Source organism: Cupriavidus laharis (genome assembly GCF_914271435.1).
Classification (GTDB): Bacteria; Pseudomonadota; Gammaproteobacteria; order Burkholderiales; family Burkholderiaceae; genus Cupriavidus; species Cupriavidus laharis.
Genome location: NZ_CAJZAI010000003.1, coordinates 170,794 through 569,697 on the forward strand (window position 1 = coordinate 170,794; position 398,904 = coordinate 569,697).

General features: G+C 65.9%; 364 protein-coding genes, 2 tRNA genes, 11 pseudogenes and 1 riboswitch (1 of these 378 only partly in view). Of the genes and pseudogenes, 203 read left to right on the top strand and 174 right to left on the bottom strand.

The genetic code is table 11. The features are described from left to right. Positions 1-259: the 3' end of a transcriptional regulator GcvA gene (gene gcvA, locus LDO29_RS08025; protein WP_224079265.1), read on the top strand. It extends 638 nt beyond the left edge of the window; 259 of the gene's 897 nt are visible here — the last part of the coding sequence; its start codon lies off the left edge, out of view; the stop codon is at positions 257-259. Between the two features lie 2 nt (positions 260-261). On the opposite strand, the gene LDO29_RS08030 is transcribed toward gcvA, so the two are convergent. From LDO29_RS08030 to LDO29_RS08060, 7 genes are all read right to left on the bottom strand, one after another. After that, a complete protein-coding gene (locus LDO29_RS08030; RefSeq protein ID WP_224079266.1) occupies positions 262-954 on the bottom strand; it encodes a nitroreductase in 693 nt (230 codons plus the stop codon). Then, a complete protein-coding gene (locus tag LDO29_RS08035) occupies positions 951-2,195 on the bottom strand; it encodes a CaiB/BaiF CoA transferase family protein (protein ID WP_224079267.1) in 1,245 nt (414 codons plus the stop codon). Before LDO29_RS08035 ends, LDO29_RS08030 begins: the two co-directional genes overlap by 4 nt. Before the next feature lie 64 nt (positions 2,196-2,259). Next, a complete protein-coding gene (locus tag LDO29_RS08040) occupies positions 2,260-3,255 on the bottom strand; it encodes a tripartite tricarboxylate transporter substrate binding protein (protein WP_224079268.1) in 996 nt (331 codons plus the stop codon). A gap of 39 nt (positions 3,256-3,294) precedes the next feature. After that, a complete protein-coding gene (locus tag LDO29_RS08045; protein WP_224079269.1) occupies positions 3,295-4,098 on the bottom strand; it encodes an enoyl-CoA hydratase/isomerase family protein in 804 nt (267 codons plus the stop codon). 10 nt (positions 4,099-4,108) lie between these two features. Next, positions 4,109-4,873 carry an SDR family NAD(P)-dependent oxidoreductase gene (locus tag LDO29_RS08050; protein ID WP_224079270.1) on the bottom strand — a complete coding sequence of 255 codons (765 nt, stop codon included), beginning with the start codon at positions 4,871-4,873 and terminating at the stop codon, positions 4,109-4,111. Between the two features lies 1 nt (position 4,874). Further along, positions 4,875-6,020, bottom strand: a complete 1,146-nt coding sequence (locus tag LDO29_RS08055; protein WP_224079271.1) for a thiolase family protein — start codon at positions 6,018-6,020, stop codon at positions 4,875-4,877. 19 nt (positions 6,021-6,039) lie between these two features. Next, on the bottom strand, positions 6,040-6,393 hold the full coding sequence (locus LDO29_RS08060; protein ID WP_224079272.1) for a Zn-ribbon domain-containing OB-fold protein: 354 nt from the start codon (positions 6,391-6,393) through the stop codon (positions 6,040-6,042). 363 nt (positions 6,394-6,756) lie between these two features. On the opposite strand from LDO29_RS08060, the gene LDO29_RS08065 reads away from it, so the two are divergent. After that, positions 6,757-7,089 (top strand): hypothetical protein, encoded by a 333-nt coding sequence (locus tag LDO29_RS08065; RefSeq protein ID WP_224079273.1) that lies wholly within the window; start codon positions 6,757-6,759, stop codon positions 7,087-7,089. Here LDO29_RS08065 and LDO29_RS08070 read toward each other — a convergent pair. Continuing rightward, positions 7,076-8,020 carry a LysR family transcriptional regulator gene (locus LDO29_RS08070; protein WP_224079274.1) on the bottom strand — a complete coding sequence of 315 codons (945 nt, stop codon included), beginning with the start codon at positions 8,018-8,020 and terminating at the stop codon, positions 7,076-7,078. The two genes, LDO29_RS08065 and LDO29_RS08070, sit on opposite strands and share 14 nt — an antisense overlap. Positions 8,021-8,140: 120 nt before the next feature. Between LDO29_RS08070 and LDO29_RS08075 the strand changes: the two genes are divergently transcribed. Next, positions 8,141-9,058 (top strand): ATP adenylyltransferase family protein, encoded by a 918-nt coding sequence (locus tag LDO29_RS08075; RefSeq protein WP_224079275.1) that lies wholly within the window; start codon positions 8,141-8,143, stop codon positions 9,056-9,058. A 22-nt stretch (positions 9,059-9,080) separates the two neighbouring features. On the opposite strand, the gene fusA is transcribed toward LDO29_RS08075, so the two are convergent. The 5 genes from fusA to LDO29_RS08100 form a co-directional block, all read right to left on the bottom strand. After that, positions 9,081-11,147, bottom strand: coding sequence for an elongation factor G (fusA, locus tag LDO29_RS08080; protein WP_224079276.1), 2,067 nt, complete (start codon positions 11,145-11,147; stop codon positions 9,081-9,083). A 173-nt stretch (positions 11,148-11,320) separates the two neighbouring features. Further along, positions 11,321-12,763 carry an NAD(P)/FAD-dependent oxidoreductase gene (locus LDO29_RS08085; protein WP_224079277.1) on the bottom strand — a complete coding sequence of 481 codons (1,443 nt, stop codon included), beginning with the start codon at positions 12,761-12,763 and terminating at the stop codon, positions 11,321-11,323. 16 nt (positions 12,764-12,779) lie between these two features. Continuing rightward, positions 12,780-13,184: a nuclear transport factor 2 family protein gene (locus LDO29_RS08090; RefSeq protein ID WP_224079278.1), complete on the bottom strand. Its 405-nt coding sequence runs from the start codon at positions 13,182-13,184 to the stop codon at positions 12,780-12,782. A 267-nt stretch (positions 13,185-13,451) separates the two neighbouring features. Continuing rightward, positions 13,452-14,990, bottom strand: coding sequence for a MocR-like pyridoxine biosynthesis transcription factor PdxR (gene pdxR / locus LDO29_RS08095; RefSeq protein WP_224079279.1), 1,539 nt, complete (start codon positions 14,988-14,990; stop codon positions 13,452-13,454). A gap of 884 nt (positions 14,991-15,874) precedes the next feature. Beyond that, positions 15,875-17,311 carry an amino acid permease gene (locus LDO29_RS08100; RefSeq protein WP_224079280.1) on the bottom strand — a complete coding sequence of 479 codons (1,437 nt, stop codon included), beginning with the start codon at positions 17,309-17,311 and terminating at the stop codon, positions 15,875-15,877. Between the two features lie 308 nt (positions 17,312-17,619). On the opposite strand from LDO29_RS08100, the gene LDO29_RS08105 reads away from it, so the two are divergent. The 3 genes from LDO29_RS08105 to LDO29_RS08115 all read left to right on the top strand — a co-directional run bounded on the left by LDO29_RS08105 (position 17,620) and on the right by LDO29_RS08115 (position 21,278). Continuing rightward, complete coding sequence (locus tag LDO29_RS08105) at positions 17,620-18,450, top strand: IclR family transcriptional regulator (RefSeq protein WP_224079281.1); 831 nt, start codon at positions 17,620-17,622, stop codon at positions 18,448-18,450. 126 nt (positions 18,451-18,576) lie between these two features. Further along, entirely contained in the window at positions 18,577-19,548 is a 972-nt protein-coding gene (locus tag LDO29_RS08110) for an AAA family ATPase (protein ID WP_224079600.1), read from the top strand. Then, a complete protein-coding gene (locus tag LDO29_RS08115) occupies positions 19,548-21,278 on the top strand; it encodes a cobaltochelatase CobT-related protein (protein WP_224079282.1) in 1,731 nt (576 codons plus the stop codon). Before LDO29_RS08110 ends, LDO29_RS08115 begins: the two co-directional genes overlap by 1 nt. 35 nt (positions 21,279-21,313) lie before the next feature. Here the strand turns inward: LDO29_RS08115 and LDO29_RS28320 are convergent. From LDO29_RS28320 to LDO29_RS08170, 11 genes and pseudogenes are all read right to left on the bottom strand, one after another. Beyond that, a pseudogene (locus LDO29_RS28320) lies at positions 21,314-21,409 on the bottom strand (hypothetical protein); the annotation flags it as partial. Between the two features lie 237 nt (positions 21,410-21,646). Further along, the gene (locus LDO29_RS08125; protein ID WP_224079283.1) at positions 21,647-22,417 is read right to left on the bottom strand and encodes a sulfite exporter TauE/SafE family protein; all 771 of its coding nucleotides are present in this window, start codon (positions 22,415-22,417) and stop codon (positions 21,647-21,649) included. Then, a complete protein-coding gene (gene pta / locus LDO29_RS08130; RefSeq protein WP_224079284.1) occupies positions 22,414-23,451 on the bottom strand; it encodes a phosphate acetyltransferase in 1,038 nt (345 codons plus the stop codon). Before pta ends, LDO29_RS08125 begins: the two co-directional genes overlap by 4 nt. Before the next feature lie 123 nt (positions 23,452-23,574). Then, positions 23,575-25,341: a sulfoacetaldehyde acetyltransferase gene (gene xsc, locus LDO29_RS08135; RefSeq protein ID WP_396022648.1), complete on the bottom strand. Its 1,767-nt coding sequence runs from the start codon at positions 25,339-25,341 to the stop codon at positions 23,575-23,577. 396 nt (positions 25,342-25,737) lie between these two features. Then, positions 25,738-26,535 (bottom strand): anti-sigma factor family protein, encoded by a 798-nt coding sequence (locus LDO29_RS08140; RefSeq protein WP_224079286.1) that lies wholly within the window; start codon positions 26,533-26,535, stop codon positions 25,738-25,740. Continuing rightward, positions 26,532-27,071 (bottom strand): RNA polymerase sigma factor, encoded by a 540-nt coding sequence (locus LDO29_RS08145; RefSeq protein ID WP_290369540.1) that lies wholly within the window; start codon positions 27,069-27,071, stop codon positions 26,532-26,534. The genes LDO29_RS08140 and LDO29_RS08145 overlap by 4 nt, the downstream gene beginning before the upstream one ends. A gap of 41 nt (positions 27,072-27,112) precedes the next feature. Continuing rightward, complete coding sequence (locus LDO29_RS08150; RefSeq protein WP_224079287.1) at positions 27,113-28,603, bottom strand: YncE family protein; 1,491 nt, start codon at positions 28,601-28,603, stop codon at positions 27,113-27,115. Between the two features lie 15 nt (positions 28,604-28,618). Then, a complete protein-coding gene (locus LDO29_RS08155) occupies positions 28,619-29,080 on the bottom strand; it encodes a DUF305 domain-containing protein (protein WP_224079288.1) in 462 nt (153 codons plus the stop codon). Between the two features lie 242 nt (positions 29,081-29,322). Further along, positions 29,323-30,312: a Bug family tripartite tricarboxylate transporter substrate binding protein gene (locus LDO29_RS08160; protein WP_224079289.1), complete on the bottom strand. Its 990-nt coding sequence runs from the start codon at positions 30,310-30,312 to the stop codon at positions 29,323-29,325. 58 nt (positions 30,313-30,370) lie between these two features. Further along, entirely contained in the window at positions 30,371-31,357 is a 987-nt protein-coding gene (locus tag LDO29_RS08165; RefSeq protein ID WP_396022638.1) for a tripartite tricarboxylate transporter substrate binding protein, read from the bottom strand. A gap of 52 nt (positions 31,358-31,409) precedes the next feature. Further along, positions 31,410-32,192 (bottom strand): GntR family transcriptional regulator, encoded by a 783-nt coding sequence (locus LDO29_RS08170; RefSeq protein ID WP_224079290.1) that lies wholly within the window; start codon positions 32,190-32,192, stop codon positions 31,410-31,412. 97 nt (positions 32,193-32,289) lie between these two features. On the opposite strand from LDO29_RS08170, the gene LDO29_RS08175 reads away from it, so the two are divergent. The 5 genes from LDO29_RS08175 (at position 32,290) to LDO29_RS08195 (ending at position 39,631) form a co-directional block, all read left to right on the top strand. Next, positions 32,290-33,144 (top strand): amidohydrolase family protein, encoded by an 855-nt coding sequence (locus LDO29_RS08175; RefSeq protein ID WP_224079291.1) that lies wholly within the window; start codon positions 32,290-32,292, stop codon positions 33,142-33,144. Positions 33,145-33,365: 221 nt separating this feature from the next. Beyond that, positions 33,366-33,800, top strand: a complete 435-nt coding sequence (locus LDO29_RS08180) for a cobalt-zinc-cadmium resistance protein (protein WP_224079292.1) — start codon at positions 33,366-33,368, stop codon at positions 33,798-33,800. 187 nt (positions 33,801-33,987) lie between these two features. Then, positions 33,988-35,346 carry a TolC family protein gene (locus tag LDO29_RS08185; protein ID WP_224079293.1) on the top strand — a complete coding sequence of 453 codons (1,359 nt, stop codon included), beginning with the start codon at positions 33,988-33,990 and terminating at the stop codon, positions 35,344-35,346. A 2-nt stretch (positions 35,347-35,348) separates the two neighbouring features. Further along, on the top strand, positions 35,349-36,509 hold the full coding sequence (locus tag LDO29_RS08190) for an efflux RND transporter periplasmic adaptor subunit (RefSeq protein WP_224079294.1): 1,161 nt from the start codon (positions 35,349-35,351) through the stop codon (positions 36,507-36,509). Positions 36,510-36,514: 5 nt separating this feature from the next. Beyond that, positions 36,515-39,631: an efflux RND transporter permease subunit gene (locus LDO29_RS08195; RefSeq protein ID WP_224079295.1), complete on the top strand. Its 3,117-nt coding sequence runs from the start codon at positions 36,515-36,517 to the stop codon at positions 39,629-39,631. 88 nt (positions 39,632-39,719) lie between these two features. Here LDO29_RS08195 and LDO29_RS08200 read toward each other — a convergent pair whose 3' ends face one another. The 4 genes from LDO29_RS08200 to LDO29_RS08215 all read right to left on the bottom strand — a co-directional run bounded on the left by LDO29_RS08200 (position 39,720) and on the right by LDO29_RS08215 (position 43,646). Further along, the gene (locus LDO29_RS08200; RefSeq protein WP_224079296.1) at positions 39,720-39,902 is read right to left on the bottom strand and encodes a hypothetical protein; all 183 of its coding nucleotides are present in this window, start codon (positions 39,900-39,902) and stop codon (positions 39,720-39,722) included. 174 nt (positions 39,903-40,076) lie between these two features. Beyond that, complete coding sequence (locus LDO29_RS08205) at positions 40,077-42,851, bottom strand: autotransporter family protein (RefSeq protein ID WP_224079297.1); 2,775 nt, start codon at positions 42,849-42,851, stop codon at positions 40,077-40,079. Positions 42,852-42,971: 120 nt separating this feature from the next. Next, positions 42,972-43,325 carry a hypothetical protein gene (locus LDO29_RS08210; RefSeq protein WP_224079298.1) on the bottom strand — a complete coding sequence of 118 codons (354 nt, stop codon included), beginning with the start codon at positions 43,323-43,325 and terminating at the stop codon, positions 42,972-42,974. Between the two features lie 93 nt (positions 43,326-43,418). Then, positions 43,419-43,646, bottom strand: coding sequence for a hypothetical protein (locus LDO29_RS08215; protein ID WP_224079299.1), 228 nt, complete (start codon positions 43,644-43,646; stop codon positions 43,419-43,421). Between LDO29_RS08215 and LDO29_RS08220 the strand changes: the two genes are divergently transcribed. The 4 genes from LDO29_RS08220 (at position 43,629) to LDO29_RS08235 (ending at position 47,412) form a co-directional block, all read left to right on the top strand. Then, positions 43,629-45,359 carry a methyl-accepting chemotaxis protein gene (locus tag LDO29_RS08220; RefSeq protein ID WP_224079300.1) on the top strand — a complete coding sequence of 577 codons (1,731 nt, stop codon included), beginning with the start codon at positions 43,629-43,631 and terminating at the stop codon, positions 45,357-45,359. The two genes, LDO29_RS08215 and LDO29_RS08220, sit on opposite strands and share 18 nt — an antisense overlap. A 378-nt stretch (positions 45,360-45,737) precedes the next feature. Continuing rightward, positions 45,738-46,328, top strand: a complete 591-nt coding sequence (locus LDO29_RS08225; protein WP_224079301.1) for an acyloxyacyl hydrolase — start codon at positions 45,738-45,740, stop codon at positions 46,326-46,328. A gap of 126 nt (positions 46,329-46,454) precedes the next feature. Continuing rightward, on the top strand, positions 46,455-46,811 hold the full coding sequence (locus LDO29_RS08230; protein WP_224079302.1) for a DUF2880 domain-containing protein: 357 nt from the start codon (positions 46,455-46,457) through the stop codon (positions 46,809-46,811). Positions 46,812-46,929: 118 nt separating this feature from the next. Then, the gene (locus tag LDO29_RS08235; RefSeq protein WP_224079303.1) at positions 46,930-47,412 is read left to right on the top strand and encodes a DUF1579 domain-containing protein; all 483 of its coding nucleotides are present in this window, start codon (positions 46,930-46,932) and stop codon (positions 47,410-47,412) included. Between the two features lie 258 nt (positions 47,413-47,670). Here LDO29_RS08235 and LDO29_RS08240 read toward each other — a convergent pair whose 3' ends face one another. Beyond that, positions 47,671-47,946 carry a hypothetical protein gene (locus LDO29_RS08240; RefSeq protein ID WP_224079304.1) on the bottom strand — a complete coding sequence of 92 codons (276 nt, stop codon included), beginning with the start codon at positions 47,944-47,946 and terminating at the stop codon, positions 47,671-47,673. Between the two features lie 343 nt (positions 47,947-48,289). Further along, positions 48,290-48,472 (bottom strand): hypothetical protein, encoded by a 183-nt coding sequence (locus LDO29_RS08250; RefSeq protein ID WP_224079305.1) that lies wholly within the window; start codon positions 48,470-48,472, stop codon positions 48,290-48,292. A 383-nt stretch (positions 48,473-48,855) separates the two neighbouring features. Between LDO29_RS08250 and LDO29_RS08255 the strand changes: the two genes are divergently transcribed. Further along, positions 48,856-48,999 (top strand): entericidin A/B family lipoprotein, encoded by a 144-nt coding sequence (locus LDO29_RS08255; RefSeq protein WP_224079306.1) that lies wholly within the window; start codon positions 48,856-48,858, stop codon positions 48,997-48,999. 91 nt (positions 49,000-49,090) lie between these two features. On the opposite strand, the gene LDO29_RS08260 is transcribed toward LDO29_RS08255, so the two are convergent. Further along, positions 49,091-50,101 carry an AraC family transcriptional regulator gene (locus tag LDO29_RS08260; protein WP_224079307.1) on the bottom strand — a complete coding sequence of 337 codons (1,011 nt, stop codon included), beginning with the start codon at positions 50,099-50,101 and terminating at the stop codon, positions 49,091-49,093. 147 nt (positions 50,102-50,248) lie between these two features. Between LDO29_RS08260 and LDO29_RS08265 the strand changes: the two genes are divergently transcribed. Together LDO29_RS08265 and LDO29_RS08270 are read left to right on the top strand one after the other, a co-directional pair. Further along, positions 50,249-51,427 carry an acyl-CoA dehydrogenase family protein gene (locus tag LDO29_RS08265; RefSeq protein WP_224079308.1) on the top strand — a complete coding sequence of 393 codons (1,179 nt, stop codon included), beginning with the start codon at positions 50,249-50,251 and terminating at the stop codon, positions 51,425-51,427. Beyond that, entirely contained in the window at positions 51,424-52,008 is a 585-nt protein-coding gene (locus LDO29_RS08270; RefSeq protein ID WP_224079309.1) for a flavin reductase family protein, read from the top strand. The genes LDO29_RS08265 and LDO29_RS08270 overlap by 4 nt, the downstream gene beginning before the upstream one ends. Here the strand turns inward: LDO29_RS08270 and LDO29_RS08275 are convergent. From LDO29_RS08275 to LDO29_RS08285, 3 genes are all read right to left on the bottom strand, one after another. Next, a complete protein-coding gene (locus LDO29_RS08275) occupies positions 51,986-52,831 on the bottom strand; it encodes a DMT family transporter (protein WP_224079310.1) in 846 nt (281 codons plus the stop codon). The genes LDO29_RS08270 and LDO29_RS08275 overlap by 23 nt on opposite strands. Positions 52,832-52,851: 20 nt before the next feature. Next, positions 52,852-53,748 (bottom strand): 2-hydroxy-3-oxopropionate reductase, encoded by an 897-nt coding sequence (locus tag LDO29_RS08280; protein ID WP_224079311.1) that lies wholly within the window; start codon positions 53,746-53,748, stop codon positions 52,852-52,854. Between the two features lie 101 nt (positions 53,749-53,849). Then, positions 53,850-54,125, bottom strand: a complete 276-nt coding sequence (locus LDO29_RS08285; protein WP_224079312.1) for a hypothetical protein — start codon at positions 54,123-54,125, stop codon at positions 53,850-53,852. A 298-nt stretch (positions 54,126-54,423) separates the two neighbouring features. On the opposite strand from LDO29_RS08285, the gene tolA reads away from it, so the two are divergent. Continuing rightward, on the top strand, positions 54,424-55,188 hold the full coding sequence (tolA, locus tag LDO29_RS08290; RefSeq protein WP_224079313.1) for a cell envelope integrity protein TolA: 765 nt from the start codon (positions 54,424-54,426) through the stop codon (positions 55,186-55,188). Continuing rightward, the gene (locus LDO29_RS28195; protein WP_224079603.1) at positions 55,161-55,412 is read left to right on the top strand and encodes a glutathione S-transferase family protein; all 252 of its coding nucleotides are present in this window, start codon (positions 55,161-55,163) and stop codon (positions 55,410-55,412) included. Before tolA ends, LDO29_RS28195 begins: the two co-directional genes overlap by 28 nt. Before the next feature lie 54 nt (positions 55,413-55,466). Here the strand turns inward: LDO29_RS28195 and LDO29_RS08300 are convergent, their stop codons facing one another. From LDO29_RS08300 to LDO29_RS08330, 7 genes are all read right to left on the bottom strand, one after another. After that, the gene (locus tag LDO29_RS08300) at positions 55,467-57,569 is read right to left on the bottom strand and encodes an acetate--CoA ligase family protein (protein ID WP_224079314.1); all 2,103 of its coding nucleotides are present in this window, start codon (positions 57,567-57,569) and stop codon (positions 55,467-55,469) included. A 28-nt stretch (positions 57,570-57,597) separates the two neighbouring features. Then, positions 57,598-58,584, bottom strand: coding sequence for a tripartite tricarboxylate transporter substrate binding protein (locus LDO29_RS08305; RefSeq protein WP_224079315.1), 987 nt, complete (start codon positions 58,582-58,584; stop codon positions 57,598-57,600). Between the two features lie 69 nt (positions 58,585-58,653). Continuing rightward, on the bottom strand, positions 58,654-59,007 hold the full coding sequence (locus tag LDO29_RS08310; RefSeq protein WP_224079316.1) for a Zn-ribbon domain-containing OB-fold protein: 354 nt from the start codon (positions 59,005-59,007) through the stop codon (positions 58,654-58,656). Further along, positions 59,004-60,149, bottom strand: a complete 1,146-nt coding sequence (locus LDO29_RS08315) for a thiolase family protein (protein ID WP_224079317.1) — start codon at positions 60,147-60,149, stop codon at positions 59,004-59,006. Before LDO29_RS08315 ends, LDO29_RS08310 begins: the two co-directional genes overlap by 4 nt. Position 60,150: 1 nt before the next feature. Beyond that, a complete protein-coding gene (locus tag LDO29_RS08320; protein WP_224079318.1) occupies positions 60,151-61,392 on the bottom strand; it encodes an ABC transporter substrate-binding protein in 1,242 nt (413 codons plus the stop codon). Positions 61,393-61,560: 168 nt separating this feature from the next. After that, positions 61,561-62,616: a cyclase family protein gene (locus tag LDO29_RS08325; RefSeq protein ID WP_224079319.1), complete on the bottom strand. Its 1,056-nt coding sequence runs from the start codon at positions 62,614-62,616 to the stop codon at positions 61,561-61,563. Between the two features lies 1 nt (position 62,617). Then, the gene (locus LDO29_RS08330) at positions 62,618-63,436 is read right to left on the bottom strand and encodes an IclR family transcriptional regulator (protein WP_224079320.1); all 819 of its coding nucleotides are present in this window, start codon (positions 63,434-63,436) and stop codon (positions 62,618-62,620) included. Positions 63,437-63,838: 402 nt separating this feature from the next. Here LDO29_RS08330 and LDO29_RS08335 point away from each other — a divergent pair, with 402 nt between their 5' ends. From LDO29_RS08335 to LDO29_RS08350, 4 genes are all read left to right on the top strand, one after another. Then, a complete protein-coding gene (locus tag LDO29_RS08335; protein WP_224079321.1) occupies positions 63,839-65,950 on the top strand; it encodes a 3-hydroxyacyl-CoA dehydrogenase NAD-binding domain-containing protein in 2,112 nt (703 codons plus the stop codon). Between the two features lie 87 nt (positions 65,951-66,037). Continuing rightward, on the top strand, positions 66,038-67,288 hold the full coding sequence (locus tag LDO29_RS08340; protein ID WP_224079322.1) for a CaiB/BaiF CoA transferase family protein: 1,251 nt from the start codon (positions 66,038-66,040) through the stop codon (positions 67,286-67,288). Positions 67,289-67,408: 120 nt separating this feature from the next. After that, positions 67,409-68,386, top strand: coding sequence for a Bug family tripartite tricarboxylate transporter substrate binding protein (locus LDO29_RS08345; RefSeq protein ID WP_224079604.1), 978 nt, complete (start codon positions 67,409-67,411; stop codon positions 68,384-68,386). Positions 68,387-68,464: 78 nt separating this feature from the next. Then, a complete protein-coding gene (locus tag LDO29_RS08350) occupies positions 68,465-68,740 on the top strand; it encodes a tripartite tricarboxylate transporter substrate-binding protein (protein ID WP_224079323.1) in 276 nt (91 codons plus the stop codon). Between the two features lie 96 nt (positions 68,741-68,836). Here LDO29_RS08350 and LDO29_RS08355 read toward each other — a convergent pair whose 3' ends face one another. The 4 genes from LDO29_RS08355 to LDO29_RS08370 are packed head-to-tail and all read right to left on the bottom strand — an operon-like array spanning position 68,837 to position 73,742. Continuing rightward, entirely contained in the window at positions 68,837-69,484 is a 648-nt protein-coding gene (locus tag LDO29_RS08355; protein ID WP_224079324.1) for a DUF2894 domain-containing protein, read from the bottom strand. Beyond that, positions 69,477-70,127, bottom strand: a complete 651-nt coding sequence (locus LDO29_RS08360; protein WP_224079325.1) for an OmpA family protein — start codon at positions 70,125-70,127, stop codon at positions 69,477-69,479. The genes LDO29_RS08355 and LDO29_RS08360 overlap by 8 nt, the downstream gene beginning before the upstream one ends. Beyond that, entirely contained in the window at positions 70,124-73,000 is a 2,877-nt protein-coding gene (locus LDO29_RS08365) for a DUF802 domain-containing protein (protein ID WP_224079326.1), read from the bottom strand. Before LDO29_RS08365 ends, LDO29_RS08360 begins: the two co-directional genes overlap by 4 nt. Before the next feature lie 10 nt (positions 73,001-73,010). Continuing rightward, positions 73,011-73,742, bottom strand: coding sequence for a DUF3348 domain-containing protein (locus LDO29_RS08370; protein WP_224079327.1), 732 nt, complete (start codon positions 73,740-73,742; stop codon positions 73,011-73,013). 306 nt (positions 73,743-74,048) lie between these two features. Here LDO29_RS08370 and LDO29_RS28200 point away from each other — a divergent pair, with 306 nt between their 5' ends. Together LDO29_RS28200 and LDO29_RS08375 are read left to right on the top strand one after the other, a co-directional pair. Further along, entirely contained in the window at positions 74,049-74,183 is a 135-nt protein-coding gene (locus LDO29_RS28200; RefSeq protein WP_290369541.1) for a hypothetical protein, read from the top strand. Between the two features lie 155 nt (positions 74,184-74,338). After that, positions 74,339-75,355, top strand: coding sequence for a zinc-binding alcohol dehydrogenase family protein (locus tag LDO29_RS08375; RefSeq protein ID WP_224079328.1), 1,017 nt, complete (start codon positions 74,339-74,341; stop codon positions 75,353-75,355). 84 nt (positions 75,356-75,439) lie between these two features. Here LDO29_RS08375 and LDO29_RS08380 read toward each other — a convergent pair whose 3' ends face one another. Together LDO29_RS08380 and LDO29_RS08385 are read right to left on the bottom strand one after the other, a co-directional pair. Continuing rightward, a complete protein-coding gene (locus tag LDO29_RS08380) occupies positions 75,440-75,733 on the bottom strand; it encodes a GYD domain-containing protein (protein ID WP_224079329.1) in 294 nt (97 codons plus the stop codon). A 289-nt stretch (positions 75,734-76,022) separates the two neighbouring features. After that, positions 76,023-76,535, bottom strand: a complete 513-nt coding sequence (locus LDO29_RS08385) for a MarR family winged helix-turn-helix transcriptional regulator (RefSeq protein ID WP_224079330.1) — start codon at positions 76,533-76,535, stop codon at positions 76,023-76,025. Between the two features lie 136 nt (positions 76,536-76,671). On the opposite strand from LDO29_RS08385, the gene badH reads away from it, so the two are divergent. From badH to aliA, 4 genes are read left to right on the top strand one after another with little or no spacing between them, the layout of a single operon-like run. Next, the gene (gene badH, locus LDO29_RS08390) at positions 76,672-77,439 is read left to right on the top strand and encodes a 2-hydroxycyclohexanecarboxyl-CoA dehydrogenase (RefSeq protein WP_224079331.1); all 768 of its coding nucleotides are present in this window, start codon (positions 76,672-76,674) and stop codon (positions 77,437-77,439) included. Between the two features lie 41 nt (positions 77,440-77,480). Further along, positions 77,481-78,263 (top strand): 2-ketocyclohexanecarboxyl-CoA hydrolase, encoded by a 783-nt coding sequence (badI, locus tag LDO29_RS08395; protein WP_224079332.1) that lies wholly within the window; start codon positions 77,481-77,483, stop codon positions 78,261-78,263. Between the two features lie 21 nt (positions 78,264-78,284). Beyond that, positions 78,285-79,436 carry a cyclohexanecarboxyl-CoA dehydrogenase gene (gene aliB, locus LDO29_RS08400; RefSeq protein ID WP_224079333.1) on the top strand — a complete coding sequence of 384 codons (1,152 nt, stop codon included), beginning with the start codon at positions 78,285-78,287 and terminating at the stop codon, positions 79,434-79,436. A 44-nt stretch (positions 79,437-79,480) separates the two neighbouring features. After that, positions 79,481-81,142, top strand: coding sequence for a cyclohexanecarboxylate-CoA ligase (gene aliA, locus LDO29_RS08405; RefSeq protein ID WP_224079334.1), 1,662 nt, complete (start codon positions 79,481-79,483; stop codon positions 81,140-81,142). Between the two features lie 65 nt (positions 81,143-81,207). Here aliA and LDO29_RS08410 read toward each other — a convergent pair whose 3' ends face one another. The 3 genes from LDO29_RS08410 to LDO29_RS08420 all read right to left on the bottom strand — a co-directional run bounded on the left by LDO29_RS08410 (position 81,208) and on the right by LDO29_RS08420 (position 83,259). After that, a complete protein-coding gene (locus LDO29_RS08410) occupies positions 81,208-81,531 on the bottom strand; it encodes a DUF2917 domain-containing protein (protein WP_224079335.1) in 324 nt (107 codons plus the stop codon). Continuing rightward, positions 81,507-82,472 (bottom strand): alpha/beta fold hydrolase, encoded by a 966-nt coding sequence (locus tag LDO29_RS08415; protein WP_224079336.1) that lies wholly within the window; start codon positions 82,470-82,472, stop codon positions 81,507-81,509. Before LDO29_RS08415 ends, LDO29_RS08410 begins: the two co-directional genes overlap by 25 nt. Positions 82,473-82,650: 178 nt before the next feature. Next, positions 82,651-83,259 (bottom strand): TetR/AcrR family transcriptional regulator, encoded by a 609-nt coding sequence (locus tag LDO29_RS08420; RefSeq protein ID WP_224079337.1) that lies wholly within the window; start codon positions 83,257-83,259, stop codon positions 82,651-82,653. 296 nt (positions 83,260-83,555) lie between these two features. Here LDO29_RS08420 and LDO29_RS08425 point away from each other — a divergent pair, with 296 nt between their 5' ends. From LDO29_RS08425 to fahA (LDO29_RS08440), 4 genes are all read left to right on the top strand, one after another. Continuing rightward, entirely contained in the window at positions 83,556-83,930 is a 375-nt protein-coding gene (locus LDO29_RS08425) for a helix-turn-helix domain-containing protein (protein WP_224079338.1), read from the top strand. Positions 83,931-84,345: 415 nt separating this feature from the next. Next, positions 84,346-86,043 carry an FAD-dependent oxidoreductase gene (locus LDO29_RS08430; protein WP_224079339.1) on the top strand — a complete coding sequence of 566 codons (1,698 nt, stop codon included), beginning with the start codon at positions 84,346-84,348 and terminating at the stop codon, positions 86,041-86,043. A 57-nt stretch (positions 86,044-86,100) separates the two neighbouring features. Continuing rightward, entirely contained in the window at positions 86,101-87,420 is a 1,320-nt protein-coding gene (gene hmgA / locus LDO29_RS08435) for a homogentisate 1,2-dioxygenase (RefSeq protein ID WP_224079605.1), read from the top strand. Positions 87,421-87,502: 82 nt separating this feature from the next. Further along, positions 87,503-88,771, top strand: coding sequence for a fumarylacetoacetase (fahA, locus tag LDO29_RS08440; protein ID WP_224079340.1), 1,269 nt, complete (start codon positions 87,503-87,505; stop codon positions 88,769-88,771). Positions 88,772-88,777: 6 nt separating this feature from the next. Here the strand turns inward: fahA (LDO29_RS08440) and LDO29_RS08445 are convergent, their stop codons facing one another. The 9 genes from LDO29_RS08445 to LDO29_RS08485 are packed head-to-tail and all read right to left on the bottom strand — an operon-like array spanning position 88,778 to position 98,634. Further along, a complete protein-coding gene (locus LDO29_RS08445) occupies positions 88,778-89,239 on the bottom strand; it encodes a hotdog family protein (RefSeq protein ID WP_224079341.1) in 462 nt (153 codons plus the stop codon). A gap of 1 nt (position 89,240) precedes the next feature. After that, positions 89,241-90,068, bottom strand: coding sequence for a beta-ketoacyl synthase chain length factor (locus tag LDO29_RS08450; protein ID WP_224079342.1), 828 nt, complete (start codon positions 90,066-90,068; stop codon positions 89,241-89,243). After that, positions 90,065-91,264, bottom strand: a complete 1,200-nt coding sequence (locus tag LDO29_RS08455; RefSeq protein ID WP_224079343.1) for a beta-ketoacyl-[acyl-carrier-protein] synthase family protein — start codon at positions 91,262-91,264, stop codon at positions 90,065-90,067. Before LDO29_RS08455 ends, LDO29_RS08450 begins: the two co-directional genes overlap by 4 nt. A 41-nt stretch (positions 91,265-91,305) precedes the next feature. Beyond that, entirely contained in the window at positions 91,306-92,190 is an 885-nt protein-coding gene (locus LDO29_RS08460) for a polysaccharide deacetylase family protein (RefSeq protein ID WP_396022639.1), read from the bottom strand. Beyond that, positions 92,177-94,612, bottom strand: coding sequence for an MMPL family transporter (locus LDO29_RS08465; RefSeq protein ID WP_224079344.1), 2,436 nt, complete (start codon positions 94,610-94,612; stop codon positions 92,177-92,179). The genes LDO29_RS08460 and LDO29_RS08465 overlap by 14 nt, the downstream gene beginning before the upstream one ends. Continuing rightward, entirely contained in the window at positions 94,609-95,217 is a 609-nt protein-coding gene (locus LDO29_RS08470) for a LolA-related protein (protein WP_290369542.1), read from the bottom strand. Before LDO29_RS08470 ends, LDO29_RS08465 begins: the two co-directional genes overlap by 4 nt. Before the next feature lie 3 nt (positions 95,218-95,220). After that, positions 95,221-96,192, bottom strand: coding sequence for an LpxL/LpxP family acyltransferase (locus LDO29_RS08475; protein ID WP_224079345.1), 972 nt, complete (start codon positions 96,190-96,192; stop codon positions 95,221-95,223). Next, on the bottom strand, positions 96,186-97,910 hold the full coding sequence (locus LDO29_RS08480; RefSeq protein WP_224079346.1) for an AMP-binding protein: 1,725 nt from the start codon (positions 97,908-97,910) through the stop codon (positions 96,186-96,188). Before LDO29_RS08480 ends, LDO29_RS08475 begins: the two co-directional genes overlap by 7 nt. A gap of 13 nt (positions 97,911-97,923) precedes the next feature. Further along, positions 97,924-98,634: a COG4648 family protein gene (locus LDO29_RS08485; protein WP_224079347.1), complete on the bottom strand. Its 711-nt coding sequence runs from the start codon at positions 98,632-98,634 to the stop codon at positions 97,924-97,926. 253 nt (positions 98,635-98,887) lie between these two features. Here LDO29_RS08485 and LDO29_RS08490 point away from each other — a divergent pair, with 253 nt between their 5' ends. The 5 genes from LDO29_RS08490 to LDO29_RS08510 all read left to right on the top strand — a co-directional run bounded on the left by LDO29_RS08490 (position 98,888) and on the right by LDO29_RS08510 (position 103,051). Next, positions 98,888-99,148 (top strand): phosphopantetheine-binding protein, encoded by a 261-nt coding sequence (locus tag LDO29_RS08490; RefSeq protein WP_253074112.1) that lies wholly within the window; start codon positions 98,888-98,890, stop codon positions 99,146-99,148. A 58-nt stretch (positions 99,149-99,206) separates the two neighbouring features. Beyond that, a complete protein-coding gene (fabG, locus tag LDO29_RS08495) occupies positions 99,207-99,956 on the top strand; it encodes a 3-oxoacyl-ACP reductase FabG (RefSeq protein ID WP_224079349.1) in 750 nt (249 codons plus the stop codon). A gap of 15 nt (positions 99,957-99,971) precedes the next feature. Next, positions 99,972-100,772, top strand: a complete 801-nt coding sequence (locus tag LDO29_RS08500) for a glycosyltransferase family 2 protein (protein WP_224079350.1) — start codon at positions 99,972-99,974, stop codon at positions 100,770-100,772. Between the two features lie 131 nt (positions 100,773-100,903). Then, a complete protein-coding gene (locus tag LDO29_RS08505) occupies positions 100,904-101,407 on the top strand; it encodes a cupin domain-containing protein (RefSeq protein ID WP_224079351.1) in 504 nt (167 codons plus the stop codon). Between the two features lie 267 nt (positions 101,408-101,674). Then, complete coding sequence (locus tag LDO29_RS08510) at positions 101,675-103,051, top strand: MFS transporter (RefSeq protein WP_224079352.1); 1,377 nt, start codon at positions 101,675-101,677, stop codon at positions 103,049-103,051. A 10-nt stretch (positions 103,052-103,061) separates the two neighbouring features. Here the strand turns inward: LDO29_RS08510 and LDO29_RS08515 are convergent, their stop codons facing one another. After that, complete coding sequence (locus tag LDO29_RS08515) at positions 103,062-104,489, bottom strand: aminotransferase-like domain-containing protein (RefSeq protein WP_224079608.1); 1,428 nt, start codon at positions 104,487-104,489, stop codon at positions 103,062-103,064. Between the two features lie 274 nt (positions 104,490-104,763). Between LDO29_RS08515 and LDO29_RS08520 the strand changes: the two genes are divergently transcribed. From LDO29_RS08520 to LDO29_RS08540, 5 genes are read left to right on the top strand one after another with little or no spacing between them, the layout of a single operon-like run. After that, complete coding sequence (locus tag LDO29_RS08520; RefSeq protein WP_224079353.1) at positions 104,764-106,356, top strand: cbb3-type cytochrome c oxidase subunit I; 1,593 nt, start codon at positions 104,764-104,766, stop codon at positions 106,354-106,356. A gap of 13 nt (positions 106,357-106,369) precedes the next feature. Next, positions 106,370-107,047 carry a cbb3-type cytochrome c oxidase subunit II gene (locus LDO29_RS08525; protein WP_224079354.1) on the top strand — a complete coding sequence of 226 codons (678 nt, stop codon included), beginning with the start codon at positions 106,370-106,372 and terminating at the stop codon, positions 107,045-107,047. Next, the gene (locus tag LDO29_RS08530; protein ID WP_224079355.1) at positions 107,019-107,609 is read left to right on the top strand and encodes a c-type cytochrome; all 591 of its coding nucleotides are present in this window, start codon (positions 107,019-107,021) and stop codon (positions 107,607-107,609) included. Before LDO29_RS08525 ends, LDO29_RS08530 begins: the two co-directional genes overlap by 29 nt. Then, complete coding sequence (locus LDO29_RS08535; protein ID WP_224079356.1) at positions 107,609-108,235, top strand: SCO family protein; 627 nt, start codon at positions 107,609-107,611, stop codon at positions 108,233-108,235. Before LDO29_RS08530 ends, LDO29_RS08535 begins: the two co-directional genes overlap by 1 nt. Further along, positions 108,222-108,800, top strand: coding sequence for a hypothetical protein (locus tag LDO29_RS08540; protein ID WP_224079357.1), 579 nt, complete (start codon positions 108,222-108,224; stop codon positions 108,798-108,800). Before LDO29_RS08535 ends, LDO29_RS08540 begins: the two co-directional genes overlap by 14 nt. A 27-nt stretch (positions 108,801-108,827) precedes the next feature. On the opposite strand, the gene LDO29_RS08545 is transcribed toward LDO29_RS08540, so the two are convergent. The 7 genes from LDO29_RS08545 to LDO29_RS08575 all read right to left on the bottom strand — a co-directional run bounded on the left by LDO29_RS08545 (position 108,828) and on the right by LDO29_RS08575 (position 115,981). Next, entirely contained in the window at positions 108,828-110,534 is a 1,707-nt protein-coding gene (locus LDO29_RS08545) for a nitrite/sulfite reductase (protein WP_224079358.1), read from the bottom strand. A 144-nt stretch (positions 110,535-110,678) separates the two neighbouring features. After that, the gene (gene tssA, locus LDO29_RS08550; protein WP_224079359.1) at positions 110,679-111,740 is read right to left on the bottom strand and encodes a type VI secretion system protein TssA; all 1,062 of its coding nucleotides are present in this window, start codon (positions 111,738-111,740) and stop codon (positions 110,679-110,681) included. Positions 111,741-111,742: 2 nt separating this feature from the next. Then, the gene (gene tssG / locus LDO29_RS08555) at positions 111,743-112,738 is read right to left on the bottom strand and encodes a type VI secretion system baseplate subunit TssG (protein ID WP_224079360.1); all 996 of its coding nucleotides are present in this window, start codon (positions 112,736-112,738) and stop codon (positions 111,743-111,745) included. A 57-nt stretch (positions 112,739-112,795) separates the two neighbouring features. After that, the gene (gene tssF, locus LDO29_RS08560; protein WP_224079361.1) at positions 112,796-114,676 is read right to left on the bottom strand and encodes a type VI secretion system baseplate subunit TssF; all 1,881 of its coding nucleotides are present in this window, start codon (positions 114,674-114,676) and stop codon (positions 112,796-112,798) included. Between the two features lie 4 nt (positions 114,677-114,680). Next, entirely contained in the window at positions 114,681-115,202 is a 522-nt protein-coding gene (gene tssE, locus LDO29_RS08565; RefSeq protein ID WP_224079362.1) for a type VI secretion system baseplate subunit TssE, read from the bottom strand. Continuing rightward, on the bottom strand, positions 115,195-115,386 hold the full coding sequence (locus tag LDO29_RS08570; RefSeq protein WP_224079363.1) for a hypothetical protein: 192 nt from the start codon (positions 115,384-115,386) through the stop codon (positions 115,195-115,197). Before LDO29_RS08570 ends, tssE begins: the two co-directional genes overlap by 8 nt. Further along, positions 115,376-115,981 (bottom strand): TagK domain-containing protein, encoded by a 606-nt coding sequence (locus tag LDO29_RS08575; protein WP_224079364.1) that lies wholly within the window; start codon positions 115,979-115,981, stop codon positions 115,376-115,378. The genes LDO29_RS08570 and LDO29_RS08575 overlap by 11 nt, the downstream gene beginning before the upstream one ends. Positions 115,982-116,444: 463 nt before the next feature. On the opposite strand from LDO29_RS08575, the gene tssH reads away from it, so the two are divergent. The 16 genes from tssH (at position 116,445) to LDO29_RS08655 (ending at position 139,266) form a co-directional block, all read left to right on the top strand. Next, positions 116,445-119,159 (top strand): type VI secretion system ATPase TssH, encoded by a 2,715-nt coding sequence (tssH, locus tag LDO29_RS08580; RefSeq protein ID WP_224079365.1) that lies wholly within the window; start codon positions 116,445-116,447, stop codon positions 119,157-119,159. 49 nt (positions 119,160-119,208) lie between these two features. Then, the gene (tssB, locus tag LDO29_RS08585; protein ID WP_224079366.1) at positions 119,209-119,742 is read left to right on the top strand and encodes a type VI secretion system contractile sheath small subunit; all 534 of its coding nucleotides are present in this window, start codon (positions 119,209-119,211) and stop codon (positions 119,740-119,742) included. 49 nt (positions 119,743-119,791) lie between these two features. After that, positions 119,792-121,285: a type VI secretion system contractile sheath large subunit gene (gene tssC, locus LDO29_RS08590; RefSeq protein ID WP_224079367.1), complete on the top strand. Its 1,494-nt coding sequence runs from the start codon at positions 119,792-119,794 to the stop codon at positions 121,283-121,285. A gap of 130 nt (positions 121,286-121,415) precedes the next feature. Beyond that, complete coding sequence (locus tag LDO29_RS08595) at positions 121,416-121,901, top strand: Hcp family type VI secretion system effector (protein WP_224079368.1); 486 nt, start codon at positions 121,416-121,418, stop codon at positions 121,899-121,901. 101 nt (positions 121,902-122,002) lie between these two features. Further along, entirely contained in the window at positions 122,003-125,140 is a 3,138-nt protein-coding gene (locus LDO29_RS08600) for a type VI secretion system Vgr family protein (protein ID WP_224079369.1), read from the top strand. Positions 125,141-125,234: 94 nt separating this feature from the next. Next, complete coding sequence (locus LDO29_RS08605) at positions 125,235-125,705, top strand: hypothetical protein (protein ID WP_224079370.1); 471 nt, start codon at positions 125,235-125,237, stop codon at positions 125,703-125,705. 61 nt (positions 125,706-125,766) lie between these two features. Beyond that, the gene (locus tag LDO29_RS08610; RefSeq protein ID WP_224079371.1) at positions 125,767-127,116 is read left to right on the top strand and encodes a T6SS effector phospholipase Tle3 domain-containing protein; all 1,350 of its coding nucleotides are present in this window, start codon (positions 125,767-125,769) and stop codon (positions 127,114-127,116) included. Beyond that, positions 127,113-128,018, top strand: a complete 906-nt coding sequence (locus LDO29_RS08615; RefSeq protein WP_224079372.1) for an effector protein Tle3 domain-containing protein — start codon at positions 127,113-127,115, stop codon at positions 128,016-128,018. Before LDO29_RS08610 ends, LDO29_RS08615 begins: the two co-directional genes overlap by 4 nt. Continuing rightward, a complete protein-coding gene (locus LDO29_RS08620; RefSeq protein ID WP_396022640.1) occupies positions 128,018-129,580 on the top strand; it encodes a hypothetical protein in 1,563 nt (520 codons plus the stop codon). Before LDO29_RS08615 ends, LDO29_RS08620 begins: the two co-directional genes overlap by 1 nt. A gap of 195 nt (positions 129,581-129,775) precedes the next feature. After that, positions 129,776-131,230, top strand: a complete 1,455-nt coding sequence (locus tag LDO29_RS08625) for a hypothetical protein (protein WP_224079374.1) — start codon at positions 129,776-129,778, stop codon at positions 131,228-131,230. A gap of 27 nt (positions 131,231-131,257) precedes the next feature. Next, positions 131,258-131,533, top strand: a complete 276-nt coding sequence (locus tag LDO29_RS08630) for a PAAR domain-containing protein (protein WP_224079375.1) — start codon at positions 131,258-131,260, stop codon at positions 131,531-131,533. Further along, entirely contained in the window at positions 131,530-132,075 is a 546-nt protein-coding gene (gene tssJ / locus LDO29_RS08635) for a type VI secretion system lipoprotein TssJ (RefSeq protein WP_224079376.1), read from the top strand. The genes LDO29_RS08630 and tssJ overlap by 4 nt, the downstream gene beginning before the upstream one ends. 4 nt (positions 132,076-132,079) lie before the next feature. After that, positions 132,080-133,423, top strand: coding sequence for a type VI secretion system baseplate subunit TssK (gene tssK, locus LDO29_RS08640; RefSeq protein WP_224079377.1), 1,344 nt, complete (start codon positions 132,080-132,082; stop codon positions 133,421-133,423). After that, positions 133,420-134,697: a type VI secretion system protein TssL, long form gene (gene tssL, locus LDO29_RS08645; protein ID WP_224079378.1), complete on the top strand. Its 1,278-nt coding sequence runs from the start codon at positions 133,420-133,422 to the stop codon at positions 134,695-134,697. The genes tssK and tssL overlap by 4 nt, the downstream gene beginning before the upstream one ends. Positions 134,698-134,710: 13 nt before the next feature. After that, the gene (tssM, locus tag LDO29_RS08650) at positions 134,711-138,538 is read left to right on the top strand and encodes a type VI secretion system membrane subunit TssM (protein WP_224079379.1); all 3,828 of its coding nucleotides are present in this window, start codon (positions 134,711-134,713) and stop codon (positions 138,536-138,538) included. Continuing rightward, complete coding sequence (locus tag LDO29_RS08655; RefSeq protein ID WP_224079380.1) at positions 138,535-139,266, top strand: TagF domain-containing protein; 732 nt, start codon at positions 138,535-138,537, stop codon at positions 139,264-139,266. The genes tssM and LDO29_RS08655 overlap by 4 nt, the downstream gene beginning before the upstream one ends. Before the next feature lie 79 nt (positions 139,267-139,345). Here LDO29_RS08655 and LDO29_RS08660 read toward each other — a convergent pair whose 3' ends face one another. The 4 genes from LDO29_RS08660 to LDO29_RS08675 form a co-directional block, all read right to left on the bottom strand. Further along, the gene (locus LDO29_RS08660; protein WP_224079381.1) at positions 139,346-139,909 is read right to left on the bottom strand and encodes a YcbK family protein; all 564 of its coding nucleotides are present in this window, start codon (positions 139,907-139,909) and stop codon (positions 139,346-139,348) included. Beyond that, entirely contained in the window at positions 139,906-141,561 is a 1,656-nt protein-coding gene (locus tag LDO29_RS08665; RefSeq protein WP_224079382.1) for a L,D-transpeptidase family protein, read from the bottom strand. Before LDO29_RS08665 ends, LDO29_RS08660 begins: the two co-directional genes overlap by 4 nt. Positions 141,562-141,706: 145 nt before the next feature. Then, positions 141,707-141,883 carry a glycine zipper 2TM domain-containing protein gene (locus LDO29_RS08670; protein WP_224079383.1) on the bottom strand — a complete coding sequence of 59 codons (177 nt, stop codon included), beginning with the start codon at positions 141,881-141,883 and terminating at the stop codon, positions 141,707-141,709. Positions 141,884-142,039: 156 nt separating this feature from the next. Beyond that, positions 142,040-142,918 carry an NAD(P)-dependent oxidoreductase gene (locus LDO29_RS08675; RefSeq protein WP_224079384.1) on the bottom strand — a complete coding sequence of 293 codons (879 nt, stop codon included), beginning with the start codon at positions 142,916-142,918 and terminating at the stop codon, positions 142,040-142,042. Positions 142,919-143,149: 231 nt separating this feature from the next. On the opposite strand from LDO29_RS08675, the gene LDO29_RS08680 reads away from it, so the two are divergent. Continuing rightward, a complete protein-coding gene (locus LDO29_RS08680) occupies positions 143,150-145,147 on the top strand; it encodes a S8 family peptidase (RefSeq protein ID WP_224079385.1) in 1,998 nt (665 codons plus the stop codon). A gap of 18 nt (positions 145,148-145,165) precedes the next feature. Here LDO29_RS08680 and LDO29_RS08685 read toward each other — a convergent pair whose 3' ends face one another. After that, a complete protein-coding gene (locus tag LDO29_RS08685; RefSeq protein ID WP_224079386.1) occupies positions 145,166-146,254 on the bottom strand; it encodes a helix-turn-helix transcriptional regulator in 1,089 nt (362 codons plus the stop codon). Between the two features lie 271 nt (positions 146,255-146,525). Here LDO29_RS08685 and LDO29_RS08690 point away from each other — a divergent pair, with 271 nt between their 5' ends. Both LDO29_RS08690 and LDO29_RS08695 read left to right on the top strand, forming a co-directional pair. Beyond that, positions 146,526-146,771 (top strand): helix-turn-helix domain-containing protein, encoded by a 246-nt coding sequence (locus LDO29_RS08690; protein ID WP_224079387.1) that lies wholly within the window; start codon positions 146,526-146,528, stop codon positions 146,769-146,771. Between the two features lie 2 nt (positions 146,772-146,773). After that, a complete protein-coding gene (locus tag LDO29_RS08695) occupies positions 146,774-148,114 on the top strand; it encodes a type II toxin-antitoxin system HipA family toxin (protein WP_224079388.1) in 1,341 nt (446 codons plus the stop codon). 32 nt (positions 148,115-148,146) lie between these two features. On the opposite strand, the gene LDO29_RS08700 is transcribed toward LDO29_RS08695, so the two are convergent. Beyond that, positions 148,147-149,166, bottom strand: coding sequence for a tripartite tricarboxylate transporter substrate binding protein (locus tag LDO29_RS08700; protein ID WP_224079389.1), 1,020 nt, complete (start codon positions 149,164-149,166; stop codon positions 148,147-148,149). A gap of 254 nt (positions 149,167-149,420) precedes the next feature. On the opposite strand from LDO29_RS08700, the gene LDO29_RS08705 reads away from it, so the two are divergent. Together LDO29_RS08705 and LDO29_RS08710 are read left to right on the top strand one after the other, a co-directional pair. Next, positions 149,421-151,187, top strand: coding sequence for an IlvD/Edd family dehydratase (locus LDO29_RS08705; RefSeq protein ID WP_224079390.1), 1,767 nt, complete (start codon positions 149,421-149,423; stop codon positions 151,185-151,187). Positions 151,188-151,190: 3 nt separating this feature from the next. Then, positions 151,191-151,871, top strand: a complete 681-nt coding sequence (locus LDO29_RS08710; RefSeq protein WP_224079391.1) for a GntR family transcriptional regulator — start codon at positions 151,191-151,193, stop codon at positions 151,869-151,871. A 15-nt stretch (positions 151,872-151,886) separates the two neighbouring features. On the opposite strand, the gene LDO29_RS08715 is transcribed toward LDO29_RS08710, so the two are convergent. Next, positions 151,887-152,075: a helix-turn-helix domain-containing protein gene (locus LDO29_RS08715; protein ID WP_224079392.1), complete on the bottom strand. Its 189-nt coding sequence runs from the start codon at positions 152,073-152,075 to the stop codon at positions 151,887-151,889. Between the two features lie 24 nt (positions 152,076-152,099). Here LDO29_RS08715 and LDO29_RS08720 point away from each other — a divergent pair, with 24 nt between their 5' ends. Both LDO29_RS08720 and LDO29_RS08725 read left to right on the top strand, forming a co-directional pair. Beyond that, positions 152,100-153,332, top strand: a complete 1,233-nt coding sequence (locus tag LDO29_RS08720; RefSeq protein ID WP_224079393.1) for an MFS transporter — start codon at positions 152,100-152,102, stop codon at positions 153,330-153,332. Between the two features lie 17 nt (positions 153,333-153,349). Next, the gene (locus tag LDO29_RS08725; protein WP_224079394.1) at positions 153,350-153,553 is read left to right on the top strand and encodes a hypothetical protein; all 204 of its coding nucleotides are present in this window, start codon (positions 153,350-153,352) and stop codon (positions 153,551-153,553) included. 19 nt (positions 153,554-153,572) lie between these two features. Here LDO29_RS08725 and LDO29_RS08730 read toward each other — a convergent pair whose 3' ends face one another. Together LDO29_RS08730 and LDO29_RS08735 are read right to left on the bottom strand one after the other, a co-directional pair. Further along, entirely contained in the window at positions 153,573-155,747 is a 2,175-nt protein-coding gene (locus LDO29_RS08730; protein ID WP_224079395.1) for a cation:proton antiporter, read from the bottom strand. Next, complete coding sequence (locus LDO29_RS08735) at positions 155,744-156,685, bottom strand: LysR family transcriptional regulator (protein ID WP_224079396.1); 942 nt, start codon at positions 156,683-156,685, stop codon at positions 155,744-155,746. Before LDO29_RS08735 ends, LDO29_RS08730 begins: the two co-directional genes overlap by 4 nt. 168 nt (positions 156,686-156,853) lie before the next feature. Between LDO29_RS08735 and LDO29_RS08740 the strand changes: the two genes are divergently transcribed. Further along, complete coding sequence (locus tag LDO29_RS08740; RefSeq protein WP_224079397.1) at positions 156,854-157,822, top strand: 3-hydroxyacyl-CoA dehydrogenase family protein; 969 nt, start codon at positions 156,854-156,856, stop codon at positions 157,820-157,822. Continuing rightward, a complete protein-coding gene (locus tag LDO29_RS08745; RefSeq protein ID WP_224079398.1) occupies positions 157,819-158,679 on the top strand; it encodes a BKACE family enzyme in 861 nt (286 codons plus the stop codon). The genes LDO29_RS08740 and LDO29_RS08745 overlap by 4 nt, the downstream gene beginning before the upstream one ends. A gap of 11 nt (positions 158,680-158,690) precedes the next feature. On the opposite strand, the gene LDO29_RS08750 is transcribed toward LDO29_RS08745, so the two are convergent. Beyond that, a complete protein-coding gene (locus tag LDO29_RS08750; RefSeq protein ID WP_224079399.1) occupies positions 158,691-158,933 on the bottom strand; it encodes a hypothetical protein in 243 nt (80 codons plus the stop codon). Positions 158,934-159,193: 260 nt separating this feature from the next. Between LDO29_RS08750 and LDO29_RS08755 the strand changes: the two genes are divergently transcribed. Continuing rightward, positions 159,194-159,532 carry an H-NS family nucleoid-associated regulatory protein gene (locus tag LDO29_RS08755; protein WP_224079400.1) on the top strand — a complete coding sequence of 113 codons (339 nt, stop codon included), beginning with the start codon at positions 159,194-159,196 and terminating at the stop codon, positions 159,530-159,532. Between the two features lie 36 nt (positions 159,533-159,568). Here the strand turns inward: LDO29_RS08755 and LDO29_RS08760 are convergent, their stop codons facing one another. Next, positions 159,569-160,018 carry a hypothetical protein gene (locus LDO29_RS08760; protein ID WP_224079401.1) on the bottom strand — a complete coding sequence of 150 codons (450 nt, stop codon included), beginning with the start codon at positions 160,016-160,018 and terminating at the stop codon, positions 159,569-159,571. A 172-nt stretch (positions 160,019-160,190) separates the two neighbouring features. Here LDO29_RS08760 and LDO29_RS08765 point away from each other — a divergent pair, with 172 nt between their 5' ends. Then, the gene (locus LDO29_RS08765) at positions 160,191-160,880 is read left to right on the top strand and encodes a heavy metal response regulator transcription factor (RefSeq protein WP_224079402.1); all 690 of its coding nucleotides are present in this window, start codon (positions 160,191-160,193) and stop codon (positions 160,878-160,880) included. Continuing rightward, on the top strand, positions 160,880-162,313 hold the full coding sequence (locus LDO29_RS08770) for a heavy metal sensor histidine kinase (RefSeq protein ID WP_224079403.1): 1,434 nt from the start codon (positions 160,880-160,882) through the stop codon (positions 162,311-162,313). The genes LDO29_RS08765 and LDO29_RS08770 overlap by 1 nt, the downstream gene beginning before the upstream one ends. Before the next feature lie 46 nt (positions 162,314-162,359). Here LDO29_RS08770 and LDO29_RS08775 read toward each other — a convergent pair whose 3' ends face one another. Beyond that, the gene (locus LDO29_RS08775; RefSeq protein WP_224079404.1) at positions 162,360-163,307 is read right to left on the bottom strand and encodes a LysR substrate-binding domain-containing protein; all 948 of its coding nucleotides are present in this window, start codon (positions 163,305-163,307) and stop codon (positions 162,360-162,362) included. A gap of 121 nt (positions 163,308-163,428) precedes the next feature. Between LDO29_RS08775 and LDO29_RS08780 the strand changes: the two genes are divergently transcribed. The 3 genes from LDO29_RS08780 to LDO29_RS08790 all read left to right on the top strand — a co-directional run bounded on the left by LDO29_RS08780 (position 163,429) and on the right by LDO29_RS08790 (position 166,813). Further along, complete coding sequence (locus LDO29_RS08780; RefSeq protein WP_224079405.1) at positions 163,429-165,258, top strand: gamma-glutamyltransferase family protein; 1,830 nt, start codon at positions 163,429-163,431, stop codon at positions 165,256-165,258. Positions 165,259-165,333: 75 nt separating this feature from the next. Then, positions 165,334-166,305, top strand: coding sequence for a Bug family tripartite tricarboxylate transporter substrate binding protein (locus tag LDO29_RS08785; RefSeq protein ID WP_224079406.1), 972 nt, complete (start codon positions 165,334-165,336; stop codon positions 166,303-166,305). A 1-nt stretch (position 166,306) separates the two neighbouring features. Next, entirely contained in the window at positions 166,307-166,813 is a 507-nt protein-coding gene (locus tag LDO29_RS08790; RefSeq protein ID WP_224079407.1) for a GAF domain-containing protein, read from the top strand. A 47-nt stretch (positions 166,814-166,860) separates the two neighbouring features. Here the strand turns inward: LDO29_RS08790 and LDO29_RS08795 are convergent, their stop codons facing one another. The 5 genes from LDO29_RS08795 to LDO29_RS08815 all read right to left on the bottom strand — a co-directional run bounded on the left by LDO29_RS08795 (position 166,861) and on the right by LDO29_RS08815 (position 173,462). Beyond that, the gene (locus LDO29_RS08795) at positions 166,861-170,085 is read right to left on the bottom strand and encodes a CusA/CzcA family heavy metal efflux RND transporter (RefSeq protein ID WP_224079408.1); all 3,225 of its coding nucleotides are present in this window, start codon (positions 170,083-170,085) and stop codon (positions 166,861-166,863) included. A gap of 16 nt (positions 170,086-170,101) precedes the next feature. After that, positions 170,102-171,337, bottom strand: coding sequence for an efflux RND transporter periplasmic adaptor subunit (locus tag LDO29_RS08800; RefSeq protein WP_224079409.1), 1,236 nt, complete (start codon positions 171,335-171,337; stop codon positions 170,102-170,104). A gap of 20 nt (positions 171,338-171,357) precedes the next feature. Continuing rightward, positions 171,358-172,638 (bottom strand): TolC family protein, encoded by a 1,281-nt coding sequence (locus tag LDO29_RS08805; RefSeq protein WP_224079410.1) that lies wholly within the window; start codon positions 172,636-172,638, stop codon positions 171,358-171,360. 173 nt (positions 172,639-172,811) lie between these two features. Beyond that, complete coding sequence (gene czcI, locus LDO29_RS08810; RefSeq protein ID WP_224079411.1) at positions 172,812-173,180, bottom strand: cation efflux protein, CzcI family; 369 nt, start codon at positions 173,178-173,180, stop codon at positions 172,812-172,814. A 102-nt stretch (positions 173,181-173,282) separates the two neighbouring features. Further along, the gene (locus tag LDO29_RS08815) at positions 173,283-173,462 is read right to left on the bottom strand and encodes a hypothetical protein (RefSeq protein WP_224079412.1); all 180 of its coding nucleotides are present in this window, start codon (positions 173,460-173,462) and stop codon (positions 173,283-173,285) included. Positions 173,463-173,540: 78 nt separating this feature from the next. On the opposite strand from LDO29_RS08815, the gene LDO29_RS08820 reads away from it, so the two are divergent. After that, positions 173,541-175,685: a heavy metal translocating P-type ATPase gene (locus tag LDO29_RS08820; RefSeq protein ID WP_224079413.1), complete on the top strand. Its 2,145-nt coding sequence runs from the start codon at positions 173,541-173,543 to the stop codon at positions 175,683-175,685. A gap of 73 nt (positions 175,686-175,758) precedes the next feature. On the opposite strand, the gene LDO29_RS08825 is transcribed toward LDO29_RS08820, so the two are convergent. The 10 genes from LDO29_RS08825 to LDO29_RS08870 form a co-directional block, all read right to left on the bottom strand. Then, complete coding sequence (locus LDO29_RS08825) at positions 175,759-176,121, bottom strand: hypothetical protein (RefSeq protein WP_224079414.1); 363 nt, start codon at positions 176,119-176,121, stop codon at positions 175,759-175,761. Further along, positions 176,118-177,368, bottom strand: a complete 1,251-nt coding sequence (locus LDO29_RS08830; RefSeq protein ID WP_290369545.1) for a DUF6402 family protein — start codon at positions 177,366-177,368, stop codon at positions 176,118-176,120. Before LDO29_RS08830 ends, LDO29_RS08825 begins: the two co-directional genes overlap by 4 nt. 164 nt (positions 177,369-177,532) lie before the next feature. Further along, on the bottom strand, positions 177,533-178,432 hold the full coding sequence (locus tag LDO29_RS08835) for a polysaccharide deacetylase family protein (protein ID WP_224079415.1): 900 nt from the start codon (positions 178,430-178,432) through the stop codon (positions 177,533-177,535). 10 nt (positions 178,433-178,442) lie between these two features. Then, on the bottom strand, positions 178,443-179,495 hold the full coding sequence (locus LDO29_RS08840) for a bifunctional UDP-4-keto-pentose/UDP-xylose synthase (RefSeq protein ID WP_224079416.1): 1,053 nt from the start codon (positions 179,493-179,495) through the stop codon (positions 178,443-178,445). Beyond that, entirely contained in the window at positions 179,492-180,427 is a 936-nt protein-coding gene (locus tag LDO29_RS08845) for a formyltransferase (protein ID WP_224079610.1), read from the bottom strand. Before LDO29_RS08845 ends, LDO29_RS08840 begins: the two co-directional genes overlap by 4 nt. Further along, a complete protein-coding gene (locus LDO29_RS08850; RefSeq protein WP_224079417.1) occupies positions 180,427-181,413 on the bottom strand; it encodes a glycosyltransferase in 987 nt (328 codons plus the stop codon). Before LDO29_RS08850 ends, LDO29_RS08845 begins: the two co-directional genes overlap by 1 nt. Then, positions 181,392-182,567, bottom strand: coding sequence for a DegT/DnrJ/EryC1/StrS family aminotransferase (locus LDO29_RS08855; RefSeq protein ID WP_224079418.1), 1,176 nt, complete (start codon positions 182,565-182,567; stop codon positions 181,392-181,394). Before LDO29_RS08855 ends, LDO29_RS08850 begins: the two co-directional genes overlap by 22 nt. 43 nt (positions 182,568-182,610) lie before the next feature. Further along, positions 182,611-182,982 carry a DMT family transporter gene (locus LDO29_RS08860; RefSeq protein WP_211951744.1) on the bottom strand — a complete coding sequence of 124 codons (372 nt, stop codon included), beginning with the start codon at positions 182,980-182,982 and terminating at the stop codon, positions 182,611-182,613. Between the two features lie 10 nt (positions 182,983-182,992). After that, positions 182,993-184,714 carry a glycosyltransferase family 39 protein gene (locus LDO29_RS08865; RefSeq protein WP_224079419.1) on the bottom strand — a complete coding sequence of 574 codons (1,722 nt, stop codon included), beginning with the start codon at positions 184,712-184,714 and terminating at the stop codon, positions 182,993-182,995. Between the two features lie 413 nt (positions 184,715-185,127). Next, a complete protein-coding gene (locus LDO29_RS08870) occupies positions 185,128-185,688 on the bottom strand; it encodes an HdeD family acid-resistance protein (RefSeq protein WP_224079420.1) in 561 nt (186 codons plus the stop codon). Positions 185,689-185,844: 156 nt separating this feature from the next. Between LDO29_RS08870 and LDO29_RS08875 the strand changes: the two genes are divergently transcribed. Then, on the top strand, positions 185,845-186,738 hold the full coding sequence (locus LDO29_RS08875; protein ID WP_396022641.1) for a hypothetical protein: 894 nt from the start codon (positions 185,845-185,847) through the stop codon (positions 186,736-186,738). A gap of 78 nt (positions 186,739-186,816) precedes the next feature. Here LDO29_RS08875 and LDO29_RS08880 read toward each other — a convergent pair whose 3' ends face one another. Beyond that, the gene (locus LDO29_RS08880) at positions 186,817-187,125 is read right to left on the bottom strand and encodes an amino acid ABC transporter permease (protein WP_224079422.1); all 309 of its coding nucleotides are present in this window, start codon (positions 187,123-187,125) and stop codon (positions 186,817-186,819) included. A 399-nt stretch (positions 187,126-187,524) separates the two neighbouring features. Here LDO29_RS08880 and LDO29_RS08885 point away from each other — a divergent pair, with 399 nt between their 5' ends. From LDO29_RS08885 to LDO29_RS08935, 11 genes are all read left to right on the top strand, one after another. Further along, on the top strand, positions 187,525-188,613 hold the full coding sequence (locus LDO29_RS08885; RefSeq protein WP_224079423.1) for an acyltransferase family protein: 1,089 nt from the start codon (positions 187,525-187,527) through the stop codon (positions 188,611-188,613). Positions 188,614-188,885: 272 nt separating this feature from the next. Beyond that, on the top strand, positions 188,886-190,124 hold the full coding sequence (locus LDO29_RS08890) for a GTP cyclohydrolase II (protein WP_224079424.1): 1,239 nt from the start codon (positions 188,886-188,888) through the stop codon (positions 190,122-190,124). After that, on the top strand, positions 190,121-191,425 hold the full coding sequence (locus LDO29_RS08895; RefSeq protein ID WP_224079425.1) for a URC4/urg3 family protein: 1,305 nt from the start codon (positions 190,121-190,123) through the stop codon (positions 191,423-191,425). Before LDO29_RS08890 ends, LDO29_RS08895 begins: the two co-directional genes overlap by 4 nt. Positions 191,426-191,519: 94 nt before the next feature. Beyond that, a complete protein-coding gene (gene upp / locus LDO29_RS08900) occupies positions 191,520-192,209 on the top strand; it encodes a uracil phosphoribosyltransferase (RefSeq protein WP_224079426.1) in 690 nt (229 codons plus the stop codon). Next, a complete protein-coding gene (locus tag LDO29_RS08905) occupies positions 192,209-192,910 on the top strand; it encodes a TetR/AcrR family transcriptional regulator (protein ID WP_224079427.1) in 702 nt (233 codons plus the stop codon). The genes upp and LDO29_RS08905 overlap by 1 nt, the downstream gene beginning before the upstream one ends. Before the next feature lie 24 nt (positions 192,911-192,934). Beyond that, positions 192,935-193,942, top strand: coding sequence for a BMP family protein (locus LDO29_RS08910; RefSeq protein ID WP_224079428.1), 1,008 nt, complete (start codon positions 192,935-192,937; stop codon positions 193,940-193,942). 95 nt (positions 193,943-194,037) lie between these two features. Then, on the top strand, positions 194,038-195,630 hold the full coding sequence (locus LDO29_RS08915) for an ABC transporter ATP-binding protein (RefSeq protein ID WP_224079429.1): 1,593 nt from the start codon (positions 194,038-194,040) through the stop codon (positions 195,628-195,630). Next, complete coding sequence (locus LDO29_RS08920; protein ID WP_224079430.1) at positions 195,620-196,711, top strand: ABC transporter permease; 1,092 nt, start codon at positions 195,620-195,622, stop codon at positions 196,709-196,711. The genes LDO29_RS08915 and LDO29_RS08920 overlap by 11 nt, the downstream gene beginning before the upstream one ends. Continuing rightward, a complete protein-coding gene (locus LDO29_RS08925) occupies positions 196,711-197,673 on the top strand; it encodes an ABC transporter permease (RefSeq protein WP_224079431.1) in 963 nt (320 codons plus the stop codon). Before LDO29_RS08920 ends, LDO29_RS08925 begins: the two co-directional genes overlap by 1 nt. 27 nt (positions 197,674-197,700) lie before the next feature. Beyond that, a complete protein-coding gene (locus LDO29_RS08930) occupies positions 197,701-198,999 on the top strand; it encodes an amidohydrolase family protein (RefSeq protein WP_224079432.1) in 1,299 nt (432 codons plus the stop codon). A gap of 94 nt (positions 199,000-199,093) precedes the next feature. Further along, positions 199,094-199,180 (top strand) — tRNA-Leu (locus LDO29_RS08935). An 80-nt stretch (positions 199,181-199,260) separates the two neighbouring features. Here the strand turns inward: LDO29_RS08935 and LDO29_RS08940 are convergent. Next, positions 199,261-201,063, bottom strand: a complete 1,803-nt coding sequence (locus tag LDO29_RS08940) for a GGDEF domain-containing protein (protein WP_224079433.1) — start codon at positions 201,061-201,063, stop codon at positions 199,261-199,263. 367 nt (positions 201,064-201,430) lie between these two features. Between LDO29_RS08940 and LDO29_RS08945 the strand changes: the two genes are divergently transcribed. From LDO29_RS08945 to LDO29_RS08960, 4 genes are all read left to right on the top strand, one after another. Then, positions 201,431-202,168 carry a hydrolase gene (locus tag LDO29_RS08945; RefSeq protein WP_396022642.1) on the top strand — a complete coding sequence of 246 codons (738 nt, stop codon included), beginning with the start codon at positions 201,431-201,433 and terminating at the stop codon, positions 202,166-202,168. A gap of 91 nt (positions 202,169-202,259) precedes the next feature. Beyond that, positions 202,260-202,336 (top strand) — tRNA-Arg (locus tag LDO29_RS08950). Positions 202,337-202,544: 208 nt separating this feature from the next. Beyond that, on the top strand, positions 202,545-203,090 hold the full coding sequence (locus LDO29_RS08955; protein WP_224079435.1) for a GNAT family N-acetyltransferase: 546 nt from the start codon (positions 202,545-202,547) through the stop codon (positions 203,088-203,090). Positions 203,091-203,134: 44 nt separating this feature from the next. After that, a complete protein-coding gene (locus LDO29_RS08960; protein WP_224079436.1) occupies positions 203,135-203,389 on the top strand; it encodes an RNA-binding protein in 255 nt (84 codons plus the stop codon). A 41-nt stretch (positions 203,390-203,430) separates the two neighbouring features. Here LDO29_RS08960 and fghA read toward each other — a convergent pair whose 3' ends face one another. Both fghA and LDO29_RS08970 read right to left on the bottom strand, forming a co-directional pair. Beyond that, complete coding sequence (gene fghA / locus LDO29_RS08965; protein WP_224079611.1) at positions 203,431-204,276, bottom strand: S-formylglutathione hydrolase; 846 nt, start codon at positions 204,274-204,276, stop codon at positions 203,431-203,433. Between the two features lie 16 nt (positions 204,277-204,292). Then, positions 204,293-205,399 carry an S-(hydroxymethyl)glutathione dehydrogenase/class III alcohol dehydrogenase gene (locus LDO29_RS08970; protein ID WP_224079437.1) on the bottom strand — a complete coding sequence of 369 codons (1,107 nt, stop codon included), beginning with the start codon at positions 205,397-205,399 and terminating at the stop codon, positions 204,293-204,295. Positions 205,400-205,652: 253 nt separating this feature from the next. On the opposite strand from LDO29_RS08970, the gene LDO29_RS08975 reads away from it, so the two are divergent. Further along, positions 205,653-207,356, top strand: coding sequence for a methyl-accepting chemotaxis protein (locus LDO29_RS08975; protein ID WP_224079438.1), 1,704 nt, complete (start codon positions 205,653-205,655; stop codon positions 207,354-207,356). A 10-nt stretch (positions 207,357-207,366) separates the two neighbouring features. Here the strand turns inward: LDO29_RS08975 and LDO29_RS08980 are convergent, their stop codons facing one another. Together LDO29_RS08980 and LDO29_RS08985 are read right to left on the bottom strand one after the other, a co-directional pair. Then, positions 207,367-208,758 carry an NTP/NDP exchange transporter gene (locus tag LDO29_RS08980; protein WP_224079439.1) on the bottom strand — a complete coding sequence of 464 codons (1,392 nt, stop codon included), beginning with the start codon at positions 208,756-208,758 and terminating at the stop codon, positions 207,367-207,369. A 3-nt stretch (positions 208,759-208,761) separates the two neighbouring features. Next, positions 208,762-209,685, bottom strand: coding sequence for an aldo/keto reductase (locus tag LDO29_RS08985; RefSeq protein ID WP_224079440.1), 924 nt, complete (start codon positions 209,683-209,685; stop codon positions 208,762-208,764). A gap of 184 nt (positions 209,686-209,869) precedes the next feature. On the opposite strand from LDO29_RS08985, the gene LDO29_RS08990 reads away from it, so the two are divergent. The 13 genes and pseudogenes from LDO29_RS08990 to LDO29_RS09050 all read left to right on the top strand — a co-directional run bounded on the left by LDO29_RS08990 (position 209,870) and on the right by LDO29_RS09050 (position 218,091). Continuing rightward, the gene (locus LDO29_RS08990) at positions 209,870-210,514 is read left to right on the top strand and encodes a VTT domain-containing protein (RefSeq protein WP_224079441.1); all 645 of its coding nucleotides are present in this window, start codon (positions 209,870-209,872) and stop codon (positions 210,512-210,514) included. A gap of 192 nt (positions 210,515-210,706) precedes the next feature. Next, positions 210,707-211,081, top strand: a pseudogene (locus LDO29_RS08995) (FAD-dependent monooxygenase); the annotation flags it as partial. Further along, positions 211,074-211,226, top strand: a complete 153-nt coding sequence (locus LDO29_RS28420) for a hypothetical protein (protein WP_224079442.1) — start codon at positions 211,074-211,076, stop codon at positions 211,224-211,226. The pseudogene LDO29_RS08995 and the gene LDO29_RS28420, both read left to right, overlap by 8 nt. 57 nt (positions 211,227-211,283) lie before the next feature. Beyond that, on the top strand, positions 211,284-212,147 hold the full coding sequence (locus LDO29_RS09005) for a branched-chain amino acid ABC transporter permease (protein WP_224079443.1): 864 nt from the start codon (positions 211,284-211,286) through the stop codon (positions 212,145-212,147). After that, entirely contained in the window at positions 212,144-213,202 is a 1,059-nt protein-coding gene (locus LDO29_RS09010) for a branched-chain amino acid ABC transporter permease (protein WP_224079444.1), read from the top strand. Before LDO29_RS09005 ends, LDO29_RS09010 begins: the two co-directional genes overlap by 4 nt. Continuing rightward, positions 213,199-213,951 carry an ABC transporter ATP-binding protein gene (locus tag LDO29_RS09015; RefSeq protein ID WP_224079445.1) on the top strand — a complete coding sequence of 251 codons (753 nt, stop codon included), beginning with the start codon at positions 213,199-213,201 and terminating at the stop codon, positions 213,949-213,951. Before LDO29_RS09010 ends, LDO29_RS09015 begins: the two co-directional genes overlap by 4 nt. Beyond that, positions 213,944-214,645 (top strand): ABC transporter ATP-binding protein, encoded by a 702-nt coding sequence (locus LDO29_RS09020; RefSeq protein WP_224079446.1) that lies wholly within the window; start codon positions 213,944-213,946, stop codon positions 214,643-214,645. Before LDO29_RS09015 ends, LDO29_RS09020 begins: the two co-directional genes overlap by 8 nt. 179 nt (positions 214,646-214,824) lie before the next feature. Continuing rightward, complete coding sequence (locus LDO29_RS09025) at positions 214,825-215,454, top strand: CDP-alcohol phosphatidyltransferase family protein (protein WP_224079447.1); 630 nt, start codon at positions 214,825-214,827, stop codon at positions 215,452-215,454. A gap of 91 nt (positions 215,455-215,545) precedes the next feature. Beyond that, positions 215,546-215,803 (top strand): annotated as a pseudogene (locus LDO29_RS09030) (hypothetical protein); the annotation flags it as partial. A 19-nt stretch (positions 215,804-215,822) separates the two neighbouring features. Next, positions 215,823-216,050: a protein-tyrosine phosphatase family protein gene (locus LDO29_RS09035; RefSeq protein WP_224079624.1), complete on the top strand. Its 228-nt coding sequence runs from the start codon at positions 215,823-215,825 to the stop codon at positions 216,048-216,050. Then, on the top strand, positions 216,040-216,492 hold the full coding sequence (locus LDO29_RS09040) for a hypothetical protein (protein WP_224079448.1): 453 nt from the start codon (positions 216,040-216,042) through the stop codon (positions 216,490-216,492). The genes LDO29_RS09035 and LDO29_RS09040 overlap by 11 nt, the downstream gene beginning before the upstream one ends. Before the next feature lie 57 nt (positions 216,493-216,549). Further along, a pseudogene (locus LDO29_RS09045) lies at positions 216,550-217,130 on the top strand (lysophospholipid acyltransferase family protein). 4 nt (positions 217,131-217,134) lie between these two features. Continuing rightward, positions 217,135-218,091: a phosphatidate cytidylyltransferase gene (locus LDO29_RS09050; RefSeq protein ID WP_224079449.1), complete on the top strand. Its 957-nt coding sequence runs from the start codon at positions 217,135-217,137 to the stop codon at positions 218,089-218,091. Positions 218,092-218,127: 36 nt separating this feature from the next. On the opposite strand, the gene LDO29_RS09055 is transcribed toward LDO29_RS09050, so the two are convergent. After that, complete coding sequence (locus LDO29_RS09055; RefSeq protein WP_396022649.1) at positions 218,128-219,261, bottom strand: ABC transporter substrate-binding protein; 1,134 nt, start codon at positions 219,259-219,261, stop codon at positions 218,128-218,130. 197 nt (positions 219,262-219,458) lie between these two features. Here LDO29_RS09055 and LDO29_RS09060 point away from each other — a divergent pair, with 197 nt between their 5' ends. The 4 genes from LDO29_RS09060 (at position 219,459) to LDO29_RS09075 (ending at position 225,486) form a co-directional block, all read left to right on the top strand. Further along, on the top strand, positions 219,459-219,902 hold the full coding sequence (locus LDO29_RS09060) for a hypothetical protein (RefSeq protein WP_224079451.1): 444 nt from the start codon (positions 219,459-219,461) through the stop codon (positions 219,900-219,902). A gap of 69 nt (positions 219,903-219,971) precedes the next feature. After that, entirely contained in the window at positions 219,972-221,144 is a 1,173-nt protein-coding gene (locus LDO29_RS09065) for an efflux RND transporter periplasmic adaptor subunit (protein ID WP_224079452.1), read from the top strand. Continuing rightward, a complete protein-coding gene (locus tag LDO29_RS09070) occupies positions 221,144-224,245 on the top strand; it encodes an efflux RND transporter permease subunit (protein WP_224079612.1) in 3,102 nt (1,033 codons plus the stop codon). The genes LDO29_RS09065 and LDO29_RS09070 overlap by 1 nt, the downstream gene beginning before the upstream one ends. Further along, positions 224,242-225,486: a TolC family protein gene (locus LDO29_RS09075; protein WP_224079453.1), complete on the top strand. Its 1,245-nt coding sequence runs from the start codon at positions 224,242-224,244 to the stop codon at positions 225,484-225,486. Before LDO29_RS09070 ends, LDO29_RS09075 begins: the two co-directional genes overlap by 4 nt. Before the next feature lie 25 nt (positions 225,487-225,511). Here LDO29_RS09075 and LDO29_RS09080 read toward each other — a convergent pair whose 3' ends face one another. The 4 genes from LDO29_RS09080 to LDO29_RS09095 form a co-directional block, all read right to left on the bottom strand. Further along, complete coding sequence (locus tag LDO29_RS09080; protein ID WP_224079454.1) at positions 225,512-226,873, bottom strand: GntP family permease; 1,362 nt, start codon at positions 226,871-226,873, stop codon at positions 225,512-225,514. 218 nt (positions 226,874-227,091) lie between these two features. Next, a complete protein-coding gene (locus LDO29_RS09085) occupies positions 227,092-227,484 on the bottom strand; it encodes a RidA family protein (protein ID WP_224079455.1) in 393 nt (130 codons plus the stop codon). 40 nt (positions 227,485-227,524) lie between these two features. Next, positions 227,525-228,988: an N-acyl-D-amino-acid deacylase family protein gene (locus LDO29_RS09090; RefSeq protein ID WP_224079456.1), complete on the bottom strand. Its 1,464-nt coding sequence runs from the start codon at positions 228,986-228,988 to the stop codon at positions 227,525-227,527. 4 nt (positions 228,989-228,992) lie between these two features. Further along, positions 228,993-229,913 carry a MurR/RpiR family transcriptional regulator gene (locus tag LDO29_RS09095; RefSeq protein ID WP_224079457.1) on the bottom strand — a complete coding sequence of 307 codons (921 nt, stop codon included), beginning with the start codon at positions 229,911-229,913 and terminating at the stop codon, positions 228,993-228,995. A 191-nt stretch (positions 229,914-230,104) separates the two neighbouring features. Between LDO29_RS09095 and LDO29_RS09100 the strand changes: the two genes are divergently transcribed. From LDO29_RS09100 to LDO29_RS09110, 3 genes are read left to right on the top strand one after another with little or no spacing between them, the layout of a single operon-like run. Then, on the top strand, positions 230,105-231,373 hold the full coding sequence (locus tag LDO29_RS09100; protein ID WP_224079458.1) for an amino acid deaminase: 1,269 nt from the start codon (positions 230,105-230,107) through the stop codon (positions 231,371-231,373). A 12-nt stretch (positions 231,374-231,385) separates the two neighbouring features. Beyond that, complete coding sequence (locus tag LDO29_RS09105; protein ID WP_224079459.1) at positions 231,386-232,321, top strand: sugar kinase; 936 nt, start codon at positions 231,386-231,388, stop codon at positions 232,319-232,321. Positions 232,322-232,354: 33 nt separating this feature from the next. After that, complete coding sequence (locus LDO29_RS09110; protein ID WP_224079460.1) at positions 232,355-232,996, top strand: bifunctional 4-hydroxy-2-oxoglutarate aldolase/2-dehydro-3-deoxy-phosphogluconate aldolase; 642 nt, start codon at positions 232,355-232,357, stop codon at positions 232,994-232,996. Positions 232,997-233,094: 98 nt separating this feature from the next. Here the strand turns inward: LDO29_RS09110 and LDO29_RS09115 are convergent, their stop codons facing one another. From LDO29_RS09115 to LDO29_RS09125, 3 genes are all read right to left on the bottom strand, one after another. Further along, a complete protein-coding gene (locus LDO29_RS09115; protein ID WP_041680161.1) occupies positions 233,095-233,226 on the bottom strand; it encodes an entericidin A/B family lipoprotein in 132 nt (43 codons plus the stop codon). Between the two features lie 135 nt (positions 233,227-233,361). Further along, positions 233,362-234,684: a bifunctional diguanylate cyclase/phosphodiesterase gene (locus tag LDO29_RS09120; RefSeq protein WP_224079461.1), complete on the bottom strand. Its 1,323-nt coding sequence runs from the start codon at positions 234,682-234,684 to the stop codon at positions 233,362-233,364. A gap of 288 nt (positions 234,685-234,972) precedes the next feature. Continuing rightward, positions 234,973-236,286 carry a hemolysin family protein gene (locus tag LDO29_RS09125; protein ID WP_224079462.1) on the bottom strand — a complete coding sequence of 438 codons (1,314 nt, stop codon included), beginning with the start codon at positions 236,284-236,286 and terminating at the stop codon, positions 234,973-234,975. Between the two features lie 258 nt (positions 236,287-236,544). Between LDO29_RS09125 and LDO29_RS28325 the strand changes: the two genes are divergently transcribed. Together LDO29_RS28325 and LDO29_RS09130 are read left to right on the top strand one after the other, a co-directional pair. Next, the gene (locus LDO29_RS28325) at positions 236,545-236,745 is read left to right on the top strand and encodes a hypothetical protein (protein WP_396022643.1); all 201 of its coding nucleotides are present in this window, start codon (positions 236,545-236,547) and stop codon (positions 236,743-236,745) included. 169 nt (positions 236,746-236,914) lie between these two features. Continuing rightward, entirely contained in the window at positions 236,915-237,772 is an 858-nt protein-coding gene (locus LDO29_RS09130; protein ID WP_224079463.1) for a helix-turn-helix domain-containing protein, read from the top strand. Between the two features lie 11 nt (positions 237,773-237,783). Here LDO29_RS09130 and LDO29_RS09135 read toward each other — a convergent pair whose 3' ends face one another. Continuing rightward, positions 237,784-238,410 (bottom strand): acyloxyacyl hydrolase, encoded by a 627-nt coding sequence (locus tag LDO29_RS09135; RefSeq protein WP_224079464.1) that lies wholly within the window; start codon positions 238,408-238,410, stop codon positions 237,784-237,786. A 222-nt stretch (positions 238,411-238,632) separates the two neighbouring features. Further along, positions 238,633-238,795: riboswitch (FMN riboswitch) on the top strand. Positions 238,796-238,971: 176 nt separating this feature from the next. Between LDO29_RS09135 and ribB the strand changes: the two genes are divergently transcribed. Both ribB and LDO29_RS09145 read left to right on the top strand, forming a co-directional pair. Next, positions 238,972-239,643 carry a 3,4-dihydroxy-2-butanone-4-phosphate synthase gene (gene ribB / locus LDO29_RS09140; RefSeq protein WP_224079465.1) on the top strand — a complete coding sequence of 224 codons (672 nt, stop codon included), beginning with the start codon at positions 238,972-238,974 and terminating at the stop codon, positions 239,641-239,643. Positions 239,644-239,746: 103 nt separating this feature from the next. Then, positions 239,747-240,301, top strand: coding sequence for a surface-adhesin E family protein (locus tag LDO29_RS09145; RefSeq protein WP_224079466.1), 555 nt, complete (start codon positions 239,747-239,749; stop codon positions 240,299-240,301). 15 nt (positions 240,302-240,316) lie between these two features. On the opposite strand, the gene LDO29_RS09150 is transcribed toward LDO29_RS09145, so the two are convergent. Next, positions 240,317-240,727, bottom strand: coding sequence for an RT0821/Lpp0805 family surface protein (locus LDO29_RS09150; protein WP_224079467.1), 411 nt, complete (start codon positions 240,725-240,727; stop codon positions 240,317-240,319). A gap of 250 nt (positions 240,728-240,977) precedes the next feature. Here LDO29_RS09150 and LDO29_RS09155 point away from each other — a divergent pair, with 250 nt between their 5' ends. From LDO29_RS09155 to mdoH, 3 genes are all read left to right on the top strand, one after another. Next, positions 240,978-241,352, top strand: coding sequence for a hypothetical protein (locus LDO29_RS09155; RefSeq protein ID WP_224079468.1), 375 nt, complete (start codon positions 240,978-240,980; stop codon positions 241,350-241,352). Between the two features lie 352 nt (positions 241,353-241,704). Beyond that, the gene (locus LDO29_RS09160) at positions 241,705-243,306 is read left to right on the top strand and encodes a glucan biosynthesis protein G (RefSeq protein ID WP_290369548.1); all 1,602 of its coding nucleotides are present in this window, start codon (positions 241,705-241,707) and stop codon (positions 243,304-243,306) included. Further along, positions 243,279-245,864, top strand: a complete 2,586-nt coding sequence (gene mdoH / locus LDO29_RS09165; protein WP_224079470.1) for a glucans biosynthesis glucosyltransferase MdoH — start codon at positions 243,279-243,281, stop codon at positions 245,862-245,864. Before LDO29_RS09160 ends, mdoH begins: the two co-directional genes overlap by 28 nt. A 54-nt stretch (positions 245,865-245,918) precedes the next feature. Here mdoH and LDO29_RS09170 read toward each other — a convergent pair whose 3' ends face one another. Beyond that, the gene (locus LDO29_RS09170) at positions 245,919-246,500 is read right to left on the bottom strand and encodes a hypothetical protein (protein WP_224079471.1); all 582 of its coding nucleotides are present in this window, start codon (positions 246,498-246,500) and stop codon (positions 245,919-245,921) included. Positions 246,501-246,895: 395 nt separating this feature from the next. On the opposite strand from LDO29_RS09170, the gene LDO29_RS09175 reads away from it, so the two are divergent. Next, entirely contained in the window at positions 246,896-248,116 is a 1,221-nt protein-coding gene (locus tag LDO29_RS09175; protein ID WP_224079472.1) for a Bcr/CflA family multidrug efflux MFS transporter, read from the top strand. A gap of 3 nt (positions 248,117-248,119) precedes the next feature. Here LDO29_RS09175 and LDO29_RS09180 read toward each other — a convergent pair whose 3' ends face one another. Beyond that, positions 248,120-248,947 carry a mechanosensitive ion channel family protein gene (locus LDO29_RS09180; RefSeq protein ID WP_224079473.1) on the bottom strand — a complete coding sequence of 276 codons (828 nt, stop codon included), beginning with the start codon at positions 248,945-248,947 and terminating at the stop codon, positions 248,120-248,122. A gap of 192 nt (positions 248,948-249,139) precedes the next feature. Next, the gene (locus tag LDO29_RS09185; protein ID WP_224079474.1) at positions 249,140-250,342 is read right to left on the bottom strand and encodes an ammonium transporter; all 1,203 of its coding nucleotides are present in this window, start codon (positions 250,340-250,342) and stop codon (positions 249,140-249,142) included. A 521-nt stretch (positions 250,343-250,863) separates the two neighbouring features. Here LDO29_RS09185 and LDO29_RS09190 point away from each other — a divergent pair. From LDO29_RS09190 to LDO29_RS09200, 3 genes are all read left to right on the top strand, one after another. After that, the gene (locus LDO29_RS09190) at positions 250,864-251,145 is read left to right on the top strand and encodes an HU family DNA-binding protein (RefSeq protein WP_008651272.1); all 282 of its coding nucleotides are present in this window, start codon (positions 250,864-250,866) and stop codon (positions 251,143-251,145) included. 192 nt (positions 251,146-251,337) lie between these two features. After that, entirely contained in the window at positions 251,338-251,823 is a 486-nt protein-coding gene (locus LDO29_RS09195) for an acyl-CoA thioesterase (protein ID WP_224079475.1), read from the top strand. Positions 251,824-251,830: 7 nt separating this feature from the next. Next, positions 251,831-252,304, top strand: coding sequence for a CreA family protein (locus tag LDO29_RS09200; RefSeq protein WP_224079476.1), 474 nt, complete (start codon positions 251,831-251,833; stop codon positions 252,302-252,304). Positions 252,305-252,334: 30 nt separating this feature from the next. Here LDO29_RS09200 and LDO29_RS09205 read toward each other — a convergent pair whose 3' ends face one another. The 4 genes from LDO29_RS09205 to LDO29_RS09220 all read right to left on the bottom strand — a co-directional run bounded on the left by LDO29_RS09205 (position 252,335) and on the right by LDO29_RS09220 (position 256,841). Then, the gene (locus tag LDO29_RS09205; protein WP_224079477.1) at positions 252,335-254,083 is read right to left on the bottom strand and encodes a class I adenylate-forming enzyme family protein; all 1,749 of its coding nucleotides are present in this window, start codon (positions 254,081-254,083) and stop codon (positions 252,335-252,337) included. 136 nt (positions 254,084-254,219) lie between these two features. Further along, positions 254,220-254,984 carry an SDR family oxidoreductase gene (locus tag LDO29_RS09210; RefSeq protein ID WP_224079478.1) on the bottom strand — a complete coding sequence of 255 codons (765 nt, stop codon included), beginning with the start codon at positions 254,982-254,984 and terminating at the stop codon, positions 254,220-254,222. Between the two features lie 202 nt (positions 254,985-255,186). Then, positions 255,187-256,032: an arylamine N-acetyltransferase family protein gene (locus LDO29_RS09215; RefSeq protein WP_224079479.1), complete on the bottom strand. Its 846-nt coding sequence runs from the start codon at positions 256,030-256,032 to the stop codon at positions 255,187-255,189. A 14-nt stretch (positions 256,033-256,046) separates the two neighbouring features. Beyond that, positions 256,047-256,841 carry a Crp/Fnr family transcriptional regulator gene (locus tag LDO29_RS09220; RefSeq protein WP_224079480.1) on the bottom strand — a complete coding sequence of 265 codons (795 nt, stop codon included), beginning with the start codon at positions 256,839-256,841 and terminating at the stop codon, positions 256,047-256,049. A gap of 171 nt (positions 256,842-257,012) precedes the next feature. Here LDO29_RS09220 and LDO29_RS09225 point away from each other — a divergent pair, with 171 nt between their 5' ends. Beyond that, positions 257,013-257,510, top strand: coding sequence for an Mpo1 family 2-hydroxy fatty acid dioxygenase (locus LDO29_RS09225; RefSeq protein WP_224079481.1), 498 nt, complete (start codon positions 257,013-257,015; stop codon positions 257,508-257,510). A 455-nt stretch (positions 257,511-257,965) separates the two neighbouring features. Beyond that, positions 257,966-258,427, top strand: a complete 462-nt coding sequence (locus LDO29_RS09230; RefSeq protein ID WP_224079482.1) for an HU family DNA-binding protein — start codon at positions 257,966-257,968, stop codon at positions 258,425-258,427. A gap of 308 nt (positions 258,428-258,735) precedes the next feature. Here the strand turns inward: LDO29_RS09230 and LDO29_RS09235 are convergent, their stop codons facing one another. Beyond that, positions 258,736-259,107 (bottom strand): 5-carboxymethyl-2-hydroxymuconate Delta-isomerase, encoded by a 372-nt coding sequence (locus LDO29_RS09235; protein ID WP_224079483.1) that lies wholly within the window; start codon positions 259,105-259,107, stop codon positions 258,736-258,738. 143 nt (positions 259,108-259,250) lie between these two features. On the opposite strand from LDO29_RS09235, the gene LDO29_RS09240 reads away from it, so the two are divergent. Both LDO29_RS09240 and rocF read left to right on the top strand, forming a co-directional pair. Further along, entirely contained in the window at positions 259,251-259,781 is a 531-nt protein-coding gene (locus LDO29_RS09240) for an MgtC/SapB family protein (RefSeq protein WP_224079484.1), read from the top strand. Between the two features lie 153 nt (positions 259,782-259,934). Continuing rightward, entirely contained in the window at positions 259,935-260,849 is a 915-nt protein-coding gene (gene rocF, locus LDO29_RS09245; RefSeq protein ID WP_224079485.1) for an arginase, read from the top strand. Between the two features lie 66 nt (positions 260,850-260,915). On the opposite strand, the gene LDO29_RS09250 is transcribed toward rocF, so the two are convergent. Then, positions 260,916-261,509, bottom strand: a complete 594-nt coding sequence (locus LDO29_RS09250; protein WP_224079486.1) for an HAD domain-containing protein — start codon at positions 261,507-261,509, stop codon at positions 260,916-260,918. 191 nt (positions 261,510-261,700) lie between these two features. Further along, the gene (locus LDO29_RS09255) at positions 261,701-263,302 is read right to left on the bottom strand and encodes a methyl-accepting chemotaxis protein (RefSeq protein WP_224079487.1); all 1,602 of its coding nucleotides are present in this window, start codon (positions 263,300-263,302) and stop codon (positions 261,701-261,703) included. 281 nt (positions 263,303-263,583) lie between these two features. Here LDO29_RS09255 and LDO29_RS09260 point away from each other — a divergent pair, with 281 nt between their 5' ends. After that, a complete protein-coding gene (locus tag LDO29_RS09260) occupies positions 263,584-265,419 on the top strand; it encodes an EAL domain-containing protein (protein ID WP_396022644.1) in 1,836 nt (611 codons plus the stop codon). Between the two features lie 6 nt (positions 265,420-265,425). On the opposite strand, the gene LDO29_RS09265 is transcribed toward LDO29_RS09260, so the two are convergent. Beyond that, a complete protein-coding gene (locus LDO29_RS09265) occupies positions 265,426-266,178 on the bottom strand; it encodes a response regulator transcription factor (RefSeq protein WP_224079613.1) in 753 nt (250 codons plus the stop codon). Between the two features lie 295 nt (positions 266,179-266,473). Here LDO29_RS09265 and cls point away from each other — a divergent pair, with 295 nt between their 5' ends. The 4 genes from cls to LDO29_RS09285 all read left to right on the top strand — a co-directional run bounded on the left by cls (position 266,474) and on the right by LDO29_RS09285 (position 269,552). Then, entirely contained in the window at positions 266,474-267,907 is a 1,434-nt protein-coding gene (gene cls / locus LDO29_RS09270; RefSeq protein WP_224079489.1) for a cardiolipin synthase, read from the top strand. A 91-nt stretch (positions 267,908-267,998) separates the two neighbouring features. Further along, complete coding sequence (locus tag LDO29_RS09275) at positions 267,999-268,655, top strand: TetR/AcrR family transcriptional regulator (RefSeq protein ID WP_224079490.1); 657 nt, start codon at positions 267,999-268,001, stop codon at positions 268,653-268,655. A gap of 481 nt (positions 268,656-269,136) precedes the next feature. Continuing rightward, positions 269,137-269,307, top strand: coding sequence for a hypothetical protein (locus LDO29_RS09280; RefSeq protein WP_224079491.1), 171 nt, complete (start codon positions 269,137-269,139; stop codon positions 269,305-269,307). Positions 269,308-269,375: 68 nt separating this feature from the next. Beyond that, positions 269,376-269,552: a hypothetical protein gene (locus LDO29_RS09285; protein ID WP_224079492.1), complete on the top strand. Its 177-nt coding sequence runs from the start codon at positions 269,376-269,378 to the stop codon at positions 269,550-269,552. 15 nt (positions 269,553-269,567) lie between these two features. Here the strand turns inward: LDO29_RS09285 and LDO29_RS09290 are convergent, their stop codons facing one another. Then, positions 269,568-269,987: a hypothetical protein gene (locus LDO29_RS09290; protein WP_224079493.1), complete on the bottom strand. Its 420-nt coding sequence runs from the start codon at positions 269,985-269,987 to the stop codon at positions 269,568-269,570. A 699-nt stretch (positions 269,988-270,686) separates the two neighbouring features. Between LDO29_RS09290 and LDO29_RS09295 the strand changes: the two are divergent. The 3 genes and pseudogenes from LDO29_RS09295 to LDO29_RS09305 form a co-directional block, all read left to right on the top strand. Beyond that, a pseudogene (locus LDO29_RS09295) lies at positions 270,687-272,555 on the top strand (FdhF/YdeP family oxidoreductase); the annotation flags it as partial. Between the two features lie 43 nt (positions 272,556-272,598). Further along, positions 272,599-273,183, top strand: a pseudogene (locus LDO29_RS09300) (Dyp-type peroxidase); the annotation flags it as partial. Between the two features lie 518 nt (positions 273,184-273,701). Further along, positions 273,702-274,517: a tyrosine-type recombinase/integrase gene (locus LDO29_RS09305; protein ID WP_224079494.1), complete on the top strand. Its 816-nt coding sequence runs from the start codon at positions 273,702-273,704 to the stop codon at positions 274,515-274,517. On the opposite strand, the gene LDO29_RS09310 is transcribed toward LDO29_RS09305, so the two are convergent. The 24 genes from LDO29_RS09310 to LDO29_RS09425 form a co-directional block, all read right to left on the bottom strand. Beyond that, positions 274,497-274,883, bottom strand: coding sequence for a DUF3307 domain-containing protein (locus LDO29_RS09310; protein ID WP_224079495.1), 387 nt, complete (start codon positions 274,881-274,883; stop codon positions 274,497-274,499). The genes LDO29_RS09305 and LDO29_RS09310 overlap by 21 nt on opposite strands. 9 nt (positions 274,884-274,892) lie before the next feature. Beyond that, the gene (locus LDO29_RS09315; RefSeq protein WP_224079496.1) at positions 274,893-278,294 is read right to left on the bottom strand and encodes an adenylate/guanylate cyclase domain-containing protein; all 3,402 of its coding nucleotides are present in this window, start codon (positions 278,292-278,294) and stop codon (positions 274,893-274,895) included. Between the two features lie 168 nt (positions 278,295-278,462). Beyond that, positions 278,463-279,464 (bottom strand): Bug family tripartite tricarboxylate transporter substrate binding protein, encoded by a 1,002-nt coding sequence (locus LDO29_RS09320; RefSeq protein ID WP_224079497.1) that lies wholly within the window; start codon positions 279,462-279,464, stop codon positions 278,463-278,465. Positions 279,465-279,588: 124 nt separating this feature from the next. Continuing rightward, positions 279,589-280,818 carry a Gfo/Idh/MocA family oxidoreductase gene (locus LDO29_RS09325; RefSeq protein ID WP_224079498.1) on the bottom strand — a complete coding sequence of 410 codons (1,230 nt, stop codon included), beginning with the start codon at positions 280,816-280,818 and terminating at the stop codon, positions 279,589-279,591. Beyond that, positions 280,815-281,798, bottom strand: coding sequence for a PDR/VanB family oxidoreductase (locus tag LDO29_RS09330; RefSeq protein ID WP_224079499.1), 984 nt, complete (start codon positions 281,796-281,798; stop codon positions 280,815-280,817). Before LDO29_RS09330 ends, LDO29_RS09325 begins: the two co-directional genes overlap by 4 nt. Positions 281,799-281,812: 14 nt before the next feature. Beyond that, entirely contained in the window at positions 281,813-282,673 is an 861-nt protein-coding gene (nadC, locus tag LDO29_RS09335; RefSeq protein WP_224079500.1) for a carboxylating nicotinate-nucleotide diphosphorylase, read from the bottom strand. Positions 282,674-282,716: 43 nt separating this feature from the next. After that, the gene (locus tag LDO29_RS09340) at positions 282,717-283,706 is read right to left on the bottom strand and encodes an ABC transporter substrate-binding protein (protein ID WP_224079501.1); all 990 of its coding nucleotides are present in this window, start codon (positions 283,704-283,706) and stop codon (positions 282,717-282,719) included. 78 nt (positions 283,707-283,784) lie between these two features. Beyond that, positions 283,785-285,104, bottom strand: a complete 1,320-nt coding sequence (locus tag LDO29_RS09345) for a Rieske 2Fe-2S domain-containing protein (protein WP_224079502.1) — start codon at positions 285,102-285,104, stop codon at positions 283,785-283,787. 367 nt (positions 285,105-285,471) lie between these two features. After that, on the bottom strand, positions 285,472-285,984 hold the full coding sequence (locus LDO29_RS09350; protein WP_224079503.1) for a MarR family winged helix-turn-helix transcriptional regulator: 513 nt from the start codon (positions 285,982-285,984) through the stop codon (positions 285,472-285,474). A gap of 51 nt (positions 285,985-286,035) precedes the next feature. Further along, positions 286,036-286,497 (bottom strand): bacteriohemerythrin, encoded by a 462-nt coding sequence (locus tag LDO29_RS09355; RefSeq protein WP_224079504.1) that lies wholly within the window; start codon positions 286,495-286,497, stop codon positions 286,036-286,038. 144 nt (positions 286,498-286,641) lie between these two features. Next, entirely contained in the window at positions 286,642-286,812 is a 171-nt protein-coding gene (locus LDO29_RS09360) for a hypothetical protein (protein WP_224079505.1), read from the bottom strand. A gap of 342 nt (positions 286,813-287,154) precedes the next feature. Beyond that, entirely contained in the window at positions 287,155-288,174 is a 1,020-nt protein-coding gene (locus LDO29_RS09365; protein ID WP_224079506.1) for an XdhC family protein, read from the bottom strand. 39 nt (positions 288,175-288,213) lie between these two features. Then, positions 288,214-289,119 carry a LysR family transcriptional regulator gene (locus LDO29_RS09370; RefSeq protein WP_224079507.1) on the bottom strand — a complete coding sequence of 302 codons (906 nt, stop codon included), beginning with the start codon at positions 289,117-289,119 and terminating at the stop codon, positions 288,214-288,216. A 77-nt stretch (positions 289,120-289,196) separates the two neighbouring features. Further along, positions 289,197-290,762: a UbiD family decarboxylase gene (locus tag LDO29_RS09375; protein ID WP_224079508.1), complete on the bottom strand. Its 1,566-nt coding sequence runs from the start codon at positions 290,760-290,762 to the stop codon at positions 289,197-289,199. Positions 290,763-290,841: 79 nt separating this feature from the next. Beyond that, positions 290,842-291,567, bottom strand: a complete 726-nt coding sequence (locus tag LDO29_RS09380; RefSeq protein ID WP_224079509.1) for an enoyl-CoA hydratase/isomerase family protein — start codon at positions 291,565-291,567, stop codon at positions 290,842-290,844. Positions 291,568-291,575: 8 nt separating this feature from the next. Further along, complete coding sequence (locus LDO29_RS09385; protein WP_224079510.1) at positions 291,576-293,912, bottom strand: xanthine dehydrogenase family protein molybdopterin-binding subunit; 2,337 nt, start codon at positions 293,910-293,912, stop codon at positions 291,576-291,578. Further along, positions 293,909-294,415 carry a (2Fe-2S)-binding protein gene (locus LDO29_RS09390; protein ID WP_224079511.1) on the bottom strand — a complete coding sequence of 169 codons (507 nt, stop codon included), beginning with the start codon at positions 294,413-294,415 and terminating at the stop codon, positions 293,909-293,911. The genes LDO29_RS09385 and LDO29_RS09390 overlap by 4 nt, the downstream gene beginning before the upstream one ends. Continuing rightward, positions 294,408-294,890 carry an SRPBCC family protein gene (locus LDO29_RS09395; RefSeq protein ID WP_224079512.1) on the bottom strand — a complete coding sequence of 161 codons (483 nt, stop codon included), beginning with the start codon at positions 294,888-294,890 and terminating at the stop codon, positions 294,408-294,410. The genes LDO29_RS09390 and LDO29_RS09395 overlap by 8 nt, the downstream gene beginning before the upstream one ends. 10 nt (positions 294,891-294,900) lie before the next feature. Beyond that, positions 294,901-295,719 carry an FAD binding domain-containing protein gene (locus LDO29_RS09400; RefSeq protein ID WP_224079513.1) on the bottom strand — a complete coding sequence of 273 codons (819 nt, stop codon included), beginning with the start codon at positions 295,717-295,719 and terminating at the stop codon, positions 294,901-294,903. Positions 295,720-295,756: 37 nt separating this feature from the next. Beyond that, positions 295,757-296,527, bottom strand: coding sequence for an alpha/beta fold hydrolase (locus LDO29_RS09405; protein WP_224079514.1), 771 nt, complete (start codon positions 296,525-296,527; stop codon positions 295,757-295,759). After that, positions 296,524-297,855, bottom strand: coding sequence for a fumarylacetoacetase (gene fahA, locus LDO29_RS09410; RefSeq protein ID WP_224079515.1), 1,332 nt, complete (start codon positions 297,853-297,855; stop codon positions 296,524-296,526). The genes LDO29_RS09405 and fahA (LDO29_RS09410) overlap by 4 nt, the downstream gene beginning before the upstream one ends. Continuing rightward, the gene (locus LDO29_RS09415; RefSeq protein WP_224079516.1) at positions 297,852-298,370 is read right to left on the bottom strand and encodes a VOC family protein; all 519 of its coding nucleotides are present in this window, start codon (positions 298,368-298,370) and stop codon (positions 297,852-297,854) included. Before LDO29_RS09415 ends, fahA (LDO29_RS09410) begins: the two co-directional genes overlap by 4 nt. Before the next feature lie 68 nt (positions 298,371-298,438). Then, positions 298,439-299,626 carry an FAD-dependent monooxygenase gene (locus tag LDO29_RS09420; RefSeq protein WP_224079517.1) on the bottom strand — a complete coding sequence of 396 codons (1,188 nt, stop codon included), beginning with the start codon at positions 299,624-299,626 and terminating at the stop codon, positions 298,439-298,441. Between the two features lie 202 nt (positions 299,627-299,828). Continuing rightward, the gene (locus tag LDO29_RS09425; RefSeq protein ID WP_224079518.1) at positions 299,829-300,407 is read right to left on the bottom strand and encodes a UbiX family flavin prenyltransferase; all 579 of its coding nucleotides are present in this window, start codon (positions 300,405-300,407) and stop codon (positions 299,829-299,831) included. 272 nt (positions 300,408-300,679) lie between these two features. Between LDO29_RS09425 and LDO29_RS09430 the strand changes: the two genes are divergently transcribed. The 10 genes and pseudogenes from LDO29_RS09430 to LDO29_RS09480 all read left to right on the top strand — a co-directional run bounded on the left by LDO29_RS09430 (position 300,680) and on the right by LDO29_RS09480 (position 312,322). After that, positions 300,680-301,768: a porin gene (locus LDO29_RS09430; RefSeq protein WP_224079519.1), complete on the top strand. Its 1,089-nt coding sequence runs from the start codon at positions 300,680-300,682 to the stop codon at positions 301,766-301,768. A 67-nt stretch (positions 301,769-301,835) separates the two neighbouring features. Then, entirely contained in the window at positions 301,836-303,233 is a 1,398-nt protein-coding gene (locus tag LDO29_RS09435) for an MFS transporter (RefSeq protein ID WP_224079520.1), read from the top strand. A gap of 162 nt (positions 303,234-303,395) precedes the next feature. Next, on the top strand, positions 303,396-304,046 hold the full coding sequence (gene leuD / locus LDO29_RS09440; RefSeq protein ID WP_224079521.1) for a 3-isopropylmalate dehydratase small subunit: 651 nt from the start codon (positions 303,396-303,398) through the stop codon (positions 304,044-304,046). 888 nt (positions 304,047-304,934) lie between these two features. Then, positions 304,935-305,201 (top strand): annotated as a pseudogene (locus tag LDO29_RS09450) (3-keto-5-aminohexanoate cleavage protein); the annotation flags it as partial. 8 nt (positions 305,202-305,209) lie between these two features. Continuing rightward, positions 305,210-305,389 (top strand): SDR family oxidoreductase, encoded by a 180-nt coding sequence (locus LDO29_RS09455; protein WP_224079522.1) that lies wholly within the window; start codon positions 305,210-305,212, stop codon positions 305,387-305,389. 123 nt (positions 305,390-305,512) lie between these two features. Then, a complete protein-coding gene (locus LDO29_RS09460) occupies positions 305,513-306,670 on the top strand; it encodes a porin (protein ID WP_224079523.1) in 1,158 nt (385 codons plus the stop codon). Between the two features lie 356 nt (positions 306,671-307,026). Beyond that, positions 307,027-308,505: a group II intron reverse transcriptase/maturase gene (gene ltrA, locus LDO29_RS09465; protein ID WP_224079524.1), complete on the top strand. Its 1,479-nt coding sequence runs from the start codon at positions 307,027-307,029 to the stop codon at positions 308,503-308,505. Positions 308,506-309,011: 506 nt separating this feature from the next. After that, positions 309,012-309,992 carry a quinone oxidoreductase family protein gene (locus tag LDO29_RS09470; RefSeq protein WP_224079525.1) on the top strand — a complete coding sequence of 327 codons (981 nt, stop codon included), beginning with the start codon at positions 309,012-309,014 and terminating at the stop codon, positions 309,990-309,992. Between the two features lie 70 nt (positions 309,993-310,062). Continuing rightward, the gene (locus LDO29_RS09475) at positions 310,063-311,130 is read left to right on the top strand and encodes a BKACE family enzyme (protein WP_224079526.1); all 1,068 of its coding nucleotides are present in this window, start codon (positions 310,063-310,065) and stop codon (positions 311,128-311,130) included. A gap of 202 nt (positions 311,131-311,332) precedes the next feature. Beyond that, positions 311,333-312,322 carry a Bug family tripartite tricarboxylate transporter substrate binding protein gene (locus LDO29_RS09480; protein WP_224079527.1) on the top strand — a complete coding sequence of 330 codons (990 nt, stop codon included), beginning with the start codon at positions 311,333-311,335 and terminating at the stop codon, positions 312,320-312,322. Between the two features lie 121 nt (positions 312,323-312,443). Here LDO29_RS09480 and LDO29_RS09485 read toward each other — a convergent pair whose 3' ends face one another. From LDO29_RS09485 to LDO29_RS09500, 4 genes are all read right to left on the bottom strand, one after another. Continuing rightward, a complete protein-coding gene (locus LDO29_RS09485; RefSeq protein WP_224079528.1) occupies positions 312,444-312,602 on the bottom strand; it encodes a hypothetical protein in 159 nt (52 codons plus the stop codon). A 60-nt stretch (positions 312,603-312,662) separates the two neighbouring features. Then, on the bottom strand, positions 312,663-313,229 hold the full coding sequence (locus tag LDO29_RS09490; protein ID WP_224079529.1) for an RBBP9/YdeN family alpha/beta hydrolase: 567 nt from the start codon (positions 313,227-313,229) through the stop codon (positions 312,663-312,665). 93 nt (positions 313,230-313,322) lie between these two features. Continuing rightward, entirely contained in the window at positions 313,323-314,318 is a 996-nt protein-coding gene (locus LDO29_RS09495; RefSeq protein ID WP_224079530.1) for an NADPH:quinone reductase, read from the bottom strand. A gap of 68 nt (positions 314,319-314,386) precedes the next feature. Continuing rightward, positions 314,387-315,232 carry a TauD/TfdA dioxygenase family protein gene (locus LDO29_RS09500; RefSeq protein WP_224079531.1) on the bottom strand — a complete coding sequence of 282 codons (846 nt, stop codon included), beginning with the start codon at positions 315,230-315,232 and terminating at the stop codon, positions 314,387-314,389. 285 nt (positions 315,233-315,517) lie between these two features. Between LDO29_RS09500 and LDO29_RS09505 the strand changes: the two genes are divergently transcribed. Next, on the top strand, positions 315,518-316,561 hold the full coding sequence (locus LDO29_RS09505) for an AraC family transcriptional regulator (RefSeq protein ID WP_224079532.1): 1,044 nt from the start codon (positions 315,518-315,520) through the stop codon (positions 316,559-316,561). A gap of 27 nt (positions 316,562-316,588) precedes the next feature. Here the strand turns inward: LDO29_RS09505 and LDO29_RS09510 are convergent, their stop codons facing one another. From LDO29_RS09510 to panP, 4 genes are all read right to left on the bottom strand, one after another. Then, a complete protein-coding gene (locus tag LDO29_RS09510; RefSeq protein ID WP_224079533.1) occupies positions 316,589-318,604 on the bottom strand; it encodes an acyl CoA:acetate/3-ketoacid CoA transferase in 2,016 nt (671 codons plus the stop codon). A gap of 105 nt (positions 318,605-318,709) precedes the next feature. Further along, a complete protein-coding gene (locus LDO29_RS09515) occupies positions 318,710-319,771 on the bottom strand; it encodes a patatin-like phospholipase family protein (protein WP_224079534.1) in 1,062 nt (353 codons plus the stop codon). A 428-nt stretch (positions 319,772-320,199) separates the two neighbouring features. Next, positions 320,200-320,526, bottom strand: coding sequence for a hypothetical protein (locus LDO29_RS09520; protein WP_224079614.1), 327 nt, complete (start codon positions 320,524-320,526; stop codon positions 320,200-320,202). Positions 320,527-321,103: 577 nt separating this feature from the next. Continuing rightward, entirely contained in the window at positions 321,104-322,762 is a 1,659-nt protein-coding gene (panP, locus tag LDO29_RS09525; RefSeq protein WP_318035500.1) for a pyridoxal-dependent aspartate 1-decarboxylase PanP, read from the bottom strand. A 502-nt stretch (positions 322,763-323,264) separates the two neighbouring features. Between panP and LDO29_RS09530 the strand changes: the two genes are divergently transcribed. The 4 genes from LDO29_RS09530 to LDO29_RS28330 all read left to right on the top strand — a co-directional run bounded on the left by LDO29_RS09530 (position 323,265) and on the right by LDO29_RS28330 (position 326,108). Continuing rightward, the gene (locus LDO29_RS09530; protein ID WP_224079536.1) at positions 323,265-324,485 is read left to right on the top strand and encodes a DNA-binding protein; all 1,221 of its coding nucleotides are present in this window, start codon (positions 323,265-323,267) and stop codon (positions 324,483-324,485) included. Then, positions 324,469-324,714 (top strand): H-NS histone family protein, encoded by a 246-nt coding sequence (locus tag LDO29_RS09535; protein ID WP_224079537.1) that lies wholly within the window; start codon positions 324,469-324,471, stop codon positions 324,712-324,714. Before LDO29_RS09530 ends, LDO29_RS09535 begins: the two co-directional genes overlap by 17 nt. A 77-nt stretch (positions 324,715-324,791) precedes the next feature. After that, positions 324,792-325,550, top strand: coding sequence for a tol-pal system protein YbgF (ybgF, locus tag LDO29_RS09540; RefSeq protein WP_224079538.1), 759 nt, complete (start codon positions 324,792-324,794; stop codon positions 325,548-325,550). A 174-nt stretch (positions 325,551-325,724) separates the two neighbouring features. Continuing rightward, positions 325,725-326,108, top strand: coding sequence for a hypothetical protein (locus LDO29_RS28330; RefSeq protein WP_396022645.1), 384 nt, complete (start codon positions 325,725-325,727; stop codon positions 326,106-326,108). Between the two features lie 6 nt (positions 326,109-326,114). On the opposite strand, the gene LDO29_RS28335 is transcribed toward LDO29_RS28330, so the two are convergent. The 3 genes from LDO29_RS28335 to LDO29_RS09555 are packed head-to-tail and all read right to left on the bottom strand — an operon-like array spanning position 326,115 to position 328,918. After that, on the bottom strand, positions 326,115-326,318 hold the full coding sequence (locus LDO29_RS28335) for a hypothetical protein (RefSeq protein WP_396022646.1): 204 nt from the start codon (positions 326,316-326,318) through the stop codon (positions 326,115-326,117). Next, positions 326,315-327,991 (bottom strand): bifunctional protein tyrosine phosphatase family protein/NAD(P)/FAD-dependent oxidoreductase, encoded by a 1,677-nt coding sequence (locus LDO29_RS09550; protein WP_224079539.1) that lies wholly within the window; start codon positions 327,989-327,991, stop codon positions 326,315-326,317. The genes LDO29_RS28335 and LDO29_RS09550 overlap by 4 nt, the downstream gene beginning before the upstream one ends. Positions 327,992-328,021: 30 nt before the next feature. Continuing rightward, positions 328,022-328,918: an MBL fold metallo-hydrolase gene (locus LDO29_RS09555; protein WP_224079540.1), complete on the bottom strand. Its 897-nt coding sequence runs from the start codon at positions 328,916-328,918 to the stop codon at positions 328,022-328,024. A 221-nt stretch (positions 328,919-329,139) separates the two neighbouring features. On the opposite strand from LDO29_RS09555, the gene fisR reads away from it, so the two are divergent. From fisR to LDO29_RS09615, 12 genes and pseudogenes are all read left to right on the top strand, one after another. Further along, complete coding sequence (gene fisR / locus LDO29_RS09560; RefSeq protein ID WP_224079541.1) at positions 329,140-330,450, top strand: sigma 54-dependent transcription regulator FisR; 1,311 nt, start codon at positions 329,140-329,142, stop codon at positions 330,448-330,450. A 190-nt stretch (positions 330,451-330,640) separates the two neighbouring features. Beyond that, a complete protein-coding gene (cydP, locus tag LDO29_RS09565) occupies positions 330,641-330,835 on the top strand; it encodes a cytochrome oxidase putative small subunit CydP (RefSeq protein ID WP_224079542.1) in 195 nt (64 codons plus the stop codon). Beyond that, complete coding sequence (locus tag LDO29_RS09570; RefSeq protein ID WP_224079543.1) at positions 330,832-332,400, top strand: cytochrome ubiquinol oxidase subunit I; 1,569 nt, start codon at positions 330,832-330,834, stop codon at positions 332,398-332,400. The genes cydP and LDO29_RS09570 overlap by 4 nt, the downstream gene beginning before the upstream one ends. Before the next feature lie 10 nt (positions 332,401-332,410). Then, positions 332,411-333,547, top strand: a complete 1,137-nt coding sequence (cydB, locus tag LDO29_RS09575) for a cytochrome d ubiquinol oxidase subunit II (RefSeq protein ID WP_224079544.1) — start codon at positions 332,411-332,413, stop codon at positions 333,545-333,547. 18 nt (positions 333,548-333,565) lie between these two features. Beyond that, entirely contained in the window at positions 333,566-333,682 is a 117-nt protein-coding gene (gene cydX, locus LDO29_RS09580; RefSeq protein WP_224079545.1) for a cytochrome bd-I oxidase subunit CydX, read from the top strand. A gap of 47 nt (positions 333,683-333,729) precedes the next feature. Beyond that, positions 333,730-333,957: a cyd operon YbgE family protein gene (locus tag LDO29_RS09585; protein ID WP_224079546.1), complete on the top strand. Its 228-nt coding sequence runs from the start codon at positions 333,730-333,732 to the stop codon at positions 333,955-333,957. Between the two features lie 26 nt (positions 333,958-333,983). Continuing rightward, positions 333,984-334,805 (top strand): sulfite exporter TauE/SafE family protein, encoded by an 822-nt coding sequence (locus tag LDO29_RS09590; protein WP_224079547.1) that lies wholly within the window; start codon positions 333,984-333,986, stop codon positions 334,803-334,805. 203 nt (positions 334,806-335,008) lie between these two features. Next, a pseudogene (locus LDO29_RS09595) lies at positions 335,009-335,587 on the top strand (alanine dehydrogenase); the annotation flags it as partial. A gap of 276 nt (positions 335,588-335,863) precedes the next feature. Then, the gene (locus tag LDO29_RS09600; protein WP_224079548.1) at positions 335,864-336,466 is read left to right on the top strand and encodes a DUF1326 domain-containing protein; all 603 of its coding nucleotides are present in this window, start codon (positions 335,864-335,866) and stop codon (positions 336,464-336,466) included. Then, the gene (locus LDO29_RS09605) at positions 336,463-337,281 is read left to right on the top strand and encodes a DUF2182 domain-containing protein (RefSeq protein ID WP_224079549.1); all 819 of its coding nucleotides are present in this window, start codon (positions 336,463-336,465) and stop codon (positions 337,279-337,281) included. The genes LDO29_RS09600 and LDO29_RS09605 overlap by 4 nt, the downstream gene beginning before the upstream one ends. A gap of 274 nt (positions 337,282-337,555) precedes the next feature. Beyond that, positions 337,556-337,993 (top strand): universal stress protein, encoded by a 438-nt coding sequence (locus LDO29_RS09610; protein WP_224079550.1) that lies wholly within the window; start codon positions 337,556-337,558, stop codon positions 337,991-337,993. 44 nt (positions 337,994-338,037) lie between these two features. Continuing rightward, positions 338,038-338,232, top strand: a complete 195-nt coding sequence (locus LDO29_RS09615; RefSeq protein WP_224079551.1) for a hypothetical protein — start codon at positions 338,038-338,040, stop codon at positions 338,230-338,232. 235 nt (positions 338,233-338,467) lie between these two features. Here the strand turns inward: LDO29_RS09615 and LDO29_RS09620 are convergent, their stop codons facing one another. Both LDO29_RS09620 and LDO29_RS09625 read right to left on the bottom strand, forming a co-directional pair. Continuing rightward, the gene (locus LDO29_RS09620) at positions 338,468-338,668 is read right to left on the bottom strand and encodes a DUF2905 domain-containing protein (RefSeq protein WP_224079552.1); all 201 of its coding nucleotides are present in this window, start codon (positions 338,666-338,668) and stop codon (positions 338,468-338,470) included. Between the two features lie 125 nt (positions 338,669-338,793). Further along, on the bottom strand, positions 338,794-339,504 hold the full coding sequence (locus LDO29_RS09625) for an SDR family oxidoreductase (RefSeq protein ID WP_224079553.1): 711 nt from the start codon (positions 339,502-339,504) through the stop codon (positions 338,794-338,796). Positions 339,505-339,802: 298 nt separating this feature from the next. Here LDO29_RS09625 and LDO29_RS09630 point away from each other — a divergent pair, with 298 nt between their 5' ends. The 8 genes from LDO29_RS09630 (at position 339,803) to LDO29_RS09665 (ending at position 346,321) form a co-directional block, all read left to right on the top strand. Next, on the top strand, positions 339,803-340,273 hold the full coding sequence (locus tag LDO29_RS09630) for an SUF system Fe-S cluster assembly regulator (protein ID WP_224079615.1): 471 nt from the start codon (positions 339,803-339,805) through the stop codon (positions 340,271-340,273). Between the two features lie 31 nt (positions 340,274-340,304). Then, the gene (gene sufB, locus LDO29_RS09635) at positions 340,305-341,753 is read left to right on the top strand and encodes a Fe-S cluster assembly protein SufB (RefSeq protein WP_224079554.1); all 1,449 of its coding nucleotides are present in this window, start codon (positions 340,305-340,307) and stop codon (positions 341,751-341,753) included. A 66-nt stretch (positions 341,754-341,819) separates the two neighbouring features. Then, entirely contained in the window at positions 341,820-342,587 is a 768-nt protein-coding gene (gene sufC, locus LDO29_RS09640; protein WP_224079555.1) for a Fe-S cluster assembly ATPase SufC, read from the top strand. Beyond that, positions 342,584-343,915: a Fe-S cluster assembly protein SufD gene (gene sufD / locus LDO29_RS09645; protein WP_224079556.1), complete on the top strand. Its 1,332-nt coding sequence runs from the start codon at positions 342,584-342,586 to the stop codon at positions 343,913-343,915. The genes sufC and sufD overlap by 4 nt, the downstream gene beginning before the upstream one ends. Beyond that, on the top strand, positions 343,912-345,180 hold the full coding sequence (locus LDO29_RS09650; RefSeq protein WP_290369550.1) for a cysteine desulfurase: 1,269 nt from the start codon (positions 343,912-343,914) through the stop codon (positions 345,178-345,180). The genes sufD and LDO29_RS09650 overlap by 4 nt, the downstream gene beginning before the upstream one ends. Then, complete coding sequence (gene sufU / locus LDO29_RS09655) at positions 345,180-345,626, top strand: Fe-S cluster assembly sulfur transfer protein SufU (protein ID WP_224079557.1); 447 nt, start codon at positions 345,180-345,182, stop codon at positions 345,624-345,626. Before LDO29_RS09650 ends, sufU begins: the two co-directional genes overlap by 1 nt. Before the next feature lie 4 nt (positions 345,627-345,630). Beyond that, the gene (locus LDO29_RS09660) at positions 345,631-345,999 is read left to right on the top strand and encodes an SUF system Fe-S cluster assembly protein (RefSeq protein WP_224079558.1); all 369 of its coding nucleotides are present in this window, start codon (positions 345,631-345,633) and stop codon (positions 345,997-345,999) included. A 1-nt stretch (position 346,000) separates the two neighbouring features. Beyond that, entirely contained in the window at positions 346,001-346,321 is a 321-nt protein-coding gene (locus LDO29_RS09665; protein WP_224079559.1) for a Rieske (2Fe-2S) protein, read from the top strand. A gap of 145 nt (positions 346,322-346,466) precedes the next feature. Here the strand turns inward: LDO29_RS09665 and LDO29_RS09670 are convergent, their stop codons facing one another. The 6 genes from LDO29_RS09670 to LDO29_RS09695 all read right to left on the bottom strand — a co-directional run bounded on the left by LDO29_RS09670 (position 346,467) and on the right by LDO29_RS09695 (position 353,496). Next, positions 346,467-347,297, bottom strand: coding sequence for an ABC transporter permease subunit (locus tag LDO29_RS09670; protein ID WP_224079560.1), 831 nt, complete (start codon positions 347,295-347,297; stop codon positions 346,467-346,469). Beyond that, positions 347,294-348,217, bottom strand: coding sequence for an ABC transporter permease subunit (locus LDO29_RS09675; RefSeq protein ID WP_224079561.1), 924 nt, complete (start codon positions 348,215-348,217; stop codon positions 347,294-347,296). Before LDO29_RS09675 ends, LDO29_RS09670 begins: the two co-directional genes overlap by 4 nt. A gap of 6 nt (positions 348,218-348,223) precedes the next feature. Then, the gene (locus LDO29_RS09680; protein WP_396022651.1) at positions 348,224-349,381 is read right to left on the bottom strand and encodes an ABC transporter ATP-binding protein; all 1,158 of its coding nucleotides are present in this window, start codon (positions 349,379-349,381) and stop codon (positions 348,224-348,226) included. Positions 349,382-349,398: 17 nt separating this feature from the next. Further along, entirely contained in the window at positions 349,399-350,499 is a 1,101-nt protein-coding gene (locus tag LDO29_RS09685) for a polyamine ABC transporter substrate-binding protein (protein ID WP_396022647.1), read from the bottom strand. Positions 350,500-350,928: 429 nt separating this feature from the next. Then, on the bottom strand, positions 350,929-351,660 hold the full coding sequence (gene msrA / locus LDO29_RS09690; RefSeq protein WP_224079563.1) for a peptide-methionine (S)-S-oxide reductase MsrA: 732 nt from the start codon (positions 351,658-351,660) through the stop codon (positions 350,929-350,931). Between the two features lie 27 nt (positions 351,661-351,687). Then, positions 351,688-353,496 carry a cytochrome c biogenesis protein DipZ gene (locus tag LDO29_RS09695; protein ID WP_224079564.1) on the bottom strand — a complete coding sequence of 603 codons (1,809 nt, stop codon included), beginning with the start codon at positions 353,494-353,496 and terminating at the stop codon, positions 351,688-351,690. A gap of 221 nt (positions 353,497-353,717) precedes the next feature. Between LDO29_RS09695 and LDO29_RS09700 the strand changes: the two genes are divergently transcribed. Together LDO29_RS09700 and LDO29_RS09705 are read left to right on the top strand one after the other, a co-directional pair. Then, the gene (locus LDO29_RS09700) at positions 353,718-354,461 is read left to right on the top strand and encodes a response regulator transcription factor (RefSeq protein WP_224079565.1); all 744 of its coding nucleotides are present in this window, start codon (positions 353,718-353,720) and stop codon (positions 354,459-354,461) included. Then, the gene (locus LDO29_RS09705) at positions 354,458-355,909 is read left to right on the top strand and encodes a HAMP domain-containing sensor histidine kinase (protein WP_224079566.1); all 1,452 of its coding nucleotides are present in this window, start codon (positions 354,458-354,460) and stop codon (positions 355,907-355,909) included. Before LDO29_RS09700 ends, LDO29_RS09705 begins: the two co-directional genes overlap by 4 nt. Before the next feature lie 46 nt (positions 355,910-355,955). On the opposite strand, the gene LDO29_RS09710 is transcribed toward LDO29_RS09705, so the two are convergent. Next, a complete protein-coding gene (locus LDO29_RS09710) occupies positions 355,956-356,975 on the bottom strand; it encodes an AraC family transcriptional regulator (protein ID WP_224079618.1) in 1,020 nt (339 codons plus the stop codon). Positions 356,976-357,206: 231 nt separating this feature from the next. On the opposite strand from LDO29_RS09710, the gene LDO29_RS09715 reads away from it, so the two are divergent. From LDO29_RS09715 to LDO29_RS09810, 20 genes and pseudogenes are all read left to right on the top strand, one after another. Further along, positions 357,207-358,040, top strand: a complete 834-nt coding sequence (locus LDO29_RS09715; protein WP_224079567.1) for an SDR family NAD(P)-dependent oxidoreductase — start codon at positions 357,207-357,209, stop codon at positions 358,038-358,040. Positions 358,041-358,058: 18 nt separating this feature from the next. Further along, positions 358,059-359,210: an acyl-CoA dehydrogenase family protein gene (locus tag LDO29_RS09720; protein ID WP_224079568.1), complete on the top strand. Its 1,152-nt coding sequence runs from the start codon at positions 358,059-358,061 to the stop codon at positions 359,208-359,210. Beyond that, on the top strand, positions 359,207-360,241 hold the full coding sequence (locus tag LDO29_RS09725; RefSeq protein WP_224079569.1) for a CaiB/BaiF CoA transferase family protein: 1,035 nt from the start codon (positions 359,207-359,209) through the stop codon (positions 360,239-360,241). The genes LDO29_RS09720 and LDO29_RS09725 overlap by 4 nt, the downstream gene beginning before the upstream one ends. 184 nt (positions 360,242-360,425) lie before the next feature. Continuing rightward, positions 360,426-361,871 (top strand): coniferyl aldehyde dehydrogenase, encoded by a 1,446-nt coding sequence (locus LDO29_RS09730; protein ID WP_224079570.1) that lies wholly within the window; start codon positions 360,426-360,428, stop codon positions 361,869-361,871. A 17-nt stretch (positions 361,872-361,888) separates the two neighbouring features. Further along, on the top strand, positions 361,889-363,484 hold the full coding sequence (locus tag LDO29_RS09735) for a GMC family oxidoreductase (protein WP_224079571.1): 1,596 nt from the start codon (positions 361,889-361,891) through the stop codon (positions 363,482-363,484). Positions 363,485-363,693: 209 nt separating this feature from the next. Next, positions 363,694-365,253 (top strand): long-chain-fatty-acid--CoA ligase, encoded by a 1,560-nt coding sequence (locus tag LDO29_RS09740; protein WP_224079619.1) that lies wholly within the window; start codon positions 363,694-363,696, stop codon positions 365,251-365,253. Positions 365,254-365,289: 36 nt separating this feature from the next. After that, positions 365,290-366,474, top strand: coding sequence for a lipid-transfer protein (locus LDO29_RS09745; protein ID WP_224079572.1), 1,185 nt, complete (start codon positions 365,290-365,292; stop codon positions 366,472-366,474). Between the two features lie 10 nt (positions 366,475-366,484). Further along, positions 366,485-366,925: a MaoC family dehydratase N-terminal domain-containing protein gene (locus LDO29_RS09750; protein WP_224079573.1), complete on the top strand. Its 441-nt coding sequence runs from the start codon at positions 366,485-366,487 to the stop codon at positions 366,923-366,925. A gap of 11 nt (positions 366,926-366,936) precedes the next feature. Next, positions 366,937-367,353, top strand: coding sequence for a MaoC family dehydratase (locus LDO29_RS09755; RefSeq protein ID WP_224079574.1), 417 nt, complete (start codon positions 366,937-366,939; stop codon positions 367,351-367,353). Positions 367,354-367,545: 192 nt separating this feature from the next. Continuing rightward, the gene (locus LDO29_RS09760) at positions 367,546-368,658 is read left to right on the top strand and encodes a formylglycine-generating enzyme family protein (protein ID WP_224079620.1); all 1,113 of its coding nucleotides are present in this window, start codon (positions 367,546-367,548) and stop codon (positions 368,656-368,658) included. 33 nt (positions 368,659-368,691) lie between these two features. Beyond that, the gene (locus LDO29_RS09765; protein WP_224079575.1) at positions 368,692-371,091 is read left to right on the top strand and encodes an arylsulfatase; all 2,400 of its coding nucleotides are present in this window, start codon (positions 368,692-368,694) and stop codon (positions 371,089-371,091) included. 141 nt (positions 371,092-371,232) lie between these two features. Then, positions 371,233-372,405, top strand: coding sequence for a porin (locus LDO29_RS09770; RefSeq protein WP_224079576.1), 1,173 nt, complete (start codon positions 371,233-371,235; stop codon positions 372,403-372,405). Positions 372,406-372,723: 318 nt separating this feature from the next. After that, the gene (locus LDO29_RS09775; RefSeq protein WP_224079577.1) at positions 372,724-373,131 is read left to right on the top strand and encodes a hypothetical protein; all 408 of its coding nucleotides are present in this window, start codon (positions 372,724-372,726) and stop codon (positions 373,129-373,131) included. A 25-nt stretch (positions 373,132-373,156) separates the two neighbouring features. After that, a complete protein-coding gene (locus tag LDO29_RS09780) occupies positions 373,157-373,378 on the top strand; it encodes a LysR substrate-binding domain-containing protein (protein WP_253074120.1) in 222 nt (73 codons plus the stop codon). Positions 373,379-373,570: 192 nt separating this feature from the next. Continuing rightward, positions 373,571-374,515, top strand: coding sequence for a LysR family transcriptional regulator (locus tag LDO29_RS09785; RefSeq protein ID WP_224079578.1), 945 nt, complete (start codon positions 373,571-373,573; stop codon positions 374,513-374,515). A 107-nt stretch (positions 374,516-374,622) separates the two neighbouring features. Next, positions 374,623-375,597, top strand: a complete 975-nt coding sequence (locus LDO29_RS09790) for a Bug family tripartite tricarboxylate transporter substrate binding protein (RefSeq protein WP_224079579.1) — start codon at positions 374,623-374,625, stop codon at positions 375,595-375,597. Between the two features lie 18 nt (positions 375,598-375,615). Beyond that, positions 375,616-377,124, top strand: a complete 1,509-nt coding sequence (locus LDO29_RS09795) for a sulfatase-like hydrolase/transferase (RefSeq protein WP_224079580.1) — start codon at positions 375,616-375,618, stop codon at positions 377,122-377,124. 393 nt (positions 377,125-377,517) lie between these two features. Then, a pseudogene (locus LDO29_RS09800) lies at positions 377,518-378,267 on the top strand (SUMF1/EgtB/PvdO family nonheme iron enzyme); the annotation flags it as partial. Positions 378,268-378,344: 77 nt separating this feature from the next. Next, positions 378,345-379,304: a hypothetical protein gene (locus LDO29_RS09805; protein ID WP_224079581.1), complete on the top strand. Its 960-nt coding sequence runs from the start codon at positions 378,345-378,347 to the stop codon at positions 379,302-379,304. A gap of 42 nt (positions 379,305-379,346) precedes the next feature. Continuing rightward, positions 379,347-381,017 (top strand): hypothetical protein, encoded by a 1,671-nt coding sequence (locus LDO29_RS09810; protein WP_224079582.1) that lies wholly within the window; start codon positions 379,347-379,349, stop codon positions 381,015-381,017. Here the strand turns inward: LDO29_RS09810 and LDO29_RS28275 are convergent. Beyond that, positions 380,948-381,181: pseudogene (locus LDO29_RS28275) on the bottom strand (DUF2252 family protein); the annotation flags it as partial. The gene LDO29_RS09810 and the pseudogene LDO29_RS28275 sit on opposite strands and share 70 nt — an antisense overlap. A gap of 25 nt (positions 381,182-381,206) precedes the next feature. Beyond that, on the bottom strand, positions 381,207-381,626 hold the full coding sequence (locus LDO29_RS09820; RefSeq protein WP_224079583.1) for a LysR substrate-binding domain-containing protein: 420 nt from the start codon (positions 381,624-381,626) through the stop codon (positions 381,207-381,209). Here LDO29_RS09820 and LDO29_RS09825 point away from each other — a divergent pair. Then, a pseudogene (locus LDO29_RS09825) lies at positions 381,581-381,781 on the top strand (SDR family oxidoreductase); the annotation flags it as partial. The gene LDO29_RS09820 and the pseudogene LDO29_RS09825 sit on opposite strands and share 46 nt — an antisense overlap. Positions 381,782-381,987: 206 nt before the next feature. On the opposite strand, the gene LDO29_RS09830 reads toward LDO29_RS09825, so the two are convergent. Then, positions 381,988-382,986: a Bug family tripartite tricarboxylate transporter substrate binding protein gene (locus LDO29_RS09830; protein WP_224079584.1), complete on the bottom strand. Its 999-nt coding sequence runs from the start codon at positions 382,984-382,986 to the stop codon at positions 381,988-381,990. A gap of 161 nt (positions 382,987-383,147) precedes the next feature. On the opposite strand from LDO29_RS09830, the gene LDO29_RS09835 reads away from it, so the two are divergent. From LDO29_RS09835 to LDO29_RS09860, 6 genes are all read left to right on the top strand, one after another. Further along, positions 383,148-383,954 carry an IclR family transcriptional regulator gene (locus LDO29_RS09835; protein ID WP_224079585.1) on the top strand — a complete coding sequence of 269 codons (807 nt, stop codon included), beginning with the start codon at positions 383,148-383,150 and terminating at the stop codon, positions 383,952-383,954. Positions 383,955-384,330: 376 nt separating this feature from the next. Further along, positions 384,331-386,496, top strand: a complete 2,166-nt coding sequence (locus LDO29_RS09840; RefSeq protein ID WP_224079586.1) for an acetate--CoA ligase family protein — start codon at positions 384,331-384,333, stop codon at positions 386,494-386,496. A gap of 91 nt (positions 386,497-386,587) precedes the next feature. Further along, positions 386,588-387,586, top strand: a complete 999-nt coding sequence (locus tag LDO29_RS09845) for a Bug family tripartite tricarboxylate transporter substrate binding protein (RefSeq protein ID WP_224079587.1) — start codon at positions 386,588-386,590, stop codon at positions 387,584-387,586. A 228-nt stretch (positions 387,587-387,814) separates the two neighbouring features. Continuing rightward, positions 387,815-389,125, top strand: coding sequence for a DUF1254 domain-containing protein (locus LDO29_RS09850; protein WP_224079588.1), 1,311 nt, complete (start codon positions 387,815-387,817; stop codon positions 389,123-389,125). Positions 389,126-389,138: 13 nt separating this feature from the next. After that, complete coding sequence (locus LDO29_RS09855; protein ID WP_224079589.1) at positions 389,139-390,476, top strand: DUF1254 domain-containing protein; 1,338 nt, start codon at positions 389,139-389,141, stop codon at positions 390,474-390,476. Positions 390,477-390,532: 56 nt separating this feature from the next. Next, on the top strand, positions 390,533-391,480 hold the full coding sequence (locus tag LDO29_RS09860) for a tripartite tricarboxylate transporter substrate binding protein (RefSeq protein WP_224079622.1): 948 nt from the start codon (positions 390,533-390,535) through the stop codon (positions 391,478-391,480). A 36-nt stretch (positions 391,481-391,516) separates the two neighbouring features. On the opposite strand, the gene LDO29_RS09865 is transcribed toward LDO29_RS09860, so the two are convergent. Genes LDO29_RS09865 through LDO29_RS09885 form a run of 5 tightly spaced genes read right to left on the bottom strand, consistent with a single transcriptional unit; the run spans position 391,517 to position 396,213 of the window. After that, positions 391,517-392,362, bottom strand: coding sequence for an ABC transporter ATP-binding protein (locus LDO29_RS09865; RefSeq protein ID WP_224079590.1), 846 nt, complete (start codon positions 392,360-392,362; stop codon positions 391,517-391,519). After that, a complete protein-coding gene (locus tag LDO29_RS09870; RefSeq protein WP_224079591.1) occupies positions 392,359-393,105 on the bottom strand; it encodes an ABC transporter ATP-binding protein in 747 nt (248 codons plus the stop codon). Before LDO29_RS09870 ends, LDO29_RS09865 begins: the two co-directional genes overlap by 4 nt. Further along, positions 393,102-394,124 carry a branched-chain amino acid ABC transporter permease gene (locus LDO29_RS09875; RefSeq protein ID WP_224079592.1) on the bottom strand — a complete coding sequence of 341 codons (1,023 nt, stop codon included), beginning with the start codon at positions 394,122-394,124 and terminating at the stop codon, positions 393,102-393,104. The genes LDO29_RS09870 and LDO29_RS09875 overlap by 4 nt, the downstream gene beginning before the upstream one ends. Next, on the bottom strand, positions 394,121-395,017 hold the full coding sequence (locus LDO29_RS09880) for a branched-chain amino acid ABC transporter permease (RefSeq protein WP_224079593.1): 897 nt from the start codon (positions 395,015-395,017) through the stop codon (positions 394,121-394,123). The genes LDO29_RS09875 and LDO29_RS09880 overlap by 4 nt, the downstream gene beginning before the upstream one ends. 32 nt (positions 395,018-395,049) lie before the next feature. Beyond that, complete coding sequence (locus LDO29_RS09885) at positions 395,050-396,213, bottom strand: amino acid ABC transporter substrate-binding protein (RefSeq protein WP_224079594.1); 1,164 nt, start codon at positions 396,211-396,213, stop codon at positions 395,050-395,052. A gap of 387 nt (positions 396,214-396,600) precedes the next feature. On the opposite strand from LDO29_RS09885, the gene LDO29_RS09890 reads away from it, so the two are divergent. From LDO29_RS09890 to LDO29_RS09900, 3 genes are all read left to right on the top strand, one after another. Next, a complete protein-coding gene (locus LDO29_RS09890; RefSeq protein ID WP_224079595.1) occupies positions 396,601-397,665 on the top strand; it encodes a VWA domain-containing protein in 1,065 nt (354 codons plus the stop codon). A gap of 168 nt (positions 397,666-397,833) precedes the next feature. Then, a complete protein-coding gene (locus LDO29_RS09895) occupies positions 397,834-398,226 on the top strand; it encodes an antitoxin Xre/MbcA/ParS toxin-binding domain-containing protein (RefSeq protein ID WP_224079623.1) in 393 nt (130 codons plus the stop codon). Then, entirely contained in the window at positions 398,226-398,681 is a 456-nt protein-coding gene (locus LDO29_RS09900; RefSeq protein WP_224079596.1) for an RES family NAD+ phosphorylase, read from the top strand. Before LDO29_RS09895 ends, LDO29_RS09900 begins: the two co-directional genes overlap by 1 nt. The last annotated feature ends 223 nt before the right edge of the window (positions 398,682-398,904 follow it).

Consider the following 398,904-nt stretch of genomic DNA (forward strand, 5'->3'; position numbering starts at 1 on the left):
CGATGTGCGGGGCGGCATGACTTACCAGAGTTCGGCGATGGCTTATGCGGCGGCGATCGAAGGGCTGGGGTTCGCCATTGCGCAGCGCTTTCTGGTGACGGGAGACCTGTCGGCGGGCACGCTGGTCGCACCGTTCCGGCAGGTGGTGGACATGGGCGAATTCACCTACTACCTGCTGACCCCGGCGGATCGCCGCGAAAGCCCCAGCATGGCGACGTTTCGCACGTGGTTGCTGGAGCAGTTCGAAACGCAGGGCTGATTTCAACCGCCATCCGCCCAGCCGGCAAAGTGCGCAAACTGTGCCACCGGCTCGCGTCCCGTCCGCAGGCGATTGGCCGGCTCCCGCGGATCAGGATAGCCAACCGACATACCGCAGACCACGATCTCGCCGTCAGGAATCCCCAACCGCGCGCGGATGACGCGGTGGTATCGCGCGAACGCTTGCTGCGCGCAGGTCGCCAGCCCGTGGCCAAGCGCCGCCAGCATCACAGCCTGCAGGAACATGCCGAGGTCCAGCCATGCCGCCTGCGCCTGATCGCGTTCAATAGTGAAGAACAGCCCCACCGGCGCGCCGAAGAAGGCGTAGTTGCGCCCATACTGGCGCGCCATGCCAGCGGTGTCGCCGCGCGCAATGTCCAGCAGTCCGTACAGCGTCTTGCCGAGCGTGCGGCGCCGGGCCAGGTAGGGGTCGCGCCACGCGGCAGGGTAGTAGACGTACTCCTCCTGATGGCCGCCGCCGCCAGCGTGGTGCAGGGCCAGCAGTTCCTCGCTTAACTGCCGCCGCACTTCGCCTGTGCATGCGTACACGCGCCAGGGCTGCGTATTCGAGGCGCTGGGGCTGCGCGCGGCATCTGCCAGGATGGCTTCAACGGTCTGCTGTGGCACCGCGGTGTCGAGGAAACCGCGTACGCTGCGGCGCGCATGCAGCGCGGCTCGGATGTCGGTGGGGTTCATGATGCGAAAGCTTCGGATGGTGACGGGGTTGCCGCCGCATGTCCGTCGGCGCAGTGGATTGCCTGCCGCGCCAGCAGGTTGTCGATTTCCTCGCTGCTGTAGCCGGCTGCGCGCAGCACGGCGCGCGTATCCTGCCCGCACGCGGGCGCGGGCCGTGCGGGCAGCACGTTTTCCTGCGCGCTGTTGATCGGGAAGCCGGGCATGCGGATGTTGCCGAGCGTCGGGTGTGCGGCATGACGGACCATGCGGTTCGCGGCGACCTGCGGATGCCGCGCGACATCGTCATAGGTCGCCATGCGCGAGCACAGGATGTCGGCGGCCTGCAGTGCCGCCAGCCAGGCATCGGTGCCGCGCGTCACGAAGACGCGGGTGAGCTCCTTCACCATCTCTGCGCGGTTGGCTACGCGCAGCGGCGACGTCGCAAAGCGCGGGTCGCCGGCCAGCGCAGGCAGGTCCAGTACTTCACACAGGCGGCGCCAGCGGTCGGGCATGTACGCCGCCACCATGATCCAGCCATCGGCGGTCTCGAACGCCTGGTTCGGCGCCGAATACGGTGCCGCGCTGCCGGCACGCACCGGCAGTTCGCCGTCGGCGAAATAGCTCGTCATCGAAGACTGCTGCAACACCAGCGCCGCGTTGAGCAGGTTGACGTCGAGATGTCCGCCCTGTCCGTCACGTGCGCGTTGCGCCAGCCTGGCCAGCACGCCGACGCACGCGACATAGCCGGTCATGACATCGACCACCGGCGCCTGCACTTTGCACGGCTCGCCGCCGGGCAGCCCGATCAGGCTCATCAGGCCCGAGTCCGCCTGGATGATGCCGTCCACGCCGGCATGGTCGGCATACGGCCCTTCCTGCCCATAGGCAGAAATCGAGCAGTAGACCAGCGACGGATGGTCGGCGGACAACTCGGCATAGCCCAGCCCCAGCCGCGCCATCACGCCGGGCCGCATGCTTTCCACGACGACGTCTGCCCCGGCCACAAGGCGCCGCGCCACGGCCACGGCATCCTCTGACTTGAGGTCCAGCGCCACGCCGAGCTTGTTGCGGTTGAAGCCGTGGAACAGGGCGCTATCGTCACCGATCCAGCCGGGCCCGAGGCCGCGGCCGAGTTCGCCGGCCGGCGGCTCGACCTTGATGACTGTCGCGCCCATGTCCGCCAGCAGCATGGTGCAGGTCGGGCCAGCCCCGATCTGGGTGAAATCGATGACGGTCAGGCCGTCCAGTGCATTGCGCAACATGTCTGTGCCTCAGGTAAGGAGGTGGATCGCTTGAAGGTTTCCGCTGCGGTGCCGCTGGCGGCCGTCACAGTGCCACCTTGATGCCGTTGCCCTCGATGACGCGCTGCCAGCGTTGCAGCTCCTTGCCGATGTAAGCCTTGAGTTCCGCCGGCGAGGACGGGTGCGGCTCGAAGCCCTGCTGCGCGAGCTGTGCCGTCACCTCCGGGGATTTGAGCGCGGCCACCAGCGCGGCGTTGACCTTGTCGACCACGGCCCTGGGCGTCTGCGCGGGCGCGAGCAGGCTGTACCAGAGCTCGGCGTCATAGCCGGCCAGGCCCGCTTCGGCGAAGGTGGGCAGGTCGGGCATCAGCGTGGTGCGCTTGCTGCCGGCAATGCCCAGCGCACGGAGCTTCCCGGCGCGTACGTACTGGATGGCCGAGGCGAACGTCGCGAAGGAGGCCTGCACCTGCCCGCCCATCAGGTCGGTGATGGAAGGGCCGGTGCCCTTGTACGGCACGTGCAGGAGTTCGGTCTTGTTCAGCCGCGCGAAGACCTCGCCGGCGAGATGCTGCGGCGTGCCGTTGCCGGGGCTGCTGTAGCTGATCTTGCCCGGGTTGGCGTGGGTGTATCCGATGAAGTCCTTGAGCGTGTGGAACGGCTGGTCGCCGTTGACCACCAGGATGATCGGCACCGAGGCGATCAGGCCCACGGGCTCGAAGTCGCGCTCGATCCGGAACGGCACCTTCATGCCGAGGAACGGGTTCATGGTCACCTGGCTGGACGCGATCACGAGCGTATAGCCGTCGGGCGCCGCATGCGCGACGTAGTCGGTGCCGAGGTTGCCGCCGGCGCCTGGCTTGTTCTCGATCACGATGGTCTGGCCGAGCAGCCTGCTCATCTTCGGCGCGACCAGCCGCGCGAGGATGTCGTTGCCGCCACCGGGGGCGAACGGCACCACCAGCGTGATCGGCTTCTGTGTCGGGTAAGAGGCCTGCGCGGCGGCTGGCGCCGGCGTGGCGAAGGTCGCCGCCGCCAGCAGGCCGGCCAGCGCCGTGCGGGCGAGTTGTGAAATGCCTGACATGCTTGTCTCCTGATGATTGTTCGTGCGTGGGCGCCGGGCTTAGCAGCCCGTGTAGCGCGGCGGGCGCTTTTCCGCGAAAGCCTGCCGGCCTTCGAGCCGGTCGGCGGTGTCGCGCAGTACGCCCCAGTAGAGTTCGGTGAGTTGCTGCGCATCGCTCTCGCCAAGGTGAGGCGTCTGGCGCGACAGCTTCTTGATGGCCTGTACGGCCAGCGGCGCGTTGCGAGCGATCCTGGTGGCCAGCGTGAGTGCGCGGTCAAGCAGCGCCTCGGGCGCGACCAGCTCCGTGACCAGGCCGATACACTGCGCCTGCTCTGCGTCGATGCGCTCGCCCGTCAGCGCCATCTGCATGGCGTGCGCCGACGGCACTGCCTTGAGCAGCCGGTGCAGGCCGGAGACCGCCGGAATCGACCCGACGGATGCTTCAGGCAGGCCGAATGTAGCCGCCTGCGAGGCCACGCGCAGGTCGCATTGCAACGCTATCTCCAGGCCGGCACCGAGGCAGTGGCCGTTCACTGCGGCGATCAGCGGCTTCCAGAGCCCAAGGTCGGACAGGTCCATCAGCCGGATATAGAGGCCCAGGTCGGCGGCGTGCTCCGGCGCGCGGAACAGTGCCTGCGGGTAAGAGGCCGGCGACGTGCGCGTGCTGGACAGGTCGGCCCCTGCGCAGAATGCCCGTGCGCCGGCACCGGTCAGCACCGCAGCCCGCAGGTCGTCGCGGTCGCGCACTTCGGCCAGGTGGGCGCGCAGCGCGCGCAGGGCGGACACGTCCAGCGCATTGAGCGCCTGCGGCCGGTCGAGGGTCAGGACGGCCACCGCGCCGTCGATCTCCATGCGTACGGTCATGGCGGCCTCCTTACACGCTGGGCGACGACAGGCTGCGCCCGCCGCACACGTAGAGCGTCTGCCCGGTGACATAGGACGAGCGCGGGTCGAGGAAGAAGTCCACGGCATTGGCAATATCGTCCGCCGTGCCGATGCGCTGCACCGGCACCGACTTCTGCAGCCTGGCCTGCACCTCGGGCGCAAAGCCGCGGAACAGCGGCGTATCGACAATGCCGGGGGCCACCGCGTTGACGGTGATGCCCTTGGCCGCGAACTCGATCGCGAGCGAGCGCGTCAGGCTGACCACGCCGCCCTTTGCCGCGGAATAGTTGGCCTGGCCGAAGCCGCCCAGCCACGCACGCGACGAGATGTTCACGACGCGCCCGTAGCCGCGCTCGACCATGCCGGGCAGCGCCGCGCGGCAGCACAGGAACTGCGAGCGCAGATTGGTATCGATGACGAGGTCCCAGTCTTCATCGCGCATGGACAGGAAGCGCATGTCGCGCACGGCGCCGGCGTTGTTGACCAGGCAGTCGATGCGGCCCGCCTGTGCCTGCACCCGGGCGAAGGCCTCGTTGACGGCGGCGGAGTCGGTCAGGTCGGCTGCCGCGCCGATGACCTTCAGGCCCTCGGCGGCGAGTGCGGAGACGGTGTCATCGAGCGTGGCCGCGTCGCGGTCCAGCAGCGCGACGGTCAGGCCGCCGCGCGCCAGATGCGCCGCGATGCCGAGGCCGATGCCGCGCGCCGCGCCAGTGACCACGGCGACGTGGGGAGAATCAAAGTCTTGCGTGGCCATCTCACACTCCCAGCAGGTGAACCGAGGACGCGGCGTGGTCTACACCCGCAATGCCGCCGCCGGTACATTGCGTGAGCCCCACGCGGGCGTTGGCGACCTGCCGGTCGCCGGCGCGGCCCTGCAGGTGCCACAGGATCTCCACCATCTGGGCCACGCCGGTGGCACCCAGCGGGTGCCCCTTGGCCAGCAGGCCGCCGCTCGGGTTGACCGGCACACGGCCGCCAAGCCGCGTGGCGCCCGATTTCAGCAGCCCTACGGCTTCGCCGTGCGGCGCCAGGCCCAGCGCTTCGTAGTACAGCAGCTCGGCAATGGTGAAGGCATCGTGCAGTTCCACCACGTCGACGTCTTCCGGGCCGAGCCCGGCCTGTTCGTAGGCCTGCCGTGCCGCACGCGCGGTGATCTCGGCATCGAGGAGGTCGTCGTCGGCCTGTTCGCGGATGCCGGAGACGACCACCGAGGCGAGCACCTTCACCGGACGGTGGCGTGCCGGGCGCTTCGTGCTGACCACCAGTGCCGCCGCGCCATCGACCTGTGAAGGGCAGCATTGCAGCAGCGTCAGCGGGTCGGCGATCATGCGCGAGGCCAGCACCTCCTCCACCGTGGTCCCGGTGCGCTGCTGCGCGAACGGGTTCAGCGAGCCGTTGTGGCGATTCTTCACGGCTACCTCGGCCAGGTCGGCGGGGCTGGCGTCGCGCTCGTGCAGGAAGCGCGTGCCGCGCATCGCATATACCGCGGGCAGGACCATGCCGGCCCTGGCGTAGAGGTCGGTCTTGTGATCGTTGCGCTGCATCGGGATGGTGCCGCCGCCAAGCGCCGTGAGCTGCTCGATGCCGAACACCAGCACCGTGTCGTACTGGCCGGCCAGCAGCGCATGGCGTGCCAGGTGCACGCCGGTGGCACCGCTTGCGCAGGCGTTCTCGACGTTGTAGACCGGGATGCCGCGAAAGCCCAGGTCGCGCACGATGAGCTGGCCGAGGATCATGCCGCCCAGCACGTTGGCGCAGTAGATGGCCTGGATGTCGGCCGGTTGCAAGCCGGCGTCGTCCAGCGCCTGGAGGATGGCTTGTTGCGCGAGTTCCGGCGCGAGCACGCCAGCGTGGCGGCCAAATGGCGTCATGGCGCCGCCGTGGATGTAGATGTCCTGCATCTTGCTTACCTCTTGAGGATCAGGCCGGCACGGCCAGGAAGACGTAGCCGAATTCGGCGTCCGGCTGAGCGCTGTAGCGCTGGCCGATGGCGGGGCGGTCGGTCCCCTGCAGGCGTCCGAAGATGCGCACAGGGCCGGGGAAATCCACGTAGCCGAGCGCATAAGGCGCCAGTCCGCTCTTCGGGCTCGGATGGATCACGGTAAAGCTGTACACCGCGCCCGTGCCGGTCACAGGCACCACGTCATGGCGCGAGGCGAGTGGCGAGGCGTCGGGCAGGGCGGGGAATACATACTCGCCGGTGGCGCGATCGCGCGAGGCTTGCAGTTGCGGCGCTGGGCCGGGGTTCCACAGTGGGTAGGGAAGGTCTGGCACGGCAGTCTCCTGTTGTCGGATATCGGCTGGCCGTGCATCGGTGAGCGCGCGGCCTTGTGCGTAATGGTTGTCGCCGGCGCGATTCCGTACAAACGATATTTCGGGCGTTGTCGATTGAGTAAATCTCAACCGAGAGAGATGGAGAGAGGGCCAGCCAGGGCAGCGGACTCGGCGCGAGCAGGCTGCCGGAGCGTCTTCCGACACTGGCATGAACTGCAAAGTGGTTGGCGCGCATTGCGCGGCTCCGATTGCTGCAGGCGCTAGTCTTGTCACAGCGGACTGGTCGGTGCGATAGGGCGCCGCGGTCGGTTCGCCTGTGCCCATGGCGCCGCAATCCGATGTTTTCAGAAGGACGAAACCCGCATGACCTACTCGATCTCCCGTGCTGACCTGGACACCATCACCGATGCGGAACTGGCCGGCAGCACCACGAAGCTCCTGCCGCAGTGGGCGGATATCCCGGCGGAATTCCGCGACGGCAACGTCTACACGCGGATGGCGGAAGCGCGCCTGCTCGACTACCCGATGCCGGGCATTTCCATCTCGTTCCTGCCAGGATTTGAAGACGAGGCGGCCTGCAAGGCCATCGACCGCTGCATCGTCGCGCACCTGAAAGCCTTTGCACCACGGCACGAGCACCGGATTGCCGGTGTCGGCTACATGCTGTCGAAGATCTGCAGGATCACGGCCGCGTAGTCGCCCGATGGGCGGCTGCCAGCCTCACCAGGGCATCCTCCGAGCCCCGGCTGGCTTCCGCCACGAAGTCAACGAAGCGCCGCACCCGTGCCGGCATCCGGCTGCGCTGTGGGTAGTACATGTACAGTCCGACGTTGCCGGCACTGAGCCCCGGCAGGATTGCCTTTAACCGGCCGGCAAGCAGATCTGCGTGGACCATGTACGCGCTCAGTTGCCCGATTCCCACCCCGGCGCGCACCGCTTCGACCTCGGTCTCGACGTCATTGAACGTGGTCACGGCCGGCATTTCCTGATAGACCTGATTGCCATCCACCACCAATTCCCACGGCACCATACGCCCCGTCACTGGCCGCCGAAAGCCCGTGCACTGGTGATGCTGCAGCGCTGCCAGCGTCGTCGGTTCGCCATGCCTTGCCAGGTAGTCAGGTGCTGCGCAGATGACCAGCGGCAGGTCACACAGCCGTCGCGCCACGAGGTTCTGCGCGGGACTGGTGCCGGCGCGGAACCCGACATCGATCTGCGCTTCGACGAGGTCGGTAAACAGGTCGCTCAGCACCACATCGAAGGTGATGCCGGGCCAGCTCTCGCGGAACGCGCGGATCAGCGGCACCAGGACACGGCTGCCGATCGACGGCGGCGCGGTAATGCGGATCATGCCGTCGTTCTCGCTCAGGCTGCTGCGGACCTGCTCCAATGCCTCGTCCAGCAGACGCATGCCCGGCGCGGCCAACTCGAAGAGCCTTGCGCCTTCGGTAGTCAGGCTGAGCTTGCGTGTGGTCCGGTGCAGTAGCCGGACACCCAGCTCCGCTTCCAGCGTGCGTATCGCCTTGCTGACGGCCTGAGGGGTAATGTCTGCTTCCATGGCGGCGCGACGAAAGCTCCCGGCGCGCACCACGCCGAGGAACAGGGTAACGACTCGGGCCTTGTCCATGATCAGGAACCGTTGGTTGCGAACAGACCCATCATAGTGCGGACGAGGTGAGAATCGCGCGCTCCGTCGCTCAGATGTCGTTGGACTATAACGAGATCAGGACACAAGGGGGTACCCAAGATGGCCTGTTCCCCGCTGCCCCCGGGCACGCTGTGGCCTGCCGTGGTGCGGCAGGCCTCGCACGCGCTGGCCTGTGGCGCGCTCCGGCCCATCGAGACGACGGCTTCGGTGATCGATGATGCCGGCGTGCGCTTCCTTGTGCGTCAGGTATCCAGCCTGGCCCGCAAGGAGTCGGCCAGGCAGCAGTGCGTGGCGGGGGCGGGGCGCGCACAGGCCGATCCGTTCCTGCCTTGTGATCCCGACCTGGTGATTGGGGCTATTTCCGACGACCATCTGGCGGTGCTCAACAAGTTCAGCGTCATCGACTACCACCTGCTGATCGTGACCCGTCGCTTTGCACCTCAGGAAGCGCTGCTTACCGTAGCGGATTTCTCGGCGCTGCTGGCCTGCATGGCCGAGTACCCCTGCCTGGGCTTCTACAACGGCGGGCAGCTTGCCGGTGCAAGCCAGCCGCACAAGCACCTGCAGACGGTGCCGCTCACGGCAGAGGGCCCGCCGCTGCCCATTGCGCCCCTGCTGGCTTCGGCTTTCACCAGGACAGGAGTGCCCTGCATGGTACCGGGCCTGGATTTTGCGCACGCGTATATGGCGCTGGACCTGAAGGGCGTGCCGGCAGGTGAGCGGGCCCGCATTGCTTGCGAGCGCTATCGCGAGCTGCTCGGCACCGCCGGGCTCGGCACGGTGGAAGTGGCGGGTGAACTGCACCAGTCGGCGCCCTACAACCTGCTTGTGATGCAGGAAGGCATGCTGCTGGTGCCCAGATGCGCGGGGGCCGTGGAGGGCGTTGCTCTGAACGCGCTGGCATACGCGGGCACGCTGTTCGTGCGCGACGCCGCGCAGATGCACACCGTCGAGCAACTCGGCCCGATGACCATGCTGCGGCGGGCCGCAGGCGTAGCGCGGCCAAATGAGGCCTGAGGCTACCCGCCGTCAGCCGCCATCAGCCGCCGTTGTCACCCTGCGCCTTGTGCTTGGCCGCCATTTTCTCCTGCTGCCCGGGCGGCACGCCCTCGTAGTGGCTGAACTGGATGGTGTAGCTGCCATGGCCGCCGGTCAGGCTGTTCAGGCGCGACTGGTAGTCATTGAGTTCGGACAGCGGCACCTTGCCGGCCACGATCACCGTGTTGGCTGCGCCGGTACGCGTGCCATGGACCTGGCCACGCTTGGACGAGAGGTCGCCAATCACGTCGCCCATGGCGGAGTCGGGCATCATCAGCTCGATGTCGACCACCGGTTCCAGTACGCTGGGCCGGGCCTTGAGCACGGCGTCGATAAACGCCTTGCGGCCGGCGGTGGCGAATGCCACTTCCTTGGAGTCGACCGGGTGGCTCTTGCCGTCCAGCACCGTGACGCGCACGTCCTGCATCGGGAAGCCGGCCAGCGGCCCGCTTTCCAGCGCCTGGCGGATGCCTTTTTCCACGGCCGGAATGAACTGCCCGGGGATCGCGCCGCCCTTGACTGCATCGACGAACTCGAAGCCTTCGCCGCGCGGCAGTGGCTCCACGCGCAGCATCACCTCGCCGAACTGACCCGCGCCGCCGGTCTGTTTCTTGTGGCGATGATGGCCTTCGGCCGAACCGCCGATGGTCTCGCGGTACGCGATCCGCGGCGGACGGGTGACCACCTCCAGCTTGTACTGCTCGGTCAGGCGCTCAAGCAGGCAACGCAGGTGGAATTCGCCCAGGCCCAGCAGCACGGTCTCGTTGGTGCCGGCGGGGTGTTCGATGCGCAGGCACGGGTCTTCGGCGGCCAGCTTGTGCAGGACTTCGGCCATGCGCTGTTCGTTGCCGCGCCGCGCCGGTTCGATGGCCAGGCCATAGATGGGCGTCGGAAACTCCAGCGGGATCAGGTGGATGTTGCCGTCTTCGGTGGCATCGTGCAGCACGGCATCAAAGCCGATCTCGTCGACCTTGGCGACCGCGCAGATGTCGCCGGGGCCCGCGCGCGGGACTTCTTCGTGTTCCTTGCCTTGCAACAGCAACAGGTGCGCCACCTTGAACGGCTGGCGCGCATCGCCGATGTAGAGCTGGCTGTCGCGCGTGACCGTGCCCTGGTGGATCCGGAACACGGCCATCTTGCCGACGTAGGGATCCATGACGATCTTGAAGACGTGCGCCAGCACGTGCTTGTCGGGCACGGGTTCGGCACGTACTTCCTTCTTGCGCTCGCCGCCGTCGCTGCCTTCGCCGACACTGCGGTAGAACAGCGGCGGATTGCCCTCGGTCGGGTTCGGCAGCAGCCGCACGAAGGCATCCAGCAGCTCGGGCACGCCCGCGCCGGTGGCAGCGGAGGTGAAGCAGATCGGCACCAGGTGCCCTTCGCGCAGCGCGCGCTCGAATGGCGCGTGCAACTGCTCGGGCTGGATGGCTTCGCCCTGCTCCAGGTAGAGCTCCATCAGCTCGGGGTCGATCTCGATTACCTGGTCCACCAGCGCATCATGCGCGGCAGAAACAGTCAGGAAGTCCGATTCCCCGGCGGGGTTGAAGAAGCAGTCCACCACCTGGCTGCCGTGTGCGGCCGGCAGGTTGATGGGCAGGCATTCCTTGCCGAAGGCTTCCTGGATGTCGGCCAGCAGCGCGGGCAAGTCCACCTTCTCGCCATCGATGCCGTTGACGATGATCATCCGGCACAGCTTGCGCGCCTGGGCCCAGGCCATGGCGCGCCGCGTGGTCATCTCGATGCCGGTCTGGGCATTGATGACGATGGCCGCGGTTTCCACCGCAGGCAGCGCGCTGATGGCTTGACCGGAGAAATCGGGGTAGCCCGGGGTATCGACCAGGTAGATGCGGGTGTTGCGGAAATCGACGTGCAGGACTGCGGAGGTGAGGGAGTGGTGGTATTTGCGCTCGAGCGGGTCGAAGTCGCTGACCGTGGAGCCCCGCTCGACGCTGCCTGGGGCATGCAGGGCGCCTCCCCGGTGCAGCAGCGTTTCGGCCAGCGAGGTCTTGCCGCACCCCGCATGGCCGAGCAGGGCAATGGTACGAATTGCGTCGGGACTGTAGTGCATGGCAGCTCTCGTCCGGCAATGGCAGTCTGGCCATTATTGGCGAAAATTGCCGGAAGCACCATATGTGCGCGGGCGCCGAAGGGGCGGCAACAGACAAAGGTGTTCCGTGCCGGTCACATGGAAGCGGGCCGGCAGGACACGCTGCATTGCAGCATCGACTGCCGGCCGGCACTTCAAATGACTTCGTCCTTCAGGTGATACCAGTGATACAGGAACCGCTGGCCGAACCGGCGGAACGGGGCAAACATTTGCGATTCCACCATTTCACGCACATTCGGGAAGGGCAACGCCGAGCGGAAGATCGGCAACGGCGGCAGTGACGCGCCTTTCCCGGCGATCAGCGCCGCCAGCCGCTTGCCGGCCTGCGCGGAATACATCACGCCGTTGCCGCCATAGCCCATCGCATAGTAGATCGACTGCGCCGGATCGGGCTGCGTGATGCGCGGCATCATGTCGTGGCTCACGTCGACCCAGCCCCACCAGGAGTAGTCGACCTGGATGCCGCGCAGCGCCGGGAACTTGCGGTACATGTCGTCGACCAGCTTCTGGCGGTACTGCTCCTGCGGTGCATCATTGCCGGTGATGGCGCTGCGGCTGCCGATCTGCAGGCGGCCGTCGGGCATCAGGCGGTAGTAGTGGCGCAGGATGCGGGTGTCCGTGATGACCTGGTGCGTGCGGAAATTGCACGCTTCGATCTCGGCCGGCGTCAGCACGCGCGTGACGATCGAGTTCGACAGGATCGGGAACAGCCGGTTCTTGAGTTGCGGGTGTAGCGACTGCGAGGTGTAGCCGCCGGTGGCCACGCCAACCGCGCGGGCGCGCACGATGCCGCCCGGTGTGCGCAGGTAGTGCACGCCATTGCGGGTCTCCCAGCCGGTCACGGGGCTGGACGGATGTACCTTGACGCCTAGCTCGCGCGCGCGGCGCAGGTAGCCGAAGGCGAGCTTGCCGGCGTGGATGCCGATGCCCTCGGGCTCATGCATGGCGCCGGCGGCTTCCTTGTCGTCGACATATTCGCGCCGCACGGTGTCGGCGTCGAAGATGCGCGCGTCGTACTTGAAGACTTCGCGCAGGACCTTTGCTTCCTTTTCCAGCGCGGGCATGGCCTTGTCGCGGTGGGCGATGTACAGGTGGCCGCCCGGCTGCGGGTCGCAGTCGATATCCTTGATCAGGTCCTTGAAGGTCTGCATGCCGTCGCAGACCTCCTCGTGCAGGCGCAGCGCCGTGTCCAGGCCGTAGCGCTGGATCCACTGCGAGCGCTTGAGCCGACCCGACGCGCACTGCGCCTGCCCGCCGTTGCGCGTGCTGCAGCCCCAGCTCACGCGGTTGGCTTCGAGCACGGTGGCCTTGATGCCGTGTTCCTGCGCCAGGAAGATGGCGCAGGTCAGCCCGGTGAAGCCGGAGCCGATGATGGCGACATCCACGTCGATGTCGTGCGTGACGGGGCCGTCATCGGCCGGGGGCTCGCCGGCAGTGCCGATCCAGTAGGTCGGCGCGTATTCGCGCCCCTGGCCCGGCGTGGGCGTGCGCAGCGGGTCGTAGGCGGGGTCGTACGGCCGCGACGGTGCGGTGGCGTTGCCGCCGGTGAGGATGTTGCGGGTGGCTACAGCTTCCATGGCGCGTCTCCGGTGCTCAGGCCGCGTTGCTTACCGGCGGACGGTCCTTGCGGTAGGCGTTCTTCACCGCGATCTTGCCGTCGCGGAAGGTGAACACGTCCACCATGCGCGCCTCGATGCGCGCGCCGTCGGCACGGGTGCCGCGGAAGGTCGATTCGCTGACGCCGCGGTCGCCGGACACGAAATGCTCGCCTTCGGTCCACGAGGCATCGGGAAAGGTCTGCCAGGCCAGCACGAAGCCTTCGCGCACGGCGTCGCGGCCGATAAAGCTGCGCCCGAGCAGTTCGCCGCCGGCCACGCCATGGAAAGCGCAGTCATCGGCCATGAAGCCCATCAGCGCGTCGATGTCGTGGCGGTTCCAGGCGTCGTTGAAGGCTTGCAGGAGGTCGGTACCGACCGGGTTGGTGCTGGGCTTGCTCATTTGGGTCTCCTTGGTATCGCGTGACGATGCGGCGGCAGGGGCCGCGCATCGGCCATGACCTGAGAATAGGGAGACCGCGCGTTGCGCTGTAGGACCAGTTGGCGGGAATCGCTTGGGCCAGTGGCTGGGCCAGGTTCGAATGAATATGGCGTCGCTCCTGCGCATGCGGAAGCCTGGCGTCTTTGGACGCACACCAGGAGCGGAAAGACGCTGGGTCCCCGCGTGCGCGGGGACGACGGATGGGGCAGGGCCATCCTGAACGAGAATTCAGGCTGCCGAGGTACGCGCTGGTAGTGCTGCGTGCAGTTCGCGTGCCACGCTGGCCAGCACCTGGATACCGGGCTCGATGCGCTCCGGCGAGATGGACGAATAGCCGAGGCGGAAGCCATTGCGCGGCGCCGGTTCGCCCATGAAGAACACGCTGCCCGGCTCGATCAGCACGCCTTGCAATTCCGCGAGGCGCGCCAGCGCATCGGCGTCCAGCCATGCCGGGCCTTCGATCCAGCACGAAGCGCCACCGGCAATGGGCACGGGGCGGAACTCGGGCATGTGGGCGGCCAGTGCCGCCAGCACCGTTTCCGCGCGCGCCCGGTGCGCGGCGGACAGGCGGCGCAGATGCGCGTCATAGTGTCCCAGCGACAGGAATAGCGAGAACGCGCGCTGGATATAGGCGGATGGGTGCCGCAGCATCAGCCGGCGCGCGCCGCGCAGTTCGGCGATCAGCTCGGCGGGGCCGACGATGTATCCGATGCGCAGCCCCGGCGCCAGGCTCTTCGACAGGCTGCCCACGTAGATCACGCGGTTGTTGCGGTCCAGGCTTTTCAGCGTGGGCGTGGGGTCGCCTTCGAAGCGGCTTTCGCTTTCGTAGTCGTCTTCGATCAGCACGAAATCCGCTTCTTCCGCCTGCCGCAGCAGCGCTTGCCGGCGCGCCAGCGGCATGGTGACCGTGGTGGGGCACTGGTGGCTGGGCGTGACGTAGACGTAGTCGCACGCGCGCAGCGCATCGGACGGCACCACGCCCTCGGCATCGATGGGCAGAGGGATCAGCTTCGAGGTATGGCGGCCGAAGATATTGCGCGCGTCCGGGTAGCCCGGTTCCTCGATACCCACGGGGGTGTCGGGGCTGGCCAGCAGGTCGGACAGCAGGTAGAGCGCCTGCTGCGCGCCCACGGTGATCACGATCTCATCGGCCCCGGCCCATACGCCGCGGCGCGGCAGCACGCGCGTGCGGATCTGCTGCACCAGCGACTCGTCGTCGCGCACGATCATGTCCTGCGCCCATTCGTGGATGTCGAGTACGCTCAACGCCTTCAGGCAGCACTCGCGCCAGTCGGCGGTGGGGAACAGCACGGGGTCGTACTGGCCGTAGATGAACGGGTAGGGGTAATCGCGCCAGTTGTGGCGCTTGACGATATTGCGCTGGTGGGTGGGGCGGAAGACGAAGCGGCGGTCCCAGTCGGGGCGTGCGCTGCCATGTGTGTCGGGGGTTGGCGTGCCGCGCAGCGAAGCCACGCCGCTCACGCGTGCGCCAAGAATTTCAGGGTTGACGAAATAGCCGCTGCGTTCGCGGGAGATCAGATAGCCCTCGTCCACGAGCTGCTGGTAGGCCAGCACCACCGTATTGCGGGCCACGCGCAGCTGCGCGGACATCTCGCGGCTGCTCGGCAGCGGGACGCCCTGCGGGAGCTGTTCGTCCAGGATCGCGGAGACCAGCATCTGACGGATCTTGCCTTGCAGGCTCAGGCCGGAGTGGGCGTGTTGCTGGAAGAGCTGGTCCCACATTGGGGGGGTCAGCTTGGTGGTCATAAGGTGGTTTGTTTATTGATCGATTGGTTTTGTTGTTGGGTTGTCGCTCTTGGCGGGCGCTGCTGTTTCGCCGGCGTAGCCGGCGAGTTACTTCTTGTCCGAGCGACAAGAAGTAGGCAAGAAACGCGTCGCCTGGCGGCTGGCCATCAACGGTGCGCTTCTATGGTTCGAGCGGCTTAGGTTTCGCGATGCCTGGTTGCCCGTTCGACCCCGCTACGCTATGTGAGTCAGAACCTCTGCCTGGCGTTAAGCGGCTTTTGTACGATCCCCAAGTTGGACTCGGGTACAGCGTTCCAATAGCCTCATCGGTGGGACGCCTACGGCTGCGCTGCGCGCACGTCCAAGTCGGTGGGCGATCTCATCAAGCTTGCTGACGCCACGGGTCGGGATCTTCTTTACGTCGCGCATGGAACATGCGCCAAGCGCATCGTTACTACGGCGTGGTTCGAGCTGGACCTTCGCGCCCAGACTGCTGACCGCGCGCAGCGCAGCCGTAGGCGTCCCCGCGATATCGCTGTTAGGAGGGACCACTCCGTAATCCGGGTTCGTTCGTACGCCCTGTCCCATCCTAATCATCTACGCGGCAGGCAGTCTGGTTATGCCCTGGACCGTCTTCACCTCATCAAGCCGTTCGTCAACCACGTAAACGCGCTCTTTGGTTACTTTCTGTCGCTCGGACAGAAAGTGACTCGCCGGCTACGCCGGCGAAACAGCCACGCCTGCCAAGAACGCCAACCCAATCCGAACCAAAAGGCGAACCGCCGGCTCCGCCGGCGAAACAGCGGCGCCCGCCAAAAACGCCAACCTACAATGAGCAAAAGCGTGCAAGACAGAGTACCCCATCCCCATCCCCACGCCAATGCCCATCCCAAATCAAGAATCAATCAATATTCATGCAAATCCGGCCGAGGGATCTCAGCTAGCGGCACGACCTGCCCCACGCCACGCCGAAACAGATGCCGCACGATATAGGCCGACACCAGGATGCCAAGGCTAGCCACCCCCAGCGCCAGCGGCGTGCGCTGATCCGGAATGAACGCCATGGCCACGACGATTGCTACCATGCCGAAGATCGCAAACCAGGTCAGGTACGGATAGCACCACATCCGCACTTTGAGCAGGTGGGGCGCTTCACGCTCGAGCCTCGCACGCAACCGCAGTTGCGACACCGCGATCAGGATGTACACGAAGATGGCCACCGTGCCATACGAGTTGACCAGGAACGCAAAGACCTTGTCCGGCGATACATACGACATTACCACCGCCCCATAGCCGAACAGCGTGGCGACGAGGATGGCGCGCGTGGGCACGCCATTGCGGCTGACGCGGGCGAGGGCGCGGGGTGCGTCGCCGCGGCGCGTCAGCGCGAACAGCATGCGCGACGAGGCGTAGAGACCGGAGTTGAGCGCCGACAGCACGGCGGTCAGCACGATCGCGTTCATGATCTGCGCGGCTGCCGGTATCCCCATGACGTTGAGCGCGCTGACATACGGCGTGGCGATGCCGGTGGCGTTCCATGGCACCAGGCAGACCACCAGCAGCACCGACCCCACGTAGAACACGAGCACGCGCGTGATGACCGAGTTGGTGGCGCGTGCCACGGCTTTCTGCGGCTCGGCGGTCTCGGCCGCGGCGATGGTGACGATCTCCGCGCCAAAGTAGAAGCCCGTTGCCGCCACTGCGCCGGTCAGCACCGGCACGATGCCGTTCGGCATGAAGCCGCCGTTGGCCGTCAGGTTGGCCACGTTCATGCCGTGGGCGCCAGGCGCCAGGCCCAGCACGTACACGCCCGCCACGAACAGGAACACCATGATGGCGGCGACCTTGATCGACGCAAACCAGAACTCGAACTCGCCGAAGGACTTGACCGAGACCAGGTTGGTCAGCGTGAGCATGACCAGCAGCACCAGGCTGATGGTCCAGTTGGGCACGTCCGGCAGCCAGTAGCGCACCAGGTCCGCGCCCGCCACGGCTTCCAGCGCCACGACGATGACCCAGAAGTACCAGTACATCCACCCGGTCAGGAAGCTGGCCAGGTTGCCGACGGCGGGGCGGTCGCTCCAGGCCTCGCGGGCGTATTCGTAGAACGAGCCGCCGCCGGGCATGGCGCAGGCGAGCTCACCGAGCATGCGCATCACCAGCACCACAAGCAGGCCGGTGATCAGGAAGGAAAGGACCGCTGCGGGCCCCGCGGACTTGATGACGACGCCACTGCCGACAAAGAGGCCGGCGCCGATGACGCCGCCCAGGGCGATCATGGTCATGTGCCGCTGCTTGAGGCCGTGCGATAGCCCTGACGAGGGCTGCGGTGTATGGGTCATGTTGTGTCTCCTGTACTGCTGACTGCGATCTGTCAGCCGCCACGGCGTCTTTCTGTAATAGGCGGCGCTGCGGGCAATTGCAGGCCGGTTGCCGTGGTCGGTTCACCCCGTTTGGTGCACAAGGGTGCTGGAAGTCATCCATCCATTGATTTGTGTCTCCAGGTTACCTTGTAAAACGGAACAGATTGTTCCGATAAATGTTTTGTACCCGGAATGTAGGTCCTCTGTCGTCGAAGGTCAACCAAAAATTTCAGGAATTGATATGATTTGTATCTGAAACTGAAACTTGACTATGATGGGAGCCAGGCATGAACGATTTACGTCTTGCCAAAAGCGATGCCAAGCCTGACGGCGATACGCCGGCGCTGCGTCTCTTTGGTTTGCTGGAAGTCATTGCTACAAAAGATCACCCCTTCAACCTGCAGGCGCTGGTGGAGGAAACCGGACTGCCCAAGCCCACGCTGCACCGCATGCTGCAGCAGTTGGAAGCGGCCGGCATGGTCCAGCGCAACGGCGACGGCCGCCACTATGGCACCGGCCTGCGCCTGCGGCGGCTGGCGGAAAACCTGTTGCTGAACAACACCTCGCACGGGGCGCGCCACATGGTGCTGCGCAAGCTGGTGGAAGAGGTGGGCGAGAGCTGCAACCTGACCGCGTTCTCGAGCGGGGAGGTGCTGTACCTGGACCGCGTGGAGACGGCGGCGCCGTTGCGCTTCTACCTGCACCCGGGCTCGCGCGTGCCGGCGCACTGCTCGGCCACGGGCAAGCTGTTCCTGGCGCAACTGGCGCCGGCGCAGCGGCAGCGCCTGCTGGCGCACGCGGAGCTGGAACGCTACACGGCCAACACGCTGACCGACCACGCGGCGCTGGAGGCCGAGATCGAGCGCGTGAAGCGTGACGGCTACGCGATGGATGACGAGGAATTCCTGCCGGGCTTGCTGTGCCTCGGCGTGCTGGTGCCGGCGGTGGACGGCGGGAAATCCAACCTGGGGCTGGCGCTGCAGGCCCCGGTGATGCGCGTGACGCGCGAGAAATCATTGCAGATGCTGCCCGCGCTGCAGCGGGCGGCCAGGGCGCTGGCGGCCATTGAAGCCGAGAGCGGTACCGCCTGGGGCGGCGGCGCGGACGAGGACGAGTAGGGGCGGAAGGGTAGAGAGGGCCGGCTCCCGGCTTGTCCTGCTGTCCGCGTCAACAACGACAGAGACAAGCAAGGCAAGCAAGAGGAGCACGACGTGACGCAGAAGGAGTTTGGCAGGCCGGACCGCATGGTGCCGGTGCGCAGCCTGTTCGGTATCGATTCCGGCCTGATGGTGCCGGCGTTCAGCGAACGCGATGACCATGTGCCGGAAATCGACCCGGCCTACCGCTTCCAGCCCGAGGTGACGCTGGCCATCCTGTCGGGCTTCATGCGCGACCGGCGCGTGATGGTGCAGGGGCTGCACGGCACCGGCAAGTCGACCCATATCGAACAGGTGGCCGCGCGCCTGAACTGGCCGTGCGTGCGCGTGAACCTCGATGGCCACATCAGCCGGCTCGACCTGGTCGGCAAGGATGCCATCGTCATCCGCGATGGGCAGCAGATTACCGAGTTCCAGGAAGGCATCGTGCCGTGGGCGCTGCAGCGGCCGGTAGCGCTGATCTTCGATGAATACGATGCAGGGCGCCCGGACGTGATGTTCGTGATCCAGCGCATCCTGGAGCGCGATGGCAAGTTCACGCTGCTGGATCAGAACCGCGTGATCCATCCGCATCCGTCGTTCCGGCTGTTCGCGACGTCGAACACGGTAGGTCTGGGCAATCTCAACGGCCTGTACCACGGCACTCAACTTCTGAACCACGCACAGATCGATCGGTGGAACGTAGTCGCCACGCTCGACTACCTGCCGCACGCGGAAGAGACCGGCATCGTGCTCGCGCGCGTGCCGGAACTCGATAACGCCGAAGGCCGCGAACTGGTCGATGCCATGGTGGCCCTGGCTGCGCTCACCCGGCGCGGGTTTGCCGCGGGCGATGTCTCGGCGCTGATGTCGCCGCGCACGGTGATCAGCTGGGCGGAGAACTGCCAGATCTTCCGCGATCCGGCACTGGCGTTCCGCCTGACCTTCCTGAACAAGTGCGACGAGGCCGAGCGCCCCGTGGTCGCGGAGTACTACCAGCGCTGCTTTGGCGCGCTGCCCGTGGCCGATGGGGGCGAGGCTTCCGGCGGCCTGCCTGCCGGCGCGTCCGAGGCACGCTGATGGCGCAGCCTTCGTCCACCGCCGCTACCCAACTTGCACGCCGCCGCCAGCAGCAGGAAGCGCTGTGCGGCGCAGCCGTGCGAGCGCTGACCGGCGACGCCACGCTGCACTACCGCGATGGCCGGCTGTGCCGCGGACTGCGGCCCGTGCCGCTGCATGCGCCGCACCTGCGTGCCGATGCCGCGATCGACACCGTCGCATGTCTGCGTGGCGCCGCCGACGGCGCGGCATTGCGGCAGGCGCATTCCGACGCCGACCTGCACGCCAGCCTGTGCCCGGCCGACCCGGTCGAACGCCTGCTGTTCGAACTACTGGAGCAACTGCGTTGCGAGACGCACTTGCCGCCGGGCATGGCGGGCGTGGCCGCCAACCTGCGCCATCGCTTCACCGCATGGTCGCAGGCCTTCCATCGCTCGGGGCTGACGGAAGGGCACCTGGGCATCCTGCTGTACACGGTGGCGCAGGTGGCGTGGTCGCGCCTCACCGGCGAGCCGGTGCTCGCCGAGACCGAAGACCTGATCGAGCATACGCGTGCGGCCATCGTGCCCGAACTGGGCCATGCGCTGAGCGGCCTGCGCCGTGAACGTCACGGCCAGGCTGCCTTCGCGGTACACGCGCTGGCACTGGCACGTGCTGTGGCCGCCATGGTCCGCACGCAGGGCGCCGCCGCGCAGGCGGATGACAACGAAAAGGCTGACGATGCGCGTGCCGGCTTTGCACTGTGGCTGGACTTCGACGAGAGCGAGACCGAGGCCTTTGCGCTGGCTCCGACGGGCCACAGCCGCGTGCTCGCCGATGCCGCCGATGGTTATCGCGTCTTCACCACGCGCCATGACGGTGAAGTGCGTGCCGCCACGCTGATCCGCGCCGCGTTGCTGGAAGAGTTCCGCGTGCGGCTGGACGCGCGCATCGCGCGCCAGGGCGTGAACCTGGCGCGGCTTGCACGCCGGTTGGGCGCGGCGCTGGCCCGGCCGCGCCTCGATGGCTGGTCGTTCGGCGAGGAAAGCGGCCGGATCGATGGCAGGCGCCTCGCGCAGGTGGTCAGCACGCCGGCGCAGCGCCGTGTGTTCCGGCAGGAAGCGCAGCGGCCGCATGCCGACTGCGTGGTCGGCTTCCTGGTGGACTGCTCCGGCTCTATGAAGGCGCAGGCCGAATCCGTGGCCATGCTGATCGACATGATGGCGCGCGCGCTCGACATGGCCGGCGTGGCAACCGAGGTGCTGGGTTTTACCACCGGTGCGTGGAACGGCGGACGGGCCCGCGCCGAGTGGCTGGCGCGTGGGCGTCCCGCTCATCCGGGCCGCCTCAATGAAGTCTGCCACCTGGTGTTCAAGGATGCTCGGCGCAGCTGGCGCAGGGCTCGCACGGACATCGCCGCGCTATTGCGCGCGGAGCTGTATCGCGAAGGCGTGGACGGCGAGGCCGTCGACTGGGCTTGCCGGCGGCTGGTCTCGACCGGCAAGGGCCGCCGCATCCTGCTGGTCATCTCCGACGGCAGCCCGATGGATACGGCAACCTGCCAGGCCAACGATGCCAGCTATCTCGACAACCACCTCAAGGCGGTTGTCGCGCGGCACGAGGCATTGGGTGACGTCGAGGTGCTGGGGCTTGGCGTAGGCCTGGACCTGAGTCCGTTCTACCGCCATACGCTGCCACTCGATCTTTCCCAGCCGGTGGACATGGCCATGCTCGACGAGGTGGCGCGACTGCTCAGTGCACGGCGGCGGTAGCGCTTGCCATGCAGCGGGTGCCGCGCAGCGTGTGGTCATCGATGTACCGTTCGCGCGTTGTTCAGGCCCATGCCGGGCAGCAGGATGCCGAACGCTTCGCCGCCCAGCCGGGCGACGGTATCGGCGGGCCTGACGGACGCCTGGCAAACTTATTGAGGTTTCCATCATTCACGACAACGCCAAATGTTCGTCGTCCCCGCACAGGCGGGGACCCAGTGACTTTTGTCCCCTTCGGGGGACTTCAAAGACACTGGATTCCCGCCTGCGCGGGAATGACGGTGGTCATTTTGTGTTGCCGCGAATTAGGAAAAGCTAAATTGGCCAGCATCTTCAGCACGGCTGAGCGCTGGCGCCGCTTACGCCAGTGCTCAGCCGATCTGGCTGACGAGCGCCGGCACCATCAGGCTCGCCCCAATGCCCATCAGCACGCCGAACGCGATGCGCCGCGTGGTCGTCGCGGAGAACGGCGGCGGAAAGCGCCGCCCCAGCAGCGTGGCCAGCACCACCACCGGCAAGCCGATGGCAGCCTGCAGCCAGATCTGCCCATCGAGCTGGCCTTGCCATGCCGAGAACAGGGTGCGCACGCTGGAGGTCACGGTAAAGACCAGGATCAGCGCGCAGCGGATCTCCACCGGCTTCATGGGCTGGCGGTAGAACTGGAAAATCAGCGGCGGGCCGGACACGCCGAACATGCCGCTCAGCAGGCCGCCAAAGATGCCACTGACGAGAAAGCTGCCGTCGCCCGAGCGCCGCGGCAGCGGCTCGGGCCGCAGCGCCGCGCTCAGGCCGCCATACAGGATCACCGCGCCCAGCAGGATCTGGAGCAGCGTGGCCGCGGTGCTGCTCAGGTAGTCGAGCAGCATCACGCCGGCGACGACCGAGGGAAGGATGCCGATGGCCGCGGCAAACACCGCGCGCCAGTCGATGTGCTGCATCTTGCCGGGCAGCGCGAAGGCGCTGTTGGCCAGCGTCACCAGGCTGACCACGGCGGCCACCGTGGCTACCGGAGCCAGGCCCAGTCCGCTCGTGGCGCCCATCACGATCATGCCCAGGCCGAAGCCTGTCACTGTCTGAAAATACGTTCCCGCACCGAGCAGTGCCTGCAGACCCAGCACGGGTATCAACAATTCCGCCTTCATGCTGCCGCCTGTTCTCCGGAGGGGGCCTGCTGGGCCGAAGCGGCTTGCGCCTGCACGACGGTGACGGCGATCACATGGAACACGTCTTCCGCGCTGCATCCGCGCGACAGGTCGTTGGCGGGCTTCCTGAGTCCCTGCAGCATCGGGCCGATGGCCTTGGCGCCGCCCAGCCGCTCGGCGAGCTTGTAGCCGATGTTGCCGGCTTCGAGGTTCGGGAAGACCAGCACGTTGGCGTGGCCGCCCACCTGCGAGTGGGGAATCTTGCGCTCGGCAATCTCCGCGACGATGGCGGCATCGAGCTGCACGTCGCCGTCGATGGCAAGGCCGGGCCGCTGCGCACGCACGCGTTCCGTGGCCATGACCACCTTGTCGACTGCCGCATGTTTCGCGCTGCCGCAGGTCGAGAACGACAGCATCGCTACGCGCGGCTCCTCATGCAGCAGCGAACGTGCGCTGTCGGCCGCGGCCATGGCGATCTCCGACAGCTCCTCGGCATCGGGGTCCACCACCAGCCCGCAGTCGGAGAAGATCAGCCCGCCCTTAAGCGTGTGGAAGGGCTCGCACAGCATCATCAGGAAGAAGCTCGACACCAGCCGGAACCCGGGCGCCAGCCCGATCAACTGGATGGCCTGGCGCACCACGTCGGCGGTGGTGTGAACGGCACCGGCCACGGAACCATCGGCATGGCCCTGCCGCACCATCAGGTTTGAAAAGCACAGTGGATCGAGCACGGCCTGCCGGGCCTGGTCCAGCGTCATGCCTTTCTTCTGGCGCATGGCGTAGAGCGCCTGTGCGAAGGAGGGCGACAGTGCGGAGGTGGCGGGGTCGACGATGGTCATGCCCGCCAGCTCGATGCTCTGGCCGGCCGCAGCGTCGGTGATGCGGCCCGGGTTGCCCACCAGGATGACCTGCGCGATGCCCTCGCGCGTGGCGCGCTCCGCTGCCTGCAGGATGCGCGGGTCTTCCGCCTCGCACAGGACGATGCGACGGGGCGCGGCGTGCGCGCGATCGATGATGCGGAGGATGGGTTTCATGGTGGGATGGCTCGGTAAGACTGAAAAAAGGGCCAGCGACTTGCGCTATGCCCTTGGTGTTCCCCCCTCTCCCGCAAGCGGGAGAGGGGGCACGCTGCTGGTAAGCAGACGGCCGCAGCCTGATCAGACGTAGTCCTTGTACTTGTCCAGGTAACGCACCGGCTTGGACAGCGCGTCGCGGCGGAACGGGTCGCCGAGTTCACGCGTGCACAGGACCTCGATGATCGTGGTCTTGCCGTGGTTCATCTGCAGGTCGATGGCGCGCTTGAGTGCCGGGCCCACATCCTCGAGGCGGTCGACGACGATGCCTTCCGCGCCCATCGCCTTGGCGATTTCCGCAAAGCTCTGGTTGTCGAGCTCGCCCGCGACAAAGCGGCGGTTGTAGAAGTCCACCTGGTTCTTCTTCTCCGCGCCCCACTGGCGGTTGTGGAAGACCACGGCCGTCACCGGGATGTTGTGGCGCACGCAGGTCATGGTTTCCATCAGGCTCATGCCCCAGGCGCCGTCACCGGCGTACGAGACGGCCGGGCGGTGCGGCGCGGCCACCTTCGCGCCGATGATGGTCGGGAACGCGTAGCCGCAGTTGCCCCAGCTCATCGCCGCGAAGAAGCTGCGCGGCTTTTCGAAGCGCAGGTAACTGTTGGCGACCGAGTTGATGTTGCCGATGTCGGTCGAGACCATCACGTCGGCCGGCATGGCCTTTTCCAGCTCGCGCAGGACCTGGCGCGGGTGCAGGTAGGTGCCGCCGTTGAAGGTGCGCTCGTTCTTCTGCTCCTCGATCATGTCCAGGCTGTACGGGTCGCGCTCGTGCGTCCAGTCGTCCAGTTCCTTTTCCCATGCGGCCTTCTCGCTGGCGATTTCAGTGGCACGGCCGTCGCGGGTGCTGTCGCAGGCGAGCGTGCGGCCGGCCAGGCGCTGCGTGAGGGCGATGGCAGCGGCCTTGGCGTCGCCGCAGATGCCCACCGAGATCTTCTTCACCAGGCCCAGCATCTTGTGGTCGGCGTCGATCTGGATGATCTTCGCATTCTTCGGCCAGTAGTCCATGCCGTGCTGCGGCAGCGTGCCGAACGGCCCCAGGCGCGAACCGAGCGCGATCACCACGTCGGCGCGCGAGATCAGCTTCATCGCCGCCTTCGAACCCTGGTAGCCCAGCGGACCGCACCACAGCGGGTGGCTGGCGGGGAACGAGTCGTTGTGCAGGTAGCTGTTGACCACCGGCGCGCCCAGGCGCTCGGCCAGTGCCTTGCATTCCTCGATGGCATCGGCCATTACCACGCCGCCGCCGGAGATGATCACCGGGAACTTGGCCTGGGCCAGCAGTTCTGCGGCCTCGTTCAGGCTCTGCTCGCCGCCGGGGCCGCGGTCCAGGCGCTGCGGCTTCGGAATCTCGGCGGTGATCTTGCCGTAGAAGTAGTCACGCGGGATGTTGAGCTGGGTCGGGCCCATCTCGGCCAGCGCGCGATCGAAGCAGCGGCCGGTGAACTCGGCCATGCGCTGCGGGTGCGTGACGTGGCCCTGGTACTTGGTGAACTCCTGGAACATCGGCAACTGCTTGGCTTCCTGGAAGCCGCCCAGGCCGATGCCGGTAGTGCCGGCCTCGGGGGTGACGATCACGACCGGGCTGTGGGCCCAGTACGCGGCGGCGATGGAGGTCACGCAGTTCGAGATGCCCGGCCCGTTCTGGCCGATCACCACGCCATGCCGGCCCGACACGCGCGCATAGCCGTCGGCCATGTGGCCCGCGCCCTGTTCATGCACCACCGGGATCAGGCGGATGCCGGCGGGGGCGAAGATGTCCATCGCATCCATGAACGCCGAGCCCATGATGCCGAACATGTCGGTCACGCCGTTGGCGACCATGGTCTCCACGAACGCTTCGGACGGCGTCATGGTCTGGGGGCCGGCCGGCACCTGGGTCTCGGTGGCCGAGCCTCCGGAAACGGCGGGGTGCGAAGTCGTGTCGAGGTCGCGCATGGGGTGTCTCCTGTGTGACGTAACAAAGTGGAACGATTCGTTCCGGAAAATTGTTGTTGGGGGAAATGTAGGCGGAAGTTGCCCAATGGTCAACAGGAAATTTTTGTTTTCGGAATATTTGGTATTAAAAAATGAGACAAAACAATCTATGTGTGATGTATGTGTAACGTACGAAGGATGTCGGAGCAGGAAATCCGGGCAGGTGGCTGGCACCGCGCGCCGTGAATACATTGGCGCGCCCCTGTCCTGAAAGCGTTTGCAGCGCCCTGCGGGGCGCTGCAAAGGGTGAGCCTGCGTGCCAGCCGCGGCTTGTCATGCCGGCGCGGGCTTGCGTGCGCGCTGGTCGATCTGCCGCCGCATTTCATCGGCAAGCGGATGCAGGCCGCTGGTGGATGCGGATGCGACCAGGCTGTAGCCCAGTCCCTGGTCCGCCCACGAATATCCGGCCACGCCAGCCTGCCGGTGCGCCTTCATCGGCGTGTCCTGTTCGACCTGCATCGGGCGCACCAGCATGGCCAGGCGCGTGCCGTGCCCGTCGTCATACATGAACAGCCCGGCGGGGCCGTGCTCGGTCGCCACCAGGCGGCCGCCCATGTAGCGATAGCCGGACCGGGTGAGGTCCGGCACGGCAACGGGGCGCTGCAGGCGCGCCGACACCCAGCTGACCAGGTCGGCGCTGTCGTTCGCGCTGATCTCCACGGGCCGGTTCGGGTCGGAGGCGAAGACCTGGTAGCTGGCCGTGGCCTCGCGGGCCAGCGCGGCAATGCCGCCCGATGCCGGCTCGGTGGCGCCGCGGCCCATCCAGCCTGCCAGGCCACCCACGCACAGCGCCACGAACACCGAAGCAGCCAGCCGCCATGGAGCGGCCGTGCGGGTGCGGCGCGCGGCGAGCATATGGCGCAGGTTGAGTTCCGGCGGGATCGGCTCGCTTGCCACCGGCGCGAATGCGGCGCGCAACTGCTGGCGCTGCGCAGCATAGCCTTCGACGCGGCGCGCGACTTCCGGGTGATTGCGCAGATAGGCTTCGATCTCATGCCGGCGTGCCTCGTCCAGCGCGTTGTCGACATAGGCCTGCAGGTCTTCTTCCTGCACGGGCCGGTTCTCGTTCATTTGACCCTCCGCAATGCTGCTTTCTGTGCCGGTCCGGGTGCCGTGGCCGGCGTGCCGCCTTCCATGATCTTCAGCAGCCTGTCCCGCGCGCGTGACAGGCGCGACATCACGGTGCCGATCGGAATGTCCAGTACGCGAGCGGCGTCCGCGTACGACATGTCCTCCACCGACACCAGCAGCAGCACGCTGCGCTGCTCTGCCGGCAGCGTCTCCAGCGCGCTCATGAGATCGCGGTAGTGCAGGGCGTCTTCCTGCGTGGCGCGCGCGCTCAGGGATTCGGCCACGTCCTCGATCGCCACATGCAGGCCGCGCGCGCCCGCCTGGCGGCGCAGCGCCGTCATCGCCAGGTTGTGCAGGATGGCGAACACCCAGCTGCGGGTGTCGGCGTGGCTGCGGCGGCTGTCCCAGTAGGTGATGACCTTCTCCAGACAGTCCTGGACGAGATCGTCGGCGGCGGCTTGTTCGCGCAGCAGCGCACGCGCGTAGCGCCGCAGCGCGGGGATCATCGGCTCGACGTGCTGCAACAGGTCCTTCACAGCCAGTCCTCTCCGGTACGCATGGACAACGCTGCGCCAGCCTACATGGCCTGCACCTGGACTGGCGCGGCGGGCTTGCCGTCGCCGGATGGCGCGATCACAAGATAGCGCCGCGCTTCGGTACCGGCAATGCCCTGCACGACCTGGCGGATTGGCCCGATCGCGTTGACGATGGCTGCGCCCGCCGGGTTTGTATTGAACGTCGCCAGCGGCTCGAGCGGACCGGTGCCATCGGTCCGGCTTGCCAGCGCGAGCACGTAGGGCTGCCTGGGCTGCAGCCCGGTTACAGACGCCTGCAGGACTTGCAGCAGGCCCTGGTCGAAGAGTGTCACGCTTGTCGGCGCGGCGGCGCCTGCAGCGGGCTTGCCATTGGCTACAGGCACCAGCTTCAGTTGCGTCGTCTGTGCGGCCATGCCGATCGGCTGCAATCCCTGCGTTCCCGCACCTTCGGCCACGGCATTCGGGACATAGACGACGGCCTGCGGCGCCTGGCCCACCGGTACATTGGCGACGACCTGGTTGGTGGCGGTATCGATGGCCGCAAGGCTATCCGCATTCTCCAGGCCTACATAGATGCGGGTGCCGTCGCCGGACGGCCAGAGGCCGTGCGGCAGGGCGCCGACGGGAATCGCCGCGACCTGGGAGAAGTCGTCCGTGCGGAAGACCTTCACCTGGTTCAGCCCGCCGATGGTGACATAGGCGAACGTGCCGGCCGCGGTGTGCGCAAAGTTCACGTGGTTGGTGATCGCGCCGGTTTCAAGGGTTTTCAGGAGGCGGAACGGTGGACGCGCTTCGAACACCTGGGTCTTGCCAATATCCTTGAGCGTGAACCAGACCTGCTTGCCATCCGGAGTGGCAGCAATGTTCGGGCAGAACGGGCTTTCCTGCTTCACGCGCGCGACGACCTTGTGATCGGCCACGGTGACCACCGCGACTTCGGGGTTGAACGACGAGCAGATGTACCCGTATTTGCCGTCCGGCGAGAAGATCTGCATGCCGGGGCCGGCAGCGACGGTAATGCGGGTCTTCTCCGCGAACGTCGCGGCATCGATGACAGAAATGTAGTTCTCCCCGCGCACCGTCACCCAGACTTCCTTGCCGTCCGGTGTGTAGAACGCTTCATGCGGCGAACGTCCCACGTAGGTCACGTGCCTGACGGCATTGGTCGCCGTGTCGATGAAGGACACCGAGTTGGAGCCGATCGACACCACCGCCAGCGTGCGCCGGTCGGGCGAGAAGCCCAGGCCATGCACGAGCAACTGGCCGCGATAGAGCGGGCTGAGGTTGCCCGGAGTCGGATCGCCCAGGCGAATCACGCCGAGCAGCTTGTTGTCGGCCGGATCGGTCACCGACACCGTGTTCGAGAACTGCTCGGCCGCGTAGATGCGGTCGCGGTGGGTGACGGGCACGTCCGGCGCGCTCAGCGGGCCGGGCGCTTGTCCGGCCAGTGTGATGCCGGACAGGCCGAGCAGCAGCGCGAAGGTCAGGGCGGTCTTGACGGTCTGGATGGTCGTGAAAGGGTTCTGGTTCATGGCTTGATCTTGTTGTCAGTGTGCGTGCGCGGCATGGCCGCGTCCGGCCGCTTGCGGCTGGGGCTGGTCGGCGATTGCGGGCTGGGTCGGTGCGGGCGCGGATGGCGGCAACGGCTGGCCGAGCGCGAGCCGCATCGCGGCGATCTCCTGCAGCTGTTCGACGACGATTTCCTGCGCAATGCGCCGCAGCTGTTCATTGCGCCCATAGCGCAGCTCGGCCATGGCCATGTCGATGGCGCCCTGGTGATGCGGGATCATCATGGCGGCAAAGTCCTGGTCGATATTGCCGCTGGGTTGGACCGCCATGCCGTCCATCATCCGCGTCATGGCGGCCTCATTCTCGGCCGCGAACTTCTGCTGATCGGTGGTGGCCTGGGCTGCGGCGGCAGCCGGCAGCAGGAATGCCACGGTCAATGTCAATGCCAGGACGGTCCAGGCGCGGGCGGGGGATCGCGATGGGTGGGGCGGGAAGGCCATGGTTCCTCGTCGTTCAGGCGGTCCGGGAAGCGGACCAATGCCTGGTAGACGCAGGAGGGGGCGCGTTTATTCCAACGGGAGGTGGATTTTGTGTTCAGGGGAGAAGACTGCGCACCTGGCGGTCGGGCTGGCTCCGCCAAATGCGATGCCCCCGCCACTGCGCGATGCGACAGGCGCGCGCCTGTCTGCCGCTTCAGGCGGGGTATCGCGGTAACTGCAACACGACCGGGCCGTGGCCGGCGTCAGTCCGGCTTGATCTGCGCGCGCGCAATGATCGGCTTCCACCGCTGTTGTTCCTGCGCGATGAAGCGCGCGAACTCTTCCGGCGTACTGCCCACCACCAGCGCGGCATCGGCGCTCAGCCGCTGTGCCGACGCTGGGCTCTTCACCGCCTTGATGGCGGCGTCCGCGAGCTTGTCGGTGGCCGGCTGCGCAAGGCTCGCCGGGGCGAGCAGGCCATACCACTGCGTCATCTCGAAGCCCGGATAGCCCTGTTCCGCAACGGTGCCGACCTCAGGCAGCTGCGCGATACGCTGCGAAGTGCCAGTGGCGATGCAGCGCAGCTTGCCAGCCTTGATGAATGGCAGGATGGCCGGCGCGCCGACCGCGGCCGCATCGAGCCTGCCGGAAAGCAGGTCGGTGATCTGCGGGCCGCTGCCGCGGTACGGCACATGGGTAATGAAGGTGCCGGTGGACGCCTTCAGGTACTCGAAGGCGAGATGGCCCGCACTGCCATTGCCGGCCGAACCGTAGTTGAGCTTGCCGGGCTTGCTCTTGGCCAGCGCGATGAATTCCTTCAGGTTCTTTGCCGGCACGTCGGGATGGATCACATACAGGCTAGGCACCTTGGACAACAGGGATACGGGACGGAAGTCCTTGTTCGGGTCGTAGGGCAGCTTTGCGAAGATGTAGGGATTCACCGCGAGGGTACCGATGTGGCCCAGGATCAGCGTGTGCTGGTCGTCCGCGCGCGCCACTTCGCCCATGGCGACGTTGCCCGCGCCGCCGGGCTTGTTCTCCACGAACACCGATACGCCAAGCAGCCGGGTCAGTTCGGCGGCCGTCGAGCGGGCCACGATCTCGGAGCTGCCGCCGGGCGCGAACGGCACCACCAGCCGGATGGGCTTGGCGGGCCATGCCTGCGCCCGTGCGAGCGAAGGCGCAAGGGCGCCGGCGCCGAGCGCGGCAGCAAGCTTCAGGATGTCGCGGCGGACGGGGTCAAACTGGGTCATGCATTTCTCCGGGGGTTCTTGATAGCTGGGGGCGTGCGGTGGGTGACCGGCGGTCACCTCATTCGGGCTTGACGTTGCCGTCCTTGATGACCTTGGCCCACAGGCGGGTCTGGTTGTCGATATAGCGGGCGGCTTCGGCCGGCGGCGCGGCCACCACCTCACCGCCCAGCTCGGCAATGCGCTTGCGCACGTCCGGACTGTTCATGACTTTCTGCAAGGCGTCGGACAGCTTGCCGACAATGGGCTGCGGCGTACCGGCGGGGACGAAGGCCGCATTCCATTCGTAGACTTCGTATCCGGCCACGCCGGCTTCCTCCATGGTCGGCACCGACGGCAGCGCAGGCGTGCGCGTGTGGCTGGTCACGGCAAGCGGCCTGAGCTTGCCGGCCTTGATGTGCTGCAGGCTCGAAGCAACGTTGGCGAAGAACAGTGGCACCTGACCCGCGATAACGTCCGTCATGGCCGGGCCGCCGCCCTTGTACGGTACGTGCAGCAGGTCTACGCCGGCGCGCTGCGCGAACAGCACGCCGGAGAGGTGCTGGGCGGAGCCGTTGCCCGACGAGGCAAAGGCCACCGTGCCCGGCTTCTGCTTCGCCATTGCCAGGACATCCTTGACCGACTGCGCCGGGAATCCCGGCGTGGCAACCAGCACATTGGGATAGCGGGCCAGCACGCCAATCGCCGTAAAGGCCTTGGCGGGGTCATAGGGCAGGCGCGGATACAGGCTCGGATTGACCGCGTAGGAAGAGGCGTCGACCATCAGCGTGTAGCCGTCCGGCGCGGCCTTGGCAACGTACGACGCGCCGATCTGCCCGCCGGCGCCGGGTCGGTTCTCGACAACGACGGACTGGCCCAGCTCGCGGCCGAGGCCAGGCGCGATCAGCCGCGCCATCAGGTCGGCGCCGCCGCCCGGCGGGTAGGTCACGACAATGGTGATGGGCCGGGTTGGCCACCGCGCGGGCGCTTCCGTGGCCTGCGCAAGGGCAGGGGTCAGCAGCAGGGTGGTCACCAGTGCCGCGGCGATCCGTGTTGGCGAATGCTTCAAGCTTGTCTCCACATCAATGGGCGTTCTTCGTTCTTCGTTCTTTGTTCAAGGGTCACCGGATATCCGCCTGGTAGCGGAAGGCGTAGGCATCGCCCCTTGTCAGCCGGTACTCCGCGCAGTGGCCCTGCAGGTCATAGGCGCGCCGTGTCACCAGCGCGCACGGATGGCCGTCCGGCAGGTCCAGCAGGCTTGCCTCGTCGGCATCCAGCGTGCGGAAAGTCACTTCGTCCACGGCACGATGGATGGTGATGCCGCATTGCGAAGCCAGCAGTGGATAGAGCAGGTCGCCCCATTCGGCCCTGGGCAGGCGCTGCAATGGCTCGCAGCGCGGCAGTGGCAGCCAGATCGATTCGATCAGGCGCGGCTTGTCGTCGAGCCAGCGGCGCCGCGAAATCGCCAGGCCGCGTGCGCCGGCATCGAGCCCGAACAGCGCGGCCATGCTCTTGTCCAGCCGCGCAGCCCGGCACGACAGGATCTCGGAACGCGGGATCGCCAGGCCTGGCTCGATGCCAGTGGCGAAGCTGCCCGGCGCCGCCGTGTCGGCCCGGAAGCGGAAGAACCGCATCATGCTGGCGCCGGTGAGCCCGTTGCGCACGAAAGTGCCTTTGCCTTGCACCCGCTCCAGCAGTCCTTCCTGCACCAGCACGGCAATGGCCTGGCGGATGGTGCCCAGCGCAATGCCGAATTCGGCGGCAAGCGTGCTTTCCGCTGGAATCGCCGAGCCCGGCTGCCATTCGCCGTCCACGATCTTGCGCTGCAGCTGTGCCGCAATCCGGCCATAGCGGCTGACGCCAGGGGCGGTTGCAGCGCTGCGCAGCGGGTCGTTGTCTTGCATCTGCCGTCCGTGTTAGATTGATGTCCTATAGAGGACTAGAGTAGCTGCGAGACGCCTGGCACCATATCAGGGCTTACCCGCATGCAAGAAAAGGCTGATGATGACGCGCAACGCAATGCCGCTGGTGGATTGCCACTTTCACCTGTTCGATGCCGCGGCCGGCATGCCGGCCGCGCGCTACCGGCCCGCGTACGCGGCACGCATCGAGGACTGGCAGCGCCTGCTGGCGCCGCTGGGGAGCCTCCTTTATGGCGTCGTTGTCCAGACCAGTTTTCTGGGCACGGACAATGCGGCGCTGCTCGCAGCGCTGCGTGCCAGCGCCGGCCGGTTGCGCGGCGTGGCGGTGGTGGATCCGTCCGTGACGGACGATGCGCTGGCCGCCATGCAGGCGGCGGGCGTGCGGGGCATCCGGCTCAATCTCTTTGGTGACCCGGGCTGGGCTCGCATCGGCACGGCGCCATGGCGCGCGCTGTTCGCGCGGGTTGCCGCACTGGGCTGGCATGTGGAGCTGCATACCGGTAACGGGCAGGGCGGTACGTTGCTGGCCGCGCTCGACGCCGCGCTCGGCCATTGCCCCGCGCCGGTCGTGCTGGACCACTTCGGCAGGCCTGGCGCTGAGGGCTCCCGTGATGCCGTCTTCGAGGTAGCCGCGCGGACCCTGCTGCGCCGGCAGGTATGGGTGAAGCTCAGCGCGCCGTACCGGCTGCCACCGGGGACGGACTGGCGGTCGCTTGCCGGCGCGTGGAGCCGGCTCGTGGGGCAGGACCGGCTGCTGCTTGGCAGTGACTGGCCCTGGACCAATCATGAATCCGCTGCCCGCGCCGATGAGTGCGCGGCGTTGTTCGGATGGCCGTGCGAGCCAGGTGCCGGCGGCGATGCGCCGCGCGACCGCGGGTTTGCCGAGTCGCTGCGCTGGCGGAACGCGGCGGCGCTCTACAGGTTCGACTTGTAGGGCGGGACATCCATGGATGTCGCATGCCACCTTTGCTGCATACCCGTTGCCTCCATGTCTCCTATATGCTGCCCCACAGAGCTGTCCTTCCACCGGCTCCAAAGGGAACGAACCTGCCCATTCCCGGTCAATCGTAATCGTTAAGTTACAATGCTGTACCGCAGCACGGCCGGCATTCCTTCGCGGAGTGCGGTATCAGGCCTGCTGAACGCCCCCGACCCATGCGATTCCTGTTCCTGCTGCTGACTGCCATGTGCCTGTCGCTGCTCTCCTTTGGAGCGGCGGCGCATGCGCACGCGGGTTTGCAGGAGGGCGCTGCGGCGGTCGCTGTCCAGCCGGCAGCCGTGCCGGACAAAGTGACCGAGGTGGCGGCGCTGCCTGCCGTCGACGACATCGGGCGGATCATCGTCCCGGGCGATGACGGCTTGCATGACGAAGACGCTCTCGACGATCCGCCACCCGGCTACTGCAATATCTGGTCGGCGGACCTGCTCGATCCGCTGGACCTGCTGGACGAAATCGAAGAGTCCAGTGCCTTGTTCGACCTGCCAACCGTGAAGTTGCTGCTGCCTACGGACGACTTCTGGCAGCCTCCCTCCGGGCGCACCGCGCCGCCCGCCACGGCTTTCTTCAAGCCGCCGATTTCCCTCGCCTGATTTCCTTCGCGCCTGGCGCGCGGCATTGCCGCGTCCGGGGTGCGTCCCATTGCCTGGCCAGACCTCCCGGCGCGCGTACGCGGTAGCCGGCTGAGTCCGTTACGGTCTTTCGCCTGTTGCGCGTCGCGTGCAAGAGGGCGGGGTCGCGGCGTGGCGCAGGCAGCCGTATTGCTTGCTTTCCCGACTCATGACACACACCAAGCTGACCCTGATCGCGTCGCTTTCGCTGGCGGCGTTCGCCGTCATGCCGGCGCAGGCCAGCGACGACGTGCGCCCGCCGGCCGCCGTCGTCCTCGCTGCCGGCAACGTCGCGCCCGCGCCTTCCGCCGCTCCCGCCGGCCCGTCCTACGGTCTGCAGGACCTGCTGGCGATGGCGCAATCCACCAACAAGGGTGTCGAGGCCGCGCAGGCCAATGTCGACGCCGCCAATGCCGCCATCAGCAGCGCGCAGGCCTATCCGAACCCGCAGGTCGAGGTGATGGTCGGCCGCCTGCAGGGCAAGCAGCCCGGCGTCACCAGTGGCAACGCGCCAACCTACGCCATCACCCAGAAGCTGGACTATCCGCACCAGCGCAGCCTGCGCGAAGACATGGCCACACGGGGGCTCGAAGCCTCCCAGGCCATGCGCCAGGGCTTCCGCGCCGAGCTTGCCGCGCGCGTGAAGACCGCCTACTTCGAAGTGCTGCGCCGTGAGAGCGAGCTCCAGGCCGCTTCCGAAGACCTGGCGATGACGCGCCAGATCCATTCCCGCGCGCGCCTGCGCGTGGAAGTGGGCGAGGCTCCGCGCTATGAACTGATCAAGGCCGAGACCGAGCTGCTGGCGGCGCAGAAGAGCCAGCAGACCGCCGAACTGCGCGTGAACCAGGCCAAGGCCGCGCTGCGCCAGCAGGTCGGCGGTGCGATGCCGGCGCAGTTCGCACTGGACGGCAGCCTGGGCCAGGCGCCCGAGGTGCCGCCGCTGCCGCAGTTGCGCGGCACGATGGCCGCGAGCAACGCCGAACTGATTCAGCGCCGCATGGAGCTGGAGCGCGCCCGCCTGGGCGTGGACTACCAGCGTTCGCTGCGCTGGCCGGAAGTCGCCGTGCGTGCGAGCACGGACCGCCAGCCGGACAACAACGTCTCGCAGATCGGCCTGGTGCTGACCATTCCGCTGTGGGACCGCCGCAGCGGCCCGGTGGGCGAGGCCACCGCCCAGGCTACCCAGGCGCGCAGCGCGCTGGAAGCGCGTGAATTCGAGCTCGCCCAAGAGCTGGAAACCGCCTACCGCCAGTACGAGATTACGCAGTCGCAGGTGACCGCGCTGGAGTCCGGCATCGTGCGCGAAGCCGAGTCCGCGCTGAACGTGGCCGAGTCCGCTTACCGCTTCGGCGAGCGCGGCATCCTGGACTACCTGGATGCGCAGCGCGTGCTGCGCGGCGCGCGCAATGAACTGATCGCCGCCCAGTTCGACCTGCAGGTCGCCGCCATCCAGATCGAAAAGCTCATGTCGACGGCACCGGGCACCACGCCCGCGGGCCTGCCGTCTTCCACCATCCAGAACCCATAATCATGCGTCCCAATTTCCTGCTTTCGCTGACGGCCGCCGCCGTCATGGCATTTGCCCTGGCGGGCTGCTCGAAGGAGCCGGCCCAGGCCACCGAAGCGCCCAAGCTGCCGCCCGGCGTGGTCAAGCCCGAGCCCAACCTGATGCAGGCCCTGAAGGTTGCGCCACTGACCACGTCGCCGTTCAGCGAGATGCTGCGCGTGGCCGGGCGCATCGATTTCGACGAGCAACGCGTGTCCCGCGTTGGCGCCAGCGTCACCGGGCGCGTGACCGATCTGTATGCGAGCCTGGGCCAGGAGGTCAAAGCCGGCCAGGTGCTGGCCCGCCTGCACAGCACGGAGCTGGGCGCGGCGCAGATGGCCTTCCTGAAGAGCGAGGCGCAGCATGAACTGCAGGCCCGCAATGCCGAGCGCGCCAAGCAGCTTTACGCCGCCGACGTGATCGGCCGCGGCGAACTGCAGCGCCGCGAAAGCGAACTGGCCATTGCTTCCGCCGAGATGCGCGCCTATCGCGACCAGCTGCGTGTGCTGGGCATGTCGCCGGCCACTATTGCGGAGCTGGCCAGGAGCGGCAGCATCAACTCGCATTCGCCCGTGCACTCGAGCATCAGCGGCACCGTGGTCGAACGCAATGTGGCACAGGGCCAGGTTGTGCAGCCGGCGGACGCGCTCTACACCGTGGCCGACCTGTCGCGCGTGTGGGTCGTGGCCGAGGTGCCCGAGCAGCAAGCCGCGCAGGTGGCGGAAGGGCAGAGCGTGGAGATCGAAGTGCCGTCGCTGGCCAACGGCAAGGGCAGCCAGACCATCACCGGCAAGCTGATCTATGTGGGGCGCACGGTGAACCCGCAGTCGCGCACGGTGCTGGTCCGCACCGAGCTGGAGAACCGCGAGGGACGTCTGAAGCCGGCCATGCTGGCGAGCATGCTGATTGCCAGCAAGCCTGTCGACCAGCTCGTGGTGCCGGCGTCCGCGGTGGTGCGCGAAGGCAATGACGAACTCGTCTACGTGGAAATGCCCGGTGGCCAGTTCCGCCAGACCCGCGTCAAGCTGGGCGCCGAGAGCGACGGCATGCGCGTGGTGCTCAACGGCGTCAAGGCTGGCGATCGCGTCGTGGTGGATGGCGCCTTCCATCTCGACAACGAGCGCAAGCGCCTCGAACAGGGTTGAGCGACATGATGAAATCCCTGGTTGAAGCTGCGATCAAGCAGCGGCTGGTGGTGTGCGTGCTGGCCGTCGTGCTGTTTTTCTTCGGCCTGCGCGCGGCCACCAAGCTGTCGGTCGACGCGTTCCCGGACGTGACCAACGTGCAGGTGCAGATCGCCACCGAAGCCACCGGCCGATCGCCGGAAGAGGTCGAGCGCTTTGTCACCGTGCCGGTGGAAATGGCCATGACCGGCCTGCCCGGACTGGAAGAAATGCGTTCGCTGAACAAGGCGGGCCTGTCGCTGATCACGCTCGTGTTCACCGATGCGACGGACGTCTACTTCGCGCGCCAGCTCGTGATGGAGCGCCTGATCGAGGTGTCCGGACGCATGCCGGAAGGCGTGACGCCGGTGCTGGGCCCGGTCTCGACCGGCCTCGGCGAGGTCTACCAGTACACACTGGATCGCCCCGACGACGGCAACCGTGAACTGACGCAGGAAGAACTGGCCGAGCGCCGCATCGCGCAGGACTGGGTCGTGCGCCCGCTGCTGCGTTCGATCCCCGGCGTCGCCGAGATCAACTCGCAGGGCGGCTACGTGCGCCAGTACCAGGCGCTGGTCAACCCTGAGCGCATGCGCCACTACGGTGTTTCGATCCAGCAGGTCTACCAGGCGCTCGCGCGCAACAACGCCAACTCGGGCGGCGGCGTGCTGCCGCACTACGCCGAGCAGTACCTGATCCGCGGCATTGGCCTGGCCAGGGGCGTGGACGACCTGGGCAGCATCGTGCTCAAGGAAGTGGCCGGCACGCCGGTCTACTTGCGCGATGTGGCCACCGTCACCATCGGCCACGAGGTGCGCCAGGGCGCGCTCGTGAAGAACGGCCAGACCGAGGCGGTCGGCGGCATCGTCATGATGATGCGTGGCGGCAACGCCAAGGAAGTCGTCAGCCGCGTCAAGGAACGCGTGGCCGAGATCAACGCCAAGGGCATGCTGCCCGGCAAGCTGCAGATCGTGCCGTACTACGACCGCAGCGAACTGGTCGATGCCGCGCTGTGGACGGTGACCAAGGTGCTGCTCGAAGGCGTGGTGCTGGTCGTGATCGTACTGTTCCTGTTCCTGGGCGACGTGCGCTCGTCGGTCATCGTGCTGGCCACGCTGGTGTTGACGCCGTTGCTGACCTTCATCGTCATGAACAGGATGGGCCTGTCGGCCAACCTGATGTCGCTGGGGGGGCTGGCAATTGCCATTGGCCTGATGGTGGACGGCTCCGTGGTGGTGGTCGAGAACGCGTTCGAGCGGTTGGGCCACAAGGAGCCGGGGCTCACCAAGACCGAGATCCTGGTGAAGGCCGTGCAGGAGGTGGCTACGCCGGTGATCGTCGGCGTGGGCATCATCATCCTGGTGTTCCTGCCGCTGATGACGCTGTCAGGCATGGAAGGCAAGATGTTCGCGCCGCTGGCGTTCACCATCTCGATCGCGCTGGCGATCTCGCTATTCCTGTCGCTGACGCTGTCGCCGGTGCTGAGCTCGTACCTGCTCAGGGGTGGTGCCGAGCATGACACGAAGATCATCGCGTTCATGAAGCGCCACTACCTGCGCCTGCTGCATTGGGCACTGGGCAACAGCCGCAAGACGGTGATTGCCGCGGTGGGGGCCTTCGTGCTGACGCTTGCCATCGTGCCGCTGCTGGGCACCTCGTTCATCCCGGAGATGAAGGAAGGCTCGATCGTGCCGGCCATCGACCGCGTGCCAAACATCTCGCTCGAGGAGTCGATCAAGCTGGAGAAGGAGGCCAACAAGCTGGTGCTGGGCGTACCGGGCGTGAAGTCGGTGGTGTCCGGCGTGGGCCGCGGCGAAAGCCCGGCGGATCCGCAGGGCCAGAACGAATCGACGCCGATCGCGAGCCTGAAGGACCGCGGCGAGTGGCCGGACGGCTGGACCCAGGACGATATCGCCAATGCCATCCGCGAGAAGCTCAAGGCCATCCCCGGCGTGCAGATCGTGATGGCGCAGCCGATTTCCGACCGCGTCGACGAGATGGTCAGCGGCGTGCGTTCGGACGTGGCGGTGAAGGTGTTCGGCGACGACCTCGACAAGCTGCGCGAGCTCGCGGGCGAAATCGCGCGCGTCGCGGGCGGCATCCAGGGCTCGCAGGATATCCGCATCGAGCGCGTGTCGGGGCAGCAGTACCTGTCGATCGAGATCGATCGCCAGGCAATTGCGCGCTACGGGCTGAACGTGTCGGACATCCATGATGTCATCGAGATCGCGATCGGCGGCAAGCGCGCCACCGACATCTTCGAGGGCGAGCGCCGCTTTGCCGCCGCCGTGCGCCTGCCGGAGGAATTCCGCGACAACGTCCAGGCCATCCGCCAGCTGTTGGTGTCCACGCCGGACGGCATGCAGGTGCCGCTGCAGAGCGTGGCGAAGATCGAGGTCAACGACGGGCCTGCACAGATCAGCCGCGAAATGGCCAAGCGCCGCGTCGTGGTGATGATCAACGTGAAGGACCGCGACCTCGGCGGCTTCGTCGCCGAACTGCAGCAGGCCGCGGGCGCCAAGGTCAGGCTGCCGGAAGGCTACTACCTCGAGTGGGGCGGCCAGTTCCAGAACATGGAACGCGCCATGGGGCACCTGAAGATCATCGTGCCCGTGACCATCGCCGCGATCTTCTTCCTGCTGTTCCTGCTGTTCAATTCGCTGCGCTTCGCCACGCTGATCATCACGGTACTGCCGTTCGCATCGATCGGCGGCATCATCGGGCTGTTCGTCACCGGCGAATACCTGTCGGTGCCGGCGTCGGTAGGCTTTATCGCGCTGTGGGGCATGGCCGTGCTCAATGGCGTGGTGCTGGTGTCGTACATCCGCACGTTGCGCGATTCGGGCCTGTCACTGAACGAAGCCGTGGTGCAGGGCGCAACCCAGCGTTTCCGCCCGGTGATGATGACGGCCACCATCGCCATGCTCGGCCTGGTGCCGTTCCTGTTCTCGAGCGGTCCGGGCTCGGAGGTGCAGCGCCCGCTGGCGGTGGTGGTGATCGGCGGGCTGATCACGTCGACGCTGCTCACGCTGGTGATGGTGCCGACGCTGTACCGCTGGTTTGATGACCGCAAGGTGGATCCGACCAGGGATGTGCCGGTCTGATGCGGTAATCTTGTTGGCCTGATGGGAAAGAGGGGCTTCGCACGGTACGCGAAGCGCCTTTTTTGTTTGACCCGCCCGCCGGTGCGGGTTACGAGACCGAAATTACCTTGATGTCTTCCCACTGCGGATGCAGCAGCCGCAACGCGGCAAGGATGGCCTTGGGGTCGTCCGCGTGGCGCTCGGACAGCGCGACAGCTTCTGTGGCGGTAATGACCGGCTTGCGGCCCTTCTGGCGGTATTCGATCTGGACGCTCTTGGTAACAAATGACATGGCTGGCTTTCCGGGAGATTGTTGCCTGCCGCAGGGGATGAAGGTCAGGCAGGAACAATAACGGCAGGACGGCACAAGACTTTTCATTCGGGCAAATATGGAGTTTGTTTCAGATCATTACCCCAAGGTGCCGATTCAGGGCCGTTCCGTTGCGAACGCCGGGGGCGTGTGCGACTACCAGGACCAGCGCACGCCCACGTTGCCGAACCATGCGCTGCGCGGCACGCTGTCCAGGCTGGTCAGGTAGCCGACGGTGCCATAGACGCTGCCGCGCGGGCCGGCCTTGCCGGCGAGTCCGGCCTCGAAACGCGCGGCGGTATAAGCCTGGCTGGTGGGAATGGCGGTGGTCGCCGCAAAAACAGTCTGGTCGGTCGCGCCGAAGGCATGCAGCACGTCCATGCGCAACCACGGTTGCCAGCGTACCCCATGTTCCTCCAGTACCTTCTGCAGCCGTACGCCGGCACGCGCCAGCGTGCTGTCGGCAGTGTGGAAGGACACCGTGCTGACCTGGTCCTGCAAGTCATTGACGGACAGGTGCTGCCATGCGAGCTGCAATTGCGGCTCCAGCGTCACCGTGGGCGATAGGTGCAGCGGCACGCCAGCCTCGGCCGACAGCGCCAGCGCGGTGCCGTGCGTCGTGGCGCCCGTTCCGGTGTAGGTGCGCGGATCGACGGTCAGCGTACTGACTTGCGCCACCGTATCGGTGTACCAGTTGCCCGGCCCGATATGGCTCCAGTATGCGCCCACGCTATATGCGGTGATATCGAGCTTGCCAGCCGCGTACCCCGGAAAGCCGAGCGCGAACCCGGCGATGTCACCTGCCGCGCGTGCATAGCCAACATAGGCGCCAAAATGGTCCCGATGGTCATTCGGACCGTTCCCGCCCATGGCGTACAGGTCCTGGCCGACCTGCAGTCCCGCCAGGGTGCCGCTGAAATCAGGGTGAACCTCACCACCCTGCGACTGGTGGCCATGGCTGCCCCACGCGCGCGCCCAGGCGGCACCAAGGGCGCCGCGTTCCGCGAGGAGTCCCTGCTCGCCCTGGCGCTCGTGGAACGTGGCAATCTGGTCGGTGGCCAGCTGGCGAGCCACGCCGGCAATGGCGGCATAGACGGGCACCGCCGGCCGGTAGAGCGGCACCGGCGGGGCGTCCGCAGCAGGGGCCGGCGGCAGGGCCGGACTGCCCGCCGCCGCTTGCGGCGACAGTTCGGACTGGGGCGAGGCAGGCGTGGGCGACAGCGCTCGAGCGGGAGCCAGGCTCGAACGCAGAAACCAGCTTTCGTTCGTGCCCCGGCTGACGCCGCCACGGTACAGCACATAGACGTATGCGCCGGCCTGGATCTGGCCACCCGCGAGCCGGAACGCCAAAGGCGCCGACGTGCCGCCGTCCGTCACCAGCACCAGGGGGATGCCATCCGCAAGGGTCAAGCCGCCGCTGCCGCCGGCATTGGCCAGCCCGATCGTGGTGCTCCCGCCGACCGCGCCGTGCGCCACGCCGAGCTGGTCCGACGGCGAATTGTCCGTGCCCAGCACGCTGCGCAGCAGCAGTTGCCCGCCGTTGCCGGTGTAGTGGCCGACGATGTGCAAGCGGCTCACGGCCGGCGTGGCACCGGTGGTCAGGTCGATAATGCCGGCATTGCTGACGGCGACCAGTTGCCCCGCGGCCGCCGCGAGGATGGCGGCGCTGCCGCCGGGACCGATCTGCAGAGTGCTGGTACTGTCGATCTCGGCGGTGCCGGCCGTTGGCGCCGTGACGGCAAGCGGTTGCCGCAGCGCCAGGGCGGCAGGGGCCTGGAGCGCGGGATTGCCCAGCACCAGGTCGCTATCGAGCACGAGCGTGCTGTGGTTGGTCAGGTTCACCGTCTCAAAACCGACCAGGCGGCCCACGCCGGAAAGCCGGCTCCGTTCGAGCGTCAGGCTGTCCGCGCCGCTGCCGCCATCGAGGCGGGTCAGGCCCGCGAGGTTGGCATCCGCAAGCCCGCTGAGCGTGGCGGTATCGTCGCCGTCGCCAAGCGCGATGGTGCCGTTCACCTGTCCGCCTGTGATGCCAACGGTGTCTTGGCCCGGACCCATGTCCACGTCGCCGACCTGCCCGCCGGACATCTCGAACCGGTCGTTGCCCTCGCGCAGCACGATCGCGCCGCTGATGGTGCCGCCCAGCATGTGGACGGCGTCATCGCCGACGTCGAGATCAATTGCCCGGAAGCCGCCCGAAATCATGCCGCGGTTGGTGATGTCGACCGTCGCCCCCGTCGCGCCGATGGCGTTGCCGCCCAGCGATTCGATGGTGCCGGTGTTGTCGATCGAGCTGGGGTTGTTGTTGATGATGACGCTGGTGGCGTTCGAGCGGATCAGCCCGGCGTTATTCAGGGTAAGGCCCTCGTTGGCGAAGATCGCGTTGGATTGTTCACTCAGGATGCGCCCGCCGGCCGCATTGCCGACGATCAGCGCCGTGCCGCCCTGAAGTCCGATGCTGTCTGCGCCGCTTGCGTGGATCGTCCCGCTGTTTTGCACGGTAGCCGGTGCGTTGTCATTGGCGTCCATGAACACCGCAGGTGCGTCCATGCCGGTGCTGAGGACCGCCCCTGAATTCCTGAGCGTATTGCCGCTGCCCTGGGCCAGCACGGCCGGTGCATGGCCGCCGGTGGCGCGGACGGTGCCGCCGTTCTCCACCAGGCTCTGCTCCCGGATGACCACGGCACTACCGCCCGCGACTGCGAGTTCGGCCCCAGGCTCGATGACCACCGTGACATTGCCGCTGCCGGGCTGGCTGACGATGGCACTGGTGGCCGGATTTGGGGCTTTCGGCGTACAGGTTGCGGTCTGCCCGCTGGCTGGCGCGGTGAGGTCGCAGGCGGCCAGCGCCACGGTCGGGCGGAACCAGAGCGCCATCGCGAGTATGGCGGCAGGCAGTGCAGGCGAGGGCGTGCGGATTGTTCTGTGGGGCATGGCGTCCCGGGCGGCCCGGCGCACGTTGGCGCGCTTGTCACAGGAACAATAGATGCCGCTGCCGCGATGGCAAGGACCATCTTCGCGGCGCGAGATGCCCTGATCCGCCTGCGATTGCCGTCAGCGACGCTTCAGTTCGCCCAGGTAATAGTTGATCTCGGCCAGCAGCGTGGTGTGGAAGGTCTCGGGCAATTGCCGGTCGTCGGTGAGGCACAGCAGATCATCGACACGCTTGCGGAAGGCGCTTTCCACGCTGTCGCGGCGATCCGCCGGCATGCCGGCGCACAGCGCGGCCAGGAACTCGCGCAGCACCAGCAGGCGCGCGCCGTACTGCACCATGGCGTCGCCCTGGGTCTTGAGGCTGCGCGAAAGCTGATCGGGAACGGCGCCCGGTGCGGTTGCCTCCCGGGTCGGCACCGCGGCGTTTTCCGTGCAAGCCTGCGGTTTGCCGGTCAGCATGGATTTCCTGAACATGGCGGGCCTCCGTGAGAGCTACTGGCGCCTGGCGCGCCGGGGCGGGCGGCAGTTATGTGCATCTTGATGGCCTCGACAATGCCAGACTGTTCGCTAGCGGACACTCAAAATCCCGGTGCGCAAGACCGTGGTTTGCGGCGCATCAACGATCATGGCGACGGCCATCACATCCGGCGGCCGGCTGCCGTTAAGGCCGGAAAAACCGCGCTGCGCAATTCCAGCCAAAGCGCGCACCGCGCCCGCACAGGCATGCTGGCCGGGAGGATCGGGGGCTTCACCAGCCGGCAAATCGAGTTTCCAGCAATGAGTCAGTTCATCCATACGATCAAGTTCAGGATCCTCCTGGTGTTCGGCGTCTGTATCGCGCTGATGCTGGGGATCGGCCTGTTTGCCCTGCAGACCATCTCCAGCCTGAACCAGAACATGCGCAACGCGTACGAGCAGAACACCGTGGCCATCGGCGAACTGGCGGAGGTACGCGTGGCGCAGCTCCACATCCGCCGGCTGCTGTGGAAGATCCGCGCGACTTCCGAGGGCACGGCCAGCGAGGACATGGCACTGGTCCAGCAGTACCGCGCGAAAATGCAGAAGGGCTGGCAGGCCTACTATCCTGCGCGGGCGACGTCCGCCAGCGAGCGTAGCGTGGCCGATGCGCTCGACGCCGCGCTTGCCCGCTTTGCGGACCTTGTCGCGCAGGAGGTGCATCTGCTGGAAGCCGGTGACCGTGCCGCGGCTGCCCGGCTGCAGGACAGCGAGCTGGGTGCGGCCGGCGACAAGGTCGGCGAGCTGATTACACGCGGCGTGGAAGCCAACCTTGCACAGGCCGGCAACTACAACCGCAGCAGTCTTGCGCGGGCGCATGCCGCGTTATGGACGACTGCGGCGCTGATCGCGCTCGGCCTGCTGGTATCGCTGGCGGCGTCGCACCATCTCCAGCGAACCATCACGCGGCAGCTGCGCCGCTCTGTGGAGATCGCCGACGAGATTGCCGCGGGTCGCCTCGACCAGCAGATCGAAACCCGCTCGCGCGACGAGTTCGGGATGCTGCTGGACGCCATGGCGCGCATGAGCCGCCAGCTCGCGCAGACGGTGCGCGGCATCCAGGTATCGAGCGAAGCCGTGCGTGTGGCGTCGCGCGAGATCGCCAGCGGCAATATGGACCTGTCGGCGCGCACGGAGCAGCAGGCGGCCTCGCTGCAGGAAACCGCGGCCAGCATGACGGAGATTTCGCAGACCGTCCGGATGAATGCCGACAACGCGGCCCAGGCCAATACGCTGGCAGGCAACGCCAGGGACCTGGCGGATGCCGGCAACGCGGCGGTGCAGGCCATGGTGCAGACCATGGCCCGGATCAGCGGCAGTTCGGAACGGATATCGGACATCACCACCCTGATCGAGGGCATCGCCTTCCAGACCAATATCCTTGCGCTGAATGCGGCGGTCGAGGCGGCGCGTGCGGGCGAGCAGGGGCGCGGATTCGCCGTGGTGGCGGGCGAGGTGCGCGCCCTGGCACAGCGTTCGTCGGCCGCGGCCAAGGAGATCAAGGAACTGATCGAATCCTCTGCGGGCATGGTCCAGGACGGGTCGCGGCAGGCCGGGGAAGTCGGCCAGACCATGGGGCAGGTGATCCGCGCCATCCAGCAGGTGTCGGACATCATGGGCGAGATTTCCGTGGCCTCGGGCGAGCAGAGCCAAGGCGTGGAGCAGGTGCACGTGGCCATCAGCCAGATCGACTCGGGTACCCAGCAGAATGCCGCGCTTGTCGAACAGTCCGCGGCGGCTGCGCAGTCGCTGGAAGAACAGGCCCATGCCATGGCCGATGCCGTCTCCGTATTCCGGCTCGCCGGGACGGGCGGGACAGGCGGCACAGGTGGGAGCCATGTGCCGCGCGTGTCGCCAGCGTCCGCCAGGCGCGGGGCAGGCGTGACCCGGGGCAATGTGCAGGCCGTGGCGCGGCCGGCGGCCGTCGAGCCTCGACCGGCCCGGTCCGAGGGGGCCGGCCATGATGCCGGCGATGACTGGCAGGCTTTCTGAGCCTCCGGTCGTGACCAGGGAATGCCGTGACAAACGTGCAAACACGGCAAGGCAGCAGCAACTATTCGAGGCTTTGCAGCAGCGGCGGATCCCTAGAATTTCACTCGTGGCATCTTGCTACACCCCCCGACTTCACAGCCCTCCGCACGGAGGGCTTTTTTTCGCCCCGCCTCGGCTTCTGCAAGGCGTACCTCCCGGGCGTTCCAGCAGCGGGCCCGGTGAGTATCCGAATTGTTCCAAAAATGGAACACAGTGTGCAATCCATGTGACTTTTGGCGGTGCGGCGAACGCTGCATAATGCCGCGCCAGAGCCGGTGCGTTCGCGCTCCCCGGAGCCGCGGTTGCCGTGCTCCCCGTGTCCCGTTCTGCCACACTGCCATGCCTAGCCTTCTCCTGCCTTGCCTCCCTTCCAGCCGCGGCATACGCCGTTTTGCGCTGGCTGCCATTGCCGCGTCCGGTGCGTTGATCAGCAGCCTTTCGCATGCCGAGCCATGGTTTGAACCGGTGCGTCTGGGTGTGGCGGCAGGGGCCGGCAACGATGCCGCCATGGCGCGGCTGGAAGCCCGCTGGGACCTGAAGCGCGACCTGTGGGCCACGTCGTCGCAATCCCTACGCTTGCGCCTGGGATTCGAGGCGTCGGCAGGTGTCTGGAATCCACATGGCAGCGGCGGCAATGCGCTGGGCGATCTTGGCCTGACGCCGATCCTGCGCCTGCAGGGCGCGGGCCCCAGCGGCGTCTTCGTTGAAGCTGGCGTCGGCGTCCATGTGCTGTCGCGCACGCGCATCTCGGATGACAAGGTCTTTTCTACTGCGTTCCAGTTCGGCGACCGCGTGGCCGTCGGCTACCGCTTCGGCGACGCGCTGGACTCGGAACTTGCGCTGCGCCTGCAGCACTATTCGAACGCGGGCATCAAGGAGCCCAACCCGGGCATCAACTTCTTCCTGCTCCAGTACTCGGCTCGCTTCTGAGGCACGCCAGCAAGCATTGTCCAGGCATGGCAGCCGGTTGCCGCTGCCATGCCGGCTGCCTGTGCAGGTACGCATACCGATTGCGCCGCGTAAAATGTGGCGCCGCCACCTGTCCAGGAGATCTCCATGATGCTCGTCTTGTCTCGCCGAACCCGCGCAGCGATTGCGGCAGCGGGCCTGCTGCTGGCTGCCGGCACGGCGCTGGCCGCCGATCTCGAGATGCCACGGCCACGCGGCAAGGACGAAGCCCCGGGGGCGCCGGTGGCTTGCAGGAAAGCCGCGCAAGCGAAACTGCCGAATCCCGATCATTTCAAGTGGGATGGCAGCACATATCGCAAGGTTGCCGAAGATGCCTATAGCGTCGTGGGCGACGTCGAGTATGTGGGAACCGACGGCGCGCAGCGCAAGGCCAAGATCCAGTGCGATGTGATCCGGGCGCCGGGCGACAGGTTTGTCGTTACCAAGGTCCGGCTGCCGGAATAGGGGCACGGCGCCCAACGTCGGCTTCTTTGATGTGGACACTGTCCATCCTGTTTACTAGTGTATGTGTACGGCATCCACAAGTTTGGCTGCACACACGGCCATCGACAGGAGGTAGTCCATGAACACCGAGGCACTCAACGAACATCGCTGGCTGCAAAGGCTGGTGGGGGAGTGGATCGCGACGGGCGAGGCTCAGATGAGCCCGGACCAGCCACCCGAGAAGTGGGAAATGCCCGAGCGGGTCAGCCGTGTGGGGGACCTCTGGGTGCAGTGCGTGAGCCAGGGTGAGATGCCGGGCTGCGGGTCGGCCACCACGGTGATGACCCTTGGCTACGACCCCGCGCGCAAGCACTTCGTCGGCACGTTCATCGGGTCGATGATGACGTACCTCTGGACCTATGAGGGGGACCTGGATGCCAGCCGGCAGGAACTCGCGCTGCGCGCCGAAGGCCCGGACAACGCCGGCAGCGGCAAGATGGCGCAGTACCGCGACGTCATCCGCTTCACGGACGACGACCACCGTACGCTGACCTCGTACATCCAGGGCGCGAACGGCGAGTGGACACAATTCATGAGCGCCAACTATCGGCGCGTACGCTGATGCCGAACCTGGTCATATTGGTTGCCTGATTCCGGCAGCCCGCCAGCCCATGGTTTGACTATCGTTATATAGGCATCTACATTGCGCTGCAGGAACCATTCCCTGCTTCTGCTGGATGCCTTTGCCGCGCATCCGGGCGACCCGGTATCGCGGGCCTTGTGGTCGTGCTCGACGTTCGTCGAGCCGTTCAGGTCGAAGGCATCGGACCACGCCAGGTCCTGGCGACCGTTCGCACACGGATCCGCTCGCTCTATTCGGTCATGACGGGTGGCTGCCCCGGCGAGGGTTTGGCCGGGCGATGCCCCATGCATCCAGCAGCGGCTGGAAGCTTGGGCCGGCTTCGGCGTCTCGCGGAGGCACGCGGCGCGCGGGAGGCAATGCCCTGCCGGTCAGGCCGAACAGGCGCTCGGCCTGCGCAATGTCTTCGGCAGCCGGAAGGTGTTCAACCACGCCCATCTGGCGGGCGGATTTCAGCGCGCGCGTGAGTTCGGCGGCTGACAGCCTGCAGGCGCTGGCGAGATGATCGCGTCGCATGGGACCAGCATCCCGCAAGCAGGTGATCAGCGCGAGTACACATTCCCGGGTTGGTCGTTTCATGGTGGCTACGTCGGAAGAATCTGCCTCGCGGCGGAATCCTTCTATGGCCACGCCGCATCGGACTGCCCATTCTTCCGCAGCCCCAGCGCCTTGCCAATCGGCTATCACAGTTGTTCACAATTGGCGGGTGGAACCGGGTGATACGCGCCACACGGACGGCGTGATGCGCGCCGACGATATGGCCGACGCGGCACTGGCCGGGTTCGGCCAGGGTGAGGTGGTCACCATTCCGCCGCTGCGGGACGTCGGCGACTGGACCGCCTGCGAAGCTGAACGCCGCTCAGTGGCGTGTGGGCGGATTGCCCTGGGACGTGGTGCCTTGCGAGAGCAGAGTGCCGTGCTTGCGCCAGCGGCGTTCCTGGGCGCGCTGCACGTCTTCGGCGATCTCGTGCAGTTCGGCCAGGCGCGCTTCGAGTGCGTCGGGGTAGATGTCGTGGGGGCTGAACCTGAGGCGGAAGGGCATGATGTTGTCTGTCGTATTGGAAGGATGTATCGGCAGCGGTGCGGCCCGGCTTGAGCATTCGTCTCGTTGTCCGTCTCGCTAATGGAGCGGGGTGGGACCGGGGCCCGCACGCCTTGCTGGTTCCAGTATGGACAGCGCCGGAAGCCGCGCGCCAGGCGATCGTTGGCCGCTTGATCTGGCTCAACGCAATCCGCGCAATGACGCGTTGCGCATGTTCAGGCCCCGGCCGCGCGGTCCTCCGTTTGCGCTGCCCGCTGACACCGTTGTAGGACGAATGCGGACTGCCCGCACGGTTTCCCGCTTGCTACGCTCAATTTGCCGGTCCGGCCCCTCCATTCCTGTTGCGGAACATGCCCGCATCCACACGAAGCAAGGAGATCATCATGAGAAAGCTATTCGCGCTATTCGCCCTGGCGGGCATGCTGGTGATTACTGGGTGCAATACCATCTCCGGCGCCGGCAAGGACATCGAACGCGGTGGCGAAAAGGTGCAGGGGGCCGCGGAGAACACCAAGCAAAAAATGTAGCCGCGCCGGCCGGGCGGCAAGCCGTCAACCCAGGGCCCCTTGTGGGCCTCTTGCCGTTTGTGGAGACAACATTGGGCAGGCGACGGACGGCTCACTGTGCTGTTGCCGGCTCCGGCGCCTCCAGCGCATTGTCGGCGCGATGCCGGCGCCAGCTTGCCGGGGGCAGGCCGAATTCGCGTTTGAAGGCCCGGCAGAATGCCGCTTCGGAGTCATAACCGGCGATGCCGGCCACTTCGCCGACGGACTGGCTGCCATTGCGCAAGGCCGTAGCCGCAATGCGCAGGCGCCAGTGTGCCAGGTACTGCATCGGCGGCTGGCCGAGCAGGTCGGTGAAGCGCTGGGCCAGCGCAGAGCGCGACAGGCCCACGTTGCTGGCCAGTTCATCGACCGTCCACGGATACGCCGGGCGCGCGTGCATGCGTGACAGCGCTCGGCCGACATAGCGGTCGCGCAGGGCGGCCAGCCAGCCGCGTTCGGTTTCGGGCATGCCGTCGATGCAACGCCGCACTGCCTGCACGAACAGAAGTTCCGACAGCTTGGCCAGGACCGTGGCGCTGCCGGCCTTGGGAACGGCCGCTTCCGAGGTCGCGAAGGCCAGGGCCGATGCCAGCCACGCGGATTCGACGCCACCGTCCAGCCCGACCTTGAACAGGCGCGGCAGGGACGAGAGCAGGGGATTGCCGAGCATGTCGTCGAAGGCAAGGAAGCCGCACACCATGCGCGTGGGCGTGCCGGTCCCGCCATAGGACAGCCGCATGACCTCGCCCGGACTGCTCTCCATCATCCCCGCAACCAGTGGGCCCGCCGGGATCGGGCACAGGCGGAGATCGCTTCCGAGCACGTGGGGTTCGCCTTGCGGCACGACCAGCAGTTCGCCCGCATCGACGCGCAGCCCATGTTCGTCACCGTTGACCAGTCGGGCCCAGCAGCTGCCTTCCGTGATGAGATGGTAGGACACGACCGGGCCGGTGCCAGGCAGGAAGGCGGCACGCAGGCTGCTGTCGGCTTCAGAGATCACACACCACGGCGCCTTGAAATCGCCGTTGAGAAAGACAGCGCCGCTCAGTTGCACCGCGCGCAGGAGATCGGACAGAGCATCCATGGTCACTTCTCCGCAAATCCGGCGTCTCGCGCAAGAAAGCCGGAGGCCCGGTCAATGAACCCGGCTGACCGGGCTCCGATACTAGCACTGTGCCTGACGCCAAACAACGGCGCAGCACCCCCGGCAATTCAGCAGGAGACATATGCCATGGAAACGATCACCGCCCCCGATGCCAGCGCAGGTGCGCAGTCAGACTGGCTCGCGCTTGCCGCCGCGCTCGGCCGCACGTTCGACGAGCGCGCACCGGCCATTGACGCCCGCGACGCCTTCGTCAGCGCCAATTACGACGACCTCAGGGCGCAACGTTTCCTGGCCGCGGCGGTGCCGCAGGAGTTCGGCGGTGCGGGTCTTTCCCATCCGGAACTGGGCCAGGTCCTGCGCGAGCTCGGCAAGTACTGCGGCTCGACCGCACTGGCTTTCGCCATGCACACGCATCCGGTGGCCACCGCGGCCTGGCGCTGGCGCAACCAGAAGGCGCCGGTGGAGGGGCTGCTCAAGCGTGTGGGCGGCGAGCAGATCGTGCTGCTCGGCAGCGGCGGCTCCGACTGGTTGCAGGGCAGCGGCAAGGCAACACGCGTGGAAGGCGGCTTCCGCATCGATGCGCACAAGGTGTTCGCCAGCGGCGCGCCGGTGGCGGACCTGTTCATGACCTGCGCCGTCCATGACGATCCGCAGGCCGGCCCCACCGTGCTGCATTTCGCGCTGCCGATGAAGACGCCGGGCGTGCGCATCGAGCCTACCTGGCGCGCGATGGGCATGCGCGGCACGGGCTCGCACGATGTACTGCTCGAAAACGTGCTGGTGCCGGACAGCGCCATTGCCGCGCGGCGCCCGCAAGGCCTGTGGCATCCGATGATGCATACCGTGGCGATGATCGCCTTGCCGCTGATCTATTCGGTCTACGTCGGCATTGCCGAGTCCGCGCGTGATATCGCCCTGCGGATGGCAAGGCAGCGGCGTATTTCGCCGCATGCCGTCGAACTGGCCGGACGCATCGGCAACGAATGCGATGCCGCGCGCCTGGCGCTGAACGACATGTTCGCCGCGGCGGCCAGCCAGGCGCCCGGCGCCGTGACCACGAACCGGATCATGTGCGGGCGCGCGCTGGCCGCCCGTGCGGTGCTGGCGACGGCTGACCTGGCCATGGAGCTGGCCGGCGGTGCGGGTTTCTATCGCGACGCCGGGCTGGAACGGCGCTTCCGCGATGCCCAGGGCGCGCGCTTCCACCCGCTTCAGGCTGGCGCGCAACATGAGTACGCGGGGCGCATGGCCCTTGGCCTCGACATCGATGCGCCGCCCGGAGACGTGCGGCCAGCCGCGCAATGATGCCCGCGCTCGCGCCGCTGCCGTATGCCACCGAGGCAAGCAACGACAGCGGCCAGGAAGACGAGGACGATGCCGGCCACGGCGCGGACAGGGCGCACACGGTGCGCCGTGCCCTGCGCCGCGCGCTGGGGCAGTTCGCCACCGGCGTGGCGGTGGTCACGGCAACCGGGGCCGATGGCCGGCCCGTTGGCGTCACCATCAATTCGCTGGCCTCGGTATCGCTGACGCCGCCGCTGCTGCTCTGGAGCCTGGCGCGCGGCTCCGGCAGCCTGGCCGCGTTCCGCGCGGCGCCTTGCTACGCCGTCAACGTGCTGGCACGCACGCAGCAGGCCTTGTGCGAACGGTTTGCCACCAGCGGCATCGACCGCTTCCAGGGCGTGTCGCTGGCGTCCGGCCCATGCGGCACGGCGTTGATCGACAACGCGCTGGCTGCCTTCGTGTGCCGCCCGCGCAGCGCACGCAAGGTGGGCGACCATGTCCTGTTCATTGCGGAGATCGTGTCCTACCGCATGAACCCCGGCGAGCCACTGGTATTCCACGCCGGCGGCTTTGCGGGAATCAGCGCGCCTTCCCGGCAATGACCAGCGCGATGCCGCCGAGCACGGCGGCGGCGCTGACGGCCAGCCGCAAGGACATGGCCTCGCCGAGCAGCGCCAGGCCACCCACCGCTGCGATCACCGGTACGCTTAGCTGGACGGTCGCGGCGGTGGCGGCACGCAACTGCGGCACGACTGCGTACCAGACCACGTAGCCCAGTCCCGAAGTCAGTGCGCCGGACACCAGCGCGCACGCCAGCCCGGCGCCGTCGAGGCTGCGCTGCGCGTGCATCAGCAACGCCAGCGCAAGTGCCGGCGGCACGGCGCGCACGAAGTTACCTGCGGTGGTGGCGATGGCATCGGCCGATCCCCTGCCGCGCAGCGAATAGATGCCCCAGGCGATGCCCGCAGCGACCATCAGCAGCGATGAGCCCAGCGGCGGTGCCGTGAGTCCTGGCAGCACGAGCCACGCCAGTCCACCGAGCGCTAGCGCAAGGCCCAGCCATTGCCATGGGCGCAGGTGCTCGCCGGCGTACAGCCCGTAGCCGGTCATGGTCGCCTGCACGGCTCCGAACAGCAGTAGCGCACCCGTGCCGGCAGACAGGCGGAGGTACGCGTACGAGAAAGCTGCCGCGTATGCGAACAGCGCCAGCGCTGACGGCCAGTTGCCGCCGTGCGCCAGCCGGCGCGGACCATGGCGAACCAGCAGGATCAGCCACAGGGCAGCCGCTGCGCTGCCGACCCGGGCCAGCGTAAAGCTTGCCGCGTCGATCGCCGTGCCCTTGAGCGCCAGCCGGCACAGGATCGAATTGCCGGCGAAGGCCAGCATGGTCAGCGCCGTCAGCAGGGCGACGCGAGCGCGCGGCATGGCGGGCTGCCGGGACACGTTCAGCCTGCTGGCGCGTCGTCAAGCGAGAAGGAAGAGAGGTGTTCGATGGCCCGCACCAGCGCGGCATGGTCCCAGCCCGCGCCACCCATGCCGACGCAGACATTGAACAGCTGCTGGCACGAGGCCGTGGATGGCAGGCCGACGCCCAGCGTGCGCGCCGTGGACAGCGCCAGTTCCAGGTCCTTCTGGTGCAGGGCAATGCGGAAGCCCGGGTCGAACTTGCGCTGCAGCATGCGTTCGCCATGCACTTCAAGGATGCGCGAGCTGGCAAAGCCGCCCATCAGCGCCTCACGCACGCGCGCAGGGTCTGCGCCGGCGCGCGCGGCCAGCACGAGCGCTTCGCTGACGGCCTCGATGGTCAGCGCGACGATCACCTGGTTCGCGACCTTCGCCACCTGTCCGTCGCCGGCTTCGCCGACGCGCGTGATGTTCTTGCCCATCAGCTGCAGCAGCGGCAGCACGCGGTCGAAGGCCTGCTGGCGTCCACCGGCCATGATCGACAGGGTCGCGGCGCGTGCGCCCACCTCGCCGCCCGATACCGGGGCATCGACATAGTCGGCGCCGAGCGCTTCGATCTTCCGGGCGAATTCGCGCGTGGCGATCGGCGAGATCGAACTCATGTCGACCACGGCCGCACCACGGGAAAGGCCGTGCGCAACGCCGTTTTCCCCGAACAGCACGCGTTCCACGTCCGGCGTGTCTGGCAGCATCAGGATCACCACCTCCGACTGGCGTGCGACCTCGGTGCCGTTGGCACAAGCGTGCATGCCCGCATCCTGCAACGCCTGCGGCACGCCGCTGCGGCTGTGTGCAAACAGGGTGTGGCCGCCTTGCAGCAGGTGCTGGGCCATGGGCGTGCCCATCACGCCCAGGCCGATGAAGCCGATCTTGCTCATGTTCTTGTCCGGTGGGTTGCAATGGCCCGGCGGCGCGACTCGCGCCGCGTGCAGCATCGTGATTGATGATAGTCACTGCAAGGCCACTGCAAGCAGCCGGATCAGCGGACGGCGCCCGCAGGCGCGGCAAGGATGGCGCGAATGCGCGCCAGGTATTGCTCTCCAACCGCGCGGTGCGTATGTGCCGCTTCCTGGGCGAATTCGCGGCGCGTGGGCGGACGAATGCCCAGGCTGCGGCAGATGGTGGACAGGTAAGGCTTGCGTGCGCCTGCCAGCCGGACCGCGGCGGACTGCAGCGCGGCATCGCCGATGCGTGTGCGCAGCCAGGCCAGCACCTGGCGGTCATAGTCGTTCTGGACACGGATTAGATGTTCCATGGTTCCCTCGTACTGTTCATCCATACAGTTACTGTAAATATATACAGTGATAAGGGGGAGGCAAGAGGATTTTTACCGTGTGACGCAATATGCGCCTGCTTACAAAATGTCTGCGGACCGCGCCAGCCTGCGAAGGTGCCGACCGGATGAGGGCGGGCGATCGGGCCGCATCCGCGGGACGCCCAAAGGTCCCGGAAACTGTTCTGCCGGTCGTATGGCCCCGTTCCTGCGTAGCACTTCATAAAATGAATTCGTGTATCAGAGAGCAGCGCGCAGGCAGCGGCGAGGCGGGTGGTCCATGCAGATCGGCGTATATCCCTATCAGCCCGTGCGGGAACGAGGCACCTTGAAATGCTTTCTGGCTGCCTTGCTCATGCACATGCTTCTTGGCGCACTGCTCTATTACGGCGTGCACTGGCGCAGCGCTGCGCCGGAAGGCGTTTCGGCCGAACTGTGGGAGCCCCCTCCTGAGGCCGTCACGCATGAGCCCACGCCCGCGCCGGCGCCGGACGTGAAGCCGGTCGAAGAGGAAAACGCCGATATCGCGCTGCAGGAAAAGCAGCGCCAGGCAAGGCGCGAGGCGCGCGAGGAAGCGGAGGCAAAACGCGAAAGCCAGGCGCGGGAAGAGGCTGCACGGAAGGCAGCGCAACGGGAGGCACAGCGCAAGGCGGCCGAAGCACAGCGCCAGGCCAGCAATGCCCAGCGCCGAAGCGAACTGGCACGCTTGCAGGCCCAGGCGGGCGGCGCCAATGCGAACAGCGGCACCGGTACGTCCGGGAAGCCTTCCTCTGCTTATGCGGAGCGTGTCCGGCAGCGGGTCAAGCCAAATATCATCTTCAGTGAAGACATCAACGGCAATCCGGCAGCCGTGGTCGCAGTCCACATGGCGCCAGACGGATCGGTGCTGTCGATCCGGCTCGCCAGATCCAGCGGCAATGCGGCCTGGGACAACGCCGTCCTGCGCGCGGTGTCGCGCTCCGATCCGCTGCCGCGCGACGAGAACGGCGTTGCGCCGCCCGAGATCAGAATCACCTTCTGGCCAAAGGATCAGGGCAGTTCGTAGTCCACGCCACCTCCGCCGATGTCGTTGACGCGATCGAGAAAGCCCTGGCTCCCGGCCCGTTCGTGCTGGGACCCACGTTCAGTGCCGCGGACGTCTATCTCGGGGCCTCACTGGCATGGGCCGGGAAATTCGGCGCGCCGCGCCTTGGCGAGAGCCCGCGCATTCAGGACTACGTCAAGCGCGTCACGGCACGCGACGCGTTCAAGCGCGCGGCGGCGGAATGAGGGCGCGGCGTCCAGGAGCAGTCGCCGGGTGGTAACGGCAGCCTCTGGAAAAGGCTAGTGCGATGCGTGCCGTGCTTCTTCGATCAGCGCATCGACCACCACTACGCCGTCGCCGTTTACCATTACCGGGTTGAGGTCCACTGACAGGATCGCGCCACCGGCGTTATGCACCATGTCGCCGACCTGAACCGCAAGTCGGCACAGCGCAGCAATATCCACCGGCGGCTCGCCGCGCACGCCATGCAGCAACGGCGCGATACGGAGTCCGTCCAGCGCGCGAGCCACGTCTGCCGGCCGGCAGGGCGCGAGCAGCACGGCAGTGTCGCGCAGCACCTCAACATACTTGCCGCCGTCGCCGACGACCAGCACGGCGCCGAAGACCGGGTCCCAGTGCGCGCCGATCATGCACTCGCGCTGGCCGCGCGACATGCGCGCGACCACGACGCCTTCGCACGTTGCACCCATGGCCTGCAGCGTGCGTGTCTGTGCTGCAAAGGCGCTGGCCACCGCTTCCGGATCGTTGCAGTGCAGGGCCACCAGCCCGTGTTCGCTCTTGTGCGGTACCTGCGGCGAGCTTGCCTTGACCGCCACCGGTGCGCCGATGCGTTGCCACGCGGCCACCGCGGCATCGACGTTGCGGCAGACATAGTGCTCGACCACGGGCATGCCGGCGGCCGCCAGCCGGGCGAGGCTGGCGGCCTCGCTCAACGTCGCGCCCGCTGCGGCGATGGCCGGCTGCGCGGGGCGTGCAGGCAGGAGCGGCTCGCCTTCGGCCGCGATCTGCCGCAGGCGCTGCTGGTGCGATACCAGTTGCGAGAAGGCGGACAGCGCTTCGGCGGCGTTGGCGTAGGTCGGCACGCCGGCTTCGCGAAAGGCCTCCGCCACCGGTTGCTGCCAGACGGCGACCGCGATGGGCTTGCCCGCCGTGTCGGCGAATGCAGCGGCATCGCGCGCAAAGCGCGGCACGTCATAGCCCATGCCGGAAACGGGGATGTCGAGCAGGAACAGGTCGGCGGCAGGATCCCGCGCCACCACGGGCAGTACCTCGCCGAACAGCGCGCTGTTGGTGAGCAGCGCCGCGGTGACGTCGACCGGGTTCGCGGTCGCGGCAAAGCCGGGCAGGCGTTCGGCGAGCGCGGCCTGGGTGGCGTCGGACAGCGGCGCAAGCGTCAGCCCGAACGACGGCGCCGCGTCGGCCGCCATGACGCAGCTTGCGCCCGAGTTGCTCACCACCACCAGCCGGCGCCCGCCGGCATCCCAACCGCGCAGGTACATCGGCGCGCAGCGCGCCAGCGCGTGCGCATCGTCCACGCGCCAGATGCCGTGGCGGGCAAGGAAGGCGTCGACGGCACGGTCTTCGTTGGCGATGGCGCCCGTATGCGAGGCCGCGGCGCGCTGCCCGTCCTGCGAACGGCCGGCCTTGACCGCCACGATCGGGACGTTGCGGGCCCGCGCCACGCGCGCGGCTTCGGCCAGCACTTCGGGATCGCTCAGGCTTTCCAGGTACAGCAGTACCAGCCGTACCCCGGGATCATGCGCAACGGCCAGCGCCAGTTCGCTGACCGTGATGTCGGCCTGGTTGCCGGTAGCGTGCATATGGCGCACGCCGATGCCCTGGCCGCGCAACAGCCCGTAGACTATCGCCGCCACGCCGCCGCTCTGGCTGACCACGGCCACCGGCCCGTCCTGCGGCGGCACCTCGATGAACATGGTGGAGAAGCTGGCGATCGCGCCGCTGCCGAAGTTGGCCAGCCCCTGGCTGTTCGGGCCCACCAGCCGCAGGCCGCTGGCGCGCGCGGCGCGCACCATCTCGACCTGCTGGCGTCGGCCTTCGGCGCCCGCTTCGCCGAAGCCGGAAGCGATCACGATGGCCGCTGCCACGCCGAGCCGCGCGCAGTCGTGCACGGCCTGCACCGCGGCCTCGCCGGCCACGATGATGATGGCCAGTTCCGGGACCTCCGGCAGTGCATCCAGCGTGGGATAGGCGCGCAGGCCCTGGATGGCGTCGCGCTGCGGATTGACCGGGTAGAGCGTGCCGGCATAGCCGTGCGTCTTCATGTAATGGATGGGCCGACCGCCGATCTTGTGGATATGGTCGGAGGCACCGATCACGGCAATCGAGCGAGGGGAGAGCAGGGGCTGGAGTGGGGCGGTCATGAGCAAGACGTAAGCGGGTGGAGAGAAGTCAGTCGACGGTGGCGCCCGAGGTCTTGACGACCCTGGCCCATTTGTCGATTTCCTGCCCGATGAAGCGGGCAGTGGCAGCGGGCTCGGTCCATTCGGCGGCAAAGCCCTGCGTGGCAAAGCGCGCGCGCACGTCGGGATCCTGCAGTACGGCCTTGAGCGCGCCGTTGAGTGTGCTGAGGACCGCAGGCGGCGTGCCGGCCGGGGCCAGCAGCGCATTCCAGGCGCTGGCCTCGTAGCCGGGCAGTCCCGCCTGCGCGATGGTCGGCGTGTCCGGCGCGGCAGGCGAGCGCGCGGCGCCCGTGATGGCGAGCGCCTTGAGCTTGCCGTCGCGCACGAACGGCATGGCCGACAGCATGGTGTCGAACATCACCGTGGCCTGGCCGCCCATCACGTCGGTCAGCGCGGGCGCGCTGCCTTTGTAAGGCACGTGCGTCATGCGGATGCCCGCCATGCTGTTGAACAGTTCCGCGGCTAGGTGGGTCGACTGGCCGTTGCCTGAGCTGGCGAAGGTGACCTGTCCGGGCCCGGCCTTGGCCAGCGCGATCAGCTCGGCCACGTTGCTGGCCGGCGTGGCCGGGGCGGTCACCAGCACCAGCGGACCTCGCGTGAGCATGCTGACCGGCGCAAAGTCCCTGCGCGTGTCGTAACCGGGTTTGCTGAACAGCGTCATGTTGATGGCGTGCGCCGTGGTGGCGACCAGCAGCGTGTAGCCATCCGGCGCGGCCTTGGCCACGGCTTCGGCGCCGATATTGCCGCCGGCGCCCGGCCGGTTCTCCACCACCAGTGGCTGGCCGAGCTTGTCGGACAGCTTCTGCCCGACCACGCGGGCGACGATGTCGGTCGGGCCGCCGGGTGGGTAGGGCACCACCAGCCGGATAGGCTTGTTCGGGAAAGACTGTGCCTGCGCGCCCGGCAAGGCGGTAGCCGACAGGGCCAGGCAGGAAAGCAGGGCGAGCGCGTGCCGCCGGGATCGATTCGGTGCCAAGGGAGTACTCCGGTAGTGGATGCCGGCCGGGATGGACAGGCGCCTGCCGGCAAGGCGCCAGAGGTCGCGCTACTCGCGCCGGAAACGCAGCAGCGTGCCTTCGCCGAAGCGCAGGAAGCCTGCCCGCACCCGGTCGCCGATGGCCACGCCGGGCTCGGCATGGCCCATCACGCGCGGGCCTTCGTCGAGCGTGGCCAGCACCAGCGTGTAGGGCGCGAGTGCGCGAAAGGCTTCGTCCGGCGCGCGGCTGATCTCGGTCACAGCGTGGACCGTGGCCAGTCCGCCGGCATCGCGCCAGCGCAACTGCCGGCCGCCGCAGGCACGGCAGGCATGGCGCTCCAGCGGCTGCCAGGCTCCGCAGTCGTCGCAGCACTGGTAGCGCACCACGCCGGCGTCCAGGCCGGTGGTGTAGGGATGGGTCATGGCATGGCCTCCAGCACCAGGCTGACGTGCGATGACAGCACGCCGCCATCGGCATGGAACAGCACGCGCCGGCGCGTGCCGGTCTGGCGTGCGCCGGCACGGCGGGCGAGCTGCTGCGCGGCCTCGGCCAGGTGCATCAGCCCACCGGCGACGCCCGAGTGCCCGAAGGCCAGCAAGCCGCCGTGCGTGTTGAGTGCCAGCGCCCCGTCGCGTCCGAAGTCGCCCGCGCGCAGCCGCGCGTGCGCTTGCCCGCGTTCGGCCAGCCCGAGCTCTTCCAGCAGCATGACCAGCGTGATCGTGAACGAGTCGTAGATCGCGAGGTAGTCGATGCTGTCCACGCCGCCGCCTGCCTCGGCAAACGCGCGCCGCGCCGCGTCGGCGGCGCCGGTCTGCATGACGTCGTCGATCGCGCTCAGGTGCTGGTGCCGGTGCGCCTGGCCCGCGCCGGCGATGCGCACGGGTGTGCCGGGGCCGGGCTCGGCGGATACGACCACGGCGACTGCGCCATCGGAGATCGGACAGCAATCCGACAGGCGCAGCGGCGTGGCGATGGCGCGCGCTGCACGCGCGTCGGCCAGCGACAGCGGTTCACGCAAATGCGCATCGGGATGGCTGGCGGCATGCTCGCGCATCAGCACGGCAAAGCCCGACAGCGCATCGGCATCCATGCCCGCTTCATGCAGGTAGCGCGAGGCCAGCAGCGCGTAGTAGGCCGGCACCGAGGCGCCGTTTGGCACCTCGGCATGCGGTTCGCCGACCTGCGCCAGCGTCTGGATCGACTGGTCGCGGCTCTGGCCGCTGAGCCGGTTTTCGCCGGCCACCACCAGCACGTGGCGGCAGCGGCCGGCGCGCACCAGTTCGTGCGCGAGCATCGCCATCACGCCGCCGGTGGCGCCGCCCGCGGCCACACCGTGCGCATAGGCCGGCGTGAGCGAGGCGTACTCGCAGAAGCGGTCGGCCAGCATCAGGTGCGGCAGCGTGGTGGCGTAACCGCACAGCACACCATCGATGTCCGCACGTGCCAGCCCGCTATCGGCCAGTGCGGCATCGGCGGCCTGCGCCATCAGCGTCAGCGGCGTGCTGCCCTCCAGGCGGCCGAAGCGTGTATTGCCGGTGCCGCGTATATAGCTCTTGCTCGCCATGTCAGTGCTTGAGCAGCGGGCACTGCGACTTCGACACGGGCATGAAAGCCTGGTCACCCGGCACGGTCGCCAGCACTTTGTAGTAGTCCCACGGATACTTGGACTCCGCCGGGCTCTTCACCTCGAACAGGTACATGTCGTGGATCATGCGGCCGTCTTCGCGGATGCGGCCGTTCTTTGCGAAGAAGTCGTTGATCGGCATGGACTTCATCTTCTTCATCACGGCCGCGGTTTCGTCGGTGCCGGCGGCCTGCACGGCTTTCAGGTAGTGCATGACCGACGAATAGGCGCCTGCCTGGCTCATGTTCGGCATCTTCTTCACCTTTTCGAAGTAGCGCCGCGACCAGGCCCGCGTGGCGTCGTTCATGTCCCAGTAGAAGGCCTCGGTCAGCACCAGCCCGCTCGCCGTCTTCAGGCCGATCGCGTGAATATCGTTGATGTAGAGCAGCAGGCCGGCCATGCGTTGCGTGCCGTTGCGGGTCAGGCCGAATTCCGACGCTGCCTTGATGGCGTTGACGGTGTCGCCGCCCGCGTTGGCCAGGCCTACCACCTGGGCCTTGCTGGCCTGTGCCTGCAGCAGGTATGAGGCGAAGTCGCTCGCGCCAATCGGGTGGCGCGCGGCGCCCAGCACCTTGCCGCCGGTTTCGTTGATCACCGCGGTGGCGGAATCCTGCAGCGTGTGCCCGAAGGCGTAGTCGGCGGTCAGGAAGAACCACGACTTGCCCCCACGCTGCACCATGGCGCGCGCGGTGGTATTGGCGAGCGCGTAGGTGTCATACGCGTAATGCACCGACACCGGCGTGCACAGGTCGTTGGTGATGCGCTCGCTGCCCGGGCCCGAGAACACCACGATGCGGTTCTTCTGCCTGGCCACTTCCAGCACGGCCAGCGCCGGTGCGGATGCCGCTACGTCGAGAATGGCATCGACATTGCCCGTGTCATACCATTCGCGTGCCTTGCTGGCGGCGATGTCGGCCTTGTTCTGGTGATCGACTACCACGAGCTCGATCTTCTTGCCCAGCACCTTGCCGCCGAAATCGTCGATAGCCATCTGCGCCGCGGTGGCGCTGCCGCGGCCGGTGACGTCGGCGTACAGGCCGCTCATGTCGAGCAGCATGCCGATCTTGACCTCATCATTGGAGATGGCTGCTTTGGGCTGGGCTTGTACGGCGCCGCAGGCAAGCGCGGCGGCCACGGCGAAGATGCTGGCGGCCCGACGGCGGATCGAAAGACGATGCTTCATGGTGTCTCCTCTGGAAAAGGCATCAACCACCACTGTCGTTCCTGCGAAGGCGGGAATCCAGGGTCTTTCACGTCCCCTTCGGGGATGAAGTCACTGGGTTCCCGCCTACGCGGGAACGACTGTGGTTAACTGGGCGGCATGACTGCCTTGTGGTGGTTCTGGTCCCGGCTAGACTGTGGCGATCGGTGTTACCGGCGAGCCCACCGCGCCCGGCAGGCGCAGCGGCGGCGCGGTGAGCTGGAAGCGGGTGCGGCCATTGGCGCGCAGCCAGTCGGCGAGTTCGCGCAGGTACCACAGCTCGCCCAGCGGCAGGCCCAGCTTGAACAGGCAGTGGTGGTGCAGCGGCAGCAGCGGGTGGCGCTTGTCGCCATCGGGCGCGGGGCGGGCCGGATAGCGTTCGACGGCGTAGTTGTCGGCGATCAGCGCCGCGATGCCAGCATCGGTGATCCATTGCAGCAGCCGGTCATCACGCCCGTCGAGTGCGCAGCAGCTATGGTGCAGCACCGCTTCGTCGGGCTGGCGCTGCATCGACAGCACCACCTCGGCAAAGCCGGTGCGCAGCAGCAGCATGTCGCCGGGCTCGACCTCGGCCTTGGTGGCGTCCATGGCTCGCATCAGGTCGTCATAGCCGACATTGCGGAAATCCATGCCGAAGGTGTGCGCCAGGTCCACCAGCACGCCGCGGCCCTGCATGCCCTTGACCGCAAAATTCTCGATTCCCAGTGCCTGCGCGGCACTGTGGTCGTGGCCGCACGGATGGGCGGCGAAGTGGTCGTCCTCGGCATAGTCCACGGGGCCGACGATATGCTCGTTGGCACGGTAGCCGTTGTAGTAGACGCGCTCGGGCCTGCCGTCGCCATCGGCATCGAACAGCGCGCCCACGTGTGCCAGTGCGTCCCACTGCGTGCTGTACTGCAGGCACAGCAGCACCTGGTCGTCGCTGATGACGTCGGTGGCGGCCGGGTCGACCTTGGCCAGCGGGAAGTTCACGTACGGGATGTCGTCGCGGAAGGTCGGGCGCAGAACCGGGGGATGGCGGCGCGGGTTCAACTTGTTGCCGCCTGGATAGTCCAGGGGCAGCGACAGGCAGAAGCTGAGGCCGGCCTGCACCTCGCGCGCGCCCTTTACGACCTGCTCGGGGCCGATCAGGTTGATGCGGCCGAGCTGGTCGTCGGGCCCGAAATCACCCCAGTTGGAACCTTGCGGACGTTGCTTCCAGCGCATGTCATGCCTCCTCTCGCGTGCGGGGCCGGGCGGCCGGCCGTTCTCGTTGTGGGTCGGGGGTAGCACCCGCGCGGGAGCGCCAGGTCTGGCAGATGGCGTCGGCCTCGCGCCGCAGCGCGCGCGCCATGGCGGCTTCGCGGTCGGTGATGCGTTCATTGAGCGCGGCAATGCTGATCGCGCCGAGCGGGTAGCCGTCGGGGCCGGGCAGTGCGATGGCGATGCCGCCCATGCGCTCGACCACGACATCGAGCAGCACCGCGTAGCCGCGCTCGCGCGTGGCCTGCACATGGCCCAGCAGCATGGGCCGGCCGAAGCGCGGATAGCGGCGCATGGCCGGAGCGATGCCGTCGAGCACGGCCTCCACCTCAGTGTCGGGCAGCGCGGCCAGCAGCGCCAGACTGCCCGCGCCGATGCCCAGCGGCCGGCGGCTGCCGATGTCCAGGTAATTGGCGCGGATCGGGAAGGTGCCCAGCCGCAGTTCGATGCAGACCGATTCGCAGCCGCTGGGCACGGACAGGATGGCGCTGTCCTGGAAGGCATTGGCCAGCCGGATCAGCGCGGGGCGCACGAGCGGGCGCAGGTCGGTGCGCTGCACGGTGGTGGCGTGCAGCGTCAGCCATTCCGGGCCGGGCATGAACGCCTTGGTGGCCGGGTCGCGCTGCACCATGCCTTCTGCCACCAGCGTTTCCAGCAGGCGCAGCGCCGACGCCTTGTCGACGCCGGCTGCATTCGCCAGGTCGGTCAGGCGGCTGTTACGGGCATCGGTCAGCGCGCGCAGCAGGCGGCAAGCCTTCTGCAGCGAGGTGCTCGGGGTGGTCACGCCGGTTGTCTCCTTGCCAGGCTTTCGTCACATGAAACCTGTAGGAGCGGTTATAGGCCAACACGCAAGACACGTCATTCTGCGACGCAGAAAAATTTTGCCGGCTGAAACTCGCTCGACGACCGGGGCGGAATGGTGTGCTCGATCGCGGCTCGTCGGCTTCCGCCTTCAGCGCAACGGAGGACTGATGTACCGTATCAACGCATGGTGGCCTGGCGTGGCAGCGTCCTTGCGGCACCTTCGAGTGGCCCCCAGGTCGCTCTTCCGCCAGGTTTAGGCCCCATGCCCACGCTGTGAATGCTGGTTTGTCAAATTATGTTTAACATTTTGTCAACGTCTATTGGGATTGTATAGCCAGTTTATCGAGGCAAAATGCCAGGTTGACCTCAACCGGAGACAACCATGACCAACGAAGCTTCCGTCGTTCGCGCTGTTCGCCACGGCGACGTGCAGGTGATCAGCATCTGCAATCCGCCGGTTAATGCGCTGGGCGTGGCCGTGCGCCAGGGCCTGAAGCAGGCGATCGAGCAGGCGGAGGCCGATGCCGGCGTGCGTGCCGTGCTGGTCGTGGGCGAAGGCAAGGCCTTCATCGCCGGTGCTGACATCCGCGAATTCGGCAAGCCGCCGATGCCGCCGTCGCTGCCCGAGGTCTGCAACCAGATCGAAGCGAGCGGCAAGCTCGTGGTGGCCGCCATCCATGGTCCGGCGCTTGGCGGCGGCCTGGAGGTTGCCATGTCGGCGCACTATCGCCTGGCTTTGCCTGCCGCGAAACTGGGCCTGCCCGAGGTCAACCTGGGCCTGCTGCCCGGTGCCGGCGGCACGCAGCGCGCGCCGCGCCTGATGGGTGTGAAAGCAGCCGCCGAGCTGATGCTGAGCGGCAAGCACCTGTCGGCCAAGGCGGCGCAGGCCGCCGGCCTGGTCGATCGCCTCGCCGAAGGCGATGACCCCGTGGCCGCGGGCCTGGCCTATGTGAACGAACTGCTCAAGCAGGGTGCACCGCTGCGCCGCACGCGCGACCTTGCCATTGCGGACAAGGCCGCAGCGCTGGCCGAACTCGATGCGCTGCAGGCTGATACCGCAAAGAAGAGCCGCGGCCTGTTCTCGCCGCTGAAGATCGTGGAGTGCGTGCGCGCCGCCGTGGAACTGCCGTTCGACGAAGGCCTGGTGCGCGAGCGCGCGCTGTTTGTCGAATGCCTGAACAGCCCGCAGCGCGCGGGCCTGGTCCACGCCTTCTTTGCCGAGCGCGAAACCGCCAAGGTGCCCGAAGCGCGCGGCGCCGCGCCGCGCGCGCTCAACCGCGTCGGCGTGATCGGCGGCGGCACCATGGGCGCGGGCATCACCGTGGCCGCACTGGACGCCGGCCTGCCGGTGGTGATGATCGAGCGTGACGCCGAGTCCATCGCGCGCGGCCAGGCCAACGTGGAGAAGGTCTACAACGGCCTGATCGCCAAGGGCCGCATGACCGAGGAAGGCAAGGCCGCGATCCTGTCGCGCTACACGCCCAGCACGTCGTATGAAGCGATTGCCGACGTCGACCTGGTGATCGAGGCCGTGTTCGAGGACATCGAAGTCAAGAAGGCCGTGTTCCAGGAACTGGACCGTGTCTGCAAGCCCGGCGCGGTGCTCGCCACCAATACCTCGTATCTCGATATCGACGCGATTGCCAACAGCGTTTCGCGCCCGCAGGACGTCATCGGCCTGCACTTCTTCAGCCCGGCCAACATCATGAAGCTGCTGGAGATCGTGGTGCCGGCCAAGGTCAGCCCCGACGTGGTGGTGACCGCGTTCGAACTCGCCAGGCGCATGAAGAAGATCCCGGTGCGCGCGGGCGTTTGTGATGGCTTCATCGGCAACCGCATCCTGGCCGTCTACAAGCAGGCCGCCGACTACATCATGGAAGACGGCGCCAGCCCCTATGAGATCGACGAGGCCGTGCGCGGCTTCGGCTACCCGATGGGCCCGTTCCAGGTGACCGACCTGGCCGGCGGCGACATCGGCTGGGCCACGCGCAAGCGCCGCGCCGCCACGCGCGACCCGAACGCGCGCTATGTCGAAGTGGCCGACCGCATCTGCGAGCGTGGCTGGTTCGGCCAGAAGACCGGCCGTGGCTTCTACCTGTACCCGCAAGGCGCGCGCGTCGGCCAGCCCGACGCTGAAGTGCTGGCCATTGTCGACGCCGAGCGCCAGAAGAAGGGCATCGCACCGCGCAAGTTCACGGCCGAGGAAATCATGCGCCGCTACATGGCGGCCATGGTCAACGAAGGCGCCAAGGTGGTGGAAGAGGGCATCGCGCTGCGTCCGCTGGATGTCGACGTGACGTTCCTGTCCGGCTACGGCTTCCCGCGCTTCCGCGGCGGCCCGATGAAGTATGCGGACATGGTTGGCCTGCCGAAGATCCTGGAAGATATCCGGACCTTTGCCAAGGAAGACCCGCTGTTCTGGAAGCCCGCGCCGCTGCTGGAAAAGCTGGTGGCCGAAGGCAAGGATTTCGCCAGCCTCAACCAGGCACGCTGAATGGCGCGGGGAATGACGCCCGCCTGGCCACAGTAGTTCATTGCGGCGAGGCCAACCCTGCCTCGCCGCAGCCCATGGAGACAAGCAATGCAAACCACAACGGAATCATCCCAGGGCATCGACTTCCCGCTGGAGGGAGTGCGTGTGCTGGACCTGTCGCGCGTGTTCGCGGGGCCGCTGTGCGGCCAGGTCCTGGCCGACTTCGGCGCCGAGGTGGTCAAGGTCGAGCACCCGGGCCGCGGCGACGACACGCGCGACTGGGGCATGCGCATCGGCAAGACCGAGACCACGTACTTCAACAGCATGAACCGCAACAAGCGGTCCATCACGCTCGACCTGCAGAGCAAGGAAGGCGTGCAGATCGTCTACGACCTGCTGCCGCAGTTCGACGTGGTCATCCACAACTTCAAGACCGGCGGCGCCGAGAAGCTGGGCCTGGGCTACGAGCAGCTCAAGGCCATCAAGCCCGAGCTGATCTACTGCGCGGTGTCCGGCTACAACAGCAGCGGCCCCGAGGCCAAGCGGCCTGGCTACGACCTGGTGATCCAGGGCGAGGCGGGGCTGATGGCGCTCAACGGCGAAGCGAACACGCCGCCGCTGAAGTTCGGCGTGGCCGTGGTGGACCTGATGACCGGCATGTATGCCGCGCAGGCGGTGCTGGCGGCGCTGTTCCGCCGCGAACGCAAGGGCAAGGGCCAGTTGATCGAGATGGCGCTGTACGACTGCGGTGTGATGGTCACCGGCTATTACGGCCTGGACGCGATGCTGCTCGGCCACGACCCGGCGCGCTATGGCAACGCCCATCCGTCGATCGTGCCCTATGGCATGTTCGAGTCCGCCGATGGTCCGCTGATCATCGCCGTGGGCAACAACAGCCAGTTCGACAAGTTCTGCCGCCAGGTCGTCGAGCGTCCCGACATCGTCGAGGATCCGCGCTATGCGACCAATGTCGAGCGCGCCAAGAACCGCGAGACGCTGACCCCGCTGATCACCGGCCTCATCCGCAGCTTCAAGCGCGACCTGCTGCTGGAACGCATGACGGCCTGCGGTATCCCGTGCGGCAAGGTCGCCGGCCTGCATGAAGCGCTGACCAGCGAGCGGACCCGCCAGGGTGGCCTGCTGCGCGAGATGCCGCACCCGGTGGCCGGCACCACGCATGTGTTCGCGCCGCCGTACCGCATCGACGGCCAGCGCCTGCCGATCCGCAACGCGCCGCCCACACTGGGCGAGGGCACGCGCGCCGTGCTGCAGAACCTGCTGGCGATGAGCGACGAGCAACTGCAGGACCTGCAGGCGCGCGGCGTGCTGACGCTGCCGGAGACGCCGGGCAACGCCTGAGCATTCGCGCCGTGCGGACGTCATGCGCGTCTGCGCGGCAGGCCTGGCAAGGGGGCCCAATGGAGACCTTGCACTGACTTAAATTGGAACAACAAAGTGCGCATCAAACATTTCACCCGTATGGTCCATTCCCGGCGCCGTGCCATCCTGGCCCTGGCCGCCGCACCGCTGCTGATCGGCAGCGCGTTCGCCCAGGCCTGGCCGAGCAAGCCGATCAAGCTGGTCGTACCGTTCCCGCCGGGCGGCCCCACGGACACCGCCTCGCGCATCGTCGGCCAGAAGCTGGCCGAGGCCCTCAAGCAGCCGGTGGTGGTGGAAAACCGCGCCGGCGCATCGGGTTCGATCGCCGCCGCGCAGGTGGCCAAGAGCCCGCCGGACGGCTACACGTTCATGATGCTGGCCACGCCGACGCTGCTGGCGCCGTACCTGTACAAGAAGGCCGGCTACGACACAACCAAGGACTTCACGCCGGTAGCCACGGTCTATGACCTGCCCATCGTGGTCGTGGTCAACCCCACGCTGCTGCCGAACGTGACGGACCTGCCGAAGCTGATCGCGCAGGCCAAGGCCCAGCCCGGCAAGCTCAACTACACCAGCTCTGGCGCCGGCAGCTTCGGCCACCTGAGCATGGAACTGCTCAAGCAGATGGGCGGCTTCGAGATGCAGCACGTGCCGTACAAAGGCGGCGTGCCCGCGATCAGCGACACCATCGGCGGCCAGGTGCCCATCATGTACGCGGATCTCGTTGCCGCGTTGCCGCACATCCAGGCCGGCAAGCTGCGCGCCATCGCTGTCGGTTCGCCGCAGCGCGTGGCCATGCTGCCGGACGTCAAGACTATCGCCGAGCAAGGCTTCAAGGGCTATGACGCGGTGTCGTGGGGTGGCCTGCTGGCGCCGCCGGGAACGCCGAAGGACATCGTGGACCGTGTCTCGACCGAAGTCGGCAAGATCCTTGCCGACAAGGAAGTCCAGGACAAGCTGCTGAAGGCCGGTGCCATCGCCAGTTACCAGGCGCCAGCGCAGATGGGCCAGCGCATCCGCCAGGATTACGCCAAGTGGGGCAAGGTGATCCGCGAGAAGGGGATCGCGGTCGAGTAAGTGTCACGACGCCGGCCACGCTGGAACGGCGTGACCGGCGCTTAGCATTTTCGCCGTTCACCGCCCCGGCCCGCGCAGTTGCCGGATGTGCCCACGCTGGAGGAACTTGGCCTCACGCCGTTCAACGTGACATTCTGGATCGGCATGCTCGCACCGGCTGGTACGCCGCCGCAGATCGTGCAGAAGCTGCATTCGGTCACACGCGGGGTGTTGGAGGATGCGAAGGCGAAGGCGGCGCTGGGGCAGCAGGGCGATGTGGTGATGATCGACTCCGCCACGTTCGCGAAGCGCATCGAGAAGGAAGATGCGAGCTGGGGGGCGGTGATCCAGCGGGAGGGAATTACGCTGGATTGAACGGCGCGGTGCACATTCCGGCACGGAACGCCGCCCCGTGCGTGTACGTCCGTACACCCGGGGGCGGCTTCAGCCGCCGATTACTGCGGTAGCTCCTTACTTGCGCGTCCTGCCGCGAACGGCTTTCTTCACAACGCCAGCGCGCGGTGCTTCCTTGACAGCCGCGGCGCCGCCATGCATCTGTTCCAGCCACGTCAGCGCATCCACGTACGACAGGAACTGCTCGAAATACGCGGGCGACATCTCGCGCATCAGCGTCAGCGAGCGATGCACGAGATGGCTGGAATTGAGCGGCCCCGCATGCTCGGGCACCCGTGCCAGCGATTGCTGCAACTGCTGGCTGGCGCTGACCCGGGTCCAGGTATCCCGGAAGTAGTCGATCAGCTTCGGCTCTATGCGCGGCGTGCCGCGTGGCACTGCCGCGCCCGGGGAATGGGTGACCTCCGGCAAATGCGCCTGGCTCGCGATGTAGTCGACAACGTCGGCCAGCGCGCCGCGCGCGGATGGGCGCGGCGGTGGTGCGCTGCCAGGAGCATCGCCCTGACGTGTGGCGCGTTCCATGGCATCGCCGTAGGCTCTGACCAGTTCCGACAGCCTGCCATCCAGCAGGCGGCGTGCATCGCCACTGTGCGCCGCTGCGCGCCGTGCCATCGCTTCGATGAGGCGGAACCGGACCGGGTCCACGCGGTCGGCGCCGCTCTCGCGCCAGGCGGCTAGGGTGTCGTGCACCACGCCGCTACCCATGGGGTTTTGCCGTTCCCATCGACACACGCGGCACCGGGGCGATTTCCACGCGCCGGTTCCTGGCGCGGCCGGCCTCGTCGGCGTTCGATGTCACGGGCTGCTCGGCACCGAACGCGGCCGAGAACACGGAAGCGGCCGGGATGCCCGCATCGATCAGCGCCCGGGTCACCGTCAGCGCGCGCTGGGCGGACAGTTCCCAGTTGTCGGCAAAGCGGCGGTTGCCTTCCCGCACCTGCTGGTCGTCGGTAAAGCCGCTCACCATCAGGATCTCGTCGCGTGCCCGCAAGTAAGCCGACAGCGGCCCGGCCAGGCTCTTCAGGACGTCACGGCCCTGTGGCTGAAGCTGGTCCGAATTGAGCGCAAACAGCACACTGCCATTGATGCCGATGCGGCCGTTTACCAGCGTCACGCGGCCGGCGGCCAGCGGTGCCGCGAGCGCCTTTTCCAGGCTCTCGCGGCGCTGCATTTCCTCCTGGCGCTGCCTGGCTTCCTTCTCCAGCCTGGACGTGAGCTCCATCTGCGCCCCGATGACGCCCAGCAGGATCAGCACGAACGCCCCCAGCACCACGGACATCAGGTCGCCAAAGACGGCCCAGGTCGGCACCGACGGCTCGACGCCTGCGTCGATGTCCTCGTCCCTCATGCCGCCTCTGAGTTGGATGCCTGCTGTCCGGCAAGCTGCTGCAGGTCTTCAAGCACCTGCTTCTGCGAGCGCATGCTGAGGTCGACGACCTCGCGCGCCTGCGCCACGTAGTAGGCAAGCTGCTCGTCGCTGCGCACCATGGATTTGTCCAGCGCGGTCTCGATGCGCTCCAGGTGCGCCATCAGCTTGTCGTTGGACTCGCTGAACATCTGCACGGCGACACCAAGCGCCTCGCCCAGGCTGGCCACCTCGACGGCGCTGCCCGTGACCTGCGCGGCCACGGTCGCGAGCTTGCCGGTTTCGGATTCGACCTGATCGTGGAAGCGCGTGCCGACACGGTCGAGCAGGTCCGCCGTGGTGGACACCAATGAATCGACCGCCACGCGCTGCTCGGTGGACGCATGGTTGACGGCGTCAAGCAGCGTGCCCAGCGTTTCCAGCAGGCGGCCGCGCTCTTCCAGCATCGCGTTGTCGCGGGCCATGCCGTCCGTGAGCTTCTGGCGCAGTTCGGCGATGACTTCGGCCGCGGCCTTCGGCGCTTCGGTGGCGGCTTCCACCAGGCGGGCGACTTCCGCGATGGTGTGGCTCGCGTGGGCCTGCGTCTGGGCGGAGATGTCGCGCGTGGTCTGCGCCAGCGTGTCGCAGATCTCCTGCTGGCGGCTGGCCGTGTGCGCGGTCGTCTGCTCCCATTCCTGTCGCAGCGATGCGGCCATGGCGCCGAGTGTCTCGGTCCAGGCGGCCATGCGCTGCGCCTCGCGTGCGGCCATTTCGGCCTGCAGGGCCACGGCGGCTTTTGGAGCCTGCTCGGCTGCCTGCACAAGGCGGTCGATCTCGGTAATCGTGCTGCTGGCGTGCGCGCGTGCCTCAGCCGACATATCGCGCGCGGTCTGTGCCAGTGCTTCGGTGATCTCCTGCTGGCGGCCCGCCGACTGCGCGCTCGCCTGTTCCATCTGCGCGCGCAGCGTCGCGGCCATGCCGGCCAGTGCCTCGGTCCACGCGGCCAGGCGCTGCTGATCGCGCGAGGCCAGTTCTTCCTGCAGCGCGACGGCGGCCTTCGGGGCCAGTTCGGCGGCCTGCACGAGGCGGTCGATCTCGGCGATGGTGCTGCTGGCGTGCGTACGCGCTTCAGCGGAAATATCGCGCGCGGTCTGTGCCAGCGCGTCGGTGATCTGCTGCTGATGGCCCGCGGCGTTTGCGCTGGCCTGTTCCATCTGCGCACGCAGTGTGGCAGCCATGCTGGCCAGTGCCTCCGTCCATGCGGTCAGGCGTTGCTGATCGCGCGAAGCGAGCGCTTCCTGCAGCGCCACGGCAGCCTTCGGCGCCTGCTCGGCCGCCTGCACCAGGCGCTCGATCTCGGCGACGGTGCTGCTGGCGTGCGCGCGTACTTCGGCCGACATGCCGCGCGTGGTCTGCGCCAGGGCTTCGGCGATTTCCTGGTGGCGGCTGGCGGTGTGCGCGCTTGCCTGTTCCATTTCGCTGCGCAGGGTCGCGGCGATGGCGCCGAGCGTTTCCGCCCAGGCCTGCAGCCGCTGGGCGTCCTGCGCGGACAGCTCCTGCTTCAGCTCGGCATGGGTGCGGGCCATCGCCTGCACCAGCGAGGCAGCGTGCTGCTCGAATGCCGCCGCCGCGCTTGCCACGGCCTGCCGGTGGTCGCCGGCCATCTGTTCGCCGATGCGGGCTTGCCGCGCCAGCGCGTCGTTCCAGGTCTCGGTGGCGCTGGCGGCCGTGGCGTCCAGGCGGGTGGCCACGCTTTCCAGCAGGCCCGCCGAGCGTTGATCGAAGGTCTGGGCAAAGCCATCAAGCGTGGCGCGCAGGTCGCTGGCCTGCGCTTCGCTCGTGCGCTGATGCCCGGCCAGCGCCTGCTGCCACAGGTCCGCGACGGTGGCCGTGGTGCTCTCGAAGCGGCTCGACAGGCCGTCGAGCTGCTGCTTCACGGCGTCGGTCACCGTGGTGTGCAGGGCCGCCGTTTCGCGGGCGATGCCTGCCATGGTGACCTCCACGGCAGGCTGGATGGCTGCGCTTGCGGTGCGCGCGCTGTCGGCAATGCTCTGCGTCAGCGATTGCTGCACGGAGTCGGCGAGCCGGCCGTATGCCGCGTCGGTGCGGTCATGAAACGCGGCCTGGCTGGCGGCCAGCCGTTCGGACATGGCCTGGTTCTGCTGTTCCATCGCGGTCATCATGGCCTGCAGCCGGTCGACCAGCGCGGGCATCACGTCGGCCTGGCGCTGCAGCAGGCGGAACGCCTCCTCGCGCTGGTGTGTGCGCGAGTACGGGCGCAGCGTGGTAGCGATGCGGGCGTCGAGCGCCTGCGCGGTCTCGATCCGTTCGCGCCGGCACAGCGTGGAAAGCAGGCCCAGCATCGCCGATGTGGCGACGCCGGCCACCGACGTGCCGAATGCGAATCCCAGGCCCTTGACCGGCGCGGCCAGCGACGCGCGGATGGCATCGAGGTCCGCCGCGCCTTCCAGCGCGATCCCGGTGCCGCGCAGCGTCGCCACCATGCCCAGGAAGGTGCCGAACATGCCCAGCAGGACCAGCAGGCCGACCAGATACGGCGTCAGGGCCGGGCCTGGGAGGGGGGCGCGCTCGCCTTCGATGCGCAGGCGCACGGCATTGCGCAGGCTCGGATGCATCGGCTCGATCCACGCGGCAAGGCTGGCGGGCGCCTCGGACAGCCCTGCAATGGCCTGTGCCAGCGTGCCCGTGGCCTGGCGGTAGCGCTTCAGTTCGAGCGCCCCCGCAAGGTAGAAGCCGCCGATCAGCAGCGTGACGGCCAGCGCCAGCGCATTGGTGCCCGCGTAGCCGGCGCCGATCCAGCCCACGACGGCCAGGCCTGCCAGGAAAACGACGATATGGATGGGGGTTCTGGTCATGATGGTTGGGTTAGCTGTCACGCAGCGCCGCGAGCAGTCCTTCGACGGGCTGGAAACGGATGTCCAGCTCGGCGCGCAGCACGCTCTGCATATCGTTCTGGAATACGGTGAGCCATGCACCGGGCGTTACTTCGGCCGGGGCGCCTGCAGCCCGGGCACTGGCCAGCGTCGCTTCCTCGGTCTGGCGCAGGCGCGTGAAGTGCGCTTCGAGCATGCCCGGTATGGTGGCCAGCAGCGCCTGTTCGCGTGCCCCGAGCACGCGTTCCATGACGGCATCGACCATTGCCAGCCGCGCCATGCCGCCGGCCCGCGCCGCCAGCGCCGTCCGCAGGCGGCCGCGCAGGTTGCCGATTTCCGTCTCCATGGTCTGCTGAAAAGTGACGTAACGCTGGCGGAACGCCGCATAGTCCACCACGGTATCCACCGGATCCGGCACGGACGGACGCGGCCGTCCCCGCTGCCGGCCGCCGGCCGCCTTGTCATCGGTAATGGCCGCCGCCAGCATAGCGCGCACGCGGGCGCACTCGGCATCCTCGGCCCCGGCCGCGCGTGGTCCGGCCGACGCCGGCGGATTGCCGTTCAGCGCCGCGGACAGGGCGATCGCGTCCGTCCAGCCGAGCCATTGGCTGAGCTGGGCCGAGAGCGATTGGCCGGATTCGGGGGCGTCATTGCCCGCCAGGCGAACCAGCAGGCGGATCAGCGTCGGGCCGCTGAACCCTGCGCGCCGTGGTGCTTGGAGCATATCGCCAGAGCGAAAAATCCAGCAGTTTACACGTACGCGTGTGCGATTTCGCCGCATTTGTGGCCAAGCCAGCGTGGGGTGGTCGCGAAGCGACGGATCGTGGCTGCTGGTCGCGCGGATTTCGCTCTCGCACCGCGCCCGCAAGCTGCCGCGGTCAGCCGGGTGGCTGGCTCAGATCAGGCACGGCCGGCGTCGCTGCCAGCCCCCGAGGATGCAAAGTCGAAATCGGTCGTTGGGTCAGAGGCGGATCGCTCATAGACTTCAGGCAGGGCGGACGCATTGGCCGCCCTGTTGCAAGGAGTCTTCATGGCCGATCTGCTCGACTGGATTACCGCGATCGGCGCGGCCGTTGTCGTGTATGCGGCCTTGCGCTATCCGATCTACCCGCCTGGCTTTTACGATGACGATCCCGCCCGCACGAAGGCGCGGCAATCCCGCTGAGTGGCGGCGGGAGGTGATTTTCCCCGAAATGAGGGAAAGTGATTGCCGGATAATCCCCTCATCAAGCAAGTCCATTGTGGCTAAGCTACAGTCCATCTTCCTGAACCGGCAGGCGGGCACGCCCGCATGCCGGGACGAACCAACGGACTGTGACCATGAAAGCCATCGGCCTGACCCGCTACCTGCCCATTTCCGACCCAGACTCGCTGGTCGACATCGAAATTGAAACGCCGACGCCATCGGGCCATGACCTGCTCGTGAAGGTCGAGGCGATCGCCGTCAACCCGGTCGACACCAAGGTCCGCGCGCCCAAGCCACAGGTGGAGCCGGCCCCGCGCGTACTGGGCTGGGATGCGGCCGGCACGGTCGTGGCGGTGGGGCCGGATGTCACCCTGTTCAAGGTGGGCGATCCGGTCTACTACGCGGGCAGCATCACGCGCCCCGGCGCCAACGCGGAATACCACCTCGTGGACGAGCGCATCGCCGGCCACAAGCCGGCTTCGCTGGATTTTGCGCAGGCCGCGGCGCTGCCGCTGACGGCTATCACCGCATGGGAGGCACTGTTCGACCGCCTCGGCGTGTCGCCCAAGGGGGACGACGCGGGCAAGTCCGTGCTGATCATCGGCGGCGCGGGCGGGGTGGGTTCCATTGGCATCCAGCTCGCCAGGACGCTGGCCAGCCTGACGGTGATCGCCACGGCGGCGCGGCCGGAGTCGCAGGCGTGGTGCCGCCGCCTGGGCGCCGACCATACCGTGGATCATCGCGGCGACATGGCGGCGCAACTGAAGGCGCTGGGGTTTGCGCAGGTGGACTACATCCTGTGCTTCAACGACACCGACGGCCATTTCCCGGCCATGGCGGACCTGATCGCGCCGCAGGGCAAGATTTGCACGATCGTCGAGAACGCCGCGCCGCTGCCGGTCGAACGGCTCAAGAGCAAGAGCGCGGCGTTTGTCTGGGAATTCATGTTCACGCGCGCCATGTTCGGCACGCCCGACATGATTGCGCAGCACCGGCTGCTCAATGAGGTGGCACGGCTGGTGGATGCCGGGCGGCTCCAGACCACGGTTGGGAAGAACCTCGGCACGATCAACGCGGCAAACCTGCGCCGCGCCCATGCCATGCTCGAAGGCGGCCAGACCATCGGCAAGCTGGTGCTGGAAGGGTTCTGAGCCCGATCCGCCGGCAAGCATCCGGAAGCAGAAAGCGCCTGCCGGCACTTGCGTGCGGCAGGCGCTTTCCGTTCTATGACCACATCAACGCATCTTGCCGAGAATGCCCTGCATTTCGTCAGCGTTGAACGCGCGCAGCGTTTGCGTGCGCACGTTGCCCAGCGCGCCGATCGACAGGCCGAAGGCGGTCATGGCCGCGTCATCCGGTGCTTCCAGTACCAGCGCAATGTCATAGGCGCCGAGCGTCCAGTAGATGTCTTTCATCTGCACGCCGAACTGCGCCCCCATTTCGCGCACCGCGGCGGCGCGCTTGGTGGTGTCCTTGACGTTGCGAATGCCCTGGTCGGTGAAGTTTGCCAGCACGAGATATCGGGTCATGATGTGTCTCCGGCAAGTTGAATCGGCGCCGTCCGCGCGGCTGGCGCGGACGGTGGTTCAGGGCTTCGGAGCGTTGCCAGCGTGGCCCGGGCCACTATGCAAGGGCCGCTGCTGGGGGAGGTGGGGCGATAAAGCGCTCGCGCCTCGCGAGCAAGGCGCCGTTGCGTCTGAGCAATCTCGCAGCTACGCAAGTTGCGCGCCATTGGCCGTGCCAGGCGGCTTCCCGGTATTCCAGGGCGGCGGCAGGCGCGGCCGGCAGTCCGCGCCGTTGCAGGCGTGATACGGCGGCTCAGTCGCTTTCAGCGTCTGCCGCGCCGGTGTCCAGTGCGCGCATATTGTCGAGCAGCTTGAGCAGGTAGTGCAGCGTGTGCGTCAGGTCGTTCGTGGAGAAACCTTCCAGCGCGCGCTCGTAGTAGTCGCGAATCTTCGGCTGCGCCTGGTGCAGCCACACCTCGCGTCCCGTTTCGCTCATGCGCACCAGCCTCGACCGGCGGTCGCGCCCGTCCGGGGCCAGGCTCACGTGGCCGTCCCGTTCCATACGGCTGACCAGCCCCGACAGGTTCTGGCGGCTCACCATCAGGTAGCGTGCCAGGTCGCCCACGCTCATGCCGTCGCCGGCCTCCGGCCGCGACAGCGCGCCCAGGACCGCCCACTGCTGCGTGGTCAGCCCTTCGGCTTCCACGGCGCGTGAACCGGTCTTATGCAACATATTTGCGCATTGATAAAGACGGAAGAACAGCCGGTTGGCCAGTTCCATGCGCGTGTTTGAGGCGATCTCGTCGCCAAATTCCGGGTTAACCATGATGCTTTCCACTGATTGAGAGCCTTGCGTGTCCGCGTGACACAGCCTAGTATAGGTCAATATATTTACCTAATCCGGTGCCGACGCGTGACGCAATGGCGGCACGATAGCACCGGAGACCTTCTGGGAGAAAGCTATGCAAGGACTCAAAGGCAAGACGGTCATCGTGACCGGGGGTGGCGGCGGTATCGGCGGTGCAACGTGTTTGCGCTTTGCGCGCGAAGGCGCGGCAGTGGGCGTGCTGGATCTCAGCGCGGATGCGGCACAGAAGGTGGCGGACCGCATTACCGAGGCCGGCGGGAAAGCGCTGGCAATACCTTGCGACATCACCGACCGGGCCAGCGTGGATGCGGCCGTGGCCGCGGTGCAGGAAGGGCTGGGTCCCATCGGCGTGCTGGTCAATAACGCCGGCTGGGATGTGTTCCGGCCCTTCACAAAGACCGAGCCGGCGCAATGGGAGCGCCTGATTGCCATCAACCTGACTGGCGCGCTGCATATGCATCACGCGGTGCTGCCCGGCATGGTGGAGCGCAAGCAGGGCCGCATCATCAACATCGCCTCGGACGCTGCGCGCGTGGGGTCGTCCGGCGAAGCCGTCTATGCCGCGTGCAAGGGCGGGCTGGTGTCGTTCTCCAAGACCATTGCGCGAGAACATGCGCGCCACGGCATCACGGTCAACGTGGTGTGCCCGGGGCCGACGCAGACCGCGCTGTTCGAAGACTACAAGCAGGGCGCCGGCAACCCCGAGAAGCTCGTGGAAGCGTTCACGCGCTCGATTCCGCTCGGCCGCATCGGCCAGCCCGACGACCTGCCCGGCGCCATTGCCTTCTTTGCCAGCGACGACGCGGCATTCATCACCGGACAGGTACTCAGCGTGTCCGGCGGACTGACCATGAACGGCTGATGGCCGCGCCAGACAAGGCACCACACAGGAGACGGAACACCATGCAATACGAAGACATCCGCTACGAAGTCCGCAACGGCGCGGCCTGGATCATCATCAACCGCCCGGAAAAGATGAACGCCTTCCGCGGCCGCACCTGCGACGAGCTGATCCACGCGATCAACCGCGCGGGCTATGACCGCGAGATCGGCGCGATCGTGCTGGCCGGTGCCGGTGACAAGGCCTTCTGCACCGGCGGCGATCAGTCCGCCCATGAAGGCCAGTACGACGGGCGCGGCACCATCGGCCTGCCGATGGAAGAGCTGCACAACGCCATTCGCGACGTACCCAAGCCCGTCATCGCGCGCGTGCAGGGCTATGCCGTCGGCGGCGGCAACGTGCTGTGCACGATCTGCGATTTCACAATCGCCTCCGAAAAGGCCGTGTTCGGGCAGGTCGGGCCGAAGGTCGGCTCGGTCGATCCCGGCTACGGCACGGCCTTCCTCGCGCGCGTCGTTGGCGAAAAGAAGGCGCGCGAGATCTGGTATCTGTGCCGCCGCTACCCTGCTGCCGAGGCGCTGGCGATGGGCCTGGTCAACGCCGTGGTGCCGCATGAGCAGCTCGATGCCGAGGTGCAGAAGTGGTGCGACGAGATCCTGGAGAAGAGCCCGACCGCCATCGCCATCGCCAAGCGCTCGTTCAACATGGACACCGCCCACCAGAGCGGCATCGCCGGCATGGGCATGTATGCGCTCAAGCTCTACTACGACACCGAGGAATCGCGCGAGGGCGTCAAGGCTTTCCAGGAAAAGCGCAAGCCCGAGTTCCGCAAGTATGCGAAGTGAGCGAAACAAGCAGAGAACGCCATGAATCCCTACCTTGACGAAGACTTGTCGGCGCTGGCCGAGCATGCCCGCCGCTTTGCCGACGCGCGCGTCGCGCCCGGCTACCTGGAGCGCGACCGTACCCGCGTGCTCGATCGCGCGCTGATGCGCGAGATGGGCGAGATGGGCTTTATCGCGCCGGAGCTGCCGGAACAGTATGGCGGGCAGGGCATGGGCTCGCTCGCGGCCGGCGTGATCCACGAAGCGGTGGCGCGCGCCGACCTGAGCCTGTCGTACATCAACCTGCTGGCTTCGCTGAACGGGCAGATCCTGGCGCACCATGCGCGGCCGGAGATTGCCGGCCCGTGGCTGCAGCGCCTGACTCGCGGCGAAGCGCTGCTGGCGATTGCGCTGACCGAGCCGCGCGGCGGCTCGGACGCGGCCAGCCTGCGCCTGCGCATGGAGCGCGATGGCGACCACTATGTGCTCAACGGCGAGAAAACGTCGATTTCTGCCGCAGACCAGGCCGATGCCGCGGTGGTGTTCGCGCGCAGCGGTTCGGTCGAGTCGGGCGCGCGCGGCGTGTCGGCGCTGCTGGTGCCGATGGACCTGCCGGGCATCACGCGCAACCGCTTCGATTGCCATGGCCAGCGTGCCATCGGCCGCGGCTCGATCTTCTTCGAGAACGTGCGCGTGCCGGCGAGCCACCTGCTCGGCAAGGAAGGCGAGGGCTTCGTGCAGGTGATGCAGGGCTTCGATTTCTCGCGCGCGCTGATCGGCCTGCAGGTGCTCGCGGTGGCGCAGGCGGCGCTGGATGAAACCTGGGAATACGTGGCGGAGCGCCAGGCCTTCGGGAAGCCGCTGTCGGCGTTCCAGGGTGTGTCGCATCCGCTCGCGGACTTCGAGACGCAGGTCACGGCCGCGCGCCTGCTGTGCCTGCAGACGCTGTGGCTGAAGGACCGTGGCCTGCTGCATACCGCCGAAGCCGCGATGTGCAAGTGGTGGGCCCCCAAGCTGGCGTACGACGTGGTGCACCAGTGCCTGCTTTCGTTCGGCCACGGCGGCTATGACAGGGGTGCGATGGAGCAGCGCCTGCGCGACGTGCTCGGCTTCCAGATCGGCGACGGCACCGCGCAGATCATGAAGACCATCATCGCGCGCACGCGCGCAGGGCGCGAAGCGGTGCCGGCCTGACGCGGCGACGACCGCCCGAGCCATCCGACAACGAGGAGACACCCATGGATTTCGACGCCGTACTGATCGCGCCGCGTCGCGCCGCCAGCATCGCCGCCGGGCACTGGCCGGACCGCACCATCAACGACTATCTCGCCGCCTCCGAGCGCAAGCGGCCCGACGCCCCCGCGCTGACGGCGGTGAGCGTGGACGACGGCAGCGTGACCCGTTTCACCTGGCGTGAGCTGGCGCGGATGGCGGACCGCGTCGCGCTCGGGCTGAGCCGCCTGGGCATCGGCGCGCAGGACATCGTGTCCTGCCAACTGCCCAACGGCTGGCACCTGGCCGTGCTGTACCTGGCCTGCGCGCGCCTGGGCGCGGTGCTCAACCCGGTCATGCCGATCTTCCGCGAGCGCGAGCTGTCGTTCATGCTGGCGCACGCGCAAAGCAAGGTGGTGGTGGTGCCGAAGGTGTTCCGCGGCTTCGATCATGCGCAGATGTTGCGGGGTTTGCGCGATGCGTTGCCTGCGCTGCGTCATATCGTCGTGGTGGATGGCGATGGCGACGACAGCTTCGAGGCGCTGCTGAGCGGCCCGTCCTGGGAAGACGCCACCGATGCCGCCGCCATCCTGCAACGCAGCCGCCCGGGTCCAGACGACGTCACGCAGCTGATCTACACCTCCGGCACCACCGGCGAGCCCAAGGGCGTGATGCATACCGCGAACACGCTGTTCTCCAACATCGTCGCCTATGCCGATCGACTCCATCTCACCGGCGACGACGTGGTCCTGATGGCCTCGCCGATGGCGCACCAGACCGGCTTCATGTACGGCCTGATGATGCCGGTGGTGTTGGGCGCGCATGCGGTGCTGCAGGACATCTGGGATCCCGCGCGCGCCGCCGCGCTGATCCGCGACGAGGGCGTGACCTTTACCATGGGCTCCACGCCTTTCCTCACGGACCTGGCCCGCGTGGTGGCCGAGTCCGGCGCCCCGGTGCCGAGCCTGCGCATCTTCCTGTGCGCGGGCGCGCCGATACCGGGTGCGCTGGTCGAGCAGGCACGGCAGGCGCTAGGGGCGAAGATCGTGTCGGCATGGGGCATGACCGAGAACGGCGCGGTCACCACGACGCTGCCGGAGGACAGCGACGAGCGGGCGTCGACAACCGACGGCCGCCCGCTGCCCGGGGTTTCGATTCGCGTCGTCGATGGTACCGACGCGGACGTGCCGGTCGGCGAGACTGGCCGGCTGCTGGTGCGCGCCTGCTCGAACTTCGGCGGCTACCTGAAGCGCCCGCAACTGAACGGGACTGACGCCGATGGCTGGTTCGACACCGGCGACCTGGCCCGGCTCGATGCCGATGGCTACCTGCGCATCGCCGGCCGAAGCAAGGACGTGATCATCCGCGGCGGCGAGAACATTCCGGTCGTGGAGATCGAGACGCTGCTGTACCGGCATCCGGCTGTGGCGCAGGTCGCCATCGTCGCGTATCCGGACGAGCGGCTGGGCGAGCGCGCCTGTGCCGTGGTCGTGCCCAGGGAGGGGCAGGGCTTCGACAAGCAGGCGATGGTGGATTTCCTGAAGGCGCAGAAGGTGGCACTGCAGTACATCCCCGAACAGCTGGTCGTGCGGGACGCCTTGCCGGCCACGCCGTCTGGCAAGGTGCAGAAGTTCAGGTTGCGAGAAATGCTGCAAGAGCAGGCGCCCGAAGGTAAATTAAGCAATTAACTGACAGGCCAGCGCTACATCTGGTAAAAGCGGGGAGACGCTATGCTTCTCCCCGCTGCAAAGCGCTAACTGCCAGTGTGCAAAGGGTGGGCCAGCCCCAGCAGGCGCCTGAGCCGGCTACGCCAGCCGCTGGCGGCATCGCTGCCCGATCGGCAACGTGTGACGTGCAGTGTGGCTGGGGTGACAGCGTACAATTCCACGCGGCTGGCTTCGGGCAGCGTGAAGCTCTCGCTGGCGGCCAGGGATGTGTCCTTTGGATCGCCGTCGCGGATCAGCCACAGCTCGCCCGCAGTGCAGCGCACCGCAACGCGTTCGCCCGGATCGGCCACTACGCGTAGCGAGGCGCGCGCGGGCAAGGTGGCTGTCATGTCGTTGCTGACCAGGAACATGTCGGTTCTCCCGCGTTCACTGCAAGGCCGGGCCGCGCCAGCCCTGGCAAAGGCTGCGCTGGCGCCGGGCTGATAAAGTCGGCGATGCGCGCGATGACGCCGGCATCCTGCAGGATGCGCCGGTGGCCCAGGCCTTCGGTTGTCACCAATTGCGCCCGGGGCCACGCGCCTGCAATGGCGGCACCATCCTCCCAGCGTACTTCGCGGTCGTGCCGGTCATGGACGACCAGCGTGGGTGGCACGGGGCGTGTGCGGCCCACATCCGGCACGTTGAAGGCGGACCAGGGCATGCCCAGCCATTGCTCGCTGTTGCGCTGCATGCGCGCGAGCACGCGCGGACCGATGCCGAGCCGCCAGGCCATGGTTGCGCAGGCGGCGTGCATATCGGCAGGCGGGCCTACCATCACGGCGGCGCGCACCGGCAGGCCTTCCCGAATGGCGAGCGCGCTTGCGGCGCTACCCAGCGAGTGCGAAATCACTGCGTGCACGGGGCCGGCGTGCCACGCCGCTGCCAACAGCGAGCGCGACATTTCGGGTACCGAAGTCTGCGTGTTGCCGCGCACCCCTGCATCGGAGGCACCGTGCGACAGCGCATCGAAGGCCGCCACGCGCATGCCGGCGGCCAGCAGCCCGTCCACCACCGCATGCCACTGGCCCGCGTGGCCGCCCCAGCCATGGGCCAGCAGCACGACAGGGCCTTGACTGCCCCAGCGGTAGACGCGCACGCGCCGGCTGGGCCCATGGCCAACGACCAGCGCCCATTCTGCACGCGCGCGCTCAAGTACGCGCAATGCAGCGCCGTTCGGTATCGCATGCGGCGGGCCGAACCACAGCCTCTCCAGCGCCCGCGCGGTGCCCGCCGGGTTTAGCAAGCTGCCGGCCTGCCAGCGCAGGCGTGTCAGGGCGCCCGGTGCCCCTTGGCCCGGAGCCGCTTGCTTCACGGCGGGGCCTGGGGCCGATGATGAAAGTCCTTGCCTCACAACAAACACCTCCAACTGATTTGGCGCGTGGATCTGTCCGGCCAAGGCCCTTCGTGCCCGTCCACACTGTTATAAAGAACGACCAGTCGTGCTTTTTTTGAGAAAACCCAGCGCCATCGTCCGGAATCCTTAGGGGGCTTCAGCCTGCCGTCGACGTCTGCTGACGGGCACGGCTGAGTAGGCCGGCAAACGCGCGCCGCGCCATGGTTTCGGCGTCGCTCCGGCCCAGCAGCTTGAACGACTGCTGGAACGACATGCCGATGCCCACCATGTCGAATGCGAACTGGCGCGCATCGACGTCAGCGGCAAACTGGCCTTCTTCGACGCAGTCCGTCACCACGCGGGCGATGGTGCTGTGCCAGTCCTTCAGCGACTGCACCACCTGGTCGCGGATCGTGCCCGGCTTGTCCCGGTATTCCTGCCCGAGTGCCGTGAACAGGCAGCGCCCCTGGGTCACGGTGCCGCCCAGCCATTCGAGATAGCCTTCGAACAGCGCCTCCAGCCGCGGCACGCCGCGCGGCTGGCGCATGGCAGGGCGCACGACCATTGCGGCAAAGCGTTCCGTGGCCAGTTCCAGAACGGCCTGCTGCAACACCTCCTTCGATTTGAAGTGTGCATACAGCCCGCTCTTGGACATATTCGTATCTGCCGCCAGACTTGCCAGCGAAAGCTGTTCGAAGCCGACCCGGGCGGCTGTGTCGAGCGCCTGTTCGATGATGGCGTTGCGCGTAAGCTGGCCTTTTTGCATGGAATGCAGAATAGCACGACCGGTCGGTTTGTCAACGAAATTACCACTACGTGGCTGAGGGCATGCAAGTCATGCGCAACCGGCGTCAACGCAATCGGTACATTGTCGTTAGTGTCAGGGCGGTGCGACGATTTAGTGCAGTATCCGGCCCATAGACAGCCGGCTTTGGCGCCGGATAATCTCGTTGCAAGAAATCTGCACAAAGTGTTTCGGCAGTTACATACGGAATGCTTTGCGTGCTCTATACTCGAATGCACGTCCGCGCACTTTTTTTTCACTGGTGACTGGAGACCGACATGAACAGTACAGCCGTGCCAAGAGGCGCTAGCGAACCGTTCCGGCAACTGCGGGCGTTGCGTCGAGCGCGCAAGCTGAAGCAGGAAGACGTTGCCCGTAAGGCTGGGATTTCGCGAGAAGCCTACCTGCGCGCAGAGTCTGGCCAGGCCGATCCCCGCATGTCGACCTTCCTGGCCGCATGCGAAGCCCTGGGGCTTGAAGTCGTTCTGGCGCCGCAGCATCTTGCTGCCGACGTAAACGCATTCATCGCCAGCCGCAATGGTGGTGTCACGGCAGCCTCGATGGCCGGCCAGGCGGCCGCCCCGAGTGCGCCGGCGACAGCGGCCAGCCCGGCTACCGGCAGCTTCGGCTCCGGTTCAGGCGAGGGCCACTAGCCAGCCTTCCCATGACTGCCTGACCGGCCACGTTCCAGACGGGCCGGCACAGGTGGCCCACTGCCGGACAGGTGGGCGACAGCAACCGGCACAGTGCGCTCGCACTGTGCCGGTTGCTGTCGTTCGGAGTATCCCTTCGGTCTACTGCCGCGCCGCCGACACATTCCCGCGGCTTGCTTTCTTCCCTGCGGTTTTTCTCCGCGTTTTTCCTGTTTCCCGCCTACAACTTCAGTGATGTGCGCTTTTCCGCGCGCGCCCCTGGCAGTGGTTTGACACGTTCTTGCTGAATGATTACGATATGGTAAATGCATTACGCATTCCGTAATTCAGCCTGAAGAGCCCGGCGCATGTGCGCTGGAAAGACAAGCTCCGAGGCCCGCGGCACAGCCGGACACCGGCGTGACATGGAGACACCGTGGACATCAGCTACCAGACTCGTACCTTCGCGTACCAGCCATGCGCCGAGCAGCGCATGCCGCTGGAAGGCGGTGGTATGCCTGCACTGCATCCCGTTGCGGTGGTGGGCGCGGGGCCGGTGGGACTGGCGGCGGCGATCGACCTTGCGCAGCGCGGCGTGCCTGTGGTGTTGCTCGACGACGACTGCACGCTTGCCAGCGGGTCGCGCGCGATCTGCTTCGCCAAGCGCACGCTCGATATCCTGGATCGCCTGGGCTGCGGCGAGCGCCTTGCCGCCAAGGGTGTGAGCTGGCACGTGGGCAAGGTGTTTTTCGACGCCTCGCTCGTGTACCAGTTCGACCTGCTGCCCGAAGGCGGCCATCGCCGGCCGGCGTTCGTCAATCTGCAGCAGTACTATCTGGAAGGCTTCCTCGTGGACCGAGCTGCCGAGCTACCTGGCATCGACCTGCGCTGGCGGCACCGCGTGTGCGATCTGGTTCAGGACCAGGAGGGCGTCTGGCTGACCGTGGAAACGCCTGATGGCACCTACCGGCTGCGCTCGCGCTATGTGGTGGCCGCCGACGGCGCGCACAGTGCAGTGCGCTGCCTGATGGGGCTGGAAAGCAAGGGCCGCGTCTTCCGCGACCGCTTCCTGATCGCCGATGTGAAGATGTTGGCGCCGTTCCCGGCCGAGCGCTGGTTCTGGTTCAACCCGCCATTCAACCGTGGCCAGTCGGCGTTGCTGCACCGCCAGCCCGATGACGTCTGGCGTATTGATTTCCAGCTTGGCTGGGACGCGGACCCCGACACGGAGAAGCAGCCGGAGCGCGTCATACCGCGCATCCGCGCGATGCTGGGCGACGATGTCGACTTCGCGCTGGAATGGGTCAGCGTCTACACCTTCTGCTGCCAGCGCATGGATGCATTCCGCCATGGCCGCGTGCTGTTTGCCGGCGATGCCGCGCACCGTGTGTCGCCCTTCGGCGCGCGTGGCGCCAACAGCGGCGTGCAGGACGCGGAGAACCTGGCCTGGAAGCTGGCCCTGGTCGTGCAGGGCCGTGCCGACGATGCGCTGCTCGATACCTACGCCAGCGAACGCGAGGCAGCTGCCGACGAGAACATCCGCCATTCCACGCGTTCGACGGATTTCATCACGCCCAAGAGCGCAGTGAGCCGCACGTTCCGCGATGCCGTGCTGCGGCTGGCCCGCCAACATGCGTTTGCACGGCAACTGGTCAACAGCGGCCGCCTGTCGCAGCCGTCGGTGCTGGACGGCTCGCCGCTCAATACGCCGGACACCGACAGCTTCGCCGGCGCCATGGTGCCGGGCGCTGCCTGTGCCGACGCGCCTGTCACCGCCGGCACGCCCGCCCATGCCGGCTGGCTGCTTGGCGAAATGGGCGCCGGCTTCACCGCGATGGTGTTCGGCAGCGGGCACGGCGTTTCCCTGGAGGCGCTTGCCGCTGCGCCGGTACCAGTGACCGTGCTGTGCGTCGTGCCTCCGGCCGAGGCCAACGCGGTACCGCCTGGCCTGCATGCCGTGACCGACACCGAAGGCCTGGCCGCACAACGCTATGACGCGCGCCCGGGCACCTGTTACCTGCTGCGTCCTGACCAGCATGTCTGCGCGCGCTGGCGCCGTTTTTCCGCGGATGCCGTACTTCGCGCCATGCAACAGGCGCTTTGCGCGCCAACGATCCAACATGCCGCTGTGTAGCGCGCCATGCCCACCGATTCCACTAGAAAGCTCCCGACCCCCGACGCTGATCCGACCATGAACCTCACGCACACCCAGCTGGCCGAACACGGCTACATGTCCGGCTTTGCCAACGAATTCGCCACCGAGGCGCTGCCTGGCGCACTGCCGGTCGGCCAGAACTCGCCGCAGCGCGCACCGTATGGCCTGTATGCCGAGCAGTTGTCCGGCACGGCCTTCACCGCGCCGCGCGCCCACAACCGCCGGTCGTGGCTGTATCGCATTCGCCCGGCTGCCATGCACAAGCCATTCACACTGGTGGAGCAGTCGCGTTTCCTGAGCCGCTTCGACGAAGTGCCGCCGTCGCCGAACCAGATGCGCTGGAGCCCGCCGGCCATGCCTACCACGCCGACGGATTTCGTCGACGGCATCGTCACCATGGCAGGCAACGGCGGCCCGGAAGCCATGACGGGCTGCGGCATTCACCTGTACCTGGCCAACCAGTCGATGCAGGATCGCTTCTTCTACAACGCCGACGGCGAAATGCTGATCGTGCCGCAGCAAGGCCGCCTGCTGATGGTGACCGAGCTGGGCCGCCTGGAAGTCGAACCCCAGGAGATCGTCGTGATCCCGCGCGGCGTACGTTTCCGCGTCGAGTTGCCGGATGGCGAAGCACGCGGCTATATCTGCGAGAACTACGGCGCGCTGTTCAAGCTGCCCGACCTGGGCGTGATCGGCTCCAACGGCCTGGCCAACCCGCGCGACTTCATGACCCCGGTGGCCGCCTACGAGGACCGCGAAGGCGATTTCGAGCTGGTGGCCAAGTTCCAGGGCAACCTGTGGCGTGCCGACATCGGCCATTCGCCGCTGGACGTGGTGGCGTGGCACGGCAACTTCGCGCCGTACAAGTACGACCTGCGCCGCTTCAACACCATCGGCTCGATCAGCTTCGACCACCCGGACCCGTCGATCTTCCTGGTGCTGCAGTCGCCGTCGGACACGCCGGGCGTGGACACCATCGATTTCGTCATTTTCGGGCCGCGCTGGCTGGCCATGGAAAACTCGTTCCGTCCGCCCTGGTTCCACCGCAATATCGCCAGCGAGTTCATGGGCCTGATCACCGGCGTGTACGACGCCAAGGCCGAGGGCTTCGCGCCGGGCGGCGCCAGCCTGCACAACTGCATGAGCGGCCACGGCCCCGATGCGGACACCTTTGCCAAGGCCACCTCGGCAGATACCTCCACGCCGCATCACATCACCGACACCATGGCATTCATGTTCGAGACGCCGGGCGTGATCCGGCCCACGCCGTACGCGGCCCGTTCGGCATCGCTGCAGCAGGACTACTACACCTGCTGGCAAGGGCTGAAAAAGCACTTCAACCCGAACGAGCGCTGAGCACGGCAGGCGCTACGCAGATAAAACAAGCAAACGGCACGCGGCAGAGTCCGCGTGCCGCAGACATTTTCCGGAGTACCTCATGACCGCCCCGACCACCAGCTGGATTGAATCCGCCAACGACGGCAAGACCCATTTCCCCCTGCAGAACCTGCCGTACGGCATCTTTTCCGTGAAGGGCCAGCCCGCGCGCGTCGGCGTGGCGATCGGCAATGCCGTGCTGGATCTCGCCGCGCTGGATGAAGCCGGCCTGCTGCCCGCGGCCGCCAAGGGCAGCTTTGCCGCGGCGAGCCTGAACCGTTTCATCGCACTGGGCAAGCCGGTGTGGTCGGAAACGCGCCAGCGCCTGACCGCGCTGCTGTCGGGCGCCGACGCAGCACTGCGCGACGACGCCGCGCTGCGCGACCGCGCGCTGGTGCCGATGGACCAGGCCACGCTGCACCTGCCGGTCGAGATTCCGGGCTACACCGACTTCTATTCGTCGAAGGAACACGCCACCAACGTCGGCCGCATGTTCCGGGACCCCGACAACGCGCTGCTGCCCAACTGGCTGGAGATCCCCATCGGCTACAACGGCCGCGCCAGCTCGGTGGTCGTGAGCGGTACCGACCTGCACCGCCCGAACGGCCAGATCAAGCTACCGAATGAGGCGCGCCCGACCTTTGGGGCGTGCCGCAAGCTGGATTTCGAGCTTGAGGTGGGCTTCATCGTCGGCAAGGAATCCGCGCTGGGCGAGCCGGTCAGCACGGCCGACGCGCCGGACCACATGTTCGGCATGGTGCTGCTCAATGACTGGAGCGCGCGCGACATCCAGCAGTGGGAATATGTGCCGCTCGGGCCGTTCAATTCGAAGACCTTCGGCACCTCGATTTCGCCGTGGGTCGTGACCATGGAAGCGCTGGAGCCGTTCCGCCGCGACAATCCGGCGCAGTCGCCGGAGCCGCTGCTGTACCTGCAGCAGCAGAGCAAGAACGCCTATGACATTGCGCTCGAAGTGGCGCTGCGCCCGCAAGGCGCCACTGCGCCAAGCACCATCTGCCGCACCAACTTCAAGGCGATGTACTGGACCATGGCGCAGCAACTGGCACACCACACGGTGTCGGGCTGCAATGTGCGCGTCGGCGACCTGATGGGCTCGGGCACGATCAGCGGCACCACGCCGGATTCCTATGGCAGCCTGCTGGAGCTGACCCGCAATGGCGCGGAGCCGCTGAAGCTGGCCGACGGCAGCAGCCGTGCGTTCCTCGAGGACGGCGACGAGGTCATCATGACGGGCTTCGCCGTGGGCAACGGATTCGTTGTCGGCTTTGGCGACGTGTCGGGCAAGATCCTGCCGGCACCCAAGCCGTAAGCTTTTTCAGGTGGCGCCGGGCAGCGCTACATCCAGGATGACCGCCGCCCGGCCTGAGAGCAGCCGTTTCCCGCTGCCGCTGGCTTCGAACGCATAGAGCACGTTGGCGCCTTCGCCGCTGATGCGGTGCGCCTCGATGGTCAGCGGCCCATCGATGTCGTCGAGCCGATCGACGTCCAGCACCAGCTTGCGCACGCTGGCCAGGTAGCCCATGCGCGGACGCTGCGCGTCCTGCTGCAGTGCCGCGCCGTGCACGGCCATCGCCTGCGCCGCGTATTCCACGCCGCACACGGCGGCCAGCCGGCCGTGCGTACGCAGCGGGTTGTCGGCATTGCGGTGGCTGACGGCCTGGCAGCGGATGAAGTCCGAGTCCCAGTCGAGCACGCTGTCGAGCAGGCACATGCTGCCCCAGTGCGGAATCCGGGCCGCGATCCAGGCGCGATCCAGCGGCGTGTGCGGGGCCGGCATGCTATTCGCCAGTCCCGGCGCGCGCCGGCGGCTCCACGGCAACTTGCAGCTGGAGGCCGTCCAGGTAGTCGAGCACCACAGTGCAGGCCGATTGCATGGCAACAGCGTGCAGCAAAGGCAACGCACGTGCGGTCGGCACGGAACGGCGCAGGTCTTCCAGTGCCGCGTTTCCCATCTGTGTCGACGGTGCCTGCGACAAGCCAATTTCAATCCGTGCCAGCGATGCCGCGGTGGCATGCGGCGTCAGCAGCAGCGCTATGCCGAATGGTGCGGGAATAGGACGAAGCGTGCGCAGCGGCTCCGGATAATCCGAGTCGTAGGCGATCAGCAAACATGGTTCCTGGTCGGCCGACACCTGTGCGGCCGTTTCGAGCAGGCCGGCGCCGAAGCTGGCGTTGAGTGCGCTCAGCACATTGGCTGGCCGCATGGCCCGCGTGGCGATCGACCAGTATCCCGCCGCGACGTTGTGCACGGAATTGTGGAAGCGGGTGGGCGACATCAGCGGCTCGGGCTGCGCCAGTGCCTCGCAGATGGCGTGGAAGTTGTGCCCGTCGGCGCTTGACGAGGTAAATACCGTCGGCAGCCCCGCCGCATCCATGCCGCTGGCAGCCACGGCCTGTTGGCCGATCCCAAGCGCCAGGCGGACCGCAGTACCGCTGCGGCGCCGTTCAGCAGGGGGCAGCATGGCCGGCGGCGCCAGTTCGGTCGGGGCGGCCTGGTAGGGTTGCCGGCCGGCCAGCACTTCACTTGCCTGTGCCCAGCTGCCAAGCCCGGGGCCGAGCACGCCAATGCTTTCGATGAAGGCGAGAAGCGGTGTGGCCATGGTCATTGCCCGCCGGTTGCACGCCCGAGCAGCAGGCTGCAATTGGAACCGCCGAAGCCGAACGCGTTGCTCAGCACATAGTGCAGTGGCTGTTCGCTGCCGGCCAGCCGATAGTCGACCGCCAGCGCGGAATCCGCTTGCGTGGTGTTGATGCCGCCCGGCAGGAGTCCATGGCGCAGGGCCAGCGCGCAGATCACGGCTTCCAGTGCGCCGGCGGCGCCGAGCGTGTGTCCGGTGGCGCCCTTGGTGGAACTGCAAGGTGTACCAGGCAGCAGCGCCTTCATCGCGCGCGCTTCGGTGGCGTCATTGGCGCGTGTGGCGGTGCCGTGCAGGTTCACGTAGTCGACCTGTGCCGGCGAGACGCCGGCGCTGGCCAGGGCCTGCTGCATGGCGATGCGCGCACCCAGTCCCTCCGGGTGAGGGGACGACATATGGTGCGCGTCGCTCGATTCACCGATGCCAAGCAGCAGGATGGCGCCGTCCGGCGCGGGCTCCGGTGCACGTTCGAGCAGAATGAAGGCAGCGGCCTCGCCGATCGAGATGCCGTTGCGGTTGGCGTCGAACGGCCGGCACGGCTGGTCTGAGAGCAATTCCAGGGAATCGAAGCCATACAGCGTGGTGTGGCACAGCGAGTCCACGCCTCCCACCACGGCCGCATCGATCAGCCCGGCTTCCATCAGGCGGCGCGCCGAGGTGAACACCTTGGCGCCCGATGAGCATGCCGACGACACCGCGCTTGCCGGGCCTTGCAGCCCGAAGTACGCGCGCACGAAGCCTGGCAGTGAATACGGGCTGTGGGTGCCGGCATAGCTGAACCCTGCCGGCAGCGCGCCGGTCTGCGGGTCACGCTGGCGGTAGGCCAGTTCGGTCTGCAGCACGCCTGCCGTGCTGGTGCCGAGGAACACCCCGACGCGGTCCGCGCCGTACCGTGCCACGGCCTCCCGCACGCGGTCAGCAAAACCATCCTGTTCCAGCGCCAGCAACGCCAGCCGATTATTGCGGCAATCAAAGTCCGCCAGCGCCGCTGGCAAGGTGATGTCATCGACGCCCGGTATCTCGCCAACCCAGGTATCCAGCTTTACGCCGCCGAATTGGCATGGAGCCAGGCCGCCGCGCTGCTCGCGCAGGGCGCTCAGCGTGTCGTCAAGCCCGGTGCCGATGCAACTGGTGGCAGTGAAATGCGAGAGATGGAGCGGCGACACGGAGAGCGGTGTTGGTGGGATCGCGGGGTGCGGCCATTGTATCAAGCAGGGCGCGCGGGCCCCGCCGCCATGCCGGTACGCAGTGTCACGCAGCGCAGGCCCGCGTCAGCGATGGCGCAGAGCAGCCCTGGCAGCACGGTCGTGCAGTGCGGCTCGCCGGCAGGATCGGCACCGCTGTTCCCGTCGTGCAACAGCAGGATGTCGCCGGCGGCCAGGTTGCGCGTGAGGCGCTGCGCGACGCGGGCGGCACGGTCGCCGTTGCGTGTATCGAAGCCGCGCCGGGTCCACGCGGCAAGCTGCAATCCTTCCGCGCACAGTACGGGTTCCAGGAACGGGTTGCGCAGGCCGGCCGGGGCGCGGAAATAGCGGGGCGCCTGCCCGGTGATTTCGGTGAGCAGTTGCTGGGCGGCGCGGATTTCCCGCCGCATGCGCCTTGGCCCGAACACCGAGAAATCCAGCCGGTGATGCATGCTGTGGTTCTCCACCGCATGGCCGCGGCGCGCGATCTCGCGCACCAGGGCGGGGTATTGCGCCGCGCGCTCGCCGACACAGAAGAAGGTGGCCCGCGCACCATGCTGGTCGAGCAGGTCGAGCACGCGCGGCGTGAGTTCCGGGTGGGGGCCGTCGTCGAACGTCAGGGCCACGCAGGCGCCGGCGGTGGGCGGCAGGCGCAGCACGTTCGGGCCCAGCCAGGTGCTGCGCGGCCACAGCCCCACGGTCGCCAGCGTAGCATGCGTGGCGCCCACGCCTGCAGCGGCCCAGGCCAGCATGGACGGCTCAGCCAGCACGGCTGCGGCAGCGCCCACGTGGACCAGGCCCGCGCCGTACAGCAGCGTGCCTGGCCGCCAGCGGCGCGCCGGCGACGACATCGTGCCCTGGCCGGATGCGGACAGTGGAGCCGGGGGTTTTATCTCAGATGTCTTCATCTTGCCTGTCACGGGCATGGCTGCCGCTTGCCGGCGCCAGGATGGCCGAGAAGCACAACGCCAGCACCGCCCCCGGCCCCACGGTCAGGCCGAAGGCCTTGAGCAGCGGCAGGTCCGACCAGGCCAGCAGCCCGAAAGCCGCCACGGTAGTCAGGTTGGCCAGCAGCAGCGATACCAGTGTATGCGCGGAAATGGCCGTCGCCGGGCCTGTGCTGGCTGTGCCATGGAAGAAGAGCGCATAGTTCGATCCCACTGCCACCAGAAGCAGCAGGCCAACCAGGTGCAGAAGATTGAGCGGCTGCCCCAGCGCTGCCAGTCCGCCCATGACGGCCAGCGCCGCGGCGGCGAGCGGAAGCACGGTCGCCAGCACGCGCCGGGGCGAACGCAGCGCCACCGACAGCAGCACCAGGATGGCGAGCACGCCACCCAGGGACAGGTGCAGCGCCTCGCGCATATAACCGCCGTAGAGCTGGTCCGACTCGCGCTTGAGGTCGACAAAGAGCGCGTGGCTGACGCCGGCGCGGTCCAGCGCCGCGCGTACCGGCTGGCTGTCCAGCACATCGGTGGCCTTGGCAGATGCCGGCGCGCGCAAGGGCAGGGTGGCGTTCCAGTGGTCGCCGCGTTGCGTGAGCAGGGCGTCGATGGCAAGCGCCATCGACGTGCCCTTCAGGTCTTTGCGCTGCAGCAGCGCAGCGGTGCGCGCCTGCCCGGCCTCGGCCAGGAACGGCGCGAACAGTTCCGGGCGCACCGGCTGCTGCGCCACCGCCGTGCGCAGGCGCTGCGCCAGTTCGTCGGCCGGGGGCAGGCTGGCCTGGCGTGCGCGCTGCGTGGCGGCGCTCGGCAGGTAGCGTGCCGGGCTTTCATAGCCGCCGATGACGCCGGACGCCACCAGCGGGTCGAGTTCGCGCGCCACGCGCTCGGCACCTTGCAACACGGATTCCTGGTCCGGGCCAGACAGCACCACGAGATAACGCACATCGGGCGCGCCAAGGTCCGCGCGCAGCGCGGCGTCCAGGGCCTGGTCCGCGGCGGGCACCGGACTCAGCGCCGACAGCTCGCGTCCCCACAGGCTGTCGTGGCGGACCCAAAGTACGGCGCAGGCAGCCAGGGCCACCACAGCCACCAGCCACCGCAGGCGGCCTGCGCGGGCGACCAGCGCGGCCAGGCGCGTGCCCAGCGGCGTGACGTCGCGCAGGTGCAGGGTGGACGGAACCAGGTGCGGCAGCACGAAGCGCGTGACCAGCGCCGCGGTGGCCAGGCCGGCGATCGAGTACAGGCCGAGTTGCGCCAGCCCCGGAAAGCCGGACAGCAGCAGCGAGGCAAAGCCGCACACCGAAGTCAGCACGCCGAGCCGCACGGTCGGCCAGAAGCCGGCAATCCACGCGCGGTTGTCGCGCTGCCCGCCGCGCGTGTACTGCGCCGACTGGACGAACAGGTAGATCGAGTAGTCCACGGCTTCGCCGATCAGCGTGGTGCCGAAACCGAGCGTCAGCCCGTGCACCGTACCGCCGAAGCCAAGGCTGACCGCCGCCACGCCGGCCAGCGCGCCGGACAGCACCGGAACCAGCCCGAGCCCCAGCAGCGGCACGGACCGGTACACCACAAGCAAGAGCGTAACGATGATGGCGATGCCGATGGCCGACAATCGCTCCACATCGTGCCGGATCGTGTCGCGTGCCTTGACCGAGAATACGCCGGGGCCGGTCATCACGAGCCGGTACGGACCAGTGCTGGCCGCATCGGCGAACGCCTCGCGGATGGCGTCAATCGCCTTGGCCTGGCCGTCGGTATCGGAGCCGGCACTGGCCGTCTGCGCCAGCAGCACGGCCCGCCGGCCATCGCGCGAGACCCAGGCGCCCGCATGCATCGGCACGCGCTGCCGGGCGTCGAGCTGCGACATCACCGACATCACCTCGCCGGTGGGGTCGCGCGGCAGCAGCGACTTGGTGAAGAGCCCTGCGGGCGAAGCCAGCAGGTCGAAGGTATCGGCGACGGCTGCCGTGAGCCCCGGCTGCGAGAACCGTTCTGGCGTGACCGTCGGGCTCAGCAGGTAGCGGTGGTTGTAGAGATAGCGCTGGTCGGCGGCCTGGTTGACCGGCTCGCCATTGCTGATGGCGGAAAAGCGCGCATCCTGGCGGAGGTGCGCGGCCATGGCGCGCGATACGGCCGCGCGTCCGTCTGCGTCGCCGCCTTCCACGCCGACCAGGATCAGGCGCGAGACCAGCCCTTCGCGCAACTGGTCCGCCAGCAACTGCTGTTCGGCGCTGGGCATGCGCGGCAGGAAGGCCGACAGGTCGGCAGTGAAGCCGGTACGCGTGACGACTGCCGCGCAGGCCAGCAGCCACGCCAGCCAGAGCGCCACGGCCAGGCGTGAGGCCGGCAGGGCGGTTGGGCGCGGCCCGCCGCGCGGCGCGAGCGTCATGGCCTGGCGGTGGGGCGGATCTTCATGACCGAGCGGTCACCGTCGGCCTGGCGGATTTCCACGCTGTCGAGCGTGTCATGAGCGCCGTCGATGCGCACCTGGCTGACCATGGCGGCCATGCGCGAATCGGCCGGCGTGAGGATCAGCGTCCAGCGGCTGGCGCGCCCTTCCAGTCCGAGCTTGTAGTAGCGCTCCAGTGCGGTGCGGTTGCCCGCGAGCGTGCCGCGGATGCTCTCGATGAAGGCGGCGACTTCCGGGTAGTTCTGCAGCGGCATGGTGTAGCGCTTGCCGCCGCGCTCCACGGTCATCATGTCGCCGTCCAGCACCAGGTTTTCCGGCTTGGGCGTGACGGTGCGCTTCTCCAGGTGGTCGGGTGCGACGAACACCAGCTCGCCGCTCGATTCCACCGGGCGCTCCAGCATGGCCAGGTACTTCTTCTCGGTGAACTGTACGCGGCCGGACTTGCGTTGCGCGAGCGCGGACATGAGTTGGTCCACGCCCCACGCCGCGGGGCCGCTGTCCGCGGCCAGCGCCGGGACGGTCATGCCGGGCAGCAGCGCAGCGCACAGCAGCAGGGCTGGCAGGGTCAGGCGGATTCGGCGCATGGGTCAGGGCTCGTTGCCGGGCGGCGGCTGCTCGGACAGCGGCGGGCCCGCGTGCCAGAAGTCGTAGAAGTTGAACCAGTTGTAGGGGGCGCTGCGGCAGAACTGCTCGAGCAGCGCCACGTAGCGCTGCAGCGCGGCCTGCACCTCGGCCTCTCGGTGCCCGCGTGCCACCTGCGAGAAATCCGCCAGTGGCACGAAGTGCACATCATAGCGGTTGCCGCCGCGGTACAGCCCGGTGATGAAGAACACGGGCCGGCGCAGCATGGCCGCCATGCGCAGCGGCCCGGTAGGAAAGCCGGTGGGGGCGCCCAGGAAGCTGCACTGCTGGATCGGGTCGGTGGCGCGCTGCGACAGCGTGCGGTCGGCCAGCATGCCGATCATGTAGCCGCGGTCGAGGTAGTCGCGCACCTTGAGCATGGCGTCTACCTTGCCGAGCGTGATCATGTCGCGCCGCATGGCCGGATTGATCGACTGCAGCACGTCATTGAGCTTGTGGGCGTTCTCCTCGTACATGGTGATCGCGACCCGCATGTCCGGATGCTGCCTGCCCATCGCACGGATCACCTCGAAGCTGCCCAGGTGCGCGCCGAGCAGGAACGCGCCGTGCCCGCGCGCGATGGTTTCCTCAAGCAGCTTCTCGCCATGCAGGCGGATATCGAACAGGTCGAAGCGGCCGTTGAGCAGGTAGATGCGGTCGTGGATGGTCGAGGCGAACGTGAAGACGTGGCGGAAGCCGTCGATCCAGCCTGCCTCGCGGCCGAGCGCACGGTCCATGTACGCGCGCGACGCATGGCGTGCCGCCGGCGAGAACAGCGTGAAATAGGCCGCGATCAGCCGCAGCACGACGCGTCCGGCAGGACGGCCGAGCGCCAGCGAGATCCACGTCATGACGCGCATCAGCGTGACGTTGCTGCGTTCCTGCCGGCTGGACCAGTCCGCGTCCAGCGGCTGCGGCTTGCGGAGCCAGGTCAGCATGGCGATGCCTCCTGGCCTGCGGGTGCCGGCCGCGTGCTCAGCGTGCCGCTGGCTACGTCGCGCCCGCCTGCGCTCAGCGTGAAGCGGATGGACGCGCAGCCTGCGCTGGCACTTTCGCCCTGCAACTGGTGATTCACCTCGACCCGCTCACCGGGCCGGACCGGGCTGAGGAATTTGACTGTGCCGACGTGGCTGACGGCGAGCGGGCGCCCGAGCGCCGCCCCGATCTGCAGGATGGCGTGGTCCAGCAGTACCACGCCGGGCACCACGGGGTTGCCCGGGAAATGGCCCGCCAGCGCCGGGTGCCCGGCGTCGATCACGAAGCCTGGTGCATGGCGTTGCGCAAGCTGCGCCGCCACCAGCAGCGCCAGCGCTTCGCGCGGCAGCTTGCCCGCGGCGTTGCGCGGCAGGCGGTCGACCAGGCAAAGCGGGCGGGGCAGGAAAGCGGCATCGACGCGCCCGCGCAGCGCCTGCACGATGCGTGTGGCCGGTACGCCTGGCGCCACGGCCAGTGCCACCAGCCGCACCACGCGGCCGGCGGCCTCGTCTTCATGCACGTCGTCGGGCAGGTAGAAGGTGCCGTCCTGCACGCCGTCGATGGCCGTGAGCTGCTGGTTCAGATAGGCGAGCGAGGTGCGCTTGCCGGCGATCTTGATCATGTCGGCTTTGCGGCCATGGAGCAGGAAGCGCGCGGCGTCGATTGGCCCGATGGCATCGCCGAGCGCGACCGGCTGGTCGATGTGGCCGCCGGCAGCCCAGGTCACCGCATCGGTGTCGCCATCGGCGGCGGGCTCCAGGCGGCTCTCCAGCCTGATGCCGGGCAGCAGCGTCCATTCCTCCGTATCGGCCGTCGCGCGCGTGGCGAGCGCACCGGTCTCGGTGCTGCCATAGATTTCCAGCAGCGGTGCCGCCAGCGCATGCCGGGCCTGGCCCGCCAGTGCACGGCCCAGCGGGGCGGTGGCCGAGAGCACCAGGTCGGCGGGGGGCAGGTCGCCGCCTGCCTGCAGCAGCGCGCGCAGGTGCACCGGGGAAGTCACCAGGGCGCGTGGCCGCGGGACTGTGTGCAGGGCGGCGCGGATATCGGCCGGATAGAAGGCGGGGGCGGAGGCCAGCGCCGCGCCAGCTTGCAGCGCCAGCATGACGGTCGCTTCCAGACCGAACATATGCTGCGGCGGCAGCGTACCGACCAGGGTCCAGGCGCGGCCGTCCAGCAGGCCAAGGCGCTGCGCCGTGGCGCGTGCGCCGCGCACCATCGCGCCCCAGGTCTTGGCGTGCGCGACAGGCTGGCCGGTCGAACCCGACGTGAATATATAGGCCATCAGCCGTTCGGCCGGTATCTCGGGCACGGACGGTTGCGCAGCAGGGGGCACCGCATGGTCTTCCGACGCGTCGTAGAAGAAACGGGGCAGCGCCCCGTCGCTATGCGGGTCGTCATGCAGGCAGAAGACGTCCGGCGCGAAGGCTGCCAGTTGCCGCACCATGTCCGGGGTCTGCGACGAAGGCAGCAGGCTCACTTTGCCGCGCAGCAGCGCAGCGCAAAGCCCGACCGCGAAGCGGTAACGGTCCGTGCAGGCATTGAAGACGTGCTTGCCGGCGGGCAGCCGTGCAGCCAGGGCGTGGACGTCCGAAACGAACCGGCTGGCCGTGATTGCCTGGCCACCTTGCCAGGCGACGACGCTGTCCGGCCCGGGGTGTGAGAGCAGTGCGAATGTGGTCATGGGCAATCCGCGTTCAGCGCGACACGCCGGCGCGGCTGGCGCGCTCGCTCATCACGGCCCGATAGCCGCGCACGGCATCGAGCACGCCCGTGTGCTTCGCCGCCGGCAGGACGGCGCGGCGGCAGGCGGCTTCGGCCACGAACATCAGCGCCACCAGCAATGGCGTGCCGAGATTGGCGAAGGTTGACCAGGCTGGCATCGGCGCGACCGCGAACAGTATCAGGGAGACAACGGCCGTCACCGTGAAGAACAGGGTCCAGGCCTGCGTGACGCGCCGTGTGTAGCGCCGCATGTCCGGCGGGAGCGGGCCATGCACGGCCGCGGCAAACTCCGTGCACAGCGGCGTGCCACCCTGGCGCAGCGTGCGGCCGAACATGGCGGCCAGCGCCGCGTTGGCGCCAAAATGCTGCAGGAAGTAGGTCCAGCCGAAATGTGCGGCCAGCGGAATGCGGCCTACCCACAGGGCGGTGCCGCATGCAGCCAGCAAGAGCAGCCAGGGCAGGCGCATGGCCGACCGCCACGCGGCGGCCAGGGCAATCAGCACGAACGGCGCCATGCCCAGCATCAGCGCGGCGACTTCGCCGCCCGGCGTGTGCGCCGCATGATGGAGAGCTGACTCGTAGGCCAGGAAACCCACAGGCGCAGCCACCCAGCCGACGCGCTGTCGCAGCGGCGTTGCGCCGGGGGATGTGGCAACGGGGTGGGGAAGCTGGCTCGAAGGCATGACCGGATTATTGTGATACAAAGTACTCTTTTCTTGCCACCGGATCGGCACATGGGGACATTTCCGGCGCGAACAGACGGCAAGGCGAACGCTTTATACCTTAAAAGACCCGGCCGGCGCAGCGATGTTTCAGGAAAGTCGTTCCAATGTTGTTACTAAACTTCTCGCAGGTAGTGCGATGTGCCGCGCTTTGGTAGCATCGCCTCGCCATCTTCCGGCGTCCCGTGTGGCGTGGAAGAAGACCTTGACGACAATGAACGAACTCGAAAAGGAACTCGCCAGCCTGATCATTGGCGAACTTGACATCGCGGACCTGAAACTCGAAGACGTCAGCGCCGATACGCCGCTCTATGGCGACGGCTTCGGGCTCGACTCGATCGACATCCTCGAAATCGCGCTGCTGGTCTCCCGCAAGTACGGGGTCGAACTGCGCTCGGACAACCCCGACAACAAGACCATCTTCGCCTCGCTGGGCAGCCTGGCGGCCTATGTGGCGGCCAACCGCACGCGCTGAACGCGGCGCGGGCCACCGCACGGCGCATCCGGCAATCCGGCAGACACGGGAGCAGCATATGGCGCAGCAGGGCAGGCCACAGGTCACGCGCAGGCTGGCACTCGTCACCGGCGCCAGCGGCGCCATCGGCAGCGCCATCAGCCACGCGCTGGCGGCCGCCGGGCATGAGGTCTGGGTGCATGCCAACCGCAACCTGGCGCAGGCAGAAGCCGTGGCGGCCGCCATCCGCGCGGCGGGCGGCGCCTCCACTGCCATCGCCTTCGATGTGACCGACGCGGATGCCACCGAAGCGGCGCTGCAGGACATTCTCGCGCACGGCGCGGTCCAGATCCTGGTCAACAACGCCGGCATTCACGACGATGCGCCGCTGCTGGGCATGAGCCGCGACCAATGGCGTCGCGTGATCGACGTCTCCCTGCACGGTTTCTTCCATGTCACCCAGCCCTTGCTGATGCCCATGATGCGCACGCGCTGGGGCCGCATCGTCAATATGGCCTCAGTCGCGGGCGTGATGGGCAACCGCGGGCAGGCCAACTATGCCGCGGCCAAGGCGGGCCTGATCGGCGCCACGCGTTCGCTGGCGATCGAGATGGCATCGCGTGGCGTGACCGTCAATGCCGTGGCGCCGGGCGTGATCGAATCCCCCATGACAGAACATGCGTTTCCCGCGGAGCGTATCCGCCAGCTTGTGCCGGCGGGCCGCGCGGGCACGCCCGACGACGTGGCGGGCATGGTGGCCTACCTCGCTTCCGATGCCGCGGCCTACGTGACCGGCCAGGTGCTGTCGGTCAATGGCGGCATGGCCTGAACCGATCGTGCCGCCATGGCCGCGCAACCGTCCCCGACCCATCTGGTACTGATCCCCAGCTACAACCCCGGCGCCATGCTGCGGGAGACGCTGCGCGCCGCGCGCGAGGCCTGGTGCCCGGTCTGGGTGGTGGTGGATGGCAGCACCGACGACAGCGCGCGGTGGCTGCAGGAGCAGGCCCGGAACGATTCCGGCCTGCGCGTGCTGGTCTTGCCCGAGAACCGGGGCAAGGGCGCCGCGGTGCTGCACGGCATCGAGGCCGCCGCCGCGGAGGGATTCACGCATGTGCTGGTGATGGACTCCGACGGCCAGCACCCGGCGCAACGGATCGGGCAATTCATGGCGGCGTCAATGCGCGAGCCGGACGCGATGGTGCTCGGGCGGCCGGTGTTCGATGCGAGCGCGCCGGTCGAGCGCGTGTACTGGCGCCGCATGTCCAACTTCTGGACCGATGTGGAGACGCTGTGGGCCGGCGTCGGCGACTCGCTGTACGGCTTCCGCGTCTACCCGATTGCGCCGCTGCGCGCCGTGATGCAGGAAAGCCGCTGGATGCGCCGCTTCGACTTTGACCCGGAAGTCGCCGTGCGCCTGTGCTGGCGCGGCGTGCGGCCAGTCAACCTCGACGCGCCGGTGCGCTACTTCGATCCGCGCGCGGGCGGCGTTTCCCACTTCCGCTACCTGCGCGACAACCTGCTGCTGGCGTGGATGCACCTGCGGCTGGTGGCGGGCTGCCTGGTGCGCTTGCCGTGGCTGCTCTGGCGGCGCCTGCATGCGCCGGCGGGCGGCAACTCGCATCCGCCGAATCGCGCCGCCTGAGCGGGCGGCGAGCTGCAAGGGCTCCGTCTGGCATCGTGCTTCTGCACTACGATGGTCTCAGGCACCGCTCGGAGGCAACGATGCGGCTGCCATGCCGCGCGTGGGTGGTGCCGATGCAAAAGGAGAAGACCATGAAAGCGCATTCTTCAGGGCATCGGGCGCGGCTGGCATGGCTGGCGGCAGCGACGCTCGTGCCATCGCTCGCGGCCGGGCTGGCCAGTGCCCAGGAGCCGGCCGCAGGTGGCATGGAGATGATCAATCCCGCCGCGTTGAAATGGGGTGACGCACCGCCCTCGCTGCCCAAGGGGGCAAAGCTCGCCGTGCTCTATGGCGACCCGGGCAAGGATGCACCGTTCGTCATCCGGCTCAAGACGCCGGCCGGATACAAGGTGGCGCCCCATTGGCACACCCAGGCCGAGAACCTGACGGTGATCTCAGGGACGCTGTACCTGGGCGCCGGGGACAAGATGGACATGAGCCATGCCCATGCCCTGAAGACGGGCGGCTTCCACTACCTGCCCGCCAAGGCGCATCACTACGCTTTCAGCAAGACCGAGACGGTGGTGCAGATCCACGGCACCGGTCCGCTGGATATCAATTACCTGAATCCGAAGGACGACCCGTCCGGCAAGTGACATACGCGTGGCCGGCGGCCCGGGCTGCCGGTTGGTCATGGCCCCATGTATACCCTGATTGAAGGGGGCCGGGTGTAGTCACCCTGCAAGCCGCACCAGCGTGCAGGCGCCTCTGCGGGCAATACCCTGCAGGTATTCCGGAAATACCCATTCGGTGTTGGACTGCCGGCTTGCCGCACTCCTATTCTCCACGCCAGAAGACGTGCCGCCGGCAACGTCGCGATCCCGACGCAAGAAGCGGGACCATTCGGTGACAGGAGACAGGTAGTGAAACAAATCGATGTGTACGCGGTGGCGGATGGCGCCACCTTCAACCGCTTTCACGCAGGCGTGCTGTTCTGGTGTGCGCTGATCATCATTTTCGATGGCTATGACCTCGCGGTCGCCGGCATTGCGCTGCCAGCGATCATGAAGGACATGGGGGTGTCGGCGACGCACGCCGGTTTCATGGTCAGCTCGGCGCTGTTCGGCATGATGTTCGGTGCCGTCTTCCTGGGGACGATCGCCGACCGCATCGGCCGGCGCAAGGCCATTGCCATCTGCATCCTGCTGTTCAGCGTGTTCACTGCGGCCGCGGGGCTGACCAGCGACCCGATGCTGTTCGCCGTGAGCCGCTTCCTGGCTGGCCTGGGCATTGGCGGCGTCATGCCGAACGTGGTGGCACAGATGACCGAGTACTCGCCGCGCCGCATCCGCGGCACGCTGGTGACGCTCATGTTCAGCGGCTACTCCGTCGGCGGCATGCTGGCCGCGCTGCTCGGCAAGCAGTTGCTGGAGCAGCATGGCTGGCAGTCCGTGTTCCTGGCGGCCGGCGCGCCGGCCCTGCTGGTGCCGCTGATCCTCAGCCGGTTGCCCGACTCCATGCCTTTCCTGCTGCGCACCGGGCAGCACGACGCCGTGCGCAAGATCCTGCGCGCCATCGACCCGGCGCGCCCCTGCCGTGACGACGACCGCCTGGTTCTGCCGGACGCCAGCGCGGGCGGCAAGGCTGCCGTGGGCGAGCTGTTCCGCGACGGGCGCGGCTTCAGCACGCTGATGTTCTGGGTGGCCTTCTTCATGTGCCTGTTCATGGTCTACGCGCTCAGTTCGTGGCTGACCAAGCTGATGGCGTCGGCTGGCTACAGCCTTGGCTCGGCGCTGACCTTCGTGCTGGTGCTGAACATCGGCGGCATGGGCGGGGCCATCGGCGGCGGCTGGCTGGCCGACCGCTTCAGCATCAAGTACGTGCTGATGGGCATGTATGCGCTGGCCGCGGTGTCGATCGCGCTGCTCGGCTACAAGGTGCCCACGCCGGTCCTGTTCGTGCTCGTGGGCCTGGCCGGCGCCTCGACCATCGGCACGCAGATCGTCACCTATGCCTATGCGGGGCAGTTCTACCCGGTTGCCGCGCGTTCGACGGGCATCGGCTGGGCATCAGGCGTGGGGCGTGCCGGCGCCATCCTTGCGCCGATCGTGATCGGGCTGCTGGTCGGCATGGCCCTGCCGCTGGAGCAGAATTTCCTGGCGATCGCGGTGCCCGCCGTGGTGGCCGTGCTGGCGGTGGGCGGTATCGATCACCGGCGCGCGGCGACGGCGGGTGCGCTCGCGCCGCAACAGGCAGCAACTGCACCGAAGGCCTACGCAACCTCCCGCGCCGAGGGTTGATCCCGGCGGGCTAAGGCCGGGCGCCGGCCACGGCGCCGGCCAGCCGGCCCAGCGTGGCCAGCGCGGTCTCGGCGCGCTTGTCCCACTCATGTCCGTAGTTGAGCCGCATGCAATGGCGGAAGCCATGCCGCGCCGAGAAGATCGGCCCCGGCGCGATGCTGATGCCGTGCGACAGCGCGAGCTGGTGCAGCGCCAGCGTGTCGGCGCCTTCGGGTAGCTCGATCCACAGGAAATACCCGCCCGCCGGGCGCGTGGCCCGCGTGCCAGGCGGAAAGTGGCGCGCCACGGCCTGTGCCACGGCGTCCTGCCGCAGCATGAGCGCGTGCCGCAACTGGCGCAGGTGGCGGTCATAGCCGCCTTTCTCGAGGTAGGCGGCGATGGCCGCCTGCGCGGGCGCGGAGCCGGCCAGCGTGGTGGTCAGCTTGAGCCGCGCGACGTCGCGCGCGAAGCGGCCCGGCGCGGCCCAGCCCACGCGGTAGCCCGGCGCCAGGCATTTGGAGAACGACGCGCAATGCATGACGAGGCCCGACGTGTCGAACGCCTTGGCCGGGGTGGGGCGGCGCGTGCCGAAATAGAGTTCGCCGTAGACGTCGTCTTCGATCAGCGGCACCTCGTAGCGCGCGAGCAATTCCACCAGCGCCTGTTTCTTGGCGTCGGGCATCAGCGAACCGAGCGGGTTCTGGAAGTTGGTCATCAGCCAGCAGGCCTTGGGGCGGTGGCGCTGCAGGGCCTGTTCCAGTGCACCGAGCTCGATTCCCTCGCGCGGGTGCGTGGGCACCTCGATCGCTGACAGGCCGCAGCGTTCCAGCGCCTGCAGTGCCGCGTAGAACGTGGGGCTTTCGATCACCACCGCATCGCCAGGGCGGGTGACGGCCATCAGGCACAGGTTCAGAGCCTCCAGTGCGCCATTGGTGACGACGATTTCGTCGGCCTGCACGGTCAGGCCGTCGGCCAGGTAGCGCAGCGCGATCTGGCGGCGCAGGCTCGCATTGCCCGGTGTCAGGTCGTCCACGCTGCTCCACGGGTCGAGCTTCTGCACGGTCGCAGCCATGGTCTTGGCCAGCCGCTGCATCGGGAAGAGCAGGGGGCTCGGGAATGCCGAACCGAACGGCACCACGTCGCGCCGCATGGTCGATTCGAGCACCTTGAAAACCAGTTCGCTGACATCGACGGGGCCCGACTCCTCCGCCGGCGCCGACGGCGTTTCCGCCTCGGGCGCCAACTGGCGCGAGCCCGTGGCAACGTAGTAGCCAGACCGCTCGCGCGCACGGATCAGGCCGCGCGCCTCCAGCAGGTAATAGGCCTGGAACACGGTCGACTGGCTGACGCCGCGGCCCGCGCTGGCCTGGCGTACCGACGGCAGGCGGTCGCCCAGGCGCAGCACGCCGGCATGGATCGACTGGGCGATGTCCTCCGCCAGTTCTTCATAGCGTGTCATCTGTCGTGCGGCGCCTGTCATCTGATCTTGTCCTTTTCACCATTTCATTAACTGTAATGGATGCCAGGGGGCAGCACCAGATTGGCCTTTTATTTCGGGCAGTTATTCGGCCGTGGAGGCTGGACTGCGACAAAAGGTAGCACCCCGGGAGCTACTGCTCTGGTCATTTCCTTCCTCTCTGCTTCTGTTGCACCGGTAGCAGCCCGTCTAGCATTGGCCGGCCAATCCCGGGAAGCGGGCCGCACCGGTCCGCCCCTGTCTCGCCCCCAATGCCATGGATCCCACCAGCCTGCTGCTGCTTACCTTCCTGCTGTCGATCGGCGGCCTGTTTGCCTTTATCTGGTCCCTGAGGAAAGGCCTGTTCGACCTGGAGTCGAGCGGCGCCCGGACCATCTTCGCGAGCGGCGAGGTCGGCCGGCCCGAGGACCCGTCGGGCGTCAGCGCCACAACGGCTGCGGACGCTGATCTGGCCGAAGAGCTCGCCGCGCGTGCCGAAGCCGACCACTCCAGCGCCATGCCGGCCCTGATGCTGCTCAGTTGCGCCGTGGTGTGGCTGGTCGTGGCGTCCCTCGCCGGCCTGGTCAGCTCGCTCAAGCTGCACCTGCCGGACTTCCTGACCGCGCAGGCGTGGCAATCGTTCGGCCGCATGCGTGTGCTGCACCTCAACGCCGTGGCCTATGGCTGGGCGCCGATGGGTCTGCTGGGCCTGGCGATCTGGATGATGCCGCGGCTGCTGCGCACGCCGCTGAGCGGTGGCCGCTTCGCGCTGGTCGGCACGCTGGTCTGGAACGCGGGGCTCGTGGCAGGACTGGGCGCCATTGCCAGCGGCATCAATGCCGGCATGGAGTGGCTGGAGATCCCGTGGCAGATCGGCCTGCTGTTCGCCGTGGGCGGCATGCTGGTCGGCGTGCCGCTCGTGCTGATGCTGCAGCGGCGCCAGGTGCACCACCTCTACGTGTCGGTGTGGTACATGGGGGCGGCGCTGTTCTGGTTCCCGGTGCTCTACATTGTCGCCAAGGTGCCTGGCGTGCATTTCGGCGTGGAGCAGGCCACCATGAACTGGTGGTTCGGCCATAACGTGCTTGGGCTGTTCTACACGCCGCTGTCGATTGCGGCGGTGTACTACTTCCTGCCCAAGGTCATCGGCAAGCCGGTGCAGTCGTACAACCTGTCGCTGCTGGGCTTCTGGACGCTGGCCTTCTTCTACGGGCAGGTCGGCGCGCACCACCTGATCGGCGGGCCGGTGCCGGGCTGGCTGATCACGCTGTCGATCGTGCAGAGCGTGATGATGATCATCCCGGTGGTGGCGTTCTCGGCGAACCAGCACCTGACGCTCAAGGGTCATTTCGGCGTGCTGAAGCACTCGCCCACGCTGCGCTTCGTGGTGCTGGGCGCGATCATGTACACGCTGGCCTCGGTGCAGGGCTCGTTCGAGGCGCTGCGCTCGCTCAACGCCATCACGCACTTCACGCATTTCACCGTGGCGCACGCGCACCTGGGCATGTATGGCTTCGTGTCGATGGTGATCTTCGGCGGCATCTACTTCGCCATGCCGCGCATCGTCGATGCGCCGTGGCCGAAGCCTGCGCTGATTTCCGCGCACTTCTGGCTGGTCGCCGGCGGGTTTGCGATCTACCTCGTGACGTTGACGATCGGCGGCGTGCTGCAAGGGCTGGCGCTGCTGGACCCGGCACGGCCATTCATGGAATCGGTCGCGCTGACCTTGCCCTGGCTGCAGGGACGCTCGATCGGCGGCGCGCTGATGACACTGGGCCACCTGGTGTTCGCCTGCCACTTCGCGCTGATGGCGTTCCGCCCGGCCACGCTGCGGCAGGGCGATCGCGTGGTTTCCGAATCCCTGGCCTGATTGACCGACGACGATGGAAAACGAACTGAAGCTCGTAGGCGGCGCCATGGTGACGCTGTCGCTGGCCACCTGCGCCATGATCGTGGTGCCCTTCCTGCAACTGAAGGATGTGCCGGCACCGAAGGAACTCGCGCCCTATACCAGCGCGCAACTGCGCGGCCGGCAGGTCTACATGGCCAACGGCTGCATCGCGTGCCATACGCAGCAGCCCAGTTCCACAGGCGCCGGCATTGCCGATGCGCAGCGCGGCTGGGGCCGGCCCTCGGTGGCGGCGGACTATCACTATGACGACCCGCCGCTGCTCGGCACCATGCGTACCGGGCCCGACTTGTTCAATATCGGCGTGCGCCAGCCCAGTGCCGACTGGCACCTCGGGCACTTGTATCAGCCGCGTGCGTATGTGCCGGGCAGCATCATGCCCGCCTATCCGTTCCTGTTCGAGACGAAGGACAGCGACGCAGTCGGCAAGGACGATCGCATCGTGTCGCTGCCGCCCGGTGTTGCCCCGGCCGGAAAGGCCGTGGTGGCGACGCCGCAGGCCCTGGACGTGGTCGCCTACCTGACCGGGCTGCGCCACACCTATCCCGTCCTGACCCCGACCGAGGCGAGCCTGGCCAAAGGCCTCGCGCTCGCCGCCAGCACCACGAAGAGCCATGCCCCAGATGAAGCCCCAACCCAGCCACAAGACTGAACACGCCGATCCGCACGAGCAGCACAACCCGGTGCCGAAGATCGTGCTCGGGCTGGTGGCCGGACTGGTGGTCTGGGCCGCCACCTATATCTGGACCGAGCGCGCGGACGGCCTCGCACAGCTTGGTGACCGGCGCGACACGCAGGCGCTTGCCCAGGGTGCTATCGCAGGTGCCCGCGTGGCCGACGGCAAGCAACTGTTCGCGGCCAACTGCCAGGCCTGCCACCAGGCCACGGGCCAGGGCCTGCCCGGCGTGTTTCCGCCGCTGGCGGGATCGCCGCTGGTGATGGGCGATCCGGTCGTGCTCTCGCAGATCGTGCTGCACGGCCTGACCGGGCCCATCGAGATCCTCGGCACGACCTACAACGGCGCGATGCCCGCGTTCGCCGGGCAACTGAGCGATGCCGAACTGGCCGCGGTGCTTACGCATATCCGCAGCGAGTGGGGCAACCAGGCGCCCGCGATCGACGCGGTGGCCGTTGGCGCGGCCCGCAAGTGGAGCGCATCGCGCCAGGATCCGTGGCATAGCGACGAACTGCACAAGCTGGCCGGAGCACAGTGATGGCGGGCGGCTGGCGGGGCACCCTGGTTGCGACTGCCCTCGTCAGCGCGCTGGCGGCATTTGCATTCGGCCATGTGACACGCGGCTTCCGCGTCGTGACGTCTGACGGCGCCAGGCAATATGACCTCGCACGAGCGCCGGTTGCACTGCCAGACATGGAACTGGCCGATGCCTCCGGTCGCCGCTTCCACTTGCGCGAACTCGGCAATCCGCAACGGCAGACGCTGGTCACATTCCTCTACACACACTGCCTCACGGTCTGCCGCAGCAGTGCGTCCGGGCAGGCCTACCTGCAGGCCGAACTCATCGCGCGCGGCCTTTCAGGGCGGTACCAGTTGCTGGCTATCAGTTTCGATCCGGACCGCGACACACTCGATGTGCTTCGCGCCTATGGCCGCAAGCAGGGTGCCGATCCTGCCGTATGGCGCATGGCCACGGTGGCGGACGCCGCGGACTTGCCGGCCTTGCTGAAGACCTTCGGCATCGTCGTGCTGCCGGACGGCCGCGGCGACTATGTCCACAATGCCGCGCATTTTCTCATCGACGGGCAGGGCCGGCTGGCCCGTGCCTATGACATCGACCGGCCGGATGCCGTGCTGGCCGACATCGTCCATGCGCAGCGCTGAGGGGCCTGCCCTGGCGTGGCTGCCCGGCGCGGTTCTGGCCGTGCTGGCGCTGATGCGCGGCTGGCTGGAGGTTTCGATGGCCCGGCACATGGCGATCGAACTGCCGCTGCTGCTGGTGCTCGGCATTGCTGCCGCCGCGCTTGCAGGCAGGGACGCGCAGGACTTCGCCGGCTGGAACCGGCGCGGGCTGCCAGGGCTGGTGGCGGCCACGGCCATCACCAGCTACTGGATGCTTCCGGTTGCGTTGGATATCGCCGTGCTCGACGCGCGCTGGTCCGTCGCGAAAGTGGCGAGCATGATCCTGGCTGGTGTCGCGTGTGGCATGTCCTGGCCGCGTGCCGGCGTCGTGCTGCAGGCGTTCTTCGCGATCAACTGGAGTGCGATGACGCTGGTGGCGGGGCTGCTCTACCAGGACGCGCCGCAACAGCTTTGCAGCGTGTACCTGGCGGACCAGCAGGGCGTGGCCGGCCATGCGCTGGTTGTCTTTGCCGTAGCCGGGCTGGCGGCCTGGATGGTGTCGGTGGTGCGCAGGCTCGGCCGGGATGAGGCCGGCCCGCGGATCTGAGCACCATGCATCGGCCGCAAGCAGGTTTCAGGCGCGAGCGGCGTCCACTTGCTGGCGGCGCCGGACAATCGTCGGGTTCTGGTAGACCGCGGCCTTGAAGGGCTCGAAACCGACACGCTCCACCACGTCGATGAAGCGCTCGGCCTCGCTGTCGCGCATGGCGAGGTAGCTCTTGATCAGTTGCTCGATCACGTCAGGTATTTCGTCGCGCGCGAACGATGGGCCGATGATGCGGCCGATCGCGGCGCCGGACGGTCCGCCCTGCCGTCCGCCGATCGTGACCTGGTACCACGCCTCGCCGGCCTTGTCGACGCCGAGGATGCCGATATGGCCGACGTGGTGGTGGCCGCACGAATTGATGCAGCCGGAGATGTTCAGGTCCAGCTCGCCGATCTCGTAGAGATAGTCGAGGTCGTCGAAGCGCTGCTGGATTGCCTCGGCCAATGGGATCGACACGGCATTGGCCAGCGAGCAGAAGTCCCCGCCCGGGCAGGCGATGATGTTGGTGAGCAGCCCGATATTGGGCGTGGCCAGGTTCCACGTCTGCAGTTGATGCCACAGTTCGTGCAGGCGCACGCGGCGCACGTCGGCGATGATCAGGTTCTGTTCGTGCGAGACGCGCAGTTCGCCGGAGCCGTAGCGGTCCGCGAGGTCGGCCACGGCCTCCATCTGGTCGGCGGTGATGTCGCCGGGCGGCGTGCCGGTTGCCTTCAGCGATACCGTGACTGCGGCATAGCCGGGCACGCGGTGCGCATGCACGTTGCTGCGCAGCCAGCGCGCATAGCGCGGGTCGGCGGCGGCAAGCGAGGGGTTGGGGTCGTCGTCGTGCGCGGCGGCGGAGTCGTAGTCCGGTGTGGTGAAGCGCGTGGCGATGGCGCGCACGAACCCGGCGTCGACCGTATCCGGGCCACCGCGAATAAGCTGCCAGTGTTCGTCGACCTGCTGCGCGAAGACTTCCGGCGTGAGGTCCTTCACCAGAATCTTGATGCGCGCCTTGTACTTGTTGTCGCGGCGGCCGTGCAGGTTGTAGACGCGCAGGATGGCCTGCAGGTAGGTGAGCAGGTCTGACCAGTGCACGAATTCGCCGATCACCTTGCCGACCATCGGCGTGCGGCCCATGCCGCCGCCGACCCACACGTGGAAGCCGGTCTCGCCGTCGCGCTCGACGGCCTGCAGGCCTATGTCGTGCACGCCCACCGCGGCGCGGTCCGTGCTGGCGCCGCTCACGGCGATCTTGAACTTGCGCGGCAGGAAGGCGAATTCCGGATGCAGCATCGACCACTGCCGGATGATCTCGCACCACACCAGCGGGTTCACTACCTCATCGGGCGCGATGCCGGCGAAGTGGTCGGTGGTGGTGTTGCGGATGCAGTTGCCGCTGGTCTGGATCGCATGCATCTGTACCGTGGCCAGCTCGGCCAGGATGGCCGGCGCGTCTTCCAGGCGTGGCCAGTTGAACTGCATGTTTTGGCGCGTGCTGAAGTGCCCATAGCCGCGGTCCCAGCGCCTCGAGATTTCGGCAAGCTTGCGCAGTTGCCGCGAGACCAGCATGCCGTAAGGAATCGCGACGCGCAGCATTGGCGCGTGGCGCTGGATGTAAAGGCCGTTCTGCAGGCGCAGTACGCGGAACTCGTCTTCCGTGAGCTGGCCGTTCAGGAAGCGTGCGGTCTGGTCAGTGAACTGCGCAACGCGCTCGTCGACCAGTTGCTGGTCGGTGGAGTCATAGAGGTACATGGGGGCTGGTCTCGCATAGCTCGGGGGCCGGGCACGCTTTGCAAGCGTGGCACAGGCTCAAGGCTAGCGATGGCCCCCGCCGGGGAATAGCAGCAGTTGAGCGCGAATTTGGCCGTAGCAGCGCGGGACTGCGGATGGTTGGCCTCACGAGTCGCCATGTGCCCAGCGCTCCACCAGGTCGGCCGGAAGCGCCTGGAACACCTCGTCGAAGCGCTTGCCGGTCAATCTCTCTGCCTGCCTGAGGAGGAGCGCGACCGGGCTGCTGGGTTCACAGGCTTCGAACCATTGGCGGGCGGTGCGAATGCTGGCCAGGGCGGCGGCACGGTTGTGTGGCAATTCGGTGAGGGGATGCTCGGTGACCGCGGTGGAGCGACGCTCGCCTCCAGCTTCGCGTTCGCCCACCCCGACAATGGGTTTTTGGCGGATGGGCGAGGCGGTGACTGGCGGGGTGGATGGCGCGGTCGTGTCGGACACCATGTTCAGGAGCCTGAGCAACGGGCCCAGATCAGGACGCTCATCTGCAAGGTTGTCCTTTGCCCAGGCATCGATGGCGACCGCAAATTCCGCGGCCGCGTCCACCGCGGCCAGGACAGGGCTGTGTTGCTGGCGCAACGCCTCCAGCTGCAGGCGTACCGATTCCGGGGCCAGCGCGTCCGCGGGCCGTGGCACGCCGAGTGACCGTTCGACGTCCCGCATTTGCAATCGCAGCACGGTATTGTCGGCAATCGCCAGCTCCCGCACGTCCTGCATCAGTCCTTGCGGATCAACGAGCGCGGCCAGCGCGTTGGCGCGCAGGGCGGGGTCGGCCTCGCCATCAACCATCAACTGCGGATGGATGGCATCGGGCCATCGTGCCAGCAAGCGCGCCAGGATCGAGAGCCCGTCCCGCAAGCCCTGAGCCTGGCCCAGCCAGGTACGGCAGCGAAGCAGCAATACCAGCACGCGGATGTCCCGCGTGCGTAGCAGCAGGCGCCGGCAGTCCCGTTCCACGTCTGCCCAGTTGACCGCTTCCGGCTCGCTGACGAAGTCGCCGTACTGTGCAGCGGATCGTGGGGCAGCCTTGGCCATCAGTACGACGAACTCGGGGTCGTACTCCAGGTCATCGCCGCAGGGACTGTCGGGCGTGACGGGTTCCAGGAACTCGGAAAAAGGATTGTCGGGAGCGTCGGACTTCATCGTCCGTATGGCCTTGGATTTGGCTTTCATGGTCAGAGAGTGACGTACTGTTCTGGCTCGAACACCATGCCGGTGATCGCGTGGCTGCGATCGGGATCGCCCAGCCATGTTGACCAGCCCAGGCGCCCCTGGGAGCCAAGGATGGCGGGCGGCACGGAATCAGGGATCACCTGCAACTCGATTTCCCAGACAAACTCGAAGCCGACGAAGGCGCGCACCCAATCGACGAGGGTCGGCATGTCCCGGCCATTGGGCGTAAAGTCCAGGTACTGCTGCAAACCGAGCGGGCCGATCACCAATCGGAACTTGTTCTGCCGGTCCGGTACCATTTCACCAAGCATGGCGCCCTGGCCCATCATGCTCGGCGCACCGGGGCGCCCCAGGCGGCTGTGCTCGGCGGGATCGATGGCGATCCAGTGCAGGACGTACTCATCCATCCTGACGGGCACGCCAAAGAAGTGTGAGAGCGTAGCCGCGATGCCATCCGGGTTGCGTGCCTCGCGCACCAGGTGTGCACTGGCCGCCAGCCGCGCATGCGGGGGTAGATGACTCCCGGTGATTTCCTGGCCTTCGTCGCCAGCCAGCCAGCCGATGTAGCGCGAGAACACCTCGTCGTCGCGGCGATCGAGGCCCGCCGTGGCTTGCGAGCTGGCCCAGGCACGGTAGAACTGGGTGAACGCGCGGTGGTGGAACAGGTCCAGGAAGTCGGCGGTGGTGCTGTCGCGGTGCGCCTCGCTGCGCTCGCGCACGATCTCTGTCAGATGTATGGGCAGTGCGCCGTTCGGACCCAGCATGCCCAGGCCGAAGAGCTGCACCTTGAGCCCGCCCGGCAGGTGTTGCAGTTGCGCGATCTCGCGGGGCGCAAAGGTGAGCGCGGCCTGCTGGCCTGCCCGGAACGGCTCGTCGCGCGGCCGGCTGGCCCACCCGACAGGCGGCAGATCCGGATGCCGGGCAGACAGATGCCTCAGCAACCCGAGGAAACTCAGTTTCCACGGTGCGTGGCCGGCATCATCGTCCGGGGTCGCCATGGTCGACCTGGTCGCGGATGGCGGTGCACTATCGTTGTGTCTCTTGAACATGGGCGGCTACACGACGCTACGGCCACCCATGCGGACCGGCCAACGATGCACCAGGCCGCGCTGCATGGAGTGCAGTTCGGTTTCAGTGAAGACGTTGACGGAGACGTGACGGGCCAGGAAATGCTCCAGCACCACGCCGAACAGATAGGGGCTGATGCCCGAAAAGCCGCTCTCGTCGACGGTCAGCTGGCACTGGATGCCGCGCCCGTAGATCAGGGGGCCATTGCCAGGCAGCCGGCGCATGACGGGCGCCACTTTTGAGGCAATCAGGCTCTGCACCTGCCCAAGATGCGCGCGATCGTCGTTCGCCACGAAGAGGCGAAGCATGTCGCGCAAGCCCTGGCCACCCGTGCGATGGTCAAGATCGGTCAGCGCCAGGTAGTTGAAGCCGAGGAGGCGGATCAGGCGCCAGGCCATCTCCCCGTCGGCAAAAGGCGGGCGCGGGGGCGACGGTGCCCGGATCAGCCCAATCCCTTCGACCGGAATCGACGCGGCTGGCGTCAGGTCGGAAAGTCCATTGCGGGGCACCAGATTGGGCAAATCCCGATTGGTGACCAGTGAGCTCACCGACAGATGACGCAGGGCGTCGGGGTGGGGTGCCTCGTTCTGGTCAACCAGCGAAACGAATACCTCGGTACCGACGTAAGCCGTGCGCGTGCCGTATTTGCGAGCCTGCTCAGAGATCAGCCGGCGCTCGCGCCGCAAGGAAAAGTAGCGTCCATGATTGCCTTCGTCACTGTTGAGCGTGGCAAAGAGCGGCTGGAAATCGATGCTGGCACTATGCTGGGACTTCTGCCCGCCAAGCTGCTGGATGGTGTAGATCTCGAAGTCGAGTGGGTGCTGGCGGTCTGCAAGGAGGTGGAATTCGGCGCGGCCCGGCGTGATCTCGATACGGTCGGTGCGCTTCGGGAACAGGTTCACCACCGGTGTGCAGAAGAGCGCGAACTGGTCGCGGTCGACGTGGCTTGCCAGGCTGCCCGGCGGCTTGGACAGCAGGACCACAAGTTCGGCTTCCCGCCCGCGGATCCGGCTGAGCCCCTGCGCCAGCTTGTTGAGTCCGAAAAAGTAGAAGCGCTGCGGGCAGGCGAAGTACTCGTGCAGGAGGTTGTGCCCGTGAAAGCTGTTCGATTGCAACGGCAGGGCACCTTCACCCGGGCCCATGCCGACATAGCTGACGGCATCCTGCGTTACGGCGCAGGGGCGCTCGCCCATCGCGCCTGCCGGCGCAACGAGGGTCGAGGTGCTGGCGCTGTGCAAGAGCTCGAACAGGTGCGAGGCGATCTGGTCGTCCCCGCTCAGGTAGACCGGCAAATGATCCAGGCCCGGCAGTTGATCAAAGGTGGCGTCGCGCGTGCAGCGCAGGCGCAGGCGTAACGCCCCCTGTACCGAGACGTGGGCGGGCACATAGCGCTCCAGTCCCTGGATATCGGGGGGAATGCCGGTGAGGCGGGCTTCAGTGATCTCGATTGGCCACAGCGTCAACGGCTGCGTGGTGCGGAACTGGCAAGCCGTCTTTTCGCCCGGCGCCTGTGCGGCGTTGACTTCCGCGCCCCGTGGCACCTCGACCCCGCGAGCGAAATCGCCTTCGCTCTGGCTGGGGCGGAACTGCGCCACAGCGATGGATGGGGTCGGTGCCACGTAGTTGGGGTAGATCACCTCCAGCAGCCGCTGCGTGAAGCGCGGGAACTCGGCGTCCAGCTTGATCTGGGTGCGCGCCGACAGGAAGCAGAAGGCCTCGATCAGGCGTTCCACATAGGGATCGGCGACCTCGGTGCCATGCATGCCCAGGCGCCTGGCGACCTTGGGGTGTTGCTGGGCGAATTCCCCAGCCAGCTCGCGCATGTAGACGAGTTCACGATTGTAGTAGTCGAGGAGCTGTGGATCCATGGCGTCAGTTGGCGTGGATCGATTGGACGCTCATCCGGCTGGTTTCCAGGTCGAGCGAGCTTTGGGCTGTGAACGCCATCGGATACGGATCCATGTGGATCAGTCCCTTGATCTCAAATACCAGCGTGTTGTAGCGCTGCGGCGCGTCTTCCTTGAGCAGGGGCTTCACATCCAGTGAGCCGGGAATCAGCCGCGGCTCAAAATCCAGGATCGCACGTCGGACGATGGTGACGATGTCGTTCCACTTGTGCGCAGACAGGTAGCTGCCGGCGACTGGCGGCACTCCGTAGTTGATGGTGGAACTGGCCGCTGCCGGATAGCGCTTGCGATCGATCTCGTCCTCGCGGTTGGTGGTGTTGAGAAGATACGTGAGATCGCGCTGGATGATCTCGCGCATCTGGGCGCGTGTGACGGTGTATTCGTTCGCGCGCTCTGTCTGACGCTGCGGTGCATCGTCGCGCAACCGGTCAAACAAGGTTGGCAGCAGCTGCGAGTTCGGGCGACGCGGTGGGCGATGCTCAGCCATGTTCGACACGCAGGGTAAGGAGTACGCGTGGCCAGTCGCCGACCACGCACAGCCACTGGAACAACGGCCAGCGGATGCCAACGGAGCCCGGCTGCTGGCACACCTGGGTTTCCGCTGTGGTCCGGAGGATGGACGACAGCACCGCAGTGGGCGTGCCGGCGGCCCTCCGCACGTCAAGCGTCATGATCGGACTCCGGCGTTTGCGCTTGCGCAGGACGATAGGCGCTGTCCATCGAGATGAGATGGTGTTCGCGACGAGTAAGGGGGACGGCGACATCACGGCGCCGCGTGGGGACGATGTCCCCTGCGAACAGACGCAGGACATCTGGCGCCGGTGCGACGGCAAAGAATTGCTGGTCATCCGGCGATCCGGGTGCGCCGAGCAAGACGTCGATGTGACGCGCGACGTCCAGCATATCCATCAGGCTGCCGTCACTGGCGGCCTTGTGCGCGAATGGCCGCAGCGGACCCGGATCGCCTTTGCCAGGCAGCGTTCCGGTCGACGCCGCGCCGGAATCCGGAAGCGCCGCGTGCGCGCTGACGTAGTCGGGGTCGCGCAGGACCGCTTCGGCCTCGCGCTTGATCTGTTCAAGCACGTCTGTTGATCCGCGTGCATCGGTTTGCGGCACCACGCCGCCGGCGGCCTGCGGCAGCAAGGAAAAAGGATCCGCAGCCTCGGGATGCGCGGCACTCCACCACGGCCAGGACGTGCTGCTGGTATCTCCCGTCAAAGGATCGATGAGAGGAGTTCCTCCCGCTTCGGGCTGCCTGCTATCCATGGGAGTTTTTGATCCGTTTCGAAAATTGGCTCGATGATATTCGCATATTGAACCGGGGCAAAATGCAAAAAATTGCAATATTAATATTTTTAAAGCTAAAGTGAGAATTAAATAACTTTAATGCAGATTTAGGAGTTTTCTTATGGATGCCGTAGTCTGATTATGCATATAGCGTTGTAAATGTATCAATTTGTATAAATTTGACGCTAAGTTTGTGAGGAATCATTGTTTGGGAGATATTGCGGTGGTAATCGCGCGCGAATCATTGGAAAGTTCCAGAAAGATCAAGATTATTGTTGATATGGCGCAAATATGTGTGCCCAGCCGATAAATGGAGCCGTCGCTCTGCTGCCACATGGAGATTTGCGAGGCTAAGGATTTGTCCATACCCTGAAAAAGGCATTAATCAAGATTCACTACCCGGGCAAGGGTGCTCCGCTCATTCAGAAAGGCAAGGCATCGAATGGATATTTCCCGTCAGGCGCTGTTCGGGCGACTCAATCCCACCTTGTTCAAGGCGATTGAAAGCGCGACCGTCTTCTGCAAACTGCGTGGCAACCCATATGTGGAGCTTGTGCATTGGCTGCATCAGTTGCTGCAGGCACCCGATGGCGATCTGCAACGGATCCTGCGGCACGCCGGCGCCGATCTCTCGGCGCTGGGTGCCGACCTGACCCGAGCACTGGCGTCGCTGCCGGCAGGTGCTACGTCGATCAGCGATTTCTCGTTCCAGGTCGAGGCCGCGATCCAACGCGCCTGGGTCTATGCGACGCTGGCCTTCGACGACGATCGTGTGCGTGGCGCGTACCTGCTGACTGCATTGCTCAAGACGCCCGAGCTGCGCCGCACGATGCTCGGCATGTCGTTCCAATTCGGCAAGGTTCGCTCCGATAATCTCCTCGAAGCTGTCCCTGCGCTGGTGGCACAGTCTCCGGAAAGCCATGAAGCGGCCTACGCCGGCAGTGGTCTGGCACCGGCCATGCCGGGTGAAGCCAGCGCCGCCATGCCTCCGACCGCCGCGGGCCAATCCGCGCTGGGCCAGTATTGCCGTGACTTGACCGAGGCGGCCCGCAAGGGCCAGCTTGACCCTGTCATCGGCCGCGAGCATGAAATCCGTACCATGACGGACATCCTGCTGCGCCGCCGCCAAAACAATCCGCTCCTGACTGGCGAGGCCGGAGTCGGCAAGACCGCTGTGATCGAAGGACTCGCGCAAGCCATTGCCGCAGGTGAAGTGCCACCGAACCTGAAGCAGGTGCGACTGCTCAGCCTTGACGTTGGCGCGCTGCTTGCCGGCGCCAGCATGAAGGGCGAGTTCGAGGCGCGCCTGAAGCGCGTGCTGGAAGAGGTCGACAGGTCGCTGAAGCCGGTGATCCTGTTCGTCGACGAGATCCATACCCTCGTTGGCGCAGGCGGCGCCGCTGGCACGGGCGACGCCGCCAACCTGCTCAAACCTGCGCTTGCACGGGGGGTGTTGCGCACCATTGGCGCCACGACCTGGAGCGAGTACAAACGCCACATCGAGAAAGATCCCGCGCTTACGCGCCGCTTCCAGGTGCTGCAGGTCATGGAACCGGAGGAAGCCGGGGCGATTGCGATGCTTCGCGGGCTCGTGGCCACGTTCGAGGGCCATCATCGGGTGCTCATTCGCGACGAAGCCGTGCGGGCCGCCGTGAAACTGTCACACCGCTACATCCCGTCGCGCCAGTTGCCTGACAAGGCGATCAGCCTGCTGGACACAGCGTGCGCGCGTGTTGCGCTGTCGTTGCACGCGCCGCCGGCGGAAGTCGAACACTTGCGCCAGCAGCTTTCCGCGGCCGGCACTGAGTGCGCATTGCTGGCAAAGGAGGCCGGATTCGGCAAGCCGGATGCCGTGCGGATCGCAGTGGCACACGCGGGGCGTGAGCAGGTCGATGCAGAACTGGCACTGGCTGAAGCGCGCTGGGAGCGCGAACGCAGCCTGGCGAGCGATCTGCTCACGCGCCGGCAAGCGCTGGTTGAGTCGCTGGCGCACGAGCCGGCGATGGCGGCGGATGCGCAGCGCGCGTTGGAAGCGACCGAGGCCGACCTGCGTGCAGTCCAGGCCGATGGGCCGCTCGTGCACACGGAAGTGGATGAAACGGTTGTAGCAGCCATTGTCGCTGACTGGACGGGGATTCCCGTCGGGCGCATGGTGGCGGACGAGGTCGAAACCATCATGCAGTTGCCGCAGATCCTGGCTGCCCGCGTCGTTGGCCAGGACCATGCGCTGACCCAGCTTGGCGAGCGCGTCCAGACCGCCCGGGCGCGCCTGACGGATCCCGGAAGGCCGGTAGGCGTTTTCCTGCTGGTCGGACCCTCTGGCGTTGGCAAGACCGAGACCGCGCTGGCGCTGGCCGACGCCCTGTACGGGGGCGAGCAGAACGTCATCACCATCAACCTCTCCGAGTTCCAGGAGTCGCACACGGCTTCGACGCTCAAGGGCGCGCCTCCTGGCTATGTCGGCTATGGCGAGGGCGGCGTGCTGACCGAGGCCGTGCGCCGCCGGCCGCATAGCGTGGTGCTGCTCGACGAGGTCGAGAAGGCCCACCCTGATGTGCGCGAAGTCTTCTACCAGGTTTTTGACAAGGGCTACATGGAGGACGGGGAAGGGCGCTACATCGATTTCAAGAACACCATCCTGCTGCTCACCAGCAATGCCGGTTCCGAACTGCTGGCCAGCTTGTGCGAGGACCCCGCCCTGATGTCGGATCCAGCTGCCCTGCGCGAGGCCCTGATGCCTGAGCTGTGCAAAGTGTTCCCTGCAGCCTTCCTCGGCCGCATGGTGGTTGTCCCCTACCTGCCGTTGGCCGCAGGAAACCTCGGCCGCATCGTGCGCCTGCACCTGGACCGGCTGGCTACGCGAATGCGCGACCAGCACGAAATTGCACTCACCTACGACGAGGCCGTGGTCGAGTTCATCGTGACGCGCTGCCCGGTGGGTGAGACAGGCGCCCGGCAACTGATCAGCTTCATCGAACAGGCCATCCAGCCGCAACTGGCGCGGCTATGGCTCAAGGCCCTCTCCGAGAAGACGCAGCTGGCCGCGATCGATATCGGGCTGTCCAGTGCCGGGACTCCCGAGTTGGCCTACCACGCCGAATACCGAGCCGGCCACGACGTTGTTAGGCCCCATGTTCCCGAAGCCAGAGCGGCCTGACGCCGTGCGGCACGTCCTTGCAACCCCTTGTCATCCGTTGAGGAGACCCATGTCAGTTGTGAACAGTTCGCAGAAATTCATCGCACGCAACCGCGCGCCACGTGTGCAGATCGAGTACGACGTCGAAGTCTACGGCTCCGAGAAGCGCATCGAGCTGCCTTTCGTGATGGGAGTGCTTGCCGATCTGTCGGGCAAGCCTGCCGAAGCGCTGCCGCCGGTGTCGGACCGGAAGTTCCTCGATATCGATACCGATAACTTCGACGAGCGCATGAAGGCCATGAAGCCCCGTGTGGCGTTCGCAGTGCCTAACACGCTTTCCGGCGACGGCCAGCTCATGGTCGACATGACGTTCGAGAGCATCGAGGACTTCTCGCCGGCGGCGGTCGCCGGCAAGGTTGATGCGCTCAAGCAACTGCTGGACGCCCGTACACAGCTTGCCAACCTGCAGACCTACATGGACGGTAAGTCGGGCGCCGAATCGCTGATCAACCAGCTGTTGCAGGACCCCGCGTTGCTGCAGGCGCTTGCCAGGGCGCCCAAGCCTGCGGTCAACCAGGCTGATACCGAAGCCGGTCAGTCCTGACTGGCCCGACTGCTTGCCTACCTGATCCACCTGACAAAGCAACCATCCCATGGCTTCCGCCCAACAAACACAACAGCAAGCGGCCGCGACCGCTGAGCATTCCGACTTCGCCGCGCTGATCGGCCGCGAGTTCTCTCCCAAGACCGACCAGGCCCGTGAAGCGGTCGATCTCGCTGTGAAGACCCTGGCCGAGCAGGCGCTCGCCAGCACGTTCACCATGAGCGACGATGCGTACAAGAGCATTGAAGCCATCATCGGCGCGATCGACAAGAAGCTTTCCGAGCAGATCAATCTGATCCTGCATCACGAGGATTTTCAGAAGCTCGAATCGGCCTGGCGCGGCCTGCATCACCTCGTGTCCAATACCGAAACCGACGACAAGCTGCGCATCCGCGTGATGGACATGTCCAAGGAGGAGCTGCGCCGTACCCTGCGCCGCTACAAGGGCATCGGCTGGGACCAGAGCCCGTTCTTCAAGCGCATCTACGAGGAAGAGTACGGCCAGCTCGGGGGGGAGCCCTATGGCTGCCTCGTGGCCGACTACTATTTCGACCACACCCCACCCGATGTGGAGCTGCTCGGCTCGATCGCAAAGATTTCGGCAGCGGCCCACGCACCGTTCATTGCCGGTGCATCGCCGTCAGTGCTGCAGATGGATTCGTGGCAGGAACTGGCCAACCCGCGCGATCTGTCCAAGATATTCCAGAACCTGGAATACGCGCCATGGAACAGCCTGCGCAATTCGGAAGATGCACGCTACGTGGGCCTGGCCATGCCGCGCTACCTGTCGCGCCTGCCATATGGCATCCAGACCAATCCGGTCGATGAATTCGACTTCGAGGAAGACACCGACGGCGCGGATCACCGCAAGTACGTATGGAGCAACGCGGCGTACGCCATGGCTGTCAACATCAACCGTTCCTTCAAGCTGTATGGCTGGTGCACGCTGATTCGCGGCGTGGAGAGCGGTGGCGTGGTGGAGAACCTGCCGTGCCACACCTTCCCGACCGACGATGGCGGCATCGACATGAAGTGCCCGACCGAGATCGCCATCTCGGACCGCCGCGAGGCCGAGCTGTCGAAGAACGGCTTCATCTCGCTGGTGCACCGCAAGAATACCGACTACGCGGCATTCATCGGTGCGCAATCGCTGCAGAAGCCCGCCGAATACTACGACGCCGACGCTACTGCCAACGCCAACCTGTCGGCGCGCCTGCCGTACCTGTTCGCATGCTCGCGCTTCGCGCACTACCTGAAATGCATCGTGCGCGACAAGATCGGTGCCTTCAAGGAGCGCGAGGACATGCAGCGCTGGCTCAACGAATGGATCATGAACTATGTGGACGCCGATCCTGCCAATTCGTCGCAGGAGACCAAGGCACGGCGGCCGCTGGCGGCCGCCGAAGTGGTGGTCGAAGAAATGGAAGGAAATCCTGGCTACTACAGCGCCAAATTCTTCCTGCGCCCGCATTTCCAGCTCGAAGGCCTGACTGTGTCGCTGCGCCTCGTCGCACGCCTGCCATCGGTCAAGGACGCCGCATAGGCGGTTCCAAAACAGCGCCGCCCCTCGAAGTCGAACCGGTAGTACCTCAACCAGTCGCCGCCGCCCTTTCCTGGGTCGCGGCACGGTCTGGGCTCTTGTCTGCAGTACCTAAACGTGAAGGAGTTTTGCAATGGCACAGGACATCTTCCTGAAGATCAATGGCATTGATGGCGAATCGCAGGATTCGTCGCACAAGAATGAAATCGAAGTGCTGGCGTGGGACTGGAGCATCGAGCAGCAGTCCACCATGCACGCCGGTAGCGGCGGCGGCGCCGGCAAGGCGACGGTGTCGGACCTGTCATTTGAGCATTTCATCGACCGCGCGTCGCCCAACCTGATGAAGTACTGCCTGACCGGCAAGCACATCAACGAAGCCGTGCTGGTGGTGCGCAAGGCCGGTGGCAACCCGCTGGAGTACCTGAAGCTCACCATGACCGACGTGATCGTCACCGAGGTGAGTCCCAAGGGTTCGGTGAATGACGAAGTCCGCATGCGCGAGACGGTTGCACTTTCGTTCTCCAAGGTCAAGCAGGAGTACGTGGTGCAGAACGCCCAGGGTGGCAGCGGCGGTGCCGTGACCGCGGGCTACGACATCAAGGGCAACAAGGAAGCCTGAGCGCAGTGACACGCCTCGCCGGTGGCGGAGGCCGGGCCGGCGAGGTTGTCGGACTTCCGCTCCAGCCTTTACTTCTGGGCACAGATCCGAGAGACGATCAAATGAGCACGCGAAACACCCTTGTGAGCCTTGCCGCAGGGCGGCATCGGACGGTCACTGCGTCAAGTGCCGCCATCCCCGATCTGCTCGGCGTGCCGCAACTGGAGTTCGTGCGGCTCTCGGGTCACGAGGCATTGAGTGAACTGTTTACGTACGAGGTGGATCTGCGTGCCGTTTCGCCTGCTGCGGAGCAATGCCTTGCCGAGAGCGATCCCGACGAAATGATCGGTTGCGAGATGACCGTCACCATCGAGCTCGACGGCATGGGCACGGGTTTGCTGGGCGGTGTAGGGGCAGGGCATCGCGAGATCACCGGGGTCATCACCGGTATCGAGCATGTCGGTGGCGCTGCGGAGAATCGCCTGTACCGGTTCACCCTGCGCCCGTGGCTGTGGCTCGCCACGCAGACGTCGGACTTCAAGGCATTCCAGAAAAAGACCGTCATCGAAATCCTCGATGAAGTTCTCGCGGACTACCCCTTCGCTGTGGAGAAGCGTCTCGACACTTCAGTCTATCCGAAGCTGGCCTGGGAGGTGCAGCACGGCGAAACCGACGCCAACTTTGTCCAGCGCCTCACCGAAGAATATGGGATCACGTATTTCTTCGAGCATGACGAGGGCCACCATCGGATGATCCTGGCTTCCGAATCGGGGGCATATCGCAGGTTCCCCAGCGAGGCATACCACGTGCTGCCGATCTACCCGAGTGGCTTCAAGATCGACCAGGAGCATCTGGTCCGCTTTGATCCGGTCAATCGCCTGCGCACTGGGACGGTGACGCTGAATGACTACGATCCTCGCAAGCCGCGCGCGGACCTGACCAAAGGCAATAGCCAACCGCGCGATACGGGCTTTGCCGACTTTGAACGATATGAGTACCCCGGCGACTACGTCGACCCCGCAGTAGGCGAAATGCGCGCGAGGGTTCGCATGGAAGAGCGCCGTTCACGTGGCCGGCGTGCGCGTGGCGTCGGTGCACTGCGCGGGGTTGTCGCGGGTTGTACCTATCTGGTGAGCAACCACGGCAATCCGGCGATGAACCGCGAATACCTTGTCACCGGCGCAACGCTCGATCTGGAAGATGTCGGCGGCGAATCGGGCAGCGGGCAGCGGTTTTCGTGCAGCGTTGCCTTCGAGGCTCATCCCACTGACGAAGTCTTCCGCCCGCCGCGCACGGTGGCCAAGCCGCGGGTTTCGGGCTTGCAGCGCGCCGTCGTGACCGGCCCGAAGAACCAGGAAATCTGGTGCAATGACCACGGCAGCGTGATCGTTCAGTTCGAATGGGATCGCTACGGCAAGCGTGACGAGAACTCTTCGCCATGGATTCGTGTCGTCAATGGCTGGTCAGGCGACCAGTTCGGCGCCATGCACATTCCACGTATCGGGCAGGAAGTCATTGTCGCGTTCCTCAATGGCGACCCGGACTGTCCGTTGATCGTCGGCCGGGCGCCGAACCAACTCAATTTGCCGCCGTGGGCGCTGCCTGGGCAGCATGCGCTGTCCGGCATCCGGAGCAAGGAGCTCTTTGGCGGGCGCCACAATCACCTGCTGATGGACGACACCCAGGACCAGATACAGGCGCAGCTGTCGTCGGACCATCAGACCTCGCAACTGAACCTGGGATATCTGACGGGGGTGCCGGGCAACCCCGGTCGCAAGGACAAACGTGGCGAGGGCTTCGATCTTCGCACCGATGCGCAGGGAGCGGTGCGGGGCGGCAAAGGGCTGTTCCTTACTGCGGAAGGGCAAGTCGGCGCCGTTGGGGGGCACCTGTCGCGCGGCGAGTTCATTCGTTGCCTGGAAGCCGCGCTGGAAGTGGCCAGGTCCCTGGGCGACTACGGACACGCGCATGAAGGGCTGGCACCCGACACGCAGCCGCAGGCGGATATCACCAAAGCAGTTCGCGAGTGGGATGCGGGCGCCAATGATCACAAGGATTCGCCAGGCGAGGGCGGCCGACCGCTGATTGGCGCGTATGCGCCGGCCGGCATGGCATGGGCAACGCCGCTGGTGCTGACGAGCTACGCGGGAAAGCATATTGATGCCGTTGCCAAGCTGAACCAGCAACTGACAGCTGGCCAGCAATTCATCGTGAACGCCGGGCAGGGGATCAGCAGCTTCGCGCATGGCGGCGACATCCGGTCGATTTCGCACAGGGGCAACATTCTCTTGCAGGCGCAGAGCGGAAGCGTGACCGCCAACGCGTTGAACGACGTCACCGTGACGGCTACCAATGGTGCGATTCTTCTCAACGCCAAAGTCAGTATCACGTTGATGTGCGGCAATGCGGGAATTCGCATCTCCGAAGGATGCGTGGATGTGTTCGGGCCGACTCGCGTGCATCTGAACACAGGCGACTTCGATGTGCCCGGGCCGAAGAGTATCAGCGGTATATTGCCGAGCTTCAAGGCGGGTGACACGGGCAGACTGTTCCGACTGGTTCGCCCGCGGGACAACGTGCCGGTTGCCGGCATGCCGTACCACATTGTGAAGGCCGACGGCAGCGTGGTGACAGGAACCACCAACGCCAACGGCGAGACCGATCTCTACGCATCCGAGTCAGCGCAGGCCCTTTCGATAGGATTCGGCAAGCCGACGGCAGGTCTTGCCGAATCAGGCGCGGTGCAAACGGCTTCTCCTGCAGAAGGCGGAGCAATATCTGACAACATCCACTATCAACTCAAACAGAAGTCTTACCAGTTGAATCAGCCGGCTTACCTCCTGGTGGAGGGGGTGGGCGCGCTTGCCACCTTCAATATCAAGGGTAGTCTTGCACTGACTAACGACAGCTCATTGTTTGTGAGTGCCATGGGCTACACAAGCGCCGGCAAGATTGGCAAGGCGATCTTTCATGCCACGGCAAGCGTGAGGGTCAACGGCAAGGATGGCGTCGAATTTCCCCTGAGCCGCAGTGGTGGCGCGGAGCTTTGGCCGGCTGACGGCTTTACGCCGATTGGTACCGCCACGTTGACGCTTCCCGCGCCGTCTGCGGCCGAAAAGGTCGAGCTCGTCATCAAGGGCGGGTACATCTACGAGGCAGATGAAGGTCGCGGGGTACCCATCCCGCCTAACGGCTCGACGGTCATTCCGATCGACGTGGTCCGCACCGCAGACCGCGGCAAGGGGGTGCAAGGTGCCTAAGTTCCGAACGTGCGGCGTAGTGCTGTGCTTATGGCTGGCCGCCTGCAGCGCCAATGGACAGAGCCCGAACGCTTTGCAGCAGGAGGCCCGGCGCGTGCTGGCACTCGGCGGCGACCAGCAAGCGCGCGAGAAAAGTGCGGAAGCATTGCTGGATCAGGCCTTGAGGCAAGACCCACGACATGTTCCGTCACTCCTCACGAGAGCAGAGCTGCGCATCCGCCTGCACGACTATGCCGGAGCGCTGGCGGACAACGACACCGCCATTGGCATTCGCGGGCAGACGCCAACCTTGTCGATGATGCGCTGCATGCTGCGCGAGCGCCTTGGCGCGGCTGCGCCGACGGCTTGCTATGAGACGGTTGTCCGCCTGTCCGAGCGCGATTCACGGCCGTGCCGGGAAGATCTGAACTGCGTGGTCGCAGCGTTGATGGCCGATGCGCCCGATGCGCAGGCGTATCGCGACCACTTTCTGGCGATGCCGCGCACCGGCGCGGATCAGGCGGTTGCGGACGGTCTTCTGCGTGGCTTCAGCCGCGAACGCTATCTGCATTCGGTGCTGCCATGAGTGCCGGAGGCCCTGACTTCCATCAAGACGACCTTCGTATTCCTTTCATAGCGAGGCAAAGATGAGTGAAGCAATGCGCTGCACTGCCGAGGCGTTGACCTTGCCGGGCAGCCCAAGAATGGATGTGGATTGGCCGGCAAAACTGCCGGGCGTGGTGATCTATGTGCACGGTGTCAACTCCACGGGCGAGTGGTTCGACGATTCCGAGGCCGGACTTTGTTGCGGCCTCAACACGCGGCTGCAGCGCGGTGATGAGCACGTGCATCGCGTCGAGGGAAGTGGTCAGTTGCGCGCCGCGAGCTACCCGCCAGAACTGACCGACGACGGCTTTATCCGCCGCGATCTCTCCGCTGCCACGTTCGTGTCGGATGCCGGATACAGCCCGGTGATCCGATTCCGTTGGGGGTACAAGGCTAGCCGTGACGAGGTGGCGCAGTACGGCGGCAGCATTTTGCTGGACGAAAGCGAGGCATGGGGCGGTGGGCCATTTGCCAATGGTTGTTCGGCGTTGCCCGACATGTTTGACGGTGGGGTCGACACGGGACTGTTCCTTGGCCTGGATGTTCAGTCGGTGAATGTTAGCGACCGGCTGGTCTTCAGTTGCCCGGCCCGTCACTACCAGGCCTTTGCCGCCTGGCGACTGGCCAAGCTGGTGGCGCGCGTGCGGGAGATGCACCGGGCTTGCTACGGCGACAAGGATTGCCCGGTGACAGTGGTGTGCCATAGCCAGGGCAACATGATCGGGATCGGCTCGGCGTTCTTCGGGGCGAACTACCCGGCCCTGAATGGGCTGGGCGTCGCCGACACCTATGTTCTGGCCAATGCGCCGTACAGCCTGCAGAAGAACAGGACCGACAACTATGCCCAGTACAGCATCAAGACCCTGAGAGGGCGCGTGACGCACGAAGCGCGCGTCGAGACACTGGGCAAGTTCTTCGCCCTGGTGCGCCAGTGGTCCGGCCTGCATGCCGATGATCCGGAAGTGGACCGCGAGGTGATGAACAGCGCGCCAAGGAATGGCGAGACGCCTTGCAAGGCTGCCACGGACGCCAAGGCCAGGCAGACACGCAAGCGGGTCTTCCTCTACTGCAACCCTCATGACCGGGTGATCTCGGTGTCGACGGTCCAGGGCATGGGCTGGCTTGGCCTGAGCGACGAGGAGGTGCAGGCCACCAAGGCCGCGGGCGTCCTTTACCAGCGTGTCTGGGCGAGGCAAAGGAGGGCAAGTCGTTCAAGGTCGGTGCGGGCCCGGGGTACACCTACGACTATTGGGACGACACGGTCGGGGCGATCAAGGGGAAGGGATTCTGGGAGCCGCAGGCGGACCGGCTGCGGATTCAGGTCTCGGAAATTTGGAGCGATGCCCGCCGCAGCATTCCGGGCAAGGCCGTCGTCACGCTGGTGGGCGTGATCTTTCAAGTGATCCTGACCGTGGCGAGTGCGGCGGTAAAAGGGGTGGCGTACGTCAACGCGGAACCTGAAGCGGACTGGAAGGTGACGGTCAACGCGCCTGCGATTCCGGGGGGTGGCATTGTGCCCCGCGCGCTGTATCTGCGACATGGCGACGTTGCATTGAAGCCCGGCGAGGAGCCGGGACCGGCAACGGACCCGCGGATCAGCGGGCCGTTCAACCGGCACAAGGAATCGACCACGGACAACCTGAATGCCGGGCGTACAAGCGTTAGTGATGACCCGTACGCTGCGCAGCGCAGTCAGGGGCGTGGCGACGCAGTGTCCGAGGCGGCCATGCGCTACGACCAGAACGCGGCCATCCGCCAGAAGGCACGGCGGGTCATCTACGACGACGACGGCCATGCGGTGCCGAACGCGCGTTACAGCGAGGACGATCTGAAGAGATTCGACGCGGCGCAAACAGGAAGGGCTTCGGGGGATTTCGGAACGTTCGCGCAGGGCACGCGTGGGGAGCTGCTGAACCGGGGCGTGAATCAGCAGGCGAGCAACCATTCGACCATCCTGACCAATCCGGAGCATAGCGAGAAGGTGCTGGCGTATGACGTGGACGTGGGGGTGTGCTACTTCGATGAGGCAGAGATGAACCAGTTGCGGCGCATGGCGGATTGGCGGTGGTGTGGTCCCTTGGAGAAGGATTGGCGAGCGCCGGGGCAGAAGGAGCCGGACAACGAATATGAGTATTACGGGTTTGCGACGATTTCAGGTGCGAGCCTCGCCAAAGTCGGCATGCTCAAAGCGTCGAGTGGCATCTTGGACACGCTGCAGATAAATGGGAAGCGCAACGTTTTGCCATTCCAGGCTCAGAACTTTCCGGCCAAAGACGGCACCCGCGTAGCGTGATGCGCCTACCCCATGATTCCGGCCGCAAAGGCGGCCAACATCTCGCCGCTACGTTGGCTGCGGTGATCTTCAGTCTTTTGCTGGCCGCATGCCAGTCCGGAGGTCCCATGTCGGATAACTATTCGCGCAGGTCCGGTGTCTGGCCGCGCATGCAAGCGGCGAGTGCCGTCAGCGATCCCGCCACCGCACCGGCTGCCCTGGTCCTGGGGGTGCAGTGGCTTAACCCGTTGATGTGGCGGGATTACCCCACGCAATGGAACCTGTTGTGGGCGCAGGGGCTGGCGCAGCCTAATGCCAACGACACGGAGGCGGCCCGCTTCAGGCTGGGGGATACGGTGGGGCTGCTGCTCTATGGCGTTGACCAAACGACGACCCGCGCGGAGATCCAGCGACTGCAGATCAGCCACGCACGCGCGCTAGCCGATCTGCTCGACAAGCCGTTGCGGACATTCGACACCTATGCACTGGACCCGCACTACTTCTATTCGGTGCGCAACGGCACCGACCGGCCGGATTTCATGGATGCGCGCGTCTATGCAGGCATCCCGCAGCGATGGATCGGGACGCCGACGTACCTGACGGAGAACTATCAGCGGCTTGTGCAGGAGCAAGCCAAGATGGGCATTCCCGCGCCGAGCGTGATTGCCTACGACGCCGACCACGCGGAGCAACGCATGCGCGATTATTGGGTCACCCTGCACAAGGACTGGGAGGGTGAAACCGTGCGCGGGGCACCAGCGTCGAAGGAAATGATCATCGGCGAGCAGACCTTGACGATCAACGCGGCGCGCCGCCTGGTGTTCGACCGGGTCGCTACTGTGGCGTCTTGCAGGAGCCTGATGCTCAATCCGACCGGCAAGCTCCCATCAGTGACTGTGGCGGCTGGCATCGAGACGGTGGGGTTCTACACCTTGCAGGATGCGCTGGCCTACCTGCAGGCCAATCCGTCGCGACTGGTATGGGTGTGGAACCTGGACGCCCCCGACTACCCCTACGGGCGACGCACCAACGAGAACACGGCCATCCTGATCCTGGGCCATCCGCGTGCGGACTGGGGGTATGCGCCGCTGGCGGCAGTCTACGCGCCGCAGCAGCACGAGGGCGGTATCCATTCCAATGCGGCCAACCCGGGCGGGGCGTGGAACGACCTGCTCAAGGCCGTCGCCGCACAGGCGCCGCAGGCCAATCCGGTGGAACGGGTCTATCACGACGTACACCCCAAGTCCGCGCAGGTGGTGGCGCAGACCACGGCATTGCGCCAGGCACTGCACCGGCAGTGGCCGGACCTGGACCAGATCGGTGCGGTGCACAGCGTCTCGGAGCCAATGTCGGGGCCGGCGGGCGCGGCCAGCTTCGCGGTGAATGCGGCGTTTGCGGCGGCCTACGCGAACCAGAGCGGCAAGAGCGCCGTGGTGACAAGCCTGGCCAATCCGGATGATGCCTGGGCGGTGCTGATTGCGCCGCCGCCGGGCTGGCGAGCGCAGCCGCCGGTCACGACGTGGGATCGGGCACGTGGAGAGGGCAGTGCGTATTGGCCGTGGTTTGGCAAGCGGAAGGGCTGAGGACTGCGCAAGCCGATAGGACGGCCGGGAAAGGTCGGCGCCTAGTTCGGCAATCGAAACAGGGGAGTCACTTTGACAGCGGAAATCATCGTTGCCAGCGTTACCACCGGCCGCCGTCGCGGGCTACGCCTTGTCGCGGCCGTGGCGTCAACAGCCTTCAGTCTATTGCTGGCCGCGTGCCAGTCCGGAGGTTCCATGTCGGATAACTATTCGCGCAGGTCCGGTGTCTGGCCGCGCATGCAAGCGGCGAGTGCCGTCGGCGATCCCGCCACCGCGCCGGCTGCCCTGGTCCTGGGGGTGCAGTGGCTCAATCCGTTGATGTGGCGGGACTACCCCACGCAATGGAACCTGTTGTGGGCGCAGGGGCTGGCGCAGCCGAATGCCGACGACACGGAGGCGGCCCGCTTCAGGCTGGGGGATACGGTGGGGCTGCTGCTCTATGGCGTTGACCAAACGACGACCCGCGCGGAGATCCAGCGACTGCAGATCAGCCATGCACGCGCGCTAGCCGATCTGCTCGACAAGCCGTTGCGGACATTCGACACCTACGCACTGGACCCGCACTACTTCTATTCGGTGCGCGACGGCACCGACCGGCCGGATTTCATGGATACGCGCGTCTATGCAGGCATCCCGCAGCGATGGATCGGGACGCCGACGTACCTGAACGAGAACGACTCAGAGCTCGTGAAGGAGCAGGCCGAGATGGGCATCCCCGCGCCAAGCGTGGTCGCCTACGATGACGTCCACGCGGAGCAGCGCATGCGCGATTACTGGGTCACGCTGCACAAGAACTGGAAGGGTGTAACGGTGCGCGGAGCACCGAGGACCCAGGAAATGATCATCGGCGAGCAGACCCTGACGATCAACGCCGCACGCCGGCTGGTGTTCGACCGGGTCGCCTCTGCTGCATCGTGCGACAGCCTGATGCTCAATCCGACCGGCAAGCTCCCATCAGTGACTGTGGCGGCTGGCATCGAGACGGTGGGGTTCTACACCTTGCAGGATGCGCTGGCCTACCTGCAGGCCAATCCGTCGCGACTGGTATGGGTGTGGAACCTGGACGCCCCCGACTACCCCTACGGGCGACGCACCAACGAGAACACGGCCATCCTGATCCTGGGCCATCCGCGTGCGGACTGGGGGTATGCGCCGCTGGCGGCAGTCTACGCGCCGCAGCAGCACGAGGGCGGTATCCATTCCAATGCAGCCAACCCGGGCGGGGCGTGGAATGACCTGCTCAAGGCCGTCGCCGCACAGGCGCCGCAGGCCAATCCGGTGGAACGGGTCTATCACGACGTACACCCCAAGTCCGCGCAGGTGGTGGCGCAGACCACGGCATTGCGCCAGGCACTGCACCGGCAGTGGCCGGACCTGGACCAGATCGGTGCGGTGCACAGCGTCTCGGAGCCAATGTCGGGGCCGGCGGGCGCGGCCAGCTTCGCGGTGAATGCGGCGTTTGCGGCGGCCTACGCGAACCAGAGCGGCAAGAGCGCCGTGGTGACAAGCCTGGCCAATCCGGATGATGCCTGGGCGGTGCTGATTGCGCCGCCGCCAGGCTGGCAGGCACAGCCGCCGGTCACGACGTGGGATCGGGCACGTGGAGAGGGCAGTGCGTATTGGCCGTGGTTTGGCAAGCGGAAGGGCTAGAGATCGCGATTCGATAAAGGACTCACTATGTCAGAGCAGATGATTTGCGTCGGCGATACCACCACTCATGGCGGCACCGTAATCAGCGGGTCACCGACGAGCAGGATCAACGGCAGACCCATCGCCCGCCTGGGCGATCTGGTTTCGTGCCCTCGGTTCTACGCCGACGGACGTCCACACGGTGTCAACCCGATTGTGCAGGTTGCCGGCCGCTACAAGGTGGGCGGCATTCCGGGTGCTTGCGCCGGCGATTTGACCGAGTGCGGTTGTGCGCTGATTGGCAGCCTCGAGGCACGGGCATGAAGGGAGGGCTGTTGTGCGGAAAAGGATCACCGGCGGGAACGATTGTCCGACGGTCCGCGGCGGGCCTCCTGATGGGGCTGTTGCTCGCGGCTTGCTCAACCGCCCCGGCCCAGCGCGAACAGATGAAGCTGGAGCTGACCGTGGCGGCCAAAGCCACAGTGAATCCGGACGACAAAGGCAGACCATCCCCGATCCTGGTCCGTATATACGAGCTGAAAACGGACGGACCATTTGAGAGTGCCGACTATTTGTCTCTGGAAAAGACGGACAAGACCTTGTTGAGCCAGGACCTGGTAGTGCGCGACGAATTTGTTCTGCGTCCAGGCGAATCTCGTGACATCGAGCGCAAGCTCAATCCGGAGACCCAGTTCATTGGCGTCCTTGTCGGATACCGGGAGCTCGGCAAGGCTACCTGGCGATCCGTCTACAAGCTGCCCCCGGCCCCCGAGGCTGCGTGGTATCGCGCCGCCATTCCCGCCCGCAAGGTCAAGCTGCACGTCTCTCTGGACCAGCAGACCATCAGCATTTCTAAACCCGAATGATTCCATGAGCTGGTACAACAAGGTTGTCTGGAGTGAAGGGCTCTTTCTGCGCCCGCAACTTTTTCAGCAGCAGGAGCGCTATCTCGAACACTATGCGCACAAGCGCAGTGCGGCGCTGAGCCCGTTCTTCTGGGGCTTTCATCAGTACGCCATCGATACGGAAGCGCTGGCGCTTGGCAAACTGGTGGTTTCCGGTGCGGCCGGCATCTTCCAGGACGGAACGCCATTCGAGGCGCCGGGCCATGCCGCATTGCCGGCGCCGCTGACATTGCGGCATGAGCACCTCAACCAGGTCATTTACCTGGCCGTGCCGATCCGCACGCCAAATGCCGAAGAAACAAACTTCGACGATGCCAGTGACTCCCTGGCGCGCTATCGCTCCTTCGAGGAAGATCTGCTGGATGCGAACTCGATCGCCCAGGGACCCAAGCTCGTGCAATTGGCCGGTTTGCGCCTGCGGCTGCTGTCTCAGAAGGAACTCTCCAAGTCCTGGTTAGGCATGCCGCTGGCCAGGGTGACCGAGATTCGTGCCGATGGCAGCGCGGGACTGGATCCTGGTTTGATTCCACCGGTCAACGTCTATGCCGCAAGTCCATTACTGAGTACCTGGCTTACCGAAATTCACGGCTTGCTGCATTTGCGTGCGGACTCCATGGCTAAGCGCCTGGCCGCTGCGACCGTGCGGGGTGGAGACGCCGCGGAGATCTCGGAGTATCTGATCCTCCAGCTGCTGAATCGATACGAGCCGGTCCTGACGCATTTGCTTGCGGCCAAGGCTGCGTCACCGGAGTTCCTGTACATGCAGTTGGCAGCCTTGTCGGGCGAGTTGTCCACGTTCGTGCGTACCGACACGCGCCGGCCGCTGGAGCATGAAGCCTACCGTCATGATGCGCCCTATCTTTGCCTGAAGCCGTTGATCGAGGATTTGCGGCTGCAGCTCAATGTGGTCCTGGAGCGGGCGGCCCAGCGTATTGATCTTGAGCCGGGGCAAAACGGGGTTCACCTGGCCGTCATCGAGCCCAGCGGCTTCAAACGCTTTGGCACCTTCGTTCTCGCCGTGGCTGCCCATATGCCGGCTGATGTCCTGCAGCAGCAGTTCCCGGCGCAGACGAAGATGGGCCCCTCTGAGCGGCTGGCAGACCTGATCCGGTCTCACTTGCCTGGCTTGCCGCTGCAGGCGCTTCCGGTCCCGCCACGGCAGATTCCGTTCAGCGCAGGCCATGTCTATTTCGAGTTGTCGCAGCAGCATCCACTGTGGGAACAGGTGGAGCGCTATGGCGGCCTGGCGATTCATGTCGCCGGAAGTTTCCCTGAGCTGCGCATGGAACTGTGGGGGGTACGGCAATGAACAATGCTCCAGCGCGCTCCGGGGACCTGCCCATCGGAGAGGAAGGCCAATCTGTTACGGAACCGAGGCATGCCGCGCCACGCTCTACCGTCGGGGAGCCGATGCATGTGATGCCTCGCAAGTCGATCGAGCAGCGCGTCGAAGAGATGTCTCATGCCGCCAATCCGCTTCTGGCGGCCGCCAGGCCGTTGCTGCGCGCATTGGCTGACATGCCGGACGCCTTGCGGCCCGATCAGGCCGCCGAGCTGAAGTCGCTTCTGCTGCAGGAAGCGAAGGAATTTCAATCAGTCTGTGAACGCGCAAGTATCAGGCGAGAGCACATCCTGGCAGCGCGGTACAGCGTGTGCACGGCACTGGACGAAGCGGCCAATATGACTTCGTGGGGGCAGTCATCCTGGGCGATTGGGAGCCTGCTGGTTCAACTGCACGGGGAAAACTACGGCGGCGAGAAAGTCTTCCAGTTGCTGGGCCGACTGGTGGACTCTCCGGCAGAGCATATCGACGTGATCGAGGTGATCTATCACGTGCTCTCCCTCGGGTTTCGCGGCCGCTACGGCAGCCAGACCGACGGTCACCGGCATCTTGACGCGATCCGCCAGAAGCTGCTGCATCTGATCAGCGGCGCGCGCGAAAGCGTGCCGCGCGACCTGTCGCCGCATTGGCGCGGCGCTGAGCCCGGCCGGCTGAGCCTGCTGCGCACGGTACCGGTATGGGTGACGGCATCCGTGCTGGGTCTTGCGGTCTTCTGCCAGTTCGCCTGGTACAAGTATCACTTGCTGCTCCGCACGCATGACCTCGAACAGCAGATTCTTGCGATCGGCAATATGGCGCCGCCGGAGCCGCCGAAGGTGTTGCGCCTGGCCGAGTTGCTCAAGGATGAAATCGCGCGTGGCGCGGTCAGCGTGCAGGAGGACGCCACGCGCAGCGCCGTCACGTTCCGCGGTGACGATATGTTCGGCGGCGGCCGGGCCGAGGTGAACGGCAAGATCCTGCCATTGCTGGATAAGGTGGCGGCAGAGATCAAGAAGGTGACCGGCAAGATCACGGTGATCGGTCACAGCGACAACGTTCCCATCAAGACGCCCCGGTATCCGTCCAACCAGGCGCTGTCCGAAGAGCGTGCGGCGACCGTGACGGAGTACCTGGCGAGCCAGGGTGTCGCCAAGGGCCGCCTGGAAGCGATCGGCAAAGGAGATTCCGAACCGGTTGCCGATAACAAGACGCCAGCCGCCCGGGCGATGAATCGCCGGGTGGAGATCGTCGTCACGCAGTGATTGAGGTCAATGCATGGAATCCCTGAAACGTTTTTCGGCGCTGCTGTTTTCCCGCCGGACGCTCTCACTTGTCGCCGTGGTCCTGGTCGCGGTGGCGATCTGGTTTATCGGGCCACTGCTCGGCTTCAATGGCATGCATCCGCTCGCGGGCGTCGGTACACGCGTCACGGTCATTGTGTTGTTGCTGTCGCTGGCGCTGTTCTGGCTGCTGGTCTGGCCGGTGTCCATGATCGGTGTTGCGGCGCTGTCTCTGTTGATCTGGCACGCGGGGCCGTTGCTTGCGATTGGAGCGAGCCATCCACTGCAGCCGGATTCGGTCCGTATTTTGTTGATCTCGGTGATTTTCTTCGTGTTCGCCGCGTACCTGTTGTACCTGCTTTGGCGGCGTGCACGTACGGACGAGACATTCGTCAAGAGCCTGTTGAACTTTGGCGGGGAACACCAGGAGGTGGTCGCCAGAGAGGAGATCGCCAGGCTGAGCACCGCCATCCAGACCGCGTTACGCCGGCTCAAGGGCATGCGAACTGGCAGCCGCATCGGTCGCCTGTTCGAAGGGCGGCGGTACCTTTACGAATTACCGTGGTACATGATGGTCGGCGTGCCGGGAGCCGGCAAAACTACCGCGTTGCTGAACACCGGGCTGCAGTTCCCTATCGCGGAGCAGATGAGCGCAGCGGCTCGCGCCAGGCAGGGCACGGACCAGACGGACTGGTGGTTCACCAACGAAGCGGTGCTGATCGACACGGCGGGCCGCTATACGGCGCAGGAATCCGGTTCGGAACTCGATCCGGCTGAATGGAAAGGATTCCTTGGCCTGCTGCGCAAGTATCGGGCCCGTGCGCCGATCAACGGTGCACTGGTGACGATCAGCGTGGAGAACCTGCTTCAGCACTCGGTAGAAGAGCGGATCGCCGAAGCGGCGCGGATTCGGGCGCGCCTGGTGGAGTTGCGCGAGGAGCTTGGCATTCGGTTCCCCGTCTACGTGCTGGTGACCAAACTCGATCAGCTTGCCGGCTTCACAGACTATTTCCAGTACCTGACCAGCGAGGGGCGGGCCCAGCCCTGGGGTTTCAGCTTGCCGGTCGCAGGCAAGCGACGGCGGGGGCAGTCGGCCGCCGATACCGCCGCGCAGTGCCGCGAGGAGATGCGGGCGCTGGTGTCGCGGTTGTTGGCCGGAGAGGCAGGGCGGCTGGGCGAGGAGTTCGATCTGGGCCGCCGCAGGTCGCTCTACGCCCTGAGCGACGAGCTGGGAAGCCTGACAGAACCGCTGGTCGCAATGCTGGAGCAGATATTCCTGGACTCGCGGTACGACGACACCGAGCGCAATGCCATGCTGCGCGGCGTGTATTTCACCAGCGCCACGCAAACCGGGCAGACAGTGGTCGCCGATGCGAGCACCGTCATCCGGAAACTGCGTGGTATGGGAAGGCCCGGAACCGAGGCTGAGGGCGCGGCGGCGGATGGGACCACCGCTGGCAATCGAAGCTATTTCCTGCAGGACGTCTTCAGACGCATCATCGTGCCCGAGGCGCATCTGGTGAAACCCAATCTGCGCTGGGAGTTTCGCTTTCGCCTGTTGCGGATGCTTGGGCACGCTCTGGTGCTGGTGATCTGCCTGTGGCTGGCCGGCGCGCTCTATACGAGCGATGGCCATAACCGCAACTATGGAGACGTGGTGCAGGAAAAGATCAAGGCGCTGGCCGCGATGGTCACGGCCTTTTACCAGAAGAACCAACCGGACGCGATGCCCGAGGTGCTGGCCGCCGCGCGTGACCTGCCAGGCTATGCCGGGCTGAACCTCGCCGATCCGTCCACCGGCTGGCGCTACGGCCTGTACAGCGTGCCGGCGGTGCTCGATGCTGCGACCGTGACCGATACCAGGCTGCAGGATAACCTGCTGGTGCCCTACCTGGTGCGCCGCGTCGAATCGGTGCTCGCGGCGGCGGTGAGTGCGCGTGAAGCCAAGCAGACCTACGACACCCTGCGGGTCTACCTGATGCTGCATGACCAGGATAAGTTCAACGCGTCCGACGTGCGCAACTGGGTGCAAAGTGACTGGGCCACTGGGAACGGGGCGGACGCCTTCGGTGGCCGGGTAGCGGTGCTGGAGCATCTGGACAGCCTGTTGGACGGCAGCCGCCCGGTGCTGTCCCCCTATGCCAGGAACGAGGCGCTGATCCGCTCGGCGCGGGATTTCCTCGACGGCAATACCTCGATCGAACGCCTGTACGACCGTGCCAAGGCCGCGATGATGGAGGAGGCGCCACAGGACTTCACCCTGGTGAGGGCAGTCGGCCCTCAGGCCGGCACCGTGTTCACCCGCGCCAGTGGCGAGCCGCTGGAGCGGGGTATCCCGGGGCTTTTCACCTATGCGGGCTATCACGATCTGTTCAACGCGCGGCTGCCGGAGTTCGTCGGCAAGGCTCAGGCCATTGACGCCTGGGTGATGGGCCGGGGCACCGGTGTCAGTGCTCAAAAAAAAACGCTTGAAGGCGCGGCGGGCAAGCTGACCGGTAACGAACCGCTGACACGCGAGATCCGGCGGCTGTACCTGAGCGAGTATGTCCGGCACTGGGAGAAGTTTCTCGGCGACATCCGCACGGTCACCGGCAACAACCTGGCTTTCGACCTGGAAATCCTGCGTAATTTCGCGGCGCCTGACTCACCGCTGGCGCGACTGGGCCGGGCGGCGGTGCAGGAGACCACGCTCAGCCGCCCGCTTGAGCCCGAGGAAAAATCCCTGGCGCAGAAGGCATTGTCCGCGCTGGACAAAAAGGCGGAGAAGGTCAACGCACTGACCGCGCGCGCCGAAGCCCGCCAGGAGCGTGACATGGTCGACAACCGCTTTGCCGCGCTGCGCGAGGTGGTCACCGGCCAGGCCGATGTGGCCGCGGCCAACGGCCAGGGCGCCTCCGGCAAGCCGCAGCTGGATGCCATTGCCGGCATGGTCAATGCCTACTACACCAGCCTGGTGGTGGCCAACAACGCGCTCAACACGCGCAACCTGCCGCCCGAGGCCGATGCCGGGGCGCAACTGCGCATGGAAGCCGCCAAGCTGCCGGCGCCCTTCAACGCAGTGCTGGCCGATCTGGTAATACAGGGAACCCGGGATATCAACAAGGGGATCGGCGACATCCTGATCTCACAGATGGACGCCTTGATCGGCGAGAGCTGCCGCAACGCCATCGACGGCAAGTATCCGTTCACGCCGACCGCGATGCAGGATGTCGATCCGGCAGACTTCGCACGCGTCTTCGCCGCCGGCGGCGTGCTGGACGACTTCTTCCAGAAGGTATTGGCACCGCATGTGGACACGACGATATCGCCGTGGCGCTACAAGCTCTCCGCGCCGGACGTGCCGCCGGTCGTTGGACCGAGCCTGGTGCCGTTCCAGCGTGCGAAGGAAATCCGCGAGGTGTTCTTCCGTGATCCGGGCGCGAAGACGATGGCCTGGAAGGTTGACCTGAAGGTGGTCGAACTCGATCCCGAAATTGTTGAGCTGAACATGGATTTCGACGGCCAAGGACAACGCTACGTGCACGGTCCGGTCATCCCGCTCAAGGTGAGCTGGCCCGGACCACGCGGAGGACAAGGGGCCGAAATCACTGCAAGCCCGCGCATCCGCCCCGATACCTCGACGCTGATTGCCAGCGGCCCATGGGCCCTGATGCGCGTGATCGCCAAGGGCAAGCTGGCCGGCTCCGCCACGGCCAGTCATTTTATGGCCGAGTACGATTTTGACGGCCGCAAGGCGAAGCTCGACATCAATACGGGCAGCCTTGCCAATCCGTGGACCACCGGACTGTTGCAGGGCTTTCAGTGCCCGGGGAGATCAGGGTGATTACGGCGCCGTCGATTTTCGGCAAGGTGCCGGCCATGGGCGATTTTGTTCGCCACAACGCGCCGCTGGATCAGGTGGACGGCTGGCGCGCCTGGTTCGGCCATGGGGAGGACGCTGCTCCGGCAAAGAAGCCTGATCTGCCCCTGGCCGGCCACGGGGCCCACTGGCTGCACCTGACGCCGCCCAGCCTTGCAGGCCATTCCAGGCTGCGCGCGGCGGAGCCTTGCTACTTCATCCTGCGCCCGCGTAGCCTGCAGTTTCCAAGCGACGGCAGCTATCTGATTGGCGTCCTTGCCGCGTCCCGCGACCGAGTTGGCCGCCGTTACCCGCTGGTGGCCTGGCAGGCCGTCAGCGCCCAATGGGCCGAGCAGCTCCTGGCCGCACCGGCGAACTGGCTCACAGAACTGGCACGGCTGGTCCACGAACATACCCGCCTGCCAGGCCGCACGAGCCTGGCCGCTGCTGTCGAGGCTCTGTGGGCCGATCATCGGCCCGGCTGGCGGGATCGGCTCGGCGTGTCCTTCAAGCGGCTGGCCGATGCCCGCAATCAGGCTGCTCTGGGCGATCTGCTGGGTGGCAGTCTGGCCGGACCGGCCGAGATGCGTGACGACTGGCCACGGATCCTACTGCGCGGAGGCAGTCATGGCAGCGTCTGGCAGGCTGGCACAGGTCGTGCCATGGAGATCGACAGTGCCAGCACTATCCGCAGCATCGTGGCGCGACTTTGATTTTTTCCCGATCTGGGGGGCTGCATCATACCCCCAAAACCAAAAAGTTCGTGCCGGAGTGAATACGCCTACCCCGCGCCTACCCCCAGTGGCGCACGCGACCAGTATCCACATGCACGAAGTCTTCGCGCTCATAGAAACCCACACCGCCAACACCCAGCGACATCGCCGCATCGCGCAGGTCGGCCAGCGCCACGCCGGGCAGGCGGATGTCAATGGCCTTGCCGTCCATGTGCAGGCTGTGCCTGGCGACGCCCCCGCCGCCCGTGCGGCGCAGGCGCGCATTGGTGACGGGGCTGCGATAACCGGAGATCACCTGGAACGGCGATTCGCTGCCCAAGGTGCGGCGCAACTCGAACAGCAGGCCGAAAAGCTCCGGATCGATCACGCCGACCTGGCCGGAGTAATGGTCGCGCAGGAAACGGTTGAGTGTGGTCTGTGCCTGCGGCAGCACCTGGTCGCCCAAAGCGTACACCAGGGAGAGGTGCTCGCCGGTATGGGTATGGTCGAACGACAAGCTGCGTGCGCCAGGCACATTGGCCAGCGCCAGTTGTGGCGAAAGTGCGGCCAGGCCGGCGCCAAGCGCCAGGCCGCTGCCATGTTGCAGGAAGCGGCGGCGTGAAGGGTTGCGTGAGTGGTTCATGTCGGGTTCTGCGTTGGCGCGGGGTGGGCAAGGGCGTCCGGAGCGGGGGGCGCCGATGCGGGCAGGCTGGCGGGCCGGCGTGCGGTCTTTTGCCGCAGCGCCTGGTCCAGCAACTTGTCCTGGCCGTAAATATCAGGCAGGAAGTATACCCGGCCGTTGGCGCGGGCAATGGCGGTGCCATAGGCCAGCACCACCGGCAGCGGCTGCTTGAGCGCCACGGTGTTGGACTGGCCCTTGGTCATCGCCTGGCGGATGCGCTCCTCGGTCCAGCCGGGCATGTCCTGCAGCACGAACTGCGCGAGCGCCACGGGTTCTTCCACGCGGATGCAGCCATGGCTGAAGTCGCGCCGGTCGCGCTTGAACAACTGCGGTGTCGGCGTGTGGTGCAGGTAAATGTTCTGGTTGTTTGGGAACACGAACTTGATGTCGCCGAGCGCGTTCATCGGGCCAGGGCGCTGGCGGATGCGCATCTGGCCGTTCAGCACGGCATCGAGATTGGCCTCGGACAGCGTGGTCACGGCCTTGCCGTTGGCGACGAACTCGAAACCCTGGCGCGTGAAGTACCCCGGGTCGCGCCGCAGCCGCGGAATGGTCTCCGAGCGCGCGATCGACGGCGGGACGTTCCAGTACGGGCTGAACTCGATATAGCGCATGTCCTCCTTGAACAGCGGCGTGCGCGTGTCCAGCGCCTTGCCGACGATGACCTTCATCTCCAGCTTGATGTCGAGCTTGCCGGCGTTGTACTCGTAGGCGCGCAGCATGAACTCGGGGATGTTCACCACGATCACGCGCGGCCCCTCGGCCAGCGGGGTCCAGCGCAGGCGCTCCATGGTCAGCTCGATCTGCCGTACGCGTGCCGCCGGCGTCGTGTTGAGCTGCGCCAGGGTGCCGGCACCGATCACCCCGTCCGGCTCCAGCCCGTGGCGTGACTGGAAGGCCTTGACGCCATCTACGACCGTGCCGCTATAGCGCTGCGGCGTGGGCGCGTCCGCAGGCATGTCGCCCAGTGCCTGCAGGTGCCGGACCAGTTCGGCAAGGCCGCTGTAGGACTGGCCGTTCGTCAGCTTTCCGCCCGGCAGTGCCGGCAGCGGGCGCTCCCAGCCGGGCTGTGCCGCCAGCGCCCGGTAGCGCGCCAGCGCGTCGCGCAGCGTGCCGTAGAGCGGAAACGAAGGCGCAGCCTCCCGAATGGCATCGGGCAAGCGGTGGCTGGCGACGGCCGCGCGCAGGTAGCTGTCGGGCTCGAACAGTGTGGACGACGGCGCCGTGAAATTGGCGTGCACCTTGCGCGGATCGACACGGCCACTGTGCAGGTCCGAGAGGTAGCGGCGCATGGCGTCGCTGAGCGACGCGTCGAGCTTGTCCACCACGTCAGGCGCCGGCTCCGGCCCTGTGGCGGCCTGCGCCAGTGCGCGTTTCAGGTCTTCGGCATCGTAGTCCTGCGGCACGAGGCCGTCGGCGCCCGCATTGGCCAGCGCCGCCACGGCCTGCTGCGCATCCGGGGTGGGCCGCCCACCGGCGAACCACAGCGGCTGCGCGCCAGCGCTAGCGGCGCAGGCAAACAGCCAGGCGGCCAGCGTGCCGCCGATCCAGTGACGGGCATGGCGGACTGAGGTGGAGGACAGGCGCGTGCGAGGCGTGATGGCGGGTGTCATGGGGATGGAATTGGCATGGCTTGCCCGCCTATCGTAGCCGAAGAACGTCTGCATCCGGGTGCTTGCGCACGCGCAACATATGGAAACGCCCGCTGTTTGCACAGCGGGCGTTGGCAGAGGGACACTGGCCGCGTACGGTCCCGGGCTACTTGCCCAGTTCGTGACCGACCACGCCGCCTACCACGGCACCGCCAATGGTGCCGGCGGTGCTGCCGTGCGTGAGTTCGTGTCCCGCCACGCCGCCGGCCACCGCACCGGTCGCGGTACAGCCGGCCAGGCCCATGCCAGCGCTGATCAGCAGCGCACCTGCGAGTTTCCACATGGTCGTCTCCTGTGCCGTGCACGGGTGGCCGGGGCCATCCGTGCTCCTGCCTTTCAGCTTAGGCGGACGCGTACACCGGGCCTTTCGGGCGCAGGCCGATTGCCTTGTAGGATTTGTCGGACGGCACCCTGTGTGCCGTCCGGGCCGCTTTTCCCCTCAGTCCTTCGAGGAGAAGCGGCGCAACCGCTTGATCAGCGACGAGGTGTCCGAGCGGCCGCAGCCCATCTGCTGCAGGTCGGCATAGAACTGGTCGACCGTCGCGGTGACCGGCAGGCTGGCACCGTTGCGGCGTGCCTCGTCCAGACACAGGCCCAGGTCCTTGCGCATCCAGTCCACGGCGAAGCCGAAGTCGAACTTGTCCTCGATCATGGTCGGGCCGCGATTCTCGAGCTGCCAGGAACCGGCCGCGCCCTTGCTGATGACGTCCAGCACCAGCCGCATGTCGAGGCCGGCGCGTTCGCCGAAGGCAATGGCTTCGGACAGGCCCTGAATCAGGCCGGCGATGCTGATCTGGTTGACCATCTTGGCTAGCTGGCCGGTACCCGCTTCGCCAATGCGCGTCACGGCGCGCGCATAGGCGCCAATCACCGGCTCGGCGCGCGCATAGGCATCGGCGTCACCGCCGCACATGATGGTCAGGATGCCTTTCTCCGCGCCGACTTCGCCGCCGGACACGGGCCCGTCGACAAAATGCAGGCCGCGTTCGCGCGCGGCCGCGTAGAGTTCGCGCGCCACGTTGGCGCTGGCGGTGGTGTGATCCACGAAAATGCAGCCGGTGGGCGCAGTGAAGAAGGCGCCGTCGGGGCCGGTCAGCACCGAGCGCAGGTCATCGTCGTTGCCCACGCAGGAGCAGACCACGTCCGCCTGTTTGACCGCCAGCGCCGGTGTTGCCGCCGCATTGCCGCCAAATTTCCCGACCCAGGCCTGCGCCTTGGCCGCGGTGCGGTTGTAGACGGTGACTTCATGGCCCTTGGCGGCAAGGTGGCCGGCCATGTGGAAGCCCATGACGCCAAGTCCGAGGAATGCGACACGCATGCTGCGACTCCGTAACTGATTGGATATTGTTGGATATTCGGTGACGCGCGGCGGCTCATGTAGCGGGAACCACATGGGGGCGCGCTGCGCGGGGGAGGCGGGGCCTCTGGCGCAGAGTATACGGCTGCTGCCGCGTTTCCGGCCTAAACCTGTGCAAAGCGACGCTTACTGGAGATGTGCGGCATGCCGTCCTAAGCTGTCTGGACGTCACTGCGACATGGGGGACAGCGCATGAACCCGACGGAACGCCGCGCGGCCTATCTGCTCATCTATGCCGGCTGCGAGCCGGAACCGGACCACTTCACCAGCGACCTGCCGATCAGCTCGGAGGTGTGGCTGATGTATGCGCAGGACAAGTCGTTCGACGCGCCGCGCGGGCTGCTGCTCACGCCCCACAACGCCGCGGGCGTGGCCGCGCTGCGCGCCGCGGTGCTGCAGCGCCTGCCCGCGCTGGCCGAGGCAGGCGCGCAGCCGGACCGGTACCTGGCGGCCAATGAATCGCACCTGCTGGCAAATATCGATTTCTTCGAGATGTTGCGGCTGCTGCCGCTGACGCCATGGTGGGACAGTCAGGTTCGCAGGCCGGTGGGCGCGGCCGACATGTCGGCCGCCGCGCGCAGGGCGCTCGCGCACAGCCTGACCGGCGATGCATTCGGGCGCTGGCTCGGTGAATCGGTGCTCGCATACGTGGCCAGCGAGGCGGCCATCGCCAGGTTCAAGGACATCGGCCATACCGCGGCCCGTACGCGCTTCGGCGGGCTGGATGTGGAATGCAGCCAGGCGCTGGGACGGCTGGTTAATGTGGCCGCGCTCTATGTCGGCATGACGCTGCTGGGGCTGTCGGACGATAGCTACCCGCCCGCTGTGCTGCGCCAGCGCGTCACGCGGGACAGCCAGCGGGTGCTGCAGGCCCTGTGGCAATGCGTGGAGGCCGACTGTGCGGGCGGCGCCGGCACGCCGCTGTGGCGCGTGTCGGTCAACCGCGAGGTCGAGCATGCGGTGTTTGCCTCGCGCCGCACCGTCAAGGCCGATGCAGCGATCCGCGTGTTCGACACGGGCGGGCAGGGCGTGCGCTGGGCCGTGATCGATTCCGGCATCGATGCCCGCCATCCCGCGTTCGCGGACCTCGATCGCCACGCCGGGCCGCTGCCGATCCGCGATGGCCTGATCGAGCCGCGCCTGTCGCGCGTGATCAGGACCATGGATTTCACGCGGCTGTCGGCCATCACCAGCGGCCGGCTGCCGCCGCTGCCCAAGGGCAAGGGCGGGCCCGACGATGCCGAGGTCAGGCGGCGGATCGAGGCCGTGGCGCGCGACCTGGCCGCCGGCCGCATGATCGACTGGTCGGTGATCGAGCCGCTGCTGGAGATCCCGCATGCGGATGCCGCGCAGTACGTGGCGCCGGTCGGCAGCCACGGCACGCATGTAGCGGGCATCATCGGCGCCAACTGGCTGTCGTCGATGTATCTCGCGCGGCCCGAGCCGCTGCGCGTGCCGGATGAACTGGCCGAGGCCATCAACGTGGCCGGGGTCTGCCCGCGCATCGAACTGCTGGACCTGCGCATTTTCGACGCTCAGGGCCGCGGCGATGAATTCGGCATCCTCGGGGCGCTGCAGTATGTCCGCTGGCTGAACCAGAGCCGCGACGGGCAGTACGTGCACGGCGTCAACCTGAGCCTGGCGTTGCGCCACGACGTGCGCAACTACGCCTGCGGCAGCACGCCGGTGTGCGTGGAGTGCGACCGCCTGGTCGGCAATGGCGTGATCGTGGTGGCGGCGGCCGGCAACTACGGCTATGACGAGGCCTATGCCGCAGCCCACATGGGCGCCGGGTTCCGTGGCCAGACCATCACCGACCCGGGCAATGCGCAGTCCGTCATCACCGTGGGCGCCACGCACCGCACCGACCCGATGCGCTATGGCATCTCCTACTTCTCCAGCCACGGCCCGACCGGTGACGGCCGCATCAAGCCCGACCTGGTCGCGCCGGGGGAGAAGGTCACCTCGACCGTACCGGGCGGCACGCTCGCGTCGATGGACGGCACCAGCATGGCGGCACCGCACGTGTCCGGCGTGGCGGCGCTCCTGCTGTCTCGCAATGGCGAACTGATGGGGCAACCCGGCAAGGTCAAGGCGCTGCTGTGCGATACCGCGACGGACCTGGGACGCGACCGTGCGTTCCAGGGCGCCGGGCTGGTCGATGCCCTGCGCCTGCTGCAGCGGGTCTGAGCATGCCGGGGCCCCGCGCTACCCCTGTCCCAGGATCGCCTTCCTGACCAGCTCGGACTGCCGGTTGCAGTGCATTTTGGTCATCAGCATGGCGATCTGCTTGCGCACGGTATTGACTGATACCCCCGCCGAGGCGGCATAGGCCGTGGCGGTCTGGCCTGACACCAGCGCGGCCAGCACCCGTGCCTCGGCCGGCGTGATGTGGAATGCCGCGGCCAGGCGGTCGGGATCTGGCTGCGTGCCGCCGCTGTCGCGGCGTTGCATCCGCATCAGCACGCAGCACTCGCCGGCAATGCGCAGCGAGGGTCCGGCAATTGCCATGTCGATGGTGACCGTGACACCGCTGCCGGCGGGAATCGTCATCGTCTGCCGCATCCCGGTCTGGCAGGCCGCAGCGACATGCCGCAGCAGCATCGCGTGCATACGCGGGTCCGCATGCCAGAGTACGCCATGGCGTGCGGCGAACAGCGGACTGGCGAAGATCTCCTGCGCCAGCGGGGATACGCGGATGACCGCGCCGGTTGCACCGACCAGGCAGATGGCCTCGTCGAACGAGGAGAAGGCTTCTTCGAGATTGGCGAGGTGGCTGTACACGGCATGCTGCCTGCGCGCGATCCTGTCGCGCAATGTGTGGAAGAAGGCCGCCACTGGCCCATGCACGAACCGGTCGGCCGCGCGCATGTCGACGGTGCTGCGCTGGAAGCTGATTGCGGCGCGCAGGTTCGGCGCGTCTGCGAGGATGTATGCCTGGACCTGCGCCATGCGGTACTTCACCATGAAATCGGCGTAGTACTCCGTATTGCGGAACTGCGAGAGCGGGTACATCCGGCTCGTGTCCAGCCACTGGCCGGCGGGCTGGCACATGGCATCGCGCGCGAAGAGGTCCAGCGCATGGTAGTGCTCCCGGTAGTCGCGCTCGCCATTGGCATCCACGCCGACCTGCGACAAGTGGAGCAGGGCCCCGGTGCCGTCGAACATCAGCAGCGAGCCGCTGTCCGCGCCCACTACGTCGCGCGCAGCGGACAGGATGTCCATCCATGGGGGCGTGCGGTCTTCCAGGTGGTGCGCCGCTTCCAGGGCACGGCGCAGCATCGCTTGTTCGCTCAACTCGAGGTCCTCTGACTGCTCCAGGCGCGCACGCCTGGCTGTTTCCTCTCATGGTGGGCGAAATCCGGCCAATGCCAATGCCCCGAACGGGGGATGAGGGGCATCCCCGCAACATTGATCCCGGCGGCAGGGTCTAATCTGCGCTTTTATTACCCATGACATCGTTATTTCAAAAATAACGATGTCATGGGTAATTGCGAAATACCTATGGCATTGGTAAATTGCGGTTAGCAACCACATGGGTAAAAAGCGCGGGCATAAGGTGAACGACATGAAGCAAGTCCTTTCCACCCCCTTGCAGGTCAGGCAGGTGCTTCAGGGTGCCCGCAAGGCCGCGGGCCTCAACCAGAGCGAAACGGCGGCCAGGCTCAATATCAGCCAGAGCCGCATGTCCCACATGGAGCTGAATCCCGGCAGCATCAGCGTAGAGCAATTGCTGGCCTTGATGGGGGTGCTTGGGCTGGAACTGGTGGTGCAGGAAAAGCGGGGCAGCGCGGATGCCGAGGCGGGGTGGTGATCATGGCCGTACGCAGGACACGGACACCGGTGCTCTCGGTCTGGGCCAACGGCCTGCGCGTGGGAACATGGCGCAATCCGGGCAGTGCGGCGATGGAGTTCGAGTACGACACGGCGTGGATGAACTCGGATGCTGGCCGCCCGCTCTCGTTGTCGCTCGACTATGCACTGGGTACCCGGAAAATCATCCGTGGCGAAGCGGTGCGCCACTACTTCGACAACCTGCTGCCCGACAGCGAACCGATCCGGCGGCGACTGGCCATGCGGTTCGGGACGGGTTCGACCGATGCCTTCGCGCTGCTGTCGGCGATTGGCCGCGATTGCGTGGGTGCGGTGCAGCTTCTCGGCGAAGACGAGATACCCGTCGGCCATGACCGGATCGAGGGCGAGCCGCTGTCCGACGCGCAGATCGAGCAATGGCTGCGCGACGCCGTGTCGGCGCCGGCACCGGGACACGGCCAGGACGACGACTTCCGCATCTCGATTGCAGGCGCGCAGGAAAAGACGGCACTGCTGCGGCATGAGGGGCAATGGTTGCGCCCGCACGGTGCCACCCCTACCACGCATATCCTGAAACTGCCACTCGGGCTGGTGGGCAACCGGCGCGCGGACCTGAGTGCGTCGGTCGAGAACGAATGGCTATGCCTGAATATCCTTGGCGCTTACGGCCTGCCGGTAGCGCACAGCGAAATGCTGACGTTCGGCGGGCAGAAAGTGCTGAGCGTGAGCCGCTTCGACCGCCAGATGCATGCATCGGGAAACTGGCTGCTGCGCCTCCCGCAGGAGGACTTCTGCCAGGTGTTCGGGCTCAGTTCGCTGCAGAAGTACGAAGTCGACGGCGGTCCGGGCATGGTGCAGATCGCGACCGTGCTGCGCAATTCCGAATCCGCGATGCAGGACCTGGAGACGCTGTTCAGCGCCCAGCTCCTGTTCTGGCTGCTTGCCGCGCCCGACGGACACGCGAAGAATTTCAGCATCCGGCTGTTGGCCGGCGGGCGCTACCGGATGACGCCGCTCTACGACGTGATGTCGGTCTGGCCGGTCATTGGAGATGGTCCGAACCAGTTTTCGTGGCATCGCGCCGAGCTCGCCATGGCTGTTGCGGGCAAGAGCCGGCACTATGCGCTGCGCGACATCCAGCGCCGCCACTTCAACGCCATGGCGTCGCGGTGTTTCCTGGGCGCCAATGCCGAGCAGGTGATCGGGCGGATCATTGCCCGGACTCCCGCGGTGATCGACACGGTGGGCGCAATGCTCCCTGCAGGTTTCCCGCAGCGAGTTGCCGACACGATCCTGAACGGCCTGCGGGCATCCGCGGAAAGGCTGGCGGGCATGCAGCCATAGCTGCGGCACCCGCCGGCTGCCCCGCTTGCCGCTTATTCGGGCTTCACGCCCGCATCGCGAATCACCGTATTCCACCTCGCCAGCTCGGCCTTGATCCTCGCGCCGGTCTGCGCCGGGGTGGTCCACGTGGCAATGGCGCCTTGCTTGAGCAGCGCTTCCTTGACCTCCGGCTCGGCCAGGATCTTCTTCAGGTCGGCGCTGAGCCGGTCGATCACCGGGGCCGGCGTGCCGGCCGGCGCGACGATGCCGAACATCGAACTCACCTCGAAGTCCTTCAGGCCTGCTTCGGTGGCCGTGGGCACGTCGGGCAGCGCGCTGACGCGCTGAGCCGAGGTGACCGCGAGCGCGCGGATCTTGCCGCCCTTCACGTAGGCCTGCGCGGCGGGCACGGTTTCGACCATGCTCAGCACCTGGCCGCCGATCAGGTCGGTCATGGCCGGGCCACTGCCTTTGTAGGGCACGTGCAGCATGTCCACGCCGGCCATGCGCTTGAACATCTCGCCGGCCAGGTGTTGCGGCGAGCCGTTACCGGCCGAGCCATAGGTGATGGCGCCCGGCTTCGACTTCGCCAGCGACACCAGTTGCGGCAGCGTGCTGGCGTTGACGGACGGGTTGACTACGAAGACCAGCGGCACGGTGCCGACGATGGCCACGGGCGCAAAGCTCTTCTCGATGTCGTACGGCACGCGGCTCTTGTACAGCGCGGCGTTGATCGCATGGCTCGTCAGCGCGCCCATCAGCAGCGTGTAGCCATCCGGCGGCGCCTTGGCGACCAGGTCCGCGCCGATATTGCCGGCGGCGCCGGCGCGGTTGTCGACCACGACCTGCTGGCCGAGCGTGCCTGACAGGCGCTGGGCCAGCGTGCGGCCGATGACGTCGGTGGCGCCACCCGGCGGGTAGGGCACCACGAGGCGGATCGGCTTGTTGGGGTAGTCGTTGGCAGCGGCCAGGGACGGCGCCAGCAACAGGCTGGCGCAGGCCAGCGACGACAGCAGCAGGGCGTGGCGCGGCGCGCGAACGCCCCGGCCGGGCATGCGGGAAATGCCGGACATGTAAGTCTCCTGTGCCGGGATTTTGTAGGAATCGGGGGAAGAGCGCGGCGGTTCCATGCCGCTCGCCGATGATGCCCGGCTCGTCATCGGGGCCAAGTGTAGGGTGGACCTCTTGATTGATGAATCAGAATTTTTCTATCGACTGATCTCAAATTTGAATTAATTTGGCGTGATCGCCGCAACACTTGCGGCATGGCACCCAGGCAGGCTAAGCTTCGCACTTAAATTATCAATAATCTTATTGGAGACGCAGGATGCCTTCCGCCCACGACCCCAAGCTGCCGCCGGACGGCGCCGCCGCCACCGCCGAGGGCCTGGCCAAGGGCCTGACCAACTACGGTGACACGGGCTTCTCGCTGTTCCTGCGCAAGGCCTTCATCAAGGGCGCGGGCTTTACCGACGACGCGCTGTCGCGTCCGGTCATTGGCATCGTCAACACGGGCAGCAGCTACAACCCGTGCCACGGCAACGCGCCGCAGCTCGTGGAGGCGGTCAAGCGCGGTGTGATGCTGGCGGGCGGCCTGCCGGTGGACTTTCCGACGATCTCGGTGCATGAGAGCTTCTCGGCCCCGACCAGCATGTACCTGCGCAACCTGATGTCGATGGACACCGAAGAGATGATCCGCGCGCAGCCCATGGACGCGGTGGTGCTGATCGGCGGCTGCGACAAGACCGTGCCGGCGCAGCTCATGGGTGCGGCCTCGGCCGGCGTGCCGGCCATCCAGCTCGTGACGGGGTCGATGCTGACCGGCGCGCACCGCGGCGAACGGGTCGGGGCCTGCACCGACTGCCGGCGCTACTGGGGGCGCTACCGCGCCGAGGAGATCGACGGCGCCGAGATAGCCGACGTCAACAACCAACTGGTGGCCAGCGTGGGTACCTGCTCCGTGATGGGCACGGCCAGCACCATGGCCTGCGTGACGGAAGCGCTCGGCATGATGGTGAGCGGCGGCGCGGCGGCGCCGGCAGTGACGGCGGATCGCGTGCGCGTGGCCGAGCGCACCGGCACCACGGCGGTGGCCATGGCCGCTGCCCGGCTGACGCCGGATCGCATCCTGACCGGCAAGGCCTTTGAAAACGCGCTGCGCGTGCTGCTGGCCATCGGCGGGTCGACCAACGGCATCGTCCACCTGACGGCGATTGCCGGACGCCTGGGCATCGACATCGACCTCGCCGGGCTGGACCGCATGAGCCGCGAGACGCCGGTGCTGGTCGACCTGAAACCTTCCGGCCAGCACTACATGGAAGACTTCCACAAGGCCGGCGGCATGCTGGCGCTGCTGCGCGAGCTGCGTCCGCTGCTGCATCTCGACACGCTGACAGTCTCCGGCCGCACGCTTGGCGAGGAACTGGACGATGCTCCGCCCCCGTTCCCGCAGGACGTGATCCGCACCGCCGCCAACCCGATCTATCCGGCCGGCGGCCTGGCTGTGCTGCGCGGCAACCTGGCACCGGGCGGTGCCATCATCAAGCAGTCGGCTGCCAACCCGGCGCTGATGGAGCATGAAGGGCGCGCGGTGGTATTCGAGCATGCCGAAGACATGGCGCAGCGCATCGACGACGAGTCCCTGGACGTCAAGGCCGATGACATCCTGGTGCTCAAGCGCATCGGGCCCACCGGCGCGCCCGGCATGCCGGAAGCCGGCTATATGCCGATTCCGAAGAAGCTTGCACGGGCCGGCGTGAAGGACATGGTGCGCGTGTCGGACGGCCGCATGAGCGGTACCGCGGCCGGGACCATCGTGCTGCACGTCACGCCGGAAGCCGCCATTGGCGGGCCGCTGGCGCTGGTGCGCAACGGCGACCGCATCCGGCTGTCGGTGGCCAACCGCGAGATTGCGCTGCTGGTCGATGACGCCGAGCTTGCCCGCCGCGCGGCGGAGCAGCCAGTGGAGCGCCCGCGTGCCGAACGCGGTTATCGCAAGCTGTTCCTGGAGACCGTGACCCAGGCCGACCAGGGCGTGGACTTCGACTTCCTGCGCGCCGCGCGGACCGTCGATACCGTGCCGAAGCAGGACTGAGCCATGGCCGCTACCGCAGCGACCGTCACCGCCATCGACGGCGGCGATGCCATGCAGCAGGCGCTCGATACGCTGGAAGAAGACATCGTTTTCGGCCGCCTGCACCCGCGCGAGCGGCTCACCGAAGACGCGCTGATGGCGCGCTTCGACCTGAAACGCCACGTGGTACGGCAGGTGCTTGCGGAGCTGGAACAGATGGGTGTGGTCGAGCGCCGGCGCAATGTCGGCGCCGTGGTGCGCGCCTTCGACGCGCATGAGGTGGTGGAGCTTTACGCACTGCGCGAAGTGCTGGAGTGCCACGCGGCGGGGTTGATCGCCCTGCCGGTGCTGCCAGCCCGCCTGCAGGCGCTGATCGACGTGCAGCAACGCCACGATGCCGCCGTGGCGGCCGAAGATGCGCGCGCTGTGTTCCGCATCAACCAGGCGTTCCACCGCGAACTGTTCGCGCTTTCCGACAACGCCGTGCTGCAGCAGGCCATTGGCGAATACGCGCGGCGTACCCACCCGATCCGCTTCGGCACGCTCGCCGCCGCGGCGTACCGGGAGCGCGCGCGGCAGGAGCACTGGGCCATGATCGAAGCGCTGCGCGAAGGGCGGCGAGACGACCTGGTGGCGCTGTGCCGGCGGCACCTGCTGCCATCGCGCGACGCCTACCTGGCGGCTGAAAAGGCGCGGGGCCAATAGGCCCGGCGCCGGGGCTCAGCGGGCAAGGCGCAAGCCCCGCCGAGCCTGCCGGAACTCGCCGGGTGTCATCGGCTGTGCCTTGTTCCAGCAGGAACGGAAGGCCTGCACGCTCGCAAAGCCGCATTGCGCGGCGATTTCCTCGATCGGCAGCGAAGATGCCTCCAGCAGCCGGCCGGCCTTGTCCATGCCATGGCAGTAACCCATCGACCTTGTGCCTGGACTGCCGACATGAAAAGCTCCCGGATTTCCCGTTCCGTCACGCTGCTGCTGGTTGCTACCGGCTTTGCCGTGATGTTTGCATCGACCGCCGTCAAGGGTGTCTACCAGGTCTACTTCGTGCAGCTTGCCACGCACTTCGGACAGGGTCGCGCGCAGTTCGCATGGTCCGGCGCGCTGTTCATGCTGGCTACCGGCCTCATGTCGCCGGTGGTGGGCGCGCTGAGCGACCGAATCGGGCCCCTGCGCACCTCGGCGGTCGGCGCGCTGGTTGCGGGCCTGGCCTATGCGAGCGCGGCCTGGTGGAACCAGTCGCTGGTGTGGTTCAGTCTTGCGTTCGGCATCGCCGGCGCATTCGGGCTAGCGGCCATGACCTTCGTGCCGATGGGCGTGCTGGTGGACCGCCTGTTCGAGGCGCGCAGGAAAGGGCTGGCCTATGCCATCGTCACGAACGGCACGGCGATCGGCTTCATCGTGCTGTCGCCGTTCTGGATCTGGCTGCAACCGCAGGCTGCGTGGACCACGGTGTTTGGCGCCGTCGGCATGGTCTTCGCGCTGCCGGTGGCCGCCACGCTGTGGCTGCTGTCGCGCTGGGAGCCGCCTGCGCCGGCAGTTGCCGTAGCGCAGGCGCATGCCTCGGCATGGACGATCGTGCGGCGCGATCCCGTGTTCTACGTGCTGGCCGCGGGGTTCTTTGGCTGTGGCGCGACCATGGCCTTCATCGACGTCCACCTGCTGGCGCATTGGCAGGACCGGGGCGTACCGCGCCTGGAAATGGGCTATGCGCTGAGCGCGCTTGGGGTGCTGGAACTGGCCAGCGGCATCGCCTCCGGCGCGCTGGCGCTTCGCTTCGACAAGCACCGGTTGCTGGCCGCGTTCTACGCCATGCGCTGCGCGGCGATGCTGTTGCTGCTGGTGCCGCAGGCAGGCGTGCTGCCGTTTGCGGTGCTGTTCGGCAGCAGCTACCTGGGCACGGTCATCCTGACGTCGATGTTCTGTTTCGAGCGCTACGGCAGCCAGGTCAAGGGCAGGGTGTTCGGGCTGTTGTTCCTGGTCCACCAGGTCGGCGCATTCCTGAGCGTGCAGCTTGGGGCGCGTTCGTTCGAATCCACGGGCGCTTACGTGCACACCATCGTCGCGCTTGGCTTGGTAACCGCCTTCGCGGCCATCTGCTCGTGGCTGGGTTTGCGCCGCGGAGTCAGCGAACCGCCCGCCGCGCATGCCGGGGCGGGCGCGCAAGCCTGATTCCGAAGGGGATGCGTATGCTGGCGATCCGCTGCGTGTTCATTGGTGCCTGCCTGCTTCCATTGGTTCTGGCTGCCCTGCGGGCTGGTAGCCGCGCGAAGCTGGCGGCCGCTTGGTCCGGCGTCGCCTTGCTGGCCGTGCTGCTAAGCCTGGTTGACCTGTCCGCCTGGGTGCAGGCTCGCGTCGACGGCATGCTGTTCCGCGCGGGTTGTGGCGGATGACGCCACAGCCGGCAGCCAGCTATTCGTTTGGACGGGATTCCGGCGCTGACTTCGACGTTGTACGCGCACCCGCCTGCCGCATTTTGCGCCAGCGTGCCCACCGGTCCGGTGCCGCGTTCAGCGGCGGCCGCACCAGGTTGGCCTGCCACGCGTGCTGCATCACCTGCTCGATCTGGTTGAAGGCTTCCTTGGAGATCACCGCTTCTTCGCGCATGGTGGCCAGAGATAGCTGCCCCTTGCGCAACGCGAACAGCATCAGCAGGCGCCGTTCCAGCGCCACAGTGTAGTCGCCGAACTGCTCGCGCATCTGCGCGAGGCCCTCGCCGGCGGAGTTGAAGCGTTCCTCAAGCACGCCGTCCAGTACCGTGGTCATGCGCGCGCCGAACACCGGCGTGAGCAGCGAGCGGTTGTAGCGGCGCAGGCGGTCCAGCACGGTCTGCCGGCAAACCAGCAGTTCGAAGCGGTCGGCCAGCGCACGTGCCAGCGGCCGGTCGAGGCCCAGCCATTTGTGCAGGAAGGATGCGATCCGGTAGCCCAGGTGGTACTGCAGGATGGCCCGTGCCGCGCGGTTGTAGCCGATGCGGCCCTGCTCGCGCGCGGCGTCGATCATGTGCGAGGTGTTGCGCATCATGGCGTCCAGGTTGGCTACCGAGACCACGCCGTCGCCATACTCCGGAATCAGTTCGCGTTCGCGCGTGGCCAGCGTGACCAGGCCGATGGTCAGCCGGTCGCGCTCGGACAGCGCGCTGTCGAAATCGAACTCCGCCGAACCCAGTTCGATGCCGCGCCGGTAGTGCTGCGCAACTTCGCGCGCGGCGGCCGGCGGCAGGTCGAAGGTCTCGGCCACGCGGCCCAGCATGGCTTCCACTTCCTCGGTGGACAGGCGGATGGCCTGCTGCTGCAGCGCGCGCTCCTGCGGCGAAAGCTGGTTGAGGCCGAGCCGGTGGATCAGCCAGCGCAACGTGGTGCCGTTCAGCAGCAGGCTGACCAGAACGAAGCCGGTGGCCAGGATCGCGACGAAGTGGCGTACCTGGTAGGGCAGCGCAGTGTTCTCGGCGATGCCGAGCGCGAGCACCAGCGTGACCGCGCCGCGCAACCCGCCCCACGCAATGGCCAGCTTGAAGGCGCCGCTGATCGGTGCGCTCAGCCGAAGCCATGACAGCAGCGGCAGCAGGCCGAACAGGGTCAGCAGCCGTGCAGCCAGCGCCGCGGCCACCAGTACCAGCAGCAGCCAGCCGTGATGGACCGTGACGCCGGCCAGCAGCGAAGGCACGCGTACCGCTGCCAGCAGGAAGACCACGGCCCCCGCGATGCCCGCGAACTGTTCCCAGATCATGCGCAGATGCCGCCAGTTGGCGGGCGTCAGGCGCGTGGGGCCGAGCGCGCTCACCATCAGTCCGGCGCATACCACGGCCACGACCCCCGACACATTGAGCAACTGGTCGGCCAGCAGGTACAGCGGGTAGGGCAGCGCCAGCGTCAGCGCGCTTTCGGCCATGGCCAGGCCCGACAGGCGCGGCAGCACTTCTGCCACGAGCCGGCCCGCCAGCACGCCGCACAGCAGCCCACCGATGAACGACCAGGCCAGCTCGCGCACGCCCGCGCCAAGCGTGGCCTGTGCGCCGTGGCCCGTGAGCATGGCTACCAGCACGCCCACGATGGCGATGGCCGCCGCATCATTGAGCAGGCTTTCGCCTTCGACCAGGCGGATCAGGCGCGCCGGGGCGCCTACGTCCCGGAAGATGGCAATGACGGCGGCGGGGTCGGTGGTGGCCACCACGGCCCCGAGCAGCAGGCAGGCGGCAAGTGGCATGCCGCTTGCCGCCGCGGTGGCAAGGCCGATCACACCGGTGGCGACGATCACGGCGACCACGGCCAGCAGCAGGATCGGCGCTGCATCCGGCAGCATGCTGCGGACATCCGCGGTCAGCGCGGCGTGGAACAGCAGCGGTGGCAGGAAGATCCACAGGTAGGCCTCGGGCGGCAGCTCGGGATCGATCAGCGGATGCAGGAAGTGCTGCGCGAACTCCGGATGCGCGGCATCGATCGCTACATAGCCCGCGCCGATCGCGATGCCGATCGCCGACAGCAGCGTGGATTCGGGCAGTACGAGGCGCGCGGCGGCGACCTGCACCACGGCGACGATGGCCAGCAGGACGCCGGCCAGTATCAGGACATCGACGAGGATGCTCATGCGCCCACCTCCGCACCGGCGGCTTCCGGCTGGCCGCGGAACTGGACCAGGTGTACGCGCACGGCATCGGCCAGCTCCGCCGCCGCCGGCGACAGGCTGCGATTGCGCGGCGTGACCAGGCCAATCGACCGCTCCGTGACCGGGCCCGTCAGCAGGCGCTCGACGATGCCCGGCTGGCGCACCGTGCCCGCGGCGATTTCCGGCAGCGCGGCCACGCCGAAGCCGCATTCGACCATGGCCGCGATGGTGGCGAGGTGCTCGGCCTCGAACACCGGCTGGAAGCGGATGCGATTCTGCAGGAAGGCCCACTCGGCGTACTGGCGCACGCTGCTCGGGTGCGTCATCGACACATGCGGCGCGCTGGCCGTGTCGGCCCAGCGCAGCGGACCCGAGCCGCGTGCCATCGGGTGTGCTGTTGGGATCAGCAGGACGAAACGATCGGACAGCAGGGGCTCGTAGTGCAGGTCGGCCTGTTGCGGATCGGCTGCGGTCAGGGCGAAGTCGACATCGCCCGAGCGCACCATGTCGAACGCGGGGCCGGACAGCGTATCGAACACCTTCAGCGCCACTTCGGGGCGGGCGCGGTGGTAAGCCATCAGCACGCGCGGCAGCATGCGCGCCGCCAGCGACGGCAGTGCCGCCACGGCCACCTGGCCGCGTTCGGCGCTGGCAATGCCCGTGACGGCGTCGAGCGCGCCGCGGAAGGCCGCCTGCAGCAGCGCGGCCTGCTGCATGAAGACCTCGCCGGCCGCGGTCAGCCGCACCGTGCGCGTGGTGCGGTCGAACAGGCGCACGCCAAGCGATTCCTCGATGCGCAGGATCTGGGTGGAGAGGGCGGATTGCGACAGGTGCAGCTGGCTGGCCGCCTGCCGGAAGTTCAGCGTGCGGCCGAGCACCAGGGTGGTCTCGATGTCGCGCATGGACAGGTTGATCTTCATGGGCGGTACGTCGCGGCCCGTGCCGGGGGCTGCTGATTGATCTCGAATTCAGATCATTTTATCCATAGAATCGACTTCATCAATCAAAGCGGCTTCTCTACACTGCTGCCATTCCCATTCCGGCGGTGGCCAGGTGCGCCTGCCGCCTTCGCCATGCAAAGAGACGCTATGCAGAATTCCGCCCCGTCCGTCCTCCTCGGCCGCCCAGGCGCCGCCCATGCCGTTGTGGTCGGCGGCGGCACCATGGGCGCCGATGTCGCCGTGGTCCTGACCCGGGCGCTGTGCCGCACCACCGTGATAGAACCGGATGCCGGCCGCGCCGGCGCGCTGCCGGGCCGCGTTGCCGCCAACCTGGCAACCATTGGCCGAGCCGAAGGCGCCAACAGGCTCGCTGTGGTGCCGGACCTGGACGCTGTCGACTGGTCGTCGGTGGACCTGGTGATCGAGTGCATTCCCGAGCGGCTGGAACTCAAGCAGGCGCTGTTCGCGGATCTGGCGGCGCGGGCGCGCCCCGACGCCGTGCTGGCCAGCAACAGTTCCAGTTTCCCGATCAGCGCTATCGGCGACGGTTTGTCCGGTCGCAGTCGCATGCTGGGCCTGCACTTTTTCATGCCGGCGCATCTGGTGCCGCTGGTGGAAGTCGTCATGGGCACGGGCAGCGACGAAACCTGTGCCGATGCGCTCATCGCCTTCATGCGCCGCTGCGGCATGGTGCCGGTCAAGGTGCGCCAGGACCTGCCCGGCTTCCTGGCCAACCGGCTGCAGCACGCGTTGTCGCGCGAGGCCTTCAGCCTGATCGACCGGGGCATCGCCTCTGCCGAGGACGTGGACGCCGCCGTGCGCTTTGGCTTCGGCTTCCGCTTCCTGGCCGCGGGCCCGGTCCTGCAGCGCGACCATGCCGGCATTGACGTGCACGCCGCTGCCGGGGCTACCATGTACCCGACGTTCTGCAATGACGACCATCCCGCGCGCTGCCTGACCGAGCGCGCCGCCGACGGCCGCCACGGCATGAAGCGCGGCGAAGGCTTCTACGCGTGGACGCCCGAAACCATTGCCGCCGAACGCGCGCGCTATGACCGCCTGTTGCGCGCCGGCCTTGACCTGATTGCCCCTGAACTGCCCGAGATCCAGCCATGACCCAAGCCACCCAAGCCCCGATCCAACAGCCGCTGGCCACCTCGCCGCTGATCATTACCGTCGCGCCCAATGGTGCCTACAAGCGTGCCAGCGACCACGCGGCGGTGCCGCTGACCGCCGCCGCGCTGGCGGCGGACGCCAAGGCTTGCCTCGATGCCGGCGCGGCGATGATGCACATGCACGTGCGTGACGCCGAAGGGCGCCATTCGCTCGATGCGCACACCTATCGCGACGCGCTGGCCACGGTCAGGCAGGCAGTGGGCGATGCGTTGCTGGTGCAGGTCACCAGCGAGGCGGCCGGTGTGTACAAGGCCGCCGAGCAGATGGCGATGGTGCGCGAACTGCGGCCCGAGGCGGTATCGGTGGGCCTGCGTGAAATCGCCGTCCCGGACGTGAGCGAGACCGAACTGGCGGGCTTCCTCGGCTGGCTGGCCCGCGAGCGCATCATGACGCAGGTGATCCTGTACGACACGGCGGATGTACAGCGCTGGCAGGCCATGCGCGAGCGCGGCATGGTTCCGCCGGGCGCGTGGTCGGTGCTGTACGTGCTGGGGCGCTATTCCGCGGGGCAGGTGTCGTCGCCGCGCGACCTGCTGCCGTTCCTGCAGGTGGGCGACGGAACCCTGCCATGGGCCATCTGCGCGTTCGGCCGCGAGGAGAATGCCTGCGTGACCGCCGCGGCAGCGTTCGGCGGCCATGTCCGCGTGGGCTTCGAGAACAATCTGTACCTGCGCGACGGAAGCCTGGCGCCGGGCAATGCCGCGCTGGTGGCCCAGGCCGCGCAGGGCGGGATGATGCTGGGCCGTCCGCTGGCTACGGCCACGGACGCTCGCCGCATCTACGGCGAGGTGCGCTGAGCCATGCCGGCTCAGGCGCCGTCCGAGTAGGGATCGGGCGTGCGCGGGCTGCGGGCGCCGTCAGTGAATGGGTCGGGCGTGCGTGGGCCGCTGCGGGCACCATCGGTAAAGACATCGCGCGGGCTGTGGATGCTGCGCGCACCGTCCAGGTAAGGATCGGGCGAGCGCGTCCCGGCCGCGCTCGCTACGGTGGCCACGCCGGCAAGCGTGGCGGCCATCGCCGTGGCCATCAGGGTATGTCTGAGCAGTCGCATGGTTCATCTCCGGTAGTCGGCCGGTCAGGGCTTGACCAACCATGCGCGCAGTCTAGGCAGCCGTGCCGCACAGCAGCATGACCACAGCATGACAATGCCGTCATCGACGCGCGTCTGCGGGGGGGGCGGCCGTGTTTCGCGGGGGTGGGCTGCCAAACACGGTAAAATCGCGGAAATCACACCGGCCGCCGCAGTTCGGCGCCGGTCTTCCATTGCACCGCCGGAATCGGAGACATTGCGGCGGGCCTCTCACGATACTCATGTCTGAGTCTGATTCAGCCAAGCTCGCCGCGATCGCCTGGATTCGCGAGCAAATGGACAACTACGCCCTGACGCTTGACGACCTGGTCGCCGCCGGATGTTTTGATGGGGAACCGTCCGCCGGAGAACCCGTGGCCACGAATATGCCCGGTGCAACCGACGTACCCGATGTGCCCGGCGCCACGAGCGCCATTGCTGCGCAACAGCCGCCGAAGAAGGCTGCACCGCTCTACCGGAATGCCTTGGGGCAAAGCTGGGACGGTACGGGCGAATATCCGGACTGGCTTCAGCGCGCCGTCAACGCGGGCCAGTCGATTGATTTTTACCGCGTCGAATAAGCCACCCGCAGGTCCTGGCGGATTCGCCGGGACGGCTCAAGGCGCGGCAGGGAAGCCGCTGAAAGGACCGGCAAACGTTGCGGTCGACACCATGGCCGCAGCATGGGCATAGTGGGCAAGCGCCGCGACGGGGAGCGGGGGCAACTCGTCCGTGGTGCACCCGTCGCGCCCGGCGCAGCGGCTGTCCGCGCGGCCGCTGCTTTGGGCGGGCTTGCTGTTGGCGTCGTTGCTCCTGTCGTGCAGTTGCAGGGGCCGGCCGTCGCTGTCGGGATCGGCCATGACGCGCACGGCGCCATCGGCGCAATGCTGCGCCGGATCGAGGGCTGCTTCAGCACTTGCCTTCGCCGCCGCATGACGTTCGGCCAGTGACAAGCCCGCAGCCTGCACCACGGTGCAGGCCGGTATCTGGGAAGTGGCCTGGCCCGCACCGGGCAGGGCCAGCAGCGGAAGGCACAACAGGAAAAAGCGGATCGGCAGGCGTTTCATCGGATGGCGTGGAACCAATAGGCGCGTTCGGTGTCATCGGGCATTTTACCGGGCCAGCTGGCGCGGATGCGTCACGTGCAGATGACATTTTTGACATCTTGCGCCACACATGGCCAGACTCCGCTAGCGTTATGCCCTGGTGGAGCAATGGTGCCTACCTGAAAGGACCTGCATGCGCATCCTGATTGTCGAAGACGAGCCCAAGGCAGGCGACTACCTGCTCAAGGGGCTGACCGAATCCGGCTTTGTGGTCGACCTCGCGCGCGATGGCATCGACGGTCTGGCCCACGCGCGCGAGCAGCCCTATGACCTCGTCGTGCTGGACGTGATGCTGCCCGGCATGGACGGCTGGAGCGTGCTGCGTGAACTGCGCCGCGAACGCGATACGCCGGTGCTCTTCCTGACCGCGCGCGACGAACTGCAGGACCGGCTCAAGGGTCTTGAGCTCGGTGCCGACGACTACATGGTCAAGCCGTTCGCGTTTGCCGAACTGGTCATGCGCATCCGCACCATCCTGCGCCGCGGGCCCCTGCGCGAGAGCGAATTCATCGAGGTGGCAGACCTGCAGATCGACGCGATCCGCCGGCGCGTGACGCGGGCGGGGCAGAAGATCGACCTGACGTCGAAGGAATTTGCATTGCTCTACCTGCTCGCGCGGCGCCGTGGCGAGGTGCTGTCGCGCTCCCTGATCGCCTCGCAGGTGTGGGACGTGAATTTCGACAGCAACACGAACGTGGTCGATGTGTCGATCCGCCGGCTGCGCGCCAAGGTGGACGATCCGTTCGACCACAAGCTGATCCACACGCGGCGCGGCATGGGTTATGTGCTCGACGAAGGCGAGCCGCGCCTGGGCGACGCGTGATGCGCCTGCCTTCCTCTCTCACCGCGCGGCTGACGCTGGCGTATGGCCTGGCCACGGCGGCGATCCTGGCGGGGGTGGCGGCCTACCTGTCGGGCGCGCTGTCGGCGCAGCTGCAGGGGCGTGACGAAAGCGAACTGGTCGGCGAAGTGCTGCTGGTGCGCCATCTGCTGCGCGAGGTGAGCAATGAAGACGAGGTCCGCGCCGATACCCACCGGTTTGCCGATATCGCCATGGGACACGAGGGTTTGATCCTGGTGGTGCGCACGCCGCTGGGGGAGCCGCTGGTCACGCTCAACCCGCGCAACGAGGCCATTCCGGCGCTCGATGTGCTGCCCGTCTCGACGCAGCCGCAGAAGTCCATGCTGCAGAAGTGGCAGCCGAAGAGCGGGGCGGAGTCGTCGGCCATCGCGGCGCTCGGCCAGCTGGGCGACACCGGCCGCTCGGTGGAGATCGTGGTGCTGCGCGACGCCGGTTATCGCGTGGCGCTGATGCGCGAATACCGGCACCGCCTGCTCGCGGCGACGCTGTGCGGCGCGGCTGTGGCGGCAGCGCTTGGTTTTGTGCTGGCGCGGCGCGGCTTGCAGCCGTTGCGGCGCATGGCAGCCGATGCCGCGGCGGTGACTACCAGCCGCCTCGCCACGCGCCTCGATGTCGGCAGCGCGCCGGCCGAACTGCGCGAACTGGCGGGCGAACTCAACGGCATGCTGGCGCGGCTGCAGGACAGTTTTTCGCGGCTCTCCGCGTTCTCCGCGGACCTGGCGCACGACTTCCGCACGCCCATCAGCAACCTTGTCGGCCAGACCGAGGTCACGCTGACGCAGAGCCGCAGCGTGGCCGAGTACGAGGCCTTGCTCGAATCCAATCTGGAGGAATACGAGCGCCTGTCGCGCATGATCGAGAACATGCTGTTCCTGGCGCGTGCCGACCATGCGCAGGTGGCCATGGGCGTGCGCGCACTCGACGCGCGTGTCGAAGTCGACAAGGTCGCCGAATACTTCGAGGCGGTGGCGGCTGACCGCAACGTCAGCGTGTCGGTGGATGGCGCCGCCAGCATTCACGCAGACCAGACGCTGCTGCGCCGCGCCGTCACGAACCTGCTCGACAATGCTCTGCGCCATGCGCCGGGAGGCAGCACGGTATGCGTGGATGTTTCTCGTCGCGCTGGCGAAGAGGGCGACGCTACTTTCATCCGTGTGGTCAATGCAGGCCCGGCGATTGCCCCCGAGGTATTGCCGCATATTTTCGGCCGCTTCTATCGAGCCGACCCGTCGCGCCGCAATTCGGCGGCTTCCACGGGGCTGGGGCTGGCCATTGTCGATTCCATCATGCGCCTGCATGGCGGTCGCGCGTTGGTCCGCAGCACCGACGGCGAGACCGAGTTTGCGCTCCTGTTCCCGGCGGAGAATGTGCCGCGGCCGAGCGCGGCAGCCTGACGCCACCAAGGCTGGTGGATGGCAGGCCACCAGCGTTCGCGATGCCTCAGACCTGCTTTCCCACCGCCGCCACGCTAGCCACCAGCGCCGCAATCTTTTCATCCTCGCCGGATTCCCTTCGCCACATCGCGCCCACTGGCGGCAGGTCCCAGCTCAGCGGGTGCGGCAGCGTCGTCGCGCCTTCCGCCTCCACCAGCTCGGCGGCGACGCCTCTTGGCACGATAGTGATGGCGCCCAGATGGCTGCGCAGCACGGTGGCCATCGTCTTGATCGAATACGTTTCGACGATCGGCGTAGGCTGCGCCACGCCAGCTACCGCGAACATGGTGTTGATGGTGCGGCGTATCGGCGTATTGGGCGGCGGCAGCAGCCAGTCACGCTCGGCCAGGCGGCCCCAGTCCAGCGCACTGCGCGCCAGGCGCGCCGCCGCCTGGCTTGGCACCACCAGCACCGGCTCTTCCCGGTAAAGCGGACGCTGCGCAATGTCCTCGCCCGGCACATAGAACGTGCGTGCGATCACACAGTCGAGTTCGTGGGCGCGCAGAGCGGCCACCAGTTCATCCGTCGTGCCCTCCCGCACCAGCACCGAGATGCGAGGGGAGCGCGCCAGCCCGAACGTGCAGGCGGCGTCCAGCACCGGCCGTGCGATGTACGGAATCACCCCCAGGCGCAGCCGTCCCGACAAACCGGCCCCGATCACGGCAAGCTCGCGGCCGAGCGCGTCGGCGTCGGCCAGCGCCAGGCGGGCGTGCGCGAGCACGCTCACGCCGGTCGGCGTGGGCTCCAGACCCTGACGCGTGCGCGTGAACAGCGGTACCGTAAAGATGTCCTCGATCTCGCGCAGCATCTTGGTGACGGCCGGTTGCGACAGGTTCATCTCGGCCGCGACGCGCGATACCGAGCGCTGCGTTTCGAGCGCCAGCAGCAGTGGCATGTGCCTGAGACGAAGCCGTGAAATGACGCGATGGACGAGTTGGTCGGAAGCGATGGACATGTCGGTGCCTGGCAGGGTGTTCGTATAACCAATTAGTAATGCAATGATAACTAAAGACGTCATTGTGGTTATTTGATGATCCTATACTGGCCAAAACCCTGGAGCCTCTGGAGCCCATTTCATGTTCACTACCCGTCCGGAGATCGTCGGCACTTTTGGCGTGGCGGCATCGACCCACTGGCTGGCCACGCAGACCGCCATGGGCGTGCTGGAGCGCGGAGGCAATGCCTTTGACGCTGCTGCAGCAGCCGGCTTCGTTCTGCAGGTGGTGGAACCGCACCTCAACGGACCTGGCGGCGAAGTGCCGATCCTGTACTGGAGCGAGCGCGAGCGCCGCGTGCGCTCGGTGTGCGGGCAGGGCGCCGCGCCGGCGCTGGCGGAACCGGCGCCATTGCGCGCCATGGGGCTCGAACTGATGCCCGGCATCGGCCTGATGCCAGCTACGGTGCCGGGCGCGTTCGGTGCGTGGCTGACCATGCTGCGCGATCACGGCACGTGGCCGCTTGCCGATGTGCTGGCGCCGGCCATCGGCTACGCGCGCGACGGATTCCCGCTGGTGCCGCGCATCTCGCGCGCGATCCTTGCCGTGCAGGCGCTGTTCCGCGACGAATGGCACAGCTCCGCGCAGACCTGGCTGCCCGGCGGCAAGGTGCCACGCCCAGGCAGCCTGCACACGCTGCCCGCGCTGGCGGCGACCTATACCCGCATCGTCGGCGAAGCGCAGCAGCGCAGCGACACGCGCGAAGGCCAGATCGATGCGGCCATGGACTGCTGGTATCGCGGCTTCGTGGCCCGCGAGATCGACAGCTATTGCCGCAATACGCATGTGCGCGATACCACCGGCGACAAGCACACGGGGCTGCTCCGGTACGAGGACATGGCCGCATGGCAGCCTGACGTGGAAGCGCCCGCCACGCTCGACTTTGGCCGCTACACCGTTGCCAAGTGCGATATCTGGAGCCAGGGCCCGGTGTTCCTGCAACAGCTTGGCATGCTGCGGCAAGCGGACCTCGAACAGCACGCCCCGGACTCGGCGGAGTTCGTCCACCGGATTGCCGAGGCGTGCAAGCTGGCCATGGCGGACCGGCTGGCCTGGTATGGCGATCCACGTTTCGCCGCCAGCCCGCTCGCCGCGCTGCTGGACAGCGGCTACCTGGCCGGCCGCGCGCAGCGCATCGGCGAGCGTGCCTCGCGCTCGATTGAACCGGGCATGCCTGGCGGCGCGACGCCGCGCCTGCCCGACCTGGACGCCGCGGTGCGCACGCTGCAGCGCGCCGATGTGCGTTTCGGCGTGGGCGAGCCGACGTTCGCCGAACTGCCGCCGGTGTCCGAGTGGGCCGAGCGCGAGCTGTTCGTGGGTGACACCTGCCATGTGGACGTGATCGACCGGCACGGCAATATGGTCGCCGCCACGCCGTCCGGCGGCTGGCTGTCATCGAGCCCGACCATTCCCGCGCTGGGCTTCGCGCTCAATACGCGGCTGCAGATGACGTGGCTTGAGCCCGGCCTGCCGAATTCACTCGCACCGGGCAAGCGTCCATGTACGACGCTGTCGCCTTCGCTCGCGCTGCGCGACGGCGAGCCGTACATGGTGTTCGGCACGCCCGGCGGCGACCAGCAGGACCAGTGGTCGCTCGCGTTTTTCCTGCGCCATGCGGTGCATGGCATGAACCTGCAGGAGGCCATCGATGCGCCAGGCTGGCATATCGACCATTTCCCGGGCTCGTTCTGGCCGCGCCAGACCGTGCTCAACCGGATCACCGTGGAATCGCGTTTCCCGGAAGCCACGCTCGCCGCACTGCGCGACCGCGGCCATGAGGTGCGCGTGGGCGACCCATGGTCCGAAGGACGCATGTCAGCCTGCACGCGCGAACGCGACGCGCAGGGTCGCCTGGTGCTGCGCGCTGGTGCCAATGCGCGCGGCATGCAGGGCTATGCAGTCGGACGCTGAATGCGGCCATCCATCTACAGAACAGAGCGCGGGCAGCGGCACGCTGGATCGCGCGAGACCGAGGAGAGCAAGACCATGACATCCATCCTGAAACGACTGCTGGGCGGCGTTGCCGCGCTGGCGCTCTGCGCCTTTGCGCATGCCGCGGACCCGTACCCGCAGAAGCCGATCACGCTGATCGTGCCGTGGGCCGCGGGCGGTTCCACCGACATCCTCGCGCGCGTGCTGTCCGAGCACCTGACGCGCTCGCTCGGCCAGCCGGTGATCGTCGACAACAAGCCGGGCGCGTCGGGCAATATCGGCTCGGCCATGGTGGCGCGCGCGAAGCCCGATGGCTACACGCTGCTGGTCGGCTCGATGAGCACGCATGCGATGAACCCGGCGCTGATGCCCAACATGCCGTTCCGTGGCGTCGAGGATTTCACGCCGCTGGGGCTGCTCGCCTACGTGACCAACACGATGGTGGTGCATCCGTCCGTGCCCGCGCAGAATCTGAAGGAGCTGATCGCGTACGCCAAGGCCAATCCCGGCAAGCTGGCCTATGCGAGCGCAGGCCCCGGCTCGACCAATCACCTGAGCGCGGTGCTGTTCGAACGCATGGCCGGCGTGCAGATGTTGCACGTGCCTTACAAGGGCGGTGCGCCGGCGGTGGTCGATACGGTCGCTGGCCAGACGCAGATCCTGTTCTCGGCCGGCACGCAGACGCTGCCGCACGTGAAGGCCGGCAAGCTGCGCCTGCTGGCCGTCACCGAAGCGAAGCGCTCGCCGCTGCTGCCCAATACGCCGACGGTCGCGGAGACCGTGCCGGGTTATGAACTGGCGGTCTGGTACGGCGCGTTCGGTCCGAAGGGCATGCCCGCCGACCTGGTCGCGCGATTGAACCGCGAAATCAATACGGTGATGTCGCTGCCCGAGGTCAAGAGCAAGATGAATGCGATTGGCGTGGAGACGACCACGTCCACGCCGCAGCAGTTCGGCACGATCCTGCGCAACGATGCGGACCGCTACGGCAAGCTCATCCGCGAACTCGGCATCCATGGGGAATGACATGAGCGCTGCCCTGGACCACGCCGCAGACATGCTGGTCTGTGCCAATGGCCTGTGCGATGCGCTGCAGCGCGCAACGAGCCCGCTGGAAACGCTGGAGGCCGTAGGCCAGGCGACGCTGCGGCTGCTGGGGCCGGGCCTGCTGACCATCAACGCGTGGCACGCGGGAACGGCGGAAATCGAGCGGATCTGGTCGTCGGACCCGGCGGCGTATCCGCCGGGCGGGAAGAAGTCGAAACCCGACGGCCCATGGCGCCGGCAATTGCTCGAAGCCGGACAAGTCTTCGTCGGCGAAGGCGACGCGGCGCTGGCGGCCGTTTTCGATGACGTTGCGCTGATCCGCTCGCTGGGATGCACAGCCGTCGTCAACGTGCCGCTGTGCAAGGCCGGGCAGGTATTCGGAACGTTCAACTACCTGTCCGACCGTGCCGCCTGGGATGCCCGCGAGATTGCGGCGTTGCGCGTGCTCGCGAACCTCGCGGCGTCCGCGGTACACGCCACCCACTGATAGGCCGTCCCCACGCTGCAAAGCGCCGGGACGCGTCCCACGCGGATCTAGCTGGCCGAATCTGCCGCCAGCGCACTGCGCACGCCTTCACCGGCGCCCATCTGCTCATCGCGACGATGCGCCAGCCGGTACAGCACAGGCAACACCAGCAGCGTCAGCGCCGTCGATGACACGATCCCGCCAATCACCACCGTGGCGAGCGGCCGCTGCACCTCGGCGCCGGTGCCCGTGGCAATGGCCATCGGAATGAAGCCTAGGGAGGCAACCAGCGCCGTCATCAGCACCGGCCGCAGCCGGCTCAGCGCGCCGGACTGTACGGCATCGTCGAGCGCCAGCCCTTCTTCGCGCAGGCCGCGGATAAAGGTCAGCATGACCAGGCCATTGAGCACCGCCACGCCTGACAGCGCGATGAAGCCGACTGCCGCCGAGATCGACAGCGGAATGCCGCGCAGCCACAGCGCAAGAATGCCGCCTGTCAGCGCGAACGGAATGCCGGTGAAGACCAGCAAGCCGTCCTTCAGGTTGCCGAACATGGCGAACAACAGCACGAAGACCATCAGCAGCGCCAGCGGCACGACGATCTGCAGGCGGTTGGTGGCCGACTGCAGTTGCTCGAACGTGCCGCCCCATGCGATCCAGTCGCCGGTGGGAATCGTCACGCGCTCCGCAATGGCGGCCTGGGCGTCGGGAACGAAGCTGCCGACATCGCGCCCGCGCACATTGGCGCTGATGACGATGCGGCGCTTGCCGTTCTCGCGCGAGACCTGGTTGGGGCCCGGTGCGATGTCGAGCGTGGCGATTTCGCCCAGCGGGATGTAGCTGGTGCGGGGCGGGGCGTTGGCAGCTGCCATGCGCACGCCGTTGGCTGCAGTGGGCCGCGTATCAGGCGGCAGCGGGATGGGCAGGCGGCGCAGCGCGTCCACGTCGGCACGGACGTCTTCCGGCAGGCGTACGGCAATGCGGAAGCGCCGGTCGCCTTCGAACAGCGTGCCGGCATCGCGCCCGCCGATGGCGATGGCGACAGTGTCCTGCACATCGGTCATGTTCAGCCCGTAACGCGCCGCGCGTCCGCGGTCGATTGCGACCGTGAGCACGGGCAGGCCGGTGGTCTGCTCGACCTTGACTTCCGCGGCACCCGGCACCGACTGCAGCGCGGAGGCGATCTTCTGCGCGGTGGTTTCGAGCACCGCGTTGTCGTCACCGAACAGCTTGACTGCGACGTCGCTGCGCACACCCGAGATCAGCTCGTTGAAGCGCAACCGGATCGGCTGCGAGAATTCGTAGCGGTTGCCGGGGATCTTCTCGAGTTCCGCCTGCATCTGCGCGAGCAACTGATCACGCGTCTTGCCCGGATCCGGCCATTCGCTGCGCGGCCGCAGCATGATGTAGGCATCCGACGCATTGGGCGGCATCGGGTCGGCAGCGATCTCGGCGGTGCCGGTGCGGGAGAAGACGCGCTCGATCTCGGGGAATTTCTCCTTGAGCCGGGATTCGATCTGCTGCTGCATAGCCACCGATTGGCTCAGGCTGGTGCCGGGGATGCGTAGCGCCTGCACGGCCATGTCGCCTTCGTTCAGGTTCGGGATGAACTCGCTGCCGAGCCGCGTCGCGACCAGTCCGCTCAGCACCACTGCCACCACGGCGAAGGTCAGCACCACCGGCGTATTGGCGACGGAGCGGGCCAGTGCAGGTGCATACAGCTTGCGCGCCCATTGCATCAGGCGGTTTTCCTTTTCCGCGACGCGGCTGCCGATGAACAGCGCCACGGCTGCGGGAACGAAGGTCACCGACAGCAGCATGGCGCCGGCGAGTGCGAGTACCACCGTGATCGCCATCGGATGGAACATCTTGCCTTCGACACCGGACAGCGCGAGGATCGGCACGTAGACGATCATGATGATCAGCTGGCCGAACACGAGCGGGCGGCGCGCTTCACGGGCCGCAGCAAACACCTCGTGCAGGCGTTCGCTGCGCGTGAGCGGCCGGCCGTGGTGCTGCTGCGCATGGGCGAGGCGCCGCACGCAGTTCTCCACGATAACCACCGCGCCGTCGACGATGATGCCGAAGTCCAGCGCGCCGAGGCTCATCAGGTTCGCGCTGATGCGGTAGGTGGCCATGCCGGTGAACGTGAACAGCATCGACAGCGGGATCACCAGCGCGGTGATGACCGCGGCGCGGATATTGCCGAGGAACAGGAACAGCACCGCCCCCACCAGCGCCGCGCCTTCGAGCAGGTTCTTCTTCACGGTGGCAATAGCCTTGTCGACCAGCACCGTGCGGTCGTACACCGTCACGGCGCGCACGCCCTGAGGCAGGGTGCGGTTGATCTCGGCCATGCGCGCATCGACGGCGCGCGAGACAGCACGGCTGTTCTCGCCGATCAGCATGAAGACCGTGCCAAGCACCACTTCGCGGCCATTGTCGGTGGCCGCGCCGGTGCGCAGCTCGCGCCCGATGCCGACTTCGGCCAGGTCGCGGATGCGGATGGGCTGGCCCTGCGCGGTGCCGACGATCACGTCGCGGATGTCGTCCATCGAGACGACCTGGCCCGGCGCGCGCACGAGGTACTGTTCGCCGCGGCGTTCGATATAGCCCGCGCCCACGTTGCTGTTGTTCTTCTCCAGCGCGAGCACCACGTCCTGCAGGCTCAGGCCATATGACGCCATGCGTTCCGGACTCGGTGCCACCAGGTACTCGCGCGCGAAGCCGCCGATGGTGTTGATTTCCGTCACGCCGGCGACGGTGCGCAGCTGCGGCTTGATGATCCAGTCCTGGATCTCGCGCAGGTCGGTGGGCGTGTAGGGCGAGCCGTCGGGCTTGCGCGCGTTCTCGTCGGCTTCGACAGTCCACAGGTAGATTTCGCCGAGGCCGGTGGAAATCGGCCCGAGCTGCGGTATGGCGCCGTCTGGCAGCTTCTCGCGCGCTTCCTGCACGCGCTGGTTGACGAGCTGGCGTGCAAAGTAGATGTCGGTGCCGTCCTTGAAGATCACGGTGACCTGAGACAGCCCGTAGCGTGACAACGAGCGCGTCTGCTCCAGCCCGGGCAGGCCCGCCATGGCGGTCTCGATCGGGTAGGTGACGCGCTGCTCGGCTTCCAGCGGCGAGTAGCCGGGCGCCTCGGTGTTGATCTGCACCTGCACGTTGGTGATGTCAGGCACGGCGTCGATCGGCAGGCGGCTGTAGCTGTAGAGGCCCAGCAGCGCCATGCCGAGCACGGCCAGCAGGACCAGCCAGCGCTGCTCGATGGCAAAGCGGATGATGCGTTCGAACATGGTCAGCTCCTGCCGGTCAGTGGGCGTGCTCGGCGCCGGCCTTGCCCTGCTCGGCCTTCAGCACGAAGCTGTTGCGCGCGACGTAGCGCGACCCGGGCTCAAGCCCCCGGACGATCTCGATGCGTTTGCCGTCGCTGCGTCCCGTGGTGACCGCGCGCGCCTCGAAGCCGCCGGGTACCTCGACGTAGACGATCGGCTGGCGGCCTTCGGTCTGCACGGCTTCGCTCTCCACGACGACGGGCACATCCGTTTCCTGGCCCGCGACGCTGACGGTGACGAAGAGCCCGGGGCGCCAGGCCATGTCGGGGTTCGACAGCGTCACGCGCGCAGTCGCGGTGCGTGTCTGCTGCCCGAGCAGCGAGCCCACGTAGGACACGGTGCCGGCTGCGGTACCGTCGAAGGCGGTGGACGCGATGCTGACCTTTTCGCCCAGCCGCACCTGACTCAAATCCTTGGGTGCGATGACGAACTCGGCCCACACTGTGGCCAGATCGGAGATCGTGAAGACGGTGGTGTCCGCAGCCACCGCCTCGCCCAGCGCCAGGTGCTTTTCGACGACGATGCCGTCAAACGGCGCGCGCAGCTCGAACTGGTTGAGCCCGCCAGACGCCGGCCGCGCGCCGATGGCGGTGAGCTTCTGCGTGGCGTTCTGCACGGCGATCCCGGCTTCCTGCAGCGCGGTGCGCGCGGCCAGGAAATCCTGTTCGGCCGAGATCTTGTCCTCCCACAGGCGCTTCTCGCGCGCGTAGGTCGTGCGTGCCAGCTCCAGCCGCTTCTGCGCAGCCAGCAGTTCGCTGCGCTGCTCCGAAAGCTGCGTGCTGGCCAGCACGGCCAGCAACTCCCCCTTTTTCACGCGCTGGCCCAGCACGGCCGGCACGGACTCCGCCACACCCGCTACGCGTGGCACGACGTGGGCGGTGCGGTCTTCATTGAAGCGGATTTCGCCGGGAAACTGCACCGCGGCTTGCACGCGCCCCGGGCCGGCGGTGCGCAGTTCCAGCCCGGCGTTGCGGATTTGTTCGGGCGTCATTGCGATACGGTCGGCGTCGTGTGCAGCGGTGGCCGGCGCAGACGCCGCGTATTTGCCGGCCTCCTTGCCTTGCGATGTCGTTGCCTGCTCGCTGTGGTCGTGGCCGGTTTCATCGTGGCCGTCGCCGGTGCCGCGTCCGGTGAACACCAGTGCGGAGCCGGCCAGCACGCCGGCTCCGATGATCGCGGCGATGGCGTTGCGTTGGGTCTTGGTGATTGCCATGGGAATCCTTGGTTGGCGGGTCAGCGGCCGAGCATGCGGTCGATGGCCGTGGCGGCCTGGTAGGTGGCGGCCACGGCGCCGAGATAGCGCACGCGTGCCTGCAGCAGCGTGCGCTGGGCGTCCAGCACTTCGAGATAGGCGAACTTGCCCGCTTCGAACCCGTGCGCTGCCGCCTGGTAGGCGCGCTGCGCTGCGGGCAACACGGTCTGGCGCAAGGTCAGCGCGCTGTTGCGCGACAGCGCGAGCTGGCCGGCGGCCTGGCGCAGGTCGCTGGCCAGCCGCACGCGCGTGGCGCGGGCTTCGTCGGCGGCCTTGTCGGCCTGCCGGATGGCGGTGTACAGGTTGCCCTGGTTGCGGTCGAACAGCGGCAATGGCAGCGATACGCCGAGCACCGGGTAGTAGCCGCGGTCCGATGCGTTTTCGCGCTTGGCGCCGACGCTCACGGTTACGTCGGGGTACTGGCGGCTGCGTTCCACATTGACCATCGCCTGGCGTCGCGCCATCTCGCTCTGGCTCGCGCGCATTTCCGGCGCGGTATCGAGCGTGTCGTCGAGGGTATTGGGCAGCGGCCGCGACGGCAGGGCCTCCAGGTCGCCGCTTGCCGAAGCGAACACCGGTGCCTGGCTGCCCCATTGGGCGGCGAGGTGCTGGCGCGCGGTATCCAGCGTGGCGCGCGCCTCGGCCAGCTCGAGTTCGGCGTTGGCTTGCTCCACTTCGGCGCGGGTCTGCTCAACCGGCGAGACCTTGCCGGCCGCCACGCGCCGCGCAGCGGCCTGCGTACCGCGTGTGGCAATGCCGACCGAGCTTTCGGCCAGGCTGATGCGCTCCTGCGCGACCAGGACCTGGAAGAATGCGCCGATCACCGCGGCGCGCAGGGTGGCTTCGGCGTTGCTGAGCTGCGCGCTGGCCAGTTCGCGCGCTTTCTGCGCGGCATCGATGCGGGCCGAGCGCTTGCCGCCGAGTTCGATCGGCAGGCTCAACTGCGCGGTGGTCGTGCGCGATGCACGCCGCGTATCTTCCATCTCGTAGCCGACGGCGGGATTCGGAATGGTGCGTGCCTGCGTGATGCCGCCTTCGGTCGAGTCAAGCTCCCGCCGGGCGGCGGAAAGGGTGGGGTTGCGCGCCATGGCAAGTGCCAGGGCTGCGTCCAGCGTCAGCACGCCCTGCGTTTCCGCGGGGTCGTATGGTTCAGTGAAGCGTTGTGCCTGTGGCGCAGGCGGCATGGCCGCATCGGGGGCGGCATGCGCAACCGGGCCGAGCAATACTGCAGCCAGCCCCAGTGGTATCACTACGTGTTTCATCGGGTATCACCAGATCGAAGCGAGGGAACACCGGCGAGATGCCGTCGGCCGCACGCATGCGTGTGCCGACGGCGGTCACGCCGCGATATCCGTCGATCCGGGACGCCGATGCCTGCGCGGTCAGCGCGAGGGCGGCAAGGGCAGGGAATGGGCCGTGGCCCCGAACCGGCGGATTACGCCAGTCGCGGCCACTGGGGCCGATCCGGTGCGCGCGCGGGCACCGACCCGTAGTTCACGGGCAGCACGCGGTAGCGCACGGTAATGAAGTGGTAGGAGGCAGGCTGCGCCGCGGCCGGCAGCATCACGTGCGAGCCGGCGAAATGGCATACCGCGCAGTCGGCATCGGGCAGCTTGGTGCCTGTCTTGCCGTGTCCCGTGGCCTCGTGTTCATGCGTGTGGTGGCCGAAGTGCCAGGCCGGCGCGGAGCCGGTCTCCTGCTGGCGCTGCTGCTCGCGCCCGTGCTCGCAGAATGCGGCCGCGCTTGCCCAGGTGAACTGGAGCGGCAGCACGACGGCGAAGAGGAGGATCAGCAGGCGGCGCATGGCCGCGATTATAGCGGCGCCCCGCAGCCGGCTGGCAAGCGCACCGTGCGTCACCCTGACGCAGGCGAGGTCTTGTCGGCGTCATGCTTGACTCTGTAGCGGCTACAGGGTCTTCAATGGCATCAGGTCAAACCAGCGGGATAAGAAGAAATGGCTCGCACGACACCTGAAGACGCCTTGCCACACGAACACACGCGTAGCGAATCCGGCTGCGGTCACGATCACGGGCATACCCATGAACAGCATGATCGCGATCACGATCATGGCCATCAGCACGGCCATGATCACCACGACCCTGCGCCGCAGCCGGCAGCGTGCTGCGGTGGCGGCTGCGGCACGGCGATCAGTGTTTCACCCGTAGTGCCCGCAGCCATTCCATCCGGCGCGCGCTCGGCCAGCTACCGTATTGACGCCATGGACTGCCCGACCGAGGAAACACTGATCCGCAACAAGCTCGGCGGCATGGCCGGCGTGGCGGCGCTCGATTTCAACCTGATGCAGCGCGTGCTGACCGTGCATCACACCCTGGCATCGGCCGAGCCCTTGGTGAAGGCTATTGCGAGCCTTGGCATGAAGGCCGAGCCGCTCGCCTCGGAGCAGGCGGCCCCGCTGCCCGCCGCGGAACGCAAGCCGTGGTGGCCGCTGGCACTGGCAGGCGTGGCGGCGATCGGGGCCGAAGCCACCGAATGGGTCGGACTTGGGGATCCGTGGCTGCCGGCGCTGCTGGCTGTTGCCGCCGTGGCGCTGGGCGGGCTGACGACCTACCACAAGGGCTGGATGGCGCTGCGCAACGGCAACCTGAACATCAATGCGCTGATGAGCATTGCGGTGACCGGTGCGCTGATCCTGCGCGAATGGCCGGAAGCGGCGATGGTCATGGTCCTGTTCGCGCTGGCCGAGCGCATCGAGGCCGCGTCGCTGGACCGCGCGCGCAATGCCATCCGCGGCCTGATGGCCATGGCGCCCGAACAGGCCACCGTTCGGCAGGCCGATGGCAGCTGGGCTGCCGAGCCCGCAGCGGGCGTGGCAGTGGGGGCGTTGGTGAGGCTTCGTCCTGGTGAGCGCGTTGCGTTGGACGGTCGCGTGGTGCGTGGGCAGTCGGCCCTGGACCAGGCGCCCATTACCGGCGAGAGCGTGCCGGTCGACAAGGTCGTCGGCGATGCGCTGTTCGCGGGCTCCATCAACCAGTCAGGCGAGATCGAATACGAAGTCACGGCGCCCGCCAACGATTCCACGCTGGCCCGCATCATTCACGCGGTCGAGGCGGCGCAGGCCCGCCGCGCGCCGACGCAGCGCTTTGTCGACCAGTTCGCGCGCCTCTACACGCCGACGGTGTTCGCCATCGCGCTGGCCGTGGCGGTGGTGCCGCCGCTGGCCATGGGCGGGCCGTGGGTGGAGTGGATCTACAAGGCGCTGGTGCTTCTGGTGATTGCCTGCCCTTGCGCGCTGGTGATCTCCACGCCCGTGACCATCGTCAGCGGCCTGGCGGCAGCGGCGCGGCGGGGCATCCTGATCAAGGGCGGCGTCTACCTGGAGCAGGGCAAGGACCTGTCATGGGTGGCGCTCGACAAGACCGGCACCGTCACGCATGGCAAGCCCGCGCAAACCGATTACGCGATGCTCGTCGATGACGCACCTCATGCGCGCGCGATCGCAGCGAGCTTGGCCGCGAGGTCGGACCACCCGGTGTCGAAGGCTGTGGCTGCGGCGGCACAGGCGGACGGCATCGCCTTGCTGGACGCGACGGAATTCGAGGCGATGGCCGGCCGCGGTACACGGGGCCGTATCGATGGCGATGACTACTGCCTGGGCAACCACCGCCTGATCCACGACATGGGCGCGTGCTCGCCCGAACTGGAAGACCGGCTCGAGGTGCTGGAGCGCCAGGGCAAGACTGTGGTGCTGCTCGCCCGCCTCGGCAAGGACGGCGCAGCGGTGGCACAGGCCATGTTCGCGGCGGCCGACACCGTGCGCGACACCAGCCGCCAGGCCATTGCCGAGCTGCATGCGCTGGGCGTGAAGACCATCATGCTGTCCGGCGACAACCCACATACGGCGCAGGCCATCGGCGCGCAGGTCGGCATTGACGAGGCACGCGGCAACCAGTTGCCGCAGGACAAGGCGGATGCCGTCGCCACGCTGGCTGCCGACACCCACGCCGCGCACGGCAAGGTGGGCATGGCCGGCGACGGCATCAATGACGCGCCGGCGCTCGCGCGGGCCGATATCGGCTTCGCCATGGGTGCGGCCGGCACCGATACCGCGATCGAAACCGCGGATGTGGCGCTGATGGACGACGACCTGCGCAAGATCCCCGCGTTCGTGCGGCTGTCGCGGCGCACGTCGCGCATCCTGTGGCAGAACATCACGCTGGCGCTGGGCATCAAGGCGGTGTTCCTTGCGCTGACTGTGGCCGGGATGGGAACGATGTGGATGGCGGTGTTCGCCGATATGGGGGCGAGCCTGCTGGTGGTGTTCAACGGGCTGCGGCTGGCGCGGCGGTGAGTGGCTTCGGCGTGTGCCTGCCCTCTCCCCCGGCCCCTGGCCCTTTCCCGCACGTTGGGGGAGCCTGAACTGGCTAAGGCAGTTTGGCGCGAAGCCTGTCGAGCAACGTCGGCGGTAGCGTAACGAATCCATAGCCATCGTCGGCGTTCACATCGTAAAGAACGTCAGTCTTATGCCAGATCAAGGGCTTTAGATTAGGGTCCAGGTAAGTCCTTTCGACCAGCAGTTCGTGCGTGCCCGCATGGTAAAGGCGAAAGATTGTTCCGTACTCGCGCGGCAAGGTGCAGCGCTCGCCTATATACTCTTCGAAGGTTTCTCGCTCGCACTCATGCGCTCCGGAGCGCTGCGCTACGTTATAGAGATATGGCAGAATGACAAACAAGATGGCCAATATAATTCCTAGCCTTCTTCCTGCTTTATAGACTTGCATTTTCACCACGCCACCTCTACAGTCAGTGGGCGCGACAATTTCACGCGTCGCATATTGGAGTACAGCAGCAAATCACCGCCCTGTTTGTGCTTTAATTGCCAATCGCGATAATCCTTATTGCGTATGGGGTAGTAAATTCCCCTTTCTGTAATCATTCCGTCACGCGCGAATGGTTCAAATGGCCATTCCCATTGCGTGGCTTCACCCATCGCCACGGCCTTCGGTACAATCACGAAGCCAGTTTTATTCCAGTGTCCCAGATATTGTGATCCTCCCGATATGACCCCGAAATACGTGCTGATTCTGTCGTGAAATGTAAAAACGTCACGCATATAGATACACACGTCATTAATCTCCAAGCGCGCTCGGTTTCCTCGCAGCAGTTGAAAATAGTGCTCTCCAACCGCTGCATTTAGCGTAAAGGCACCAAGCAACCCATAAAGATCATCCAGGAAGACACCGTTGGGTAGTGCCGCACCGCGCATAAACATCGCCAGCTTTTGCGGAAATTCACTATCTATTCGCACTAGTTGAAATTGAAATTCTTGATGATATTGATTGATGTCTTCGTTGCAAAGTTTGAACCCTTCTCTGTAATATGGGCTGGGTTTGTATCTGCGGAACATGCGTCTAAGTGTTTCAAACGCCTTTTCCTTATGGATTGACACATCAGTGAGATTTTTCAGCGCTTCTTTGGCACGAGGGAACTGCAGTATCCAGTCCAGCGGAAACATGGTTGTGTCTATCATGCTCGGTGGGAATGGCTGGCCATGCTGATTAATCCCTCTGGCCGCATCCGCGTCGGTTGTGCAGTAGTTAAGCTCTCCGGCGAACCATTTTCGCATGACCTTGGCCGACATGGGCCAGTCAATACGATCCATTGCGCCCGGAATGTCCAGTAAGTCAAATGGCTTGACGCGGCTTTTTGGGGGCGGTGGAGCTGATGCCAGGGCCGGGGCCGGTTTCGGTGGTGATGGCGTATTCAACCATTCTTTGAATTCGAGAAAGCCTTCTATCAGGCTTTTTGGCGGGCGCTTCGGCTCGGGCGGCTTTTTGGGCGTGGGTGGTGCTGGGGGTTGATCGCGTAACTTTGGCGGTGGGTGATCTGTTGAAAGACGGAATTTCTCCCCGTCTACCGCGATGCAATGAGCTGGCTCAGGTTTCAGTTTCCAGCGCGGTAATACAAGTCCTTTCTCAAAATACGGATACTTCCGGTCAACTGTCATCTCAATGAAATTGTATTTGGCGCCCAAAGGCTGCGCCTAATACGCTACTCCATGCTGACAACGGAAGATATAGGAAATGCTCGAAAGAACCACGGGCACTGCGCCGACCACTCGTATCGCGCTGGTTGTACCCGGTGGAATCCTGCTGACCGACGATGGGCGACAGCAGTGGCGTGCTGGCGCGCAATCCACTAAGGTCGGGGCTGAACAATCAACTCGCCGCTGCGACCTTCGATGGCACCCCAGGTCACCGGAAGTTCGGGCAGGGTGGTGCGGTCGATGTGTCGGTAGCAGGTAGCCATCGACACCAGCTCATGCCCCTGCGCGCGCCAGCCCTGCAGCAGGCGTCGGAACACAGGCGCGAGCTTGCCGCCTTCCAGTTCGGTATGCAGCGTGAAGACATGGTCGCCGACGGTGGCCTCCGTCAGCTGCAGCACGGCCTCATGGACATTGTCCTCAGTGAGGCCATCCACGCCGATCATTTCATCGAGCGTAGGCAGCGTCGTGGGCATCTGCACGTGGCGGCACGCAACGCCGCCGACAGTCGGGATGTACGGCGCCGTGCCGCGCCCGTCCGATGCATAGGCCATGCCCCAGTCGTCGATCTGCCGGAACGCCTCGTCGTTCATCTGCCAGCCGGCCGCGCCATGCGTAGGCGGGGCTTCGCCGAAGATGTCGACATAGCGATCGAACGCGTTCTGCATCTGGCGGCGCGTCCAGGCCGGGTCGCGCTGGCGCACGTTGTCCTGCCAGTAGACGTGGTCCCAGGTATGGATGCCGCATTCGTGGCCGGCCGCGCGTGCCGCGCGCATTTCGGCTGCCGCCTTGCGGCCGATGTCGGGCCCCGGCAGCAGCACGCCGTACATCAGCGTGCGCAGGCCGTAGTTGGACACCACCGAGGTGCGCGACACCTTCTTCAGGAACCCGGGCCGGAACACCCGGCGCAGCGCCCAGCCGGTGTGGTCCGGGCCCAGGCTGTAGAGGAACGTAGCCTGTGCCTGTACCGCATCCAGCATGGACAACAGCGCCGGCACGCCTTCACGCGTGCCGCGCAGCGTGTCGACGTCAACCTTGAGGACGATTCTGGCCATGGGTCCGCGCTCAGTTTGCGTCGTCGACGAGGGTACGTGCCTCCACGACCTTTTCGCGGTAAGCCTCGAAGATCCTGCGCAATGCCTGCTCCATCGTCACCTCGGGCTTCCAGCCCAGTTCCTGCATGGTGTTGTCGATCTTCGGCACGCGGTGCTGCACGTCCTGGTAGCCCTTGCCGTAGAAGTCGCCCGAGGAGGTCTCGACGATCTGCGTCTTGCGCGCTTCCTCGGCGTACTCGGGGTAGTCGGCGGCCATCTTCAGCATCATCTCGGCCAGCTCGCGTACCGAGTGGATATTGGACGGGTTGCCAATGTTGAAGATCTTGCCCGTAGCCACGCCGTTCGGGTTCTCGATGATGCGCATCAGCGCCGAGATACCGTCCGAGATATCGGCGAACGCGCGCTTCTGCGCGCCGCCGTCGACCAGTTTGATCGGCTCGCCGCGCACGATATGGCCGAGGAACTGCGTGACCACGCGCGAGGAGCCTTCCTTCGATTCGAAGATCGAGTCGAGCCCGGCGCCGATCCAGTTGAACGGGCGGAACAACGTGTAGTTCAGGCCTTGCTCCATGCCGTAGGCGTGGATGACGCGGTCCATGAGCTGCTTGGAGCAGGCGTAGATCCAGCGCGGCTTGTTGATCGGGCCGTAGATGAGCGGCGACGACTCGGGATCGAACTCGTCGTCGGCGCACATGCCGTAGACCTCGGAGGTCGACGGGAAGACGAGGTGCTTGCCGTACTTCACGGCGGCGCGCACGATCGGCAGGTTGGCTTCGAAGTCGAGTTCGAACACGCGCAGCGGCTGGCGCACGTAGGTGGCCGGGGTGGCGATGGCCACCAGCGGCAGGACCACGTCGCACTTGCGGATGTTGTACTCGATCCACTCCTTGTTGATGGTGATGTCACCCTCGAAGAAGTGCATGCGCGGATGGTTGACCAGGTCACCGAGGCGGTCGGACGACATGTCCATGCCGTAGACCTCCCACGGCGTGGTTTCCAGGATGCGGCGCGTCAGGTGGTGGCCGATGAAGCCGTTGACGCCAAGAATCAGGACCTTTTTCATCGGTTTTCCTCGTTGGACTGTTCGGTAAGAATGGGGGCCAGCGCGTCCGGGGTGACCGGGGCGGACGTGGCGGCGGCAAGCAGGGTGTCAATGCGCACCTGGCCACCGTCGCCGCACAGGCCGACGATCTGGCCCTGGCTGACATGCAGGCCCGGGCGCCAGCCGGTCGGCAGCGTCGGGGCGGACAGCGGGCGGCGCGCCTGTGCAACGACGAAGCGCTGGCCGGCGATGTCGGTGAAGGCACCCGGGTAGGGCGGCGCCACCGCGCGGATCAGGTTGTAGACCTCGGCCGCGGGGCGGCTCCAGTCGATGCGGCCGTCTTCCGGACGGCGGCCCGAGAAGTAGCTGCCCTCGGCGAGCACGTTTGGCCGTTGCGGCGTGTTGCCCGCCATCATGGCCGGCAGCGCGCGCCACAGCGTCTGCTCGGCGGCCACAGTGACTTTCTCGAAGACTTCGCCGGCGGTGTCGTCCGGCAGGATCGGCACGGCGGTCTGGTCGACGATGTAGCCAGCATCGGGCTTGGCTTCCATCGCATGCAACGTGGCGCCGGTTTCCGTTTCGCCATGCAGCACGGCCCAGTTGACCGGCACGCGGCCGCGGTATTTCGGCAGCAGCGAACCGTGCATGTTGAAGGCGCCCTGCGGCGCCAGCGCCAGCACGCTCGCCGGGATCATCGAGCGGTAGTAGAACGAGAAGATCACGTCGGGCCTGGCGTCGCGCACGGCCTGCACAATAGCCGGGTCGGCCGGGTCCTCGCCATAGACGAACGGGATGCCCATCTCCGCAGCCGTGTCCGCCACGCGGCGAAACCAGATGTTCTCGTCGGGGCGGTCGCGGTGCGTGATGACCAGCGCCACCTCCACGCCGCGCGCATGCAGCACGCGCAGGCAGCGGTCGCCGACGTTGTGGTAGCCAAAGACGACTGCGCGCATCATGCCTCCGTCCGCTGACCGCGCGAATGGGCCGGGTCTGCCTCAAGGATAGCCTTGATGCGGTAGCGCGGCCGGTCGCGCACTTCCTGGTAGATACGGCCCACGTATTCGCCGAGCAGGCCCAGGCCGAACAGCAGGATGCCGATCAGGAAGAAGTTCATGGCGAACAGCGTGAACACACCCTGCACTTCCGAGCCGAACAGGAACCGGCGGATGAGCAGCACCACGAACAGTACGCCAGACAGCAGCGACAGCACCGTGCCGATGGCCGAGAACCATTGCAGCGGCACGATCGAGAAGCCCGTGACCAGATCGAAGTTCAGGCGGATGAGCTGGTACAGCGAGTATTTGGACTCGCCGGCGTGGCGCTGCTCGTGGCCGACTTCGATTTCCACGGGGCTGGAGGCGAACGTATAAGCCAGCGCGGGAATGAAGGTATTGACCTCGCGGCACGCGTTGATGGTGTCGATCACATTGCGGTCATACGCGCGCAGCATGCAGCCCTGGTCGGTCATGCGGATCTTGGTGATCTTTTCGCGCAGCCGGTTCATCGCACGCGACGCGTAGCGGCGGAACGCCGTGTCGTTGCGCTGGCGGCGGATGGTGCCGACGTAGTCGTGGCCTTCGCGCATGGTCTGCACAAGGCGCGGGATTTCCTCGGGCGGATTCTGCAGGTCGGCGTCCAGCGTGATCACGATCTTGCCGCGCGTGTGCTCGAAGCCGGCCAGGATCGCCATGTGCTGGCCGAAGTTGCCGTTGAACAGCACCACCCGGGTCACGTCCGGGCGCTTGTGGTACTGCGCGGCCAGCATGGCCGCCGAGCGGTCGACGCTGCCGTCATTGATGAAAATGACCTCGTACGACTCGCCAAGGCCATCGAGCGCCGGATACAGACGGTCGAACAGGGCTTGCAGCCCGTCTTCTTCGTTGTAGACCGGAATGACGACCGAAACCTCGACCGGACTCATTTGGAGAGACGTTTGCATGTTTCGCTGAGAGTTGCGCAGACCCGTTCCACATCGGCGGCTTGCATGGCAGGGAAGAGCGGCAGCGTGACGATGCCGCGCCCGATGCGCTCGGCGTGCGGCAGCATGCCTTCGCGCCAACCAAGGGAACGGTAGTAGGTGAAAAGGTGAATCGGGGGGTAGTGCACACCCGTGCCGATGCCGCGCTCGCGCATGGCCTGCATGACGTTCTGGCGCGCCTGCTGCGGGCCGCCTTCGAGGCGCCCGGTGGGCAGCACGACCTGGAACATGTGCCAGTTGGTGGTGGCCTGCCGCGGATCCAGCGGCAGCGGCAGTTCGATGCCCAGCTCGGCCAGCCCGGTGTCGGCGGCGCAGCGGAAATAGGTCTCGGCCAGCTCAGCGCGGCGGGCGGTGATGGCATCGAGCTTGCCTAGCTGTGCCAGGCCGATGGCGGCGTTCACGTCGGTCAGGTTGAACTTGCCGCCGGGCTCTTCCACGTCCATGCCATCCATGCCGGAGCGGATCACGCCTTGCAGGCGCAGGCGCTCGGCGCGCACGGCTTCTTCGGGCGTATTCATCACCAGGCACCCGCCTTCGACGCTGGTGATGTTCTTGTTGGCCTGGAAGCTGAAGCTGACCAGGTCGCCGAACGCGCCGATGCGCTTGCCCTGCCAGCGCGAATCGATGGCCTGCGCGGCATCCTCGATCACGCGCAGCTTGTGCTTGCCGGCGATTGCATAGAGCCGGTCCATGTCGACGGGCAGGCCCGACAGGTACACCGGCATGATGGCCCGCGTGCGCGGCGTGATGGCCGCTTCGACGGCATCCAGGTCGATGTTGCGGGTGCGCGGGTCGATGTCGACGAACACGGGCTTCGCACCGACTGCCAGCACCACGTTCGCGGTGGCGACCCACGTGATCGGCGTGGTGATGACTTCATCACCGGGGCCGATGTCCGCGATGCGCAGGGCGATCTCCATCGTGGCCGAGCCATTGGCGAAGGTACGCACCGGGCGCCCCCCGAAGAGCTGGGACAGCGCGTCCTCGAACGCCTGCATCCTGGGGCCGGAGGTGATCCAGCCGGACGCCAGCACCTTGCCGACCTCGGCAATGGTGTCGGCATCGATATCGGGCCGGACGAAGGGAAGGAATTCGGAAGTGGCGGTAGCGGTCATCGGGAAGCTTGCCAGTAGAAATGCAGCACAGTTGAGCGCCGGATCACGAACGCGCAATCAGGAACACGCCGGCCAGGATCAGCAGGATGCCGAACACGCGCAGCGGGCCGATCATCTCGCCGAACAGCCACCACGCGGCCAGCGCGTTGACGACATAGCCGAGCGACAGCATCGGATAGGCAATCGACACATCCACGCGCGAGAGCCCGACGATCCACACGCCCACGCTGACCACGTACAACGTGAGCCCGGCGAGCACGGGCCACTGCGTCAGCACGCGCAGAGCCGTTACCAGCAGCGTGCTGCGGTCGATGGTGATGGCGCCGACGGCATTGACGCCGGCTTTGAGCAGCAGTTGCGCGGCGGCATTGAGCAGCACGCCGGTGAAGATGAAGGCAAAGGTCGATAGCGTCATGGCGCCCAGTTCAGTCCTTGGAAGCTTGCGGCCGGGCCTGTGCCGGCTGCGGGAAATTGGCAACGACGATGCGGCGCTTGTCCTCGGCAATGGTGTACATCGGCACGCCGCGCCGGGTCAGGTCCTGGAAGGTGTCGGCCGACATGATGGCAATGGCATGCGGGCCCTGCTTCCAGCGTTCGACAAAGGCGTCGACGGTCGGGATCCATTTCTGCGGCTCCCGGCCGACGCCGAACTCCAGTTCATCGGGGTGCTCGACGAGAACGGTCGTCCGGCGCAGGTAGAACGGCAGCGTGTGGTCCAGCATGCGCACGCTGTAGATCGGCATGTCGGGCGTCAGCACCTTGCTGATCGCGGGAACCAGGTCGGCGCCGGAAGCCGGACGGCCCATGGCCTCATGTCCGCGGAGTGCCAGGGTCGCGCACAGGAACATGGCGACAGCATAGGCGACGATGCTCGGAAATACGCCTCGCGTGCGTACCAGGTGCCGTGCAAGCAACGCGCCCGCGAGCATGCAGGCAAAGGCCAGGCCGATCCACAGCGCGAATTCGCGATAGACCGCGTTGGGTATGCTGGGCTTTTCCAGCGTTGCCACGTATGGGCAGGCCAGCAAGCCGATCACGGCCAGCACCAGCATGAAGTTCGCCTGCCGCAGCCATGAGCGTTCCGTGATGGTGTCCAGCGCCACGCCGGCCAGGATGCCCAGCGCCGGGAAGATCGGCACGATATAGCCGGGCAGCTTCGAACCCGACAGGCTGAAGAACACGAAGATCGCAATGGCCCAGATGGCCGCGAGCAGCGCCGGCTGGAACGGATGCGGGGCGCTGCCGCGCTCCACGCCAGCACGCTCGCGCACAGCCTGCCACATGCCCGGGAAGGTACCCAGCCACGGCAGGAAACCAGCCACCAGCAGTGGCACGAAGTACCACAGCGGGCCCTTGCGCGAATGCGTCGTCGAGGTATAGCGCTGCCAGTGCTCGTGGATGAAGAAGAAGTTCAGGAATTCGGGGTTGCGCTCGGACACCAGCCAGAACCAGGGCACGGTGACCACGAGCATCAGCACGATGCCGGTCACCAGATGCAGGCGGCGCCACAGGCCGAAGTCGCGCGTGACGAGCGTGTAGACAACGAGCACGAGGCCCGGCAGCGCGATACCGACCAGACCTTTGGTCAGGATGGCGACGCCCATGGCTGCCCAGCAGGCGAGCATCCAGTTGCGGCGTGCAGCTGGCGTGGCCTCAGGGTGCTGCGCGAGCAGCATGAACGCGAGGACGCAGGCCATGGCGCCAGACAGCGTCATGTCCAGCGAATTGAAATGCGCGGCCACATTCCACATCGGCGCGGCGACCATCACGAGCCCGGTCAGCAGCGCAGCGCGCAGGCCGAAACAGCGGTGCGCGGCCAGCATGGAGACCAGCAGGCCGATGAGACCTGACAGCGCCACGCACAGTCGCGCCTGCCAGTCGCCGATACCGAACAGGGCGTAGGACAGCGCGGTCACCCACATGTGGAAGGGCGGTTTTTCAAAATATTTGAGTGCCTGGTAGCGGATAGTCACCCAGTCGCTGGTAACGAACATCTCACGGGCAATCTCGGCGTAGCGGCCCTCGTCCGAGCGCAGCAGGTGGCGCATATCGAGCGTGCCGAACCAGACCAGCAGGATGCCGAGGCTGATCATGGCGATGACGCCAACTGACAGCCCGGCATAGCGCGAGGTCGAGGAACTACGCATAGAACTCCCTGGAAATGTCGACAGATGAACGGCTCGCGCCGCCTGGCGCGATGGGCGAAGCCGACTGGCGCTGGCCCGGGCGCATGGCAGGCGAATGCCTGTCGTGCGAAAGCCTTGCTTCCAATCGAATTCGTCCTGCATACGGTTTGTCCCGGGCGAGGACCCGCTCCGCCATCCCGGCCTGGCGCGGGATGCCGGGCGTGGCGGGAAGCCGTCACAACGTTTGCGGCCGCTTCCCGGTGGACAGGCAAGAGCAGGGGGCCATGCCGGGCAAAGAATTGTGATGCAAAATTATCTTTCACCCGGTGCCTGGACCGTCCCTCTTGCGGGCGGGCAATGGTAGCACGGGCGGGCACCCACCCCGACTTCCGGCGGACTTTCAGGGCGCCTGGTGCGGCATGCGCGGGGCACCGTCAGGCTGGTTGGGTGGCGGTTGCCGACCGCGCACCGCGCAGGCGCAATGCAACTCCGATGAGGAGGATGCCGCACACGATGGCCCAGGAGCCGATCAGCCACAGCACGGCCAGCGCCCCGGCCATTGGCTGCCACAGCACCAGGAAGGCGAATGCAATGCTGACCAGTCCGGACAGGATCAACCACCATTCATTCGGGATTTCCTTGCGCAGGCGCACGGCCGCCACGATCTGCAATGCGCCCGTAGCCAGGGTCCACGCGGCAATATAGATCAGCAGCGACAGCGCGGTAATGGCGGGGCTCAGCAACGTGAGCGCCCCTACGCCAAGACCGAGCAGGCCCTGCAGCGCCAGGATCCATCGGTCGCTGGTCTCGCGCTCCTTGCCGGAAATCGCCATCAGCAGGGCCATCAGCCCGTCCGCGGCAGCGAAGGCGCCAAAGATGATTACCAGCGCCGCCAGGGTGGCAATAGGCGCGAAGAACGCGCAAATCCCGAAAATCAGCGCCAGCAGGCCGCGCAGTGCGATCACCCACCATAATTTCGCGTAGTACTGAAGCATGGAATCTCCTGCAAGGTACCGGGCTGCCGGCTGGGGCCGGCAGCCGAAAACCCGACGAGACAGCGCGCGGGAAACGCGCTAACTTTGATAGAGGCCAGTTGCCGGCCCGGCCGGGTGTCAGGTTGGGGCGCAAGAACATTCTAGACACGGATTTATGTGAAGACAAAGGCGCAGCATATCCTGCGAATGGGCCTGAAAATGGGCGCACTGGGCGGCCTGGCGCTGCTGGCGAGCGGCCTTGCCTGGGCCCAGGAGCGGCCCGAATCCCACCAGGGCACAGCCGCGAACGGTACGTCCCCGCAGGCCACGGCCGGTGCGGTGATCTGCGACGCGCCCTGGTTCCGCTCGGGTTCGCACGTGCAGATGGAAGGGGACGGCGCCCTGCCGATGTCCATCACCATGACGCTGCGCGACGTGGGGCGCAGCGCTTCGGGCTGCCACGCCCAACTGGAGGTGATGTCCAAGTCCGCTATGTCGGCTCTGATGGGGCCCCCCGTAGTCATGGATCAGGTGCATATGGTCAACATCGACCGGCGCACGCCTGCGGACGAGACCAGCATCGAGAGCCAGCACGCCATTATCAACGCCCGCGCACGCTATGCCCGCATGTATGGCGAGGCGGCATTCAAGGGCCGGGGCGTGTTCAACTATGCCGGCCTGAACCTGCGCGAAGGCAGCGTCCTCGAAGGGGAAACGTTCGAATCCAGCCTGTCGCTGAAGATCTACCCGTTGGGCTCCGACGAGGTGGTGGGCACCATGCGTGCGCTGCACGCTTCGATCAATATCAGTTCGCGCCAGGTGGGTCGTCGCCAGATGATCGACACTGTAATGGGCCGCAAGGAATGCATGCCGATCACCTATGAAAAGCGTACGTCCCTGGGGCCGCTGCTGGTCGGTGAAGAGGTCGTGCAGGTCGAGCCCTCGGTGATGCATATCACCGACTGGTACTGCCCGGCTGAAGCCTTCGTGCTGCGCACGGAAGTCAGGCAGGACGGGAAGGTGCAGCGGATTGATGTGACGGCGCTGGAGCGGGATACGCAGGCGCCGTAGGCGGTCTCCTGCAGCGCAGGATCCCGGAAATGTAAAAGCCCGTGCCTGGCACGGGCTTTATCTGGACACCGGCTGGCGTCAGCTGGCCGCTGCCGGAGCGGCCTTCTTCTTGCTCGTCTTGCTCTTCTTCGTCTTCGCCTTGGCCGGTTTCTTGGTCTCGGGGGCGGGGGGGGCGGTCAGGTCGCTGCGGGTGCTCTTGTTGGCGCCCTGGCTGTACGGATCGAACTTGTCGCCGGCCTTGGCGCCTTCAGAGTACGGATCGAATTTCTGACCCGACTTGGCGCCCTGGGAATACGGGTCGAACTTCTTGCCGCCGGTTTGCGCCTGGGCGGCCACAGCTGCCGTGCCCAGTGCGAGCGCGATCGCGGTCGCAACGAACTTGTTCATGATTTCTCCTGACTGCTGCCTGGTTATGCCGCCCCATTGCCGGGCGGTCGGTTCTTCGCAGTTGCCCCTTCTGGGGGGGCAACCGGTTTCAGTGTCGCCAAGCTATCGCCGGGCTGTCAACTTGGGGCCTACCCGGCGCCAGGCACTCATGGAAACCATGGATTGCCGCATCAATCCGGATGCGAATGATGTGTTTGCACCACTCGGTGGTGGTTGCCAATAGGGCTGCTGACACCCGCGAATCGCCAATACATGGACATGCGTGTCGGCCACACCGGAAACGGCATATTCGGGTTTCTTCTGTAACGAATACGCATTTTGTGACAAATAAGCCTCATGAAGTTCTCATGGAGGGGGTAAAATCCCGGCCGTCATGCTATTTGTAACGTTCTTATAACAATGAGCCCCCGTCCTTCGCGCCTGGCGTGCATTGACGCCCTCAAGGCGGTCAGTTCGCAACTGATCGTGCTCCATCACCTGGCGTTCTATGGCCCCATGTCCGACGCGGCGTATTCACTCGCGCCGGGCATGCTGGACTGGCTGTCGGAGTACGCGCGCATCGCCGTACAGGTGTTCCTGGTGGTCAGCGGTTTCCTGGCGGCACGCAGCCTGGCGCCGGAGGGGCGCCTGGTGATCCGGCAGCATCCGCTGTTGGCGGTCTGGAGCCGCTACCAGAAGCTGGTCACGCCCTATGCTGCCGCAATCCTTGTCAGCATTGCCGGGGCTGCCATTGCGCGTACCTGGATGGTTCATGACTCGATTCCGGCGCCGCCGCACCTGATGCAGTTCCTGGCGCATGTGTTGCTGCTGCATAACGTGCTGGATGTCGATGCGCTGTCGGCGGGCGTCTGGTATGTGGCGATCGACCTGCAGCTGTTTGTTTTGCTGATGGCGGCGCTGTGGCTGGCGCGGGGCGCATCGGGCCAGGGCGCGCGTGCGAGCGTCGTGCTGGTGTCGGCGCTGGCGGTGGCATCGCTGTTCTGGTTCAACCGGGATGCCGAATGGGATATCTGGGCGGTGTATTTCTTCGGGGCCTATGGCATGGGCACGCTCGCGTACTGGGCGTCCAACCCCGGGCGCTCGGCCATTCCGCTCCTGTTGCTGGGGGCGGTCGGGCTTGCTGCACTAATCGTTGATTTCCGGCTGCGCATCGCCGTGGCGCTGGCAACGGCCTTGCTGCTGGCGGTGGCCCGGCGCGGCGGGTGGCTGGAGCGCTGGCCGCGTGCGCGGGTAGTGGGCTTCTTCGGCCGCATCTCGTACTCGGTGTTCCTGGTGCATTTCCCGGTCTGCCTGGTGGTGAACGCGGTGGTTTCCCACTTCGCGCCGGGTCGCCCGGTGCTGAATGCGCTCGGCATCCTGCTGGCGTGGCTGGCGAGCAATGTTGCCGGAACCTTGTTCCACCGTTATGTAGAAAGCGCCAGCCCGTTCGCCGCGCTGCGGGCCCTGCTGGCGGGCGGCCGGCGGGAGAGTCGACCACATAGTACGTAAGGCCTGTCAGGTCGCGTGGTTCGACACGCGGCCTGCCGGAGTACAGAAAGCGGCACGCGGCTTTGGGCCGGTGCCGCTTTTTCATGGTGCGCCTGCACCACGAGCGCCAATGGCCCGCGCTCGTCGCCTGTGCAGGACGCCTGCGTTGCCAGCGTGCGACGACCCACGCACGGCGCAAAAACGGGCATTGGGTGATGGCACGGAGATTGCCTACTATGGAATCGTAAACCTGACCATTTGGTCAGGATTCCATCACGGAATCGAGGGCTCTCATGTCCGATCACATCGTCCTGACCTCGCACGCGCGCCGCGACAAGCCGGCCGAGCCAATTCACTGGGGAGCGTCCACCGCGGCGGAGCGCGGCCCGGTGATCGCCAGCCTCACGGACCCGGCGCAGCGCAATGTGATTGGGACACACTCGGGCGCGTACGCCATCTACCGGGCGCTTGCCGTGGCGTCGGGCCGGCTGCAGCGTGACCATCGGCCGGACCTGACGGATACCGCACCGGCCGAATCGATCGGCCCGCACCCGCAATGGAGCGACCCGGACAAGATCGTTTCGCTTGATCCCTGGGGGCATCTCGTTTCGAGTGCATTTGCCGACCGCATTGCAGCTGGCGTGGATATCCGCCCGACCATCGCCGTGACCCGCGCGCACATCAATATGCCCGAGCTTGCCGCAGCGATTGCGGCGGGCCGCCTCACGCCTGATGGCGACATTCTCCACGCCAATGGCGACGTGAAGGTGACCAAGGCGGCTGTCGATCCGGTCTGGTACCTGCCTGGGCTGGCACGCCGCTTCGAGATCAAGGAAACCGCGCTGCGGCGCAGCCTGTTCGAGCAGACCAGCGGCATGTTCCCGGAACTGGTGACGCGGCCGGACCTCAAGGTCTTCCTGCCGCCGATCGGCGGCATGACGCTCTATTTCTTCGGCGATGTCGGCAAGCTGGGCAGGCCTGACACGCATGTGGCCTGCCGCGTGCACGACGAGTGCAACGGCTCGGACGTGTTCGGTTCCGACATCTGTACCTGCCGGCCCTACCTGGCGCACGGCATCGAGGTGTGCATCGACATGGCGCAGCAAGGCGGCGTAGGCCTGGTGGTCTATAACCGGAAGGAAGGGCGCGCGCTCGGCGAGGTGACCAAGTTCCTGGTCTACAACGCCCGCAAGCGCCAGGTGGGCGGCGACCGCGCCGAGACTTACTTCGCCCGCACCGAATGCGTGGCCGGCGTGCAGGACATGCGCTTCCAGGAACTGATGCCGGATGTCTTCCACTGGCTGGGCATCCGCCGCATCGACCGCTGGGCGTCGATGAGCAACATGAAGCACGGTGCGCTGGTAGCCCAGGGCATCGAAGTTGTCGAGCAGGTGGCCATACCCGAAGCACTGATCCCGGCGGATGCGCGTGTGGAAATCGACGCCAAGGTGGCGGCCGGCTACTTCACGCACTACACGCCGCCTGACGCCAACGAACTCGCCCTGACAAAGGGCAGGGGGTTGAACGAATGAGCACGTATCCCGAAGCGGACCGGCCCGGCGGGCCGGCCGACGGCCTCGGCAGCGGCTGGCACAGTCCGGTGCCGGCGGGGCATCCGGCCGCGGCGCTGCTTTGCGCCGAAGCTGTGCGCACGCACTGTGCGGCGATCACTGAATATGTGGCCGCCGGCCAGTCTGAACTGTTTACCTGGCATCCCGACCGGGTTCACGCGATTGCCGACTACGTGGCGAGCACCATCCGCCAGCGGTATCCCGACCTGCAGGTGCCATACCACAGCCGTTGGCGCCATTTCGAGAGCGGCGGGACCGGCGAGCGGCTCGAACGCTGGCAGATTCTGTGCGAGCGCGCGGCGCTGAGCGGTCCCGAGCATCGCGAGGACCGAGCCCGCATCGGCATCGACCTGGTCATCCCCAGCGTGCTGCTGGATGCGGGCGCCGGGCCGGACTGGCGCTATCGCGATCCGGCCAGCGACCTGATCCTGAACCGCTCGGAAGGCCTGGGCGTGGCCAGCTTTGACCTGTTTGCGCGCGGCGGCTTCTCGGCCGAGCCGGGCAATCCGTTGCGCGCCGATGCCGAACGCCTGATGCGCATCGACGCCTCCAGCATTGCCACGGCTTTCCAGGTCGCGCAGCACAATCCTCTGGTCGGCCTGGAAGGGCGCGCGGGGCTGCTGCGCCGCCTTGGCGAAGTCATGCAGGCCACGCCGGCGGTGTTCGGCTCGCCGGCGCGGCTCGGCAACCTGTACGACTACCTGAAGGCGAACGCGGTCAATGAGCGGATCGAGGCGAGCTTCATCCTGAAGACGCTGCTGGTGGCGCTGGGGCCGGTGTGGCCGGGGCGGGTGGTGCTGGAAGGCGTGTCGCTGGGCGATACATGGCGCCATGCGGCGGCGCCGGGCGGTCTGGTGCCGTTCCACAAGTTGACGCAGTGGCTGACCTATTCGCTGCTGGAGCCGCTGGAGGATGCCGGCCTGGTCGTCACGGGACTGGAGGCGCTGACCGGGCTGCCCGAATACCGCAATGGCGGCCTGCTCTTCGATTTCGAGCTGATGGTGCCACGCGACCCCGCGTTCACGCAGGTGGCGCACGATGTTCACGAGCCCATCATCGTCGAATGGCGTGCCTTGACCGTGACCGGTCTGGACCTGGTGGCCGACGGCGTGCGGCAGGCGCTCGGGCTCTCGGAAGCGGAGTTTCCGCTGGCGCGGGTGCTGGAGGGCGGTACGTGGGCGGCAGGGCGGCGCATTGCCGCCAAGCGCCGGCCGGGTGGTGCGCCGCCGTTTGCGATCAACAGTGACGGCACCGTGTTCTGAGCGCCGCGCAGCGTTTCCTTGCCCGCCGGCCGAGGCCGTCCGGCGGCGCAATCCCTGATTCTTTTCGCCAGTCCGATTGCATAGGAGCGTCACCATGAACGACATGTCCGCCGTCCCCGTGGCACCGGCCGAAGGCGCCAACGCCCCGGCTGCCGCCGCCTCCGTGCTGGTGGTGGACCACCCGCTGGTCCAGCACAAGGTCACCCTGGCGCGCAGCGAGGAGACCACGACGGACAACTTCCGCCGGCTCGTGCGAGAGATCAGCCAACTGCTCACCTACGAAGCCACGCGCGACCTGCCGATGGAGACCATTGCCATCAAGACGCCGATCGCGCCCACACAGTCGCCGGTGCTGGCGGGCAAGAAACTCTGCCTGGTGTCGATCCTGCGGGCGGGCAACGGTTTCCTGGACGGCATGCTGGAACTGCTGCCGGCCGCGCGCGTGGGGCATATCGGGCTGTACCGCGACCCGGAGACGCTCGAGCCCGTGGAGTACTACTTCAAGATGCCGGAGGATATCCAGGAGCGGATGGTGATTGTCGTGGACCCGATGCTTGCCACCGGCAATTCGGCCATTGCCGCGCTCAACCGGCTCAAGGAGAGCGGCGTGAGCATGCTCAAGTACGTGTGCCTGATTGCGTCGCGCCCGGGCCTGAACGCGCTGCGGGCCGCGCATCCGGACGTTGCCATCGTCACCGCCGCCATCGACGAGGAACTGAACGAGCACGGCTACATCGTGCCCGGGCTCGGCGATGCCGGCGACCGCCTCTACGGCACACGGTGATGGACGGCCCCGCGACTGCCGCGGCGCGGCGCCTGCCTCTGGCGCGCGACGCCAGCGGCGGACGCATCCGGCAGGAGAACGAGGCCATGATCCTGCGCGCAGCCGAGCACGTGTTTGCACGTGCCGGTTTCGCGGGGGCCACCATGGCCGAGATTGCCGTGCGCGCCGGCGTGCCCAAGTCCAACCTGCATTACTACTTCCGCACCAAGCAGGCGCTGTATCGCGCGGTGCTGGCGCACACACTGCAGCTGTGGCTGTCGGAGACCGAAGCGATCCGCGCCGAACTACCGCCGCAGGTCGCGCTGGAGCAGTACATCCGCGCCAAGATGCGCCTGTCGGCGAGCCATCCCGACGCCTCGCGCGTATTCGCCAACGAGCTGCTGCACGGCGCGCCGGAGATCGGCGGAGTCCTGCGCCATGCGCTGCGCGAGCTGGTCGCGCACAAGGCCGCGGTCATCCGCCAGTGGATCGCCACCGGGCAGATGGCCAGCGTGGATCCGCAACACCTGTTCTTCACCATCTGGGCCGCCACCCAGACCTATGCCGATTTCGAATCGCAGATTTGCGCCGTGCTTGGTGTGAGCCGACTGGGCCGGCGCGATTTCGAGCTGGCCACCGAGCACCTGGTGGCCCTGTTCCTGCGCGGCTGCGGGCTGCTGCCCATGTCCGCGCCGCTCGTCCGGGATGTGCCAACACCGTAGTACTCAAACAAGGGAGAGAGAACCATGATGTCTGGACGCAATCGCAGGACCTGGCTGAAGCTGGCCGCCGCTGGCGCAGCCGTGGCCGCCATCGGTGCAATGCCGCTGGCCCACGCGCAGGCGAAGCTGAAGGTGGCGGCGGTGTACACCGTGCCGGTGGAGCAGCAGTGGGTGTCGCGCATCCACAAGGCGCTCAATGAAGCCAAGGCCCGCGGCGAGGTGGACTACGTGTTCTCCGAGAGCGTCTCCAATGCCGACTATGAACGCGTGCTGCGCCAGTACGCGGAGCAGGGCGCGGTGCTGATCGTCGGCGAATCGTTCGCGGTGGAGTCCGCCGCGCGCAAGGTGGCCAGGGACTACCCGAAGACCGCGTTCCTGATGGGCTCTTCGGGCAAGCCGCAGGCGCCGAACTTCTCGGTGTTCGACAACTACATCCAGGAACCGTCCTACCTGACCGGCATGATTGCCGGGGGCATGACCAAGACCAACCATATCGGCATGGTGGGCGGCTACGCTATCCCGGAAGTCAACCGCCTGATGCATGCGTTCATGGAGGGGGCCCGTTCGGTCAATCCGAAAGTGAAGTTCACGGTCAGCTTCATCGGCTCATGGTTCGATCCGCCCAAGGCCAAGGAGGCGGCTTTCGCGATGATCGACAAGGGCGCCGACGTGCTCTACGCGGAGCGCTTCGGCGTATCCGATGCCGCCAAGGAGCGCGGCAAGCTGGCCATCGGCAACGTCATCAACACGCAGCCGCAGTATCCGGCCACGGTGGTGGCGTCGGCGCTGTGGAACATGGAGCCGACCATTGGCGCGGCGCTGGCCAAGGTCAAGGCAGGGCAGTTCAGGAACGAGGACTACGGCCAGTATTCGCTGATGAAGTACAAGGGCGCGGAACTGGCGCCGCTGGGCACCTTCGAGGGCAAGGTGCCGGCTGACCTGATGGCCAGGGTGCGAGCCAGGGAGAAGGCCATCCTCGATGGCAAGGAGTCCGTGAAGGTGGTCGAAACGGAGCCGAAGTCCACACCGTAAGCTTCCTGCGGCGATTCCATGCGGATTGCCGTGTCGGGCCGGGCGGCGCAGTGGCGGCCCGGCCCGGATTGCCTTCCATTTCCGTCCCGATATCCATGTCCCTGCCAACCTCGCTGCCGGTGCTTCGCATGGCCGGCATCACCAAGCGCTTTGGCGCGTTGCTGGCCAACGACGATATCTCGCTGGACCTGCAGCGCGGCGAGGTGCTGGCGTTGCTGGGCGAAAACGGCGCGGGCAAGAGCACGCTGGTGAATATCCTGTTCGGTCACTATGTGGCCGATGCCGGCAGTGTCGAGATCGACGGCGTGGCGTTGCCGCCGGGGAACCCCCGCGCCGCGCTGGCCGCGGGCATTGGCATGGTGCACCAGCATTTCACGCTCGCCGACAACCTTTCGGTGCTCGACAACATCCTGATCGGTACGGAGCCACTGTGGCGCTGGCGGCAGGGCCGCCGCGCCGCGCGTGCAAGGGTGCAGGAGTTGTCGCGCCGCTTTGGCCTGGCCGTGCAGCCGCAGGCGCGCGTGGGTGCGCTTTCCGTGGGCGAGCGCCAGCGCGTCGAGATCATCAAGGCGCTGTATCGCGGTGCGCGTGTGCTGATCCTCGACGAGCCGACGGCTGTGCTGACCCCGCAGGAGGCCGACAGCCTGTTTGCCACGCTGGCCCAGCTGATTGCCGACGGCATGTCGGTCATCTTCATCAGCCACAAGCTCGACGAGGTGCTGCGCGTCTCGCACCGCGTCGCCGTGCTGCGCGGTGGCCGGCTCGTGGCCACGCGCGATGCCGGTGGCACGTCGCGCGCGGAACTGGCCGAACTGATGGTCGGACGCGCCGTGCAGATGCCGGCACGCATCCGGTCCGATATGCGCAATGCAGCAGAGGTCCGCACCGAACTTGCGCAGGTCAGCGTGCCGGCATCAGCGGGGCGCGTCGCGCTGCATGACGTATCGCTGTCGCTGCGCAGCGGCGAGATCGTCGGCATTGCCGGCGTGGCAGGCAATGGCCAGGTGACGCTGGCAGAGGTGATGAGCGGCATGCTTGCGCCCGCATCGGGCAACGTGACAGTGGCAGGCCATGCCATGCCTGCCGAGCCGCAGCGCTGGATTGCGGCCGGCGTGGCGCGTGTGCCGGAGGACCGCCACGCGCAGGGGACGGTCGGCGAACTCGCGGTGTGGGAGAACGCCATCGCGGAGCAACTCGGGCAGCCGGATTTCACCCGCGCCGGCGTGATCCGCCGCGGCGCCGCCAGGCGCTTCGCGCGTGAACTGGTTGCGCGATTCGACGTGCGTGGCGGCGGTATCGATGCACCCACGCGCACGCTGTCCGGCGGCAATATGCAGAAGCTGATCCTCGGGCGTGCGCTTTCAGTGGGTGGCGATCGCCGTGTGCCCCGGCTGGTGGTGGCGAGCCAGCCGACCTGGGGCCTGGATATCGGCGCCGTGGCCTATGTCCACCGGCAGCTTCTGGACGCTGCCGATGCCGGGGCCGCGGTGCTGCTGATCTCCGAAGACCTGGATGAACTGATGGCACTGGCCGACCGCATTGCGGTGATGCATCGTGGACACCTGACCGAGGCGCGCCCGGCACAGGCCTGGACGCTGGCGACACTGGGGCTGGCCATGGCCGGTGCTGCGGCTTCTTCGGAAGGCGCAGCGGCCGCTGGCGGCACGGAGGTGTGCGATGCGGCTTGAGGCGCGGGCCGCGGTGTCGCGCGTGGCACTGGTGGCGGCGCCGGTGGGCGCCGTGGCGGCCACGCTGGTGATCTGCGCGCTGCTGGTCACGTGGGCCGGAGCGCCCGTCGGGCGGGCTTATCTGACGCTGCTCGAAGGCGGCTTCGGCTCGCGCTTTGCCTGGTCTGAAACGCTGACGCGCGCCACGCCGCTGATGCTGACCGGGCTGGCCGTCGCCGTGGCATTTCGCGCCCGGCTCTTCAATATCGGCGCCGAAGGCCAGCTCTATCTTGGCGCGCTGGCCGCCGTGGCAATCGGCGGGCAGGTCGATGGCGGTGCCGCGCCGTGGGCCGCGCAGCTTCCGGCCGGCGTGCTGTTTGGGCTGATGGTCGCAGCCGGCATGCTGGCCGGGGCATTGCTGCTGCTCGGCCCAGCATGGCTCAAGCTGCGGCTTGGCGTCGATGAAGTGGTGACCACGCTGCTGCTGAATTTCATCGTGCTGCTGCTGGTGTCGATGATGCTCGATGGCCCGATGAAGGATCCGTTGGCCATGGGGTGGCCGCAGTCCGTGACCTTGCTGCCGGAGCTGGAACTGTCCCGGCTGATGGAACGTTCGCGCGTGCACAGTGGCCTGCTTGCGGCGTGCGCGCTCGCACTGGCGGTGTGGGCGCTGAACCGCTACACCGTGTTCGGCCTGCAGATGCGGGCGGTAGGCGCCAACGCGCGCGCGGCGGCGTTCGCCGGCATGCCGGTAGGACGCGTGACGCTGCTGGCCGCGCTATTGTCGGGGGCGCTGGCTGGCCTGGCTGGCGTCGTGGAAGTGGCGGGGCGAACGAGTTACCTTACGCTGGACATGTCGCCGGGCTACGGCTACGCAGGCATCGTCATCGCCATGCTTGCCGGGCTGAACCCGCTGGGCGTGGTGGCTGCGTCGATATTCGTGGCCGGTGTGCTGGTCGGCGCCGATGGCATGAGCCGCGCGGTCGGTGTGCCCAATGCCATTGCGGACGTGATTGTCGCGGTAGCGCTCCTGACCATGCTGGTCGCCACCATGCTGACGCGCTATCGCATCCGCCTGGACCGGGTGCGCGGAGCGGCCTGATGGAACTGTTCGATATCCTTGCCGCCGCCCCGTTCTGGGTAGCCGTCCTGCGCGTAGCCACGCCGCTGGTGTTCGGCACGCTGGGCGTGCTGCTGTGCGAACGGGCCGGGGTGCTGAACCTGGGCATCGAAGGCATCATGGTCGCCGGTGCGTTTTCCGGCTGGCTGGCCGTGTACCACGGTGCGCCGCTATGGGGCGGGGTGGCGGTGGCGGCCGGCGCAGGGCTGGCGTTCGGGCTGCTGCATGGCTGGCTGACCGTGACGCTGGCTTTGTCGCAGCACGTGGCGGGCCTGGGGGTCACCATGCTGGCGACCAGCCTGTCCTATTACGCCTACCGGATCGGCTTTGCCTCGGTATCGTCGCCACCGACCATCACGCCGTTCGCGCCGATGCACTGGGTGCAGGACATACCTGTCGTTGGCCCGGCACTGGCGCCGGTGCTGGGCGCGCAGACATCGCTGACGCTGCTGGCCCTGCTGCTCGCACCGGTGATCGCCTGGCTGCTGTACCGCACGCCGCTCGGGCTTGCGGTGCGCATGGTCGGAGAGAATCCGGCAGCAGCCGAAGGGCAGGGCATCCGCGTGGGGGCAGTGCGCATCGGCGCGGTCATGGCCGGCTCGGCGCTGATGGCGGTGGGCGGCGCGTTCCTGACCCTGTCGGCATTCAACGCATTCTTCTTCAACATGATCAACGGGCGTGGCTGGATCTGCGTGGCACTGGTAGTGTTCGCGTCGTGGCGGCCGGGGCGGGCGCTGCTGGGCGCGCTGCTGTTCGCCGCCTTCGATGCGCTGCAACTGCGCCTGCAGCAGGGCGGTGCCAGCCTGCCCGGGCTGCCGCCGCTGCCTTACCAGCTTTACCTGATGCTGCCCTACGTGCTGTCGATCCTGGCGCTGATCCTGGTGGCGCGCCGCGCCACGTATCCGCAGGCGCTGATGAAGCCGTACCGCCGGGGCGAACGCTGACCTGACTCATCCGATCCTGGAGCGACCATGCTGGAACTGATCTTGCGCCACTGCACGCTGCCTGATGGGCGTGCCGGTATCGATATCGGCATCGACAACGGCCGCATCGTCGCGGCGGAGCCTGCGCTGGCCGCCCAGGCGGCTACCGAGATCGACGCCGCGGGGCAACTGGTGACACCGCCCTTTGTCGATGCGCACTTTCATATGGATTCCACGCTGTCGTACGGGCTGCCGCGCGTGAACCAGTCCGGCACGCTGCTCGAGGGCATTGCGCTGTGGGGGGAACTGAAGCCACTGCTGACGCAGGAGGCACTAATCGAGCGCGCGCTGGCGTACTGCGACTGGGCCGTGGCCAAGGGGCTGCTGGCGATCCGCTCGCATGTGGATGTGTGCGATCCGCGCCTGCTTGCGGTAGAGGCGCTGCTGCACGTGCGCGAGCACGTGCGTCCCTACCTTGACCTGCAGCTCGTGGCCTTCCCGCAGGACGGCGTGCTGCGTGCGCCGGGCGCGCTGGACAACCTGCGCCGCGCGCTCGACATGGGCGTGGAGGTGGTCGGCGGCATCCCGCATTTCGAGCGCACCATGGCAGACGGTGCTGCGTCGGTGCGCGTGCTGTGCGAACTGGCCGCCGAACGCGGCCTGCGCGTCGACATGCATTGCGACGAGAGCGACGACCCGATGTCGCGCCACATCGAAACGCTGGCGAGCGAAACGGTGCGGCTGGGCCTGCAGGGACGCGTTGCCGGCTCGCACCTCACGTCGATGCATTCGATGGACAACTACTACGTGTCCAAGCTGATGCCGCTGATGCGTGAGGCTGGCGTGGCCGCGATCGCCAATCCGCTGATCAACATCACGCTGCAGGGCCGGCATGACACCTACCCGAAGCGGCGCGGCATGACGCGCGTGCCGGAACTGCTGGCCGCAGGCGTCCCGGTGGCCTTCGGCCATGACTGCGTGATGGACCCCTGGTACAGCCTCGGCAGCGGCGACATGCTGGAAGTGGCCCACATGGGCCTGCATGTGGGCCAGATGACCGGGCAGGACGCGATGCGCAGCTGCTTTGCCGCCGTGACATCCACGCCTGCGCAGATCCTCGGCCTCGATGGCTACGGCCTGGCGCCCGGCTGCCGCGCGGACCTGGTGCTGCTGCAGGCCCGCGATCCCGTCGAGGCGATCCGCCTGCGTGCCACGCGCCTGCTGGTGCTGCGCGCGGGCAAGACGGTGGCGACCACGCCGCCGGCCACGGCGACACTGCACCTGCCGGGCCGTCCGCCACAGGTGGATTTCATGGCCAGGCGGGTCAATCCGGTGCGGAACGGCTGACCCATGCAGTTTTTTGTGAGGGGGTGTTGACAAGGCTTGTTTGGCTCAGCATAATTGCGTTCTTCGCATCGCAGCAGCAATGCAGCGAAACGAAGCCCAGATGGCGGAATTGGTAGACGCACTAGGTTCAGGTCCTAGCGGTGGCAACACTGTGGAGGTTCGAGTCCTCTTCTGGGCACCAAATTCAGAAAAGGCCCGCAGCAATGCGGGCCTTTTTTCGTTTACGGCTGACGAGGAGCGGGGGCGTTGGCTCCCCAGGACTCACTCGTCAACGGCCTCCGCGGGTTCGTCGGCGCGGCGCACGCAATTGCGGCCCTCTGCCTTGGCACGATACATCGCCGCGTCGGCCGCGGCGAACAGGCGTGGCCAGTGGGCTGCGCCGCTGCGCTCCGTCGCCACGCCGAAGCTGGCGGTCACCGGCAGGCGGGTGCCGTCGGCCAGGCGGATCGGTTCGGCGCAAATGGCGGTGCGCAATGCGTGCGCCATGGATGCGGCTTCGTCAGTGCTGGCCCCAGGCATCAGCAGGGCAAACTCCTCGCCACCGAAACGGGCCAGCGCATGGTCGGGGTTCACCATGTTGCGCATCAGGTCGGCCACTGCGCGCAGCACCTGGTCACCGGCAGGATGGCCGTGCCGGTCATTGATCTGCTTGAATCGATCCACATCCATCAGGATCAGGCTCACGGTCGCCGAACCTGCCGGGTCGGCGGGCTGCGCGGCAATGCGTTCCAGCACGCGCCGGTTCAGCAGTCCGGTCAGGCTGTCGGTCCGGGCCTGGTGCTCCAGCTGTTCGGTGAGCGATGCGCGCTCGCGCAGCTTGCGGCGCAGGATGTCCAGCGCATCAAACAGGCGCCGCATCTCGTGGCCCGTTGCCGGCATGGCAAAGGCCGGGCGGCTGCGCCCTTCGGCCAGAGCGATGACTGCATCGCGCGCGTGCAGCAGCGGCAGGAACACCGAGCGCTGCGCGAACACGAGCAAATAGCCAAGTACCAGCAGGATCAGCGCCGATACACCGCCGGCGGTGGCGAGCACGCGCAATGCGCGCGTCCGGTCGGCCTCGAAATGCGCGATCACCTCGTCCAGGAACGCGCTGCGCAGGCGCTCCAATGGCTCAAGCGTAGGCACATAGCGGTTGGTGAACTCGGTCGGGGTCATGGAGTAGTGCCCCGACACGCGGCCTTGTGCCACCATGCTGTCGACCATGGACAGGCCCTGGCCGAAGAACTGGTGGTTCGCATCGGCGAAGGCGTGCTCAAGCCGAGGCGCTTCGCCATACATGTTGTAGGCCGGGCCCGCCAGCTCCCACAGCTCCACCAGGCGGCCGCGCGAACGTGACGCATCGGCGAGGCTGCGAACCGGGATTGGCTGGCGCGCCGCAATGGGTGCCATGATCTGCGAGGCCACGCGTCCGCCGTATTCGCGCAGGTCGCCCAGCATCTTGCCGGCCAGTGCGGGCGCCGCCAGGCCGACGTGGCAGGCCGACAACTGCCTGACCTGCCAGCCGACGACCGGTTGCAGGGCATCCACGGCCTGGAACATGCCTTCGATGGCATGCTGGATCTCCTCCATCTGTCTGGCTTCCAGCGGCTGGGTTGCCAGCGCGTCGATTTCCGCGCGTGCGCGGTGCAGCCGCTCCCGCACACGTTCGACCATCAGTGGCGGTATGTGGTGCTGGTGCAGGCCAGCCGGCGCCGGCGGCGGCGTGAGCAGCCGTTCCAGTGCGGCATCGCTGCGCGCGCGGAATGCCCGCAGCCTGTCGCGCGCGGCACTTTCCTGCGAGGGAGGCTCGCCCAGCACACTGTTGGCCGGGCCGCGTTCCGCGGACAGCACATTGGCCGCATCCAGCAAGACGCGGTACTCGGAGATGTCATACAGGTTCTGCCGCGCGGCAGCGAAATCGCCATAGGACCGGGCCATCAGCAATGCTGCCAGCCCGATCGTGCAGAGCCCGGCTATTGCCGTTGCGGCTGCCAGCTTGCGCTTCAGGCTCTGGCTGCGGCCTGCTGCCAGCGGAACGCTGGTGCCGGGCTTGCCGGCTTGGCGAAGTCTTCGCCAGAACGCCATGGTTGTCTCCTCCTGCACCGACTCGGCCAGGAAAGGAATAGGAAATCGTTGAATTTCGACATTATTGACGAAAATTACTAGTGCTCAGGGCAAAGCCGACGCCATTGCTCCACTAAGCAGGCGCGTAGTTCCGACCCAGGCAAGGGCCGCGCGGCATCCAACATTCGCCGCTTACCCTCGGGTGGCATTTGACCTATGCTCAAGCTAATCGGGCAGGCTTTGATAACGTCCGAAGGTGGTTGCCATGACTATGGTCTTGTCATCATCAAGAGAGAGGGAGGCAGGGACGTACCCCGCGTGGCACGACTGTGCCGCGGCTCAACACGGGGCGCGCCACCATCACCTGCAATGCTGCTGCGTGCTGGCCATGCTGATGTGTTCCGTGGCCAGGGCCGACGATGGCGCCCCGGGCACCGATGCCATCCTCGGCTGGCAACATGTGCAAGCGAGCGACCTTGGCGGGATGGCTGCCGGTGCAGCACCCGCTGGCCGCGGTTCCGGCTCTTCCGTCGAATACAACGCCGCGCCGCCAGGTTACTCCCCGCGCATCGAGGTAACGACAGGGGCGGGGCCGGATGACGACGCGCCCGGCCTTGCGGCCATCGATCGCGATACCGAACGCATGCGCTACGGCCCGCGCCGGTTCCTGGTTCATGTCGACGATGTCACCACTGCCAGCGGGTTCGTGGACAGCCGCGTGCGCACCATGGCGGTGGCGCTCGACGCCGTCGTGCCGCATGCCGGCGGCCTGACCATCCAGCCTCGCGTACAAATGGCCTACCAGCCCGGCAATGCTGCCGCAGGGACGCAGACGCCCGACATGCTGGGCGATTCCAGTGCCACCGGTATCGGCGTGCGCCTGTACGGCGCCCAGCCGACCCGGCTCGCGGGTGTCTACCCGTTCGTCGAAGCAGACTGGTGGCAGGAGAGCCGCAAGCAGACCATCAACATCAACGGCACCAAGATCGATACGGATCTGCTGCGCGGGCTGTTCTCGTTCAACATCGGCGCCCACGGCAACACCGCATCCGGTGTGAAGCTGTGGTTCAAGGTCAAGGCGGGGCGCAATGCCGGGGGTACCGTCGGCGCGCGCTATCGCTGGTAGGTAACGTCACGGCGCCGGCATGCGGCCTGAAAGTTTTTTTCTGAAGGGGCTTGCACAAAGGCCAAAGTGCGGTAGAATCTCTGTCTCGCGTGCGGCTGTAGCTCAGTTGGATAGAGTACTTGGCTACGAACCAAGGGGTCGTGGGTTCGAATCCTGCCAGCCGCGCCACCTATGCTGAAAGAAAAGGGCTTCCGGAAACGGAAGCCCTTTTTCATTCCGGCAATGGCGCTCGAGGCGGGCATCGCGTCATGTGCCGGCTCTGCACGGCGCGTCATTTGGCACTACAGTGAATGAGCCTTGGCGTTTCGGCCTCATTTCCGTTTCGTCCAGTGACGCAGACCTCGCTCAGATGCCCGAACCCATACCCTTGCCATTCATGCCAACCCGACTGACGTTGCGGGATGGCCGCCATGTCCTGCTGCGCGAGATCTGCGAGCAGGACCGGGCCGGCCTGCTCGCCGCGTTCGCGAGGTTGTCTGACGACGCCCGCTACACACGCTTCATGGCGCCCATGCGCGAGTTGCCGGATGTCATGGTCGAGCAGGCCACGCATCCCGAGCCCGGGCATGAGTGTGCGCTGGTCGCAGTGAGTGACGGAGATGGCAAGGATGGCGGTGGCAGGCTGGTGGGCGGCGCCCGCTTTGTGGCGCCGCCAGGTAGCGAGGTCTGCGAGTTCGCCATCACGCTCGATGACGACTGGCATGGCGTGGGACTGGCTCGCGGCCTGATGACGCCGCTGATTGCCATGGCCAGGGCACGCGGCTACCAGCGCATGGAAGGATTCGTGCTGGCGATGAACACGCCCATGCGCCGCCTGGCGCGCCGGCTGGGGTTTACCGATGTGGCCTGCCCCGATGATCCGACTGTGCGTATCGTCACGCTGCCGCTTGGCGAGAAGGCGGCAGTTGGCGGGGCTGGTTGAAACGTGGGGGATGACGAGTCCGTGGCGAACGGAGGGAGGCCACCATGTCTGTACTGCTGCTCGGGAATATCGAGCCCGATACGACCGATGACGAGATCCGCGCATTCCTGGTGAAGTACGGGCTGCCGGAGTTCGACGCGGTGGAACATGTGCCCGGCGACGGCAGCAACCCCGCGGTCATGCTGACATTCCACGCACTGGACCCGGCAACGCTGCGCAAGCTGCTGACGCGCATTCACGGCATGTTCTGGAAGCGGCGCCGCCTCAGCGCCCTTGTCATGACGGAACGCTATATCTGAGCGTTGCGCAGCGAGTGCCGTGCAACGTCAATGCCGCGTCGTCAGAGTTGCCCGGCGTGATGCTGGATATGGTCCGCAATAAAGGTGCTGATGAAGTAGTAGCCGTGGTCGTAGCCGGTATGCCGGCGCAGCGTCAGCGGCTGTCCCGCCGCCGCACAGGCGGCCTCGAACGCTTCCGGGTGGAGCTGCGTGGGCAGGAACTGGTCCGCCAGGCCCTGGTCCACGAGGATGCCAGCGGGGAAGGGCGGGGCCTTCTGGGCAGCCATCAGCGCGCTGGCATCATGTCCTTCCCATCGGCTGCGGTCCGTGCCAAGGTAGCCGGTGAAGGCCTTCTCTCCCCACGGGCACCGCGTCGGCGCGGCGATAGGCGCGAAGGCCGACACCGAGCGGAAACGCTGCGGATGCCGCTGTGCCAGCACCAGCGCGCCGTGCCCGCCCATCGAATGCCCGAAGATGCCGACGCGGTCGGCATCGACCGGCAGTTCGCGGCTGACGAGGTCGAACAGTTCCTGCGTGACATAGCTCTCCATGCGCCAGTGCTGGCGCCACGGCGCTTCGGTGGCATCGACGTAGAAGCCCGCGCCCACGCCGAAGTCCCAGGCATCGGCCTCGCCCGCTACCCCGGCGCCGCGCGGACTGGTGTCGGGCGCGACCAGGACCAGGCCGTGCTCGGCGGCGAAGCGCTGCGCACCGGCCTTGACCATGAAGGTTTCCTCGGTGCAGGTCAGGCCGGCCAGGTAGAACAGGGCCGGCAGCTTGCCGCCGCCTGCCTGCGCCTGCGGCGGCAGGTACACCGAGAAACGCATCGGCAGGCCGATGGCGGCCGACGCGTGCCGGTAGAAGCGCTGCACGCCGCCATGGCAGCCGTGTTCGGACAGCAGTTCCAGGGTCACGGCGCGCTCCTCAGTACAGCACCACCGAGCGGATCGACTCGCCGCGCTTCATCAGGTCGAAGCCTTCGTTGATGCGGTCCAGCGGCAGCGTGTGCGTGATCAGGTCGTCGATGTTGAGCTTGCCGTCCATGTACCAGTCGACGATCTTCGGCACGTCGGTGCGTCCGCGTGCGCCGCCGAAGGCCGAGCCCTTCCATTCGCGTCCGGTCACGAGCTGGAACGGGCGCGTGGAGATCTCCGCGCCAGCCTCGGCCACGCCGATGATGATCGACTTGCCCCAGCCCTTGTGGCAGCACTCCAGCGCCTGGCGCATGACCTGCGTGTTGCCGATGCACTCGAACGAGTAGTCCGCGCCGCCGTCGGTGAGCTGGATGATGTGGTCGACGACATTGCCCACGTCCTTCGGGTTGACGAAATGCGTCATGCCGAACTTGCGCGCCATGGCTTCGCGCGCGGGGTTGATGTCCACGCCGATGATCTTGTCGGCGCCGACCATCTTGGCACCCTGGATCACGTTCAGGCCGATGCCGCCCAGGCCGAACACCACCACATTCGCGCCAGCCTCGACCTTGGCCGTGAAGATGACCGCGCCCACGCCGGTGGTCACGCCGCAGCCGATGTAGCAGACCTTGTCGAACGGCGCATCGGGGCGGATCTTCGCGAGCGCGATCTCCGGCACCACGATGTGGTTCGCAAACGTCGACGTACCCATATAGTGGAAGATCGGCTTGCCGTCGATCGAGAAGCGCGAGGTGCCGTCCGGCATCAGGCCCTTGCCCTGCGTGGCGCGGATGGCCTGGCACAGGTTGGTCTTGCGCGACAGGCAGAACTTGCACTGGCGGCATTCCGGCGTATAGAGCGGGATGACGTGGTCGCCGGGTTTGAGCGAGGTCACGCCCGGGCCGACATCGGTGACGATGCCCGCGCCCTCATGGCCCAGGATCGCCGGGAAGATGCCTTCCGGATCGGCGCCGGACAGCGTGTAGTAGTCGGTGTGGCAGATGCCGGTGGCCTTGATTTCCACCAGCACTTCACCGGCGCGGGGGCCTTCCAGGTCCACGTCTTCGATGGTCAGTGGGGCGCCGGCTTTCCAGGCGATGGCGGCTTTGGTCTTCATGGAATCCTCCGGGGGGTAAGGAAAAGGGTTGGCCCGCTTGGGCCAGAGGCATGACTATACGACCTTCCGGGGAGACACAGGCATCACTTCGCCTGCGGGCGCGGCCGCTGACCGCCCGTGTTGCTGTCAATACCCCTCGAAAGTGGGGATGAGCATTTACCTGTTCATTCCGTTGCTTGGAGGCTGGAGGCATTGGCGTTCAGGACCGCATCCTGACCCAATGCCTGTCCGACGCCCCCACATCGTGAATGGAATGAAGACACTAACGCTTAACCAACGGCTCTGGATCCCTTTTGGCCTGATCTGGATCGCCATGCTCGGCATCTGCACATACGAGGCGTTTGCCACGCGCGCGGAAATGTTCGCCGGACGCCAACGCGAGATCCAGAGCGTAGCCGAGGCCTCGGTCAGCCTGATTGCAGCCATCGAGAAAGACGCCGCTAGTCACGGCATGTCGCGCGAAGAGGCGCAGAGACTGGCCAAGGATCGCCTGCGTCCGCTGCGCTTCGGGTCGGACGGCTACGTTTCGATCACGGACTTCTCGGGCCGCTCGCTGATGCACCCGTTCAAGCCCGAGAACGAAGGCAAGAACCTGACCGGGATGAAAGATCCGAACGGCGTGGCCATCTACGTGGAAATCGCGAAGATCGCCAGCGGCCAGGGCGCGGGCTTCCTGAACTACATGTGGCCGAAGCCCGGTGCGAGCGAGCCGTTGCCCAAGATCAGCTACATCAAGGCCTTCAAGACCTGGGAGTGGGCCGTTACCACGGGTGCCTATGTCGACGATATCGAGGCAGCCTTCCGGCAGTCGCTGCTCCGCTCCTTCCTGATGCTGGTGGTTCTGGGCGGAGCGGCGACCTTGCTGGCCGCCTGGCTGCTGCGCGGCGTGCGCCGCGACCTGGGCGGCGAGCCGGCCTACGCAGCGTCGATTGCCAACAGCATCGCCGACGGCGACTTCACGCGCGACATCGAAGTGCGTCAGGGCGACACCACCAGCCTGCTCTATGCCATGCAGCGCATGCAGGGCAAGCTGGCCGGCACCGTGAGCGGCATCCGCGCCTCCGTCGATTCGGTAGCCACGGCCACCGCGCAGATTGCCGCGGGCAATTCGGACCTGTCGTCGCGTACCGAGCAGCAGGCGGCATCGCTGCAGGAAACGGCCGCCAGCATGGAAGAGCTCACGACCACCGTGCAGCACAACGCCGACAGCGCGCGTCAGGCGAGCGGGCTGGCCGACAATGCCTCGGAGATCGCCAACCGCGGTGGCGAGGTGATGGAGCAGGTCATTACCACCATGACGCAGATTGCCGACAGCTCGGGCGAGATTGCCGACATCATCGGCGTGATTGAAGGCATTGCCTTCCAGACTAACATCCTGGCACTCAATGCCGCGGTGGAAGCGGCGCGCGCGGGGGAACAGGGACGCGGCTTTGCCGTGGTGGCGGGCGAGGTGCGCAGCCTGGCGCAACGCTCGGCCGGTGCGGCCAAGGAAATCCGCACGCTGATCAGCACGTCGGTCGAGCGCGTGCGCAGCGGGTCGGACCTGGTGACGCGGGCGGGTGCGACCATGACCGAGATCACGCAGTCGATCCGCCGCGTGACCGACATCATGGGCGAGATTGCCGCGGCGTCCGTGGAGCAGCGCACGGGCATCGAGCAGGTCAACCAGTCGGTGGCGCAAATGGACCAGGTGACCCAGCAGAACGCCGCGCTCGTCGAAGAGGCCTCGGCGGCGGCCCATTCGCTGGAGGAACAGGCCGCGGCACTGCGACAGGCCGTCGCGGCATTCCGGATCGCACAGCGCGACGGCGGCAACGCCGGCGCACCGTACAGGCCGTCCCCGGCGCCGCGTCAGCCCGCCATGCCGAAGGCCGGGCCGGTCCTGCAGCAGGCACAGCCGGTACGCGCCATGCGTGTCGACAGTGCCGATACCACGGACGACTGGAAGCAGTTCTGAACGCCGCGCGCTAACGCGGCTGTGCGGCCGATGACGACGCGGTGTCCGGCGTCGCACCGGCCGCGGCGGGGCTGGCCGGCACCAGCTGGAGTTCGTGCCGGCGCCCCAGCCACCACCCCAGCAAGGCCCATACCAGGGCCAGCGCGGCGCCGGTCAGGGCCACCGTGGCGGCATGGCCGGAGATCGCGTCGATCCCTGTCTTGACCCAGGCGCTCACCGCATCGCCGGCGCGGTACACCGCGGTATCGATGACGTTCTTGGCCTTGTATTTGGTTTCCGGGTCCACCACGGTGAACAGCATCTCCCGCCCCGGGCGCAGCAGCGCGTATTCGCCGACGCGGCGCAGGATCATCACGCCCGCGAGCACGCTGAAGGTCGGGAACATCGCCAGCAGCAGGAAACCGACGACTACCGCGAGCGGCACCGCCGTGAGCAACGCGGAAACCCCGTAGCGACGCGCTACGCGACCCGAGAAGAACAGCTGGATGACGATCGTCAGCGCCTGCACTGCGGCGTCGAGCGCGCTGAAGACCTGTGTCTGCCGCGCACGCTCAGGAAACGCTTCCGCCACCAGGCGCGCTTGCTCGAAATACAGGAAGGTGCTTGCCGTGGCCAGCAGGATCACGAACAGGCCGATGCCGAGCAGGTAGCGCGAACGAACCACCAGTGCCAGGCCGGCCCACAAGCCTCCGCCAACGGGGCGGGCTGGGTCTTCGCCTGTCCCGGCGCCGGGCATGGAGTCGCCGGCTGCCGCGGCGCCGGCTCCAGCGCGGCGGCGCCAGCCGAACAACCAGCGGACGCCGGGCAGCGTGGCGGCCAGCAAGGCCGCCGACAGCAGCATCAGGCCTGTCAGGCCGATATGCACCACCAGCCAGCCGCCCATCACCGGGCCGGCCAGGCCGCCCGCGCTGGCGCCGGCGGCCAGCATCGCGAACAGCCGCCGGGCCTGCTCGGGCCGGAACACGTCGGCCATCAGGCTCCAGGCCACGGATACCACGAACAGGTTGAAGACCGACAGCCAGACATAGAACACGCGGGCCAGCCAGACATTGTCCGGTGCGGCACGCGTGGCCAGTGCAAAGCCGACCAGGTTGGCGATGAAGAACGCATAGACCCACGGCACGAAGCGCCGGCGCGGCAGCCAGGCGCAGCACGCGCCATAGAGCGGAATGGCGGCCAGCATGACAACGAAGGTGGCCGTGAACAGCCATTGCAGGTTCTTCACGCCGCCGGCGATGCCCATGGTCTCGCGCACCGGGCGTAGCATGAAGTAGCTGGCGAACAGGCAGAAGAAGAACAGGAAGCCGGCAACGACGGCGCCCGTTTCCCCGGGCTGGATGCCAAAGCCGTGGCGCAGGCGGGCCAAGGGCCCGGCACCGGCTTCAGCGGGATGGTTGTCCATGGGCTACGCGAGCAACGCCGCAATGCGCTCGCGCTGGCCGGCATCCGGCATGCGTCCGAGCGCGGCGCCCAGGTTGTCCGCCATGTTCTTCGGCTTGGAGGTGGCGGGAATCGCCACAGTGACGGCCGGATGGCTGACGACGAACTTCAGGAAGAGCTGGCCCCACGAGTTGCAGTCGATCTCGCCGGCCCAGGGCGGCAGCGGGCGATTCTTGACGGCACGGAACATGCGCCCGTCCTGGAACGGCCGGTTGATCAGCACCGCCACGCCGCGCGACTGGCACAGCGGCAGCAGGGTCCGCTCGGCGCTGCGCTCGGCGAGCGAATAGTTGATCTGCACGAAATCGACGCGCTCGCTACGCACGATCTGCGCAACGGCGTCCTGGGCGTCCTCGCGATAGTGGGTGATGCCGAGGTAGCGGATCTTGCCCTGTTCCTTGAGCTGGCGCATCCAGCGCAGGTTCTCGCGCCAGTCGATCAGGTTGTGCACCTGCAGCAGGTCGACCCTGTCGGTGTGCAGGTCGGCGAGCGAACGCGCCCATTGCGCCTGCGCCGGGGCGCCGGCCGGCGCGGACACCTTGGTCGCGAGAAACACTTTGGCACGCGCACCGGCATTGCGCAGCAGGTCGCCGGTCACGGCTTCCGCACTGCCATAGCTCGGCGCAGTATCGACGACCGAGCCCTGGCTCCGAAGCAGCAGGCCCAGGACCTCCGCCAGTGGTGCGCGCTCGTCTGCGCCTGTGCCAACGTTGAAGGTATCGGCGGTGCCCATGCCGACAACGGGCAGCGCTTCGGTGGTGCCGGGAATGGTCCGCCGCATCGGCGCCTCTACCGTCGCGGCCGTGGCGGTGCCCGCCCCTATCGCGAAGCGAGGAACTGCGGCGAGTCCTGCGGCAACCGCAAGAAAAGAGCGGCGATCGATCGACATGGGCGGATCCCGGCGAATGGCACTCGTTGACCTTAGCCCTAGGCGATTGCCTTGTAAAGCATTTGGCCGGCCGGCCGCCATGGATCAGAAATTATGCATTCGAGCGCACAATAGCGAATCTCGCAGTGCTTGCGTCGGTCCCGTCTACACTCGATGGATAGCAAGTTCCCGGCAGGTGCCGATCATGGGCTCCATGTCTCTGTGGGAGTTGTTCCTGAACTTTGACCAGCATCTGGGCGCGGCCATCGCGCACTATGGCCCGCTGGTCTACGCCATTCTGTTCGCCGTGGTATTTGCCGAGATTGGCGTGCTGCCGCTGTTCTTTTTACCCGGTGATCCGTTGCTGTTTATCTGTGGCGCCTTCTGCGCGTCGGGCTACCTGAACCTGTGGGTGCTGATGCCGGTACTGTTCGCGGCAGCGCTGGGAGGCAGTCTGCTGAACTATAGCGTGGGCCGCGTTATCGGAATGAGAGTCCTGAGCAGACCATGGCGCTGGGTAGATCAGTCGGCGCTGCAGCGAACCCATCTCTTCTATGCCGAACATGGCGACGTGACCTTCCTGCTCTCGCCTTTTATCGCCGTGGTTCGCACCTTCGCACCGTTTGTGGGAGGCATAGCGGGCATGGGTGCAGCACGCTTTCTGCTCGCTGCAGCGGCCGGCGCATTGCTCTGGTCGGTTTCGCTGCCGGTGCTTGGCTACTTCTTCGGAAACGTGCCGCAGGTGCGCGATCACATGGGGGCCATCGTGCTGTCGGGTATCGTGATCGGTGTGGGGGCGCTGGTTGTCACGCATACGTGGCGCAGCTTGCGGGCGCGGGCCAGGAGGTAGTGGTGGTGGCGGATGCCAAGGCGACATACGCGGTGGGTCGGGCGGTCGCCGAAGACTGTCAATGCTGTGCCCATCGGGACTCCGCCGATTGCAAAAACCGCGTACACCCGCAACAATCCAACGATAAAGTGCCGCAACCGTAACGCCCCAGCTCAGACGCGCGGCCCATTCCCAGAACTGGAGACAGGCAACATGCGCACCCGGGTCGCAATCATCGGCGCGGGCCCGGCCGGGCTGCTGCTGGGCCATTTGCTGCAGCGGGCCGGTATTGATTCCGTCATTCTCGAAGACTGTACCCAGGCGCATGTCGAGGCGCGCATACGCGCCGGGGTGCTCGAACAAGGTACCGTCGACCTGCTGGAGGAGGCTGGCGTGGCCGCGCGCCTGCGCCAGCAGGGGATGGTGCACCATGGCATCGACCTGTTGTTCGACGGGCAGCGCCACCGTATCGACCTGAGCGGCCTGACCGGCGGGCGCGCGATCACCGTGTACGGACAACATGAGGTCGTGCGCGACCTGATCGCGGCGAGGCAGGCGTGCGGAACATTTTTCGTGGTGGATGACATCATTGCTGCATCGCTTCGATGACCATACGCCGTTCATGGCGCGGCTGCAGCATGCCGAACTGGCCTATGTGTGTGCGTCGCAGGCGGCGGCGCGCATGCTGGCCGAGAACTATGTGGGCCTGCCGTTCGCGCCGCTGCCTGCGTGAACGCGAGAGAGTCCCTTTCCTCAACGCAACTTGGTTCCACCGAATGCACCGATCACCATGACAAGTCTTCTGGGTGTGCTGTTTGACGGCCTGGCGTACGGCAGCCTGCTGTTCCTGATCAGCGTCGGGCTATCCGTGACCATGGGCCTCATGAACTTCGTCAATCTCGCGCATGGCGCCTTCGCAATGCTGGGAGGCTATGTCGCCGTGGTGCTCATGAACCGTTCGGGCGTGCCATTCCTGCTGGCGCTGCCCGTTGCGTTCGCAGGGGCGGCGGCAGTGGGCTGGGTTCTGGAACGCACGCTGTACCGCAGGCTTTATCAGGCGAGCCATCTCGACCAGGTGCTGTTTTCCATCGGCCTGACATTCATGGCGATGGCCGGAGCAAACTACCTGTTCGGCCCGGGCCAGCAGCCCGTGGAACTGCCCGGGGCGCTGCGCGGGCAGGTGCATGTGGGCGGGCTGGAGCTGGGCGTCTACCGGCTGTTCCTGATCGGCGTGGTGGTGGCCATCACCGCGGTGCTTGGCTGGCTGGTGGCGCGCACGCGTTTCGGCGCGCAGGTGCGGGCCGCCGTGGACAACCAGCAGGCCGCGCGCGGGCTCGGCATCAACGTGGGGCGCGTGTTCAGCCTGACATTCGCGCTGGGGTCCGGGCTGGCAGGCCTGGGGGGCGGACTGGGCGTGGACGTCCTGGGCCTGGATCCGGCATTTCCGCTCAAGTACATGGTGTATTTCCTGCTGGTGGTCGCGGTGGGCGGCGCGGGCTCGATCCGGGGTTCGCTGCTCGCGGCGCTGGTGCTCGGTGTCGCGGACGTGGCCGGCAAATACTATGTGCCAGCCGTCGGCGCCTTCGTCATCTACGCGATGATGGTGCTGCTGCTGGTCCTGTTTCCAGCCGGTCTGTACGGGAGGCGCGCATGAAGATGCTGATGCGTTCGCTGCGGCCCGCCGCATCGTCCGACAAGGCGGCCAGCGCGCCAGCGCCCGCCCGGCGCAAGCTGCCGGACGGGCGCTGGCATCCGGCCGAGTTCGTGTTCTGGCTGCTGCCGGTGGTTGCTTTCCTTGCCTTGCCGGACTACCTCATCCTCGGCAGCCAGATCCTGATTACCGGGCTCTTTGCGTTGTCGCTGGACCTGATCCTTGGGTATGCGGGCATCGTCTCGCTGGGGCACGCCGCGTTCTTCGGCCTGGGTGCTTATACCGCGGGGCTGCTGGCGGCGCACGGCTGGGGCGAGCCGCTCAGCGGCCTGATGGCTGCCGCGGCGATGGCGGGCGTGGCCGGCTGGCTGTGCAGTTTTCTGGTCGTGCGCGGCGGGGATCTCACGCGCCTGATGGTGACACTGGGCATCGGCCTGATGCTGTTCGAGGCGGCCAACAAGGCCGCGTTCCTCACCGGTGGCGTGGATGGCCTGTCCGGCGTGGCCATGGACCGCCTGCTTGGCATGTTCGAGTTCGACCTGTTCGGCAAGACCGCCTACCTGTACAGCCTGGCGGTGACGTTCGTGCTGTTCCTGCTGCTGCGGCGGCTGACGCAGTCGCCGTTCGGCCTGTCGCTGCGCGGCATACGCGAAGGGGGGCGGCGCATGCCGGCGCTAGGTACGGACGTGCCGCGCCGGCTGCGCACGGTCTTCGCGCTGTCGGCCGCGATTGCCGGCATAGCCGGGGCACTGCTGGCCCAGACCACGCAGTTCGTCGGCATGGATGTGCTGGGCTTCCCGCGTTCGGCCGAGCTGCTGGTCATGCTGGTGCTCGGCGGTGCCGGGCGGCTGTATGGCGCCCTGGCCGGCGCGGCGCTGTTCATGATTGCCCAGGATGTGCTGGCGGGCATCAACCCGGTGTACTGGCAGTTCTGGATCGGCCTGTTGCTGGTGGTGATGGTGCTGTTCGCGAAGGGAGGCGTCATGGGCGCCGTCGATATGGCCCGTGTCAGGCTGGCCGCGCGCACGGGGCAGCAGCCCGAAGGCGGTGCGAAATGACAGGCCTGTTGCGTACCGAAGGCCTGTCGCGCCACTGGGGCGCGTTCGTGGCCAACAGCGACATCTCGCTCACCTTCGCGCCCGGCGCGCGCCACGCACTGATCGGCCCGAATGGCGCGGGCAAGACCACCTTCATCAACCTGCTGACCGGCGCCCTGGCGCCCACCTCCGGGCACATCTGGCTGGGCGGCCAGGAAATCACCAGGCTGCCGCAGCATGCGCGCGTGCGCCTCGGCATGGCACGGACCTTCCAGATCAACACGCTGTTCCCTGGGCTGACGGTGCTCGAATCGGTGGTGCTGGCCGTGGCAGAGCGCACCGGGGCAGCGCGCATCTGGTCGCGTACCGTGGCGTCGCAACGCGCGCTGGTGAAAGAAGCCATGGCGGTGCTGGCCAGCCTGCGGCTCGATGGTGAGGCCGAGGTAGAGACGCGCCGGCTGCCCTACGGCAAGCAGCGGCTGCTGGAGATCGCGCTGGCGCTGGCCACGCGGCCATCGATCCTGCTGCTGGACGAACCCGCGGCGGGCATCCCGTCGACGGAAAGCGCGGAACTGTTCGAGGTTATTGCCGCGCTGCCGCGTGACATGACGATCGTGTTCATCGAGCACGACATGGACCTGGTGTTCCGCTTTGCCGAGCGCATCACGGTGCTGGTGGGCGGCAAGGTGCTGACCGAAGGCACGCCGGCGGAGATCGCCGCCGATCCGCGCGTGAAGGAGGTCTACCTCGGGGAGGCCGCACATGGCTGAGCTGCTGCGTGTGGAAGGGCTGAGCGCGGGCTATGGCGACGCCGTGGTCATCGACGGCATCGACCTGGCGCTGGAAACGGGGGACAGCCTGGCGCTGCTGGGCCGCAATGGCGTGGGCAAGACCACGCTGCTCGCTACGCTGATGGGCTTCACGCGCCTGCGGCGCGGCACGCTGCGCTGGCACGGGAGCGACCTGGCGCGGCTGCCGCCTCACCAGCGCGCCCAGGCCGGCATCGGCTGGGTGCCGCAGGAGCGATGGGTGTTTCCGTCGCTGACGGTGGAGGAGAACCTGAGAGCGGTGTCCCGGCCGGGGCACTGGACGCTTGCACGCATCTACGAACTGTTCCCCCGCCTGCAGGAGCGCCGGCGCAACCTGGGCAACCAGCTGTCGGGCGGCGAACAGCAGATGCTGGCCATTGCGCGCGCGCTGATGCTCAATCCCGTCTTGCTGTTGCTCGACGAGCCCATGGAGGGCCTGGCCCCGATCATCGTGCAGGAATTGCAATGCGTGATCGGCAGGCTGATCGGGCAGGACGGGATGGCGGTAATCGTGGTCGAGCAGCACGCGCGGCTGGCGCTGGCCATGACGCGGCGCGCGATGGTGCTCGACCGGGGCAGGGTGGTGCACGCGTCGGACAGTGCCGGCCTGCTGGCGGACAAGGCGCGCCTGGACCAGTTGATGGGCGTAGGGTAGCCACATTCCGCCCGTGAAGCCCGGGCGCGGTGGTTGCGGGCGCAAATGTATCGAGGCAGTCACGATGGTTTGCGGAAGCCCGAACTCCCGCTATGCTCCGCAGTCTGTGCCGGCGAGTTCACGTACAGCGCCCCTGCAAGTCCGTGACGCGGCAGCATGTTTCGACCCCGAGACTGACCATGACGCTTTACCAGATCAAACCGAAGTTCCAGGCGTTGCTGCGCCCTACCGTGGAACGGCTTGCCGCATCGGGCGTGACGGCCAACCAGGTCACCCTGGCGGCTGCGGCCGGTTCGCTTGTCGTCGGCGCGCTGACAGGCGGCCTTGCCTGGGTGCCCGCCGTGTTCCTGCTGATGCCGTTGTGGCTGTTCGTGCGGATGGCGCTGAACGCGATCGACGGCATGCTCGCGCGCGAACACGGCCAGCAAAGCGTGCTGGGCGCGTACCTGAACGAGCTCGGCGACATCGTTTCGGACCTGGCGCTGACCATCCCGTTCGCGTGGGTCATGCCGTCATCGGGCGGCGAGGTCATCCTGTTCGCCATCCTGGCCGTGGTGGCCGAGTGCGCGGGGCTGATCGGGCCGCTGGCGGGTGCCAGCCGGCGCTATGACGGCCCGCTGGGCAAGAGCGACCGCGCGCTGGTCCTCGGGGCGCTCGGGTTCTGGGTGGGCTGCGGGCTGGGCATGGGGGCGTACGGGCACTGGTTCTGGATCGTGCTTTCGCTGCTGTCCGTGGCGACCATCGTCAACCGCGTACGCCGCGGCGTGCAGGAGGCTCGCGAGAGCCAGGCCCGCCAGTCGACTTTCTAGCCTGTGGAGGCGCACCGCGTGAAACGTACTCCGATCGAATCGCGATTTGCCACCCATGACGGGCAGGAACTGTTCTACCGGCACTGGCCGGCTGCGAGCGGACAGTGCCGGGGAGCGGTGCTTCTGTTCCATCGCGGGCATGAGCATTCCGGGCGCGTCGCGCGGCCTGGCCAACTGGCTGGCCAGCCAGCGTGCCAACGTGCCGTATTTCCACTTCGGCTGGGAGCGCGCCATTCCGTTCGTGCCGTGGTCCATCGTGCCGTACTGGTCGATTGATCTCCTCTACGGTATCTCGTTCGCCCTTTGGTCCATCCGCGCCGGCCTGGTGATCCATGTGAAGCGCCTGCTGGCGGCAGGAAGGGCGTACGGTGCTGGTCAGTTGCGCGCTGGGCTATTCGCGCAGTGCGCTGGTCGCGGCCGCCTGGCTGGGCGCGAATACGCGCTTGCGCGATCCGCAGCAGGTGCTGGCCCTGCTATGGCAAAGCCGTCCCAATGTGGTGCTTGGCCCGCAAAGCGTGGCGGCGTTGGCGCGTTACCTGCAAACCGCCGCCGGCCCGCTGGCATCCGATCCGCAAGGAACCTCCCATGCTGACTGAAGCCGATTCCCGTCCTGAACCTGCCAGCGATGCCTGGATGGCGCGCATCACCGCAGGCGCCATGCACGCAGCCGCCCGGCTCAACGGCGCCGGCCTTGTCCTGGCAATGGCCAATCTGCTGCTTGCAGGGCTGTTCGCGCCTGCGGCCCTGGTCTACCTGATTCTTGGGCTCGTGGCTGCGGTTGTGGGTGCGGCGCAGCTGTGGCTGGTGGTCCGTGTCGAACTCGACCGTCGCCTGTTCGAGGCGCTGGCGGTTTCGGGAGATGCCGCGGACCTGGGCGCGCTCGATCATGCCCTGTCCACGCTCGGCTGGCAGGCACCGGGACGCTCTGGCCGCTCGCTGGCCGAGCGCTCGCGCGCGACGCTGCGCTTCCTGAAGTTCGCCGGCTCACTCGCGGCGGTGCAGTTGCTGCTCGCGCTTCTTTTGCTGCTATTGAGATGATTTCCACATGAGCTGGCTTCACGACTGGTGGCGCGCGCCATCATCCTGTTTGCGCAGATGCTGACCGGCATGCAGGCGCGCTGGAACGGCTGCCTGCGGCCATGCAGCGCGTCTACTTTGCCAACCACAGCAGCCATGGTGACTTCGTGCTGATCTGGGGCTGCCTGCCGCCGGACCTGCGTGCCGCGACGCGGCCAGTGGCGGGCTCGGACTACTGGGAAGCCTCGCCGTTGCGGCGCTTTATCGGGCGTGAAGTTTTCCGTGCGCTGCTGATCGACCGTACTGGCGGCCGCGACGGCACGACGCCGGACCCTGTGGCGCAGATGGAGCAGGCGCTGCGTGGGGGTGCTTCGCTGATCATCTTCCCGGAAGGCACGCGCAATACCACCGATGAGCGGCTGCTGCCGTTCAAGAGCGGCGTGTTCCATCTCGCGCGGGCATGCCCGGACATCGAGTTCATGCCGGTGTGGATCGACAATCTCAACCGCGTGATGCCGAAGGGCGAGGTGATTCCGGTGCCGCTGCTCTGTACCGTGACCTTTGGCACGCCGCTGCGGTTGCAGTCCGAAGAGCCGAAAGAATCCTTCCTGGCCCGCTGCCGCCAGCAACTGCTCGCGCTGGCGCCGGCGCTGGAGTGAAACCATGTCAAGTGTTCAACTGATCCATGACACCCGCGTGCTGTTTGGCGGCGTGCTGTGCGTGTTGCTGCTTGCCTCGCTGGTGACCGCGCTGCTGCGCTGGCGCGTGGCCGGGGGCGCTCCCCACGTGGTGATCGACAACCTGGCCGCGCGGGTCTCGGCATGGTGGTGGATGGTCGCCATCCTCGGCATTGCCTTCGCCATGGGGCGCACGGCGATCATCGTGCTGTTCTACCTGCTGTCGTTCTACGCGCTGCGCGAATTCATCACGATCACCACGACCCGGCGCAGCGACCATCGCGCCATCGTGGCCGCGTTCTTCGTTTTCCTGCCATGCCAGTACCTCCTGGTCTGCATCGGCTGGTATGGGCTGTTCTCGATCTTCATCCCGGTGTATGCGTTCCTGATCCTGCCGATCCTGTCGGCGCTGTCTTCGGAGACCACGCGCTTCCTGGAGCGGTGCGCCGGCGTGCAGTGGGCGGTGATGGTCTGCGTGTTCTGCATCTCGCACGTGCCGGCGCTGCTGACGCTGCCGATTCCGGGCTACGAGGATCGCAACCTGCAGCTGATCGCTTTCCTGGTCACCGTGGTGCAGGGCAGCGACGTGCTCCAGTATGTGTGGGGAAAGCTGCTTGGCAAGCGCAAGATCGCGCCGTTGCTGTCGCCGTCCAAGACGGTCGAAGGCTTTGTCGGCGGCGTGGCCAGCGCGACGGCACTCGGGGCATCGCTGTGGTGGATCACGCCTTACGGTTCCCCCTTGAAGGCCGGTGCGATCGCGCTGGTCATCGCCCTGATGGGGTTCCTGGGCGGCCTGGTGATGTCGGCAATCAAGCGCGATCGCGGCATCAAGGACTGGGGCCACATGATCGAGGGCCATGGCGGCATGCTGGACCGCCTGGACTCGGTGGTGTTCGCCGCCCCGGTGTTCTTCCATCTCACGCGCTACTGGTGGGTGCCCTGAGCCGCGGGAACCCGCAGGGGCGGGGCGGCGAGGGCCTTATTTGCCTGAATCCTTCACGTCGGCAAACTTATCGAACTCGATGTTGTACAGCTCGCTGCCCCTCTTCTCGACCTTGCGGATGTAGACCGTCTGCACCACGTCCCGCGTAGCCGGATCGATCATGATCGGTCCGCGCGGGCTCATGATCTTCATGCCCTTGAGGGCGCCCAGGATCTTGTCGCCATCCGTGGCGCCATTGGTCTTCTTCAGCGCTTCATAGATGGCAGCCATGCCGTCATAGGCCGCGACGGTCATGAAATTCGGGCGGCCTGCGCCGGGATTCGCAGCCGAATAGGCGCTCAGGAAGGTCTTGTTCTCGCGCGAGTCGTGCGCCATCGAATAGTGGAACGAGGTGATCACGCCCAGCGTCGAATCGCCCATGGCGGGCAGCACGTGGTCATCGGTCAGGTCGCCGGTGGCAATCACGCGGATGCCGGCCTCGGCCAGTCCGCGCTCGCGGAAGCCCTTCATGAAAGCCACCCCCTGTTCGCCGGCGGGCAGGAACAGGAAGACGGCCTCCGGTCTTGCGTCCTTGATGCGCTGGATGAACGGCGCGAACTCCGGGTTGCGCAGCGGCACGCGGATGGACTCGATGACCTGCCCGCCGCCACCGATGAAGTTGGTCTTGAAGGCGGTCTCGGCATCGATGCCGGGCGCGTAGTCGGCCACCAGCGTGACCACCTTGCGCACATTGTTCTTCACCGCCCAGGTGGCCATGGGGGCCGATATCTGCGGCAGCGTCATCGACACGCGCGCGATGTAGTTCGACTTGGTGGTGATGATCGACGACGCGGCGTTGAAGATCACCATCGGCTTCTTCGCCTGCTCGGCGACAGGCGCGACGGCAAGGGCTTCCGGCGTCAGGCCGAAGCCGGCCAGGATGTCGACCTTGTCGCGCACCACCAGCTCCTGCGCGAGGCGCTTGGCCACATCCGGCACCGGGCCCGTGGTGTCCTTCATGATGACCTGCACCTTGCGGCCCGCCACGGTGTCGCCATGGAGCGACTGGTAGGCTTTCACCCCAGCTTCCATCTGCTTGCCGTAGTCGGCAAAGCTGCCGGAGAAGGGGGCGATCAGGCCAATTTTGACGGGCTCGGCAGCAAGCGCGGGTTGCGACAGGGCCGCCAGCATGCAGCCGGCGGCGATGGCGCGAAGCCAGAGGGCGAAGCTCATGGGATTGTCTCCGGTATTGTTTTCTTGGGTGATGACGCCGCAGGCAGTGTAGGAAAGCGCACGATAGGCCGCAATGAGGAATTGGTCCTAGTCCTCGCGCGACGCGTAGCCTGCCCGTGCCACAGCCGTTGAACCCGCGTTGCCGCGCCCTTACAATGGCAGGCGTGATCGCAGCCTGGTTCAGTCTCCTCGCCAGGGTGTCGCTGGCAGCAGCGATGATCGTGCTGCAGGCGTTTACCCCCTTGTTGCATGCCCATCTCGGAACCTCGCAAGTCCATGGGTGGCACATTCACCTGCAGCCGGCATACGCATTCAATTCTCATTCCACTGCACACGCCACGGATGCCGAATCATCGTTGACAGCCAGCGATGCTCCGGAGATCGACGTCGAGCGCGGGGTTCCTGCATCCCAGCCAAAAGAACGCGATTTTGATAATGGGCAATGGGCGCTCATTGCGGTGCTTGCCGTGGCTGCGGGCTGGCGGCCGTTGCCGGTGGCCGTGGTGCCAAGCGTTCCCGCCGGCGTTTCCCTGACGGCCCCACGATGGCGGCCACCCAATAGTCCTCCACCGGCCCTGGCGCCACCGCTGCACTCCTGAATTCCGTTCGCTCTCTCGCCGCTGGCTATCGGCGCCGGCGGCGCCTGTCCCGGATTCACGGAGATGATCATGATTTTCCTTTCCGCAACACGCTGCGTGTCGGCGGTGCTCGTGCTTGGCACTGGCGCCGCTTGCGCCGCACCCGCAGCCTATGCGGCTTCACGCCCGGCCGCGTCTTCCCAGGCTGGCGCGCTTCCATTGCCGGCCACGGCCCCCGCGTCTGCGCCGGTAGCCCAGGCCGCGCCATTGTCCATACCGCTTTCCACGCAGCAGGCCAGCGCTCTGGGCGTCGGCTATGGCGCGGTGCAACCCGTCTCGGCGCTTCCAGTCGGGGTGACAGCCCGGGTGGTGCCCGCGTATGGCACGCAATCCGTGGTGGCGGCCGCCTACCCGGGCGTTGCCTCGAAGATCCTTGTCACGCTCGGGGCCAGGGTACGTGCCGGCGAGCCGCTCGTGCGCTTCGAGAGCGCCGAGTACTTCGAGGCGCAGCGGGCGCTGGCCGAGGCCGGTTCGCAGGCTTCCGTGGCAGCCGACGCGTTGCGGCGCGATACCGCTCTCTACGATGAAGGCATCATTCCCGCCGCCCGTCTGCGCGCGGCCGAGGCGCGTGCGCGTGAGGCGCGGGCAGCAGCCAGTGCGCGGGCGAGCGCGCTGGCCAGCGCGGGAATCCGCGCCGCGCAGGGCGGCGGGGCACCGGTGATGGTGGCGCCTGCCGGCGGCACGGTGGTGGCAATTGCCGCCGTGGCCGGCCAGCGCTTCGCCGCCGGGGAGGTGCTGGTGCGGATCGCCCAGTCGGACCGGATGGAACTGGAGGCAGCGGTCCCCGCGCCGGCGCCCGCCTTCCGTATTGGAGACAAGGCACGCGTGCCCGCATATGGGGCCCATGGCATGGTGCTGGGCATGGCGCCTTCGATGGACGGGACCGGTGTGCTGCGGCTGCGCATCGGCCTGGATACGGCCGGGACCTTGCAGATGGGCGCGCAGGTGCCGGTGCAGGTCGAGGCCGGCGGCGCGGCGGGCCCGGTGCCGGCCGCCTGGCGCGTGCCGGCACGCGCGGTATTCCAGTGGCGCAACAAGCCAGCCGTGTTCGTGGCGCGCAAGGGTGCGGTGATGCTGCTGCCGGTGACCCGCCTGGCTGGCGACGATGACAGCGTGGTGGTCCAGGGTGCGTTCCAGCAGGGAGAGCGCGTGGTGACGGCTGGCGTCGCGGCGCTCAAGGGCGCACTGCTCGGGGGGGAATGATGCTGTCCCGACTGATCGATTTCTCGCTGCGCCACCGGCTGGCCGTGCTGGCTGCCGCAGGCGCGGTTGCAGTCGCCGGGGTGCTGGCCTACCTGCACCTGCCGATCGATGCATTTCCCGATATCTCGCCGACGCAGGTCAAGATCATCCTGAAGGTTCCGGGCATGACGCCCGAAGAAGTGGAGCAGCGGGTTGTCACGCCGGTCGAGCTTGAGATGCTGGGTATTCCCAGCAAGCGGATCGTGCGTTCGACGGCCAAGTACGGCATTGCCGATATCACCATCGATTTTGAAGACGGTACCGATGTCTATTGGGCGCGCCAGCAGGTCAACGAACGCCTGTCGGGTGTCATGCGGGACCTCCCGCAGACTGCGGTCGGCGGGCTGGCGCCGATCACCACGCCCCTCGGCGAGATGTTCATGTTCGTCGTGGAGGGCGAGGGCTATTCGCTGGCGGAGCGGCGGCGGGTGCTCGACTGGGTGATTCGCCCGGCCTTGCGCACCATTGCCGGCGTGGCGGATGTGAATGCGCTGGGCGGCGAGATCCGCAGCTATGAAGTCATACCGGACCCGGCCCGGCTCGCAGCGCGCAGCGTAACGCTCTCCGAGCTGCGCGACGCCTTGCAGTCCAATACGCGCAATGACGGCGCTGGCCGGCTCGTCAGCGGCGAAGAGGCGCTGGTGGTTCGCGTGGAGGCCGGCGTCACCGGCACGCAGGACATCGGGCAGGTGGTGGTAGCCGGCCCGAAGGACGGGCAGGGCCCTGTGGTGACGGTGGCGGATGTTGCCACGGTACGCATGGGCAGCGCCACGCGCTACGGCGCGGTGTCCTATGACGGCCGCGGGGAAACCGTGGAGGGCCTGGTGCTGGGGCTGCGCGGCGCCAACGCGCGTGACGTGGTGGCGGCCGTGTCCGCGCGGCTGGACGAGCTGCGGCCGCAACTGCCCCAGGGCATGTCGGTCCGCGTCTTCTACAACCGTGGCGACCTCGTGAGCCGGGCGGCCGGAACGGTGTTGCGGGCGCTGGCGGAAGCCGGCGTGCTGGTGGTCATCACCCTCTATGTGTTCCTGGGCGGCATACGGCCTGCGGTGGTGGTGGCGCTCACCCTGCCGCTGACCATGCTGGCCACTTTCGTGCTGATGCGGCAGATCGGGCTGAGCGCCAACCTGATGAGCCTGGGTGGCCTGGCGGTGGCGATCGGCATGCTGGTCGACGCGGCCGTGGTGGTGGTCGAGAATGCGGAGAGCCGGCTGGCCGAGCTGCCTGCGGCCGATGCCTCGGCGCGGCGGCGGGCGATCTACGAAGCCGTACGCGCCGTGTCGGCGCCGGTGCTGTCGGGGGTGGCCATCATCGCCATCGTCTTCCTGCCGCTGCTGTCGCTGCAGGGGCTGGAAGGCAAGCTGTTCTCGCCGGTGGCGCTGACCATCGTGCTGGCGCTGGCCGCGTCGGCAGTGGTGGCCTTCACCGTGGTGCCCGCCCTGTGCCAGCTGCTGATGCGCCCGGGCAAGCATGAGGAACCATGGCTGGTGCGGCGGCTGCACGCCATCTTCACGCGGATGCAGGCCTGGTGCTTCGCGCACCAGCGCGCCGCCTTTGCGGCGGCGGGCCTCTCGCTCGCGCTGGCGGCAGCGCTCTATCTGCTGACCGGCAAGACCTTCATGCCCACCATGGACGAGGGCGACATGATCGTGCAATTGCAGAAGGTGCCGTCGGTGTCGCTGCCGGCATCGGTTTCGCTGGATACGCGCGTGCAGCAGGACCTGCTGGCCAACGTGCCGGAAATCCGCGCCGTGGTCGCCCGCTCCGGGTCCGACGACCTTGGCCTGGACCCGATGGGCTTCAACGAGACCGACACCTTCCTGGTGCTGCGCCCCAGTTCGGAATGGCGGGGCACCAAGGAAGACATCGCACGGAGCATCCGGCAGCGCATGGAGCAGTTTCCCGGTGTTGTGTACAGCTTTACCCAGCCGATCGAGATGCGGGTTTCGGAAATGCTGACTGGTGCGCGGGGCGATGTCGCCATCAAGATCTTCGGCAACGACATGGCAAGACTGAACGATGCCGCGCAGGCTATTGCCGCACGGGTACGCCGCATTGACGGGGCTGCCGAGGTCATCGCGCCGCGCAACGAAGGCATGGAATACCTCTCGTTGCGCGTGAACCGGCTGGCGGCGGGCCAGGCGGGCCTGAGCGCTGAGGCCCTGCAGCAGGCACTACGCAGCCAGATCGAGGGCGAGACGCTGGGCGTGGTGCCGGAAGGCACCGTGCGCACGCCGCTGATCCTGCGTGGCAGCGATGCCGTGCGCGAGGCGCCGCAGGCGCTTGGCGCATTGCCGGTGCGTGCCGCGGACGGCACGGTCTGGCCGCTGGCGAGCCTGGCGCAGATCCGACAGAGCGGCGGGCCGGTGCGCATCGACCATGAAGACGGCAGCCGTTTCGCCGTCATCCAGGTCAATGTGACCGGACGCGACCTGACAGGCTTCGTGCAAGAGGCCCAGGCTGCCGTCGCCGCGCTGCCAGGCATGGACAGGAATCTGCGCGTGGTGTGGGGCGGCCAGTTCGAGAACCAGCAGCGCGCGGCCGCACGCCTTGCGCTGGTGATCCCCGTCGCCCTGGCTGCCATCTTCGGGCTGCTTGTGCTGACGTTCCGCTCCGCGCGGCAGGCGGCCCTCGTGTTTGCGAATGTGCCGTTTGCACTGGTGGGCGGCATTGCCGCGCTGAAGCTGTCGGGCGACTACCTGTCAGTGCCGGCCTCGGTAGGGTTCATCGCGCTGCTGGGCATTGCGGTGCTGAACGGGGTCGTGCTGGTCTCGCATTTCAATGCGTTGCTGCACGCCGGAGAGCCGATGGACAGGGTAGTGCGCGACGGCGCAGGACGGCGGCTGCGCCCGGTGCTGATGACCGCGGCGATTACGGCGCTTGGCATGATCCCGCTGCTGTTCGCGACCGGTCCCGGTTCCGAAATCCAGCGGCCACTGGCCGTCGTGGTCTGCGGCGGGCTGGTGACGTCCACGGCGCTGACGCTGTTGCTGCTGCCCATGCTGTTCGAGCGTTTCGGCCTGCCACGTGCATCGGCCATTGACCAGGGGGAGGCGGTATGAACCGGATGACCAAGGTAGGCTTGCTGGCCGCCCTGGCGGGGCTTTTGGTGGCGTCCGGCGCCGCGCGGGCACAGGACTGGCTTCCGCCTGAACAAGTGGCGCGGGAGTCCATCCTCGGGCACCCGAGCAATACTGCCGCGCAGGCGGCACAGGGCGGCCAGTACGCACGGGCGGAGGCAATCCGTAGCGGGCCGGCGGAAACCCAGCTGCGGCTCACGCCGCAGTATCGCCGCGTGCGCGATCCGTCCGACAACTTTGCCGAGGGGCAGGTCGGCATCGAGCGCTCGCTGCGCTTATGGGGCAAGACAGACGCGGATGCGGCCCTTGCCGACGCGACCATCCACAGCGCGGACATCGGGCTGCAGGACGCCCGCCACGAACTGTCGCGGGAGCTGCTGGGCCTGTGGTTCGGCGCGCTTCGTGCGCGCACGGAGTACCAGGCCCAGTCGGGCGCGCTGGAGCAGGCCACGGATCTCGTGCGCATCGTGCAGTCTCGCGTGCGGCATGGCGACGCCGCCGTGCTGGACCTGCAACTGGCGGCTTCCGACATGGAGCGCAGCCGCGCGGCCGCTGTCGCGGCGCAGGCCGGCGAGCGCAGTGCGGTAGCGGCGATGCGCGCCCGGTTCCCGCTGGTCTTGTTGCCGGATGGCTTGCCCCAGCGCCTGCCGGCAGCGATCGAAGGAGATCGCGCCGGGCTGCGGCAAGCCTACATCCAGGGTAGCCATGAGTTGCGCCTGGCGCAGGCAGAGGGCGAGCGGGTACAGCAATTGGCACATCGCGTTGGCCTGGAACGCTATCCGGACCCGACAGTCGGGGCCTTTGTCTCGATTGAACGGGGCGGCGCGGAGCGTGTGGCGGGCGTCAACCTGATTGTGCCGCTCGGAGGCAGCTACCGCCGGGCCAACGCTCAGGCTGCCGCTGCCGACGCGGCCCAGGCCGCGGCGCGATATAGCCTGGCCGAGCGGAAAGCGGGGGCAGAGTTCGACTCGCAGTGGGAGCTGATGCAGGGAAACCGGCAAGCGGCGGATGCCATGCTTGCCGCCTCGGCGCAACAGGAGACTGCCTATGGCAAGGTCAGGAGAGCCTACGCCCTGGGCGAGGCCGGCATCGCGGAAGTGCTGGCCGCCAGGCGGGCGCATGACGAGACCCGGCGCCAGGCCAGCCTGGCCGTGATCGATGCGGCCCAGTCCATGTACCGCCTGGAACTGGACCTGCATCGCGTATGGGACTTTGACGAGTGAGGCCGCTGGCGCGGCCCCGGCCGCGTCAGACCACCGTGGCCAGCGCCAGCGTCAGCAGCAGCGCCACCACCGAGATGAGGGTTTCGCAGACCGACCACGTTTTGAAGGTCTGGGTCACGGTCATGTTGAAGTACTCCTTGACCAGCCAGAAGCCGCCGTCGTTGACGTGCGACAGGATCAGCGAGCCAGCGCCGGTGGTCAGCACCAGCAGTTCCGGGCGCGTGCCCGGCACGCTGGCGGCGATCGGCGCGACGATGCCGGCCGCAGTAGTCATGGCGACGGTTGCTGAACCCGTGGCGATGCGGATCATCACCGCTACCAGCCAGCCCAATACCAGCACCGACACATGAGCACTGGTGGCAACGTCGACGATGGAGGTCGAGATGCCCGAGTCGCGCAGGATGCGGCCAAAGCCGCCGCCGGCGCCGACCACCAGCGTGATGATCGCGGTCGGGGCCACGCACTCGTTGGTGAACTTCAGGATGGCGTCACGGCCGAAGCCGCGTGCCTTGCCGAAGGTGTAGAAGCTCACCAGCGCGGCGATCAGCAGCGCCATGACCGAGTTGCCGATCAGCTTGAGGAAGTCGTTGGCAAAGGTCTTGGGCGTCGTGAACAGGTCGGCCCAGCTGCCGATCAGCATCAGCAGCACGGGCAGAAGGATCGTGAACACCGTGATGCCGAAGCCCGGCAGCTGATGCGACGCCTGGACGCTCGCGTCTTCCTCGGTGAACTGCTCGGCCAGCGGGTTGATGTCGGGCAGCTTGACGTAGCGGTCCATCAGCTTTGCGAACAGCGGACCGGCAATCGCCGCGGTCGGGATGCCGACGATCAGCGCATACATGATGGTCTTGCCGATGTCCGCCCCATAGGCGGTGACGGCCAGCAGCGCGGCCGGGTGCGGCGGGATCAGCCCGTGCACGACGGACAGGCCCGCCACCATCGGGATGCCGACCAGCACCATCGACGTGCCGGTGCGCTTGGCGACGTTGAACGCGATCGGGATCAGCAGCACGAAGCCGACTTCAAAGAAGACCGGCAGGCCGACGATGAAGGCGATGGTGACCATCGCCCAGTGCACGTTCTTCTCGCCGAAGAAGTCGATCAGCGTCAGCGCGATGCGCTCGGCGCCGCCGGATTCGGCCATCATCTTGCCGAGCATGGTGCCAAGGCCGATGACCAGCGCGATATGGCCCAGCGTGCCGCCGACGCCGGCTTCGAAGGACTTGATGATGTCGCCCATCGGCATGCCAACGGCAAAGCCGAGCAGGACCGAGACGATGACGAGGGTGATGAAGGGATTGAGCTTGAAGCGCGCGATCAGTATGACCAGGGCGATCACGGCGATCAGCGCGTACAGCAACAGTGTGGTTCCGGTGACGGCACCCATGTTGTCTCCTTTGTGTGGAAAAAATGCCGCGGGTGGCGGCAGGGGTTTGGGCTTGTTTTTTCTTCCCCTCTCCCGCTTGCGGGAGAGGGGTTGGGGGAGAGGGCGGGCGCTTGGCAAGCACCGTGGCGCGTCACTTCGTCGAGACGCTGGCCGTCTCCCCCGGCTCCTCTCCCATTTCATGGGAGAGGGGAGAACACATTCAGACGCAGGCGACCGGCTCAGGCCACCGGCTTCTTGTAGGCAATGCAGTCCACCTCGACCTTGCAGTCCACCACCATGCTGGACTGGACGCAGGCACGCGCAGGCGGGTTGGCGCCAAAGTATTCCTTGAAGATCTTGTTGAACGCGGCGAAGTCGCGCGCGTCGTCCAGCCAGACGCCGCAGCGCACCACGTGCTCGGGGCCATAGCCCGCTTCGGCCAGGATGGCGAGCACGTTCCTGATGGCCTGGTGCGTCTGCGCCACGATGCCGCCATCGATCAGTTCGCCGTTGACCATCGGTACCTGGCCGGAAACGTGGAGCCAGCCGTCGGCCGCTACCGCGCGGGCAAAGGGCATGTGCTGGCCGCCCTGGCCGGTGCCGCCTTCTACGCCGAATCGCTTGATATCCATGAAAACTCCTGAAATCGGATGAAACAAAAGAGGGGGAAGGTCAGGCCGCCGGCCGGGTGCCGCGCGGCAGGAACCGGCCGGCACGCACGCCGGTGGGCTGGCGCTGCTGCCAGGACAGCTCGCCGTTGACCCAGACCGCGGCAATGCCCTCGGCCGGCTGCATGGGATCGGTGAAGCTGGCCGCGTCGCGGATCGTGTCGGCGTCGAACAGCACCAGGTCGGCCCAGTAGCCTTCACGCACGAAGCCGCGGCCGGCCAGGCCGAAGCGCTCGGCGGACATGCCGGTCATCTTGTTGACGGCCACCGCCAGCGGAAACAACTCGCGATCGCGCGCATAGTGGCCGAGCACGCGCGGGAACGCGCCCCACAGGCGGGGGTGCGGCAGCGGGTCGTTGGGCAGGCCGTCGGAGCCCACCACGGTTGCCGGGTGGCTCAGGATGCGGTCCACGTCGGCGTCTTCCATGCAGTGGTAGACGGCGCCGGCCGGCATCAGGCGGCCTGCAGCCTCGTACAGGTCGACCTGCCACTCGGCCGCGATATCGGCCAGCAGGCGGCCGCCCATCTCGGGCGCGCCTTCCGACCACGTCACCATGATGTCGAAGTCGCTGGTCACCTGCTTGAGGTCCAGCGTGGACGAGCTGGCGGTATAGGGATAGCAGTCGCAGCCGACGGGCTGCCAGCGCTGCGCGGCGTCGAGCGCGTCCAGCACTTCGGTGCTGCGGCCCCAGTTGGGCACGCCGGCGCATTTCAGGTGCGAGATCACCACGGGCACGCGCGCATGGCGGCCGATGCGGAACGCTTCGTCCATCGCGTCGAGGATCTCTGCAAACTCGCTGCGCAAGTGCGTGGCGTAGAGCGCGCCGGCATGCGCGAGCGGTTCGGCCAGGGACAGCACTTCCTCGGTCGGGGCGCAGAATGCGTTGGCGTATGCGAGACCTGTGGAGAGGCCCAGTGCGCCGTGCTGCAGCGCCTCTTCGAGCTGCGCGCGCATGGCAGCAATCTCCGCAGGCGTGGCAGCGCGGTCCAGCTTGTCCATATGGTTGCTGCGCAGCGCGGTATGGCCGACCAGTGCGGCGACGTTGACGGCAGGCTGCGCGGCGTCGACCGCGTCCACATACGAGCGGAAGTCCGGGTAGCGGAAAGCATCCGCATGCCCGAGCAGGTTCATCGGGTCGGGCGGGTCGCCCGACAGCACGACGGGCGCTGCGCTGATGCCGCAGTTGCCGACGATCACGGTCGTCACGCCCTGCGAGAGCTTCGGCGTCATCTCGGGCTGGCGCACCACATTGGTGTCGTCGTGGGTATGCACGTCGATAAAGCCCGGCGACAGGACCAGGCCGTGGCCTTCCACCACGTGGGCAGCGGAATCGGGATCGATGGTGCCGGCTTCGTCGATGCGGGCGATCCGGCCATCGCGCAGCGCCACGTCGGCCATGCGGGCCGCGGCTCCCGAGCCGTCGAGCAGGGTCACGCAGCGGATCAGGGTGTCAAACAGGTGTGGCATAGAGTCAGTCTCCCAGCGGCTGGCGGCCGTCCGGGCCGACGCCTGCGTCTTGACTGCGCTCGCCGCCGGGGTCGCGGTGGGCGTCGAGCACATACTTCAGGCGGCGCAGCCGTTCCTTGCTCTGGTCCTGCTGCAGCAGCGCGCATTGTGTAGCCAACACGTCCAGCACCAGCAACATCGCGTAGCGCGAGGCCGACGGCTTGAAGATGAAGTCGGTCTCCAGCGTGCGCACCGGCAGCAGGACGTCGGCGCGCGCCGCCAGCGGCGAACCCAGCGCCGTCACGGCCACCAGCCTGGCGCCGTACTCGCGCGCGATATCGCAGCTCGCCAGCATTTCCGGCACGCTGCCGCTCGCCGAAAACGCGAGCACCACGTCTTCGCGGCTGAGCGTTGCTGCCACCATCTTCTGCAGCAGCGCGTCCTGGTAGCTGGCCACTGGATGCCCGAGCCGCGCCAGGCGGTGGCGCGCCTCGTCGGCCATGAAGGACGATCCGCCGCCCATGCCAAAAGCGTAGACCATGCGTGCGCCCAGCAACAGGCGTGCGGCTTGTTCCACGCGGTCGGCATCGATCAGCTTGCGGTTGACCTCGAGGGCCGTCAGCACGTCGGCATGGATGCGGTCGGCCAGGGTGGCAGGGGTGTCGGCCGGCGCCGGCATGCCGTCCGGTTGCAGGAAGCGCATGCCCACCGCGGTGGCCTGGGCCAGCCGCAGCTTGAGGTCGCGCACGTCGCGGCAGCCGATTGCCTTGGCAAAGCGCGTTACGCTGGCTTCGCTCACGCCGGCCTTGCGCGCCAGCTCGTTGATGCTCGCCGCCGCCGCGCCGGCCAGGTCTTCCAGGACGACTTGCGCCACCTTCTGCTCGGCCAGGCGCAGCGCGGGGCCGCGCTCGGCGATGCGGGTCAGGATGTCGAAGGGCGCGGTCATGGCTCGGGAAGGTTCAGGGGCTGGCGAAGGGCTATAACTGGTAGTGCCGGCCCTGTCGCATCGCGGTGGCGCGGCGCTGATCTTCCAGACGGCTTGTCCGGGATCGGCGTGTTACTTTATAACAATGGTGAAATATCGTAATTTCAGGGATATCATTACGTCAATCAGATTTTTTCAGGGTGATGACAGGCATGCGTGAAATAAAGTACCAAGCCGGCACGATCGATCCACTGAACAAGGCGCTGGGCAGGCTGGAGGCCCCGATTGCGCCCGAAGACGCCGGCCAGACCGGCTGGAGCCTGCTGCGCGAAGAACTCAGCCTGCCAGCGGCAGTGCTTTATGAGGAACGCCTGTCTCACAACCTGGAATGGATGCGCCGCTTCATGAATGAGTATGGCGTGCAGCTTGCGCCGCATGGCAAGACCACCATGGCGCCCAAGCTGTTCGCGCGCCAGCTCGGCGCAGGTGCCTGGGGCATTACGCTGGCGACGGCGCACCAGACTGCCGCGGCCTACGCCCACGGCGTGCGCCGAGTGCTGATGGCCAACCAGCTCGTGGGCCGCCGTAACATGGAAATCATCGCGGACCTGCTGCGCGATCCCGGCTTCGAGTTCTTCTCGCTGGTAGATTCCGCCGAGCTGGTCGACCAGCTCGGCGCGTACTTCCATGAACGTGGACAGAAACTGCAGGTACTGCTGGAACTCGGCGTGGAAGGCGGCCGCACCGGCGTGCGCGACGCCGCGCAGCAGGCCGACGTGCTTGCGGCGCTGGCGCGCTGGCCCGATGCATTGTTGCTGGCGGGCGTCGAGATCTATGAGGGCGTGCTCAAAGAAGAGGCTGATATCCGCCGATTCCTCCAGCGCACGGTGGCGGTGACGCGCGAGATTGCGCAACAGGGCCGCTTTGGCCGCAGCCCGGTGGTCATGTCGGGGGCGGGGTCGGCCTGGTACGACGTGGTGGCGGAAGAATTTGCCCGCACCGACATCGGCACGCCGATCGAGGTGGTGCTGCGTCCCGGCTGCTACCTGACGCACGATGTGGGCATCTACAAGGCCGCGCAGGAACGCATTCTCGCGAGCAATCCGGTGGCGCAGAAGATGCGCGAGGGCCTGCTACCGGCGCTGCAGCTGTGGGCTTACGTGCAGTCCGTGCCGGAACCTGACCGCGCCATCATCGGCATGGGCAAGCGCGACGCGGCGTTCGACGCGGGCATGCCGATTCCCGCGGTGATCTACCGTCCGGGCAACGCCGTTCCGGTGGCTGTGCCCGCGCACTGGGAAGTCACGGGCATGATGGACCAGCACGCGTACCTGCAGATCCGTGCGGGCGACGATATCCGGGTGGGCGACATGATCGCCTTTGACATCTCGCACCCGTGCCTGACGTTCGACAAGTGGCGGCATATCCCCGTGCTCGACGGCGATATGCGCGTCATCGACATTGTCCAGACCTTCTTCTGAGACGAGCGCGCCATGAGCATCGACATCCTGGCCTATGGCGAGCCGCTGGTGGAATTCAACCAGCAGCCCGACGACCCGACCCGCTACCTGCAGGGCTTTGGCGGCGACACTTCGAATTTCTGCATTGCGGCCGCACGGCAGGGCGGTACCACCGGCTACATCAGCGCGGTGGGTGCGGACAGTTTCGGCGAGCGCCTGATGGCGCTGTGGACGCGCGAGCGCGTGGACACGCGCCACGTCCGGGTCGATCCGGCAGCACCGACCGGCGTGTATTTCGTCAGCCATGACAACCATGGCCACCGCTTCGACTACCTGCGCGAGGGCTCCGCCGCGGCCCGCTACCATCACGAGCAACTGCCGCTGGCCACGATCGCGCAGGCTAAATTCCTGCATCTGTCGGGCATCAGCCTGGCCATCAGCACGAGCGCCTGCGACACGGGCCTGGCTGCGATGGAGCATGCGCGCAAGGCCGGCGTGAAGGTGTCGCTCGATACCAACCTGCGGCTGCGCCTGTGGTCGCTGGCGCGGGCGCGCGGCATCATGCGCGAGGCGTTTTCGCTCACCGACGTGTGCCTGCCAAGCTGGGACGACATCACCGTGCTGACCGGGCTCGATGACCGCGATGCCATCGTCGATTACCTGCTGGGCTGCGGCATCGGCCTGGTGGCGCTCAAGCTCGGCGAAGAGGGTGCCTACGTGGCCACGGCCGAGTCGCGCACGCTGGTGGAGCCATTCCCCGTCAAACCGGTCGACGCCACGGGCGCGGGCGACTGCTTCGGCGGCAGCTTCATCGCGCGGCTGGCCGCCGGTGCCGATCCGTTCGAGGCCGCGCGCTATGCGAACGTGGCGGCCGCGCTGTCCACCACCGGCTATGGCGCGGTGGCGCCAATTCCGTCCGCGGAGACCGTGCTCGCCAGGCTGGCGCAGTCGGTGTCCGTGATTGCCTGATTCACTTTCTTGTCCGCAACGATCCAGACTTCCATGCAAGCTCAACCTTCCCCGCTGCTCGCACGGCTGGCCAATGTGCCGGTCATCCCTGTACTGGAGTTCGGCTCCGTCGATGAAGCGCTGCATGTCAGCGAAGCACTGGTGGCCGGCGGCCTGCCGCTGCTGGAAATCACGCTGCGCACACCGGTTGCGATGGACGCCATGCGCGCCGTGGCCGCGAAGATTCCGGACGCCTGCGTAGGCGCCGGCACGGTGCTGACCGTGGGGCAGCTTCACGCCGTGCGCGATGCCGGTGCGCAGTTTGCCGTATCGCCGGGCCTGACGCCCACGCTGGCAGCGGGTGCGCAGGATGCCGGCATCTCGCTGCTGCCGGGCGTGGCCACGGCCAGCGAAGCCATGGCCGCGCTGGAAGCCGGCTTCACGTTCCTGAAGTTTTTCCCGGCACAGGCGGCAGGCGGGATACCGATGCTCAAGTCGCTGTATGGGCCGCTGTCGCAGCTGCGCTTCTGCCCCACCGGTGGTATCGACGCGGCGCTGGCGCCGAACTATCTCGCCTTGCCTAACGTGGTGTGCGTGGGCGGTTCCTGGGTGGTGCCCAAGGATGCCGTCGCCGCTGGCGACTGGGGCCGCATCCGCAAGCTGGCCGAGGAAGCCGCAGCGCTGCGGCGGGGCTGAGCCATCGCACGCACGGTCACGGTATGGAAAGCAAAACGGCACGCCATGCGTGCCGTTTTGCCTGGGTTGCGCTGAGCCCCTGCAAAGGGACTTGCCGCTTACTTGTGGCGGTCAGCCGCGCCTTCCAGTTTCTGGCCGCCGCGCTGGATATCCTGGCCAAGTCCGGCCATGGTATTGCAGCCAGCCAGCAAGGTCGCGAACAGTACGCACCAGATCCAACCTTTCTTCACGCCGGGCTCCTTTCAGGTCATTGACATTTCGCGCCAGATTTTACCGCCAGTGGCGGTTGGTATCACACGCGATGTGTCGCAATTTGTAAATCGTACCAGCCCAGCGGTAAGGCGCCGCGCTGGCGCCACGGCGCGTTATGCCGCCGGCCCGAGCAGTTCCCGGGCACGCTGCTGGATGGCCCAGTGCGTCTGCGCGAGCCAGTTTGCCGGAAATGGCTGGGCGAGCAGGTATCCCTGGATACTGTGACAGCCCCATCCGTGCACCTGTTCAAGCTGCTTGCGGGTTTCCACGCCCTTGGCACAGACCGAAGCCCCCGCCTTGCGTGCCAGGGTGCAGGCCGCCTGCAGCCCGGCCGCCGCGTTGGCGGGCTGGTGGGCGTGCCCGAGGCTGCGCACGTCCAGCGTGACACGGTCGGGCCGCAATCGGCCGAAGGTTTCCAGGCTTTCGGGGTGGTTGTCGAAGTCGCCGAGCGAGAGCTGCAGGCCGCGCCGGCGCAACGCTTCGAACCTGGCGAGCAGCTCCGGGTCGTCCGGCAAATTGGTGGAGGGCACCTCGATGCAAAGCCGCTGCGGTGCGACGGCTCCGGCATCGAGGGTGCGCGCGAGTGCGTCGACCATGTCCAGTTGATACAGTTGCGCGCTGGATGCCAGCAAGGTGAACTGCAGTGGCCCGATATCCTCGGCCACTCGCGCCAGTGGCGCCAGGCTGCCGAGCAGCCAGTTGCCCACCGGCCCCATCAGTCCAAGGCCTTCCAGTGCGGGCAGGAAGTCCTGCGGCGCAACCCTGCCGAGTGCGGGATGGCGCCAGCGCAGCCGGATGGTGTAGCCGCTGATCCGGGCGCCTTCGAAATCGGCGCGGGGCTGGAGGTGCAGGCCAAGTTCGCCGCGTTCCAGCGCGTGCGGCAACGCCGCGATCATCTGGCTCGCGGCGGGCGTGCCGGCCCGCATGGCGCTCGCCAGTCCGTCGCCACCCTGGCGGCAAATGCGCAGCATGGCATCAAAGGCATGTTGCAGGCTGCGCTCCGCGGCTATGTCCGGGTGGTCCAGGGACACGCCGATGCTGCAGGACAGGAACAGCTCGAGGCCGTCCAGCGTGAAAGGGCGCGCCAGTTCGTCGGCCATGCGTTGTCCCAGCGGCGCGGGGTCCTGCGCCGCGGGCGGCAGCGGGGTAACCACGGCCAGGTCGGCCGGCCCCAGCCAATACATGCGGGCTTCCGGTAGCAGCAAGCGCGCCAGGCGCGCCTGTACGAGCTGGCGCAGGCGCGCTGCTCCCTTGGGGCCCACGGATTCGCATGCGCTGGCAAAGCGATCCAGTCGAATGACGAGAATGACCAGTTGCGCGCCGCCGGAAGACGCGCGGCAATTACCCAGCGCAGCCACGAATGCGGCGGGCTGGACCATGTCGTACGCGTTTCCGGCACGCTGACCGGTGCTGTCGTCGGCGTCGTCTTGGTGCATGCAATCTCTTTTTGCGGGCAAGGCCGGCGAGGCGCTGGCTACTGTCCGCGCATCCTGTTCTGCGGTTGTTTTCGAATTCTGCCACCGCGATTGCACATTGCCCGGCGGGCAGTATCGCGGCGTCCGGTGTGGCGCAGCTTCGATCATACGGCAGGGAAGGCGGCTGGAGCATGCCGACCGGGGCATAAGCCCGATATGGCCGCCACTCGACACGCCGGCCTTGACAGCTTCGAGATTTGCCGGGTACCGGGGAACTGCGGCGATGAGTGGCGACGGACGGTGCTGGTGTCAGCCGGTGGTTTCCTCTTCGGGCCCTTCAGACGGCTGCACGCGCGAGGCCAGTACCTTGTCGATGCGCTTGCCGTCCATGTCCAGGATCTCGAAGCGCCAGTCTTTCCACTGGACGCTGTCCGCGGTCTGGGGCAGCCGGCCGAGCAGTAGCAGGAGCATCCCCGACAGCGTGTGATAGCGCTCCTTTTCTTCCTCGGGCACCTGGCGCAGGCCGATACGGTCCTTCAGCTCGGGAATGGGAATCAGGCCGTCGAGCAGCCAGGAGCCGTCTTCGCGCTGGACGGCCCACTCCTCGTCCACGCTGTCCGGCTTGAATTCCCCGGTGATGGCTTCGATCAGGTCCTGCAGCGTGACCAGGCCGAGCACCTCGCCGTACTCGTCGATCACGAAGGCGATCTGGCCGCCGGAGCCGCGAAAGTTCTCCAGCAGTTCCATGCCCGTGACGCTCTCCGGCACGAACACTGCCGGCTGCACCACGGCCATGAGGTCCGCTTCCTCGCCGCGCAGGCGGCGGGCCAGCAACTGGCGTGCGCTGACCACGCCGACAATGTCATGCATGCCGCCGCGCACGACCGGGAAGCGGGAGTGGTCCGATTCCTCGATGCGCTTGAGGTTTTCTTCCAGCGGCACTTCGATGTCCAGATACACCACGTCGCCGCGCGGCACCATCAGCGAAGCCAATTGCCGGTCATCGAGCCGGAACACGTTGCGAACCATGGTGTGCTCGTGCTGCTCGATGATGCCCGCCTCCGAGCCCTCGACCAGCAGCGCGTGGATTTCTTCTTCGGTCACGCCGGGGCCGCGATCGGTCTTGACGCCGAGCACACGCAGGACCAGGCGCGTCGAACTGGACAGCAGCTTGACGAACGGGGTGCTGGCCACGGCGAGCCAGGCAATCGGGCGGGCCACCAGCCGGGCGATGGACTCGGGAGCCAGCTGGCCCAGCCGCTTGGGCACCAGTTCGCCCAGTACGATCGAGAAATAGGTCAGGCCGGCCACGACAATGGCCGTGGCCACGTAGCCAGCCGTGGTCTGCGGCAGCCCGAGTCCCTGCAGCCAGGCGCCAAGCGGTTGCGCCAGTGTGGATTCGCCCACCACGCCGTTGAGCACGCCGATCGAGGTAATCCCGATCTGGACCGTGGACAGGAACCGGGTCGGGTCTTCGCCAAGCTTGACTGCCTCGATCGCTCCCCGGTCGCCGTCTTCAATCTGGCGCTGCAGGCGCGCCTTGCGGGCGGTGACCAGCGCGATCTCGGACATGGCGAACAGACCGTTGAGCAGAATCAGCGCCAGCAGTATGGCAATTTCCATCAGGGTGCGCGCCCGTTGCGCGCGGGGGTTAAAAGACCAAGCATACCATTCGCCTGTTACACCTTGTCGCGGTGTGGCGCTTGAGGCGCAAAGTAGGGCGACACCTTTGCGTCAATTGCCAATGCAAGGCCCCTTTGGGCTGCATGCCAGCATGGCATGCTGATAGGCCATAAAGAGTAAGCAAATTGCGATTCGTTACATGCGGCGCAAACATGTTCGCTATGCTTCGCCTGACAACAACCCACACAGGATAAGACAATGCTGAGAGGACTTGCCTTGCTGATTGCGTCTACTACCTTGCTGGCCGGCTGCGTCGTTGCTCCGTACGACGCCGGGTACGGAGCGGGGCCTGGTCCAGGCTGCCCGCCTGGACAGGCCAAGAAAGGAAATTGCAGGGTAGACCAGTATGGCAACCAGAGTTTCTGCCCGCCGGGCCAAGCCAAGAAGGGTAATTGCTGAGGATCGGTTTTTCCCGGTGCAGGGCGTCTCGGCGGACTGCCAGCGAACATGCCGCCAGATACCGTGCTTCGGTGCAAGGGGTTACCGCTTTGACACCGGGTGGAGTGAATCTTCCTGATTACCTCACAGGTAGTCGCCGGACAGCGTGACGCATGCTGTAATACGTCACATGGAAACCCTGACACCCGGCTCCAAGACCGCCCTCGATTTTCCCGGCCTGCTGCGCTACTGGCGCAGCAGACGCGGCTACAGCCAGCTTGCGCTCTCGCTGGCCGCCGGGGTGTCGCAGCGCCACATCAGCTTTCTCGAATCCGGCCGTTCCAGGCCCAGCCGCGAGATGGTGCTGGCGCTGTCCGAACGGCTTGGTGTGCCGCTGCGCCAGCGCAACCGCATGCTGCTGGCTGGCGGTTATGCTCCGGCCTATAGCGAACACGCCCTTGTCTCTCCGCCGCTGCAGATGGTGCAGCAGGCCATTTCGCTGATCCTCGCCAAGCAGGAGCCGTTCCCGGCCGTGGTCCTCGACCGTTTCTGGAACCTTGTCGACGCCAATCCTGCTTACCGACGCATGCTCGATGTGCTGCTCGCCGGCCGCGCACCCGCGGCGCTGGAAGACGGCGGCGGGCGGATCAACCTGATGCTGACCGTGTTCAATCCGGAGGGATTGTGGCCGGTGATCGAGAACGCGCGTCAGGTCGGCCGCTACCTCTTGCGGCGAGTCTGGCAAGAACTCCAGGTTCAGGCCAATGACCAGACTGCGCGGGAAATCTTCGCGCGGATTGCGGCCTGGCATCCTGACATGGTCGGCCCCGGCGGCGCGCTGCTGCCCCACGACGACGCGTCCGAAGGGCCGCCGCCGCCCGTGTTGCCGGTGACGCTGTGCGCCGGCACGTTCCGCGCCTCGCTGTTTTCCACGCTGACCACGCTTGGCATACCGCAAGACGTTACCCTTCAGGAGCTGCGCATCGAGTGCTTCTTCCCGGCCGATGATGCCACGCGCGACGTATTCGAAGCGCTGGCGCAAGGCTGACTCACGCTGTCTCAGAATCGGTAGCGCAGGTACACCGTGCTGAAGCCCGTGCCGGGGTTCGGCTCCTTGATTCCGGCATTCGAGATGTGCTGGAAGCGGTAGCCCACCGCGAACTGCTGTTCCTTGCCGAACGCCACGCCGACGCCCGCGTATTCCGAAAACTGGAAGGCGGTCGAGAAGACGTGGTCATCGGAGCTTCGGGTCTCGGTCATCAGGCGCAGGCCCAGCGACAATTCCAGGAACGGCACCCAGCTATAGCGCTTCCAGGCCAGCCTGGCCACCGGGGAGAAGCCGAATTCCCATGGGTTGCGCGGGTTGTTGCTGCTGGTGCTATGCCAGCGCGCAACATTGACTTCCCATTGCAGGTCGAGGAGCAAGCCCTGCGGGTTGCCCCAGGCAAAGCCGGAGTCCCACAGGAAGGCTGCTTCCACCTTCTGGACGTCGTGGCTGGTGTCGAAGCCATAGCCAAGCTGGACGGCTGGTATAGGCGGGGCAGCCTGCGCCAGGCCGCCTCCAAGCGCTGCGCCGGACAGGGCCGTGGCCAGTGCCGCCTGCCGGATACATCGCGCAGGAGAAAGCTTGCAGCGCAGGGTTACAGGAGCGGAACAGCCAGGCCGGTCATCGGGCAGCGGTCGCATAGGTTGGCTCGTTGTTGTCGGGACGGTCCGGAACGCGCGGTATGGGCGCATCCAGGATTGGGCGATGTCACGCACAGTCCCTTTTTCATCACACCTGATCTAGTTGTAGTACACGGTGGGACACATTGCAGCCCGAAAGAAAAACGAACAGCCGTGCTAAGATCGGCGCGCCGGTACTCTTTGCGTCTTGCCATCGGGGTACAGCGCGGCTTGCCGGCACCGTTACGTCTTCAGGGCGGGGTGAAAGTCCCCACCGGCGGTATGTCGCAGCGTACGACAAGTGCGATGCGGCGAGCCCGCGAGCGCCTGCACATTCTGTGCAGGGTCAGCAGACCTGGTGCGAGGCCAGGGCCGACGGTCATAGTCCGGATGAAAGAAGATGGGCGGAAGCCTGCCTGGCCGCCTCGGGCCCAGGGTATGGATGGTCACGCTTGCCGCGGCCGGACGCCGTCGTCCGTGCGCGGACCGGTGCCGTCATGCCACGCGCCTGCCGTGGTTGCCTGTGTGCTTCCGTTGATCCTCCCCTGAAACGCCCACTGATCAGCTAGCAAGGAGCGTTTCATGCCAAACCTTTCCAACGAATCCGAATTCATCACGCTTGCAGCCGATGCCGACGAGCGCCCATTGGCGGTGCGCATTGCGCAGGCGCTCGACGCCATGCGCGAAGGGCGCCCGGTTGTCCTGCTCGACGATGACGACCGCGAGAACGAGGCCGATCTCATCCTGGCCGCCGAATGCCTGACCCCATCCAACATGGCGATGATGATCCGCGAGTGCAGCGGTATCGTCTGCCTGTGCCTGACGGCCGGCAAGGTGCGCGAACTCGGACTGCGCCCCATGGTGGAAAACAACCGCAGCCAGTACGGCACGGCATTCACTGTGTCGATCGAAGCGCGCGTGGGCGTGACCACCGGCGTGAGCGCGGTGGACCGCATCACCACGATCCGCGCGGCGATTGCAGAGGACGCCGGACCGGATGCAGTGGTCAGCCCGGGCCATGTGTTCCCGCTGGTGGCAGTCGATGGTGGCGTACTGGTGCGGCGCGGGCACACTGAAGGTTCTGTCGAGCTGGCCCGGATGGCCGGCTTGTCACCGGCCGCGGTGCTTTGCGAGCTGATGAATCCCGACGGTACGATGGCGCGCCGTCCCGAGGCGCTGGCGTTTGCCGAGATGTACCGTCTGCCGGTGCTGACCATCGCGGATCTGGTTGCCTGGCGGGAAATACACGGCTGACATACGGCTGATACTCAGTGGATTTCGTGCCGTGCGGGTCGGCAAGCACGGCGGCATATGCGACAATGCGGATCGCTTTTCCCGTCAATTCGAGGGCATTTCAATGTTTTTCCGCATTTTTCGATGCGCCGCCGTGCTGGTCGGCTGCGCCATGGGCATGGCGGCCCACGCCGAATCCGGGGCTGGCTACGACAGCCGTCCTGCCGCTGCCGCCGGTCTGTACGAATGCCAGCAGCCGTCCGGAGGCACAGTCTTCCGTTCCACGCCGCGTGAAGGTTGCAAAGTCGTTGCCGCGCCCGACCCGGCAGCGCCTGACCCGCAACGCTGGCTTCCGCTGATGGGTGCCAACGGCGTGATCTCGTACTTCGACCAGGTCGCCGTCAAGCGCGCGGGGCCGGAGGTCGGCGTGGTGGTCATGCGCAATGCGCCGGTGGGCGTGATCCGTACCACAAGCGGCGAACCGATCCGGTCCTCGCTGAAGCGCATGGTGCTCAACTGCGCGTCCTCGATGGTGGCCGTGGTGGAGCAAACGCTCTACAGCAAGCGCTTTGCCAGGGGCGAGGCGCTCTACACTATCCGTGCGCCGCAGTCTGCGCGCTTCCAGCCGGCGGCCACCGGGTCGGTGGCCGCAGACCTGATGCGGCGGCTGTGCCGCTGAGGGGTGGGTTGTCCGCTATTCAGCGACCTGGCGTGACTTCCACTGGCCATCCTTCTGCTTGCAGAACCAGCCGCTCCAGTGCTCTTCGGCGCTGCCGCGCTTGAGGTCGGTCTTGAGCCGTCGGCACGACTGGCCCTGGTCGGTCTTGCTCGTGACGGGAGTCAGCGTGCCTTCCACCGGCAAGCGCTTGCCGCTGGCGGGAAACTCCCAGGAAACCGATTGGCCGTCCGCGGTGTCGTTCAGCGCCTTGCGCACGGACTTGGCGAACGATGCCGCTTCATCCTTGCTCATCTTGCCGATGATGGTGCCGGACAGGTAGTTGTCGAAGTACGCCTGGGCGGGAGCAGCCGCGGCGAGCATCAGCGTGGCGCCCAGTGCGCTGGCCAGGGCAACGGGGTGAAGACGTCGGGCTTGCCGAGACAGCATGATGGTTCCTTTTCTGTACATTGGCGCTGCGGCCCGGATCCGGCGGCCGCGTGCGGGCCAGTGCATTGTAAGCCCAACCGTTGCACCAATGACGGCTGGCGGCGCCTCTCGCGCCGCTTGCGCGGCAAGCGTGGTTGACAGCCGATTTTCGCTGGCCTAGCGTTGATTGTTGCCACTGATGCTTGCCGCAACGCCATCCGCATCGACAGGCAGCGGGGCACAACGCGTAATCACCGCGAGAGGAGTCCCCATGAAGCTGCGCCACCTCACCCTCGGCCTGGCGCTCGCCGCTGCGTTCGGCGTCGTGCATGCCCAATCCCCTGCCGCCAAGGGCGGAAAATTCGACCCATATACGGATGGTGCCAAGGCTGGCAAGTTCGATACGTACACTGATGGCGCCAAGACCGGCAAGTTTGACGTCTATACCGAAGGCGCCAAGTCCGACAATGTGACAGCGCTGGCCCCTGGCGCGCGTACTGACCAGCTCGAAGCGATCCAGGGCGCCCAGAGGGTCGGCAAGTCTGACCCGTACACGGACGGCGCCAAAGCGGGCAAGTTCGATACCTACACCGACGGTGCCAAGAGCGGCAAGTTCGACACCTACACCGACGGTGCGAAGCAATAGCGCTTCGTAGCGGGCCGGACTACATGCCGCGCGGCAGTTGCCGCTGCTGGCACGGTGTGACGCAGACGTTTACGGCAAAGGCGCGATGCGCCTTTGCCGGCGCGGGGGTTTCATTTTGTTGCAAACCTTGCGTGATCGAAACGTGACTTTTTCGTCTCGAATTGTTAAGGTTTGTCGCACATCGCAACCAAGCGAGACCGGGCCCGAGGCTCGGTTTTTTCGCGCCTCGAGCCAGACGCGGCCACGCCAGGTCTGTCTCTTGCTTGGTGGGCCGCAGAGCTGTCCCCCAGGTCGTCCGTCATTCCGGCTGCAAGAGCCGGTCGCACCGTCCACGCTTCCAATCTGGGCATTCATGTCATCAAACGCCACGCCACGCCTGTCCGAAACATCGCCTGCACGGCACTCCGTCCGTGTGCGCTGTCGCGGGGTGTCGGCCAGGGTGCGCGTACGGATGGCCCGGTGGCTGGGCGGCAGCGCGCTCGCCGTGCTTGCCATGGCGGCGCACGCCTTCGATTTCGATACCGTCGCGGCACGGGCGCGGCAACTGGCGGCCTCTCCGTACAAGGCACTGCCGCAGAACCTGCCGCGTGAACTGCGCGAGCTGTCCTACGAGCAGTACCGCGAGATCGAGTACAAGCCGGAGCGCTTTGCGTGGCGCAATGCGCGCCTGCCGTTCGAGCTGTCGTTCTTCCACGAGGGCATGGTTTTCGACCAGCCTGTGCGCATCCACGAAGTGGTCGGCGGCAGCGTGCGCGAATTCCGCTTCGATCCGGCTGCGTTCAACTACGGTCCGCACAAGGTCGATGCTGCGCGGCTGAAGGGCCTGGGCTTTGCCGGCTTCCGCGTGCTGTACCCGCTCAACCAGGGCAAGCGCAAGGATGAACTGGCTTCGTTCCTGGGCGCGAGCTATTTCCGCGCGCTGGGCAAGGACCAGTGGTACGGGCTGTCCGCGCGCGGACTGGCCGTGGATACCGCGCTCAATTCGGGCGAGGAGTTCCCGCGTTTTGTTGAATACTGGATCGAGCGGCCCTCTGCCTCGGACAAGCAACTGACGATCTACGCGCTGATGGATTCGCGCCGTGTGAGCGGCGCCTATCGCTTCGTCATCAAGCCCGGCGAAGAAACGTCGATGGAGGTCAAGTCCCGCCTGTTCCTGCGCGAGAATGTGACCAAGCTCGGCCTGGCGCCGCTGACCAGCATGTACCTGTTCGGCGAGAACCAGCCGCCGTCGCAGTCTGACTTCCGCCCGGAAGTGCATGACTCCGACGGGCTTTCGATCCATCTCGGTACCGGGGAATGGGTATGGCGTCCGCTGGTCAATCCCAAGCGCCTGCTGGTGACGTCGTTTGCCGCCACCAATCCGCAGGGCTTCGGGCTGATGCAGCGTGACCGCAGCTTCGCGAACTACCAGGAGATCGGCGCGTGGTATGAGCGGCGGCCGAGCGGCTGGGTGGAGCCGCGCGGGAACTGGGGCTCGGGCAGGGTGGAGCTGGTCCAGATTCCGACGCCCGACGAGACCAACGACAACATCGTGGCGTACTGGGTGCCCGACAACCCGCCCAAGCCCAGGCAGCCGTTCGATTACGAATACCGCCTGCTGTGGCAGAAGGATGGCGAGCAGATGCCGCCGCTGTCGTGGGTCACGCAGACGCGCCTGGGGCAGGGCCTCACGCGCAAGCAGGAGGACACCAGCTTCTCGCTGGCGGTGGATTTCGAAGGCCCGGCCTTCCGCAAGCTGCCGGCCGATGTACGCATCGACCCGGTGGTGTCGGCAGACGCCAACGCCGAACTGCTGAAAACGTCGGTGCAGCGCAATGACGCCACCGGCGGCTGGCGCATGACCATGGTGATGCGCCGCAAGGATGTCAACAAGCCGGTTGAGTTGCGCGGCTATCTTCGCAACGGCAATACAACCTTATCCGAGACGTGGAGCTACATCTTACCCCCAGGCTAAAGCAGCGACAGGCCCAGGCGGCGGCATGCGAGCGCTATGTCGACCGCCTGCCCGTATCCTCTGAATTACGCACTGAACTGCTGGCCGACCCGCCTCCGCCCGGTACCGCCGGCATCGCTATCGATCCGCGCGATGCCCAGGCTGCGATCGAGCAACTGCAGTCCAGACTGTCGGCGCGCGAACCCGCGAGGGATGAATCCCCGGCGCCCGGCGGACCGACCTACGCCTCGGTCGCGCGACGTTTCTCGCTGGCCTACGGCAATCCGCAAGTCGCCGGCGAACCGTTGCTGAAGCGCAGACCCGACGGCACCGTCCATGTGGACACCGGCCCCGAGCCGGAGCGCAGTTCCATGGTGCCACGCCAGTGGCCGCCGCATATCGTCACCGGCTGGCTGGGCAATACCTGGCGCCGCATGCTGGGCCGCCCGCCGATCCCGGAGACGTGGGACACCTTGCACGATGGTCCCGATGCCGAAGGCAAGTGGCACCCCGCTGGTTCGCACCGGCGCTGGTTCCTGCTGGGACTGGTGGTCGCGCAGACCGCGCTGGCCACATACTTCATGACCAAGGTGCTGCCATACCATGGCGCCGATCCGCTCGAGATCGCAATCCTGGTCCTGTTCGCGGTACTGTTCTCGTGGGTGTCGGCCGGCTTCTGGACCGCCATGATGGGCTTCCTTGTCCTGGCAAAGGGCGGCGACCGGCACCTGATCTCGCGCTCCGCCGCGCCGGATGCCCCGCTCGCGCCCGACGCGCGCACGGCGGTCATCATGCCGATCTGCAATGAGGACGTGACACGCGTCTTCGCCGGCCTGCGCGCGACCTACGAATCGCTCGCGCGTACGGGCCATCTTGCCAACTTTGATTTCATCGTGCTGTCCGACAGCGGCAATCCGGACCTGCGCACGGCGGAGGCCGATGCGTGGATGGAAGTGTGCCGCGCGGTGGGCGGTTTCGGGCGGATCTTCTATCGCTGGCGCCGTCACCGGGTCAAGCGCAAGACCGGCAACGTGGCCGACTTCTGCCGCCGCTGGGGCAGCAAGTACCGCTACATGGTAGTCCTCGATGCCGACAGCGTGATGAGCGGCGATTGCCTGGCCACGCTGGTGCGGCTTATGGAGGCGAATCCGGGTGCCGGCATCATCCAGACCGCACCGCTGGCAGTGGGGCGCGAAACCCTCTATGCGCGCGTGCAGCAGTTCGCCACGCGCGTGTACGGCCCGCTGTTCACGGCCGGCCTGCATTACTGGCAACTGGGCGAATCGCACTACTGGGGCCACAACGCGATCATCCGCGTCAGGCCCTTCATGGAACACTGCGCGCTGGCGCCATTGCCTGGCCGTGGGCCGCTTTCGGGCGAGATCCTGTCGCACGACTTCGTCGAGGCTGCGCTGATGCGCCGCGCGGGCTGGGGCGTGTGGATTGCATATGACCTGCCCGGTTCGTACGAAGAGTTGCCGCCGAACCTGCTCGACGAGGTCAAGCGCGACCGCCGCTGGTGCCAGGGCAACCTGATGAATTTCCGGCTGTGGATGAAGCAGGGCTTCCACGTGGTGCACCGTGCCGTGTTCCTGACCGGCATCATGGCCTACCTGTCGGCACCGCTGTGGTTCCTGTTCCTGCTGTTGTCGACGGCGATGCTGGCCCGCCATGCGCTCGTGCCGCCCGAGTATTTCACGCAGCCCTACCAGTTGTTCCCGACCTGGCCCGAATGGCACCCGGAAAAGGCCCTTGCGCTGTTCTCCGCCACCGCCACGCTGCTGTTCCTGCCCAAGGTGGCCAGCGTGCTGCTGCTGGTGCGGCATGCACGCCAGTACGGTGGCTTGCCGCGCCTGGTGCTGAGCATGCTGATCGAGGTCGTGCTGTCTGCCTTGCTGGCGCCGACCCGGATGCTGTTCCACACCAAGTTCGTGGTGGCGGCCTACAGCGGCTGGGGGATTTCATGGAAATCGCCGCCGCGCGAAGATGCCGAGACCACGTGGGGTGAAGCCTTGCGCCGGCATGGTTCGCACACGCTGCTTGGGCTTGCGTGGGGTGCGCTGGTGTACTGGCTGAATCCGTCCTACGTGCTGTGGCTGCTGCCGATCGTAGGCTCGCTGGCGTTGTCGATTCCGCTGTCGGTCATGCTGTCGCGGGTCTCGTTCGGCCGGGCATCGCGTGAGGCAGGGCTGTTCATGATTCCCGAGGAAGCCATGCCGCCACGGGAAATCGTCGAAACGCAGCAGCACGTGGAGCAAGTGGCCGAGACGCCGGACTTCGTCGATGCCGTGGTCGACCCGGTCACCAACGCGCTGATGTGCGCGACTGCATCGGCGCGTGTCGTACAACCCCGATCCACGAAGGAGCGCCATGCGGCACTGGTGCAGCACGCGCTGACCGGCGGCCCGCGCGCGCTGACGGCATCGCAGCGGCATATCCTGCTGGGCGATCCGTTCGCGTTGTCAAAGCTGCATGAACTCGTCTGGGGATCGCCGTTGGCCGATGCGGGGTGGAAGGACATCCGCCTGCTGGTCCGGCGCGCGCCGAACGTGCTGCCGCTGCGTGCGCGTGGTGCCTGAGCGGGCAGGGGCGTGGTGCCGCCGCGTCCCGGGTGCGGATGCCCGCAGTGGCCCTCAGCGCAAGGCAGAGGTGCAGATCGGCGCGTTGATGTAGACGTCGCCGACGCGGCGTTCGCCGCGGTCGTTCCGTGTCATGTAGCGGAACATCATGCTGACGCCAAGCTTGGTCAGGATTTCCACGTCGCGGTTGGCGCAGATATTGCGCTGCAGCGGCGCCGCGTAATTGACCTCGAAGCTTGCAAGGTCGAGCATGGGCCCGCGGTAGTTGGTCAGCTCGAGCTGGAACAGCACGTGTTTGCCCGGCGTCGACTGGCAGCGCCGCAGGCGGGTTTCCCCATCGATCTCGATCGGCAGTGCGTCGTTGAGCTGCCGGCACGCCCGCGCCAGCACGCCGTCGGGACGACTGGTGTTGCGCAGCAGTTCGGGCACGCCGGCCGCGCCGGTATTCTGTCCGGTCGCAGCACCCTTGAGCATGCGGGCCAGCGCATCGGCTTCATCGAATACTGGCGCGGGCGCCGAGGCGGGCGGCGTGCGCAGCTGTGCCGGGGCGCTTTGCACTGGCCACGGCAGCAGCAGTGCAGCCGCGAGAGCGGCTGAGCCAAGCGAAGCGGTGAGCGGCGTGTGTCGTATTCTCATGCAGGATAACGTTGCCGGGGCAAACCTGTCGCCCATCTCTGCGCGGCGGCCGGTCTGTCGCGTAGACAACGCCGGCAGGCTCGCATTGTACCCTCCACCCCCATTCGCGTGAAAGCGGCGCCACACGGAAATACGCGGGCAACCGCATGACACTGTTCCTTGTGCGCTTGTGCCATGCAAACTGTCAACGAGGCCAATACTGTCAAGATTAGGATATTTGCCGAACCCGACGTTGGCGGGGCATGCAATGTCCCGGCGCAGCCCGGCGGCAAATATCGTAGACATCGGACCTTTGTCATTCCAGCCAGATTTGTCATGCTGTGCAACAATTCGCGGTCTGGCGGCTGCCTGAGATGCACTGCCGCCGCTGGCACGGACTCCCCGGACTGACACTGATGCCCCAATCCTCCGGCAGCCAAAAGGCTGCGCGTTTTCCCGCTTGGCTGCTGATCTGCGCCTCGCTGACCGCCATTGCGCCGCTGTCGATCGACATGTACTTGCCCAGCTTTCCCGCGCTGGCCGCGGACCTGCGCGTGGATATCGGGCAGGTTCAGTTGACGCTGGGCACGTTCCTGGTGGGGCTGGCACTGGGGCAGGCGTTCTATGGCCCGATCAGCGACCGTTTCGGGCGCAAGCCGCCGCTGTACGTCGGCCTGGGCGTGTACGCGCTGGCGGCGGCGGGTTGCGCCATGGCGCGCAGCGTCGAGTCGCTGATGCTCTGGCGTTTCCTGCAGGCGCTCGGCGGTTGTGCAGGCATGGTGATGGCCCGCGCGGTGATCCGCGACCGGCTCGAAGCCCACGAATCGGCCCGGGCATTCTCGTCGCTGATGCTGGTGATGGGGCTGGCTCCGATCCTGGCGCCGATCATTGGCGGCGCCATCCTCGGCGCGTTGGGCTGGCGTGCCATCTTCTGGTTGCTGATGCTTGCGGGCGTGCTGATCCTGGCGCTGGTGCACTTCCGCATGGAAGAGTCGCTGCCGCGTGAACGCGCCGCGCGGCTGCATCCCGGCGCCGTTGCGGCAAGCTATGCCGGACTGCTGCGCGACCGCGAGTTCCTGGGCTATTCACTGTCAGCGGGGTTCGGGCAGGCCGGCATGTTCGCCTATATCGCCGGATCGCCGTTTGTGCTGATCGAACTGCACGGCATCGATCCGTCGCACTATGGCTTTGTCTTCGGTGCCAATGCGCTCGGGTTGATCGCCATGTCGCAGGTGAATGCCCGGCTGGTGCAAGGCCACCCGCTGGACTTCGTGCTCGGCCGCGCGCTGCTCGCACCCTGCGCCGCGGGCTTGATGCTGGCTGCTGCGGCGCTTGCCGGCATACTGGTGTTGCCGGTGCTGCTGGCCGGTTTCTTTGTCTTTATCGGTGCGCTGGGCTGTATCACGCCCAATGCCTCGGCGCTGGCGCTGACGCACCAGGGGTATCGCGCTGGTACTGCCTCGGCGCTGATGGGGACATTGCAGTTTTCGCTCGGCACTGCGGCCGGCGCTGCCGTAAGCCTCTGGCACGACGGCACGGCCTTGCCGCTGGCGGTGGTGATGGCCGCCTGCGGCGTGGGCGCGGTAGCCCTGCGCGCCTGGGCGCAAGCAGGGGCGTCAGCGAGTGCTGTTGCCTGACGCTCAGGCCGCGGCGTTCTTTACGACCACCATCTGCGCCGGCATGGGCGCGGCATAGCCGGCCTGGCCGAAGCTCTCGCGGATGAGGCGATTGGTATCGAAGTACACCTGCCAGTAGTGGTCGTTGTGGCAGTACGGGCGTACCGCCAGGACGGGCCCGACCAGCGTGAATTCCAGGATCTCTACGTCGACCGGGGGATCGGCCAGGACATTTGGAATCGCGCCGATACGCTCCTTGAGCAAAGCGACTGCGGCGGCCGCGTCGGTGCTGCCCGCAAGCTGGGCCTTCAACTCGACGCGGCGGAACGGGTTGACGCTGAAATTCTGGATCGTGTCCGAAAAGATCTTGTTGTTGCCGACTACCGTCAGGATGTTGTCCGGCGTGTCGAGCGTCGTCGCGAACAGGCCGATCTCCCGCACCGTCCCGGTGACACCGCCGATGGTCACGAAGTCCCCGACCTTGAACGGCCGCAGCACCACCAGGAAGGCGCCGGCCGCGAAGTTGGCCATCAGGCCCGACCACGCCATGCCGATGGCCACGCCGGCCGCGGCGATCAACGCGGCAAAGGTGGTGGTCTGGATGCCGAAGTAGCCGAGGATACCGATTACCAGGACCACGTTCAGTGCGACCGTCACGATCGAGCCGACATAGCGCAGCAGCGTCGGATCCACCTGCTGCTTGCCCAGCGCGTTCTGGACCATGCGAACCACGACATGGATCAGCCAGCGGCCGATGATCCAGAAGGCCAGCGCGGCCAGGATCTTGACTCCGAACTCCGTGGCATAGGCCACGACCACGGTCTGGAACTTCTCCAACGTTGACGCATCCATCGGCATTCCCCTGGTCTGTTGGCCGGCAAATTGCCGGCAAGAAACGAAGAACTGCGAAGACTGTCTGGTAAATCCTGCACGCTGGTGCGGCGCAGGACGGCGGGCACGGCAATTATTGCCATGCCGTCTGGGGAAGTTCAAGAAAAGAATTGTCAGGAACACGCGCATGCGCGCGCGTGTTCCCGCAGGGACTTACCAGTTTGTTTCGCGCTCTGGCGTGGCCGAGATGCGGTGCAGGGTCAGGTCGGCGCCGTTGAATTCGGCCTCCGCATCCAGGCGGATGCCCACCAGTTTCTTGAGCGTGCCATATACGATCGTGCCGCCCGCGACGGCGATCACGATGCCAAGCAGCGTGCCGATCAGCTGCGCTCCCAGCGAAACGCCGCCGATCCCGCCGAGCGCGTGCGTGCCGAAGATACCGGCCGCAATACCGCCCCAGGCGCCGCACAGACCATGCAGCGGCCAGACGCCGAGCACATCATCGATGTGCCATTTGTTCTGCGCGAGGGTGAACAGGTGAACGAACAGCACGCCTGCCACGGCGCCGGTGACGAGCGCACCGAGCGGGTGCATCAGGTCCGAGCCGGCGCAGACTGCCACCAGGCCCGCCAGCGGGCCGTTATAGGCGAAGCCCGGGTCGTTGCGGCCGGCCCACCAGGCCGCCAGCGTGCCGCCGGCCATGGCCATCAGCGAATTGATGGCAACCAGGCCGCTGATCTTGTCCACGGTCTGGGCGCTCATGACATTGAAGCCGAACCAGCCGACCGCCAGCACCCATGCACCCAATGCCAGGAACGGGATGTTCGAGGGCGGATGCGCGCTGATGCGGCCGTCCTTCTGGTAACGGCCCCGGCGTGCGCCGAGTAGCAGCACCGCGGGCAATGCAATCCAGCCGCCTACCGCGTGGACCACCACCGACCCGGCGAAATCATGGAATGGGGTGCCGGTCAGGTGTGTGATCCAGTCCTGGATACCGAAGCGCTGATTCCAGGCAATGCCTTCGAAGAATGGATAGACAAAGCCTACCAGGACGAACGTCGCAAGCAATTGCGGATTGAAGCGGGATCGTTCGGCAATGCCGCCCGAGATAATCGCCGGAATGGCCGCGGCAAATGTCGCGAGGAAAAAGAACTTGACCAGTTCGTAGCCGCTTTTTTGTGCCAGCGTATCGGCGCCGGACATGAATTGCACGCCGTAGGCGACGGTGTAGCCGATAAAGAAGTACGCAATGGTGGAAACCGCGAAGTCCACCAGAATCTTCACCAGGGCATTGACCTGGTTTTTCTTGCGCACCGTGCCCAGCTCCAGGAAGGCGAAGCCGGCGTGCATGGCAAGCACCATGATTGCGCCAAGCAGGATGAACATGGCGTCGGTGCCAGTCTTCCAATTGTCCATAGGTCCCTCATGCTCAAAATGGGAGCATGGGTACGCAAAAAGTATTCCAGCGCCGGCTGCATGCTGGTGCGAGGTGCACCGACATGGTGGCATTCGCACCGGATTGCCGCCAGGCGGGCTGAATCTGCGATTGCAGCGTGGTGCAGACAGCCTATCTCACTCAGTGCGGGCCGGTCGGCGTGCGCCACAATGATGCAGCGGCAAAGCATCGGCATGAACCGTGACGGTGCATTGCACCATTAATGGGAATGTCGGGTGCGGCACGGCAGGGTGGCCGTCGCCGGCGGACTGGCGGGCGCAGGCAACGTGCGCTCCATGCAGAAAGGGCACGGGGAAAACAGCGGGAACAGAGGGGGAAATCGCCCGCTAACCGGCCTCAAGCAAGGATTTCCGGGTTTTTTCGTTGCATTGGTGCCACTGGGGATTGCCCAAGGCGCGAAGGGCAGATTAGACTGCGCCGATCGATGCAATTGCCTGCTGGCAGATACATCGGTGACGACGACCAACAAGGGAAATCAGCCATGAATAAAGGTGAACTGGTATCGGCCATCGCCGCGGAAGCAGAACTGAGCAACGCCGCAGCCGAGCGTGCGCTCAACGCAGCGCTGGACAGTATCAAGAAGGCAGTGGCAAAGGGTGATTCGGTAACGCTGGTGGGTTTTGGCAGCTTCAGCTCTGGCAAACGCGCCGCCCGCACGGGCCGCAATCCGCGCACCGGCGAAACGATCAAGATCCCGGCCGCCAAGACCGTGAAGTTTTCTGCTGGACAAGGTTTCAAGGACGCCGTGAACAAGAAGAAGTAAGCTGTCTGCGTCCGGACTAGCGAGAGAGCGGCCTGTCGGGCCGCTTTTTTATTCGCGGCGCTGTTGTCCGGTGCCCGGCGGGTGGCGCTCCGGCCATTTCGCGGTGCTGCGCCGCGCCCGCCCCGGTGCCCCCGAGCGCCGGTTTACGGGTTACACTGCCGCGCCTCGGCCCCCGCAACCTGCATCACCATCATGAACGACCAGTCCCACCAGCTTTCCATGACCGTGCTGATGACGCCGGACATGGCCAACTTCTCCGGCAACGTGCACGGCGGCACCATCCTCAAGTACCTGGATATGGTCGCCTATGCCTGTGCCAGCCGTTACGCAGGCCGATATGTGGTCACGCTGTCGGTGGACCAGGTGGTGTTCCGCCAGCCCATTCACGTCGGTGAACTGGTGACTTTCCTGGCCTCGGTGAACTACACCGGGCGCAGCTCCATGGAAATCGGCATCAAGGTGGTGACCGAGAATATCCGCAGCAAGCTGGTGCGCCACACCAATAGCTGCTACTTCACGATGGTGGCCGTCGACGACAACGGCGCGCCGGCCGAAGTGCCGCCGCTGGAGCCGCGCGACGAAGTCGAGCGCCAGCGCTTTGCCGCGGCCCAGCAGCGCCGCGCACTGCGCCAGGAGATGGAAAAGCGGCACGACGCCATCAAGGTGTCCGGGAGCTGACCGGGCCATGGCGCGTATTCTTTCCCTGCTCGCCGGCGCTTGCCTGGCGGTGGCTGGCGCCCATGCGCTGGCCGAGGAAATCGGCAGCGTCAACACCAATTTCCGCATGACCGGCTCGGACAAGGTGGTCATCGAAGCGTATGACGACCCGATGGTGCCGGGCGTGACCTGCTACGTGTCACGTGCACGCACGGGCGGCATCAAGGGGGCGCTGGGCATGGCGGAAGACCCGCCGGAGGCGTCGATCGCATGCCGGCAAGTGGGTCCGATCTCGTTCAAGGGGCCGCTGCGCCAGCAGGACGACGTGTTCTCGGAACGCATGTCGATCCTGTTCAAGACCTTGCACGTGATCCGAGCCATCGACCGCAAGCGCAATACGCTGGTCTACCTGACGTACTCCGACCGCATCGTCAGCGGCAGCCCGCAGAACAGCGTGACGGCCGTGCCGGTGCCGGCTGACACTGCCATTCCGGTCAAGTAGCTGCCTGACTGTCCGACTGCCGGGCCCGGGTCATGCGTCTGGCTCGAACAGCTTGCGCAAGTTCGACTTCAGGATCTTGCCGTTCGCATTGCGCGGCAGCAGGCCGGGCAGGACGATGATCCGTACCGGCACCTTGAACGCCGCCAGCCGCTCCGCGACAAATCCGCGCAACGCGTCTTCGGTGGCGTGCATGCCGGGCTTCAGACTGACCACGGCGCCAGGCTCTTCGCCCAGCGTCTTGTGCGGGATGCCGACCAATGCGGCATCCATGACCGCCGGGTGCTCGTAGAGCGTGCTTTCTACCTCGATGCAGTAGATATTCTCGCCGCCGCGGATGAGCATGTCCTTCATCCGGTCGACGATATAGAGGTAACCCTCGTCGTCGAGCCTGGCGATATCGCCGGTGCGCAGCCAGCCATCCGAAAAGGTCTGCGCGGTGGCTTCAGGTTTGTTCCAGTAGCCACGAACCACATTTGCGCCGCGTACCATCAGCTCGCCGGCTTCGCCGACCGGCAGCGGGTGTCCGCGGCCATCCACGATCTTCATTTCGCCGATCGGCAGGGCCGGACCGCTGCTGTCCGGCCGCGTGACGTACTCTTCCGCGCTGTGGCTCGTGAACGTGGCGGACGTTTCGGTCATGCCCCAGCCAATGCCTGGCGCTGACTGCGGAATGGTTTCGCCGATGCGGCGCACGAGTTCCGGCGAGGCCGGCGCGCCGCCATAGCTGATGCTTTCCAGCGAAGAAAGATCGAAGCGTTCGCGTTCCGGATGCTCCAGGAGTTGCCAGGCGATGGTGGGCACGCCGCCAGCCGTGGTGCAACGTTCACGCTCGATCAGTTCGAGCGCGCGCAACGCATCCCAGCGGTGCATCAGCACGATCTTGCCGCCAGTCGCCAGCGCGCTGTTCAGCACGGCCATGCAGCCCGTCACGTGGAAGAACGGCACAGACAGCAGCGCGGCTTTCTGCGGCGCGGCGGGATCCGGCGCGGGAATCGGCTCGCCGCGGCGCAGCAGGTTGCGCAGCGGGCCGAACAGGCTTGCCACGGCGACGCTGGTGGCATTGCGATGCGTGCCGAGCGCGCCCTTGGGTTTGCCGGTAGTGCCCGAGGTATAGAAGATCGTCGCGTCGTCTTCTGGCGTGATGTCCACGTCGGGCAGCGTCAATTCGGGCAGCGTTGCCCACGCAGTGGAAGGGCCGGTCACGCTTTCCAGTGGCACGACCCGCGCGTCGCCATCGGGCGAGCCCGCGCGCGACACGTAGACGCGTTCCAGCGCGGGGCAGTTGGGCAGGTGGCCGGCGAGTCGGTCCAGCCGTTCCGCATCGATAATGGCTATGCGGCTGCCTGAGTCGACCAGGCCATATTCGAGCTCGGCACCGGTCCACCACGCATTGAGCGGCGTGACGACGGCGCCGGTCAGCAGGGCACCATAGAACGCCACGGGCCATTCGGGCAGGTTGCGCATGGCAACCGCTACCCGGTCGCCGGGGCGGATGCCGTCGCGCATGAGTGCCTGCGCGAGATGCAGTGCCGCACGCCGGAAGGCGGCATAGCTGACACGCTCGTCTTCGTAGACCACGAAGGTGCGTTCGCTGAAGGCCTGCGTGGCCTGGAACAGGTCGCGCAGCGTGGGTGGCGCGTTCTTCCAGACAGTGGTGGGAATGCCGCGAACGACGCGCGTCTCCGTTTCGAACGGGGCGCCAGGCGCGGTAAGACGGGCGTGGGCCTCGGCCAGCGAAATGGCTGGCCAGTTGCCGGCTGGCTGGAAGTTGCTCGACATGACTGCCTCCCGGACTGCAATGCAGGTGGAGGATGGCTTGCTGCGCCATCCTTGAGGGAAATGCAGGGAAATACGGAAAATGCGGCAAACAGCGGGAAAGGCCGGCAAGGCGGCGGCGCCGCCTTGCGTCAGGGCATCAGATCGTGACGCCGCCGTCGACGACCATGGCCTGGCCTGTCATGAAGCTGCTGGCGGCGGAGGCCAGGAAGACGGCCGCGCCGGCGATCTCGACCGGCTCGCCGATGCGGCGCAGCGGGGCGCCCTGGGTGGATTGCTTGTAGCGCTCGGGGTCTTCCCACAGTGCACGTGCGAAGTCGGTCTTGATCAGTCCCGGCGCAATGCAGTTCACGCGCACGTTGTGCGGTCCGAATTCCACGGCGAGGTTGCGGGCAAGCTGGAAGTCGGCGGCCTTCGAGATGTTGTACACGCCGATGGTCGGCGAGCCGCGCAGGCCGCCGATGGACGAGACGATGATGATCGAGCCGTCCTTGCGCTCGATCATCTGCGGCGCCACCATCTGGATCAGCCAGTGGTTCGAGATGACGTTGTTGTCCAGCACCTTGCGGAACTGCTCGTCGGACACGCCGCTCATCGGGCCGTAGTAAGGGTTTGACGCGGCATTGCAGACGAGGACGTCGATCTTGCCGAAGGCGCGGTTGGTTTCATCCACGAGACGCTGCAGGTCGTCCTTGGACGAGATGTTGGCCGGAACGGCAATCGCGGTGCCGGCGCCGTGGCGCGCGTTGATGGCGTCAACGACGTCCTGGCACGCTTCGATCTTGCGCGACGAGATGACCACTTTGGCACCCTGGACCGCCAGCTGCTCCGCGATGGCGCGGCCGATGCCGCGCGATGAGCCGGTCACGATCGCGACCTTGCCCGACAAATCGAACAATGACATGGAGTCTCCTGATATCGGGGCGGCCCGCTCCGGGCCTGCCTGTGTTCAGTTGGACAGCGCCCCTTGGGGCCTGCCGGGACATTATGGTTGGGCCCTTTGGCCCAGTCCACTGGCAAGCCCCCGCCTGCGGGTCCATATCAGTATTCTTTCTGCGGGCAATGCGCGGCGTGCATGGGGGCGTGTAGCAGGGGCGGAGCCGTATTCAGGGGCGCAGCAGCGTGGGCAGCACACGCCCGAGCCCGTCGCGCGTGTCGGCGTCCAGTTCCAACTGGAAGCGGTTGGCGAGCGCATCGATGACATCGTCGGCCGAGGCCAGCGCCTGCCGCCGCAAGGTGCCGTCGGTGCTGCGCTCGGCCAGTTCGCCGTTGGCAAGGGTCAGGCGCAAGTCGCCGTCGGTGCGGGCTGCCATCAGGCGCTGCGTGAAATGGCTGTCGGGGTGCGTGCTGAGGTACCAGTTGCGCGGGATGAAATCGATCCACGGCTGCGGCGACAGGTCGAAGCGGTAGACCTTGAGCCAGCCCTCCGCGCCGCGCACTTCCAGGTCCTGGCAATGGAATGCATTGGGCATGGCGTCTTCCTGCGCCGCGACCAGGCGGTACGGGAATGACGTTGCGGCCGGTGCCGACAGCGGCAGGGCCCGGAAAGGCGTGGGACCGCCAAAACCCACATCGGCAAGATAGCTGCGATGCGCCACTTCCACGCGCAGCAGCATGTGCGAAGCCATGGTCTGCACGGTTTCGGCCACGCCCCAGCGTACGCGTGCGGCAAGCGGCGTCACGGTGTAGCCCAGCGCCGCCAGCGCGGCGGCCAGCAGCGTGTTGAGCTCGAAGCAATACCCGCCACGCCTGCGCGTGACGAGCTTGTCGAAGACGGCGTCAATGTCGATCCGTACCGGGCGGCCCAGCAGCGGGTCGATGTTCTCGAACGGGATGCTGGTGAGTTGCGCCGCGATCAGCGTGTCCAGCGCTTCCAGCGTCGGAGACGGCGGGGAGTCGATGCCCAGGCGAGCAAGATAGGCGTCCAGGCGGGAGGGGGCGAGCATGGTCATGTTGCGTACGGTATTCAGTTGAGCGCTTCGAGCGCGGCCAGGTCCAGCAGTTCGATGCTGCCGTACCGCAGGTGCAGCAGGCCGCGCGATTCGAGCTCGCGCAGTGCCTGGTTGACGGTCTGCCGCGACAGGCCGAGCATCTGAGCAAGCTGTTCCTGCGGAATCCGCACGGTCTGGACAGCGGATGGGTGAGCGGGGGCTGCATCCTGCACAGCGTGAGGCGGGTTGCCATAGCCGCGCGCGATAGCGGCCAGCCGGCGGGCGATGCGCGCGGCCGGCGGCAGCAGTTGCATTTCCTCGACATAGTCGAACACGAGCCGCGTCTTGGCCGCGAGCAGCAAGCCGAACTCGCGCCACCATGCAGGATGCTGCGCGAGCCGGCGTTCCAGGCTCGCGCGAGGGATATGCCACAGCAGCGCGGCGTGCACGGCGCGGGCGTCATGGGTGCGCGGCAGGCCATCGAACAGGCAGATTTCGCCGAACCAGGCGCCGGCTTCCAGCAGGCCGAGCAGTGCCGCCTTGCCGGACTCGCCGGCGGCATCGACCTGCAGGGTTCCGCTGGCTACGCAATAGAGGCCATCGAACGCGTCGCCGCGGGCAAACAGGGCTTCGCCGGCAGAGAGCTGGCGCCATGCGCCATCTTCCAGAAGCGCCTGGCGTAGCGCCTCCGGCAACTGGGGGAACCATGGGCTCGCGCGTAGCGCGGCTTCGGCGTCAGCGCGCGGCGGCGCTGCGTTGCCGCCCGGTGTGCCGCGGGGGATGCCTGACGGGCCGCGCGCGCCGTCGCCCGGGGACTGAGCCATGGCCATGCCGTCTCCTTGTTCTGTTCGGGTTGATACGTACTGCACGGCGCGCCCGACTGTCAAAAATCAGACAGACGCCGCAGGACGTGCCCACTACTATAAATCCACAAGAATCTACAAGACAGCCGAGGCGCCGGCATGCCGCAGCGATCGGATCCGCGCACAAGGAGACGCCCCATGAAAACCCTGGTCGAACACCTGGCCAACTACGCGGCCTATCACCGCGATCACCGCAATGTCGCCACGCATTTCATCGGCATCCCGATGATCGTGCTTGCCGTCGCCACACTGCTGGGGCGGCCCGCCATGCCGTTGGGCGACGGTTCCGCCTATCTCACGCCCGCCATGGTGGTGTATGTGCTGTCGTGCCTGTTCTACCTGCGCTTGTCAGCGGGGTTCGGCGCTGCCATGGCGGTTGTCCTTGCGCTGTTCCTGTACGCCGGAGCCCACCTGGCGGCGTTTCCCACGGGGGCATGGCTTGCTGCCGGCGTAGGGCTGTTCGTCGCCGGCTGGATCATTCAGTTCATCGGCCACTACTATGAGGGCCGCAAGCCTGCGTTCGTCGACGACCTCGTTGGGCTGCTGATCGGACCGCTGTTCCTGGTGGCGGAAACCGCGTTCGCCTGCGGGCTGGCGACGGGTACCCGCGACGCCATGGAGGCGCGCGCGTCCTGACACGGCGGCTTGTATTTTCCTGGCGCCGGTCAGGCCATGCCGGCTGGCAGCCGCAGGCGTGCCGACAGGCCGCCTAGCGTGCTGATGCCCACGCGAGACCTGCACGCAGCGGTCCTGGCTGCCGGCTCGCTGATTGCAGTCCGGCTCGGCGAATAGTCCCTGAAAAAAGGGGCCGGCGAGCCTTGCAGGGGACGAGCACACTTGCGATTTTCTTCCCGCAGAAGATGCGCGACAACGCGAAAGTGGGGGGACGTAGTGCTCCGGCGCGCTTCTGCTGAGGTAAAGCCGCGACAAAATACGGGGTTTTCACGGGGTTTTGGCCCTTGCGCGTATGAAAACCCTTTGACACACGGTTGTTTCCGCTATGATTCAGTGGCGCCGGCAAGGGTACATGCAACGCGAACGCGAAGCCGTCGAACGGCCGGCACTGATCTGTTCAACTCTCGTATATCGATATGGCGACCAAAGCGAAACCGACCGCGAAGACGACTGCAACCAAGCCCGCCGCCAAGAAGGCTGCGGCAACGAAGGCACCCGTGAAGGCTGCCGCCAAGAAGGCCGCGCCGGCCAAGAAGGCTGCTCCGGCTGCCGCGGTGACCCCGCGCCCGCTGAAGGACACCTTCAACAAGTCGAGCCTGGTCGCTCACCTGGTAGCCCAGACCCAGCTGGAAGCCAAGGCCGTGAAGACGGTGCTGGCCCACCTGGAAAACACCATCGTCGGCGCGCTGAACAAGAAGGGCGCTGGCGAATTCACGCTGCCTGGCCTGCTGAAGGTGACGGCGCAACAGGTGCCGGCCAAGAAGAAGCGCTTCGGCAAGGACCCGTTCACCGGTGAAGAGCGCTGGTTCCCGGCCAAGCCGGCCAGCGTCAAGGTGAAGGTCCGCCCGCTGAAGAAGCTGAAGGACGCTGCCGCCTGACCGGCCAGTCGATCCGCATGAGAAAGGAGCCGCTGGTCGGCTCCTTTTTTTGTCGGCGCGGTATTGGCGCCGCCTGGCACGGCAAAGGCCCCGGGCGAGGTAACCAGCGGCGTGTCCGCCAGACTCGCTTTGACTTAACCAAAGTCAAACTGGAGCCGGAGATGGCCGTCTAGAATCCAAAGCGTCATGGGTGCGGGGGCGCTCCCCATGGCAACCGGCTCCCGGTGTCTTCCCGGAAGCCCTGCCCGCTGCCAGAGATGGCTGCGGGCTTTCTTTTTTGTGCGCCGTGCATTGAGCCCGGCACGGCCTCAGCCGCCTACGATCTGCTTGGCGTAGCTGGCGCGCTCCATTTCGCACACCTCGACGCTGATCTGCACGCTCTGTCCTTCGGCAGCGGCCGGGCGAACCGCCTCGGCGATGACGTCGCAGACGGCCTGGCCGAGCGCGCGCCGAACCGCGAGTTCGCGGCCATCCAGGATCGACAGGCGTGCGTGCACGAAGGCGCGCTCCGCGGCCTGCACGCCCTGGCGGAACGTGGACAGCATGATGCAGCGTGACTTGATATCGGCCTCGCCGAATTCGCCGGACGCCAGCAGCGCGGCGTTGGCCTCGTCGAGCAGTTCTTCGGGCGAACAGTTGAGGCGCGTGTTTTCGGTGATTTCGATGACGAGATGAGGCATGGCAGCGTAGGGTGGGGCGGTACAAGCCGGACCGGTGGGGCCGGGACGAGTCGCCATGATACGGGCATTCGGCCGCCTTGCCCCGTTGCCTGAGGTAAGCTTGCATTGGAGCCTCCGGCGTCGGATTTGCCACAAGAACACATATGGAAACCATCAGCTTCGAAATCTTCCTGCGCCTGTTCTGCGGGCTGCTGGCAGGTGCGGTGATCGGTCTGGACCGCAACCTGCGCGGCAAGGCCGCCGGCATGCGCACGCTGGGGCTGGTATCGCTGGGCGCGGCAACGGCGGTATGCCTGGTGACGCAGTCCGGATATCCGATGGACGCGATCTCTCGCGTGCTGCAGGGCCTCCTGACGGGCATCGGCTTCCTGGGCGTGGGCGTGATCGCCCGCCACGGCGTGCACCAGCGCCCGCAGGGGCTGACCACCGCCGCGGCAATCTGGCTGGCAGCTGTCCTGGGCGCTGCGGCGGGCGCGGGCTACTACGCGGTCGGCGGCCTGGCGCTCGTGCTCGGCATGGCCCTGCTATGGATGGGCGGGCGCCTGGAAACGCGGCTGCATCGTGTGCTGGATCCGATCAACGGTGACAAGAATGGCCGTCGCGACAATGGCGACGCGGGAAAGCAGGCCAAACGCGACGATCGCGACGATCGCGACGACGACATCTGGTCGTGAGGCTTCGGCATTGGTGGTCAGTGAACGGTCGTGCCGTGCGCTGTAATTGGCCATTGCCCGGCAGGAATTCTGCTTGAAGGAATCGGGCACCTTGCGCCGCGACAAGGTGCCACCATGATCGCCACCACGCAAACGTGCACAGGAGGCCCCGCCATGAAGCCGATTACCCTGTTTGGCGCGCCGACGGATGTCGGGGCAAGCACCAGAGGCTGCACCATGGGTCCCGAGGCGCTGCGCATTGCCGACATCGTCCCGGCTCTCGCCAGGATGGGGTTGGATGTGCGTGATGCCGGCAATATCGACGGTCCGGTCAATCCTCAGGCGCCACCCGTGCAGGGTTTGCGCCATCTCGATGAGGTGCTGGCCTGGAACCGCGGTGTGTTCGACGCCAGCACGCGCATTCTTGAAGAGGGGAGGATGCCTGTCCTGCTTGGTGGCGACCACTGCATGGCGGTGGGGTCGGTGAGCGCGGTGGCACGCCACTGCCGCCAGGCTGGCCGGAAGCTGGTGGTGCTCTGGCTCGATGCGCACGCCGACGCGAATATCGGGGCCAGCACGCCGACCGGCAACATGCACGGCATGCCGGTGGCCTGCCTGTGCGGCGACGGCCCCGCGCCGCTGACCATGCTTGGCGGCCAGCCCCCGGCGGTGTTGCCGCAGGAAATCCGGCAGGTAGGCATCCGCAGCGTCGACGCGCAGGAGAAGCTGCGGCTGCATGCGCTCGGCCTGAAAGTGTTCGATATGCGCTACATCGATGAGTACGGCATGCGCGAGACCATGGAGCAGGCGCTGTCCGGCATGGACGACGACACGCACCTGCACGTGAGCTTTGACGTGGATTTCATCGATTCAGCCATCGCACCGGGTGTCGGCACGACTGTCCTGGGCGGGCCTACCTATCGCGAGACGCAGCTCTGCATGGAGATGATCGCCGACACGGGGCGGTTGTCGTCGCTGGACGTGATGGAACTCAACCCCGCCTGCGATGTGCGCAATGAGACGGCAAGGCTTGTCGTGGACTTCCTGGAAAGCCTGTTCGGCAAGTCCACGCTGCTGCGGGCGCGCTGACGGCGCCTGGCGGGCAAAGAGCAAGGGACGCCTTGGTGCCCCTTGCTCATCGGCTGGATGACTTGCTCAGACGTGCAGTGCCGCGGCGGGCGCAGGTTCCGCAGGCGTGTCGAACCGTGCCGGTTCTTCGCGCGCGAGACGCTGCAGCTGGGCCAGCTTGGCCCTGAGGCCCGCGTCGAGCCGCGGAGGCGGCATCAGCGTGGACGGGCAGGCTACACCCAGAATGTCCAGCGCCTGCCGGAAGTTTTCGACGGTGAGGCCCTGGGCCGGGTCGACGCTGACAAGGTGTTCGCGCTGCGCTTCGGTCATGGATTCGGCCGGCGCGCAGGACAGGATCACATAGGAGGACGGCGTGGCACGGGCGGCAAAGTATGCGGAAATCTCCGCGCCGTGGCCGCCTGCCACCGGTGGAGTCATGCCTTCCACCTGCAGGTCGAGCTGTTGGAGGATGGCGGCCGGCGTGCCGCGCCGCCAGGCGTCCGACACCACCACGCGTGCGCCTGCCAGGCCAAAGAGCCGGCGGATATAGCCAAGCGCAATGGGGTCGAAGAAGCGAACATCGCGCAAGGTGCCCGAAGCGGGAACCCCGCCGAGCCGGGCCTGAGACCGGTCGGAATACAGTACGCCGGGTACGTCCAGCATGATGAGTCGTTCAGACATGATTTCCTTGGGGTTACACATCGGGTTGGTGTGAGCAAAGATTACTCGGCAACCCGGGCGCCGCACGTAACAAGGCCGCGACCAAGTGAAACATATCTGTAACTTTCTCGCAGAACTCGTAAATGCCGGTTACCTCTCAATGTCAAATGTTTCCGGCCGACACATCTGTCCGCTTGTATGCGTCTGGGGGGCTAAAAACGAAAGCGTGCCACATCCTGCTCCAGCCCTGCCGCCAGCGCGTCCAGGCGCTCGGCCTGCGCCGCGACGGTATCCACCAGCTCCGCGTTCTGCTGCGCGGTCTGCTCGAGCTGGCCGACGGAATGTCCTACCGCGCGTACTGCCTGCGCCTGCTCGTCGGCCAGTCCGCACAGTTGGCCGGCCAGCGTGTGGCTGTGGCTCACGGCGGAGTCAATGCGGTCCATGGCGTTGACCACCCCCGCGCTCAGGTGCGCACCGCGCTCGATTTCACGGGTCGCGCTGCCGACGATGTCGCCGATTTCGCGGGCCGAGCTGGCACTGCGCTGGGCGAGTGCCCGCACCTCCTGTGCCACCACGGCAAAGCCGCGCCCGGCGGGGCCAGCGCGCGCGGCTTCGACGGCTGCGTTCAGGGCGAGGATATTGGTCTGGAATGCAATGCTCTCGATCAGCGTGACGACCTCGGCAATGCGCCGCGAATGCGCGTGCACGGCTTCCATTGCACCACTCATATCGCGCACGACTGCCGAGCCGGAGTCCGCGGCTTCGCGCGCCTGCCGCGCAACGCTGCTGGATTCAGTGGCCTGGGCGTGGGATTGTTCGACCAGTTCGGCCAGCCGGCGCACGCTGTCGGCTGCGCCCGCCAGCGCAGCGGCCTGCTGGTTGGTGCGTGCCGCAAGGTCGTGATTGCCCGCGGCAATGCCGGCGCTTGCGGTGGTGATGTCCTGGGCGGAATCGCGGATGCGTGCCAGCACACCGGCCAGCTGGTCGCGCATGTGCGAAAGCTGGCCCAGCACGCTGTGCGCGTCGCCGCTGCGCAGGCGGATGTCACCGGTGAGGTCGCCGGCAGCAATGCGCGTGGCAGCGCCCGCGGCGTCCGCCGGTTCACCGCCGAGCTCGGCGGTGAGGCTGCGTGCAGCGAACCATGCCAGACCGGCAGCGGCTGCCAGGCTGGCGGCCAGCAGGCCGATCATCAGCGCCTGGGCTGTGGCCTGGCGCGAGCCGACGCTTGCCATGGTTTCGGCGGCCTGCCGCTCCTGGCGCGCGCGCGCAGCTTCCATCATCCCGCTCAGCTTCATGAGCTGTTCCGCGACGAAATGGCCGTCCACGGAAACCGCGCTGTCGAACTGCAGCGGGTCCAGCGGCTGCTGCCGTACCAGGGCCACATACGCCAGCAGAAGCTTGCCGGCCTGGGCGCGCTCGGGCTGCAGGCGCTCTGCCTGCGCCGGCGCGGCACGGCGGATTCCGTCGAGCGCGGCATCGAGCCGGCCCAGCGCGGCGTCGATGTCCGCGGCGGCTTCATCGCGCTCGCTGCTGCTCGTCGCCATGGTTACCGACAACTGTGCCCGGCTCAGCATGGCCAGTGCCGACTGGGCACGCTCGGCGGAGATTGCGCCGTGCATGTCCTGGCGATAGAGCGCGTCGCTGCGCTGGCGCAGGTCGATGAGGTTGACAATGCCTGTCACGCCGACCGCAGCGCCGAACAGGTACACCAGCGCGAACGCCGCGCACAGCCGCGCCAGCAAGGGAAGGCGCGCAAGCCGCGAGGCCTGGCGGGCACGCCACTGCGGCACGGACAACTTGAGTGACTGCAACACGAAAGCAACTCCGGCGGGCTAACTGCCCGCATGCATGTCCATCGGATCGCGCAGGCTGCGGCACTGCAGCGAAGTGCGGAATCCTCGGACGTTCCTGACCCGGGCCGGGCAGTCACGCTTCTTTGCTTTTGGGGCGCGCGGGCCTCGGCCGGCACGGATGGTCGGTCAGGAATGTGACGGCAGCATGACATGTGTTGCTTATTGCCGATGTCATATTGCGGTCACGTTTCTGTCATGAAATGTGCGCCGGGCGCTTGCCCAGCAATTTTCCGGTCCCCCTTATGCCAGGCTTGCCCGCTGCCGTGCTTTCAGATGTCCGCCCCGAGGCGGGTACTTCCATGCCGTTGCAGTGGCCATCACTACCGCCCCTGCATGCCATGTTCCAGCCCATTGTGTTGGCCGAATCTGCGGAGATGCTCGGCTACGAAGCGCTGATCCGTGGACCGGCCGGCTCGCCGCATGAGAGTCCGGAGGCGCTGTTCAGGCTGGCGCCGAGCCCCGCCGGCACGATTGCGCTGGAACTGCAGGCCGCGCGCACGGCGCTGGCGGCCTGGGGGGCGCTCGACCTGCCGGGCAAGCTCTTCCTCAACTTCAGCCCGCTTACCCTGCGGCATCTGCTCGCCGAGCGCGGCAATGGCCTGTCCGTGCTGCTCGGCGCCGGCATCTCGCCGACACGCATCGTGATTGAAGTCACGGAACAGACGCCGATCGGCGATGCGGCCAGCTTCGGACAGGCCATGGCTGTCCTGCGGGAACTGGGCATGCAATACGCGCTGGATGACTTCGGCACCGGCCATGCGAACCTGGACCTGCTGGCCCACCTGTCCCCGCAGTTCGTGAAGATCGACAAGTCGCTGATCCGCGGCATCGCGTCGTGCTCGCGGCGGCTGGAGATACTGCGCGGCGTATTGCGCATGATGGGGGCCTTCGGCGGCCGCGTGATCGCCGAAGGTATCGAGGACGAAGAGGAACTCGCCGTGATCCGCGACCTGGGCGTGGCGGGGGCGCAGGGCTACTACCTTGGGCGGCCGCAGGCCGAGCCGCCCGCGCAGGCCGGCATGCACGTCAGGCAGGTGCTGACCTCGCGCCAGATCGCAGTGTTTCCCCAGATGGTCCGCTCGGGGTGGTCAGGCATCACGGCGGGGCGCTTGTTGCGCGCCGCGCCGGCCGTTTCGCCGGGTACGGCCAATGACGACGTGCTGCGCGCGTTCCAGTCGCAGCCGGAACTGCAGGCCGTGGCAGTCGTCAGCGACGACCAGAAGCCGCTGGCCATCATCAACCGGCAGAGCTTCATGGACCGCTACGCGGCGCCATTCCATCGCGAGTTGTACGGCAAGAAGGCGTGCATCACGCTGGCCAACCGCGAGCCCGCCTGTTTCGACCTGCATGCCGGGCTGGAAGCGATGACGCAGATACTGGCCGGCGAGAACCCGCGCTCGCTGGCTGAGGGCTTTGTCATCACGAGCCAGGGACGCTATATCGGTCTTGGCACCGGAGCAGACCTGGTCCGCGCCATCACCGAGGTCCGCATGGAGGCCGCGCGCTATGCCAATCCGCTCACTTTTCTGCCCGGCAACATTCCGCTGAACCAGCATATCGAGCGCCTGATCGAAGCGGGCAATGCGTTCTACGCGTGTTATGTCGACCTGAACCACTTCAAGTCCTACAACGACAAGTACGGCTACTGGAAAGGCGACGAAATGCTCAAGGGCGCTGCGGCCATCCTGACCGAGGCTTGCGACCCCGCCCGCGATTTCCTGGGCCACGTCGGCGGTGACGATTTCCTGGTGCTTTACCAGAGCGCTGACTGGCCGGTGCGCGTGGGCATGGCCATCCGGCGCTTCAATGATGCGGCGCGAGACATGTACACGCCGGCAGACCGCGCTGCAGGCGGGATCCACGCCGAGGACCGTAGCGGTCAGCCGGTCTTCTTCCCGCCGGTCTCGATGGCGGCGGGCGTGGTGCGTGTGGAAGCGGAGGCGGTTGGCGGGTTGCGGCGCCTTGGCAGCCAACAGATCGGCGCCGCGGCCGCGGCGGCCAAGCATGAGGCCAAGCGGGCCGCAAACGGACTTGCAGTACTCGACTTCAAGACGCTGGTGGACCGCCTGCCGGCGTAGCCCGGTTCAACGGTGGGCCAGTGCCAGCGGCTGGCCGGAAACCGGATTCGGCAGCCGCATGGGCGGGCGGTCGTCATGGATGTCCAGGCGATAGCCGTGCGCATAGACGACCGTGATCGAAATGCCTGTCTCCGGACTGAGCCGCAAGGTCTTGCGCAGGCGCGACATCAGCCCGGCCAGCGCGCGCGACAAGGGCGGCAGTTCATGGTGCCAGATGGCCTGTTCGATGCGGCGGTTGGCCAGCACGCGCCCGGCGTTGGAGAACAGCAGCATGGCCAGGTCGAATTCCTTGGGCGTCAGCGTGATGCGTTCGCCGTGCAGCGTCGCGAAACGGCCCATGCTGTTGAGCTGGTACGGGCCCGCGCGCACCACCAGCCCCTGGCGCAGACGGTCTCCAGTGGCACGACGGCGCAGCGCCGCCATGCGCGCCAGCAGTACCCGCGCGCTCAGCGGACCGGACAGGTAGTCGTCGGCGCCGGCGTCCAGTGCCTCGACCAGGGCTTCCTCGCTGCTGCTGCCGCCCAGCATCACGATCGGCAGATCGCGCGAGTGCGCGCAACGCACGGTGCGGATCACGTCCACGGCGACGGTGTCAGACAGCTCGTCGTGGATCAGCAGCATGTCGTACGACGCCAGGCTGACGCCCTGAATGAGCGCGCGCGGAGAGTCGAAGACATTGCATTGGAAGCCTGAGCGGGCCAGCAGGTCGGGTACGGCTTTCAGGTGCGCTGACTGACCGCTCAGCAGCGCAATGTTCATGGGGTCAGGCATAGGGTGGCCGCAGGAATCGGAAAATCGGGTTTGCCGAAGGGTGTTGATCCGAAAGCGTATAAAGGCAAACGCCACCTAACAATCGGACAAATCCGATTCCGGCCGGAAAATTGAGGTAGCGCAGAAGCGTGGCTGGTTTGCGTGGACCGCGCTGTCACCCGGGCTGAAACGGGCAATCGAGGTGGTCGCGGGAACAGGGGGAGCCGCGGCAGGCACATCACTGTGCCAAAATAGGACTCATCGTGGTCCGGTTCCGCATGACGGGAGCCTGGGAAGCCTGCACATGCTAAGCGCGAGCGTTGTCGCGACGGTCATCCTGATTTTTCACGTCATTGGCGTGCTCGCCGCGCTGCACGCCGTCATGACGGTGCGCACGGCGCCGGGCGCCATCGCCTGGGCGGGATCGCTGGTGATGATGCCGTACTTTACGCTGGTGCCTTACCTGATCTTTGGCAGGAGCCGGTTCGCAGGCTACGTCAACGCGCGCCGGTTCAACGACGACCGTCTGCGGGAGATCCGCCACGGCATGACGCCTGAAGACCGCCAGGCGCGCAGTGCCTGCGTAGTGCAAGCACCGGAGCCTGCCTGCATGCGCGCGCTGCCTCGGCTGACCGGCATGCCCTGCCTGGCCAACAACGATGTGCGCCTGCTGGTCAATGGCACGGCAACGTTCGATGCCATTTTCGAGGCGGTGGCCGCCGCCAGGCAAGTGGTGATCGTGCAGTTCTTCATCGTCCATGACGACGTGCTCGGCCGGCGCCTCCAGGCGCTGCTTTGCGAGCGTGCGCAGGCCGGCGTCAAGGTCTACTTCCTCTACGACAGCATTGGCTGCCACGCCTTGCCGCGCAGCTATGTGAAGACGCTGCTGGCGGCTGGTGTCGAGGCGCGAGCGTTTTCCACGCACCGCGGCTTTGTCAATCGCTTCCAGCTCAATTTCCGCAACCATCGCAAGCTCGTCATCGTAGACGGCGCGCAGGCCTTCGTCGGCGGGCACAACGTCGGTGTCGAGTATCTCGGCCAGCAGCCGCCACTGGCGCCGTGGCGCGATACGCATATCAGCGTGCGCGGCAGTGCCGTGCTGGACCTGCAGATGGCGTTTGCCGAAGATTGGTACTGGGCCGCCCGTGAAGTGCCGTACCTGCTGATGCCGCCACCTGACGTGGGCGGGCGCATGATCTGCCAGGTAGTGCCCACTGGCCCGGCCGATGCGCAGGAAACGTGTTCCCTGTTCTTCGTCGAGGCGATCCAGGCGGCGCGGCACAGGGTCTGGATCACGTCGCCTTATTTTGTCCCCGACGAGGCGGTCTTTGCCGTGCTCCGCCTGGCGGTCCTGCGCGGGGTAGACGTCCGCATCCTGATCCCGGCCAGGCCGGATCACCTCGTGGTCTTTGCCGCGTCCACGCTTTATGCGCATCAGGCGGTAACCGCCGGCATCAAGCTGTACCGCTACCAGCCAGGCTTTCTCCACCAGAAGGTCATCCTGATCGACGACGACGCCGCGGCAGTCGGCACGGCGAACCTGGACAACCGTTCATTCCGGCTGAATTTCGAGCTGATGGTGATGACAGCCGATCAGGAGTTTGCCGGCCAGGTCGCCGACATGCTGGAGGCCGACTTTGTGCAGGCGCGGCGCATCGGGGTCGACGAGTTCCTCAGGGCTCCCGCGCCGCTGCGCGTGGCGATGCATGTAGCGAAACTGTTTGCGCCAATTCTGTAGGCGAGGCATCGGGACAGCGCCGGTGTTTTCTATTGTGTACACTGTTCACTATTGACTGGGCAAAACAAGAACAGTGTGTACAGGGGGAATCATGAGCCGGACTGCTCCACCTATGCCGGCCCGCACGACGTATCGCCACGGCGACCTGCGCCGCGCGCTGCTGGAGGCAGGCATTGACCTGGCGCGCGAAGGGGGGCCGGATGCGATCGTCCTGCGCGAAGCCACGCGGCGGGCAGGCGTGGTGCCCAATGCGGCCTATCGGCATTTTTCCAGCCGGCAAGACCTGTTGCAGGCCGTTCGTGCGGCGGCGCTGTCCGCGCTGGCGATTGCCATGGAAGCCGAACTGGGCGGTATTCGCCCCGGTAGCAGCGCCGCGGCGCTGGCACGCGCAAACCTGCGCGCGGTGGGCACCGGCTATCTGCGTTTTGCTCTCTCTGAACCCGGCCTGTTCCGCACGGCCTTTTCCGTGCCGGATGAGGTGGAGAACGATGCCGACCCGGCGAAAGCGGGCCACAGTGGGCTGAATCCTTTCCAGTTGTTGTCGGCGGCTCTGGACAGGATGGTCGAAGCGGGGATACTGCCGGCCGGGCGTCGTCCCGGTGCCGAATACCTGGCCTGGTCCGCGGTGCACGGCCTAGCCATGCTGCTGCTCGACGGGCCCCTGCGCGGGAGGGAGCCGGCGCAGGCCGAGGTGCTTGGGCAGCGTTTGATCGATATGGTGGAGCGAGGTCTCCAGACGCCGGACTGAGGCCGGTCAAAAAAAATGCCACGACGGCGGGGACCATCGTGGCAGCGTAAGGAACCAGGAAGGGGGTCCCTGGCTCATCGGGCACCCGCGGGAAGGGTGCACGGGGAAATCTATTCCGTTAGTTCTCATAAGAAAATCGGATAAGTCCTAAATTTGTTCATGAATTGTGTCTTCGGGCACTAAGTCGGGTGGCCCGCACGCAGGAAGTCGGGGGATCGGCCTGAGGAATGGCGGGTCTAACTGATATCAGTCGAGCAATTCAGCCCGTTGGCAGGTGTTGGGTGGATCATGCGATACACGATCGGTGGCGTTTTCGCAACAGCAACGATAGCTGCGCTATTGGCGGGCTGCGCCGTGTACCCGGACTATTACAGCAGCGACTATCTCGCCTATCCGGCTTACCCGGCTGGCTCCCCTTACTACAGCGGATATCCGGTAACGCCCGGCTATCCCTATTACGGGCCAGGTTACGGCAGCTTCTATGGCAGCTTTGCCTACGTCTATGGCGGCGGACGATGCTGCTGGTACGGTGGGCACGGTGGCTGGCACGGCCATGGAGGCGGGCACGGTCATGGGGGCTGGCATGGCGGTAGCCGCGGAGGCGGGCGTGGCGGCTGGGGCGGTTCACGCGGCGGACGCGGACGTTGACTGACGTAAGGCGACTTGGGCAGCAGGCGCAATTGCCGTGCGCGCTCAGGCCGCCAACACAGGAGCTTTGCCATGAGCAAGCCGGTACCCCAGAATGCGCCAAAGTCCGGCCGGACGCAGGGCAAGCCTGCGCCAGAAACGCCCGACGAGCAGATTGAGCGCGAACTGGATGAGGCCCTGAAGGAAACCTTCCCGGCCAGTGATCCGATTGCCGTCGATACCGAGGCTTCCCGCCCGCGGCAGAAGTAGCCGCGGCGAGCGGGCTTAAGGCAGCTGCCGCAGTTGCCCGATCACGGACATCAGCCGCCCGTGCGCGACGATGACACCGGATTCGTCCTGCAGCGCTTCCTGGTAGCGCTTGCGGAACGTGTTGTCGCCCTTGTCGCTGAACAACCTTTCGGTGGCACGCGCTACGGCGCGGCAGGTTTCATCGTGGTGTTCAGGGGACTCCAGTTCCTCATCGATCTCGATGATGAGGCGCGACAGCGGGTCGAGCCAGCGGAAGAAGTTGTCCTCCGTCACCAACTGCACGAACAAACCTGCGGGGATGGGGCCATTCAGGCGCTCGTACTGGCCGCGATCATAGCCAATGACTTCCTTGTGAACCTGCAGCAGCGCGGCGCGCAGGGCCTGCAGGCCCGAGCGGCGCGTTTCCTGGGTGGCTAGGAATTGTTCGTTGGGCATGCCCTTCTCCATGTTCATGGCCCGTGGACAGGCAGCCGGAAGTGGGGCCATGGGCGGGCCGCCGATGCCTGCCAAAAGCTCAGGGCGCAAGCGGGCAGCTCCCTGTCAGTGCCCGGTGCGCCTGCCAGTATAGGCAGGCCGGCCAGCGGGCCGCGCTAGCGATATACCCGAATTGCCGGGCGGATGGCCTGCACCTTTCACGAGGCCGCGAGCCTCGAACTGCGTTCGGCCTTTGCGTTTTTTCCGACGCCGGATGCCGTCGAAGAGGATCGGGCAGGGCTCGCCGGCCATCTTCTCCGGCATGCCCTTTTTGGGATCGAACCAGGCTTGCGAGGCCGATGGTAATGGCCAGGAAAATGATATGGAAGTGCGTGCATTGCTGGCAAGCGGGTAAATGCAATGCGTGGGAATTTTATATACCGGATCGGGTGCGATATTTATACACCGGGAGAAATGACGATCCGATTTATATACTGATTCCAATCAGTCCTGGAATTTATATTCCATTGGAAATGCGGGTGAGTATCCATATACTTTGGCGGCGCTTCGGATATTTATTTGTAACAGGCGCGCTCGCAAAGACCGTACAGCGCTATCGTTACCTCTAGCCAATCAATTGGCTGGAAAGAGTCGACTTTGACTCCGGGATATGCTGGATGCTTAATGGAGCGGATATGGCCATTCGACGAGAAGTCCCAGGTATCAGGCCGTATCCTTCGCGCCCTGCCGCCCGGTCAGGTTGACTTCTATACCTCCGGCAGGGCTTCCAATGAAGCCGCTTATCTGTTCCAGCTCTTTGCGCGGGAGTATGGCACCAACAATTTCCCGGATTGTTCCAATATGTGCCACGAACCGACCAGTGTCGGGTTGCCGCAGTCCATCGGTATCGGGAAAGGCACGGTTTCACTGGATGATTTCGAGCATTGCGAACTGATCATCTCGATCGGCCATAATCCAGGCACCAATCATCCGCGCATGATGGGAACGTTGCATGAGTGTGCGCGCCGTAACGTGCCGATTATCGTGTTCAATCCGCTGCGCGAGCGGGCGCTCGAACGGTTCGCCGACCCCCAGAACTGGCTGGAAATGGCAACGTATGGGTCGACCAGGATTGCATCGACCTATTACCAGGTCGATGCCGGCGGCGATGCCGCGGCGCTCAAGGGAATCATGAAGGCGCTCCTGGCCATGGAGGCAGACCAGGGCAATATCCTCGATCGTGATTTCATCGACATATACACCGAAGGCTTCGATGATTTTGCTGCTGATCTTAACGCCACCTCGTGGGAGGATATTGAAAAGGCGAGCGGCCTGAGCCGGGCAGATCTCGAGTCGGTGGCAAAACTCTACGCCGAATCGAATGCGACGATCGTCACCTACGGCATGGGCGTTACCCAGCATAGCAGGGGAACCGCCAATGTCAGGTTGATTGCCGATCTTCTGTTCCTGCGCGGAAACTTCGGCAAGCCCGGTGCGGGCATTTGCCCGTTGCGCGGTCATTCGAATGTGCAGGGTAACCGGACGGTCGGCATTACGGAAAAACCGTCGGAAGATTTCCTGGAACGGATCGAGAACGTGTTCGGATTCAAGCCGCCCCGGGAGCATGGGCATGATGCCGTCAAGACGGCGCAGGCCATGATCGATGGAACGTGCAAGGCATTGATATGCCTGGGTGGCAACTTCGCTGTCGCGCTGCCGGATCCGGAGCAGGCCTTCCCGGCGATGAAGACGCTGGACCTGAGCGTCCACATCGGCACGAAGCTGAACCGCACGCACCTGCTGGTCGGTAGGGAGGCCTACATATTTCCTTGCCTGGGGCGCACCGAACTCGATGTGCAGGGCACCGGTCCGCAATCGATGACGGTCGAGGATTCGATGTCGATGGTCCATGCGTCGGCCGGCAAGCTCGCGCCCGCGTCGGAACACCTGCGTTCCGAGCCGGCCATCATCGCAGGAATGGCCCAGGCAACCCTGCCAAACACCCGGGTAGCATGGGCCGACCTGATTGCCGACTATGACAGGATCCGCGACCTGATCGAAAAGACGGTGCCCGGATTCGACGACTTCAATGGCCGTATCAGGGTGCCCGGCGGATTCCGCTTGCCGCTGCCTCCCACCGAGCGGAAGTGGCCGACGCCATCGGGCAAGGCGGTGTTCTCGGTGTATGGTGGCGTGAAGGAAGACGCGGATGTCCTCGCCGGCGAAAACGTGCTGCGCCTCATGACCATCCGCAGCCATGACCAGTACAACACCACCATCTATGCGCTGGATGATCGCTATCGCGGCGTGTTCGGACGCCGAGACGTGCTGTTCATGAATGAATCGGACATGTCGGCGCGCGGGCTCGAGCATGGGGATCTGGTCGACATCGAGACAATCGTGACAGGCCGGAAGCTTCAACTGAAAGGACTGACCGCCATCGCCTACGAGAATATCGTGCGCGGTTCGGTGGCGGCTTACTATCCGGAAGCGAACGTGCTGGTTCCGCTCGACTACATCGACAAGGAAAGCGGTACGCCGTCCTACAAGTCGATTCCCGTGCGCGTGGTGCGGTCGGAAACCACGTGAGCCGGGTCGGCTGACCAGAAAGAGAAAGAGAGAAGCCCGCGGCGTGCAGCGTGAAGCCGGCGCGCCGCGGCCCGGTAACTTCGTTCCGCCGCGCGGAACCAGCTTTGTCGACGGCACCGAGAATCCTGACGGTGATGAAGCCGTCCGCTTCACGACCATCGGTGATGAGGATCCGCTGTTCGCCGGCGGCAGCTATGTGATCGTGCAGAAATACCTGCATGACATGGCGGCGTGGAATGACCTGACCGTCGAGGCCCAGGAGCGGATCATCGGCCGCAGCAAGCTGTCGGACATCGAACTGGATGAAGCGGTCAAGCCTTCCTGGTCGCACAGTTCGCTCACGACGCTTGTCGAAGAGGGCGAGGAAGTGAAGATCCTGCGCGACAACATGCCATTCGGCCAGCCGGGAAAGGGGGAGTTCGGGGCCTTTTTCATTGGCTACGCGCGCTCGCCTGCGCCGATCGAGCAGATGGTGGAGAACATGTTCGTCGGGCGCCCGCCGGGCAACTACGACAAGCTGCTCGACTTCAGCCGTGCGGTGACAGGATCGCTGTTCTTCCTCCCCTCGGCGGACTTGCTCGAGGCGCTTGCCGAGCGCGAGCCGAATGCCCGCGCTGGCGCTGCGGAGCGTTCGTAGCGCACCACGCCGGATCAGGGCCACGCTGTCGGCGAGGCGGATCGGAGGCGGGCCGGGCGTCCTCCGGCGGGTCTGATGCCGGAGGCGCTGTCTTGCACCCCGCGCAGCAGCCCGGCCCATTGCAGGATAGCGGTCCGTCAGGCGGCGCGTCGATGACAGTTGGCGCCCGCGGTCCCGTGTACAGAAAGAAAAGGGGACACCGTTGCCGGCGTTCATGGGGATCTGTGGGGATCTGCTGCGTCGGCCCCGGCGCATAGTGGCCGATGAGAAACACCGCTGGCCCGCAAGCGCCGACGCAAGTCAACTGTTCTGTTCAGGGACTCGAGGGACTGTACTCTCGCCGGCCCATCACCGCTTCCTACCATTCTGCCTGAGGAAAACGAGTGGGCAGAAATGAAAGATCTTTGGCTCAGGAATCCGTCTCTTGCATATGCAGCCTGGCAGGAGCGCAAGCCCGCCGGCACCGAACGGTCGGCTTCGCACCGCAATCGATCGTGCAGCATCGGGCCATGCTCGACCGGTTTCACAGGCATCTGGTCTCCCATGGCGTGACGATCGCGAACTTCGACAGCCAGCACATCGACGCGTTCTGGCGCAAGGCCGAAGCCCTTTCCTACGCTCCCGGCACGCGCACACGCTACCTGCAGTTGCTGGATCGTCTTTGCCGGTATCTCGTGGAGATCGGAGTCAGGAACAGCAACCCGGCTGCCGACCTTGCTGGCGATGCAGGCTGGTCGGGCCAGAGCACTGTTCCACTGTTCCTGCCGGAGGACGTTGACCTGCGACTGCAGGATTTCGTGCGGACGTATCGAGGCAGCGATGTCTCGGGACTGCGCCTGCGTGCGGTTGTCGCCCTGTTCCTCGGCGCAGGCGTTACGGCCGCGGAAGGGCGGGCGGCAACCGTCCACGACTTGCAGTTTTCCTGCGACGCGCCGTACCTGCGCGTCGCGGAAGGGCGCGGAAAACCTGCCCGGACAGTGCCACTGGAGCCATTCGCTGTCTCCGCGCTTGCGGCATGGAAGGCGCGGCGGGAAATGCTTCCGATCGCGGGCAGCCTGCTCTTCGCCCTGCGTGCCAGCGGCAAGCCGGTCACCGACATGAGCCTCGGGAACCTCGTGCGGGACGCGTTTGCAGAGATCGGTCATGAGGCCCCCGACATGAGCCCGCGCATTCTTCGGAACACCTATTGCCGGCGTGCGCTGCTTGCCGGCGTGCCGCGCGAGCGCGTATCGCAGCTGCTTGGCCTCGCGAGCAACCACACCTGCGACCGCATCCTGGCCACGATCAGGAAGGGAAGCCAACAATCAATCCAGCCGCCCAATTAGCCAGACGATAGCAAGGTAGGTCAGCACGTGTGCGTACTGGTCCAGGCCGAATGCCCACCAGAACTGCGGCAGATTTGGCGTCAACTTGGCACGTTGGCCGAGGCGCACCTTCCAGCGATCGATCATGTAGTGGACGACAGCGTCGAAGATCCCCAGCCAGAGCCAGTAGGTCACGCCGAGCCCTCCGAGCAGCGCAGCCGTGCACAGGCCATGCAGGCCCGCGTGGGCATAGCCACCGAAACTCCGAAAGTCGCCCTTGCCGGCCAGCATCCAGTTCGGCTGCCACAGGAAGTCGCATACGAGATGCTTGCTGAACAGCGCGAATAGCAGCAGCAAGGCCATGGCCAGCCCCCCACCCAAAGTCATCCGCAATGCCTAAAGACCGTCAAGCATTGCTTTGGCCTCACTCAGGTCGGCGAGGTCGAATCCCTCAGTGAACCCGCCATGGACTTCGTCAAGTCTCTGGATTGCCGCGCCGGTCTTGCCTTGTCGCTGCAAGAGTCGCGATCGGCCAAGGCTTGCCCGCAGCGCCAGCAACCTGGCACCCTGCTGGCGCGCGACGGCGATCGCCTTCTCAAAACACGCGGCGGCGTCCGCTTCATCCCTGGTGCGAGTCCCGGCGGTCAAGGCATGCAGTATGAGTTGCCCCTCGAGCCGATGCAATTCGGCTTCGCAATAATGCTCTCCGGTCGTTTCTGCCATGGCTTTCGCGTCGGCAAGGGCGCTCATGCCCGTGTCGATGCGTCCCGTACGCCCATAGGCTTCCGCCAACAGGGCCAGAAAGTGCGATTGCCCGAGCTTTGCCCCAGTGGCAAGATAATTTGCAAGCCCCTCGCGCATCAGGTCGATGCCTTCGTCCAGGCCTCCCAGGCCGGCCAGTGCCCAGCCGCGAAGGATCTTCCCCCAGGCCAGCCAGACGGGGAAGCCGTGCTCGGTCGCAAGCGCGATGGCTGCGTCGGCTAACTCTTGCGCCAGGCGCGGCTCGCGGCGCAACACGTGCATCTCCGCCACCAGGCACAGGACATGACCCATGCTGAAGGGGTGCGAAAGCTCCCGGGCCAGCATCAGGGATGTCTGTGCACGCTTGCTGGCCTGGTCGGGATAGCCGAGCGTGCAAAGGGTCAGGGCTGAAACCGAGAACGCACGGATCTCCGGGGCGACGCCATGGAAGGTGAGATGGGCGTGAAGCGGCTTCGCGGTGTAGAGCGCGATCGCATGGCCATGAAGGGTATTTGCCGACCTGAATCGGCCCGCAAAATACAAGGTCGTTCCAAGCGAGGACCGAGCCTCGCTGAGCAAATCCGGGTCTTGCGCCTTCTCGGCCAGGCTGATCAGCCGCTTCCCTATTTTGTAGGCTCTTGCGTGTTCCGCGTGCAGGGAGCAATAGCTGCGCAGGCCAATCAGAGTCGGGAAGAGGTGGGTGGTTTCGCCGAGCTTGCCGCACAGCGCCAGGGCGCGGCTGTAGGCTTCCTCCACCTCGGGAGAGGCAAATCCCCTGGCCGCAATCAACGCTGGCCCGATGGCAAGCTGCAAGGCGATTTCACGGCGGTCGCGCTCCGGGTTGTCCGGCAGGTGCCTGAGCAATGCCAGGGCTGCAGTCAGCTGGCGGATGGCTTCCTCATAGGCTGAGCGCTGAACGGCCTGCTGTCCCGTGCATTGCAGATATTCCACGGCTTTCGGCTCATTTCCGCTAAGGCTATAGTGCCGTGCCAGTTCGCTGTAGTAATCCTTCAGCTGATGCTGGAAAAGCGCCTCGATCGCCTGAGCCGTGCGTTCGTGCAGGGCGGTGCGTTGTTCCGTCAGCAAGGAGTTGCCGGCGACTTCCTGGGTCAGCGCATGCTTGAAGGTGTATTCGATATCGGGGAAGGCCGGCCGCTCGTAGATGAATTCGCCGGCTTCCAGTCGTGACAGCAGATGGCGGAGCTGGTCTTCCGATTGCGTGACGACCCGCTGGACCAGGCTCAAGGAAAACTCCTTCCCGATCACGGCAAGGCTCTGCAACAAGTCCTTCTCGGCATGGGGCAGCCGATCGATGCGAGCGGCCAGTACGCCCTGTACCGTGGTCGGGATATGCAGCGCGGTGGGGGTTTTTTCGATGCGGTAATGGCCAGGATCGCCCAGCAATGCCTTCTCTTCGGAGAGGGTCTGCACCACCTCCTCCATGAAGAATGGATTGCCCTCCGTCTTCTCCATGATGAGCGCCTTCAGGGGCATCAGGGCGGGATCATCCCCGAGCAGGGCCGCCAGCAGTTCCTGGGCCTCGACCTTGCCCAGCGGATCCAGCCTGAGGTTCGTGTAGCAGGGCTTTTGATTCCAGCCATGCTGATACTCGGGACGGTAATTCAGCAGAAGCAGAATGCGGGCGCCTGCCAGGTGCTCGGCGAGCACATCCAGGAAGGTCTCAGTTTCATTGTCCAGCCATTGCAGGTCTTCGAACAGCAGTTGGAGCGGCTGGTTGTGGCTTTCACGGACCAGCAGGCGAGTGATGGCCTCGAAGGTGCGCTGGCGACGGATCCCCGAATCCATATTGGGTAGTGCCGAGCCCGGGTCGGCGATACCGAGCAAATGGAGCAGGTAGGGCAAGAGATCTTCGAGTGTGCGGTCGAGCATCAGCACCCGGCCCGCCACCTTTTCCCTGCACCTGCGCTCATCGTCGTCTGCTTCGATCTGGAAGTAGTTTTTCACCAGTTCGATCAGCGGCAGATAGGCAAAGGACTTGCCGTGCGAGACCGAAAAGGTCTCCAGCACCATGCAGCCGCGTTGTGACAGCGCCTTGAACTCGTGGAACAGGCGGGACTTTCCGACCCCGGCCTCGCCGACCACGCCAACGATCTGCCCGCTTCCTGCCTTGGCCCGGTCCAGGGCGCCATGCAATTGCGCCAGTTCGGTCTGGCGCCCGACGAATCGCGCCAGACCGCGACGCTGCGACACTTGCAGGCGTGTGCGTAACGCCCCTGGGCGCAGCACCTCGTACACGGCGAGCGGCTCCGGAATGCCCTTTATCTGGGTTGCCCCCAGGGCCTTGAAGTCGAAGTACCCCTCGGTGAGCCTGCGGACCGAATCGCTCACGAGAATCGTCGAAGGGGTGGCGATGCTCTCCATTCGCGAGGCGATATGGATGGTGTGACCCACCGGATCGTAGTCAGTGTGCAGGTCGTCCCGCCGGATGGAACGCACGACCACCTCTCCGGTGTGGATACCCACCCGAAGCTGGAGGGGGATGCCTTGCTCCAGGCGAATGCGGTCACTGTGGCGCCGCATTGCCTCCTGCATGCGCAACGCGGCATACAGGGCACGCTGTGGATGGTCTTCGTGGGCGATCGGTGCGCCAAAAAGGGCCAGTATGCCGTCACCCAGCAACTTGGCGACGTAGCCCTCATAGTGGTGCACGGCCTCCATCATCAGGGCCACGACCGGATCGATCAGGCGGCGTGCCTCTTCCGGATCCAGGTCGTGGATCAGCGCCGTCGAGCCGGCCATGTCCGCGAACAGCGCCGTGATGGTCTTGCGCTCCCCGGCAGTGGCGCCCCTGGCTTCCATGGCCGCCTGCTCGGCCCGGATGCGCTCGGCAAGGTGGGGCGGGGTGTAATGAATGGGGGGCGCGGACGATACTTGCGGCACTTCGTCGACGGGTGTGCCGCACGCACTGCAGAAGCGTGCCGCCGGCTCCAGTGTGTGCCCGCAGCGCGCGCAGGGGCGGGCCAGCCTCGTACCACACTGCTGGCAAAAATTGGCTCCAACCACGTTCTCGGAACCACATTTTGTGCATTGCGGCATGGAACCTCCTTGGAACCTCCTCCTGTGGTTAATTAGAGGCTCCGCCGCCTTCCCACGCAAGGACGTACTTGCGGTCGCACCTCAAGTATCGATGTCCAGGAGCCTCTCGCTGGTGCCGTAACGAATATATTCCAGCTCGCGACGACGCCGTCGCCCCACTTCGATTACCTACTCGGCAACGACATGCGCAACCTTGATGGTCTGCGCATAGCGTGCCGCCTCGTCGGCAATGACCTTCGCATAGTCCGCGCTGGATCCTCCCACGGGTTCGATACCGGCAACGTGGAACTGCGAGACCACCTCGGGCATCTTGACTGCCTCGGAAACCGCGTTGGCCATTTTTTTAACTACGGCGTCCGGGGTTCCCTTTGCGGCAAGCAACCCGACCGTCACGGCGAAGTCGTAACCTGGCACTAACTCGGAGATCGCCGGAATCTGCGGCGCGAGATCGGAGCGCTTCAGGGAGTTGGTGCCGAGAATCTTGACTTGCCCCGATTTGACGAAGCCAGATAGCGAAGGCAAGGCGGCAAACACCACCTGGACCTGGTCCCCGATCAAAGCCGGAACGGACTGGCCGGAGCCACGAAACGGTACGTGCTTGATATCCACATTGAGGGCGGTTTTCAGTGCTTCCATCGACAGGTGATGGGTGCTGCCAATGCCGGAAGAGCCATAGTTCAGCGCGCCCGATTTGGATTTCGCCAGCGCGACAAACTCGTTGAGTGAGTTGGCTGGAACACGTGCATTGACGGCGAGGAAGAGCGGGGACCGGGCGGCAAGCGAGACGGGTACGAAATCGCGCTTGGGTTCATACGACAGGTTCTTGTAAATCGCCGGATTGATGGACATCATCGAGCCGTCGGTCACCAGGAACGTGTAGCCGTCGGCTGGGCTCGTCATGAGCGCCTGGGCGGCGACCACGCCATTGGCGCCGGGCCGGTTGTCAACGACGACCGGCTTGCCCAGGCGTTGGGTGAGTTGCTGGGACAGTACGCGCGCTACGGTGTCCGGCAAGCCTCCGGGCGCATAGGGAACGATAAAGCGGATGGGCTTGGTGGGCCAGGCATCGGTACTGGCCACGGTCAATGCGGGAACAAGTGCTGCGGTGAGGCCGAGGCCCAGGCTGAGGCAAAGCCTGCGTCGTGCAAGCCGGGTTTGGGGGCGGTTCATGTGTTGTCTCCACTTTACGATCGTAGTGCATGCGGCGGTCCTTGGCGATGCCGTTCTGACGACGGCATTCGTGGGCTCGCTGCGCGGGGGTTATCCCGATGGTGGTCTTGGGCCAGCCATGGGTTCAGGCGGCCGGTGAAACGTCGGCCGGATATGGCGAGGCCCTCGCCTGGCGCGTGAGCGTTACGTCCCGCTCCTCTCGCGCCGAGGTCAGCATCGCCAGGCAGACCTCGAGCGTGGAGCGCGCCCACGCGCCGTCATGGAGTGGCTCGCGGCCACGGACGACGGCATCGACCAGTTCGTCGATGACTTCGAAGCGGGGCACCGCCGGTGCCGGCAGGGGGATGTGCTCGCGCTGCGAGTCGGCGTAGACCCAGATGCCATCCGGCATCGGCCGGATATCGGCATGCTCGCAGCTCACGATGACCGGGCCGAAATGCTGGTTGGCGAGCGCGCGTTCCATGCCACCCGGGGCCTGCCAAGATGGGCCGCCGTAGGTGCCATCCGCCTTCTGGCGCGCCTCCGAGTCCGCCGAGCCGATCGACGCCAGCTTGCGCCGCGCGCGGCCGTAGTCCTCCTCGCGCGTGGCGAAGCCCATTTCGCTGAAGCCACCGTTCCACGGGTCCGTGTCGAATCGGCCATAGCCGCTGTAGGTCAGCGACGCGTAGGCGCCGTCCTCGAACCAGAGCATGGCGCCATAGGCGCCCTCGGTCGGTCGGGCCGGATCCCATCTGCCCAGTGTCGCGCGCACGCGTGTGGCGGGTGCGCCTGCCAGCAGCCGCACCACGTCGACCTGGTGCGCGGCCTGGCTGAATACCACGCCGCCGCCGGCTTCCGTCTGCAATTCTTCCGGACGCCGCGGGCGATACAGGAAGTCGGTGTAGTTCAGCGCGTGGATCATGCGCACCGCGCCGAAGCGCCCCGACGCGATCAGTTGCCGCGCGTGCAGGTATGGCGAATCGAAGCTGTGGCAATGCCCCACGATCATCCGTACGCCGCCGCGCCCGCAAGCCGCGATGATCTGGTCGCACTCGGCCAGCGAGATCGCCATCGGCTTTTCCACGAGCAGGTGCTTGCCGTGTTCCGCCGCCAGGCACGCATGCGCAGCATGGTACTGATGAGGGCTCGCGATGTAGATGGCGTCAAGGTCGGGCGACGCCACCATCGCCGCCAGGTCCGCATAGACGGGCGCATTGAAATCGCGCGCGAACTGCTGGCGTGCCGCCTCGCGCGGATCGCAGGCGGCGGCGAGGCGCACGCGCTGGTCCGCGAGGAACGTAGGCAGCATCAGCGAGAAGGCCCGGCCGAGCCCGACCACGCCCAGGCGCACGTGCCGGGTTGCGTTGGCGCTCATAGGTCGATCACCAGTTCGGCGCACTTTGCCCGCGAGACGCAGATCATCACCTGATGGTCCATCTCCTCCGGCATCAGCACCATGTCGCGATGGTCCGCCTCGCCAGAGACCAGCCCGGTACGGCATGTGCCACAGGTGCCGCTCTCGCAGGACGATGGCACATTGCAGCCATGCTGGCGCAGCACGTTCAGGATGCTCGCGCCGACCGGCACTTCGTAGCGTTGCCCGCTGCGGCTGAGCACCACGTCGAACGGCTTGTCATCGGCGCGCACGCCGCCGCCCTCATTGAAGCTCTCGAAATGGATCCGGGTGGCGGGCCAGTGCCCCGACATGTCGCGCACCGCCTCCATCAGGCCGCGCGGGCCGCAGCAGTAGACGTGGGTGTCGCTCGGACGCTCGAGCACCGACCACAGATCGAAGGCCCTGGCAGGATCGCCGTAGTCGTGGTGGATCTTGACCTTTCCCTTGAGTTCGGGCGTCTGCAGTTCTTCCAGGAAGGCGGTGCTCTCGGGCGAGCGCGTGAAGTAATAGAGCCGCCACTTTGCGGTGGAAAGCTCGTCGAAGCTGCGGATCATCGAGAGAATCGGCGTAATGCCGATGCCGCCGGCGATGAAGACGAATGCCTTGGCATCCTCCTGCAGCGGAAAGGCGTTGTCGGGCAAGCCGACCGGGATCAGGTCGCCTTCGCTGGCGTCGTCACACAGGCTCTTCGAACCACCCTGTCCCTGTTCGTCGCGCTTCACGGTGATCACGTAGCGGTGACGCTCGGCGGGGTCGTTGCACAGCGAGTACTTACGCAGCATGCCGTTGGGCACCTGCACCTTGATGTGCGAGCCCGGCGTGAACGGCGGCAGTTCGGTGCCGTCTGCCTGCACGAATTCGAAGCTGCGGATGCCTTGCGCGGCGTCGCGGATGCGCGCGATGCGCAGTTGCATCGGCGTGTCTGCGTGGGGCTCTGGATGGAGCGGAGTGGTAGTCATGATGCGCATTCCTGTCAGTCGACGATGCGCATCGACAGGTCGATCGCGCGCACGTCCTTGGTCAGCTTGCCGCTGGAAATCCGGTCCACGCCGGTGGCGGCGATGGCCGGCAGCGATTCGAGGTCGACGCCACCCGAGACCTCCAGCAGCGCCCGCCCGGCGTTCAGCGCGCAGGCCCGCCGCATATCGTCGAGGGTGAAGTCGTCCAGCAGGATGCTGGTAGCCCCGGCGGCCAGTGCCGCCGCCAGTTCCTTCAGGTCTTCCACTTCGATCTGCACCGGCACATCGGCGCCGAGGCGCGCGGCGCGTTCGAGCGCCTCACGCACGCCGCCGGCCGCGGCGATATGGTTCTCCTTGATCAGGATGCCGTCCCACAGTCCCAGCCGATGGTTGACGCCGCCGCCCACGCGGACCGCGTACTTCTGCGCCAGGCGCAGCCCGGGCAGCGTCTTGCGGGTGTCGAGCATGGCGCAGCCATTCGGATTGGGCGACACCCCGGCGATCCGCTCGACGTAGCGGCGCGTCACGGTGGCGACGCCGGACAGCGTCTGCAGGAAATTCAGCGCCGGGCGCTCGGCCGACAGCAGCGCCCGCGCGTCTCCGGTGATACGGCAGACCTCTGCGCCGGCCAGCACGGTCTCGCCCTCGGCAATCCGCCATGCAATCGACGCGTCCGGATCGAGCCGCGTCATGCATGCGTCGAACCACGGCTGGCCAGCAATCACCGCGTCTTCCTTCGCCACCACGCGCGCCTGCACGCGCTTGGCCGCAGGCACGAGCTGCGCCGTCCAGTCGGCGCGGCCGATGTCCTCGCGCAGCGCGTCGTCGACGTTGCGTCGCAGCGCCTGCTCGAGGGTTTCGTTGTACTCGAACATCTTTGCTCCTGGAGGTCGCGGGCAGGGGGCGCCCGCGCGTTCGTCAGATGCTGTAGGACTCGTAGGTGGAGGGATGGAACATCTCCTCCACCGGCACCAGGCGGTCGGACAGGCCCTGGCCATGGTGATGGCGGGAGAACGTCTCCAGCGTGCGCAGATTTGCCTGCACGCCGTACGACCAGTAGTCCTCGCCCAGCGTCTCGCGCGCGGCCTTCAGCATTTCCTCGACGAACGGCATCGTCACCTTGGTCGCGGACGTATCGGACAACTGCGCCAGCGCGTGGGCCTTGGACTGGCTGAACGCCTTGAAGACGGCGCCCGGCAGCCACGGCTGCGCCTCGGCGAGGGTCTTGCGGATGCCCACCACATGCATGATGGGAAACACGCCGGTGCGCCGGAAGTAGTCTTTCGCCTCGGCGGTCGGATCGTCGAAGAGCCAGCCTACGTTCTCGTTGCGCAGCGCCGCCGCGCCCGGGGGCCGCGGCGCGATGAAGCCGTCGATCTCGCCGCTGTCCAGCAGGTCGGAGATGGTGCGGCCTTCGGGTGCGGCTTCCACGCGGACATCGGCGGGAAGCTGCAGCTTCACCTTTTCCGGACGTCCCGGCGTATCGATGCCGCCGCGTACCCAGGTCACATCGGACGGGTGGATGCCAAAGTCGTCCTGCAGGATCGCGCGCGCCCACACGATCGCGGTGAGCTGGTACTCGGGAATGCCGATGCGGCAGCCTTTCAGGTCCTGGGGACGTCCGATACGGTCCTTGCGCACGTAGATGGAGGTGTGGCGGAACGCCCGCGAGAGGAACACGGGCACCGCGATGTACGGACAATCGCCGCGCGCGTGCCTGACCAGGTAGCTGGAGAAAGACAGCTCGCTGATATCGAAGTCCTGGCTGCGCATGGCGCGGAAGAACATTTCCTCCGGATTGAGCGTCATGTAGACGGGATCGACGCCGTCGATCTGGACGCGGCCATCGAGCAGCGCGCGGGTACGGTCATAGTCGCCCATGGCGACGGAGAGGCGGAGTTTGGTCATCGGTGACGGAGTGGGGGGCTCGGGGGAATGCGGGTGGCGGTCAGCGGGTGATGTGGGCGATGGGGGGGAATGTGCGCCTCACGCCGTGACGGAGTACGACGGCTCCAGCTCGGGCTGGTCCTGCCCGCCGGCCCAGACGTATTGCACGTTGAACGTACGCCAGTCATCGGTCTTCGGCACCACCGCCTGGAACGCGCAGACGTTGTCCGGGATCGCGTTGGCGCCCGTGCCGATCGCTTCGCCGCCTTGCTGGAACGCCCGGACGGCATCCAGCATCTGCTTGCGGAACTCGACGATGGCGAGATCGCTCGCGCCCAGCCGGTCGTGGCTGCGGTCGGCGATCGGGCCCATCGTCAGCCACATCGCGACGTCCTGGTTGGGGAAGCCGGCAATCCCGGTGAAGTTGCCCGTCTTCATCGCCTGGCGGTCCTGCCAGAAGCGGTTGTCGATGTTGCGCAGCGGGCGGTAGTAGGCGTCCAGGTCCACGCCGACGGTCTGGCGCAGGAACTTGCGCCACGTCTCCGTTTCGGGCGTTTGCGCCGGATGGCCCCAGGCGATGAAGTAGAACGCCGTGTTGGTGTCGTCCATCGGCACGTTGATGTTGGCGACGTTGTAGAGGTTGTTCGGCGGGATCAGCGCGGTCGCCGGCGCAACGAAAACCGTGGAGCGCACGTAGTCATGCGTCTGCGCCTGCTGGATCGGCCTGCGGATCGCGGCGTAGCGGAAGCCGTAGCCGCCGCGCTGCACTTGCAGCCGCGGCGCCTTGTCGGTCGAAGGGCGCAGCCACAGGCTGTCGGTTGCCTTGGCGCCGTCCACGCGCGCCGGCACCATGTCCGAACTGTGCAGGCTCGAGCTGTGCGCGGAATCGATCGCGCCCTCCAGCACCTGGGCCCAGTTGCAGGGCAGCAGCACCTTGGCGATGCTGACGCGGGCGTCCTCGGTCGGCGCCCAGCGTGGCGGCACGAATTCCGGCACCGCGTCCGCCGGTCCCATGTACGCCCACACCATGCCGCCCCATTCCTTGACCGGATAGGCCTTGTGCTTGACTTTCTCCGCCATGCCGCTGGATGCGGGCTCGGAGACCATCTCCAGCACGTTGCCCTCCACATCCATCTTCCAGCCGTGATAAAGGCAGCGCAGGCCGCCTTCCTCGTTGCGGCCGAAGACCAGCGATGCCCTGCGGTGCGGGCAGTACTCGTCCATCACGCCGACGCGGCCGTCGCTGTCGCGGAACACGACCAGGTCTTCGCCGAACACGCGCGCCTTCACCGGCGTGCCATCGGGCTCGGTCACCTCCTCGAGCAGGCAAACCGGCGTCCAGTGCCGGCGCATCAGTTGCCCCATCGGGGCATCGCCTTCCACACGGCACAACAGATCGTTTTCTTCCTTCGTCATCATTTGGGGGGCTCCTGGCCATCGCATCCCGGGCGCTGGCCGGTCTGGCGTTCTGGCTTTGCTTGAAAATACTTAGTTACCTAAGAATAATCGGCGAGCACATCGACAGCAAGGCGAGATTGGGGAACCAAGGGAAAATACTTAGGTAACTAATAAAAAAGGGGGTGCGCCATCACAGCCACGTGCGCGCGGCCGGACGGGAAGCAAGGCATCGGCTTGCCAGATGCCCGGCGGAAGGGCGAGGAAGCGCCGGCGGCGAAGCGGGTCGCAGTCGGGAAGATTGAGAGGGGGAGGGGGGACGGGGAGCGGCTGGAGATGTGTTGGAGGAACAGGACTGCCAGCCGCAGCCCCTATGCGGACGCGTAGTCGCTTACGCCTGCTCGATACCTTGCTGGTCGCGAGTCAGGTTGTCGATCATCACCAGCAGCGCGCGGCGCGTGGTGGCGACATCCTCCGCGGCGAGATGCTGGACCGCCACCGCATTGACCTCTTCGGCCAACGGCACCAGCGTCTTGCGCAGCCGCTTGCCCAATGGCGTGAGGAACACATAGATGTTCTTGCGATTGGTCGGCCGGCGCTCCAGCGTGACATAGCCGAGCGCCTCCATGGCTTGCAAGGCTGCGAATGTGGTCGGCTCCATCACACCCGCTTCGATGCTGAGCTCACGCTTGGTGATGCCGTCGCGTTCCCAGAGAATGCGCAGGAAGGTCCAATGGCCAAGCTGCACGTCATGCTGGGAGAGCCGGTGCTGCAGTGCGCGCAGGAAGACCCGCGTCGCGTCTTTCACAAGGTGTGCAAGGCGATCATTGGGCACGTCGTCGTGCCAGCGGCGAAGGACGCGCTGGGCAATCTCCTGTTCTCTGAGTTCAGAGGCTTTCGGCATAAGGGCGGGAAGCAAGGGCAAAGGCGTATTCTGCCATGGCTTGCCTGTGCTTCACGCGGCCTCCGCGGCGGGACGGGCTGCCACGTTCCTGCGCAGGACGACCGGCTTGGCGCCGACCTGCTGCTTGCAGATCCAGTGCGCCAGCGCCGAATCCAGGTGCTGGACATGCGCGGGGAACCAGTGCTCCAGTTCCTCCGCCAGCCGGCGCACCACCGCGACCTCCCCGCGTACGAGCCTTGCCTGCACACCGGATATCGAGGCCAGCACGGCTGCATGTTCGCCAATGTGGCACTTGCGCGGCGGAAAGGCCGTTGCCTCCATCAGGCCGTCCTCGTGCAGGAAATGCGCGCGTGCCAACTGCAGCAGTTCTTCCAGCATCTCCGCCAGGCGGTCAACAGGCGCTTCGCGCAGCGACTGGATGAGTGCCGCAAACCGGCGATGTTCATCGTCAATCGCGGAATGACCGACCAGTAGCCCGTCGTGCCAGTACATTGGATTGTGCGCTGCCATCATGTCTCCATCCATATTGTTAGGCACCTAAGCATTATAGGGCGGGCAGGTTCCGTAGGCAACGATAACAAGCACAGCGAGAAGCGCACCTGACTGCGCATGTGTGCGACGAGTCAATCAAGTGGGAAGAATCGGCCTGGGGAGCACTCAATCGCTGGCATACCCGGTTGATGCGCTGCGCTTGTGGGCCATCAATTGCATCAATCGCTGATCGCGCCACGCCTGGCGAGCGTCGCGTTGATGTGACGGCAGTTCCGCAAAGCGTTCCGCTTCCAGCTTGCTCCAGTTACCCAGTGAGGCAATGCGCTTGGTGGGCATGTACGTCCGCGAGAACCGGTCGTAGTCGAGATAGTCCAGCGCTACCAGGCTCTTGAGTAGTGCCGAGGCACTCGAGGGGGGGGATAACCAAAGCGCTCGGTGAAGTCCTTCAGCGCCATGGGGCCCTGAGCGATTTCAAACGCCTCGAAGATCTCGAAGACGCGCTTGGATGTCTTGATGGGGGTTTCGGGCATGGGGGCGATTGCGTCGAAGCCATCGGGTGGCACGGCGTCCGCCATTCGACTGGAGCCTTGGAAAAGAGGCTATTCCGGGTGGAGCGAGGATCGTACGTCGGGCTGTTCTCGTTGCAGACCCGAGGTGCGACCGCGGAGCTTTCTCGCTTTAGCTTTCCACCTTGCAATTTCCGCCACTTTTACCAACTGCAACACTGATGCGGGCATCCCCGGCAAGACCATTTTTCACCGCAACGATCTCTGCCAAAATTGACAGCGCAATCTCCGGCGGTGTCCGGCTACCGATATAGATTCCAGCAGGCCCATGCAGCCTTGCAAGCTCAACCTCTGACATCGCGAAATGTTCACGCAGGCGGGAAACGCGCTTCGCATTGTTAGCGCGCGACCCTAGCGCCCCGACATAGAATGCTGGCGACCGCAGGGCGTCCATGATTGCCAGATCATCGAGCTTGGGATCGTGCGTCAGTGCAATGATGGCGGTATGCGCATCGGGCGCCGACTGGACCACGACATCATCCGGCATACCGCGCACGAGGCGGGCCCCCGGAACATCCCAGCCCAAGGCGTACTCCTCGCGCGGATCGCAGACAGTGACGTCGAAGCCCAGACCCACCGCGCTCTGGCAAAGATAGCGGGAAAGCTGACCCGCCCCGATGACGATCAGCCGGTACGCGGGACCCAGCACGGTCGACAATGTCTTGCCGTCGCACTGTACCCCCCGATGCACGCTGGCATCGAAGCAGTCTGCGCGACCGGTGGCCAGATCGAGCACCCGCATGGTCGGCCGCCGTGCGTCCAGGCGCGCCACAAGTTGGTCAAGCGCCTCTGGCGCTTGCAACAACTCGAATGCCAGTTCCAATGTACCGCCGCATGGAAGTCCGAAACGGTGCGCCTGGTCCGCGTCAACGCCGTAAGCCGTCAGGTGCGGCAACCCGCCGTTCGTCAGAGCTTCCACGCCAAGCCGATGCACCTGGTCGATCAGGTCGTCCTCAATACAGCCGCCCGACACCGACCCCGCGACCATGCCGTCATCGCGGATGGCCATCATCGCGCCCGGAGGACGTGGCGATGAGCCCCACGTACGCACCACCGTCACCAGCACGAGTTTCCGGGACTCGCGCAACCAGCGCCACGCGGCGCGCAGGACATCAAGATCTACAGGCTCCAAGAGTTTGCTCCTTCCGGCGCGCGGCGCATCGCTCCGGCTTTAAGGCTGGCGCTGTGCCGCTTGCACAAATATCTTTGTAAATTCGTCCAGTACCGCGAGCGACTCCCGCCCGCCGCGCGTGATGCGGTAGAACGAGAATTCGACTTCGGGCACGATCGGCAGCACGCGCACGCGGAAGTGGCGGCAAAGCTGCTCGCAGAACGATGGGACGATGGCAATGCCCATGCCGCCGTCAGCCATGGCGATGGCGGTCTGCATGTGGCCCACGACCGCGCGGCGCTCCATCGTGATTTCCTCTTTGGAGAGCGTTACCTCCACCAGCCGTTGCAGCGGGCTGTCCTTCGGGAGCGCGATCAGCGGCAGTCCTTCGAGCGCCCGCCAGCTGAGGCTCGCCTGCGTGCTGGTGAGCGTGCCCGGCGGGTCGTCGGCCGACATTACGGCGACGAGTCGCGTTGGAAAGATTGGCACGCGGTCGATGCCGGACAGCTGCGAGAAGAACACGCCAAAGGCTGCGTCGAGGTCGCCGTCCTCCACCATCTTGAGCAGCTCGCTCGGCGTGCTGTCAACAAGTTCGACGCGCGAGGCCGGGTAGAGGCGTGCGAACTGTGCAAGCACCTGCGGCATGAGGCCGGCGGCAATCATCGGCGTGCAGCCGAGGAACAGCGATGCTTGCTTCTGTCGACCCAGTTCGAGAAGCTCGATGGCGGCCTTCTCGAGCATCTGCACGGCGCTATTCGCGGTCGGGTAAAAGCGATGGCCCGCCTCGGTGAGGATCACAGTGCGGGTGGTACGCTCGAACAAGCGGCAGTTGAGTTGCGATTCAAGTTCCCGGATCGTCGCGCTGAGTGCTGCCTGGCTCAGGTGCATGGCTTGCGCGGTTTTCGTGAAACTCGAAGTATTTGCCACGCCGAGGAATACTTTGAGTTGCTTCAGGGACAAATTCATTCGTTACCATCCTTCGTGAGCCGTGCCATTGGCCCGGCTCACAATTTTATCCGCTTGCCCCCTCGCCAGATCGCCGGTCAGTCGAACCGATAGCGTCCTTCGTCGTCGCGCAGCAAGGTGCGCGTGCGCGCAATGTCCTCGAGCCAGCGCACGATCTCGCGGCCGTCGCGTGTTCCTGTCGCGGCCATCAGATCGACGAAATGCTTGGGCCCGTCGGCCAGCGCCGCCTCGAGAGAATCGAAGCGGGCACCGGCGTAGGCGGGTGGTGTCGGCACGCGGTGTTCGAGCGAGCGTACCTCGCCGGGCCGCAGCAGCGGCAGGGTGAGGTCGAAGCCCGCCTTGGCCGTCTGGTGAGCGCCATGCAACGACGGGTCGAGCGGCATCGCGCGCATGCCACCCTGGACCATGAGGTCGCGGTCGGCCTGGAAGCGGGTGGCCAGCGCCCAGTCCATCTGCTCCTCGGAAAACACGTCGATGTCGGTATCCACCACGAACACGTGCTTGACGTTGGCAAGCGAAGCGAACACCGCTGCGATGGCGTTGCGCGCCTCGCCCGGCACGCGCTGCTGCATGGCGATCCGCACGTTGAACATGCCGCCCGTTGCCGGGCTGGCGTAAACCGCCTTCACTTCGCGCACGGCTGTCTCGAGCGCGCGCCAGACTGTCACCTCGGTGCGCAGCGCCGCCAGTTGCGCGGTATCGGTGCGCGACATGGTTTTGCCGCCGATCGTGCAGGTCTGGAACACGGCGTCGCGGCGGTGCGTGATCGCGGTGAGATGGAACACGGGGTTGGTCTTGACGCCGCCGTAATAGCCGAGGAACTCGCCATACGGGCCTTCGGGCTCGGCATGGCCGCGCTCGTCGAGATAGCCCTCGAGAATGAACTCGGCATCCGCCGGCACCAGCAGGTCGTTGGTCACACACTTGACCACGCCCATCGGCGCACCGCGCAGCGCAGCTACCAGTTCGAGTTCGTCGGCGGGAATGCGCATGGTCGCGCCGACGTGGTCGACCGGATGCGTGCCGACGGCGAATGCGATCGGCAGCCGCTCGCCGCGCTTCGAGTGCGCGATGCTGATAGCGCGCAGGTCGGAAGGCGCCACCAGATCGACGCCCGCAGTGCGGCGGCCGCGCAGCATCAGGCGGCGGATGCCGACGTTGGTCCAGCCCGTCTGCGGGTCGACCGCGAAGTCGATCGACGCGGAGATATACGGGGCGCCGTCCAGGTGGTGCTGCAGGTGCACCGGCAGCGCGGTGAAATCGCAGTCGTCGCCGGTCAGGACGACCTGCTGCACGGGCGCCTCGTCTCGCGTCACCTCGACGAGCTGGCCTTTGACGCGCAGGCGCTCGCGCACGACGTCAAGCAGTTGGGCGGGCGTGGTGTCGAAGGCGCGGGCGAGCCGCGTGCGGCTCGCTGCCACGCTGCCGGCCAGCGAAATGTCGCCGCTGCCCGGCCGCATGAACCAGACCGCGCGCGGATTGCCTTCCATCATGGCGGCAACGTCGGCGAGATCGACCGGCGCTTCGTGGCGTTCCACTTCGCTGTCGTCAAGCGCTTCGAGGAAACGGCGCAGGCGGAAGCGTTCGAGGTCGGGCAGCGGTGCGCCCTGCGCGGTGGATGAAATCTTGGTAGTGGGTCTCAAAGCCAAACCTCCAGGCACGAAGCATCGTGCCACTGTGGTGCGTGTGCGGGCCACCGGCTCACGGGGCTCGCTGATATGTTTAGAAGCGTGCGGACAGCGCCGTCGCCGCCAGGTGCGCGGCAAAGCCGCTGGCGCCGGACGCCGGCATCTCGGGTGCCAGCTGCAGGAATTGCTTGACGGCACGCAGCGTCACCGCGCTGCAACCGAGCAGCGTGTCGGTGAGGTGGGCGGCCTCGCCGTCGAGCGTGGCCGCCGGTACCACGCGGCTGACGAGCCCCGCCTGGCGTGCCTCGTCGGCGGTGAGCCGCTGGCGGCTCAGCACCATGTGCGCGACGGTCTTGACCGGCACGCGGCCGATCAGCGCGGACATCACCAGGGTAGGGGGGATGTCGCGCTCCATTTCCGGGATCTGGAAGATCGCATCGTCGGCCGCGAGCACGAGGTCGCAGACGCCGGCCAGCGCACAACCCACGCCGAGCGCCTGGCCGGACACGATCGCCACGGTTGGCACCGGCACCGCCTTGAGTGCGTCGTACAGCGCGAGCGGCGGGGCGGCGACCACGCGGCGCAGCGTCTCCGCCGAAGGCTTGGCACCCTGCGGCGGCATCGGCGAGACCCGGCCGAGGCAGAAGTCCTTGCTGCTGCTGCGAAGGCGCACGAGCTTGATGCTGTCTTCCAGCGCGCCAATGGCTGCGATGATGGCCTTGCTCATAACCGAGTCGATCAGGTTACCGTTGTCGGGCCGGTCGAGCACGATATCAAGCCAGTCGCCGTTGTGCTGGATGTCTACGTGGGTATTCGTCATTGTGGAACTCACTGTACCTGACGGTGAATATAGGCCCAGACCACCTTCGGCGTGGCCGGCATTGCGAGTTCCTCGCTGCCGAACTCGCGCAAGGCATCGGCCAGGGCATTGTAGATAGTGGCCGTTGCCGGCGTGATGCCGCTCTCGCCGCCGCCCTTGACCCGCAGCGGGTTGCCGTGGGTCGGATCCTCGGTCAGCTCCACGCGCAGCGGTGGAATCACGCCCGCGCGCGGCATGCCGTAGTCCATGTAGGAGCCGGTCAACACCTGGCCGGTCTCGCGGTCCACGTAACAGCCTTCCGACAGTGCCTGCCCGATTCCCTGCGCGAGCCCGCCGTGCACCTGGCCTTCCACGATCAGCGGATTGATCGGCTGCCCCACGTCGTCCACCGAGGTGTAGTTGACGAGCTCCACGAGCCCAGTGTCCGGATCGATTTCAAGCTCGCAGACGGCCGCGCCTGTCGGATGCGCGGGCACGCGGACGGCGACTTCCGCGTCGGCCCACAAGCGCCGCGTACCGGCGTCGCCGGGCAGGCCATCGGCTGCGATATGCGCGGCAACGTCGAACAGCCCCGTGCTGCGGCCGGAAGAGCGCGCCGTAAAGCGTGCCCCGGCAAAGTCGATATCGTTGGCCACGGTGCCAAGGAGGCTGGCAGCGACCTGCTTGCCCGTCTCGATGATCTTGCCCGAGGCCTGTACCAGCAGCATGCCGCCCAGCCGCATGGTGCGGTCCGAGTGGCTGCCGCCGCCAACGCTCACAAAGGCCGTGTCGCCGGTGCGCAGCCGCACGGCATCCATGGGCACGCCCAAGTACTCGCCGACGACTTGGGCGAAGGTGGTCTCGTGCCCCTGTCCCGTGGATTGCGTGCCGGACACGACGTCGACGGTGCCCTCCGGCAGCACCGTCAGCTCGATGCGTTCGCGCGGTGCGCCGACCGGCGACTCGATATAGTTGGCCAGGCCGATGCCACGCAGCTTGCCGCAAGCGCGCGACTGCGCGCGGCGCGTCTCGAAGCTGTTCCACTCGGCCAGCTCGAGGGCGCGCTCCATATTGCGGTGGAAGGTGCCGCTGTCGTAAGTCAGGCCCATCGGGCTGCGGTACGGCAGCTTCTCATGCGGCACCATATTGCGGCGGCGGATCTCGTCGCGCCCGATGCCCATTTCAGCCGCTGCGATATCGAGCATGCGCTCGATCACGTGGGTCGCCTCGGGGCGGCCGGCGCCACGATAGGGGGCGGTCGGCACGGTGTTGGTCAGCACCGCATTGATATGGACGGCCGCGACGGGCACATCATAGACAGTGGTCATGATGCGCGTGCCGTTTGACATCGGCACGTAGGACACCGTGTGCGCGCCGACATTGCCCGTCCATTCATTGTCGATCGCCAGGATGCGGCCATCCTTGTCAAAGCCGATGGTCGAATGGATGATCTGGTCGCGGCCTTGGTAGTCCGAGAGGAAGGCCTCGCTGCGGTCGCTGGTCCACTTGACTGCGCGCCCGATGCGGCGGGCCGCCCACACCACGGCAAGCTGCTCGACGTAGATGAACGAGCGCGGGCCGAAGCCGCCGCCGGTATCGGGGCATACCACGCGCACCTGCCCGGGCGGGACCTTGAGCGCGCCGGCCAGGCACAGCTTCTGCCGCACCGCGCCCTGGCTGCCGGAGATCAGCGTATAGACGCCGCTGTCCGCATCCCAGCTGCCGATCGCGCCGCGCGGCTCCATCTGGCAATTGACGATGCGGCTGTGGTGGAATTCGCGCGAGACCACATGGTGGGCGCCCGCGATGATCCGGCGCGCCGCGTCGCGGTCGCCGATCTGGGTCTGGAAGCAGAGGTTGCGCGGGGCGCCATCCCACAGTTGCGGCGCGCCGTCGGCCATCGCATCGGCGGCGTTGACCACCGCACCGAGCTCTTCGAAGTCGACCTCGATCTGTTCGGCCGCATTGCGCGCGGCGAGCACGCTATCGGCAATGACCATCGCGATCGGTTCGCCGACATAGCGCACGCGGTCGACCGGCAGCGGAATGTGGAGCTGGTTGAAGATCTCCCCGGTCTCGGAGGTCAGGAAGGCCTTCCTGGTGTGGTCGATCGCGTCGACCGGGTTGGGCACGTGGTCGACGCCGATGAAGCCGTCGTCGAGATAATCCTGGCCGACCAGCACCGCCACCACGCCCGGCATCTCGCGCGCGGCCGCCACGTCGACCGAGCGCAGCGCCGCATGCGCGTGCGGCGAGCGCAGGAAGGCCGCATAGAGTTGCCCATCGAGATTGATGTCATCGGTGTACTGCCCGCGCCCGGTGACGAAGCGGGTATCTTCCTTGCGGGGAACCGGCTTGCCGATCATGCGCCTTCCTCCGTTGCCGTGACGGTTGCCTGCGGATACATTGCGGCCGCGGCGTGGCGCACCGCCTCGATGATATTGACGTAGCCCGTGCAGCGGCAGATGTTGCCCTCCAGGGCGTGGCAGATGCTTTCCTGCCGCAGGTCGGGCGACTGGCGCAGAAAATGGTCGACCGACATGATCATCCCCGGTGTGCAGAAGCCGCATTGCAGGCCATGGCATTGCACGAAGGCCTCCTGCACGGGGTGCAGCGCCTTGCCTTCGCTCGGCTTGAGGCCTTCCACCGTCGTCACCGCGCCACCGCTGGCCTGCGCCGCGATCACCGTGCACGATTTGACCGAGGCGCCGTCGAGGTGGACCGTGCAGGTGCCACACTGGCTCGTGTCGCACCCGACGTGAGTGCCGGTGAGCTGCAGCGTTTCGCGCAGGAATTCCACCAGCAGGGTGTGGTCCGGCACCTCGCGCCGGACCGCCACGCCGTTGACCGTCAGTTCGATGTCAGCCATGGCCCACCTGTTCCATGCCTTGGCCAGCGCTCATGGTGGCACTCATGGTGGTATTAAAGCGCTTGAAGAACTCCGCGGCCAGCTTGTTGGCGACGGACGTCACCAGCCGTGAGCCGATCTGCGCGAGCTTGCCGCCCACCTGGGCCTCGGCCACATAGGTCAGCAGGGTACCCTCGTCGGCATCGGCCAGCGTCACCACGGCCGTCATCTTGCCGAAGCCCGCGATGCCGCCTTCTCCCTGGCCGGCGATCCGGTAGCCGTTGGGACCGTCCCGCTCGGACAGCAGCAGCGTACCTTTGAACTTCGCCTTGACCGGCCCGACAGCGGCCACTACCACCGCCTTGAATTCATCCTCCGACTCGGCGGTGAAGGATTCGCAGCCCGGCACGCAAGCCTGCAGTACCAGGGGGTCGTTCAGTCCCTTCCAGACCTGCTCGCGCGACGCGGCAATGGTTTGCGATCCCGTGAATTCCATGCATATCTCCTTAGTCAGCGTGGCGCGGGGGCTGCGCCAGCAGCGCCTGGACAGCCCGGCGCGTATAGGTCTCTACCAGATGGGCGCGGTATGTGGCCGACGCGTTGTCATCGTCGGGCAATAGCGCAGGGTCCATCCTGACGGTGGCCAGCGAGGCCTCGGACATCTCGCGTGCGAGCGCCGCTTCAGCCTCGCGCCAGCGGAACACAGAGGCGCCGGCACCGGTTACGCCCACGCGCACACCGTCGGCATACTCGGCCACGAACACGCCGACCACCGCATAGCCGGATGCCGGCTGGCGGAACTTGGCGTAGGCCGCGCGCAGCGGAATGCGGTACTCGAGGGCGGTGACGAGTTCGGCCGGCGCGAGCGCGGTTTCGAACGTGTCGATAAAGAAATCGTCGGCGGCGATCGTGCGCGACGACGTGACCACGCGCGCGTCGAGCGCCAGGACGGCGGACGGATAGTCGGCCGCCGGGTCGTTGTTGGCAACCGAGCCGCCCATAGTGCCGCGGTTGCGCACCTGTGGATCGGCGATCACGCTGGCCAGTTGCGCCAGGGCGGGAATCGCGTTGCCAACCACCTCGGAGGTGGCCACCTCCGCGTGGCGCGTCAGCGCACCCACCCGCAGCGTGTCGCCGTTTACCGATACGCCACGAAGCGCATCGATGCGTGTGAGGTCGATCAGGTGGCTGGGCGCGGCCAGGCGCTGCTTGAGCGTCGGGATCAGCGTCATCCCGCCCGACAGCGGCCGCGCTTCCTCCTGTTCGCGCAGCCACGCGACGGCCTCGTCCACGCTGGTGGCGCGGACGTAACTTGTCTCGTACATCATTTTCTCCGTTGGGCGGCGCCTGCTGCCCGTCTTGCTACCGGGTCGGCTGTTCCGCCAGCCACACGTTCAGCGCGGTGGCCAGGGCTGCGGGTACTTCATGCATCGCATAGTGTCCCGCGTTGGCCAGCACTTCCACCCGGGCATTGGGGTACCACTGGCACCAGGTCTGCTCCATCAGCGCCAGGGTCAAGGTAGGGTCGAACTCGCCGATGAAGAGTTTCACCGGCACCGGATTCCCCGCCACCTGGGCGGAAAAATCATGGGTCGCCCATTGTGGCAGGAATGCGGCAAACGCTTCGCGCAGCGACGATGCCATCGAGGCGCGCGCGAGATGCGCGCACCACTGCGGCGCGAGGCGGTTGCCAGTGGAGTAGCCGATGATCGCCTGCCGCTTTGCAACATCGTGGACAGCTGCCTCGAAGCCCGCAAGCCGCGTGGCGTCCATGCGCGAGCCGCAGGCTGGCACCGGCGAGATCCCCGCCATCCGCTCGATGCGGTCCGGCGCGGCCAGCAGCACACGCTGCATCGCCATGCCGCCCATGGAATGCCCGACCAGGCTGAAGCGCGCCCAGCCGAGATGGTCGGCCAGCGCGATCACATCTTGCGCAGCCTCGGCAAACGTAAACTCGCCGGCGCGGTCGCGCGATTCGCCATAGCCGCGGTAGTCGAAGCCTACGTAGGTGTATGCGTCGGTATCGAGTGCCGGCGCGAGCGGGGCCCAGTCGGCGGAACTCCCGAACCAGCCGGACAGCAACATCACCTTGCGCGGCCCGTTGCCGTATTGCTTGTAGCCGTTGTGCTTCATGCCGCCAGTCCCCAAGGGAGTGCTGGCGCGATGCGCCCGCGGCATGCGCCAAAGCCGATCGACACCATGCCGGGAGCGCTGGCGCGGGCGCGCAGTACGATCTCGTCGCCGTCCTCGAGTGCAGTGCGGGTCTCCCCGTTCGGCAATACCAGGGGATCCTTGCCGGCGTTGGTCAGTTCGGTCAGGCAGGCGCGCGCGGCGTCGGCCGCGCCCGAGATCGTGCCACTACCCAGCAGGTCGCCGGTGCGCAGGTTGCAGCCATTGCTCGTGTGGTGGGCGACCATCTGCGCGAAGGTCCAGTACAGGTTGTCCAGGTGGGTCTGCGTAATCACGATGGCGGGGGCGCCGTCCGCGCGCAGATGCCCGGTCGACAGCCGCGCCTCGAGCGTCAGGTGCAGTCCGCCCGTCTCCTGGTCCCGCGCGCCATGCAGGTGCGGCATCAGCGGCGGATCCCCGCCCGCGCGCGCCGGCGGTGCCTTGCGGAACGGCGCCAGCGCTTCCTCGGTGACGATCCACGGCGACAGGCTGGTGTGGAAGCTCTTGCCGAGGAACGGCCCGAGCACCTGCTCGAACCACTGGATGCTCTTGGCCGACCAGTCATTGAGCAGGCAGTAGCCGAAGAGATGGGCGCGCGCGTCGTCCACCGCAATGGGTTGCGTCAGCGCATTGCCGCGGGCCACCACGGCCGCCAGTTCGAGCTCGAAATCCATTGCCGGCGCCGGCCCGAAGCGCACCGCGCCGTCCGGATCCCGGTACTGGCCCCACGGGCGGCGCACCTCGCCGCCGCTGACGCGCAGCGACGAGGCACGCCCGTGGTACGCGATCGGCAGCGACTTGAAGGCCGGCGGCAGCGGATCGGCAAGGCCCTTGTAGCGGCCGTGGCGTTCGGTGTGGTGCAGCGAGGTCAGGAAGTCGGTGTAGTCGCCGATCTCGCACGGCAGCCGCATCGTCATCGCTTCCATGCCTGGCAGCAAGGCCTCGGCGTGCTCCCGGACGCGGGTGGCGAGAGTGCCGCTCGCCGACAGCATGTCGAACAGCGCCGCGCGCAGGGCGCTCGCATAGCGCGGCGCCATCGCCATTAGCGGATTGAGCGTGCCGCCGGCAGCGGCGGCGCAGGCCAGGGCGGCATCGCCCTCGAGCCAGCCGGTGGCGTGGAGTGCCTTGAGGTCGAGCACGCGGTCGCCGATAGCCACGCCGGTGCGGGCGTCGCCATCGCGCAGGAACGCGCCGAACGGCAGGTTCTGCAGCGGAAAATCGGCGTCGGGCGCATTGGCGGTCTCGACCCAGCTGCGCGCGGCAGGATCGTGCGTCAGGTTCAGGGCGGTCATGCGTCGGGCCCTCCGCGGCGCGAGGCGGTCCACGCGTCAAGATGCGAGCGGGCCTTCTCGTGGTAGCCGTCCAGCGTGGCCTGCGGGGCCACCGGCACCGTCAGCTCCAGCCGCAGGCCGTTGGGGTCGAAGAAATAGATCGACTGCACGAAGCCATGGTCGGTCACGCCGACCACCTCGACGCCGCGCGCGGCCAGCCGCGCCTTCATCGCATGGAGTTCGTCGAGCGAGCCGAGGCTCAGCGCGATGTGGTTCACCCAGGCCGGCGTGTTGGGCGAGGGCAGGGCGGCGGTGTCGTCGCCGAGGTCGAAGAAGGCGATGTTCGAGCCGTCAGCCAGCTTGAAGAACAGGTGCACGTAGGGGCAGTGTTCGCCCGTGCTCGGTACCTTGTCGAGCTTGATGACGTGGACCAGTGGCAGGCCGAGAAGATCTTCGTAGAATGCGCGCGTTTCTTCTGCGTTGCGGCAGCGCCAGGCAAAGTGGTGCAGGCCCAGGATGGGGGCGGGTGGGGGCATTTGTGACTCCTTGGCGGGCGCCGCCGGCAGGCATGGCCGGCGGACATTCCCGGTGGCGGCGGTGCCGCTTATACCTCGACGGTATCGACGTTGTACTCGAACAGCCAGTTGTAGCGTTCCTTGACCCGCTCCTCGCTCCACTCGCGGTCCACGTAGGCGGCCGCGCCTTCGGCGCGCGCGAGTTCCGGATTGTGGAAACGCTGGGTATTGGCGGCCGAGCCGCGCACCACGCGCGCAGTGCGCTCCCGGCGCAGGTCTTCATAACGCGCGAGCGCGCGCGCCAGGTCGCCCTGGTATTGCGCCAGGCAGCGCGCGATCAGGTAACCATCCTCGATCGCCATGCCGGCGCCCTGGGCAAGGAAGGGCAGCGTCGGGTGGCAGGCGTCGCCGAGCAGCGTCGCGTTGCCTGAAGTCCATTGCGTCATGGGTTCGCGCACCATCAGCGCCCACTTGTAGGGGGTCTCGATCGCGCGGATGAGGGTCTGCACGTCCTCATGCCAGCCGGCGAAGTCGTTGAGGCATTCCTCGCGCGTACCTTGTTGTGTCCACGATTCCGTGGTCCAGCCGTCGCGCTCGACTGCGCCCACGAAGTTGACAAGGGTCTGGCCGCGCAGCGGATAGTGAATGACGTGTGCGCCCGGGCCAACCCAGTTCGAGCCATAGGCCGTGCGCAGGTGCTCAGGCAGCGCATCGGCGCGGATCACGCCGCGCCACGCCATCACGCCGGAATATACGGGATCGTCAGGGCCGAACAGTGCCCGGCGCACGCGCGAGTGCACGCCATCGGCACCGATCAGGATGTCGCCTTCGTAGACATGGCCGCACGCCGTGCGCACGGTCACCGATTCTCCGGTCTGATCGATCTCTTCGACCTTCTCGTTGAGGCGGATGGCGTCGGCCGACATGGCACGCACGGCGGCGACGAGCGCCTCGTGCAGATCAGCACGATGCACGGTCCAGTAGGGGTAGCCGTAGATGTCGCGCGACGCGGCGCCGAGATCAAACAACGGCCAGGTCTGCCCGGTGTTCCACAACCGCACGCGCTTGCCGAGCGGCACGCAAGCCAGCGGCTCGAGCAGCTTGCCGACGCCCAGTTGGTAAAGCACACGCGTCGCGTTGGGGCTTAGTTGCACGCCTGCCCCGATCTCCCCCAACGCCCGCGCCTGTTCCAGGACGGTGACCTGGAAACCCTTGTCAAGCAAGGCTGCGGCAGCCGTGAGGCCGCCGATGCCGGCACCTGCGATGATGATTTTCATTCGATAATCCGACTGATTTCATTTGATGGTATGTGCCGATTTTGATATGGCTTGGACGGGATTAATTGTTAATCTACATCCTTCGGCTGATCAAAACTCTAATGCAACTTGGCACGCTGCAGAAGCAACAATTTTCGATCGCATCATCAGGGAAATCTAATAATCGGATCACGCCTCGGTGAAAACCCCGAGGGGAAACGTTTCAGGTGCCCCAACGCCGCACCAGCGAGGTTTCCAGGCCAAACAGATCAAGCACTCGCCCGATCGAATGATCGATCATTTCCTCGATGGTTTGCGGATTCGCGTAAAACGCGGGAACCGGTGGATAGATAATGGCGCCAGCCTCGGTGGCGCTGGCCATGCTGCGTATATGGCCGAGGTGGAGCGGTGTCTCCCGGACCATCAGCACAAGCCGCCGGCGTTCCTTGAGAGTGACGTCAGCGGCACGCGAGAGCAAGCTGCTCGTCACACCCGTCGCCACCTCGGAGAGTGTCCGGATCGAGCAAGGCGCTACCACCATGCCCAGCGCGGGAAACGATCCGCTTGAGATGGCGGCGCCGATGTCGGTGTTCGCATAGCTGACGCTCGCCAGTGCCTTGACGTCCGCCACGCTGTAGCTGGACTCGTGAGCCAGTGTCACCTGCGCCGATTTGCTCATCACCAGGTGCGACTCAACCTCGATCTGCCTGAGCACCTGTAGCAGCCGGATGCCATAGGCAACTCCGGAGGCGCCGCTTATTCCCACCACCAGACGGCGGTTCGGCGTGGCATTAACTTGCATCCTTTGTCTCCAAACAAGCCGGTCGCGGCATATACTCCGCCACTCCGGTCACGGCGCGAATGTTATCACGTGAATTGAGACTCCGGTAAATGCCGAAGACGTCGAAATCGAATGTTCGATTTCTCTTATGAGTTGATAAATAATCGTCGCTTCTAATGCGTGGAGTCCTTCGCTACACTGGCCCCGCTATAAGAACAAAGCGTCCGTCGCAGCGCATCTCCCCCTGAGGCCGCTACCTTCAGGACGCAGAAAAAAGATAATCTGGAGACACTTTGAAAGCAAAATACTGCGCCCTCCCCATGCTCGCGAGCCTGGCGTGCCCTGCCTTGGCCCAGAGCGTGACCACCCTCTACGGCAGCATCGATGCGGGCATCGACTATGTCTCGAATTCCAAGGGCCATAGCCTCGTCCAGCTGTCTTCCGGCAAGCGCCAGCCGGACCGCTTCGGGATCCTGTTGCGGGAGGAGCTTGGCGCTGGCAATGCCGCCTTCGCGCGCCTCGAGAATGGCTTTCTCTCAGACACTGGCGCTCAGATCAACCCGACCAGCTTCTTCAATCGGGCGGCCTACCTCGGCCTTGCCAATGAACAGTGGGGCGCCATCAGCTTTGGTCGTATCCCGGACTACACGTACGAGTACGTCGGCAGCCTCAACAATGCCGTGCCCGGCATCTCGTCGTTCTATTCGCCGGGAAACCTCGACGGGCTGGCCAACACGAACGCGCTAAACAGCGCGGTAAAGTATCAGTCTGCGGACCTCCACGGTTTCCAGTTCGGCTTCATGAACGCGTTCGGCGGCAAGCCGGGTGACTTCGGCGCCGGTCGGCAGTACAGCATTGGTGCGCGCTACGACAACGACGATGTGCGCGTGGCGATGTCATACACAATGTCGCATGACCGCACTGCGGACATCTTCGGTACCTTCGGCCTCACGTCGCTGCTCGGCCAGACGCTGAAACAGGGAGTGCCGTTCATTGCCAGCAAGTACAGCACGGTGGCGGTCGGTGGCATGGTGCGAGTGGCGAGGATCTTCAAGCCCCATGCCACCTACACGCGCGTGCGACTGGCCAACAGCCAGGGTGACGCCTATATGAACAACTACCAGATCGGCGTTAACACCGATCTCAGTGGCGGGAAGGGCGTTGATATCCTCGGGACTTCATTCGCCTATTCGACGTTCGAGGGCCTGGCGTTCAGGCAGTACAACCTGTTCCTGACGCACTATCTCTCCAAACGCACCGAGATCTACGCCGGCGCAGGCCTGCAACACGCGTCCGGCACCAACGCGGCGCAGTTCGGCTATGCGGCGTCCTCGACGGACACGCAGGTGGTGGCGCGCGTGGGCATTCACCACTACTTCTGACGATCGTGTGCCGCAGCCGTGGAGGCCGGGGCACAGTGTCCGCTGATAACAACTGATGGAAACTCAAATGCGAGCAGAGCAGCCCTATGACATCGTGGCCCTGACCGAAGGGCAGAAGCCGGGCCGGTTCGCGGCCGGCCTTCTGTTCTGGTGCTTCCTGATCATGCTGATGGACGGCTATGACCAGACGGCAGTGTCTTTTGCTGCGCCGGCCATTATCAAGGACTGGCAGGTGTCGCGTGCCGCCTTCGGCCCCGTGTTCGGCGCCGGACTGTTCGGCACGCTGATTGGCTCATTCATCTTCGGCTATCTTGGCGACCGCCTCGGGCGCAAGAAGGCACTGATCATCGGCAGCGCATTCTTCGGCGCGCTCACACTTGCGTCGGCGTGGGTTTCCTCGCTTAACGCGCTGATGTTGCTGCGTTTCCTGGCCGGCATCGGCATGGGCGGCGTGATTCCGAACTCGGTTGCGCTGGTGGCCGAGTACGCGCCAAAGCGCCTGCGCGCTACCTGGGTCACGCTGATGTTCTCTGGCTTTTCGATCGGTGCTGGCTCCGGCGGGATCGTATCGTCGGCGTTGATTCACCGTTATGGTTGGCCCGTGATGTTTGTCGTGGGTGGCATCGGCTCACTCGCGGTAGCGGCGCTGCTGATCTTCGTGTTGCCGGAATCGGCCAAGCTGCTCGTCGTGCAGCAACGCGCCACCGAGACTGTCCGCAGGCTCGTAGCCCGCCTGCGTCCGGATATGTCATTTCCCGCTGATGCTACGTTCTATGCGAGCGAAACCCAGGAAAAGCGCAAATTCGTCCTGACGCAGTTGTTTGGCGACGGGTTGCGCGCAATCACTCCACTGCTCTGGGTGGTCTTCATCGTCAATTCGATGGCGCTCTATTTCCTGCAGAACTGGTTGCCAATCCTTATGGAAGGGGTGGGCGTTCCAGCGCAGCGCGCCGGCATCGTGACAGCGATGTTTTCAGTCGGAGGCGTGATCGGCGGCCTCGCACTTTGCCGCTTTGTCGACAAGCATGGTGTGCTGGCCATTATTGCGCTGCCCGCGATTGGCTGCCCGGTTGCCGCCATGCTTGGGCACGGCTCGTCCGAAGGCTGGCTCATGTGGTTGATCTTCCTGACGGGATTCTGCGTAGTGGGCATGCAATATGGCCTCTATGCCGTGGCCGGCATGATCTATCCGACCGCGTTCCGTTCGGCTGGCGTGGGAACCGCGATTTCCATCGGGAAGATCGGCTCGGTCGCAGGTCCGCTTGTCGGCGGCCTGCTGCTGTCAATGCACCTCCCGGTGGTCCAGCTGTTCTATGCCGCTGCGGCATTATTCCTGGTCGCGGCGGTCATTTCGACCGTGCTGGCAGTGCTTTATCAAATGCGGTTTGGCCCCAGCCATGACTCGGCAGAGCAGACAGTTCATTCACCAACGCACCTGCATGGCAGCCACGGGGTTCGCAAGTAAAGCGCAGACTCATTGCGGGCCGGCATCGCAGCTTCAATTCTGTACCACCGATCTTCCGTTTGCGGCGCGATTCCCTGATCGTACCGCTGGCATGCCTGGGCAAGGGCACGCAGGCCGCCGGCCGCGTGCTCGAGCGCGCAGCGAAGAAGTAGGGAAAGGGAAATGGAAAAGTTCACCGTACACAGCGGCATCGTGGCGCCGCTTGACCGCGAGAACGTCGATACCGACGCCATCATCCCGAAGCAATTCATGAAGTCGATCCAGCGCACCGGCTTCGGCCCGAACCTGTTCGACGAATGGCGCTACAAGGATGGCGGCCAGCCCGGCATGGACAACAGCAAGCGTCCGCTGAACCCGGACTTCGTGCTGAACCAGCCGCGCTACCAGGGCGCGTCGATCCTGCTGGCGCGCCGCAACTTCGGCTGCGGCAGCTCGCGCGAGCATGCACCGTGGGCGCTCACGCAATACGGCTTCCGCGCCGTGATCGCGCCGAGCTTTGCCGACATCTTCTTCAACAACTGCTACAAGAACGGCCTGCTGCCGGTGGTGCTGAGCGAATTGCAGGTCGACCACCTGTTCAACGAGACCAATGCCTTCAACGGCTACAAGCTGACCATCGACCTGGACAAGCAGGCCGTGATCACGCCAGGTGGCGAGGCCTGCAACTTCGACATCGCCCCGTTCCGCAAGTACTGCATGCTGAACGGCTTTGACGATATCGGCCTGACCCTGCGTCATGCCGAAAAGATCAAGGCGTATGAAGCCGAGCGCGTGGCAAAGATGCCGTGGCTGAACAATCGCGTGGTCCGGTGAAATCGGAACAAATGTGGTGTCTCTGCCTTACGCATCACTGGGTTGTGGAACGCACGCGTGCTTGGCTTGCGGTCTGCGACAAGGTGTGTAGCCGCATCGAACGTTGCCTCGATGCTCATCTGGCCCTGCTCGAGGCGCTTACGCAGTAATTTGCTCTCGGTGCGTCGCTGCTCATGAAGCTGGCAAGACTCTGGAAGGATGGGGGCGCTCTCCGAGCAGGAGTTCATGGAGCGGAACATCTGGATTTCCTTTTTATCCTGGGCAATCAATCCCTTACTGCGCCTGCGCGACGGAGGCAGAGGGCGCGATTATTATTGATGTTTCCAGAATTCATGACAACGCAAAATATTCGTCGTCCCCGCGCAGGCGGGGACCCAGTGACTTTTTGTCCCCCTTCGGGGGACTTGTAAGACGCTGGATTCCCGCCTTCGCGGGAATGACGGTGGTTGCTTTGATGTTGTCGTGAAATAGGGAAAGCTCAATAAGCTAAGGCATGGCCAGCACAATCTCGGGGAAACACCAAGACGGTACGAGGCTGTTCCAGGATGGGCGAGGCTGCGTCCGGGGGTGATTTGCCCCATCTTCAAGGTTCGTCTCCCACTGTCTGGTGAAGCTGCGGATAGTTGAACACCCGACGTCTTGCACACGAGTATTTGGCGCCCCCGGCTTGCAGGCTTGTCTTGATTGGACACTTGCTTGCCAATTCGCGACATTTGGAAGGCTGCCGCGTCAAGGGACGGCAATGTTCCGTAGCATCGCGCCGTCGCATGAAGCAGTTCATGCCTCAGCGAGCGAACGGAGAACCTCTACCATGGCAGCACCCCAGCGCAAGGTCATCGTCACGTGTGCCGTGACGGGCGGCATCCACACCCCCTCGATGTCCCCGTAACCACAACGCACTTCATTGACCGCGGCATTCTCAAGCCACCGTTCTTCATCCAGTCCATTTTCGGCTTGCTCGGAGGCATCGGCACACATCCCGAGGACGTCATGGATATGCGCCGCACCGCGGAGCGTCTGTTCGGCAAGGACTACTACTGGTCCGTGCTTGGCGCCGGCTGTAGCCAGATGCCGATTGCATCGATGGTGGCTGCCATGGGCGGAAACGTCCGGGTCGGCCTGGAGGATTCGCTTTGGGAAGGTCAGGACCGATTGAAACCGCCATGCTCGGACGCATTGCCGGCGGCAGGGATCGGATCGCGGCGGTTGCCGAAACCATTCCCGCCGGACGCGTCGGCACGCCGGAAGAGGTCGCTGACGCGATCGTCTTCCTGGCATCCGGGCAGTCCGTGTACATCACGGGACAGATCCTTCATGTGAACGGCGGGAAGACTGCCTTGTAGTGATGCTTTCCGCTACGTGGGAGGCAACCGGTCTGGCAAAGATGCAGTGGCAGGAAAGTCGTGCTGGCGGTTGAGCGAGATGGCTGAATTATTCAAACAAATAAGGGTAGAGGAGAGAGCGTAATGAAGAAGACGATGATTGGCCTGGCGGCTGCCTGCGCCTGCGGAGCAGTCCAGGCGCAATCCAGCGTGACGTTGTATGGCGTGGTCGACGTGAACGTCGAATATGTCAATCACGTCGGAGCGGTTCCGTCGGCAAGCAATAACTTCAACCCCGGCCAGGGCGGAAAGGTCATTCGTGAGGACGCCGGTGGATACTCCGGCTCTCGCTGGGGCCTTCGCGGCACGGAAGACCTGGGGAACGGGCTGAAGTCGGTCTTTGTCCTGGAGAGCGGCTTCAATTCCGATACCGGCACCATGCAGCAGGGTGGGCGTCTGTTTGGTCGCCAGGCGTTCGCGGGCCTTGCGTCGCAATACGGGCAGGTCACCTTTGGCCGGCAATACCATTCGATGTTTTCCACGCTGGCCAACTTTATCCCGGCACGATACGCCACGCAGTATGAACCGGTTGGCGTGATCGCCGGTGGCAACTTCCGCGAGGACAACGCCGCGAAGTATACGGGCACGTTCGGGGGCTTGACGGTCATGGCAAACTGGTCGTTCGGCGTAGGGACAACACTTCCGCAAGTCACTCCGACTGTTCCGGCTGCGGGCGGCAATGGCGAGGTGCCAGGGCAGTTCCGTCGGGATTCCGCCTATGGTGCGGGCGTGAGCTATCTTTCGGGGCCGTTCGGGGTGGGTATCGCCTATGACCAGTGGAATCCGACGATCGGCACCGGCAATGGTGCCTTCAAGAAGGCTGCTGTGATGGCCAGCTATGCCGTCGCCGAGACAGCGAAGGTAATGGGCGGCTACCGCTGGGGCCAGAACAAGAACCAGAACGGTACGCTCATCCTGCGCGACGATTTCTACTGGATCGGGGGGCAATACCGCTTTTCCCCTGCGCTCGACTTTACGCTCGAGTACGACTATCAGAATGTAAAGAACATCGGTGGCAATACCGGGATGGCCAATCCCTGGCAGATTGCCCTGATTGCCGACTATGCGTTCTCGAAGCGTACGGACGTTTATCTGACCACAGCCTATTCAAGGAACGCAGGCCTGGCCATGGAATCGGCCGCGAGTAACTTTGCCACCAGTCTTACGCTGAACAGCTACGCTCTCCCGAATGGCAAAACGTCGATGTTTGGCGCTGCCGTCGGTATTCGTCACATTTTCTGAGTGCGCCGGGAGACCGGCAAGGAGTAGGTGGTGCAAGTCCACTACGATGAAGGAATAGCGAACCACATCGGCCCCGAGCCGTGCGCAGGTCACCGCGAGGTGGTCGGCGAAGCGTCGGTAGGGGAGCGTGCGGGCCAGCCATTGAGCCGCGATAGATGTGTCATTCCGGGTGCCGACGCGGTTCAGAACGCGGAAGGCAACATGAAGAGGCGCGTGAGCGCGAGCGCCTCGACGACCCGGCGTGGTCAAAGACCCTGGCACGCACGGACGCTCCTTGCGCGGGAACCGGGAGATCTCTCGTCTGGCCAGTCGCAGCATGGACTGGTCCGCATCGGGAAGGCGAGGAGCCGTAGCCGATGATGCACGGACGGGAGAAGTCAGACTCCGCCGTAATAGCGAGGAAGCCTGCGAACAAGGCCGGGAAATCGGCTGCGGGGTGGGTGGAGCGAAGGGCGGGGACCAAGGGGAACATGGGTCAGTCCAACACGTGCCGGGCGCAGAACCGGGCAAGCGTGCAACAGGGGCTGGAACGTGTACGTCAAGCTGCAAGGCAGCGGAAGAAGGAGCGGTTCACCGCGCTGCTGCATCACGTCACGGTCGACCGGCTTCGGGAGTCGTTTTATGCGCTCAAACGCAACGCGGCTCCAGGAGTGGATGGCCTCACGTGGCGGTACTACGAGGCGGGACTGGATGAGCATCTCCAGCGCCTGCACACGCAAGTAATGAGCGGAGCGTATCGGGCACTGCCCGTTCGGCGGCAGTACATACCCAAGCCGGACGGCAAACAGCGCCCATTGGGGATTGCCGCACTGGAAGACAAAATTGTCCAGCGCGCGGTGGTTGAAGTGCTAAATGCGATCTACGAGGAAGACTTTCTCGGTTTCTCGTACGGATTCCGACCCGGACGCAGTCAGCATGATGCGTTGGACGCGTTGGCAACGGCGATCACCCGCACCCCGGTGAACTGGATTTTAGACGCCGACATCCGCAGCTTCTTTGACTCGGTCAGCCAGGACTGGCTGGTTAGGTTCATGGAGCATCGGATCGGCGACGAGCGCATCATTCGTCTTGTGCGGAAATGGCTCAAGGCGGGCGTTCTGGAGAATGGAGAGCTGAGCGTCAGTGAAACAGGTACACCGCAGGGTTCGGTGGCGTCGCCACTGTTCGCGAACGTGTATCTGCACTACGTATTTGATCTCTGGGCCAACCGGTGGCGACGGCGAGAAGCTAAAGGCAACGTCATTATTCTGCGGTACGCAGATGATGTTGTGGTTGGTTTCGAGCACGAAGCTGACGCGCGGCGTTTCTGGGACGCGATGCGACAGAGGCTGGAGGAGTTCTCGCTGGCGCTACACCCGGACAAGACGAGGCTACTGGAGTTTGGTCGCAATGCAGCGGCCAACCGCCAGAGTCGAGGCCTTGGACGGCCGGAGACCTTCGCCTTCTTGGGCTTTATCTTTATCTGCGGACGATCGCGGCGCGGTGCCTTCCAGTTGCAGCGGAAGACCCGAGGTGATCGTATGCGGGCGAAGCTCAGGCAGATCAAGGAGGATTTGCGGCGGCGCTTGCACGATCCGATTCCTGCGCAAGGAAAATGGCTCAGGCAAGTGGTGCGCGGATACTTCGCGTACCACGCAGTACCAACAAATTCGCGAGCGCTCGGCGCTTTCCGTCACCACGTCCTGGACCTCTGGCGGCGTGCGCTCCGGCGCCGCAGCCAAAAGGATCACATGACGTGGGCGCGGGTCGAGCGGATCGCGGATGCCTGGCTCCCGCCACCCCGAATCCTTCATCCATGGCCCGACCGGCGCTTTGACGTCAAACACCCAAGGTAGGAGCCGTATGCCCGAATCGGGCTCGTACGGATCTGTGCGGGGGGTGCTCAGTAATGGGCATTCCTACCGCGATGCCTGGGGGAGCCAGCGACAGGGCTCCTGCAGAACTCACGAGCGCCAGAGGCCAGGGCGGTTGCCTGGCACGCCGGGTTGATTCCCCATTTGCCCCTGGCGCGCGCACTCGGCATGACTTGCCGGCCATCCTTCGATGCGCCGGGCAGACACGTCGGTCACGACGCCTCGTTGCCAGCTCCCGCAAATTCAGTATGCCTCCGACTGGCGGCGGACCGCGCACGTGTACGGAGCTGCCTGGCATTGCTGCTCGAACTGCAGCCGGCGATCCCGTACGCCGGCTGCCGGCGAATCCTTGTCGCAAAAGGACAAGCTTTAGACGTGCATGGCAAAGCGGAAAGTTGCGCCAGGCCAGATGATTCAGTTGTCCCTTGGCTAGCTCGAGCGGCAAGCCGCAGGTGAACGGTCATAACTGAAAGAGAACAGGAGACGACATGGCGAAAGTCGTTAAGCTTTACGAAACAGGCGGGCCCGACGTCCTTCGTTTTGAGGACGCCAGTGTTGGTGAGCCGGGGCCGGGGGAGGTCCGCCTCCGTCACGTGGCCGTAGGTCTGAACTTTGCTGACACCTACTTCCGCAGCGGTCTTTACCAGGTCCCACTGCCAAGCGGCATCGGCAACGAAGCCGCTGGCGTGATCGAGGCGGTTGGTGCCGGCGTCACCGACCTGGCAATCGGCGACCGCGTGACCTATACGGGCTTTACCCCCACGCTGGGCGCCTACAGCACCGAGCGGCTGATCTCTGCCGCTCCGCTGATCAAGCTTCCGGAGGCAATCAGTTGCGAGGTCGCCGCGGCCATGACCATGCGGGGCTTGTCAGCGGCCTACCTGATGCGCCGGATCTACCCCTTCAAGGCGGGCGACACCATTCTGCTCCATGCCGCGGCGGGTGGTGCCGGCCTGATCATTTCGCAATGGGCCAAGCTGCTGGGGCTGACCGTGATCGGAACGGTTTCTACCGATGCCAAGGCCGAAGTGGCGCGCGCCCATGGCTGTGATCACACGATCAATTACAGCCATGAGGACGTGGCCAGGCGCGTGCGGGAACTGACGGACGGAGTGGGCGTGTCCGTGGTCTTCGACAGCGTGGGCAAGGACACCTTCATGTCCTCACTGGACTCGCTCAAGCGCCGCGGCCTGCTGGTATGCGTGGGTTTCGCCTCCGGCCCGGTCACCGGGTTCGATCCGGCAATTCTGGCCCGCAAAGGCTCGGCATACCTGACGCGCCCCGGCCTGGCCGACTATATCGCCGATCCTGCCGAAAAGGCGGAACTGGTCGACGAACTGTTTGGCCACGTGGCGGCAGGCCGCATTCGCATCGGGATCAATCAGCGATACGCCCTGGAGGACGCGGTGCAGGCACATCGGGACCTCGAGGCTAGAAAGACCACCGGCTCTTCCATTTTCGTGATGTGACAGTTTCTAAAGCTATCCGATCTGGTTCGACATTCTCAATATTCAAAAATCATCCTGGAGACCCATCACCATGAACTTCCTTGACGGACACCTGTATCCCGAGAACCAACAGCCTCTGATCATCACCGCCGCTCCGTATGCGCCGGGCTGGATTCCTTCAGACTTCCCGGAAGACATCCCCGTCACCATGGAGGATCAGATCCAGAAGGCGGTGGATTGCTACGAAGCCGGTGCGAGGGTGCTGCATCTGCATGTGCGCGAAGCCGACGGCAAGGGCAGCAAGCGCTTGTCCAAGTTCAATGAGCTGATCGCCGGCGTGCGCGCCGCCTGCCCGGAAATGGTCATCCAGGTGGGGGGCTCTATCAGCTTCGCTCCTGAAGAGGGGCAAGGTGCCAAATGGCTGGACGACGACACGCGGCATATGCTGGCCGAACTCGACCCGAAGCCTGACCAGGTGACGGTGACCGTCAACACGGTGCAGATGAATGTGACGGAGCATGCTGGCCTGGATGACTTCAAGGGGGTTTCGCGCGGATTCCCGCACCTTTATGAGACCTACAAGGACATGATCGTGCCCTCGAATCCCAGTTGGGCCGAGGAGCATATCCGACGTCTGACCGCCGCCGGAATCCAGAGTGAGTTCCAGTGCTACAACATCAACAGCTTTGAAACGATTGAGCGGATGATTCGCCGCGGCGTCTACAAGGGGCCACTGGTGATGAACTGGGTGGCCATCAGCGGTGGCATGGACCAGGCGAACATCTACAACCTGGCAAACATGCTGCGTGCTGTGCCGGATGGCGCCGTGCTGACGGTGGAGAGTTCGGTGCTGAATGTGCTGCCCATCAATATGATCGGGATGGCTCTGGGCCTGCATGTGCGGTGCGGCATCGAGGATGTCCTCTGGAACCAGACCCGTACGGGAAAGATGAGCACCGTCGAGCAGATCAAGCAACTGGTGCGTATCGCCGGCGAATTTGGCCGACCGATCGCGACAGCGCAGCAGACGCGAGAGATCCTGAAACTTGGCGTCTTCTACGACACGGTCGAAGAGACGCTTCAGGCCAATGGCTTCGCGCCCAACCGTAACGGTGGCCACCAGGGATTCCTGCGCAAGCAAGAGAATCTGGCGGCGTGACGCTAGCCAACGCCGCCGGCTGACCTCGTCCTTGTTTCATGCAGTTCTCAGACAACGATTCACGCGGCCCGTTTTGCGCTGTGCCAAGTGCCGGCGTTGCTCGGGTTGCGTGACCTTGTCATGGGCGTTGCCGCACGGCGACGCACATAGAAAGAGGGCAGGGCGAGTGATCGGCAACAAACGACGTACATGGAGGATGACAATGGCATTTCAAATGAAAAAGCTGGTTGCTGTCACGCTGGGCACAGGAGCGCTACTGTCGTTGTGCGCCCCAGGGTGGGCGCAGGAGCCCTGGCCCGCGCGCCCGATTCAGATGATCGTGGCGTCGGGGGCAGGGTCAGGAACCGATGCCATGGCACGCGTGATGGCGCAGCGCCTTTCGGCATCCTTGAAACAGCCAGTCGTTGTCGACAACCGGCCAGGCGCCGGTGGAGTCATTGCGGCGAACGCTGTTATCAAGGCGCCGGCCGATGGATACACGATCCTCTATACCACTGCATCGAATATGGTCGTCGCCCCGGCCGTACTCAAGACCATCCCCTTTGATCCGAAGAAGAGCTTCGTACCAATTGCCGAGACAGCTGAGGGGGGCGTGTTCTTGCTGGTGAGCAACGATCTGCCTGTCCACAACCTGCCAGAACTCATCAGCCTGCTGAAGGCGAATCCGGGCAAGTACAGCTATGGAAGCTGGTCTCAGGGATCTACAGGGCAGCTAATGATGGAATGGCTCAAGAAGCAGACCGGCGTGGACACCGATCACGTCGCGTATCGAACTTCGACACAGCTATTGACTGACCTTTCCTCAGGTGTCGTGAAGATCGGTTGGACCGATCCAGGCGCGCCGGTCCCCTTCCTTCGTTCAGGGAAGGTTCGCGCCATTGCCATTGCCGGCAATGTGCACGCACCGCAGTTCCCGGATGTCAAGACCATGGGTGAACAGGGCTATAAGTTCGATGCGGTGGGCTGGTTCGGCATGTTTGCGCCGGCAGGAACCAACCCTGCAATCGTGAGGAGGCTGGCCGATGAAGTCACCAAGGTCCAGAGGTCCCCTGAGCTCGCAACCATGATGAAAGCCATGAACTTTGCGCCGCCGCCTGTGAAGACATTGGACCAGTTCGGCGAAACGGTCAGCCATGATCTGCAGGTCTGGTCGAAGATCGCTTCCGATGCAGGGATCCGGCTCGATCAGTAAGTCAGGAGGGGCAGAAATGAAGGTCAGGCAAAGCACCGCCTGACCAAGTGCGTGGAGGTGTCACAACCCCCCTGGGTTTAGGCCTGCCTCAAGAGCCGTTCCCTGATCCAACTTGTCGCCATCAATAGCGGATGATGCCTGGACTGCCGCCACCGATTTCAATAGCGTCCCCGTTGATGGCGATACTCAACGGGGATGCGAGGAAGGTCACCACGCGAGCGATGTCTTGCGCCTCGACCATTCGACCAATGGTGTCCCTTCCGATGGCAATGGCTTCCATATCGGCGCTGGCCCCATCACCTGCTACGCGCGTGTCTCGCGAAAGCGGTGTCGCTCCCGCTCAGAGTTGCTGAACCAGTTCCTCTGCCAGCGGCCACGTTCCATAGCCATCTGCCGGTCCGAGATGCCCCACCTCGCCGGCATCGACGAACCGGCTGCCCCAGGCCAGCGCCAGTTCACGGATTCGTTCGAACTTGCCGAACGAGTCATTGCGGCTCGCAACCACGATGCTCGGGAACGGCAGATGCCGCGGAATCGGGGTCCAGCCCTCATCCGCCAGTGCCTGCGGGTCCTTGTATCCGGCTGGCAGCGGGCTTTCGTAGTCGACCGGCGCGGCAAGCAGCATACCCTGCACGGCATGCTTCGTCTCCTGTGCCCAGTGAACCGTGATCAGGCAGCCCACACTATGGGCAACGAGGATGACCGGCCCTGCAATGTCACTTACGACACGCTCAAGGTTCGCCACCCTGGCCCTGCGCAACCTTTTGTCCTGATCAATCTGAGGCACGATGCGCACCGCTCGTCCCTGCTGCTGCAAGCGCTCTGCCAGGAGCGATTGCCAGTGCTCCGGCATATGATCGCGCAAGCCAGGGACGATCACTACCGTTGGCTGATTTCCGTGTGTCATGAGTTTCAGTCTCCTCGTTTGGTTTTAAGACTCGCCAGCCCTTTGGAGGTGTCGGCGCGTAATTCGACAACCTGCCAAGGGCGACCGTATGTGCTATTCCGTGTCACAGCTGACAACAACGGTGCCCAACTTTGTGCCCGCTTCGACAGCCAGATGGGCTTTCACGGTGTCTCGCAAGTTGAAGACGCTGTCGATAGCGTGAATGGCATCCGGGACGTCGTTCATCCAGCGCGACAATCCCTCCTGGGCTATCCAGCGCGTCTCGTAGGGCAACCCAGGCAGGTAGAGCCCCTGCAGGCAGAGATTCTTGCGAATCAGCGCGACCAGAGGAAGTTCCGGCTCGCGGGGACTACCGGCGGCATACGAAATCCATTGCGCATGATTGGCGGCGACCTGCAGGCAAAGCCTTGCATTGTCGGCTGCATTGACATCGACAATGTGATCGACGCCTCGTCCCCCGGTGGCATCGAGAATCTGGTGCGCGGCATCGGGTGCGGTGTAGTCGATCACTGTATCGGCGCCGCCGATCCTGGCGTGGGCGGCCTTGGGCCCAGAGCTGACGGTGGCTATGACATGCGCACCTCCCCATTTGGCGAGTTGCACTGCATAGTGCCCAACGGCCCCCGCACCGCCGGTAATCAGGACGTACTTTCCCCTGATCGGTCCACGCTGAAACAGACTGCTATAGGCGGTCATCGCTGGTATGCCCAGGCATGCCCCTTGCGCGAAGTCCATGTGTTCCGGCAGCGGTGCTGCCAACTCGTACGGAAGGCAGATGTATTCCGCCGCGGTACCAAAAGGGCGCCCTCGCTGTCCGAAATGCAGCCAGACTCGCGAGCCGAGCATGCTGTGATCGACGCCGTTCCCAACCCTGTCGATCACACCCGCGCCATCGCTGTTCGGAATAATGCGCGGGAACTCCATGCCGTCATGCATGCGTCCCGCTCGCCGGTTTGCATCTGCCGGGTTAACCCCCGACGCGTGGAGTCGCACGCGAACTTCGCCGGGCGCCGGTTGCGGGGTGGGCAGATCGCCGAATTCCAACACCTCATCGGCCGTCCCCTGTTTGTCATACCAGATCGCTTTCACGATGCCCTTGCAAAGTTGTGCGTGCGGAGCAGCAAGTGATTCTGCAAAGTTGCCGGCCTGCTCGCGAATCAGTAGGGGATATCGCCTACGATGCCGGCACGCTCCAGCTTGCGCGGTGCCGGAAAGTAGTCGTTGACTGCGTAGTGCTGCGTGCTGCGGTTGTCCCAGACCGCGACATCACCCTCCTGCCATGCCCAGCGCACCTGGTATTCGGGAATGGTGGCACGGCTGGTCAGGTAGTTGAGCAGCAGGGAGGCGCCTGGCGACTTGTCGATGCCGTAGCGCACGTTTGCCGGCGTGCTGTAGTTGGTGAAGTGCGTCGTGAACGAGGCGCCGACGAACAGGATCTTCTCTCCGGTCTCCGGGTGGGTGCGTACCACCGGATGCTCCACCGGTGGATGATCCTGGGCGAGCTTTGCGCGGTCTTCCGGCGTCATGACCGCGCCGAAGCTGTGCTCGATGCTGGCCCTGGCGCGCAAGCCGTCGATCTTCGTCTTGATCTCCTCCGGCAGCTCCTCGTACGCCTTTACCATGTTCACCCAGATGGTGTCACCGCCGATCTCGGGGCATTCGATGCAGCGCAGCACTGCGCCCATGGCCGGATTCTGGCGCCAGAGGCCGTCGCAGTGATAGCTGTTCTCGTAGCTGTGCGGGTTGTCGCTCCGGTAGACCTTCACCAGGCCCGGATAGTCGGGAACACTGCCGACGACTGGATGGTCTTCCAGCTTGCCAAAGCCGCTTGCAAAGGCCACGTGATCGGCGCGGGTGATCTCCTGCTTGCGAAAGAAGAGGACCCTGTGCTTGAGCAGTGCGGCCCTTATCTCCGCGAAGAGCGCAGGATCGCGCGCCGCCTCGCCGAGGTTAACGCCGGAAATCTCGGCCCCGATGGCGGGGGTGATCTGCCTGATCTTCATATCCATGTCTCCTACAGTTTTGTCGAGTGCAGGGAACGCTGCATCACGTTCGGCCGATTCCCGATATGCACTTTCGGATCATCCTGCCTGGTGACTTTTCACGCTTTGCCGTGTACGCCTTGAACTTGGCTTTTCACGACAGCAAGCTGCAGACGCGGGAAACATGGTATTACCGTTGCCGCGGGCATTCAGGGGCATCAAGAGGATGAGCGTAGCGGGTTACTCTCGATTGACAATGCGTGACAGGCATTTATCATGAGGCGTCAACTTTCTGCGTAGTCCCCGATGTCGTTACTTGTCCGTGCTGCGGCACTCACCAACTACAGCGAGGTTGCACATGCCGCCGGGCTGAACCCGGTGCGGATGATGATTGACGCAGGGATAAGTCCGAGCGTACTTAACGAGCCGGACCTTATGATTCCTGTCGAGCGTTTCGGACGCCTGCTGCAAGCCTCCGCAACCATGTCGGGCAACGAGAGTTTCGGGTTGTGCATGGCCGAATCGCGCCTGCTGTCGAATCTTGGGGCGGTAGGAATGCTGATCCGCGACCAGGCAACGCTGCGCGACTCGCTTGGCATGCTGATGCGCTACCAGTCGATGCTCAACGGTGCACAGTCGCTGGCGGTCGAGGAATGTGGCGAACGGGTCATCATTCGCGAAGCGCTGATCGCTGGCAACGCGCATCAGCCAACCCGCCAAAGGGTTGAATTGGCGCTAGGGGTAATGGTGCGGTTGATACGCCAGCTCCTCAGGCCCGACTGGCAGCCGCAGCGCGTATGCTTTGAGCACTCGGCGCCGCGCGATCTCGGTACGCACCACCGGTTTTTTGGCCGCTACGTCGAATTCGATTGCGACTTCAACGGCATCATCTGCGCGAAGGCCGATGTGGATGCCCGCAATCCATGGGCCGACCCGGCTATGGCGCGCTACGCGCAGCGTCTGATAGACGAGTCTGCCAGGTCGCAGCAGGCGTCAATGCTTGAGGACGTGCGGCGCACGATCCCGCTGCTGTTGCCCAGTGGGCGCTGCAGTATCGAGCAGGTGGCCGAACACATGGGCGTGGTAAACCGCACGGTGCAGCGCCGGCTGGCGGAACAGGGGCAGAGCTTCTCGTCGATCGTTAACGAAATCCGCACAGAGCTCGCGACGCGTTATGTCATGGAGAGCGATCGTCCGTTGACTGAAGTGGCGACCCTGCTCGGTTTTTCCGCACCAAGCGGATTCTCGCGCTGGTATCACGCGCAATTCGGCTGCAGCCCCAAGGAGAGCCGCGCCGCAAGCGGCACCGTGCGCCGACAGGCAGCACCTTCGCCGGAGAGCACAGCGTAATCCTGGTGGAAGCCAAGTTTGTCCGCATCAGTGGCTTTCCGGCTGATCGTGCAAGTATGCCTTCGCCTCGGCCTCGGTCTCATAGACATAGGGAGCGAGCCCGCGTCGGGCGAGGGTGTCACCCAGCTTGGCGCGCATGAAGGCGCTGGTGGTGAAGCGGGTCACGCCGATATAAAAGCGCCGCACCATTTCCTCGATCATTTCGACGTAGGCGTCCTCCACGCTGCGGTCAAGGACAAAACCTTCGTAGTTGACGACGGCATAGACCCTGTGGCCCAGTGGGTCGCAGACGCGGCAAACCTGCGCTCGGATCGCGGCTATGTCCTCTGGGCACTTCACCTCGAGTTGCTCGAAATTCAGGAACAGGATGTTCTTTTCTTCGTCGTAGTTGACGCGTGCTTCCAGTGGCAGGCGCAACACGTCCGCGCGCAGCCCCATCGGCTCAGGGCTGAAGATCCGCGCATCCATCAGGGCAGGCGAGCGCACGATCGGCGCGAAGTCCATCTTGGCAAGGATGTCGCGCTCCAGATCGACGCCCGGTGCTATCTCGATGAGTTCCAGGCCGTGCGCGCCCAGTTCGAATACGCAACGCTCGGTGATGTAGAGGACCGGCTTGAGGGCCGCCGCCGCGTGAGGGCCGGAAAACGTGCGATGCTCCACTTCCTGGACGAACTTCTTTGCGAGGCCATCGCGATGGATCTGGAGCTGGCCGTCGACGACGGAGAACTCGCCGCCGCCCGCCGTGAAGGTGCCGACGAATACAACCTTCTTTGCATTCTGGCTGATGTTGATAAAGCCACCGGCGCCGGCCAGGCGCGGTCCGAACCTGGATACGTTCAGGTTGCCCATGCGATCGGCCTGCGCCAGCCCAAGGAAGGCGAGATCGAGTCCGCCGCCGTCGTAGAAGTCGAACTGATAGGGCTGGTCGATGATCGCGTGCGGATTGATTGCCGCACCAAAGTTCAACCCTCCGGCAGGGATGCCGCCGATCACGCCGGGCTCCGCAGTGAGGGTCATGAGGTCAAGGATCCTTTCCTCATTGGCGATGCTGGCGATGCCTTCCGGCATGCCGATGCCGAGATTCACCACGCTGTTCGGCTTGAGTTCCATCGCCGCGCGCCGGGCGATCACCTTGCGCTCGCTCATTGGCATCGGTGCCACGCTGCTCACCGGCACGCGGACTTCACCGGAGAAGGCCGGATTGTAAGGGGTGGCAAAGGTCTGCTGGTGGTTTTCGGCTTGCGCCAGGACCACGCAGTCCACCAGCACACCGGGGATCTTCACCTGGCGCGGATTGAGCGAGCCCCGTTCGGCGATGCGCTCCACCTGCACGATCACCAGGCCGCCGCAGTTGTGCGCGGCCATGGCGATTGCCAGGGCTTCCAGCGTCAGGGCTTCGCGCTCCATGGTGATATTGCCGTCCGGATCGGCCGTGGTGCCACGCACGATTGCGACGTTGATCGGGAAGGCCTTGTAGAAGAGGTAGTCCTCATCACCGATGCGCATCAGTTCGACCAGATCCTCGGTGGTGCGCTCGTTCAGCTTGCCGCCGCCAAAGCGAGGATCGACGAAGGTGCCTAGTCCGACGCGCGAGAGGTGCCCCGGCTTTCCGGCCGCGATATCGCGGAACAGATGGGTGATCGCGCCCTGCGGGAGGTTGTAGGCTTCGATCTGGTTGCCGACCGCGAGCTGTTGGAGCTTTGGCACCAGGCCCCAGTGCCCGCCGATCACCCGCTTCACCAGGCCGGGCAGCGCGAGATGGTTCAGGCCCCGTTCCCTGCCGTCTCCCTGTCCTGCGGCGTAGACCAGGGTCAGGTTGCCTGGCTTTGTCAGGCTGACAGGCGCCTCGTCGTCCTGCGCCAGGCAGAGCGCCTCGATGGCGATGGCGATTTCTTCCGCGAAGCCAATGCCGACGAAGCCGCCGGTCGCCACGGTATCGCCGTCGCGGATCAGGCGCACGGCTTCGCGTGCCGAGACGAGTTTGCCATTCTCGCGCGAGTGGACGGCCAGCAATGGACGAATCGAGCCTGCTTGCGTGCTCATTTTCTCACCTCGCGAGTGTTGGATGTGGGGGCATGGCGTAGTCATGATCCGGGATTCCTCGGTGTCACGAAAGTGCACCGCCGGCTGCGAAGGCGTGAGTACTCATCAAAGGAATTCCTTGCGCAAATCGACGCTGCAGCGTTCGCCGATTGCGCTGTAGTTCTGCGCCAGCCAATGCTCGGCCTCATAGCGCCCCTGGTCGCGCAGGTGGCAAAGAAAGTCCCAGTCGGCATTGAACTTGCTGGATACGCCGAGTGCCGCCATGGTCTGGTCCGAGCGAATGGCGTGGATCAGCATTTCCTTCATCTCGGCCCGGTCTACCTTGCCGTCCTGGATAAGGGTGGTGACGAAGCTGATCGCACGAAGCTCGCGAATCAACGAAGAATTGAAGCTGACTTCGTTGATGCGATTGAGAATCTCCGCCGCAGTCTTCGGCACGCCCTTGCGAACGATCGGGTTGATATGGACGATCACCACATCCCGCGTGGCGCAGTGATAGATCAGTGGGAAGATGGCGGGGTTGCCGACGTAGCCGCCGTCCCAATAGTGCTGGCCGTCGATCTCCACGGCCCGGAACAGGGACGGCAGGCAGGCCGAGGCCAGCACCGCCTTCAGACAGATTTCCTCGCGCGAGAACAGACGCACCTTGCCGGTCTCGACATTGGTTGCGCACAGGTAGAGCTGGATCGGGCACTCCCGGCTCAGGGCGTCGAAATCGACATGATGGGCAAGAACGTCGCGCAGCGGGTTGAAGTCGAAAGGATTGAACTGGTAGGGGGAGAGCACGCGCAGCATAAGGTCCGTCAGCAGGTACATCGGCGAGTTGTCGAGCCCATAGCCGCTACGCATCCAGATCTCCCATGGCAGTTTGCGGAACGGGCTGTAGATCCGCGCGGTGCCGGAGACGTCTTGCCAGAAGTTGTGCAGCGCGGCACGCGCGCCAGGCGGCCCACCCTTGAGCAGGCCGTAGGCAAGCACCACGGCATTCATTGCACCGGCGCTGGTGGCGCTCACGCCTTCGATGGTGAGCCGTTCGTCTTCGAGCAGGCGGTCAAGTACGCCCCAGGCAAAGGCGCCATGAGCGCCCCCGCCCTGCAATGCGAGGGTGATGGGCTTCAGGAGGGCCTTGGCCTCGCCTGCATGGTGCGTTCCCGGGTTGGCAGACATATCGCGACCCTCATTCTTCCGACTGAGAACAACTGCGACATACGGCTACATGCTGCTCGCTGCCGCAGAGGTAAGTTCCGCGACATGGAACGAACACTGACTGGCGTGCCCTGCATTGCCGTGAAAGATGATGGTCGCGCGCACCCGCCTCCGGCGGGTTTGACGACGAGTCCCCGAAAAGCCTTGGTCGCCGCCAGCCGCGAAGCTCGTCGGAAGCAAGGTCGTCGATTTCAGCTTTCTCAGGGAAACAGATAAGACGGTTCCGGAAGATGGCGACTCCTGTCCTGCGATCACGGTCAGACATATCGCGGTGAGACGTAACAGTGACCCGGCCAATTTCATCGCATCGCGCTCCCAAACTATCCATCTCGGTCACAGGGCCGCGATGCAGACAGCCCCGGCGCGTCGGACCGGGGCTGTCAGATAGGTCAATGCAGTTGACGCTTCAGGTCGGAAAGTTCGGTATGCATCGAACTGACGGCATCCTTGACCTTGGCGTCGAGACTGCCGGCCTGTTCGCAGGCGCGCTCCGCACGATCGCCGATCCGCTCGAGATCATCGACGCATTGCCGGATTCTGTCCTCATCCCGGGACGACATGACCCGCGTTGCCGATTGGCACTCCTTGTCGAGCTCGTCCATCCAGCTCATCAAGTCTTTCGGAAGGGTCGCGTCAGAGTGACAGATCCGTGATGCCTCGCTGACAGTTTGCTGCAGATGGGTAAAACGCTTCTGTATTTCACTGGCTTGCAACATGATGCCCCCTTTGAACATCAGTTTCAGACGATTCAGGCAGCAAATGCCGTATGTTGCCTGTGCCATTGCCATTCGCCTGCTCTGATCGGCTGTCAACGATGTTGCGCTGCGTCAATGCGGCACCCGAGCACGCGAAAGACGGGTATCTAGTTTAGGCCATCATCGCTCGTCCAATTCCGATGTGTCTGCCGGGCTCATGCGTTGGGGTATCCATGACAGCCGCCTGGCGCTGCAAGCGCAATTCCCTGATGTGGCCCGTCTTCAGATCTTGCAGTTCGGCTACGGGGTATCGTCTGGTATAAGCAAGGCTAATGCCGCTTGCTTAACAAGCCAGGCTGCGTGCAACTAATCGCCCCCCAGCGCGGTCTGGACGGCGACCTCTCGAAACTTCATGGCGGCCGGCGACTCGGCATCGGCCATGTAGAGAAGGGACAATGCCATCGCCTCGTCTCGCGCGAGGTCGACCACCCATGCCGGTTGTAGTTTCACGTGCACGAAATAATGTCAACGACGGTAGTCGGTCGTTACCGGCAAGACCCGGTCTTCCGCCGAATGGCGCCCGCCAGCTGCAAACGATTCACGCTGCCTCCGGCCCCGCCACCAGCGCCATCAGTGGTGCCATGCATGGGCTGGACGCCGCAAGCGTGCGCTGTTCGTCGAGGATATCCTGCAGGATGGCATGCGTCGTATCCGGGTTGGCCAGCACCACGCGGAAAACGGCAATCGGGCGCCCGCCCCACTGTGTCGACGTCAACTGCGTGCGCGAGACAAACGAGCGGCCGGCATCGCGCTGCATTTCCTGGATGCTGATGGTCAGTGCATCCAGCGCATCCAAGATCTTCTCGCGCCTGTCCGCCGAAGCCGTTGCCAAGGCGGCACGCACGGTCTCAGGCACATAGCGATAGGTCAGGATGCAAAGCTGCGGATGGCTATCGAGCTCGAAATCCGGCTGCTGCGCGATCAGGGAGGCAAAGTAGTGCGCGTTATCGATGCTACGTTCGATCAACTGCGCCAACCCCTTGCGACCGAGCAGATGAAAGTTCGCATAGAGCATGACTGCCGCCGCGCCGCGCGACCCTTCGAGGGTATGGCGCCCCAGGTCCACCGAGCCCTTGCGCACGATGTAGTTGGCGTGCTGGATGATTTCCTGCGTCCACGCCGGGCTCCGGAACAGCACCATGCCGGCGCCCATCGGCACATAGAACTGCTTGTGCGCATCGATGACGACGGAATCGGCCCGCTCGATGCCCGCGAAGCGCCAGCGCTCGCGCTCCGACAACAGCGTTGCGCCGCCCCATGCGGCATCCACGTGGAAATGGCAGCCGGCCTCCTGAGCAACATCCGCGATCGCGTCGAGCGGATCGACCGCGCCCGTCTCCGTCGTCCCCGCAATGCCGACGATCGCCATCGGCCGGATGTTGCGCTGCTGCAGGTCACGCAGGGCGTCGCGCAGCAGGTCGATGCGCATGCGGCCGTCTGCGTCGACCCCAACCGGCACGAGATTGTCGCGCCCGATGCCAAGGACATCGGCTGCCTTGCGCAACGAATAGTGGCCGCGCTCCGAGACGACGATCGCGAGCCCGTCATGGCCGTAATGGCGCAGCGCAGCCACCATTCCGGCACGATGGATGCCGGCGAAGCCATCACGCGCACCTAGCAGATTGTTGCGGCTCGCCCATAACGCAGTGAGGTTGGCGACCGTGCCGCCAGAACAGATCGCGCCGAGCGCGTGGTCGGCATCGTGCAGCCATCTCGCATAGAACGCGCTGTCCCGGGCAAACACCAGCTTGTGCAGCATGCCGATGACCTGACGCTCGAGCCCCGTCAGCGCGCCCGACGTCTCGAGCTTCACGACGTTCTGGTTCAGCGCTGCCACCACCTTGGCCAGCGAAGGCATGAATGACGGCAGCGATGACGTCATGTGTCCGACGAAAGTTGGCGATGCCACGGGCATCACGTGCCGGAATACGTCGTTGAGCAGATGATTGGCATGCGCTTGCGGCGATGCCGGAGTCTCGGGTAGCTCAACCGACGTGAACACAGCCTCGCGTGTGGCGCACGCGCCAACCGGATCAAAGCGCTCGCCAGCAAAGAAATCCGCCGGATGCTCCGCGATCCATTGTTCGAGCGATTCGAATGAGCCGCGATCCGCGTCGAACCAGCGCAAGGGGCAGTCGTCGCCCCCGTCCGTGCTTTGTGAGATCTTATCGTGAGAGATGTCCGGCTTCATTTGCATTACCCATTTCAATCTAGTGCCGCCATGGTGCGCTGGGCATTATGCCGGATCGGACGGGATGACCCACGGGTCGTGACCCAGTCAGTGACTTGGGCCCACTGCCGCACGCGCCACTGCAGTCGCCGCTGGCTCGGTTCTACGGCGCCGGTAGGTGACCAGCGTCGCCGCGCGGTCGGCATTGCGCGCAAGCCAGGTGGTGACGGCGACGACGACGTCGGCCGGTGGTGCTGGCCGGGGTGTGGTCACTGCCGACCGCATTGGACAGCGCCTGGATCAGGTGCAGGCGCTTGAACGCGGGTCGACACGGCCAGCCTTGATGACGTTCGCTGTGAATGCCTGCTGGCTTCGTTTGTCGTAGGTGCTGGCCGAGGCGCAAATCGTACAGCAATTTGTCCGGATTTATAGACATAAGCGTATTTATGTCTAAAATATGGCAACAATAGTTGGATAATAAACATATTACGTAGTAATATAGTGAGTCACGAAACTCACTTTTTCCCCGATGCCGGCGGCTGACCCGAATCTGACCGACGCTGCGCTGCAGGCCGCCATGGCGAACGACATTGCCGGCCTGCGCAGCCGCTTTCCCGAAACCCGCGCGCTGTACCGCGAGGTCTGCGGCCTGCTGTTCTTCCGTTACGGCGTCACGCCCACGGCCAACAAGCTCTACAGCCTGGTGCGCAAGGGCAGCATGGGCACACCCGCCGAGGTGCTGCAGGCGTTCTGGCAGGAGTTGCGCGGGCGCACCCGCGTGACCATCGACCATCCGGACCTGCCAGACGCCCTCAAGCAGATTGCCGCCGAAGCAGTGCAGACCATCTGGCAGTCGGCCAACGAGGCCGCGACCGCGGAACTCGCCACGCTGCGCGCGGAAGCGCGTCACGCCGCGAGCGAAGCGGAAGCCGAGCGGGATGCGGCGCGCGCCGAGACGGCTGCCGCGCGCGAGGACGCCGCGGTGATTGCCGCCCAGTTGGCGGCAGCGCGGCAGGCCCACGACACCGTGCAGGCGGACCTGGCCGCGGAGCGTCAGGCGCACGCCGCCACGCAGGCCCGGCTCGAGGCGGGGCGGGCGGAACTCGAGGCAGGCCGGCGCCAGCTGGACGCCTTGCGGACCCAATTCTCGACCGAGCTGGAGCGGTCCCGCGAGGCGGTGACGCTCGCGCAGGAACGCGCCGAAGCCAGCGAGCGGCGCAGCCTGCGCGAACTGGACCAGGAGCGCACCGCGCGCCAGAAGAGCGAGCGCACGGCCGAAGACCTGCGCGCGGAACTGGCGGCAGCCCGCAGCGAGGCGCGCGATGCGGCCGTGGCGCAGGCGGAGGGCCGGGCCAAGCTGGAAGCGCAGGCCGCCGCCCTGGCTGATCGGCTCGCGGCCACCGAGCAGGCGCAGAGCAAGACAGCGGGTGACCTGGAGGCCGTGCAGGCGGAACTCGCCGCGGCGCAGCGCCGGGCCGAGCGCGGCGAAGCGGAAGCCGTGCTCGCGCGCCAGTTGCTGGCCACCTTGCGCGTCGCGCCGCGCGAACGCGATGGGAGTGGCAATGGTGTACGTCGGCGCAAGGCCGGCAACCCGGCAGCAACCGCGCCGGAAGAGCAGGGTGACGGGCAGGGGGAAGGGCCGGACGAAGACCGGGACAACGCGTCGGGGGCGCCGGCACGGCCCGGCCACGCGGAGGACGGCCACAACAGCAACGACAGCAGTGACGGCAGCGATGACGGCAAAAACTGAGCGGGCGGACGCGATCCGCTGGATCCAGGCGCAGATGGACGACTATGGGCTCACCCTGGAAGACCTCGACGCGGCGGGTTGCTTCGAGCCGCCTCGACCGCCCCCACCACCGGCGCTGTGCTACCGCAACGCGGAAGGGCTGACCTGGGACGGGCAGGGCGAGATGCCGTCATGGCTCAAGCGCGCGGTCAATGCAGGGCAGAGCGTAGCGTTTTTCCGGGTTGGATAGGCCCGCAGATGCATTCGGCCCTCTGTCCAACGCCGATGTGACGAGGGCTAACCGACACAACCAACGACGACCCATCCATGAAAGTACGCGTTTCCACCCTGTTGTGGCTCGCCGCCATGGCTAGCGGCGGCATGCTGCCACCCACGCAGGCACATGCCGGCGTGTTCGACGATGATCAGGCGCGCAAAACGGTCATCAACCTGCGCGACCAGTTCAACAGCTTCCAGGCGACTGCAACCCAGCGCATTGAGCAGAACAGCCGCACCACGCTCGACCTGCAGAACCAGCTCGAAGGCCTACGCCAGGAAGTTGCGCGGCTACGTGGCCAGAACGAAGTGCTGCAGAACACGGTGGCGACGCTGCAGAAGCAGCAGAAGGACTACTATGCCGACCTGGATGCGCGCCTGAAGAAGTTCGAGCCGCAGCACGCTTCGGTCGAAGACCGCCAGGGCACGTCGCAGCCAGGCGAAAAGCCCGAATACGACACCGCGCTCAAGCATTTCCAGGCGGGCGACTTCAAGAGCGCCGGGAATTCGTTCTCGTCGTTTATCAAGAAGTATCCGCAGAGCCCGTACCTGCCGCTGGCGCAGTACTGGCTCGGCAACTCGCTCTACGCGCAGCGCGACTATAAGGGGTCCACCTGGGTGCTGCAGAAAATGATCAATGCCAATCCGACGCATCCCAAGGTGCCGGACGCAATGATCGCGGTTGCCAATAATCAGCTCGAGTCCGGCCAGAAGGCTGCCGCGCACAAGACGCTGGAACAGGTGGTGGCCAAGTATCCCGGTACCGAAGGCGCGCGTGCGGCGAACAACCGGTTGAAGACGCTGAAGTAAGTGCGGGCGGCTTCCAGCCGGCCGCACCCCGCGCCAAAGGTCCGCCGTGGTGTCATCGAACGGACGTCCCTTCTATTCGATGACCTCGAAAAGGTCCTGCTGGCTGGCTATACGGGCACTGACACCGCTGCAGGTGCAAGGGCAGTCTTCACGCGAGCGGACCTGGTCCACTTCTTGTCAAGCACCGCGACGACCATCAGCCCAAGCGACGGGCTCAGGATCAACGAGAAGATAATCCATGTGGCGGCGGAGCGTCCCATTGCGTTGGCAAAAAGGCCAACCGCGAAGGAGCAGGTGATCCAGGCAACAATTGCAAGCATGGCGGCAGATTCCATGAGTCAAAGTGATCGCCACGCGAAGCGGCGAGCCACCAGTATGGGCACAACTGCAATCAGTAGCACTTGGGAAAAGGCATTAAGGGAAAGCGCTAAATGGAGACCGCGCCAAACTGGGGCAGACGACCCGGATTTGCCGGGCGCGCTCAAGCAGATCGCCGCTAAGGCGGTCCAGACGATCTGGCGGTCGGCCAACGAGGCCGCGGGCGACGTTGCGCGCTGAGGTGCGTCACGCCGCGAGCGAAGCGGAGGCGTAGCGGGATGCGGCGCGCGCGGAAACGGCCACCATGCGCGAGAACGTCGCGGCGATCTCGGCCCAACTGGCGCCGGACCGGCGGCAACTGGACGCGTTGCGTACCCAATTCTCGACGGAGTTCGAGCGGGCGCGCGAGGCGGTGACGTCAACAGATTCGGGTAGCTCCGCCTGTGTCATCCCTGCAACTCGGGTGTCGCGAGCCATTCGCGTCCCTTCAGCATGCCCTGCCAGTAGAGCGGCGGCAGGATCCGCTCCTTGAGCCACCACGCCAGCCGCGAAGGCCTCGTGCCATCGATGAACCAGCCCGGAAAGCTCGGCGCGACCTTGCCGCCGTAGGTGAACTCGGCCAGGACGATCTTGCCGCGTTCCACTGTCAGGGGGCAGGAGCCGTAACCGTCGTAGCGGGCTTCTCCCGTGGCCTCGCCGCGGGTGGCCAGCACGTTGTGCGCGACGACCGGCGCCTGCTTGCGCGCCGCGGCGGCCGTCTTGGCATTGGGCATGTTGCCGGCGTCGCCCAACCCGAAGACATTGTCGAAGCGCTTGTGGCGCAGCGTTGCCGGATCGACCTCGACCCAGCCGGCGGCATCGGCCAGCGGGCTGACGCGGATGAAATCGGGGGCCTTCTGGGGCGGCACGGCATGAAGCATGTCGAACTCGCGCTCGACCAGTTCCGGCTCGCCGCAAGCGGCGGCCAGGCGGAACGTTGCCCGGCGCGCGGCGCCGTCCACTTTCACCAGCGTCTCGCCGAAGTTCAGGGCAATGCCATAGCGCTCGACGTACTGCATCAGCGCCGGCACGTAGTCCGCCACGCCGAACAGCACGTTACCCGCGTTGCAGAACTCGATGTCGACGCGATCGAGCATACCGGCGCGGCGCCAGGCATCGGCCGACAGGTACATGGCCTTCTGCGGCGCGCCCGCACACTTAATCGGCATGGGCGGCTGCGTGAAAAGCGCCTTGCCGTTGCCCTTGCGGGTCAGCTCGCGCACAAGGTTCCAGGTGTACGGTGCGAGGTCGTAGCGGTAGTTGGAGGTCACGCCGTTGCGGCCCAGCGTTTCGGGGAGCCCTTCGATTGCGTCCCAATCCAGCTTGAGCCCCGGGCACACCACCAGTTGTTCGTACTTCACCACGCGGCAACCGTCGAGGATGACCGCATTGCGCTCGGGCTCGAAGGCCGCCACGGCCGCCTTGATCCATGCCACGCCGCGCGGCAGCACTGAAGCCATGGTGCGCGCGGTATGGGCCGGCTCGAAGACGCCGCCGCCCACCAGCGTCCAGCCGGGCTGGTAGTAGTGGATGTCGGCCGGGTCGACGATGGCGATGTCCAGTCCAGGCTTGCGTGCCAGTAAGCTCGACGCCACGGCGATTCCCGCGGCGCCCCCGCCAATGATGACGACGGCGTGGCTGGCATCGGCAACGTCCACGGGTGTGCGGCCGCCATTGGCGATGCGCCGGACGACGCCCTTAAGGTCGTAGCCGGCGGCCGCGGCCCGCTCGATGATGTCCGGCAGCGGCCTGCGCGCGGACTGCGACAGCGCCCACAGCGTGGCCGAGCGCGTGCCGGTGCGGCAGTAGGCCAGTACCGGCTTCGGCAGGCTGTCCAGCAGTTGGCCGAACGCCTGCGCCTGTTCGTCGCTGACTTTGCCCGATTCCACCGGCAGGTAATGCACCTGCAGGCCGAGCGCGGAAGCCTTGCGCTCGATTTCCTGGAAGCCTGGCTGGTCAGGGCCTTCGCCATCCGGGCGGTTGCAGATCAGCGAGCGAAAGCCGATGGCGGCCAGGGTGGGCACATCGTCGGGAACAATCTGCGGGCTGACCGAAAGATCGTTGGTGAGGGCGCGGGGTTGCATGGTCTGTCTGTTCCTTTTGGGGCGGGTGGCTCAGAGCGCGTTGAGGGGAATCTTCAGATAGCGCATGCCGTTGTCCTCGGGCGGCGGCAGTTCACCCGCACGCATGTTCACCTGGACCGAAGGCAGGATCAGCGTCGGCATCGACAGCGTGGCGTCGCGCGCCTGGCGCATGGCAACGAATTCCTCTTCGCTGATGCCGTTGCGCACATGGATGTTGCGCTCGCGCTCGTCCGCGACCGTGGTCATGTATTGCAGCTCCCGGCCGCCTGGCTGGTAGTCGTGGCACATGTACAGGCGGATGTCCTGTGACAGGCTCAGCACCTTGTTGATGGAGCGGTAGAGCGTGCGCGCGTCGCCGCCTGGGAAGTCGCAACGGGCGGTGCCGTAATCCGGCATGAACAGGGTGTCGCCGACGAACGCAGCGGTATCGTTGCCGTCGCTGACCACATAGGTCATGCAGGCCGGCGTATGCCCCGGCGTGTGCATGGCGCGGGCCTGCAGTCCCCCGATGCTGAAGGTGTCGCCATCGTGCAGCAGACGGTCGAACTGATGCCCGTCGCGCGCGAAGTCGGTGCCACTGTTGAACAACTTGCCGAATACCTGCTGCACGGTGGTGATATGGCTGCCGATGGCGGTCTGGCCGCCGAGCCTGCGCTTGAGGTAGGGCGCGGCCGACAGGTGGTCCGCATGCACATGGGTCTCCAGGATCCACTGCACGGTTGCGCCGAGCGACTGCACACGCTCGACCAGGCGATCCGCGCTGGTAGTGTGCGTGCGCCCGGATTTCGGATCGTAGTCGAGCACGCTGTCGATCAATGCGCATTGCAGGCTCGCGCGGTCCAGTACGAGGTAGCTGAGCGTCGAGGTATCGGGATCGAAGAAGGCTTCAATCTCCATGTGCGATGGGCTTGGCTTGGTTGGTGTCATGAGCGGGCAATCCGGGGTCAGGAGAGGATTGCTGCTCACTACTCAAAACTCGTGCCAGGGCTGTTTTGATTTTTAACTTATTGATTTTTTTATGATTTCTGCGCGCAGCGGGCAATTCCGCCAGCCGTCGGGCGAAGTGTGGCGCTGTCACTTGGCAGTGATGGCAGGATTTGGCAGAATGACACGCCCCCGAAGCCGCCCCACCAAGCCCCCACGCCCCCATGGATCGCCAAGCCACTCTCCAGGCTCTCCTGTCCTACCTGGAGCAGGAAAGTCAGCCGATGATCGTCCTCGATACGGACTATCGCATCCTGGCCGCCAACACTGCCTACCGCCGGCAGTTCGGTGCCGTCGAGCGCCCCTACCTGGGCCAGCACTGCTACCGGATTTCGCATGGCTATGACGTACCGTGCGACCAGGCCGGCGAGCATTGCCCGATGCGCAAGGCGTTCGAGACGCGGGGCCCGGACCGCGTCCTGCACATCCACCACACGCCGCGAGGTCCGGAACATGTGAACGTCGAACTGCGTCCGATCCTTGACGAGGACCAGCAGGTCGTTGCCTATGTCGAGCGCCTGAGCACGGTGCGCAGCGCATCGGCCCGTCCGAGCGCGGAGGGGCTGGTCGGCCGCTCAGAGGCGTTCAACACCGCGCTGGAGGCCGTGCAGCGCGTGGCGCCTTCTTCGCTGCCGGTCCTGCTGCTCGGCGAATCCGGCACCGGCAAGGAAATGTTCGCGCGTGCGGTGCACGAGGCCAGCAGCCGCGCCAGCGGGCCGTTCGTCGTGGTGGACTGCTCCGGCCTTACCGAGTCCCTGTTCGAGAGCGAGCTCTTCGGTTACGAGAAGGGCGCATTCACGGGGGCGATCACGCGCAAGCCGGGCCTGGTCGAAACTGCCGATGGCGGCACGCTGTTCCTGGACGAAATGGGCGATGTGCCACTGTCGATGCAAGTCAAGCTGCTGCGGCTGATCGAGTCCGGCACCTACCGCCGCGTGGGAAGCGTGGAAACGCGGCGGGCAGACTTCCGGCTGGTCGCGGCCACGCACAAGCCGCTGGAGCAGATGGTCAGCCAGGGGCTGTTCCGGCAGGACCTGTATTTCCGGATTGCCGCGTTCCCCATTCATCTGCCTGCGCTGCGCGAGCGGCCCGACGACATTCCGCTGCTGGCGGAGTCGATCCTGCAGCGAGGGGGCGGGGCCAGGGACCAGCTCCACCTGAGCGCGGAAGCGCTGGCACGGATGCGCGCATACCACTGGCCGGGCAATATCCGCGAACTGCGCAATGTGCTCGATCGCGCCCGCCTGTACGCCGATGACGGCGTCATCCGTGCCAAGGATCTCCCGCCAGGACTGGGGGAAGCGGGCATGGCCCCGGTCGCGCACCGCCGCATGGCAGGCGCTCGGGAAACCGACGACGAGGCGCTGCGCGAGCAGGTCCGCCAGTTCCGGGGCACACGGCGCGAACTTGCCCGCGCCCTTGGCATGAGCGAGCGCACGCTTTACCGCAGGCTCCGGGACCTGGGCATCGGCTGATCCGCCCGAGCCGGTCGCACCGTCGTTTTCCTGCCAGATCACTGCCATTCACTGCCGCCGCTGGCAGCAATGACACCTGCCTGACAGTCGAGGCAGTCGGACACCTGCGTCCGCTGCCCGGGCAAGTGATTGTTTTGTATGTCTTTTTTTTAAGGTGTCGGGGTGGCACGGAACTTGTTCATGTGTCGTCATGAACGCTTCCGATCAAAACCTGCTGCGTCACCTGGGCTGGGTCCTGGTAATCAAGCTGTTGCTGCTGTCGGGGCTCTGGCTGGCCTTCATCGCCGGACAGCGCGTACCGGTCGACGCTGCCTCTGCCTCCGCGCACCTGCGCGTTGCACCCACGGTGTCCAGCAACCCTCGCCTGCAAGGAGCCCGTCCGTGATTCCGGAACAACTGGTGGACCTTTCCCGGCTGCAGTTCGCCGCCACCGCTCTCTATCACTTCTTATTTGTCCCACTCACCCTGGGCATGGTCTGGCTGCTGGTCATTATGGAGACGGTCTATGTCATGACAGGTAACGTGGTCTGGAAGGACATGACCCGCTTCTGGGGCAAGCTGTTCGGCATTAACTTCGCGCTGGGCGTGACGACCGGCATCACGCTCGAATTCCAGTTCGGCACGAACTGGGCGTACTACTCGCACTACGTGGGCGACATCTTCGGCGCGCCGCTGGCTATCGAAGGGCTGATGGCATTCTTTCTCGAATCCACCTTCATCGGCCTGTTCTTCTTCGGCTGGGACCGCCTTTCGCGCGTGCAGCACCTGGTCGTGACCGCCCTGATGGCGCTTGGCACCAACTTGTCGGCGCTGTGGATCCTGATCGCCAATGGGTGGATGCAGAACCCGGTCGGCGCCGAGTTCAACTGGCAGACGATGCGCATGGAGATGACCGACTTCTGGCCCATCGTCTTCAATCCCGATGCACAGGCCAAGTTCGTGCACACGGTCTCGGCCGGCTATGTCACGGGGGCGATGTTCGTTCTGTCGGTGTCGGCCTGGTACCTGCTGCGCGGGCGCGACGTGGAGTTCGCCAAGCGCAGCTTCCGCGTGGCGGCAGCCTTCGGGCTCGCCAGTGTCTGCTCGGTCATCGTGCTCGGCGACGAAAGCGGCTACACGGTCGGCGAGGCGCAGCAGACCAAGATGGCGGCGATCGAGGCAATGTGGGAGACGGAGCCCGCGCCGGCAGCGTTCAACCTCGTGGCCGGCATCAACGAGAGCGCGCAGCGCAACGACTGGGCGGTGCGGATTCCCTGGGTCATGGGCCTGATCGGCACCCGGTCGGTCTCCCGGGAGATCCCAGGCATCCACGAGATCCAGATGCGCAACCGCGAGCGGATCCTCAATGGCGTCCAGGCGGTCACCGCGCTCGAGACGCTGCGCAGCCATCGTGACGATGCGCACGCGCTGGCGACACTGAAGCAGCACCAGGCCGACCTTGGCTTCGGTCTCCTGCTCAAGCGCTATACGACGGACGTGCGGCAGGCCACGCCGGCCATGATCGATCGCGCCGTGCGCGACACCATTCCGCGCGTCACACCGATGTTCTGGGCGTTCCGTGCCATGGTGGGCCTGGGTTTCGCGATGCTGGCACTGTTCGCCCTGTCGTTCTGGACCACGCTGAAGGGACGGTTCCGCTCGCGCCCGTGGCTGCTGCGCTGGGCAATCTGGATGCTGCCCGCGCCATGGCTGGCCTGCGAGCTGGGCTGGTTCGTCGCCGAGTATGGCCGCCAGCCGTGGACCATCTACGGCGTCCTGCCCACGCACCTCAGCGTTTCCACGTTGAGCGTCACCAGTCTGTATGGGTCGCTGACCGGCTTCGTCGGCTTCTACACCGTCCTGCTGATCGTCGAGGTCTACCTGATGGTCAAGTTCGCGCGGCAGGGGCCCGGCAGCCTCGGTACCGGGCGCTACCAGAACGAGCCGGTCCACGCCCACGCGCACGCATGAGGAGATTCACATGTTTGACTACACGATCCTGAAGCTGGTCTGGTGGCTTCTGGTGGGGGTGCTGCTTGTCGGTTTTGCCATCATGGACGGGCACGACATGGGTGTCGGCACATTGTTGCCCTTCATCGGCCGCAGCGACGAAGAGCGACGCGTCGTCATCAACACGGTCGGCCCGCACTGGGATGGCAACCAGGTATGGTTCATCACCGGCGGGGGAGCCATCTTCGCGGCCTGGCCGCTGGTCTATGCCACTGCGTTCAGCGGCTTCTACTGGGCCATGCTCGCCGTGCTCTGGGCCTTGTTCTTCCGCCCGGTCGGCTTCGACTACCGGAGCAAGATCCACGACCCGCGCTGGCGCCGCACCTGGGACTGGGGCCTGTTCATCGGAGGGGCCGTGCCGCCGCTGATCTTCGGCGTGGCGTTCGGGAACCTGCTGCAGGGCGTGCCATACCATTTCGACGCCTACATGGTGTCGACCTACACGGGCAGTTTCTGGGCGCTGCTCAATCCCTTTGCCCTGCTTGCCGGCGTGGTCAGCAGCGCCATGGTCACCATGCATGGCGCCGCGTATCTTGCCCACCGCACGCAGGGGGTGCTGCAGCAGCGCGCGGTCCGCGCGACCGGCTGGGCAGCGCTGGCCATGTGCGTGACCTTCGTTGCCGCGGGACTGTGGGTCGGCAAGCTGGACGGATACCGGATCGCCTCGGCGATCGAATCGGCCGCCGTCGCGGACCCGACCGCCAAGGCGGTGGTGCGCGAGGCCGGCGCCTGGCTGGCCAACTACGCACGCGTGCCCGCGCTGTGGATGCTGCCCGTGCTGGCCGTTGCGGGCGCGCTGTCCGGAGTCTGGCTGCAGCGGCTGGGGCGCACGCTTGCCGCGTTCGTTGCGACGAGCCTGAGCATGACAGGCGTGATCGGCACGGCGGGCGCGAGCATGTTCCCGTTCATCATGCCATCGAGCAGCATGCCGGCCCATAGCCTGACGGTCTGGGACAGCGTTTCCAGCCAGCTGACGCTGACGATCATGCTGTGCGCGACCGTCGTGTTCATGCCCCTCGTGATCGGCTACACATCATGGGCTTACCGCGTGATGCGCGGCAAGGTGACGGTCGAATACGTCAAGGCCAACGAGCACAGCGCCTACTGATATCAAAGGAGTTTGCGAATGTGGTACTTCAGCTGGGTTCTCGGCGTGGGGTTTGCCGTCCTGCTTGCCGTGATGAACGCCATGTGGGGCGAGAACGAGGAGGCGCGCCGCGCCAGCCGTGAGGAAGACGCATGAGGCGGCCGGTGAAGCCACAACGGCCTGGCTTGCACTGGCCGGCCTTGATGGCAGGCGTCGCCGTCATGCTTGTCGTTAGTGTTGATCCCCGCTTTCTGATCTCGGCCAATCCTGGCCGCACGCATCTTGCTGCGGCCTTGCTGTGCTGGGCGATGAGCGCGGCACTGGTTCGCGGTGTCGGCTTTGTTCCGGTGCATGCCGCGGCGCGCCGGCTGCTCTCCGGCTGGGCGAGCGCGGTAGCGCTGGCCGCTTGCCTCGCGGCGCGATTCGCTTAGCCGCCGGATCTTGAGTGAATGAACAGATGGAAAACATTGTTGCCACCAGCGCGGCATTGGGCGCCGTCGTCGGCCTCATCCTCGCGCTCACGGGTGCGGGCGGCGCCATTCTTGCCGTACCGCTGTTGCTTTTTGTCCTGCACCTGAACGTGGCGGAGGCGGCACCGGTCGCCTTGCTCGCGGTAGGCCTGTCGGCTGCCGTCGGCGCAATGCTTGGACTACGTGCCGGCGTCGTGCGCTACCGCGCCGCGCTGCTGATGGCGGTGTCGGGCACGTTGGTCTCGCCCGTTGGCCTGTGGTTTGCCCATCGCCTGCCCAACGGCCCTCTGACGCTGCTCTTTGCCGCCGTGCTGGCGTTCGTGGCATGGCGGATGTTCAGGCAGGCAGCCGGGGGCAGGGCGCTACAGGCAGCTGAAGCCGTCCAATTCGCACAGCCTTGCCAGCTCGACAACCAAACGGGACGCTTTGTCTGGACTGCCTTGTGCACGCGTGCCCTCGCGCTGTCGGGCGCAGGCGCAGGCTTTCTATCGGGGCTGCTTGGCGTTGGCGGCGGCTTTGTCATCGTTCCCGCCTTGAAGAAAGTCACCAATGCGCCGCTGCATACCATTGTCGCGACATCCCTGTCGGTCATCACGCTGGTGTCGGCTTCCGGCGTCATCACGACCGCCATTGCCGGACGTATGGACTGGCAGGTCGGCGTGCCGTTCGCCGCCGGTGCCATGCTGGCGATGCTGGGTGGCCGATTGCTCGCGAGCCGGCTCAGCGGCGCAAGGCTGCAGCAAGGTTTTGCCGTGGTCGCAGGCCTGATCGCTATCGGCATGGTGGCGAAGGTGGTGATGGCAGGCTGATGCGAACAAACAAGCCGCCTGGGCAGGGTGGGACGCTATTGGCAGAGTACGTGGTCAATGTCTCCGCCTATTTCACGCGGCAGCCGAGGCCGGACCTCGGGGCGCGAGTGAAAGACTGGCCGAAGGGGGGCAAGCCGAATGATGCGCGCTGGGCTTGCGTTCCGCCGTATATTCACAGGGGCGCAGCGATGCGGTCTCGGCGGGGAAGATATGCGATCCAGATTGCCGTCGGCATGGGGGCGCGTGTCACCGTACTGGATCGGAACGTCGATCGCCTGCGGCATCTGGGGCTTGGCTACGGCAATCGGCTGGTAACACTCTATTCCAGTGCGGACGCCATCGAGCGCGCCTTGCTCACGGCCGATGCGGTGATCGGTGCGGTCCTGGTGACCGGCGACGAGGCGCCCAAACTAGTGACGCGCGCGATGGTTGCCCGTATGAAGGCCGGTTCCGTTGTGGTGGACGTAGCGATCGATCAGGGGGGCTGCTGCGAGACTTCGCGCCCCACCAGCCATACGGATCCGGTCTATGTCGTGGACGGGGTGCTGCACTACTGTGTGACCAACATGCCGGCGGCCGTTGCCAGGACATCCACCTTTGCCTTGAACAACGCCACGATCGGGTATGCAATGGCAATTGCTGACAAAGGCTGGTCCCGCGCACTCGGCGAAGATCCTTGCCTGCGTGCCGGTCTGAACATTTGTCGCGGTAACGTGACCTATGCGGCAGCGTCAGCGCTTGCATGTCGGGCAACGAGCGACATGGGGAAGCGATGGACTTAGCCGCCACGCTTGAGAGCCACCGCGTGAGCGAAAGCCATGGCGCAAGCGAGCGCCGCTTCTACCTCCGGTCGTGCGATCGAGCGGCGATGAGCGTCGTGTGCGCAATAAGGGAATTTCCCCGCCGCAGCGGAGGACTGGAAGCAAAATTGTTTTGCTTTCTCCCGTTTCCGATCAATGCGTGCCTTACTGGAGGCCTATATTTCTTGCAGAAGAAAGATTTCCCTTGTTGCCGCTCGGCGCGGCGACAAGCGTCGTGTGCCTTCAATGGAGGTCGGTATGAGCTATCACCTGGAAGGTCGTCTGCTCGAGGTCTGCAACTGCAAAGTCCTGTGCCCGTGCTGGATTGGCGAGGATCCCGACAATGGCACCTGCGACACCATTGTCGCGTGGCACATGGACAAAGGAACGATCGACGGCGTCGACGTGAGCGGCAATACCATTGCGGCCGTAGCGCATGTGCCCGGCAATATCCTGGAAGGCAACTGGACTGCCGCGATCTACATCGACGACAAAGCCTCAAAGGAGCAGGAAGAGGCGCTTCTCAAAGTCTATACCGGCAAAGCCGGCGGCCCGATCGCGGATCTTGTCAAGCTGATCGGCCAGGTTGTTTCGGTGGAGCGGGCGCCGATCCGCTTCACCGTGGTTCAGGGCAAAGGCGAACTCGAGATCGGTAAGGATTATTATGCCGAACTCGCCCCCTATCTAGGTGCGACTGGTGGTCAGACCACGCTCTCCGACACCGTTTTCTCGACAGTGCCCGGGGCTCCCGTGTTTGTCGGGAAGGCCCCGACATATCGGTCGCGCAATGCCGCCCTCGGCATAGACCTCGACATCCAGAACCATAACGCGCTGCAAAGCATCTTCGTGTTCGACGCATGAGCAGGGCAGCAGGCCTGGCGTCGCGCGGCGGCGCCTCGCGCCACTATCAGGTGTTCTTTCCGCTACTGGCCGCGCTGATTGCGTGCGCGTGGGTGGCGCTCTGGGCTTGGGCACGCAGTCCGTACGGGCGCTATCTCGAGCACGGCGACTGGACTGCTTCCGGGCCGGCGGCGCTACTGTGCCGAGCCATTCCCGCCGGCGATGTCGTCGTGCCGCTGGTGCTCTACGCCGCCGCGTGGATACTCATGACGGCTGCCATGATGTTGCCGACCACATTGCCGCTGATCAACGCCTTCGACCGCCTGACGGCACAGCGCCCGGACCACGGGCGCCTGGTCGCCTTGCTCCTGCTCGGCTACATGACCGCATGGGGAGCTTTCGGCTTGCTGGCGCACGCGCTTCACAGCGCAGTGCTGTCCCTGCTCGCCGGCGTTCCCGCCCTGGCTTGGCACGGCTGGCTGATTGGCGTGGGGATCATTGCATTGGCCGGCGCGTTCCAGTTCAGCAGGTTCAAGTACCAGTGCCTGGAAAAATGCCGCACGCCGTTGAGTTTCATTATGGCGCGCTGGCGTGGCCAGGCGGAGGCGGGGCACGCCTTCGCGCTTGGCGTGCAGCACGGCCTGTTCTGCGTCGGGTGCTGCTGGGCGCTAATGCTGCTGATGTTTGGGCTTGGCGCCGGCAGCCTTGGCTGGATGCTCCTGCTGGCGGCGGCGATGGCGGTTGAAAAGAACGTTCGCTGGGGCCGGTTCCTGCGCAGGCCGCTCGGCGTCGCGCTTCTCTCGTGGGCAGTCGTCCTGGTGGCGACTCATGTCTGAACCGCGCACAGTGGTCGCGCGCGATGAAGCCCCTGGCGTATCGGCGGTCTGACGCCGCGTCAGGGAGAATGGTCGCGCCGGCAGCCAGCGGAACCCGCTTGCAGAGGCGGGATGAGTCATTCGAAGGTCATTCGAAGGCTATACTGAACTCAGCAGACATGCACCCGAAAGAAGCCGGCGACGCACTTGCGCAGGTGCACTCGCTCAATGGCGTGCCGGCGCGAACCTGATGGCTGTGCCCCCGCTGGCTGCCAACGGGGGTAAGGAGCATGGCATGTTCAGACATCTTCTTGTGGCGGTAGACGGCTCCGCGCTGTCCGAGTCAGCCTTCCGCAAGGCGTTGGTATTTGCGCAGGAAACGCAGGCCAGCATCACGGCGGTGCGTGCCTGTCCGGACTTCCACGTTACGACATATCACACGGAAATGCTCACCGACACCCGCGAGCAGTTCGAAGAGGCAGTCATTGAGGACGCGGGGAAGTACCTCGAGCGCATTGCGGGAGAGGCCGCCACCGCTGGTGTGCCTTGTGACACGAGCTGCGAGGTCAACGACCACCCTTATGCCGCCATTATCAAGACTGCGGAAGACAAGGATTGTGATTTGATTGTCATGGCGTCACACGGACGCCGCGGGGTAAAAGGGTTGTTGATTGGGAGCGAGACCCTGAAGGTGCTCACTCACAGCAGGATTCCAGTGTTGGTATACCGCTGAACACGTGGAGGCCTGGCGTGGCCGCCAGGCAGGGAAACCTTGTCATGAGTAATCGCCGCTATGTCGTCACGATTGACCAACCCAGGGACGTCTCAGACGAGCAGATGGCGGAGTACATCAAGCTTGCCATCGCCAGTTGGGGCGCGGGCTTGCCGCCGCCTCCGCCGGACAGCCCGTTTTTCGACCTGGACGTGCTGTCGGTCATGGTCGGCAGCAAGGCGCACAAGCACGATTCGTGAAGTGCTTGACCGCTCAGCCCTTGTCCGGACTTGCCGGACTCTCTGGTAGCCGGAAGTCATTGCCTCCGCTATCCCGACTCGCGCTGAGCGAGCCTGTGGCCGGCAAGCTCCAACACGACCAGCGCGCGGTGACCGCATTACGCGGAGGCAAGGCGGGCGGACGGGGGTTACCCTGAACTGACCGGGTACTTCCAGCGCCTCACTCTTTAACTTGAGGCTCGGCCCCGCGGCGCGTTCAGCGTTGGAAGATCCAGATCACGACCGACACCACCACCGACACCAGGATGCAGGTCGTGATCGGGAAGTAGAAGCTGAACCCGTCCCGGATGATATGGATATCGCCGGGCAGCCGCCCGAGCGGCAGCTTCGACAGCCAGGGCCAGGTAGCGGCGGCGGCGATCAACAGGCCGCCGAGGACGAGAAGCAGGCGTTGCATGGGTGGGTCGATCAGGTTCTGCCATGTTCTGAAGCGTTGGACCGACCGCGTGGGCGAAGGATTCCGCCCACGTCCGTGGCGCCGTCAGCAGGAGCCGTGCGAACCCTGCGCCAGATCGCGCCTGGCTACCATGGAATCGACCGGCGATCGCGGAAGAAGCCACCGGTGGGGCCATCGTCGGGCAGCGTTGCCAGCCAGACCACGGTGTCGATGCCCTGCTCGGGCGAGCGCGGCGCATCGGGGCCGCCCAGGTCGGTGCGACACCAGCCGGGACACACCGAGTTGACCTTGACGCCACGATCGGCCATCTCGGCGGCCAGGATGCGCGTGACGGCATTTAGCGCGGCTTTCGAGATTCGGTAGGCCGGCACGCCGCTGCCCATCTCCGCCAGTTGTCCCATGCCCGAAGCCAGGTTGACCACCCGGCCAGCGCGGCTGGCGCGCAGCAGCGGCGCCAACGCCTGGGTGGTCCGCAGCACGCCGAAAAGGTTGGTTTCCAGGGTGCGGCCCAGGGTCTCGAGCGGCAGTTCGAGCAGGCTGGTGTCATAGTGGTCGAGCGAAACACCAGCGTTGTTGATCAACACGTCCACACGACCGAAGCGCTCAGTCAGCCAGTTGGCGAGCGCAGCCGCCGAGCTGTCCTCCGTAACGTCAAGTGGGTGGCACGCGATCGGATGGCCCGCAAGCCGGAGCTCTCTCTCCAGCACCTCGAGGTCTGTCGGCTTGCGCGCCGTGGCGACGACCAGATGGCCTTCCACGGTAGCCAGCCGGCGCGTGGCTGCACGGCCCAACCCGCGGCTGGCGCCAGTGATGACGGTAATGGGTTGATTGGTCATGCCTGAGTCTCCCCGGCGCTGGCGCGAGGCAGGCCAGCTCTCGCAGCGTTAAAGACTTGCCCGCATCGCACGCCCACGCATCGATAGTTCGCCGTTGCTACAGGGGTGCAAAGAACTCTTTCCAGTGCCCTGAAAGGTCTCGGTGTTCGCATGCCCCGTAGGGGCAGCTAATCATCTATACACCGTCGACGGTGGCCTGGTGATAGCGGATTCTCCGTATCGTGGCCTGACGCGAAACCGGGATGCTGGAACGAATGAGGACCGCCATGGTTCTAATTCACAAATGCTGGTGGCAACGATGCTCAGACTAAGCAAGCTGACTGACTACGGCACGGTGATCATGACGCACTTGGCGCGAAACCCGGGCCGAATTTGCAGTGCTGCCGAGGTCGCCGCCGCGATCGGCGTCGCGGTACCGACGACAAGCAAGATTCTGAAGAGGCTGGCAAGGCACCATTTGCTGCAGTCGTTGCGCGGCGCCAATGGCGGCTATCTGTTGGCACGAGCGCCGGAACAGATCTCGATCGCACAGGTGATTGACGCCATGGAAGGTCCGGCCGGCATGACCGAGTGCAGTGTTGCAGCCGGTCTGTGTGCACAGGAACGTCTGTGCGCCATCCGCGCCAACTGGCAATCGATCAATGGAGTGGTCTTTAGGGCGCTTGATGGTGTGACACTGGCCGATATGGCGCAACCGGTGTTGCGCCAGGTTGATATTGGCGCCCTGCACGACCGACGCGCACAGGGGCCGCGAGCTGACAATTCGTGACTCATGTGACAGTGGCAAGGGAGGGCGGAACATGGCAACCCCGGCACGCAAGCTCGATGAGCTGATCAGCCAAGGCTATAAGCATGGCTTCTACACGCCCGTAGAGACGGAAACGGTGCCGTGCGGGCTGAATGAGGACGTGATCCGCATGATCTCGGCCATCAAGGACGAGCCGGAATTCATGCGGGAGTGGCGTCTCAAGGCCTTCCGCCACTGGCTGACGATGTCTGAGCCGCACTGGGCGACGGTCAAGCACCCGCCCATCGACTACCAGGCGATCGCCTACTATTCAGCGCCGCGCTCCCAGAAGGCGGGGCCGAAGACGCTGGACGAGGTCGACCCGGAGTTGTTGCGCACCTACGAAAAGTTGGGCGTGCCACTGCATGAGCGTGAATTGCTGGCAGGCGTGGCGGTGGACGCGGTATTCGACAGCGTCTCGGTGGCCACCACCTTCAAGCAGAAGCTGGGCGAGCTCGGCATCGTCTTCTGCTCGTTTTCCGAGGCGGTGAGGGAGCATCCTGCGCTGGTGCAGCAGTATCTCGGCTCGGTCGTGCCCTATACCGACAACTACTTCGCGACGCTCAACTCCGCCGTGTTCAGCGACGGCTCGTTCTGCTATATCCCGCCCGGGGTACGCTGCCCGATGGAGTTGTCGACCTACTTCCGCATCAATGCCCGCAACACCGGCCAGTTCGAGCGCACCCTGATCATCGCCGACCAGGGCGCTTACGTCAGCTATCTGGAGGGCTGCACCGCGCCGATGCGCGACGAGAACCAGCTGCATGCTGCGGTGGTGGAGCTGATCGCGCTGGAAGATGCACAGATCAAATACTCGACTGTGCAGAACTGGTATCCGGGCGATAAGGAAGGCAAGGGCGGCATCTATAACTTCGTCACCAAGCGCGGTGACTGTCGCGGCGCGCGCTCGAAGATTTCCTGGACCCAGGTGGAGACCGGCTCCGCCATCACCTGGAAGTATCCAAGCGTGATTCTGCAGGGCGACGACTCGGTCGGCGAGTTCCATTCGGTCGCGCTGACCAACCACTACCAGCAGGCCGACACCGGTACCAAGATGACCCACCTCGGCAGGAATACCAGGAGCACGATCCTTTCCAAGGGCATTTCGGCCGGTCACGGCCAGAATGCCTACCGCGGGCTGGTGAGGATGGCCAGGAGCGCAATCGGCGCGCGCAACTACTCGCAGTGCGATTCGCTGCTGCTGGGCGACAAATGCGCCGCCCACACCTTCCCTTATATCGAGGTGAAGAACGCCACCGGCCAGGTCGAGCATGAGGCCTCCACGTCGCGCATCGGCGAGGACCAGTTGTTCTATTGCCAGAGCCGCGGTGTCAGCGCCGAGGATGCGGTTTCGATGATCGTCAACGGATTTTGCAAGGAAGTATTCAAGGAGCTGCCAATGGAATTCGCGGTGGAAGCCCAGAAGCTGCTGGGCGTGAGCCTGGAAGGCAGTATTGGGTAAAGGTGGCGCGCACGGGGCGCGCCGCAGGTGCACTGGACGCAGGTGCACTGGAGATAGAAGCCAGCCATGCTTGAGATTCGCAAGCTGCACGTCAGCGTTGACGACAAGCCCATCCTGCACGGCATCGACCTCAACGTGAAGGCCGGCGAGGTGCACGCCATCATGGGCCCCAACGGTTCAGGCAAGAGCACCCTGGCCCACGTACTGGCCGGCCGCGACCGCTTCACCGTGACGGCGGGCGAAGTCCTCTACGATGGCATGAACCTGCTTGGGATGCCGCCGGAAGAGCGCGCCCGCGCGGGCATCTTCCTCGCTTTCCAGTATCCGGTGGAAATCCCTGGCGTCTCCAATATTTATCTGCTCAAGGCGGGGCTGAACGCGATCCGCAAGCACCGTGGTGAGCCAGAGCTGGACGCCATGGACTTCCTTGCCCTGGTCAAGGACAAGCTCCAGCTCATGGAGATGGACCAGGACCTGCTTTACCGCTCGGTGAACGAGGGCTTCTCCGGCGGTGAGAAGAAGCGCAACGAGATCCTGCAGATGGCAGTGCTGGGGCCTCGGCTCGCCATTCTCGACGAGACCGACTCCGGCCTCGACATCGACGCGCTCAAGATCGTCGCCAGAGGCATCGAAACCATGCGCAGCCCGCGACGCGCCATTGTGCTGGTGACGCACTACCAGCGCCTGCTTGATTACATCGTGCCGGATCAGGTTCACGTGCTTGCGCACGGCCGCATCGCCAGGTCCGGCGGTCCCGAGCTTGCGCGCGAACTGGAGCAGAGCGGTTATGCCGGAGTGGAGGCAGCCGTCACCGGGATGGAGTCTTCAGCATGAGCGCTAGCGGGCTGGAACACTTTCTCGCCGAGTTCGACCGCGTTGAGGCCGCACTGCCCGGCCGCCGCCTGGGTTGGCTTATGCACGCGCGCCGGCAGGCGCTGGATCATTTCGCCCAGGTCGGGTTCCCCACGCTGCGCCAGGAGGACTGGAAGTACACCAGCGTGGCCGCGCTCGAGAAAAGCGGCTTCGCCGTGGCACTGCCGCAGGCCGGCGGCGGCCTGGAGGATTCCGTGGCAGCGCAGATCGAGGCGCTCGCCCTTGCCGGCGCGCACCTGATGGTGTTCGTCAATGGCATCCACCAGCCGCAATGGTCGCGCATCGGTGCCCTGCCTGCGGGGATGGAGCTCGCCAGCCTCGCCGCCACACTGGAGCGCGCACCGGACTGCCTGGAAGCGCTGATCCTGCGCGGCGCAAGCGACTTTCCCTCCGGTTTCGCCGCCTTGAACATGGCGCTCATGACCGACGGCGCCTATATCCGCGTGCCGGCGGGCAGCGCCCCCGAACAGCCGATCGACTTGCTGTTCCTCGCCACCGCCGGCGAGCTGGCCACCCATGCGCGCAACCTCGTGGTGGCGCAAGCCGGCAGCCGGATCTGCATCGTGGAGCATCATGCGGGCCTGGATGGCCTGGGCTATTGCACCAATACCATCACTGACATCGTTGCCGAACGTGATGCGCAGGTCGAACATCACAAGCTGCAGCAGGAGAGCCGCAAGGCCTTCCATATCGCCGGCGTGAGCCTGGATCAGCGGCAGGGTAGCCGCTTCGCGTCCAGTTCCTTTGCCCTTGGCAGCGCCCTGGCGCGGGTGGACATCGAAGTCGGGCTCAATGCCGAGCATACCGAGTGTTCGCTGGATGGGCTGTACATGACCGCGGGGCGGCAGCATATCGACCACCACACCCGCATCGACCACGCCAGCCCGCAAAGCACGAGTCGCGAGTTGTATAAAGGCGTGCTGGCGGGCGCCTCACGCGCCGTCTTCAACGGCAAGGTGGTGGTGCATGCCAATGCCCAGCACAGCGATGCCCACCAGTCCAACCGCAACCTGCTGCTGTCCGACCAGGCCGAGGTCGACACCAAGCCGCAACTGGAAATCTATGCCGACGACGTCAAATGCGGTCACGGCGCCACCGTAGGCCAGCTCGATGCCGAGCAGATCTACTACCTGCGCTCGCGCGGCATGGACGATGCCGCGGCGCGTGCCCTGCTGGTCTTTGCCTTCGCCGAAGAGGTCGTCAGGCGGCTCGGCCCCTCACCATTGCGCACGCGGCTGGAAACGCTCTTGCGCAGCCAGCTGTCCGAACCTGTGAAGGAGCTGCCATGAACACGGCAGCGCATGAACGGATAGCCGTGGAGCGTGCGGTTCCGGTCGCCCGCCTGGAGGTGGAGCGGCTGCGGCAGGATTTTCCCATCCTGCGCCAGACCTTCCACGGCAAGCCGCTGGTCTACCTGGACAACGCTGCCACCACCCAGAAGCCGCAAAGCGTGATCGATTGCGAAGCACGTTACTACGGCTCGCTCAACGCCAATGTCCACCGCGGCGTGCATACCCTGAGCCAGCGCGCCACCGATGCCTACGAGGCCGCGCGCGACGCAGTGCGTGGCCTGATCAACGCGGCGGGGCGCGAGGAAATCGTGTTCGTGCGCGGCACCACCGAAGCGATCAACCTGGTGGCGGCAAGCTTCGGCCAGCGCCTGCGCCCGGGCGACGAGATCCTGATCAGCGCGATGGAGCATCACTCCAATATCGTCCCTTGGCAACTGGCGTGCCAGCGCTCCGGCGCCTCGTTGCAGGTGGCGCCGATCAACGATGCCGGCGAGTTGATGCTTGAACAGTTCGCGCGATTGCTCGGCCCCAGCACCAGGATGGTCGCGATGACGCACCTCTCCAACGCGCTCGGCACCGTGAACCCTGTGCGGCACATCATCGAGCTGGCACATGCCCAGGGCATCCCGGTGCTGATCGATGGTGCCCAGGCTGTTCCTCACCTCAAGGTCGACGTACAGGCCCTCGATTGCGATTTCTACGCCTTCTCCGGGCATAAGCTCTACGGCCCCACTGGCGTCGGCGTGCTCTACGGCAAGGCTGGGCTGCTCGATGCCATGCCGCCTTACCAGGGCGGTGGGGACATGATTCGCGAGGTCACGTTCGGCAGGACCACATACAATGCGCTTCCCTACAAGTTCGAGGCCGGCACCCCCAATATCGCTGGCGTCATCGCACTTGGCGCCGCCATCGGGTATGTGAGCGCGCTCGGCCTGGAGGCCATCGCTGCCCACGAGCACGCGCTGCTCGCCTACGCCAGCGCGCAGGCAGCGCAGATCGCCGGCCTGCGCATGATTGGCACGGCTGCCGACAAGGCGAGCATTCTCTCGTTCACCCTGGACGGCATCCATCCCCACGATGTCGGCACCATCCTCGATCAGCACGGCGTGGCGGTCCGTGCTGGCCATCATTGCGCCATGCCCGTGATGGAACGCTTCGGCGTGCCTGCCACGGTGCGCGCCTCCTTCGCGCTGTACAACCTGCGTGAAGAAGTGGATGCACTGTTTGCTGCGGTGCGTGCGGCACAGGAGGTATTCGCCTGATGTCTGACCTGCGCAATCTCTACCAGGAAGTGGTCGTCGACCACAGTCGCTCGCCGCGCAATTTCGGTCGGCTGGCGGCAGCGAACCGCAGTGCCGAGGGGTTCAACCCGCTGTGCGGCGACCGGCTGACGCTGTACCTGAGAATCAGCGATGGGGTGATCGAGGACGCCAGCTTCGATGGCTCGGGCTGCGCCATCTCCACCGCCGCAGCCTCGCTGATGACAGAAGCACTCAAGGGCAAGACCGAAGCACAAGCGCGGGCCTTGTTCTCCGCCTTCCACGCGCTGGTGACCGCAGAGCCAGGGCAGGCCGGCGTGCCGATGGGCAAGCTGGAGGTCCTGGCCGGGGTGCGCGAGTTCCCGGCGCGCGTGAAGTGCGCAACCCTGGCCTGGCATACCATGCTGGCCGCTTTGGAGAACAGCGCCAGGCCGGTCTCGACGGAGTAAAGCGATGGGCATTATCGATTGGCTGCGCAAGGCCGAGGAACACGAAGACAGGTTCGAGCCTGAGCCGGACAGCCTGGAGGGGCGGGTGATTGCGGCCTTGCGCACGGTGTACGACCCCGAGATCCCGGTCAATATCTACGACCTTGGCCTGATCTACCAGTTATCGGTGGACGAAGCCAGCGGCAAGGTGGGCATCCGCATGACACTGACCGCACCGGGCTGCCCGGTGGCGCAAACCTTCCCGGGTGTGGTGGAGGCCGCTGTGATGGAAGCCGGCGGGGTGAACGAAGTCGGGGTTGAACTGGTGTGGGACCCGCCCTGGTCGAGAGACCAGATGAGCGAGGCGGCGCGCCTGGAACTGGGGCTGCTCTGAGATGAGCGAGTGGATCGATGTGGCCCGCGCCGACGAGTTCGCGCCCGGCACTTGCCGCAGCGTCGATGTCGATGGCGTTCAGGTCGCGGTATTCAATGTGGGTGGTAATTATTACGCCATCGAGGACCTCTGCTCGCACGAGGCCGAGCCGCTTTGCGGCGGCGACGTGGAAGACCAGGAAGTTGTCTGCCCGCGCCACGGCTCGCACTTTTCCCTTCTAACGGGCGAGGCACTGTCCCCGCCTGCCTACGAGCCGGTGGCGACTTTTCCGGTCCGGGTGGAGGACGGCAAGGTGCAGGTCAGGGATGAGCGCCGAGACTAAGCGGCCGCGGTGCCGGACCGAGCGGGCCGAAGCGGAAGCGGCGCTCGCGCGCCAGCTGCTGGGCACCTTGCGCATGGGTTCTACCCTACATCAATCCGTCTACGATGGCCAATTGAGCCCTGGCGGGCAAGGCGCATTGTGTGTGTCAGTGCGCCGTCACGATACGATGCCTGTGGCGACGGCCCCGCGAGCCGGCCTGGTTCCCAAGCAGTACAACCGCTACGGTAACTGTCGCAACAAGGATTGTCGCCAGCGCATTCATCTCCGGATTCAACCCGAGGCGGGCTCGCGAGAAGACGACCATGGGTAGCGTGGTCGCCCCAGGGCCAGAGAGGAACGATGCCACGACGACATCGTCGAACGACAACGTAAAGGCGAGCAGCCATCCCGACAGCACGGCCTGCAGGATTTGCGGCAACGTGATGAGCAGGAACACTTTCATCGGCGGCGCACCAAGGTCTGCTGCCGCGTCCTCCAGCGTCGGGTCGAGGTCAAGCAGCCGTGACTGCACGATGATCGATACATAGGCCAGGGTCAGCATCACGTGTCCAAGCCATATGGTCAGCATGCCACGCCCCGCCGGCCAGCCAGCCCGGTGTTCGAGCTCCACGAACAGGAGCAGCAGCGCTATGCCAAGGATTATCTCGGGCAGCACCAGCACGGCATTGAGCATTGCCGACAACAGCCCGCGCGCGCGTGTCTTCGTGCCGCGGGCCAGGGCGTATCCGGCGAGGGTGCCCAGCACCGCCGAGGCTGTTGCCGCCAGTGCGGCGATCCGCAGCGATAGCCACGCTGCCTGGATGAGTTCTTCATCCTGCAGCAGCGCGGCATACCATCTGAAGGTGAACCCCGCCCAGACCGTGACGAGCTGCGAGGCGTTGAAAGAATAGAACACCAGCACTGTGATCGGTGCGTAGAGGAAAAGATATCCCAGCCCGAGGATCGCCACGTGGAGTGGGAGATGGCGCTGCGTCATCGCCGTGCTCCGCCGCCGCGTGCCTGCAGCCGCTGGAACAGTGCCATGGGCCCGAGCAGCAGCGCCAGCATGGCACAGGCTAGGGCGGACGCCATCGGCCAGTCCGTGTTGTTGAAGAACTCGTCCCACATAAGGCGCCCGATCATCAGTGTGTCGGCGCCGCCGAGCAGGCTGGGGATCACGTACTCTCCGACCGAAGGGATGAAGACCAGCAGGCAACCGGCGACGATGCCGTTGCGGGATAGGGGCAGGGTAACCTGCAAGAATGCACGCCAGGGGCGCGCGCCCAGGTCCTGAGCCGCCTCCAGCAGGGTGGTGTCCATCCTGGCCAGATGCGCGTACAAAGGCAGCAGCATGAAGGGCAGGTAGGAGTACACCATGCCGACATAGACGCCTGCCGTGGTGTGATAAAGAGCCAGCGGATGGTGGATAATTCCGGCCGCCAGCAGCAGCTGGTTGAGCAGCCCCTCGTTCTTGAGGATGCCGATCCACGCGTAGACTCGGATCAGGAAGGAGGTCAAGAACGGCAGCATGACCGCCATGACCAGATAGTGGCGCCAGCGCGGACTGACACGCGCAATGCAGTAGGCGACCGGATAGCCCAGCAGCAGGCAGCACAGGGTCGTCGTTGCGGCAATCTTCAAAGAGCTGAAGAATGCTTCGAGGTACAGACTGTCGCTCAGCAAACGGCGATAGCTGTCGAGGTGCAGCGCAAGGTGGAAGGTGCCATGGTGGAGCGCCAGCGGCTCGGTGTAGGGGGGCATGCCAAACCGCATCGCGGACAGGCTGAGCTTGATCACCGACAGGAACGGCAAGAGGAAGAATATGACCAGCCACGCCAGCGTGACCAGCAATGCAAACCGTTGCCAGGCCGGGGCGGGCCGGGGTGGGTCAGAAATGTTTCTCGGCGCGGCGGCCATGTCTGTCTACGGCCCGGGCACGCCTTGGGTCTTTGCCGGGTCCAGAACCACTGCGGCGTCGGCTGGCCAGCTGGCCCAGACGCCGACGCCGGGCGCGGGGGTGTTGTCCCGACCAGGGACTGTCCCGGGAATGTCGGCAACGAGCATCTGGCCGGATTCAAGCCGGAGCCGGCAGGTGCTGTGGCTGCCGCGATAGGTCACCTCATCGACGCTGCCTTGCTCCGTGTTCCATGTGTGCATTGGCGGCGTGCGCGACAGCGCGACGTGTTCCGGCCGGACGCAGACCTGGATGCTGCTGCCAACCGGCCAGCCGCGGTCCAGCGCGGTGCGCAGCGGCTGGCGCAACTGCGCGCAGGCGAGGATGAGCTGTCCTGCATCCCGGCCTGCCACCGTTGCCTCGAACAGGTTTGCATTGCCGACGAACTCCGCCACGAAGCGGGAGTTCGGGAACGCATAGACTTCGATTGGCGGGCCGACCTGCAAGATACGGCCTTCGTTCATCACGGCGATGCGGTCGGCCATGCTCATGGCTTCTTCCTGATCATGCGTGACGAGCACACAAGTGACGCCGACCTCGCGCAAGATATGGCAAAGCTCCGCCTGCGTCGTCGTGCGGATCTGCTTGTCGAGGGCCGACATCGGTTCGTCCAGCAGCAACAGCCGCGGGCGCTTGGCCAAGCTGCGGGCCAGTGCCACGCGCTGCTGCTGTCCGCCGGACAACTGGTGCGGCCGGCGCTGTGCGTAGCGCTGCATCTGGACCAATGCCAGCATTTCCGACACGCGCTGGCGGACCTCGCTGCGCGGCAGGGATTCCTGCCGCAACCCGAAAGCGATGTTCTCTTCCACCGTCATATGCGGGAAGAGCGCATAGGATTGGAACATCATGTTGACTGGCCGGCGGTAGGGCGGCAGCGGGCTGATGTCCTTGCCATCCAGGTACACGTGGCCGGAGGTTAGCGTCTCCAGCCCCGCCACGATGCGCAACAGCGTTGTCTTGCCGCACCCCGAACTACCGAGCAGCGCGAACAGCTCGCCGGCACGGATCGCAAGGTTGATGTGCTGTAGCGCGACCGTCTCGCCAAAATGGCGGGATACCCCGGTGAGTTGCACCAGAGCATCCGACGCCCGTGGTCCTGCCGCAGGGGGCGGGCGCCGGACGTGCAAAGCGGGGAAGAGCCGCGCTAGCGGCCCGCCTTGAATGTCGTCCACAACCGGGTCTGGAGGCGTGTGATGTCCGGCGGCAGCGGCTTGAGCATGTAGAGCGACTGCATCACCGGCGCTGGCGGATAGACCGAAGGATCCCGCGCGACTTCCGGCAGCACGTATTTCCTGGCGGCGAGGTTTGCGCTCGGGTAGAAGACCGCATTGGTGATTGCGGCATGTACGGAAGGCGTCTCGATATAGTTGACCCACTGCAACGCTTCATCGACATGCGTTGCATCGATGGGGATCGCCATGACGTCGAACCACACCGGCGCGCCGCCGCCAGGGATGACGTAACGTATTTCGTAGGGCTTGTGCGCCTCATGTGCGCGGTGCCTGGCGATGGTGACGTCGCCGGACCAGCCGTAGGCCAGGCAGATGTCGCCACCGGCAAGGTCGTTGATATAGCCGGAGGAATTGAATTGGGTGATATAGGGCCGGATGCGTTCCAGCAGTGCCAGGGCAGCCTGGTAGTCGGCGGGATTGGTGCTGTTCGGATCCCTGCCCAGGTAGTGGAGCGCCGCCGGGAAAACGTCGGCGGGTGAATCGAGCATGGAAACGCCGCACGGGCGCAATTTTGCCACGTTCTCCGGCTTGAAAAGGACATCCCAGCTGTCAAGGGGCGCATTCGCCCCCAACGCTGCCCGCGCCAGCTTGATGTTGTAGCCCAGTCCTGTGGTGCCCCAGGCCCATGGCACCACAAACTGATTGCCGGGATCCACGTCGGCAATCAGCCGCATCAGCGCGGGATCGAGGTACCGCAGGTTCGGGAGCTTCGACTTGTCCAGCTTGCGGTAGGCCCCGGCGGCGATCTGCCTGGCCGCATAGTTGGAGCTGGGCACGACCACGTCGTAGCCGGAGTGCCCCGCGAGCAGTTTGGCCTGGAGGGTTTCGTTGCTATCGTAGACGTCGTACCGGACCTGGATGCCCGTTGCGTGCTCGAATCCCGGGACTGTGTCCTGCGCGATGTAGTCGGACCAGTTGTAGACGTTCAGCTGCCGCGGCGCGGCGCCGGCAGTGCCTGCCATTCCGAGGACCAGCAGTCCGGCCAGGACTCTTCGCAGGAAACAGCATTTCATCCTGGTACTCCGTCCGTTCAACGCGCGAACAGCTGCCGCCGTTGCCGAACCGCCACCGTGCGCAAAATGGTGGCGCCGGGTGCGCTCACGGGCTTGCAGCCTCCTATGCATCGTAGTGTTCCCGTCCGGATTGTCAATTGCCAATCGTCCGTGGTGTGGCGGCAGATGCGGGATGGTGGGCCGCGCCGGCTGCCCGGGCCTTGGCACCGGGAGTGCGCCTTATTCGGCCAGCACACCGGGTGGGGTTCGGAGACTGTGGATGTCTATGAGTACCCCCTGGACCATCATGTCTTGATGTAAGCCAGGACGCGTGGGAGCTGTATCACGTGGATGTCGACGGGGCCGCTGGATGGCTCGGTCTGGTGCGTATCAGCGTGGACAACGACCATTCGCGCACCGCATGGACCGTGCCCAACGCCATCACATGTATCAGCTCCCCTTCGACACCCGCACTGCATCATTCCGATATATTTCCGGGAACATCATCTTCAGATTGCCAATCTTTGGCAGGTCGTTGATCACGATGTACGGATAGCCCGGATGATTGACGAGAAAGTCCTGGTGGTAATCCTCGGCAGGATAGAAACCCTTGTAATCCTCGACGCGTGTCACGATCGGCGCCCGATACGACTTCGCCGAACCAAGCTGCGTGATATACGCCCGCGCAATCGTCCGCTGCTCTGGCGTGAGCGGAAAGATCGCCGACCGATACTGTGTACCGTGGTCCGGACCCTGGTAGTTCAGTTGGGTGGGATTGTGCGCGACCGAGAAGAAGATCTGCAGCAGCTTGCCGTAGCTGATCTGCGTGGGGTCGTAGCGAATCTCGACCGATTCAGCGTGGCCGGTCAAGCCTGTCCCAACCTTTTCGTATTGCGCGGTGCTTGCTGCGCCACCGGCATAGCCGGACGTGGCGCGTGTTACGCCGCGCACATGCTGGAACACGCCCTGCACGCCCCAGAAGCAACCACCGGCGAAAACCGCGGTCTCGCTGTGGCTGGTGCCCGGCTTTTCGTCTAGGGTCGGGGCGGGAATCTTCACCGCTTCCTCGGCCGATAGCGCGGGCAATTGCCACGCAGCGGCCACGGCCGTCAGCATGACCAGGCCTGCGAGCCTGCGTGTAGTGGGGCGTGCCCAGTGTTGCAGCGTTGCGATGACTCTCATAGTAGGGTTCCCTGCGAAGATGAAAGATCAGCCAAACGTGAAGGCGTAGGCCTGCACGCCGGGGGCGAGGAATTCGATCGCGAAGGTGCGGTCGTGGATGTCGCCGCTCTGGCGGACAAGCTGGTAGAGGCGTTGCTGCCTGACCGTGCCGCTGCCATCGGCGGCCACATCGGTACCGTGCGAAGCGCCTGGCGCGTTGCCGTCGATCGTCACGCGAAAACGCACTGGTTTGCCATCCGCGCCAGGGCCGAGCACGAGGTGCAGGTCGCGCGCGTGGAAGCGGTAGATGATGCGCCCGTTGGCGCGTTCCAGGGTCGCCTGTTCCGCACCGACTTTCCAGTTGCCAGCGAGACCCCACTCGTTCAGTGCGGGCCTGGCCGGTACGGTGTAGTCCTTTGGCTGATCCGCCTTCGCGCCGCCGGGCGACGCAAAATTCTCGGCGCGCACATAGCCGACGTACGTCTCCGGCGAACGCAGCGCGTCGTTGTCAGCCGCCATTTCCACGCCCTGCATGGCGTTGCTGTTAGTCATCGCCACTTTCGTCACATCTCCGTGGCCGGCTTCGGCCAGCAATTGCCGGATCACGGCTTCTGACTTCTCGTACTCGCCCTCGCCGAAATGATGGAAGCGTATGCGCCCCTGGGCATCGATGAAGTAGTGCGCCGGCCAGTAGTGATTACCGAACGCGCGCCAGATCGCGTAGTTGTTGTCGATCGCGATCGGGTAGTTCACGCCGAGGTCGTGTGCGGCCTTGCGGACGTTGTCGATATTGCGTTCGAAGGCGAACTCGGGCGCATGCACGCCGATCACGACGAGGCCCTGGTCACGATATTTGTCGGCCCATGCCTTCACATAAGGCAGCGTGCGCAGGCAGTTGATGCACGAGTAGGTCCAGAAGTCGACCAGCACGACCTTGCCGCGCAGCGCTTCGGCGCTCAGCGGCGGCGAGTTGATCCATTCCACCGCGCCAGTGAGGCCCGGGAACTGGCCTTCCACCGGCAGCGTCATCTGACGGTCCACGGCGCGCATCATCATCGAGCCACTCTCAGCAGGCTTGGCCGACATCGCGCTCGGCGGGGCCTGCATCATCATCGTGCCACTACCTTCGTCCTTGCGGGCGAGCTTATCGACGAGCTGCTGTTCGAGTCCGCCTGTGGCCACCGTCGAAATCCGCGTGAGCACGCCGGCGTCGAGTCCCAGCGCAATCGCGCCGACGCCCGCCAGCATCGCCGCGCCGATACCGCGCCGTATCCATTCACCGGCGCCGAGCGAACGCTTCATGGCGGCGAACACACGACCGCCGATCAGCAGCGCGCCGGCCAGCGAGGTGGCCGCGCCGGCCGCATAGGCCAACAGCAGCACTGTGGAGCCAAGGCTCGCGCCTTGCAGCGCTGCGCCGGTCAGCACGAGGCCGAGGATCGGGCCCGCGCAAGGTGCCCAGAGCAGGCCCGTGGCGATGCCGAGCATGAATGACGAGCCCGGGCCGGCGGGGCGGCTGTCGGCCCGGGCGAAATTCGACAGACGGCTCCCCGCGTTGACCAGCGGACGCATCAGCCGCTCAGCCAGGCTCGGCAGCAGCAGTGTCAGGCCGAACACAGCCAGCAGCGCGATGGCCAGCCAGCGGCCATATTGGTTGGCCTGTGCGACCCAGCCACCGCCGACGGCCGCCAGCGTGGCCACGCCAGCGAACGTGATGCCCATGCCGGCCAGCAGCGGCAGGCCGCTGCGTACGAACGGCTGATCGGCACGCGCGAAGACGAACGGCAAGACAGGCAGGATGCAGGGGCTCAGGATCGTGAGCGCCCCACCAAGGTAGCCAAGAATCAGAAGTAACATGCGATTCATCCGATCAGGCAGGCACGGGGCGGAATGTCAGCGCCACGCCCGACAGCAGGAAGCGTCTGGTAATGCACATGATGAACTCCGCGCTGAGGAATGGTGACGGCATGGTAGGTGGCGTCACGTGTCGAAGTCCTCGCCAAACCTTAAACAATTCGTGATAACTGGCCCGGCTTATTTCTGCACAATAGAGCCACTCTCTGAGTCGTGACAGCACCATGGAAAACCCCAAGCGCATCCTGCTCGTGGAGGACGATGTCGGCATTGCCAACGTCCTGGCCATACATCTGCGCGACGAGCGCTACGAGGTCGTGCATACCGCGGACGGTGCCGACGGGCTGCGGCTGCTCGAGCAGGGCGGTTGGGATGCCCTGGTGCTGGACCTGATGCTGCCCGGCGTCGACGGCCTGGAGATCTGCCGCCGCGCGCGTGCGATGACGCGCTACACGCCCATCATCATCACCAGCGCACGTTCCAGCGAGGTCCATCGCATCCTCGGACTCGAGCTCGGTGCCGACGACTACCTGGCCAAGCCGTTTTCGGTGCTGGAGCTGGTGGCGCGTGTCAAGGCGCTGCTGCGTCGCGCCGACGCGATGGCGCGCGACGTGCGCGCCGATGCCGGCAGCCTCGATCTGGCAGGCCTGACCGTTGATCCGCTCGCACGCGAGGCCACGGTCGATGGCAGGCGGCTCGAACTCACGCCGCGCGAGTTTGATCTGCTGTACTTCTTTGCGCGCCATGCGGGCAAGGTGTTCTCGCGCATGGACCTGCTCAACGCGGTCTGGGGCTACCAGCACGAAGGTTACGAGCACACGGTGAACACTCATATCAACCGGCTGCGCTCCAAGATTGAGGTCGATCCCGCGCAGCCCACGCGCATCCTGACTGTCTGGCGCCGTGGCTATCGCTTCGTCGCGGATCCCCGGTCCGGCGAGGCTGCCGACACGGGAGCGACATCGTGAATCTCTCGTTGACCCAGCGGCTGGCGGCCGTCTTTGCGGCGTTGCTGCTGGCGTGCTGCGGCGCATCGGCGTGGTTGCAGGTGCGCGCCAATGCGATGCACGAGAAAGAGGTGATCCAGGATCTCTCACGCGGGCTGGCCGCGTACATCGCACGCAATGCCTTGGCCGAGGACCAGCATGCGCTCGAGCCCCAGGCGCTGCGCAAGCTTTTCGGCCAGTTGATGGTTGTGAATCCGAGTGTGGAGGTCTATCTGTTGGACGACCAGGGGCGTATCCGGAGCCATGACGCACCGGCCGGCCATCTGGCGCGTGAGCATGTAAACCTGGCGCCTGTGAAGAAACTGATCGATGGCGAGGCATTGCCGATTCTTGGTGACGATCCGCGCAGCGTTTCGGGCCGGAAGGTGTTCAGCGCAGCGCCGTTGCGGCAAGGCGGCTACATCTATGTGGTGCTGCAGGGCGAAACGCATGACAAGCTGGCCGCGCAGGCCACGCGGAATTCGGTCATGCGTACCACGCTATGGTCGATGGCATTGGTGGCCACGCTCGGCCTGATCGCCGGACTGGTCGCGTTCGCGTTGATCACGCGCCCGCTGCGGCGCCTAACGCTGCTGATAGGCCACTTCGATTCGGACGCTGGGCGCCACGATCATCCCGGGACGCCGCTGGAGCCGTCATCAGGCGATGAGATTGCCGCGCTGGAATCCGCATTCCGCCAGATGGCCGATCGCATTGAGGCGCAGTGGCGCACACTCAAGCAGCAGGACCAGGAACGGCGCGAGATGGTGGCTAATATCTCGCACGATCTGCGCACGCCGCTGGCCTCGCTGCATGGCTACCTGGAAACGCTTTCGCTGAAATCCGACAGGCTCGGTGCCGAGGAACGCCAGCGCTATCTGGCCATTGCGCTCGCGCAGAGCGCAAAGGTCGGCGGGCTGGCGCAATCGCTGTTCGAGCTCGCGCACCTCGAACATGGCATGGTGCAGGCGGTGCCGGAGGATTTCTCGATTGTCGACCTGGTGCAGGATGTACTCGAGAAATTCGCGCTGCCGGCCGAGGCCAAGCAGTTGCAACTGCGTGCCGGCGTGCCGCCGGCCCTGCCTGCGGTGAGCGCGGATCTCGGCATGATCGAGCGCGTGCTGACCAACCTGCTCGACAACGCGATCCGCCATACGCCTGTCGGCGGTACGGTCGAGGTTGACCTGGCCACCGAGGACGGCAAGGTGGCCGTGACGGTCAGCGATACCGGCCCGGGCATTCCACCGGCCTTGCGCGAATCGCTCTTTCAGCGTCCGTTCCCGTCAGGTGGCGCGCACCGTGGCGGCGGGCTTGGGCTGCTAATCGTGCAGCGCATGCTGCAACTCAATGGCAGCCAGGTGCGCCTGGTGGAGAGCCCGGTGGGGGCTACACTGTGCTTCGCCTTGCCAGCCTCACGGTCGCCCGGCTGACCGCACGCCTCCTCGGCCCGACTGTCGTTACGCGAATGACTTCGGCTCAGGCAGGCGAAAAGGGGGTCTTGCCCCGGCGATATGTACCCGGGGCGCTTCCGGTCCACGACTTGAAGGCGCGCTGGAACGCGGCGCTGTTGGTGAATCCGAGTTCATGCGCCAGTTCCGACAGCGGGACGGCGCTCGTATTGAGTCGGACGATGGCGATGTCGCGCCGCAGATCGTCCTTCAGGGACTGGAATGATGTGCCCTCCAGCGCCAGTTTCCGCTGCAGTGTCGCGGTCGAAATATGCAACGACTCGGCGGTCGCCGCAAGGTCAGGCCAATCGGGTTGCGAACGCTGCAAAAAGCCGCGGACGCGGGCGCTGGTAACCTGATCGGTGCGGCCCGGCACAAGCATGTTGGCTTGCGCCTCGGCGAGGAACGCGCGCAGGGCCGCTTCATCCCGCCGCACAGGACGCTGCAGCCAGGCCACGTCAAACCAGAATGCCGTCAGCGGCTGCTCGAATGCCATCTCGGCGGGGAATATCTTGCCGTAGCTACCCGCGTACGGCGGATATGCGAAGGCGAAGTCGAAGCGCGTGACCGGCAGACGGCCGCCAGCCAGCCAGGCGATCAGGCGCCAGAACACACGGAGCAGGAGTTCGTGGACGAACGTCTTCTGCGCGGTCACCGCATTGGTGAAGCGAAAGGCCACGCAAGCCTTTCCGTTGTCCCGATGCACTTCCGCGACGACGTCGTCCTGCAGTAGCCAGAACGTATGCGACAAACGCCGGATGGCAACGTCCAGCGTCTGCGCGCTCAATGCGCTGCGCGCCATCAGCGCGAAGCTGCCGCGCTTCAGTGGCCGGGACAGGAAGCCGAGGCATTCATCTCCGAATCGCTCGATCACCAGACGGAACACGGTCGCGTACTGCGCAGCGGTTACACGCGCCCCCGCGTGCGCAAGCAGTTCCGCGGAGACTCCCGCTTCGGTCAGCAGGTCGTCTATGCAGTGGCCGTGCGCCTGCACTCCTGTGAGCAGGCCGCGCAGGAAGATGACCGATATCGTCACAGGGGCGCGCATCGTCACTGAGAATTGCCTCCGAGATTGATGTGTTCTGCCATGCGATCGAGGTAATGCGTGATTGCTGGCTCCGGGGCGTGTTTCTAACATGGTGGGCACCAAGCAAGCAATCCGCACTTCCGCTCGGTGAGAACAGGCAAGCACACAGGCCACTTCGGCATCGTGCGCTGCAGCACAGGCGGGTCGCACTGCGGTGCAATTTTTCCAGACGTACTGACGGAGACAAACTTCATGACTCTCAAGCTCGACGGCAAGGTAGCCCTTGTCACAGGATCTGGTCGCGGCATTGGCCGTTCCATCGCACTCAAGCTGGCAAGCGAAGGCGCGCGGCTGGTTATCAATGACCTCGACGCCGCCCCGGCCGAGGAAGTGGCGGCCGAGATTCGCGCAGCGGGTGGGCAGGCAGTAGTCTGCGCCGGCTCGGTGACCGCGCCGGATTTTGCCGAACGTTTTGTCGGCACGGCCGTCAGCGAATACAAGGGCTTGGACATTATTGTCAACAACGCCGGCTATACCTGGGACAACGTGATCCAGAAGATGACGGACGAGCAGTGGTACGCCATCCTCGACTGCCACCTGACCGCGCCGTTCCGCATCCTGCGCGCCGCGCAGCCGGTGATCCGGCAGTTGTCGAAGGCCGATGCCGAGGCCGGCCGGCGGGTGGTGCGCAAGGTCGTGAATATCTCGTCAGTGGCCGGCATTTTCGGCAACGCCGGCCAGGCCAATTACTCGACTGCCAAGGCGGGCATCATCGGCATGACCGAGACCCTGGCCAAGGAGTGGGGGCGCATGGACGTCACGGTGAACTGCGTGGCCTACGGCCTCATCAAGACGCGCCTGACCGAAGCCACGGCCGGGGGCAATGCCACCGCCAATATCGAAGGACGCGAGATCAAGGTGGGGGTCAATCCGGACCTGATGGCCGCCATGGAGCGCGGGATTCCGCTGGGCCGCGGCGGCACGCCGGAGGAGGCTGCCGGCGCGGTGTACCTGTTCTGTGTGCCGGAGTCCGACTACGTCAGCGGCCAGACGCTGATGTGCACGGGTGGCCTCACCGGCATCTGAACCTGAAGGAGAATCGCCATGCTGCCCACGCTGCTCCGTCATCCCTGGATGGACGACGACATCGAAGCGTTTCGTGAACAGGTCCGCCGCTATATCGCAGGCGAGCTGTCGCCACATCTGGACGCCTGGCGCCGCCAGGGATACGTCCCGCGCGAAGTCTGGCGTCCGTTCGGCGAAATGGGATTCCTGCTGCCAGAGATGGACGAAGCCTATGGCGGTGTGGGTGCCAGCCTGGCCTACCAGCTTGTGGTGCAGGACGAAATGGCCAAGGCGGAACTGCCGGCCAACACTGCGGTACACACGATTGCCGCGCACTACCTGCTGGACTACGGTACGGATGCGCAAAAGCAACGCTGGCTGCCGAAGCTGGCCAGCGGCGAGATGCTCGCCGGCATTGCGCTGACCGAACCGGGCTGTGGCTCCGACCTGCAGGCGCTGCGTACCCGCGCAAGGCGCGAGGGCGACGAGTACGTGATCGACGGAGCCAAGACCTTCATCACCAACGGGTTCACGGCCAACCTGCTGGTGGTGGCCGTGCGCACTGGCGAGGCCGGTAGCCGCGGGGTGTCCCTGATCGTGCTGGAGACCGAAAACCTGAAGGGCTTTCAGGTCGGGCGGCGGCTGGAGAAGCTGGGGCAGCACGCTTCGGATACGGCCGAGCTGTCGTTCGACGGTGTCCGCGTGCCGGCCGATCACCTGCTTGGCGGCGCCGAGGGCAAGGGCTTCGGGCAGCTGATGAGCCAGCTGCCGTACGAGCGCCTGCTGCTGGCCGTGCCCGCTGCGGCTGTCATCGAACGCGCGGTCGAGCTGACGCTCGAGTACACGCAGCAACGCAAGGCATTCGGACAGTCTCTCTATGACTTGCAGAACACGCGCTTCAAGCTCGCGGAGTGTGCAACGCTGGCCCATGTGGTCCGCTCCTTCGTCAATGACTGCATCCAGCGCCTGCTGGACGGGGAACTCGACGAAACGGCCGCCTACATGGCCAAGTGGTGGTGTACCGAGCAGCAATGCAAGGTGACCGACGAGTGCCTCCAGCTGTTTGGCGGCTATGGCTACATGGTCGAGTACCCGATCGCCCGGCTGTATGCGGATTCGCGCGTGCAGAAGATCTATGGCGGCGCCAACGAGATCATGAAGGAACTGATCGCGCGGAAGCTGCCGCGATGAAGCCGCCGCTGATTGGTATTCGCATCGTCGAGTTCGAAGGCATCGGCCCCGGTCCGCTGGCGGGTCGCATGCTTGCCGACATGGGGGCGCAGGTGACGGTGATCGCGCGGCCACAGAAGGGCGCGGTCAATGAAAGGCTTGGCAGCGCGGCCGATAACCCGCTAAGGCGCTGCAAGAACGTGGTCACGCTCGACCTCAAGCGGACGGAAGACGTGGCCCAGGCGAAGTCCATGGTGGCCGGGGCAGATGCGCTGATTGAAGGCAACCGCCCGGGCGTGATGGAAAAGCTCGGCCTTGGGCCAGCGGACTGTGCCGCCATCAACCCGCGGCTGGTCTACGGCCGCATGACCGGCTGGGGCCAGCACGGGCCGCTGGCGCAGGCCGCCGGCCATGATCTGAATTACGTGGCGTTGACCGGCTTGCTGTCACTGTCGGCACACCGGGGCGAGCGGCCGATCGTGCCGCCCACCGTGGTGGGCGATGCCGCTGGTGCACTGGGCCTTGCCTTCGGCATGGCCTGCGCACTGCTGGCAGCGCGTGCCGGCGCAGGCGGGCGGGTGGTGGACGGTGCCATCGTCGATGTGTTGGCGATGCTCGGGACCATCGCGCAATGGGTACGCGCCAGCGGTCAGCTCGATGGCGATGGACCAAGCCCTTTTCATGACTCGCCGTTCTATGACGTCTATGCCTGTGCCGACGGCGGCTTTATCACGCTCGGCGCGCTGGAACCGCAGTTCTACGCGCTTCTGCTGGAAAAGCTCGGATTCTCCGATGTCGATCCCGACGCGCAATATGACGTGCGGACCTGGCCTGAGCTGAAGCAACGCTTCGCGTCACTGTTTGCCAGCCAGCCGCGCGCTCACTGGTGCAGCTTGCTGGAAGGTAGCGACGTCTGCTTTGCTCCCGTACTCAGCATCGCCGAGGCCGCGGCGCATCCGCACAACGTGGCACGCGGGATCTATCACGTTGGTGCGGGCGGTTCGGTGCAGGCGGACGGGGCACCGCGATTCACGCCGCTGCGCGCTCCGTAGCGCGCCGTTTCAGGGCACCACGCTTTTCTTCAAGACGAGGTAGCTGGCCGGCCTATCGAGGCCGGTCACTCGGTACGGCTGGCGCTGGATGACAGCGCTGCCGGGACGCCGCTCGTCCCATGCCTGGCGCCTCCCTCCAGGCTTGCGCAAGTCAACAGAAATCCTATAAGGCGCAGGAGACACCGTGAACCAGTTATCCAGTACACCACGCGTGGACGCTGAGGAAGCCGACATGCACAGCCTGCTGCAGGCCCAGCAAAAGGCGTTCCTTGCGGACATGAACCCATCGTACGACACGCGCATGGAGCGGCTGCGCCGCTTGCAGGACATGACGGAGCGGCACGGCCCGGCGCTGGTCGAGGCGATTTCGCAAGACTTTGGCCATCGCTCGGCGCACGAGACGCGGCTGATCGACCTGATGATCGCCACGGCGGCAATCAAGCACGTGCGCAATAAGCTGAAAGCTTGGATGCGCCCGCGCCGTGTAGCAACCGCGCTGCATTTTCGGCCAGGCCGCAGCCTGGTCCTGCGCCAGCCACTGGGCGTGGTGGGCATCATTGCGCCTTGGAACTACCCGTATCAGGTGTCGATCGGGCCCGCCGTGGGCGCCATTGCGGCAGGCAACCGCGTCATGATCAAGCCATCGGAACTGACGCCGCGCTTTTCCGAACTGCTGCGCCACATCGTGACGGAGAGCTTTGCCGAAGACGAGGTCTCGGTCGTCACCGGTGATGTCGATGTGGGGAGGACCTTTGCGGGATTGCCCTTCGATCACCTTCTCTTTACCGGGTCGACGGCCGTCGGCAAGCTGGTCGCGCAAGTCGCGGCGCGCAATCTCACGCCCGTCACGCTCGAACTCGGGGGCAAATCGCCCGTCATCATTGACAGCTCCTGCGACCTCGATATCGCCGCGCCGCGCCTGACGCACGCCAAGCTGCTCAATGCGGGGCAGACCTGCATCGCGCCGGACTATGCACTGGTGCCGGCGGATCGTGTGCCGGCGTTCGTGGCTGCGCTGAAGCGAACCGCGGCCCAGCTTTATCCCACGTACGGTCGCAATCCCGACTACACCAGCATCATCAGCGAGCGCCACTATGCGCGCCTGGCAGGCCTGGTCGAGGACGCCCGCGTCCATGGCGCGCAGATCATCCCGCTTAACTCGTCGGGAGAGGTTGCCGATCCGGACAGCCGGAAGATGATTCCCGCCATCGTGCTTGGGGTCACGCAGGAGATGCGGATCATGCGCGAGGAAATCTTCGGGCCGCTGCTTCCGGTGATGACGTACGACACGCTGGACAACGCCATCGCCCACATCAATCGAAACGACCGGCCGCTCGCGCTGTACTGGTTCGGGAACGACCGGAAGCATCGGGACCGCGTACTGGCCGGCACCATCTCAGGAGGTGTGACCATCAACGACTGCCTGTGGCACGCCGCCCAGGACGACATGCCTTTCGGCGGGGTGGGCGCGAGCGGCATGGGCGCCTATCACGGTGAATCCGGCTTCCGCACCTTCAGCAAGGAAAAGCCGGTGTTCTTCCAGCCCAGGCACAACGGCCTGTTTCTGTTGCGCCCGCCTTATGGCCGAACCTTTGAGCTGGCAGCCGGCCTGCTGAAAGCCATCATCTGACTGGGGAGACAACCAGAATGAACACGTTCGATTACGTCATCGTCGGCGCGGGCTCTGCCGGCTGCGCGATTGCCAGCCGGCTGTCGGAAGACCCGAAAATCACCGTCTGCCTGCTGGAAGCGGGAGGTCCGGACAAGGGCGTCCTGATCCATGCGCCTGCCGGCATGGTGGCGATGCTGCCGACGCGGATCAACAACTACGGCTATGAGACCGTGCCGCAGCAAGGCCTGAACGGCCGCAAGGGCTATCAACCGCGCGGCAAGACGCTCGGCGGAAGCAGTTCGATCAACGGAATGGTATATGTGCGTGGCCATCGCTGGGATTACGATCACTGGGCATCGCTCGGCAACACTGGCTGGTCGTATGAAGAGGTGCTGCCCTACTTCAAGCGCGCGGAAAACAACGAGATCCACGGGGCCGACGAATATCACGGCATCGGTGGCCCGCTGAATGTCACCTACCCGCGCCACCGAAGCCCGCTGAACGACATGTTCCTGGAGGCAGCGGCGCTGCACGGCATCCCGAATATCACGGACTACAACGGCGCCGCCCAGGCAGGCTCCTTCCACTACCAGGTCACGCACAAGAACGGCGAGCGCTGCAGCGCCGCCAAGGCCTATCTGACGCCGAACCTTTCGCGTCCCAACCTGGTGGTGCTGACGCATGCGGTCTCGGCTCGCGTTCTGCTGGAAGGCAAGCGCGCGGTGGGCGTCGCGTACTACCAGGGCAATGAAGCTAAGGAAGTGAAGGCAAGACGGGAAGTCATTGTGTCCAGTGGCGCATTCGGTTCTCCGCAATTGCTGATGCTGTCGGGGATCGGTCCAGGTACGCAGCTGCAGCGCATGGGAATCCCCGTAGTGCAGGATTTGCCAGGCGTGGGGGAAAACCTGCAGGACCACATCGACTACGTGCAAACCTGGCGCACGCGCGGGGAATCCGAAAGCTTCGGGGTATCCGCGCGCGGCGCGGCCAAGGTGACGGGGGCGATGCTGGAATGGAAGAGCAGGCGCTCGGGCAGGATCACCAGCAATTTTGCCGAAGCCGGTGCCTTCTTCAGTTCCGGCCCGGAAGTGCAGGTGCCGGACCTGCAACTGCATTTTGTACTGGCGATCGTCGATGACCATGGGCGCAGCATGCATCTCGGGCATGGCATCTCATGCCATGTCAACGTGCTTCGCCCCAGAAGCCGCGGCACCGTGGCCCTGGCGAGTACGGATCCGCGTGATGCACCGGCGATCGACCCCTGCTTCCTGGACCACGAGGACGACCTTCGGGTGCTCGTCAAGGGCGCACAGATCCAGCAGCGGATCATGGAATCCAAGCCGTTTGACCCGATCCGGGGCGAAATGCTTTATCCGATACGCGCGGGTGACAGCGCAGGCCTTGCTGCCGATATCCGCAACCGCGCGGACACCCAATACCACCCTGTCGGGACCTGCAAGATGGGGACGGACGTCATGGCAGTGGTCGATCCTCAATTGCGTGTGTATGGCATTGCCGGCTTGCGCGTGGCCGACGCTTCGATCATGCCGACACTGGTCGGCGGGAACACCAACGCGCCGTCGATCATGATCGGTGAACGGGCCGCGGACCTGATTCGGGCCAGCCAATAGCCGTCAAGACAGCACATCTCCCGCATGGCGAAAGCGTTGTCGCCATGGCCTTGCCCGCGCGGGCAGTGCGAAGTTCATGGCTTGTGCGACGGCGATGCGAGAGCGATGTCTTATGCCATCAGATCGATGCATAGCGGCATATGCGCCAGCGCCTTCCGATTCTACGATTCAGTCATTCCAAGCAGAAGACAGCGGAGACAGCAAACATGATGTACATGACCCAGGCGCTGCACCGTGCGGTGCAGCAGCGACCGGATCAGATCGCTGTGCGGTTCGGTGAGCGGACGCGCACCTTCCGGGAATTTGCGGACCGTGTCGCGCGGCTGGCCGGGGCGCTTCAAGCCCTTGGCCTGCAGCCCGGCGGCCGTGTGGCCATGCTGGCGCTCAACTCGGATCGCTACCTGGAATACCAGATGGCGGTTCCCTGGGCTGGCGGCGCACTCAACCCTTGCAACATCCGCTGGTCCGCAGCGGAAATCGCGTACTCGCTCGACGATTCCGAGACCACCATCCTCCTTGTGGACGAAGCCCTGCGCGGCCTGGTCGAGCCCATCCGCAAGCAGACCACCTGCCTGCGCGAGATCATTTATTGTGGCGACGCTGCGTTGCCATCCGGCATGCACGACTACGAGGCGTTGATCGCAAGCCATAACCCGGTTCCCGACGCGACTCGCCACGGCGAAGACCTGGCCGGCATCTTCTACACGGGTGGCACGACTGGCTTCCCGAAGGGCGTGATGCTGAGCCACGACAATATCGTCAGCTCGGCGCTTGCCCTGGCGGTCGAGGATGTCGGGCCCAAGGGTGCGGTTTACCTGCATGCCGCACCGATGTTCCACCTGGCCGATATGGGTGTGGCCGGGGCGAATTGGGTGGCGGGGAATACGCATTCGATCCTGTCGGCGTTCAGCCCGGAAGCGCTGCTGCAGACCATCGAACGCGATCGCGTGACGCATGTGATCCTGGTTCCGACCATGATCCAGATGTTGGTGGACCATCCGGCCATGAGACAGCCGCGCGATCTGAGCAGCTTGCGAATGATCATCTATGGCGCCTCACCGATTTCCGAGGCTGTCCTGGACCGCGCCATGGAAGCCTTGCCGAATGTCGGCTTCATGCAGGCATACGGCATGACCGAGCTGTCGCCATTGGCTACGGTACTGCCGGCAAGCTATCACACCAAAGAGGGCCGCAAGCTCGGCAAGATGCGGGCGGCCGGTCGCGCTGGCGCGTGCGTGGAAGTGCGCATCGTCGACCACGAAGGCCGCGAGGTGCCGCGCGGCACGGTAGGCGAGGTCATTGTGCGGGGCCCCAACGTGATGCAGGGCTACTGGAACAAGCCTGAGCTGACGGCTGCCGCTGTACGCGATGGCTGGATGCATACCGGCGACGGCGCCTACATGGATGAAGACGGCTTCATCTTTGTCGTCGACCGCTTGAAGGACATGATCATCAGCGGCGGCGAGAACGTCTACTCGTGCGAAGTGGAGAACGCGCTGGCCCAGCATCCGGCCGTTGCCTCCTGCGCGGTCATCGGCATTCCGAGCGCGGAGTGGGGCGAGACGGTGCATGCTGCCGTCGTGGTTAAGACCGGCCAGCAGGTTGCCGCAGAAGAACTGATCTCCCACTGCAAGACGCTGATCGCAGGCTACAAGTGCCCGCGCAGCGTGAGCTTCGTCGAATCCCTTCCACTGTCGGGCGCCGGCAAGATTCTCAAGACCGCTTTGCGGGAGCCCTATTGGCGCGACAAGAAGCGCCAGGTCTCCTGACTCTCTCGTTCCATCGTTTTTCCTCTGGAGTAAATCGTGACCCACGATGTCATTGTGGCCGGTGTCGGCATGATCGCTTTCACCAAGCCGGGGGCTAATGAGCCCTATCCGCAAATGGCCGCCAAGGCGACCACCGCTGCGCTGGCAGATGCCGGCATTGCCTACGACAAGGTGCAGCAGGCCTACGTCGGTTATGTCTATGGCGATTCCACGGCCGGGCAGCGCGCGCTCTACGAAGTGGGCATGACCGGCATTCCCGTCGTCAACGTCAACAACAACTGCTCGACCGGCTCTTCCGCGCTGTACCTGGCTCGCCAGGCCGTTGCCAGCGGCGCAGCCGAGTGCGTGCTGGCACTGGGCTTTGAACAGATGAAGCCGGGCGCGCTGGCCGCCTATTTTGAAGACCGGCCCAGTCCCTTCGACCGCTTCGAGCAGATCACCGACGAGCTGGTCGGCAACGGCGAAGTTCCGCTCGCGCTGCGCTACTTCGGCGGCGCGGGTCTCGCCCACATGCAGCAGTACGGCACGCAGCTGTCGACCTTCGCCAGCATCCGGGCCAAAGCTAGCCGCCACGCGGCCAACAACCCGCTCGCGCTGTTTCGCACGGTGGTCACCGAGGAAGAGGTGCTGGCATCGCCCGCGGTGTGGCCCGGCGTGATGACGCGGTTAATGGCTTGCCCGCCCACCTGCGGTGCGGCTGCGGCCATCATCTGCTCGGACGAGTTTGCCCGCCGCCACGGTTTGGACCGCAGCGTTCGCATCAAGGCGCAGGCAATGACAACAGACCGCGCCGTTACCTTCGAGGCCCGCGACATGCGCGAGGTGGTGGGCTTCAGCATGGCTCAGGAAGCGGCCCGGCAGGTGTATGAAGCCGCCGGCATCGGCCCGCAGGACCTGGATGTCGTCGAGCTGCACGACTGCTTCGCGCACAACGAGCTGATCACCTATGAGTCGCTGGGCCTGTGTCCGGCGGGCGGGGCCGAGAAGTTCGTCCGCGACGGCGACAACAGCTATGGCGGCAAGGTCGTGACCAATCCGTCCGGTGGCCTGCTCTCGAAGGGGCATCCGCTGGGCGCCACGGGGCTGGCGCAGTGCACGGAGCTGGTCCAGCAATTGCGCGGCAAAGCGGACAAGCGACAGGTCGAAGGCGCCCGTCTCGCGCTGCAGCACAACCTTGGGCTGGGCGGCGCGTGCGTGGTCACGCTGTACGAGCGCGTTTGAGGAGGCCGACATGATCGACAAGAAATGGATCGGACACGAACTGCCGTCGTCCGTACTGCCCATCGAGCGCACCCGCCTGCGCTTCTTCGCCAAGGCCATCGGCGAGACCGATCCGGTCTACACCGACGAAGCCGCGGCGCGGGATGCCGGCTACCCCGATCTGCCGGCGCCACCTACCTTCCTGTTCGCGGCGGAAATGGACTCTGGCGCTATCGACCTGATGCTGGCGCAGCTCGGCGTTCCCGTGGCGAAGCTGCTGCATGGGGAGCAGGGCTTTACCTATCACGCGGCGGCATGCGTGGGGGACACCGTCATGGTGCGCTCGCGTATCGAGGATATCTACGACAAGAAGAATGGCGCGCTCGAATTCGTCGTGAAGACATCTCGCGCCACCAACCAGCGCGGCGAACTGGTCGCCGAAATGCGCACCGTTCTGGTGTGCCGTAACTGAGAGGCCCTGCGATGACGAAACCTGGCTATGACACCGTGCAGGTTGGCGACCTGCTGCCGGAACTTGTGCTTCCCGCGGTTGACCGGACCACGCTCGCGCTCTTCGGCGGCGCATCGGGCGACCACAACCCCATCCATATCGATACCGACTTTGCGCGCCGCGCCGGCATGCCTGACGTGTTCGCGCAAGGCATGCTCGGCATGGCCTGGCTAGGCCGCCTGTTGACGCAGTGGGTGCCGCAGGCATGCCTGCGCGGCTTCGACGTGCGCTTCCAAGGCATCACGCATCTGGGCAACCGCATTACCTGTAGCGGGCGCGTGGTCGAGAAAGTCGAAGCCGACGGCGAGCGGCGCGTACGTGTGGAGATCCAGACCGCCAATCAATATGGCAACCCGAAGATTGTCGGCGAGGCGGTAGTGGCATTCTGAGTATCGCGCTGGACGCGGCCTTGCCCCGCTTGACGGGGCAGGTGGGGCAACGCGGCTCCGGGCGCGGCCTGTATGCCGTGCCCGCAATGCAATCATCCTGGCAACAGACAAAGCACAATGACCAAGGCATCCGGGAAGGGTGTGGGAGCGGCGCCCGCGACGGTAAAACCATCGATCGCGCACAACCATTGGATGGCGCCGGTTCTGACTGCGGCAGTTCTTGTTGGCACCGCTGCGGCTGGCGCGCTCTGGATCTCGCAACGCTCGGCCACATCCCCGCTATCCGCACCAGGGATTGTGCTGGGAGACGGGCAGCACGGCCCTTCGGGGATGGCCTGGGTTCCCGGCGGCGAATTTCTCATGGGCAGCGACAGCAAGATGGCGCAGGCCAATGAGAAGCCCGCGCACCAGGTGCGCATCCACGGCTTCTGGATGGACCAGCACCATGTCACCAACGCCGAGTTCCGCAGGTTCGTCGAAGCCACCGGCTACGTCACCACCGCGGAGAAGGCGCCTGACTGGGAAACCCTGAGGGTGCAGCTCCCGCCCGGCACGCCGCGCCCGCCCGACAGCGCGATGGTCGCGGGCGGCATGGTGTTCGTGGGCACCTCGCGGCCCGTGCCGCTGCAGGACTATTCGCGCTGGTGGCGCTATGTGCATGGCGCCGACTGGCGCCATCCGGGCGGGCCGGGCACGTCGATCGAAGGCAAGGACAATCATCCGGTCGTGCAGGTCTCGTATGAGGACGCACAGGCCTATGCCAAGTGGGCCGGCAAGCGCCTGCCGACCGAAGCCGAGTGGGAGTTCGCCGCGCGCGGCGGCCTGGAGCAGGCCACCTACGCGTGGGGCGAGACATTCGCGCCGGACGGCAAGCAGATGGCCAATGTCTGGCAGGGCCAGCCATTCCCGGTGATCAGCCCAAAGGCGGGCGGCGCGCTGGGCACCAGCCCGGTCGGCACGTTCCCCGCCAACGGCTACGGCCTCTATGACATGACCGGTAACGCGTGGCAGTGGGTGGCGGACTGGTACCGCGCCGACCAGTTCCGGCGCGAGGCCGCACTGGGCAAGCGGATCGACGATCCCGCAGGTCCCGTGGCGTCATGGGACCCGAGCGAGCCCGGCGTGCCCGTGACTGCGCCCAAGCGCGTCACGCGCGGCGGCTCCTTCCTCTGCAACGAAGACTACTGCCTGAGCTACCGGCCCAGCGCCCGTCGCGGCACCGATCCCTACACCAGCATGTCGCACCTGGGCTTCCGGCTGGTGATGGATGCCGACCAATGGGAGCGGCAGCGGTCGAGGTCCTGACCGCAACTCTCATATCCAAATCGAGGAGACCTTATGCAGAACAGATGTGTCCGAAGCACACGGTTCGCGGGCCTGGCACGCGTGCTCGCAGCAGCCAGTCTGGCCGTGGCAACCGCAGCGGCAATGGCGCAGGAGGTGTTGCCCAAGCCGCCAGCGCCCTTCAAGGGCATGATTGCGCAGAGCGTGCGGGATTCGAAGTCGGACTTTCCGCAGCCCCTTCACGCGCCAAAGGGGGCGCCCAACGTGCTGCTGGTGCTGCTGGACGATGTCGGCTTCGGTGCGGCCAGTGCCTTCGGTGGCCCGGTCAACACGCCAGTGTTTGACCGGCTTGCGCAGAACGGTCTGCGCTACAACGAGTTCCATACGACAGCGCTGTGCTCGCCCACGCGCGCCGCGCTGCTGACTGGCCGCAATCACCACAGTGCGCACACGGGGCTCATCATGGAGGGGGCGACGGGTTACCCCGGCTATGACTCTCTGATGGGCAAGGACACCGCCACGGTTGCCGAACTCCTGCGCCAGAACGGGTGGAACACCGCGTGGTTCGGCAAGAACCACAATGTACCGGACTGGCAGAGCAGCCAGGCCGGCCCGTTCGACCTGTGGCCGACCGGGTTGGGCTTCGAGCATTTCTATGGCTTCATCGGTGCCGACACCAGCCAGTGGCGCCCGGCCGTATTCGACGGCACGCGTCCGGTCGAGCCGTACATCGGCAATCCTGACTATCACTTCGACTACGACATGGCCGACCAGACCATCCGCTGGCTGCGCACGCAGCATGCGATGGCACCGGACCGCCCGTTCTTCGCGTATTACGCGCCTGGCGCTACACACGCGCCGCATCACCCGAAGAAGGCGTGGGTGGAAAAGTACAAGGGCAAGTTCGACCAGGGCTGGGACAAGATGCGCGAGGAGATCCTGGCGCGCCAGATCCGGATGGGGGTCGTTCCCAAGGGCACGAAGCTGACCGCGCGCAGTCCCGGCATTCCCGCGTGGGATTCGCTCAGCGCGGAGCAGCGGCGCCTGTACGCCCACATGATGGAAATCTACGCGGGCTTCCTGGAGCAGACCGACTACAACGTGGGGCGCGTCATTGATGCGCTGAAGGCATCGGGCCAGCTCGACAATACGCTGGTGATCTACATCATGGGCGATAACGGCGCGTCTGCCGAAGGCAGCCTGCAAGGGGCGTTCAACGAATTTGCATGGCTCAACGGCAAGAGTGAAGACCTGAAGGATGTCTTCGCGCACGAGAAGGATCTCGGCACCTGGAAGACATACAACCACTATCCGGTCGGTTGGGCGCATGCCATGAACACGCCGTTCCAGTGGGCCAAGCAAGTGGCGTCACATTTCGGCGGCACGCGCAACGGCATGGTGATCTCGTGGCCGGCGCGCATCAAGGACGTTGGCGGCGTGCGCAGCCAGTTCCATCACGTCATCGACATCGAGCCGACTATCCTGGACGTGGCGGGCATCAAGGAGCCGAAGTCGGTGAACGGCGTCGCGCAGAAGCCGATCGAGGGTGTCAGCATGGCCTACACCTTTGACCAGCCAAGGGCAAAGTCCCTGCGCAATACGCAATACTTCGAGCTGCTTGGCAACCGTGCGATCTACCACGACGGCTGGATCGCCGCCACCACGCCACCCGATGCGCCGTGGGTACCTGCGGGACCGGATGTGGACCCAATTACGGGGTACAAATGGGAGCTCTACCACATTGACGACGACTTCAGCGAGTCGGTCGACCTTGCCGCCAAAGAACCGGCCCGCCTGAAGGCGATGCAGGATCTGTTCTACAGCGAGGCGAAGAAGTACAACGTGCTGCCGATCGACAACACCAAGGTTGCACGCCTGAATCCTGCGATCCGACCGAGCCTGACTCGCGGGCGCACCTCGTTCACGTATTTCGACGGCATGACGCGCATTCCGGAAGGTGCCGCGCCGGACATCAAGAACAAGTCCTACCGCATTACCGCCGAGGTAGAGACCCGGGGCGGCGATCAGGGCGTGATCGTGACGCACGGAGGCTTGTTCGGTGGCTACGCGCTCATGCTGCGCGGCGGCGTGCCCGTCTTCCACTACAACTTCCTTGACCAGGCGCACTACGAAGTGGCGGCAGCCAGGGCGCTGGCGCCCGGCAAGCACGTCATCGCCTTTGACTTCCAGTACGACGGCGGTGGCCCGGGCAAGGGTGGTGTGGGCACGCTCAGCGTTGATGGCCAGCCAGTGGGGCAGGGACGATTCGAGCGAACGATTCCGTTCCGGATCTCGTTCGATGAAACGCTGGACGTAGGTGCCGATACCGGGACACCGGTCAGCCTGGACTATGACGTGCCTTTCAGGTTCAGCGGCAAGCTGGAGAAGGTGACGTTCGACATCGCGCTGCGCGACAGGACGGTCGCGCAAAGCCAGGCGAGTACGTCGAGGTAAGCGCAAGGAGGGGTGCCGGCCAGATGCCGGTATCCCGGTGTTCCTTTCACGGCGGCCGTCCCACCGCAGCGACAGCCTGAGGCGGGCAAGGCCGTCGGAAGACAGATCAAAAGAACAGACCACAACAGGAGAGGACAAAGCATGAAGAGGAGACTTATCGCCATGGCGGCGGTTGGCGCCATGGCCGGGACGGCGCACGCCCAGACTAGCGTCACGCTCTACGGCGTCGTTGACCTGGGCGTCGAGTATGTCAATCGTGTGGCTACAGCGCCGTCTGCGCCAGGACTGGGAACCTTAGGCACTGCGCCCGTTGGCAGTCGCTTCGGGTTGCCAAACCAGGGTGGCCTTTCGGCATCCCGCTGGGGCTTGCGAGGGAGAGAGGACCTCGGTGGGGGCGCGTATGCGTTCTTCACGCTGGAAAGCCAGTTCAACACCGATACCGGCACCTTCACTGGCGGCAGCGGGCTCTTCAATCGCCAGGCGTTGCTGGGCCTTGGGAATGCGTACGGAAAGCTCTCATTCGGCAAGCAGTACTCCAGCTTCATGGAGTCCATGGTGAACTTCTCGCCGACGCGCTTTGCACCGGCCTACGAGCCGGGCATCTGGTGGGTCGGCCTGGACTACAAGCCGAACAATACGATCAAGTATGCGGGCAACTTTGGTCCGCTGACGGCGTTGGCACACTACTCCTTCGGTGCGGGTCTACCGGTGTCATCCTTTGGCGCGGGCGGCTTGCTCTACGGCGGCGGCGCCGGCGAGACGCCCGGCGCGCCGCGAGACGACACGGCCTGGGGCGGCGCGCTGACGTACCTGGGCCAGAACTTCGGTGGCAGCATTGCCTACGACCAGTGGAACCCGGCAGCGACGGTCGGCAACACCGGCAAGGTACGCAAGGCGGGCGTGGCCGGCAGCTATACCAATGGGCCGCTCAAGCTGATGGCGGGGTATCGCTGGGGAGACCAGACCTTCGTCAACGGCAACACTGCCTTGCGTGACGACTACTGGTTTGCAGGGGTGAACTACAGGTTCACGCCGGCGCTAGACATGCAATTGGGCTACTTCTATTCGAACGTCAAGAAGTTCGCTTCGACCAACAGCAGCGTTGCCACGAATCCCGCCAACCCGCAGCAAGTGAGCTTCGTTGCCGACTACGCACTCAGCAAGCGCACCGACGTCTATCTTTCGGCTGGCTGGGCGCATAACGGTAGCCTTGGCAACGATGGTCCCTTCACGCTGTTCCTGTTCAATTATCCGCAGGCGCCGGGGCAGAAGAATATGGTGGGTGTGACGACTGGCGTGCGGCATGTCTTCTGATTCTGACTTTCGAACAGGTAGCTGAGGGCACACCGGCGCCTGGATGCTGATCGAAGTCTGCAACATCACCGGAAGTCGGATCCCGGTGGCCTTTGCCCGGCGCAAGCCGGGTTTTTCTTATTCGCTAGCGGACGATCGTAACCCGATCCGCGTTGACATCGACTTCGCGCGGCGGGCCGGAGCTCCTGAGTTCGAGGCCGGCCTGTCGGGCTGTTGGCCTTCGCCGAAGGGGGCGATTTGCCGCCTGCCACGCGACACTGGCCCTGAGATGCGACAGCCTGGCCGGCACGGCCAGAGGATTTTTTCCGAGACACAACGATGGTGGTTCATGATTTCCCGACGACACCGATCCCTAGAAAGGGGATGGCGGTTGCTGCAAGCCAGACCCTACAGGCGATTACGCCGATGGAACGGCTGATGGACCTGTTGCACGAGGTTCGCCAGCTCAGCCGCCATATCCAACGCTCCGCACGGCAAGCGGAGCGCGGCATGGACAATCTTGCCTATGCCGAAGTGTTGCGTGAGATGCTCGGCGACCGCATGCGCTGGGGCGATGCACGCATGCGTATCCTCTGCTACGCGTCGGCGGCTGAACTGGGTGTTTCGGTGGAACTTCCTGCCGAGCACTGCCGTCAGGCTATGACAGGAGGCCTGGGTTTTCCGCTGCGAGTCCTGTTCTGGGCCGCGCACCGGCGTATGCTGGGCGTCCAACGGACGCACTGGTGAGAGCGCCGCACTGTGCAGCCGCGTACTGGCGGGCGACGTCATCATCGAACTTCCCCCTTTCCTTGCGGCACCAGCGATTCGCACAGGGCAATTGGTGGCGCTGCTACCCGAACAACCGATGCCCGAGCAACACATCCACCTGCTTTATCCCTCGCACCGACATCCGTCCGCGATCGTCAGGGCATATCTTGACTTTTGCGAGGTGCGGCTTTCTGCGCTCGTCGACGAGTGCACGATTCCCCGCTGACAGCATCGCTATTATCGACCGCAGCAGCCAGCTTGATCGATGCGGTGTTGCCATGCGCTTTGTATGCGTATCGCGAAGGCGCTCGTCCGTCATGCGCACCGGGCTGTCAGCGGAATTAACCGCGATGTCGCCGGCTCCCCGCGCGCGCCCGTTCGGCACAATCCCTGCTCAGTCGCCCCTAAGGACAGCCCGATGACCCCACGCCAGCTCCGGTACTTCGTCGCTATTGCAGAGACGGGAAGCATCTCCACCGCCTCGGCCTTGCTGCGCGTTGCGCAGCCCGCGCTCAGCCAGCATATTGCGGTGCTGGAAGCGGAGTTCGGCGTGGCGCTGCTAGAGCGGCATGCGCGCGGCGTGTCGCTAACGGCGGAGGGCAGGCGCCTTCAAGAGCGTGCCGGGTCGATACTGGCGCAACTGGAGGGGCTGCGCGACGAGGTGGTGGCGCCGTCGGGCAAGCCCCGCGGGTCGGTGCGGCTGTGCCTGGCCGGGTCGGTGGCGCAGCTGATCGCCGGGCCGCTTTATCGCTATGTCGAGGCGCATTACCCGGACGTGCGGCTGTTGCTGTCCAGCGCGCTGTCTAGTGAGGTACGCGTGGCAGTGGAAACCCGGCAGGTCGACCTTGCCCTGATGCCGAATGCCTTCGAATTGCCCACCGCACAGTCGCGGCCGGTTTATGAAGAGAGCTTTTCGCTGTTCGGGCCGGCGACCGCGTTCGCCGATGGCGACGAGACCATCCGCTTCGCCGCGATCGGCACTCGGCCGCTGGTGGCGCCGGACCGGGATCACGATCTGCGGCGGCTGATGGAGCGGACCGCCGTGACGCTGAACTGTCCTCTCAATGTCCGCTACGAGATCAATGATCCGGAGATGTGTTTTGCAATAGTGCAGGAGGGGTTGGCGTGCGCCATCCTGCCGGAGACTGCCGCGCTTGGGCGCCTGCGTGCAGACAAGCCTCTGGTGACGGCACGGCGCATCGTGGAGCCAGAGATCAAGCGGGTGCAGTCGATTGTGCGCGTGCCGTTGCGCCAGTTGACCGCGGCAACGGAGGCGGTCGAACGGTCGCTGGAGCAGGTGGTGCGGAATCTGTCCGTGCAACGGCTGCTGCCGGGCACGCTGGTGCAAGCGAACAAGATATAGAAAAAATCTTATGTCTCAGACATTTAAATAATATTTGTCCGACGTCCGGAAGCACCATACGCTAGCGAACAACAAGCACCCAGAAAGGTGCACTTCAGGAGACAACGTTGCGCCCCCATCGCAGACAATTCCTCGCGACCGCCGTCGCCAGCAGCGCCTGCGCGCTGGCCGGGCCACTTGCTCGCGCCAGCAACGGCCAGGTCATCCGGATCGTGGTCGGCTTCACTGCCGGCGGTGCGGTCGATGTGGTGGCTCGTGCGCTGGCAGAAGGCATGCGCGCCTCTGGCTACACCGCTGTGGTCGAGAACAAGGCCGGCGCCTCGGGCCAGCTTGCCAGCGACGCAGTGGCCGCGGTGCCGGCCGACGGCGCCACGCTTCTGTTCACGCCTGCCACAAGCCTCACGCTCTATCCCCATACGGCCAAGGACCTGCGCACGCAGGTCAAGGACTTCATCGCGCTTGGCAGCGCCTGCGAATTTGACTTTGGCATGGCAGTGGCGCAAAGCTGCCCGGCCAGGACACTCAAGGACTTCCTGGCGGTGGCCAAACGCGACAGCCGGTTCGGCGCCTATGGCACGCCAGGCACCGGCACCGCGATGCATTTCCTCGGCGCGATGCTGGCCAAGGCCTCGGGCGTGCCGCTCACGCATATTCCCTACAAGGGCGGCTCGGCGGCAATGACCGACGCCATCGGCGGCACGGTGCCGTCGCTGATCACCACACTGCCCAACCTGGTGCCGGCACATGAGTCCGGCAAGCTGCGCATCCTGGCATCGACCGCCGACAAGCGTGCGCCCGATCTGCCCGAGGTGCCGACCTTTGCCGAACTTGGCTTTCCGGGGCTGTCCATCACGGACTACTTCGCTGTGTTCGCCCGTACCGGCACCCCGCCAGACGCGAGTGCGAAGCTGAGCGCAGCAGTGGCTGCTTCGGCGACGCGTCCAGCGTTCATAGCGACACTGCAGAAGTTGGGCTACCGCCCGAACGACATTAGCGTCGACGCGCTGCGTGCGCGCATCGCCAGGGACCAGGCCCGCTGGGCATCGATCGTGAAGTCCAGCGGCTATACGCGGGACGCCTGAAAATCTGGAAACCCATTCATGCCGCAACGCCGAAACGTCATCGTCATCATGTCGGACGAGCACAACCCCGCCTACATGGGCTGCTCGGGCCATCCTTTCATCCAGACACCCAACCTCGACAGGCTTGCCGCCGGTGGCGTGCGCTATGCCAACGCCTATACGCCCAGCCCTATCTGCGTGCCGGCCCGGGCTGCCTTTGCCACCGGGCTGCGCGTGCACCAGACCGGCCACTGGGACAACGCCTTGCCCTATACCGGCACGCCGCGCGGCTGGGGCCACGTGCTGCAGGATCAGGGTGTGCGCGTGGAAAGCATCGGCAAGCTGCACTACCGTTCCGAGGATGATCCCAACGGCTTCGACCGCGAGCACATCCCGATGCACGTGGTGGGCGGCTACGGCATGGTGTGGGCGTCGATCCGCGACCCGTACATCCAGCGAGAAGGCGCCAAGCGCATGCTGGGCGAAACCGTGGGCGCGGGCGAGTCGCCCTATACCGCCTATGACCGCTCGGTGACGCAGACCGCCATCGAATGGCTGGAGGGCGCGGCGCAGGACGATCGGCCCTTCGTGCTGTACGTGGGGCTGGTCGCGCCGCATTTCCCGCTCATCGCCCCGCCGGAATTCTTCAACCTGTACCGGCCGGAACAGATCCCGCCGGCCAAGCTGCATCCTTCCACCGGCTATGCGCGGCACCCGTGGGTGCAAGCCTACGCGGCCTTCGAGCGCAGCGAGGAACGATTCGCCAGCGAAGCCGAGCGGGCCGATGCCTTCCTGGCCTACTACGGCCTATGCAGTTTCCTTGACCACAGCGTCGGCCAGATCATGACCGCCGTGGAGGCATTGGGCCTGGGCGACTCCACCCATATCGTCTACACCTCGGATCACGGCGACAATGTGGGTGCGCGCGGGCTGTGGGGCAAGTCGACCCTATACCAGGAGAGCGTGAGCGTGCCGATGATCCTGGCGGGCCCCGGCGTGAAGCCCGGGGTTTGCGAAACGCCGGTCGACCTGCTCGACTTGTTCCCGACCATCCTGCAAGGGGCTGGTATCGATGCCGGGCCGGAAATGGGGCAGCGTCCCGGCCGCTCGCTGTTCGAGTTGGCCGAAGCGCCCGCCGATCCGGAGCGGCCCATCCTCAGTGAATACCATGCCGCCGGCAGCAACACTGCGGGCTTCATGTTGCGCAAGGGGCGCTGGAAGTATCACCATTACGTCCGCTTCGAGCCGGAGCTTTTCGACCTGGAAACCGATCCCGAGGAAACGCGAAATCTCGCCGCGGACCCCGTCCATGCTGGCGCACTGGTGCGGATGCGCGCGGCGCTGTACCAGATATGCGATCCGGAGGCGCTCGATGTGCGCGCCAAGGCGGATCAGCTTGCGCTGGTGGAACGCGTCGGGGGCACGGAAGTGGCATCCGGTATTGGCGCCACCGGCGCCACCCCGGTGCCGGTCACTGGCAACGGCATCTGTGTGGCGCCGGCGACGAACGACACCATCGATTCGCAAAGCCACAGATTTCGTAGTTGAAGGGTATTGGCCAGAAAGCATTCGTCTATGCACTTTCGCACGTCTGGCGTGGGAATCTTCATCCGGAATTCGACCGGTCACCTATATTGAGCCTTAGCCGCATGACAAGGGAATCAATCAGTGCGCCATGTTGCGAGAGTGCGAATGAAAATTCCCGGCTGTTGCGAGTCGGCGGTCTCTCACCGTAGCACTAGCGAATGCCCCACAGAGCAACCGTGGTCACTCTCCCAGGCTTATTGCATTGCGCCAGAACATGGCTGTCTCCCCGGAACAATGAAATCTAGCGACCATCGGAAACCGAATCGAGGTAGAGAGCAACGGCGCTCTCCGGTGTGGGAGACTGGCAAGCTAAGCGGATTGTCTCGACGCAAAGTCATCTGGGGTGCGTTATGCATGGGCGCATGCGCAGCCATCGGCGGTGGGGTGTCGCTCATCCTCGCCAGCCGGAGCCCCGGTCACCCGCGGGCCGTTGAAGGCGACGGGGTGGACGGACCGGAAGGCATGGTCTGGATCCCCGGCGGCGTTTTCCTGATGGGGAGCAACCACAAACTAGCCCAGCGTAACGAGCGCCCGGTGCACAAGGTACGCGTGCATGGCCTCTGGATGGATAGCACGCACGTCACCAACGTCCAATTCGCCAAGTTCATTCAGGCGACGGGTTACGTGACAACTGCGGAACGTAAGCCGGACTGGGAAACGCTACGTGTGCAGCTTCCTCCCGGCACCCCGATGCCGCCCGAAAGTGTGTTGGTACCCGGTGCGATGGTATTTGTCGGCACGGATCGACCGGTGTCTCTGGACGATTACGCCCAGTGGTGGGCCTACGTTCCGGGGGCAAACTGGCGCCACCCGCAGGGACCGCAGAGCACCATAGAGGGCAAGGAGCACCATCCGGTCGTGCAGGTTTCATATGAAGACGTGCTCGCTTATGCAAAGTGGGTGGGCAAGCGACTGCCGACAGAAGCGGAGTGGGAATTTGCTGCCCGAGGCGGGCTCGAGCAAGCGACCTACGTCTGGGGTGACACGCTTACTCCGCAGGGCAAGGCAATGGCAAACATCTGGGAAGGCAAGCAGGAGCGCTTCCCGGTAGTCAGCCCGAAGGCCGGGGGTGCAACCGGCACATCGCCAGCGAGAACATTCCCGCGCGCGGCGAGATCCGGCATCAGTACCACCATTCGGTGGATATTGTCCCGACGATCCTGGAGATTGCTGGGCTGGAGATGCCAAAGGTCTACCACGGCGTGGAGCAGTATCCGCTGAGCGGTGTCTCGATGCGCTACACCTTCGACGCCAAACCGGATGGCCCGACGAAGAAGCACCGCCAATATTACGAGCTCTTTGGCACGCGTGGCCTATGGGAGGATGGCTGGAAAGTCTCGTCGGTTCACTCACCGCTGGCAGGGAAGGGCCATTTCGACCAGGACGCGTGGGAGCTGTATCACGTGGATGTCGACCGGGCCGAATCGAAGGACCTTTCCAAGGAAAATCCTGAAAAGCTCCAGGCGCTGGTCAAGGCATGGTTCGAAGAGGCCGACAAGAACCACGTGCTGCCGCTCGACGACCGGACGCCGCTTGAGATCCTCGCATTGGAACGGCCATCGGAAGAGCCGGCGCACGAACGCTATATTTACTATCCCGATACGGCGCCAACACCCGAGTCGGTGGCGGTCAACGTCCGAAACCGCTCGTACAAGATACTTGGGAACATTGAGGTGACCGATCCCAATGCGTCGGGTGTGATCTTCGCTCACGGATCGCGCTTCGGTGGGCACACGCTGTTCCTGAAAAACAGGAAACTCCATTACGTCTACAACTTTCTTGGCATCAAGCCCGAGCAGCACCTGGTCTCGAAGATCGACGTGAAACCAGGCAAGCATACCGTCGGCCTCGAGTTCATCCGGGAAAAGGCTGGAGAGCACGGCGAATCGGTCGGCAAGGCGAAGCTTTACATCGATGATCAGGTTGTCGCGGAAGGTCCGATGAAGACGCAGGCTGGCAAATTCACCCTCAGTGGGGACGGCCTGTGTGTTGGCTACGACAGCGGCGATGCGGTAAGCCAGGAATACAAGTCACCCGCCAGGTTCAAGGGTGGAAAGATCTTCGGTGTCGCTGTCACCGTGGAGAAGGCCCAATACGAGGATCTTGAGAAGGAAGCAAAGCGGCTCCTAATGAGGGAGTAGTGCTACCGCCCTTTCCACGCGCGCAAGAAGACAGGGAAAGTCATGCATACCAAGCGAGACACGATCGGGTCTGCCTCGGACGCCTGCAACCCCACGCGGCGCGAATTTCTGGCGCTGGGCGCTAGCGCTGCAGCGCTTGGCGCCCTGGGGTGGTCCCGATACCTCGGTGCCCAGCCACGAGATGCATGGAACGGGGGCCAGTTGATGCACCTCATTCCTGCCGCAAGCCACGAACGATTCCTGATCAAGGCGTCGTTCAAGGGGCCGCTTCAGGCAGCGCCGCACCTTTCGGTCGATGGCAGACTTTTCGACGGTGTGCAAACCGACCCCGAAGGACGTTTCTGGCGTTTCGATGCGACATCGCTCAGGCCAGGAACGCAGTATGAGCTGCGGATCGTGGACGCCGGCGGCGGACCACTCTGCGACGCATGGCCACTGAAGACCTTTCCGGCGCCGGACGCCGCGCCCGGCCGGATGCGCATCCTGGCCTATACCTGTGCCGGTGGTTACGACGGCCAACCACTGGTGGAAGGGCAGACGACCTGGCTGGACATGGGGGCGCGACGCCGGCTGCTGGCGCGCGGCATGTCGTTCCGTCCCGACGTGGTGATCGCTAACGGCGATCACATTTACTGGGACCAATTGACCTGGCTGAACAAGGGGCTAGAGTTTGCGAAACACGTGCGGGAGCGGTTCTGGGACAAGTTCGGCGGCCCATTGGATCTTTCGGTGCCGATGCTGCATCCGAGGAACCGCCCGATCTTCCTTGGCGTCTGCGACTACCAGATTCCGGGCCTCTATGGCACGACGTTGCGATCGACCCCGGCCTTTTTCCTCACCGACGACCATGACAACTTCGAGAACGACGAGTTCGACGCGGCGGTAGCGGCGTTACCCCCGGACACGTACGGCACCCTCGGCGCTGAGCAAACGCAGCGTCTGTATTACCCAGAATTCCTGCCCGATAAGAACCGGCCCGAATGGCTTCCCGGCGGCGAAAAGGCCGGCGCGCCGGCAGGCACGAACATCTGCTTCGGTACGTTGCGTTACGGGAAACTGCTGGAAGTCGTGCTATACGATTGCCGACGCTATCTTGACCAGAAAGGGATACACGCCAAAGTTATCCCGCAATGGGTGGAAGACTGGGTGATTGCGCGGACCCGGGCGGAGGACACTGTCCATTTCATGCACTGTCCGTCGCTGCCATTTGGCTACTCCTCCGGCAAGCTGGGGGACTGGTATCCCGACACCCTCGATGAAAAGATAGGCAAGCTTGTGTTGTACCGGCCAAAGGCCGGGTGGCAGCGCGGCTGGCTCGCACAGCATCAGCGCCTGATCGCGGCGCTGGCGGCGCAAAACAAGCGCCAGCCGGTCATCATTCAGGGCGATTTTCATGCCTCATCCGCCGGCAAGATCGTGCGCTCGGGTGAACTCTCGCTCGCACATCCCGTGCATGCCATTCTGACCGGCACCCTGGGCACGGGCGACATGGCGTTCCCGTCCTCATTCCGGAAAATGGAATCGTCCCCATCGCAACTGGTAAGCATGGATGAAGCGCTCAGGCCCACCGAGAAGAACGGCTTTACGGTCATCGATGTCACCCCGGACAGGCTGCGATTCTCAATGTTCCTGTGGCGTCCGCCTCAACCCCTCGAACAGATAGATACGATGAGGCCTGCGCTGGTGTATGAAGTGCCACGCAAGGATTCGTGATGCAGAGAGAGTCTCAAAATTGCGGCGTCGCTCGTCCGCGCGTGCGCACCGGCCAGAGCATGGGTGCACATCCGGCCGTACTGTCTGAGCATGCCGCTATCCCAGTCCTCAATGACGGCCGATATCTTCATGTCGTGCAACTGCCGGATGTAGAAGTCCCGGCCGACCTCCACCCGCAGACTGCAAACTTCAGCCAATCGCCACTTTCAAAACCTCCGTCAGCCAATCGCTGAAGGCCAGGAGTCGGCGCGACAGGTGTCGGCGATGCGGATAGACCAGTTGGACCGAGATCGATGGTACTGGCCACGCTTGCAGCACCTCGACCAACTCGCCCGCCGCCAAGTGCTCCTTGACGTCGAAAGCCGGAATCTGGATCAACCCCAGCCCGGCCAGGCAACTGGCGATGTAAGTCTCGGCGTTGTTCACCACCACCATGCCATCCATCTGCAAGGTCCGAGGCGACCCGTGCTCCATCCACTCCCAGGGTACGACGCGGCCGATTGTGGGGGAAGCGTAGTTCACGGCGTGATGCCTGGGCAGATCGGCAGGCGACCTGGGCACGCCCGATGGACACGCCGTTCTTCCATGGTCAGGAGAGCACCGACGCACAGGCTTATCACAAGACCGCCGCGGCGTTGTCTCCGTTCAGCAAGACCGGGCTGACCGACATCGAGGACGTAGTGCCCTTCATTCGCCATCTGGTGAGCGACGGCTGGTGGATCACCGGGCAGACCATCCTGATCAACGGCGGGTACACGACGTAGTAAGCCGGACGCCGTGATGCCCCGCTTCTGACGGAAGAGGCGGCCGGCGATCCTGTTTGAGAAGTCCCTTGCAATGAACCGCTACCAGCCGCAGCTCGATGCGCAGCGCCAGCTCTTCCTCACGGATGTGACCAACCGCCGGCTGGCGGCTGGGCCAGCTTGACCGTATCTGGCTGAGCCACATGGCAGCGCCTCCGGTGGCGGCGTCAGTCCAGCGTGACCCCGGTATCGGCGGTCAGCTTCAGCACCACCGGCAAGTAGGCCGTGTAAGCGCTTGCGGCCTCGGACGGGGTATTGCCGACGGGCTCGGCGCCCATGTCCTCGATCCGCTTCGAAAAAGCCGGGCTTTTCACCAGCGCGCTGACTTCGCGCCCCAGGCGGTCGATGATGGGCTGGGGCGTCCTGGCCGGCGCCATCAGCGTGATCGGCCCGGTCAGCCGGTAGGCATCGTCGGGATAGCCGGCCTCGGCAAAGGTGGGCACATCGGGCAGTGACCTGGCGCGGCGCGGTCCGGTCACGGCCAGCGGTCGCAGCCTGCCACCAGCGAAGTGCTGCTGCAGCGCGGTGACCGAGCCCACCGTGACGTTGACCTGGCCGGCCAGCAGGTCGGTCACCATCGGCCCCTCGCCACGATAGGGCACGTGCAGGATGTCGACGCCATACTTTTTGGCCATGTAGGTCTGGATGGTATGCGGCTGGGTGCCTGGGCCCCAGGAGCCCATGCGCAGCTTGCCGGGTTCCTTCTTGGCGTAGTCGATCAGCTCGGCCACGGTCCTGGCGGGGACGGCGGCATTGACCGCCAGCACCGTGCGCGCGGTGGCGATGTCTGAAATCGGGCGCAGGTCGGTGCGCGGATCGTAGGGCAGCTTCTTGTACAGCGCCAGGTTCGACGTGATCGGACCGGGAATGGTCAGCAGCAGGGTATAGCCGTCGGGCGCCGCCTTGACCGCCTGGTCCGTGCCGATGATGCCGCCCGCGCCGCCCTTGTTCTCGACCACGATGGTCTGGCCCAGCTGCTTGCCGAGACCCTCCGCCAGCGCGCGCGCCAGCGTGTCGGTCAGGCCGCCTGCCGGGTAGGCCACCAGCAGCCGCACGGGCTTGGCCGGGTAAGCATCCTCGGCGCTTGCGCCAAATGGCTGCAGGCACAGGGCCGCGGCGGTGATCAGCACGGCACGCCGCCCGCGGACAAGGGTGCGGTTTTTCATGTCTTGTCTCCTTTTCGAATCTGTGTCCGATGCCGGAGAACCTTATGGGGGGCACGCGGGAGGGGTCAATACGATGGCCTATATTTCCAATATGTGGAAATTGATTCCGCTTTTTGACACTGGATGGCGTGCTGTCCAGACTGGGTAAAGAGGAAAACGCCATGAACCTGCCAGTCGAACAATTCATTGCCGAACGCCGCCGCGAGGATCCGTCTTTCGGTGGCCTGCTGGCCAAGGGCTTTGCCCTGCTGCGCTGCTTTATCGACGAGCCGCGCCCGCTCGGCAACGGCGAGCTGGCGCAGCGGCTGCAGCTGCCGCGCGCCACCGTCTCCCGCATCTGCCGCACGCTGTTCGAGCTGGGCTACCTCGACTGGGATCCCAAGCTCGACAAGTACTTCGTCAGCGCCCAGGTGCTGGCGCTGGGCTATCCATACCTGACCGGGCTGCAAGTGCGCCACGTGGCCCGTCCGCTGATGCAGGCGCTGGCCGACCGCATCGAGGGCGCGGTGTCGATGGGCGTGGCGCACCGGCTCGACGTGACTTACCTGCAGTCCTGCACCTACAACGAGGGTACGCCGGCGCGGCCGGGCACCGGCGCCGTCCGCTCGGTGCTGAGCACGGCCATGGGCCGGGCTTACCTGTGCACCTTGTCGAAAGGGGAGTTCGAAGGACTGATGGTGGCCGCCCGCGAGGAGCGGCCCGAGGAATACGCGGCGTGCTACGACACGCTGTGCCACAACGTCGCGCATTACCCCAAGCGCGGCTTCGCGCTCAACGAGGGTGATGCCGGCATCGGTGTGCATGGCGTGGGCGTCTATTCGCGCATCAGGTACCTGAACCGCCCGCTGCTGTTCAACTGCGCCGTGCCCGGCTCGCAGGTGAAGCGCGGCATGATGGAAAAGAAGGTGGCGCCGCTGCTGATGGAGATGGTCCGCTCCATCGAGGCCGCCACCGGCCTGCGGCAATAGCCCTGGCAGGCCGCACCGAAACTATCTGGAAAACAACACCGGAGACTGTAATGCGGTTCACTAAACCAACGTCGTTCCCGCGAAGGCGGGAACCTATTGATGTTTCCAGAATTCATGACAACGCAAAATATTCGTCGTCCCCGCGCAGGCGGGGACCCAGTGACTTTTTGTCCCCCTTCGGGGGACTTGTAAGACGCTGGATTCCCGCCTTCGCGGGAATGACGGTGGTTGCTTTGATGTTGTCGTGAAATAGGGAAAGCTCAATAGTGACTTCATCCCCGAAGGGGACGTGAAAGACGCCGGATTCCCGCCTGCGCGGGAATGACAGCAGCGGTTGATGCTTTAACTGAACGGCAATTACACCGGAGACTGCCCCATGGTTGACCTGAATTCCCTGCTGTACCCGCGTTCGATCGCGGTGGTCGGTGCTTCCACCCAGCCGGACAAGGTGGGCGGCATGCCGATCCGGCTGCTGCGCGAACTGGGCTATGGCGGACGCGTCTACCCGGTCAACCCCTCCGCCGCCGAAGTGCAGGGCCTGCGCGCCTATGGTTCGCTGGCGGACATTGGCGAACCCGTCGACCTGGCGATCGTGGCGGTGCCGGCCAGCGCCAGCCAGGACGTGATGGCGCAGCTGGCCGGCAACGGTACGCGCGCGGCGGTGGTCTTCACCTCCGGCTTCGCGGAAGCCGGGGAGAGCGGCGTGCGCATGCAGGACATGCTGGCCCGCAGCGCGCGCAATGCCGGCGTGACGTTGCTGGGGCCCAACTGCCTGGGCGCGATGAACCTGCGCGAGCGCATGTTCGCCACCTTTTCGCCGATCCCGCTCAGCGGCGTGCCGCCGGTCGGCGAAGTCGGGCTGGTGAGCCAGAGTGGCGCCTTCGGTGCCTATGCCTATGCGCTGGCACGCGAGGCGGGGCTGGGCCTGAGCCACTGGGTCACCACCGGCAACGAGGCCGGCCTGCAGGTGGCCGACGTGATCGAGTGGCTGGCCAATGATCCGAACACCCGCGTGATCCTCGCCTACATCGAAGGCTGCCGCGACGGCCAGCGCCTGCGCCAGGCGCTGGCCGCGGCGCGCGCGGCCGGCAAGCCGGTGGTGGTGACCAAGGTCGGCACCACCGCGGCCGGCGCGCGCTCGGCTCAGTCGCACACGGCCAGCCTGACCGGCGAGGATGCGGTCTACCAGGCGGTGTTCGATGCCTATGGCGTGCACCGGGCCCATACGCTGGAAGAATTCTTCCGGCTGGGTTACGTGCTGTCGCGCGGGCGGCGGCCGGCGGCCTGGCAGCGCCCGGAAGGCAGCGGCGCCGCCGCGGTCACGCCGCTGGCGATCGTCACCGTGTCGGGCGGCGTGGGCATCATGATGGCCGACCGTGCCGAACAGCTGGGTTTGCCACTGCCGCCGATGCCGGAGGACGCGGCCGAGGTGCTGCGCACAGCGATCCCGTTCGCCAGCACCGCGAATCCCATCGACGTGACGGGGCAGGTGGTGGCGCAGCCGCGCGTGTTCATGGATGCCATCGCGGGCGTGGCGCGCAGCGGCGCCTATGGCTGCGTGGCGGCCTTCCTGGCCGGTGGCGCCAATGCGCCGCGGCTGTGGCCGGAGTTGCAGCAAACCATCGGTGCGTTGAGCGAGGAAGCGAATGCCGCACCGCTGCTGCTGGCCGGCATCGTCGACGACGACAAGCGCGCATGGCTGGAAGCACGCGGCTGCCTGGTGTTCCGCGAACCGGGCCATGCAGTCGAAGCCGTTGCCACGCTGGCGCAGGCGGCGGCGCTGGAATCCGCGCGGGATACATCGTCCGAGACCGGGCCGCGGCGCGAAGCGCGACTGCGCGACCTGCCGCCCGAAACCACGGCGCTGTCCGAGTATGAGGCCATGGGTTTGCTCGCCGACGCCGGCGTGCCGGTGGCTCCGCACGGACTTGCGCGCGATGCGGACGAGGCGGTGCGCATCGCCGAGGGTCTCGGCTATCCCGTGGTGGTGAAGCTGTGCTCGCGCGAGATCCTGCACAAGAGCGATGTTGGCGGCGTGGCCCTCAATCTTGCCGATGCGCAGGCGGTGCGCGAGGCCGTCGCCCGCATGGCGCAGGCGGTGGCGCATGCGCGTACCGATGGCGGTGCGCCGGTGCCGTTCGAAGGCGTGCTGGTGGCGCGTATGGTGCGCGGCTGGGGTGAGGTGATGGTTGGCGTGCGGCGCGACCCGGTGTTCGGGGTGGTGGCGCTGGCGGGCATCGGCGGAACCGCCGTCGAGATCTTCCGCCAGACCGCTTGCGGGCTGGCGCCGCTGTCGCGCGCACAGGCGCGCGCGATGCTGCGTGACAGCCGTGCCGCCGCGCTGTGCGAGGGGCATCGCGGCAACCCCGAGGTGGACCTCGATGCCGCCGCGCAGGTGCTGGCCACGGTATCGCAACTCGCCGCCGAACTGGGCGAGCGCCTGGACACGCTCGAGATCAATCCTTTCATCGTCACCGCGCAGGGGCTGGTCGCCGCCGACGCGGTGGTCACGCTTCGCCCGGACCATCGCACCGCTTCATAGCGATGGCTCGCAACGTGGGGGACAGGATGCCTGCACAGACGGGCGCCGCCCCGCGGCAAGACGCAGTACCTCAACAAGACTGGAGACAAGCATGCAAATGCACACGCACTTGCCGGCGCGGCGCATGGCGCTGCGCGGACTGGGCGCGCTCGCCGTGGCGCTCTGCGGGGCGGCATTCCCCGCCCACGCCGGCCCCTATCCTGACAAGCCGATCCGGCTGGTCGTACCGTTCCCGCCGGGCGGCGGCACCGACGTAGTCGGCCGGCTGCTGGCGGCGGGCCTGTCGAAGGAACTCGGCAAGACCGTGGTGGTAGAGAACGTGGCCGGCGCCACCGGCACCATCGGCTCGGCACAGGTCGCGCGCGCCGCGGCTGACGGCTACACGCTAGTGCTTGGCATCTCGGCCACGCATGCGATCGCACCGGCCATCTTCCCGAAGCTGCCCTATGATCCGCTGCGCGATTTCGTGCCCATCAGCCGGCTCTTCTACGGCGGCAATGTGCTGATCGCCGGCCCCGGCTTTACCGGCCGCGACCTGCCCGCGCTGATCGCCGCGGCCAAGCGGCCAGGCGCCGACCTGACCTACGGCTCATGGGGCAACGGCTCCGGCGGCCATCTCGCCGGCGAAAGCCTCAACGTGCTGGGCGGTATCCACCTGCGCCACGTCCCCTACAAGGGCGTCAGCCCGATGCTGACCGACGTGATGGGCGGTACGCTGCCCGTGGCCATGTCCGATCTCGCCGGCACGCTGCCGCTGATCCGCAGCGGCAAGGTGCGGGCGCTGGCCGTTACCGGCTCCGAGCGCTCGCCCGCGCTGCCCGACGTGCCGACCTTCACCGAAGCTGGCGTGGCGTTCGGCGTGGACAGCTGGTTCGCGCTGTTCGCCCCCGCGCGCACGCCGGCCGAGATCGTCGACAAGCTCGAACGTGCCACCGTCGCAGTGATGCGCGACCCAGCCATCAAGGCGCAGGCCGACGCGCTCGGCATGCGCTATAGCCCCCAGCCGCGCAGCGCCTTCGCCGCGCAGATGCGCAGCGATGTGCCCGCGTGGGCCGCGCTGGTCAAGTCGAGCGGCGCGGCACAGGAATGAGCCGCTACGCGTTCCCATTATTGATGTTTCCAGAATTCATGACAACGCAAAATATTCGTCGTCCCCGCGCAGGCGGGGACCCAGTGACTTTTTGTCCCCCTTCGGGGGACTTGTAAGACGCTGGATTCCCGCCTTCGCGGGAATGACGGTGGTTGCTTTGATGTTGTCGTGAAATAGGGAAAGCTCAATAATCCCGCCGCTATTCCCGCCCATTTTCCGGAGCCCTGCATGAACCATCCCGCGCCACAGTTCTTCGCCGCACCCGTCTACAGCTCCAGCCAGGAAGCGCTGGTCGCTGCCGCCGCCATACCGCTGGTGATCTACGGCTATCCGCTGGTCGAAACGATCCGTACCTGCAAGGTGCAAACCGCGGTCAGCGAGGCCACCGGCTATGGCCGCGCCCCGGTCAACACGCTGTCGGCCAGCCAGCGCCAGTGGACGCATGAAGACCGCGACGTCGTCACGCCCGCCAACGACCTGCTGTACTTCTGCGGCTGGGCCAACCTCGCCGACGGGCCCGTCACGCTGTGCGTGCCGGCGCTGCCGCAGCGCGACCGCTACTACGTGGTGGAACTGCTGGATGCATTCACCAACAACTTCGAGAATCTGGGCCCGCGCAACGTGCCAGCCGAAGGCGGCACGGTGACGCTGGTCGGACCGGGCCAGCACGCGGAAGGCAAGCATGTCGTGGCCTGCCCGACCTCGCTGGTGTGGCTGCTGGGTCGCGTACTGGTGCAAGGGCCAGACGACCTGTCAGCGGCCCATGCATTCGAAAGCGGTTTTGCGCTCGACGCGCCGGGCAAGACCATGCCGCAATGCGTGCGCGACTGGCGCGATACCGGCAACGAGGCCCTCGACTTCTTCCAGAACCTGTTCAACGCGCTGCGCGAGTACCCGCCCGCCGAACGTGAACTGGGCGCGTTCACGCTGCTGCGCAAGGCCGGCCTGAAGCTGGAGGGCGAGATCGACGTCACGGCACTGCGTGCGGAGGTCCGCACCGGTCTGGAGAATGCGTATCGCCAGGCCATGCAGCTGATCGAGGCACATACGCGCAGCCAGGGCCGCAAGAGCTGGGGCTACAGCCTGAAGCTGGGCGTCTATGGCGACGACTGGCTGCAGCGCGCCTGCACCGCGATGAAGGGCCTCGGCGCGCTGCGCGCCGACGAGGCGATCTATGCGATGGCCGATTTCGACGCCGACAGCGAGCCGCTGCATGGGGCGCACGCGTACGAACTGCGATTCCCGCCTGGCATGCTGCCACCGGCGCAGGCGTTCTGGTCGGTGTCCCTGTACGGCGAGGATCGCTTCTTCAGCGCCAACGAGATCGGCCGCTACGCCGTGGGAGACCGCACGCCGGGCCTGCGCATGGAGTCCGACGGCAGCCTGGTCATCCCGATCTCGCACCGGCGGCCAGAACACGCCGACAACTGGCTGCCTGCACCCGCGGGCCCGTTCTACCTGATCCTGCGCCTGTACCATCCCGCGCCGGCCTTTATCGCGGGCGAGTACCGCATTCCGCCGGTGCGCCGGATTGCCTGAGGAGCGAGATGCCATGACAACATCCCACGCCGATTCCCGCACCCCCGCGCTGGCCCGCGAGGCCGTGCTGTACACGCTGCCGCTCTACGAAATGGCGCGCATGCGCGCCGCCACCTGCCCGCGCCGCCGGCGCGAAGGCGCCTTTGCCGACGCGCGGCCGGACGGCACGCTGCGCTGGGTCAACCAGTTCTTTCACACGCGCCAGCTACTCGGCCCGCAGCACCGGCAGGTGGTCACGCCCAACAACGACACCCTCTACAGCAATGCCTGGCTGGACCTGTCGCAGGGACCGCTGCTGCTGGAAGTGCCGGACAGTGCCCGCCGCTACTACGTGCTCGGGCTGCTCGATTTCTACACCAATCCCTTTGCCTACATCGGCAGCCGTACCACCGGCACGCAGGCCGGGCGCTTCCTGCTGCACGGTCCCTGCTGGCAGGGCGAAGCGCCGGCTGGCGCCACCGCCATCGCCTGTCCGACCGATGCGGTGTGGCTGCTGGGCCGGCTGCTGGTGGACGGGCCTGACGACCTGCCCGCGGTGCATGCGCTGCAGGACCGCATCCGGCTGACGCTGCCGGACGGCGGCGACCCGGTGCGCGCGTACGATGTGGGCATGCAGCCCAACGAACACCTCGGCGCGTCGCCGCAGCAGGTGCGGCGCTACGCCGAAGTGGTGAACCGCGCGCTGCGCGAGAACCCGCCGCCAGCCGCCGAGGCTGCGACCGTGCAAGCCTTCGCCGCGCTCGGCCTCGGTGCCGCATGCGAGGGCGTGCCGTTGGACGATGCACAGGTGGCGCTGCTGTCGGCCGCCCTGGAGCAGGTGCTGGCCGAACTCGCAAGGCCAATGCCATCCGCGCTGGGCGGCGGCTGGAGCCTGCCCGTCGAGATCGGCGCTTCGTTTGGCACCCGCTACGCCGAGCGCGCGCAGGTGGCGCGCAACTACATCGGCGCGCTCGGCATGGAAGAGGCCATGTACATCATCGCCGACTGCGACGCGCACGGCCGATCGCTCGATGGCAACGCGCCGCACGAACTGTTGTTCCCCGCCGGCCAGCTGCCGCAGGTGGGCGCGTTCTGGTCGCTGACCATGTACGACAAGGGCGACTGCATGCTGGTCGAGAACCCGATCGGCCGCTATTCGCTGGGCGACCGCTCGCCAAGCCTGCGCTATGAGCCGGACGGCAGCCTGCGTCTGCACCTGGGGGCCGTGGCGCCACGCGACGCCGCGCGCCACGGCAACTGGCTGCCGGCGCCGGCAGGGCCCTTCTATGTGGCGCTGCGGCTTTACGTGCCGGGCGAGGCACACCTTGGCAAGACCTTTTCGTATCCGAGCATCCAGCCCGCGGAGGCATGACGATGACTGCTGACAAGATATCGCGCAGGGACGCGCTGGCACGCGTGCGTGGCCTGATGCTGCTGGGCGCGGCGCCCGCGCTGGCGCCGCTGGCCGCGCTGGCGCAGGCGTATCCGGCGCGCACGGTGCGGCTGATCTCCCCGTATGGCCCCGGCGGGTCCAACGACACTTCGGCGCGGCTGCTGGCGGAAGCGCTGAGCCGCAAGTACGGCCAGCAGTTCGTGGTCGAGAACAAGCCCGGTGCCGGCACCCGGGTCGCCAATGAAACGCTGGCACGCGCGTCCCCCGACGGCTACACGCTGCTATGGGCCGCCGCGCCGTTCGCCATCAATACGGCGGCCGGGCTGCCGCAGCAATACGACATCCACAAGGACTTCGTCGCGGTGGGACCGCGCGTGCTCGGGCCGGTGTTCCTGATCGTCAAGGCGGATTCGCCGGCGCGTTCGGTTGTGGACTTCGTGAAGCTGGCGCGTGCGAAAGCGGACGGCGTCACCTTTGCCTCGCCCGGTGCCGGGTCCGGGCCGCACCTGACGGCGGAACTGTTCGGCGCACAGGCGAAGTTCAAGGTGCTGAACGTGCACTACCGTGGCGACGCCACGGCCTACACCGAGCTGCTGGCCGGCCGCGTCGACGCCACGCTCACCGCCATCACGACGGCGCTGCCGTTCATCAAGGCAGGCCAGCTGCGGGTGCTGGCGGTAGCGTCCGAGCAGCGCACGCCGGTCTATCCCGATGCGCCGACCTTCGCCGAGCAGGGCTATCCCGGCGTGACCGGCTACGGCTGGTTCGGCCTGGTGGCGCCGGCTGGCACGCCCGTAGCGGTCGTGCGCCAGCTTAACCAGGATGCCAGCGCGGTGCTGTCTGCTCCGGATGTGCGCAGCAAGCTGGCGGGGCTGGGATTGCAGCCCGAGCCGGGCGACAGTGCCGGCTTTGCACGCTTCATCGATGCAGAGGTGCGCAAGTGGGCGGCGGTGATCAAGGCCAGTGGCGTGGTGCTGGAGTAGGCCCCTGACAAGGCGGTGCCCGAGCGCTTGCGTAGGTCAGGCCCCCAGAAACAGCCGGCCTACCTCGGCATCACGGCTCAGGTCGGCGCCGGTGCCGGCCATGGCGAGCTGGCCGGCCACCAGGACATAGCCAAGGTCGGCAAAAGCGAGCCCCTTGCGGGCGTTCTGCTCGACCAGGATGATGGTCTTGCCTTCCTCTTGCTGCAGCTGGCGAAGCAGGGCGAACACCATTTCGATGTAGCGCGGCTCGAGCCCGATCGAGGGTTCGTCCACCAGCAGCACGGCAGGGCCCATCATCAGCGCGCGCGAGATCTCCAGTAGCCTGCGCTCGCCGCCGGAGAGCACGCTGGCGCGCTGGCTGCGGCGCTGAGCCAGGGCGCCGTGGCGCTGGAATATGCGCTCTGCCGCCGCGGCGGCAGAGCGTGGGTCACGCATCAGGTATCCGCCCATCAGGAGGTTTTCCTCGACCGTCATGTCGGGAAAGATCGAGCTTTCCTGCAGCACATAAGCCATGCCCGCATGCCGCAGCTTCTGCTCGGCGCGCAGGTGCGTGACCGGCTTGCCGTCCACGCTGATCGTGCCCGCCATGACCCGGGCCAGGCCGTAGATGGCGCGCAGCACCGTGGACTTGCCCGCGCCGTTCGGGCCGATCAGGCACAGCGAGCCGCCGCGCGCCACGCGCAGGCTGAAGCCGTGCAGTATCTCCATGCCGCCGTAGCCGGCCACGAGGTCGTCGATCGCGACCATCGGCGCGCCGCCGGCCAACTGCTCGAGCTGCGCAACGGTCGGCCGTGGCCGCGACAGCGCGGTGGCGAGCGTGGCGGCCGCCGCATGCGCTGGCGGTTGCGCCATCGGCGGCGCCGTGCCGTGTATCGCGTTCACGGTTGCGCTCCCAGGTAGGCCTCGATCACCGCGCTGTCGGCGGTGATCTGCGCCGGCGAGCCCTGCGCCAGCACCGTGCCATGCGCAAGGCAATAGACGTAGCCCGCCAGCTGCATCATGACCCGCATATTGTGCTCGATCACCAGCAGCGTGATGCCGAGCCGCGCGTTGATGTCCCGCAGCAGCGCTATCAGGCTGTCGATCATCACCGGGTTCACGCCAGCGGTCGGTTCGTCGAGCAGCAGCAACTTCGGTTCGTTCATCAGGGCCATGCCGATCTCGAGCAGCTTCTGCTGGCCGAACGACAGGTCGGCGGCGCGCTGTTCCAAATGGTCCTGCAGGCCGGCAAGGCGCAGGACCTCGCGAGCCCGTTCCGTCACCGCCCGTGGCTGCCGCGTGCACATTGCGGCAAGGCCTTCGTGCACGTGAGGCACGCTGACCAGCAGGTTCTGCAGGCAGCTCATCTTGCCAAATACACGGGTCTGCTGGAAGGTGCGTGCCAGCCCCAGGCGCGCAATCTCCGGCACCCGCAGCCGCGAGATCTCGCGCCCGTCCAAGGCGATCGAACCTGCGTCGATGGGGTGGTAGCCGACGATGGAATTGAACAGGGTGGTCTTGCCGGAGCCGTTCGGCCCGATCAGTCCCACGATGCCGCCGTGCGGCACTGCCAGCGAGATGCCCTGGTTGGCGACGACGCCGCCGAAGCGCTTGGTGACGCCGCGCACGGAAAGCAAGTCGGTCATGGCGCGGCACTCCGCGTGACGCGGCGGCGGTTGGTGCTGGTCTCGCGCAGCCAGCCCATGATGCCGGTCGGGAACAGCACCACAATCAGCACGATCAGCACGCCCAGCGCTACGCGCTGCCAGTTCAGCAGGTACGTCCAGAACAGCTCCTGCGTCAGGTGGAACAGCGTGGCGCCGATCACCGGTCCCCACAACGTGCCCTTGCCGCCCAGGATCGCCATCACCACCATCCAGACCCCGAAAGTGGTGCCGGCGAACGCCAGTTCGCGCGGATCGATGAAGCCCACCAGGTTGCCCGTCAGCGCACCGGCCATGCCGAGGAAGAGGGCGCACACGCACCAGGCGAGGATCTTGTAGCGCGTGGTGTGCAGCCCGAGCGCCTCGGCCTTGTCTTCGTCGTCACGGATGGCGTTGAGCGCCAGCCCGAACGGACGCGCATAGAGCCAGCGCAGCGTCAGCAGGGTGACGGTGGCCAGCGCCAGCATCGCATAGTAGTAAAAAGGCTCGCGGCTGCCTGCCGCGCCCGGGAACAAGGGCAGCGTCATGCCCGACCCCGCGCCGATGAAATCCCAGCCGGCGGCGGCATCGGCAAAGGCGATGCCAAGGCCCAGGGTCCCGATGGCGAAATAGTGCCCGCGCAGGGCCAGTATCGGCGGTCCCAGCACGAGCGCAACCGCGATCGCCGCCAGCGCAGCCAGGCCGGTACCCGCCGCCAGGCCGGCGAAGTATCCCAGGCCGAGGTCTCGTTGTGCCACCGCGCAGACATAGGCGCCCACGCCGAAGAAGACGATGTTGCCGAACGAGTTGTAGCCCATCTGCCCGCCCATCACGTCCCACGTCAGCGCAAACAGTATCATCAGCCAGAGGAAGGTCAGCTGCGTGGTGATGCCGGCGAACAGCCATGGCGCCGCGAGCGCACCGATGCAGCCGGCGAGCAGGGCCAGCCAGGTGACCGGCGAGGCTGAGGCCACCGGTACATCCGATTCGAGCCGGCGTGTGCCGCGCAGGTGCAGGTTCATCGCAGGTAGCCTCGATGCCGGCGCAGCATCAGGTTGCGGCAGACCAGGATCACTACCAGCAGGGCATACAGGAATGCGGTCTGGTACTCGCTGCCGAGCAGGAAGCCGGCGTAGTTCTCCGCGATGCCAAGCCCGCCGGCGGCGCTCAGGACGGGGAGCATGCTGCCCAGGCCGGCAACCACCACGATCATGAAGGCGCGCACGGTATAGGGCAGGCCCAGGTACGGATGGATGATCCAGGTCATCGCCACAAGCCCGCCGGCCGCGCCACAGATGGCGGCATTCAGGGCGAAGGTGGTGGCGTAGATGCGATCTGTGTCCACGCCCAGCACGCGCGCGGCACGTGCGTTCTGCGCGGTAGCGCGGATTGCCCGGCCGCGGCGGGAGCGCCGCAGGAACAGCATCAGTGCGGCGCCCAGCGCGAGCGCTGCGGCAAACGCAGCCAGTTTCACCTTCGGCACCACCAGTCCGCCCGGCAGGAACAGGCTGCCGAAGCCCGCATCGAGCGTGCGCACGTCCGCACCAAAGGCCAGGTTGGCAAGCTGCTGCAGCACAATGCTCAGGCCGAAAGTGGCAAGCACCGAAACAAAGAGATCTCGCTCGACCAGCCGGAAGATGACGATGCGGTAAAGCCCCCAGCCCACGCCATACATCGCCGCCGCGGAAAGCGGTACCGCCAGTGGCACGGGCACGCCCCGGCCGACGAGCCAGATCACCATATAGCCGCCCAGCATCACCAGCTCGCCCTGCGCCACGTTGATGAGGTTCATCACGCCCCAGACCAGCGCCATGCCGTAGGCAGCCAGCGCGAAGACCGCGCCGGCCAGCAGGCCATCCACCACGAGCTGTGCATTCAGTTCCGGGCTCTGGAACAGCACCGTCAGGTCGGTCATCTGCAATCTGCATCAGGCCGCTGCGCAGCGGCTCACTCCTCGCGCTTTGCCCAAGTCGGTGCCGGATAGATGACCTTCGACGACGCCCACTTGCCCGGCGCGACCACCTTGAACTTGCCGTCCTGCACCTGGTACAGCACCATCGACTTGGCGACGTTCTTGCCGCTCTGGTCGAACTTGATCGGGCCGTAGAACGTCATCAGGTCGGCCCTTGCCAGTGCATCCCGGACCTTCTCGGTATCGAACGAGCCGGCGCGCTCGAAGGCATCGACGAAGGCCAGCACCGCAGCGGTGGACTCGGCTGCCTGGTATGGCGCCTCGTAGTGGTATTCCTTCTCGAAGCGCTGCGCGTACTGGTCGGCCGTGCCGAACCAGCGGTCCTTGTAACGCAGCGTGCGGTCCCATTGCGAGCCGCACACCACGTACTCTGCGCCCTTGCCGAATTTCTCGATGATCTGCGCGGAATCGCAATGGGTCAGCGCCAGCATCGGCACGTCGATGCGCTTCTCGGACACCTGCCGTACCGCCAGCGTCGCCCCCTTTTCATGGCCGGACACCACCAGGATGTCAGGCTTGAGCGCCTTCACCTTGGCCAGCGTTACCGACATGTCGTTCAGTTCGGGCGGCAGCTTCTCGTCGATCACCACCTGCATGCCCAGGCGCCTGGCATCCTCGGCCACGCCATCGCGCACGTCCTGCGAAAAGTTGTCGTTCTCGATGGCGATGGCTATCTTCAGGTCCTTCGGCGACTTGCCGGCGCGTTGCGCTTCTTCCGCGGCAAGGTTGATGGCGGCGCGCAGATAGTAGTCGGAGGTATTGAGCACCGCGAACATATAGCGGTAGCCCTGCGTGAACAGGTTGCGGTCCGCGCCGTTGCCCTCGACCATCGGAATCTTGTACCTCTCCGTGACCGGCGCGATGGCCTTGGTCAGCCCGGAGCTGTAGGGCCCCAGCACGAACTTCACGCCGTCCTGGTTGATCAGCCGCTCGGCCAGCTGCGCGCCCCGTGCCGAGGTGGATTCGTCATCGTAATAGAGGACCTTCAGCCGGTAGGCCTTGCCGCCAACCTTGACGCCGCCCATTTCGTTGACGCGTTTTACGGCAAGGTTGTAGCCGTCCTGCGTGTTCTTGCCGTTGGTGGAGTACTTGCCCGTCAGCGACACCGCAGCACCGAGGATGATGGTGTTTCCTTCCACCTTGGCAGTAGCGGGGGCCGAGATGGCCAACCCCAGACCGGCGAGGGCGCAGACGGCGGCGTGGCGTAAGCAGATAGCGGACCAGGCGCCGGCTGGTGAGCTTTGTGTGGATGCGTGTTTCATATCACCCCTCTCACTCTCATCAAGATAGGACTCATTTCGGAGTGGGGAAGTGCCGTATGTTGCGATTTCGTCACCTCATGAGTAAGCGTCTGCGCCGCCTGTCTTGAATTGCAGGGAAGTTGAATTGCAGCGAAGGTCTTGAGAGATCGTGTCCGCTTGACGAACAGGTGATGTCAAAGGCAGCAGTCTCGTCTTGCGTGACCAGACGGATCAGTCCGCCGAGGTACGGTACCATCGTCGTACTCACGCGCCGAGGAGCAGGAGATGCGGTTTCTCTGGCCACAAATGCTCTGGCTGCTGGCCTTGCTCCCCCTGCTGGCAGCCGCTTACCTGTACCTGATTTCGCGACGCAAGAAGATCGCCCTGTTGTACGGCAGTCTCGCGCTGACGCGTGCCGCGCTGGGTCGCAATCAACGGCTGCGGCGCCACATTCCACCACTGCTCTTCCTCGTCGCGCTGGGCGCCGCCTTGCTGGCTTGCGCCCGTCCTGTCGCGACCGTCACGCTGCCGTCTGACGCCATCACCCTGGTGCTGGCCATGGACGCCTCCCGCAGCATGGCAGCGACCGACGTCGCGCCCACCCGGATCAGCGCCGCCCAGCAAGCCGCACGGGATCTCATCGTTGGGCTGCCGGCCAGCGTGCGCCTGGGCATTGTCTCTTTCGCCGCCACGGCGATCGTAGTGCTGCCTCCCACCGACAAGCGGCAGGAGATGCTCGACGCGGTCGATCGCTTCCAGCTGCAGCAGGGCACGGCGACAGGTAGCGGACTGGTCCAGGCGCTGGCGGTGTTGTTGCCCGACGATGGCATCGACCTGGAAGCTATCCTCTTCAGCGGCGAGTCGCTCGCGCCCGGCACCGGCGGAAGGTCGCTGACGGAGGCCGCGGCGGCAGACGCCGTCCGCAAGCGCGAACAGGAGGGGCGGGCGGTGCAGCCGGGCTCTTACCGCCACGGTGCGGTGATCCTGCTCAGTGATGGCCGCCGCACCATCGGCCCGGACCCTCTGGACGCCGCGCGCATGGCCGCCCAGCGCGGCGTGCGCGTCTATACCGTGGGCTTCGGTGCACCGCAGGACGCGGGTACGGCAGTGTCGAGCCTGGATTACACCATGCAGCTGGATGAACCCACCTTGCGCGCCGTCGCGACGCTCACTGACGGCGAGTACTTTGAGGCTGGCTCGGCCGCGGACCTGAAGCAGGTGTATCGCCAACTGAGCGCCCGTTTTGTGCTGGAGCGCAGGGAAACCGAGATCAGTGCCTTGCTGGCGGCAGCCTCGGTCCTGCTGCTGGTGGCGGCGTGCGGGCTGTCGCTGCTGTGGTTTTGGCGGTGAACTGAAGCGCCAGCGGCCGGCTCGGCAGCAAAGCTGGGCTCATATCTTTGAATCCCGGCTGGCCCTCGAGATGCGGTTCAGCGCGAAAGCATCATTTGATCTATAATAAATCATCATTTGATACCGGGAGCCAAGGTGGTCGTAACGCCCGAACAAATCAGCGCGGTCATGGCGCTGGCGCCGGTGCCGCGCTCGTTTGCCGAGCTCGACGCGGCCGTGCGCGAAGGGCTGCCAAAGACGGCGCTGCGCGAAAGCGTCGCGCATGTCGCGCGCACGGTCGAGCAGCGGCGCGCCCTGATGGCCCGCATCGTGCCCGAGGCGACCTACAAGCGTCGCCGGGAGCGGCTGTCGCCGGATGAATCCGAGAAGACCGAGCGCCTTGCGCGGATCTTCGCCAGCGCCCACTTTGTCTGGGACGACGATGACGACGCCCGTGAATTCCTCAACACGCCGCATCCGCTGCTCGAAGGCCGTACCCCGTTGGACGTGGGCATGACGGAGTTGGGCGCGCGCAGGGTGGAAGAGCTGCTCTGGAAGCTGTTCTATGGGATTCCCGCCTGATGCGGATCTACCGCATCGCCGACAGCCGCCACCCCATCTGGACCGGCACTGGCGCAATGCTGGTCGGTGGGCGCTTCAACAGTCCCGGGCGGCCCGTGATCTACGGGGCGCTGACGTTTGCTGGTGCCATGCTCGAGGTGCTGGTCCATGCCCGCATCGGTAAGGTGCCGCGTCATCACGTCTGCGTGACCGCCGAGGTGCCAGGCGAGGTTTCGGCCGAGCGCGCCGAACCGTTCGCGCTGCCGGCGGGGTGGGACGCGCACGACGCGCTGGCTGTCGCGCGCGCGTACGGCGACCGCTGGCTGGAGGAAGGGCGGTCGGCCGTGCTCGTGGTGCCGTCCGTGGTGGCGCGTGCCGAGTGGAATGCGCTGGTCAATCCGGGCCATCCAGATGCTTCCAGCATCGTGGCGGGCGCCCCGGAGCCGGTCCACTGGGATGAGCGCCTTTTTCGATAGACCCGCAAGGTCCCGAAGCATGCTGCCGCTTCCAGTTCTTCCAGGATCAGCTCGTCAACGGCGACGCGCTGGACGTTTCTTCAGCCGCATCTCGACGCCCGCACGGCGTCAGGGGGTAGTCGTCCTTTTTGTGCAAAATATTACGGTTTCCCCGCAAAGCCTTTCTTTATAAGGCGCTCCGGGCAAAGCAGACAGCTGCCTGCTGCCCTCAAGTGACTTCGGG

Coding starts and splice junctions, on each gene's coding strand:
- LDO29_RS09350 (WP_224079503.1), bottom strand. CDS start 285,984: ATGCCGAAAGCCTCTGAACTCAGAGAACAGGAGATTGCCCAGCGCGTC.
- LDO29_RS09620 (WP_224079552.1), bottom strand. CDS start 338,668: ATGCAACGCCTGCTTCTCGTCCTCGGCGGCCTGTTGATCGCCGCCGCC.
- LDO29_RS09310 (WP_224079495.1), bottom strand. CDS start 274,883: ATGACTTTGGGTGGGGGGCTGGCCATGGCCTTGCTGCTGCTATTCGCG.
- LDO29_RS08910 (WP_224079428.1), top strand. CDS start 192,935: ATGATGTCTGGACGCAATCGCAGGACCTGGCTGAAGCTGGCCGCCGCT.
- LDO29_RS08790 (WP_224079407.1), top strand. CDS start 166,307: ATGAGCGCTGCCCTGGACCACGCCGCAGACATGCTGGTCTGTGCCAAT.
- rocF (WP_224079485.1), top strand. CDS start 259,935: ATGAAGCCGATTACCCTGTTTGGCGCGCCGACGGATGTCGGGGCAAGC.
- LDO29_RS09015 (WP_224079445.1), top strand. CDS start 213,199: ATGACAGGCCTGTTGCGTACCGAAGGCCTGTCGCGCCACTGGGGCGCG.
- LDO29_RS08520 (WP_224079353.1), top strand. CDS start 104,764: ATGGATCCCACCAGCCTGCTGCTGCTTACCTTCCTGCTGTCGATCGGC.
- tssC (WP_224079367.1), top strand. CDS start 119,792: ATGGCTTCCGCCCAACAAACACAACAGCAAGCGGCCGCGACCGCTGAG.
- LDO29_RS08885 (WP_224079423.1), top strand. CDS start 187,525: ATGAGCCCCCGTCCTTCGCGCCTGGCGTGCATTGACGCCCTCAAGGCG.
- LDO29_RS08545 (WP_224079358.1), bottom strand. CDS start 110,534: ATGTACCTCTATGACTCCACCGACCAGCAACTGGTCGACGAGCGCGTT.
- LDO29_RS09725 (WP_224079569.1), top strand. CDS start 359,207: ATGAAGCCGCCGCTGATTGGTATTCGCATCGTCGAGTTCGAAGGCATC.
- LDO29_RS08515 (WP_224079608.1), bottom strand. CDS start 104,489: ATGACACGCTATGAAGAACTGGCGGAGGACATCGCCCAGTCGATCCAT.
- LDO29_RS09370 (WP_224079507.1), bottom strand. CDS start 289,119: ATGAATTTGTCCCTGAAGCAACTCAAAGTATTCCTCGGCGTGGCAAAT.
- LDO29_RS08215 (WP_224079299.1), bottom strand. CDS start 43,646: ATGGATGAACTGACTCATTGCTGGAAACTCGATTTGCCGGCTGGTGAA.
- LDO29_RS09385 (WP_224079510.1), bottom strand. CDS start 293,912: ATGATCGGCAAGCCGGTTCCCCGCAAGGAAGATACCCGCTTCGTCACC.
- LDO29_RS08250 (WP_224079305.1), bottom strand. CDS start 48,472: ATGCCCTTCCGCCTCAGGTTCAGCCCCCACGACATCTACCCCGACGCA.
- LDO29_RS08955 (WP_224079435.1), top strand. CDS start 202,545: ATGCCAACCCGACTGACGTTGCGGGATGGCCGCCATGTCCTGCTGCGC.
- LDO29_RS08360 (WP_224079325.1), bottom strand. CDS start 70,127: ATGAGGGACGAGGACATCGACGCAGGCGTCGAGCCGTCGGTGCCGACC.
- pta (WP_224079284.1), bottom strand. CDS start 23,451: ATGAAACCCATCCTCCGCATCATCGATCGCGCGCACGCCGCGCCCCGT.
- LDO29_RS08425 (WP_224079338.1), top strand. CDS start 83,556: ATGAACAGTACAGCCGTGCCAAGAGGCGCTAGCGAACCGTTCCGGCAA.
- LDO29_RS08845 (WP_224079610.1), bottom strand. CDS start 180,427: ATGCGCGCAGTCGTCTTTGGCTACCACAACGTCGGCGACCGCTGCCTG.
- LDO29_RS09305 (WP_224079494.1), top strand. CDS start 273,702: ATGCTCGACCGGTTTCACAGGCATCTGGTCTCCCATGGCGTGACGATC.
- LDO29_RS09010 (WP_224079444.1), top strand. CDS start 212,144: ATGAAGATGCTGATGCGTTCGCTGCGGCCCGCCGCATCGTCCGACAAG.
- LDO29_RS08540 (WP_224079357.1), top strand. CDS start 108,222: ATGCGCAGCGCTGAGGGGCCTGCCCTGGCGTGGCTGCCCGGCGCGGTT.
- LDO29_RS08115 (WP_224079282.1), top strand. CDS start 19,548: ATGGCGCAGCCTTCGTCCACCGCCGCTACCCAACTTGCACGCCGCCGC.
- fusA (WP_224079276.1), bottom strand. CDS start 11,147: ATGCACTACAGTCCCGACGCAATTCGTACCATTGCCCTGCTCGGCCAT.
- LDO29_RS09020 (WP_224079446.1), top strand. CDS start 213,944: ATGGCTGAGCTGCTGCGTGTGGAAGGGCTGAGCGCGGGCTATGGCGAC.
- LDO29_RS08895 (WP_224079425.1), top strand. CDS start 190,121: ATGAGCACGTATCCCGAAGCGGACCGGCCCGGCGGGCCGGCCGACGGC.
- LDO29_RS09890 (WP_224079595.1), top strand. CDS start 396,601: ATGCGGTTTCTCTGGCCACAAATGCTCTGGCTGCTGGCCTTGCTCCCC.
- LDO29_RS08335 (WP_224079321.1), top strand. CDS start 63,839: ATGACCAACGAAGCTTCCGTCGTTCGCGCTGTTCGCCACGGCGACGTG.
- LDO29_RS09390 (WP_224079511.1), bottom strand. CDS start 294,415: ATGGCTGACATCGAACTGACGGTCAACGGCGTGGCGGTCCGGCGCGAG.
- LDO29_RS08460 (WP_396022639.1), bottom strand. CDS start 92,190: ATGAAGACATCTGAGATAAAACCCCCGGCTCCACTGTCCGCATCCGGC.
- LDO29_RS09520 (WP_224079614.1), bottom strand. CDS start 320,526: ATGTTGCAAGCCAGTGAAATACAGAAGCGTTTTACCCATCTGCAGCAA.
- LDO29_RS08050 (WP_224079270.1), bottom strand. CDS start 4,873: ATGGCCACGCAAGACTTTGATTCTCCCCACGTCGCCGTGGTCACTGGC.
- LDO29_RS09220 (WP_224079480.1), bottom strand. CDS start 256,841: ATGGCCATGGCTCAGTCCCCGGGCGACGGCGCGCGCGGCCCGTCAGGC.
- LDO29_RS09515 (WP_224079534.1), bottom strand. CDS start 319,771: ATGTCTGCCAACCCGGGAACGCACCATGCAGGCGAGGCCAAGGCCCTC.
- LDO29_RS08125 (WP_224079283.1), bottom strand. CDS start 22,417: ATGAAGGCGGAATTGTTGATACCCGTGCTGGGTCTGCAGGCACTGCTC.
- LDO29_RS09070 (WP_224079612.1), top strand. CDS start 221,144: ATGCTGTCCCGACTGATCGATTTCTCGCTGCGCCACCGGCTGGCCGTG.
- cydB (WP_224079544.1), top strand. CDS start 332,411: ATGTTTGACTACACGATCCTGAAGCTGGTCTGGTGGCTTCTGGTGGGG.
- LDO29_RS08855 (WP_224079418.1), bottom strand. CDS start 182,567: ATGACCGCTACCGCCACTTCCGAATTCCTTCCCTTCGTCCGGCCCGAT.
- sufC (WP_224079555.1), top strand. CDS start 341,820: ATGCTTGAGATTCGCAAGCTGCACGTCAGCGTTGACGACAAGCCCATC.
- LDO29_RS08385 (WP_224079330.1), bottom strand. CDS start 76,535: ATGGTTAACCCGGAATTTGGCGACGAGATCGCCTCAAACACGCGCATG.
- LDO29_RS08085 (WP_224079277.1), bottom strand. CDS start 12,763: ATGGAAGCTGTAGCCACCCGCAACATCCTCACCGGCGGCAACGCCACC.
- LDO29_RS08695 (WP_224079388.1), top strand. CDS start 146,774: ATGGCCGTACGCAGGACACGGACACCGGTGCTCTCGGTCTGGGCCAAC.
- LDO29_RS09340 (WP_224079501.1), bottom strand. CDS start 283,706: ATGACCAAACTCCGCCTCTCCGTCGCCATGGGCGACTATGACCGTACC.
- LDO29_RS08705 (WP_224079390.1), top strand. CDS start 149,421: ATGCCTTCCGCCCACGACCCCAAGCTGCCGCCGGACGGCGCCGCCGCC.
- LDO29_RS09230 (WP_224079482.1), top strand. CDS start 257,966: ATGGCGACCAAAGCGAAACCGACCGCGAAGACGACTGCAACCAAGCCC.
- LDO29_RS08285 (WP_224079312.1), bottom strand. CDS start 54,125: ATGGAACATCTAATCCGTGTCCAGAACGACTATGACCGCCAGGTGCTG.
- LDO29_RS09670 (WP_224079560.1), bottom strand. CDS start 347,297: ATGACGCAGCGCCATCTCCCACTCCACGTGGCGATCCTCGGGCTGGGA.
- LDO29_RS09315 (WP_224079496.1), bottom strand. CDS start 278,294: ATGCCGCAATGCACAAAATGTGGTTCCGAGAACGTGGTTGGAGCCAAT.
- LDO29_RS08255 (WP_224079306.1), top strand. CDS start 48,856: ATGAGAAAGCTATTCGCGCTATTCGCCCTGGCGGGCATGCTGGTGATT.
- tssM (WP_224079379.1), top strand. CDS start 134,711: ATGGAATCCCTGAAACGTTTTTCGGCGCTGCTGTTTTCCCGCCGGACG.
- LDO29_RS08865 (WP_224079419.1), bottom strand. CDS start 184,714: ATGCGTAGTTCCTCGACCTCGCGCTATGCCGGGCTGTCAGTTGGCGTC.
- czcI (WP_224079411.1), bottom strand. CDS start 173,180: ATGCGCCGCCTGCTGATCCTCCTCTTCGCCGTCGTGCTGCCGCTCCAG.
- LDO29_RS08750 (WP_224079399.1), bottom strand. CDS start 158,933: ATGCGACTGCTCAGACATACCCTGATGGCCACGGCGATGGCCGCCACG.
- LDO29_RS09470 (WP_224079525.1), top strand. CDS start 309,012: ATGGCGAAAGTCGTTAAGCTTTACGAAACAGGCGGGCCCGACGTCCTT.
- LDO29_RS08265 (WP_224079308.1), top strand. CDS start 50,249: ATGGAAACGATCACCGCCCCCGATGCCAGCGCAGGTGCGCAGTCAGAC.
- LDO29_RS09225 (WP_224079481.1), top strand. CDS start 257,013: ATGAAAACCCTGGTCGAACACCTGGCCAACTACGCGGCCTATCACCGC.
- LDO29_RS09490 (WP_224079529.1), bottom strand. CDS start 313,229: ATGACACACGGAAATCAGCCAACGGTAGTGATCGTCCCTGGCTTGCGC.
- LDO29_RS08775 (WP_224079404.1), bottom strand. CDS start 163,307: ATGTCCATCGCTTCCGACCAACTCGTCCATCGCGTCATTTCACGGCTT.
- LDO29_RS08740 (WP_224079397.1), top strand. CDS start 156,854: ATGCAGAATTCCGCCCCGTCCGTCCTCCTCGGCCGCCCAGGCGCCGCC.
- LDO29_RS08945 (WP_396022642.1), top strand. CDS start 201,431: ATGCTGATGTGTTCCGTGGCCAGGGCCGACGATGGCGCCCCGGGCACC.
- LDO29_RS08445 (WP_224079341.1), bottom strand. CDS start 89,239: ATGCCGGCCCCGCACACGCCGCTGGATCGCGCCTGGATCGCGGCCCGG.
- LDO29_RS09345 (WP_224079502.1), bottom strand. CDS start 285,104: ATGATGACGAAGGAAGAAAACGATCTGTTGTGCCGTGTGGAAGGCGAT.
- LDO29_RS09650 (WP_290369550.1), top strand. CDS start 343,912: ATGAACACGGCAGCGCATGAACGGATAGCCGTGGAGCGTGCGGTTCCG.
- LDO29_RS08850 (WP_224079417.1), bottom strand. CDS start 181,413: ATGCAAACGTCTCTCCAAATGAGTCCGGTCGAGGTTTCGGTCGTCATT.
- LDO29_RS08725 (WP_224079394.1), top strand. CDS start 153,350: ATGCTGGCGATCCGCTGCGTGTTCATTGGTGCCTGCCTGCTTCCATTG.
- LDO29_RS09085 (WP_224079455.1), bottom strand. CDS start 227,484: ATGGATATCAAGCGATTCGGCGTAGAAGGCGGCACCGGCCAGGGCGGC.
- LDO29_RS08925 (WP_224079431.1), top strand. CDS start 196,711: ATGGAACTGTTCGATATCCTTGCCGCCGCCCCGTTCTGGGTAGCCGTC.
- LDO29_RS08625 (WP_224079374.1), top strand. CDS start 129,776: ATGTCGGATAACTATTCGCGCAGGTCCGGTGTCTGGCCGCGCATGCAA.
- LDO29_RS09505 (WP_224079532.1), top strand. CDS start 315,518: ATGTCGTTACTTGTCCGTGCTGCGGCACTCACCAACTACAGCGAGGTT.
- LDO29_RS08525 (WP_224079354.1), top strand. CDS start 106,370: ATGGAAAACGAACTGAAGCTCGTAGGCGGCGCCATGGTGACGCTGTCG.
- LDO29_RS09110 (WP_224079460.1), top strand. CDS start 232,355: ATGCAAGCTCAACCTTCCCCGCTGCTCGCACGGCTGGCCAATGTGCCG.
- LDO29_RS09260 (WP_396022644.1), top strand. CDS start 263,584: ATGCCAGGCTTGCCCGCTGCCGTGCTTTCAGATGTCCGCCCCGAGGCG.
- msrA (WP_224079563.1), bottom strand. CDS start 351,660: ATGAGAGTCATCGCAACGCTGCAACACTGGGCACGCCCCACTACACGC.
- LDO29_RS28200 (WP_290369541.1), top strand. CDS start 74,049: ATGGCCGATCTGCTCGACTGGATTACCGCGATCGGCGCGGCCGTTGTC.
- nadC (WP_224079500.1), bottom strand. CDS start 282,673: ATGTTCGAGTACAACGAAACCCTCGAGCAGGCGCTGCGACGCAACGTC.
- tolA (WP_224079313.1), top strand. CDS start 54,424: ATGCAGATCGGCGTATATCCCTATCAGCCCGTGCGGGAACGAGGCACC.
- LDO29_RS08225 (WP_224079301.1), top strand. CDS start 45,738: ATGCCTAGCCTTCTCCTGCCTTGCCTCCCTTCCAGCCGCGGCATACGC.
- LDO29_RS09615 (WP_224079551.1), top strand. CDS start 338,038: ATGAGTAATCGCCGCTATGTCGTCACGATTGACCAACCCAGGGACGTC.
- LDO29_RS09280 (WP_224079491.1), top strand. CDS start 269,137: ATGGCAGCTTTGCCTACGTCTATGGCGGCGGACGATGCTGCTGGTACG.
- LDO29_RS08300 (WP_224079314.1), bottom strand. CDS start 57,569: ATGACCGCCCCACTCCAGCCCCTGCTCTCCCCTCGCTCGATTGCCGTG.
- LDO29_RS09550 (WP_224079539.1), bottom strand. CDS start 327,991: ATGCAACCCCGCGCCCTCACCAACGATCTTTCGGTCAGCCCGCAGATT.
- LDO29_RS09285 (WP_224079492.1), top strand. CDS start 269,376: ATGAGCAAGCCGGTACCCCAGAATGCGCCAAAGTCCGGCCGGACGCAG.
- LDO29_RS08940 (WP_224079433.1), bottom strand. CDS start 201,063: ATGGCGTTCTGGCGAAGACTTCGCCAAGCCGGCAAGCCCGGCACCAGC.
- LDO29_RS08745 (WP_224079398.1), top strand. CDS start 157,819: ATGACCCAAGCCACCCAAGCCCCGATCCAACAGCCGCTGGCCACCTCG.
- LDO29_RS09175 (WP_224079472.1), top strand. CDS start 246,896: ATGCCCCAATCCTCCGGCAGCCAAAAGGCTGCGCGTTTTCCCGCTTGG.
- LDO29_RS09055 (WP_396022649.1), bottom strand. CDS start 219,261: ATGCTGGCGGCCCTGTCGCAACCCGCGCTTGCTGCCGAGCCCGTCAAA.
- LDO29_RS09475 (WP_224079526.1), top strand. CDS start 310,063: ATGAACTTCCTTGACGGACACCTGTATCCCGAGAACCAACAGCCTCTG.
- LDO29_RS28420 (WP_224079442.1), top strand. CDS start 211,074: ATGACATCATTGCTGCATCGCTTCGATGACCATACGCCGTTCATGGCG.
- LDO29_RS08770 (WP_224079403.1), top strand. CDS start 160,880: ATGCGCCTGCCTTCCTCTCTCACCGCGCGGCTGACGCTGGCGTATGGC.
- LDO29_RS08110 (WP_224079600.1), top strand. CDS start 18,577: ATGGTGCCGGTGCGCAGCCTGTTCGGTATCGATTCCGGCCTGATGGTG.
- panP (WP_318035500.1), bottom strand. CDS start 322,762: ATGCAAATGAAGCCGGACATCTCTCACGATAAGATCTCACAAAGCACG.
- LDO29_RS08800 (WP_224079409.1), bottom strand. CDS start 171,337: ATGGCAATCACCAAGACCCAACGCAACGCCATCGCCGCGATCATCGGA.
- LDO29_RS08720 (WP_224079393.1), top strand. CDS start 152,100: ATGAAAAGCTCCCGGATTTCCCGTTCCGTCACGCTGCTGCTGGTTGCT.
- LDO29_RS09555 (WP_224079540.1), bottom strand. CDS start 328,918: ATGACACCAACCAAGCCAAGCCCATCGCACATGGAGATTGAAGCCTTC.
- tssB (WP_224079366.1), top strand. CDS start 119,209: ATGTCAGTTGTGAACAGTTCGCAGAAATTCATCGCACGCAACCGCGCG.
- LDO29_RS09480 (WP_224079527.1), top strand. CDS start 311,333: ATGGCATTTCAAATGAAAAAGCTGGTTGCTGTCACGCTGGGCACAGGA.
- LDO29_RS09050 (WP_224079449.1), top strand. CDS start 217,135: ATGTCAAGTGTTCAACTGATCCATGACACCCGCGTGCTGTTTGGCGGC.
- LDO29_RS09755 (WP_224079574.1), top strand. CDS start 366,937: ATGACGAAACCTGGCTATGACACCGTGCAGGTTGGCGACCTGCTGCCG.
- LDO29_RS09135 (WP_224079464.1), bottom strand. CDS start 238,410: ATGCGACCGCTGCCCGATGACCGGCCTGGCTGTTCCGCTCCTGTAACC.
- LDO29_RS08920 (WP_224079430.1), top strand. CDS start 195,620: ATGCGGCTTGAGGCGCGGGCCGCGGTGTCGCGCGTGGCACTGGTGGCG.
- LDO29_RS09435 (WP_224079520.1), top strand. CDS start 301,836: ATGCGAGCAGAGCAGCCCTATGACATCGTGGCCCTGACCGAAGGGCAG.
- LDO29_RS08280 (WP_224079311.1), bottom strand. CDS start 53,748: ATGAGCAAGATCGGCTTCATCGGCCTGGGCGTGATGGGCACGCCCATG.
- LDO29_RS09740 (WP_224079619.1), top strand. CDS start 363,694: ATGTACATGACCCAGGCGCTGCACCGTGCGGTGCAGCAGCGACCGGAT.
- LDO29_RS09145 (WP_224079466.1), top strand. CDS start 239,747: ATGTTTTTCCGCATTTTTCGATGCGCCGCCGTGCTGGTCGGCTGCGCC.
- LDO29_RS09065 (WP_224079452.1), top strand. CDS start 219,972: ATGATTTTCCTTTCCGCAACACGCTGCGTGTCGGCGGTGCTCGTGCTT.
- LDO29_RS08345 (WP_224079604.1), top strand. CDS start 67,409: ATGGTCCATTCCCGGCGCCGTGCCATCCTGGCCCTGGCCGCCGCACCG.
- LDO29_RS09460 (WP_224079523.1), top strand. CDS start 305,513: ATGAAGAAGACGATGATTGGCCTGGCGGCTGCCTGCGCCTGCGGAGCA.
- tssF (WP_224079361.1), bottom strand. CDS start 114,676: ATGGATCCACAGCTCCTCGACTACTACAATCGTGAACTCGTCTACATG.
- LDO29_RS09250 (WP_224079486.1), bottom strand. CDS start 261,509: ATGTCTGAACGACTCATCATGCTGGACGTACCCGGCGTACTGTATTCC.
- LDO29_RS08275 (WP_224079310.1), bottom strand. CDS start 52,831: ATGCCGCGCGCTCGCGTCGCCCTGCTGACGGCGCTGACCATGCTGGCC.
- LDO29_RS09775 (WP_224079577.1), top strand. CDS start 372,724: ATGGTGGTTCATGATTTCCCGACGACACCGATCCCTAGAAAGGGGATG.
- LDO29_RS08595 (WP_224079368.1), top strand. CDS start 121,416: ATGGCACAGGACATCTTCCTGAAGATCAATGGCATTGATGGCGAATCG.
- LDO29_RS08160 (WP_224079289.1), bottom strand. CDS start 30,312: ATGACCCAGTTTGACCCCGTCCGCCGCGACATCCTGAAGCTTGCTGCC.
- pdxR (WP_224079279.1), bottom strand. CDS start 14,990: ATGACCACCAAGCTGACCCCCCCAATGTGGGACCAGCTCTTCCAGCAA.
- LDO29_RS09400 (WP_224079513.1), bottom strand. CDS start 295,719: ATGTACGAGACAAGTTACGTCCGCGCCACCAGCGTGGACGAGGCCGTC.
- LDO29_RS08200 (WP_224079296.1), bottom strand. CDS start 39,902: ATGTCATTTGTTACCAAGAGCGTCCAGATCGAATACCGCCAGAAGGGC.
- LDO29_RS09590 (WP_224079547.1), top strand. CDS start 333,984: ATGGAAAACATTGTTGCCACCAGCGCGGCATTGGGCGCCGTCGTCGGC.
- LDO29_RS28325 (WP_396022643.1), top strand. CDS start 236,545: ATGCTGAGAGGACTTGCCTTGCTGATTGCGTCTACTACCTTGCTGGCC.
- LDO29_RS09700 (WP_224079565.1), top strand. CDS start 353,718: ATGGAAAACCCCAAGCGCATCCTGCTCGTGGAGGACGATGTCGGCATT.
- cydP (WP_224079542.1), top strand. CDS start 330,641: ATGAACGCTTCCGATCAAAACCTGCTGCGTCACCTGGGCTGGGTCCTG.
- LDO29_RS09355 (WP_224079504.1), bottom strand. CDS start 286,497: ATGATGGCAGCGCACAATCCAATGTACTGGCACGACGGGCTACTGGTC.
- LDO29_RS08730 (WP_224079395.1), bottom strand. CDS start 155,747: ATGAGCATCCTCGTCGATGTCCTGATACTGGCCGGCGTCCTGCTGGCC.
- LDO29_RS08700 (WP_224079389.1), bottom strand. CDS start 149,166: ATGTCCGGCATTTCCCGCATGCCCGGCCGGGGCGTTCGCGCGCCGCGC.
- LDO29_RS08960 (WP_224079436.1), top strand. CDS start 203,135: ATGTCTGTACTGCTGCTCGGGAATATCGAGCCCGATACGACCGATGAC.
- LDO29_RS09600 (WP_224079548.1), top strand. CDS start 335,864: ATGAGCTATCACCTGGAAGGTCGTCTGCTCGAGGTCTGCAACTGCAAA.
- LDO29_RS08505 (WP_224079351.1), top strand. CDS start 100,904: ATGAAAGCGCATTCTTCAGGGCATCGGGCGCGGCTGGCATGGCTGGCG.
- LDO29_RS08370 (WP_224079327.1), bottom strand. CDS start 73,742: ATGCTCCAAGCACCACGGCGCGCAGGGTTCAGCGGCCCGACGCTGATC.
- LDO29_RS08500 (WP_224079350.1), top strand. CDS start 99,972: ATGGCCGCGCAACCGTCCCCGACCCATCTGGTACTGATCCCCAGCTAC.
- LDO29_RS08660 (WP_224079381.1), bottom strand. CDS start 139,909: ATGAACCACTCACGCAACCCTTCACGCCGCCGCTTCCTGCAACATGGC.
- LDO29_RS08905 (WP_224079427.1), top strand. CDS start 192,209: ATGGACGGCCCCGCGACTGCCGCGGCGCGGCGCCTGCCTCTGGCGCGC.
- LDO29_RS09080 (WP_224079454.1), bottom strand. CDS start 226,873: ATGGGTGCCGTCACCGGAACCACACTGTTGCTGTACGCGCTGATCGCC.
- LDO29_RS09785 (WP_224079578.1), top strand. CDS start 373,571: ATGACCCCACGCCAGCTCCGGTACTTCGTCGCTATTGCAGAGACGGGA.
- LDO29_RS08240 (WP_224079304.1), bottom strand. CDS start 47,946: ATGCGACGCGATCATCTCGCCAGCGCCTGCAGGCTGTCAGCCGCCGAA.
- aliB (WP_224079333.1), top strand. CDS start 78,285: ATGAATCCCTACCTTGACGAAGACTTGTCGGCGCTGGCCGAGCATGCC.
- LDO29_RS08180 (WP_224079292.1), top strand. CDS start 33,366: ATGCGATTCCTGTTCCTGCTGCTGACTGCCATGTGCCTGTCGCTGCTC.
- LDO29_RS08465 (WP_224079344.1), bottom strand. CDS start 94,612: ATGACGCTCGCGCCGCGCGGCGGGCCGCGCCCAACCGCCCTGCCGGCC.
- LDO29_RS09025 (WP_224079447.1), top strand. CDS start 214,825: ATGACGCTTTACCAGATCAAACCGAAGTTCCAGGCGTTGCTGCGCCCT.
- fabG (WP_224079349.1), top strand. CDS start 99,207: ATGGCGCAGCAGGGCAGGCCACAGGTCACGCGCAGGCTGGCACTCGTC.
- LDO29_RS08090 (WP_224079278.1), bottom strand. CDS start 13,184: ATGAGCAAGCCCAGCACCAACCCGGTCGGTACCGACCTCCTGCAAGCC.
- LDO29_RS09155 (WP_224079468.1), top strand. CDS start 240,978: ATGAAGCTGCGCCACCTCACCCTCGGCCTGGCGCTCGCCGCTGCGTTC.
- LDO29_RS08490 (WP_253074112.1), top strand. CDS start 98,888: ATGAACGAACTCGAAAAGGAACTCGCCAGCCTGATCATTGGCGAACTT.
- LDO29_RS08970 (WP_224079437.1), bottom strand. CDS start 205,399: ATGAAGACCAAAGCCGCCATCGCCTGGAAAGCCGGCGCCCCACTGACC.
- xsc (WP_396022648.1), bottom strand. CDS start 25,341: ATGACGCCGTCCGAAGCGTTCGTGGAGACCATGGTCGCCAACGGCGTG.
- LDO29_RS08710 (WP_224079391.1), top strand. CDS start 151,191: ATGGCCGCTACCGCAGCGACCGTCACCGCCATCGACGGCGGCGATGCC.
- LDO29_RS09330 (WP_224079499.1), bottom strand. CDS start 281,798: ATGACTACCACTCCGCTCCATCCAGAGCCCCACGCAGACACGCCGATG.
- LDO29_RS08170 (WP_224079290.1), bottom strand. CDS start 32,192: ATGCAAGACAACGACCCGCTGCGCAGCGCTGCAACCGCCCCTGGCGTC.
- LDO29_RS08930 (WP_224079432.1), top strand. CDS start 197,701: ATGCTGGAACTGATCTTGCGCCACTGCACGCTGCCTGATGGGCGTGCC.
- LDO29_RS09795 (WP_224079580.1), top strand. CDS start 375,616: ATGCCGCAACGCCGAAACGTCATCGTCATCATGTCGGACGAGCACAAC.
- LDO29_RS09090 (WP_224079456.1), bottom strand. CDS start 228,988: ATGCCACACCTGTTTGACACCCTGATCCGCTGCGTGACCCTGCTCGAC.
- LDO29_RS09895 (WP_224079623.1), top strand. CDS start 397,834: ATGGCGCTGGCGCCGGTGCCGCGCTCGTTTGCCGAGCTCGACGCGGCC.
- tssL (WP_224079378.1), top strand. CDS start 133,420: ATGAACAATGCTCCAGCGCGCTCCGGGGACCTGCCCATCGGAGAGGAA.
- LDO29_RS09880 (WP_224079593.1), bottom strand. CDS start 395,017: ATGACCGACCTGACGGTGCTGTTCCAGAGCCCGGAACTGAATGCACAG.
- LDO29_RS08045 (WP_224079269.1), bottom strand. CDS start 4,098: ATGACCGTACGCATGGAGATCGACGGCGCGGTGGCCGTCCTGACCCTC.
- LDO29_RS08765 (WP_224079402.1), top strand. CDS start 160,191: ATGCGCATCCTGATTGTCGAAGACGAGCCCAAGGCAGGCGACTACCTG.
- LDO29_RS08235 (WP_224079303.1), top strand. CDS start 46,930: ATGAACACCGAGGCACTCAACGAACATCGCTGGCTGCAAAGGCTGGTG.
- LDO29_RS08805 (WP_224079410.1), bottom strand. CDS start 172,638: ATGAAACACGTAGTGATACCACTGGGGCTGGCTGCAGTATTGCTCGGC.
- LDO29_RS08155 (WP_224079288.1), bottom strand. CDS start 29,080: ATGGCCTTCCCGCCCCACCCATCGCGATCCCCCGCCCGCGCCTGGACC.
- cls (WP_224079489.1), top strand. CDS start 266,474: ATGCTAAGCGCGAGCGTTGTCGCGACGGTCATCCTGATTTTTCACGTC.
- LDO29_RS08140 (WP_224079286.1), bottom strand. CDS start 26,535: ATGAACGAGAACCGGCCCGTGCAGGAAGAAGACCTGCAGGCCTATGTC.
- LDO29_RS09150 (WP_224079467.1), bottom strand. CDS start 240,727: ATGCTGTCTCGGCAAGCCCGACGTCTTCACCCCGTTGCCCTGGCCAGC.
- LDO29_RS08795 (WP_224079408.1), bottom strand. CDS start 170,085: ATGTTCGAACGCATCATCCGCTTTGCCATCGAGCAGCGCTGGCTGGTC.
- LDO29_RS09180 (WP_224079473.1), bottom strand. CDS start 248,947: ATGGATGCGTCAACGTTGGAGAAGTTCCAGACCGTGGTCGTGGCCTAT.
- tssE (WP_224079362.1), bottom strand. CDS start 115,202: ATGGCTGAGCATCGCCCACCGCGTCGCCCGAACTCGCAGCTGCTGCCA.
- LDO29_RS09765 (WP_224079575.1), top strand. CDS start 368,692: ATGCAGAACAGATGTGTCCGAAGCACACGGTTCGCGGGCCTGGCACGC.
- LDO29_RS08070 (WP_224079274.1), bottom strand. CDS start 8,020: ATGGACAAGGCCCGAGTCGTTACCCTGTTCCTCGGCGTGGTGCGCGCC.
- LDO29_RS08620 (WP_396022640.1), top strand. CDS start 128,018: ATGCGCCTACCCCATGATTCCGGCCGCAAAGGCGGCCAACATCTCGCC.
- tssJ (WP_224079376.1), top strand. CDS start 131,530: ATGAAGGGAGGGCTGTTGTGCGGAAAAGGATCACCGGCGGGAACGATT.
- LDO29_RS09420 (WP_224079517.1), bottom strand. CDS start 299,626: ATGAAAATCATCATCGCAGGTGCCGGCATCGGCGGCCTCACGGCTGCC.
- LDO29_RS08915 (WP_224079429.1), top strand. CDS start 194,038: ATGTCCCTGCCAACCTCGCTGCCGGTGCTTCGCATGGCCGGCATCACC.
- LDO29_RS09900 (WP_224079596.1), top strand. CDS start 398,226: ATGCGGATCTACCGCATCGCCGACAGCCGCCACCCCATCTGGACCGGC.
- LDO29_RS09195 (WP_224079475.1), top strand. CDS start 251,338: ATGAACGACCAGTCCCACCAGCTTTCCATGACCGTGCTGATGACGCCG.
- ybgF (WP_224079538.1), top strand. CDS start 324,792: ATGAAAGTACGCGTTTCCACCCTGTTGTGGCTCGCCGCCATGGCTAGC.
- LDO29_RS09415 (WP_224079516.1), bottom strand. CDS start 298,370: ATGCCCCCACCCGCCCCCATCCTGGGCCTGCACCACTTTGCCTGGCGC.
- LDO29_RS08530 (WP_224079355.1), top strand. CDS start 107,019: ATGAAGCCCCAACCCAGCCACAAGACTGAACACGCCGATCCGCACGAG.
- LDO29_RS09750 (WP_224079573.1), top strand. CDS start 366,485: ATGATCGACAAGAAATGGATCGGACACGAACTGCCGTCGTCCGTACTG.
- LDO29_RS08570 (WP_224079363.1), bottom strand. CDS start 115,386: ATGACGCTTGACGTGCGGAGGGCCGCCGGCACGCCCACTGCGGTGCTG.
- LDO29_RS09875 (WP_224079592.1), bottom strand. CDS start 394,124: ATGAACCTGCACCTGCGCGGCACACGCCGGCTCGAATCGGATGTACCG.
- LDO29_RS08420 (WP_224079337.1), bottom strand. CDS start 83,259: ATGCAAAAAGGCCAGCTTACGCGCAACGCCATCATCGAACAGGCGCTC.
- LDO29_RS09675 (WP_224079561.1), bottom strand. CDS start 348,217: ATGGCCGCCGCGCCGAGAAACATTTCTGACCCACCCCGGCCCGCCCCG.
- LDO29_RS08260 (WP_224079307.1), bottom strand. CDS start 50,101: ATGGATGCTCTGTCCGATCTCCTGCGCGCGGTGCAACTGAGCGGCGCT.
- LDO29_RS08690 (WP_224079387.1), top strand. CDS start 146,526: ATGAAGCAAGTCCTTTCCACCCCCTTGCAGGTCAGGCAGGTGCTTCAG.
- LDO29_RS08365 (WP_224079326.1), bottom strand. CDS start 73,000: ATGACCAGAACCCCCATCCATATCGTCGTTTTCCTGGCAGGCCTGGCC.
- LDO29_RS09510 (WP_224079533.1), bottom strand. CDS start 318,604: ATGAGCACGCAAGCAGGCTCGATTCGTCCATTGCTGGCCGTCCACTCG.
- LDO29_RS08890 (WP_224079424.1), top strand. CDS start 188,886: ATGTCCGATCACATCGTCCTGACCTCGCACGCGCGCCGCGACAAGCCG.
- LDO29_RS08175 (WP_224079291.1), top strand. CDS start 32,290: ATGATGACGCGCAACGCAATGCCGCTGGTGGATTGCCACTTTCACCTG.
- LDO29_RS08380 (WP_224079329.1), bottom strand. CDS start 75,733: ATGACCCGATATCTCGTGCTGGCAAACTTCACCGACCAGGGCATTCGC.
- LDO29_RS09760 (WP_224079620.1), top strand. CDS start 367,546: ATGGCGCCGGTTCTGACTGCGGCAGTTCTTGTTGGCACCGCTGCGGCT.
- LDO29_RS09735 (WP_224079571.1), top strand. CDS start 361,889: ATGAACACGTTCGATTACGTCATCGTCGGCGCGGGCTCTGCCGGCTGC.
- LDO29_RS09530 (WP_224079536.1), top strand. CDS start 323,265: ATGCCGGCGGCTGACCCGAATCTGACCGACGCTGCGCTGCAGGCCGCC.
- LDO29_RS09860 (WP_224079622.1), top strand. CDS start 390,533: ATGCTGCTGGGCGCGGCGCCCGCGCTGGCGCCGCTGGCCGCGCTGGCG.
- LDO29_RS08675 (WP_224079384.1), bottom strand. CDS start 142,918: ATGCGTGTCGCATTCCTCGGACTTGGCGTCATGGGCTTCCACATGGCC.
- upp (WP_224079426.1), top strand. CDS start 191,520: ATGAACGACATGTCCGCCGTCCCCGTGGCACCGGCCGAAGGCGCCAAC.
- LDO29_RS08055 (WP_224079271.1), bottom strand. CDS start 6,020: ATGCAGGACATCTACATCCACGGCGGCGCCATGACGCCATTTGGCCGC.
- LDO29_RS09405 (WP_224079514.1), bottom strand. CDS start 296,527: ATGAAGCACAACGGCTACAAGCAATACGGCAACGGGCCGCGCAAGGTG.
- LDO29_RS08670 (WP_224079383.1), bottom strand. CDS start 141,883: ATGTGGAAACTCGCAGGTGCGCTGCTGATCAGCGCTGGCATGGGCCTG.
- LDO29_RS09215 (WP_224079479.1), bottom strand. CDS start 256,032: ATGACCATGCTCGCCCCCTCCCGCCTGGACGCCTATCTTGCTCGCCTG.
- LDO29_RS08035 (WP_224079267.1), bottom strand. CDS start 2,195: ATGTTGCGCAATGCACTGGACGGCCTGACCGTCATCGATTTCACCCAG.
- LDO29_RS08880 (WP_224079422.1), bottom strand. CDS start 187,125: ATGAACAAGTTCGTTGCGACCGCGATCGCGCTCGCACTGGGCACGGCA.
- LDO29_RS08075 (WP_224079275.1), top strand. CDS start 8,141: ATGGCCTGTTCCCCGCTGCCCCCGGGCACGCTGTGGCCTGCCGTGGTG.
- LDO29_RS09275 (WP_224079490.1), top strand. CDS start 267,999: ATGAGCCGGACTGCTCCACCTATGCCGGCCCGCACGACGTATCGCCAC.
- LDO29_RS08780 (WP_224079405.1), top strand. CDS start 163,429: ATGTTCACTACCCGTCCGGAGATCGTCGGCACTTTTGGCGTGGCGGCA.
- badH (WP_224079331.1), top strand. CDS start 76,672: ATGCAAGGACTCAAAGGCAAGACGGTCATCGTGACCGGGGGTGGCGGC.
- LDO29_RS09360 (WP_224079505.1), bottom strand. CDS start 286,812: ATGCCCACCAAGCGCATTGCCTCACTGGGTAACTGGAGCAAGCTGGAA.
- LDO29_RS09005 (WP_224079443.1), top strand. CDS start 211,284: ATGACAAGTCTTCTGGGTGTGCTGTTTGACGGCCTGGCGTACGGCAGC.
- fahA (WP_224079340.1), top strand. CDS start 87,503: ATGACCGCCCCGACCACCAGCTGGATTGAATCCGCCAACGACGGCAAG.
- LDO29_RS09265 (WP_224079613.1), bottom strand. CDS start 266,178: ATGAACATTGCGCTGCTGAGCGGTCAGTCAGCGCACCTGAAAGCCGTA.
- LDO29_RS08340 (WP_224079322.1), top strand. CDS start 66,038: ATGCAAACCACAACGGAATCATCCCAGGGCATCGACTTCCCGCTGGAG.
- LDO29_RS09625 (WP_224079553.1), bottom strand. CDS start 339,504: ATGACCAATCAACCCATTACCGTCATCACTGGCGCCAGCCGCGGGTTG.
- LDO29_RS09205 (WP_224079477.1), bottom strand. CDS start 254,083: ATGTCGAGCAACTTCCAGCCAGCCGGCAACTGGCCAGCCATTTCGCTG.
- sufB (WP_224079554.1), top strand. CDS start 340,305: ATGGCAACCCCGGCACGCAAGCTCGATGAGCTGATCAGCCAAGGCTAT.
- LDO29_RS09455 (WP_224079522.1), top strand. CDS start 305,210: ATGCTCGGACGCATTGCCGGCGGCAGGGATCGGATCGCGGCGGTTGCC.
- LDO29_RS08065 (WP_224079273.1), top strand. CDS start 6,757: ATGACCTACTCGATCTCCCGTGCTGACCTGGACACCATCACCGATGCG.
- LDO29_RS08715 (WP_224079392.1), bottom strand. CDS start 152,075: ATGGGTTACTGCCATGGCATGGACAAGGCCGGCCGGCTGCTGGAGGCA.
- LDO29_RS09605 (WP_224079549.1), top strand. CDS start 336,463: ATGAGCAGGGCAGCAGGCCTGGCGTCGCGCGGCGGCGCCTCGCGCCAC.
- LDO29_RS08030 (WP_224079266.1), bottom strand. CDS start 954: ATGAACCCCACCGACATCCGAGCCGCGCTGCATGCGCGCCGCAGCGTA.
- aliA (WP_224079334.1), top strand. CDS start 79,481: ATGGATTTCGACGCCGTACTGATCGCGCCGCGTCGCGCCGCCAGCATC.
- LDO29_RS08325 (WP_224079319.1), bottom strand. CDS start 62,616: ATGCGCTGGAAGCAACGTCCGCAAGGTTCCAACTGGGGTGATTTCGGG.
- LDO29_RS09845 (WP_224079587.1), top strand. CDS start 386,588: ATGCAAATGCACACGCACTTGCCGGCGCGGCGCATGGCGCTGCGCGGA.
- LDO29_RS09770 (WP_224079576.1), top strand. CDS start 371,233: ATGAAGAGGAGACTTATCGCCATGGCGGCGGTTGGCGCCATGGCCGGG.
- LDO29_RS09075 (WP_224079453.1), top strand. CDS start 224,242: ATGAACCGGATGACCAAGGTAGGCTTGCTGGCCGCCCTGGCGGGGCTT.
- cydX (WP_224079545.1), top strand. CDS start 333,566: ATGTGGTACTTCAGCTGGGTTCTCGGCGTGGGGTTTGCCGTCCTGCTT.
- LDO29_RS09855 (WP_224079589.1), top strand. CDS start 389,139: ATGACAACATCCCACGCCGATTCCCGCACCCCCGCGCTGGCCCGCGAG.
- LDO29_RS09105 (WP_224079459.1), top strand. CDS start 231,386: ATGAGCATCGACATCCTGGCCTATGGCGAGCCGCTGGTGGAATTCAAC.
- sufU (WP_224079557.1), top strand. CDS start 345,180: ATGTCTGACCTGCGCAATCTCTACCAGGAAGTGGTCGTCGACCACAGT.
- LDO29_RS08320 (WP_224079318.1), bottom strand. CDS start 61,392: ATGAAGCATCGTCTTTCGATCCGCCGTCGGGCCGCCAGCATCTTCGCC.
- LDO29_RS09665 (WP_224079559.1), top strand. CDS start 346,001: ATGAGCGAGTGGATCGATGTGGCCCGCGCCGACGAGTTCGCGCCCGGC.
- LDO29_RS09325 (WP_224079498.1), bottom strand. CDS start 280,818: ATGAGCGCCAACGCAACCCGGCACGTGCGCCTGGGCGTGGTCGGGCTC.
- LDO29_RS08375 (WP_224079328.1), top strand. CDS start 74,339: ATGAAAGCCATCGGCCTGACCCGCTACCTGCCCATTTCCGACCCAGAC.
- LDO29_RS09210 (WP_224079478.1), bottom strand. CDS start 254,984: ATGTCATTGTTCGATTTGTCGGGCAAGGTCGCGATCGTGACCGGCTCA.
- LDO29_RS08840 (WP_224079416.1), bottom strand. CDS start 179,495: ATGAAAAAGGTCCTGATTCTTGGCGTCAACGGCTTCATCGGCCACCAC.
- LDO29_RS08985 (WP_224079440.1), bottom strand. CDS start 209,685: ATGTCGATCGATCGCCGCTCTTTTCTTGCGGTTGCCGCAGGACTCGCC.
- fahA (WP_224079515.1), bottom strand. CDS start 297,855: ATGACCGCCCTGAACCTGACGCACGATCCTGCCGCGCGCAGCTGGGTC.
- LDO29_RS09240 (WP_224079484.1), top strand. CDS start 259,251: ATGGAAACCATCAGCTTCGAAATCTTCCTGCGCCTGTTCTGCGGGCTG.
- LDO29_RS09585 (WP_224079546.1), top strand. CDS start 333,730: ATGGCAGGCGTCGCCGTCATGCTTGTCGTTAGTGTTGATCCCCGCTTT.
- LDO29_RS09040 (WP_224079448.1), top strand. CDS start 216,040: ATGCTGACTGAAGCCGATTCCCGTCCTGAACCTGCCAGCGATGCCTGG.
- LDO29_RS08310 (WP_224079316.1), bottom strand. CDS start 59,007: ATGACCCATCCCTACACCACCGGCCTGGACGCCGGCGTGGTGCGCTAC.
- LDO29_RS08150 (WP_224079287.1), bottom strand. CDS start 28,603: ATGAACCAGAACCCTTTCACGACCATCCAGACCGTCAAGACCGCCCTG.
- LDO29_RS09715 (WP_224079567.1), top strand. CDS start 357,207: ATGACTCTCAAGCTCGACGGCAAGGTAGCCCTTGTCACAGGATCTGGT.
- LDO29_RS08755 (WP_224079400.1), top strand. CDS start 159,194: ATGTCTGAGTCTGATTCAGCCAAGCTCGCCGCGATCGCCTGGATTCGC.
- LDO29_RS08410 (WP_224079335.1), bottom strand. CDS start 81,531: ATGTTCCTGGTCAGCAACGACATGACAGCCACCTTGCCCGCGCGCGCC.
- LDO29_RS09810 (WP_224079582.1), top strand. CDS start 379,347: ATGCATACCAAGCGAGACACGATCGGGTCTGCCTCGGACGCCTGCAAC.
- tssA (WP_224079359.1), bottom strand. CDS start 111,740: ATGAAAGCCAAATCCAAGGCCATACGGACGATGAAGTCCGACGCTCCC.
- LDO29_RS09610 (WP_224079550.1), top strand. CDS start 337,556: ATGTTCAGACATCTTCTTGTGGCGGTAGACGGCTCCGCGCTGTCCGAG.
- LDO29_RS09320 (WP_224079497.1), bottom strand. CDS start 279,464: ATGAACCGCCCCCAAACCCGGCTTGCACGACGCAGGCTTTGCCTCAGC.
- LDO29_RS08355 (WP_224079324.1), bottom strand. CDS start 69,484: ATGGGTAGCGGCGTGGTGCACGACACCCTAGCCGCCTGGCGCGAGAGC.
- LDO29_RS09685 (WP_396022647.1), bottom strand. CDS start 350,499: ATGAAATGCTGTTTCCTGCGAAGAGTCCTGGCCGGACTGCTGGTCCTC.
- LDO29_RS08485 (WP_224079347.1), bottom strand. CDS start 98,634: ATGCCTTCGAGCCAGCTTCCCCACCCCGTTGCCACATCCCCCGGCGCA.
- ribB (WP_224079465.1), top strand. CDS start 238,972: ATGCCAAACCTTTCCAACGAATCCGAATTCATCACGCTTGCAGCCGAT.
- LDO29_RS08315 (WP_224079317.1), bottom strand. CDS start 60,149: ATGGCGAGCAAGAGCTATATACGCGGCACCGGCAATACACGCTTCGGC.
- LDO29_RS08195 (WP_224079295.1), top strand. CDS start 36,515: ATGATGAAATCCCTGGTTGAAGCTGCGATCAAGCAGCGGCTGGTGGTG.
- LDO29_RS08860 (WP_211951744.1), bottom strand. CDS start 182,982: ATGACGCTATCGACCTTTGCCTTCATCTTCACCGGCGTGCTGCTCAAT.
- LDO29_RS09100 (WP_224079458.1), top strand. CDS start 230,105: ATGCGTGAAATAAAGTACCAAGCCGGCACGATCGATCCACTGAACAAG.
- LDO29_RS08270 (WP_224079309.1), top strand. CDS start 51,424: ATGATGCCCGCGCTCGCGCCGCTGCCGTATGCCACCGAGGCAAGCAAC.
- LDO29_RS08870 (WP_224079420.1), bottom strand. CDS start 185,688: ATGCTTCAGTACTACGCGAAATTATGGTGGGTGATCGCACTGCGCGGC.
- LDO29_RS08975 (WP_224079438.1), top strand. CDS start 205,653: ATGAAGACACTAACGCTTAACCAACGGCTCTGGATCCCTTTTGGCCTG.
- LDO29_RS09395 (WP_224079512.1), bottom strand. CDS start 294,890: ATGGAATTCACGGGATCGCAAACCATTGCCGCGTCGCGCGAGCAGGTC.
- LDO29_RS08735 (WP_224079396.1), bottom strand. CDS start 156,685: ATGAAGATCAACCTGTCCATGCGCGACATCGAGACCACCCTGGTGCTC.
- tssK (WP_224079377.1), top strand. CDS start 132,080: ATGAGCTGGTACAACAAGGTTGTCTGGAGTGAAGGGCTCTTTCTGCGC.
- LDO29_RS09290 (WP_224079493.1), bottom strand. CDS start 269,987: ATGCCCAACGAACAATTCCTAGCCACCCAGGAAACGCGCCGCTCGGGC.
- LDO29_RS08815 (WP_224079412.1), bottom strand. CDS start 173,462: ATGGCCGTGCTGATGGCCATGATCGTGATCGCGATCATGCTGTTCATG.
- LDO29_RS09500 (WP_224079531.1), bottom strand. CDS start 315,232: ATGAAGATCAGGCAGATCACCCCCGCCATCGGGGCCGAGATTTCCGGC.
- LDO29_RS09535 (WP_224079537.1), top strand. CDS start 324,469: ATGACGGCAAAAACTGAGCGGGCGGACGCGATCCGCTGGATCCAGGCG.
- tssH (WP_224079365.1), top strand. CDS start 116,445: ATGGATATTTCCCGTCAGGCGCTGTTCGGGCGACTCAATCCCACCTTG.
- LDO29_RS09160 (WP_290369548.1), top strand. CDS start 241,705: ATGTCATCAAACGCCACGCCACGCCTGTCCGAAACATCGCCTGCACGG.
- LDO29_RS09630 (WP_224079615.1), top strand. CDS start 339,803: ATGCTCAGACTAAGCAAGCTGACTGACTACGGCACGGTGATCATGACG.
- LDO29_RS09660 (WP_224079558.1), top strand. CDS start 345,631: ATGGGCATTATCGATTGGCTGCGCAAGGCCGAGGAACACGAAGACAGG.
- LDO29_RS08980 (WP_224079439.1), bottom strand. CDS start 208,758: ATGGACAACCATCCCGCTGAAGCCGGTGCCGGGCCCTTGGCCCGCCTG.
- LDO29_RS08575 (WP_224079364.1), bottom strand. CDS start 115,981: ATGGATAGCAGGCAGCCCGAAGCGGGAGGAACTCCTCTCATCGATCCT.
- LDO29_RS09125 (WP_224079462.1), bottom strand. CDS start 236,286: ATGGAAATTGCCATACTGCTGGCGCTGATTCTGCTCAACGGTCTGTTC.
- LDO29_RS09850 (WP_224079588.1), top strand. CDS start 387,815: ATGAACCATCCCGCGCCACAGTTCTTCGCCGCACCCGTCTACAGCTCC.
- LDO29_RS08185 (WP_224079293.1), top strand. CDS start 33,988: ATGACACACACCAAGCTGACCCTGATCGCGTCGCTTTCGCTGGCGGCG.
- LDO29_RS09170 (WP_224079471.1), bottom strand. CDS start 246,500: ATGAGAATACGACACACGCCGCTCACCGCTTCGCTTGGCTCAGCCGCT.
- LDO29_RS08680 (WP_224079385.1), top strand. CDS start 143,150: ATGAACCCGACGGAACGCCGCGCGGCCTATCTGCTCATCTATGCCGGC.
- LDO29_RS08990 (WP_224079441.1), top strand. CDS start 209,870: ATGGGCTCCATGTCTCTGTGGGAGTTGTTCCTGAACTTTGACCAGCAT.
- LDO29_RS09805 (WP_224079581.1), top strand. CDS start 378,345: ATGCCAAAGGTCTACCACGGCGTGGAGCAGTATCCGCTGAGCGGTGTC.
- LDO29_RS09840 (WP_224079586.1), top strand. CDS start 384,331: ATGGTTGACCTGAATTCCCTGCTGTACCCGCGTTCGATCGCGGTGGTC.
- LDO29_RS08610 (WP_224079371.1), top strand. CDS start 125,767: ATGAGTGAAGCAATGCGCTGCACTGCCGAGGCGTTGACCTTGCCGGGC.
- LDO29_RS09120 (WP_224079461.1), bottom strand. CDS start 234,684: ATGCACCAAGACGACGCCGACGACAGCACCGGTCAGCGTGCCGGAAAC.
- LDO29_RS09200 (WP_224079476.1), top strand. CDS start 251,831: ATGGCGCGTATTCTTTCCCTGCTCGCCGGCGCTTGCCTGGCGGTGGCT.
- LDO29_RS08630 (WP_224079375.1), top strand. CDS start 131,258: ATGTCAGAGCAGATGATTTGCGTCGGCGATACCACCACTCATGGCGGC.
- LDO29_RS09835 (WP_224079585.1), top strand. CDS start 383,148: ATGAACCTGCCAGTCGAACAATTCATTGCCGAACGCCGCCGCGAGGAT.
- LDO29_RS08600 (WP_224079369.1), top strand. CDS start 122,003: ATGAGCACGCGAAACACCCTTGTGAGCCTTGCCGCAGGGCGGCATCGG.
- LDO29_RS28335 (WP_396022646.1), bottom strand. CDS start 326,318: ATGACACAGGCGGAGCTACCCGAATCTGTTGACGTCACCGCCTCGCGC.
- LDO29_RS08665 (WP_224079382.1), bottom strand. CDS start 141,561: ATGACACCCGCCATCACGCCTCGCACGCGCCTGTCCTCCACCTCAGTC.
- LDO29_RS08205 (WP_224079297.1), bottom strand. CDS start 42,851: ATGCCCCACAGAACAATCCGCACGCCCTCGCCTGCACTGCCTGCCGCC.
- LDO29_RS09485 (WP_224079528.1), bottom strand. CDS start 312,602: ATGGAAGCCATTGCCATCGGAAGGGACACCATTGGTCGAATGGTCGAG.
- LDO29_RS08230 (WP_224079302.1), top strand. CDS start 46,455: ATGATGCTCGTCTTGTCTCGCCGAACCCGCGCAGCGATTGCGGCAGCG.
- LDO29_RS08220 (WP_224079300.1), top strand. CDS start 43,629: ATGAGTCAGTTCATCCATACGATCAAGTTCAGGATCCTCCTGGTGTTC.
- LDO29_RS09060 (WP_224079451.1), top strand. CDS start 219,459: ATGGCAGGCGTGATCGCAGCCTGGTTCAGTCTCCTCGCCAGGGTGTCG.
- badI (WP_224079332.1), top strand. CDS start 77,481: ATGCAATACGAAGACATCCGCTACGAAGTCCGCAACGGCGCGGCCTGG.
- tssG (WP_224079360.1), bottom strand. CDS start 112,738: ATGGCGACCCCGGACGATGATGCCGGCCACGCACCGTGGAAACTGAGT.
- LDO29_RS09870 (WP_224079591.1), bottom strand. CDS start 393,105: ATGACCGACTTGCTTTCCGTGCGCGGCGTCACCAAGCGCTTCGGCGGC.
- LDO29_RS09710 (WP_224079618.1), bottom strand. CDS start 356,975: ATGCGCGCCCCTGTGACGATATCGGTCATCTTCCTGCGCGGCCTGCTC.
- ltrA (WP_224079524.1), top strand. CDS start 307,027: ATGATGCACGGACGGGAGAAGTCAGACTCCGCCGTAATAGCGAGGAAG.
- sufD (WP_224079556.1), top strand. CDS start 342,584: ATGAGCGCTAGCGGGCTGGAACACTTTCTCGCCGAGTTCGACCGCGTT.
- LDO29_RS08470 (WP_290369542.1), bottom strand. CDS start 95,217: ATGCGCCGAATCCGCCTGACCCTGCCAGCCCTGCTGCTGTGCGCTGCG.
- LDO29_RS08450 (WP_224079342.1), bottom strand. CDS start 90,068: ATGACCATGGCCACACCGCTTCTCGCCTTCATCGAAAGCATTGGCGTG.
- LDO29_RS08535 (WP_224079356.1), top strand. CDS start 107,609: ATGGCGGGCGGCTGGCGGGGCACCCTGGTTGCGACTGCCCTCGTCAGC.
- leuD (WP_224079521.1), top strand. CDS start 303,396: ATGGAAAAGTTCACCGTACACAGCGGCATCGTGGCGCCGCTTGACCGC.
- LDO29_RS08190 (WP_224079294.1), top strand. CDS start 35,349: ATGCGTCCCAATTTCCTGCTTTCGCTGACGGCCGCCGCCGTCATGGCA.
- LDO29_RS09095 (WP_224079457.1), bottom strand. CDS start 229,913: ATGACCGCGCCCTTCGACATCCTGACCCGCATCGCCGAGCGCGGCCCC.
- LDO29_RS08480 (WP_224079346.1), bottom strand. CDS start 97,910: ATGACCACATTCGCACTGCTCTCACACCCCGGGCCGGACAGCGTCGTC.
- LDO29_RS08210 (WP_224079298.1), bottom strand. CDS start 43,325: ATGTTCAGGAAATCCATGCTGACCGGCAAACCGCAGGCTTGCACGGAA.
- LDO29_RS09380 (WP_224079509.1), bottom strand. CDS start 291,567: ATGACGAATACCCACGTAGACATCCAGCACAACGGCGACTGGCTTGAT.
- LDO29_RS09190 (WP_008651272.1), top strand. CDS start 250,864: ATGAATAAAGGTGAACTGGTATCGGCCATCGCCGCGGAAGCAGAACTG.
- LDO29_RS09425 (WP_224079518.1), bottom strand. CDS start 300,407: ATGCAAGTTAATGCCACGCCGAACCGCCGTCTGGTGGTGGGAATAAGC.
- LDO29_RS09720 (WP_224079568.1), top strand. CDS start 358,059: ATGCTGCCCACGCTGCTCCGTCATCCCTGGATGGACGACGACATCGAA.
- LDO29_RS08100 (WP_224079280.1), bottom strand. CDS start 17,311: ATGACCCATACACCGCAGCCCTCGTCAGGGCTATCGCACGGCCTCAAG.
- LDO29_RS09235 (WP_224079483.1), bottom strand. CDS start 259,107: ATGCCTCATCTCGTCATCGAAATCACCGAAAACACGCGCCTCAACTGT.
- LDO29_RS08835 (WP_224079415.1), bottom strand. CDS start 178,432: ATGGCCAGAATCGTCCTCAAGGTTGACGTCGACACGCTGCGCGGCACG.
- LDO29_RS08105 (WP_224079281.1), top strand. CDS start 17,620: ATGAACGATTTACGTCTTGCCAAAAGCGATGCCAAGCCTGACGGCGAT.
- LDO29_RS09695 (WP_224079564.1), bottom strand. CDS start 353,496: ATGTTACTTCTGATTCTTGGCTACCTTGGTGGGGCGCTCACGATCCTG.
- LDO29_RS08475 (WP_224079345.1), bottom strand. CDS start 96,192: ATGCTGACCTGGCTCCGCAAGCCGCAGCCGCTGGACGCGGACTGGTCC.
- LDO29_RS09130 (WP_224079463.1), top strand. CDS start 236,915: ATGGAAACCCTGACACCCGGCTCCAAGACCGCCCTCGATTTTCCCGGC.
- LDO29_RS08760 (WP_224079401.1), bottom strand. CDS start 160,018: ATGAAACGCCTGCCGATCCGCTTTTTCCTGTTGTGCCTTCCGCTGCTG.
- LDO29_RS08040 (WP_224079268.1), bottom strand. CDS start 3,255: ATGTCAGGCATTTCACAACTCGCCCGCACGGCGCTGGCCGGCCTGCTG.
- fisR (WP_224079541.1), top strand. CDS start 329,140: ATGGATCGCCAAGCCACTCTCCAGGCTCTCCTGTCCTACCTGGAGCAG.
- LDO29_RS09830 (WP_224079584.1), bottom strand. CDS start 382,986: ATGAAAAACCGCACCCTTGTCCGCGGGCGGCGTGCCGTGCTGATCACC.
- LDO29_RS09185 (WP_224079474.1), bottom strand. CDS start 250,342: ATGGACAATTGGAAGACTGGCACCGACGCCATGTTCATCCTGCTTGGC.
- LDO29_RS08785 (WP_224079406.1), top strand. CDS start 165,334: ATGACATCCATCCTGAAACGACTGCTGGGCGGCGTTGCCGCGCTGGCG.
- hmgA (WP_224079605.1), top strand. CDS start 86,101: ATGAACCTCACGCACACCCAGCTGGCCGAACACGGCTACATGTCCGGC.